This is a genomic window from Bacillus sp. FJAT-29937, from assembly GCF_001509555.1.
Taxonomy (GTDB): Bacteria; Bacillota; Bacilli; order Bacillales; family Cytobacillaceae; genus Cytobacillus.
In genome coordinates this window covers 391175-760113 of record NZ_LMAS01000003.1, presented here as the reverse complement: position 1 = coordinate 760113, position 368939 = coordinate 391175, and the positions used below count along the sequence as shown (strand labels likewise).

General features: G+C 38.3%; 383 protein-coding genes, 2 other RNA genes, 1 pseudogene, 3 riboswitches and 1 other annotated feature. Of the genes and pseudogenes, 70 read left to right on the top strand and 316 right to left on the bottom strand.

Annotated elements, in window-relative coordinates:
• Positions 1-136 precede the first annotated feature (136 nt).
• Both AR328_RS10060 and AR328_RS10055 read right to left on the bottom strand, forming a co-directional pair.
• On the bottom strand, positions 137-406 hold the full coding sequence (locus tag AR328_RS10060; protein WP_066294709.1) for a DUF6123 family protein: 270 nt from the start codon (positions 404-406) through the stop codon (positions 137-139).
• Positions 407-470: 64 nt separating this feature from the next.
• Entirely contained in the window at positions 471-938 is a 468-nt protein-coding gene (locus AR328_RS10055; protein ID WP_066294560.1) for a divergent PAP2 family protein, read from the bottom strand.
• Between the two features lie 99 nt (positions 939-1037).
• Between AR328_RS10055 and sspL the strand changes: the two genes are divergently transcribed.
• Positions 1038-1166 carry a small, acid-soluble spore protein L gene (gene sspL, locus AR328_RS10050; RefSeq protein ID WP_066294554.1) on the top strand — a complete coding sequence of 43 codons (129 nt, stop codon included), beginning with the start codon at positions 1038-1040 and terminating at the stop codon, positions 1164-1166.
• Between the two features lie 38 nt (positions 1167-1204).
• Here sspL and AR328_RS10045 read toward each other — a convergent pair whose 3' ends face one another.
• The 5 genes from AR328_RS10045 to AR328_RS10020 form a co-directional block, all read right to left on the bottom strand.
• On the bottom strand, positions 1205-2068 hold the full coding sequence (locus AR328_RS10045; protein WP_066294708.1) for a 5'-3' exonuclease: 864 nt from the start codon (positions 2066-2068) through the stop codon (positions 1205-1207).
• A gap of 48 nt (positions 2069-2116) precedes the next feature.
• Complete coding sequence (locus AR328_RS10040; protein ID WP_066294553.1) at positions 2117-2953, bottom strand: sulfurtransferase; 837 nt, start codon at positions 2951-2953, stop codon at positions 2117-2119.
• 187 nt (positions 2954-3140) lie between these two features.
• The gene (locus tag AR328_RS10030; protein ID WP_066294547.1) at positions 3141-6809 is read right to left on the bottom strand and encodes a dynamin family protein; all 3669 of its coding nucleotides are present in this window, start codon (positions 6807-6809) and stop codon (positions 3141-3143) included.
• Positions 6810-7149: 340 nt separating this feature from the next.
• The gene (locus AR328_RS10025) at positions 7150-7698 is read right to left on the bottom strand and encodes an isoprenylcysteine carboxyl methyltransferase family protein (RefSeq protein ID WP_066294546.1); all 549 of its coding nucleotides are present in this window, start codon (positions 7696-7698) and stop codon (positions 7150-7152) included.
• A 3-nt stretch (positions 7699-7701) separates the two neighbouring features.
• On the bottom strand, positions 7702-8790 hold the full coding sequence (locus AR328_RS10020; protein ID WP_066294540.1) for a type III polyketide synthase: 1089 nt from the start codon (positions 8788-8790) through the stop codon (positions 7702-7704).
• Positions 8791-9139: 349 nt separating this feature from the next.
• On the opposite strand from AR328_RS10020, the gene AR328_RS10015 reads away from it, so the two are divergent.
• From AR328_RS10015 to AR328_RS10000, 4 genes are all read left to right on the top strand, one after another.
• Positions 9140-9595, top strand: a complete 456-nt coding sequence (locus AR328_RS10015; RefSeq protein WP_066294536.1) for a chemotaxis protein CheX — start codon at positions 9140-9142, stop codon at positions 9593-9595.
• A 944-nt stretch (positions 9596-10539) separates the two neighbouring features.
• A complete protein-coding gene (locus tag AR328_RS10010) occupies positions 10540-10689 on the top strand; it encodes a cytochrome c oxidase subunit 2A (RefSeq protein WP_066294527.1) in 150 nt (49 codons plus the stop codon).
• A gap of 22 nt (positions 10690-10711) precedes the next feature.
• Positions 10712-11188 carry a cytochrome c oxidase subunit II gene (locus AR328_RS10005; RefSeq protein WP_066294525.1) on the top strand — a complete coding sequence of 159 codons (477 nt, stop codon included), beginning with the start codon at positions 10712-10714 and terminating at the stop codon, positions 11186-11188.
• A gap of 47 nt (positions 11189-11235) precedes the next feature.
• A complete protein-coding gene (locus AR328_RS10000) occupies positions 11236-12909 on the top strand; it encodes a b(o/a)3-type cytochrome-c oxidase subunit 1 (RefSeq protein ID WP_066294703.1) in 1674 nt (557 codons plus the stop codon).
• A 42-nt stretch (positions 12910-12951) separates the two neighbouring features.
• Here the strand turns inward: AR328_RS10000 and AR328_RS09995 are convergent, their stop codons facing one another.
• The 3 genes from AR328_RS09995 to AR328_RS09985 form a co-directional block, all read right to left on the bottom strand.
• A complete protein-coding gene (locus AR328_RS09995) occupies positions 12952-13863 on the bottom strand; it encodes a DMT family transporter (protein WP_066294520.1) in 912 nt (303 codons plus the stop codon).
• Between the two features lie 51 nt (positions 13864-13914).
• The gene (locus tag AR328_RS09990) at positions 13915-15426 is read right to left on the bottom strand and encodes a carboxypeptidase M32 (protein WP_066294516.1); all 1512 of its coding nucleotides are present in this window, start codon (positions 15424-15426) and stop codon (positions 13915-13917) included.
• Positions 15427-15570: 144 nt separating this feature from the next.
• Positions 15571-15804, bottom strand: coding sequence for a DUF2249 domain-containing protein (locus tag AR328_RS09985; RefSeq protein ID WP_066294513.1), 234 nt, complete (start codon positions 15802-15804; stop codon positions 15571-15573).
• A gap of 191 nt (positions 15805-15995) precedes the next feature.
• On the opposite strand from AR328_RS09985, the gene AR328_RS09980 reads away from it, so the two are divergent.
• The 6 genes from AR328_RS09980 to AR328_RS09960 all read left to right on the top strand — a co-directional run bounded on the left by AR328_RS09980 (position 15996) and on the right by AR328_RS09960 (position 19457).
• The gene (locus AR328_RS09980; protein ID WP_066294509.1) at positions 15996-17153 is read left to right on the top strand and encodes an MFS transporter; all 1158 of its coding nucleotides are present in this window, start codon (positions 15996-15998) and stop codon (positions 17151-17153) included.
• A gap of 7 nt (positions 17154-17160) precedes the next feature.
• Positions 17161-17301 (top strand): hypothetical protein, encoded by a 141-nt coding sequence (locus tag AR328_RS22815; protein WP_197414439.1) that lies wholly within the window; start codon positions 17161-17163, stop codon positions 17299-17301.
• Between the two features lie 103 nt (positions 17302-17404).
• A complete protein-coding gene (locus tag AR328_RS09975; protein WP_442854439.1) occupies positions 17405-17674 on the top strand; it encodes a DUF2249 domain-containing protein in 270 nt (89 codons plus the stop codon).
• Positions 17675-17679: 5 nt separating this feature from the next.
• Positions 17680-17886, top strand: a complete 207-nt coding sequence (locus AR328_RS09970; RefSeq protein ID WP_066294495.1) for a DUF2249 domain-containing protein — start codon at positions 17680-17682, stop codon at positions 17884-17886.
• 14 nt (positions 17887-17900) lie between these two features.
• The gene (locus tag AR328_RS09965) at positions 17901-19142 is read left to right on the top strand and encodes a hypothetical protein (protein ID WP_066294489.1); all 1242 of its coding nucleotides are present in this window, start codon (positions 17901-17903) and stop codon (positions 19140-19142) included.
• Between the two features lie 15 nt (positions 19143-19157).
• The gene (locus tag AR328_RS09960) at positions 19158-19457 is read left to right on the top strand and encodes a metal-sulfur cluster assembly factor (protein ID WP_066294480.1); all 300 of its coding nucleotides are present in this window, start codon (positions 19158-19160) and stop codon (positions 19455-19457) included.
• A 43-nt stretch (positions 19458-19500) separates the two neighbouring features.
• Here AR328_RS09960 and AR328_RS09955 read toward each other — a convergent pair whose 3' ends face one another.
• From AR328_RS09955 to AR328_RS09910, 10 genes are all read right to left on the bottom strand, one after another.
• Entirely contained in the window at positions 19501-21426 is a 1926-nt protein-coding gene (locus tag AR328_RS09955; RefSeq protein WP_066294475.1) for an ATP-dependent DNA helicase, read from the bottom strand.
• Positions 21427-21604: 178 nt separating this feature from the next.
• Complete coding sequence (locus AR328_RS09950; protein WP_066294471.1) at positions 21605-21787, bottom strand: hypothetical protein; 183 nt, start codon at positions 21785-21787, stop codon at positions 21605-21607.
• An 80-nt stretch (positions 21788-21867) separates the two neighbouring features.
• Complete coding sequence (locus tag AR328_RS09945) at positions 21868-23007, bottom strand: THUMP domain-containing class I SAM-dependent RNA methyltransferase (RefSeq protein ID WP_066294469.1); 1140 nt, start codon at positions 23005-23007, stop codon at positions 21868-21870.
• 9 nt (positions 23008-23016) lie between these two features.
• A complete protein-coding gene (locus AR328_RS09940) occupies positions 23017-24726 on the bottom strand; it encodes a putative bifunctional diguanylate cyclase/phosphodiesterase (RefSeq protein WP_066294466.1) in 1710 nt (569 codons plus the stop codon).
• 207 nt (positions 24727-24933) lie between these two features.
• Positions 24934-25335: RNase P RNA component class B (rnpB, locus tag AR328_RS09935), an RNA gene on the bottom strand.
• Positions 25336-25416: 81 nt separating this feature from the next.
• Positions 25417-25719, bottom strand: coding sequence for a cell division regulator GpsB (gpsB, locus tag AR328_RS09930; protein WP_066294702.1), 303 nt, complete (start codon positions 25717-25719; stop codon positions 25417-25419).
• 84 nt (positions 25720-25803) lie between these two features.
• Complete coding sequence (locus AR328_RS09925) at positions 25804-26367, bottom strand: DUF1273 domain-containing protein (RefSeq protein WP_066294463.1); 564 nt, start codon at positions 26365-26367, stop codon at positions 25804-25806.
• A 99-nt stretch (positions 26368-26466) separates the two neighbouring features.
• Complete coding sequence (locus AR328_RS09920; protein ID WP_066294460.1) at positions 26467-26838, bottom strand: CotD family spore coat protein; 372 nt, start codon at positions 26836-26838, stop codon at positions 26467-26469.
• Between the two features lie 364 nt (positions 26839-27202).
• Positions 27203-28465, bottom strand: a complete 1263-nt coding sequence (locus AR328_RS09915) for a ribonuclease H-like domain-containing protein (protein WP_066294458.1) — start codon at positions 28463-28465, stop codon at positions 27203-27205.
• A complete protein-coding gene (locus AR328_RS09910) occupies positions 28455-30755 on the bottom strand; it encodes a DEAD/DEAH box helicase (RefSeq protein WP_066294451.1) in 2301 nt (766 codons plus the stop codon). Before AR328_RS09910 ends, AR328_RS09915 begins: the two co-directional genes overlap by 11 nt.
• Positions 30756-30918: 163 nt before the next feature.
• On the opposite strand from AR328_RS09910, the gene AR328_RS09905 reads away from it, so the two are divergent.
• Both AR328_RS09905 and AR328_RS09900 read left to right on the top strand, forming a co-directional pair.
• Complete coding sequence (locus AR328_RS09905; protein WP_066294446.1) at positions 30919-31611, top strand: Crp/Fnr family transcriptional regulator; 693 nt, start codon at positions 30919-30921, stop codon at positions 31609-31611.
• Positions 31612-31807: 196 nt separating this feature from the next.
• Positions 31808-32218, top strand: a complete 411-nt coding sequence (locus AR328_RS09900; protein ID WP_197414448.1) for an Hsp20/alpha crystallin family protein — start codon at positions 31808-31810, stop codon at positions 32216-32218.
• A gap of 30 nt (positions 32219-32248) precedes the next feature.
• Here the strand turns inward: AR328_RS09900 and AR328_RS09895 are convergent, their stop codons facing one another.
• From AR328_RS09895 to AR328_RS09885, 3 genes are all read right to left on the bottom strand, one after another.
• Positions 32249-34651 (bottom strand): ABC transporter permease subunit, encoded by a 2403-nt coding sequence (locus tag AR328_RS09895; RefSeq protein WP_066294435.1) that lies wholly within the window; start codon positions 34649-34651, stop codon positions 32249-32251.
• Positions 34644-35507, bottom strand: a complete 864-nt coding sequence (locus AR328_RS09890; protein ID WP_066294432.1) for an ABC transporter permease subunit — start codon at positions 35505-35507, stop codon at positions 34644-34646. The genes AR328_RS09895 and AR328_RS09890 overlap by 8 nt, the downstream gene beginning before the upstream one ends.
• Before the next feature lie 139 nt (positions 35508-35646).
• Positions 35647-36225: a YppG family protein gene (locus tag AR328_RS09885; protein ID WP_066294429.1), complete on the bottom strand. Its 579-nt coding sequence runs from the start codon at positions 36223-36225 to the stop codon at positions 35647-35649.
• Positions 36226-36521: 296 nt separating this feature from the next.
• On the opposite strand from AR328_RS09885, the gene AR328_RS09880 reads away from it, so the two are divergent.
• Positions 36522-36704, top strand: a complete 183-nt coding sequence (locus tag AR328_RS09880) for a YppF family protein (RefSeq protein WP_066294426.1) — start codon at positions 36522-36524, stop codon at positions 36702-36704.
• Positions 36705-36808: 104 nt separating this feature from the next.
• Here AR328_RS09880 and AR328_RS09875 read toward each other — a convergent pair whose 3' ends face one another.
• The 3 genes from AR328_RS09875 to AR328_RS09865 all read right to left on the bottom strand — a co-directional run bounded on the left by AR328_RS09875 (position 36809) and on the right by AR328_RS09865 (position 38965).
• Positions 36809-37192: a YppE family protein gene (locus tag AR328_RS09875; RefSeq protein ID WP_066294423.1), complete on the bottom strand. Its 384-nt coding sequence runs from the start codon at positions 37190-37192 to the stop codon at positions 36809-36811.
• Between the two features lie 102 nt (positions 37193-37294).
• Positions 37295-37576 (bottom strand): hypothetical protein, encoded by a 282-nt coding sequence (locus tag AR328_RS09870; protein ID WP_066294421.1) that lies wholly within the window; start codon positions 37574-37576, stop codon positions 37295-37297.
• A 390-nt stretch (positions 37577-37966) separates the two neighbouring features.
• Positions 37967-38965 carry a DUF2515 domain-containing protein gene (locus AR328_RS09865; protein WP_066294419.1) on the bottom strand — a complete coding sequence of 333 codons (999 nt, stop codon included), beginning with the start codon at positions 38963-38965 and terminating at the stop codon, positions 37967-37969.
• Between the two features lie 113 nt (positions 38966-39078).
• On the opposite strand from AR328_RS09865, the gene recU reads away from it, so the two are divergent.
• Positions 39079-39690, top strand: a complete 612-nt coding sequence (gene recU / locus AR328_RS09860) for a Holliday junction resolvase RecU (RefSeq protein ID WP_066294700.1) — start codon at positions 39079-39081, stop codon at positions 39688-39690.
• Between the two features lie 43 nt (positions 39691-39733).
• Positions 39734-42283, top strand: coding sequence for a penicillin-binding protein 1A (locus AR328_RS09855; RefSeq protein WP_066294409.1), 2550 nt, complete (start codon positions 39734-39736; stop codon positions 42281-42283).
• A 21-nt stretch (positions 42284-42304) separates the two neighbouring features.
• On the opposite strand, the gene AR328_RS09850 is transcribed toward AR328_RS09855, so the two are convergent.
• The 18 genes from AR328_RS09850 to AR328_RS09770 all read right to left on the bottom strand — a co-directional run bounded on the left by AR328_RS09850 (position 42305) and on the right by AR328_RS09770 (position 58957).
• Entirely contained in the window at positions 42305-42826 is a 522-nt protein-coding gene (locus AR328_RS09850) for a YpoC family protein (protein ID WP_066294404.1), read from the bottom strand.
• Positions 42813-43478 (bottom strand): endonuclease III, encoded by a 666-nt coding sequence (gene nth, locus AR328_RS09845; protein WP_066294400.1) that lies wholly within the window; start codon positions 43476-43478, stop codon positions 42813-42815. The genes AR328_RS09850 and nth overlap by 14 nt, the downstream gene beginning before the upstream one ends.
• Positions 43479-43506: 28 nt before the next feature.
• Entirely contained in the window at positions 43507-44214 is a 708-nt protein-coding gene (locus AR328_RS09840; protein WP_066294397.1) for a DnaD domain-containing protein, read from the bottom strand.
• Positions 44215-44357: 143 nt separating this feature from the next.
• Positions 44358-45653, bottom strand: a complete 1296-nt coding sequence (gene asnS, locus AR328_RS09835; RefSeq protein WP_066294395.1) for an asparagine--tRNA ligase — start codon at positions 45651-45653, stop codon at positions 44358-44360.
• 117 nt (positions 45654-45770) lie between these two features.
• Positions 45771-46961, bottom strand: coding sequence for a pyridoxal phosphate-dependent aminotransferase (locus AR328_RS09830; protein WP_066294390.1), 1191 nt, complete (start codon positions 46959-46961; stop codon positions 45771-45773).
• 48 nt (positions 46962-47009) lie between these two features.
• On the bottom strand, positions 47010-47483 hold the full coding sequence (locus tag AR328_RS09825; RefSeq protein WP_066294383.1) for a cell wall elongation regulator TseB-like domain-containing protein: 474 nt from the start codon (positions 47481-47483) through the stop codon (positions 47010-47012).
• Positions 47484-47497: 14 nt separating this feature from the next.
• The gene (locus AR328_RS22205) at positions 47498-47668 is read right to left on the bottom strand and encodes a YpmA family protein (protein ID WP_082677181.1); all 171 of its coding nucleotides are present in this window, start codon (positions 47666-47668) and stop codon (positions 47498-47500) included.
• Between the two features lie 218 nt (positions 47669-47886).
• The gene (gene dinG, locus AR328_RS09820; RefSeq protein ID WP_066294377.1) at positions 47887-50688 is read right to left on the bottom strand and encodes an ATP-dependent DNA helicase DinG; all 2802 of its coding nucleotides are present in this window, start codon (positions 50686-50688) and stop codon (positions 47887-47889) included.
• Between the two features lie 182 nt (positions 50689-50870).
• Positions 50871-51257 carry an aspartate 1-decarboxylase gene (panD, locus tag AR328_RS09815; RefSeq protein WP_066294368.1) on the bottom strand — a complete coding sequence of 129 codons (387 nt, stop codon included), beginning with the start codon at positions 51255-51257 and terminating at the stop codon, positions 50871-50873.
• A 139-nt stretch (positions 51258-51396) separates the two neighbouring features.
• A complete protein-coding gene (panC, locus tag AR328_RS09810) occupies positions 51397-52242 on the bottom strand; it encodes a pantoate--beta-alanine ligase (protein ID WP_066294365.1) in 846 nt (281 codons plus the stop codon).
• Positions 52239-53075 (bottom strand): 3-methyl-2-oxobutanoate hydroxymethyltransferase, encoded by an 837-nt coding sequence (gene panB, locus AR328_RS09805; protein ID WP_066294362.1) that lies wholly within the window; start codon positions 53073-53075, stop codon positions 52239-52241. Before panB ends, panC begins: the two co-directional genes overlap by 4 nt.
• 291 nt (positions 53076-53366) lie before the next feature.
• Positions 53367-54347, bottom strand: a complete 981-nt coding sequence (locus AR328_RS09800; RefSeq protein WP_066294355.1) for a biotin--[acetyl-CoA-carboxylase] ligase — start codon at positions 54345-54347, stop codon at positions 53367-53369.
• Positions 54332-55531 carry a CCA tRNA nucleotidyltransferase gene (locus tag AR328_RS09795; RefSeq protein ID WP_066294353.1) on the bottom strand — a complete coding sequence of 400 codons (1200 nt, stop codon included), beginning with the start codon at positions 55529-55531 and terminating at the stop codon, positions 54332-54334. The genes AR328_RS09800 and AR328_RS09795 overlap by 16 nt, the downstream gene beginning before the upstream one ends.
• Entirely contained in the window at positions 55528-56673 is a 1146-nt protein-coding gene (gene bshA, locus AR328_RS09790) for an N-acetyl-alpha-D-glucosaminyl L-malate synthase BshA (protein ID WP_066294351.1), read from the bottom strand. Before bshA ends, AR328_RS09795 begins: the two co-directional genes overlap by 4 nt.
• Positions 56670-57407: a bacillithiol biosynthesis deacetylase BshB1 gene (bshB1, locus tag AR328_RS09785; RefSeq protein ID WP_442854438.1), complete on the bottom strand. Its 738-nt coding sequence runs from the start codon at positions 57405-57407 to the stop codon at positions 56670-56672. Before bshB1 ends, bshA begins: the two co-directional genes overlap by 4 nt.
• Positions 57379-57798 (bottom strand): methylglyoxal synthase, encoded by a 420-nt coding sequence (gene mgsA / locus AR328_RS09780; RefSeq protein ID WP_066294339.1) that lies wholly within the window; start codon positions 57796-57798, stop codon positions 57379-57381. Before mgsA ends, bshB1 begins: the two co-directional genes overlap by 29 nt.
• 15 nt (positions 57799-57813) lie before the next feature.
• Positions 57814-58614 (bottom strand): 4-hydroxy-tetrahydrodipicolinate reductase, encoded by an 801-nt coding sequence (dapB, locus tag AR328_RS09775; RefSeq protein WP_066294335.1) that lies wholly within the window; start codon positions 58612-58614, stop codon positions 57814-57816.
• Position 58615: 1 nt separating this feature from the next.
• Positions 58616-58957, bottom strand: coding sequence for a nucleotide pyrophosphohydrolase (locus AR328_RS09770; protein ID WP_066294332.1), 342 nt, complete (start codon positions 58955-58957; stop codon positions 58616-58618).
• A gap of 202 nt (positions 58958-59159) precedes the next feature.
• Here AR328_RS09770 and AR328_RS09765 point away from each other — a divergent pair, with 202 nt between their 5' ends.
• Positions 59160-60020, top strand: coding sequence for a YitT family protein (locus tag AR328_RS09765; protein ID WP_066294326.1), 861 nt, complete (start codon positions 59160-59162; stop codon positions 60018-60020).
• Between the two features lie 157 nt (positions 60021-60177).
• Here the strand turns inward: AR328_RS09765 and AR328_RS09760 are convergent, their stop codons facing one another.
• The 30 genes from AR328_RS09760 to AR328_RS09615 form a co-directional block, all read right to left on the bottom strand.
• Positions 60178-60858: a zinc metallopeptidase gene (locus AR328_RS09760; RefSeq protein ID WP_066294323.1), complete on the bottom strand. Its 681-nt coding sequence runs from the start codon at positions 60856-60858 to the stop codon at positions 60178-60180.
• 119 nt (positions 60859-60977) lie between these two features.
• Positions 60978-61778, bottom strand: a complete 801-nt coding sequence (gene ypjB, locus AR328_RS09755) for a sporulation protein YpjB (protein WP_066294320.1) — start codon at positions 61776-61778, stop codon at positions 60978-60980.
• 64 nt (positions 61779-61842) lie between these two features.
• On the bottom strand, positions 61843-62439 hold the full coding sequence (locus tag AR328_RS09750) for a DUF1405 domain-containing protein (protein WP_066294317.1): 597 nt from the start codon (positions 62437-62439) through the stop codon (positions 61843-61845).
• 124 nt (positions 62440-62563) lie between these two features.
• Entirely contained in the window at positions 62564-63331 is a 768-nt protein-coding gene (locus tag AR328_RS09745; protein ID WP_066294314.1) for a menaquinol-cytochrome c reductase cytochrome b/c subunit, read from the bottom strand.
• A gap of 45 nt (positions 63332-63376) precedes the next feature.
• A complete protein-coding gene (gene qcrB / locus AR328_RS09740; RefSeq protein WP_066294312.1) occupies positions 63377-64051 on the bottom strand; it encodes a menaquinol-cytochrome c reductase cytochrome b subunit in 675 nt (224 codons plus the stop codon).
• 3 nt (positions 64052-64054) lie between these two features.
• Complete coding sequence (locus tag AR328_RS09735; RefSeq protein ID WP_066294310.1) at positions 64055-64561, bottom strand: ubiquinol-cytochrome c reductase iron-sulfur subunit; 507 nt, start codon at positions 64559-64561, stop codon at positions 64055-64057.
• 180 nt (positions 64562-64741) lie between these two features.
• On the bottom strand, positions 64742-65212 hold the full coding sequence (locus AR328_RS09730) for a YpiF family protein (RefSeq protein WP_066294307.1): 471 nt from the start codon (positions 65210-65212) through the stop codon (positions 64742-64744).
• Positions 65213-65437: 225 nt separating this feature from the next.
• Positions 65438-65980, bottom strand: a complete 543-nt coding sequence (locus AR328_RS09725) for a ReoY family proteolytic degradation factor (protein WP_066294305.1) — start codon at positions 65978-65980, stop codon at positions 65438-65440.
• A 53-nt stretch (positions 65981-66033) separates the two neighbouring features.
• On the bottom strand, positions 66034-67293 hold the full coding sequence (locus tag AR328_RS09720) for a tetratricopeptide repeat protein (RefSeq protein WP_066294301.1): 1260 nt from the start codon (positions 67291-67293) through the stop codon (positions 66034-66036).
• Between the two features lie 18 nt (positions 67294-67311).
• A complete protein-coding gene (locus AR328_RS09715) occupies positions 67312-68205 on the bottom strand; it encodes a hypothetical protein (RefSeq protein WP_066294298.1) in 894 nt (297 codons plus the stop codon).
• A gap of 136 nt (positions 68206-68341) precedes the next feature.
• Entirely contained in the window at positions 68342-69634 is a 1293-nt protein-coding gene (aroA, locus tag AR328_RS09710; RefSeq protein WP_066294291.1) for a 3-phosphoshikimate 1-carboxyvinyltransferase, read from the bottom strand.
• A 50-nt stretch (positions 69635-69684) separates the two neighbouring features.
• A complete protein-coding gene (locus AR328_RS09705) occupies positions 69685-70791 on the bottom strand; it encodes a prephenate dehydrogenase (RefSeq protein ID WP_066294288.1) in 1107 nt (368 codons plus the stop codon).
• 88 nt (positions 70792-70879) lie between these two features.
• On the bottom strand, positions 70880-71980 hold the full coding sequence (hisC, locus tag AR328_RS09700; protein ID WP_066294285.1) for a histidinol-phosphate transaminase: 1101 nt from the start codon (positions 71978-71980) through the stop codon (positions 70880-70882).
• Between the two features lie 60 nt (positions 71981-72040).
• A complete protein-coding gene (aroH, locus tag AR328_RS09695) occupies positions 72041-72409 on the bottom strand; it encodes a chorismate mutase (protein WP_066294281.1) in 369 nt (122 codons plus the stop codon).
• Positions 72410-72423: 14 nt separating this feature from the next.
• Positions 72424-73500 carry a 3-dehydroquinate synthase gene (gene aroB / locus AR328_RS09690; protein ID WP_066294278.1) on the bottom strand — a complete coding sequence of 359 codons (1077 nt, stop codon included), beginning with the start codon at positions 73498-73500 and terminating at the stop codon, positions 72424-72426.
• A complete protein-coding gene (gene aroC, locus AR328_RS09685; RefSeq protein ID WP_066294275.1) occupies positions 73500-74672 on the bottom strand; it encodes a chorismate synthase in 1173 nt (390 codons plus the stop codon). The genes aroB and aroC overlap by 1 nt, the downstream gene beginning before the upstream one ends.
• Before the next feature lie 191 nt (positions 74673-74863).
• On the bottom strand, positions 74864-75637 hold the full coding sequence (locus tag AR328_RS09680) for a CheR family methyltransferase (protein ID WP_066294269.1): 774 nt from the start codon (positions 75635-75637) through the stop codon (positions 74864-74866).
• 143 nt (positions 75638-75780) lie between these two features.
• Positions 75781-76227, bottom strand: a complete 447-nt coding sequence (gene ndk / locus AR328_RS09675) for a nucleoside-diphosphate kinase (RefSeq protein WP_066294267.1) — start codon at positions 76225-76227, stop codon at positions 75781-75783.
• A 118-nt stretch (positions 76228-76345) separates the two neighbouring features.
• The gene (gene hepT / locus AR328_RS09670) at positions 76346-77308 is read right to left on the bottom strand and encodes a heptaprenyl diphosphate synthase component II (protein ID WP_066294264.1); all 963 of its coding nucleotides are present in this window, start codon (positions 77306-77308) and stop codon (positions 76346-76348) included.
• A gap of 123 nt (positions 77309-77431) precedes the next feature.
• Positions 77432-78139: a demethylmenaquinone methyltransferase gene (locus AR328_RS09665; protein WP_066294258.1), complete on the bottom strand. Its 708-nt coding sequence runs from the start codon at positions 78137-78139 to the stop codon at positions 77432-77434.
• Between the two features lie 5 nt (positions 78140-78144).
• Entirely contained in the window at positions 78145-78960 is an 816-nt protein-coding gene (locus AR328_RS09660) for a heptaprenyl diphosphate synthase component 1 (RefSeq protein WP_066294254.1), read from the bottom strand.
• A 188-nt stretch (positions 78961-79148) separates the two neighbouring features.
• The gene (mtrB, locus tag AR328_RS09655) at positions 79149-79385 is read right to left on the bottom strand and encodes a trp RNA-binding attenuation protein MtrB (protein ID WP_066294249.1); all 237 of its coding nucleotides are present in this window, start codon (positions 79383-79385) and stop codon (positions 79149-79151) included.
• A 64-nt stretch (positions 79386-79449) separates the two neighbouring features.
• Positions 79450-80016, bottom strand: a complete 567-nt coding sequence (gene folE / locus AR328_RS09650; protein ID WP_066294246.1) for a GTP cyclohydrolase I FolE — start codon at positions 80014-80016, stop codon at positions 79450-79452.
• A 172-nt stretch (positions 80017-80188) separates the two neighbouring features.
• Entirely contained in the window at positions 80189-80461 is a 273-nt protein-coding gene (locus tag AR328_RS09645; RefSeq protein WP_066294243.1) for an HU family DNA-binding protein, read from the bottom strand.
• A gap of 367 nt (positions 80462-80828) precedes the next feature.
• Entirely contained in the window at positions 80829-82307 is a 1479-nt protein-coding gene (gene spoIVA, locus AR328_RS09640) for a stage IV sporulation protein A (RefSeq protein WP_066294241.1), read from the bottom strand.
• 223 nt (positions 82308-82530) lie between these two features.
• Positions 82531-83244 carry a hypothetical protein gene (locus tag AR328_RS09635; RefSeq protein ID WP_066294239.1) on the bottom strand — a complete coding sequence of 238 codons (714 nt, stop codon included), beginning with the start codon at positions 83242-83244 and terminating at the stop codon, positions 82531-82533.
• A gap of 37 nt (positions 83245-83281) precedes the next feature.
• Positions 83282-83482 carry a DUF2768 domain-containing protein gene (locus AR328_RS09630; RefSeq protein WP_066294237.1) on the bottom strand — a complete coding sequence of 67 codons (201 nt, stop codon included), beginning with the start codon at positions 83480-83482 and terminating at the stop codon, positions 83282-83284.
• A 241-nt stretch (positions 83483-83723) separates the two neighbouring features.
• A complete protein-coding gene (locus AR328_RS09625) occupies positions 83724-84761 on the bottom strand; it encodes an NAD(P)H-dependent glycerol-3-phosphate dehydrogenase (protein WP_066294235.1) in 1038 nt (345 codons plus the stop codon).
• Positions 84762-84879: 118 nt separating this feature from the next.
• Positions 84880-86190 carry a ribosome biogenesis GTPase Der gene (gene der / locus AR328_RS09620; protein ID WP_066294698.1) on the bottom strand — a complete coding sequence of 437 codons (1311 nt, stop codon included), beginning with the start codon at positions 86188-86190 and terminating at the stop codon, positions 84880-84882.
• Positions 86191-86303: 113 nt separating this feature from the next.
• A complete protein-coding gene (locus AR328_RS09615) occupies positions 86304-86918 on the bottom strand; it encodes a YphA family membrane protein (protein ID WP_066294234.1) in 615 nt (204 codons plus the stop codon).
• 125 nt (positions 86919-87043) lie between these two features.
• Here AR328_RS09615 and AR328_RS22200 point away from each other — a divergent pair, with 125 nt between their 5' ends.
• A complete protein-coding gene (locus tag AR328_RS22200; protein WP_082677180.1) occupies positions 87044-87184 on the top strand; it encodes a YpzI family protein in 141 nt (46 codons plus the stop codon).
• Positions 87185-87226: 42 nt separating this feature from the next.
• On the opposite strand, the gene fni is transcribed toward AR328_RS22200, so the two are convergent.
• From fni to prsW, 9 genes are all read right to left on the bottom strand, one after another.
• A complete protein-coding gene (fni, locus tag AR328_RS09610; protein WP_066294696.1) occupies positions 87227-88288 on the bottom strand; it encodes a type 2 isopentenyl-diphosphate Delta-isomerase in 1062 nt (353 codons plus the stop codon).
• A 15-nt stretch (positions 88289-88303) separates the two neighbouring features.
• The gene (rpsA, locus tag AR328_RS09605) at positions 88304-89440 is read right to left on the bottom strand and encodes a 30S ribosomal protein S1 (protein ID WP_066294230.1); all 1137 of its coding nucleotides are present in this window, start codon (positions 89438-89440) and stop codon (positions 88304-88306) included.
• Between the two features lie 119 nt (positions 89441-89559).
• Positions 89560-90141 carry a lysophospholipid acyltransferase family protein gene (locus AR328_RS09600; protein WP_066294689.1) on the bottom strand — a complete coding sequence of 194 codons (582 nt, stop codon included), beginning with the start codon at positions 90139-90141 and terminating at the stop codon, positions 89560-89562.
• Positions 90142-90143: 2 nt separating this feature from the next.
• Positions 90144-90818 (bottom strand): (d)CMP kinase, encoded by a 675-nt coding sequence (cmk, locus tag AR328_RS09595; protein ID WP_066294693.1) that lies wholly within the window; start codon positions 90816-90818, stop codon positions 90144-90146.
• 349 nt (positions 90819-91167) lie between these two features.
• Positions 91168-91347, bottom strand: a complete 180-nt coding sequence (locus tag AR328_RS22810) for a YpfB family protein (RefSeq protein WP_066294227.1) — start codon at positions 91345-91347, stop codon at positions 91168-91170.
• Positions 91348-91414: 67 nt separating this feature from the next.
• On the bottom strand, positions 91415-92074 hold the full coding sequence (locus AR328_RS09585; RefSeq protein WP_066294685.1) for a flagellar brake protein: 660 nt from the start codon (positions 92072-92074) through the stop codon (positions 91415-91417).
• Between the two features lie 124 nt (positions 92075-92198).
• Positions 92199-93548 carry a germination protein YpeB gene (gene ypeB / locus AR328_RS09580; protein WP_066294225.1) on the bottom strand — a complete coding sequence of 450 codons (1350 nt, stop codon included), beginning with the start codon at positions 93546-93548 and terminating at the stop codon, positions 92199-92201.
• 14 nt (positions 93549-93562) lie between these two features.
• Positions 93563-94393: a spore cortex-lytic enzyme gene (gene sleB / locus AR328_RS09575; protein WP_066294223.1), complete on the bottom strand. Its 831-nt coding sequence runs from the start codon at positions 94391-94393 to the stop codon at positions 93563-93565.
• A gap of 131 nt (positions 94394-94524) precedes the next feature.
• Positions 94525-95196 (bottom strand): glutamic-type intramembrane protease PrsW, encoded by a 672-nt coding sequence (gene prsW, locus AR328_RS09570; RefSeq protein WP_066294216.1) that lies wholly within the window; start codon positions 95194-95196, stop codon positions 94525-94527.
• Positions 95197-95446: 250 nt separating this feature from the next.
• Here prsW and AR328_RS09565 point away from each other — a divergent pair, with 250 nt between their 5' ends.
• A complete protein-coding gene (locus tag AR328_RS09565) occupies positions 95447-96424 on the top strand; it encodes an asparaginase (protein WP_066294209.1) in 978 nt (325 codons plus the stop codon).
• A 50-nt stretch (positions 96425-96474) separates the two neighbouring features.
• Here the strand turns inward: AR328_RS09565 and AR328_RS09560 are convergent, their stop codons facing one another.
• The 6 genes from AR328_RS09560 to AR328_RS09535 all read right to left on the bottom strand — a co-directional run bounded on the left by AR328_RS09560 (position 96475) and on the right by AR328_RS09535 (position 101627).
• Positions 96475-97440 carry a YpdA family putative bacillithiol disulfide reductase gene (locus tag AR328_RS09560; protein ID WP_066294207.1) on the bottom strand — a complete coding sequence of 322 codons (966 nt, stop codon included), beginning with the start codon at positions 97438-97440 and terminating at the stop codon, positions 96475-96477.
• A gap of 76 nt (positions 97441-97516) precedes the next feature.
• Positions 97517-98791 carry a Glu/Leu/Phe/Val family dehydrogenase gene (locus tag AR328_RS09555; RefSeq protein ID WP_066294204.1) on the bottom strand — a complete coding sequence of 425 codons (1275 nt, stop codon included), beginning with the start codon at positions 98789-98791 and terminating at the stop codon, positions 97517-97519.
• A 219-nt stretch (positions 98792-99010) separates the two neighbouring features.
• Positions 99011-99589, bottom strand: coding sequence for a genetic competence negative regulator (locus AR328_RS09550; RefSeq protein ID WP_066294201.1), 579 nt, complete (start codon positions 99587-99589; stop codon positions 99011-99013).
• A gap of 127 nt (positions 99590-99716) precedes the next feature.
• Positions 99717-100502, bottom strand: coding sequence for a metallophosphoesterase (locus AR328_RS09545; RefSeq protein ID WP_066294198.1), 786 nt, complete (start codon positions 100500-100502; stop codon positions 99717-99719).
• Between the two features lie 26 nt (positions 100503-100528).
• Complete coding sequence (locus tag AR328_RS09540; RefSeq protein WP_066294196.1) at positions 100529-100918, bottom strand: hypothetical protein; 390 nt, start codon at positions 100916-100918, stop codon at positions 100529-100531.
• A 76-nt stretch (positions 100919-100994) separates the two neighbouring features.
• A complete protein-coding gene (locus tag AR328_RS09535) occupies positions 100995-101627 on the bottom strand; it encodes a CBS domain-containing protein (protein ID WP_066294192.1) in 633 nt (210 codons plus the stop codon).
• 132 nt (positions 101628-101759) lie between these two features.
• Here AR328_RS09535 and AR328_RS09530 point away from each other — a divergent pair, with 132 nt between their 5' ends.
• From AR328_RS09530 to AR328_RS09520, 3 genes are read left to right on the top strand one after another with little or no spacing between them, the layout of a single operon-like run.
• The gene (locus tag AR328_RS09530; protein ID WP_066294188.1) at positions 101760-101978 is read left to right on the top strand and encodes a spore coat associated protein CotJA; all 219 of its coding nucleotides are present in this window, start codon (positions 101760-101762) and stop codon (positions 101976-101978) included.
• A 7-nt stretch (positions 101979-101985) separates the two neighbouring features.
• Positions 101986-102246, top strand: coding sequence for a spore coat protein CotJB (locus tag AR328_RS09525; RefSeq protein ID WP_066294185.1), 261 nt, complete (start codon positions 101986-101988; stop codon positions 102244-102246).
• Positions 102247-102294: 48 nt separating this feature from the next.
• Positions 102295-102864 (top strand): manganese catalase family protein, encoded by a 570-nt coding sequence (locus tag AR328_RS09520; RefSeq protein WP_066294179.1) that lies wholly within the window; start codon positions 102295-102297, stop codon positions 102862-102864.
• Positions 102865-102962: 98 nt separating this feature from the next.
• Here AR328_RS09520 and AR328_RS09515 read toward each other — a convergent pair whose 3' ends face one another.
• The 10 genes from AR328_RS09515 to AR328_RS09470 all read right to left on the bottom strand — a co-directional run bounded on the left by AR328_RS09515 (position 102963) and on the right by AR328_RS09470 (position 113057).
• Positions 102963-104489, bottom strand: a complete 1527-nt coding sequence (locus tag AR328_RS09515; RefSeq protein ID WP_066294173.1) for a tripartite tricarboxylate transporter permease — start codon at positions 104487-104489, stop codon at positions 102963-102965.
• Positions 104490-104945 carry a tripartite tricarboxylate transporter TctB family protein gene (locus AR328_RS09510; RefSeq protein WP_066294171.1) on the bottom strand — a complete coding sequence of 152 codons (456 nt, stop codon included), beginning with the start codon at positions 104943-104945 and terminating at the stop codon, positions 104490-104492.
• 62 nt (positions 104946-105007) lie between these two features.
• The gene (locus AR328_RS09505; RefSeq protein ID WP_066294169.1) at positions 105008-106042 is read right to left on the bottom strand and encodes a tripartite tricarboxylate transporter substrate binding protein; all 1035 of its coding nucleotides are present in this window, start codon (positions 106040-106042) and stop codon (positions 105008-105010) included.
• Between the two features lie 136 nt (positions 106043-106178).
• Complete coding sequence (locus AR328_RS09500; protein WP_066294162.1) at positions 106179-106865, bottom strand: response regulator; 687 nt, start codon at positions 106863-106865, stop codon at positions 106179-106181.
• Positions 106862-108472 carry an ATP-binding protein gene (locus tag AR328_RS09495; protein ID WP_066294155.1) on the bottom strand — a complete coding sequence of 537 codons (1611 nt, stop codon included), beginning with the start codon at positions 108470-108472 and terminating at the stop codon, positions 106862-106864. Before AR328_RS09495 ends, AR328_RS09500 begins: the two co-directional genes overlap by 4 nt.
• Positions 108473-108663: 191 nt before the next feature.
• A complete protein-coding gene (locus tag AR328_RS09490) occupies positions 108664-109122 on the bottom strand; it encodes a YpbF family protein (protein WP_066294148.1) in 459 nt (152 codons plus the stop codon).
• Between the two features lie 105 nt (positions 109123-109227).
• Positions 109228-109905, bottom strand: coding sequence for a LysM peptidoglycan-binding domain-containing protein (locus AR328_RS09485; RefSeq protein WP_066294146.1), 678 nt, complete (start codon positions 109903-109905; stop codon positions 109228-109230).
• Positions 109902-110516 carry a CPBP family intramembrane glutamic endopeptidase gene (locus AR328_RS09480; RefSeq protein WP_066294142.1) on the bottom strand — a complete coding sequence of 205 codons (615 nt, stop codon included), beginning with the start codon at positions 110514-110516 and terminating at the stop codon, positions 109902-109904. Before AR328_RS09480 ends, AR328_RS09485 begins: the two co-directional genes overlap by 4 nt.
• Positions 110513-112018, bottom strand: a complete 1506-nt coding sequence (locus AR328_RS09475; protein WP_066294141.1) for a RecQ family ATP-dependent DNA helicase — start codon at positions 112016-112018, stop codon at positions 110513-110515. The genes AR328_RS09480 and AR328_RS09475 overlap by 4 nt, the downstream gene beginning before the upstream one ends.
• Positions 112008-113057, bottom strand: a complete 1050-nt coding sequence (locus AR328_RS09470) for a helix-turn-helix domain-containing protein (protein ID WP_197414438.1) — start codon at positions 113055-113057, stop codon at positions 112008-112010. Before AR328_RS09470 ends, AR328_RS09475 begins: the two co-directional genes overlap by 11 nt.
• 269 nt (positions 113058-113326) lie before the next feature.
• Between AR328_RS09470 and AR328_RS09465 the strand changes: the two genes are divergently transcribed.
• Positions 113327-113575, top strand: a complete 249-nt coding sequence (locus AR328_RS09465) for a ferredoxin (protein ID WP_066294134.1) — start codon at positions 113327-113329, stop codon at positions 113573-113575.
• Between the two features lie 118 nt (positions 113576-113693).
• Here AR328_RS09465 and AR328_RS09460 read toward each other — a convergent pair whose 3' ends face one another.
• The 16 genes from AR328_RS09460 to AR328_RS09385 form a co-directional block, all read right to left on the bottom strand.
• Complete coding sequence (locus tag AR328_RS09460) at positions 113694-114278, bottom strand: ECF transporter S component (RefSeq protein ID WP_066294129.1); 585 nt, start codon at positions 114276-114278, stop codon at positions 113694-113696.
• Positions 114279-114440: 162 nt separating this feature from the next.
• Positions 114441-114659: riboswitch (FMN riboswitch) on the bottom strand.
• Between the two features lie 356 nt (positions 114660-115015).
• A complete protein-coding gene (locus AR328_RS09455) occupies positions 115016-116260 on the bottom strand; it encodes a hypothetical protein (RefSeq protein WP_066294128.1) in 1245 nt (414 codons plus the stop codon).
• Positions 116238-116789, bottom strand: a complete 552-nt coding sequence (gene sigX / locus AR328_RS09450; protein WP_066294127.1) for an RNA polymerase sigma factor SigX — start codon at positions 116787-116789, stop codon at positions 116238-116240. Before sigX ends, AR328_RS09455 begins: the two co-directional genes overlap by 23 nt.
• A 208-nt stretch (positions 116790-116997) precedes the next feature.
• A complete protein-coding gene (locus tag AR328_RS09445) occupies positions 116998-118779 on the bottom strand; it encodes an ATP-binding protein (protein ID WP_066294122.1) in 1782 nt (593 codons plus the stop codon).
• Positions 118776-119492: a response regulator gene (locus AR328_RS09440; RefSeq protein WP_066294119.1), complete on the bottom strand. Its 717-nt coding sequence runs from the start codon at positions 119490-119492 to the stop codon at positions 118776-118778. The genes AR328_RS09445 and AR328_RS09440 overlap by 4 nt, the downstream gene beginning before the upstream one ends.
• 120 nt (positions 119493-119612) lie before the next feature.
• Positions 119613-120794, bottom strand: coding sequence for a c-type cytochrome biogenesis protein CcsB (ccsB, locus tag AR328_RS09435; protein WP_066294115.1), 1182 nt, complete (start codon positions 120792-120794; stop codon positions 119613-119615).
• 16 nt (positions 120795-120810) lie between these two features.
• Complete coding sequence (resB, locus tag AR328_RS09430; RefSeq protein ID WP_066294114.1) at positions 120811-122451, bottom strand: cytochrome c biogenesis protein ResB; 1641 nt, start codon at positions 122449-122451, stop codon at positions 120811-120813.
• A gap of 20 nt (positions 122452-122471) precedes the next feature.
• The gene (gene resA, locus AR328_RS09425; protein ID WP_066294112.1) at positions 122472-122996 is read right to left on the bottom strand and encodes a thiol-disulfide oxidoreductase ResA; all 525 of its coding nucleotides are present in this window, start codon (positions 122994-122996) and stop codon (positions 122472-122474) included.
• Positions 122997-123179: 183 nt separating this feature from the next.
• Entirely contained in the window at positions 123180-123902 is a 723-nt protein-coding gene (gene rluB, locus AR328_RS09420) for a 23S rRNA pseudouridine(2605) synthase RluB (RefSeq protein ID WP_066294109.1), read from the bottom strand.
• A gap of 150 nt (positions 123903-124052) precedes the next feature.
• On the bottom strand, positions 124053-124586 hold the full coding sequence (locus tag AR328_RS09415; protein WP_066294107.1) for a spore maturation protein: 534 nt from the start codon (positions 124584-124586) through the stop codon (positions 124053-124055).
• A 6-nt stretch (positions 124587-124592) separates the two neighbouring features.
• Complete coding sequence (locus tag AR328_RS09410; protein WP_066294103.1) at positions 124593-125180, bottom strand: nucleoside recognition domain-containing protein; 588 nt, start codon at positions 125178-125180, stop codon at positions 124593-124595.
• Positions 125173-126327: a D-alanyl-D-alanine carboxypeptidase family protein gene (locus AR328_RS09405; RefSeq protein WP_066294100.1), complete on the bottom strand. Its 1155-nt coding sequence runs from the start codon at positions 126325-126327 to the stop codon at positions 125173-125175. The genes AR328_RS09410 and AR328_RS09405 overlap by 8 nt, the downstream gene beginning before the upstream one ends.
• Positions 126328-126510: 183 nt before the next feature.
• A complete protein-coding gene (locus tag AR328_RS09400; protein ID WP_066294097.1) occupies positions 126511-127401 on the bottom strand; it encodes a superoxide dismutase in 891 nt (296 codons plus the stop codon).
• A gap of 107 nt (positions 127402-127508) precedes the next feature.
• Entirely contained in the window at positions 127509-127928 is a 420-nt protein-coding gene (locus AR328_RS09395; RefSeq protein ID WP_066294091.1) for a hypothetical protein, read from the bottom strand.
• A 96-nt stretch (positions 127929-128024) separates the two neighbouring features.
• Positions 128025-128612 (bottom strand): SMC-Scp complex subunit ScpB, encoded by a 588-nt coding sequence (gene scpB, locus AR328_RS09390; protein ID WP_066294085.1) that lies wholly within the window; start codon positions 128610-128612, stop codon positions 128025-128027.
• Positions 128613-128656: 44 nt separating this feature from the next.
• On the bottom strand, positions 128657-129397 hold the full coding sequence (locus AR328_RS09385) for a segregation/condensation protein A (protein WP_066294684.1): 741 nt from the start codon (positions 129395-129397) through the stop codon (positions 128657-128659).
• A gap of 219 nt (positions 129398-129616) precedes the next feature.
• On the opposite strand from AR328_RS09385, the gene AR328_RS09380 reads away from it, so the two are divergent.
• Both AR328_RS09380 and AR328_RS09375 read left to right on the top strand, forming a co-directional pair.
• Entirely contained in the window at positions 129617-129712 is a 96-nt protein-coding gene (locus AR328_RS09380) for a YjcZ family sporulation protein (protein ID WP_066294080.1), read from the top strand.
• A 197-nt stretch (positions 129713-129909) separates the two neighbouring features.
• Positions 129910-130428 carry a DUF309 domain-containing protein gene (locus AR328_RS09375; protein ID WP_066294076.1) on the top strand — a complete coding sequence of 173 codons (519 nt, stop codon included), beginning with the start codon at positions 129910-129912 and terminating at the stop codon, positions 130426-130428.
• 41 nt (positions 130429-130469) lie between these two features.
• Here the strand turns inward: AR328_RS09375 and AR328_RS09370 are convergent, their stop codons facing one another.
• The 17 genes from AR328_RS09370 to spoIIM form a co-directional block, all read right to left on the bottom strand.
• Positions 130470-130826, bottom strand: coding sequence for a GNAT family N-acetyltransferase (locus AR328_RS09370; RefSeq protein ID WP_066294074.1), 357 nt, complete (start codon positions 130824-130826; stop codon positions 130470-130472).
• Between the two features lie 402 nt (positions 130827-131228).
• On the bottom strand, positions 131229-132548 hold the full coding sequence (gene lysA / locus AR328_RS09365; protein WP_066294071.1) for a diaminopimelate decarboxylase: 1320 nt from the start codon (positions 132546-132548) through the stop codon (positions 131229-131231).
• A 241-nt stretch (positions 132549-132789) separates the two neighbouring features.
• Positions 132790-134250 carry a spore germination protein gene (locus AR328_RS09360; RefSeq protein WP_066294683.1) on the bottom strand — a complete coding sequence of 487 codons (1461 nt, stop codon included), beginning with the start codon at positions 134248-134250 and terminating at the stop codon, positions 132790-132792.
• Entirely contained in the window at positions 134240-134827 is a 588-nt protein-coding gene (locus AR328_RS09355; protein ID WP_066294065.1) for a stage V sporulation protein AE, read from the bottom strand. The genes AR328_RS09360 and AR328_RS09355 overlap by 11 nt, the downstream gene beginning before the upstream one ends.
• 32 nt (positions 134828-134859) lie before the next feature.
• On the bottom strand, positions 134860-135267 hold the full coding sequence (locus tag AR328_RS09350; protein WP_066294679.1) for a stage V sporulation protein AB: 408 nt from the start codon (positions 135265-135267) through the stop codon (positions 134860-134862).
• A gap of 4 nt (positions 135268-135271) precedes the next feature.
• Positions 135272-135892, bottom strand: coding sequence for a stage V sporulation protein AA (locus AR328_RS09345; protein WP_066294063.1), 621 nt, complete (start codon positions 135890-135892; stop codon positions 135272-135274).
• Between the two features lie 134 nt (positions 135893-136026).
• A complete protein-coding gene (sigF, locus tag AR328_RS09340; protein WP_066294061.1) occupies positions 136027-136785 on the bottom strand; it encodes an RNA polymerase sporulation sigma factor SigF in 759 nt (252 codons plus the stop codon).
• An 11-nt stretch (positions 136786-136796) separates the two neighbouring features.
• Positions 136797-137237 carry an anti-sigma F factor gene (gene spoIIAB / locus AR328_RS09335; RefSeq protein WP_066294053.1) on the bottom strand — a complete coding sequence of 147 codons (441 nt, stop codon included), beginning with the start codon at positions 137235-137237 and terminating at the stop codon, positions 136797-136799.
• A 1-nt stretch (position 137238) separates the two neighbouring features.
• Entirely contained in the window at positions 137239-137589 is a 351-nt protein-coding gene (spoIIAA, locus tag AR328_RS09330) for an anti-sigma F factor antagonist (RefSeq protein ID WP_066294045.1), read from the bottom strand.
• A gap of 129 nt (positions 137590-137718) precedes the next feature.
• Positions 137719-138885 (bottom strand): D-alanyl-D-alanine carboxypeptidase family protein, encoded by a 1167-nt coding sequence (locus AR328_RS09325; protein ID WP_066294677.1) that lies wholly within the window; start codon positions 138883-138885, stop codon positions 137719-137721.
• A 189-nt stretch (positions 138886-139074) separates the two neighbouring features.
• Positions 139075-140379 (bottom strand): pyrimidine-nucleoside phosphorylase, encoded by a 1305-nt coding sequence (locus AR328_RS09320; RefSeq protein WP_066294042.1) that lies wholly within the window; start codon positions 140377-140379, stop codon positions 139075-139077.
• A gap of 44 nt (positions 140380-140423) precedes the next feature.
• On the bottom strand, positions 140424-141251 hold the full coding sequence (locus AR328_RS09315) for a purine-nucleoside phosphorylase (protein WP_066294039.1): 828 nt from the start codon (positions 141249-141251) through the stop codon (positions 140424-140426).
• Positions 141252-141265: 14 nt separating this feature from the next.
• The gene (gene deoB / locus AR328_RS09310; RefSeq protein WP_066294037.1) at positions 141266-142450 is read right to left on the bottom strand and encodes a phosphopentomutase; all 1185 of its coding nucleotides are present in this window, start codon (positions 142448-142450) and stop codon (positions 141266-141268) included.
• 231 nt (positions 142451-142681) lie between these two features.
• Positions 142682-143575 carry a site-specific tyrosine recombinase XerD gene (xerD, locus tag AR328_RS09305; RefSeq protein WP_066294035.1) on the bottom strand — a complete coding sequence of 298 codons (894 nt, stop codon included), beginning with the start codon at positions 143573-143575 and terminating at the stop codon, positions 142682-142684.
• 7 nt (positions 143576-143582) lie between these two features.
• Positions 143583-143813, bottom strand: a complete 231-nt coding sequence (locus tag AR328_RS09300; protein ID WP_066294032.1) for a YqzK family protein — start codon at positions 143811-143813, stop codon at positions 143583-143585.
• A gap of 458 nt (positions 143814-144271) precedes the next feature.
• Positions 144272-144733 (bottom strand): ferric iron uptake transcriptional regulator, encoded by a 462-nt coding sequence (gene fur / locus AR328_RS09295; RefSeq protein ID WP_066294029.1) that lies wholly within the window; start codon positions 144731-144733, stop codon positions 144272-144274.
• 129 nt (positions 144734-144862) lie between these two features.
• The gene (gene spoIIM / locus AR328_RS09290) at positions 144863-145501 is read right to left on the bottom strand and encodes a stage II sporulation protein M (protein ID WP_066294026.1); all 639 of its coding nucleotides are present in this window, start codon (positions 145499-145501) and stop codon (positions 144863-144865) included.
• A gap of 153 nt (positions 145502-145654) precedes the next feature.
• Here spoIIM and AR328_RS09285 point away from each other — a divergent pair, with 153 nt between their 5' ends.
• Positions 145655-146224 (top strand): GNAT family N-acetyltransferase, encoded by a 570-nt coding sequence (locus tag AR328_RS09285; RefSeq protein WP_066294017.1) that lies wholly within the window; start codon positions 145655-145657, stop codon positions 146222-146224.
• Positions 146225-146568: 344 nt separating this feature from the next.
• Here AR328_RS09285 and AR328_RS09280 read toward each other — a convergent pair whose 3' ends face one another.
• Together AR328_RS09280 and AR328_RS09275 are read right to left on the bottom strand one after the other, a co-directional pair.
• Positions 146569-147732, bottom strand: a complete 1164-nt coding sequence (locus tag AR328_RS09280) for a TIGR00375 family protein (protein ID WP_066294008.1) — start codon at positions 147730-147732, stop codon at positions 146569-146571.
• On the bottom strand, positions 147729-148283 hold the full coding sequence (locus AR328_RS09275; RefSeq protein ID WP_066294675.1) for an NUDIX hydrolase: 555 nt from the start codon (positions 148281-148283) through the stop codon (positions 147729-147731). The genes AR328_RS09280 and AR328_RS09275 overlap by 4 nt, the downstream gene beginning before the upstream one ends.
• A 76-nt stretch (positions 148284-148359) precedes the next feature.
• Here AR328_RS09275 and mciZ point away from each other — a divergent pair, with 76 nt between their 5' ends.
• Both mciZ and AR328_RS09270 read left to right on the top strand, forming a co-directional pair.
• Entirely contained in the window at positions 148360-148494 is a 135-nt protein-coding gene (mciZ, locus tag AR328_RS22195) for a Z-ring formation inhibitor MciZ (RefSeq protein ID WP_082677178.1), read from the top strand.
• Positions 148495-148682: 188 nt separating this feature from the next.
• On the top strand, positions 148683-149594 hold the full coding sequence (locus AR328_RS09270) for an aldo/keto reductase (RefSeq protein ID WP_066294005.1): 912 nt from the start codon (positions 148683-148685) through the stop codon (positions 149592-149594).
• A 45-nt stretch (positions 149595-149639) separates the two neighbouring features.
• On the opposite strand, the gene AR328_RS09265 is transcribed toward AR328_RS09270, so the two are convergent.
• The 5 genes from AR328_RS09265 to AR328_RS09245 are packed head-to-tail and all read right to left on the bottom strand — an operon-like array spanning position 149640 to position 152977.
• Positions 149640-149885 carry a YqkE family protein gene (locus tag AR328_RS09265; protein WP_066294002.1) on the bottom strand — a complete coding sequence of 82 codons (246 nt, stop codon included), beginning with the start codon at positions 149883-149885 and terminating at the stop codon, positions 149640-149642.
• Positions 149886-149934: 49 nt separating this feature from the next.
• On the bottom strand, positions 149935-150306 hold the full coding sequence (locus AR328_RS09260) for a VOC family protein (RefSeq protein WP_066293999.1): 372 nt from the start codon (positions 150304-150306) through the stop codon (positions 149935-149937).
• A gap of 56 nt (positions 150307-150362) precedes the next feature.
• Positions 150363-151031, bottom strand: coding sequence for a CoA transferase subunit B (locus AR328_RS09255; protein ID WP_066293995.1), 669 nt, complete (start codon positions 151029-151031; stop codon positions 150363-150365).
• Positions 151032-151053: 22 nt separating this feature from the next.
• Positions 151054-151743: a CoA transferase subunit A gene (locus tag AR328_RS09250; protein WP_066293990.1), complete on the bottom strand. Its 690-nt coding sequence runs from the start codon at positions 151741-151743 to the stop codon at positions 151054-151056.
• A 46-nt stretch (positions 151744-151789) separates the two neighbouring features.
• Positions 151790-152977 (bottom strand): acetyl-CoA C-acetyltransferase, encoded by a 1188-nt coding sequence (locus tag AR328_RS09245; protein WP_066293981.1) that lies wholly within the window; start codon positions 152975-152977, stop codon positions 151790-151792.
• Between the two features lie 157 nt (positions 152978-153134).
• Between AR328_RS09245 and AR328_RS23300 the strand changes: the two genes are divergently transcribed.
• Positions 153135-153266, top strand: coding sequence for a hypothetical protein (locus AR328_RS23300; RefSeq protein ID WP_269433515.1), 132 nt, complete (start codon positions 153135-153137; stop codon positions 153264-153266).
• Positions 153267-153368: 102 nt separating this feature from the next.
• The gene (locus tag AR328_RS09240; RefSeq protein WP_231734786.1) at positions 153369-154295 is read left to right on the top strand and encodes an alpha/beta hydrolase; all 927 of its coding nucleotides are present in this window, start codon (positions 153369-153371) and stop codon (positions 154293-154295) included.
• Between the two features lie 27 nt (positions 154296-154322).
• Here AR328_RS09240 and AR328_RS09235 read toward each other — a convergent pair whose 3' ends face one another.
• The 3 genes from AR328_RS09235 to AR328_RS09225 all read right to left on the bottom strand — a co-directional run bounded on the left by AR328_RS09235 (position 154323) and on the right by AR328_RS09225 (position 156339).
• Positions 154323-154835 carry a hypothetical protein gene (locus AR328_RS09235; protein ID WP_231734785.1) on the bottom strand — a complete coding sequence of 171 codons (513 nt, stop codon included), beginning with the start codon at positions 154833-154835 and terminating at the stop codon, positions 154323-154325.
• Between the two features lie 139 nt (positions 154836-154974).
• The gene (locus tag AR328_RS09230) at positions 154975-155709 is read right to left on the bottom strand and encodes a polysaccharide deacetylase family protein (RefSeq protein WP_066293969.1); all 735 of its coding nucleotides are present in this window, start codon (positions 155707-155709) and stop codon (positions 154975-154977) included.
• 300 nt (positions 155710-156009) lie between these two features.
• The gene (locus AR328_RS09225) at positions 156010-156339 is read right to left on the bottom strand and encodes an iron-sulfur cluster biosynthesis family protein (protein ID WP_066294673.1); all 330 of its coding nucleotides are present in this window, start codon (positions 156337-156339) and stop codon (positions 156010-156012) included.
• A gap of 170 nt (positions 156340-156509) precedes the next feature.
• On the opposite strand from AR328_RS09225, the gene AR328_RS09220 reads away from it, so the two are divergent.
• Positions 156510-156722 carry a CDGSH iron-sulfur domain-containing protein gene (locus tag AR328_RS09220; protein ID WP_066293962.1) on the top strand — a complete coding sequence of 71 codons (213 nt, stop codon included), beginning with the start codon at positions 156510-156512 and terminating at the stop codon, positions 156720-156722.
• Positions 156723-156755: 33 nt separating this feature from the next.
• On the opposite strand, the gene AR328_RS22805 is transcribed toward AR328_RS09220, so the two are convergent.
• The 5 genes from AR328_RS22805 to AR328_RS09190 all read right to left on the bottom strand — a co-directional run bounded on the left by AR328_RS22805 (position 156756) and on the right by AR328_RS09190 (position 160600).
• A complete protein-coding gene (locus tag AR328_RS22805) occupies positions 156756-156917 on the bottom strand; it encodes a malate dehydrogenase (RefSeq protein ID WP_066293960.1) in 162 nt (53 codons plus the stop codon).
• Positions 156918-156982: 65 nt separating this feature from the next.
• Positions 156983-157315: a YolD-like family protein gene (locus AR328_RS09210; protein ID WP_066293955.1), complete on the bottom strand. Its 333-nt coding sequence runs from the start codon at positions 157313-157315 to the stop codon at positions 156983-156985.
• Positions 157316-157331: 16 nt separating this feature from the next.
• Positions 157332-158591, bottom strand: coding sequence for a Y-family DNA polymerase (locus tag AR328_RS09205; RefSeq protein WP_066293947.1), 1260 nt, complete (start codon positions 158589-158591; stop codon positions 157332-157334).
• A gap of 601 nt (positions 158592-159192) precedes the next feature.
• The gene (locus AR328_RS09195; protein ID WP_066293926.1) at positions 159193-159912 is read right to left on the bottom strand and encodes a hypothetical protein; all 720 of its coding nucleotides are present in this window, start codon (positions 159910-159912) and stop codon (positions 159193-159195) included.
• The gene (locus AR328_RS09190; RefSeq protein WP_066293923.1) at positions 159887-160600 is read right to left on the bottom strand and encodes a hypothetical protein; all 714 of its coding nucleotides are present in this window, start codon (positions 160598-160600) and stop codon (positions 159887-159889) included. The genes AR328_RS09195 and AR328_RS09190 overlap by 26 nt, the downstream gene beginning before the upstream one ends.
• A gap of 169 nt (positions 160601-160769) precedes the next feature.
• Here AR328_RS09190 and AR328_RS09185 point away from each other — a divergent pair, with 169 nt between their 5' ends.
• Positions 160770-161693, top strand: coding sequence for a DUF5050 domain-containing protein (locus AR328_RS09185; RefSeq protein ID WP_066293919.1), 924 nt, complete (start codon positions 160770-160772; stop codon positions 161691-161693).
• Between the two features lie 55 nt (positions 161694-161748).
• Positions 161749-161991 carry a LysR family transcriptional regulator substrate-binding protein gene (locus AR328_RS09180; protein WP_231734794.1) on the top strand — a complete coding sequence of 81 codons (243 nt, stop codon included), beginning with the start codon at positions 161749-161751 and terminating at the stop codon, positions 161989-161991.
• On the opposite strand, the gene AR328_RS09175 is transcribed toward AR328_RS09180, so the two are convergent.
• From AR328_RS09175 to AR328_RS09150, 5 genes and pseudogenes are all read right to left on the bottom strand, one after another.
• Positions 161966-162589: a hypothetical protein gene (locus AR328_RS09175; protein ID WP_231734784.1), complete on the bottom strand. Its 624-nt coding sequence runs from the start codon at positions 162587-162589 to the stop codon at positions 161966-161968. The two genes, AR328_RS09180 and AR328_RS09175, sit on opposite strands and share 26 nt — an antisense overlap.
• 311 nt (positions 162590-162900) lie before the next feature.
• Complete coding sequence (locus AR328_RS09170; RefSeq protein WP_066293908.1) at positions 162901-163140, bottom strand: hypothetical protein; 240 nt, start codon at positions 163138-163140, stop codon at positions 162901-162903.
• A pseudogene (locus AR328_RS23015) lies at positions 163141-164000 on the bottom strand (RHS repeat domain-containing protein); the annotation flags it as partial.
• Positions 164001-164228: 228 nt separating this feature from the next.
• Entirely contained in the window at positions 164229-164837 is a 609-nt protein-coding gene (locus AR328_RS09155; RefSeq protein WP_066293892.1) for a hypothetical protein, read from the bottom strand.
• 14 nt (positions 164838-164851) lie between these two features.
• Positions 164852-171385 (bottom strand): DNRLRE domain-containing protein, encoded by a 6534-nt coding sequence (locus AR328_RS09150; protein ID WP_066293886.1) that lies wholly within the window; start codon positions 171383-171385, stop codon positions 164852-164854.
• 341 nt (positions 171386-171726) lie between these two features.
• Between AR328_RS09150 and AR328_RS09145 the strand changes: the two genes are divergently transcribed.
• Positions 171727-172125: a hypothetical protein gene (locus AR328_RS09145; protein ID WP_066293884.1), complete on the top strand. Its 399-nt coding sequence runs from the start codon at positions 171727-171729 to the stop codon at positions 172123-172125.
• Between the two features lie 117 nt (positions 172126-172242).
• On the opposite strand, the gene AR328_RS09140 is transcribed toward AR328_RS09145, so the two are convergent.
• Positions 172243-173292, bottom strand: coding sequence for a DUF3231 family protein (locus AR328_RS09140; protein WP_231734783.1), 1050 nt, complete (start codon positions 173290-173292; stop codon positions 172243-172245).
• Between the two features lie 107 nt (positions 173293-173399).
• Between AR328_RS09140 and AR328_RS09135 the strand changes: the two genes are divergently transcribed.
• Positions 173400-173597, top strand: coding sequence for a YqzH family protein (locus AR328_RS09135; protein WP_066293881.1), 198 nt, complete (start codon positions 173400-173402; stop codon positions 173595-173597).
• A gap of 60 nt (positions 173598-173657) precedes the next feature.
• Here AR328_RS09135 and AR328_RS09130 read toward each other — a convergent pair whose 3' ends face one another.
• Together AR328_RS09130 and AR328_RS09125 are read right to left on the bottom strand one after the other, a co-directional pair.
• Complete coding sequence (locus AR328_RS09130) at positions 173658-174452, bottom strand: SDR family NAD(P)-dependent oxidoreductase (RefSeq protein WP_066293879.1); 795 nt, start codon at positions 174450-174452, stop codon at positions 173658-173660.
• A 12-nt stretch (positions 174453-174464) separates the two neighbouring features.
• Positions 174465-175424, bottom strand: a complete 960-nt coding sequence (locus AR328_RS09125; protein WP_066293876.1) for an MBL fold metallo-hydrolase — start codon at positions 175422-175424, stop codon at positions 174465-174467.
• A 453-nt stretch (positions 175425-175877) separates the two neighbouring features.
• Between AR328_RS09125 and AR328_RS09120 the strand changes: the two genes are divergently transcribed.
• Complete coding sequence (locus AR328_RS09120) at positions 175878-176798, top strand: LCP family glycopolymer transferase (protein WP_066293872.1); 921 nt, start codon at positions 175878-175880, stop codon at positions 176796-176798.
• Between the two features lie 8 nt (positions 176799-176806).
• On the opposite strand, the gene AR328_RS09115 is transcribed toward AR328_RS09120, so the two are convergent.
• The 3 genes from AR328_RS09115 to AR328_RS09105 all read right to left on the bottom strand — a co-directional run bounded on the left by AR328_RS09115 (position 176807) and on the right by AR328_RS09105 (position 182045).
• Positions 176807-177484: an SOS response-associated peptidase gene (locus tag AR328_RS09115; RefSeq protein ID WP_066293870.1), complete on the bottom strand. Its 678-nt coding sequence runs from the start codon at positions 177482-177484 to the stop codon at positions 176807-176809.
• Between the two features lie 121 nt (positions 177485-177605).
• Positions 177606-178403: an ABC transporter ATP-binding protein gene (locus AR328_RS09110; RefSeq protein WP_066293867.1), complete on the bottom strand. Its 798-nt coding sequence runs from the start codon at positions 178401-178403 to the stop codon at positions 177606-177608.
• Positions 178404-178556: 153 nt separating this feature from the next.
• Positions 178557-182045 (bottom strand): endonuclease, encoded by a 3489-nt coding sequence (locus tag AR328_RS09105; protein WP_082677175.1) that lies wholly within the window; start codon positions 182043-182045, stop codon positions 178557-178559.
• A 664-nt stretch (positions 182046-182709) separates the two neighbouring features.
• Between AR328_RS09105 and proC the strand changes: the two genes are divergently transcribed.
• Both proC and namA read left to right on the top strand, forming a co-directional pair.
• Complete coding sequence (gene proC / locus AR328_RS09100) at positions 182710-183540, top strand: pyrroline-5-carboxylate reductase (RefSeq protein WP_066293863.1); 831 nt, start codon at positions 182710-182712, stop codon at positions 183538-183540.
• A gap of 92 nt (positions 183541-183632) precedes the next feature.
• The gene (namA, locus tag AR328_RS09095; RefSeq protein WP_066293860.1) at positions 183633-184652 is read left to right on the top strand and encodes an NADPH dehydrogenase NamA; all 1020 of its coding nucleotides are present in this window, start codon (positions 183633-183635) and stop codon (positions 184650-184652) included.
• A 71-nt stretch (positions 184653-184723) separates the two neighbouring features.
• On the opposite strand, the gene AR328_RS09090 is transcribed toward namA, so the two are convergent.
• The 11 genes from AR328_RS09090 to mce all read right to left on the bottom strand — a co-directional run bounded on the left by AR328_RS09090 (position 184724) and on the right by mce (position 196711).
• On the bottom strand, positions 184724-185674 hold the full coding sequence (locus AR328_RS09090) for a hydroxyacid dehydrogenase (protein WP_066293857.1): 951 nt from the start codon (positions 185672-185674) through the stop codon (positions 184724-184726).
• A gap of 58 nt (positions 185675-185732) precedes the next feature.
• Complete coding sequence (locus AR328_RS09085; protein ID WP_066293855.1) at positions 185733-186752, bottom strand: ABC transporter substrate-binding protein; 1020 nt, start codon at positions 186750-186752, stop codon at positions 185733-185735.
• A 44-nt stretch (positions 186753-186796) separates the two neighbouring features.
• Complete coding sequence (locus tag AR328_RS09080; RefSeq protein WP_066293853.1) at positions 186797-187648, bottom strand: ABC transporter permease; 852 nt, start codon at positions 187646-187648, stop codon at positions 186797-186799.
• A gap of 20 nt (positions 187649-187668) precedes the next feature.
• Complete coding sequence (locus AR328_RS09075) at positions 187669-188421, bottom strand: ABC transporter ATP-binding protein (RefSeq protein ID WP_197414437.1); 753 nt, start codon at positions 188419-188421, stop codon at positions 187669-187671.
• Between the two features lie 747 nt (positions 188422-189168).
• On the bottom strand, positions 189169-190521 hold the full coding sequence (locus tag AR328_RS09070; protein ID WP_066293852.1) for a sodium-dependent transporter: 1353 nt from the start codon (positions 190519-190521) through the stop codon (positions 189169-189171).
• Positions 190522-190576: 55 nt separating this feature from the next.
• Positions 190577-191509, bottom strand: a complete 933-nt coding sequence (gene rnz / locus AR328_RS09065) for a ribonuclease Z (RefSeq protein ID WP_066293851.1) — start codon at positions 191507-191509, stop codon at positions 190577-190579.
• Between the two features lie 84 nt (positions 191510-191593).
• Positions 191594-192880 carry a DNA polymerase IV gene (locus AR328_RS09060; protein WP_066293849.1) on the bottom strand — a complete coding sequence of 429 codons (1287 nt, stop codon included), beginning with the start codon at positions 192878-192880 and terminating at the stop codon, positions 191594-191596.
• A gap of 113 nt (positions 192881-192993) precedes the next feature.
• Positions 192994-193467, bottom strand: a complete 474-nt coding sequence (locus AR328_RS09055; protein ID WP_066293846.1) for a chemotaxis protein CheW — start codon at positions 193465-193467, stop codon at positions 192994-192996.
• Positions 193468-193571: 104 nt separating this feature from the next.
• Complete coding sequence (locus tag AR328_RS09050) at positions 193572-194693, bottom strand: tripeptidase T (RefSeq protein ID WP_066293843.1); 1122 nt, start codon at positions 194691-194693, stop codon at positions 193572-193574.
• A 53-nt stretch (positions 194694-194746) separates the two neighbouring features.
• On the bottom strand, positions 194747-196297 hold the full coding sequence (locus AR328_RS09045; protein WP_066293840.1) for an acyl-CoA carboxylase subunit beta: 1551 nt from the start codon (positions 196295-196297) through the stop codon (positions 194747-194749).
• A 9-nt stretch (positions 196298-196306) separates the two neighbouring features.
• On the bottom strand, positions 196307-196711 hold the full coding sequence (gene mce / locus AR328_RS09040; protein WP_066293834.1) for a methylmalonyl-CoA epimerase: 405 nt from the start codon (positions 196709-196711) through the stop codon (positions 196307-196309).
• 230 nt (positions 196712-196941) lie between these two features.
• Between mce and prli42 the strand changes: the two genes are divergently transcribed.
• Positions 196942-197037, top strand: coding sequence for a stressosome-associated protein Prli42 (gene prli42 / locus AR328_RS23295; protein WP_156422666.1), 96 nt, complete (start codon positions 196942-196944; stop codon positions 197035-197037).
• A 39-nt stretch (positions 197038-197076) separates the two neighbouring features.
• On the opposite strand, the gene AR328_RS09035 is transcribed toward prli42, so the two are convergent.
• The 17 genes from AR328_RS09035 to AR328_RS08955 all read right to left on the bottom strand — a co-directional run bounded on the left by AR328_RS09035 (position 197077) and on the right by AR328_RS08955 (position 217652).
• Positions 197077-197589 carry a L,D-transpeptidase gene (locus AR328_RS09035; protein ID WP_066293823.1) on the bottom strand — a complete coding sequence of 171 codons (513 nt, stop codon included), beginning with the start codon at positions 197587-197589 and terminating at the stop codon, positions 197077-197079.
• Between the two features lie 35 nt (positions 197590-197624).
• A complete protein-coding gene (locus AR328_RS09030; RefSeq protein ID WP_066293819.1) occupies positions 197625-198608 on the bottom strand; it encodes an aromatic acid exporter family protein in 984 nt (327 codons plus the stop codon).
• A 135-nt stretch (positions 198609-198743) separates the two neighbouring features.
• Positions 198744-199466 carry an amino acid ABC transporter ATP-binding protein gene (locus AR328_RS09025; RefSeq protein ID WP_066293809.1) on the bottom strand — a complete coding sequence of 241 codons (723 nt, stop codon included), beginning with the start codon at positions 199464-199466 and terminating at the stop codon, positions 198744-198746.
• Positions 199459-200118, bottom strand: a complete 660-nt coding sequence (locus AR328_RS09020; protein ID WP_066293806.1) for an amino acid ABC transporter permease — start codon at positions 200116-200118, stop codon at positions 199459-199461. The genes AR328_RS09025 and AR328_RS09020 overlap by 8 nt, the downstream gene beginning before the upstream one ends.
• Before the next feature lie 81 nt (positions 200119-200199).
• Entirely contained in the window at positions 200200-200988 is a 789-nt protein-coding gene (locus AR328_RS09015; RefSeq protein WP_066293803.1) for a transporter substrate-binding domain-containing protein, read from the bottom strand.
• A 298-nt stretch (positions 200989-201286) separates the two neighbouring features.
• Positions 201287-201724, bottom strand: a complete 438-nt coding sequence (locus AR328_RS09010; RefSeq protein ID WP_066293799.1) for a BrxA/BrxB family bacilliredoxin — start codon at positions 201722-201724, stop codon at positions 201287-201289.
• 98 nt (positions 201725-201822) lie between these two features.
• Positions 201823-202944 carry a methylmalonyl Co-A mutase-associated GTPase MeaB gene (gene meaB, locus AR328_RS09005; RefSeq protein ID WP_066293793.1) on the bottom strand — a complete coding sequence of 374 codons (1122 nt, stop codon included), beginning with the start codon at positions 202942-202944 and terminating at the stop codon, positions 201823-201825.
• A complete protein-coding gene (gene scpA / locus AR328_RS09000; protein WP_066293791.1) occupies positions 202937-205132 on the bottom strand; it encodes a methylmalonyl-CoA mutase in 2196 nt (731 codons plus the stop codon). Before scpA ends, meaB begins: the two co-directional genes overlap by 8 nt.
• Positions 205125-206957, bottom strand: a complete 1833-nt coding sequence (locus AR328_RS08995; RefSeq protein ID WP_066293786.1) for a methylmalonyl-CoA mutase family protein — start codon at positions 206955-206957, stop codon at positions 205125-205127. Before AR328_RS08995 ends, scpA begins: the two co-directional genes overlap by 8 nt.
• A gap of 176 nt (positions 206958-207133) precedes the next feature.
• Positions 207134-208462, bottom strand: a complete 1329-nt coding sequence (locus AR328_RS08990) for a dihydrolipoamide acetyltransferase family protein (RefSeq protein WP_066293779.1) — start codon at positions 208460-208462, stop codon at positions 207134-207136.
• Positions 208463-208549: 87 nt separating this feature from the next.
• Positions 208550-209533 carry an alpha-ketoacid dehydrogenase subunit beta gene (locus AR328_RS08985; RefSeq protein ID WP_066293773.1) on the bottom strand — a complete coding sequence of 328 codons (984 nt, stop codon included), beginning with the start codon at positions 209531-209533 and terminating at the stop codon, positions 208550-208552.
• Positions 209534-209548: 15 nt separating this feature from the next.
• Positions 209549-210541, bottom strand: a complete 993-nt coding sequence (locus tag AR328_RS08980; RefSeq protein ID WP_066293767.1) for a thiamine pyrophosphate-dependent dehydrogenase E1 component subunit alpha — start codon at positions 210539-210541, stop codon at positions 209549-209551.
• Between the two features lie 76 nt (positions 210542-210617).
• A complete protein-coding gene (lpdA, locus tag AR328_RS08975) occupies positions 210618-212039 on the bottom strand; it encodes a dihydrolipoyl dehydrogenase (RefSeq protein WP_066293761.1) in 1422 nt (473 codons plus the stop codon).
• Positions 212040-212101: 62 nt separating this feature from the next.
• On the bottom strand, positions 212102-213214 hold the full coding sequence (gene buk / locus AR328_RS08970; protein ID WP_066293757.1) for a butyrate kinase: 1113 nt from the start codon (positions 213212-213214) through the stop codon (positions 212102-212104).
• Positions 213215-213321: 107 nt separating this feature from the next.
• Entirely contained in the window at positions 213322-214419 is a 1098-nt protein-coding gene (bcd, locus tag AR328_RS08965) for a branched-chain amino acid dehydrogenase (RefSeq protein WP_066293755.1), read from the bottom strand.
• A 63-nt stretch (positions 214420-214482) separates the two neighbouring features.
• On the bottom strand, positions 214483-215382 hold the full coding sequence (gene yqiS / locus AR328_RS08960) for a phosphate butyryltransferase (RefSeq protein ID WP_066293749.1): 900 nt from the start codon (positions 215380-215382) through the stop codon (positions 214483-214485).
• Positions 215383-215582: 200 nt separating this feature from the next.
• Positions 215583-217652 carry a sigma-54 interaction domain-containing protein gene (locus AR328_RS08955; RefSeq protein WP_066293747.1) on the bottom strand — a complete coding sequence of 690 codons (2070 nt, stop codon included), beginning with the start codon at positions 217650-217652 and terminating at the stop codon, positions 215583-215585.
• Between the two features lie 236 nt (positions 217653-217888).
• Between AR328_RS08955 and AR328_RS08950 the strand changes: the two genes are divergently transcribed.
• The gene (locus AR328_RS08950) at positions 217889-218125 is read left to right on the top strand and encodes a DUF2627 domain-containing protein (protein WP_066293745.1); all 237 of its coding nucleotides are present in this window, start codon (positions 217889-217891) and stop codon (positions 218123-218125) included.
• 48 nt (positions 218126-218173) lie between these two features.
• Here the strand turns inward: AR328_RS08950 and AR328_RS08945 are convergent, their stop codons facing one another.
• From AR328_RS08945 to spoIIIAA, 23 genes are all read right to left on the bottom strand, one after another.
• Entirely contained in the window at positions 218174-218917 is a 744-nt protein-coding gene (locus AR328_RS08945) for a glycerophosphodiester phosphodiesterase (protein ID WP_066293739.1), read from the bottom strand.
• Positions 218918-218993: 76 nt separating this feature from the next.
• A complete protein-coding gene (gene spo0A / locus AR328_RS08940) occupies positions 218994-219785 on the bottom strand; it encodes a sporulation transcription factor Spo0A (protein WP_066293736.1) in 792 nt (263 codons plus the stop codon).
• Between the two features lie 282 nt (positions 219786-220067).
• Positions 220068-221354 (bottom strand): SpoIVB peptidase, encoded by a 1287-nt coding sequence (gene spoIVB, locus AR328_RS08935; protein ID WP_066293733.1) that lies wholly within the window; start codon positions 221352-221354, stop codon positions 220068-220070.
• 140 nt (positions 221355-221494) lie between these two features.
• A complete protein-coding gene (gene recN, locus AR328_RS08930) occupies positions 221495-223180 on the bottom strand; it encodes a DNA repair protein RecN (RefSeq protein ID WP_066293727.1) in 1686 nt (561 codons plus the stop codon).
• Positions 223181-223195: 15 nt separating this feature from the next.
• Positions 223196-223645 (bottom strand): transcriptional regulator AhrC/ArgR, encoded by a 450-nt coding sequence (gene ahrC, locus AR328_RS08925; RefSeq protein WP_066293724.1) that lies wholly within the window; start codon positions 223643-223645, stop codon positions 223196-223198.
• A 195-nt stretch (positions 223646-223840) separates the two neighbouring features.
• Complete coding sequence (locus tag AR328_RS08920; RefSeq protein ID WP_066293721.1) at positions 223841-224683, bottom strand: TlyA family RNA methyltransferase; 843 nt, start codon at positions 224681-224683, stop codon at positions 223841-223843.
• Between the two features lie 3 nt (positions 224684-224686).
• Positions 224687-226579 (bottom strand): 1-deoxy-D-xylulose-5-phosphate synthase, encoded by a 1893-nt coding sequence (dxs, locus tag AR328_RS08915; RefSeq protein ID WP_066293719.1) that lies wholly within the window; start codon positions 226577-226579, stop codon positions 224687-224689.
• A 167-nt stretch (positions 226580-226746) separates the two neighbouring features.
• Positions 226747-227637 carry a polyprenyl synthetase family protein gene (locus tag AR328_RS08910; protein WP_066293717.1) on the bottom strand — a complete coding sequence of 297 codons (891 nt, stop codon included), beginning with the start codon at positions 227635-227637 and terminating at the stop codon, positions 226747-226749.
• Between the two features lie 2 nt (positions 227638-227639).
• Complete coding sequence (locus AR328_RS08905) at positions 227640-227873, bottom strand: exodeoxyribonuclease VII small subunit (RefSeq protein ID WP_066293716.1); 234 nt, start codon at positions 227871-227873, stop codon at positions 227640-227642.
• A 5-nt stretch (positions 227874-227878) separates the two neighbouring features.
• Positions 227879-229219 (bottom strand): exodeoxyribonuclease VII large subunit, encoded by a 1341-nt coding sequence (xseA, locus tag AR328_RS08900; RefSeq protein ID WP_066293714.1) that lies wholly within the window; start codon positions 229217-229219, stop codon positions 227879-227881.
• Between the two features lie 145 nt (positions 229220-229364).
• Positions 229365-230228, bottom strand: a complete 864-nt coding sequence (gene folD / locus AR328_RS08895) for a bifunctional methylenetetrahydrofolate dehydrogenase/methenyltetrahydrofolate cyclohydrolase FolD (protein ID WP_066293708.1) — start codon at positions 230226-230228, stop codon at positions 229365-229367.
• A 41-nt stretch (positions 230229-230269) separates the two neighbouring features.
• Positions 230270-230656 (bottom strand): transcription antitermination factor NusB, encoded by a 387-nt coding sequence (gene nusB, locus AR328_RS08890; RefSeq protein WP_066293706.1) that lies wholly within the window; start codon positions 230654-230656, stop codon positions 230270-230272.
• A gap of 283 nt (positions 230657-230939) precedes the next feature.
• Positions 230940-231344 carry an Asp23/Gls24 family envelope stress response protein gene (locus AR328_RS08885; RefSeq protein WP_066293703.1) on the bottom strand — a complete coding sequence of 135 codons (405 nt, stop codon included), beginning with the start codon at positions 231342-231344 and terminating at the stop codon, positions 230940-230942.
• A 15-nt stretch (positions 231345-231359) separates the two neighbouring features.
• Positions 231360-232718 carry an acetyl-CoA carboxylase biotin carboxylase subunit gene (gene accC, locus AR328_RS08880; RefSeq protein ID WP_066293697.1) on the bottom strand — a complete coding sequence of 453 codons (1359 nt, stop codon included), beginning with the start codon at positions 232716-232718 and terminating at the stop codon, positions 231360-231362.
• Positions 232719-232732: 14 nt separating this feature from the next.
• Entirely contained in the window at positions 232733-233233 is a 501-nt protein-coding gene (gene accB / locus AR328_RS08875) for an acetyl-CoA carboxylase biotin carboxyl carrier protein (RefSeq protein ID WP_066293694.1), read from the bottom strand.
• A 308-nt stretch (positions 233234-233541) separates the two neighbouring features.
• Positions 233542-234090, bottom strand: coding sequence for a SpoIIIAH-like family protein (locus tag AR328_RS08870; protein WP_066293692.1), 549 nt, complete (start codon positions 234088-234090; stop codon positions 233542-233544).
• Positions 234090-234761, bottom strand: coding sequence for a stage III sporulation protein AG (gene spoIIIAG, locus AR328_RS08865; RefSeq protein ID WP_066293689.1), 672 nt, complete (start codon positions 234759-234761; stop codon positions 234090-234092). The genes AR328_RS08870 and spoIIIAG overlap by 1 nt, the downstream gene beginning before the upstream one ends.
• Positions 234754-235383, bottom strand: a complete 630-nt coding sequence (gene spoIIIAF / locus AR328_RS08860; RefSeq protein ID WP_066293687.1) for a stage III sporulation protein AF — start codon at positions 235381-235383, stop codon at positions 234754-234756. Before spoIIIAF ends, spoIIIAG begins: the two co-directional genes overlap by 8 nt.
• 13 nt (positions 235384-235396) lie before the next feature.
• Positions 235397-236596 carry a stage III sporulation protein AE gene (gene spoIIIAE / locus AR328_RS08855; protein ID WP_066293684.1) on the bottom strand — a complete coding sequence of 400 codons (1200 nt, stop codon included), beginning with the start codon at positions 236594-236596 and terminating at the stop codon, positions 235397-235399.
• A 39-nt stretch (positions 236597-236635) separates the two neighbouring features.
• Positions 236636-237025 (bottom strand): stage III sporulation protein AD, encoded by a 390-nt coding sequence (spoIIIAD, locus tag AR328_RS08850; protein ID WP_191969118.1) that lies wholly within the window; start codon positions 237023-237025, stop codon positions 236636-236638.
• A gap of 14 nt (positions 237026-237039) precedes the next feature.
• The gene (spoIIIAC, locus tag AR328_RS08845; protein WP_009794945.1) at positions 237040-237246 is read right to left on the bottom strand and encodes a stage III sporulation protein AC; all 207 of its coding nucleotides are present in this window, start codon (positions 237244-237246) and stop codon (positions 237040-237042) included.
• A 61-nt stretch (positions 237247-237307) separates the two neighbouring features.
• The gene (spoIIIAB, locus tag AR328_RS08840; protein ID WP_066293678.1) at positions 237308-237823 is read right to left on the bottom strand and encodes a stage III sporulation protein SpoIIIAB; all 516 of its coding nucleotides are present in this window, start codon (positions 237821-237823) and stop codon (positions 237308-237310) included.
• Positions 237824-238750 (bottom strand): stage III sporulation protein AA, encoded by a 927-nt coding sequence (gene spoIIIAA / locus AR328_RS08835; RefSeq protein ID WP_066293672.1) that lies wholly within the window; start codon positions 238748-238750, stop codon positions 237824-237826. It abuts the gene before it with no gap.
• Between the two features lie 154 nt (positions 238751-238904).
• On the opposite strand from spoIIIAA, the gene AR328_RS08830 reads away from it, so the two are divergent.
• Both AR328_RS08830 and AR328_RS08825 read left to right on the top strand, forming a co-directional pair.
• Positions 238905-240308, top strand: a complete 1404-nt coding sequence (locus tag AR328_RS08830) for an alkaline phosphatase (RefSeq protein WP_066293669.1) — start codon at positions 238905-238907, stop codon at positions 240306-240308.
• A 78-nt stretch (positions 240309-240386) separates the two neighbouring features.
• The gene (locus AR328_RS08825; RefSeq protein ID WP_066293666.1) at positions 240387-241061 is read left to right on the top strand and encodes an SIMPL domain-containing protein; all 675 of its coding nucleotides are present in this window, start codon (positions 240387-240389) and stop codon (positions 241059-241061) included.
• 45 nt (positions 241062-241106) lie between these two features.
• On the opposite strand, the gene ssrS is transcribed toward AR328_RS08825, so the two are convergent.
• From ssrS to AR328_RS08805, 4 genes are all read right to left on the bottom strand, one after another.
• Positions 241107-241287: non-coding RNA, 6S RNA (gene ssrS / locus AR328_RS08820), on the bottom strand.
• Between the two features lie 86 nt (positions 241288-241373).
• Positions 241374-241931 carry an elongation factor P gene (gene efp / locus AR328_RS08815; protein WP_066293664.1) on the bottom strand — a complete coding sequence of 186 codons (558 nt, stop codon included), beginning with the start codon at positions 241929-241931 and terminating at the stop codon, positions 241374-241376.
• 59 nt (positions 241932-241990) lie between these two features.
• Entirely contained in the window at positions 241991-243052 is a 1062-nt protein-coding gene (locus tag AR328_RS08810; protein WP_066293661.1) for a M24 family metallopeptidase, read from the bottom strand.
• A 161-nt stretch (positions 243053-243213) separates the two neighbouring features.
• Positions 243214-243726, bottom strand: a complete 513-nt coding sequence (locus AR328_RS08805; RefSeq protein ID WP_066293657.1) for a YqhR family membrane protein — start codon at positions 243724-243726, stop codon at positions 243214-243216.
• A 318-nt stretch (positions 243727-244044) separates the two neighbouring features.
• Here AR328_RS08805 and AR328_RS08800 point away from each other — a divergent pair, with 318 nt between their 5' ends.
• Both AR328_RS08800 and AR328_RS08795 read left to right on the top strand, forming a co-directional pair.
• A complete protein-coding gene (locus tag AR328_RS08800; RefSeq protein ID WP_066293653.1) occupies positions 244045-244989 on the top strand; it encodes a DUF1385 domain-containing protein in 945 nt (314 codons plus the stop codon).
• Between the two features lie 58 nt (positions 244990-245047).
• A complete protein-coding gene (locus tag AR328_RS08795) occupies positions 245048-245434 on the top strand; it encodes an SA1362 family protein (protein ID WP_331457166.1) in 387 nt (128 codons plus the stop codon).
• Positions 245435-245456: 22 nt separating this feature from the next.
• On the opposite strand, the gene AR328_RS08790 is transcribed toward AR328_RS08795, so the two are convergent.
• The 4 genes from AR328_RS08790 to AR328_RS08780 all read right to left on the bottom strand — a co-directional run bounded on the left by AR328_RS08790 (position 245457) and on the right by AR328_RS08780 (position 250371).
• Positions 245457-246341 (bottom strand): patatin-like phospholipase family protein, encoded by an 885-nt coding sequence (locus AR328_RS08790; RefSeq protein WP_066293641.1) that lies wholly within the window; start codon positions 246339-246341, stop codon positions 245457-245459.
• 396 nt (positions 246342-246737) lie between these two features.
• Positions 246738-246860, bottom strand: coding sequence for a hypothetical protein (locus tag AR328_RS23290; protein ID WP_269433514.1), 123 nt, complete (start codon positions 246858-246860; stop codon positions 246738-246740).
• A gap of 65 nt (positions 246861-246925) precedes the next feature.
• On the bottom strand, positions 246926-249484 hold the full coding sequence (locus AR328_RS08785) for a vitamin B12-dependent ribonucleotide reductase (protein ID WP_066293638.1): 2559 nt from the start codon (positions 249482-249484) through the stop codon (positions 246926-246928).
• Between the two features lie 347 nt (positions 249485-249831).
• Positions 249832-250371, bottom strand: a complete 540-nt coding sequence (locus tag AR328_RS08780; protein ID WP_066293635.1) for a GbsR/MarR family transcriptional regulator — start codon at positions 250369-250371, stop codon at positions 249832-249834.
• A 299-nt stretch (positions 250372-250670) separates the two neighbouring features.
• Between AR328_RS08780 and AR328_RS08775 the strand changes: the two genes are divergently transcribed.
• From AR328_RS08775 to AR328_RS08765, 3 genes are read left to right on the top strand one after another with little or no spacing between them, the layout of a single operon-like run.
• Positions 250671-251945, top strand: a complete 1275-nt coding sequence (locus AR328_RS08775; protein WP_066293628.1) for a quaternary amine ABC transporter ATP-binding protein — start codon at positions 250671-250673, stop codon at positions 251943-251945.
• The gene (locus AR328_RS08770; RefSeq protein ID WP_066293626.1) at positions 251933-252781 is read left to right on the top strand and encodes an ABC transporter permease; all 849 of its coding nucleotides are present in this window, start codon (positions 251933-251935) and stop codon (positions 252779-252781) included. The genes AR328_RS08775 and AR328_RS08770 overlap by 13 nt, the downstream gene beginning before the upstream one ends.
• Positions 252781-253689: a glycine betaine ABC transporter substrate-binding protein gene (locus AR328_RS08765; RefSeq protein ID WP_066293622.1), complete on the top strand. Its 909-nt coding sequence runs from the start codon at positions 252781-252783 to the stop codon at positions 253687-253689. Before AR328_RS08770 ends, AR328_RS08765 begins: the two co-directional genes overlap by 1 nt.
• Positions 253690-253768: 79 nt before the next feature.
• Here the strand turns inward: AR328_RS08765 and pdxS are convergent, their stop codons facing one another.
• The gene (gene pdxS, locus AR328_RS08760; protein ID WP_066293617.1) at positions 253769-254656 is read right to left on the bottom strand and encodes a pyridoxal 5'-phosphate synthase lyase subunit PdxS; all 888 of its coding nucleotides are present in this window, start codon (positions 254654-254656) and stop codon (positions 253769-253771) included.
• A 259-nt stretch (positions 254657-254915) separates the two neighbouring features.
• Between pdxS and pdxR the strand changes: the two genes are divergently transcribed.
• A complete protein-coding gene (gene pdxR, locus AR328_RS08755; protein WP_066293614.1) occupies positions 254916-256316 on the top strand; it encodes a MocR-like pyridoxine biosynthesis transcription factor PdxR in 1401 nt (466 codons plus the stop codon).
• A gap of 64 nt (positions 256317-256380) precedes the next feature.
• Here pdxR and AR328_RS08750 read toward each other — a convergent pair whose 3' ends face one another.
• From AR328_RS08750 to AR328_RS08725, 6 genes are all read right to left on the bottom strand, one after another.
• On the bottom strand, positions 256381-256983 hold the full coding sequence (locus tag AR328_RS08750; protein WP_066293611.1) for a response regulator transcription factor: 603 nt from the start codon (positions 256981-256983) through the stop codon (positions 256381-256383).
• Positions 256980-258119, bottom strand: coding sequence for a sensor histidine kinase (locus AR328_RS08745; protein ID WP_066293610.1), 1140 nt, complete (start codon positions 258117-258119; stop codon positions 256980-256982). Before AR328_RS08745 ends, AR328_RS08750 begins: the two co-directional genes overlap by 4 nt.
• A 4-nt stretch (positions 258120-258123) precedes the next feature.
• A complete protein-coding gene (locus AR328_RS08740) occupies positions 258124-258864 on the bottom strand; it encodes an ABC transporter permease (RefSeq protein ID WP_066293603.1) in 741 nt (246 codons plus the stop codon).
• Between the two features lies 1 nt (position 258865).
• Positions 258866-259765: an ABC transporter ATP-binding protein gene (locus AR328_RS08735; protein WP_066293600.1), complete on the bottom strand. Its 900-nt coding sequence runs from the start codon at positions 259763-259765 to the stop codon at positions 258866-258868.
• 160 nt (positions 259766-259925) lie between these two features.
• Complete coding sequence (locus AR328_RS08730; protein WP_066293596.1) at positions 259926-260849, bottom strand: ketopantoate reductase family protein; 924 nt, start codon at positions 260847-260849, stop codon at positions 259926-259928.
• A gap of 107 nt (positions 260850-260956) precedes the next feature.
• Positions 260957-261793 carry a lipoate--protein ligase family protein gene (locus tag AR328_RS08725; protein WP_066293590.1) on the bottom strand — a complete coding sequence of 279 codons (837 nt, stop codon included), beginning with the start codon at positions 261791-261793 and terminating at the stop codon, positions 260957-260959.
• A gap of 174 nt (positions 261794-261967) precedes the next feature.
• Here AR328_RS08725 and AR328_RS08720 point away from each other — a divergent pair, with 174 nt between their 5' ends.
• A complete protein-coding gene (locus AR328_RS08720; protein ID WP_066293581.1) occupies positions 261968-262348 on the top strand; it encodes a rhodanese-like domain-containing protein in 381 nt (126 codons plus the stop codon).
• 69 nt (positions 262349-262417) lie between these two features.
• Here the strand turns inward: AR328_RS08720 and gcvPB are convergent, their stop codons facing one another.
• From gcvPB to gcvT, 3 genes are read right to left on the bottom strand one after another with little or no spacing between them, the layout of a single operon-like run.
• Positions 262418-263878: an aminomethyl-transferring glycine dehydrogenase subunit GcvPB gene (gcvPB, locus tag AR328_RS08715; RefSeq protein ID WP_066293573.1), complete on the bottom strand. Its 1461-nt coding sequence runs from the start codon at positions 263876-263878 to the stop codon at positions 262418-262420.
• Positions 263871-265217 carry an aminomethyl-transferring glycine dehydrogenase subunit GcvPA gene (gene gcvPA, locus AR328_RS08710; protein ID WP_066293569.1) on the bottom strand — a complete coding sequence of 449 codons (1347 nt, stop codon included), beginning with the start codon at positions 265215-265217 and terminating at the stop codon, positions 263871-263873. Before gcvPA ends, gcvPB begins: the two co-directional genes overlap by 8 nt.
• 16 nt (positions 265218-265233) lie before the next feature.
• A complete protein-coding gene (gcvT, locus tag AR328_RS08705; protein ID WP_066293566.1) occupies positions 265234-266340 on the bottom strand; it encodes a glycine cleavage system aminomethyltransferase GcvT in 1107 nt (368 codons plus the stop codon).
• Between the two features lie 122 nt (positions 266341-266462).
• A riboswitch (glycine riboswitch) is annotated at positions 266463-266542 on the bottom strand.
• Between the two features lie 3 nt (positions 266543-266545).
• A riboswitch (glycine riboswitch) is annotated at positions 266546-266637 on the bottom strand.
• Between the two features lie 274 nt (positions 266638-266911).
• On the opposite strand from gcvT, the gene AR328_RS08700 reads away from it, so the two are divergent.
• Both AR328_RS08700 and AR328_RS08695 read left to right on the top strand, forming a co-directional pair.
• Positions 266912-268600, top strand: a complete 1689-nt coding sequence (locus AR328_RS08700) for a DEAD/DEAH box helicase (RefSeq protein WP_066293563.1) — start codon at positions 266912-266914, stop codon at positions 268598-268600.
• The gene (locus AR328_RS08695; RefSeq protein ID WP_066293562.1) at positions 268578-269372 is read left to right on the top strand and encodes a YqhG family protein; all 795 of its coding nucleotides are present in this window, start codon (positions 268578-268580) and stop codon (positions 269370-269372) included. The genes AR328_RS08700 and AR328_RS08695 overlap by 23 nt, the downstream gene beginning before the upstream one ends.
• Before the next feature lie 207 nt (positions 269373-269579).
• Here the strand turns inward: AR328_RS08695 and AR328_RS08690 are convergent, their stop codons facing one another.
• From AR328_RS08690 to comGA, 8 genes are all read right to left on the bottom strand, one after another.
• Positions 269580-269792 carry a YqzE family protein gene (locus AR328_RS08690; RefSeq protein ID WP_066293561.1) on the bottom strand — a complete coding sequence of 71 codons (213 nt, stop codon included), beginning with the start codon at positions 269790-269792 and terminating at the stop codon, positions 269580-269582.
• 96 nt (positions 269793-269888) lie between these two features.
• Positions 269889-270272: a competence type IV pilus minor pilin ComGG gene (comGG, locus tag AR328_RS08685; RefSeq protein WP_066293556.1), complete on the bottom strand. Its 384-nt coding sequence runs from the start codon at positions 270270-270272 to the stop codon at positions 269889-269891.
• Complete coding sequence (gene comGF, locus AR328_RS08680) at positions 270259-270741, bottom strand: competence type IV pilus minor pilin ComGF (protein ID WP_231734782.1); 483 nt, start codon at positions 270739-270741, stop codon at positions 270259-270261. Before comGF ends, comGG begins: the two co-directional genes overlap by 14 nt.
• The gene (locus AR328_RS08675) at positions 270692-271027 is read right to left on the bottom strand and encodes a type II secretion system protein (protein WP_066293549.1); all 336 of its coding nucleotides are present in this window, start codon (positions 271025-271027) and stop codon (positions 270692-270694) included. The genes comGF and AR328_RS08675 overlap by 50 nt, the downstream gene beginning before the upstream one ends.
• The gene (comGD, locus tag AR328_RS08670; protein ID WP_066293547.1) at positions 271011-271451 is read right to left on the bottom strand and encodes a competence type IV pilus minor pilin ComGD; all 441 of its coding nucleotides are present in this window, start codon (positions 271449-271451) and stop codon (positions 271011-271013) included. The genes AR328_RS08675 and comGD overlap by 17 nt, the downstream gene beginning before the upstream one ends.
• Positions 271452-271456: 5 nt before the next feature.
• Positions 271457-271783, bottom strand: coding sequence for a competence type IV pilus major pilin ComGC (comGC, locus tag AR328_RS08665; RefSeq protein ID WP_066293544.1), 327 nt, complete (start codon positions 271781-271783; stop codon positions 271457-271459).
• Position 271784: 1 nt separating this feature from the next.
• Entirely contained in the window at positions 271785-272816 is a 1032-nt protein-coding gene (comGB, locus tag AR328_RS08660; protein ID WP_066293541.1) for a competence type IV pilus assembly protein ComGB, read from the bottom strand.
• Complete coding sequence (comGA, locus tag AR328_RS08655) at positions 272803-273873, bottom strand: competence type IV pilus ATPase ComGA (protein WP_082677169.1); 1071 nt, start codon at positions 273871-273873, stop codon at positions 272803-272805. The genes comGB and comGA overlap by 14 nt, the downstream gene beginning before the upstream one ends.
• A 290-nt stretch (positions 273874-274163) precedes the next feature.
• On the opposite strand from comGA, the gene AR328_RS08650 reads away from it, so the two are divergent.
• Complete coding sequence (locus AR328_RS08650; protein ID WP_066293539.1) at positions 274164-274865, top strand: helix-turn-helix transcriptional regulator; 702 nt, start codon at positions 274164-274166, stop codon at positions 274863-274865.
• Positions 274866-275020: 155 nt separating this feature from the next.
• Positions 275021-275266: a DUF2626 domain-containing protein gene (locus AR328_RS08645; protein ID WP_066293532.1), complete on the top strand. Its 246-nt coding sequence runs from the start codon at positions 275021-275023 to the stop codon at positions 275264-275266.
• A gap of 50 nt (positions 275267-275316) precedes the next feature.
• Here AR328_RS08645 and AR328_RS08640 read toward each other — a convergent pair whose 3' ends face one another.
• Together AR328_RS08640 and AR328_RS08635 are read right to left on the bottom strand one after the other, a co-directional pair.
• Positions 275317-276375, bottom strand: coding sequence for a class I SAM-dependent methyltransferase (locus tag AR328_RS08640; protein ID WP_066293531.1), 1059 nt, complete (start codon positions 276373-276375; stop codon positions 275317-275319).
• Positions 276376-276548: 173 nt separating this feature from the next.
• Positions 276549-277184, bottom strand: coding sequence for an MBL fold metallo-hydrolase (locus AR328_RS08635; RefSeq protein ID WP_066293524.1), 636 nt, complete (start codon positions 277182-277184; stop codon positions 276549-276551).
• A 115-nt stretch (positions 277185-277299) separates the two neighbouring features.
• On the opposite strand from AR328_RS08635, the gene AR328_RS08630 reads away from it, so the two are divergent.
• Both AR328_RS08630 and AR328_RS22185 read left to right on the top strand, forming a co-directional pair.
• Positions 277300-277791 (top strand): hypothetical protein, encoded by a 492-nt coding sequence (locus tag AR328_RS08630; RefSeq protein ID WP_066293521.1) that lies wholly within the window; start codon positions 277300-277302, stop codon positions 277789-277791.
• 99 nt (positions 277792-277890) lie between these two features.
• The gene (locus AR328_RS22185) at positions 277891-278064 is read left to right on the top strand and encodes a DUF2759 domain-containing protein (protein WP_082677168.1); all 174 of its coding nucleotides are present in this window, start codon (positions 277891-277893) and stop codon (positions 278062-278064) included.
• A 48-nt stretch (positions 278065-278112) separates the two neighbouring features.
• Here AR328_RS22185 and AR328_RS08625 read toward each other — a convergent pair whose 3' ends face one another.
• The 11 genes from AR328_RS08625 to AR328_RS08575 all read right to left on the bottom strand — a co-directional run bounded on the left by AR328_RS08625 (position 278113) and on the right by AR328_RS08575 (position 289152).
• A complete protein-coding gene (locus tag AR328_RS08625) occupies positions 278113-279255 on the bottom strand; it encodes a hypothetical protein (RefSeq protein WP_066293517.1) in 1143 nt (380 codons plus the stop codon).
• 111 nt (positions 279256-279366) lie between these two features.
• Complete coding sequence (locus AR328_RS08620; protein WP_066293514.1) at positions 279367-280554, bottom strand: M14 family metallopeptidase; 1188 nt, start codon at positions 280552-280554, stop codon at positions 279367-279369.
• Between the two features lie 102 nt (positions 280555-280656).
• Positions 280657-282558 (bottom strand): LTA synthase family protein, encoded by a 1902-nt coding sequence (locus AR328_RS08615; RefSeq protein WP_066293504.1) that lies wholly within the window; start codon positions 282556-282558, stop codon positions 280657-280659.
• A gap of 370 nt (positions 282559-282928) precedes the next feature.
• The gene (locus tag AR328_RS08610; protein WP_066293502.1) at positions 282929-283129 is read right to left on the bottom strand and encodes a YqgQ family protein; all 201 of its coding nucleotides are present in this window, start codon (positions 283127-283129) and stop codon (positions 282929-282931) included.
• A gap of 34 nt (positions 283130-283163) precedes the next feature.
• Positions 283164-284708 carry a rhomboid family protein gene (locus tag AR328_RS08605; RefSeq protein ID WP_066293500.1) on the bottom strand — a complete coding sequence of 515 codons (1545 nt, stop codon included), beginning with the start codon at positions 284706-284708 and terminating at the stop codon, positions 283164-283166.
• 136 nt (positions 284709-284844) lie between these two features.
• Positions 284845-285042 (bottom strand): sodium:proton antiporter, encoded by a 198-nt coding sequence (locus tag AR328_RS08600; RefSeq protein WP_066293497.1) that lies wholly within the window; start codon positions 285040-285042, stop codon positions 284845-284847.
• A 57-nt stretch (positions 285043-285099) separates the two neighbouring features.
• Positions 285100-285885: a DUF92 domain-containing protein gene (locus AR328_RS08595; protein ID WP_066293495.1), complete on the bottom strand. Its 786-nt coding sequence runs from the start codon at positions 285883-285885 to the stop codon at positions 285100-285102.
• Positions 285878-286450 carry a 5-formyltetrahydrofolate cyclo-ligase gene (locus AR328_RS08590; protein ID WP_066293493.1) on the bottom strand — a complete coding sequence of 191 codons (573 nt, stop codon included), beginning with the start codon at positions 286448-286450 and terminating at the stop codon, positions 285878-285880. Before AR328_RS08590 ends, AR328_RS08595 begins: the two co-directional genes overlap by 8 nt.
• A 63-nt stretch (positions 286451-286513) precedes the next feature.
• A complete protein-coding gene (rpmG, locus tag AR328_RS08585; RefSeq protein WP_057771568.1) occupies positions 286514-286663 on the bottom strand; it encodes a 50S ribosomal protein L33 in 150 nt (49 codons plus the stop codon).
• A 77-nt stretch (positions 286664-286740) separates the two neighbouring features.
• The gene (locus AR328_RS08580; protein ID WP_066293485.1) at positions 286741-287382 is read right to left on the bottom strand and encodes a hypothetical protein; all 642 of its coding nucleotides are present in this window, start codon (positions 287380-287382) and stop codon (positions 286741-286743) included.
• 33 nt (positions 287383-287415) lie between these two features.
• Complete coding sequence (locus AR328_RS08575; protein WP_231734781.1) at positions 287416-289152, bottom strand: glycosyltransferase; 1737 nt, start codon at positions 289150-289152, stop codon at positions 287416-287418.
• A gap of 339 nt (positions 289153-289491) precedes the next feature.
• Here AR328_RS08575 and AR328_RS08570 point away from each other — a divergent pair, with 339 nt between their 5' ends.
• A complete protein-coding gene (locus AR328_RS08570) occupies positions 289492-289872 on the top strand; it encodes a hypothetical protein (protein WP_066293479.1) in 381 nt (126 codons plus the stop codon).
• A gap of 3 nt (positions 289873-289875) precedes the next feature.
• The gene (locus AR328_RS08565) at positions 289876-290343 is read left to right on the top strand and encodes an endolytic transglycosylase MltG (RefSeq protein WP_066293477.1); all 468 of its coding nucleotides are present in this window, start codon (positions 289876-289878) and stop codon (positions 290341-290343) included.
• 41 nt (positions 290344-290384) lie between these two features.
• Here AR328_RS08565 and phoU read toward each other — a convergent pair whose 3' ends face one another.
• The 8 genes from phoU to sodA form a co-directional block, all read right to left on the bottom strand.
• On the bottom strand, positions 290385-291041 hold the full coding sequence (gene phoU / locus AR328_RS08560; protein WP_066293475.1) for a phosphate signaling complex protein PhoU: 657 nt from the start codon (positions 291039-291041) through the stop codon (positions 290385-290387).
• A 25-nt stretch (positions 291042-291066) separates the two neighbouring features.
• Positions 291067-291894: a phosphate ABC transporter ATP-binding protein PstB gene (pstB, locus tag AR328_RS08555; protein WP_197414435.1), complete on the bottom strand. Its 828-nt coding sequence runs from the start codon at positions 291892-291894 to the stop codon at positions 291067-291069.
• A gap of 28 nt (positions 291895-291922) precedes the next feature.
• Positions 291923-292801 (bottom strand): phosphate ABC transporter permease PstA, encoded by an 879-nt coding sequence (gene pstA, locus AR328_RS08550; protein ID WP_066293473.1) that lies wholly within the window; start codon positions 292799-292801, stop codon positions 291923-291925.
• Positions 292802-293770 (bottom strand): phosphate ABC transporter permease subunit PstC, encoded by a 969-nt coding sequence (pstC, locus tag AR328_RS08545; protein ID WP_066294653.1) that lies wholly within the window; start codon positions 293768-293770, stop codon positions 292802-292804.
• A 57-nt stretch (positions 293771-293827) separates the two neighbouring features.
• Complete coding sequence (locus tag AR328_RS08540; RefSeq protein ID WP_066293459.1) at positions 293828-294820, bottom strand: PstS family phosphate ABC transporter substrate-binding protein; 993 nt, start codon at positions 294818-294820, stop codon at positions 293828-293830.
• A gap of 309 nt (positions 294821-295129) precedes the next feature.
• Positions 295130-297283 carry a peptidoglycan D,D-transpeptidase FtsI family protein gene (locus AR328_RS08535; RefSeq protein ID WP_066293454.1) on the bottom strand — a complete coding sequence of 718 codons (2154 nt, stop codon included), beginning with the start codon at positions 297281-297283 and terminating at the stop codon, positions 295130-295132.
• 144 nt (positions 297284-297427) lie between these two features.
• Complete coding sequence (locus AR328_RS08530; protein WP_066293448.1) at positions 297428-298645, bottom strand: MFS transporter; 1218 nt, start codon at positions 298643-298645, stop codon at positions 297428-297430.
• 111 nt (positions 298646-298756) lie between these two features.
• Positions 298757-299365 (bottom strand): superoxide dismutase SodA, encoded by a 609-nt coding sequence (gene sodA, locus AR328_RS08525; RefSeq protein ID WP_066293442.1) that lies wholly within the window; start codon positions 299363-299365, stop codon positions 298757-298759.
• Between the two features lie 301 nt (positions 299366-299666).
• Between sodA and AR328_RS08520 the strand changes: the two genes are divergently transcribed.
• Positions 299667-300440, top strand: a complete 774-nt coding sequence (locus AR328_RS08520) for a DUF1189 domain-containing protein (RefSeq protein ID WP_066293426.1) — start codon at positions 299667-299669, stop codon at positions 300438-300440.
• A gap of 36 nt (positions 300441-300476) precedes the next feature.
• Here AR328_RS08520 and AR328_RS08515 read toward each other — a convergent pair whose 3' ends face one another.
• Positions 300477-302183 (bottom strand): methyl-accepting chemotaxis protein, encoded by a 1707-nt coding sequence (locus tag AR328_RS08515; protein WP_066294650.1) that lies wholly within the window; start codon positions 302181-302183, stop codon positions 300477-300479.
• A gap of 169 nt (positions 302184-302352) precedes the next feature.
• Here AR328_RS08515 and AR328_RS08510 point away from each other — a divergent pair, with 169 nt between their 5' ends.
• Complete coding sequence (locus tag AR328_RS08510) at positions 302353-302676, top strand: hypothetical protein (RefSeq protein WP_066293421.1); 324 nt, start codon at positions 302353-302355, stop codon at positions 302674-302676.
• A gap of 122 nt (positions 302677-302798) precedes the next feature.
• The gene (ispG, locus tag AR328_RS08505; RefSeq protein ID WP_066293418.1) at positions 302799-303914 is read left to right on the top strand and encodes a flavodoxin-dependent (E)-4-hydroxy-3-methylbut-2-enyl-diphosphate synthase; all 1116 of its coding nucleotides are present in this window, start codon (positions 302799-302801) and stop codon (positions 303912-303914) included.
• 42 nt (positions 303915-303956) lie between these two features.
• Here ispG and AR328_RS08500 read toward each other — a convergent pair whose 3' ends face one another.
• Positions 303957-304337 carry a DUF4190 domain-containing protein gene (locus tag AR328_RS08500; protein WP_197414434.1) on the bottom strand — a complete coding sequence of 127 codons (381 nt, stop codon included), beginning with the start codon at positions 304335-304337 and terminating at the stop codon, positions 303957-303959.
• 293 nt (positions 304338-304630) lie between these two features.
• On the opposite strand from AR328_RS08500, the gene AR328_RS08495 reads away from it, so the two are divergent.
• Positions 304631-305203 (top strand): hypothetical protein, encoded by a 573-nt coding sequence (locus tag AR328_RS08495; RefSeq protein ID WP_066293411.1) that lies wholly within the window; start codon positions 304631-304633, stop codon positions 305201-305203.
• Between the two features lie 31 nt (positions 305204-305234).
• Here the strand turns inward: AR328_RS08495 and AR328_RS08490 are convergent, their stop codons facing one another.
• The 3 genes from AR328_RS08490 to AR328_RS08480 are packed head-to-tail and all read right to left on the bottom strand — an operon-like array spanning position 305235 to position 307313.
• Positions 305235-305648, bottom strand: a complete 414-nt coding sequence (locus AR328_RS08490; RefSeq protein ID WP_066293407.1) for a Fur family transcriptional regulator — start codon at positions 305646-305648, stop codon at positions 305235-305237.
• 31 nt (positions 305649-305679) lie between these two features.
• Entirely contained in the window at positions 305680-306516 is an 837-nt protein-coding gene (locus AR328_RS08485; protein ID WP_066293404.1) for a metal ABC transporter permease, read from the bottom strand.
• Positions 306510-307313, bottom strand: coding sequence for a metal ABC transporter ATP-binding protein (locus tag AR328_RS08480; protein WP_066293399.1), 804 nt, complete (start codon positions 307311-307313; stop codon positions 306510-306512). Before AR328_RS08480 ends, AR328_RS08485 begins: the two co-directional genes overlap by 7 nt.
• Before the next feature lie 163 nt (positions 307314-307476).
• Here AR328_RS08480 and AR328_RS08475 point away from each other — a divergent pair, with 163 nt between their 5' ends.
• Positions 307477-307731, top strand: a complete 255-nt coding sequence (locus tag AR328_RS08475; protein WP_066293394.1) for a DUF2624 domain-containing protein — start codon at positions 307477-307479, stop codon at positions 307729-307731.
• Between the two features lie 68 nt (positions 307732-307799).
• On the opposite strand, the gene AR328_RS08470 is transcribed toward AR328_RS08475, so the two are convergent.
• Both AR328_RS08470 and AR328_RS08465 read right to left on the bottom strand, forming a co-directional pair.
• Positions 307800-308693 carry a deoxyribonuclease IV gene (locus AR328_RS08470; RefSeq protein ID WP_066293389.1) on the bottom strand — a complete coding sequence of 298 codons (894 nt, stop codon included), beginning with the start codon at positions 308691-308693 and terminating at the stop codon, positions 307800-307802.
• A 26-nt stretch (positions 308694-308719) separates the two neighbouring features.
• Positions 308720-310033, bottom strand: a complete 1314-nt coding sequence (locus tag AR328_RS08465) for a DEAD/DEAH box helicase (protein ID WP_066293386.1) — start codon at positions 310031-310033, stop codon at positions 308720-308722.
• A gap of 194 nt (positions 310034-310227) precedes the next feature.
• Between AR328_RS08465 and vrrA the strand changes: the two genes are divergently transcribed.
• Together vrrA and AR328_RS08455 are read left to right on the top strand one after the other, a co-directional pair.
• Positions 310228-310953: a VrrA/YqfQ family protein gene (gene vrrA / locus AR328_RS08460; protein WP_066293383.1), complete on the top strand. Its 726-nt coding sequence runs from the start codon at positions 310228-310230 to the stop codon at positions 310951-310953.
• Between the two features lie 191 nt (positions 310954-311144).
• A complete protein-coding gene (locus tag AR328_RS08455; protein WP_066293380.1) occupies positions 311145-312086 on the top strand; it encodes a 4-hydroxy-3-methylbut-2-enyl diphosphate reductase in 942 nt (313 codons plus the stop codon).
• Between the two features lie 49 nt (positions 312087-312135).
• Here the strand turns inward: AR328_RS08455 and AR328_RS08450 are convergent, their stop codons facing one another.
• From AR328_RS08450 to rpsU, 26 genes are all read right to left on the bottom strand, one after another.
• Positions 312136-313251 (bottom strand): Nif3-like dinuclear metal center hexameric protein, encoded by a 1116-nt coding sequence (locus AR328_RS08450; protein ID WP_066293378.1) that lies wholly within the window; start codon positions 313249-313251, stop codon positions 312136-312138.
• Positions 313248-313958 (bottom strand): tRNA (adenine(22)-N(1))-methyltransferase, encoded by a 711-nt coding sequence (locus AR328_RS08445; protein WP_066293376.1) that lies wholly within the window; start codon positions 313956-313958, stop codon positions 313248-313250. Before AR328_RS08445 ends, AR328_RS08450 begins: the two co-directional genes overlap by 4 nt.
• A gap of 223 nt (positions 313959-314181) precedes the next feature.
• Complete coding sequence (cccA, locus tag AR328_RS08440; protein WP_066293373.1) at positions 314182-314544, bottom strand: cytochrome c550; 363 nt, start codon at positions 314542-314544, stop codon at positions 314182-314184.
• Positions 314545-314771: 227 nt separating this feature from the next.
• Positions 314772-315305 (bottom strand): hypothetical protein, encoded by a 534-nt coding sequence (locus tag AR328_RS08435; protein ID WP_066293363.1) that lies wholly within the window; start codon positions 315303-315305, stop codon positions 314772-314774.
• Between the two features lie 81 nt (positions 315306-315386).
• Positions 315387-316514: an RNA polymerase sigma factor RpoD gene (gene rpoD, locus AR328_RS08430; protein ID WP_066293361.1), complete on the bottom strand. Its 1128-nt coding sequence runs from the start codon at positions 316512-316514 to the stop codon at positions 315387-315389.
• Positions 316515-316564: 50 nt separating this feature from the next.
• Complete coding sequence (dnaG, locus tag AR328_RS08425) at positions 316565-318376, bottom strand: DNA primase (RefSeq protein ID WP_066293359.1); 1812 nt, start codon at positions 318374-318376, stop codon at positions 316565-316567.
• A gap of 102 nt (positions 318377-318478) precedes the next feature.
• Positions 318479-318646 carry a DUF188 domain-containing protein gene (locus tag AR328_RS22180; RefSeq protein ID WP_156422665.1) on the bottom strand — a complete coding sequence of 56 codons (168 nt, stop codon included), beginning with the start codon at positions 318644-318646 and terminating at the stop codon, positions 318479-318481.
• Positions 318647-319130: 484 nt separating this feature from the next.
• Positions 319131-319949, bottom strand: a complete 819-nt coding sequence (locus AR328_RS08420) for a pyruvate, water dikinase regulatory protein (RefSeq protein ID WP_066293356.1) — start codon at positions 319947-319949, stop codon at positions 319131-319133.
• Positions 319950-319978: 29 nt separating this feature from the next.
• Positions 319979-320611, bottom strand: a complete 633-nt coding sequence (locus tag AR328_RS08415; RefSeq protein ID WP_197414433.1) for a helix-turn-helix transcriptional regulator — start codon at positions 320609-320611, stop codon at positions 319979-319981.
• A 182-nt stretch (positions 320612-320793) separates the two neighbouring features.
• Positions 320794-322866 carry a glycine--tRNA ligase subunit beta gene (gene glyS / locus AR328_RS08410; protein WP_066293351.1) on the bottom strand — a complete coding sequence of 691 codons (2073 nt, stop codon included), beginning with the start codon at positions 322864-322866 and terminating at the stop codon, positions 320794-320796.
• The gene (gene glyQ / locus AR328_RS08405; protein ID WP_066293349.1) at positions 322859-323749 is read right to left on the bottom strand and encodes a glycine--tRNA ligase subunit alpha; all 891 of its coding nucleotides are present in this window, start codon (positions 323747-323749) and stop codon (positions 322859-322861) included. Before glyQ ends, glyS begins: the two co-directional genes overlap by 8 nt.
• Positions 323750-323810: 61 nt before the next feature.
• Positions 323811-323985, bottom strand: a binding site (T-box leader).
• 57 nt (positions 323986-324042) lie between these two features.
• Positions 324043-324795 carry a DNA repair protein RecO gene (gene recO, locus AR328_RS08400; RefSeq protein WP_066294644.1) on the bottom strand — a complete coding sequence of 251 codons (753 nt, stop codon included), beginning with the start codon at positions 324793-324795 and terminating at the stop codon, positions 324043-324045.
• Between the two features lie 30 nt (positions 324796-324825).
• Complete coding sequence (locus AR328_RS22175; protein ID WP_082677167.1) at positions 324826-324969, bottom strand: YqzL family protein; 144 nt, start codon at positions 324967-324969, stop codon at positions 324826-324828.
• Positions 324970-325156: 187 nt separating this feature from the next.
• Entirely contained in the window at positions 325157-326071 is a 915-nt protein-coding gene (gene era / locus AR328_RS08395; RefSeq protein WP_066293347.1) for a GTPase Era, read from the bottom strand.
• Positions 326064-326462: a cytidine deaminase gene (locus AR328_RS08390; RefSeq protein ID WP_066293344.1), complete on the bottom strand. Its 399-nt coding sequence runs from the start codon at positions 326460-326462 to the stop codon at positions 326064-326066. The genes era and AR328_RS08390 overlap by 8 nt, the downstream gene beginning before the upstream one ends.
• Before the next feature lie 289 nt (positions 326463-326751).
• A complete protein-coding gene (locus tag AR328_RS08385; RefSeq protein ID WP_066293340.1) occupies positions 326752-327132 on the bottom strand; it encodes a diacylglycerol kinase family protein in 381 nt (126 codons plus the stop codon).
• Complete coding sequence (gene ybeY, locus AR328_RS08380) at positions 327110-327580, bottom strand: rRNA maturation RNase YbeY (protein WP_066293337.1); 471 nt, start codon at positions 327578-327580, stop codon at positions 327110-327112. The genes AR328_RS08385 and ybeY overlap by 23 nt, the downstream gene beginning before the upstream one ends.
• Positions 327577-329763 carry an HD family phosphohydrolase gene (locus tag AR328_RS08375; protein ID WP_066293335.1) on the bottom strand — a complete coding sequence of 729 codons (2187 nt, stop codon included), beginning with the start codon at positions 329761-329763 and terminating at the stop codon, positions 327577-327579. The genes ybeY and AR328_RS08375 overlap by 4 nt, the downstream gene beginning before the upstream one ends.
• Before the next feature lie 183 nt (positions 329764-329946).
• Positions 329947-330909 carry a PhoH family protein gene (locus tag AR328_RS08370; RefSeq protein ID WP_066293329.1) on the bottom strand — a complete coding sequence of 321 codons (963 nt, stop codon included), beginning with the start codon at positions 330907-330909 and terminating at the stop codon, positions 329947-329949.
• Entirely contained in the window at positions 330906-332102 is a 1197-nt protein-coding gene (gene yqfD, locus AR328_RS08365; protein ID WP_066293323.1) for a sporulation protein YqfD, read from the bottom strand. Before yqfD ends, AR328_RS08370 begins: the two co-directional genes overlap by 4 nt.
• 108 nt (positions 332103-332210) lie before the next feature.
• Positions 332211-332495, bottom strand: a complete 285-nt coding sequence (yqfC, locus tag AR328_RS08360) for a sporulation protein YqfC (protein ID WP_066293320.1) — start codon at positions 332493-332495, stop codon at positions 332211-332213.
• 73 nt (positions 332496-332568) lie between these two features.
• Positions 332569-333063 carry a hypothetical protein gene (locus AR328_RS08355; RefSeq protein ID WP_066293312.1) on the bottom strand — a complete coding sequence of 165 codons (495 nt, stop codon included), beginning with the start codon at positions 333061-333063 and terminating at the stop codon, positions 332569-332571.
• A 40-nt stretch (positions 333064-333103) separates the two neighbouring features.
• Positions 333104-334105: a flotillin-like protein FloA gene (gene floA / locus AR328_RS08350; RefSeq protein WP_197414432.1), complete on the bottom strand. Its 1002-nt coding sequence runs from the start codon at positions 334103-334105 to the stop codon at positions 333104-333106.
• Positions 334106-334107: 2 nt separating this feature from the next.
• On the bottom strand, positions 334108-335397 hold the full coding sequence (locus tag AR328_RS08345; protein ID WP_066294639.1) for an NfeD family protein: 1290 nt from the start codon (positions 335395-335397) through the stop codon (positions 334108-334110).
• Positions 335398-335614: 217 nt separating this feature from the next.
• On the bottom strand, positions 335615-336058 hold the full coding sequence (locus tag AR328_RS08340) for a GatB/YqeY domain-containing protein (RefSeq protein WP_066293309.1): 444 nt from the start codon (positions 336056-336058) through the stop codon (positions 335615-335617).
• 15 nt (positions 336059-336073) lie between these two features.
• Positions 336074-336247: a 30S ribosomal protein S21 gene (gene rpsU / locus AR328_RS08335; protein WP_066293305.1), complete on the bottom strand. Its 174-nt coding sequence runs from the start codon at positions 336245-336247 to the stop codon at positions 336074-336076.
• Between the two features lie 307 nt (positions 336248-336554).
• Here rpsU and AR328_RS08330 point away from each other — a divergent pair, with 307 nt between their 5' ends.
• Complete coding sequence (locus AR328_RS08330; protein ID WP_066293301.1) at positions 336555-337478, top strand: Na/Pi symporter; 924 nt, start codon at positions 336555-336557, stop codon at positions 337476-337478.
• A 33-nt stretch (positions 337479-337511) separates the two neighbouring features.
• On the opposite strand, the gene deoC is transcribed toward AR328_RS08330, so the two are convergent.
• The 13 genes from deoC to gpr form a co-directional block, all read right to left on the bottom strand.
• Entirely contained in the window at positions 337512-338183 is a 672-nt protein-coding gene (gene deoC, locus AR328_RS08325) for a deoxyribose-phosphate aldolase (protein WP_066293295.1), read from the bottom strand.
• Positions 338184-338364: 181 nt separating this feature from the next.
• Entirely contained in the window at positions 338365-339720 is a 1356-nt protein-coding gene (gene mtaB / locus AR328_RS08320; RefSeq protein ID WP_066293290.1) for a tRNA (N(6)-L-threonylcarbamoyladenosine(37)-C(2))-methylthiotransferase MtaB, read from the bottom strand.
• Between the two features lie 5 nt (positions 339721-339725).
• Positions 339726-340475 carry a 16S rRNA (uracil(1498)-N(3))-methyltransferase gene (locus AR328_RS08315; protein WP_066293284.1) on the bottom strand — a complete coding sequence of 250 codons (750 nt, stop codon included), beginning with the start codon at positions 340473-340475 and terminating at the stop codon, positions 339726-339728.
• Positions 340476-340586: 111 nt separating this feature from the next.
• Entirely contained in the window at positions 340587-341525 is a 939-nt protein-coding gene (gene prmA / locus AR328_RS08310) for a 50S ribosomal protein L11 methyltransferase (RefSeq protein WP_066293279.1), read from the bottom strand.
• Between the two features lie 210 nt (positions 341526-341735).
• Positions 341736-342857: a molecular chaperone DnaJ gene (dnaJ, locus tag AR328_RS08305; RefSeq protein WP_066293277.1), complete on the bottom strand. Its 1122-nt coding sequence runs from the start codon at positions 342855-342857 to the stop codon at positions 341736-341738.
• Between the two features lie 122 nt (positions 342858-342979).
• Positions 342980-344812: a molecular chaperone DnaK gene (dnaK, locus tag AR328_RS08300; protein ID WP_066293275.1), complete on the bottom strand. Its 1833-nt coding sequence runs from the start codon at positions 344810-344812 to the stop codon at positions 342980-342982.
• A 27-nt stretch (positions 344813-344839) separates the two neighbouring features.
• The gene (gene grpE / locus AR328_RS08295; RefSeq protein ID WP_066293272.1) at positions 344840-345454 is read right to left on the bottom strand and encodes a nucleotide exchange factor GrpE; all 615 of its coding nucleotides are present in this window, start codon (positions 345452-345454) and stop codon (positions 344840-344842) included.
• 98 nt (positions 345455-345552) lie between these two features.
• On the bottom strand, positions 345553-346584 hold the full coding sequence (hrcA, locus tag AR328_RS08290) for a heat-inducible transcriptional repressor HrcA (protein WP_066293269.1): 1032 nt from the start codon (positions 346582-346584) through the stop codon (positions 345553-345555).
• Positions 346585-346684: 100 nt separating this feature from the next.
• Positions 346685-347818 carry a radical SAM family heme chaperone HemW gene (gene hemW / locus AR328_RS08285; protein ID WP_066293267.1) on the bottom strand — a complete coding sequence of 378 codons (1134 nt, stop codon included), beginning with the start codon at positions 347816-347818 and terminating at the stop codon, positions 346685-346687.
• 348 nt (positions 347819-348166) lie between these two features.
• Entirely contained in the window at positions 348167-350002 is a 1836-nt protein-coding gene (gene lepA, locus AR328_RS08280; RefSeq protein WP_066293265.1) for a translation elongation factor 4, read from the bottom strand.
• A gap of 222 nt (positions 350003-350224) precedes the next feature.
• The gene (locus tag AR328_RS08275; protein WP_066293260.1) at positions 350225-350569 is read right to left on the bottom strand and encodes a YqxA family protein; all 345 of its coding nucleotides are present in this window, start codon (positions 350567-350569) and stop codon (positions 350225-350227) included.
• A 19-nt stretch (positions 350570-350588) separates the two neighbouring features.
• Complete coding sequence (gene spoIIP, locus AR328_RS08270; protein WP_066293257.1) at positions 350589-351803, bottom strand: stage II sporulation protein P; 1215 nt, start codon at positions 351801-351803, stop codon at positions 350589-350591.
• Between the two features lie 68 nt (positions 351804-351871).
• Positions 351872-352996: a GPR endopeptidase gene (gene gpr, locus AR328_RS08265; RefSeq protein ID WP_066293248.1), complete on the bottom strand. Its 1125-nt coding sequence runs from the start codon at positions 352994-352996 to the stop codon at positions 351872-351874.
• Between the two features lie 242 nt (positions 352997-353238).
• On the opposite strand from gpr, the gene rpsT reads away from it, so the two are divergent.
• A complete protein-coding gene (gene rpsT / locus AR328_RS08260) occupies positions 353239-353505 on the top strand; it encodes a 30S ribosomal protein S20 (RefSeq protein ID WP_066293242.1) in 267 nt (88 codons plus the stop codon).
• A 71-nt stretch (positions 353506-353576) separates the two neighbouring features.
• On the opposite strand, the gene holA is transcribed toward rpsT, so the two are convergent.
• Positions 353577-354596: a DNA polymerase III subunit delta gene (gene holA, locus AR328_RS08255; RefSeq protein WP_066293238.1), complete on the bottom strand. Its 1020-nt coding sequence runs from the start codon at positions 354594-354596 to the stop codon at positions 353577-353579.
• A gap of 366 nt (positions 354597-354962) precedes the next feature.
• On the opposite strand from holA, the gene AR328_RS22170 reads away from it, so the two are divergent.
• Positions 354963-355097, top strand: a complete 135-nt coding sequence (locus tag AR328_RS22170) for a YqzM family protein (protein ID WP_082677166.1) — start codon at positions 354963-354965, stop codon at positions 355095-355097.
• Between the two features lie 75 nt (positions 355098-355172).
• On the opposite strand, the gene AR328_RS08250 is transcribed toward AR328_RS22170, so the two are convergent.
• The 3 genes from AR328_RS08250 to AR328_RS08240 form a co-directional block, all read right to left on the bottom strand.
• Positions 355173-357497: a DNA internalization-related competence protein ComEC/Rec2 gene (locus AR328_RS08250; protein WP_066293222.1), complete on the bottom strand. Its 2325-nt coding sequence runs from the start codon at positions 357495-357497 to the stop codon at positions 355173-355175.
• A 70-nt stretch (positions 357498-357567) separates the two neighbouring features.
• Positions 357568-358005: a deoxycytidylate deaminase gene (locus tag AR328_RS08245; protein ID WP_066293221.1), complete on the bottom strand. Its 438-nt coding sequence runs from the start codon at positions 358003-358005 to the stop codon at positions 357568-357570.
• Positions 358006-358102: 97 nt separating this feature from the next.
• Entirely contained in the window at positions 358103-358735 is a 633-nt protein-coding gene (locus AR328_RS08240) for a helix-hairpin-helix domain-containing protein (protein ID WP_066293220.1), read from the bottom strand.
• An 87-nt stretch (positions 358736-358822) separates the two neighbouring features.
• On the opposite strand from AR328_RS08240, the gene comER reads away from it, so the two are divergent.
• Complete coding sequence (comER, locus tag AR328_RS08235; RefSeq protein WP_066293214.1) at positions 358823-359650, top strand: late competence protein ComER; 828 nt, start codon at positions 358823-358825, stop codon at positions 359648-359650.
• A gap of 89 nt (positions 359651-359739) precedes the next feature.
• On the opposite strand, the gene AR328_RS08230 is transcribed toward comER, so the two are convergent.
• The 8 genes from AR328_RS08230 to AR328_RS08195 are packed head-to-tail and all read right to left on the bottom strand — an operon-like array spanning position 359740 to position 364810.
• Positions 359740-360501, bottom strand: coding sequence for a class I SAM-dependent DNA methyltransferase (locus AR328_RS08230; RefSeq protein WP_066293211.1), 762 nt, complete (start codon positions 360499-360501; stop codon positions 359740-359742).
• Complete coding sequence (rsfS, locus tag AR328_RS08225) at positions 360498-360854, bottom strand: ribosome silencing factor (RefSeq protein WP_066293203.1); 357 nt, start codon at positions 360852-360854, stop codon at positions 360498-360500. Before rsfS ends, AR328_RS08230 begins: the two co-directional genes overlap by 4 nt.
• The gene (gene yqeK / locus AR328_RS08220; RefSeq protein WP_066293198.1) at positions 360855-361427 is read right to left on the bottom strand and encodes a bis(5'-nucleosyl)-tetraphosphatase (symmetrical) YqeK; all 573 of its coding nucleotides are present in this window, start codon (positions 361425-361427) and stop codon (positions 360855-360857) included. It abuts the gene before it with no gap.
• Positions 361417-361986 (bottom strand): nicotinate-nucleotide adenylyltransferase, encoded by a 570-nt coding sequence (locus AR328_RS08215; RefSeq protein WP_066293195.1) that lies wholly within the window; start codon positions 361984-361986, stop codon positions 361417-361419. Before AR328_RS08215 ends, yqeK begins: the two co-directional genes overlap by 11 nt.
• 41 nt (positions 361987-362027) lie before the next feature.
• Positions 362028-362318 carry a ribosome assembly RNA-binding protein YhbY gene (gene yhbY, locus AR328_RS08210; protein ID WP_066293192.1) on the bottom strand — a complete coding sequence of 97 codons (291 nt, stop codon included), beginning with the start codon at positions 362316-362318 and terminating at the stop codon, positions 362028-362030.
• Between the two features lie 4 nt (positions 362319-362322).
• Positions 362323-363153: a shikimate dehydrogenase gene (gene aroE, locus AR328_RS08205; protein WP_066293190.1), complete on the bottom strand. Its 831-nt coding sequence runs from the start codon at positions 363151-363153 to the stop codon at positions 362323-362325.
• A 34-nt stretch (positions 363154-363187) separates the two neighbouring features.
• Entirely contained in the window at positions 363188-364291 is a 1104-nt protein-coding gene (gene yqeH, locus AR328_RS08200) for a ribosome biogenesis GTPase YqeH (protein WP_066293188.1), read from the bottom strand.
• A gap of 3 nt (positions 364292-364294) precedes the next feature.
• Positions 364295-364810, bottom strand: coding sequence for a YqeG family HAD IIIA-type phosphatase (locus AR328_RS08195; protein ID WP_066293185.1), 516 nt, complete (start codon positions 364808-364810; stop codon positions 364295-364297).
• Positions 364811-365185: 375 nt separating this feature from the next.
• On the opposite strand from AR328_RS08195, the gene AR328_RS22165 reads away from it, so the two are divergent.
• Entirely contained in the window at positions 365186-365326 is a 141-nt protein-coding gene (locus AR328_RS22165) for a sporulation histidine kinase inhibitor Sda (protein WP_082677165.1), read from the top strand.
• Between the two features lie 92 nt (positions 365327-365418).
• Here the strand turns inward: AR328_RS22165 and AR328_RS08190 are convergent, their stop codons facing one another.
• Positions 365419-366225, bottom strand: a complete 807-nt coding sequence (locus tag AR328_RS08190) for a phosphatidylserine decarboxylase (protein ID WP_066293180.1) — start codon at positions 366223-366225, stop codon at positions 365419-365421.
• A 152-nt stretch (positions 366226-366377) separates the two neighbouring features.
• Between AR328_RS08190 and pssA the strand changes: the two genes are divergently transcribed.
• Positions 366378-366917, top strand: coding sequence for a CDP-diacylglycerol--serine O-phosphatidyltransferase (gene pssA, locus AR328_RS08185; RefSeq protein ID WP_066293174.1), 540 nt, complete (start codon positions 366378-366380; stop codon positions 366915-366917).
• A 49-nt stretch (positions 366918-366966) separates the two neighbouring features.
• Here the strand turns inward: pssA and AR328_RS08180 are convergent, their stop codons facing one another.
• On the bottom strand, positions 366967-368766 hold the full coding sequence (locus tag AR328_RS08180) for a M3 family oligoendopeptidase (RefSeq protein WP_066293171.1): 1800 nt from the start codon (positions 368764-368766) through the stop codon (positions 366967-366969).
• Between the last annotated feature and the right edge of the window lie 173 nt (positions 368767-368939).

Genomic DNA, 368939 nt, shown 5'->3' with positions numbered 1-368939 from the left:
TAAGAGAATGGGATATTTTTGACATAAAAAAACTCCCCCTAAGGTTCAACAGATTTTTATTTTTTAATCTGTCTACCTTATGGGGAGCATATCACTGTCTTCATTTCGTCCTTTTTTATTATTCAATTTTATTTGCTTAGATCGAGATTAATTCTTTATCCTTTACAAACTGGATTGCCTCGAGGCGGGTATTAATCTTATTGGATATGAGCATTTCCAGCAAAGATACATAAAAGCTGCCATCAAATGTTTTTTGTGCTTTTAAGGTTAGTTCGATTGCTGTATTCGTCAGTTCATCTGATGCATTTGTATAATGCTTCCCAAAGTAAATAAATCCAACCGCATCCTCTTGAAATTGAAAGCCTTTACTTTGTAAAAAACTAATATAATCTTCCACTGTCTTCAAGAACATGTCATCCCTTTCCCCTTTTTAACCCAAACACTCTAAATTTTACCTTATATTTCGACAATTATCTATCTTTTTTTGTGAGTAAATACCCAATCGTTCCTGTTGCAACCCCAAGTAAGGCTCCACCGATTACTTCTGCCGGCTGATGCCCGAGCATTTCTTTCAGTTTCTTTGGTGTCTTTTCTTGCTCAAATTCAACAGACTCTTCTTTGTGAATTTTGTCAATCAATTCACCCATGCTATTTACTTTTAATGTTAATTCTCCTGTTTGTCTTCTAATCCCTTGTGCATCATACATAACAATGAGCCCATAAACCAATGAGAGGGCAAAATCGATTGTTGGGATCCCTCTTCTTAAAGCAATAAAAGTGGTTAATGATGATACGCCAGCTGAGTGTGAACTTGGCATTCCGCCAGTGTGAAAAAATAATTCTGGCCTAAATTCTTTTTTCTTGAAAAAGTGAATCGGAATTTTCAAAGCTTGTGCGAGTCCTATGCTTAATAATGCGATGTAGACACCTTTATTCATTTACTTCTCACCTCTAGTATTAGTGTGAAGATAGAGGAGTGTATTTATTCTTTTCGGAAATACTAGTCATGAAAACAATATTAGGGAGGTGTGTAAAAGTTGGGCAAAAGAGAGAGAAATAGAGGAAAGCTTGCATCTGGAGTGAATCCGCAAGGCTATGGACAGGATATAACAGAAGATCCTAAAAGCAAACTGGAGAATGCTGCTAAGAAAAAAAATACGAAATAATAAAGAACGGCTGTCCCTATCTTGGGACAGCCTAAATGTTAAGCATATTGTTTCATATCAAGCAATCGGTCTAACCCGCGAAATTCAACTTCATCAAATTTATTTATCACTTTGTCACGATTCATACGGAACATTGCTTCGTCTAATGCACACTCAACTGGGACATCACATTTAATCTCAGCGAGCTGTCTGCTTAGGTGGAGCATCTCTAGATCCTGTTCAATTTTTGTCTTTTGTGCTTTAGTTAATTGATCCAAGTTTTCAAGAACGCCTTCAATATGTCCAAATTGCTGTAAAAGCTTTAAGGCTGTTTTCTCGCCAATTCCTTTCACCCCTGGATAATTATCACTTGTATCACCCATAAATGCTTTTAAGTCAATCATTTGCCTTGGGTGAATGCCCTTTTCTTCATAAAAACTGTCTTTCGTATGAACTAAATAATTGCCATACCCTTTTTGCAATAACACAACAGATATCCGTTCATCCAAAAGCTGCAGAATATCCTGATCACCTGTAAGAATATTTACAAAGGCTTCTTCTTTGACACGACTAGCAATCGTCCCAATGCAGTCGTCTGCTTCATAGCCCTGCAAGCCGATATTCGGTACATCAAAGGCTTCAACAATTTCCTTTACAAGATCGAACTGTGGAACCAGTTCAATAGGCGCCTCTGGCCGATTCGCCTTGTAACCGTCATACATTTCCGTTCTAAATGTTTTACTCCCCATATCCCAACAAACAGCGACATGTGACGGATTGAAATTTGAAACTGCCGCTAAAAAGTGTTTCACAAACCCATATACTGCATTCGTTGGGACACCTTTTGAATTCACCATAAATTGTCCGTGCACAGCAGTAGCAAAATAGGCTCTAAATAATAATGCCATCCCATCCACTAGCATAAATGAAGGCTTATTTTCGTTTAACAATTTTTTCTCTCCCGTTCTTATTTATTCTCCTGTTTCTATTTCATTTTCATCATAAGATATCCAATCACTAAAGCTTCCAGCATATAGTTTAACATGCTTATAGCCTGCAGCCTTTAGTGCCATGTAATTCGGAGTGGCAGTGACACCTGAACCGCAATAAACAATAATTTGTTTATCTTTATCAATTTCAGTGAATCTTTTTGCCTGATCCTCGCCGCTTTTGAAAAAGCCATTTTCATAGCCATCTAACCAAACCTTATTAATCGCTCCTGGAATATGGCCTGCTTTTTTATCAATTGGCTCAATTAGACCTAAATAGCGCTGACTTTCTCTAGAATCAATGATGATCGTTTCTTGATTCTTCTCTTCGACTATTTTTTTAACTTCTTCATAGGAAGCAAAAATGTCAGCATCCAAATTTATCTCAAAATCCGTTTTTGGATAGTCAGGAATTGAATGATCTACTGGGTACCCGGCCTCTGTCCAGGCTTTATAGCCCCCATTTAAAACATAGACATTTTTGTGCCCAACATAATGTAATAGCCACAAGAGCCGGGCAGCGAATGAACCCTCGCCGCCGTCATATGCTACGATCGTCGTTCCATTATGAATGCCGGCATTTTGAAGCGTCTGCTTAAACTTTTCGATTTCAGGCAATGGATGTCTGCCGCCATGAGAAGAAATGGGTCCTGATAAATCTTTCCCGAGGTGAAAATAAACAGCTCTCGGAATATGACCCTTACCATATTGTTCCAAGCCTTCTTCTGAAGAGCCCAAATTATATCGACAATCAGCGATCCTCAAATCTCCATTATTTAAACGCTCTTTCAGCCATTCCTTTTCAACGGTCAAATTCATTCCTTCAGCTCCCTCAATCTTTTTTCCATCAGCTTCTTCACATGTTCTTTCGGTGTCCAGCATTGAAATTGGTAGTTTGGTTTCGTTTCATAACTGAGACGCTTGCAATGATAAGTTATTCCTTTTTCGAATTTTTCCGCCTGAAAATGAATACACGTTGCACATGCATGAAAGGATTGAATCTTCATTATGATTCTTGAGAGAAATGAGTAATTTCTTTCTCCGTTTTCTCCAGCTCCTCAATTGGGAAGTCATCTCTTAGCACAGTCAAAAGTCCTTCATAATATTCATTCGCCTGTTCAGATAGGATTGAAAGCATATGTGAATATTCATCAATCAGAAGTGCGGCATAATGTTTTTTCAAGCGTGCGCCTTCCGTTTGTAAATAATGATCAGAAGACGGATTTATTAGCTGCTCCAATTCATCGCTTAAATTCTTTCTTTCGTTCTTTTCAAAGAATGACTTTGGATTTTTAAAATGGGCTAACGCCTTTGAAAACTGGGCTCTGTTCTCGCCAGCAAAAGCTGAATTAAACTCAATCCCTTCCATTTTTCTCGTTTCATACGGGCTAAAGCTTAATTTTTTATTAATCTCCGCAGCCTTTTGACCAAGCATATCTTGAGCCTGCATACATAATTTACCGATATATGCTTCTAATCTTAACGTTGTTGCTCTTAATTCCTGAGCAAAATCAAATCCAAAGCTTTGCAGGAAATCTTCAAGAGCTGCATGCAGGGCTTTCTTTAAATTACGGCCATCATCCTTAAGAGCAGCAGGGTTAAAGGCCTCCTTAATGAAATCACCATAACGCAGAAACACTCTTTGCTTAATATAGAAAACTAGCTCGTCTGACTCTTGTTCCAGTCTTTGCGTGAAAATCGCCGCATCCTGATTTTTGAACAATGCAAGAATTGTCTTTAATTCTTCTTCAAGCTGGGTTCGTCTTTGAGCCTTTAATTCCTTATTCGCTTGTGATGACTGAATAAAGGTGCGAAGCTGTTCCAATACACGATTCCAGCCCAATTCTGCAGAGGTGATTGAAATTTGCATAAGTTCATTTGTAATAAACGAATAAAAACTTTCCTCAAACTGATCAATTTTCGAATGTTTTTCCTGTCTGTTTTCAAGCTTTTCAGTTAAAGCTTCAAGGCTTGAAAGTCCAAAAAGATTTGGCCTGCGTATCCCATATTGAACAAGCTGTTCACCGACATATTGTAAAACAGATTCCTTTTCTTCTTCATTATTGGCAAGATCAATCGCATTGACGACAAAGAACATTTTATCCAGTTCAAAGGAATCCTTCACACGCCCTAATTGGATAAGGAATTCACGGTCAGCCTTTGAGAAAGCATGATTATAGTAAGTGACAAACAGGATTGCATCTGAATTTTTGATATAATCAAAGGCTACACCAGTGTGACGGGCATTAATAGAATCGGCTCCAGGCGTATCTACAAGCGTGATCCCCTTTCGAGTCAGCTCACAATCATAGTACACTTCGATCATATCAACAAAACACGATTTTTCTTCGATTGCCACATAGCCTTTAAACTCGTCTAAGTCAGTCTGGACAGTTGTTCCCAATCTTTCTTTAAACGAATCAAATCCTCGTGAAAAAGCATTCAAGAAGGCAAAGTGCGTCTTTTCATTGGCATCGAAATCTGAAATGCTGCTCATTACTTTTTTAATCTTCACAATCGCATCATCGAAATCTGCGGCTGATTGATTGAAGACTTTCAATGATCTGTTTACATCTTCAAATAATATGTCTGTTGCCTTTACCTTCACTAACACTGTTCCATGAGCGTATTGATCATTAATTGGCATGATTTTATTAATCGCGGCCGTTGTCGGGTTTGGCGACACTGGAAGAAGCTTATGACCAATTAATGCATTGGCAAAGGAAGATTTCCCAGCACTAAATGCTCCGAAAAGTGCGACTGTGAATTGCTTATCTTTTAGACGCTCTGCTTTTTGCAGCAATTCTGCCGTCATTTTTTTGAATCCGGGTACCTGTTGGATGGCATTCGCCGTAAAGTTTAATTTTCCAACTAATGCATTTACAGTCTTTTCCTCTACTTTGCTGCCGGCAGCTTGGAGAGTGCTGTCTCTTTCATCTAAAACGTTATCTGCTTCCTTTATATCAAGCACAATTTCATTTGTTTGATGAACAATTTCAACTTCTTCAGTAGGTAATGAAAGTAAGGCTTTTGTCATTTCCTCATATTTTTGGTGAGAAAATTTCCCTTTTAATAATTCATTCATGTCGACTTTGGACGTGCGAAGGCCTTCCTTTATTTCTGTAAGCATGTGAAAAGCTTCACTGTACCCCTTGTACAGATTCCATTCACTTTCTATTAAGCTTTGCTCCTTTTCTGTTTTTAAAGACAAAGTACGCAAGAGCAATTCCTTAAATTCTGCTAAACTTCTTTTAGTCAATTTCTTAATAGATTCTGCCAAATCATTCGTATATTGGAGAACATAGTCACCAGAAAGGAGTGCACCGTCTTTTACCGTGTTAACGAGCAGATCTTTATTAAAAAGAACAGTAAAGTTTTGTGCTTTTCCTAATAATTCAGTTTCATGCACTTCATGCTGCTTTAGTTCATTCACCATTAGTTCCTTCATATGCCAGTCAATTTGCGACTTTACTTTTTCAGAGAGGTCTTGGAAAAATGCTTCTAGACGGTTCGCTCTTTCTTGTTCTGTTTTTTGCCGCGAGAAAAATAGTCCTACCTTAAAGCCAGATTGGCATGACTCGATATAGTTTTCTGCAAGCTCCCTCGTTTGGAAGGGCATTAAATAGGCATTATCTAGAACATCGTCAACTTTGTGTATGAAGTTAATCTCTGCTGTATTTAGAAACGCTCTTCCTGCCTCTAGCTTAGCCTCTAGTTCTGCAAGCTTTTTAGCCAGTTCTTCTCTTTCATCGACAGGGAGCTCTTCTAATTTTTTCTCGTATTTTTCAATTTCAGTCCAGCTTTTTTCTTCTAAATAAATCAGATGCTCACTTGAAAGCTTATTCAATGAATGATAAACAGACTCAGGTAGCAACAATTCGCTGTTGGCAATTTTATCAGCAATAAACTTTTGTAAAGCTAGGAACTCATTTTCTTTATGGTCTTCTTTTTTCAATGAAGTGTAAAATATTCTTTCTGGTACTACCCCCCATGAGGCAAAAGAATCCTTCACACTTTGTTTAAACTGATCGAAGCTCAGTTCCTCATCCCGATGCTTATCAATTTGATTAATAATTAAATACACTTGCTTCCCGGCAGCAGCCAGCTCTTTTGTAAATAAGAAGTTCAATTCTGACTGGACATGGTTATAATCCATGACATAAAACACTAAATCTGCAAGGTGCAAGGCTGATTCAGTCGCAATTCGGTGAGCATCATCCGTTGAATCGATGCCGGGTGTATCCATTATCACTGCATTTTTCGGCAGGCTCGTATCGGAATAGCTTATTTCAATTGAATGGATTTGGTCGCCATCCTTACAATAGGTTTTCACTTGATTATAATCATAGGGAGCTGGATATAATCTCGGATTGCCTTCTTTGAAAACAACCTTTGCATAATCCTCTCCCGATTTAATTTTTACTAAATTTGCACTTGTCGGGATCGGGCTGGATGGCAGCAAGTTTTCACCAATAATTTTATTGATCATGCTCGATTTCCCGGCTGAGAAGTGCCCGCAAAATGCAATTGCATATTCTTTTTTATCAAGCTTTAAAGCTAGATCCTTTGCTCTTTCCGCAGTTTGCTGATCTTGATTTTTATTAAAAAATTCATATAAAGCTGTTACCCTGTTTATTAAATCAACCGTATCTAGTTGAAGTTCTGTTCGAACCATGAATAACCTATCCCCTTGTTCAATCATTTTCCTTCTATTCTAAATGATTTTTCTTCTAATGCCTATATTTAGAATATGGAACTTGACAATTTTATGAACATTACTGTCAGGCAAAAAAATAAAACCAGGTCTTCACCTGGTTATGTAGTAAAAGAATTTATGCTCTTGTATGTGGCTTTGCTACATGATTTAAAACATATTTCATAACTAACGCATAGGCTGTTACTGTTCCCGCAATAAAAATCGCTACCATCTGTAACAACACCTTCCTGTTAATGAGAATAATTTTCAAATTCAATTAGATTTTATCATTAACGAGAATCATTTTCAATAGAAGTTTTCAAACTTTCGTTAGGTTTGACCCATGTGAAAAAGCTTGTTCATATGCCGTTAACTTCTTTAGGGCATGTTCTTCAGCAGGAATTCTAATCGCCAATAGGATGATATTCAATATTGTAAAGACCATCGCTGTTGTATAGGCCTCAAACATAAGCGGTATAATTAGAAATTCAGCAGAAACTATCGTATAATTGGGATGTTTGATGAAACGGTACGGCCCCTTTCTAATGATCCTTGCATTAGGCAAAACAATAATTTTTGTATTCCAATATGGACCAAGAGATGTTAGCGCCCATATTCTCCCTGCTTGAGTAAGTATGAATAATGGGAAGAGGATTGGCCAATAGGAGGAAACTTCATTGTCGACTAAGCTCACCTCTAATATGTAGGATACAAAAAACAAACTATGTACAGCTACAATGAAAGGATAATGGGCTTGTCCAAACTCAAGCGCCCCCTTGCTTTTCATCATACGTTCGTTTTTCTTTGCAATATATAATTCAGCTATTCTCTGTACTATGATCACTGAAATAAAAATCGTAAAAAGCATTTGCTAATTCTCCCATCTCAGCAGCAGCATTTCCGAACAAAAACCCGGCCCTAAAGCGGTAGCAAGGCCATAATCTCCCTTTTTTCCTATTTTCATAAACCTTTTCAATACATATAATATGGTCGTTGACGACATATTTCCGTATTCTTTAAGAACTTCGAGCGAAATCCTTGTCATTTCCGGCTCGAACCCGATGGATTGGATATACGCATCAATCACTTTTTTTCCCCCGGGATGTGCAATGAAATGGTTAATTTCATCAATATCCATTCGTTCTTCCACCAAAAAGTCAATAACAACAGGCTTGAGCCAGCTTTCTATAATTGTGGGTATATCTTTCGAAAAAACAACATAAAGGCCCTTGCTCTTTACGTCCCAGCCCATCACATCTAATGAATCCTGCATGAACATTGATTGCGTACGAAGAATGGCAGGTACGGATTCAAGCTTCTGAAAGGTATTTCTATCCGCCTGATCGCCTGCAACGAGTGCACATGCAACACCATCGGCAAAAAGAGAAGTGCCTATTAGGTTGCTTTTTGAACGGTCATTCATTTGAAAGGTTAAGCTGCATAATTCAATGGCAAGCACAATTACTTTTGCCTTTGGGAAAGCAAGGCAATACTCATATGCCCTTGACAATCCCGAAGCCCCGCCAGCACAACCTAATCCCCAAATAGGAATTCTTTTTGTATGTGGATGGAAGGCAAGCCTGTTCATAATTCTTGCCTCAATACTTGGTGTAGAGATCCCCGTGCTCGAGATAAAAATAATCGCGTCAATTTCTTCATATGCTATATTCCTGCTGAGAAAATCCTTACTTTTTAAACAATTTTCAATTGCTTCGATACCCAGTTCCACAGAGCACTCTATATATGCTTGATTTCTTTCTTCAAATGTCTTCTCCTTTTTATACCAATTCAAGTCTTTCACAAAATGCCGTTTTTCAATTTGACCATTGTGAAAAGCTCTTAATAATCGTTCAATATTAGAAAAAGATTCGGAAAATAGATCTCTCGCAAAATCCATTACCTCATCCTGATTGAGAGAATGGGCAGGTATAGCTTCGGCAACTGAGACAATTGATGGCATAACGTTCTCTCCTTCTTCATGCTTATCGTTAATTTTTCCCATTGGTTACATAATATTCATCCAAAGTCACCCACAGGGTGGATAGGGAAAATCTAGCAATACGATTAAATAAAAAAAAGCTCCCTCGGGCTGAGGAAGCTAACGTTTTGAAGGAGTTGCTGTGCACTTATTATTATAAATTCTTTTTGAACAGGAAGCATCACCAAAACATTTCCAATTGTTTTAAAACCATAAATCAAATGTTAAACGAATTCTATGAAATAAGTAACAGAAAATTATTATTTTATTACATATTTTTATAAAAAATAATGATAAAATAGGTCTATTGAACTTCATGGGGGAATGCCTTATGACACTTACAAAAAGTGTAACTGATATTTTGAACGGTACAATTGAAGCGGTTAAATCAGTTGTGCCATTAGAAATGCAAGTAGAAAAGCCAGCTCTATTTAATCAGCCCTTCACTCAGCATTCCATAGGGGTCTTAATTGGGATGACAGGTGATGCTAGAGGAAGAATTATCATCGATGGCGATGAATCCGTTTTTGGCAAGATTGGTGAAGCTATGTTTGGAATGGTTCTTGAAGGTGAAATGCTAGAATCCTTTGCTGGTGAGCTTGGTAATATGATAGCAGGAAGTATATCAACCTATGTCTCTCAAAGAGGATTTGAGATGGATATTACTCCCCCAACTGTTTTGGTCGGCCAAACGAAGGTATATGGTTTCACTAAAGCCTTTCGCCTGCCGGTCACGATACGTAATGCGGGAAGCTTGATGATTGTATTAATGGTAGAGGTCGGATAACACATATAAATGAACTGATTATTTCGGTGGACGATCATTTTTATTGTTATTTTGCATTTGGACTTCGATAAAAATCTTTTTTTCTGCTAGCGCTCCACAAACTTTGCAATACTCTTCTTGTTGATAGATAAGTCTGCAATGATCGCAATAATATTTTTCCATTCTTGACGTTCACATCCTATAGAATTTCGGTTAAATCATTATATTTACATAAATATGGATGTGTGAAAGAAAAATACGTGGGAAATTTAGGAATCATTGCTGCTGATTCCCGCATCTAAGATTAAGAGGGTCCGCACTGATGGGTGGGAGATTAGATAAACCACCCAGGCTAATAAATAGACGGAAAAAATCCGCTTAATTAGTAAAAAACATTAAAAACTGCCCTAATAGACGGAGGAATTCCGCCTATTGACTCGAAATACACAAAAATGGGGGATTTTACTTTATGTAGTCGGAAAATCTCCCCTTATTTACCCCGAAATGAGCTCCATTCTGCATCTAACCGGAAAATCTCCGCTTATGTTTTACTTTCGATAGTTACTCGTTTAATGTGTGAAATTTACCTCTTCATTTTCATGACGCGATTCCAGAAGATTCAAGTGTTAATATCTTTGTAATTCCTTCGTTTCTAAAACGGCTGGCAAATCAATGTCCACACCAATATCCCGTGTGAAGCACACCTATTCAGGCTTACACCGCAAATCTAATCACTTCCTATTCTAAATCAGGAAAACTGATCTTCACATTTTCTTCACAATTCTCTATGTTTTTATGTGATATACATCACTGTTCTATCAACTTTTCACTATTGCCATAGTAACAAAGTAACGAATGAACAATTTGTGAACTCAGAAAAACCATCTAGATTCTCTTAAATTGTGGAGTATTATGAAATTGTAATCATTTACTTTTTCCAAATTTCCGAAAGGAGTGAAAGAAAAATGGCAAAACCAGAACTTAGCAGAAATCCAGAAACTGAAATTGAAGATAGTTCCTCATTAAAGGGGACGCTTACATCCGTAATGATTTTAGGAGTAATCTTAATCGTTACTTGGGTTGGTATTTATTCATTATTCTTAGATCGTTCTTAATAGTTGAAAGGGGAAAAAAGCCATGCATATGCATAAGTTTGAAAAAATCTGGCTTATTTTTGGAATAGGTTCGCTGCTCGTATTTTTGACTGTTATCGGTGTTAGCGCATTTTATTTAGGAAATCAGCCGCCAAGCTGTTTAGCTGTAATAGATCCTGAGAAAGTTGATACAACTGCCCCATTTAATGAACCTGGCCTTAAAAAGGTTGAGGGTAAGGAATGGGATTATGAACTAGTATTTGTTGCATCTGCCTTCAATTATGAGCCTGGGGAGGTTCAAATTCCTAAAGGGGCAAAAGTAAAAGTGATCGCTACAACAAAAGATGTTATTCACGGCTTTGAAGTAGCCGGCACTAACGTGAACATGATGCTAGAGCCTGGCTACATAAGTGAAAATGTTTATAATTTTAATAAAACTGGTGAATTTTTAGTCCTTTGTAATGAATATTGCGGGGTTGGTCACCATATGATGACTTCGAAAATTGAGGTGGTTGAATAATGGTTACACATGAAGCAACTCCAAAAGCTGACCGCCGTGACGGCAAAATGACAAAAGCGAACATTACGCTGAAACAACAAGCAAATCCAAAAGTAGACCGCCGCGATGCAAAATTAGCAATGGCCCATTTCCATGTGGCATTCATCGCTTTAGCCATTGGCGGGCTTGCAGGATTACTGCAAGTATTAGTACGTTCAGGTAAATTTGTTTTGCCTGCTGGCATCGGATATTATCAAATTCTAACTGTACATGGTGTTGTTTTAGGTCTTGTTCTTACTACCTTCTTTATTATCGGATTTATGGTTTCTTCAGTTAGCAAAACGTCTGGAACATTTACTGGCCGCCAGCGTACACTTGGCTGGATCGGATTTTGGTTAAAGACGATCGGTACTGTAATGGCTGCAACAATGATTTTATTAAATGAAGCAACAGTATTATTTACTTTTTACGCACCACTACAAGCACACTTTCTATTTTACCTTGGCTTAACTTTAGTAATAGTCGGAACTTGGTTTGACAGTGCAATTGTTTACATGAAATATGGCGAATGGAAGAAAGCAAATCCTGGAGTGCCAAGCCCGCTTCTTACTTTCATGGCTGTCATCACATTTATTATGTGGGATGTAGCAACACTTGGTGTTGCAACAACGGTATTATTCCAATTATTACCTTGGTCCCTTGGCCTTGTTGATACAATAAACATCGGTGTCAGCCGTGCATTATTCTGGTATTTTGGCCACCCGCTTGTGTACTTCTGGTTATTGCCTGCTTATATGGCATGGTATGTTATTATCCCGAAAGTTATTGGCGGGAAAATTTTCTCAGATTCTTTAGCACGTATGTCATTTGTACTTTTATTACTTTTCTCAATTCCAGTTGGTTTTCACCATCAATTATTGGAGCCAGGAATTGACCCTGCTTGGAAATTCTTACAGGTTGTACTAACTTTCCTTGTTGTTATTCCATCTATGATGACGGCTTTCTCACTATTTGCTACTTTCGAAAGCTATGGACGTTCAAAAGGTGCAAAAGGACTATTTGGCTGGTTCAAGAAGCTTCCATGGGGAGATGCGCGCTTTACAGTTCCATTTATCGGCATGCTTTCATTTATCCCTGGAGGAGCTGGAGGAATCGTCAACGCTTCCCACCAAATGAACCAGGTTGTTCATAATACGATTTGGATTACAGGTCACTTCCATTTAACAGCTGCGACTGCAGTTATGCTTACATTCTTCGGTATTGCTTTCTGGTTAATTCCGCACTTAACTGGCAGAGTATTCACGAAGAAATTAAATAAATTAGCGATGATTCAAGGGATTACTTGGACAATTGGGATGACATTTATGTCTGGAGCAATGCATGCTGCTGGTCTTCTTGGTGCACCACGCCGTTCTGCTTTCTCTGAATACGGTGGTGCTGCACAAGCTGCAGAATGGATCCCATATCAAATTGCACAAGCAGTTGGCGGATCTATCCTATTCATAGGTATTATCCTTATGCTTTACATTTTCATCAACCTTACCTTCTTCGCTCCTAAAGGTGACCAGGAATTCCCTGTTGGAGAAGTTGCAGACGAAGCTGAAAAGACGCCAATGGTGTTCGACAACTGGAAATTATGGGTTGGAATTACAGCTGCCTTAATTCTTTTCGCCTATACACTGCCACTCATCGATTTAATCCAAAATGCGCCTCCTGGTGCTAAAGGATTTAAATTGTGGTAATCAAATAACAGAAGCACTCCGGATATTTCGGAGTGCTTTTACTTATGAAATCTTCTCTTCTAATGGCTTTGCTCCCCTTTTGCGGAAGGTTACATTCACGATAATGACTGAGCAAAGGATTAATACAGCACCTGCCATTTGAATAAGACCTAGTCTCTCCCCATAAAGCATAACTCCTAATAACGTAGCAACGACCGGTTCGACCGTTGCAATGACCGCAGCCCTGCTCCCCTCTGTCTTCTCAAGACCCCATGTGTATAAGAAAAAAGCTAAAACGGTTGGAATTAAAGCTAATCCCATTCCATAAAACATGACTTGACCATTCAATATCAGGTCAAATTTTTGCCAAAGCTGAGTAATCGGCAGCAAAAAGAGTGCTGCTATCGTAAAAGTATATAATGTAATCGTATAGGGCTGATATTTTTTTAACGCAAACTTCCCGAATATTGTGTACAAAGCGTAGCCTAGTCCTGATCCAAGGCCTGTTATTACCCCAATCAAGGTAACATTACTATCACCCGAAGATACACCTGCAATCAAAATACAGCCAATGATTGTTCCTAATACTGCAAGAACCTTGTTCACAGTCAAGTTTTCCTTCAAAAAGATAAAGGATAAAATAGTTACAAAAGCCGGTGATGTATATAATAGAATGACTGCTATTGAAATATCCATTTGACTTATTGCTGTAAAATAACAAAAGTTGAAAAATACAATGCTTAAAATCCCTGTTCCAAGAAATAGTTTTACATCTTTTATAGTTTTTAATTTCATTTGATCCCGATATCTAAAAAGGCCAATTAATAGTAAGAAAAGTGCGGCATATATGACCCTAATAGCAACAATCTCCATAGGAGCAAAACCAAAGTCTGCCAACCCTTTTACAAAGAAGGCAATAATTCCCCATAGACTGGCTCCCGCTGCAATCATGAAATAAGGTAGAAGCCTCTTCATTATATCTCTCCTTAAGGGAAGGGAATGACGATCGCCATCCCCCACGTCAACCTAGTTTAATTGATAAACTTTGCTATACTTTTCATCTAAATATTTTATTAAGTGTTGTGCATTTAAACCTTCACCTGTCGCATCTTTAAGAATCTCAAGCGGTTTTTTGAGCTTTCCAAATTTGTGGACTTTCTCAGTGAACCATTCCTTAATCGGAAGCAAGTTTCCTTCCTCTAATAGCTCGTCAAAATGCGGCAAATCTTTCAGCATCGCATTCTTTAACTGTGCTGCGTACATATAGCCCAGCGCGTAAGATGGGAAGTATCCAAACATCCCCCCTGACCAATGTACATCCTGAAGAACTCCTTTGCCATCATGATCAGGTCTTATCCCTAAGTATTCTTCATACTTATCATTCCAGACTTTCGGCAGATCTTTAACTTCAATTTCATCATTAAATAACCCTTTTTCAATTTCATAGCGGATGATCACATGCAAAGGATAGGTCAATTCATCTGCTTCAATGCGAATAAGTGATGGCTTAGATTCATTGATAGCCAAGCAAAAGTCATCCACCGCAACGTCATCAAATTGCCCTGCAGAATATTCCTTTAATAAATTGAAATTCTTTTTCCAAAAGGAAGGATGGCGCCCGACAAAGTTTTCATAGAATAGTGACTGGGATTCGTGAATTCCCATTGAAGTGCCATCGCATAATGGTGTACCTATTAAATCTTGTGAAATATTTTGTTCATATAACGCGTGACCGCCCTCATGAATTGTACCAAAGACAGCTGTCTGGAGATCATTCTCATCGTATCGTGTCGTTACACGAACATCACTAGGATTTAATCCTATTGCAAAAGGATGGACGGTCTCATCGAGTCTTCCCGCATTAAAGTTATAGCCCATTTGCTCTAAAATTTTTAAGCTAAATTGGCGCTGGTTTTCCTTTGGGAAGTGCTTAAATAAAAATTCCGCATTTGGTTTATTTGGAGATTCAGAAATTTTTTGTACTAGTGGAACGATGTTTTCCCTCAATTCTCCAAACACTTGATCTAATGTCTCAACTGTAATTCCTGGTTCATACATATCGAGCAAAGTATTATATTTATTGCCTTCATAGCCCCAGTAATTGATAAAGCGCTTTGTCGTACTAACAAGCTTTTCTAGGAATGGCTCAAACATCGCAAAATCAGACTTTGCCTTTGCCTCTTCCCAAATACTTTCTGCCTTCGCTTGAAGAATTACATATTCCTTAAATTCAGCAGCAGGAATTTTTTTGTTACGGTCATATTCCTTTTTACATTGGGCTACAGTCTTCTTCGTAATGTCCGATAACTCATTTTCACCTGATAATTTTTCTATGTATGCTGCCATTTCTTCCGAAGTAGACATATTAAACACATCTGAAGATAGCATTCCAATCACTTCAGATCGCTGCTCAACCGTTTGTTTCGGTGCCCCGGTACGCAGATCCCAATAGATTAATGACAGTGCTTCATTATAAGCTTCTATTTTCTTTACATATTGTAAGAAATCCTTTTCTGCTTGCAGTATTTCCTCATTCATGAAAAAGTCCCCCTTATTGTTAAAATACTCTTTCTATTTTAACACATTCCTTCGAATCGGAAGATTGAATTTAATCTTTTATATGTAAAAAAAAGACAACAGTTCCCACTGTTATCTCTTTAATCGGTGATTATTTATATTTGCTTATTTTCTTCCAATTGCCACTTTCCAAAGATCCGGTCCTTCTTCTAAATACTCCCAAGTGAAGCCATTTTCTCTTTCTATCATAAATTGATATTGCAGCGGTTTTGGATCATGATCATTGACAAGAAGCATGAACTCTCCAGTCTGTAAAGAATCAAATGCTTTAAAAATAGTAGGATGCTTCTCTCTTGGCGGAAAATCTGGTGCGATAACGGTTTGGGCAAACTCGATCATTTTTTCTCCTCCTTAACTTTACTTACAAATGTATTGTATAAAATAAATTCTTGAAAAAAAGTGAGCATGGTCACTAAAAATAAAGACTTTTTTAAGGAACAGGTAAAAGGAATGATTCACTAAAATCGTTTTCTAGAGGGAAAACAGTTATAATATAGAGACACAGACTATGAACTATAGGAAGAGATACTATGAAACAATTTATTTTTATTATCGTTTTAATTTCTTTTATTGACATGTTTGCACAACTTCCCATTTTGAGTCCTTTTGCTAAAGAACTTGGAGCTACTCCGGCGTTAATTGGAATAGCTGTTGGGATGTATTCCTTTTCGAATATGTTCGGAAATATTCTCGCGGGGTATTGGATTGATAAACATGGCCCGAAGAAAGTGTTATTAGCTGGCTTTTTTCTTACAGGTTTGTTTCTTCTCCTTTACATATTTGTCACTACTCCATGGCAATTAATTGCGGTTAGATTCCTCCATGGTTTATTTAGCGGCTTTCTCGTGCCTGCAGCCTTCACAGTCGTTGCAAATAGCGGAAAAGAAGGAAAGCAAGGGAAGTCAATGGCCGTTACGGGAGTGGCAGTCGGCATTTCAGCTATCATCGGACCAGCCTTTGGCGGGATTATCGCTTCGAAATACGGAGTGAACTGGGTGTTCTTAATCATCGCCATAGTAATGCTTGTCATTTTTATTTTGTCAGCCTTTGTTATCCCAAACAAAACGGCGCAAATCACTAGAAAAATTGACCCTTCCGTTACAACACTTGTAGCCTTATTAAAAAGCCCTATGCTTTTGACTAGTTATAGCGGTGCCTTTTCCTTAATGTTTGCGCAAGGAGTACTAGCCTATATGCTTCCTTTGCAAGTGGAATCACTGCAATTTGGGACTCAGTATAGCGGAATTCTCCTTAGTACATTCGGGATCACCGCGATATTAATTTTTGCCTTGCCGACCAATCGGCTGTTTGACCGCTATCAATACCATAATACGATGATGGCTGGTATGAGTATTATTGGGATTGCACTCATTTTCCTTAGCTTGTCTACATCATTGTCACTCTTGTTTATTTCTATGGTTGTTTATGGAACTGGTTTTGCATTTCTTTTCCCATCCATCTCAGCAATGCTTGTAAAGCATACGGATCATGGCACAAGAGGAAAAGCATTCGGTTTATTTTATGCGTTTTTTTCGCTTGGTGTTGTCGTAGGCTCCTCCATAACAGGAGTCCTAGCCGTATCCTTCGCAACGGGTTTTGTTATTGCTGCATGTATATTATTTGCAAATACGGTGTGGATGCTCCTCTATTTTAGAAGCAAGGCTCAAGTTACCGAAAGGATGGAGTGAACGATTCATGAATGAATACGTTGGCAATTGTGTTGATTGTGGGAAGAAGCTGTATTGTTTAGATGGTTTTTTTAATGGTGTTCATACTGAGAATAATGAAGCATTATGCTTTGATTGTGCTAATAAAAAGAAGAAATCCGAAGAGTGAACGCGGATTTCTTTTTTTTTGCGTTTTCAATTGAGAATGATAATCATAAATTTCTTATTCTATGATTCATGTCACTTATGGGATGTATCTATGATGATATACTATGTTTAAAGATCAAAGATTAAGAGGTGACTTAATAATGGAGATTAAAACGATTGAATTAGACGTAAGGGAAGATATTAAAAATAAACTTGAGCCTTTTCAAAAAATTATGCAGGCCGTAAATGAATTAAGTTCAGGTGATATATTTATCCTTCATGCTCCCTTTAAGCCAGCTCCCCTATTCCCTATTTTGAAAGGAAAGGGTTTTGACTATGAAGCCGAAGAGCTTGAGAAAAAACATTGGAAGATCACATTTACAAAGAGGAGCTGATCATCATGTTATTAGATAATCGCGGACTTGAGCCGCCTAAGCCGATGATGAGAACGTTAGAGGCTCTTGAAGGCTTAAAGCCTGGAGAAAAACTGTCCATTATTAATGACCGCCGCCCGATGTTCTTATATGAGCAGCTTGAAGAAAGAGGCTTAAAGTATGAAACGACACCAAATGAAGATGGAAGCTTTTTAATTGAAATTACGAAATAGAGCAGGTGATGAAGATGTTATCTTCTTCAGGAAATGAAACAAATATAAAACTGCCATTTTCCTTTATCCTTGTCAGTATCATTGCGCTAATCGGTTCACAAATCTTACTTCTATTTCATGGAGATTACATGATTAGCGGCCAATTTCGTATACCAGGAATATGGTCAGCAGCCCATTTGCTGCTGTTAGGATGGGCGCTGATGATTGCGATGGGTGCTATGTATCAGTTAGTGCCCGTTGCTTTCCTAACTCCTATTTGGAATGAGAAATTCGGCTTAATTCAATTCGGGGTATATGTTATCGGGGTATTCTCTTTTGCACATTTTCTTTTTTATGAACCGCAAAAAGCGTTAGTGCCTGGAATCATCACATTATTAGGTATTCTCATGTTCCTTTTTCAAATGTTCATGACATTGAGAAAACAAGCGAAGCCCAATATATTAACCTTGTATGTCGGAACTGCATTAGTTTGTCTATTAATTACTATTATCCTAGGTATTACAATGTTAATTAGCATGAAAACTGGCTTTGGCGGCCAGTATTATCAAGCCATTTTTAAAAGTCATTTACTGCTTGGAATGACCGGGTGGTTTACTCTCCTTATTTTCGGTTTTTCTTATAAAATGGTGCCCATGTTTTCTTTATCACATGGGTTTACGATGAAGCTGGCTAATTTTGTTTACCCTATCTATACACTTGGATTAGTTGCAGCAGCCATTTCATTTTTTATAGATTCAACAGCACTATTAACTGCAGCACTCTTTTTTCTGTTCCTTGGATTTATCATTTTCACGTATCATATTTCAACCATATTAAAGAAAAGAGTGAAGAAAAAGCTTGATTATTCCTTTATTTTCGCCCTTATCGCGATCGTAAGCGGGGGAATAATTCACCTCAGCGCATTTATTACGGGGCTGTTAGGAGTTTTTCATAAAGCAGCGGGTCCATTGTTATTTCTATATTTGTTTTTATGGATTGCCTTCAGTATTATCGGCTATTTATTCAAAATTGTGCCGTTTCTATGGTGGACAGCTAAATACAGTAAGGAAATCGGGAAAAAGGATGTCCCTTCATTAAAGGATATGATCAATGACCGAGCGGCAACCCCGGTATTTATCTGTCTCATGCTTGGTGCAATCGGTGTTGCGATTTCCCTTTTCATTGGGAGTAAAGCATTATTTTTCCCAAGTCAAATCATTTTCATTTTTGCTTGTTTGATGTTTTCAATTGCCATTGTTAAAGTCGTAAAAAAATAATAGGAGGGGTTTTTTGTGAAATTAAAAGATAAAGTATTGAACAATTTGCGCAGAGTTTTGGACCCAGAACTGAATATCAATGTTGTAGATTTAGGATTAATATATAATATCGAGATTCCAGAAGATGAAATTGTAATGATAACCATGACATTAACAACCCCAGGCTGTCCGCTTCATGACAGCATTGTCAGCGGGGTTAAATACTGCATCGAAGAAATGGAAGAAGTAAAACATGTCGATGTTGAACTCGTCTGGGAGCCTGCTTGGACACCAGACCGAATGACTCCTGAAGGAAAAAGCCAGTTAGGCAGATAACAAATATCCCACTCTGCTTCACATTCGCTGAGTGGGATATTTGTTAGTTTAACCCTTCCGTTGTAGGAAGCACACTTTTAATTTGCTCAAGTACTTCCTTATCTTCGTTTTCCTTGATAAGAATATGAACTTTCCCTTTGTCTTCATGTGTTCTGATTAATCTTCCCATTCCCTGCCTTAATCGTAAAAGCATATACGGCAAATCAACCTCTTTGAACGGGTCAGAAGCCCCCTCACGTTTTGCTTTAAAAACAGGATCTTGTGGAGGAAATGGCAATGAGAATATAAAGACATTTTCAAGTGATCTCCCAGGAACGTCTAACCCTTCCCATAAATGAACAGAGCATAGTACTGATTGCTCTTCATTTTGAAAATTCGATACGAGTGTACTAATTTCAGCATCTCCTTCAAAATAAACAGGGAATTTCATCTTGCCTTCGATCCGCTTTTTGAAGCTGGCAAGCTCCTCTTTTACTGTAAAAAGGACTAACGCTCTTCCTTCAGACTTTTCTATTTGTTCTTGGACATATTGCATTTTTTCGTCCATCGAATCCCCATTGAATGCCGGCAGATGAATAACCATATTTTCATCATAATTAAATGGCGAAGAAACGGTGAAAGATAAGTAGCTGTCGATTCCTAAGCTTTTTGCCATATAATCAAATGATTTATTTTCCGAAAGTGTCGCTGAGGAGAAAACAAATGGCTTCTGCTGTGAAAAGACTTCTTCTCTCATAATATCCTCAACCATACGAGGCATGATGACGAGCGTTCTTTCCCCTTCATTTTCTTCAAACCAAGTGATTCCTTTCAAATCCTTTAGAAATAAGGAGAGCGAATAGGAGATTTGTTCTAAATATTCCTCAACAATTTTTAAATCATATTCATTAATGATATACATTTCACTTTCAAACACAAGCTCATCTTCAAGTGAACTAATATATTGAAGAAGTTTTTTTCCTTCTTTAATGACAATCTCAGATTTTTTTATTGTTTTTTTATTTGAACCTTCTGCTAAAGAAGAAGCCTTTTCAAGTGAAAAGAAAAAACGCTCATTTTGAATAATCGTTTCATCGATCATATGCAATGTCTTTTCTCTTACATCATTAGATGTTAAACGGGTTAATAATGACTCAAGAATTTGCTCAGTAAATCGATAGGTTAATGCCTTCTGTGAGGCATATTCCAGTAAATGACCTTCATCGAAAACGACACAGGAACTATCCGGCAAGAGTGGAAGCTGGCCTTCTCTCTTTCTAGATTCCTTCGTCCAAATATGCTCCATATAAAAATCGTGGGAACAGATGATTAAATCCTTCGCATTCCGGTAGAAATCCCGGTTTAACGTTTGTCCACATCTGTGGCGTTTTTCACATGTAAAGCAGTCTTGAAAGGGATCCCATGCGATATGATTCCATTTTTCATCTGTTAATTCCGGGTATTCCTTACGATCCCCGTATTTTTCAAAGGTTTGCATCGAGGAACCGGAATGGACAAATTCAGGAAGCTGATCATAAACCGAATTATATGTATCCATATCATCACTTGCAACTAGCTGGTCGAGCTTATTTAAACATAGATATTGGTCCCTTGACTTCGCTAGCCGTACATCAATATTTAAGTTTAGCGCCTTTTCAAGCTTAGCAATATCGCCTTCTTTTTTCACAAGCTGCTCAATTAATGTTTCATCTGCACAGGCAATGATCGCTGGCTTGTTCAAGTACCTTGCATAAGCTAGGCTATAGAGCAAATAAACAATCGTCTTTCCTGTCCCTACACCCGCTTCAGCGAATATAACCTTTTTTTCCTTAAATGCCTTTTCAAGCTGAAATGCCATGAAAATCTGTTCATCACGCATTTCAAAGCCGGATTCAGGCAGAATATCGTAAAAAACATCCCCGATCCATTCACTTAATTTATCAAAAAAAGATTCACTTTTGGACAATGCAAAAGGCATTCTGCTTTGCATATTACCCCTCCGACATAAAAAAATTTAAGCGTCTGTATATAGACGCTTCGTTTCATACCTGTATCATTATCTCATCATTGTTTCATTGTTAAACAAAAGACCATCAATCATTGTATCGCAAATAAGAAAAGTGTCAAGAAAAAAGAAAAGAACCTGACACTTCTCAGCCAGGTCCTAATCAATAGCCGATCTTTTTATGTACAGATGAAAATGATAAAGACATCGCTTGCTGAAGTTCATTTTGAGCAGTTTGCAGCTGTTCAAGTGCCCCAGATGATAAATCCTGTTCCCCCTTCACCGCTTCAATCGTATTCATTAACACCTGTGATATTTTATTAAAATCTAAATTGGAATGCATCATTTTAGCTAGTCCTCCTGATCCTTGAAATGATACATCTATTGTATTCAAGGTCAGGTGGTTCTATGCTCCCGGGATCATTTCTATTTTATTTTTTGGGGTCTTTTTCCCCAATATTGATAGTAGTCTGTTTTAATAAAGCCATTAAACAATTTACGCTTTTTCGTTGCTTGTTTTCCGAAAAACTTCTCAAAGTCTTCATTGGAAGTAAGAACATATATGGACCATGTATCAAGGGACGATAATGCCTTACCCATATCTTCATACATTTTCTGAACTGCATCTTTTTCCCCTAATCGTTCTCCGTACGGGGGATTGCAGGCGATGACTCCATATTCCTTAGTTGTTGTAAAATCCTTTACTTGCATTTGTTTAAAGCTGATTAAATCGCCAAAGCCTGCTTCAAAAGCATTCTCCTGGGCAATTTTCACCATGCGATGATCAATATCTGAACCTGTTATATCAAGCTGCTGATCATAGTTCGCTAAATCCTCTGTCTCCGTTCTCGCCTCATCCCAGACTTGTTCCGGCACCCATGACCAAGATTCAGAAATAAATTCACGATTAAACCCAGGGGCTATATTTTGTCCGATTAGCGCTGCCTCAATTGGGATCGTGCCAGAACCGCAGAAAGGATCAACAAAAGGCTTTTCTGGAGACCAGTTCGTCAGCATGACAAGGGCTGCAGCAAGTGTTTCCTTTAATGGGGCTTCTCCCTGGCCAGCGCGATATCCTCGCTTATGCAAGCCACTTCCGCTCGCATCAATGGTGAGCAGAGCCACATCCTTATGTAAAGCGACTTCTATTTTATAAAACGGGCCATTTTCTTCGAGCCAGCCAGTTTTTTTATAATGTGTTCTCAATCTCTCAACAACTGCTTTTTTGACGATTGCCTGACAGTCGGAAACACTGTAGAGCTTTGACTTAACTGATTTTCCTGTTACCGGAAACTCAGCGTCCTCTGATAAAAAATTTTCCCACGGAAGTGATTTTGTCTTCTCGAAAAGTTCATCGAAGGTAGTAGCTTTAAATTCCCCGATTTTTATTTTTATTCGATCGGCTGTACGAAGCCATAGATTCGATCTTGCAATCGCCAGAGCGTCCCCTTTATAGCTGATTCTTCCGTTTTCAACTTCACAATCATACCCTAAAGCGCGTACCTCTTTCGCAACGAGGGCCTCTAAACCCATAGCAGATGTTGCAATTAGATCATAATTTGTCATAATTTCACCCTAATTCATTATTTCCGTTTCCCAGCACGTCAAAAATGTCAGCAGCTTATGTAAAGGAATCGGTTTGGATATATAGTAACCTTGAATAAAGTCACATTGTTCTTTCTTAAGAAAATCATATTGTTTTTTATTTTCAACACCTTCTGCCACTACCTTTAAGTGCAGCCGATGCGCCATCGTAATAATTGCTTCCACAATGGAGGAATCTTCCTCATAAACAGATATTCTGTTTATAAAGCTTTGATCTATTTTCAGCGTGTCGAGCGGAAAACGGTTTAAATAGCTTAATGATGAATAGCCAGTCCCAAAATCATCTATAGATAATTTAACACCAAGCTGCCTTAACTTTACAAGCTTATCGACCGATTCACTTGCCTTTGGCATAATCATACTTTCTGTAAGCTCAAAATCAATATAATTCGGGTTTACATTCGTTTTTTGGAAAATTTCACCGATTGATTTTACAAAATTATCTTGGTTGAAATGGATTGCCGAAATATTTACACACATTCTCAATTTAGGGTTCCCTTGTAAATGGATGACTTTTAAATCTTCACATGCTTTTTGAATGATCCATTCACTTATTGGGATAATTAAGCCAGACTCTTCTGCTAGAGGAATAAATTCTGAAGGCGGCACTAGACCAAATTGTTCTTGCTTCCATCTGACCAATGCTTCGAGACTTACAACCTTATTGGTTTTCGCATCAATAATTGGATGATAGACAAGAAAAAATTCATTACGTTCGATTGCCTTTCGCAATTCATTTTCCATTTTCATCTGTCTTGTCTCATTGTGATGCATCTTTTTATGATAAATCTCGAATTGATTTCTTCCGCCGCTTTTTGCCTCATACATAGCCTTGTCAGCCGTTCGCAATAATGTTTCGATATCCATTCCGTCCAAAGGGTATAAACTTACCCCAATACTTGTAGAAACATAAACTTCATGCACATTTAGATGAAAAGGTTTTGTAAACTCTTCAATGATCATTTCAGCCATCTGGACGGCTTCTTTCGGATGCTTAAGATTGGGCAAAACGATGACAAACTCATCCCCGCCAAGTCTTGCAATCATATCTTTATTTTTTAGCAGACCTTTTAATCTTGTTGATACTTTCTTTAGAAGCATGTCTCCATAATTATGTCCGAGGGTATCATTTATTTGTTTAAACCGATCTAAATCAAGAAAAAGAATAGCTAAAAGCTGATTATACTTTTCAGCGGTATATATTAAGTCTTCAAGCCGCTTATTTAAACTATAGCGATTGGCCACTCCTGTCAGGGAGTCATTATGTGCTAAATATCTAAGCTGATCCTCTGCATGTTTCCGGTCCGTTATATCAGAAAATACAGCAACAAAATTTGTTATGTACCCCTCTTCATCTTTAATGGAGCTAATCGTTATCCATTCAAGAAATACATCTCCATTTTTTCGTTTATTCCAAATCTCACCTTTCCAAAATCCGTTTTCATACATTTGATTCCACATATTTTTATAGAACTGCTCATCATGAATTCCAGATTGAAGGATGTTTGGATTGTTTCCCACAACTTCTTCCTTCGTATAGCCAGTCACAATTTCAAAAGCTGGATTGACAGTGATAATTCTAGACTTCCCGTCTGTAATCATGACTCCTTCACTCGTATTTTGAAGAATCTTCTCAGCTAGCTTGATTTTTTGATTGTTCCTGATCTCAGATAATATCATATTTTTTCGTCCTTATTTACGATATATTTTCATCCTTAGTATTTATTATTATCATATAGTTAATCTCCTCAATATACAATATTGGCAGAAGTTTCATATTTACACTTTCACGCAAAAGTCAAAAAAAGGACAAAATTCTATGTACAATAGGAAAAGCCCCCCTAGAAAGGAGGGCGTTAGCTTCATTCATTCATGTCACTAATAACGTTCTGTAAGCCATGTTTTGTTCCTTTGTACTGCATACGACCCTAAGTCTCGTACTAAGGTGGTAATCATCTATCTACAAGGTTAATCCCTGTCCTTCTCTTCGTTCATTTCCTTAGAGAAAGTGCCCCTACCATAATTTGGGTTTCTCGCTCGTGGGGTTTACCTCGTTCCACCCTCATCATTTCTGAAGAGGCTCCGTCACTGTGGCACTTTCAAGGTATTCATGCCATATCCAAGGACTTAGGCATTTTCCCTGCCGTCAGCCAAGCAAATACACGTATTTGCCCAACTGCCCTAGCTTATGATTTCGCTAGGCACGAACACTACACGCATCTCAGCCTGTGCGAGCATGGACTTTCCTCTACAATAAGCTAAATGCTATTGCAGCGATTACCCGAACGTTATTAATGATAACAAAAGTTATTATATGTAACTTTCAAATGAATAGCAATGGTTTTCAACTTGAAATCGAGAAAATATTTGTCAATCGTACAATTTACTTCCAAAAACGTGCTTTTCTAAGTTGGACAGCCGCTTTAGTATATCAAAATTAGTTGTCCCAGCAGTTTGTGCGGCGACTGGACGTCTGGAAGCCTCTTCAAGCTGCTTCTTTAATCTCATATTTTCTTGTTGTAAATCTTCAATTTCCTGATGGAACGTTTCATAATCCTTAATGACCCAATCGAGAAATTTATCTACTTCTTCTGGTTTGTAGCCGCGCATAGCGGTTTTAAATTCTTTTTCCAAAATATCTTTTGCCGTTAATTTCACTTTATCGGAAAGCATGACAATCACCTCAAAGTTCACCATCATCATATCTATTTTTTCAGAGATATGCATTTTTGTCAATTTTTCTTTCGAACTAATTTTTCACTCATAGCTGGCCTTCATTTGCTCTTCTTCAGCTAGTACTTGCAAGTCATCAAAACTGATGAATCTAATTTCATAATGACTTTTTTCCTGCTTCCTTTTTGCTTCTTCATATAAATATTTTGGGCTTCCTTCTTTCTCTGAATCATAAAATAAAAGCAGAACATCACTTTTTTCCACAAAAAATTGGTTTTTTAAACGGAATTGCCAAGGCTTTTCATAAGGCTTTCTTGAAACAGAATCAATATAATCAGCTTGTGCCAATATCGATTCATACCATTCTTTATTTGCTTCCTTCCATGTATCTTCCTGATTCAAGAAAGGAGTTATAACGGCAAGCTGAAGATCATGGAAGCCTTCAAGCTGAAGGTCGAACACTACCTCTGCAGCCCATAATTCTGTACCAAGCTGACCGCTAATGATGACCCATTCCAGCCCTTCGTCTAATAGGGATAAGAGCTGGTTTTTTATAGCCATTTTAATAATAGGAACAGCTGGATCATCATTTTTAAATATACCGATTTCATAAGGTTTATAGCCAGATATGATTGCAACTTTAGTCATAGCACTAGCCCTTCTATGTATGATGAATTTCAAATGGGACATGATCACTTAACCGGATATATAAAAACAAGGGCATATCCGAGTATGCCCTTGCTTTGTTTATTTTCTAAAAAATGGTCCTGGAGCACCGAAGCCTGGAGCACCGAAGCCTGGAGCACCGAAGCCTGGAGCACCGAAGCCTGGGGCACCGAAGCCTGGAGCACCGAAGCCTGGAGCTACTGCTCCTGGAACTGGTCCACCAAATCCTACAGGTGCTGCTGGAGCAACAAACTGCTGATTTGTTACTTCATTTACTACTGATTCAGTGTGCGGGAATGAATGCACATGCTGGAAATTATGATGGTTCACAGTAGTTGTATGACTTGGATGAATATGTGGAACGATCGTATTTTGGAAAGTATGATTCACACAGCATTTAGTTGGTGATACTGTTGCTGGCAAAATATTCGTTGGTCTTGGTCCACAAAACATTTTAAAATCCCCTCTCTACATAATTTATTTACATTAACAGCCTATGTAGATAGGGGGAATCTTGTACTAATGAAAAAACCTATTTTCATTCCTTTTCACTAATATTGTACGTTTACCTAAAAAGAAATAAAAGCAACAGGATTTCAGAAATATGTATGACCCTTTTAGAACATACTATAAAAACTCCCCTTTAAATTAGAGAAAATAACCGCTACAAAAATAATGACGAAAAAAAACAGAAATAATATTGCTTTATACATGATATCTGCCTCACTCTATTCCTAAATAATACTGCACAATTACACATTTTACAGCTTTTGCAATAGGCTTACAACTAGGAATTAGTGGGTTTTTCAAACAATTATTAATAATTTGTGAAGATATTAGATGACTCCTTCTTTCTCCTCAGTCGTTGGAGTCTTTTACTGAGATCCTCATATTTAAATGCAGCGTTTTCCATATCATTTGCCAGATAAAAGGAATCAGCCATTTCCGTATAGACAAGGGCTTGTTCTAAATTTTTTTCACGATGCTCAAAAATTTTGGCCAATTCGATACATGCCGCAAGCTTTATTTCCATTTCGCTACCCTCAGCAACGTCTTTCCATAGCTGAATAGCTTCAAGCCATTTCTTTTGTTTCTTATATTCGAATGCAAGTGCATGCTTTGCTCGTAGTGCTTCTATGCCATCTCCTGCTGAAATATTCGAGAAAGCCTTCTTGGCTGATGAAGATTCTCCCAATTGTGAGAACCATCTTCCGACTTCGTATGTCTCCCGTGCTGTCTGCGACTTATCAATCCCAAGAATTTGATAAGAAAGATGAGTATATAAGCTAATAAGAGATAAAATGTCTATTTCATTATGCTTTAATACACCTAGCATTCCTTCTGGATTTTTCGTTTCCACATAATCAAAATAAATCATCGGTGCTAAAAAACCTGGAAGATCATCTTTTCTTTCGACACCTAATATTTCTTTTTCAACTACAGACAGCTTTAAACGTTCTAATTTATGCTTCCACATCCTTCTAGAAGCATGGTATAAATCGAAATGGCCAAATGGAGGCAATTTAGGAACTTGATCCCGAATAAGAGTATGCCTCGTTTTCACTTGCGGCCAATCAAATGATTTTCCATTATAGGTCGCCATCATTTTATAATCTACACTGTCTAGAAAGCTTTTGTATAAAGCAACCTCCGCTCCCGGATGGGGTAAAATATGCTGCTTAAGACGAACCTTGTTTCCTTGAAAACTTGCATGGCCAAGGATAAAGATTGTGTTTCCAACGCCTCCACCGAGTCCAGTTGTTTCTGTGTCAAAGAAAAAGAATTGATCTGGACGAAACCCAGCAGCTGACAGTGGATGGTTAATATTTGAAGAATTCCATGCTTCCACCGCCTGATAAAATTGGTCAAACGTATAAATGCCGTGTTTATCGTTAACTGAATATTCCTTTTCCCTAATTAAGCAAAAATCCTCGTCGAAATAATACGGTGCAACCCCTTCTTTTTCCCAAACCTCTCTATAAGGAATGCTGGTTAATTCTGGTTTTTGAACAAGCTTTTCAGTGTTGCTTTCATGGGATAAATGTGACTTTAATCGATTCAGCTTGTTTTTAATGGACATGGTTATCACCAGTGATTACATTTCTAGATGTGAAGCTTGTTAATATTTTAAGGACATCTGCTTTTGCCAAATTTGAAGCCGTTTCAGTCCCAATGCAGGAAGGACAGCCTTGTTCACAAAAACAATTACCCACCATTTGCCTTGCCTCATGCAACACATGCTCGAACCCTTCGTATATCTTTTCGCTTAATCCAACCCCGCCGGGATAGCGATCATAGAAAAATATCGTTGGCTTCTCATTATGAGCCGCTTTCACTTGCGGGACAACATGAATATCCTGAGGATCACACATGACAAAAAGCGGAGCAATATGCCTTAATGCATGAGCTGACCCAATAAGCCCTTGCTCTAGTCTCTCTCGCTTGTCTTGTAAGTCCTTATCATTAAATGAGAACCATGCAGAGTTTGTATGAAGCTCTGCCTCTGGAAGGCTTATAGGCCCGGAGCCAATATTTTCGTGTGTTTCAAATTTTATCTTTTTAAAAATAGTAGCCATGGCAACAACGCTCACATCCCCATAACCGATTTCCCCTGAAGGCAGGAAACGCTGTTTATCCTGTTCGAGAACCTTGAGTTCAACTGCGAGATTAGCATCTGTAAAGTAATCCGCGTCCACTTCTCTTACGAAGGCTTTTTTCTCCTCCCAATCCAGCAGCTCAACTTGGTACTGCGTTCCTTGATGAAGATAGATTGCCTCTTCATGCAAAAGTGTCATAGCAGAAAATTGATCCATTTCACCGATTACCCTCACATTCGCTATGTCAGATTGATCAATAATGACTACATTTTCCTGAGAAGCTGAACGTAAACTAATATTATGGGCTGGAAATGAATCATTCATCCAATAATATTTCCCCCCATTTTCATAAAGAACCCGTTCTTCAGCTAAATATTCGAGGACTTCTTCGGTTTCAAATGACCCAAAGGATTCTCCTGCATGAAAAGGAAGCTCGAAAGCTGCGCATTTGATATGATCAATTAAAATGATTAAATTATCGGGATGAATTCTCGCTGTCTCTGGACTTCTTTTGAAGAAGTAATCCGGATTTTGAATGACATATTGATCCATTGGGCTGCTGCTCGCAACCATAATTACTAGGGATTCTCCATGTCTCCTTCCGGCACGCCCTGCTTGCTGCCATGAGCTCGCAATCGTCCCAGGGAAGCCATTCATGATACACACTTGCAGCTGCCCAATATCTACTCCGAGTTCCAGAGCATTCGTGCTGACAACTCCGTATATTTCTCCAGAACGAAGCCCTTTTTCAATTTCCCGTCTCTCTGTTGGCAAATAGCCGCCTCGGTAGCCGCGAATAGCCTTTGGACCTAATTTATGCTTGACGAGTTCCTGTAAATAGGTTAATAAGATTTCAACCCTTACACGGCTTCTCGCAAAAATAATCGTTTGAATTTTATTTTTCAACAAGTTTGCAGCTAGTTTTCTAACTTCTAATGTAGCACTTCTTCGAATATTTAAAGGTTTATTAACAATTGGCGGATTATAGAAAACAAAATGCTTTCTCCCGCTTGGAGCTCCATTATTATCAATTAACTTTACCGGTTTTTCTGTTAGCTTCTCCGCAAGTTCCAATGGATTAGCGATCGTCGCTGACGTACAAATGAAAATCGGATCACTTCCATAAAATCGGCAAATTCTTTGTAATCTTCGAATGACATTTGCGACATGACTTCCAAAAACACCACGGTATATATGAAGTTCATCAATCACAACAAATTTCAGATTTTCAAAAAGGGAGACCCACTTTGTATGGTGGGGAAGGATAGCAGAATGCAGCATATCTGGATTGGTAATAACGACATGCCCTGCTTTTCGGACCTTCTGCCGAATATTAGCAGGTGTATCCCCATCATATGTATAGCTATTAATAGCTAATCCTGTTTCATTAATAATCTCATTCATTTCGCTTTTTTGATCTTGGGCAAGGGCCTTAGTTGGAAACATATATAGCGCTCTTGCATGAGGGTCATTAATAATGTTCTGTAAAACAGGGAGATTGTAGCATAGTGTCTTTCCTGACGCGGTTGGAGTGACTGCCACAAGACTTTGTCCCTTCATTGCCGTTTCATATGCCGATTTCTGATGGGTATAAAGACTTGTAATCCCTCTTCTTTGTAAAGCTTCTTTAAGATTAGGGCTTAAATCAGCGGGAAGGTCGTCAACCCTCGCTTCCTTTTCTTCAATTGTGTGCCAATGAACGATGTTTTGCTTAAACTCTTCCAGTTCTTTCATTTCCTTCATTAATTCATGCAAGCTTTTCCGAACTTTCATCTTACTCACCTCATATCTATTATTCTAGCGAATAAGCGTTCGTTTTTAAAGGAAAACTTCCGTGTCATAAAATGTTCAAATTCTTCCAAAGCCAAATTGCTTCTTTCTAGTGTCTTTTTTGTTACAATATTGGTAACAATGGGTTTAATTAAGAGGTGATAAAATGAATTATTCTGACATTAAAAAGGTACTTTCGCAGTTTACCCTTTTTAAAGAGCTCAGTGATTCAGAAATTGAAAAAATTGTTGAGATCTCCATCTCTAGGGAATGGAAAAAAGGCAGTCATGTATTCATGCAGGATGACCCGCTAGAGAATGTATATTTTATTCAAAGCGGACGCATTAAAATTTATAAAAGTGATGTAAATGGCAGGGAACAAATCGTGGCAATCGCTAAAGATGGGGATATGTTTCCACATGTCGGCTTTTTCCGAAAAGGAGGATACCCTGCATTTTCAGAAGTGCTCGAAAGATCCACATTAGTTGTTGTGCCAATTGACCAATTCGAAAAGGTCCTTATAGAAAACCCTGAGCTATGTATTAAAGTGTTTAAAGTGCTTGGGGAAAAAATTGTTGACCTGCAAGAACGGCTCGAATCGCAAATCCTAAATAATACGTATGAGCAAATTATTAAGCTGCTCGTTCGCTTAGCCAAAATTCATGGTCAGAAAATGGATAACGGTTTCTATCTCTTAAAGGCAGAGTTCACTAATAAGGATCTTGCCAATATGATCGGCACAACGAGAGAAACTGTCAGCAGGACATTAACAAAGCTTAAAAAGGACCAGCTGATTGAAACGGATTCATCCGGAAATATAATTATTGATCCTGATAGTCTATTAGAGGAAATCTTATAAGCTTAACAAAGAAGAACCACTTTCAACGGTGGTTCTTCTTTGCTATTATTTTAATATTTCATTTTTCAAGAACAAATACCCAGTTGCCTACATAAGATATTGTGGCTATGCCAACATCATTTATTGATAGGGGCTGAATAAATTGAGCAACGATAGCAAAAAGGGAAAAAATGAGTTGGGGGATTTTGTGAAATCGATGAATCATTTCTTTAATGAAAGGCCGGTTAAGGGATTCTTGCAATCAATAGATGAATTCTTCAAGAGCCCATTTCCTTTTCATGCTACTTTTCATGTTGATGTCCGAGAAACGACGGAAGAGCATATTATTACGGCAGAGTTGCCTGGTGTAAAACGTGAGCAGATTCAGCTCGATATCCTTGATAATTACGTCACTATTTCCGTTCAGTCGAATGAAATGTTTACTGAAGAGGATGAGCATCAGAAAATTATGAGAAGACGGCAAACGATGCAAAAATCGAGCAGAACGATTCCTCTTCCGCAGCCAATTATCGAAAATAAAGTAAAAGCATCATACCAAAATGGACTACTAAAAATTCGTATTCCAAAACAAAAGGGAAAACATATCAAAATTGATGAAATTGAATAAAAAAAACAAGCAGTCTCAAAAACTGCTTGTTTATTGCTTGGAAGTATCCAGCCATTTATTAAAATAACCAGTCGGTACACTGAAATAATCTTTTGTGAATCGAATAAATTCCTTCGTGTCTACTTCTTTGTATTTGAAATGCTCATAATAGCTAGAAAGAAATTGCATGCTTACTTCCTTTACATCGTCACCTTTAAGTCTATACTTATCCTCCACCATTTTTAATATTTCAATGGCAGGCTGACCATATATAAAGCCTGTATTTTTTACTTTGTCTAACGAAACATTTGAATATTGTCTGCCAAGATTAGCAGCCTTTATACGCTCCATCCGGTTATATGGAATGCTAAATGCCTGTCTCTTGCCTTGATTTTTGCCCGCAAAAAAGTACATAGAGGTCGCAAATTCAGTCATGCCTTCATCAACCCATGCCTGATGATATTGATCATTCGCCACCACACCATAGAAATACTGATGTGCGATTTCGTGAACGATGGCGTTTCTGTAAAAGTACGTATCCTGGATGTAAGGATTAATCGTTACTACCCCAGAATATTCCATAAATGGTCCATTATCCAAAATAATATCTAATTGCTTATGAGGGTATTTCCCAATATTCTCCTGATAGAAGCTTAAGGCATCTTTTGCTAACTCTAAAGTTTCCTTAATATTTTTTTGATGATCCGTCTTCGTGAATAATCGGATTTTGACTCCGTCATTAGCCTCCGTTTCATGGACATCCATATCCTTAACAATGGCAATGAAGAAATCCCTCACTTTTTTTACTTTGACCTTCCCTTCACTTTCCCCCATTCGAGGATCTTTATCGGAAGTAGAAATAAGTGAGTACCCTTCTGGAATTTTATAAGAGACTTCAAAATTAGAAAAGTCCGTATGGAACGTCTCCATTCCTACATCATAATCTTCCTTATTCCATTTTCCATTTTGATAGGTAGCCAGCATGGGGTACCAATGAGCCAAATAATAATTTTCCTTTTCATTTGAAAGACGTTCACCTTCATTTGGAATCGTGAACACATACTCGATTCTAACTTTATATTTTTTCTTTTTATGTATGGATGCCGGGATGTTAATTTTTAAATGATCTTTTTCCAGGCTATATTTTGCTTGCTCGCCATTAATCATGATTTTATTCATTTGCACAGTTGAATAGTCTTTAATCGATTGAAAGGAATGCCCTTTTATAAATGCATTTGGAATGAAATAAAAGGTCATATCCTCCCAATTATCATCTGATTTATTGTTGACCAGAATATTTGCTGTCGTATGAAAGACACCTTTTGAATCCATTTCTATATGCATATCATAGGACGCTTTACTATCATTTTTCACCCCTACATCTGCATCCTTTGTGGCTGTAACATAAACACCCGCCCCAATAAATAACATGATAAGCAAAATGAAGGCAAGCCTTTCTCCTCGAGGAAGTATACGCTTTCTATCTTCATTCAATTGTTTGCGAATGGGCCTGATCCGATGTACCTGTCCAGTCTTTATCCATGGGGTTCTTGAGTAGTTTGCCTGAAAGCGATTTTTCAGACCATTTGCCAGTAAACTGAATGATATGGTCGTAAATAATAGAACCATTAAAGGGATGATCAAGATATGAGTATTCCCGTAAATATTTCCTCTTGCTTGTCCAACTAAACCAGATAACTCCTTCGTCACCGATAAATAAATGAGCGGATCAAATCTGACAGCAGTTCCGCCAATGAAAATATTCATAAGTGACAGCTGGCCCATAATCGTAATGACATAAACAATTTCCAAAATAAACATCACTAAAATCGTTTCCTTCAATTGCGGAAAAATATGCTTCCAAATGAGCCTGTTTCTGCTGGCGCCAAGAACATGAGCAGCCTCAATATACACTGATTTATATAACTCAGCCGTTTTCTGTCTTACAGATGAAACAATACTCGGGATGCTGATCACAGAAGCAATAATAATAAAATAGCCTATAAGAGTGCTTGTACTTAATTGACTATTAAAGCTAATTGGCCTCATGAAAAAATATAAAATGAGAAACAAAGGGATATAGCTCCATGCATTTTCAAAAGCAGTCAACAGGCTAGGCGTTTTTTTCCACATTCCTGCATATAATCCTATTACTGTTCCTAGCACCATCTTAATACATGTAACAGCCAGTCCTACAAATACCGTATAACGAATTCCATATAAGACCATCGTCATCAAGTCATAGCCCCATTTATCTGTACCTAATGGGTAGCTTTCATGTTTAAATGGCTGCATCGGAGGGGCTAATACCTTTCCATTCGTATATTGCGTCTCCAGCATCTCTGTTAATGAGTGTGGAGCGAGAATTGGACCAAATACACAAAGAAAAAGGATGATAGCTACGAAGAAGCTCCCTATATATAAAGAATAATTGATGTTAAATAATTTATTCATAAATTAATCCTCGTTTGAAAAGGTAAAGTACTAGTCTAATAGATAAATATACGATACCCGATATTAAAAGCATCGAGAAAAGGCCAATCGCAATCGGCTGAATCTCATTACTTTGAAAAATGAACTTCGTAATACCAGATACATTCATAATGTACTCGACGATAAATAGATTTCCGATACTTAAGGAAATGACTTTAATTAATTCAGCTTTAATAAAGGGCTCTACATTTTTATAAACATGCTGAAAATTAATATAATTTAAACGCATCCCTTTTGCTACCGCTGTTTTAATATAATCTTCGCTGCTCGTTTGGAGATATTTCACTGAAACAAGCTTAAACATATATAATGTCGGAGCAATACTTACTAGAAAGGTCGGAAACCATAGATTGAGCGCTCCAGCGTCGGCACGTAAAGATATGACTCTAACCCCTGTAACTTTATAGACTTTTACAGCTAAAATCAAAGACAATATAATAATTATAAAATCAGGTATGGCTGAAAAGAGGTTCAAAATGAAATTAAAAAGCTTCGTTAATCGAAAACGGCTTACGAAAATGCCAAAAATCAAGCTAATGATAATTGAAACATTCACTCCAAAAAGCATGATTTTTAAGCTAGTAAAAAAGTTATTCTGTATATCCTCCGCAATTTCCCGCTGCTGAGTCCCTAACTGATATGTACCAAGGCTTCCATGACTAATTTCACTTATAAAATCACCATAAATTACGGGCAATTTCTCGAAATGCCATTCCAACCGATTCTCAGGTGCGTTTACTTCTACTATCATCGGTATTGCAGCTAGAGAAAGGATTAAGAGGAATATGATAACTACTTGCTGTAATGAACGTAACATTTGCATCCCCCAGTTTATTTTCATTTCTCTATTTTTTCACCATTTTCTATTTACTGTCAATCTTATTTAATAAATCTTTTGAAAAAAACAAGGTATTCACATGACATTCTTTCGCGAATACCTTGTTTATTAAAAGTCATTAAACCTTGATAATCCCGCCAAGTCCTTTTACAAGTGATGAAACCTGACTAACGGCATTTACCATCTGTCCTGCCGTATTCATCATTTTATTAACATCGATTGAACCATCCTGTGACTTGAATGAATTCATAAGGGATTGAACACCTGATGACTGTTTAGGAATAAAGGACTGCTTCGGGTAAGGGTTCATATAAGAATTAGAGAAATAGGGATTATAAGTGTTCGACATATTTTTGTTTGTTTCAGGATCTAATGGATTTTGGAAGATGCTCTGTGAAACATTACTTTGCCCCAGTTGCATCCCATTTTGCTGCATCGGGTATCCATTAGTTGGGTACTGGTTATACATCATATGTTGACTGCCCATAGCAGGATAGGCATTTTGATACATCATCTCATTTCCGTATGGAAACGGTTGATTGTTAGGACCATTGTAGAACCCCATATTCCCTCCAGGAGAAGGATAATAAGGGGGCTGCTGTCTCCAATGATATTGGTTTAATCCGTAATCTGGTTGATTCATATATGTTGGGTGATATTGATTTAAATAAGGGCTCGCTCCTCTTCGGCCAAACATAGGGGGACATCCTCCTCTTTCATAAACAATCTATCTCAGCTTGTTTGAGAAATCATTACTATAATTTATGAAAAGGGAGCCTATATTGTGATTATACTGGAAACGTTTTCATTTTTTGTCTATTGGTGAAGATTTATGTCGGAAGTCTTAATATTTGAAAAATAAAGAACCGCACCTTTTTTATGATAGGATATTGAAAAGAAATAAACGCTCTGCAGTAAATTTTCGCTATTCTGCTAGTGAATCAACTATATAGTTTAGCAGAATGCGAGAAAAATTAGAGGAGGGAAATTAGCATGAATGTTCACGAACTAGCAATGAAATTTACTACAATGAGGAATTACAGTCCTGAAAGTGTAAACGAATTACTTGATTTTACGAAAAAGTCATATGTTCAAAACGATATTTGTATTACTGTGTATCGTAACCTTGTTCGTGAACTCGAGGCTCAAGGAGCAGAAGTTCCTGAATCCCTTTAAGACTCATTAAGAGAGACAACCTCTAGTACTGACGTACAAGTATTCATTCTTATCATCACTGAAGGAATTCTTAGCTGCAAAACATAATTCAAGCGGCCCTCTTATTAAGTGACAGGAGGGCCCATTTCTTCTTTTACCGTTTGAATCAGTCTGTCTAGCACATATTGCGAAGATACAACTAAATTAGTAAACCTCGACTTGCTCGTTTCGGGATAAAAGGCTTGCACAGATATTGTCTCAATATTTTCGTATGTAGATTCTACTTGCTGGATAAAGAGATTTTTCGGCCGATTGATTGTAATCCAAAGGATTGCTTTATTTTTCCATTCATCATTTATTAATTTCACTTCATCCGCGAACGGTTTAACCTCATTATAAAAATCTCCGGGCACCTTCAGCTCCCTGGCCTTTTCATATCTTTCAGATATAAAGAACGTATAATTTAATAATTGGTTTGTCAGATCAATCAGTTCTATATCTTCATTCATAAACAATCAGCTCCAAATTCATAGACAGAAATTGCTGTCAGGAGAATTTTTGCAAAAATAAAAGTAGCTTATAAAAATCAGCTACTAAAGAATGACCTTATTTTAGTGTAATTTATAACCTAATTCAAGCTTTATGCTTGGCTGACGATGAAAAGCATCCTTCTCATCTGCTTTACCGCTCTTTGCCTGATAATAAGCGGCTTCCAAATCTAATGCTTCCATGCTATTCGTGCAGGTTGAGATCTGTTCTGAACAATTTATTTGTAATTGGTTTCTAATGCCGGCAAAGTTTGAATCAAGTACAGTTTCTAATTCCTCAAGCTGATTATAAATTTCAGAAAGCATATGAATTAATTCCTTTTTTGCGTTAACATTTTTCTTCATCTTCTAAGCCCTCCTTGGAATAAGAACACCGGTTATAGATGCTTGTACCTACTCTATTCGCTCTCCTTAATTCCAATCCTTCACGGCTGACAAAACTAGAAGCGTTTCGTCAAAGTAAGAAAAAATTTTTATTAAACTCCCCTTTTTTTCGACATTTTCCTCTCGCATGGAAACCCCATTAATGTGCACACTAATAAGCGGAGGTGCGATATTTTGAATAAAAAGGAAAAACAGACGGGAACTCAACCAAAAAAGCAGGAAGAAACAAAAACCGGTTATGGTAATAAAAAACTTGAGGGTCCCAATCGCCCATCAACATAACAGGCCGCTTTTGCATTTTACAGCTAAAAAAGTGGAAGACAGCATCCGTGTTGGACTCCACTTTTTTAGCTATCTTATCATTTCCACTATTTCTTTTAAGTAAATAGCCTTCTTTATTTGAGCTTGTTTATCTTTATACCATTCTGTCAATTCGATTGGGTGAATATGCTCCACATTCCCCATTAACCATTTTCTTTTTAATCGTTTATTTTTAGACCAGTCTCCTGCTTTATGTTTTTTATGCTTAATAATCGGGAATGTACATCTTAAAAATGGGGATGTTCTTCTAGGCTTTTTCTTAAAATAAATTTCATAATCATACCGGGAGCCTGTGTGAACAGTTCTCTTAGCAAATTCGTAAAAGGACGGATATAAATCGTTATGAAATAGAATAGCAGCAAGGCGCTTACCAAGATCAATCCTATTGGTTAACGATTTAAATCCATTTGCACTCGCACCAAATAGCTGCCCATTACATGTTGGAAAGATAACGGAGCTATAATGAAACCAATCCTGGAGCAGGAACAGCGGAGATTGGAACACTTTCCTTCTATAGGCAGGATGCTTGATAACAGGCTTTTGAATGATATTTTGTTCGTTAATGATTTGTGAAATCATCAGCCTTTTTATACATCTGCGCTCCCAAAAAATCCGCCATTCCTTTACCATAAATGAAGATACTTGGAAATATCTTAATAAATGAAACATTGGACGATTCATTTTCGTCGAATATTGATAGAGCAGCAATTGCGGAAATGCATCTTGAAAGATTAGCCAATTGGCTCTCTCATATGTTAAGAACAATTTTTTTCTTATTTTTTTATTTATTATTTTTGGAAACCATTTACCTTCGAGATCACACATATTCCATCCCGCATTTCGGGACACCATGCTTGCAAGGAAGGACCAAATGATTTCGGGATTTCGATTATAATAATGAAAATAGGCGTCTGTCCTGGAAATATTATCAGCATTATACTTTTCTGTACGATTTCTTATTCTTTGAATCAATTCTATTTCTTCTATATTTAGTTGATTTAAATCGCTTGCCCTTTCAAAAAACATCATGGATCTGCCTCCAAAATAAGCATATGGCTTAACATTTACAAATCTGTACTTTTTATTCAACCACAAATAACGATGATTTGTTATGATAAGGAGTAGCTTGTGAGGTGAATAAAATGAATTTCCATTATCCGAACGGCAAGAAGTTTCTACCGATAAAAAAAGAAACGATGCGCACAAATAAAGAAAAAAAATGGACATATAGTAATCGTGGTATGACTTTGGAGGAAGATATAAATGAAACAAATGAATATTATTTAGTGAATGGGATTGCCTCCATTCATAAAAAGCCTACACCTGTGCAAATTGTTCATGTCGACTACCCGAAAAGAAGTGCGGCGGTCATAAAAGAAGCGTATTTCAAACAGGCTTCAACAACAGATTACAACGGAGTCTACAAAGGCAGGTATATTGATTTTGAGGCAAAGGAAACTCAGAACCAAACTTCCTTTCCCTTGAAAAACTTCCATGATCATCAAATTTTGCATATGGAAACGATACTAGAGCAAAAAGGGATCTGCTTTGTTCTATTAAGGTTTTCGGCAACTGAGGACATTTATCTGCTTGAGGCTCATCATTTACTCATGTTTTGGAAAAGGATGAAGGATGGCGGCAGAAAATCGATTACTAAAGACGAAATTGAAACATTTGGCCATCAAATCCCGCTAGGATATAACCCTAGAATTGACTATATTAAAAAAATCGATTATCTTTATAGCCTCGGTTAAATATCTCAATCAACCTTCTACTCATCAGAAAGGATGAAAATAAATGGCAGAAAAATATCAATCGAGAGAGGAGCGCCGTAAACAGCAGGCTTCCAAGCAAAAAAGCAATGGAAAGAAACCGGCAAAGAGCTTATTTAAACGTATCTTTCTAACTCTAATTGCACTTGGGATTGTAGGAATGCTTGTTGGGGCGGGGACCTTTGCTTATATGGTAAAGGACGCACCTAAACTTGATGAAAAACAATTAAGGGATCCAATCCCTTCCAAATTATTAGATAAAGACCAAAATCTTATTACGGAAATTGGCTCTGAACGAAGGGAATATGTTGAATATGAGGATATTCCTAAATTAGTGGAGGAGGCCTTCCTTGCAACAGAGGATGTGCGGTTCTACAAGCACCATGGAATGGACTTAAAGCGTTTAGCTGGAGCAGTACTTGCAAACTTTACCCGCGGATTTGGTTCGGAAGGGGCCAGTACCATTACTCAGCAAGTCGTAAAAAATTCCTTTCTAAATAATAATAAAACGATAAGCAGAAAAGCTCAGGAAGCATGGCTTGCTTTTCAACTTGAGCGTAAATATACGAAACAAGAAATATTTGAGATGTATGTAAATAAAATTTGGATGGAAAATCGCAGTCATGGGGTTTTAACTGCTTCTCAAGTTTACTTTGGCAAGAATCTTGATGAGCTGACACTTCCAGAAGCTGCACTGCTTGCAGGCTTGCCGCAAAGTCCGGCAAACTATAATCCTTTTAAACATCCGGACCGCGCAGAAAAAAGACGAAATATCGTTCTTTCACTAATGCATCAGCATGGTTTTATTTCAAAAGAGAAAATGGAAGAAGCTCAGGCAGTTTCTGTAGAATCCTCGCTCGTTCCAGAGGAAGATAGAAAGCAGAACGATTCTCCCTACGATTCCTTTGTTGATATCGTCATTGATGAAGTTCAGAATAAGTATCCTGATCTTGATATTTCTTCAGACGGCTTGACGATTTATACAACATTAGACACGAATGCCCAGGATTATATGGAAAAAATGTTAAATACTAATGAAATTATTGATTTCCCGGACGAAGAATTCCAAGCCGGCATTACTTTGCTTGATACGAAAACAGGTGAAATTCGAGCAATTGGCGGCGGAAGAAACCTAAAAGTAAAGCGCGGGTTTAATTTTGCCCAAGATACGAAGAGACATGCCGGATCTACATTTAAGCCAATTATTGATTATGGTCCAGCCATTGAATATTTAAAATGGGGCACCTTCCATACTCTTGACGATAAACCTTACACTTATTCAACTGGGCAGAAAATTAATAACTGGGACCGAAAACATATGGGTCCTATGTCGATGAGAGAAGCATTAGCTCGTTCAAGAAATATTCCAGCCTTGCAAACATTGCAGGAGGTTGGGCCTGAGAAAGCAAAACAATTTGCTAATAACATTGGATTTAATATTAAGGAGGCTTTCGAATCAATTTCCATTGGTGCTTACGAAGTTTCACCGATGCAAATGGCTGGCGCATACAGCGCTTTTGGAAATAATGGGATTTATACGGAACCTCATTCCATCACGGCCATTGAAATGCGTGATGGTTCAAAGATAGATGTAGCCCCAGATTCAAAGCCAGTCATGAAGGACTACACAGCTTTTATGATTAACGATATGCTTAAAAGCGTTCTGAAAGATTCCTATGGAACTGGAAAGTTAGCTAATATCTCAAACCTTCATGTTGCAGGTAAAACGGGTACAACTAATTACACAGCACAAGAAATAAAAGATTGGGATATTCAAAATGGCGGCATTCCAGATGCATGGTTTGCCGGATATACGACTAACTATACAGCTGCTGTATGGACGGGTTATAAGGAAAAGAAAAACTCTATCGCACCAAAAGACCAAAAGCTTGCTATGCTTCTTTTCAAAAATCTAATGGCACATGTTTCTCAAGGGGTCGATACACCTGACTTCCCTGTTCCTAACAGTGTTGAAAAGATTGCGATAGAAAAAGGCTCAATCCCAGCAAAACTTGCTGGTGAATTTACACCTAAAGATCAAATCATATATGAGTATGCGGTTAAAGGAAATGCACCAACAGAAGTATCCGAGAAATTCGATAAGCTTGATTCTCCTTCAAACCTAAATGCATCATATGATGCAAATACGAATGAAATACTCTTAACATGGGATTATCCAGAAGAGGCAGCGAACATTCAATTCGAAGTTTCAGCAGCATTAGACGATGGTGCAGACCAGCTGCTGCAGGTCATAGCTGAAAAAGGAATTAAAGTCGCAAATCCGGTTCCAGGTGGCATTTATCAGTTCAAGGTTACAGCAATCCGTGATGATCAAAGGAGTGACCCAGCCGTTCAAACAGTTCAAGTCCCATTACCAGAAATGGACGATGGATATGATGATGATCAAGACTTGGATGAAGGTATCCCTGGTGATGATGGAAACGGAAATGACAACGGGAATGGGCAAGGAAATGGCAACGGACAGGGTGATGGCGATGTTGGAGACGGTGATCAAACTGACACCAATCCTGTGATCCCTCCCATTATAAATCCGCCCGGCAGTGGTGGACAATAAACGAAAAAAAGCGTCTTAAGCTTATAGCTTAGACGCTTTTTTCATTGCCTGTTGTTTGACAAATTGTTTATTCATTTCACTTATTAATTCTGCTAATTGAATATAGGAGTGGTATAAGGATGGTTTCTTCATAATAAATTCCAGCCGCTCTGATAAATTGACAGGCTTAATGGCTAATTGATCAAAGTCCAAATTTGAAAGAACAACTGGAAGCCCATTTGCCCAATAAACCAATTCCAGTAAGAGGCTAATCCCTTTTTTCATAGGAGGCAGTACATGAATCCTCTCCCGTTTAGCAAAAAAGGCTTCTAGTAATTCATTTACTTTTTGCCACTCTTCGATTAGAATCGGAATGCTTTTTTCTTGAACTTCCCATGGTTTTACTGCTTGTACTCCTGAAAAAAAAGCAGTCTCATAAAGAAATGGCCTAGAGGCATACAAATTTTCCAACACTTCCACATCAAGAATAATCTTCTCATTCTTTGCAAAGAAAAACGGGTGAACTAATTCTACAGGAACTAAAAGGGTCTCATGATTGCTCATTCCCCAATTTCCCCTTCATTCTTTTTTTCCCTTCTCTGCATACTTCCAGTAGCGGACAGCTCTCACATTGAGGGTTTTGTGCTTTACAGTGATATCTTCCGAAAAAAATCATCCGATGATGCGTAACAGACCATTCGTCCATTGGCACCTTTTTCATCAATGTTTTTTCTACCTCTAAAACGGAATCTTTCCACCGACAAAAAGCTAATCTTTTACTAACCCGTTCCACATGGGTGTCAACAGCGATCGCTGGAACACCATATGCTACGGAGACTACTACATTAGCTGTTTTCCTGCCGACTCCCGGAAGCTTTGTCAGTTCATCACGATCACGGGGTACAACTCCATTATATTCATCTAATAGCAGTCTGCACAGCTTTTGAATATTTTTTGCCTTGTTTCGATATAGCCCAATTGATCTAATATCCTCTTGCAGCTCCTCCAAAGTTACATTTAAATAATCTTCAGGAGTTTTATATTTTTGAAATAAATTCTTTGTTACTTTATTGACGAGCACATCCGTACATTGTGCAGATAAAGCAACTGCAATGACAAGTTCAAATGGGTTGGAATGGTTTAACTCACAGTGTGCATCCGGGAACATTTCCCCCATCTGATCAAGGCAAAATCTTATTTGACTATTATTCAACAACTATCTCACCACTTTATTTATTTACAATTTATTGCTCGAGCCAATTATAAAAAGGAATGGTTTTTCCAGTTTGTTCAGGAGCTTCGTTAGCCCTACCTCTTTGCTGCTGGTTTTGTCTGAACTTTTTTCCGTAGCTCTTCGCTTGTTCAATTGTTTTTATTCCATTCTTTTTCCATTCGAATAAAATTCTATCGATATAGCGGAAATTTAATTTCCCCGAAATAACCGCTTCTCGAAGAGCCGCTTTAATTATATGGGGATCATGTCGGTCATCATCCATCCACAGTGCAAGTGTTTCACATTCAAATGGAGATAAAGGCCTTCCAAATTCTTGTTCAAAAGTAGTATATAAATCAGTCTCACTTTGCTGATTTATCATTGCCGTTTCTTGCTTTTCCTTTAATAGAAAAAAATCTATCAGCTTTTCCCATAAAGGTTCAATATTATATTGTTCGTAGCGAATTCCATCAGAAGAGTAGCTATCTTTAATTTCGATATACCCTTTCTGGATTAATTTTCTAAGGATCGATGTACATTCTGAAACGGAGATTGTCATGCTCGAAGACAATTCAACTGGAGTGGGAAATGCATTCCCTTTTTCAATAAAGGAAGTAACATGCAATATAAGCACTAGTTCATGCTCATTTAAACTCATCTCTTTATAATGAGTTAATAAAACCCCAGGTATCGTAATATTTCCCTCCTGGAGCCACTTTAATATACTAGTTTTGGACATTCCTGACACCTCACTATCAGTATATCATGAACAAACTATTTGTAGTAAGGAGAAAAACAGGTAACTTTTCCTTTCTTACTACTCTGAAAAAATAAAGGAATCGCCAACAGGACGATTCCTCTATATTGCTCAATTTATGTTGCTTACGGATATAGACGATTTAATAAACGCGGGAATGGAATTGTTTCGCGTACATGCTCCACTCCGCTAATCCAAGCTACCGTTCTTTCTAATCCAAGTCCAAACCCAGAGTGAGGAACTGAACCGTATTCACGAAGTTCTAAATACCATTTGTAAGTATCCATGTCTAAATTATTTTCTTCTAAACGCTGTTTCATTAAGTCATAATCATGAATACGCTCTGAACCGCCAATAATCTCTCCATACCCTTCTGGCGCAATTAAGTCTGCACAAAGGACAACTTCTTCCCTGTTTGGATCTGGCTGCATGTAAAATGCTTTTAATGAAGTTGGGTAATGAGTAATGAAAACTGGTTTGTCATAGCTTTCTGCTATCGCTGTTTCGTGAGGGGCACCGAGGTCATCTCCCCACTGAACATCGTCAAAGCCCTTTTCATGCAAAAACTTAATCGCTTCATCATAAGTAATGCGCGGGAAAGGTGCCTTAATATTCTCTAGTTTAGACGTATCTCGGCCTAGAGTTTTTAATTCTAATTCGCAATTTTTTAGGACAGATTGAACAATATATGACACATAGTCCTCTTGCACCTTTAAACTATCCTCATGTTCATAGAAAGCCATCTCAGGCTCAATCATCCAGAACTCAATTAAATGGCGTCGTGTTTTGGACTTTTCCGCACGGAAAGTCGGACCGAAAGAGAATACCTTTCCAAGTGCCATTGCTGCTGCTTCTAAATGTAATTGTCCGCTCTGTGATAAATAGGCATCTTCATCGAAGTATTTCGTAGCAAATAATTCTGATCCGCCTTCAGCCGAGCTCCCCGTTAAAATTGGCGGATCGACTTTTACATACCCTTCGTTATTAAAAAATTCATACGTGGAACGGATAATCTCATTTCTAATTTTCATGACCGCATGCTGGCGGCGAGAGCGAAGCCATAAATGACGATGATCCATTAGAAATTCAGTTCCATGCTCTTTCGGCGTAATTGGATAATCTACTGCTGCATGGATCACTTCTAATCCCGTTACAAGCATTTCATATCCAAATGGTGAACGCTCGTCCTCTTGGATTTTTCCAGTTATGTAAATAGAAGATTCTTGAGTAACAGACTTTGCCGCTTGAAAAACTTCCTCAGAAACATCCGCTTTCGCGACAACACCTTGCATGAATCCTGTTCCATCGCGAAGCTGAAGGAAAGCAATCTTTCCGCTTGAGCGTTTATTTGCGACCCAAGCGCCTATTTTCACTTCTTGATCAACATATTTGTATACTTCAGATATCGTTGTTTTTAACAATTATATTCCCTCCAAAAACTAGCAAATCGCTTTTATATCCTATATATTATACTCTTTTGTATATAGGACAAGCAACTACCAAAAGCGGCAGCTAGGTTACTAGCTGCCGCTTCCATATTATTTCATTTTCTTCTCAACAAATTGATGGATTCTTTCAACCGCTTTTTCTAATAAGTCCAATGATGTTGCGTAGGATAATCGAATATTATTTGGAGCACCAAAGCCTGATCCAGGAATTACGGCAACCATTGCTTCCTCAAGAAGTGCTTGAGAGAATTCATCTACATTGGCAAAGCCTGTTAATTCAGCCGCCTGCTTTACATTAGGGAAAAGGTAAAAAGCACCTTGTGGTTTAATGCATGTAAAGCCAGGAATAGCAACAAGCTTATCATAAATAGTATTTAAGCGCTGCTCAAATGCCTTTTGCATTTCCGAAACCATCTCTTGTGAACCAGCATATGCAGCAATCGCCCCATATTGAGCTGTTGTTGTTGGATTCGATGTACTATGGCTCGCAAGATTTGTCATTGCCTTAATTATTTCTTTATTACCTGCTGCATATCCGATTCGCCAGCCTGTCATTGAATGGGACTTTGACACACCGTTTATTAGTAAAGTTTGTCCTTTAAGCTCAGGTGAAAGCTGAGCAATGGAAACATGCTTATTGTTTCCATAAACTAATTTTTCATAAATTTCATCTGAAACGATCAGAATATTATGCTTTAAACAAACCTCGCCCAATGCTTTTAACTCATCTTCAGAATATAGCATACCAGTCGGGTTGCTTGGTGAATTAATAATAACAGCTTTTGTCTTATCCGTAATGGCTTCTGCTAGTTGTTCAGGTGTAATTTTGTACTCGTTTTCCTCTTTACCTTCAACATAGATAGGCACACCGTCTGCTAATTTAACTTGTTCAGGATAGCTGACCCAATATGGAGTAGGAATGATGACTTCATCCCCTTCGTCCAGAATAGCTTGGAATAATGTATAAAGGACATGCTTTGCGCCGCTTCCGACGATGATTTGAGAGGCTTCATAGTCAATTCCCTGGTCTACTTTAAACTTGTTAACGATCTCTTTTTTCAATGCAGGAAGGCCTGCAGATGGAGTATATTTTGTATGTCCTTCATTCATCGATTTAACGGCGGCATCAATAATATGCTGCGGCGTATTAAAGTCAGGCTCACCAGCTCCTAAGCCGATTACATCAAAGCCTTGTTCCTTCAATTCTTTTGCTTTCGCTGTAATGGCAAGCGTTGTTGATGGGGTTAATGCTTTTACTCTTTGTGCTAATTGAACGTTCATTTCCTTTTCCTCCACTCACATAATGACTAAGAAGAATAAGAACGAAGATCATAAATTCTCGATCTTCTTTAGCCATTCACCTGTTTTGAAATCAACATAATAATAATTTATTAAATTCCCCTCAGTCCGGTAATAAATTTCCCATAACGGAATATTCTTTTCCATTCCGAGGCGAACGGAAATAATTTTTTTCGGATTCTTCTCTTCTTTTAGCTTATTAATTGCTTCCTGTTTGGAAACTCCATCTGTCACCTTTCTAACAATTATCTGTCCTTCTTTTTCAGGGACCCAGACGTAAATGCTTGTTCCGGCTTTATTTACCCCTTTAATGACATAATATGTTTCCAGACCATGATAAAGCTGAAAATCCTCAGCCTTCCAAAGCCTCGTTTCTGTCATGGCTCTTTCAATGGCTTCTTTCTCAGCTGCCTTTACAGGCTCTACTGCATTTACATAAACGATAACCCCAGATCCTAATATAATTGCCAATATTAATAAACTTATAATAATTACTTTTTTCACATTTGTCACTCTTCTTATGTACGATAAATCGAAAAAATGGCTTTATTTTGATCTTCTTTATCAAGTGCCAGTCCAAACATTAAATCTTTTTCCTTTAACGTTCTGTTTAAAGCATCAACAATTTTATAGAGGTCAGGGCTTAGCTGAATTTTCACCGTTGATAAAACCTCAATTTTGCTTTCCATACTGGAATTCCTCCTCAGGTAGTACAATATTTGTAACTAATACAGAAGTAAATATAGGACAAGCTATATGTACGAAAGTTTTTAACCTTTAATTATCAGTATAACAGCTACATCAAACAGCTTGAATAAAAAATTCTATTAATTCTTCTAATCCACCAACGTCATTGGCTGCACCTTAAAAGGCGCAGCCCTTTTTTCATCATACGTTCATCTTTCATTTATAAGGTTTTATTAATTAAGTCGATTATTCCACTAATATCGCTTTTCGTATGAGAGATTTTCGGGATGGAATCTAAAAAAGCTTTTCCATATTGGGTTGTCACCAATCTGCGATCAAAAATAAAAATAAACCCTTTATCGCTTTTCGTTCGGATTAGTCTTCCAAATCCCTGTTTAAAGCGAATGATCGCTTCTGGCAATGAATAGTCAGAAAATGGATTTCCGCCATTTTGCTTAATTTGTTCACATTTCGCTTCTGTAAAAGGTTCATCAGGTGGTGAAAAAGGAAGCCGAACGATGATTAAACACGATAAATCCTCTCCAGGGATGTCCACACCTTCCCAGAAACTATTCGTCCCTAATAAAATGGCCTTTTCGAATTTTTGAAAATTACGGGTTAACCTTGATCGGCTCCCGCTCGATACACCTTGGGCAATAAGGGCATATTCATTTAGAAAGCCAGATTCCTTTATAAGCTCATATGTTTTTTTGAGCATTTCATGTGAGGTAAATAATATAAGCATTCTACCCTTCGTTGCTTCTGCTATCGAGATAATATGTTCACTAATGGACATGACATATTCATCCAATGAAACAGAATTTACTTCAGGAAGATCATTAGGAATGATGAGCTTTACTTGTTCATGATAATCAAATGGGGATTGAATTTGCTCTGCACTGCATTCTGTTAATTGCAATCCCAGTTCATTTAACATATAGTTGAATGAGTTTTTCACCGATAAGGTAGCAGAAGTGATAACAGCTGATTCTTTTTTGCTGAAAAATTCATCCTTTAATAAATGGCCTGCATTGACAGGCTGTGAATAGACTGTCGTAGCATTCTGCATCGAACGAACGTCCATATCAATCCATGTAACATATTCCTCAGATGGCTGTAAAAAAATATGTTTAATGGCTTCAACTATTTCTTTTAATTCATCTACTATAGAAGCGAGTTCTTCCAATGAAGATTTTTCACTGGCAGAAAGGTTCTCCTTGATCATACTCAAGGCATATAATCTTTTCTCTAGCTCTCCAGTAAAATCCTTAGTGTGGAATAAAAATCTTTCTGCACTAGCTTGCACTGCTTGGCTTTCATGGCTGGAGTCATCACGTAAAAAACGGCTGCTAATCCGATTGTACCCTTTTCTGGATTTTGCTTTCTTTTTCGCAAATATGCTTATAATTTTGAACAGCTCATCCATTTCAAAACTAAGTTCTTGTATCATTTGATTCATTTCAAAGGAATGAACTAAGTGCTTTTTCTCAATCACAGCTTTCTCTAGAATTTGTTCAAGCATATACAATAATTGTTTCTGCTCCATATGCCCAATACGGCTGATCAAAAAACGAGTCTTTAAATAATCCAGAGAATAGCCGAAATACTGGCCAGACACTTTCACAAAATGATGGCCCTCATCAATGACAATATGACTATACTCCGGCAAAATTTTATTATTTGAGACTAAATCACTCAGAAGCAGAGAATGATTCGTAATGATTAGATCAGCGTTTAAAGCGGATTTTCGGGCCCGTAAATAAAAATCTCTTGAAAGCCAAGATTTATTCTGAAGAAATATCGCCTCATCATTTTTGATTTTATTCCAAAATATCATTCCACCGCTGGACAAATTTATTTCATCTATATCCCCAGTAGTCGTTTCTGTTAGCCAAACAAGGATTTGCATTTTTGTTAAGGTAGTGTCGTAATTATCATCGAATTCCTTTAAAGATTGCTCAAATTTAGCCAAACTTAAATAATGACTTCTTCCCTTCAGCAATACCGCCTTAATCGGAAATGGAAGCATCTGTTTTAATTTAGGAATATCATTGGAAAGAAGCTGCTCCTGTAGCTGCGTCGTAAATGTACTAATCATAACTGTTTGTCTATTTTCTTTTCCGTAAATAGCTGCAGGAATTAAATAAGCTAATGATTTTCCAACACCTGTGCCAGCCTCAATTAATGCATGTCGTTTATAATTAAAGGCTTGATAGACTGAATCCATCATTTTAAATTGTCCTAAACGAATTTCACAATTGGAAAAAGCCTTTTTGAAAAGCTCCTCTTTCGCTTCTTGCTGTATAGGATAATTGACTGTCCCATTGTCATCATCAGCATCTTGTTCATGAAGCATTTTCAGTGCGATTCCTTGGTGTATTTCGAGATCGTTTTGCAAAACCTCGACAGTTGCTTCTTTTTTCGTAAGACAAGAATCTATGAGTAAATCTAAATCGCTTTTTAAACCGCCGGAAAGCTTGTAAATTTGCTTGATTGTGGAGAGCGGCAACCGTTCCATCCGATCCAAAAGGAGAAGCAGAAGCTCAGCCGTTACATAGGCATCGCTGTCAGCCTGATGAGGACGCTCATGATTTAATCCTTCCCTAAAAGCCAATTCTGATAATTGAAAGCTATCTGCAGTTGGCATAAATACACGAGAAAGCTCTACTGTATCCAAAACCGGTCCATAAAATCCATTATAGCCAGCAAGAAGAAGCTCCTCCTGCAAGAACGATAAATCAAAAAGGACATTATGTGCAACAAAATAAGCATCCTCTAATAAAGTGAGGATTTTTGGTGCAATCTCGGAAAACACAGGGGCATCCATTACTGCTTCATCATCTAGACCTGTTAATTCTTCAATAAATGGAGGGATAGGCTGTCCCGGATTCACAAGTGAGGAGAATTCCTCCGTTATTTTTCCGTTTTCGATAACAACAGCGGCGAACTGGATGATTTTATCCCCTTTCTTTGGGGCGTTCCCTGTTGTTTCTAAATCAATTACAACATATTTATTACACATAAACTACACACCTCTAACATTCAGTCAATCAAAAGGTATCATAAAAACGGAAAAAGAAAAAGATTTAATGCCGTGCATTATGTATTTTAGGCCATTTTCAATGTTTTCAAAATAACCTTGGACAAAAAGGCCGACTCGGTCCATACATACCGGGTCAGCCTTTTTCACTTTTAAAAAATATTTTACATCATAATCGTTTTTTCAGGTTCTTTATTGATGATTTCCTTTATTCGATTATTTTCGTCCATAATAGCAACTTTAGGGTGATGCGTATAGATTTTGTCCTCTGCAACAAGTGCATAAGAAATGATAATTACAATATCTCCCTCTTGAACAAGTCTTGCAGCTGCACCGTTTACACAAATGACACCACTGCCTCTTTCACCGGGAATGATATATGTTTCGAACCTTGCCCCATTGTTATTATTCACAATCTGTACCTTTTCATTTGGAAGCATCCCAACAGCATCAAGAATATCTGTATCAATCGTAATGCTCCCGACATAGTTCAGATTAGCTTCTGTCACAACTGCTCTATGAATTTTACCATTCATCATGGTGCGGAACATGATGATTCCCCCTAATATGAAATGTGGAAGCGCCTTGGTCACCCCCGACAAGCACAAGACGAGCCTCCCGGAAAGGTGTCTTTTCCTTTATGGGAGGATTGGCTTGTGACCTCGAGGGGGTAGGCGCTGCAACTGGACACTAAATAGTTAATATCAAATTATCTATAAGTCGTGCTTTTGAAAATTTTACTGCTAAGGCAATAATAATATTGCCTTCTAGCTTCTCAATTTCTTTAAGATTAGGGTAAGAGTAGATTTCAATATAGTCGATTGTTCCGCTCGTCTTTTCAGAAATCAATTCTTTAATAGAGGAAATGATTATATGAGAGTTTCTTTCCCCTTCATCAATCATTGCTTTAGCCTCTAATAGACTTTTGTATAAAAAAGGTGCTTGCTCTCTTTCTTTAGGAAGCAAATAAACATTTCTTGAGCTTTTAGCTAGCCCGTCATGCTCTCTCACAATGTCCACTGGCACAATCTTAATTGGGAAATGGAAATCATTCACAAGCCCTTCCACAATTGCTAGCTGCTGAGCGTCTTTTTTGCCGAAATATGCCTTATTCGGCTGAACGATATTGAAAAGCTTCGTTAAAACCGTCACAACCCCATCAAAGTGGCCAGGACGGGATTGCCCGCATAATACATCAGTCCGATCATTCGCAGTTACGGTAACCGATAATGGTGCAGGATACATTTCCTCTGCAGACGGGTAGAAAATATAGTCAACTTGATGTTGTTCGGCTAAATTATGATCACGGTCAAAATCCCTAGGATATGAACCTAAATCCTCCGTTGGCCCAAATTGAAGCGGATTTACGAAAATACTTAGGACAACTATATCATTTTCTTTTCGAGCATAATCGATTAATGTCAGATGTCCTTCATGTAAAAAACCCATTGTCGGGACATAGCCAATTGATTTACCTGACATTTTCTCTCGAATCATTGTTTGCTGCATGTCGCTAATGGTTGTAATGACTTTCATGCTTTCCCTCCGTACAAGCTTAAAAGCTCCGTTTCTTTCATTGAGAAACTATGCTCATCACCAGGGAATACCCCTTGTTTTACTTCATTCACATAATCAGTCAGACCTTGCTCCATGTCGATATTTATATTTGAATATTTCTTAACAAATTTCGGTACTCTTTCAACACCGTAAGAAAGTACGTCATGATAGACAAGAACTTGCCCGTCCGTATGAATGCCAGCACCGATCCCGATTGTCGGGATTGACAAGCATTCTGAAACTTCCTTTGCTAATTGCTTCGGAACACATTCTAATACAATGGCAAACGCGCCTGCCTGCTCGCATTTTTTCGCGTCTTCGATTAGCTTACGGGCCGTTTCTGCATTTTTGCCTTGAACTTTATAGCCGCCAAGCACAGCGACGGATTGCGGTGTTAGCCCGAGATGTGCCATGACAGGTATGCCAGCCTTCGTTAAAGCTTCGATTCCGTCAATCACTTCATCTGCACCTTCGACTTTAACGGCATGTGCACCTGTTTCTTGGATAATACGCGCTCCATTTATTAGGGTGTCGCGAACGGACAGATGATAGCTCATGAAAGGCATATCTACTACAATAAACGTGTCTAAAGCTCCTCTTCTGACAGCCTTGCCATGGTGAATCATGTCTTCTAACGTAACAGGGATGGTTGACTCATATCCCAATACGACCATTCCAAGCGAATCACCTACTAAAATCATGTCAACCCCGGCCTTTTCCGCTTGCTTGGCAGCCGGAAAATCGTAAGCCGTCAGAACAGCAATCTTCTCCCCATTCTCCTTCATTTTCAAAAAATCAGTTGTTTGCTTCATCCTTATTCCTCCTTTGAATTAAGGAAGAGGGTGAAAAACAAAGATAAAAATCCTTCTGTAAGCAGAAGGATTCCGAATTTCTTTCGTTCTTTATTATGTCTCATCCCTCTGTCCCGGTCCATTATTGGATCTAGGCAGAATATCTTTAATTTTAGGTGTTTCAAAGAACTTTTCATCGACGACCTAAACATACACGGTGCAGTTCAACTTGAGGATACTGCCCAAACATTTAGCATTTAACTAAACACGTTAAGTATAACAAATCGATGATTCATTTGACTAGAAAAACTTTTATTTAAGTTCAATATCCGCTGAGTAAATATGGTGAACTTTACCCATTTCATCTTCTATCATAAGAACACCATCTTCAGTAATACCCAATGCCTTTCCCTGGATACTTCCCGTAATTGTTCTTGCTGTTATGACTTTGCCTATGCTGATGGCATAACTTTCCCAAAGCAGCTTGATTGGATAGAAGCCTTTGTCTAAGTATAGGGTATATAAATTCTCCAATTTGCTTAACAGAATTTTTACTAATTCTGCTCTTTGGAGTTTTTTACCGCTTTCGATCGATAGAGAGGTGGCAATCGTATGCAGCTCCTCAGGATAATCTTCCTTTTGTTGATTTACATTAATGCCAATTCCAATAATAATGGAAGTGATCCGGTCTGCATCGGCTTGTAGCTCTGTCAATATTCCGGTCACCTTTTTCCCATTGATTAAAATATCATTCGGCCATTTTATTTGCGGAGATAGGTCAGTTAACTCTTCTATTGCTTGAACAACGGCAACCGCAGTTATTAATGTTAGCTGTGGGGCTTTAGGAGGCGGGAGATTTGGACGTAAAATCACACTCATCCAAATCCCAGTATATTTCGGAGAATGCCATCTCCTGTCCATTCGTCCCCTGCCTAATAACTGCTCCTCGGCAATAATAACTGTACCCTCCGGAGCATCTTCATTTGCTAGACGATGGGCAATTTTTTGTGTGGAGTCAACACTTTCCTCATAATGTATATTTTTTCCGATAAACTTCGTTAAAAGCCCCAATCTTATTTCATCTGCTGTAATTCTTTCCGGAACTCTTGTTATTCTATATCCCTTCTTACGAACAGCTTCAAGCTCAAACCCGTCCCTACGCATCTCTTCTATATGCTTCCAGACTGCGGTTCTTGAGCATCCTAGCAGATCAGCTAAATATTGGCCTGACAAATACTCATCTTCATTTAATGTAAAAGCATCAAGCAGTTTCTTTCTTAACTCTGATTGCACCGTAACAGCCACTCCTTTAATGAATCTTTGCGATTACTGACATGCTTGTTTAAAACTGAAATCTCAGCCTCAGCTAATTTTTCCTTAATCCAAGGTCCAGGGGTTTTTTGAAACCATTCTTGCAGGTCGGTTCCTGTAACTTGTAATTCACTTCGCTGTTTTATTGGCAATAAATCATAACTTAACAGTAAACTTTCTATATGTACGTTAACATCCTGAGTATGTAATACATTATAAATTTTTTCTGTTCCCTCAACGATTTCAGCGCCGGCATCGAACATCGCTATATTTGTCCAATGGCTTCTTTCTCTAAAATTAAGCCAAAACAATAATTGATGGATTTTTTTTATTTTTTTCACTGGCAGCTTCCAACTTTTTAAAAAATCATTCACTTTATGTAATTCAATATTAAAAAGATAGAGTAGGATCCCCCACATTTCATTCACTGAAAGTTTGCTGCAATCATATTTTTCAATGCTATTTATCGTTTCGACAAATGGGCTCGTACAAGGTAAATAGCTTAAAAGGCCGGTATCAGCGAGTACAAGCAATGCTTGAATTCGGCTTTTTCCAGCTAGAAGCTTTTCGAACTCAGCTAGTTTTCTCTCTGTTGAGATATTTGCGAGTAATGAGGCGGAGGATTTCAAAGCCTGATAGGTCGTTTCTTCAATTTGAAAGCCTAGCTGACTATAGAAACGGACAGCACGCATCATTCTTAATGCATCCTCTGAAAAACGATCCTCTGCCGTCCCGACCGTTTTTATTATTCTATCCTTAATAGCCTGCATGCCATGAAACGGGTCAACAAATCGTCCTTCCTTGTCCATGGCAATCGCATTCATCGTAAAATCCCTGCGTTTTAAATCTTCATCCAATGACCGGATAAATTGAACCTCTGATGGCCGTCTGAAGTCAATATATTCTGCTTCCGTTCGGAAGGTTGTCACTTCATATGGAATCCCATTATATAGAACAACAATAGTTCCATGCTCGATTCCAACATCTATCGTTTTCGGAAAAATCGTTCTAATTTCCTCAGGTGTTGCAGAAGTGGCGATATCGACATCTGCAATCTCCTTCTGCAATAAATAGTCTCTAACGGATCCGCCGACAAAGTATGCTTCAAAGCCGGACTCTTGAATTTTTGATAAAAGGGGAATGGCTTTTAGAAAAGACTCTTTCAAATTACGTCATCCTCTTTAAGTAGGCTGTTATAAATATTCTCATATTGAGTGACAATAAGCTCTGAACGAAAGTTATGGTACGCTGTATTTATCGCTTCTCTTGAAAAGCGCTGATGCAGTTCTTCATTCGATAGCAAAACGATTCCTTTTTCAGCGATTGCCGGAATATCGCCAAGTTCGCATAAATAACCATTTTTCCCGTTGGAAATCACTTCTGGAATGCCGCCGATATTTGTCCCAATACAAGGCACGCCACAAGCCATCGCTTCCAACGCAACTAATCCAAAGCTTTCCTTTTCTGAAAGCAGCAGCATTAAATCACTCATTGAGTATAGCTCTTCCAGATTATCCTGCTTGCCTAATAATAGTACTTTATCATTAATGCCCAACTTGTTTACAAGACTGCATACGACAGTCATTTCGGGCCCATCTCCGACAAGAAGCAGCTTGGCAGGCAGCTTTTCTGCTATTCGAGCAAAAGCCTTTACTACGTCCTGAACTCTTTTCACTCCGCGGAAATTTGAAACATGGATAACAACCTTTTCTTCTTTTTTAATTCCGTATTCCTTCCTTAAATAGGAGGAATCCATTAAACGGTATACACGCTCATCAATAAAGTTGTAAACGACATCGATCTTTTTTTCAGGTTTGATTACATCGTATGTTTGCGTAGTTAAGGAGCTTGATACTGCCGTAACGGCATCGGATTTTTCTATTCCAAAACGGATTGCCCCCGTTAAAGACTGATCATAGCCCAGAACTGTTATATCAGTCCCGTGTAAGGTCGTAACAATTTTAATATCCCGTTCACACATTTGCTTGGCTAGTATGGCACAAACAGCATGCGGAATCGCATAATGAACATGGAGCAAATCAAGATTTTCCCGTTTTATAACTTCAGCCATCTTACTGGCAAGGGCAATATCGTATGGAGGATACTGAAAAACGGAATATTGATTAACTTCAACTTGATGATAATAAATATTTGAATGCATTCTATTTAAGCGGAACGGAAGGCTTGAAGAAATGAAATGAATTTCATGACCCCTTTCAGCAAGCTTTTTCCCTAATTCAGTAGCTATCGCTCCAGATCCGCCTACTGTCGGATAACAGGTTATCCCTATTTTTAATTTTGTTTTCATTCGTTTTCACCAAATAAATCTAGATTTATAATGACTGGCCTTTTTCGTTTAAATCCTTCAGCATAGGCTACCTCAACTTCTTTGCCAAAGAGTCTTTCTCTTGCTTCAATTGTTTCAATATACCCATTTACTAGCGGCGTGTTGAAGGTTCCGTCATTTTTTTCAAACTGGCTTTTATATGCTCGAAGGCTCTCGATTTTTTTATCCATATAATTTGAAACATCAATGACAAAGTCCGGTTCATGATACCCATTAATCATATAAAAGAAAAGATTTTTTACCCGATGCGGGCCAAATTCATCTTCAGTAGAGTATTTTCGGATTCCAGCAGAAAAGATTGCCTCCTCTACAAGACGGGCACATTGCCCATGATCAGGGTGGCGATCATAATAATAAGGTGCAAACACAAGAGAAGGGCGATATTTGCGAATTACTGCTGTTATTTTCTTTATAAATTCTGGATTAGGAAATAGTCCTCTATCAGGCAGATTAATGTTCTCCCTTATGCTAACGCCCAAAACCTCTGCTGCTTTTTGGGCTTCTATCTTTCGTGTTTCTACCGTACCGTTCGATGATAGCTCCGCATTCGTTAGATCACAAATACCGATAGTTTTTCCTATATATGCGAATTTTGCAATGGATGCACCCATGCCGATTTCAACATCATCAGCATGTGCACCAAATGCAAGAATATCAAGCTTTATTTCAGACATCCTGACCACCGCTTTTTCCATAGACAATATTTCTCCAAGATAGGTCCCCGCGCTCAAGCCCTTTAATTAGTATTTCTGCAGTCCCCATATTTGTTGCAAGCGGCACAGAGTATACATCGCATAAACGAATTAATGCCGTCACATCTGGCTCATGTGGCTGAGCTGTTAAAGGATCTCTAAAGAATATCACAATATCCATTTTATTATTGGCTACATATGCACCAATTTCTTGATCTCCACCGAAAGGTCCTGATTGAAATCGATGAACGTCTAAGCCTGTTGCATTGATGATTCTTAAACCAGTAGTTCCTGTGGCGAAAAGTGTATGCTCGGCTAGAATATCTTTATACGCCGTTGCAAAGCCAACAAGCGCATCCTTTTTCTTATCATGGGCAATTAAAGCAATATTCATCTTAACGCCTCCTTACTATTCTAATATGTTTTCCAGTCCGTAAACTAGAGTATCAATTCCTAACACGGTATCAACAGCATGTTTAACTCCCGACATAAAGGAGGCTCGATTATAGGAGTCATGCCGGATTGTTAAAGTTTGTCCTTCTGAGCCGAACATCACTTGCTGATGGGCGACTAAACCAGGTAATCTGACTGAATGAATATGCATCCCTTCAAAATCTGCTCCTCTTGCACCAGATATTGTTTCCTTTTCATCTGGATGACCTTGTTTCTTTGACTGCCTAACTCCTGCAATCATTTCTGCCGTTTTTACCGCTGTTCCTGACGGAGCATCCAGCTTTTGATCATGGTGGAGTTCAATAATTTCGACATCATTGAAATATTTTCCGGCCATTTGGGCGAATTTCATCATTAAAATTGCGCCAATGGCAAAATTAGGTGCAATGATACAGCCTAGTTCCTTTTCACAGCAAAGTGATTCAAGCTCATTTAGGTTCTCTTTCGTAAAGCCTGTCGTTCCAACAACAGGTCTAACCCCATGCACCAATGCCGTTTTCGCATGAAGCATACCAAATTCAGGTGTTGTTAAATCGATAAGGACATCTGCCTTAATTTCCTGGAAGCATTGAGACATATCCGTATATATAGGAATATCCAATCCAGTGAAGCCATCAAAATCACTGAGCAAGCCTCCGCCATTCTTATGATCAACTACCGCCACTAACTGATATTGATCGGTATTCTGAACAAGCTGAACGGCTTCCCTTCCCATTCTTCCTCTTGCACCTGCAATTACAATATTAATTTTATTCATCTTATTTATCCCCCTGCTCTTCAATTCTAGTCCAGCGGTCTTTATCGCGGGTATTAAATTTATTCATAATTTGGTTATGTGCAGTCTCCAAATCGATATTTAATGAATTGGCCAAGCAAATGAGGACAAACAGCATATCTCCCATTTCCTCTTCAATTGCTTTTTCCGCTTCAGTTGCTTTTTTTGGTTTCTCCCCGTATCGATGATTAATTTCTCTTGCAAGCTCGCCTAGTTCCTCTGTAAGTCTAGCAAGCATGGCTAAAGGACTAAAATACCCTTCTTTAAATTGGCCTATGTATGTATCTACTTCTTCTTGCAGATCTTTCATTGTTTTTTCTTGCACTCTTTATTTCATCCCTTCTTCTGTTAAAAGGTAAACCTACTAATTCCCTTCTTTCATGTTAGCTAAACGATAGTTCTTTTACAAATATTTTTTATTAAATAATAGGCAGATACGTTTGATTAGGTTCGAAACATGCTTGACTTTATCCTTTCCGAACGGGCACAATAATTTATGTAGGAAATTGGAAGCGGAGGATTTTTATATGAAAGTAAAAAATATTCTTTTTATCTTGTTCGGGTCTGCCATCTTTTCTTTCGGCATCGTACATTTTAATATGCAAAATAATTTATCTGAAGGCGGTTTTACTGGTATTACCCTTCTTTTATATTTCCTGTTTAAATGGGATCCTTCGTACACGAATTTATTATTAAATATTCCGCTATTTTTTCTAGGCTGGAAATTGCTCGGAAAAACCTCATTCCTATATACAATACTCGGTACTGTCAGCGTCTCAATCTTCCTATGGATATTTCAGCGCAACCAAATCCATATGCCGCTCAATGAAGATTTAACACTTGCCGCATTATTTGCTGGTGTTTCTATCGGTATTGGCCTTGGAACGATTTTCCGATTTGGGGGAACAACTGGCGGAGTTGACATTATCGCAAGATTAGTGAACAAATATGCAGGCGTTAGCATGGGAAGAACCATGTTCATATTTGATGCCGCCGTCATTACGCTATCTTTAATTTTTTATTTATCCTATCAAGAAGCGATGTATACACTTGTTGCTGTATTTGTCGGAGCAAGGGTGATTGATTTCATGCAGGAGGGTTCCTATTCTGCAAGAGGAGCTATGATTATTTCCGATTTAAATGATGAAATAGCCAATAAGATTATGATAGAAATGGAACGGGGAGTAACAGTTCTTAGGGGATATGGGTCATTTACTAAAAAGGATCGAGAAGTGTTATATTGTGTCGTCGGTAAGAACGAAATTGTCCGGTTAAAAAATGTCATTAACTCAGTGGATCCGCATGCCTTTGTTTCGGTCACAGTTGTCCACGATGTGCTCGGAGAAGGCTTCACTTTAGACGAAAACAAAAAGCCAATCGAACATTAATAGAAAAGCGGAAGCGCCTTGCTCACCCCCGACAAGCACAAGACGAGCCTCCCGGAAAGGTGTCTTTTCCTTTCTGGGAGGATTGGCTTGTGACCTCGAGGGGGTAGGCGCTGGAGCTAGACAATTCTCAAAGACAAAACCAGCCAAATGGCTGGTTTTATTCTTGTCTTTGCATTCCGGTATAAATAAGAATTAAGCGAAGTAATTCTAAAACAGCAACAGCAGCTGCTGCTACATAGGTGAGTGCTGCCGCATTAAGCACCTTTCTTGTTTCCCTTTCCTCATCGTTTCTGATGATGCCAAGCGATACAATTTGATCCATCGCACGGTTGGACGCATTAAATTCAACTGGAAGAGTAACAAGTTGGAAAACTACAGCTGACGCCATAAAAATAATGCCAAGCAACACGAATCCGTTTAATCCTGCAAGGAAACCGATCATAATTAGGATCCATGAAAAATTGGAACCGATATTTGCGACTGGCACAAGCGTGTGGCGGAATCGTAAAGGTGCATAATTTTGCTGATCCTGTATGGCATGACCGACTTCATGAGCTGCAATGGCCGCAGCAGCTACGGAGTGACCGTGAAAATTTGCAGATGATAGTCTTACTGTTTTGGATCGTGGATCGTAATGGTCTGTTAAATGACCTCTTACTTCTTCAACATTGACATGGAATAATCCATTCGTGTCAAGAATTCTTCTTGCGACTTCCGCACCTCTCATATGTGATGAGGCTGGGACTTTTGAATATTTAGTATAAGAGCCCTTTACTCTCATTTGCGCCCATAGCGGAATCAAAATAATGATAGCAAAGTATATGAGGTATCCACCCATTGCTATCCCTCCTTATTCAGCTTTCTCTAGTTGCAGCACGTATATAATCATTGAAAGAAAATTCTCCACAAAATGAGTGAAGCTTCTTTATATTATTGTATTTTTGCTGAATGATGGCGTCAATCTTTTTGCCTTCTGGAAAGTGACTTTTCCTTCTCCTTTTCCTGATCTCCCTTATATTTTCTCCATCCAACGTAGGATAATGTAAGAATAATAATACTTCCCGTTGAAATGATTACCCACCATAAAGAAGGATCAGCTTCGTCTTCAGTCATTTCATCAAATAAGAGCTGTAAATCCGCTTCCAATGCTTCAAGCTCCATTTGGCTGGCCGTTTCTGTTAATACTTGAGGCCGATATTTATCAATAAAATTTATTTTTGCATCTAATCTTTGTATGCGTTCTTTATCGACATTTATTTTTATACTAGGGTAAATCATGTCATATAAAGATAAAAAAGAATTCAAGTTCGTATGAAATTGTTTTTTATCACCAGCATACACAGCTTCCTTCACTTCTGCAAAAACAGTCATAATCGGTGATTCCATTTCAGTCCATAATGGTTGATACGGTGAAGTTATCGCATCCATTACAAGCCTAAACTTCGTAACGCGGTTAATTTTCTCTTCATGATTCATTGTGGCATTAGCGGCAGCCTGTACAGCCTCATCATGCGAAATCGTCAAAATTCTCAACTCATCCGCAGTGAATGACCTTTCTTTCCCTGTAACTGAAACAAATTGTTCAGAAAAATAATCTAGAAGCCGTTTGGCATCTTCGTATCGGTGAAGCTTAACCATCTGCAATGCTTCATCGGATAGTTGATCCAATCTATCTACAGGTGAGGTTTCGTTTGCGATAACTGATGCTGGCAATAATAGAATACATATAATGACTGTAACGATAAACCTAGCCTTCATTCTTGTCCCCCCTCAAATTACTATTAAATATCTATGAGAGATGGGACAAGGTTATACCTATTCATTAAGAATTCAATTTTAAGATAAATCGATTTCTTCTTAAGGTTAAAAAAGCGGTGATCCCTAATGAAAACATGCTGAGCCAAAATGTAAAATAACCGATTTGCGGCGTATACAAGTCCAAAATAGGGTACCGGGGGAGCATAAAAAACACATAATCAATTACATCATTATGTAATGTCCAAATCCCCGTAACAACTAAATGCCAAGTTTTAATACGATAAAATGGAGCATACAGTACACCTTGGACTGCCATTGCACCATGTGAAATGATTAGCATGAGTGCAACCAAATCCAATTCGCCCGTTACATTGAAAACTAATAAGTTCATGACTACGGCCCATACCCCATATTTAATGAGAGTGACAATGGCCAATGCTTCAAAAAGCGGCCAGTTCTTCCCCAGTAAAAAGGCAATTAATACGAAAACAAAAAACAGACTCGCTGTTGGGCTGTCTGGTACGAATGGCAGGAAAATGGGCGGTGTCTCAACTAGCTGCCATTTATACCAAATATAGCCGTATACAGTTCCTGCAACATTTACTATTAATAATAGCCACAGTACAGCTCGATTTGCTAGGATAGGATAAATCCACTTCATGAAGGTCCTCTTTTCTTTAATATGGTTTGTATTATATTAACTATTTTACCATATACATTAAATATAGTTAGATTCAAAACATTTAACATCAAAAAAAGCTGACGCATAACGTCAGCTTTTCCAGTTATTTACTTGTTAATCCTGAAATATATTCAGCAAGTACTTTTAATTCTTCATCCGTTCCTTTAAACATACCTGGAGGCATGCTTCCTCTACCATTTACCGCAATATCAGAAATTTCTTCAGGAGTTAAACCCGTGTCGATAAGAGCAGGTGAACCTGCACCACCTGCAAGTTCAGCTCCGTGACATGACAAGCAGTTGTTTGATTCAAGAAGTTTATAGCCTTCTGCTTCAGTATCAATATCTACTTCTGCTACGATTTTCCCTTGGTTTGCAGCAGCTTCCCAGTCATGAGTAGCTACAGACTGCCAAGTTAGGAATGTAATACCTGCGATAGCTAGAAGCATAAATCCAGTTGCTAATGGTCGTTTAGATGGTTTGCGTTCAGGACCTCGGTCAATAAATGGCGCTAGTAGCAGCGCCCCAAATGCTAGACCTGGAATAATAAACGCACCTACCGCATTGAATGGTCCAGATGCATAAGTATATTTAAGCAATTGGTATAAGAATAAGAAATACCAGTCTGGAAGCGGGATATAAGCTGTATCACTCGGATCAGCTATTTTTTCTAACGGTGGTTCATGTGCAATTGTTAAACATAGAAATCCGATTAAGAAAACAGCACCAACCATCCATTCCTTTAATAGGAAGTTCGGCCAGAACGCCTCTGTTTTTCCAGGGTATTCCGAGTAATCCTTCGGAATATTCGGTTTACGTTCAGCAGGAACACGAGAGTCACCTACGAATTTCATACCTTTACCACGATGCATTGGGCGATTCCCCCTCCTTTTTCAATATTATCGTAATCGTATTTTTTACAATGGACCTGAAATACCTTGTTTACGAATCATTACAAAGTGTGCCGCCATTAACCCGAATAAGGCTGCAGGCAAGAAGAATACGTGAATCGCGAAGAAGCGAGTAATCGTTTGAGCACCGACAATTTCCGGATCTCCTGCAATTAGCGTTTTTAATTGCATACCAATAAGTGGTGTTGATTCAATAATTTGCATTGTAACTTTTGTTGCAAATAATGCTTTCATATCCCAAGGCAATAAATAACCAGTTAATCCAAGTGCAAGCATAACGAAGAAAATAAGTACACCAACAACCCAGTTTAACTCACGAGGCTTCTTGTAAGCACCTTGGAAGAAAACACGTAGCGTATGTAAGAACATCATTACAATGACTAAGCTTGCTCCCCAGTGATGCATTCCTCGGACAATTTGTCCAAAAGCAACATGGTTTTGCAAGTAATAAACAGATTCCCATGCATTTTTGATATCTGGAACATAATACATCGTTAAGAACATTCCAGACAAGATTTGGATAACAGTAACGAAGAACGTTAATCCGCCAAAGCAGTAAACGAATGCAGAAAAATGGTGTGCCGGGTTTACGTGCTCAGGCACTTCATGGTCTGCAATGTCTCTCCATAAAGGCGTAATATCTAAACGTTCATCTACCCAATCATAAATTTTGTTTAACAATGATTACGCCCCCTTTCGTGGCTTGGCTTTTCCTAAGTGTAGGAAGCCGTCTTTTTCAGTGTAAGGAAATACGTCTAGTGATGCAATTGGCGGAGTTCCAGGAACGTTAGTACCATCCTTAGTATAAAGACCGCCATGACATGGACAGTAGAAATGGTCTTGATGTGTTTTATCAGTGTTCCAGTCTACTACACAGCCCAAATGCTTACATACTGGTGATAAAGCGACAATTTCACCCTTATCATCTTTGTAAACCCATGCAGTCCCCGTTACATCTGATGTATACCACGCATCCTGCTGTTCAAATGTATAGTCAACCCTAGTTGGAACATCGGTAATATCAGCAACTTTTTGTTTAGTTGGAATGAAATCACCTTCAGCTTTTGCTTGCAATACTGGATCAATCGCAAAACGAACCATAGGCATTAACATACCTGCAGCCATGAAACCGCCTACACCAGTTAGAGTATAGCTAAGGAATTGACGTCTTGATACACGATTTTTGCTCATACTTTTCCCCCCTCTATTATGAAGTCAAGTCCAACGGACAAAATTCAACACAATATAAAACTAGGACATAACCATGATATATCAATCTTCTTTGAAGGTCAATATAATCCTTTGGTAAAAACATGTAGACTCTGTGACAGATTTAAATTATTTAAAAATAATTACGTTTTTTAATCATTCTTAGCGACTTTCTCCATTTTCCCATTTTTGCATAAACAGAGTTAGTAGCTGTTTAACTTGATCCTCAAGTATAGAAATTCGATTCCGCTCTTCCAAATGCTCAAGTGGAATGGACGGAAGCCAAATTAAACTTCCATTTAGCCGATCTTCAATCCCCTTCCAGCTGCTGTCAGAGGTGACATGAAAAACATGCCTAAAACCATTTGCAAACAATTCATCTTCCCAAACCCTTATATCCTCGTTATGCTTGTCCAATGTTGCTGATTTAAGATAAGAAAATCCTGGCAGCATCATAACTCTTCCCCTAAACTGTCTCTCTAGCTGAACACTAAGCAGGGAAATAAACTCACTCATCGAAGCTGATTGTTTCATATCATTGCCGAGGGAAACAGGAAGCAACGGCAATACCGCTGTATCCACATACTCCTTTGATTGAAGAAACTTTTCAATATCCTGAGAAATCCACTTCATCCAACTCACTCCATGTATCTAATTTATCCTATTTATCTTACCACTATTACGAAAAAGCGACAAAAATAAAAGTGGAAGCGCCTTGCCCACCCCCGACAAGCACAAGACAAGCCTCCCGGAAAGGTTGAACTTTACCTTTCTGGGAGGCTTGGCTTGTGACCTCGAGGGGGTAGGCGCTGTAGCTAGATAAAAAAATAAAGCTTGCTAATAATAGCAAGCCTAGGATTAAGACTTTAATCTTTTTAGTTTTTCAGTTAATTGGATGAATGCGGATTCGTCTTGACTGTCCAGAGCTTCATCAATTTGCCTAAGAAGGGTCTCTCTTTGAAATTTCTTTATGCTGTCACTAAGAAACTTTTCAGCAACCATTTTATCTTTTTCACTAATTTCCATTTTATTTGGCAAAAACGGGTTTTCCTCCAAAACAGCTGCATATTGATGCGCTTTATTGGAAGCGTGGAAATTTAACTGAATAAAGATATCCTCCTCACGATTAAGCCGGATGTCGTGAAAAGATTTCTCTGCATCAGTCGTCATGACATTTTCCTTGTAGAAACGAAATGGGACTTCATCTACACAATGAGTTGACATGATTAATCCTTTAGGACAATACTGTGCGTGATCAACAAAATGAACTTTTTCCATTAACTGATCATGGCTCATTAAATAGTTAAGAATCCATACACATTCCCGTCTCTTTAATTGATAATGGTTCAGAAACCAGCGAATAAAATCTTTCTTCTCGTTGACAGATACAGGGGCTGACATATTCGATTCCCTCCTCTGCTATTTGCAAAATTAATAAGCCCATTTCACTTTTATCATTGATCCAAGAGTCTTTGCAGTATTTCCTGATATTCAATGACACCTGGCTCAAGTTTTACTAATTTACTAAAAACTTCGGCAGCTTCAGTGTTTTTTCCTTCTTCAATTAAAAAATTTCCGTAATCTATTAGAAATTCCGGCTCATCCTTTAAGAAAGTATATGCACGATTGTATTTGTTTAATGCCAATGAATATTCTTCAAGCTGATGATGGGCCAAGGCTGAATCCCAAACAAACTGCGGTTCCTCTTCCGCAAAATCACTTAACAATTCCGTAATTTCCAAAACATCTTGATATCTTTCCTGCCTAAGAAAAAGCTTTATTAAACTGGCCCCTGCTTCAATAAATTCTGGATCAAGTGCAAGTGCCTCTCTTAATAAATTTTCCGCTTCCTGTTCATTGCCTAACTTTAGCGCAAGCTTGCCGCCATATAAATAAAGCTCTTTATTATATTCGTCATATTGAATTCCCATCTTAATCACATGAAAGCTGTTTTCCAATTCCTCTTCACGCTCGTAAGCCTTTGAAAGATTGATATATAAGGAATGGTATTCTGGATCAAGCTCCTTTAATTCATTGAACTTTTCGATTGCTGTTCTATTATATCCTGCTTGCAATGCAGTAAATGCATAGCTAAACAGAGTATTAATTTCTAATTTGTCCTCCATTGCTTTTTCGAAGTAAGGCAATGCCTCTTCGAATGCTCCTCCTACGCTAAGAACCTCTGCTAACCTCTGATTAACATTCACACCTGCGATGATTTCATCTGTTTGAAGGACATGCCTATAAATTTTCGCAGCTTCGAGAAATCTGCCTTGTTCTCCGTAGAGTTCACCAAGGGCAAAATCAACGATTACCTCATTAGGCAAAATGGACTTGGCTTTTAACAGTTTTTGTTCACTCACCTCATATAAACCTTCCATTTGATAAAGATCTGCGAGCAGCAACAGCGATTGCGGGAAACTTGGATCTTCTTCTTGTACCTTCTCTAAAACAAGGATGGCTTCGTCCTCTTCTCCAAGATCAATATGAGTTTCTGCTAAAAGGACTAGCAATTCTCCTTCTTCCGGATAAGATTCAAGCAGTCTTTCGAATAATTTTTTTGCCTCCACCAGAAACCCGTAGTGAAGTAATTCTTCACCCAGAAGAAATCTTTCTTCATGAGATCCATTTAATAAAATTCTCCGATAATGGCTCAACGCTTCTTCATGTTGGCCGTTTTCAAGCATTTTAATGATTTCATTTATTTTCTCCATAATAATTTCCTTTCACGTCTATACGTCAATCTTAAAAAATGATGGTGTCTTTATTTTAACATGCTTGCCATATCCAGGCCTATAAACAACATCATTGCCAGAACGGATAACAACACCATTTTGAACTGTAATAACTAACTTATCTCTATGATAATGAAATAGTTCAGATTCTTCAATTTTTCGAATTTCTCTGCTTTGCAAATAAAAATTATAAGACAATTCGCACCCTTGGTAAATGCTTGCCTTGAATGGATAAATCCCCATCTTACATAAAACGTCATTTGGAATGGGCTGACCTTCTTGTAATTCCTCCTGTACAAACGGGATTTTCTCTTCTTTCATGAGCCTTGACCATTCATTTGCAGCCTGTTTATTGCTATTCGTAAATATTGGTATTAGAGGGCTATTATAAGGAAACATAGCCTCCCGCAGCCATCCCCAAGGCAAATCGTAAAGCTCGTCCACTTGATTGATGTCAACAAAGACAGCAGGCACCTTTTCTCGCTTACACTTTCTTAAAAAGGCTGGGGTTAAAAGCCGGATTGGAATCCGAACACCTATAATAAAATCAATTGGGCTGTTTAGCAGCTGTATTTTTAATCGTTTTATGGCAGCTGATAATTCATATTCATGCTTTACAGGTGCCACAGTTATGAATGTCGTGCATCCTTCAAGGATAAATTCTTCCCGATAAAATTCTTTCATTTCCTGAAAAGATTTTTCTAACGGAAAATCCTTTTTAAAGAAGATTGAAGTGGGGGTCATGATAAATGGTTCAGCATTCATTTTTATATACTTATACCTTTTAAAGTCTTGTTTAATTGATACGATCAATCCGTTTTCAATTAGAAGTGAGGCTTTCGTTAATGTCTGGTCCTTAAGAATATTGGCGTTTTCAATGATATATGTCATAAAACCACCCTTTTTACTGTCTTATGACAAGCTATGAAAAATATTGATTTTTATGATTAGTTATTTAGAAGTTATTCCTGATTTAATATTTGTAACAAAACAAAAAGAGGCTGATATGCAGCCCCTAAATAGTATTTTACTTACTAAGAATTTCTAAATGTGTAAAAAATGAAGGATAGGAAATATAAATGGATTCTTCATTTTCAAGGAATACCTCTTCCTTGCATAGAGCGGCGGCGATGGCAAGCATCATCCCTATTCTATGATCGCCATAACTTGAAACGGTTCCGCCACCGTTCAATTCAGAACTGCCTTTAATAATCATTCCATCCTCTGTTGCCTCAATATCTACTCCAAGCTTTGTAAGCTCATTTACTACTGTATCTATACGATTTGTCTCTTTCACCTTTAATTCCTCAGCATCTTTAATAACCGTTTCACCTTCAGCTTGCGATGCTAGAAGAGCGATAATAGGGATTTCATCAATCAGTCTCGGAATTAGGTCGCCTTCAATCGTAATTCCTTTTAGAGTCGATGTTTTAATCGTAATATCTCCACATGGTTCAAATGTATCGTCTTCATAAGGAACAATGGTCATATCAGCGCCCATTGCCTTCAAAACATCAATAATTCCCGTTCTTGTCGGATTTAGACCAACATTTTTTAATGTTATACTGCTATTAGGCACAATAGCCCCTGCAACGAGGAAGAAAGCCGCAGATGAAATGTCGCCTGGAACATGTATATCAGTTCCTGTAAGCTTCTGACCACCCTTAATGCGAACTGTACGTTCATCCACTTCAATCGAGCCGCCAAACTTATTTATCATTCTTTCCGTATGGTCCCTTGTTTTTACTGGCTCTATGAGAGTTGTAGTCCCATTAGCCTGTAATCCCGCAAACAACAGAGAAGACTTCACTTGGGCACTTGCAACAGGTAATGAATATTCCATCGGTTTTAACGAGCCGCCTGAAATAGAAATAGGTGTATATTCACCATTCTTTCTGCCCTGTATGACTGCTCCCATCGTTTGTAATGGCTTTGTCACCCTAGTCATCGGTCTTTTTCCAATCGATTCGTCTCCAACTAATACAGAATGAAAAGGGCGGCCAGCAAGAATTCCTAACAATAAACGAATCGTAGTTCCTGAATTTCCGACATCTAATATTTCAGAAGGTTCCTTAAGCCCAGCAATGCCGTTTCCTTCGATGACGACTTTATCCTCAAGTTGCTCAATGGATATCCCTAATTTCTTAAAGCAGGCGATTGTACTTAAACAATCCTCCCCGAGCAAAAAGTTTGTAACGGTTGTTTTCCCTTCAGCAATAGCCCCAAACATGATGGATCGGTGGGAGATTGATTTATCACCTGGAATATGGATAGTTCCCCTTAATGAAGGAATATTGGTCTTTAATTTAATTGGCTTCAAAAAAAACACCCCTTATACATGCTTTTTCCTTCCACTTCTTCACAACAAACTTAAATTCCTACAGAGGTTTCAAAATTAGTGTAATTATGAATACAAATCTCTGCACGCGCACGATCTTCTTCCGTTTGAAAACTAATCACTAGAATTCCATTAATATCCACTCGTGTTTCCAAGATACGAATATTGGTAATGCTGATATCCTCTTTTGCTAAATAACCTGTAATCTCAGAGATCACACCTGGATAGTCAGGGACATCAACAAACAGATCGTAAAAAGAGGGGATGGCTCCTTTTTCTTTTTGCGGCAATTCATCACGAAATTGCTTAGCACGATGAAAATAATTATAAATCTCATGTTCATTTTCTTCGGCTAGCATGTTAGATACCTTCTGCATTTCATTTTGCCAATCATCAAGCAGATGCAGCATAACCTCTTTATTATGTAATAAAATGTCTCTCCACATTTCAGGACTGCTAGATGCGATCCTTGTCACATCTCGAAAGCCTCCCGCTGCCAGACTTGGTACGAGCTTTTGCTTCGCACTTGTTTTCTCAGCTTGATGAACGAGCGAGGCTGCAATAATATGGGGAAAATGACTAATAACACCTGTTAAATAATCATGTTCCTGTGGGGATAATGAAATGAACCTTGCTTTTGTCCCAGAAAGCCAATTTTGCAGTTCCTGCAGTTTACTGTCTGAAATATGATCTTCTGGAGTTAAAATATAAAAGGCGTTTTCAAAAAGGATCGATTTTGCAGCGGTGACACCGCTCTTGTGTGACCCAGCCATTGGATGCCCGCCAATAAAAGTGATTCCCCTTTTCTTAAAACCGCCAGCCAATTGAACGATTTCCTTTTTCGTACTGCCTGCATCTGAAATAATCACTTGATTCTTTAATGGATTCTCTTCTAGAATTTTAAATATCTTCTCGGTTACTTTTACTGGAGTAGCAATTAAAATCAGGTCAGCATGTTCTGCAGCTTCTTCGATTGAAATGGCGATTTCATCAACCACCCCAAGCATCCTTCCAAGCTTAGTCTGCTCTTCATTTGTATCGAATCCAATGACAACTGCATCCTTGTGAGCCTTTTTTATGCATAATGCCAAGGATCCGCCAATTAATCCTAAACCTATAATAAGTACACGGCCTTTCAAGCGGCTCACCACCTTTACGTTCGAAATTAGTGCGAAAATAGGTTCAGAGGCTATAGCAGCCTCTGAATTTAAATAAAAAATTGTTTTCTTAAGAGACGATTGTCTTTTCTGCTAATAGTTCAGACATTATGTTAATAACACCTTCGTTTTGTTCCTTTGAACCAACCGTCACCCTCACACATGTAGGGAAGCCTAACGCCTGTCCTGAACGAACAATATATCCTCTTTCGAGTAAATATTGAAATACTTCATTTCCGTCCTTGTTAAAATCAATTAATATAAAGTTTGCTTGAGAAGGATAATAGTTTAAACCATTCTCCTCACAAAATGTATAAAATTGCTCCAGACCTTCACGGTTTTTTTGTTTACAGAAATTAACATACTCTTTGTCGTCAAGAGCTGCTATCGCTGCGGCCTGGGCAATAGTATTGACATTGAATGGTTCCCTGGCCGGTTCCAATGTTTTAATAATTTCTGAATGACTAATTCCATATCCAACACGGAGGCTCGCTAGGCCATAAACCTTCGAGAATGTACGTAAGACGATAATATTAGGAAAACGATCAAGTAAATGTATAGAGCTGCCATAGTCCTCAGCAACAGCATAGTCAAAATAAGCCTCATCAATCACTACAAGAATATCATTAGGAACTTTCTCTAAGAATGACACTAAACGATCTTCACTTATATAAGTGCCAGTCGGATTATTTGGATTACAAACCCACACGACTGAAGTTGACTCATCAATTGCCTCTAGCATTCCATCAAGATCATGCTCCCCGTTAATTTGCGGAACTTCCCTAACCTCTGCTCCATCAATGATGGCGTTATGCTTATACTGCGAAAAGGTTTGTGTAGCCATTACTGTATTTAAGCCTGGTTTTAATAGAGCCCTTGAGATAATTTGGATAATGTTATCGGCCCCATTGCCAAAAATAAATTGCGACGGGCTTAGTCCGAAATAACCAGCAATCTTTTCTCTTAAATTGGTTGCATTCCCATCTGGATATAAAGGAAATGAAGCAGTTGAACTTTTGATTGCTGTACTCACATTTTCCGAGCATCCAAACGGATTTTCATTAGATGCCAGTTTAACAATTTGCTCTAAACCATATTGTCTTTTTACATCATCAATTGGTTTCCCAGGCTGATAAGGGGATAATTGAAGCAACTGTTCTTTCCATTTCATAAAGATCACCTTTTCTATTGAATGTCATAATAAATCAATTCGAAATGATTAATTTTAATCTTAGTCTGCAGCATTTAAATCAGGTCTTAATTTAATGGCGTCACCTAAGTAAATATGAGTAACTTCTTTTTGAGAAATATTTGTATTCACATGCATCATGACACGAATACATTTTTCTAATGAGGACTCGACAGGAATTTCCCTCATACACATAACAGGGACATATTTCCAGCCCTCAATTAATCTCATTGCTTTGGCAGGGAATACTGCTGTGATATCTTCTGTCACCGAAATAAAGACAGATGCAACCATCTCTGCATCAATCGAATTTTCCTCAATCATCTTCCTTAGCAAAATCTCAGTAGCCTCAACTATTTCTATTTCATTGTTTTCATTTATTGTAGTAGCTCCTCTTACGCCACGTATCACATGCAACCCCTCCTTTATTCTAGAAAATATTCTAGCTGCTTGATTAATTCCGCTTCTGATACCTCAAATAATTCGGGGTTACCGATTTCCTTTAATAGAACAAAGTTTACTTTTTGACCGATTGACTTTTTATCTTGTTTCATTCGCTCAATTAAATTTTGAACTGTCAATTGTTTAGGTATTTCGGTCTCATACCCAAGACGAATGAGCCAATTTTTTAATGGCTCTATATTAAAGGATAGATCTGTTTTTGTTTTGCTCAATTGCAATGCAAATAGCATGCCAATCAATATGGATTCCCCATGTGTCCATTTGCCGTAGCCCATTTCAGCTTCAATGGCATGGCCAAGCGTATGGCCAAAATTTAAGTAAGCACGGATTCCAGACTCTTTCTCATCCTTTGAAACAAAATAGTTCTTAATTTCAATCCCCTTAACTAAAGCGTATTGCAAATCCTCTCCGCTGAGCTCTTCTAGTGAGTTCACATGATTGAACAGCCAATCATAAAAGGCCGGATCATGAATTAAGCTATGCTTTATGACTTCAGAAAAACCAGATCGTCTTTCTTGCGGCGAAAGAGATCTTAGAAAATGCAAGTCATAGAATACAGCTTCAGGCTGATAAAAAGCGCCAATCATATTTTTTCCCAATGGATGATTGATGGCCACTTTTCCGCCTACAGCGCTGTCATGAGCTAATATTGTCGTTGGCACTTGGAGAAAAGAGATTCCACGCATGAATGTAGAAGCTACAAATCCTCCAAGGTCTCCAATTGCTCCACCGCCAAAAGCTATCAGGATTGATTTTCTGTCCAGCCTTTTTTCCAATGCAAAACTTAATGACTGATAATATACATCAAATGTTTTCGCTTTTTCTCCGCTTGGAACGATGCAAAATTCCGCCTTATAATTTGATAAGGCAGCTTTCATGTCATCTAAATAAAGCTCAGCAACCGTTTCATCAGTCATGACCATAATCGTTGTTAAAGAAGGGAATTTATCTCGAATAAATGAGCTTAATTGCCTGGTAACTCCTGCGCCAACATATACAGGATATGTTTTCGAATTCGTTTCAATGGTAACGGCGTCCATTAGAAGTCCCTCGCAAACGCTCTCTGCTGATCAATAATTTCCTTTAATGTTTCGAACCGATCTGAATAGTATTGATTCACGATTGCCGCTGCTAATTCCCAGGCTACAACATTCTCTGCCACTACTGCTGCTGCGGGAACGGCACAGCTGTCAGATCTCTCAATGCTTGCTGCAAATGGCTCCTTCGTTTCAATATCCACACTTTGAAGTGGTTTATATAAAGTAGGAATAGGCTTCATAACTCCCCTTACTACAATCGGCATGCCTGTTGACATTCCGCCTTCTAAGCCGCCTAAACGATTCGTTTTGCGATAATAGCCTTGTTCCTCACTCCACGCAATTTCATCATGAACCTCACTGCCTGGTTTACTTGCCGCTTCGAAGCCGATGCCAATTTCTACACCTTTAAAGGCATTGATGCTCATAATCCCGCTTGCTAATTTAGAGTCAAGCTTCCGATCATAATGAACATAGCTGCCTACTCCCGGAGGCATGCCTTCAACAATCACCTCAACGATACCGCCAATAGAATCACCCTGCTCTTTTGCATCATCAATGGCTTTCATCATTTGCTCTGCTGCATTTGGATCAATACAGCGAACGGGTGAGTCTTCCGAAATCTCCTTGAGCTTTTCAAGCGTTTCGTATTCTCTGACTGCAGATTTAATTCCGCCAATTTCGATAACATGTGAAGCAATATTAATGCCAAGCTCAGCTAATAGCTTTTTGGCTACTGCACCCGCAGCCACCCTAACAGTCGTTTCTCTTGCTGAAGAGCGTTCAAGAACATTTCTCATATCTCTATGTCCATATTTTAGAGCACCATTTAAATCAGCGTGCCCGGGGCGTGGACGAGTAATTTTTCTTTTGATCTCGTCTTCTTCTTCTGGAGCGATAGGCTCTTGCCCCATGATTTTCGTCCAGTGCTTCCAATCATTATTTTCAACGACTAATGCTACTGGAGATCCTAAAGTGTAGCCGTGCCTAACTCCCCCAGTAATTTGTACTGTATCCTTTTCAATTTGCATTCTTCTGCCTCTGCCATGTCCTTTTTGGCGTCTAGCTAATTCTATATTTATATCGTCGCTAAGCAAAGGCAGCCCCGCAGGCAGCCCTTCAATAATAGCTGTCAGCTGAGGCCCGTGTGATTCACCTGAAGTCAAATATCTCAAAGCTCTTTCCCCCTTCAACTCATTAAAGAATTATGTATCAATATAACATATCGGCAAAAATATGAATAGTAAAAATAGAAAATTCATTTAATTTTTTGCAAAAAAACAATATTAATGTAGACTTGCGAGCCATTAATGAAGACTTATATTTCTAAAAGAAAGAAGCCTGCATCCAAACAGACTTCTGATCTTTATTTTTTTCTGTAGAAGAACGTATCCTCTGTTTCAAAACTATATTTATTAGGATTAAAAATCTGCTCAGTGCTGCCTACAAAAAAGATGCCATCTGTTTTTAAAGCACTGCTAAATTTATTATAGAGTACATCCTTCGCCTCTTCCGTAAAATAGATCAGGACATTTCGGCACACAATGAGGTCAAATGGTCCGCCAAATGGATCTGATAGCAAATTTTGCTTTCTAAAGGTTACAGTTTTTTTGATTTCATCTAACACATGATAAAAGCTTCCGTCCTTCACAAAGTATTTCTTCTTCATATCTTCTGGGACTTCATTTAATGATCTTTCAGGATATGTACCGACCTTTGCTCTTGCAATCACATTTTCATCAATATCTGTCGCCAATATTTGCACTTGGCATAATGGCATAAATTTTGACAGGACCATGGCTAACGTGTAAGGCTCTTCACCAGTGGAGCACGCGGCACTCCATATTTTTAACCGTCTATTATTGGCCAGCAATTTAGGAAGGATTTTTTTCTCTAACACTTCCCACCTTTTTGAATTTCGGTAAAATTCTGAAACGTTAATGGTCATTCGATCCAAAAATTCATCTAATAGCTGATTATCTTTTCTAATGGCTTCAAAAAACTCCTGAAAAGTGTTGTATCCCTTTTTTTCATAAAGAGATAAGAGTCTCCTTTTCATTTGTGCTTCCTTATATAAAGATAGGTCAATTCCTGTTTTCTTTTTTATATTTACAATAAAGCTTTGATAATCACTAGACATTTGCCCTTCTCCCCTAAACATATATTCATTCTATTCTTATATAAAGTAAGTATAGCTGAATTTTTGACAAAAAGGACCAAAATTTGTTTCAAAAAGGAATTATAAAAAAAAGCACCCGCAATGTTTGCGAGCACTTCTTCCAATTAGTTAATCCACTCATTCATTAACTTTGAATATTCTACAAGCTCTTCTTGTTTGAAGAATAAGCCAATTTCACGTTCTGCACTCTCTGGTGAATCAGAACCGTGAATAATATTTTTTCCTACAGTAGCTGCGAATTCACCACGGATCGTGCCAGGTGCTGAATCTTTCGGATTAGTTGCTCCCATCATTTGACGAGCTGTTGCAATAACATTTTCACCTTCCCAAACCATTGCGAAAACAGGGCCTGAAGTGATGAAATCTACTAACTCTCCGAAGAAAGGACGCTCTTTGTGCTCCCCGTAATGCTGCTCAGCAAGTTCAGTAGAGATGCTCATTAGCTTACCGCCAACAAGTTGAAAACCCTTCTTCTCGAAACGGGCAACAATCTCACCAATTAAATTACGCTGAACGCCGTCAGGCTTAACCATTAAAAATGTTTTTTCCATAATTGTCAACTCCTAAAGCTATGTATAGTGAACTATCCAAATACGATAATCCACGAAAATATTAACATTGTTTTGCAGATAATACAAGGTCAATGAGGAAACAACGATCTGCTCGTGATTAAAATCTTCTTTTGCCGATCACTTTCGCAATATCGATTAGTGTTTTCTTTGCTCGATTTTGCGGGAGTTCATTTAATATTTCCAAAGCCTTGTTTAAATATAAATCACTGACTTGAAGCGATCTTTCGATGGCGCCAGAGTTCTTTATGAGCGAAATAACCTTTTCAATATCACTACGTTCTGTTGATTCACGAACTTTAATAATTTCTTTTCGAATTTCTGGATTCTCCATGGCAAAAAAGACCGGTAAAGTAATATTACCTTGTTGAAGGTCATCTCCAGCTGGTTTCCCAAGTTCTTTTTCTGTGCCTGTAAAATCAAGGACATCATCAATAATCTGATAGGACATTCCAACATAATATCCAAAACGATAAAGCTTTTTGTGGATCTTTTCATCAACGTCTGCCGCAATCGCCCCAAGCTGGCAGCTTACAGCAATGAGTATCGCTGTCTTCCGCTTTATTCTTCGGAAGTAATCGCGAATATTTTGTTCAAAATTATATTTATCCTGAATCTGTTCAATCTCACCAATACAAAGTTCAACTAACGTGTCTGACAAAATCTGATGAGTAAATGGATTCTCAATATCTGTAATCAGTTCTAAAGCACGAGCAAAAATATAGTCCCCTGTATACATGGCGACTTTATTATCCCATTTGGCTTTAATAGTTGGCTTTCCCCGTCTTAATTCTGCATCATCTATGACATCATCATGAACGAGGGAAGCCATGTGTATTAACTCAAGAGCAACAGCCACATTTTTTATTTTGTTTATGTCATAGGCGCCAAACTTGCCAGCAAGCAAAACAAATACGGGGCGGATTCTCTTTCCCCCAGCTTTTAATAAATGCAAGGATGCTTGGTGTAATAAAGGAGACTCCGCTTGAACTGTCTCTTCGAGTGCTTGCTCTATATTTTTTAAATCGGAATTTAGAAATGAATACATCATTTTTAACTTCATTTCCTATACTCACCCAGCTTAAAATCCTGTCTGCAGCTTCCATACATTAGAGGACGTACAATTGTTTTCATTTAAATCCGTCCGGACATTAATTCCTATGAAAAAAGCATTCAGAAAAAAGTTTTATTTTTCTTTACTTCCAATGTGTACCGCAGCAACTCCACCGCTGTACGGTTTATATGTTACGTTTACAAAACCAGCTTTTTCGAACATGTTTGCAAGCTCCTTCATACCAGGGAAATCGCGGGCTGATTCTTGTAGCCATGAATACTCTTTATAGCTTTTTGCAAAAACTTTTCCGAACATAGGCATGATAAAGCGGAAATAAAGATAATATGCTTGTTTATATCCAAACATCGTTGGCTGGGATGTTTCAAGGCAAACAGCCATACCACCAGGCTTAAGCACGCGGCGCATTTCCTTTAATACTTGCAAATAATCCGGTACATTTCGAAGTCCAAAGCCTATTGTCACATAATCAAAGGAGTGATCAGGGAATGGCAGTTCCATTGCATTGCCATGAATAAGCTTAATTTGCTGCAAATTTAGCTCTTTTACCTTTTGTTCACCGATTTTCAGCATGTTTTTGCTGAAATCAAGGCCCACTACTTCTCCATCAGAGCCTACTGCTTCTGCCAAGCTAATCGTCCAATCAGCAGTTCCACAGCAAAGGTCTAAAGCTTTGGAACCTTTTTGGACATTCATGCGTTTCATGGTGTCCTTACGCCATCTTAAATGCTGCTGAAAGCTAATGACGGAATTCATCTTGTCATAATTGTCATAGATCTTCTCAAAAACATGATGGACGCGCTCTTCTTTTGATTGTTGCATGCCTTCTAACCTTCCTCCACAAATATATTTTCTGCGGGCTGATGCTGACTAATAATTGCATACGCTCTTTGCTTCATCGGTTCATTCAGATCCGGGAGTTTACTCATATATTTATCAATTAATTGCTTTGAGCTATTGAGATATCTGTCACAAGTGTGAATCAATAAATGCTGCTGTTCTGTGCGCAGCACGGTATATTGATTTTTAGGAAGTAATAATTTTTTCAGTGCTTCAAAAACGATCGATGTCTCACCTTGTAAAAATCTCATCTTTTCCATCAACAATCTTTTTCTAAATAAAAAGTTAGAGGCAAATTCGTTCCAATTCGGATCCTCCAGTAAATCAATTACCTTTTCAAATAATGAGGATTCAATTTTTTTGACGCTTTCCATTAATATATCAACTGCTTCAACGGCTGTTTGATAAACAGAAATCTTATTTTCATTCACTTCTTTAATACCTGTGGCAAGCGATTTGATCAAGGGGATATCCTCAATTTCAGAAAGGATTTTATAATATAATCCGCTGTAATACACACCGGCAAGAACTGTCAGCTGCCTGCCTTTTAGTTGATTTGAATCAAGCTCTTCATTCGTGACCAATTCATGTGTATCAAGCGCAACTTGAATCAGCATCGTTGTAATAGCAAAGTTTCTTAGCCTTTCCTCTGGAAGATTAACATGATCAAGAACCGTAATTAGGAGTAATAGCTTATCTTCATCTATATTTGGAGATTCTATGTATTTAAGTAAATAAGGGTGCCGTATCTTTTTCTCGATCTGCTCCTTAACAATTGCCATTTTCACATTCATGTCTAGCATGCGATCACCCTTGTTTTCCTTAAGTTTTCTTCATCAGTGTGTTATTATCATTTTTTACCTTTTTTCAATTATTACGCATACGTGTATCCATAAGGCAGGACAATTATATCACAACTTAGAATACCTTAATAGGAGATTTTCCGGAAAAACGAAAGTCTTACATACAAAAGCCCGCAAATGGATCAAAGTTATTTTTTCCCTTCGCTCTCTATCTCACCGTAGGATGTCAGGATTTTCGCGCTTCCTCTTATTTTGATAGCGGAAGTGTGCTCTGTGAACTGAGCAATCATCACTTCACCTTGGTCCAGTTTTTCCGAATGATGAAATCTAGTATCAGTTCCTCTTGTTAAACCTATGACATTGACACCGTCTTCCTTTGCCTTTATAACGATGTAATCATTTCCATTGGGATTTTTCTTTTCCATACTAACACCCTTTTAGCGATTATTTAAGCATCTAGATGAATACTCTTATTCTTAGCTTAATGGATTAAAACTTTATTAAAGATAAAACTTCAGCACGTGATTTATCATCTTCTGAAAAAGTGCCTCTAACAGCCGTTGTAACTGTTTTGGAGCCCGGCTTTTTCACTCCGCGCATTGTCATGCACATATGTTCAGCTTCCACTACGACCATAACACCACTTGGCTCAAGCTTCTCTAAAATCGCATCCGCAACTGTAGAAGTAATTCGTTCCTGAAGCTGTGGACGTTTCGCAACTGCCTCCACTGCCCGAGCCAATTTACTTAAACCTGCCACACGGCCATTTCTAGGAATATATGCAACATGAGCTTTTCCGTAAAAAGGTACAAGGTGGTGCTCACAAAGGGAATAGAAAGGGATGTCCTTTACTAATACCAACTCTTCATGCTCTTCGCTGAAAATGGTGTCGAAGTATTCTCTAGGGTCCTGATTTAGTCCAGCAAACACTTCTTCATACATTTTTGCTACTCGCTTTGGTGTATCTAATAATCCTTCACGGTTTGGGTCTTCCCCGACTGCTTCTAATATTAAACGTACGGCATCCTCTATCTGCGCACGATTTACGTTCGACATCAAACTTCCCCCTCAGAAAATCTTCACTTTCTTAAACTCCAATATTTCCATATTAGCATATTATTTTCATAACAAGCAAAAAGAAATGCGGAAGCGGGGTTGTGGGTATAAAAAAAACCGCGAATGATTCGCGGTTTTCTACTTGTGGCTTTGTTTAAGCACTTATATGTACTTATTTAACAGCATCTTTCAATGCTTTACCTGGTTTGAATGCAGGTACTTTGCTTGCAGCGATTTCGATTTCTTCGCCAGTTTGCGGGTTGCGTCCTTTACGAGCAGCACGCTCACGAACTTCAAAGTTTCCGAAACCAATTAATTGTACTTTATCACCAGCTTTTAAAGCATCTAGGATTGCATCAAATACTGCATCAACTGCTTTCGTAGCGTCCTTTTTAGAAAGTTCACTGCTCTCAGCAACTGCGTTAATTAGTTCTGTCTTGTTCATGGTTTCACCTCCTCCCAAAATTGAAAAGCGTCTTGCCTTAAAACATAGACCTATTAAGCATTCTTACTTACATTTGTAAACAAAATTATGGAATTCTAAACGTTGTAACGAATTTTTGTTTAACATGCTTCATAATAAATTAATTTGATGAAGTTTTCAAACCATTTCTTCAAAAAAACCTTTATTACTAAGGGTTTAGGCGGTTACAACGGTAATTCTGTTAAAAGATTATCACAATCATTTCGTGTTATCAAGAATAATTCACGTTTTATTGGGAAAGTTTTCATTTTAGCCCCATTTACCGCCTATTTTTTTGTTTATTTGTCATTTTATATGGGTAAAAACAAAAAAGACCCCAAATGGAGTCTTATAAAATAATGGCTATTAAACCGCCTGATCCTTCATTAATAATTCTTTCTAGTGTCTCTTTTAATTTATATCTTGCATTTTCAGGCATCATTGAAAGCTTTGCCTGAATCCCTTCCCTTACAATCGAGCTTAGGCTGCGGCCAAAAATATCGGAATTCCAGATTGATAAAGGATCATCCTCGAAATCCTGCATTAAATAGCGAACGAGTTCTTCACTTTGCTTTTCTGTTCCAATGATTGGAGAAAACTCTGATTCAACATCAACCTTAATCATATGAATGGATGGAGCTACCGCTTTAAGTCTTACCCCAAACCGTGAGCCATGGCGTGTGATTTCCGGTTCATCAAGGCTCATGTCGGCCAGTGATGGTGCGGCAATTCCGTAGCCTGTTTGTTTAACCATCTTCAGTGCATCTGATATTTGATCAAATTCCCTTTTCGCATGGGCAAAATCTTGCATTAATTCTAATAAATGATCTTTGCCGCGAATTTCTACCCCAACAATCTCTTTTAAAACTTCATCATAAAGGTCGTCTGGAGCATATAAGTCAATTTCCGCTACACCTTGACCCATTTCGATGCCTGCTAGTCCTGCCCGATCAATAAATTCAAAGTCACTGAATTGATGGACAACCCTATCCACATCCCTTAATCTCTTAATATCTTTAACTGTTTCTTTAACAGCTTCCTGATAGCTTTCTCTTAACCAATGGTCTTCGCGAAGCACCATCACCCAGCTTGGAAGATTTACATTGACTTCAAGAACTGGGAACTCATACAAGGCTTCACGCATAACATTTAATACGTCTGATTCTCTCATGCCCTCTACACTCATAGCGAGCACTGGAATATCATACTTTTCAGAAAGCTGATTTCTTAGAGAATCCGTATTTGGATGATGAGGCTGAACACTATTAATAATCATAATGAAGGGTTTTCCAACCTCTTTTAATTCATTTATTACTCTTTCCTCGGCCTCTAAATAATTGCTGCGAGGGATTTCTCCAATTGTCCCATCAGTCGTAATTACGACCCCAATGGTTGAATGCTCTTGAATGACTTTTCTAGTTCCAATTTCCGCCGCTTCATGGAACGGAATTGGCTCTTCATACCAAGGAGTATTAATCATTCTTGGGCCATTTTCATCCTCATACCCTTTAGCGCCAGGAACCGTATAACCCACACAATCAACTAATCGAATATTTACGTCCAGACCTTCATCCACATGGACTGAAGCTGCCTGATTGGGTACAAACTTAGGCTCTGTTGTCATTATTGTCTTTCCGGCTGCACTTTGAGGGAGTTCATCCTGGGTGCGAGCACGGTCAGCCTCATTACTCATGTTTGGCAAAACAACTAATTCCATAAATTTCTTTATGAAAGTTGATTTGCCTGTCCGTACAGCTCCTACTACTCCGAAATAGATATCGCCGCCAGTCCTCTCAGCAATATCTTTAAAAATATCTACCTTTTCCAAGTGATCCCCTCCCGAATATGTGGGATAATATTATCCTATCAATTACGTTTGGACATTATATGTTTATGATGTTGTCCTATCTCGTTATGACAGTTTTTATTAAAAATTACCCCTTGAGATAACATTTTTTTCGCTTATTATGCTTATGCATTTACATATAATGTTAAAATAGCAGTAAAAAAACCCTTCTCCTACAATATATTTTGCAGAAGAAGGGTTATGCCTATTTCGTTAAAAAGATTGGATTTTTTGTTTCCTTATCAATTGTATACGGTAAGGAATAAGCAGGAACAAATGCAGAATCATTCGTAAGGATTTCCCTTACATCGTCCCCTTGTTTATATGAAACCTCTTGATTCTTCATGGCCTCATGAAGATCACTTGTGTAATCAACGTATACTTCAGCATCACCTGTAATAACAAATGGCAGTTCTCTTCCACTATAAGGGCTTAATGCTGTCGGGCTTTCTTTATAGCCAAGCTTAGTAAAATCTAAAGTAAAAACATTTTTTGCGAGCTGTTCTTTATAAGGCGGGTATTTCTGTGATTTCATTCTTAGTTTAATATCCCGAATCGTTTCAGCCATTCGCAAATCGAAAATTTTTACCTTAGGGTCTGTTTCTGCATCTATTAGAACATATTGAAAAACCCCGCCAGATTCGTACGCATTCCCGGGCGGCTCAGCCATAAATTGGGGTGTGAGCTTTTTGAAATCGATTGGGTACTTTTGATATATTGGGGTTGATTCATCTTTTGTTTTAATAGGCAGGAGTCCGCTATTTGCTTCTTTATAAGAATTGACAGCTGTTTGTACAGCCTTTATCTGATCTTCATAAGGAATTTTATTTTGTGCTAATTGTCCTTTCGGATACATGCATCCAGATAATAGCGGAATAAATAACAGCAAACAACCGAGCAGCTGCAAACCTTTTTTCATTTATATCCATCCCTTTAGTCTATGTATAATAATGTTGTTAATCACTTGTTGGCCCACTGAAAACGACTAAGACTATAATAATTCCTGATATTATCATTAAAAAATAAGCAATAATGGCAGTTATAACTTTTAAGATTCCACCTAATTTAAAGCGGCTTAAATAAATCATTAATAATGAGATAAACATAAAGCCCATTGATGCAAGAGAAACCCACATTTTCATTAATGACGGTGACATGACTTCAACTCCTTTTTCCGAAATGATTATAACACACAGCATGTCTGTTTGAAAAAGAAAGTACATAAAAAAAGCTGAGTTAAAGAAAGGGGCATTTCTTTAACTCAAGCTTATGAGACTAAATAACCCATACACCCTGTTCATTTCACCAGTTTGCTTCGTTGCATTGTATGCAAAAAGTAGCCCGCTCGCATCCTCGAATGCCTATATTTCAAAAATATTAGGATGTATTATGTTAATTTTATTCAAGAAAATTTGTTAAATCATCCATTTCGTCCTTTTTGCCTCGCGCCATCAAAAGATCTACTGCCTTCTTTGCATTCACACCATTAAAAAGAACGTCATAAAGAACATTAGTAATTGGCATATTCACTTCGTATTTTTCCGCTAGCTGCTTGGCAGCTTTAGTTGTTCTTACACCTTCAACTACCATGCCCATATTATCGAGAACTTCCTGTAAATTATGTCCCTTGCCAAGCAAATTCCCAGCTCTCCAGTTTCGGGAGTGAACGCTTGTACAAGTTGCAATTAAGTCGCCAATTCCCGTCAAGCCAGAAAATGTAAGGGGACTGGCACCCATCTTCATCCCTAAACGGGCAATTTCAGCTAAACCTCTAGTCATTAGTGCTGCCTTTGCATTATCACCATACCCTAATCCATCTGTAATACCTGCTGCCAGTGCAATGATGTTTTTCAATGCTCCGCCAATTTCAACTCCGATAATATCGGGATTTGTATAAACACGGAAATTCTGATTAATAAATAAATCTTGAATTCTTTCAGCTGCATCCATGTTCTTTGATGAAACAGTGACTGTTGTCGGATGCCTCAAGACAACCTCTTCTGCATGACTTGGACCAGATAGAACGACGATACTGTCTAAGTTTTCAGGCGATATTTCCTGTTCAATCATTTCGGAAATACGAAGTAAAGTGTCTGGCTCAATTCCCTTGCTCACATGAACAATGGTTATAGGCTCTTTGCAAATGGAGTTAATCTTGCCGACTGTTTCACGAATGGCTTTTGACGGAACAGCTAGAATAATTGAATGGACTCCTGATATTGCTTCCTCTAAATCAAAATATCCGGTAATTTCTTCTGGAAGAATTACCTTTGGCAAATATTTTTTATTCGTATGGAATTGATTAATTTCATTTATTTGCTGGAGTTTATGACCCCAAAGACGAACTTCATGGCCATTATCTGCCAGAACCATAGCCAAAGCCGTTCCCCAGCTTCCCGCTCCAACAACAGCTACTCGTTCAACCCTTTGCTCCATTTAATCACTGCCTTATAATCATATTTGTCTAGCTCCAGTTCCCTAGGGGTCTGGAAAGTCAATCCCCTCAAAGTTTAACGGAACCACAGTCCCCTAAGCGAGGCGCTGGAGCTTTTTATTACTTTCTCTCTCTTGAAAATATCTTGATCGGTGTTCCTTCGAATCCAAAAGCATCCCGAATTCTATTTTCTAAGAAGCGCTCATATGAAAAATGCATTAATTCAGGCTCATTGACAAAAACAACAAAGGTTGGCGGCTTAATCGCAACTTGAGTTGTATAATAAATTCTCAAGCGTCTTCCTTTATCGGTCGGTGTTGGATTCATGGCAACCGCATCCATAATGACATCATTCAGAACACTCGTTTCAACACGTAATGCATGATTGTCACTTGCTGTATTGATCATAGGGATAAGAGTATGAATCCGTTTTTTTGTTTTTGCGGAAAGGAATACGATCGGTGCATAATCTAGAAACAGGAAATGCTCGCGAATCTTTTGTTCAAATTCCTTCATCGTTTTCTCATCTTTTTCTACAGCATCCCACTTATTAACGACAATGACTACAGCACGTCCAGCTTCATGTGCATACCCTGCAATCCGTTTATCCTGCTCGATAATTCCTTCTTCCCCGTCTAAAACAACAAGAACAACGTCAGAACGTTCAATCGCTCTTAAAGCACGCAAAACACTATATTTTTCAGTTGTTTCATACACCTTACCCTTTTTGCGCATTCCAGCTGTGTCAATGATGACATACTTGTCTCCATTATAAGTTAGCTGTGAATCGATTGCATCTCTCGTAGTTCCGGCAATATTACTGACAATGACTCGATCTTCACCTAAAATAGCATTTACAAGTGAGGATTTCCCAACATTAGGACGGCCAATTAATGAGAATTTGATTACATCATCATCATAGTCTGTTTGGCCAGATTTCGGAAAATGCTTCGCTGCCTCATCAAGTAAATCTCCTAATCCCAATCCATGTGAACCGGAGATAGGAAAAGGTTCCCCAAATCCAAGAGCATAGAAATCATAAATTTGCTCTCGCATTTCCGGATTATCAATTTTATTGACGCCTAATACGACCGGCTTTTTTGCCTTATAAAGGATTTTTGCCACTTCTTCATCCGCGGCGGTAACCCCTTCTCTGCCATTCGCTAAGAAAATGATGACGTCAGCCTCATCAATCGCAATTTCAGCCTGCTGGCGAATTTGCTCAAGAAAAGGCTCATCTCCAATATCAATACCGCCTGTGTCAATTATATTAAAATCGTGGTTTAACCATTCCGCTGAACTGTATATACGATCCCTAGTAACTCCGGGAATATCTTCGACAATAGATATACGCTCTCCAACAATTCTGTTAAATATCGTGGATTTTCCAACGTTTGGACGTCCGACAATCGCAATCACTGGCTTTGCCATGAACATCACCCTTTCTTCCTATTAAATAAACCCTTTCCTGTACAGAGAAGGGTCGAACTTTATAAGTTTATCAAAGCAGTGCCTGACTAGCAATTAAAAACTTGATCTCACCCTTACGATAATTTTTGCTTTCCTTTTTCCTTTTCTACTTGGTTAATATGTTTTTCATAGAAGGAAGTCAGATATTCAAAGCATGACCAAGCACCAAGAAGAGCAGCTGAGAGCATAATCCCATCCAAATAAGCATTTGAACCAATTACATGTGGAAATGAATATTTATTAAGGATGTATGCATAAAGAAATTCGCCCTGTATCGAACCAAATAGAATGGTAATTAACCGATACATTTTATTTGAATGTAAAACGATCGCTAATACTATCATAAACAAGGCCAGCATCCATTTTCGCGGGAAAATTAGCCATACAGGGTCAAATAATGCGAATAAATGGAAACAAACATAGGCAATCATGACAATGAATGAGCTTAATAATACATAGGCAGCTGTTAATCTTTTGAATCTGCTGATTATTACTAATAAGGTGCCTGCAAATAGAATACTTACGTATGTGATCTCATAATTAAATAGGAAAAAAGAATATGGAGAAATAATAATAAGTACAAGTAGCCATAAAGAGGAACAAATCCTAATAAAGCTATCCTTTTTCAAAAAAAAGGTTGCGATGACCCAAAAAAACCATGCCAGCCAATAAAAGGTTAATCCTTCCATTTCGACACCTCCCAACACTACCATTATGGCATTTTCAAATGCACTTTAATCATTTTTTATCATCTATATTTCGTTGAATAAAATACTTTTGCTAGTCCATGTTAAAGAGAGGGAGGTGTTTAATAATGGGAAGAGACCGACAAGAAAAGAAACTGAAGAAGAGCAGAAGAGTTGAATCGGACAGGGACCAAGCACTCCACTATGATGGGGCTACAAAATTGCAAAGCCCAGAGGAAGCTAGGGAATTAAATAATAATAAATTATAAATAAAAAGCTCTTGCTGATTTTTACATCGCAAGAGCTTTTTATTATTTAGAGATTATTCGCTGGCTATATTTTTTTGTATCAATGTTTCTTTCATTTAACCAATGATGGGTTTTTCCTGAAATGATTAATGGGGCTTGCTGCAGTTCTGTTACATTGCTTGCACCTAATGCAGTCATGATCACCTTAATCTCATCCTGTATAGTTTCAAGCTCTTCTATTAATGCTTCTATGCCATTATTCATCAAGATACTAAGAACAAAGCCAGCCATTCCTACAGCTTCAGCTCCAAGGGCTATTGCTTTTGCAATATCAAGACTTGTCTGTACTCCCCCAGAACCGATAATAGATATATCTTTTGAGTTTTCTTTCGCTTCAATAATGGAAACGGCAGTGGGTATACCCCATTCATTAAAAATGGATAACTCTCTATTTCGCCGTTCATTTTCGATTCTAGCGAAATTTGTGCCGCCAAATCCTCCAACATCGACTGCCGAAACTCCGATAGAACGCAGCATTTGAACCGTTTCTCTACTCATTCCAAAGCCAACTTCTTTAACGATGATGGGTATATTAGCGGCCTTTACAATTGCTTCTATACGGTGAAGGGCTGATCTGAAGTCCCGGTCCCCTTCAGGCATTGTTAGCTCCTGAACTACATTTAAATGAATTTGCAATGCATCAGCATTAATCATGTCAATGGCAGCTTTAGCTTGGTCGACTGTTGCTTCACTGCCAAGATTTCCAAAAATAATGCCTTCTGGATTTTCCTTTCGAACGACTTCATAAGATTTTCTTTCTGAAGGATCCTTAAGAGCAGACATTTGCGAACCGACGGCCATTGCCATTCCCAAAGATTTTGCAGCCATTGCCAGTTCACGATTAATTTGGAATGTCGGCTCACCCCCGCCGCCTGTCATCCCATTTATGAAAATTGGCGAACTTAAAGAAAGTTCGCCAATTTTTACATTTAAATTTGCCTGTTCTAATGAAGTATGAGGCATACTTTGGTGAATAAAGGTAATATCCTCAAAACCTGATAGCCTTTTCTGCCCTGTAGTCAAAGCTAATTGAATATGATCCCATTTCCGTTTTGCCCTAGACACCATTTATCACCATTATCATTTTAAATTCTTTAATTGATCTCCAATCATTTCACCTAGCTGAAATCCTTTTGATTCTTCTGGAAGTTCATAATCAGTTACATATTCTGGTTCTTTTTCTTGCAGCTCTTTAATGCTAAGAGATAAACGCTGATCTTGTTCATTTGCGTCTAAAACTTTCACTTTAATTTCTTGACCTTCCTTCAACACTTCATGCGGAGTGGCAATATGTTTATGTGAAATTTGGGAAATATGAACGAGTCCTTCTACACCAGGGAAAAGTTCCACAAACGCCCCGTATGAAACAAGTCTTTTCACTACTCCGTCAAGTACACTTCCCTTTGGAGCTTTTTCAGCGATATTCACCCAAGGTCCTGGCTGAGTTTCTTTAATGGATAAAGAAATGCGTCCGCTTGCACGATCAACACTTAAAATCTTAACTTGAACTTTTTGACCTTCTGCTACTACTTCTGAAGGATTGCTAACATGCTCGTGTGAAAGCTGGGATATATGAACAAGTCCGTCAATGCCGCCAATATCAACAAAAGCGCCAAAGTCGGTAATTCTTTGAACTGTTCCTTCTAATTCACGTCCTGGTTCAAGAGAATCAAGGATTTGATTTTTCTGCTTACCCTTTTCTTCCTCGACAACAGCACGGTGAGATAGAATTAATCGATTTTTATCTTTTTCAAGCTCTACAATTTTGAATGTCATTGTTTTTCCTTTGTAGTCTGAGAAATCCTCAACAAAGAAATCTTCAACTAATGAAGCAGGGATAAATCCTCTGACACCAAGATCAACGACTAAACCGCCTTTAACAACGTCTTTAATTTCAGCTTCGAAAATTTCACCGTTATTAAATTTTTCTTCAAGATTAGCCCATGACTTTTCAGCATCTACTTTACGTTTTGATAGAATTAATGCATCCTCTTCTACCTTTAAAACTTCAAGCTCCAGCTGATCTCCTTCTGAAACAGCATCGCTTGCTATCTCTACATGAAGACTTGATAATTCACTAATAGGGATAATTCCATCAAGCTTGCTGTCATTGATGTTTACAATTACTTGCTTCTCTTCAACCTTTGTAACTTGGCCGGAAACCTTATCGCCAATTTCGAAATTTCTCACTTCAACTTGATTCATCTCTTCTGACATATGTATTCCTCCTTATTTGAAAGGCGGAAGCGCCTTCGCAATATCTAATTATTACTATTAATAAAATTCGCCTTTTTACTAACTTCTTACAAACAACATCTTTTGTCAAGTAAGAAGGTTTATCTGTTCTCCATTATCAGCTTGCGAATTTCACCCATTATTAATTCAGTCGTCTCTTCAGCGGAAGCTTTCCTTTCACGTAAAGGAGCCATGTCTATCGGCTTTCCGTAAACGACTTTCAATCTTTTAAAAGACTTATATGGTCCTATAATCGCACACGGAACAATAGCAGCATCGGTACGAAGTGCAAAAAAACCTGCTCCTGCAAGCCCTTGACCCAACTCTCCTGTTTGACTTCTTGTTCCTTCAGGAAATAGGCCCAAAACTTTGCCTTCTTTCAAAATCGCAAGCCCTTTTCTAAGTGCTTCCCGATCACTCATCCCCCTCTTAACTGGAAAGGCATTTAAATCAGGAAGAAGCTTCCCTAAAATAGGCACTCGGAACAATTCTTCCTTTGCCATAAAGTGGACTGCCCTAGGTGCATTGATACCAACTACAGGCGGATCAAAATTATGAATATGATTGGAACAGAGCAGAACACCGCCTTCTTTAGGGAAATGCTCTGTTCCACTCACTTCAAAGCGGTATATTGGCTTTAATATTCCATAAACAACTGATTTAGCAAAAGAGTATAAATTCACAATCATCCGATCCTTTCATAGGCAAGCAACATGATTCTTTCAACAACTTGGTCAATTGATAAGGAAGTTGTGTCAATTTCGATTGCATCTGCTGCTTTTTTCAATGGCGCCACTGCCCGTTCTGAATCTAATTTATCTCTTGTAGCAATTTCTTCTTTTAATTTCTCTAAATCAGATGGAAAGCCCTTCTGGATATTTTCAGTATGTCTGCGAATCGCACGTTCATCAACAGATGCTAATAGGAAAATCTTTACTTCTGCATTCGGCAGGACATGTGTCCCAATGTCCCTGCCATCCATGACGACACCGCCGTTTTCACCAAAGCTTTTTTGTCTGGCGACCATTTCTTCCCTAACGAGTTTATGTTTTGCAACAACCGAAACGGAATTGGTTACCTCTGCAGATCTAATTTCATTTGAAACATTTTTTCCATCTAAATATATGTATTGACCATTTTCACCTGGTAATAATTCAATGGTTGTCTCATTTAAAATATTCAACAAACCGTGTTCATCTTCTAAATCCATTTTCATATTTATCGCTTTATATGTTAAAGCTCTATACATAGCCCCAGTGTCGATATAAATATATGAAAGTTTTTCAGCTGTAATTTTTGCAACAGTGCTTTTTCCTGCAGCAGCAGGTCCATCAATTGCAATAGAGATTTTTTTATTCATAGTGCCTCCCGAAATTTGAAATGCGGAAGCGCCTCGCTCACCCCCGACAAGCACAAGACAAGCCTCCCGGAAAGGCGTTCTTTCCTTTCTGGGAGGATTGGCTTGTGACCTCGAGGTCGACAAAAACGCGACGTCCTGTCGCATTGTCGACACTAGTACGTCCTGTACGTCGGGTCTAGGCGCTGAAGCTAGACAGTTATCTAACTCGAAAAAGGTAAAGTCAATTTAGTAATGTTTCTCATCCATTTTATTTTATCATATGATGGCGTAAATAACCGTATTAAACTATGATTACAATCATATTGATTCTCATTTATAAAAAAGAAAAATAGCAGGCAAGCACCTGCTATCATTGCCCCCTGAATGTTTCAAGGAATTCCGTAAAGTTATTGTCCGTAACACCTTCATATTGAGTAAGCTGTTTAAGTTCAGGAAAAATATTAAATTTATGAAAAAACAATTGGGTGATGAAAAGGAATAAGAACTGTATAATCACAACTTTTATGAGAATTCTTTCAATCGATTTCATAACGCTCTCCCCGCATAGCTAATATATTTAAAGTATGCGAGTATTTTTTACTTTTTATTCCTATCCTTTACACTTCTACCCCTTTTTTCTTATAAGCAAGCTGCCGGTCAAAACAAAAGCGAAGCAATACTTGCCTATCAGTCGGTGAAATATCAATAAATTGAAGAGAGATAAGCGATTTCCAGTCATTGACGGCAACGATCCTGACAATTTTACTTCTTAGTTTTAAATAATGGGTCTCCCCATTTTGCATCGGAAGAACAAACCAACTCTCGATTATCATATTTTGTGACAAAGGTCTTTTTTTGTCATTTATGATCGCTGCCCCTCCAGCACTTATATCATCTGTTACTGTTACAAAAGGAGCAAATTCCCCTTTGATCGGATGAACAGCAACATCTACTCCAGTCTCAATACGGACAAATTGCCGGCGTTGTATCTTGACTAGATGTTCAACTCCTGGATAGGATAATATAATCATTGGAATATTCCCTTTGACTTTTCTAAGTACCTCACATTCAAATAGAAAAACAGACCCATCCCCTGAGATAAACGTTCCTTTTAATTGTGTACCATCTATAAGAAAAACGGTTCTATTCGTATTCATATTTGTCGGATAATCAATATAAACCGAATTGTCCCCTTTTTCTAAAATCTTACATTTGTACTTTTCAGCACTCAGCGAATGCCTTGGTTCCAAAAAAAGTACATCACCAATTTTTATCATGCTGACCACACTTTCTCTATCCATTTTCCTTCAATAGGATAATCTTGTCATTTTATTATGACATGTATACTAGTGTTTGTACATCGACTTTTAATTCAAAAAAAGAAAGGCTTTAGGCCTTTCCTTAAAGAACATCTTCATAAATGGGTTCTGCATTTTTTAGTTTTTCAACAAGTTCTTCATGTCCATTTTCGGCATTAATAAAGATTCTGTACGTATCGTCGCCGAGTGTGCCAAGGAACTCATAACAGAGAACCTCTTTCCCTAAATCATTTTCGATAACGGCAAGCCTGTTTTCCATGACATTCACTTGAGGATTTATATCAGAACGGGCATCTTCTAGGGAAATAGCCGGTTTCTGCAGATTTCTAATGCGGTTGCTTTTCAAATAGTTCCCTGCTGAAAATCCAACAACATTCCCATTATCTAATGCAACCTTTATTTTAATGGAGTCTGGATAAATTCTAATATCATCCTGCTTGGAAACGAAGTTAAAAACTCCCGTATGGTTATACTGTGCACTTTCAAAAAGCTCCAAATCCTTATATCCATTATCATTTAGAAATTTAAGTGCTCGTTTGCTTGCCTCATTCAAGCTTAATGTTTGTTTTGTAATATCTCTTGAGAGAATAAACCAGATCGGATATCCGCCTTTTTTGGTGATATCCATGTTGGCTTCTTTTTTTGTTTTTTCATCCAAAATAGATACACTGAAAAATCCATAATCTGAACCTTTCCCATTTTCAGTCACTCTAATGGCAACATCATTATTAAAGCCGGAATATTTTCTTGCGATATTGATGGCATCCTGCTGTGAAATCTCCTTGCCTTTTAAGTTTTTAAAATTATTATCTTCCTTCTCTATACTGACGTTTGTTGGCCCAAGGTCGGTTTCGCCGTATCCCTCTACCGTTTTTTCTACCGTTTTAAATCCGTCAATAATCGTATTGTCTGCTGTTTCTTTACCGGTCGCAATGGCCATCTCTACATCCATCCAGCGAAGATTATTTTTGAGCACTAAATGCTGCACTTTACGCAACTCTTTCTGGATTTGGGCAGAATTGGAATATAATTTTTTAAGGCTCTCATATTCTTTATCAGTTAAAGGTTCCTTATCTAAATCCCTGACAGCCGTCCTGTAACTAAAATCACCAATATTAGCAAGAAACTCCTCTGTCTTATTAAATGGCAATAGCGTTAGCGGCAGCTGCCCTACATTTGAATGTGCTTCTGATGTAAGCCTCCAAACATCAGCCAAAGCCGGAGATAAAGATTTACGTGTATTCATAGCTAATGTTGTCCCAATCTTATCATGCAGCAAGTCTATATTATAGGTTAGGCTGTGAAAGGCATTCTGATAATTATTTTCCGCATTAATTAAGATCGCATTTTTTTCACGATGCTCTTGGTAGCCCCAAAATGCCGTTCCAGCTACACCTAATGTAAGTACGCCAATTAAAATTCCTCTAATCAATATTCCTCACCTCTTTATTTGCAAAAAATATGTTTTCCAATCCGCTTAATTTGCGGGCGTGTCCAAATCCATGCACTCGTTGCCGTATCAGGATTAAAATAATAAAGGGCATGTCCTGTCGGATCCCAGCCATTAATAGCATCAATAACCGCTTCTTTTGCCCTGTCATTGGGAGTAAGCCAAATCTGCCCATCTGCCACAGCAGTAAATGCTCCAGGTTCAAAAATAACGCCTGATACGGTATTCGGGAATGAAGCACTGTTAACACGGTTCAAAATAACAGCCGCTACCGCCACCTGTCCTGTATATGGCTCACCTCTTGCTTCACCATAAACAGCATTTGCCATTAATTGAATATCATTTTGCGAAAAACCGTTAGGCATATTCGCTGCTGTTGGCTTTTGCGCTGTTTGATTCTTTGCAGGAGCAGGCGTAGTTTTTGCTGGATTTTTTTGCGATTCGAGATTTACTCCCCCGTAATGAGTAAATTTATTCCCTTTGGAAATTTGCTCTTTTACAAATTGCTGATTATATTTAGATGCCTTGACGAGCTTGTTTTTCGTATCAGCTCCTGCCATCCCATCAATTTCAAGTCCAAATTCATATTGAAAATTTCTTAAAGCCCAATACGTTCCCCAGCCAAATACCCCATCGATCTTCCCGTTGTAAAATCCTAAGTATTGCAGTCTTGACTGTAATTCAATTACATCATCTCCAACAGCTCCTTGCTGAATGACCTGATTCGTAAAAGCTGTTGCCTTCTGCTCGTTCCCGCTCATAGGGACTACAATCATACAAAGTGAGACAATAAGAATTACTTTAGTAAACAAAAAGTTCTTTTTCATGAATCGTACCTCCAAAGTAAATCTTGATGACATTATCTCTATATTTTGTAGTAGCTGGATTTTTATGCGAATTCCTTGTTATTTTTTGACGAATAAAAAAAAACTCCCCATTTATAAATGAAGAGTTTTTTTTAGAAGTTTAGCTGGTTCTCTATATGTTTCGCGCTTAATTCGCGGGCTTTCTTAACTTTTCTTAATCCAAACCACCAGAGAAATATCATGAATGGGAACATAATGATCAGCCAATTTTCTTGGGTAATAAGGATGAAGTCGTAAGTACCGTGAAGAATAACAGGAAAAAGGAACGAAAGCATGATCCATTTCGCTTTAGAGGTTGCCGAAAATTTCCCTTTTCCTATATAATAGCCCATAATAACACCAAATAAGGCATGACTGGAAACAGGCAGAAGCGCCCGGCCAATCGCATGCTCTAAGCCATAGGAAATAAGATACAAAATGTTTTCCAACGAAGCAAATCCTAATGATACAGATGCACCATACACAATCCCATCATATGGTTCATCAAAATCAACATGCTGATAGACAGCATAAAACAGGATAAACCATTTGAAAAATTCTTCCAGCATCCCTGAAGAAAGAAATGCATTTATAAGACTTGATTGGATATTGTACTCTTTTTCCAGAACATATTGAATAAACGCAATAGGGAACACAAGTATTGCGCCAAATAAAAAAGTTCGAAAAACTGTAAAAACCGGCTCAGAGCCATATTGATCTTTCAAATAAAAATAGCTTAATAGTGCTAGCCCAGGGGCAATACCCGCAGATAATATACCAAGCATGTACTGTCCTCTTTTCTATAAATTAATGAGGTCCATTTCCCCAATAAGGTGCTGAATTTACCATTAGCAATGAAATTTTTGTACCCATATTCATTACTTTTATCGTAACATGATGATGGAAGAATGAAAATTGATTTTCAAATTTTGGAATAAGTAATATGTTAATTCTCTTAAATAGTAAACTTTCATTCAATTATACACTTTTTACACTAAATTAGTTTAAAATATTTGTAAACTTGGAGGTTTTCGTATGGAAAAGAAAAAAATTCTTGTTATTCATACTGGCGGAACGATTTCAATGAGTGAAGATGCATCTACTGGGGCTGTGAAGCCGTCTGAAAGCAATCCGATTACGGAAAAAACGAAAGAACTGCTTACACTTGCAGACATTATCATTGAGGAGCCATTTCATCTTCCTTCTCCGCATATTACTCCTGTTGAAATGCTTATGCTGAAGGATCTAATTAACCGCTATTTAGAGAAAAAAGAAATCTCTGGAGTCGTGATTACACATGGTACAGATACACTAGAGGAAACTGCTTATTTCCTGCAGCTAACAGTTCAAACTTCTCTGCCCATTGTCGTAACAGGTGCTATGAGATCAAGTAATGAAATTGGCTCTGACGGCCTATACAATTTAATTTCATCTATTAAAGTAGCTTCATGTGAAGAGGCACGAAATAAAGGAGTTCTTGTTGTATTAAATGATGAGATACATACGGCAGAAAATGTTACGAAGACCCATACAAGCAATGTTTCCACCTTCCAAAGCCCTCAATATGGACCGATTGGAATCGTGACTAAAAGAGGTGTTTTCTTCCACCATCTGCCAACGAACAATGAATTTTACGACATCGATATCGTATCGACACGTGTCGCCTTAATAAAGGCACATGCAGGGATGGATTCAACACTGCTATTTGCCATCCGTGACTTAAACTATCACGGTGTAGTGATTGAAGCATTAGGTCAAGGTAATTTACCGCCTGCTACAGTAGATGGGATTAAAGCCCTAATCGACAAGAACATTTCAGTTGTCATCGTATCGAGATGCTTTAATGGAATTGCGCAAGACGTTTACAGCTATGAAGGCGGGGGGAAAAACCTTAAAGATTTAGGCGTCATTTTTTCCAATGGCTTAAATGGTCAGAAGGCACGAATCAAACTGCTCGTTGGCTTAGCAACAACAAATAGCCGTACAGAAATCGAAAAAATGTTCATGGTTTAATGGTGAGCGCAAAAGGAAATCGGCGAAAAAGCCGATTTCTTTTTTACTTATTAATATTCTTTATTAATGATCGACTTGGCAATTAAATCCCCATGAAACCGGCCATTTTCGATAAAAATTTCATTCGTATTATTGCCGGCAGCAATGACGCCAGCAATATATATCCCTTCCACATTTGTTTCCATTGTCTCGCTGTCAAATACCGGTCTCCCTGTCTCGGAATCAATATGGACGCCCATCGCTTGGAGAAAGTGATGATCAGGATGATAGCCTGTCATAGCAAAGACAAAATCATTTTTTACTTCAAACCTTTCTTCATTTACTGTATAAATGACTTTATCGTTTAGAATTTCTTTCACATGCGCATTGAATTCCATTTTGATTACGCCATTGCGGATTAAGGAATCAAATTCAGGCAAGATCCATGGCTTGACACTTGGCGAATATTCGCTTCCCCGATAAATAACCGTAACTCTTGCACCTGCTTTCACTAATTCTAAAGCAGCATCAACACTTGAGTTTTTTCCGCCTACAACTACGATATCTTTATCAAAAAACGGATGGGCTTCTTTAAAATAATGAAATACTTTAGGCAAATCTTCTCCAGGTACATTCATGTAATTCGGATGATCATAATAGCCTGTTGCAATAATGACATTATTTGTCACGTATTGATTCTTATCTGTCATGACTAAAAAGCTTTTATTTTGTTTTGTAACTGACAAAACCTTTTCATAAGCATTTATTTGGATGTTTTTCCGCTTTACAACTTCCCGGTAATAGGTTAATGCCTCATTTCTTCTTGGTTTATAATCAACTGTAATAAATGGCACGTCGCCAATTTCCAGTTTCTCACTCGTACTAAAAAAGGTTTGATGTGTTGGGTAACGGTAAATCGCATTAACGATATTTCCTTTTTCAATCAATAGCGGCTTCATCCCGATTTCCTGAAGAGAGATCGCAGCCGCTAACCCACAGGGACCTCCCCCTACAATAATTGCTTCTTCACTTTTCATTTTTCGTTCTCCTCCAATAAATAAAAATCTCCCATCACATATGATAGGAGATTTTTCATTAAGATTCAAATAGGACTTACACCCAGCCGCGGAATCTTGATGCCTCGGCCATTTTGCGCACGCCAACCATATAAGCAGCAAGACGCATATCTACACGACGGGATTGTGAAGTTTCGTAAATATTATTAAAGGATTGAACTAAAATCTTTTCAAGCTTTTCTGCAATTTCTTCTTCTGACCAGTAATAGCCTTGGTTATTTTGTACCCACTCGAAGTAAGAAACCGTTACACCGCCTGCAGACGCTAATACGTCAGGAACGAGAAGAATTCCACGCTCAGTCAGAATTTGTGTAGCTTCTAATGTAGTTGGCCCGTTTGCTGCTTCCACTACAATTTTCGCTTTAATGTTATGGGCGTTCTCATCCGTAATTTGGTTTTCAATTGCAGCTGGAACTAAAATGTCACAGTCTAATTCTAAAAGCTCTTTATTTGTAATTGTATCATTAAATAAATTAGTTACAGTTCCGAAGCTATCGCGGCGGTCTAATAAATAATCAATATCAAGTCCATTAGGATCATGTAAAGCACCGTATGCATCAGAAATACCAATTACTTTTGCACCAGCGTCATGAAGGAACTTAGATAAGAAGCTTCCTGCATTACCAAAGCCTTGAACTACGACACGAGCACCTTCTAATTCAATGCCGCGCTTCTTAGCCGCTTCTCTAATACAAATTGTTACCCCTTTAGCTGTTGCAGTCTCACGGCCGTGAGATCCGCCTAATACTAATGGCTTTCCAGTAATAAAACCTGGTGAATTAAATTCATCCATTCTGCTGTACTCGTCCATCATCCATGCCATAATTTGCGAGTTTGTAAATACATCTGGTGCTGGAATGTCTTTTGTAGGTCCAACGATTTGGCTGATGGCACGTACATATCCACGGCTCAAAGCTTCTAATTCGCGGAAAGACATATTACGCGGGTCACAGATAATACCGCCCTTACCACCGCCATATGGCAAATCAACAATACCGCATTTTAAACTCATCCAAATTGATAGAGCTTTAACTTCCTTTTCAGTAACACCAGGATGGAAACGAATTCCACCTTTTGTAGGCCCAACCGCATCATTATGCTGTGCCCGGTAGCCGGTAAAGACTTTAACTGTTCCATCATCCATCCGGACTGGGATTTTAACTGTCATCATTCGAAGAGGTTCTTTTAATAATTCAAACACCTCATCAGAATAACCTAGCTTTTCCAAAGCCTTATGAATAACTGTCTGCGTTGACTTTAATACGTCAAGCTTGTCTTCTTTTTTAGTATCAGTACCATGATTGGCTACCATTAGTAAACCTCCTAGAAATCACTATCATTTGTTGTTCGCTTCCATGCAATAGTATACACCTTTGTTTAATATATGCAAGAAAAGTAGAAATATTTTTCCGCATTTTTTGATTATTTTATGTAACTGTTTTTCCGATTGGTACTTTCAGGAAAAATCAGCCATTAAATAACGGCAGATTCGTTATTAGGAAGGGAGAAAAGGGTCTCCCTTCCCTACTAATTACGAAAAGAAATGTATAAGTTTCTCAACAGCCTGATCTTTCATAATTTTCGTTCCATATTCTTCTACCACATGTATACTTATCATAGCTGGGTTTCCATATTCCGCTGCGATAGCGATAAGTTTATTATGATCGTCCGAATTTTGGTTTTTCAGATGAATATAATAACGATTCTTGTAAGCATACAAGCTTGTGTTTGTGATGTTTAATAGATGAAGGCGTCTAGCCAGCTGAATGACGTTTTCGAAGTCGTCCAGTTCAAAGAATAATTCCTCGCTGCCATCCATAATAACCTGCATTTCTATAAAGCCGTCCTGAAGCAGCTCCTCATCATTCTGATCTTCCATCGTTACGATCATAATCATCCCTTGCGCCTGCATGGAGAATATCTCTACTGCAACAGAGCCTTGTATTTCTACCCCAAATTCTTCACTTGCCTCTTCAAGCATATCATGGAAAAGCTGATGCCATTTCATCGAATCCTTCCAAATATCCTCTTTCGTCAGCCCTCTTTCCGATAAATCATCTTGAGTTAGAAATATTTTGATTTTGTTATAATTTAAACGTTCTAAGCGCATGTTACTGCCCCCTGCCGTGAACTAACTCTTTTATTTAGTGTATGACAGAAACAATGGTTGGTGAGTCGTCTAAGTTTTTTACCTTATGCGCTTAATTTTCCTTTACTTTTATACAAAGAAGACAAGCTTAGGCATCATATTTCCCATTTTTTAATGAAATTAAATGTGTTTCTGCTTTTGCTCCTAATCTCAATGGCAAAGCAGTCGTTCCATAACCATTACTTATTAATAATGTCGTTTCCTTTCGTTTTTTTATACCCCCTTTTTCATAAGGACTGTAACCCAAAATATGTATTTGCCCTCCATGCGTATGACCGCTTAACACTAATGATATTTGATGCTCCTTTTTTATTTTACTTATAATTTGGGGACTGTGGCTTACTAATACTTTAAAGCCTGTTTGTCCCGCATCAAGTAAAGCGAGATCAAGTCTATCGCGTTTCTTACTCATATCATCGACACCTAACAATATGAATTCATCACCTGCTTCAGATTCAAAGGAGACTGCTGTATTATCAAGAACCTTAACGCCGAAATCCAGAAATATCGTATCTAGCTCGCGAAAATTCACTTCGTAATCATTATTGCCCCAAACGAAATAAACTGGGCCTAATGTTTTTAGTTTCGTTAAATTTTCTTTCACTCTTTGAAGCGGAACTCCTTTTTCAACTAAGTCACCGCCAATAATAGTAATATTTGGTTTCAACAAACGGACTTCCTCAATAATTTGATCGGAGACAACTCTCTTATGTATGTCAGAAATGAAAAAAATCTTAACTTCACCAAAGCTTGCCGGAAATTCTTCAAAGGACAGATGGTTTAAAATGACTCGATCGGCATTAGCCTCCCTATACATAAAGGCAATAAACCCTATCCCTATTAATAATAAAATGATGACTATTGTAAAAATCATAATGCTCCTTCCCAGCAATCTGTTATCTATACTTTTGCTAGTTTAAGTTCCTCGAAATCTATAGAAATAATACCATAAAGTATAGAAAAACAGAAAAATACAACTGTTTGCCAAAACCCTAATAAGAATAAGATGGTGAAGCCTGCGAGGAAAAACAAAGAAAACAATAAATTAAATACCGTTGTCTTGCGGTTCATAAATAACTGAGCGGTTTGGATGATTTCTTCACAAATCAACTCAGCATTTGTCAAAAAGCCAAATATGAATACAACTGCGGAAGCAAAAAATGAAACTGGCTTCAAGATGCAAGCTGCCAAAATTTCCGCCAGCCCTGTCGGAACACTAATCGGAAACCACTCAATAAAAAGGTAACCACAAATGAAGCCGCCTATAAGCTGAACTGTTTTACGCAACAAGAAAATCCCTCCCATAAAATTGTATGAGAGGGATTATTCTTTCTTGCTTTGATTTATTATTCAATTTGGGCAGCTATTACTCTTCATCAACATTCAGAATCCTAAAACCAGATTCTTCAAGCTTCTTAATGAATTTCTGTATATTATCTTTCTTTTCTATTTTCATAACAATTCTGCGTATAAGTTTATCTGTTTCATCAAATGTAACGATGGAAATAATCTGTTCATGAAATTGACGGGCAATCTCAGATAATCTTGCCAATCTGCCTTCTGCTTCAGAAGCGGTAAACGCAATTCTTACACCTGGTTTGTTCATACCGAAAGCAGATTGAAACTGGGCAAGAACATCAAAACGCGTTACAACCCCCAAAAACTTTTGCTTCTCATCAAGAACAGCCAATAACGGAAAGTCCTTTAAACTAAGCAATGTTTTTTCGAAGATCTCATTCCCTTTAAGGTATTGATCTTGATGTGTAGCAATGTCTTTTGCTCTCGTATTCTGTAAATAATCTTCCTTTGTTTGTTTGCCTTTAAAGTAATTTTCATAGATCCCATATCTGGTAATCATTCCGACATAGTTGTCCCCATTTAATACCGGCAATCCATCGATTTGATGCTCCTCTAATTTGTCGAGGGTTTCCTTTATTGTTGATTCATGATCAATTGTATAACTAGAATATTTAGGAATCATCACGCTTTTTACAAACATTCGTATCACCCCAGAGAATTATTTTACCTACTAAAGGATTCGACAGGAAAGATTCATTACCCTTCCTTTATTTAACATGAAAGCAGTCTTTTACTCATAAGATGGAATGACACACAATGAAGGAGGGACAGCATGTTTACACTTCGAAAATCCTGGCACCCATATGTCAGCCCTTTTGACCCTTGTGAACCGATCCACGTAAAAACGTTTTCGACTCCCCCGAACCTTTATATGGGCTTCCAGCCGCCAAATCTCCCGCAATTTACTCCAATGGAGGCGTTAAGGGCAGGAACCTTATGGAAGGCTTTCTACGATCCTTATTATAGTCCATATGAAAAGGCAAGGGAGTGATGTCAACATGAAGCAGATGCCGGCTGAATACTATCAGTTATTAGAGCAGCTTCAGGCTGTAGACTTTGTCTTAGTTGAACTCAGTTTATACCTTAATACCCATAATGAAGATGAAGATGCCATTAATCAATTTAACCATTATGTAAGGGAAAGGAAAAAAATCAGCAAATTATTCGAAAGCCAATTTGGTCCCCTTATGCAATTTGGCCACAGCTATTCAGGAAAGCCTTGGAACTGGGATGATACACCTTGGCCATGGCAAGTTTAAAAAGCGGAGCGCCATGTCTCAGGATAAAACGGAAGGGAGCTGCATTTAATGTGGGTGTATGAAAAAAAACTACAATATCCCGTTCGAGTAAGTACATGTAATCCAAAACTTGCAAAATTTTTAATCGAACAATATGGCGGGGCAGATGGGGAACTTTCTGCAGCATTAAGATACTTAAATCAACGATATTCGATACCTGATAAAATTATCGGACTGCTTACCGATATAGGAACTGAAGAATTTGCCCATTTAGAGATGATTGCCACTATGGTGTTTAAGTTGACTAAGGATGCCACTCCTGAACAAATGAAAGCTGCAGGATTGGATGCTCATTATGCAAACCATGATAATGCTCTATATTATGAAAATGCCGGGGGAGTTCCTTGGACAGCAACTTATATTCAAGCTAAAGGGGATCCAATCGCAGATTTATATGAAGATATTGCTGCTGAAGAAAAGGCTCGGGCAACATACCAATGGATCATTAATATGAGTGATGATGTTGAATTAAATGACGGTCTTCGGTTCTTAAGAGAAAGGGAAATCATCCACTCGCAAAGATTTATGGAAGCAGTTGAAATTCTGAAAGATGAACAAGGGAAGAAGAGAATATTTTAAGTAGCTTAAATAGAGTTCTGTGATAAAAAAAAGACCCTTTGATTAGGGTCCTTTTTCATCAGCTTGAAAATTCAATAATTTACTACTAATGTCTCCTTTTATTCCTCTTCATTAATTATGACATTTCTGCCTCTCATTTTTAATACTAATGGAATGATCATCCATAATGCTGCAACGATCAAAAAGGCCAACGACAGCGGTTTCGTTACAAAGATTGAAAAATCACCATTTGATGTTGTTAAAGCTCGGCGCATATTATTTTCAATCATTGGTCCTAATACTAGTGCAAGCACGAGTGGAGCCACAGGAAAATCATTTTTCGTAAGAAAATAACCAGCCACACCGCAACCAACGAGAAGCAGTAAATCAAATTCAGTATACTGAACGGCATAAACACCAAAAAATGAAATAGCAATGATAATCGGAAGCAAGAATCTCTTTGGTGTTTCGATAATTTTCGCAAACACTTTAACGAGCGGCAAATTTAAGATTAATAGCATCATATTTCCGATTAACATACTGGCAATAAGTCCCCACGCCACTTCCGGATGATCCTCGAACAACAATGGACCTGGCTGGATATTATACATAATTAAAGCACCCATAAGGATTGCTGTCGTTCCGGAGCCTGGAATACCTAAAGTTAATAAAGGAATCATCGCTCCGCCAGAGGCAGCATTATTCGCAGATTCCGGAGCAGCAACCCCTTCAATCGCCCCTTTTCCGAACTTCTCGGGATTTTTGCTGATCCTTTTCTCCGTTAAATAGGAGAAAAACGAAGCAAGCGTAGCCCCAGCTCCCGGCAGCACCCCAATAAAGAAACCGAGAAATGATCCTCTTAATATAGGAGCGGCACTATCTTTAAGATCTTGTTTCGTCGGCAGCACTTTGCCAACCTTCGTAGGTCCATCATCGTCGCTATCTTTTTCCAAGATTGTCTTAAACACTTCGCCAAGTGCAAATAAACCAACAGCAATCGTTAAAAACTCGAGCCCTGAATAAAGGACTGGAATGTTATACGTAAACCGGGCAATTCCAGAAACATTATCCATCCCGATCGTGGCAAGCAGCAAGCCGAATACAGTCATGATCAAAGCCTTCGTCATGCTTTTCCCCGCTAAGCCGCTTACAGCACAAAGTCCAAGAAGCATAAGTGAGAAATATTCAGCTGGGCCAAATGATAATGCAACGTTAGAAAGTGGTTCTGCAAGTAGAATTAGACCGAGAAGTGCAATAAGCCCTGCGACAAACGATCCGATTGCTGCAATGGCAAGTGCCGGGCCGGCTCTTCCCTGTCTAGCCATCTGATAACCGTCGAGTGTTGTAACAACAGATGAAGATTCCCCAGGAGTATTGATTAATATGGAGGTCGTTGAGCCGCCATACATGGCTCCATAATAAACCCCTGCCAATAAAATGATTGAACTTGTTGCTGCTGCTTCAGGAGAAAGTCCTGATGTGATCGTAGCGGTTACTGGAATCAATAAGGCTACTCCACTCATCGGCCCTATTCCCGGCAAGACGCCTACAGCTGTACCAATGAGAACTCCTATAAAAGCGAAAACAAGATTTTGCCATTGAAAGGCAATTTCAAACCCATTTGCTAGAAAATGTAGAGTATCCACCTAAAACCCCCCTAACGGAAATCCCGGAAGCGAACCTTCTAATAATTCAGAATATAGGTAGTAAACTCCGTAGGAAAACAATGCTGAAATAATGATTGTTTTCAACCAGCTGCCTTTTTCCATCGCCTGAAATCCAATTAATAAAAATAAAAAAGTAGAAATGACATAACCGACAACTTCCAATAATAAACAGTAGGCAATGGCCGCGATTAAAATAATTAAAAACCTTTTGTAATCTAATTTTTCCTTTTCTTTTTTCACTTGTTTCTTTTTAACCGATTCATAAATAAGGCGGGCACTTAGTATGGATAATAAAATTCCAAGACCCATTGGAAAAATATTGGGTCCAACTTGGCTTCCATAAGCGCTTGTTGATATCTTAAAACTCTCAGTTATAAAGCCGACACCTAGCAGCAAAAATATGATACCGGCGTAGCGATCAAATGAATGTGTCATATTCTTGATACCTCCAAAACCGAATGAGGAGAAGAGAATTTCTCTTCTCCTCCATCAGGTGTTTATTTTTGCATGTCTAGGGCTGTGAGTAATTCAATAATCAATTTATCTTGTTCATCAAGGAAAGTTTTGAAATCATCCGCATTTTTAAATTCGCTTTCCCAGCCATTCTTCTCTAATTCTGATTTCCACTCTTCTGTTTCAGACATTGCTTTTAACTTTTCGTCCCAGTAGCCAAACGCATCTTCAGACATTTCTTTCGGACCAAATATTCCGCGCCAGATGGTAAATTCGGCATCAACCCCTGCCTCTTTATAAGTTGGCACTTCAGCTAAAACTCCTCCTAAACGTTCAGTAGAACTTACTGCCAGCACGCGAACTTTACCGGCTTTTACGTACTCACCAACAGAGGAAGCATCAGTGGCTATGATGTCAGCATTTCCTCCTAATAATGCAGCAATCGCTTCTCCCCCGCCATCATAAGAAACATATTTGACAGATTTAGGATCAATGCCATATTTGAATGCTGGCAAAATTCCCACTAGATGGTCCATTGATCCAGGGGCCGAGCCTCCTGCCAGAGTTACTTTTGTCGGATCAGCTTTAATTGCGTCTAAAGCAGATTTAAGATCTGTGAATGGCGAATCTTCTTTAACAACGAGCGCCCCGTAGTCGCGGGTCAATTGGGCAAGTGGTGTTGTATCATTATATCCGTATGGGCTATTTCCTTCTTTTTTGTCATTGTTAATTAATATTGGCGGTGAACTGATAAATAGCTTGTACTGATTGTCTTTATCTTTCGTAGCATATTCAGCTAAAAATACTGCTCCGCCTCCGCCAGGCTTATTTTCAACCGTAATTGATTTGTCTACAAGCTTTGTTTCGCCTAAGACCTTCGCAGTTGCACGAGCTGTTAAATCCCAGCCACCCCCAGCACCAGATGGCGCAACAATCACAATTGGTTTTTCAGGATAGGTAGAAGCGGTTTTTCCAGCGTCAGCGTCCTTCGTTCCGGCTTCCTTCGTACCTCCGCCACTGCACGCGGCAAGACTTAATGCCAATGCTCCTGTTAATAATAATGTTCCGAATTTCTTCATAGAAAACTTTCCCCCTTCTATTTACGCATGTAATGAAAGCGCTATCTACAAATTATCAGAATACATTTTATATTAAAAGTTTTTGGCCATTAGAAGGATAAACACCATAAAACTCATTTTGCTCATAAAATTCACACTATTCAATAAAGTATCTCCGCTCAGGTCTGCCTACGTTCCCATATCTCAATTCAGCGTATATTCTCCTCTTAGAAATTAAATGCTCTAAATACCGTCTCGCAGTTGAACGGCTGACCCCAGATACTTTACTCACTTCTTCAGCGGTCATTCCGTTTTGGTTCATTTCGGAAATAGATTTTAAGATTTTTTCTAATGTCAGTGGATCAATTCCCTTTGGAACGTCTTCAATCGTTAGCAAACTAGAATTCTCTCGATTCCACAGCCTTTCAATTTCCTCTCGAGATAACTGATCCTTCTCTGACCATTTCTCAAGCTTCGATTTATAATGGAGTAGACTTTCTTTAAAGCGGTCAAATGTAAGTGGTTTAACAATATAGTCAAATACCCCGCCGCGAAATGCTTTTCGTACGATTTGCACTTCAGAAGCTGCAGTGATCATGATAATATCAATATCTGGGTAGTCTTGACGGATAAATTCCACTAACTCAGTCCCTTTCATGTCTGGCAAATAAACATCTAACAAGACTAATTGGGGTTGAATAAGCTCCAGCCATTCCATTGCTTGCTCTCCATTTGCAGCCGTATACACTACTTGAAAACCTTCTATCTTCTCAGTAAATCGCCGATGAATTTCCGCAATTCTTGCATCATCTTCCACAATTAACACTTCAATAAGCTTAGTCATCCTATTTCTCCCCTTACTATCGGTATGGCAACAATAAATACTACTCCATTCAAATCGCCATTCTCAAAAGCTATGCTCCCGCCCATTTCCTCAACAAGATCTTTCACAAGGGCTAGGCCATTTCCCCTTTTCAATCCCTTTTTCGTAGAAAAACCTTTTACAAATATTTGACTAGCAAGCTGGTCATTAACTCCTGATCCTGAATCCTCTACTTCGATTATCAGTTCACTGCCCATATTCATTACAAAAAGTCTTACTTTTTTATTTTCTTCATCGTTCTTCTCAACTGCTTCAAAAGCATTCGTTATAAGATTGCCGAGAATGGAAACAAGGTGGCTATTTTCAATATGTTTAGGGAGTTGGTCCAATCTGCTTTCCTGATCAAGTGTAAAGTTGATCTTCAGCTCCTTGGCGCGATTAAAAAATCCGATCAAGATTCCTCCAAGCCATGGATCTTTTATTTTGTTCATTACGAATTGGATCATTTCTTGATGATCTGATGTTTCTTTATGAATCAGTTCTAACGCTTCCTCATACGATTCTAATTGAATCAAACCGGAAATCGTGTATAGGAGATTATTAAATTCATGTGTTTGTGAACGTAGAGCATCTGTATACCTTTTCACCTGTGAAAGTTCCTCTGTTAGCTGGTCAATCTCTGATTTCAGGCGGATGCTTGAAACTACCCCTATCACTTCATTGCCAATAATAACCGGCAGCCGATTGACGATTACCGTTTTCCCTTTTAAATCCATCTGCTTGTCCAATTGTTCTTGTCCAGTTTCAAGTACTTCGAGCATAGGGGAATTAGGTATTATTTCTAGAAGCGGCTTCCCAATAATGGAGACTTCATCAGGCAATGAAAGAATATTATTAGCTGCCTGATTGGCAAGAATGATTGTACCTGTCTTATTTACAACAATAATTCCTTCCCTGACAGATTGTATGACAGCATGATGCTCTTTATATAAAGAGGCAATCTCTTCCGGCTCCAATCCAAATATAAGCTTCTTTATACTATAGGCTAAATAAATGGAACCAAGCACACCAATAACTAGTCCAGACAATGCTATCCAAACAATAGGATTATCGTAATGACTGATAACATCTTCTATATCTTCCATAAGAAAACCAACAGATACAATTCCAATAATTTCGCCATTATTATCTAGGATCGGAGACTTTCCTCTCAGAGCAGGTCCTAATGTTCCTGTGGCTTTGGAAACATACGACTGACCATATATGAGAGCTCGGTCATTGTCCCCTCCGACCATTTTTTCCCCAATCCTTTCCATTCTAGGATGGGCGAGGCGGATGCCATGTTTATCCCCGATTACAACATATTCAGCACCCGTTTCGACTCTAACTCTTTCTGCAATAGGCTGTACCTTCCTCCATGGTTCCTCTGTTTGAAAAGCTTCTCGAATTTCCTTCATTGACGCGACCGTCTTGGACACATTCAATGCCCTCGTTGCAATTTGATTTTCAATTGTACTGGAAAGAGTATGATAAAAAAGGGCGCTCGTTTGAATAACAATGATAAAAATTAGAATAACGATAAATACAATGATTCTATGCTGCAGCTTTATCCGTTTAAGTTTACGCATGCTGCCACCTGTACAAAGCTAAAAATATAATCATCATAGACTTACATCCCTTCCGGACCAGTTGCTTAAATTTTCTTATAATTTAACACAAAATGTCATAAGACAAAATAGATTAAGAGAATTTAAACATAATTCAAAGTTTCAGAAACAAAAAACTACCACATGCTTTTAAGCTGTGGTAGTCATTATCTTTATTTATTTTCATGATACAAATTAATATCATAATTCGCCTTCATCATTTCATAAACGACATGTCTGTTTTTCCACTCGTCTTCCTTTTTCCAAAGATCTTTGCTCTTATCGATAATTTCGCATCTGAGTGCATGGTACTCCTTCTCAGCCTTCTCTCTTTTCTCCTTTAATAAATTCATTAAGCCGTATAGTCCAACTGTGAATATAAGTAAATACAAATTAGCCGACTGGTTAACAAAAACCGAAAACATGGCCGAAAATGAATAGGAGAAGGGCTTCATTACCGTATGATAAATATAAAAAAAATAAATGAAGGACGAAAACATTGTTGCCCACATTGTAATTAAATGCCTAAGCTTAAAAGTGTCAAATTTCTTTTTCCTTTCAACCACTTTTTGAAGCATCTGCCTTGTAGCTTGATCTGTTCGATCATCAAGCTGTTTTATAGATGTTTCCATAATCCCCCTCCGTTCACAATGGCTAACGATATACCCTGCCAACACTCTTTTCTACTTAATGTATGAGCTTGTACAGCATTATATGATAGGGAGATTTGGAATCTATTATTTAGGTATTTTCAACACTTGTCCAGCTTGAATCTCATTATCTTTTAAATTATTTGCTTTTTTAATAATATCAATGCCTGCCTGTGAATTATAATATTTCAATGCGATCCGGAACATGTTTTCATTAGGTTTGACTGTATGATAAATCATTTCCTTTTGATCCGTTTGCTGATTTTCCTTCACTTGTTCGTTTTCATCCGTTTCAGAAGGCTTTGCAGAACCTTTATCTTCAGAATTACTACTAATTACTGGAGTTTCAGAGGCAGGGATAGAGGGTTTCTTTTCCTCCATTTCAACTTTGCCTTCGGTGCTCCCCGTCTCTTCTTCTCTTTCCTCAATAATTGTTCCTTTTTCTTCTTTTTCTTCTTGCTCTTCAAATCCGATTGTTTCAAACCCGTTTTGGGTGCTTGCTTTTTCAGCTCCGCCATTTTCATTTTTCTGCAAATAGTTATACATACTAAAAATTGTAATCGGCAGCAAGATAAATAGTAATGCCAGAAGGCGAATAACAGGGTATTTAACCTTCCATTTATTTTTCTTTCTCTTTTCCCGGTGAAGCCTGCTTCTCGGCGGCAACTCTTCTTTTTCTAGGCTAGGTTCATCACTTTCCCAATTTCTATTAACCTTTTTCCGAAGCCGTTCAGCCTGATCCCTATAAGGGCCTTCTTTGTTCATGAAACATCCCTTCCTGTGTTCCCGCTGTTGGAACCTGTATTATGACGGTATTTTATTATTAGTCCCAGTAAAAAATCAATAATAAAATGTGTAAAAATAGTCACGAATAAATTGTTTGTTATCAAAAAAATATAGCCGATAAAAAAGCTTAGGACAACAACATTTAAGAACAAGAACCAATTAAATAAATAGCGGTAATGGACAACCGCAAAAATTAGACTGGAATAAACAAGTCCAACATGTGTCTGAATGATGCCTCTGAATAATAATTCCTCACAAAAAGCAACGGTTGCAGCAATTAAAGCAATATGTAAAACACTCCGATTACGAAAAACTCTTTCATTTAATCCCCCATCATCGTAAAAGGAGGGAGGCAGGAGCTTCATAAGAATTACATCCAAAAGTACGACTCCTAGTCCAGCTGTTCCCCCGATAAGTAAAATATTCATATCATTAATCTTAAAAAGATGAAGTACATCAGTAAGACGATTAAATAATATCAAACTTAAAATAAATGAAATGGCTAACAAGATAAATTGTGTTAAATATAAATGAAAAAGCAGTTCTCGATCGGATAACCCTTTAATGATTCCTGTATATTTATCTTTCATGTCATTCGCCTGCTTAAAAGTATTTCTCCCAACTGGTCTTTCCAATTAAAAGAAGATTCACTCTCAGTTTTCTCTTTTTTATCAATGGAGGAATAAAATTTTGAATAATTAACTCCGCACAGGTCGCAGCAATCCTCTACCTCTATTTTGTTATCTTCCCCGAAATACTTCAAGATATTTTTTCTGCGACATTCATTTAATTGCGTCCAAACAAACATTTCATCTATCTTTTTCCTTTTGACCTGAATTCGCTCCTGAATAAATGACTTTATTTCAGTGCTAGATTGACCTAATTGATCTTCCCTAACTTCTTCAAGCAGATCCCGAGTAATTCGCCATTGAATGTCTGTTAACCCAGAAATTCTTCTGATTTCTTCCTCATATGCTGGCAATTGCTTTAACGCATGCGGATTGACTCTAAGCCAGTTAAAAAGCCAATCAATTTGCTCTACTGCTGGCAGCTCCCCTTCAGCAAGCTGGTAGGGCAGCTGTTCATCTCCAGGAGAATACAGCAAAACGGCAAGGCTCTTCCTTCCGTCCCTTCCCGCTCTCCCGATTTCCTGCAAATAGGATTCAAGCTGAAGCGGCATATGAAAATGAATAATATAACGGATATTATCCTTATTAATTCCCATGCCAAATGCACTTGTCGCACAGATTACATCTAATTGCCCTTGAATAAATTGCTGCTGAATTAATATTCTTGCCTCCTGTTCCATTCCACCATGGTAGGCGGCAACATTGGAAACTCTGCTTTCCTTTAAGAATTCAGCCATTTGTTCACACATTTTCTTGCTTGAAAAATAGATAATCCCAGTACCATTTAGTGAATGGACGAGCTCAGCAACCCTTTCCTTTTTTTCTTGGAAGGAATTTATCGTTTCAACAGTTAGCGAAATATTAGGGCGGTCAACAGAATATATAAATTCCTTCCAATTTTCCCATGATAGCGACGCAATAATATCATCTTTAACCCCTCGTGTAGCTGTCGCAGTTAAAGCTAATGTCAGCGGGTTTCCTATTCTTTCTCTAACCTCGCCAAGCTTTAAATAGTCAGGTCGGAAATCATACCCCCATTGTGAAATGCAATGGGCCTCATCAATGACAAATAAAGCAATATTTAAATGACATAGCCTTTTTATGACATGGTCTTGACGCAGCATCTCAGGGGATAGGAAAATAAATTTAAATTTATTTAACTGTGATAATGCACGATTTTTTTCTTCAGCAGATAAAAAGGAATTAAAGGCAATGACACTTTTCTCCCCGTTCATCATTAATTGTTCGGCTTGATCCTGCATTAATGATAAGAGTGGTGAGATGATAATCACTTGTCCATTTAATGCATAGCCAGACAATTGATAACATAGTGATTTCCCTATTCCGGTAGGAAGCATGGCAATTGTATGATTCCCATCCAGTATAGAAGAAATAACTTCCTTTTGACCAGGTCTAAATGCAGTATAGTTAAAATGATGCTGTAATAATTTTTCAAGCTTCATTTTCTTCACCTACTCTAGCTAATGTTAAGCGTATTTCGAAATAATCTGCATTTGGAACTAATTCACGAATTTGCTTTAATTGTTTAGTGGAATTTGTCTTAACAGCTTCTAAAATCAATTGCTGTTTTTCCTTGCTAACGAAAGCAGTTATTTCAAATCCCTTATTATTCAAGGCGATCTCAACGATATGATCCTCTATTGTGCTTCGCTTAAGCCTTCGACTCTGAACAATATCATTTATTCCCATGCCGCTCTTTAATAATGAGTACGTCCTTCTGGCAGTCTGTGTCAATGAAACTAACAGCGATTCATCCGAAATAAATTTGCTTAAAAGCGTAAAACTTTCTGGTTTTAATTGGATAGATTCTAACATAAAATGAATCAAGCTTCTAAATTGAATATGGTATACGTCTAGTTCCATTTTTAACCTCTCAGCAGCCTGCAAAGGAGTTAGACCAATAATTTGGCTGCCAGTCAGTCTTAGGATGAGGACAGAGGGATCGATCTCCTTATTTCCTTCAAGGATTTTAACTAACTCGTTATAAAGGGTCTGGCATAATTCGTCTCTGTTTAAGGACGTTTGCTGCAGAAAATTCTTTACCCAGAAGTGAACCTCTTTTTTTCGTTGGATTGGAAGATATTTTGTTTCTCTGCTTTTTAAATAGGATATGACCTGTATCGTGAGGGATAATCTTTCCCAAAACAGTTCGGTAACTTGATGGAACTTTAAACCGTTTAAGAAGCTTGGAATGGGCTGCTTCGTCAAAGAATCTGTCAGAAACTGCGTACCAGCTGTTGTAAGACGAAAGCTTTGCTCGGAACTTTGTCTAATGAACCCCCTGTCCTTTATTTGACTAACAAGATGATCTAAATCTGTTCGCTCAAGTAAAGGAAAAGAATTGAAAAGGTTCGTTAACTGGAAGAAATGAGCATCTTGAATCGTTTGGGCTGATTTTTTCCCTTTCAGCAGATGTAAGATTGAATAAATGGATCGCTGTCCATCAATTTTGTGTAAACAATATAAAACTATCAAATTCAAATATGAATCCTTCATTATGATCACACCATTTATAATACTTTTTTGGACATACTAACAAATAATCATCTTCTATATCTTAACATGAATAGAAATTATGAGCCTCTATAATTCTAACTATTGTGAGAACCTTGTTATGATAAGCATTCTCAATACTTTTACTATTGAAATGTTTGCCATTCAGTTTTACAATAGGGATGAGGGATGTCTTTCCATCTTCACAAAGGAAAATGTTCATATTATTTTGTTATAATCTTGGGAGGTAATTTTTCATGGCAAAGTTTACGATTGTTGATAAGGAAACATGCATCGCATGTGGGGCTTGCGGAGCAGCTGCACCAGATATTTATGATTACGATGACGACGGCATTGCATTCGTTACTCTTGATGATAACCAAGGAATTGTTGAAATTCCGGATGTATTAATTGATGATATGATGGACGCTTTCGAAGGCTGCCCAACTGATTCCATTAAAGTTGCAGATGAATCATTTGATGGCGACGCACTTAAATTTGAATAGAACCAATCAAGTCTCGATTTGAATAACACTCCCTTTCATTATGAAGGGGAGTTTTTTCTTTGAATTGGAAAAAGATTGGAAAGAGACGAAAAGCAACGGTTGCCCGTTGCTTTTCGTCTTATGCCGCACTTTTATAAGAACCTTGTTTGCTAATCCATGTACTCATACGTGCAAAAATTAGCATAAACACAATGGTTATAATTAATCCTTTTACAATATTAAACGGTAAAATGCCCGTTACGATCATCGTACGCATTTCTGGAGCAGACATGGCTGGCATATTCAAGAAAAATGTATAGGCAGGCAGGATGATGAAGTAATTTAAAATACTCATCATTACAGCCATTATAGCCGTCCCAATTACTAAACCAAATGTCATGCCCTTTCTCGTTTTTAATTTGTTGTAAACATAATAGGTTGGCAATACGAACAGGATGCCCGCAATAAAGTTAGAAATATGACCAACTGGAACACCAGTTGCACTTCCTGTCATAAAGTAATCCAAAATATTTTTAAATAATTCAACTAAGATGCCTGCCAGCGGACCAAAGATTAACGCAGCGATTAATGCAGGAATATCGCTAAAATCAATCATTAGAAATTGTGGAAATGGCGGCAGCGGAAAGTTTAGCAGCATTAATACGTATGATATACTGCTTAACATCCCAATCGAAACTAAAGCTTTTACAGAATATTTTTTCATGTTCCTCTCTCCTTTTTAGGACTATCTCTCCTAAAGAAGAAAGGTTCAGCAGTTCATGAAGCCATCATAAATAAAACCCTCAAGTGATACACTTGAGGGAGATTTAAAAGGCTCACTAAATAAACGTTCATCAATCCTGCAATTTTTGAACGTCCGCAGAACCTCCATCTTCTCCCATCCAGACTGTACTGTCGGCTTTGGAATCGCACCAAATCCTGCCAAAGCTTAAGGCTGTTCACCTAGTATTAGAATGATTGATGCCAATTGACAATCTTTCATTGCTATTTCCAAATGATAAGCTTAAGCCATAAAGGCTCGCGGGCTTAGAGATAATACCTCATCACCGCCGGTCGGGAATTTCACCCTGCCCCGAAGATAGACCGTATTTATTTGTTACAGTTTTTATTATACTTGAAAACTAACAAATTGGGAAGGAATTAAACTTTTGTTGTATTTTCCTCCTTAAAGCTTGTACAATGTTCCCCCTAAAAATAATAAACTAATAAAGATCCCCATAATTCCCGCAATCATAAATCTTCTTAAATAATCCCGCATTTTATCCTCCTGTCAATGCTAATAAGTTTTGTCCAATATCCACAGTATGTAAACAGAAGTTAGATTAGAACCAAACAGCGCAAATCTGATTAATCTATCCATGAAAAACAGACAAACGTATTGAACTTTATTAGCCAACACTTTATGACCCCAAAAAGAAAGACGAGCCAAATGGCTCGTCTCTAGTCCTGATTGGAAATCATCAACTTGTTAGGTGCAACAGGGACCTTAATCTCTTGATTAAGATCAAATATTCCAATTCTGTCGATATTCGCATTTTCAAGTTTAACAAATTCATAATTAAACTCTTTCGCCGTTAATAAAATCGCTTCAATCGTATGAAGGGTTGACTGATCATTATTTAATTGTGATCCCTTTTCAAATTTAATAATCAGTTTTCCTTCTTTCGGATTTTCTTCCGTTTTAAATTGGATCGTTTCAGGAATGGATGCGATCAAATTTTCCCCGGCCTGATTATTTCTCATTAATGAGAAAGCCTCTTGGATTGTGCCCTGTTTTTCAGTGAATTTATAAGGAACTATAAATGGCTTTGTTTCAACATTGCTTGGAAAATAAAAATAATAGGCATCATCGCTTGGCTGGTCTTTCGATACAAACTCATCTATTTGCCCAAGATGGCTAAATCCAATTCCAGGGTTTCCTTCAGTCGTTAGATTCACTTTCGTCATATCAAGGGAGGCCATTATATAATTCATAACTTGGTTTAATAACCATTCCGTATTCGAAGACATGCCATATGAATGATCAGCTGGAACATCTAATGTCAAAGTTTTATTTTCCTCATCAAAATTCAAATCTGCTTGTAATGGGTAATATTCCGATAACCCCCATTTTTCTTCAGCCAAATTCGGCATATTCTCTATATATAAATCAAATTTTGACTTTTGGTCATCTTTAGGAACAATGAGGCTAATAGGAACAATAAATGATACATCCTGATTTGGAACACCATATGTTAGCACTTCCTTATCAATCATATCATCCTCATATACAGCCGTTGTCTCGTCATCCAATTCAATCGAAGTGATCCCCATGGGTTTCTCTTCTTCCTGTTTTGCCATTTCAATAGAGACTTTATTTTCCTTTGAAGCTGCAGGCTGATCTTGATTATCATCCAGGCTCTTTTTTTCCATCATTATTTCGGATCCAGATGAGGATTTATCCGCTGATTCCATTGATTTCTCTTCAGAGCCTTGCCCATTGAAAAGGTTGGGAACTAGGATGAAAAATAGAAGGAAAGCCCCTGCTGTTGCAATACTAGGCATTATCCACATTTTTTGTTTTCGCTTTTGCATTTTGATTGCGACATGATGATAGATTTCTCTTGAATCCCGATCATCCTTAATTTTTGGCATCTTGCCCAATAAATCTTCAAGCTGTTCTTCAGTCCATTCTAATTTTTTCATTTTCTGCGGTTCCCTCCTTCCTTTTTATTTCGTCCATATGAGTCTTTAATACCTTCAACGCCCGATGCTGAGTGGTTTTTACTTTACTTTCTGTCCATCCGAGAGCTTCAGCTGACTCTGTAATGGAAAGTTCATGAATATATCTCATAACAATGACCATTCTTTGATCTACTGTACAATGGTCAAGGCATTTGTAAATAGATTGAATTTCTTCATTCTGGACAATAATTTCCTCTGGAATGGGGTGTTCATCTTTTACTTGTTGTGTAGACCAATCGAATTTCTCTAGAAGCCGCTGCTTCCAACCCTTTTGTTTGCGGAAGGAATCAATTGCGACATTTCTTGCAATGGAAAATAACCACGTCTTTTCACTGCTTTTTCCTTCAAATTTTTCATATGATTTTAGAACTCTAATATAAACCTCTTGAACAAGGTCTTCAGCAAGTTCCCTGTTTTTCACCATATAAAAAAGAAATTGAAAAACGTCATGATGATATTTTCTATATAATTCATCAAAAACGGAGTCCATTCGTTTCACTCCCCGTTTAATTTATTTGTCGTAAAAACTCTAGAAAAGGTTACAAACCTCAAAACAAATCCTCACGCCCTATTATCTTTTAATTTGATAAAAAAAGGAAGGATTTTTATATAAATCCTTCCAACAGAAAAACATATATTTAATTAAATCGATTTGAATGTTTCCCGTGTATCAAGAACAATCGGCATTTTTTTCTATATTAATCTATATTTCGAGGGATAAATAGAGAAAATGTCGTACCTTGGCCAATTTTACTCTGGACAGATATTTGACCTTTATGTGCATGAATGATATTTTTTGCAATGGCAAGTCCGAGACCGGTTCCAGATCTTCCTCTCGTTCTAGCTTTATCTGCTTTATAGAAGCGTTCAAAGACGAAAGGCAAATCCTCTTCAGGAATTCCTGATCCGGAGTCTTCCACTTCTATATAAAGACCACGTTCATCATTCCGCTCTGACACGATTACCTTTCCCATATTTGGGGTATGGCGAATTCCATTATCGATTAAGTTCGTTAATACTTGCTCGATTCCATCCGGGTCAAATCTTAACCACCCAGACTGTTCACTAAGCTGTAAATCAAGGTGTATTTCCTCTTCCTTTGCTAATCCTTGGAACTTGCGGACAACTTTCTGCAGAAAGGGTTTAACCTCGATTTCCTCCATCGAAAGCTGGATATGACCAGCTTCCATTCTTGCAAGATCTAAAAGCTCATTCACTAAGCGGCCCATTCTTAATGACTCATCGTAAATAACACTTGCCATCTCTTTCTTTTCTTCATCCGTACTGGCAATATCATCAACTATCGCTTCACTATATCCCTGCATCATCGCAATCGGTGTTCTAAGCTCATGTGAAACATTTGCAATGAAATCCTGTCTTAGCTTATCAAGCTGTCTTTCTTCAGTCATATCCCTAATAACGGCAACTGCACCGCGAATATATTTTTCATTATACAATGGACTAACGATCATGACCCAGAAACGGCCCTGAATAGAAATTTCACCAACCTGCTCCTTCTCTGTACTTACTGCGAGCTGGAAGAGCTCCATTACTTTAGATGGCACTGCTTGTGTATCTTTATTCTCCGTATCCTGTTCGTAATACCAGTTATGCAAAAAACGGTCAGCAGGAGGATTAGTAATTAAAATCGTTCCATCTCGATCAAATGTGATCACTCCGTCAGCCATTCCACTTAGAATACTCGTAAGCTGTTCCTTTTCCTGTTTAAGAGCATCCATATTAAATTTCAGCTGCTTCCCCATTTGATTAAAAGCAATAGCCAATTCGCCAATTTCATCCTGAGACGGGAAAGGCACCTTCGTATCAAACTTCCCTCTGGCTACTTCAAATGCTGCTTCACGCATTTTTCGAAGAGGAGCAGTAATTCGTGTGGATAAGAAAAACGCAAAAATGGTCGTCAAAATAATGGCAACACCCGCGGCAAGGAAGATAAATTTCGTTGTTGTGCGTGTTGTTTCCTCCATCACCTCAAGCGATTGATAAATATAAACAGCCCCATTTTTACTAGTAGGTTCCTTAAGTGGAACGCCGACTATTAATATCCGGGAATCGTCGTTGTTTTTCTCCTCATCCACATCAAAGGCAGACATTTTCTTCACTGTTTTATGCTCCGTAATAACCTTTTCCAGCTCCGGATCCTCTGTAAGATATGTGATAGGAAGTTTAAATCCTTGATTTTCATTCGGTGAGTAATAATATTCGTTTGGATTTGTTACGATAACTACCTCAGTTACGTCATCCACTAATTCCCAAGATATCTCGAGGCCGACATCTCGATCATGTTCATCTAGTATACGGGAAATTTTTTGGGCAGTATTCGTAAGCCCTCTTTCCATTTCATTAATATGATAGTTTTCAAAAAATTCTAATAGCATAATGGTTAAAATAAATAGTACTAAAGAAACAAGAAATAGAATTGTAAACCAAAGCTTACCTACAACACTTCGCCAGAGCATCATTCATTAATAACCTCGAACTTATAGCCTACACCCCAAACAGTTACAATCATCTTTGCAGCCTGTTCAGAAACTTTATTTAGCTTTTCGCGCAAACGCTTCACATGTGTATCAACCGTTCGCAAGTCCCCAAAAAACTCATAATGCCATACTTCTTTAAGTAATTGTTCACGATCAAAGACTTTATCAGGTGATTTGGCAAGGAAATAGAGTAATTCATATTCTTTCGGTGTCAGACTTACCTCTTTCCCATCTGCAAGCACTCTATGTGCATCGTTATCAATCGTTAAGTGTGAAAAGACAATAATATCTTTCGCTGCTGCCTCCGTTTGTAAATAAGTTGTTTTGGACGCTCGGCGCAATAGCGCTTTAACACGTAAGACTACTTCTCTTGGGCTGAATGGCTTAACAATATAATCATCCGTTCCTGCTTCAAAGCCTTGTACTCTATTTACTTCCTCACCTTTTGCAGTCAGCATGATAATAGGTGTAGCTTTCTGTTCCCTTAATTCCTTACAAACTTCAATCCCATCTTTACCTGGCATCATCAAATCAAGCAGGATGATATCATAATCATTTTCTAGAGCTTTCGCTAATGCCTCGTTTCCATCTCCTGCTTCATCAATTATAAAGTCTTCTCTTTCCAAATACATTTTTAATAAACGGCGAATTCTCTCCTCATCATCAACGACTAAAATTCTTACGTCCTTTTCCATAATCGTATTTCCCCCTTTATATTTCCGTTAATGAATAGAACTTTTGTAAATAAGCCTCCACAAAGTGAAGGCTTTTAGCTTTAACTAAAGAACTTATCTGTAAAAAGAAGATGACCCGATTTAAGATCCCGCATATGAATGTAAACCAGCAATTACTAGGTTTACTGCCACTAAATTAAACATAATTATGACAAAACCGATAACGGCAAGCCATGCGGATTTTTCACCGTGCCAGCCTTTAGATAACCGTAGATGAAGAAAGGCTGCATAGAAAAGGAATGTAATAAGTGCCCATACTTCCTTCGGATCCCATCCCCAAAAGCGGGTCCACGCAATTTGCGCCCAGATCATTGCAAAAACTAAACCGCCTAGCGAGAAGATTGGAAATCCAATTAATACAGAGCGATACCCAATTTCATCGACTAAATCAAGATTGATTTTCCTTACAATCGGCTGAAGGGAAGCCGCAATACGTTTCCGAAGTACAAGCCTAAATAATAAATATAGAATAATACCCGCTCCGAATGACCAAATGACTGTGTTCAGTTTTTTGGCATTAATAATAGCCGGAACTTCTATAATTGGTTCAAACTTTCCAGCAGTAACCAATTCTCCTTCATGAGGACCTATTAAAGCAGGCATCGTATACTCAAATGTAGCGTTCTGTTCTTCTTTATTGATCCAATTAAATTCAGCTTTGTAATCCATTGCAGAGAAGCTGATTGAAATAATAATATAACCAAGCGTACAGATTAATCCAAACATGACTGCTTCAAGCCAAAAAGTACGTTTGCTAGATTTAGATTGATCGACAGATTTCACTAAATATAATATTCCTGCTACAAAACTGATCGACAATACTGCCTGACCGACTGCTGTCGTTGTAACGTGAATATAAAGCCAATCACTTTGCAAAGCAGGAATCAATGGGGAAATATCTCTCGGAAACATGCTTGCATATGCAATAAGCAGCAAAGCAACAGGCATCGTAAATAATCCCAATAAAGGGGTTTTGTAAATATAATAGATAATGATAAATGCACCAACTAGAGACATTCCAAAGAATGTAATAAATTCAAACATATTACTAACTGGGGCATGTCCAGCTGCAATCCAACGAGTAATAAAATAGCCTAAATGAGCAATAAAGCCGATTATACTTACGATCAGACCAAGTTGTGCCCATCTGTTCGGCCCTTTCTTCTGATTCCTCTTATCCTTTATTGAGCCGGCGAAAAGCACAGTCGCAAAAATATAAAGAATAAAGGCTATATATAATAAATTACCACTTAAATTTGCCACCTAAATGGTTCCCTCCTCATGCTGTTTTTTCGGTTTCTGTTTTTTCGGTTTGTGTTTGATCTTCCGGTTCTTTTATTCCAGTATCCTCTAAGACTGCCCCGATTTCTCTTTTCAGTCCATGCCAGTTTTTATTTGTATGACCTGCAACCCAGACCTCGTCATCAACACGGCGAATCCAAATGCGTCGATGAGTCCAATATGAGCCCTGTGCAACACCGATCATGAAAATCAAACCACCCAAAGCAATGATCCATAGCGTTAAATCTTTTCGCACCGTTAAGGCAGTAACATTTTTCGTTTCAACACCCTTAAATGCTACTTTATATTCATTATCGCCAAATGGCTCAATCGTCTGACGAATGGCAACAAAACTGACTTCCCCTTCCGGCTTATTTGGAGTAACCATGTTAAACACGAAAGCAGGATTGTTAGGAATTCTTGACTTTGTAATCGGTTCCCCGCTCTTATCAAATTCAAAATCCGGGAAATAACTCATAACTTCAACAGAATATCCATTTCCTAAATCATATTTATCTTGTGGATCAAATAAATCAACCGTAAGATTTCCGTACTCTACATTCGTTTGTTTATTTGCTAGCGCAAAAGTCATTTTGTTTAATTCATCAAGTTTATATTCAACCTGATACAAGGCAAAGTTTTCAAACTTTAAAGGTTCGTTCACACGAATCTCGTAATCCTTTACCTTTTCAAGCTCAGGCTTTTCCCCAGCAATGGCCTCCCCTTTCCTTTTGTATAGGGTAACATTAGACTGGAAATTCTTAGCGACCATTCCTGTCCTTTCGAGCGCATCGCTAAAGACCTCATTATCCTTATCTTTGTCATAAACTTCAAGAATAAAACGATCGTTCTTCAAGTGATATTCTCCGTTCGTTTCCGGAATTACTTTCGTTTCCCCTTCCCGAAGCCAGAGAATTTTGTCAACATACATCCCAGGGACAAAGCGAAGCATCCCGCCAATTAGGAAAATAATTAAGCCAATATGGTTAACATAAGGGCCCCATCTTGAAAAACGGCCTTTTTCAGCAAGTATGTTGCCATCTTCTTCACGAACATTGTACCGTTTCGCTTTTAATTTTTCTTTAACTGATTCATAGGATTCTTCAAGGTTTTTCACTTCAGATTTTCCAAACAGACGCTGACGCTTTAAGAATCCTTCATGTCTTGTTACGCGCTGGACCTTTAAGGCACGGTAAAGCGGAATGACTCGGTCTAAACTACAAATAATGAGTGATATTCCAATTGAAGCGATAAGCAATAAATACCACCAAGAGCTATAAAGGTTATGGAATCCTAGATCATAATATAATTTTCCAATCCATCCATATTGGTCTTGATAATATTCAGCAGCCGGCATGACAGGAGGTATGTACATTTCCTGAGGCAAAATCGTCCCTAATGCAGATGCTGTTAATGTGATAACAATTAGCCACACACCAACTTTAACAGATGAAAAGAAATTCCATATTTTATCTATAATCGTTTTGTTGTACGTTTGCGATCGGCGCGCACTTCCCTCATAGCGCATATCTACAAGCTTTTTGTCTTTCTCATGCTCTTCCAAAATTCTGCCGCAAGCTTCGCAAAGAATTGTTCCATGTGGATTTACATGTCCGCATTCACATTTTACGTCTTTCATTTTTAAAAACTCCCTATATCTTATGGTTTAACCTGCTCCATCATAGCTCTAATCATGTCTTCTGTAAGCTCGCCTGTATGATATTTAACGACTTTTCCATCCTTATCTATCATATAAGTTGCTGGAAGAGGACTAATTTTGTATGCGGTTTGCACTTGTCCATCCGTATCTTTTAATATAGGAAAAGTTAAGTTATGTTTATCAGCAAATTTTTGTACAGCGAGATCCGATTCACCTACATTGACAGCTAGAATCGTTACGCCATTGTCTTTAAATTCCTTATATTGATTTTCCATATATGGCATCTCACGTTCACATGGCTTACACCAAGTGCCCCAGAAATTCAAAAAGACTCCTTGACCTTCATAATCTGACAAACGATGTTTTTCACCGTTCATATCCTCAAGAACAAAATCAGGTGCTTTCTCACCAAATGCTACTTTCTTCACATCATCCTTCGTAAAGTTTGCATATAAAGTGTAAGCAACGGCGGCGCCTAATATAAGTAATATGATTGTCCTTATTACTAAACGCTTTTTTTTCATTTAAATATCCCCTTTTTAAAGCACTATTCATGAAACACTTATAAAGCTTGAGCATTTCATTTATCTTTCTTTAACGAACGAGAATAACAGAAAAGCTCATATTAATTATAGCATTTATCACCATTATGATAATGTTTACAATATGAAGGAAGTGTGACCATTCTATGAAATTTTACTTATAAGCTATTTAGCTTGGGCAAGTACACGGAGCTGTTTCACTTCATGCGCTGTTAATTCCCTGGCTTCTCCTGCTTTTAACCCTTGAAGTGTAAGAGATCCATATCTTTCTCGTTTTAATTTCATTACTGGGTGGCCAATCGCTTCAAGCATTCTTCTTACTTGGCGATTTCGTCCTTCATGGATTGTTAATTCGATAATGGCTGTTTGCTTTTTCTTATCCATAGATATCATTTTTACCCGTGCAGGTGCTGTCATCCCATCTTCTAGCTTAATGCCTTTTTCCAGACTTCGCGTTTTTTCACGTGATGGAATCCCTTTCACCTTCGCGATATAAACCTTCTCTACTTCGCTTTTCGGATGCATCAGCAGATTGGCAAATTCTCCATCGTTCGTTAATAAAAGAAGGCCAGATGTATCAAAATCTAACCGCCCAACTGGGTAAATTCTCTGTTCAATATTGGCTAGATAATCTGTAACGACTTTTCTGCCTTTATCATCTTGAACACTGGAAATAACTCCTCTTGGTTTATAAAGGAGAAAATAAACCGGCTCTTCCCGTTCGATCGGTATTCCGTTTACTTCCACACGATCAGAAGAAGTTACTTTGACACCGAGTTCCTTCACTATTTTCCCATTAACCTTAACATGTCCTTCTACAATTAGCTGCTCGGCCTTTCTTCTTGAAGCAAAACCGGCGTGCGCTATTACTTTTTGTAATCTTTCCAAATTATGTCACCCCAACTCAAATTACCTTCATATAAAGGATTTTACCTAATTCTGTCCTTTTGAATTATGACATATATCAAGCTTTTTTCAAAGTAAGGGTTTTTAGCAAAAAAAAGATACCTAATTAGAGGTATCTTCGTACAAAACTATTTAAATACCGAATACGAGGGTCACGACGATAATCGCTGCAATAATTCCGACTAAATCTGCCAATAGACCAACCTTTAAGGCATCTCCCATTTTTTTTATTCCTACTGCTCCAAAATAAACTGTTAATACATAAAAGGTCGTATCTGTACTTCCTTGAAGGACAGATGCCAAACGGCCAATAAAGGAATCAGGTCCGTAGGCAGCGATGAGGTCAGTTGTCATGCCAAGTGCAGCAGACCCTGAAATCGGGCGAATGATGGCAAGCGGAAAGATTTCAGGTGGGACCCCAATGGCTTCAAGTGTTGGCCTCATTAACTCTACGAAATATTCTAATGCACCTGACGCACGAAAGATGGAGATCGCAACGAGCATGCCAACAAGAAAAGGTATGATGGATACAGCAATTTTTATTCCTTCTTTTCCCCCTTCTACGAAGCTTTCATAAGTGGGAACACGTTTAATAGTCCCATATAATAATATGAAACCAATGAGGACAGGAATAAACCATAGAGAGACAACGGATACAATTTGCATGCAGCTTCATCCTTTTCTTGTTCTTCGATAATAGAAATACCGATCAATTAAGATAGCTCCGATAGCCGAGCTAATGGATGCAATTAATGTAGGACCAACGATTTCTGTAGGAGAAACGGATTCATATTTCATCCGAATAGCAATAACCATCGTTGGAATAAGGGTAATGCTTGAAGTATTAACAGCAAGGAAGGTGATCATTGAGCGGGTGGCCTCAGTTTTTCCGCCGTTTAAACGTTTTAATTCTTCCATCGCCTTAATCCCTAGCGGTGTGGCTGCATTCCCTAGCCCAAACATATTTGCCATCATATTCGATAATATATACCCCATCGCTGGATGATCTGTAGGTACTTCAGGAAAGAGCCGTTTAACAATCGGTTTAAAAGCTTGTGATAGTTTATTCAACAGCCCTGCATCTTCAGCAATTTTCATCATGCCTAACCAGAATACGAGAATACTAATTAAGCCAATACAAAGTGTAACAGCTTCTGCTGCTCCCTTAAAAACCGCCTCATTCACTTCATTCATCGTCCCATTGACCATAGCAAAAACAATTCCGATTACCGCCATCAGCGCCCAAATAATATTAATCATCCGTTTTCACACCAACGATTGAAATGAAAATATTTCTAAAAATATTCAAGAAGGACTCCTTCTCCTTCGTGCTTTCCTGTTTAAAATAGATAGGAAGTGTCTTTAATGGGCGGTTATCAAAATAAACAGTCGCCTTTCCAACGATTTTTGGAATGTTCTCTTCATCCTCCCACTTACTGTCGGGCTTCATCAATTTATATTTAATCTCGAAAAAGTCTTTCTCTTCACTTGTAATTGGATAATCAAAGCCTGTCTCCAAAAACACTTTCTTTTTATAAAACTTATCCTTAATATCTTTAATGACACCCTTTGGCAAAACTTCTGCTAAACGGTAAGTTTTAAAACCCATTTCATACATTTGGATATGATCATTCCAGTCAGATTGTCCCGTTGCATTTAACGTTACGGCTATTAAATCAAGCCCACCCTTGGAAGCGGTAGTGACTAATGTTCGTTTAGCCCGCTTTGTAAAGCCGGTTTTTCCGCCTGTACTATATTCATAATCTGATAGTAAACGATTTTTATTGTTCCATTCTCGATTCCAGCTTTCAGTTGGATGCGGGGTTTTATAAACCTTAGTTCCTGAAATTTTTCCATAATCTTTATTATTCATCGCATAACGGGTTAATAGCGCCATATCATACGCTGTTGAATAGTGATTTTCATGATCATCAAGTCCATGGGGATTCTCAAAATGGGTATTCTTCATTCCGATTTCTTCTGCCTTTTGATTCATTAAAAAAACAAAGCCGTCAAGGCTCCCTCCAATATGTTCAGCGATGGCAACTGCCGCATCATTCCCTGAACGGAGCATCAATCCATATACTAAATCCTCCAATTTAATTTTCTCTCCAGGTATTAAATAAATGGAAGATCCTTCTGCTCTCACTGCTTTTTCACTAACCTTCACCATCTCGTCCATTTTTCCTGATTCAATGGCTAATATGGCAGTCATTATTTTCGTGATGCTCGCTATTCTTCTAGGTGTGAACGCATCTTTATCGAATAATATTCTTCCAGATCCCTGCTCCATCACGATTGCACTGCGCGCACTTACAGAAACAGAAGCACTTGCCTTCTGTGGAATTAATCCGGTTAAAAGTACCGCAATCAACGGAAAGATCAAAAGCTTCTTAATTTTTTTCATTGCATAACCCCGTCTCCTAAAGTCTAGCCCCAGCGCTTCCGCTTTTCTTTGTACAATTTTATGCGGGACAAGCGGGGTTATGACAAAAAACACGAACTTGGCTGCAGTCCTTAAACTTTATATTGTCATTTCTAATAAAACAAAAAAGCGAAAAACGATTTGTTTTCCGCCGGCGCAAATTGATTAATACGGCTTCCATTTAAGCTCTGATGCGCTTCGGAAGCGATCTTCAACATTTTTCCAATTTACAAGATTCCACCAATTATTTACATAGTCGCCACGATTGTTTTGGTACTGCAAATAATAGGCATGCTCCCACACATCCAGAACTAGCAAGGGAATTGTATCCCACTGGGTTAAAAGCATATGCCTTTCAGATTGAAGGATTTCGAGATGACGTGAGCGTGGAGACCACACAAGGATAGCCCACCCTACACCTTCGACTTGCTTTGCTGCTTCACTGAAATGCTTCTTAAATGCTTCAAAGCTGCCAAAATATTTCTCTATTTCTTTCAACAAACTTCCGGATGGCTTTCCTCCGCCTTTAGGCTTCATATTATTCCAGAAAATTGTGTGCAAATAATGACCAGAGCCATGGAATGCCAACTCCCTTGACCAATGCTTCACAAGTGAATAATCTCCAGATTTCCTTGCCTCATGCAACGCGATCTCAGCTTTATTTAATCCATCCACATACGATTTATGGTGTTTGTCATGGTGTAATCTCATGATTTCTTCTGATATATAGGGCTCGAGCCCATTATAGGGATATGGCAGCGGCGGAAGCGCATGGTTTCCTGGTGCCACATTCGGTTCATGCATGTATATGCTGCCAACCTGCTGCCTTTCAATAAAATATTTCTCCATACTTGAGTGGAGCTCGTCAACATAATTTTGGACAACAGAGAGCTCCTCTATACTTTGCGGGCTCTTAATCCCCTCTATAATATTTGCCAGGCGATCCATCTTAGTCCAAAGTTCAGACTTTCCCTCTGTATCCTCCGATTCAAGAAATGCTCGCATTTCCTGATTCCACTTAAATACATCTTGAATATATTCTTCCAGACGGCTCATGCTGATCCCTCTTTCCTGCATTTTCTAGGTCCGTTCTATCGTATGACCAACTTTCTGGAAAATTGCATAAAAAAAAGCAGCTTGTAGGCTGCTTTGCAATTAATTTGCTATTTTGGCTGAACAATATATTCTAATGGCGAGCGGAGATGATAGCTTTTTTGACTCCCTAAAGCATCAAAAATGGCAGGAAGTTTAGAAAAATCAACATCCTGAAAATAAGAAGCAAATTCCATCTGTGTATTAATGTAGACACGTTTGCGGTGGCGGAAGCCTGGGTTCTTCAATAAGCATACAAGCGCAACGATATCTTTCAATTCCACTGCTCTTTCGCCTGCTGAAAAAATTGGATTTGATTCAAACGGTGTAAATTCACTTAACAAATCCTCAAAATAGCGGACATACAATACATGCAATGTTTTTTCTACACCATCTTCTTCAAAAGTTATTTCGCTTCGATTAAAGAAATCCTCTGAAGTATTCGATTTTTCTTTTTCGAGCTCATAGCCATTACACTGTTTAATGATCATGCCATACCCTCCCGGACATAAATCCTATATGTAATAAATGTTATCATTTAATATAGTTATATTTTAACATAAAAAGTTAAAGATTTATGACTAAACTCAAGAACCTAAAGTTTCCTGGAATTTCCCGAAAAATAAATCTGCATCCTCCTGAAGGAAATCGTCCTCATCCATTTTTTCGGGAAGGGGTGGCAGTTCTTCTATTCGCTTTAAGCCAAAATAATCAAGAAATTCCTTCGTCGTTCCATATAAATAGGCTCTCCCTGTTCCTTCAGCCCGTCCTACCTCTTTAATTAAGGCTTTTGCAGCTAAAGTATGCAGGGGGCGCTCTGTTTTTACCCCTCTAATTTCTTCAATTTCCGCTCTAGTTATCGGTTGTTTATAAGCAATAATAGCAAGCGTCTCCAATGCGGCTTGAGAGAGACCTGAAGTTGTTGGATTGACGACTAGTTTTTTAATGTAATCGGAGTTTTCTTTCTTCGTTGCCAGCTGGAAGGTTCCAGCAAGCTCAACGATTGTGATCCCACGTGAAGAATTGGTATAATCCTCCATTAATTCATTCATAACTGATTCAGCCTGTATTTCATCTATCTCTAACACAATGGCGATTTGTTTCAAAGATAGCCCCTCATCTCCAGCTGCGAAAAGAAGGCTTTCTGCAATGCTTTTCCAATTGATTAACTCCAAGTATCTATACCCCCTTTAGTGTATTCATATATTTTGCCGTAAACCTAAATAGCCATCAGGAATATTTCCGAGAAGTTTTTCTCTTGCTCGATATGTATCTCTTTTCGCTTTATCAGCTCTAAAACAGCAAGAAATGTGACAACAATATGTTCTCGGTCAGGGACGTTAAACAAGTCGTTAAAGCTTTTTCTGCCTCTACTATTCTTTAAATCATCTAAAATCTCAGTCATTCTTTTTTCAATTGGGATCTCTTGCCGAGAGATTTTTGTTGTAACCGGCTTCTGCAGTTTCTGCCTGCGCAAAAGCTTCTGAAACGCACCGAGCATGTCATATATTGACACATTCAAATCCGTTTTTTCAGTCTGAACGTCTTTTACATAGTCGGAAAGATCACTTGGAGGCTTTGTAAACATCAATCCTCTTTCCTGCTCCATCTCCTTCAGTTCAACAGCCGCTTCCTTATATTTACGGTATTCAATTAATTTCTCAACCAACTCGTCCATTGGGTTCTCTTCTTCTTGAATGATCGGCCCATCATCGAGTAAATCCTCTTCATGCTTTGGGAGGAGCATTTTACTTTTTATTGCCAGAAGTGTTGCGGCCATCACTAAATATTCACTTGCCACATCAAGCTGAAGCTCCTGCATTGTGTGGATATATAATAAATATTGCTCCGTAATCTCCGCCACCGGAATATCATATATATCGATTTCAAGCCGATGGATTAAATGAAGCAGCAAATCGAGCGGACCTTCAAACGCGTCAATCTTCACATTATAATGCATAACATCTTGCATAAAATTTCACCAAAATTTCTTTTTAAATTCCCAGTTTACACTATCATTAGTATAAATTATTAATAGTCGTTATCCAATAGAAATTTAAACCTTATTCATTCTCCAAAATTGGAAGAAAAAACATTTCATTCGCCCAAACCATTTGACAACTGCCTACATATGATGATTTTGAACAACTAAATGAGAGATATATAGGAGGTATAAGATATGTCAAATGCAGGCTTTGGATGTGGGGGCGCAGGATTTGCTCTGATCGTCGTGTTGTTTATCCTATTAATTATTGTAGGTGCTTCTTGGTTCTAATAATGAGGTAAGAATATAAAAATTCAGAAGAAGTCAGACGGCTTCGGAGATTAGAATATGAAAACTCTGCATGAATTAAAGTGAACCCGGTTCATAGCCGGGTTTTTATTATTGAAAGTAATCACGTTTGAACAGCCTTTTCGAATGCAAACCATTATGTTTCTTATGTTAAAATAGACATAATCGGGGGTGAAAGCGTGTATCCAAAAGAATATATTGATTATTTAATTCATTTCCATGGGGATCGGGATTATTTTGAGTGTCATGAAATCCTTGAGGATTATTGGAAAAGGGTTCATCCAAAGGATAAGCATTCCATTTGGGTCGGACTAATCCTATTTGCCGTTTCTAATTATCATCACCGGCGGGGAAACACTGGCGGTGCGAAAAGAACTTTATCAAAGTCAATCCAAATTTTCAAAAAAGACTTGGGCCAAATAGAAAAATTGGGTCTTAACAGAGAAACATTTTTACATGATTTAGCACAAAGGCAAGTTGACCTTACAAAAGGCTGCCATTACACGAGCTATATGTTCCCGATAATGGATGCATCTTTACTTGCCAGCTGTAAGGATAAATGTACTCAGTTAGGGCTAAACTGGTGTGAAGTGAGCGATTTAAACAATAAAGATTTAATTCAACGGCATTCACTAAGAGATCGTAGCCAAGTGATCAAGGAACGATTATTAGCTCTGCAAAAAAATAGCAATCGGTAAATACTCCGATTGCTAATATCCGCGTGTATGTTAAGGAAGCTTTATGCATCAACATTTAAATCACATTTATTTAGAAAAGAATCAGTCATCTCGTTTGAACGTAATTCTTTCTCTGCAAACATATCTTTCAAGGCTTTAACCATTGCCTTTCCAATGCCTTGATGCCTATGTGAAGGATTGACTGAAATATGCTCAATCATAGCTGAATCATCCAGAAATGAAACGCCAATTAAGCCAATAATGTCGTCCCCATCCTTCCATAGAAATAATTGCTTATTTTCTGCCGTTTCATATTGCTTCATCGTCTGCTGTAAAACCTTCAGATCTTTTTCATTTGGCATAAACGATAAAAGTCCCATAGCAATTTTTTCAAAAGCCTTTTTATATCGAATTAACATATTATCCCTCATTATTAGTAAAACATATAAGAAAATTTTGATCGCACTTCATATATACCTATTTTCCCCAAAAAATCTTCATTTCAAACTTAATAATAATATATGTACTAAGTCTTCCTTTGCTCCATCGCAACTGCTATTTATCTACTATTCATCTCGGTATTTTATTGTCGGAATGGATTTACTTTGATGGAACAATAACGAACCAATAAAAAAGCCCCCATGCTAGGCTGCCAAATAAGAATAAAACGAAAAGAAGCCAATTATTTTTCTTCATATAGCCTTAGTTGCCCTCCTAAAGAAATCTAAAAAACTACGGACAACTTCATTTTACACGATATAGAACATTATTTCCATGCTACATACCGAAAATAAAGGAAAGCTGCCTTTAAATGGGCAGCTTTAATTATTAATTTTTTGTTTAATTGAAAGATCCATTCTAATTAAATCTTCATATGTTTCCCGTTTGACAACAAGTTTCGCTTCCCCATTTTCAATAAATACAACTGCAGGCCTCGGGAGACGATTATAGTTATTAGCCATAGCATACCCATATGCCCCTGTACAAAATACAGCTAATAAATCATCGCTATCCGATTTTGGAAGAGGAAGATCCCAAATAAGCATATCACCTGATTCACAACACTTCCCTGCAATTGATACAGTTTCCTCTGCTTTTTCATGAACCCTATTAGCTAACACGGCCTCATATTTCGCCTGATATAGCGCAGGTCGAATATTATCGCTCATCCCGCCATCAACTGCTACATATTGACGAACATTTGGGACTTCTTTTCTTGACCCAATTTTGTAAAGAGTAGTTCCAGCATCCCCTACTAAAGATCTTCCCGGCTCAATCCATATTTCAGGCATCTTCATCGAATAATGTTCTGCTTGTTTTTTCACTTCTTCAATAATTTCGGCTACATATTGGGCCGCTGGCAGAGGCTTGTCCTCATCCGTATAGCGAATCCCGAAGCCGCCTCCTAAGTTTAAAACCTTAGACTCAAAGGAAATCGCTTCCTTCCAATCATGCAGTTTTTCAAAAAGCTTCTTCGCCGCTAAAATAAAGCCTGTAGTTTCAAATATTTGCGAGCCGATATGACAATGAAGGCCAAGCACTTCTATTCTCTCAAATTCAAGCGCCATTTTAAGAGCCTGCTCTGCTTGCCCATTTTGCAAATCAAAGCCAAATTTAGAATCAGCTTGGCCTGTTAAAATATAATCATGGGTATGCGCTTCTATCCCCGGAGTGACTCTTAGTAATATTTTTGTATCCATTTTCAATGACTCGCATAGGGAATTTAATAATTCCAGCTCATAAAAGTTATCAACAACAATACAGCCGATCTCGTGCTTCAGCGCCATTTCAAGTTCTTCTTTGCTTTTATTATTTCCGTGAAAATGGATGCGCTCTCTCGGAAACTCAGCTGCTAAGGCTGTATATAACTCACCGCCTGAAACAACATCTAATGATAGACCCTCTTCCTCTGCCAGCTGAACCATCGCAATCGTTGAAAAGGCCTTGCTTGCATAAGCAACCTGAGCAGGTACCTTTAAGTTTTCGAATGTTTGCTTAAAGCCCCTTGCCCGCTCTCTTATTAACGATACATCATAAATATATAATGGTGTTCCATATTTCTTAGCAAGTTCAACCGTGTCTACTCCGCCTATTTCAAGATGACCTTTCGTATTAACCTTTGATGTGCCATGTAAATACATAATTTCCCCTCTTCCTAAAAGCACAGTCGTATACATGCCTTAGATATTATCTTATTCACTAGCAATGAAGCTTGATATACAATCAGCCTTTTCTAATTTATTTAGCATCATTTTTTTGAAATAAATAGACAGAATCTGAAAGAGAAACTGTCTACTTAAATATTCTACCTGAAAATATTACAAATACTTTAACATAAATATACGCAAATCTCAATCTGAATTACTAGGCAGTTTAATTATTTTACGGCTGTCTGACTCGATCTCTAGGACGATTAATGCTTGGACGCAGCTTCGATCCAGGCACCGCCCTTCGAACGATAATCTGCAGTAATGCTTTTGGATAAAATGGAATGAAGGGCCATAAATAAGGTGTATTCAGAGGCTTTTTGCTTGCCAGCCAAATAATGAATAATGTAATTGAGACCACAAACCCTGGTCCATGGAATATGGCTACCGCGATTAAAAAACAAAGCCTAGTAATTTTGTTGGCTACACTTAATTCATAACTTGGAGTCGTATAGGTTCCTATGGCTGCCAATGACACATAGAGGATTACTTCTGGCACAAATAATCCAACATCTATCGCAATTTGCCCAATTAACACAGCGGCAATTAATCCCATGGCCGTGGCAAGCGGGGTCGGTGTATGAATAGCCGCCATCCTTAGAATTTCTATCCCAAAATCAGCTAGAAATATTTGTACGATAATCGGTACGTTCGTTTTTTCATTTGGCCCAATAAACGCAAGACTTTCCGGCAAAAGTGACGGCTCCAAAGCAAATAAAAACCATAGCGGCAACAAAAACAATGAGGATAATATTCCAATAAAACGCATCCAGCGTTCAAATGTTCCTACTGCAGGTGACTGTCTGTATTCTTCTGCATGCTGCATATGATAGAAATACGTTGTCGGAGTGATAATGACACTTGGTGAAGTATCCACATAGACGAGAACATGCCCTTCAAGTAAGTGCGTTGCGGCTACATCCGCACGCTCTGTATAACGAACATATGGAAACGGATCATACCCTTGTTTGAAAAGAAATTCTTCTACTGTTTTATCAGCCATTGGGATTCCATCAATTTTGATATTTGCAATTTCTTTTCTGATAATATCAATTAAATCAGCATCGGCAATATCTTTAATATATCCGATTGCCACATCTGTTTTAGATCTTTCCCCCACTGATGTGATTTCAAAGCGCAGTCTTTCATCTTTAATCCTTCTCCTTGTTAAGGCTGTATTCAAAATGATATTCTCGACGAAACCATCCCGAGATCCGCGGATGACCTTTTCTGTATCCGGCTCCTGCGGTGTTCTCCCTGGATAGCTGCGAACATCGACGACAAATGCGGTATTTTCACCCTCAATTACAACAACAATTAATCCAGATAGTACTTGATCGACAAGTTCATCCATTGTCTTTATTTGTTCTACAGAGTCATGGACTAAGCGGTTTTCAACAATTTCAAAAATTTTTGAAGATTGTTTTTCATTGTCATTAATCTCAACTAGTTCTTCAATTAATTGAACGATAATCAGTGAGTCAGTTAAGCCATTTACATAATACATATGCACATCTTTGCGAAGAATTTTAAGCTTCCTTATCCCTAAATCGAAGCTTACACCAAGCCCAATTCGTTCTTCCATATATTTTTCAATTTTATCTAATGATTCAGGAATAGGCATTTTATTCTGCATTTTGTTTTCTGACACGATAACCGCTCCTTTCTATAATAAGCTCAATTGCTTTCCGCGTTATCGGAGACCCTATATCAAGGTCATCCATTTTTGCCATTTTTCCAATATCGCCAATTCCAACAATGATTGGAACATCCAGTTCATCAAGGCAATAAACAGTGTCGCCATTTAGCCTGCCAATATCCATTTCAGGCAGGCCATATTTATCCACCCCATATGGAGTTAATTCCCCTTCTCGGTCAATGCATACATCTACTCGTGTCCATTCAGCCTGCCTCGTCTTTGCTGCAACAGCCACAATTCCCAGCACCTCAATATCTTCGTGAGAGGCTACATACTTTAAGGCCCTTTCCCCAGCCCCCTCTCCTTCAAAGCCACTATCATCAAACATAACAATTACTGGATCATGAGAAGCTTTTTTTATCAGATTAACGATTGCGGAACCGCTTAATACTGTCGGATTCCCGTGGGATAATGAAATGCATCTTCCACCTATTTCCTTTGCCACATATTCAATAGACCTTCTAGCATAGTCATCCCCATCTGTTACCAAAATCACGCTTCTCCTATCATCCATATGAATTGATCCTTTCATTGTGGTATGGTCTATTATTTATCAACAAAATACACCCATTGATATAAGGAGCCAAAGATTTTCCCGAAAACAATTGCCATTAGTAAAATAACAATTTGTCCGTCAACCCCAATTCTTTTCGCGAGAATTGGGAGTACATTTAATACTTCCGTTAACGCTGCGGCAACCATTCCTACAAATACACCTGAGGCTAACCCAATTGGTAATAAAAGGTAGGGGGTAAAAGTAAAGATGGGGTCCCATAAAGTAGCTGCAGCACCAGCAACAGCACCTAACACAATGGCCCACTCATAAAAACGAACCATTTTCATCGTTTTAGTTAGCTGTGTCAGTCTTGGGATAATGCCAAATACAGTTAAAAACGCTACGAAGCCTGAGCCTACTGCTAAACCACCGGCAAGACCAATAAAAACAACGATCATTACATTAATGGTCGTCAATATTTTTCATACTTTCTTTGTTTTGATGCATCGTTATATAGTTGTCCAAATCCATTTGATAATTAAACATCTCCACTTCCAGCGGGCTCGGCTCTTCATTTAGACGCTTCTTAAATAAATGGTTAAAAAATAGAATCATTCCAGCACCTAAACCAATCGAATATGGGATTTGGAAAATTAACGGCTTTGAATCGATTTCTCCAGTCATAATCGTATAGATCCGCTGTTGAACAATCCGCATGCTTACATCTTCATGGAAGTTCATGATTGTCAATGCAGCACCGAAAAATAATAATAGCCATACGATAAAAAATAGCGGAATGGAAATCCTTCGTTTTTTGGCAATCACTTCAATGATTACTTGTGATGGCCCTATTGTTTGAATTTCAACATCAGGCTGTTTTTTAATGATCTCCCGGATTACCTTCATTACATCTACTACGATCATATTTTGATCCTTTTCACTCACCTCATAAACTTTTAAATTTCCTAATTGGGTGTAGATCTGTTCATCGGCAATGATCTGCGCAATGTCCTTTACAAAAATGGAGGCTCGCGGTCGAACTTGCAATCGATGTCGCAATCGAATATAAACCGTTTGTTCCATTTTTCTCACTTCCTACATATGAATTTCCTTATATATGTAGTATGAGTTACATATATTAACTTCATGATTACCAATATTTAGATGCATAAAAAGGACAAGCGCGTATGAGCTAGACGTGAAAAAGACCGTATGGATTATACATCCATACGGTCTTTCATTTGCTGAAGTATTTTTTTCTCCAGCCTTGAAACTTGAACTTGTGAAATCCCGAGTCTTGCAGCAACTTCTGATTGGGTCTGGTCTTTGTAATAGCGTAAGTAAACGATTAACCTTTCCCTTTCATCTAAATCATTAATGGCTTCTTTTAAGGCAATTTTATCGAACCATTTCCCTTCATTGCCATCGTCAATTTGATCAAGCAATGTAATCGGGTCCCCATCATTTTCATATACGGTTTCATGGATGGACGAAGGGGTGCGTCCGGCTTCCTGCGCAAGAATAATATCCTCTGGCGGAATATCAAGAAACTCAGAAAGTTCATTGACAGTTGGGATGCGGCCAAGTGTTTTTGATAGCTCATCTTTCGCCTTCCGGATTTTATTCCCCATCTCTTTAAGAGACCGGCTCACTTTCACTGTTCCATCATCGCGAATAAACCGCTGAATTTCTCCAATAATCATTGGCACCGCATACGTTGAGAACTTAACATCATAGCTTAAATCGAATTTATCAACAGACTTTAGCAATCCAATACAACCGATTTGGAAGAGATCATCTGGTTCATATCCCCTGTTTAAAAAGCGCTGGACAACAGACCATACGAGACGCATATTCTTTTGAACAATCGTATCCCGGGCACTTTGGTCCCCATCCTGGCTCTTTTTAATAAGATCCTTCACTTCATAATCCTTCAAAAATGCTTGGCCTTTATCAGCTTTTACCTCCACATCCATAGCAAGACTCCTTAATTACACAGCATTTTACTATTTGATAAATGCTTTCTTAATCGGATCTCTGTGCCTTTCCCCGGTTGCGTTTGAATTTCGATTTCATCCATAAAGTTTTCCATAATCGTAAAGCCCATGCCTGATCTTTCCAGCTCAGGCTTCGTCGTAAATAATGGCTGGCGGGCCTCTTCTACATCCACAATCCCTGATCCTTCATCCCTAATTGACATATCGATAAAGCCGTCCTCCATTTTCACGGTTATATAGACCATTCCATTTGGATCCTGATCATAGCCATGAATGATCGCATTCGTAACTGCTTCAGAAACAACGGTCTTTATTTCAGTTAATTCATCCATTGTAGGGTCTAGCTGCGTAATAAATGCCGCAACAGTTACACGGGCAAATGATTCATTTTGGCTTAATGCACTAAATTGAATATGCATTTCATTTTTCATATTAGGCAACCCCCAGTCTTTGCAAAGCAAATTCTTCAGTCGGTTCTAAGCGAATAATCTTAAATAATCCCGACATTTCGAATAATCTTTGTACGGCTGGAGAAATTGCACATACGACCATTTCACCATGATGCTGTTTAATTTGTTTATACCTGCCTAGAATAACACCTAGCCCTGAGCTGTCCATAAATGAAAGCTGCTCAAGATTTAATAAAATATGGTGTATATCATAATCTTCAATTGCCTTCGTCGCTTGTTCACGAAGCCTATCAGCTGAATGATGATCTAACTCCCCGCTAAGACGAATACATAAGACATCTTTTTTTACTTCTAAATTAATCGAAAGACTCACTATTTTAGCCTCCTTATCTAGTCTCTAGTGAGTCAAATTCGATATTATAACTCGCATTTCCTTCCTTAAGACAAAACTAGTGCTTATTCGCTAAAAGTAGAAGGCATATAGTTATTTTCGACATTAAAGCTAATTTCCTGCTCTTGTAAACATTCCAATGGACCGTTTATACAATGTCCACCAGTTGGCTTCTTTACTTGCTTCTTTCGCTACAAGAGGACTTTCCACTAATATTTTTCCGTCTTGAATAAGTTTTAATGTACCGACCTTATCACCTTTTTTAATAGGTGCCTTTAAATTTTTATCTAAAACGATCGATTGTTTAATATTTTCAATGTTCTCGCCTTTTTTCGTTAACAAGGAGATCGGCTCGCTTGTTAGAGCCTCAATCTTTTTCTTTTCACCTTTGCTGACAGCCACATGACCGAGGGCTACGTTTCTTTTAAACATCGGATGGGTTTTGTATTGGCTAAAAGCATAGTCGAGCATCTTTGTCACTTGAGCATTCCGTTCTTTAGAAGTAGGCGCCCCAAATACAACAGCTATAACGCGCATTCCATCTTTTTGTGCTGTAGCTGTTAAACAATATTTAGCTTCATTTGTAAATCCGGTCTTTAGTCCATCAACACCTGGGTAGAAACGAACTAGCCTATTCGTATTAACGAGCCAGAACTTTTTATCTGAGCCTTCACGCAGATAGGATTCATAAGTACTTGTAAACTTCGTGATCCCTTCATATTTGAGAAGTTCTTTAGCCATAATAGCCATATCATGAGCAGTACTGTAATCCTTTTTTCCCGGAAGTCCAGTGGCTGATTTAAATTCAGTATCTTTTAATCCGAGTTCCTTCGCCTTTGCGTTCATTTGCTTAACAAATTCTTCTTCAGAACCAGCTAGCCTTTCTGCCATGGCAACAGATGCATCATTTCCGGATGCAATTGCAATCCCCTGTAACATTTGACTCGTTGTCATTTCCTCGCCAGGCTCAAGGAATATTTGTGAACCTCCCATTGAGGCTGCATATTCACTCGTCCGAATCTTTTCATCCATAGAAAGCTTGCCTTTATCGATTGCTTCCATGATTAGAAGCATCGTCATAACCTTTGTCATGCTTGCAGGCGGAAGTTTTTCAGCACTGTTTTTTTCATATAGTATTGTCCCTGTGTCGCGCTCAATTAAAATAGCAGACTTCACATTCTGTACAAGATCTACCTCACTATCTCTAGCAAAAGCAGATGGGACAAAGGCAGATGCTAATAAAAAAGACATCACCATTATAGAGATTATTCGTTTCATCACATAACCCTCCATTCTTTATAGCCTCCATCTTTTCCATTTGGAGGGAAATTATACAACTCGTTTCTCGCTAAAATGAATATTTTCTTCAGAGATCGGATATTTAATAAATTTAGTTCATTCGTTACTTATTAAACATAAAAAAACGCCAGGGAAATTCGTTCCACTGACGCTTTTATTATGCATTTCTTATTTAGTTATTTCTTCATGAATTAATACTGGCGGGGTTACTTTATTCTTAGAAATCCTTATATTCTCATATAGCTTTGTTGTAATCTCCGAAATATTTTCGAAGTTACTATAAATGGTAACGAGTGAATCGCCTTTTTTCACTTGATCGCCAATTTTTTTGCGAAGAATTAGACCAACTGCAAGATCGATGACAGATTCCTTCGTTGCTCTCCCTGCCCCAAGAAGCATAGCCGCAGTTCCAATTTCATCTGCGACCATTTCAGATACATAGCCATCTTCCTTCGCTTCCAGTTCAAAAGTAAATTTCGCCTGCGGAAGCCTATCTGGATTATCTACAATGGTTCCATCCCCGCCTTGCGCGCTTAAAAAGGTTTTAAAGACACTCAATGCAGTCCCATCCTTCATGACACCCTCAAGCATTGTACGTGCTTCCTCCAGTGTATTAGCCTTTTTAGCCAAATAAACCATATAGCTCCCTAAAGTCAGGCATAGTTCGGTTAAATCCTCTGGACCTTCCCCTTTAAGCGTATCAATAGCTTCCTTCACTTCCAGTGCATTTCCGATTGCATACCCGAGCGGCTGGCTCATATCAGATATGATTGCCATCGTATTTCTGCCAACATTGTTACCAATTTGAACCATCGCCTTTGCGAGCTCCCTAGAGTCATCAAGAGTTTTCATGAAAGCTCCGGCGCCGGTTTTGACATCAAGAACAATCGCATCCGCACCGGCAGCAATTTTTTTACTCATAATGGAGCCTGCGATTAGCGGAATGCTATTTACAGTAGCCGTTACATCACGGAGAGCATATAGCTTTTTATCAGCAGGTGTTAAATTCCCGCTTTGTCCAATGACAGCAATTTTATTGCTATTTACAAGATTTATGAACTCTTCGTTCTCTAGCTCCACATGGAAACCATTAACTGATTCCAGCTTATCAATTGTTCCGCCCGTATGTCCAAGACCTCTGCCAGACATTTTTGCAACGGGAACGCCTACCGCTGCGACGAGTGGTCCTAATACGAGTGTTGTTGTATCTCCAACTCCGCCTGTTGAATGCTTATCTACCTTTATTCCGTCAATTTTTGATAAATCGATTTGATCGCCTGACTGTACCATAGCCATCGTTAGGTCGGCTCTTTCCTTTTCAGTCATATCTTGAAAATAAATCGCCATCATGAGAGCACTCACTTGATAGTCAGGAATAGATCCATCTGTATATCCTTGAATAAAAAATTGAATTTCTTCAGTAGAAAGCTCTTTTCCGTCTCGTTTGTTTTCAATAATATCAATCATTCTCACTTTTAATCACCGATCCATTTTCATAATTTCATCAATGCGAAAAATTAATTGTTCGTTCCCATCGCTGCCACTATTTCTTTTACATACTGCAGAAAATGAGCCTTCACTTTCTCTGTAGTCTCAATTACCTCTTCATGATTAAGCGGCTGATCTAATATTCCGGCTGCCATATTCGAAATACATGAAATTCCGAGTACTTTCATTCCTGCATGTCTTGCCACAATGACCTCAGGAACGGTTGACATTCCAACAGCATCCCCGCCCATCGTGCGAAGCATGCGGACTTCAGCGGGGGTTTCATAAGTCGGTCCTGTATTACCAACATACACACCTTCTTGAATGGAGAGGTTTATTTTTTCGGCTATTTTTCTTGCAAGCAGCCGCAGCTCTTTAGAGTATGCTTCTGACATATCTGGGAAACGGACTCCCATCTGAGCATCATTTGGACCGATTAATGGATTATTCCCCATATTATTAATGTGATCAGAAATAAGCATTAAATCACCAGGCGAGAATGTTTCATTTACTCCGCCAGCAGCATTCGTCACGATTAATTGCTCAATTCCAAGCTCCTTCATGACTCTTACCGGAAATGTTACTTTATCGAAGCTGTATCCTTCATAATAGTGAAAACGGCCCTGCATAACAGCAACTGGTACGCCATTAAGTAAACCAAAGACTAGATTTCCCGCATGTCCTTCTACTGTTGAAACTGGGAAATTGGGGATTTCATTGTATGGAATTTTTAATGCGTCTTCTACTTCATCCCCTAATACACCTAATCCTGAACCAAGAATGAGGCCAATTAATGGCTTCTGCGTATATTTTCCTTTTAAAAATTGAGCAGCCTGTTGTATTTTTTGATAATCCATTTATGATTTTCCTCCTATTTTAATTCTGTTAAGAAACTTTTTCCGTATGCTGGCATTTTAACTTGGAAATTTTCTGCGACGGAAGCACCAATATCTGCAAAGGTTTTCCTAATGGGAAGCTCTCTACCTTCTCCCATATTTTTTGCATACACTAAAAGCGGCACAAATTCTCTCGTATGATCTGTTCCATGATGGACTGGATCGTTTCCATGATCTGCAGTAATAATTAATAAATCATGCTCTTGCATTTTGGCAAATACTTCGGGTAGTCGCTCGTCATATTCTTCAAGCGCTTTGCCATAGCCAATTGGATCACGACGATGTCCATAAAGTGCATCGAAATCAACAAGATTCAGAAAGCTTAAACCTGTAAAATCCATATCGAATGATTGCAATAACTTATCCATGCCGTCCATATTTGAAACGGTGCGCAGAGATTCAGTTACCCCTTCTCCGTCAAAAATATCGGAAATTTTTCCAATCGCAATTACATCCAAGCCAGCATCCTTCAGTTCAGACATAACTGTCCGTTCAAATGGCTTTAGCGCATAATCATGACGGTTTGAAGTTCTTTGGAAATTCCCTGGTTTGCCGATAAAAGGTCTGGCAATCACCCGGCCGACCATATACTTTTCATCTAAAGTTAATTCACGGGCAATTTTGCATATCCGATATTGCTCATCAATCGGAATAATTTCTTCATGGGCCGCAATTTGCAAGACTGAATCAGCTGAAGTATAGACGATGAGAGCCCCTGTTTTCATATGCTCTTCCCCAAGCTCTACAATAATTTCCGTTCCGCTTGCAGGTTTATTGCCAATTACTTTTCTTCCAGTACGTGATTCTAATTCGGAAATAAGCTCATCTGGAAAACCATCTGGGAAAACTTGAAATGGTGTTTGAATATTTAGCCCCATTATTTCCCAGTGGCCTGTCATTGTGTCCTTTCCATTTGACGCTTCCTGCATTTTTGTATAATAAGCAAGCGGTTTGTCAGCTTTTTCGATGCCTTTAATTTCACGAATATTACTAAGCCCGAGCTTAGCCATATTCGGCATTTTTAGCCCATTCATTTTATCAGCAATATGACCGAGTGTATCTGCTCCGATATCCCCAAATTTTTCTGCATCAGGTGCTTCACCAATTCCAACAGAATCCATGACGATGACGAATATTCTTTTATACGCGAATGATGACATATTCATTCCTCCTAGTTTCATGAATGCGGTTACAACAAAAGTCGATCTGTTTTTTTACTATATTTAAGGTTGCCCTTTCTATTTGTGATTAACACAATTTTTCTTTTCATTCGTCAGAAGTCTGACATCTATATTTTACATAAGGAAAGCAAAAAATAAAAGAAAAAGCTGCCAATTAATTTGACAGCTTTTATGGAGCTATTTAGATTACCGGGCCGTAAGCTCTTTATATCAAGCGCGCGGATGAAACTGACTATATACATCTTTTAATCTAGTTTTCGTCACATGTGTATAAATTTGCGTAGTTGAGATGTCCGCATGTCCAAGCATTTCCTGGACAGCACGTAAATCGGCGCCATTTTCAAGAAGATGAGTAGCAAAGGAATGTCTTAACGTATGTGGGGTTAAATCCTTTTCGATTCCTGCTTCTGCTGCCAAACGTTTAAGTATTTTCCAAAATCCTTGCCTTGTTAGTCTTTTACCATGATGATTGAGAAAAAATGCATCGTCCTGAGCTTTTTTGGAGACAAAATAGTTTCTTCCTTCTTGCAAATATTGATTGAGAGCTGTTGCTGCCGTTTTTCCAATTGGAATGATTCGCTCTTTATTTCCTTTTCCAATACAGCGGACAAATCCCATCGTAATATGCACATCGCCCATATTTAATCCAATTAATTCACTGACACGAATGCCGGTTGCATAAAGGAGCTCGAGCATAGCCTTGTCACGAATTCCGAAATGGTCGTTTGCTTTAGGTGAATCTAGTAAAATCTCAACCTCTCGCATGTTTAACACCTTTGGCAGAGATCGCTCATGCTGCGGAGATTCTATGTGGACAGAGGGATCATGATCAGCCGCTTTTTCACGGAGAAGAAATTGATGAAATGCCCTAATGGAGGCAACATGTCTTGCCATTGTTTTCGATGATTTCCCCTGCTCTTTTAATAGCCCTAGGAAATGAATGATTTGAGTGCGCTGAACTTCATTTAGAGATGTCAGCTTTTCTACATTCTTTAAGTACTTCGTATAGCTTTTCAAATCTCTTTCATAAGAAACAATTGTATTTCTTGCGAGACCTTTTTCAACGATTAAATAATGAATAAAATCTTTAAGCTCGTCCTCCATGATGACTCTACTCCCCATTTAAATAGAAAAGAATTAACCGGTTCAGCCAGTTTGAAGGCTCATTGCTGTTTGCACTTGCGGAAACCTTCACAGCCGCGCCCTTTGGCTCATCATACCGGTGATAATCCTGATATTCTTCATTTAACCACATAATACCATAATAAAAAAGGATTGTGCATCCTGTGAAAAGCACGAATACCTTTATCGTTTGAAATGCAATTTTTAGCCAAGATACCATTCTATTTTCCCCCACAAAACCTTAATAGTAAAGGTTATGCCATATTGGACAAGAAATATACCTATTTCAAGCTAATTAAACCTAGTTACTGATTATTGAATGTTAATTTTCAGTTAAATGCGATTTCGGAAAAATTAATGCGGACACTGAATCCTTTATTTTATTAAAAAGCCTTATTTTAAGGTCTAAGCGGACACTGGGTACGCTATTCACGAATTTTAGAAGGAAATCACTGCTTTTTTGCAAAATAGAGGAAGCTGTGTCCGCAAACATAAGGAATTAACCATTTTGTTGCGATTAACGGAACTCGTGTCCGCAAAGATGACCATAATAGTAATCTCGCTGTTAGTTCATATGATTCTTGTTGTAAAATAAATATAAAAGACCAAATCAGATACGATTTGGTCTGCTGATAAATATGCTATTTACAATCCTTACTGAACTGCCTTATCTAATTGTCATTCGCTTTCTTCATTATTATCTTTATCATGACAGCGGTGGCAAATTCCATGGAAAGTAAGGCGATGATCCTTAATCTTAAAGTTCCATCTACGTTCAACGACTTCTTCTACATCTTCAAGTAGGTCTTCCTGAATTTCATCCACTGCCCCGCATTCAATACAAACTAAATGATGATGGAAATGTGCTGCCCCTTCTTGGCGAAGGTCATAGCGGGATACCCCATCACCAAAATTGATTTTATCGACAATTTTAAGTTCCGTTAGCAATTCAAGTGTTCTATATACAGTTGCTAGGCCTATCTCAGGCGATTTTTCTTTAACTAGGAGGTAGACATCTTCCGCGCTCAAATGATCCTCTTCATGCTCTAATAATACGCGAACGGTTGCTTCACGCTGAGGCGTCAATTTATAGCTAGACGAATGCAACTGCTTCTTTATTCTATCAATTCTGCTTTCCATTCTGAAGTCCTCCTCGCCCACTTACACATTCTCATTATAGCAGAAACGCGAGTAGATTCAAAATAAAATTATTACAATTAAGCAAAGATAATCATTATTAAATTGGAATTATTTAAAATAACTCTGTCATTATAATGAATTTATCACCGATTTCATTAAGGCAGGAGATAAAAAGGCCTCAATCCCAGCAGCTAAGCATAAAAACACGAGGGCGAGAGCAAATGAGATCATATACTTTCCAAACAAAGGCATGACCGGCGGCCCAAGTTTTTTCATAAATTGTCTGCTTATCATTTTTAATGAAAAAGAAACGGCTATTGTTGCAGAGATGATAAATATCGGAATGATGATTAGATTTTGCGGCAAAACAGAAACAAACGACAATAAAAATCCTTTCCATTCCATTTGGTTAACTAAAAATCCAACGGTAAATCCAACAACCATCCCTTTCATAAATAGAAGAATGAGGATGATTGGAAGACCGATAATCGAAATTCCTAAAATACACATTAACCCAATAAATTTCATGTTATGAAAGAGACTTTGTTTGAAGAGATCTTTCGTGGTTGCAACTTCCTCATTAGAAACTTGGCTGAAAAATTGGGATAAATAAAAGAATAAATCTTCCTTTTGCGTTAAGCTTAAACTGTTGACAACGATGGCCCCGAAAATAACACCCATTAGAAATAAAACAATCACAAACAAATAAATTGAGGAATGCTCACGAAAATGGGTTGCGATGACGTTCTGGTACATTTTTTTTCTCATTGCTCTTCCTCCTGCAACAATTCTGTTATTAAATTGTATGCTTGTCCTGCAGCTGTATGACAAAATTAGAGGAGAAAAAATATGTTGAACTTTTTGAATTTTACATTATAATAATCAAAATTGGCTCTTCAAATACAGGGGGGGAATTTAGCGATGGATCCAGTATTAATTGAATTTCCGGATAGAATTGAAACTGAGAGAATTTATATGCGGATTTGTATGCCCGGGGATGGTAAAACCGTTCATGAATCCATTCAGGCTTCTATTGAGGATTTGAAGCAATGGCTTCCTTTTGCTAACAAAGAACAATCGTTAGATGATGTCGAAATAAATATTCGTAAATCTTATTCTCAATTTTTATCGAGGGAAGATATTCGAATTCATATTTTCAGAAAAGAAGATGACGTTTTCGTTGGTTCGACAGGCTTGCATCGAATAAATTGGGATGTCCGAAAATTTGAAATTGGCTACTGGTGTGATTCCCGCCATCAAAAAAATGGGTATATAACAGAAGCAGTTAGCGGGTTAGTTGATTTTACTTTTAGCGCTTTAGAAGCAAACCGAATTGAAATTCGCTGTGACTCGAAGAATATCAGCAGCAGAAAGATTCCAGAAAAATTAGGATTCCGGTTAGAAGGCATTTTAGTGAATAATGATCTGAGCGCTGATGGAAAAGAGCTAAGGGATACTTGTGTGTTTGCTAAGGTGAGGAAAAGTTATTGATTTATTCAATTGAAAAAAATCCTGTGTTTGGTGATTGTCGGTGACTTTTTAGGCAGGAGCGGACACATAAGGAGACTATTGATGACCGCTAACTGCTCTAAACCCACGAAGCGGGAACCAATGCTCGTGGTTGGTGACCGTCGCTGACTTTTTTAGACAAAAGCGGGCACCTAAAGGGACTATTGATGACCGCTAACCGCTTAAAACCCACGAGGCGGGAACCAATGCCCGTGATTGGTGACCGTCGCTGACTTTTTTAGACAAGAGCGGGCACCAAAGGAGACTATTGATGACCGCTAACTGCTCTAAACCCACGAAGCGGGAACCAATGCCTCGTTTTATTTTTAATCAGCAATTTTCCCGTATTTACCGCCGCCGCCTGCTGTAAGACTCAGTTTTCCTTCTCTGGCCTTTACGATGAGTTCGGCTGTTTTCGCAGGTATGATTTCACTTAATTTTTCTATTGGAACCTCATGCAAGATGGCCATTTCAGTGCCAAAGTGATCAAGTAATTTTTGAAGCATTTTTGGACCAAGCCCCGAAATGAACTCCAGTGGAACTTGGTGTACATATGGGGGCCGATTATTTGGAGATTCACTTGCTGTTTTTAATTCAGCAATTCTGTCGGCTACCCCTTTAATATACTTTGTACTTCCGCAATTTATACATTCATTATGATTCGGATCAAATGGGGCAAAGCACTGAGAACAAACGGTCTGATGGTACTTCCCAAGAAGCGGATCTAGGCCGTAGTTTGCTTTAATTCTGCGCCCTTCCTCTCCTTTTAACGCCTTTTCCAATTCAAGAAAAGAAGGTTCAGCCATTTGAAGGACATGATACTCCCTGGCAATTTTCTTTAAGGAATGTGCATCAGAATTTGTTATAAATGAATACTTATGAAGTTCCTGAATCTGATCAGCCATCGCCGTATCTGCACTTAAGCCAAGTTCAATGGCGTCAATTTGGTTTTTATCAAACACTTCCTCTAAAGATCTGTGAACCCCTTTTCCATAAAGGCTTTTAAAAGGTGTAAACACATGGGCCGGGATAAATAAACCACCCAATTCCTTCACTTTTGATTGAAGCTCACGTCCGGAAGCATAAATTCGCTGCGAGCTAAGAGTAATATTTTTTAGGTGGTTAGAAAGCCATTGTGAAAATTCTCTCATGATCATTAAGTTAGGAAAATAACAAAGTACATGAATAGGTCCCTGACAGTTCTCGTCGTAAATTTCCAATTCAGAGCCAGGGATTATGGTTAAATCCCCGTATTGTAAGCCGCCGTCTTGATGCTCGATCACGTCTCCTGTTTCCATGAGCTGAGCAATTTCAAGAATAACCTCCGGGGAATGACAATCAATAATCCCAATCATGTTTAACCCTTTTTCATTTCGCGCATGTTCAATAATATTTGTAAATGTAAGAGATTTTGCCCCTGTTATTTTTACCGGCTTCCCTGTCATCGTGCGGCCAATATGTATATGTAAATCTGAATAGTAATCCTTCATTTACTTTTCAACACCTTTTGAAGTTGCAAATATTGAATAGCATATGCAGTTTTGGCATCATATATTTTCTGTTCTTTCAAAAGCTGTTCAGCCTCTTCAAGTGTCACCTCAAGCAAATTCACGAACTCATCCTCATCTGGTGATGCTGCATTTTCCTTCTTTTCCAAGCCTTTTGCAATGTATAAATGAATGATTTCATCGGCAAATCCAGGAGAAGTATAGAAGGAAATGAGCCATTCCATTTCTTTGCAGTCATAACCAGTTTCTTCTTCAAGCTCTCTTTTTGCACAAACTTCTGGATCCTCTCCTGCTTCAAGTTTTCCAGCAGGAATTTCAACAATTATCTTTTCCAATGCTTTTCGATATTGCTCCACCATGACAATTTTTTCATCATCTGTTAATGCAAGCACCGCTACTGCCCCAGGATGCTTAATGACTTCTCGCTTGGACATATTTCCGTTTGGCAGCTCGACATCCTCTACTTGCAGACTAATCACTTTTCCAGTAAATATTTTTTCAATATTGGTTGTTTTTTCTTCTAGGCGACTCATCATTCCAGCCACTCCTGTTCTATTCCGATTAAGTGTACTCATACATATTATCATACTTTAATTGGGGGAATATGACATGAAAATATATGTTCACGAGAAGGGTGTCATCTTAGTCGGAAAAGCATGGGAAATTAGGGAGAAGCTAAAGGTTTACAGCAAGGACTATCGCTTGATAAAAGACTGGGTTGAACTGAAAAAGACCTCTTCATAAAGGTAGCTGAGATTTATTTGCGATAGTTGAAGATTTAATTGCGAAAGTGACAGTTTATTTGTGCAAGCAACAGATTTATTTACGAAGTCCGGATTTAACTTATTATTACAAAAAAAGTCCACTTTATTTGTGATCCACCCTTTTCTTTCGTTAAAATAAAAAGAAAAGGTGAAATCGAGGTTGTTTTTATGAAAAAAAGACAGTTGGGCAAGTCGGATTTATATGTAAGTGAGCTCGGACTCGGGTGTATGTCTCTCGGCACGGATGCAAAAAAAGCGGAAGAAATCATCGAAGCTGCATTAGAAGCAGGGATTAACTACTTTGATACAGCTGACTTATATGATTTCGGAACAAACGAACAAATTGTTGGGCAGGCTCTCCGCCATGTCAGGGATAAGGTCATTATTGCTACGAAGGCTGGAAACCGCTGGAATGATAACAAAGATAGCTGGAGCTGGGACCCTTCTAAAAAGTATATAAAGGAAGCTGTCAAAGCAAGCTTAAGCAGACTAGGTACGGATTATATTGACTTATACCAGCTTCATGGCGGGACGATCGAGGATCCAATCGATGAAACGATTGAAGCATTCGAAGAGTTAAAAAAAGAAGGTTTCATTCGCTTTTATGGAATATCCTCTATTCGGCCTAATGTCATTCGTGAATATGTAAATAAATCGAATCTTGTTTCAGTCATGATTCAATACAGTATTCTAGATCGCCGGCCAGAAGAGGAAGTGCTGCCGCTTCTTGAGAAAAATGGAATTGGAGCTGTTACGCGCGGACCTCTTGCAAAGGGGATCTTAAGCGATAAAATGTTAGAAAAAGCATCGGAAAAAGGCTATTTAGACTTTCAGCTGGAAGAATTACAGGAAACGATTCCGCTCTTGCGGGAAAAACTTTCTCATACCCGTTCCATGACAGAAATTGCCTTGCAATATAATTTAGCTGATTCTGCTGTTTCGTCCGTTATCGCGGGAGCAAGCAGTGTTCAACAAATTAAGGAGAACGTAAAAGCCATTATGGCAAATCCATTATCAGAAGATGAGCTCTCCATTATAAAATCAATCACAAAAATGAGTTTGTATGAACAGCATAGATAATAAGCATTAAAAAAATCGCTTGAATTTAAGCGATTTTTTTAGACCCTATTTATATTCCTTCCAATTAAGATTGCTTTCACCAAGCAATTCTTCAAAGCTTTTGTTTTTTTCCCGTAATCTTCTTTCTTCTTTCTTTCTTTGCTCTTCCTCTTCTTTTTGCTTATCTTCTGCTGCTTTTAATTCCTGCTTCGTGTCTTTTAATTTTGCCATTAATTCTTGGTTTAGCATATCTCCAAGTGTAATTGGTTTATCATCCTTTTTAGGCTGGGAGTGCTGCTTTTTCTTTTTCATCGAAATCCCCTCATAAAATTAATTTTGTCACCAATTATATCATACTTACTTATTTTACAAACTCTAGAAATTCAATTCTATTGCCGAATGGATCATCGACAAAAAAGCGATTTCTTCCTTCGATTGGCGGCTCCTCTTTAATTTTGCATCCTTTCATTTCTAATGTACTTCGCAGGTCCTCTAAGTTCTCTACAACTAAGCCAGGGTGCGCTTTTTTTGCTGGAAGAAAGTCTTCTTGCACCCCTATATGTATTTCCTGATTTCCACATAAAAACCAGCATCCTCCCCGCTTTTGGAGATTTTCTGGCTTCGGTATTTCTTCTAGACCGAGGATTTCTCCGAAAAATAATCTTGCCTGCTCCTCACAGCCTTTTGGTGCCGCTAATTGAATATGATCAATTCCTTTAAATCCGAATGTCATCGTATCTCTCCTTTAATTAGGAAAAGCACAGCCATTGATAACTGTGCCCCTAAAATTTAATAAGCGTCTGTTAGAACATGATCGTCTACCTGTAAAGAAGCCTCAGTTGATTGGACAACCTCCTCAACAGTGTAGCCCTTAGCCACTTCCACAAGCTTAAGTCCTGAGTCCGTTACATCAATGACCGCTCTCTCCGTAATAATCCGATTGACAACTGCCTTGCCTGTTAATGGGAGTGTGCATCGTTTTAGGATTTTCGACTCCCCGTTTTTATTCGTATGGTCCATGATGACGATAATTTTTCCCGCGCCGTGAACGAGATCCATCGCACCGCCCATTCCTTTAATCATCTTGCCTGGAATCATCCAGTTTGCGAGATCCCCGTTTGCAGAGACCTCCATTCCTCCGAGAATCGCAATATTGACATGCCCTCCACGGATCATGGCAAAGGATTCAGCACTGTCAAAATAAGCAGCACCTGGAATAGCTGTCACTGTTTCTTTGCCAGCATTTATTAAATCTGGGTCCACTTCCTCTTTAGAAGGGTAAGGGCCTATGCCAAGCAGACCATTCTCAGATTGAAGCACGACTTGCTTATTACTTGAAATATAGTTAGCAACGAGCGTTGGCATTCCAATACCTAGATTCACATAAAAGCCATTTTCAATTTCCTTTTCGGCTCTTCGGGCAATTTTTTCACGAACTCCTGCTTTATCGTTACTCATGGCAACTTCTCCTTCCCGTAAATTATTTCGCTAACGTCAGTCTTTCAATGCGTTTTTCCTGAATCCCTTCAATGAGCATTTGCACATAAATGCTAGGAGTATGAATATGATTCGGATCTAGCTCACCGATTTCATACAGATTTTCCACTTCAGCTATCGTTACTTTTCCTGCAGCGGCAATCATCGGGTTAAAGTTTCTCGCCGTTTTGTGATAAACAAGATTGCCCATTTTATCAGCTTTCCAAGCCCTTACTAAACTGAAGTCCGCGACTAGTGCTTCTTCAAGCAAATATTCTTTTCCGTTAAAAATCTTTGTTTCCTTCCCCTCAGCAATTGGGGTACCTACTCCTGCAGGCGTATAAAAAGCCGGGATCCCAGCACCGCCAGCACGAATTTTTTCTGCCAGCGTCCCTTGAGGCAGAAGTTCTACTTCAATTTCACCGGAAAGCACCTGTCTTTCAAACTCTTTATTTTCCCCCACATAGGAGCCTATCATTTTCTTAATCTGTTTATTTTTTAATAGAAGCCCAAGACCCCATTCATCCACCCCACAGTTATTCGAAATAACCGTTAAATCTTTAACACCCTTCTCAACTAGTGCTAGAATCAAATTTTCCGGGATTCCACAAAGTCCAAAGCCGCCAACCATTAAAACAGCGCCATCATGAATATCCTTCACTGCTTCGTTAAAGGAAGTACAAATTGTTTTCATGTCATTCTCTCCTCTCATTCGAGAACGTATAATTTAGGCTTTACCATTAAACTAGTTCTACTACGGTAGCAACACCCTGTCCCCCGCCGATACATAATGTGGCAAGTCCTTTTTTCGCCTGACGCTTTTTCATCTCATGAATTAATGTCACTAGAATTCTGGCACCGCTTGCACCTATTGGATGCCCTAATGCAATGGCTCCTCCATTTACATTCAGAATCTCTTTATTAAATTGAAGCTCTCTGCCTACAGCAAGTGATTGTGCTGCAAACGCCTCATTTGCTTCAATTAAATCTAATTCCTCCATTGAAACAGATGCTTTTTCAAGTGCCTTTTTTACCGCCTTTACTGGCCCTATGCCCATAATACTTGGGTCCACCCCTGCACTTGCATTCCCTTTAATTGCAACAAGTGGCTTGATCCCTAGCTCATCAGCCTTTTCCCTGCTCATAACGATTAGAACCGCAGCACCGTCATTAATGCCCGAAGCATTTCCTGCTGTGACACTGCCGTCTTTTTTAAATGCCGGTCTTAGTCCCGCTAATTTTTCAGCAGTTGTTCCTTTTTTCGGGTATTCATCCGTATCAAATACAATCGGATCTCCCTTTCTTTGCGGAATCTCAACAGGAACGATTTCGTCCTTAAACTTGCCTTCTTCAATAGCCGTTACCGCCTTTAGTTGGCTTGCTGCAGCAAACTCATCTTGCTCTTCCCTGCTAAGCTCATATTGATCACAAAGGTTTTCCGCAGTGATTCCCATATGATAATTATTAAAAGCACATGTCAGTCCGTCAGAAACCATCGTATCTAATAGCTGCTGATTGCCCATTTTAAACCCATTTCGTGCATTTTTTAATATGTAAGGCGCCTGGCTCATGTTCTCTATTCCACCAGCAATCACAATGTCAGCATCTCCTGCCAAAATCGCCTGTGTTGCCAGATGAACAGCCTTTAGTCCAGATCCGCATACTTTATTTATGGTCATCGCGGAAACGCTTTCAGGAAGCCCCGCTTTAAGTGCCGCTTGCCTTGCAGGGTTCTGTCCAAGACCTGCCTGCAATACGTTTCCAAGAATTACCTCATCCACCTGCTCAGGCTTAATTCCCGCCTTTTCAAGTGCTCCTTTAATCGCAATTGCACCTAATTCAGGAGCGGATACGTCCTTTAAACTGCCATTAAAGCTCCCTATTGCTGTGCGAACTGCGCTGACAATGACTACTTCTGTTTTTGACATCCTACTCATCCTTCCTGTTCATCTTATGAGTTATACTTCTATTAAATAGTGCCAAAATCCTCTAATTTTCTCCCCTAAATTATCTAATGAATAAACCAGCCCTTCTTTATCCATCTTATTAGGTGTACTTAACAATACATAGAAGGGGGATGAAGAAATGAGTCAAAAGCGTGACAAGGGCCATAGTCAAAAAGGAAAGCCAAACAGTGATACAGTTAACCCTACAATTGCAGCAGAGGAATTAGAAAAAGCGACCCATCCTACAAAACGCCAGAATTCTGAACAATAAGCCGCCGCTCCTTGGGCGGTTTTTTACATTTAAAATAACAATCAATGTTTTAAACTCCATTTAAATGGTAAAATAAAGAAAAAGACTGAGAGGAGGATGAAATTGAAAAGACTTCTTCGTTATATCCGTTACTTTCTATCCTTCATTCTCTTTTTATCATCTATTGGGATTTATTTTACCAATCGGCTTATGTACATGAAGAAAAAGGAAGATCAATTTATTATTGACCGGGAAAAAGAAGCCGGGCGTCTCAATCCAATCGAATATGAAAGCCTGCCAAAAACGGAAGTGCTCATCCCTTCTCCATTTGGCTATCCTCTTAAAACCGTGATCGCAGAACCTTTTCCAAACAATCGCTTCGTCATCATTGCACACGGAGTAACAGAAAATAAGATGAACTCCATTAAATATATGAATCTTTTTTTGGAGCGCGGATTTAATACGGTTATTTACGATCATCGCAGGCATGGAGAGTCTGGTGGAAAAACGACTAGCTTCGGGCATTATGAAAAATTTGATTTAAAAGCGATTGTTGATTGGCTCCGTGAAGAAAAAGGATCTGATATTTTACTCGGTATTCACGGGGAATCGATGGGTGCGGCAACGATGCTGTTATATGCAGGCAGTCTAGAGGATGGAGCGGATTTTTATATTGCTGACTGCCCATTTTCCGATTTTAAAGAACTTCTCGCACACCGATTAAAATCAGACATGAAACTGCCTGCCTCATCCATCCTGCCCATTGCCGATCTGTTTTTGCGATTGCGGCAAAAATATTCCATTAAACAGGTATCTCCCATTTCAGTGATTGACAACATTCAAAAGCCCGTATTATTCATTCACAGCGAAAAAGATGACTATATTCTGCCTTATATGACCAATGATTTATATGAACGGAAAAAGGGGCCCAAAAAGCTTTACATGGCTCCCAATGGCATTCATGCTCAGTCATTAAATGAAAATCGGGAGGACTACGAAAAAGCCATTGACGAGTTTTTAAATGACTTTGTTTATACAAAGAAGGCCTGATTTCCTTAGGCCTTTTTTATTCGGGCATTACCTTGTTTTCAGTATTCCTCTCGCCGTCTCATAATCTCCCAATTTTATATAGTATCTTTCTCCTTCTTTTTCAAAGATAGGAGCATTTTCAAGCTGTCCATTTTCCCCGAATACGAACACGGATTGAATATCCTCATGTTCAATCTTTCCATAAATAACAGGAAGGCGGTTTTCCATATTCCCCTTATGATCATATTCGTAAAAAACATCCTTATAGACAGTCATCCAGCCGTTTTCCTCATGTTCCCAATGGTTATGCCCCGCATTTTCCCATCCACCCCGATTATTTCCTTTTAAAAACGCTACTGTTGCGGCATCAACCGGTTCTCCGTTGCTCTTCTGTTTCGTTACATACAGCAAGATGGCTCCATCCTTTACTTTTTCCTTATGAACAACCCCTTTCACATTAAATGGGATATCCTTTTCTATGACCCGATCCATTGTTGCACCTGAACAAGCTGTTAATAGCAGGACCGCAAACAAAAGAGAAGCGATCCATTTAAGCTTCACTTTATCTTCCCCTCCGTTCCTCTGCGTCCTTATCATTTAATGTGAAAAGACTATAAAACATACTTACTTTTACCTTTTTAGGTAAAAATAACTAGAGGCTGTTCAGTAAGTCAGGTTTTTGACTTTCTGAACAGCCCCTTTAGTTTCCATCCACGATACTAGCGAACTCCTCAAGACTTGTTGAATACTTAATATAAATTCTCGGTAAAACATACAATTCATCTTTTATACCCTTTTCAGAGAATAATTCGGGAGTCGTTGTAATTCCGAATAAATAGTATTTCTTTGTTTCCTCTATCACCTTGTTATTGAAATCTCCATACGGATACGCTAAAGCAATGACTGGTTTTTCTGTTACTTTTTCAATTTTCTCCTTAGACGTTTGCAGTTCATATTCAAAATTTGTGATTTTCGTTAAATCAGGATGGGTGGAAGTATGAGATTGGATTGAAAACATTTGCGTATCAGCCATACTTTTCAAGTCTGATTGTGATAATCGATTGGCGCGGCCAATAAAGTCGGAAATAACAAAAATGGTTCCCGTTGGTTTAAACTGGTCATTTCTTAGCTTTTGAAAAATAGCCAGTGCATTTAAGTTGTTTTTGTATCCATCGTCAAAGGTAATGAAAATGGGTTTCTTCACTTTATGAATATCTTGCCACCGTTCAAACGTTAATAATGTGTAGCCATGATCCCGTAAATACATCATTTGCTTCTCAAAATTCTTTGGCGTTACATATAGCTCTTTAGAGCCATGGCCATGGTACTCGTCAATGGAATGGTAAATTAAAATCGGTATTTTTTGTGCTGCCAAAGCTTGTGTTGGTTGAAAAAAGATAATAAGACTTATGAAAAATAAGACAGTTTTCTTCATATGAAACTCCCCGCCCTTTTTCTTATTATTGTTAGTAGGCAGGGAGAAATTAATACGGACACTGAATCCGCTATTTTCATTAAATGACCCTATTCAAGGGCTGGGCGGACACCGAGTACGCTATTTACGAAAAAACTCATGGAAATCATCGCTTTTTACAAAATAACGGAAACCATGTCCGCATATATTGTGAATTAACCCAATTTCATATAATTAACGGCTCTGGTGTCCGCCAAATTACTACTATTGATAGTTTTCCTCTTGAACAGACCCTTTTTAGCAGGTCTGCTTTGTTTTTCATTATCCTACTGTCTTATCAAATAAACTCATCCTTGGATTTAAGTATTCATTAGGTGTTTTCAATTGAAAGCTGTTTGCTTTTTCGGAGAAATCTATTTTTAAATTTTCATCAAGAAAGACTTCTTTTGATTTTTCTATGTAAATACTGCCAATATCTGTTTTAATTTCCCGGTCATCATCGTCTAATTCATTTACTAGCCAAAGAGCTGTTACCCCGCTTACAACACATCCGCAGCCTTCTGTATCGTATTTAAGCTTTAAATAGCCTTTTTTTCCGGCTGTTCTTTCTTTAATTTTTCTTGCTGCCGCCTCGGTTATTTCAATGTGCATTTTCTTATTCCCCACCTTATTTTTCCTTATTGTAGCACAATCCGCTCCAGGCACCTTATTGATGGCACTTTTCCTATTAATAGTGTCAAAAAACATCTTATTTGCTTTTTATGGCTTTACCTCTTAACATGGTAGATAAATGTGGCATTTTTGTGAAGGGATGGATTTAGATGACAAAAGTTACAATTAAAGTGAATGACAACGGCTCATACCGCATTACGGGGGATGTTGACTTAGTTGATGCGGAAGGAAACAAGTTTGAAACAAAACAAACTTTCTCGCTTTGCCGCTGCGGCAGATCCGCTAAAGCACCATTTTGCGATGGATCTCATAAAGGAAATTTTGAGTCTGTTGTTCGTGCACCGAAATCTGAAGAAGTATAGTGTAACCGAAACTGTTCATTAAAAACGGGGAGATTATCCCCGTTTTTTCGTTTCCCTTCCAACTTTCGCTGGAGCTACCTCCTCTTCCTCCGTTATCCCCCGCAGAATTTCCCGATCCATCATGCTGCTGTCATCCCCTGCACCCGGAGCGACATTAGCCATCGGAAGCTGTTCGAGCTCTTTTCCTCTTGGCATGCGACAAACACCTCCTTCTTTGTTAAGGTGCTTCTTCTGAGGGGTCTTTAATCATTTCCATTTTTTTATTCCGCAACCCGCACATCAGCTATATCAGAAATATGAATCCGGTGCACTTCCTCGAAACGATCAACAATATGCAGCTTCTGATTTATTTCATCCCAAAAATGAATAGTCCCCATTACAAGCTCATAATTTTTATGGCGATAATGAGTAACAGCAACGCTTTTTCCAAATTCCATTGCCTCCGAAATGACGGTGTTCATGCTTTCAAAATTTTGTTCGTCTATGTCCCGTATTTGGTCGTACGTATCTTCCTTCGTCCAGTCTCTCAATAATTTCACATGTTCTGGGAGCATCATGGACGTCCACTTGATTCTGCCTCGATCCCGAATCATCTAGTCCCCTCCTCCACTACATTTTATGACCTCCAACTAAAGTCGCCCGGTGCCTGGCTGTTCCCGCATTTGTATAGGAGACTGCTCTTAAAAGGGCGCCTGCACCGAACTTCGATCTAATGTAATCAACTGTGTAGCCTAGCTCCCTCTTCTTCCAGCCATTACTGTCAAAAAGATTTAGCTGCATTTCATTATCATCAACAAGCTTTCCAATGGAGAGTGAAATTTGCCTCACTGTTTTTCCTTCATAAAATTGATGAAAAAGCTGTATGCATACACGATAAATATCCATTGTCACATTTGTTGGCTCAGCAATTGTTTTCGAACGGTAAAAGCCGCCTCCGAATTCATCCTGGCTGTAGCCGATCCCAAAGCTAATCGTCCTCCCCGCCTTCCGGTGACTTCTCACCCTTCTGGCTACCTCCTCACACATCTCAAGAATGACAGACTTAATTTCATGCTCTTCTTTATAATCCCTAAGCAAAATTTGGCTTTTTCCAAAACTAATTTGCCCTTCTATGATCGGTGCGCCGATTTCAGACAGATCAATCCCCCAAGCATGATGGTAGAGCTGATTTCCCATAATGCCAAATTTCTTCTCCAGCTTTTCTAAATCATAGTGAGCAAGCTGGCCAACGTTGAAGATTCCCATTCCATTCAGCGTTTTTTCGACACGGCGCCCGATCCCCCACATTTCCCTTAACGGAGAGACCGGCCACAATTTCGTTTGAACATCCTCATATGTCCACTCAGCAATCTCTAATTTTTTTGCTTCTAAATCAAGACAAAGCTTCGCCAGCAGCATATTAGGTCCAATTCCAATGGCACATGGCAGCTGAAACTCGCGCTCAATATCATCCTTTATCTTTTGGGCAATCGTAAAAGCATCACCCCAAAGATGCAAAGCCCCATCCACCTTTATAAAACTTTCATCCACGCTATACGTGTGAATCGCTTCTTTCGGAACGTAACGATTAAATACACGAGTAATTTCGGTCGATATCCTTAAATATGTCGCCATCTTCGGCTCCGCAACAATAATGCGCGGATCATCCGGAACTTCATAAAGCCGATTTCCCGTCTTAATGCCGAATTCCTTTTTCATCTTTGGCGATGCTGCCAGGACCACACTCCCCTTCCGCTCCTTTTTTCCGGCCACAACAAGATAGCATTCAAGAGGGTCATATCCCTCTATAACAGCAGAACAGCTTGCATAAAAGCTCTTCATATCGACACACAATATTTTATTTCTGGGCATCGTACTGTAATCAATCATGACTTTTGCCATCCTCCTAGAAAAACACAAGCTCCTTGCGAAAAAGAAAAAGGGAACGTATATTCTTATGTATATCCATTATAATAATCGAATATACGTTCTTGTTCAATGGAAATTTTACGACTAATTCCCTAAAAAAAGGGGGACTTAATGTACCTTTCCGCCTAAAAGGTCGTGTGATCGATAAAACGTCCCTGTTTAGGATATTTATTCCAAATCCGACAGAGACTCCTCTACCACCATCCCTTTGCATAGTTTGCTCTAAACCATGTTTAGTATATCCCGTTATTTTTCCAGCTACAGTTTTAGATCCAGCATTCAGCGATTTACCTGAAGTAGGCAAAACACCTCTAAACGCCCTTCCACCACTTTTAACTAATTTAAATTTCCCTCCACCAACTGTACCTAAAGCAGCAGCGCCGATTTATATGTCTTATACCCATCGTATACGGCAAAACCAGCATTTATTGCTTGTGCTACCTGCAAAAAAGGTCTGTCTCTTACCGCTTTTTAATACAGTAAGGGACAGACCCTAAAATTAGAATTTGTTTATCGAATAATATCTTTTATTTTCATCAGCGCTAAATCTGAATCCGAAATATTAGTTTATTACTGGATTATTAACAGTACCAGTCACAGTAAAAGTTCTTGTATTAAAAAGTTCATGCTGTCCCCATTCGTCTCGATATACTGGGGTCATTGTGTAACTATTATTTATACTCACCGAATTTGATGGTGTTTTCCCATGAGAATAAGATGCTTTGATTTGGAAAGAATAATTTGGATGCCAAATATCACTAATAACTGAATTGTCATCAATACTTAATATTTGGCCTGTACTTGTATTATAAGTATATTTAACTGTCAAAGTATCTAACCATGAAAATTCAATGGAACCTCTACTATAAACAAATTTTTCATTCAGTCTTTGAATATTTCTTACATATGTTGCTTGTCGGCTGGTGCTTGCTAAAAAGGACTCCGAATCATCATTATTTAAATATGTTAACTCCCCTACGTTAGCAGAAAAGTATTCATATAGACTTTGAAAATCTTCTAACTTATAAAAATTCGAAAAGTTTTCAATAAAATCATCTGTAATATCAATATTTTCTGGATTTATAACTCTTATTGTATCTAAGTTCTCTGACATTTTCTCGAAAACCTCGATATAGGCAGGATTAATGTTATTTTGTTCTGAATTTGCTGAAGCAGGATTGTTTAATGTAATAAGAAGAATAAAAGAAAATATAAAACTAGAACATAATTTTTTTATCATTTTAATTTCTCCTTTATTATTCAATAATAATATTTCTTCCATCTGCATAACTCAAATAACTATACGGCTTAGGTCCTTGCCATAAAACTTTAAATTCTTCTACTATTCCATTAACATTTCCATGAAACCTTACATAATTTGTATATGACGAGTATGCAGCAGAAGCTCCTAGTTGTTTGCATTGAATTACCGATGCATAAGGGATTCCAACACATGCCACACTTGTATCTGCATAATTGCTAGGCATGTTAACATATGTATTGTTAGCAGGATTATAGTTAAATCTACCAGTGTGCGATAGTTTTATAGAGGCAGAATCATCTTTTCCATCATTGTCATAATCATGTTGTAAAGAAAAAGGATAGTGCACCGTTGCATAGGAAGTTCTCAGTCTAGTTTCACTTAAAATTGTATGCTTTCCTTTTTGTATATCCATATCTTCTAGAACTACTATTTCATAAGCAAAGTGCCAATTATTTTGTAGTAAAATCTCTATGATTGAATGATAATCCTCTTCTTCTATGAACTCAGCAGCCAGACTATAAAAAGATTCATTGACATTATCACCATTTTCATTAAGAACAACAAAAGTATCTTCGTAACTTAATGCTATTTTTAGTTCTGTTACTAAATCTGTAGTATCATCGGATGTACTTGAAGCAGACGCATGATGTCCTGAAAAAACAGTTACCATCAATAATAATGCAAAAGAAAAAATCATTTTTTGCATACCAATACCTCCTTTTTATAATATACTGATAATGACATATATTTAAAATTATAACAATATTTACCATTCTTTAAATATATTTCCTAGTGATTAGGAGGTTTTAATGTAATTTATTTATTGTTGTTATGATGTTCAATTTATTAACATAAAAACTTAGGAGGGGATTTTTTTGCGGATTTTCATTCTCTTGATTATTTTGTTAAACTGCCTAATTTTAACTTCATGCTCGAATGAGGCCATTTTTTTTTCTAAAACAAATACTACTGGAAATACTATGTTTAACTATTTAGAGCGTAGTCATACAACTTCGCAAGACAAATGGATTTTTTATGTCGACTATGAAAAAGAAAGTGGAATTTATGCTCAAAAGAAAAACTCAAATTATAACAAACTACTTATATCAGAAGTGGATCCTGGAAGTCCGATTAGTGTTGTAGGAAATGGACTCTATTATGTTAGTAACAATAAGGTAATGCGGTATGATTTAAAAACCGAAGAAACCATAGTTGTTATTAATGAACCCGTGTTCTATTTCATCGTTGTAAAAGATATTATTTACTATATTCCAAATGAAGAAGATAGGCAGCTATATTCAATTAAAACAAATGGTACTGATAATCAAATTCTAGTGTCTAATCTTCACTATTCATCATATTTTGTTTATGATAAAGGTAAAATTTTTTATGTCGATATCAAAAGCCGTTTCGTCTCACTTTCATTAGAAAATTTCGAATCCAAAATTATTTCGGAAAATGTTTCGCCTATTTTCCACATCATGAATAACAAATTTATCTTTTCACTGACTGAAGGTATTCGTCTTTTGGATATAGAAAGTAACAATTGGACGACTATAATTCCTAGAGAAAATTTAAGGAAAATTGTTCGTTTTGATGAAGATACGATTATTTATTCCACTTTTGTTGATGAAAATCAAAGTCTACTCCTTGATACTACTCAAAAGTATAAAATTTCTACTAATACTCTTACTGATACTGACCTCGATATTTTAAATATATATCATGTTAATGTTATTGACGGTATTCATTATTACTATAGTGGCTCTCCAAGGAATATTAAACGGGAAATCTATTAGTAAATATATAGAGAGAATTATAGAGCTTGTTGATGAAGGTTCAAGAAAAGTGGGTATGGAAGAAACATACGAAGGCTCGTTAGTTATAGGTAGCCTACATTCATTATGGGATTATCTATTGTTTCCAATAATGAGTGAGTTTCAAGCAAAACATCCAAGAAGAGCACTTCGCTTCATTACTGGACATTCATGGGATATAGTTCAGCATATTCATGACGGAATTATTGATTTTGGAGTGGTCCTTATTCCACCTACACATTCGGAAATTGATGTTATTTACGAAGTAGTCTTGTTCTAGAGCTGCTGCCGTCTGTTATTCGCCTGCCATTTTCATCGTATTGATAGGTGACAAAAGGAGTGGCTTCCCCAGTTTTTGTGACTGAAACTAATTGATCAGCTGGATTCCATTCATACTTATACTTATCATCTGATATACGATTGCCATTATCATCATAGGCAATACTTTCATTCCCAAATTGCTTTAATTGATTGGCGATATTATAAACCGTTGATGTTGTTGTCGTTTGGCCATTTTTTGTAATCTTTACTGTATCTCTATTACCAAAGCCATCATATGAATAGTCAATCACCGTTCCGTTTCGTATTGTTTCCCTTATTAATTGATCTAGGCCATCGTATTCATAAAAGACGAAAGTACCATCTTCTGGATATTCTATTTCTTTACGGTTTCCATTCGCGTCATAGCTATACTTTTCTGTTAAAATGTCTGGCCTATCTAAAGTAGCGACGGAAAGATTTTTTCCTAACCCACGGTCATCGTAGTTATAGCTTGTTCCAGTCCCGTTACCCGTAGTGAATGTCTGAACATTCCCTTTTTCATCATAATCAAAACGATATGTGTTACCTCCAGCTGTCACGACAGTGTTCTGGTCCAATTGATTATACTCGAATTGTTTTGTTTGGTTAAAAGCACCATGTGAGAAAGTGAAATGTTTCATTTTATCAGAATCGATGAGATAATTCCACTGCTGAATACCTCCGCGATCCCTTCAATGATGTGACTCTATCAGAGGGAATCCTAATAGGGCATATATTTAAAATTTTTGTATGTCATGATATTTTAATATTTAAATTGCAATCTAATAAATTGTCATATTAGGCGCCCCTATACAACAAAAGCCTTAAGAGATTGTCTCCTAAGGCTTAATTTACAATGGTTAAGAAGATTTGCTTTTCAAGTGGTAATTTACATAAAACACCTACCAATTTGGTCTATTAATCTCTCCAGTTTTATTCCCATATCGTTTGGTTCATCATTTTTATTTAACCCTTTTTCCAAAAACTCTTCATTAACAATGTCTCGTAATTCATTACCTAAAGTATCATCTATATTAGTTTCATTATCTAAAACCCAAAGAAGGTCAGGACTACGAGACTCCAAGCATTCTCTTAATAAAAGTAACATATCTGCATTCAATTTTAACATTTATTTCCTCCTTATACCTTTTGAACCCTTTGCATAAGTAGTAATTACCTTTCCAGCTTTATTTAGAACTACTACCGCACTCTTACTCATATATTTCATTCTGCCTTCGGAATGTTGTACCATTTTCGTTGGATTTTTAACTGTATCAAGAATGGCTTTAGGAGAGACTCCTCTACTACCATCTCTTTGCATAGCTTGCTCTAAACCATGTTTAGTATATCCCGTTATTTTTCCAGCTACAGTTTTAGATCCAGCTTTCAGTGATATACCTGAAGTAGGCAAAACACCTCTAAACGCCTTTGCACCACTTTTAACTAATTTAAATTTTCCTCCACCAACAGCACCTAAAGCTGCTTTTTTAGCTACAAATTTCCATCCTTTTCCTGTCTTGTATGCTTGATACCCATCATAGGCAGCAAATCCAGCATTTATTGCCAACCACACAAAGTGACCATCCGGATCTAACATCATTACCGGATTGGATCTAATGATAAGAACACTCCTTGCTCTGGCTGATAATATCTTGCTATTAAATAATACATACCCGTTTCATGGTCATACTGATATCCTGCATAACGGTAAGGGTTATCCTTAACAATATCTGATTCACCTGCTGCTAGAACATTTCCCCAGCTATCGTATACATAGCTTGCAACCTTTTGACCATTTTGATCTGTTAAAGCGATGACATCACCGTGAGCGTTATAGTGGTAGAAAAATGTCTGTGCGCCCTTCTTCATGGAAAGCAGCTGTCCGCCTTCTGAATAAGTGTAAGAACGTACTACATTATTTTGTCCGTCTGTTTCATAAAGAACATTTCGACTGTCGCCATCATAATGGTAATTGGTAATCGTTACGTTTTCCTTGCGTGGTCTCGACAAGGTGCATGTCGAATTTGGAATTGTGGCATTAGCCCACAACATCCTAATAATAGCAGGCATCCGCAAGCTATTATCAGGGCTAAATCAAAAAAATAAAAAAACAGGTGGAGAAAAACGATACATTTTTCTCCACCTGTTTTATTTTAGGGACTTATCAGACAGCCCCATTATTTGATCCACAATCTCTATTTAACTTCTAGTTCTTAATTATTTTGTTCTGATAAACAACCCATGTGTCTCAGCAAGTTTAGATATATTTTCAAATCGCGCTTGTTCCTTGCAATAAAATGGTAAGTTCATTTCATAATTCCCAATCACTGCAATCTTTGATTTTACAAAAAAGAAGTTGATAAAAATATATTCTCTAAGAGTAATGGCTAATAAATTTGATAGTGTAGCAAAATCTTTTATCTTTATAAGTCCATCACTCTCCTCAATTTTATTAATTAGACCTTTAATTTCTTTAAAGTTTAATCCTGAATCCTTCTTAATCATTTTCATGGTAGATTTCATTATTTTACTAAAATCAACACAAAATGCATAGGTTTCTGATTGATTTTCCATAAATATGTCATAGAAAAATTTCTTGTATTTTCCCTCTTCATTAAGATATTTTATTAATTCAAAGGAATTAGAACGCCATTTAACATCAAATGAAATAAGATTTCCTTCAACTTCTTCCAAAGTCAGTGTTCTAGGAAATCTATCTAATATTCCTACATTGAAAAATTCAGAGGGTGATTCTATTTCCTCTAGATCTAATCTTTGAAATAATTTGATTATAGCGTTTTTTTCATCTTTAGTTGCTCTAATCATACACATAGAAACTCCTAACTTCTTCGTAATATTTTACCGTTTTTGTCCAATGTCCAATAACCTCTTTCTCCTTCTTTCTTTAACTTCCAGTGACTACCTCCATGTCCTCCAACACCTGAATTTACAGCTCTATCTTTTTCCAGTTTATATCTATCAAATTTACCATTATTAAACTTTTCTATTTTCACTCTATTTCCACTTAATATTTTGGTACTTATTCCTTTTGTTAATGGCACGCTTTTACCAAATAATTGCAAATTAGATTTTAGCAATTTAGCCCCTTTGAAAATATTCCCTGGACTCCAAGGTACTTCGGATTTTGATACTTTTATATTGTAATCTTGAAGATCTGGGGCTGGAAGATCTTTTAGATTAAATTTGTTTTTTTGCTTTTTCGCTTTCTTCCCATCTTCATCGACCATTAAAACCGGATTATTATTAGCATAAGTATATCCATTCTGAGTAAGAATATCATCTTCATCACCTGCATCAGGATCTAATGATAAGAACACTCCTTGCTCTGGCTGATAATACCTTGCAATTAAATAATACATACCCGTTTCATGGTCATATTGATATCCTGCATAACGGTATGGGTTGTCCTTAACTTGAGCTGTTTCCTCTGCTATTTGAACATTTCCCCAACTGTCATATTCGTAGCTTGCAACCTCTTGATCATTTTGATCTGTTAAGGCGATGACATCCCCGTGAGCGTTATAGTGGTAGAAAAATGTCTGTGTGCCCTTCTTCATTGAAAGCAGCTGTCCACCTGCTGAATAGGTGTACGAACGAACAACGTTATTTTGACCATCTGTTTCATAGAGAACGTTCAGGCTGTCGCCATCATAATGGTAGTTTGTGATTGCACCATTGACATTCTTTTGGATTCGCTTGCCATCTTCATCATATTGATACGTGACAAACGGAGTGGTCTCTCCTAACTTTGTAATCGAGATTAATTGATTAGCGGGGTTCCATCCATATTTGTACTTTCCATCTGATATACGATTGCCATTATCATCATAGGAAATAATTTCATTTCCGAATTGCTTTAATTGATTGGCGATATTATAAATCGTTGATGTTGTTGTCGTTTGGCCATTTTTTTTTATTTTTACCGTATCTCTATTCCCAAACCCGTCATATGAATATTCTATGACCGTTCCGTTTCGTAAGGTTTCCTTTAGTAATTGATTTAGGTCATCGTATTCATAAGAAACGAAGGTAAAGGTACCATCTTCTTCTAGATACTCTATTTTTTCACGGTTTCCATTCGCGTCATATCTATACTTTTCTGTTAAAATGTTTGTCCCATCTAAAGTACCGATGGAAAGATTTTTAACTAACCCACGGTCATCGTAGTTAAAGCTTGCACCAGTCCCGTTACCAGTAGTGAATGTTTGGACATTACCTTTTTCATCATAATCAAAACGATACGTGTTACCTCCAGCTGTCACGACTGTGTTCTGGTCCAATTGATTATACTCGAATTGATTTGTTTGGTTAAAGGTACCATGTGAGAAAGTGAAATGATTCAATTTATCAGAATCGATCGGATAATTCCACTGCTGAATACCTCCACGATCCTTTAATGTTGTAACTCTATTAGAAGAATCAAAGATTCTTTCCTTCTTTCTTCCTTCTTTTACATAAGTAACGAATGTTTCGTTACCATTTCCATCGTATTCAAAGGAGTGTAGCTCCGAGTTGTTATAGGAAATGCTTTGGACACGATCTGCACCGTCATATGTCCATTGAATTAGATTACCATTAGGTAAAATGGTTTTCTTCTTATTTTCGACATCATCATATTCGTTGATTGTGACATCATTTAATGGTCCAATTGTCTTGGTTAGCCTATTCAAAGCATCATTTTCATATTGAAATTTTTGCGATTTGCCAAAAGGATCGACAATCGATTTCGAAGACATATTCCCATTTTTATCATACTCGTAATGAATGTTCGTCCCATTCGGGAGAAGAAGATTCTCTAAAAGATCCGTTGGGAAGTAAGAGTAACTCTTCTTATATCCTTTTGCATCCGTTTCGTCTTCTTTGTTTCCAACCTCATCATACTGATTAAATGTCTTATATCCTAGTTCGTCTTCTGTTCCAGCTAGGTAACCATTATTATCATAATTGTTTTTTGTAATAATTGAGCCTTTCATCAAGCGAATTGCATCAAACCAAACCGTCCCTGAATATGAACCCTTGAAGGTAAGCGAAACCTCAATATTACTAATCGGCTTGGAGGCTGGAATACTGATAGCTGAGCGATTCCATTCCTGTGTCCCAGTAGGAAAATCTGCGGAGAATACTGCTGATGTTCCATCCGTGTAATACGCATTTGCAGAAATAGAATAATCATCTTTTTTCACTTCGCCATTTGCTATAACATTATCAGCCTTTGATAATCCAGTTAACGTGATAGAAATAGGGTCGTTAGAAGAGCTTTGACCTACGTTGATGGTTTGCTTATAAACAGCAGGCTCTTGTGAAATGCTGCTTCTTTCTAATTTTAACGATTGGGTTCCATCAAATGCAATAGTGTCAATCATTCCACCAGTTCCGGTCCAATTCGTTAGTCCCCCTTCAAAACTACTGTTCACGATAGGGTTGTAGCTTGAAGAAACTTCAGCTTTTTCTAATTGGACTGCATCAAACCATGCCTCTCCAGAACCATTAGCATCCTTATGTTCAACCTCTAAATAGATACGAATTTTCTTAGCATTTGCATCGGTTTTAAATGTCAGCTGTCGATCAGTCCATGACTTTTCACCAGCTAGTTTGCTATAGCGATTGTCCCTCCAAGAAATAGGTGCATTTTGACTGTCCAACATCTCAATATTAAACAGTGTATTAGCCTTTGATAAATTTGTTTTTACTTTTCCACTAAGAGTGTAAGTTGTATTTGGCTGAACTGCTATTTCTTGCGTTGCTGCAATAAATCCATGTTCACTTTGGGTAGTGCTGGAATTAACATTTAATTTTAATGTGTTTTTTCCATTCAAACCATTGGATGGGTTTGTGTCAACAGCCATGGAGCCAGTATCGTTTTTACGAACTATTGTCCAGGAAGACGTTCCTTCTTCAAAGCTGTTGTTAACGAGTAAATTGTTCGCAGCACCAAGAGAAGCACTAGACTCGAGAATGTTTCCGAATTTATCATATTTCGAAATAGAAGAAACTTTTCCGCTTTGGTCTGTTTCAGAAACCGGATTAAGACCATCATATGCAATTGTAGTTTGGCGCCCTTCCGTGTCTTCCATTGAGATGACATCATTATTACCGTTATACGTATAATTTTCTGTCCCATAGCTATCTGTTGCTGAGGTAACATTTCCATTTTTGTACAAATATGATTCCGTAAAAGGCTTCTTACCCTGATCTTTTGGATCTATCTTTTTTTCTAGATTGTTTCCTGAATATTCGTAGCTAGTAATTAGGTTTTTACCACCAACGTCATCAATATATTGAATCGGATTTCCGGCTTCGTTAAATGTGTATTGGGCCATTTTATTAGTTGGCTTTGTTAAGGTTAATTGTCTCTTTGATTCGTCATAATCTAAAGAATAGATGTTATTTTTAGCATCTGTCACCTTTTCTAGACGATTGTTTACATATTCATATTGCGTTTTTACCGGTTTAGTATCTGTATGATTTGGTTCTAATAACGTCTTTAAGTCTTTATTACTATCGTAAACATATTGCGTCATCTGTCCGCTGCTATCAGTTACTTTTTCAAGCAGGTCTTGATTATAATCAAAAGTTATCGATCGTTGCAGTGGATCTATAACTTTTTCCACTCGACCATCTGCGTTAAGCAATAATTGAATCGTACGGTTGTTAACGTCAGTAATAATTATTTTGTTAGTATTAAAATCATATTTTGTTGCTTGGTTATAACCATCCTTAATTTCCGATAGTTTTCCGGTGTTCTTCGAAAGGGAATAAATGGTTTGATCCTTTGCCTTTAGCTCATAATAATCTGATTTCACTTGTAATTCTAAATATACTCCAGTTGGTGGCTTATATGTTCCATCTGGCTGCTTTTTGAACAGATGAATCGTTCCATCTTCATCCGTGAATTTTAAGTCTTGTCCTAGTGGAACAATACTCATTTCCAAATCACTGTGCCAGCCCTTACCAAATAATCCTACAGTTGAAGAAATACTATTGTAAGTTCTAGCTACTTCAAGACCTGGTCCATTTCCAGAGATGGATATGTCACTTTCACTTATAAGAAGGTTTCCAGTAGCAGCATTAACTGTACCATTTGGAACACCAATCATCGTCCAATAATCTTCGGAACCTAAATACTCTAAACCTTGTGGAAGTTTTGTGATAAACGTTCCATTTGAAAAGACCGTTTCGCCATCACTGTTGTAAGCACTGACCCGGAACCAGAAATTTTTAGATGTTGCATACTTTGTCCCCATTTTTGCATAAAGAGGAGATGGATCAAGAGGCAACTCTACACCCGAACCATCCTGCAACAGATGCAGCGTATTAGAATTTCCGGCTTTAATCTGTTCTGGTTTCGGCCAAATCCCCTTATTTTGTGTAGTCCAGTTTGTTACATTCTTTACATCAAAAGCTTCATAGCTTAGGCCATTAAAGATCCATACTTTATAGCCCGTAGCTCCTGGAATTGGATCCCACTCTAAATTGACATAACCTGAATTCATTCCAATTTGGTTGCTGTACGCATCTCCAGTTGGTCCCGCAGGAATAGCTAAATTAGGTATTGTTGGAACTATGGGATTTGCTTTTGGGCTTTCCCCATCTCTGAAAACTGCACTGACTGTAATGGCATAGTTCGTCCTGTCATTGTAAGTGGTTCCTCCAGAAGCTCTGTATACCGATTGAGGATTGACAGGAAGATCGGGTCCTACTTGAGGCCAAACAGATTGTCCCTTAGTTGACCATTTCGTAGTGTTTCCTACATTAATAGGTTTATAGACATTTCCATCAAAAATCCATACATTGTAGCTAGTTGCTCCTGCTACGGCATTCCATTGTAAATCAATATACCCTTTTCCATCCCCTATGCTATACGTTTCAGCTGACAAATTGCTTGGGGATGGATAGGAATAAGCAATATTCATATGTGGACGATAATCTGCAACATTATGTTCTGTTGCATAGAACTTTTTCCAGAATGTTTGGCCATTCCCATTCGTATGAAGTTTAAAGCCATAGTTCGGAGCTGTCCCTTTCATCCAATCATTAACGGCATTTTTCACATTAAATGTAGCCCATTTCCCTTTATGGACACTTGTTGAAGTGAACAACGATGATGTAGGTTTATTTTTCCAATTAATTGTTGTTTCATTCCAATCTCCATTAACCCGGTCCAGCCAAACACCTGTTAGACTAGTATGATAATAGGAGTGAACATTATAAATATTAAAAATCGCTGTATCAATCGTTGCATAAGGTAAGGATGGAGTAGGTGTCTTAACATAAGAAAAGTTTTCTCCGGTTGTTCCATCATAATTGCCAACATTTAATGTATAGGCCCCGATTCCGCTGTCCCAAGAACCATTAAAAGTAGTATTTTGAGCGGCAGACGAAACATATGCATCCTGATTAGCCTGAACCTTAGTTGTTGGATCAATATAGACAGGATATACACGTGAAGAATCCTTAAGCCATTTTTCGTCAGCAACAACGGTAAATGCATATCCTTTTTTCTCTTTGTTCAATTCATAATGTACATCATCTGATTGTACCGCTTCTGCAGATTCTGGGTTAATATTAGAATCTGCCATGAAAGGCTTTGGTAAAGTATAGATTGTTTCGTTATTTTGATCTCTGAATACGATCGAGCCATTTTCTTCGACTTTGGCTGCTAAATCTGTTTCAATAAAGAAATGATATTTATTTGTGCCGTTATAATGACTTAGAATAATGTCTTCTTTTACCGAATCATCAAACATAATGTTCCGAATAGTTAAACCAGGTATAGGTTCTTTGTAGAAGATCTTATTTTCCTCATATGTAGCATCTGTATTTTTTACTTTTTGAACACCATTTTCACCCGATGCTTCTTTGAAGGTGTATGTCAAAGCATGTCCTTTGTAAGATAGGACTGCATATTTGTTTTTATTCATCTTTGGAGAAAAACGAATATCAAGCAGTGTATTATCGGTAGATAATTCATCAGTTGACTCTCCTGCAAACATTTTCCCCGCTTTTTGCTTTTTAATTTTCGGTTGAATTTCTTTCAGCTTGCCCTCATTTTTCCTAAAGATCGGTTCTTGGAACGATTCTAAAGTATAGGTTCCATCCCCATTATCTATAGTCCTTGTCGTCTCCGTACGCAGCTCCACTACTTCCTTTGGCTCTGTTTTCGTAAAAGGAGGAGCCTCACTAGATTCTACTAAAGTTTGTTCTTCTTGAATGCTTGTCGATTGTGGTTCCATTATCTGAGTTTCTGTGTTTTCTGTTGCCCCAACAGTTAAGCTGGTAAAAGGTATGGATGAAAAAATTTGCAATGCTGCTAGAATACTAGATAACCACTTTGAAAATACATTATATTGCAATTTGATGTTTCCCCATTAAAATATTTTAAGATAATTTCCTTATCTCAAAGTATTTTAAGTTTTTTGTAGTTAAAATGTTATGTAATCTTTATTCCAAATGTGCTTGGATTTCCCAGTTGGTCTTCGTAGATGATCATTATCCAGTAAGGTGGTTTTAATTTTTGTTATTTTCGTTCCTCCTTTAGTAGTTTTCCAAAAACTATCACAGACAATTAGATTATAGAAACAATAAAGACAACATATTTTGTAATACCACATAAAGAAAATTGCCTATATTCAAAAAAACAATACAATATTATTAAGAAAGGATTTGTTAATATTTATGAGGAGGGCGTGTTACTATGAAGAAATCGTTGTTTATAATATTATTAACTTTGTTACTTTTATTAGTAGGATGCTCTAAAAATGATTATATTGTTTTTTCTGACGAAACAGATAATTGGAAGGTAAGTTTTTCTTTAAATTCCTATGATTCGAAATATAAATTAAGCGTCAGTTACAAAGGACCTTCACAGGATTTAATAAATATACAACAATTAGGATACTCGTTCAAAGTGGGGACAGTAGAAGGAGAGCGTTCAGAATCAAGAGCAAAAGGTTTCCCCACTAACAATAAAGTTGTATTTGAAGAAGAAAGCACGATGAATTTTGGAACTAACGAGAAAAATCTTAAAACAATTCCTTTTAAAATTGAATGGAATAATAATGTGGAAGAATTGGAATTGACTCTAATTGATTAAAATAAAATTTTTAAAAAGCTTGCATCTCAATGTTGAGAGTGCAAGCTCTTATTTTTTAAAGCGGAACTTATGGCATCGGGACACGAAAGATTTACTATCACTCTTAAAGATTTTATCTTAAGTTCTGTCATATGCTTCTGGAGGTGACTCCAACCAACCTTTATCAATTAAGATATTCATGCCGTCGTCAACAAATAAGCCTATGTTTATTAGAGTTCTTGCGTACAATAAATTTAAATCTCTTCTTCCCGTTACCGCTAGTGAGTTTCCGAATGACCTTATCTTCATTGCAAACATATCCACTTTATGGAACAGCATTATTTTATCGGAAAAAGGCGAATATGTAGATGTTGTAACCAAATGGTCTAGGTAAGACGGTGATTGAATGTGTTCAGTGTGCAGTTTTTCCTGATACTGTTTTACTGATTTATTAGTCATGTCTAAACCTCGTTTAAACAAAAGCTTTATCTTTTCATCTTGAACAATCTGATGAAAACCCAATAATAATGCCAAACTTGTTACGTTATTCTCAATGTTATCCCAAAGATGTATGATTTCTAATGCCTGTAATGGTCGGACATCTCCAATAAAGCCACTTAAGTAACTTTGTTTATTAACTTTATCAATTCCATCTGGTGTTGGAATGATAGGAGGTGATGCAATGAATTTCTTTTCCATTAAAATACTATTAATTTGCCCTAAAAGGACGGTAGTACATTGATTACAATAAATAAAAAACTCTCTTATATCCTCCCTCATTACCAATGGAACGGCTACTGCATAAAGACTCAAACCTGCCTTAGCAGCATATTTTAAATAGTGAACGTAAAACTCATCTGCGTATAAACGGGGGGCACCAAGATTTACATCATCTTTCGTAAATCCAATAGGTATAGGGAAATTTTCTTTTTGATAAAAAACCTCAATTCTCTGCTTAAAATCATTTGATAAGGCTAAACCATTTTCCAATAGCGTCTTAATATTTTCATCTTCGCAATGTTGAAGAAAATACCTTAAAATCTGAATTGACATGCTGTTTCCCATATAGGTAGCCCACAGTTTACCAATTTCAAAGGTCGTTAAAGGTTGGGTCTCATCTAATGTTTTCGGATTTACATTTAATGGTTTCATCACATTCATTGGATTTAAATCTTTATCAGTGGTCATAACTATCCCCTATCTCATATTTTTCATTAGGTTTATAGTTACCTTCAAATTGTATTATTACTCCAATTAAAACAGTCGTATAATCGACCAAAGGAGGCCTGCGAAAGTTGGATCGAAAACTCATTTTTAAAATGATTCAAACATGTTTAAAGCAATATAATGAGTCAATTTCTATTGATAGTGTGGAATTTGAGGAAATGTACGAAAAAATAAATTTACGAAAACATGAAGAAAAAGAAATTGATTTGTACGACATTGTGAATGATGTTCTTTATGGATATATATCGGATTCGCCTTATTTTTAAGCAATAAAAAACAGACGTATTAAAAAATACTAAAACGTCTGCTTTCGTTCTGAATTAGATTTATTTTTGATTAAACATCCGTCTTCCAAGCCGTTCAAACAAGCGCGGAAAAAGAGTATACACGATACTGCCCGCATTCATCCAGCCCGGCAAATTAATTTCTCGTGTCGGGGTCAGCATTGTGTCTACAACCTTTTTTGCCACATATTCCGGCTTTAGCATAAATCGTTTTACATTTTTAACATAGGTTCCTTTTTCATCGGCAATGGTAAAAAAGTTCGTTTCGATCGGTCCAGGGTTAACGGCCGTTACAAAAACACGATGGCTAGAAAGCTCCATCCGAAGGCTGTTTGTATAGCCGAGCACAGCATGCTTCGTTGCTGAGTAGACACTTGATTTAGGTGTAGCAATTTTACCAGCCTGGGAGGCAATATTAATAATATGACCGCTTCCCTGCTGCCGCATGACAGGCAAAACCATACTTGTGCAAGCCATTAAGCCAACAACGTTGACAGCAAACATCCCTTTCATATCATCGATTTTTGCCTCATGAGCCTCGCGAAAAACCCCGTAGCCTGCATTGTTAACAAGAACATCCACACGGTCAAGCTGCTCCAAAACCTTTGAAAAAACAGCCTGAACCTCGTCAGTGCTGGAAACATCAAGCTTATGTATATCAACCTTAACATGAAAGCGGCTTTCTAAATCCGTTTTCAGCGAAAGAAGCTTCTCATAGCTCCGGGCAAGCAAAACAAGATTGGCCCCTCTTTCCGCACAAAGTGAAGCCATGGATGCACCAATTCCGGCCGAGGCACCCGTAATAATAATAGTTTTATTTTTCAAACGATCCGACATAATCCACCTCAGCTAAGCAGAAAAATAATATGCCTTCCCTGCCTTATTTATACTAATTTCTCCCAAAGCATCCAAATAGTCAAGCTGGGCAATCGTTTCTGAAATCGTTAAGCCAAACTCCTTTTCATATACGGCCGGAAAAAGGCGCTGACAAATTTCGAAAACAGTAAGAGGCTCCTGCTCAAGCCATTTTTTTATAAATATCGCACGCTCATGCTGGCGAGCCAGTCTTTTCTCAATTAATTCATTCGGATCATAAATATCCTCTCCATGCCCTGAATAAACAAGCTGGATTGGGAATTGCCTTAGCTTCTTTAATGATTCATTATATTGCAGCTGCGGTTTTGGCCGCTTTGTTTCTCCAGGAAGGGGCGGTTCCATTAGAGGATTCGGAGAAATATGTGCCAGTAAATGATCCCCTCCGATAAAAACCCCATCCTTCTCCCGGAACAAACCGATATGACTTTGAGCATGCCCGGGTATATCAATAACCGTCCAGTCATCAAGGCCAAGCGGAGAGTCTCCTTCCGCCAATACACCTGTCAGAGAACGGCTGCAGGAAAAACGCAAAGACCTTTTTAACGAACTAATAAACGGGAGAAATTGATCCGGAATTCCGCACTTAGGAAATAGCTCATAGTAAAATTCATCATGCGCCTTTAAAAACGCATCAGTCCGCATTAGCCATCTTTCATTATAACGATGTCCATATACTTCCACACTGGCAGGGAAAAAGTCCAAAAGGCCCGCATGATCAGGATGATGATGAGTAAGGACAACCTGTTCTATATCTTCAGGAGATAGATTTAAACCTTGCAATTGTACCTTCAAAGCCTCCCATGCCTCTTCCGTTTTAGGCCCAACATCAACAAGTGTCAGCCGCTCCCCCTTCACCACATATATATTCACATCCCCAACCGCAAATGGGGTAGGGATCACCAATTTAGCAATGCCATTTTTCCATTCTGCCATTTCTTCAACTCCTCATAATGCTATATCTAAATAAAATAATATCTTATCAACACAGTATATAAACATAAGTTTACTCTTTAATTTACCAATTGTCATTATTTTCACATAATTAGAGTAGGAGGACTACAGATCCGTTATTTGTCTGAAAAGATAGTTTTCACCAAGGTGAACGGCCACTGATTCCGCTATTACATGAAATGAATGCTGTTTTCTTATGTTTTTTCATCATTAGCGGATTCTGTGTCCGATTCATCCGGCTAAGAGGCAAGTTTTACGGAAATAAAGGATTCTCTGTCCGCCAAATATAAAAATCTGGTCGTTTTCGATTTTCACTATGAATGAAGGCGAAATCGGAACTTTTTATTAAAATTCGAATGCCTTGTTCCTTGCCTAACATTTTTCCTTTCAAAAATGAATAAATATAAAAGAAAGTCGAATTTATGGAGGAAGAAAATGAGGTTCGGCAAGAAGAAAACATGGCTGTATATAACGGGAATTACTGTTCTATTAATTTTAACGGGGACAGCCATATACGGGTACTTAATATATAAATCTATCACAGAGGCTATCGTAACTATGCATCAGCCAATCCAACGAGAAATATCAGAAAAGAGGAGCGAAGACATCACATTAACGCAACAAGAACCTTTCTCTGTCTTGCTGCTTGGCGTCGATGAAACTGATGGTGACCGCGGCCGTTCGGACTCAATGATCGTGCTGACAGTGAACCCAAGTTTAAATTCTGTTAAGATGCTCAGTATCCCGCGAGATACTAGAACCGAGATCATCGGTCGTGGTACAGATGACAAAATTAATCATGCCTTTGCATTTGGCGGAGCAGAAATGGCCATAGCGACAGTGGAGAACTTTTTGGATATGCCGATTGATTTTTATATTCAAATAAATATGGAAGGTTTTATAGAGATTATTGATTCATTAGGAGGGGTAACTGTCCTTAATGACTTCGACTTTACCTCCGAGGGGAAACACTTTCCAAAAGGCGAATTGACTTTAAATGGGGAAGATGCATTATCATTTTCCCGCATGAGGTATGAGGACCCGAGAGGAGATTTTGGCCGCCAAGCTAGACAACGACAAGTCATCCTCGCTATTCTTAAAGAAGGGGCAAGCATCTCCTCACTCTTCAATTACAAAGAGATTATTAGTACATTAGGCGAAAATATAAAAACAAATCTAGTATTGGATGAGATGATCGACATTCAAAAAAATTATCGATCAGCTGCCAAACAAGTTGACCAAATATCCATTGAAGGAAGCAATTCAATAATGAACCGTATTTACTACTTCATAGTTCCTGATGAGGAAAAGCAGCGTGTTCAAGATGAATTAAAAAAACATTTAGAATTACAATAAAAAACTTCCTAGCATATTCTCTGGATCAATTCCACTGAATTATTCTTTGGCGAATTGACAAGTGAAGATACTTCATATGTCTCCATCAGTTCCTTATCAAGCGGCTTAAGGAGTTGATCTAAATAGGCTGTATCAGTGATTGTTCGATTGAGCCAAATTTTTTCATCTTCCGGATTTAAAATAACTGGCATCCGATCATGAATGTCTTTAACGAGTTCATTAGGTGTTGTCGTGATCACAGAGCAGGTGAATACCGATTTTCCTTGTGGGGATTTCCATTGTTCCCATAAACCAGCCATCGCAAATAACTGATCCGACTTCAGTTTTATCCGCATCGGTGTTTTCGTTTTATCATCATGCCGCTTCCATTCATAGAAGCTGTCGGCAATGACTAAACAGCGTCTATTCTTGTATGCATGGCGAAAGCTTGGTTTCTCATTTAACGTTTCAGCCCGTGCATTAATCATTTTGTAGCCAATTTTCTCATCTTTTGCCCAAGAAGGGATTAACCCCCATCTTAGAAACCCTAATCTGTTTTTGCTGCCATCATTGATGACGGACAAAACAGATTGGGAAGGAGCCACATTGTAACTCGGAGAAAATAAATCTTCTTCCATAAATTGTTCAATATCGAACCGGTCAATAATTTGCTCAAAAGAAGCTGTTAATGTGAAACGGCCGCACATATAGATCACCTCACAAAAAGTCATATTAGATTCATTTTACCAATAAAAAAAGAATGCAATCAAAAAAAGAAGAATATCTCACCAGTACTGGGGTTCATTCTTCTTTTTCATTCCTTTTTATTTATTGCAAAACCTTTTCTTTTTTCACTGCAAGCCATGGCCTATCTTCTTCCCAGCGCACACCGACCGGGGTTTTAAAGGTTTCCGATAATAGTTCATCTGTCAAAACCTCTTTCTTTGGTCCAGCGGCTACGATCTTTCCATCACGCAGAAGCAGGACGTTAGTAATTTCTTCGACTAACTCTTCAATATGGTGGGTCACATAGATTAAATGGCAATTGGTTTTGACAATTTCCTTCATGAGAAAAAGAACTTCCTCCCGAGAAAGAACATCTAGACCTGTGCATGGCTCATCGAGTATGAGAAGCTTAGGATTGCTCATTAATGCTCTCGCGATTAATACACGTCTCTTTTCACCTTGCGATAAAAGACGGAAGTGCTTTCCTTTCAGATAATCAAGGCGAAGACTGTTTATTAATGACTCTGCCGTTACTACATCTTCCGTTGAAACCTCTTCATACAAACCGATGGATGCAAACTTTCCGCTTAAAACAATATCCTCGACCGTTTCATGATTTAAACTATTTGTAAACCGGTCCAATGAGCTGCTGACGAACCCAATTTCTCTGCGAAGCTCTGGTAAATTCGTTTTTCCAAATATATTTCCAAGGACAGCTACTTCGCCCGCAGTCGGAAATTGATAGCCTGTTACAATATTTAAAAGAGAGGTCTTTCCTGATCCATTTAAACCGAGAATGGCCCAATGCTCATTTTGATCTATGCTCCAATTTAAATTGCTTAAGATTTCCTCGCCGTTCCTGCGCCATGAAACATGTTTGAAAGATACAATATTCCCCATTTGTATGATCCTCTCTTTCCGTTTTTGAAATTTCCCAATAATCACTTTAATTCGACAATAGCACAAACCTATTTCGATTTAAAGAGAAAAGAAGCTAACGCCATATTATGCGATAGCTCCTTTTCTCTAATTTACCTAGGCAAGATTCACTGTTTAGCTTGCCTCTCCCCAAATGATTTCCGCCCATTCGGGGTGATCAATAAATGGATTTCGGTTATGCTGCCACTTTTCATAGATGATATTGTTGCGGTTTCGTTCGAAATCATCTACTGGATCTTGGAGATGCCACTTAAGTAGAACAGATAGCTTGCCATGATATGGCTGCGAGCCATTCCCGACTTTATCGTTTAATTCTAAGTCAATCTCGCCATTCGTTCCTTCATAGCGAACAGCCATATAGAAGAGCATTCTAGCAACGTCTCCCTTTACTCTATCTGGCGGCTCCCAAGAATTCGAAGTTCTGAAGCAGCCATCACAGCCGTTAACTGGGGTTCCGCCATTATTAAAGTCGAGATTGCCTCTTGAACTATTAATCTGTACATCAGTTGGACGAAGATGATGAATATCGGTACCCGGTCCTATTCCCGTTCCAAACCCGCCATGTGATTGCGCCCAAACATGCTCGCGGTTCCATTGACCAACATTCCCGCCGTTCGCAAGCTTTGAACGGGATTCCCCTTTATATAGCAATATAATATTGTTACTATTATTCGGATCCTCATCCGTCTCTCTCAATGCATCCCATACATTACTATAAGAAATTTTCGTTTGCTCCCGAATAATGTTGTGGAGAGCGAGCTTTAGATCTGCCCCAGTTTTGCCTGAGGCTGATTCATAATAGCCATCAAATTGTCCCTTCTCTACTACCGTAAACGAGAAGCGGGCTGTTAACTCACCGCCATTTCCGTCTTTAACAGTAACCGCCACTAAGAATGTGCCAATTTCTTCAGTTGAAAGAGTAAGACGGGAGCCGTTAGTGATAGTTCCAAGTGATGATGTGTAAGACAATTGATCTCCATCTGGATCTGAGAAATGCTCACCTAATTCGATCGAGACTTGCTCGCCTATTTTAGCAGTAATTTTTTCTAAAGGCTTTGCCATTACAGGTGCTTTGTTTTCTTTTGGAGCGAACGGAGAAGGAATTTCTTCTCCCTTTGAGTTAGTAAATTTAATATGAGAGGTATCAACCTTTTTACCAACTGACCAAGATTGAACGTTTTCAGCTCCTCTTATTTCCTGCACTTTATCCTTTTCAATCAGTACCTCTTTAACTTCTGTTCCAGTTAAATCAACAATAGTGCCTTTTTGAGCAGAGCTGACTACAACCGTCGTTTTCTTCAAGCCTTCCCCTTTTAGAGTAGCTGACTTTTTCAGCCAAATCCCCTCTGTAATGGAGGAAGTCTTATCCATAATGATTAAGGCATTATGTGGTCCAATAACAAGTTTCTTCGCTTTGTAGCCGACTAGATCATACACTTTGTCATACTTCTGCTCTTCTGGTTTTGTTGGCTCTTTCAATGTCGTTTGAATCAAAACAGGGTCATGATCGCTTGCACGCCCATGCTCTTCCATGAAACCAGAGTTAATATGAACAATATCCACTTCTGTTGAAGCAGCAAGATTATTTGATACTAAAATATGATCCAGCACTTGCGCATTTCCTTGATAGTTATACGTATAACGTTCTTCTGCAGGAACTTTTTCTATCATGTTTGTCAATTCCTGCCCTTTAAGAACTTGCAACGGATTTGAGAATTCGAAATCATTAAAATCACCAAGCAACACAATGTTTGCATTCGGATCTTTTGCTTGAACCTCCTTGACAAAATTGTTTACAATCGCAGCAATTTGCATGCGCTGGACTTCACTATTTAAGATAGGAGGCTGCACTTTTCCAAACAGAGGAAGGTCCCCGCCTTTAGAGTTAAAATGGTTAGCAACGACAATGATATTTTCGCCATTAAATTCGAACTGGGCTGCTAATGGTTTACGGCTGGATTCAAAAGCAAGTTTCGTTGGATCGATGCGTCCAGGATTTAACGTAAGCTTGCCATCTTCAAATCCAACTGCTTGAGTGGCCATTCCTTTCGTACCTGGAACTAGCGAAACACGTTCCTCATTATAAAGGAAGCCTACACGAATATTTCCGCCTGGCTGCCCGCCATCTGCTTTATCTTCCGGTGCAATATCTGTATATGTGTATTTTGGTCCGCCAAGTGAAACAATTCGATCAATCAATTTCGCCGCACTCAAATCTGCGTCAGTCGTTCCGCTATCTGTTGATCCATCATTATCCTGAACCTCTGTCAAGCCGATAATATCCGGCTGCTTCATATTCGTTACAATGGCTTCTGCCAGTCTAGTAACCTTTGAATCATCTGTTTTTGTTGAAAAGTTTTCAACATTGTAAGACGCAATCGTTAATTTATTTTCATCAAATAGAATCGGTGTTGTTTCCCTTACATTCGAACCTTCAATAAGAGATGGCAATGCTGCACGGTCACTTAATACTTTATAGTTGCTGAAGCCATAGCTGACAACGCCTTGAATCGAGCCTTGAAAATGATCGCCCATTTTGGCAACGAATCTAGTGTCGTTGATATCAATGGTTATTCTTTCTGGGTTATAATCAGTCTCCGTAATACGCAACCCGCCAGCTGTCGTATTTGTTAGAACATTTTCTGGAACAACAATGACTTCACCATAGTTTTGTGGAGCAACTACTTTAGGGTTATTTATTTGTACAAGCATCCCCTCTAAGCTTTCAAAAAAGTCAATTCCATCTTCGTCAGGATCAAAATTCTCGAAACGATCATTATCAATAACTTCTAAAGGAAGCATCCGGTCAACGCCGATTACAACCGGTGCCGGAAGCGTTTGGTTGCTTGCAATGATTTGGATATGGGAAGCATTTATTTCAGTAACAGGAAGGTCTGTTTGCAGTTTTTCCGCATAGCCTTCTAAAACCCATTCCTTCACCTGACCGCTAGCTTTGACAACATCCCCTACTTTAACTCCATGGGTTCTCTTATAAACTAAAATCCCTTCAGATGTATTAGGGTCATTATCCAGCTGCAAGTCTTGCATATAAAAATTACTTCCGTCAACAACCTTTGTAACGATCCCCTCAACACCAGCGACGTTTTGATCCGCATATGGGGAATAGTGGCCAGCACCTTGAATGTCATGAATGCGAACATTATTTGGCTCTGTCACTTCATCAAAGGAATAGGAAGATGGATTTTTTAATCCAGGTACGCTGAAATAAGCTTCTAAGCTTCCTGTAATTTGGATTTTCTTTCCGAGATTTTCTGGATGGGCAGCAAGATTTAGTTCATTTCTAATTGATCCAGATGTCAGCTGCACAGGCAAAATCATCTTAACATCCGTTTCATTTGCAGAATCAGCAATGGCAATATTGGTGTTAACCGTAAATGGCCCGGTATGCTGATACTTACCTACATTAATCGTAACCCCTACAATATACCCCTCCACTGTCCCCTCTCCGCTATTATTGGCGATGGCCTCTGCAACGGTTATAGTCCCAGCGGCTTTTGAAACATGAAAAGGAACAAACAAGCTGAAAATCATAGTGAGAGTTACTACAATGCTGACCGTTTTTTTCTGAAGCCTTCCTATCATTCAATCTCCTCCAGACTCTATTATTTTGGCAAAATCTATTTCACTTCAAGTTAAGCATGGCTCTATTAACTGTACAATTGCTTTTATGTAAATTTTATATACTTTTCCAAAAATGATATTATAAGACTAGCAACCTTATGGGATGTTCTACTCAGTTTTTCTATATGAAATACCTTTCTTCCTAATTTCACTTGCAAGTTAGGCTGCCAAAATAAATAATTGAAAAATCCCTCTTTTCAAAAAAATATAAAATTACCCTTGACAAACACTCCTGTCCTCCCCCATAATCACAATTAATATATTTGAAAGACGCCATTTGTGTCTGATCAATTAAAGACAAGAAAAAAGCGATGAATAAGGCCAGTAAATGGATAACGGCGAAAGAGAGTGAAGCTCAGCGGCTGAAAGGCTTCACCGTCCACTTGACCATTGAAACCTACCTTATGAGCAGTTAGGAAAACCTAAACGAGCTTCCGGCGTTAACGGAATTGAGATGCCTTTTTCAAGAATATGCCCTTCTTGAAAAGGGTAATTAAGGTGGTACCACGAAAAGCAAAAGTCCTTTCGTCCTTTACATGGATGAGAGGGCTTTTTTTATTTTCTCTGAACGTTCATAACTACTGTTTAATAAAACAATAACTATTAATTTAAGGAGGGTCACAACATGAAGAAGATAGCTTTTATCGGTGCAGGGTCAATGGCAGAAGCATTAATTTCTGGTTTAGTTGAAAATAAATTAGTTGATAGCAAAAGGATTTGGGTTACAAATAAGGCTGATCAAGAAAAATTAACTGAGCTTCAGAACCGCTACGGAGTCCAATCAACTTATCAATTAGATGAGATTTTTCAAGATACTGATATTGTTTTTCTCGCAATGAAGCCTAAAGATGCGGCAGAAGCCATTTCACGAATAAAGAATTACTTAACAGAAGAAATCCTTGTGATATCCGTTTTAGCTGGAGTAGGAATAAGCAGTATTGAAAAGCTGGCGGAAAAGCCACTCGCTGTTGTGAGAGCGATGCCGAATACATCTGCAGCTGTAGGAAAATCCGCAACTGCACTTGCCATAAATGATAAAGTATCGAACGAGCAAATGAGGCTAGTTTCGAAAATGTTTGAAACCGTTGGCCTAACGACGATTGTGCAGGAAGAGCAGCTTGACGCAGTCACTGGATTGTCAGGCAGCGGGCCAGCCTATATATACTATCTCGCGGAAGCAATGGAAAAAAGTGCAATGGACATCGGACTTGAAAAAACGGTTGCGAAGGAATTGATTGTGCAAACATTACTTGGTGCGGCTGAAATGCTCTCAAAGTCAGCGAAAGAGCCAAAGCAACTTCGTAAAGAGGTGACGAGCCCAGGCGGAACAACTGAAGCAGGAATTAAAATTTTGGACTCCTACAGTGTACAAAATGCGTTTATTGATTGCATTAAAGAAGCTGCTGCACAGTCAAAAAGACTTGGGAAAGCATTCGGTTCCGAAATTAGCGTGTAAAAGCGGAGCACTTAAAAAGGGATGGGGCAGAATTTTTTTATAAAAGGAACTTCCTTGATATACTATTTATGAAGGAAAAAAGGAGGCTCTTTATGGATACAAAGCTGTTTTCCCCGTTTACAATTAAAAACACAACCTTTAAAAATCGAATTGTCATGTCGCCAATGTGTATGTACTCTTGCCCGAATGAAGACGGGAAGGTGGAAAATTGGCATCGAACTCACTATACAAGCCGTGCTGTCGGTCAAGTCGGGCTCATTATTATTGAAGCAACAGCTGTTACGCCACAAGGACGAATTTCTCCGAATGATTTAGGAATTTGGAGCGATGAACATATTGAGGGACTAAAAGAGCTAACTAATTTAATGAAGGAATACGGCTCAGCAACTGGTATCCAGCTTGCCCATGCTGGGAGAAAAGCAGTTCTTGAAGGAGAAATTATTGCCCCTTCTGCACTCGCGTTTAATGAACAAATGAAAACACCGAAGGACATGTCGGTCGAAGACATTCAAGACACGATTGATGCATTTAAGCAAGGAGCTGTAAGAGCAAAAAAAGCAGGTTTTGATGTCATAGAAATTCATGGGGCACACGGCTACCTGATTAATGAATTTCTCTCCCCATTATCAAACAAAAGAACAGATCAATATGGGGGCTCTGCAGAAAATCGTTATCTATTCCAGCGTGAGATCATTAATGCCGTTAAATCTGTTTGGGACGGACCGCTTTTTGTTAGAATATCAGCAAATGATTATCATGAAGAAGGCTTAAAAGTGGACGATTATGTTCTCATGGCAGGCTGGATGAAGGAGCAAGGCGTTGACCTGATTGATTGCAGTTCGGGTGCGGTTGTTCCTGCTAGAATACATACGTATCCAGGCTACCAAGTACCGTTTGCCGAAAAAATTAAAAAAGCTGCTGATCTATCAACAGGCGCAGTCGGTTTAATCACATCCCCTCTTCACGCCGAAGAGATCCTGCAAAATAATCGCGCTGATTTAATCTTTATCGGACGCGAGCTTCTGCGGGATCCATATTGGCCGAGAACTGCTGCCAAAGAGCTCGGAGTAAAAATCGAACCGCCGAAGCAATATGAGCGGGGCTGGGTATAAAAAATAAAACAGGATGGGGAATTACTCCATCCTGTTTTATGATTTTTTTTCGCAATCTGATCTTGCCACCCTTATACAAGACATAGCGATGCTTTCCCATCAAGCACTTTTCCAACCTCTTGTGCAACTAATAAGGATATCCGAACTTGAGACTCGGTCGTCAGCCCGGCAATATGTGGTGAAAAAATGACGTTGTCTAATTGCAGCAGCGGGTTCATCTGATCGATCGGCTCCGACTCCAAAACATCTAAATATGCTCCCGCAATCGTTCCTTCTTTCAATGCGCAGTAAAGGGCTTCTTCATCTATAATACCACCCCTAGAAGTGTTTATTATATAAGCCGATTGTTTCATGGACGATAGCTGTGACTCAGATATTAAATTTTTTGTTGATGAGGTAAGTGGAACATGTATGGAAATAAAGTCAGCTGAGCTTAACACATCTTCCAACGTATGTTTCAATTGAACTGATGTTTCTGCAACGATATGATCATGTGAGGTTAAAAAAGGATCGTATCCGATTACATTCATGCCGAACGCTTTTGCCCGTTTCGCAACGCGGTGGGAAATTTCGCCGAGCCCAACGAGCCCAATCACTTTATGAAAAATTTCCCTGCCCGTATGTTGCTTCCGGTCCCAGTTTCCTTTTCTAACATCCTCATTTGCTAAAAAAAGCGGCCGGTTCGCCATCAATATTGCCGCCATTACATATTCTGCAACAGAGGTGGCATTCGCAAAACGAGGAACAACCGTTTGAATGCCGCGTTTTTTCGCATCGTCTACAGCAATGTTTTCCAAACCGACTCCTAACCTGCCAATTACCTTTAATTCAGGAGCCTTCTCAAGCAGTTCTTTATCAACCTTTGTTTGATTCCGTACGATGAGTGCATCAACATCATTGACCTGCGAAAGAAGGGCCCCGCGGTCATCCCATAAATGTGGGTCGTAATGAACATCAAAGCCCAGCCTTTTCAATTCCACAAGTCCTTCTTCCCACATTACTTCGGTGACCAATACTTTCATGGTATACCCTCCCTCAAAATAAATTTAATTTATCTTTTGAAAACTATTCGTACAACCATCAGCAATCACCAGGTTTGCCTAGATTCTCATGCAGGATATCCTCACAAGCAGGGATTTTGTCGATCATTTTCAATTCCTTCATGACCTCAGCAAAATTGATGAATCCATTAGGCTTGGAAGTATACTTAATATAGTCTTGCGTTATCCATTCTTTGTACTGTTCTGCCGAAGGTTTGCCATCGGAATCTTTTGAAAGAATTTCGGCTGCTTGAACCGGATCATCGTTTAGCAAATCAATCGCTCGTTGAACGTTTTTGTATAAAACATCCATTGTTTCGCGATTAGCGTTATAGTAATCTTCTGTAACCCAAATACTATTGAAGGTATGTTCCCCGAAAAGATCATAGCTTTTTAAAATGATGTGTGCACCCTCGGCTTCCTCTTGCATTTGGTATGGCGGGGCAGTAAGATGCGCAGCAATTTGATCACTTAAGAGTGCTTGCATAGCGGTTGGATGCTCTAATGCGACCATATTTTCATCTAAACCTCTTGCGTCACCCAGTTCTTCAAGCGCACCTTTTCGTAAAACAACAGATTGAATTGAATCCAGCCCGGGCATCGCAATTTGATCTTTTGGGCCGAAGTCTTTTAAACTTTGTTTGTTTGGATCTTTACCCATAAGCCATAACTCCATGTTGTCCATTGAGCTCAAAATTTTCCATTTTACTCCCTTATCCCAACCGAGAAGAAAGGGACCAATTCCGCCTGCACCAACTTGAATTTGACCGGCAAGGAGACCATCTCTAATCGCAGCACCCGAAGCCAAGGTTTTCCATTCAATATTCACATTAGGAAGTTCTTCATCAAGCCAAGCCATTTCGCGTAAAATAGTTAATGGAGCATATCCAAGACCCGGCTGAACAACAATGGTCATGTTTTGTTTGGCAACATTTTTATCGCCATCTTTTTGGCTAGCCGGTTCAGCCGAACCTCCGCCGCATCCAGCAAGAACTAGAATCATCGTGAATACTATAACCATAATAATGGAATTTTTCTTTGAACCCCGAACTTTCAACATCAATCAACACCCCTTTTCTAATTTCCGATATACTGAAGATTTGTTTATTTACCTTGAGCCTTCATACCCCACCTGATAACAGTTTTCTTCTCAATTTGGTTGAACAACACATCAAACAATATCCCAATCAAAGAAATCGTCACAAGACCGGCAAACATATCAGGAATTTTCAAGAAGAAACGCGCCTGACTGATAAAAAAGCCAAGACCGCCTCCGCTGCCCGCAACACCAAAAACCAACTCAGCAGCAATAATGGTCCGCCAGCCAAATGCCCATCCTGTCTTTAGACCAGAGATCATATGAGGTAACGCAGCTGGCATGTAAACGTCTTTTACCAATCTCCATCCGCGCAGTCCCAAATTTCTCCCTACCATTAGAATTGTTGGAGAAACCGTGCGAAAACCCATGCTAACATTGATTGCAATTGGCCATGTGATTGCATTAGCCAGTACAAAAACTAGAGAAGTAGGGGTTAGGCCAAACCAAATAATTGCTAGAGGCAACACACCTATTGCCGGAATTGGATTTAATACCGCCGTAAGTAATGTAAGTAAATCATTTCCTATTTGCGTCCAAGTAGCAAGAGTAGTTAATATTGCAGCAACAACAATCCCTATAAACATACCGAGAAGTAATATTTTCATTGTAGCTACAGTTACGCTCAAGAGAGTTCCATTTATCCAATTTTGCCAGAACACTTTACCTATTTCGGAAGGGCTTGATAAGAGTAAAGGGTTTATATCCATAACCTTAAAAGTAATTTGCCACAATAGCAGAATAACGACTAAAAGAGTTGTTTGTCTTGCCCATGCGGGTAGCTGGGACCATGAAAAATTATTTCCTTTTACTTTACTTTTCACTGGCGCTTCTTTAAGAACCTTACTTTCTATCGACATATTTGTCACCCCCTATTAATCTAGCTTCCTAATAGTTTACGCAAGTGTTGTTGTATCTCGATGGATTCGTCGCTTTCCAAGTTTTTGGCCTTATCTGAAACATTGACAATTTCAGCAATATACGATGGTGGATGAGTAAGTACGATGATTCGATCAGCGAGAAGCACTGCCTCTTCAATACTATGAGTGACAAAAAAGATAGTCACACGTGTTTTTTCAGCAATTAACCTTAGCTCTTCCTGTAAGCGAGTGCGTGTAAGCGCATCCAAAGCACCAAATGGTTCATCCATCAAGAGCATTGAAGGTTCAAGGGCGAGAGCACGTGCAATGGCTACACGTTGTTTCATACCACCAGACAACTGATGTGGAAATAGATCATGAGCCCTTGCAAGATTTGTCATTTCAAGGTAGTATTTTGCGCTTTCAATGGCTTCACTTTTTTTCCGACCGGTGACCCTTAGTGAATAAACTAAATTATCGAAAACTGTTCGCCAAGGAAAAAGTTGATCATGCTCCTGAAAGACAACAGCACGGTCAGGCCCAGGCTCTAGGTCAGTACGTCCCGCAAGTAAAATATCGCCAGCGATAGGCTTGTTAAATCCAGCAATCGTCTTTAACAAAGTCGATTTTCCACATCCCGAAGGTCCGATCATCATGATTGTTTCTCCAGACCGAATATCAAAGCTAATATCATTGATTACTAGGTTAAATTCATTTTCAACTTCGTACCCAATCTTTACATTTTTTACGGATAATATTTGTTGTGGCTGCACGTTTTCTCTTTGCTTACCTGTCTGGGAATCGCCATAAAGGTTTCTATCTAGCGTGGGTATTTGTTGTTGATTTCCCATCTCGTACTGACCTCCTTATAATTTGAAGCCGAACAAATTTATGTGAACCTGGAAAGCAATTTTACGAAATCCAGTCTTCGACATTATGTTCGGACAACAAGTATGTGGTATTACCGATAGTTTTAAAATCTTTCACAAAATTACAAAATAGGTGTTGGAATGATCCTATAAGAATGGCAATCATCTTTTTCAAATTCGCTGTTTTTTGCCTCCTTCATCATAATTAAATATGAAATTTAGGAGTAGGATCATCTCAGGCGCAGTGACCCTACCACTTGGGTATCATTAAACCATTTTCGTAAAAATTAGTCAATACTAACTTTTGTGAATTTTCGGAATAAATTATACAAACGATCTATATATACTATTTTGTAAACTATTTGAAGAACTGAATGTACAGTTTCGCGCAGCAATAGTTTAGTTAATAGAAAGCGTTGTATGTAGGGAAATTGTACAACCGCTTTGTAAAGACGGTTGTAATGACCACTAAGAAAATACTTTTAAAATATAACGAAGTTTTTAAATATTTTTTTTGGGTTAGGGGATTTCTTTAGGGGTAGACCTGCCTAACAATATGAGTGGGCTGGTCTAAATAATAATACAGGATGGGGGTAACTCCATCCTGTTTTGTTCTTTTTCGCAAATAAATTTCCGCTGCCTGCTTTTCATCTACATCTTTTTAAAAATTCCTAAAGAATCAATAAATACAATAAGAATGACAAGCGGAACGACATATCGCATCAGTAAAAACCACACAGTAAAAATTAGATGGAATCCTTTTGATCCTTGAATCAATTCACTTCTTAATAAATCTTTTTTCATTTTAAAAGAAACGAAAATAGAAATCAGAAATGCACCAGTAGGCATTAAAATATTGCTGACTAGAAAGTCTGCGCTGTCGAAAATGCTTTTTCCGAAAAATGATATGTCTGAAAGCGTACTAAAAGATAAAGCTGATGGGATCCCAACAATAAAAATAGCTGTACCAATCATCCAGGCTTTCGAGCCTCTTCCTTTTCCCTTTTTGCTGTTGACTGCTGCGACAACGATTTCTAACATAGAGAATGCAGACGTAAGCGTTGCAAATAAGAACAAAGCAAGGAATAGCAGCAAAAACCATTTCCCAAAAATAATTTGGTCGAAAACAGATGGCAAAACAATAAATAGAAGCCCCGGTCCTGCTGTTGGCTCAAATCCTAAAGAGAAAACAGCCGGAAAAATAGCCAGCCCAGCAAGAAGCGAAATAAAAAGATTCATGATGACGACAGATAATGCCGGCTGAAGCAGGTTTTCCTTTTTGGATAAATAAGAGCTATAGGTGACCATGACTGAAACACCAACACTCAATGAGAAAAATGATTGCCCCATTGCATAAAGAACGCTTTCTGACGTTAAGCTTGAAAAGTCAGGTTTTAAGAAGAAACTTACTCCTTCCATTGCGTTATTCAATGTAAGTGAGCGGATTATTAAGATAATAAATAATATAAACAAAGCAGGCATCATGATTTTACTAATTTTCTCAATTCCTGCTTGTACGCCTCTAGCAACTACCATGATCGTAATGATAAGGAAGATGGCCTGGGAAATAACAACTGAAACTTGGCTGGATACAGTTGTGCCAAACAGGGATTCATAATCGACACTTCCTTGTGCTCCGACAATATCCGAAATATTATAGTACAAATATTTTATAATCCAGCCGCCGATGACACTATAAAAGGATAATAACAGAAAGCATGTAAACACACCTAAATAGCCAATCCAATGCCATTTTGACTTTGGGGCAATCGCTTTATAAGCTGAAATCGCTTCTTTTCCAGTACTGCGACCAATGACAAATTCACCAAGAAGAAGCGGAAAACCTATTAGCAGGGAAAATATTAGAAATAATAAAATAAAGGCACCGCCTCCGCTCACCCCTGTTACATACGGAAGCTTCCAAATCGCGCCGAGTCCAATTGCCGAACCCGCTGAAGCTAAAATAAAACCTATTTTCGAAGACCACTGTTCATCATGCTGCATCTTGCTTCCTCCAGAAATCAAATATTATGCCAATATATTATGTCAATAAGAAAGTTTAATTACTTTTCTCAACTGCTACAGAGAGCTCTTTAAAGTCATTTGCCATTTCGGTATTTGGGAAAATAGCTTCCGATTCTTGAACTAATCTTAGCCAATCCTTTCGATCGTAGCGCGAACTGATATGTGTCAGGCAAAGCTTTTTTGCACCTGCTGATTTCGCAACCTCTGCTGCTTGTGTTGTTGTGGAATGATAATATTCATAGGCAAGATGTTCCTCACCCGCAGAAAAGGTTGCTTCATGAATAAGCAAATCTGCCCCATTAGCCAATTCAATAGCCGCCTCACATTTTCGAGTATCTCCAAGGATTGTCACGATTCTTCCCTTTTGCTCTGGTCCTAAGAATTCAGATGGATGAATAACACGGCCATCATCAAGAACGACCCTCTCCCCATTTTTAATCCTTTTATAAAGAGGTCCTGGCTTTATGCCTGCCTCTAGGAGCTTGTCCGCTAGGAGAGTTCCAGGTCGATCCTTTTCCACAATTCTATAACCATATGAAGGAATTCCATGCTCAAGAAGACGTGCTTCAACGATAAATTCCTCATCTTCAAAAATGATCCCTTCATCTATTTCAATAATTTCTAGAGGATATTTTAAATAAGTTTGGCTAATGGATAGAGATACTTCCACATAATCTTTTATGCCCTTTGGTCCATATAAGGATACCTCCGATTCTCCGCCTTGAAAGGAACGGCTTGAAAGCAAACCAGGCAAACCATAAATATGATCGCCGTGAAGATGTGTAATAAATATTTTTTCAATTCTTCGAGGCTTAATTGATGTATGTAAAATTTGGTGCTGAGTAGCTTCTCCACAATCGAATAGCCAGATGGATCCTCGTTCCTCCAGCAGCTTTAACACGATAGAAGTTACATTTCTCGCCTTAGCAGGCATACCGGCACCTGTTCCTAAGAAAAAAACATCCATAAATATTCTCCTTTTTCAGTTACAGCTCATTATTTTTTTACTATACCATACCCTTTCCATTGGATAACAACTAGCTAAATCTTTCTACTCTTTTTCTTGATCTGAATGTGTAGATAAATCATGAAGAAAATCCTTATTAAAGCTAGTCTCTGTTCCGATTCCTTGCTGTTGCTTTTTTATTTCCGGCATGCCGGCAGCCGTATCAATTATCTGCGCCCCATATTTTTCACGCAAATGAGAGAGGGCCTCAAACAACGGTTCCTTCTTCGCTTCCGTTTCATAGCTAAATAGATCAAGCTGTTTAACCGCTTCATTATGTTCCACTAATTCCATGCCTGTAACTCCCAGCAGCCTTACAGGGTCGCCATTCCAATGTTTTAAAAATAATTGCTTTGCGGCTGCAAAAATATCTTCGCTTTTTTGAATCGGGTTTGATAGCTTTTTGCTTCTTGTCACTGTTTTTCTATCCTTATAACGAATCATGATACTTAAAGAAGCAGCAAGAACCTTTTTTCTTTTGAGCCGAGTGGAAACGGTTCCTGCAAGATCCTCTATTACATGAAGCAGCTCTTGCTGATTAAAGTAGTCTCGCGGCAGAGTAGTAGAATTCCCTACACTTTTGAATTCAGAGGCGGCTTCTGGATCGACCATTCTTCGATCAATCCCATTTGCCCTTTCCTTTAAACGAAGGCCATTGATCCCGAGTGCCGATTTAAGCTGGATATCATTGGCGGCTGCTAGATCTCCAATCGTTTGAATATGTATGCTCCGCAATTTTTCTCCCGTTTTCCTTCCGACTCCATGCATGCTTTCAACTTCCAAAGGCCAAAGAATAGCAGGGACATCTCTTTTCCTTAAAACGGTAATACCCATTGGTTTTTTCATATCAGATGCGGTTTTTGCCAAAAATTTATTTGGGGAAATCCCAATACTGCAAGGCAAATCAAGCTGATTTAAAATTTGCTTTTGAATTTTCTCGGCAATTTCGGGCGGTGTTCCGTGCTCATAGCTATTTGTTATATCAATATAACCTTCATCAATCGAAACGGGTTCAACAAGTTCAGAATATTCATTAAGAATCTCAAACATTCCGATGGAAGCGGCACGATATCTATCAAAATTCGGCTTTTTAACAATAAGCTGCGGGCAAAGCTTTTTCGCCTCCCAAAGCGGCATAGTTGTTCGAACACCAAAGCTTCTTGCCTCATAGCTGCATGTTACAATGATCCCTCTCCTTTCGGCGGGATTCCCTGCGATTGCAAGCGGCTTCCCTTTTAATGTGGGATCATATGCCATTTCGACTGACGCATAGAAACTATTCATATCAACATGTAAAATGACTCGGCCATTTTTCGGATACATTTGTTTCATGCTGACACTTCCCTTTACTTATTCTGATACTATTTTACCAAATCATTAAGGCTCCTTCATCTTGCAAGGTTAAAAAAAACAGAGGATGGCCAATCATCCCCTGTTTGAAAATATTATGTAACTTTCTGTGATTTCATAAATTCTTGAATTTGCTTGATTCCTTCTAATGATTGGACCATTTGCGAAGGATCTATTAAAGTAATAATTCGAGAATCTAAATTAGCAATACCCGTAAAATAGGTTGTTTTTTTGTATGCGATCAGCCCAAGCTGCTTTAATTTATCAGGCGGAATGTCGATGATTTCCTTGGCATCCTTGACAATGACTCCGATTGACAGATCATTTGTCTGCAAGACAATAATCTTTGTTGTTTCATTTGACCTTGTAGGCTGATTATATAGAACTCTTTCAAAATCGATAACAGGGATCAAATCTCCTCTTACTTTAAAAATTCCATTCACATATTCAGGCAGATGAGGGATCGGCGTAATTCCTTCTATTTTTTCTATTGAAATGACAAATCGAATCGGAATCGCATATTCTTCATTTCCTACTTGAAACACAACCACTTTATTCGTCTCTCCCAAATGCAACCCCTCCTAATCTAGTGGGTAATTTCCCCTATCCTTATATTACTAAAGGGAGAGGTGTTTTGGAAGAAAATATTGCTTTTATACCCATATACATGTCATTACTGAGCCGCAACTTCCTCAATGATGGCAATCACCATTTCCGCCAATTTATTCAATTCCTCGATTGGCATACGCTCATTAGTCGTGTGAATTTCTTCATAGCCGACAGCAAGGTTGACTGTTGGGATGCCGAAACCGGCAATGACATTGGCATCGCTGCCTCCCCCGCTTTTCAATAACTCACAGCTGCGGCCGATTTTTGCTGCAGCTTTTCTGGCAACTTCGACAACATGATCGCCTTCTCCAAATTTAAAGCCCGGGTACATGACTTTAATTTCAACATCTGCTTTTCCACCCATTTCTTCAGCAGCACTCTCGAATGCTTCCTTCATTTTACGGACCTGAGCTTCCATTTTTTCATTCACTAAAGAGCGGGCCTCGGCTAAAATATCCACGCGGTCGCATACGATATTCGTTTGAGTTCCCCCTTCAAAACGGCCAATATTAGCTGTTGTTTCCTCGTCAATTCGGCCTAAAGGCATTCTTGAAATCGCTTTTGCAGCAATTGTGATGGCTGAAACCCCTTTTTCTGGAGCAACGCCAGCGTGAGCTGTTTTCCCATGAATGGTTGCTAACACCTTTGCTTGTGTTGGTGCAGCAACAATAATGTTTCCAACTTTGCCATCGCTGTCTAGCGCGTAGCCATACTTGGCTGTCATTAGTGATGGATCAAGTGCCTTTGCACCAACAAGGCCAGACTCTTCCCCAGCCGTAATGATAAATTGGATAGTGCCATGTGGAATGCTTTGTTCTTTAAGAACTTTTATAATTTCAAGCATAACAGCAAGTCCAGTTTTATCATCTGCTCCAAGTATGGTTGTCCCATCTGAAACAACATAGCCGTCCTTAATCGATGGTTTAACCCCTTTAGCCGGAACAACTGTATCCATATGGGAGGTGAAATAGATTGTGTCTACTCCCTCTTTTGTCCCATGAAGCGTGCAAATCAAATTGCCTGCACCGTGCCCTGTCTGTGCTGTCGTATCATCCTCAAATACCTCTACACCTAAGTCAGAAAACTTTTGTTTTAAAACTTTTGCAATTTCAGCTTCATATTTTGTTTCTGAATCTATTTGGACTAGCTCCAAAAATTCGTTAAGCAAACGTTCCTCATTAATCATTCTTTTTTCCTCCAATTATTCACATTAAGTATCTGTCTATTATAAATTCAATTTTAAAGCGGAATGTTTCCGTGTTTCTTCTTCGGTCTGGATTCCTGCTTATTCCGCAGCATCTCAAGGGCTTGAATGAGTTTGATTCTTGTTTCACGAGGGTCAATGACATCATCAACCATCCCTCTGCTTGCCGCAACATATGGATTAGCAAATTTTTCACGGTATTCTTCAATTTTCTGTGCTCTAGTTGCCTCCGGATCTTCACTGTTTTGAATTTCCCGAGCGAAAATAATATTAGCCGCCCCTTGAGGCCCCATAACTGCAACCTCTGCATTCGGCCAAGCAAAAACAAGGTCAGCACCAATCGCCTTACTATTCAAAGCCACATATGCCCCTCCAAAAGCCTTTCGCAAGATGACGGTTAGCTTTGGAACAGTTGCTTCCGAATAAGCGTATAAAATCTTGGCACCGTGGCGGATAATTCCCCCATGCTCTTGTTTAACACCAGGGAAAAAGCCTGTTACATCCTCAAAAGTGATAATCGGAATATTAAAGGAATCACAGAAACGAATAAATCTCGCAGCCTTATCAGATGAATCGATATCAAGGCCGCCAGCCATGAATTTCGGCTGATTGCAGACAAGACCAACGACTTCACCCTTTATTCTCGCTAAGCCAACAACAATGTTTTTTGCAAAGTCCTGATGAATCTCCGTAAAGGACTCATGATCTACTACCTGTTCTATAACCTTCCGTACATCATAAGGACGTACAGCATCGAACGGGATGACATCTGTTAAGTCCGGACGATAATCGTCCTCATTGTCTACAAGCAGCATTGGTGGCTTTTCCTCATTGTTTTGCGGCAAATAGCTTAGTAAATGGCGAACTTGTTCGATGACCTCCGCTTCTGTCTTGCCTTTAAAATGCGCATTGCCGCTAATCGTATTATGTACGTTTGCTCCGCCTAAATCCTCAGCAGATATTTGCTCCCCTGTAACCGTTTCAATTACTTTAGGTCCTGTAATAAACATTTGGCTCGTATTTTCAACCATGAAAACAAAGTCAGTGATCGCAGGCGAGTAGACTGCTCCACCCGCACATGGGCCCATGATGACGGAGATTTGTGGGATCACACCAGAATAAATTGAATTTCGGTAAAAGATATGGCCATATCCGTCTAATGATACAACACCTTCTTGAATTCTCGCACCGCCAGAATCATTCAAGCCAACAAATGGCGCCCCATTTTTGGCAGCTAAATCCATCACATTAGCAATTTTTTTCGCATGCATTTCACCAAGTGCTCCCCCGAAAACCGTGAAATCCTGAGAAAATAGAAAAATTGGTCTGCCATTTACTTTTCCGTACCCAGTTACAACTCCGTCCCCAGGCCCCTTTTGTCCTTCCAGTCCAAAATCCGTACAGCGATGCTCAATAAACGGATTTAGTTCAACAAAAGTCCCTGGATCAACAAGTAAATCAATTCGCTCTCTTGCCGTTAGCTTCCCCTTCTCATGCTGCTTTGCAATTCTTTCATCCCCCCCGCCAAGTTCAATTTCTCTTCTGCGGTCATATAATTCGTTAATCTTTTCATAGATGTCTGCCATGATCCTCATTCATCCTTTCCTTTCGCACAATTCATAAAGCACTTTTCCTGTAGATTTTGGATGCATAAAGGCGATCTGTGCTCCACCTGCCCCTATTTTTGGAACTTCATTCAGCATGGATATTCCTTTTTCCTTCATTTCATTAATCCGATCCTGGATGGATTCCACACCTAATGCTACATGATGAAGACCTTCTCCGCGATGCTCGATAAATTTTGCGACAGCGCTTTCAGGATTAGTCGGCTCCAATAGCTCGAGCTTCGTATCTCCGGCTCCCAGGAAAGCAACTTTAAGCTTTTCACTTTCCACCTCTTCAATGCCAAGCAGAGGAAGCTTTAGAATGTCTGTATAGAACGGCAGTGCCTCCTCAAGTGAGCGAACTGCAATTCCGATATGATCAATCTTTTTAATCATATGTTCCCCTCCAATTGCTATCCTTTTAAAATTATAATCGTTTCTATACTAAAGTGAAACATCCATCCTGAATTGGACTTTTTAACACAAGCCTGGAAGTTGCAAAAAAACCGTCATATTATGTATTCTCTAAATATGTCGAAAAATCCTTTCGAATTCGAGCGGTTGTTCATTTTGATTTTTCCTAGTAAAATGTAAGTAAGAGAATATAGATTCAAGGGGGAATTATTTTGTCTAATAAAAAAGCACGTAAAATCATCGTATATTTAATGATTTTTGCAATGCTGGCATCTTCATTGTTAGTTGGAGCCTCATTTCTTTTCTGATAGAATTTAAAAAGCAGTGGAAGAAATCCACTGCTTTTTTCATTGAATCGCCCCGTAGGAACGCCCAATATCTTCGAAATCATTCGGAGAGGTAACAATTAATATTTTCGTGCCGACTGGAACCAAATCATATAAAGATTCGACTGCTTCATTTTGCAGGCGGATACAGCCTTGGGAAACATATTTTCCAATGGATGCCGGATTATTTGTGCCATGGATTCCATACATTCTTCCATCGGTTTCCGCTGCATCAAAACCAATCCACCTTGTTCCTAAAGGATTCTCGGGATCCCCGCCTTTAATATCTTTTTTCCGATAATAAGGATCCTTCGCTTTTACCGTAATCGTAAAAAAACCTTCAGGTGTTAAATCTTCTTTCTTGCCTGTTGCCGCAGCGATCACTGTTTGAACTTTATTATCATGAATAAAAGCAACTTCATTTGTTTTTTTGTTGACTATGATAAAAGGATCGCCTGGCACCGGGTTTTGCCCAAGAGGCCAGATCGGCGAGATCGCAAGTACCATCATCAGCGAATAAATGAGCTTAAGCATGTGATCACCAACCTTTTTAGGAGTTAGTTTTCACCTTACTCATTGTGAACATGCACCTTTTTTCCAATCGGGAGTTCTTTTGTCGAGCTTTTAATTAATAAATATTCGCCAATTTCACGTGTAAATTGTACAAGAGCAGCCCGTGCTTCAAATTCAATCCTCGTTTTTGGCAACTCCATGCTTTTAAAAGATTCATTCATTTTATTAAGCTTTTCTAAAAATATATGGGCAGTATTTCCTGAATGAATATTTTTGGATAATTCCTCGATAAAGTCAGCAACCATTTCTCCTTGTTCAACTGTATAGGAAATGGAGGTAACAATTGGAAGAACCCGCTCAATGATTTCAATTTGTTTTTCTCTCATTTTAAAATAGTTGTAATAAACATTTTCATTGCGCAGTAAATGATTTTCTACATCGCGATAGGATAGGGCTTCAGCTTCCTCAATCAGCCTAACCGTTTCCGTAAGTTCCAGCCCGTCCCAGTTACTCTCATTTTCCCGAAGATAAATGACAATTTCCTCAAAAATCCGTTTGAAATTTTCTTCAATCTGTATTTGGTATTCTCGAAGCTTCTGATCGAGGCTCGGCATAAAAAGATTTGCAATAAGGGCAACACCAATTCCGATAGTAATGATGCCAATTTCATTTAAAACTAGATCTGAAGTTACTTGCCCTGCAGTGTAAAAATGTAAAATACTAACACTGCTTGTCACAATCCCATCACTTATCTTGAGCATGACAGTTAGGGGAATAAAAACTAACAGCAATAGCCCAATCATTAATGGGTGATAAGCAATTCCTTCAAAAATCAATGCTGATAAAAAAATGCCTAACAGACAGGCAAAAAATCTGTCAATTGATGCCCTCAGTGACATCTTCTTTGTAGGCTTTATACAAAGAATCGTAATAATCCCTGCTGAAGCAAAATTATCAAAACCTAGTATTTGGGCCAAAATAATAGCTGCCGTTGTACCTATGGCTGTTTTAATTGTTCGATAGCCGATGCGAAACTTCATTGTTTATTTACTCCTAGTCAGATCCATTATATGCGAATAATTATAAGCTTAATTATGTCCAAAAAAAAGAAGATGATCAATAGAACTCATCTTCTTTTTTCATTAATTTCTTAAAAGTTATATTTTTTCACATGATTACAGAACTTTTTGCAAGAAATCTTGAGCCCTTGCGGATTTAGGATTTGCAAAGAATTCATTTGGCGGCGCATCCTCTACCAGCACCCCTCCGTCAAGAAAGAGAACTCGATCTGCAACCTCTTTAGCAAAACCCATCTCATGGGTAACGATTGCCATGGTCATTCCCGTATGTGCCAACGACTTCATTACATCAAGCACTTCTTTGACCATTTCAGGGTCTAGTGCTGAGGTTGGTTCATCGAACAGCATCACTTCAGGTTTCATTGCAAGCGCCCGAGCGATTGCCACACGCTGTTTTTGTCCCCCGGATAAGCGGTTTGGATATTCCTGAGCCTTTTCGGATAAACCAACCTTCGCTAACAGCTCAAGCCCGATTTTCTCTGCTTCCTGCTTTGACATGCCTTTAACCGTCATAGGGGCATATGTTAAATTTTGCATAACTGTTTTATGAGGAAAAAGATGAAAATGCTGAAAAACCATTCCTACATTTTCACGGACCTTCATAATATTTGTTTTCTTATTTGTTATATCTTGATCGCCAATCCAAATTTGTCCAGCTGTTGGGCTTTCCAGTAAATTAATACAGCGGAGAAAAGTCGATTTTCCGGAGCCTGATGGGCCAATAATGGCAACAACTTCCCCGTCTTTTATCGTCGTTGATATCCCTTTAAGCACTTCCAGATTTCCGTATTGCTTATATAAATTTTCAATTTTAATCACCGCGTCTCATTCTCCTTTCAACTGCTTTGCCGAGGAGTGTAAGCGTAATAACCATTAAATAATAAATCAAGCCAGCTAATAATAATGGTTCAAAGAAACGATATGTGTTCGCCCCGACTTGATACGCTCTGCGCATAATATCCATTACCCCGATTGTTGTTACAATCGCGGATTCCTTTGTTAATGTAATAAATTCATTCATAAGGGCAGGTAAAATATTTTTTAAGGCTTGCGGTAAAATGATATGAAGCATCATCTTGTTGTACGGGACACCAAGAGCCATGGCTGCTTCTCTTTGACCTTTATCAACAGCAAGAATTCCCGCACGTATAATTTCGGAAATATATGCTGCAGAATTAAGACCAAAAGCTAGAACAGCAGCAAGGTATGGTTCAATTTGATAGCCAAATATTTGCGGAGAGCCAAAATATATAATCATCAGTTGAAGAACTAATGGCGTTCCACGGAAAATTGAAGTATACGCATCTGCAAACCATAATAACGGTTTAGCGGAACTTATTTTAAATAATGATAAAATAATTCCCAATACAAACCCTAATAGGCCAGCTGCTGCAACAATTTGAAGTGTAATGGTAATCCCCTTTATCATGTATGGAAGGGAAGGGAGTATGGAAGTAAAATCTAAATTCATCCGAATGCTCAGTCCTCTCTCTTACAATCAGGGCAAAAAGAGGCTGTCCTTTAGAACAGCCCCTCGCCGCCAATTCTTATATTACTGTTCCTCAAAATACTTTTTAATAATCGCATCTACTTCGCCATTATCGATCATTTCTTTCAATGCTTTATTGAAGTCAGCAGTAAGCTCACTATTCTTCGGCAAAGCAATCGCATATCCGCCATCAGCGTCTTCAACAGTAAACCCTTCGATGTCAGCGTTATTATCTAAGTACCCTTTAGCAACTGTATCTTCAACAATTACTGCATCAAAACGGCCAGCTTTAATTTCTTGAATTAATTCAGGAATACGGTTGCGGTTTTCCACTGTCATTTCCACTGTTTCAGCTAATTCATTCGCTTTTTCTTCTTGAATCGAACCTAATTGTGCACCAATCTTTTTGCCTTTAAGATCTTCTACCTTTGTAATTCCACTATCTTTTTTAGAAATAATCATATGTTTTGAAGTATAGTATACTTCACTGAAATCTACGCTTTGCTTTCTTTCTTCTGTTGCAGACATAGCTGCCATAACGAAGTCAACTTGACCAGATTGCAGAGCCTGAATTAAGCCGCCAAAATCCATATCACGAACTTCAAATTCATAGCCTAATTTCTCTGTTACTGCTTTAGCAATATCAATATCGATTCCGATAATGTCATCGCCTTTAGCTGTATCGATGTATTCAAACGGAGCATAATCTCCTGATGTCCCCATGATTAACGTCTTCTTTTCAGATCCCTTTTTCTCTGATCCATTTGATGAAGGCTCTTCGCTTGTTCCACATGCAGCAAGTAAACCCATTAATAGAATACTAACAAAAAAATAAGAAACTATTTTTTTCACGTTCATTTCCTCCTGTATGTTTCTGAAAATTATTATTATTATTGAAATATATTATCGTTGATTCTCTACTAATTTTCAAGTAGTCTATGAAAAATTAATATTTATTCAACTAAATGTATTTTAACACATACTGATAATTATGCAATATGTTTTTATATTTCCCGCTGTTTTACTATTCTGATAAATATTCTTTTAAAAATTAGTAGTAATCTTTTATTTATCCAGGTGAATTATTATACATTACTTTGAATATTTATTATGAATAGCAAACAAAAGAAAAAGCCCCTGAAAGGGACTTTTACAGATCATCACAATATTGTTCAAAAGCATTTTGCAGTTTTTGTACGACAGCCATTGGTTCGTGTCCTTCGATTTCATGACGTTCAATCATCGTAACTAGTTTTCCATCCTTCAGCAATGCAAAAGAAGGAGATGATGGCGGATATCCTGTGAAATAATCTCTTGCAGCCGCAGTTGCCTCTTTATCCTGTCCAGCAAATACTGAAACTAAATGGTCTGGGCGCTTATCATAGTGAACGGAGTGTGCTGCTGCAGGTCGAGCAATTCCACCGGCACAGCCACAAACAGAATTAACCATTACTAATGTAGTTCCAGATTTTTTCAGAGCTTCCTCCACCTCGTTTGGTGTTTTTAGCTCTTCATAGCCTGCAGCCACGATTTCTTTACGTGCTTGATTAACGACATCCGTCATAAATAAATTAAAATCCATATTCATTTAAAATGCTCCTCCTTGTTTCAAAAGTTTGCCATACTTACATCATACCAATAATTAATCATCCTTTTCAATGCAACTGCCTGATGGACTGCATCCATTTACAATTTTTTCACGTATGCCTCAAATAATTCTCCCACTGCTGAAGTCGCAGTGCGATTCCCCGCAATGACTTCATTTTCCATCTTCGGCAGCAGCTGCTTAACATCCTCATGATAGAAAAAGCTGAATTGCAGCTGATCCATGATCATAGAGTAAATCCATTCCTTTTGCTGCACTCTTCTGCGTTCAGCAAAAACACCTGATTCTTTCGTCTGCTGTTCAAAGATTTGAATCGTATCCCATATTTCCTTCATGCCTTCATTGTATCTGGCCGAACAAGTAAACGCTTTTGTTCCCCAGCCTTTTGTTGCGGGCTGCAGAAAATGAAGGATTCGGCTATATTCGGATTTTGTTTTTAATGCGAGTTTTTTATTTTGTCCATCCGCTTTATTAACGACTACTGCATCTGCCAGTTCCATAATTCCTTTTTTCATTCCTTGAAGCTCATCCCCTGCCCCAGTTAATGTCAATAGCATAAAAAAGTCGACCATATCTCTGACGATCACTTCGCTTTGTCCAACACCAACCGTTTCAATAAGAATGACATCAAAGCCTGCCGCCTCACAAATAAGCATCGTTTCTCTCGTTTTTCTGTGAACACCCCCGAGCTTTCCTGCAGATGGGGAAGGGCGAATATAGGCTCTAGGATTCCGGGAGAGGTGCTCCATTCTCGTTTTATCACCGAGAATGCTTCCTCCGCTGATTTTCGAACTTGGGTCAATGGCAAGAACCGCCACCTTCAAGCCTAAATCACATAAATAAGTTCCGAAAGCCTCAATAAAAGTACTCTTTCCTGCCCCTGGAACACCGGTTATCCCAATTCGAAGGGCCCTCCCTGAATACGGGAGGAGCTCTTGTAAAAGCTCCTGGGCTTTTCGGAAATGATGCTCTGCATTGCTTTCAATTAGAGTAATGGCACGGGCAAGTATGGAGCGGCTTCCTTCAAGAATGCCAGCAGCTAGTTCATCATTATTAAGTTCAAGCTTATTCTTCTTTTTGAATCTAGTATTCTTTGTAAACCCATAGCCATCCTGCGGCAATTCCACTCCCTTCTTTACTACACTTGTAAAGCCGTCGGGATTTGCGCCATCAAACCATTCAGGTTTTTTCTCCTTATCCATTTGCTATTTCCTCGTAACCTAGGCGATTATAAATCTCACGAATGACTTTTTGCGCTGCGACAGGAATAACTGTACCAGGTCCAAATATAGCTGCTGCACCTTGTTCATATAAGTATTCGTAGTCTTGAGCTGGAATAACTCCGCCAATAACGACTAGAATATCTTCCCTGCCAAGCTTTTTAAGCTCATCAATCAGCTGGGGAAGTAATGTTTTATGGCCAGCAGCCAATGAACTAATCCCTATAACATGAACATCATTTTCAACTGCCTGTTTGGCAGTTTCATCAGGAGTCTGGAATAATGGCCCAATATCCACATCAAAGCCTAAATCCGCAAATGCTGTTGCAATGACTTTTGCTCCGCGGTCATGTCCGTCCTGCCCCATTTTGGCTATGAGAATTCTTGGTCTTCTGCCTTCATTTTCTAAGAAATCGTCCGTCATCGTCTTCACTTCTGCAATTTCTTCTTCATTAGAAAATGCAGAACTGTAAACACCGCTTATTGATCGAATGATCGCTTTATGGCGATTGGCCACCTTTTCAATAGCATAGGAAATTTCGCCAAGTGTTGCCCGTGCTCTTGCTGCTTGAACAGCTAACTCCAGCAGATTGCCTTCTCCGGTTTCGGCAGCCTGCTTAATTGCTTCAAGCGCTTTATTGACGTTTTCTTCATCTCGTGAAGCCTTAAGCGTTTCTAGCTTCTCAATTTGTTTTAAGCGGACTGCCGTATTGTCAATATCCAAAATCTCAATCGGCTCTTCTTGTTCAAGCCTGTACTTATTTACTCCGATAATCGTTTCTTTCCCGGAATCAATCTGTGCTTGCCTTCGTGCAGCCGCCTCTTCAATTTTCATTTTTGGCAGTCCTGTTTCAATAGCCTTTGCCATTCCGCCGAGATTTTCTATTTCTTCAATATGCTCAAAGGCGCGTTTGATTAATTGATCTGTCAAAGCTTCAACATAATAGGAACCTGCCCATGGGTCGATAACGTTTGTTATACCCGTTTCCTCCTGCAGATAAAGCTGTGTATTTCTTGCAATCCGAGCGGAAAAATCAGTTGGCAACGCAATCGCTTCATCTAAAGCATTTGTATGAAGTGACTGTGTGTGTCCCATTGCCGCAGCATGTGCTTCAATTAATGTCCTCGTTACATTATTAAACGGATCCTGCTCGGTTAAACTCCAGCCGGAAGTCTGAGAATGAGTTCTAAGTGCCATTGACTTAGCGTTTTTCGGCTCAAAGGTTTTCATCATCTTTGCCCAAATAAACCGGGCTGCACGCATTTTGGCAACTTCCATAAAGTAATTCATGCCAATTGCCCAGAAAAACGATAGTCTTGGAGCAAAAGAATCGACATCTATTCCAGCCTTTAATCCCGTTCTAACATACTCCAGGCCGTCAGCAAGTGTATAAGCCAGTTCAATATCTGCCGGTGCCCCCGCCTCCTGCATATGATAGCCGGAAATACTGATGCTATTAAACTTTGGCATATACTTAGACGTGTATTCGAAAATATCAGCAATAATTTTCATCGACATATCTGGGGGATAAATATACGTATTTCTTACCATATATTCTTTTAAAATATCATTTTGAATCGTGCCTGATAATTTATCCTGGCTAACTCCCTGCTCTTCTGCCGTTACAATAAAGAAAGCCATGATCGGGAGAACTGCACCATTCATTGTCATGGATACAGACATTTGATCTAAAGGGATCCCTTCGAAAAGCGTTTTCATATCTAAGATAGAATCTATTGCTACTCCAGCTTTTCCTACATCCCCAACAACTCTCGGATGATCAGAATCATAGCCTCGATGTGTAGCAAGGTCAAACGCAACTGATAACCCCTTTTGCCCCATTGCAAGGTTTCTTCGGTAAAAAGCATTACTTTCCTCAGCTGTTGAAAAACCAGCATATTGACGGACAGTCCATGGGCGGTTTACATACATAGTCGGATATGGTCCGCGTGTATATGGTGGCAACCCAGGTGCACCATCCATATGCTCTAAGCCTTTAAGATCATCTTCTGTATACAGAGGTTTTATAGCAATCTGTTCATTCGTTTCAAATAGAAGATCATCAATCGAAGCGTTAATTTCGGCTTCTGCTTTCTTTATCCACTCTTCCTTAGATGGCTTCTGCCTGTCAAAAAGAGGAATGCTTTTAAAATCTGGCTTTTTAGTCATTGCTTGCCACCTCCATTTCGCTTAACAGAGAAGATAGGATTTCAAAACAATTACTGCGAAGGTGAATAAATTGATCCACACCAGCTAGCCTATATTGCTCCTGTTTATCTGAATCTGGAAGACCGGCAAGATACAGCTTTACATCAGGCTGCTTTTCTTTTATTAAGTTAATGATTTCAATCCCTATTTCCTCATACTGTTTGTCCGTTCCGCACATCACATAGTGTTGTAGATTTGACTCCATCACAAATTGCACAGCTGTTTCTGACTTAATGATATTCGAACTTTCGAACGCGTGAATGCCGCCAGGGGCAAAGAAACCGCTAATGAAATCTTTTCTTGCTTTATGGGACTTTAATTCTCCTAAACAAATTAATCCAGCTGCCGGCTTGTTCCCTGCTTTCCCCATTCTTTCCGCCAGTTTACGCAGTTGTTCAAATGGCTCTGATAATCGGACTTGAGGGATGCCCCCTTGATTTGCGTTAGCCCTTTCATGTAACTGCAGTGGAGAGTCACTTAGGTTTGCGTATACATTCGTTCCAATTACACTTTTCTTTCTTGTGAAAATATCTTCGCTTCTATTAGCCAAGACTTCAGCAATTTGAGCCTGTATCCAGCCAGACGCCAAACATTTCTCAATTCCATCTTGATCTTCTATTTCCTGAAACAATATCCAAGCTTTTTCAGCAAGCTCTTCTGTTAAACTTTCAATATACCAGGAGCCCCCAGCAGGATCGATCACTTTTTCTAAATGTGCTTCATGTTTTAAGATTAATTGAGTATTGCGCGCAATTCGTTCAGAAAAAGGTGTTGACCTTCCTTCTGGCTCATTAAACGGACTAACATGAAGATATTGAATTCCCCCAAGGACTGCAGCAAATGCCTCATTCACTGCTCTCAGAATATTTACATATGGGTCATAAACGGTTTTCGTAAAGGCAGCCGTTTCGGCAGTAATGACCATGCTGTGATCTTGAGAATTTAGCCCGTATGCCTCCGTTACCTTATTCCAAAGAAGTCTTGCAGCACGAAGCTTTGCAATTTCCATGAAAAAGTTTGCACCAATAGAAAATTTGAAAACCATTTTTCTAAAGATAGTATCTAGCTTTAGTCCTTGATTAAGGAACTGTTGAACATGGTGAACCCCTGTTGACAATACCAAAGCAAGTTCCTGAACAGCATTAGCGCCTGCATGATTGTAGACACTTGTGTTAACAAGGATGGTACGAAGATTTGGCATACTGCTGTCAGCTGATTGGATTAGATTAGCAAATTTATTGTACACATCTTGTTTAACTGATGTACCGTTTAAAGCCGCTAACGGATCCATCGCGATATAGCCAGAAATCTTTTCGCAATTGGACAATTTTGACAATTCTGCAAGCAATTCTATTTGTTTTTCATTTATTTCAATTGAAAAAGGAAATTGAGTATAAACTCCCTCTATTAAACTCATAAATTCTTCAATGGTCATTTTTTCGGCATTAATCGCAATAGCGGATTGGCCTTTTTCTAACGATGTATGAAGGGCTTCCTTAAGGCTTTCTCCCTCTTGCACTGCTACTTTTTGTGCAACCTTCCATTCCTGTGAAAGATAGCCAAGCGAATTGGCACCCCTTCTGTAGTCAGGCTGACCAGGAAGCTGTGAGGCTTTTTCGTTATCAAAATCCTCTTTTGAATACAGAGGCTTTAATTTAATATTTTCATACGTATTTGTGTTTAAGGAATTAACAGATTTCCCCTTTAAGGCCTCTTCGGCTTTTTTCTCCCAATCACTAAGGGAAAACGTATCAAATGATCCATTCATCATCTTTTTTATTGTCATTATCACTGTCTAAACGACAGCTTCCCCTCCCTCCGTATGCTTATATATATTTTATTACACATAAAATAAACAAGCAATTAGGGTCTGTGCCCCTATCAATAAGGTATTCCATTGCCACTAGTCTTAAAAAGGGGCCGCCAACTTACTTGGCAGCCCCTAAAAATCATTACCGCATATTAATAGACGGATGTATTTTCTTTTGATGTATTTTCAAGAATTTCCTTCACACGCTGCAGGAAGCGTCCACAAACAAGCCCATCTAACACGCGATGGTCTAGAGACATACAAAGGTTAACCATATCACGAACGGCGATCATTCCGTTGTTCATGACAACCGGGCGTTTAACAATGGATTCAACTTGAAGAATAGCTGCCTGAGGATAATTGATAATTCCATTAGACTGAATCGAACCAAATGAGCCTGTATTGTTAACGGTAAACGTGCCTCCAGACATTTCTGCTGAAGTCAGTTTACCGGCCCGTACCTTTGCTGCAAGCTCATTAATTTCACGTGCAATCCCTTTAATTGTTTTCTCATCTGCATGTTTAATAACTGGTACATATAATGCATCATCAGTTGCAACAGCAATAGAAAGGTTAATATCTTTCTTTTGGATGATTTTGTCGCCAGCCCACATCGAGTTAATTTGTGGATATTCTTTCAAAGCTTGCGCAACAGCCTTCACAAAGAAAGCAAAGTATGTCAGGTTAAAGCCTTCTTTATTCTTAAAGTCATTCTTAATTGAATTACGATAGTCGACTAAATTAGTTACATCGACTTCAATCATTGTCCATGCATGTGGAGCTTCGTGCTTGCTGCGAAGCATATTAGCTGCGATTGCCTTACGGACTCCAGATACAGGGATTTCTATATCCCCTGGCAGAACCGGGACATTTGGAGCTGGAGCTGCTTGTTTTACTGGCGTTGCCGCTGTTGCTTGAGCTTGTGGTGCTTTTGCTTCCGGAGCAGCAGCTTGTGCTGGTACTGCTTGACTAGCTTGCGGAATATTACCTGACTCAATTATCTTCATTAAGTCTTTTCTAGTGATTCGGCCGCCGGCACCTGTACCTGTTACTAGACTTAAATCAATGCCATGCTCTTGAGACAGCTTTAATACAGCAGGCGAGTATCGAGCTTTGTTTCCGTCTTTAGCTGCAGGTGCAGGTGCAGCCGCTGCAGCTGGAGGATTGCTTGTCTTTTCAACAGCAGGGGCTGGAGCTTCGGCTTGTGGAGCAGCTGGAGCCACAGCAACAGTGCCGCCTCCTTCAGTCTCAATCGTCAGAATCACTTCACCTACTGCATAGGCAACACCTTCTTCTGCAATTAATTCTTTAATTGTTCCGGTAAAAGAAGATGGAACCTCTGCATTTACTTTATCCGTCATTACTTCTGCAAGCGGGTCATATTTATTTACTTTATCTCCAACAGAAACTAACCATTTGCTGATTGTGCCTTCAGTAACACTTTCACCTAATTGAGGCATTTTAATTTGTTCAATTGCCAATGAATTTGCCCTCCTTCTAGCTTCAGAACTTTAGCTGTATTCAATGATTCAGCATCTGCGCCAAAACTTACCGCATCTGCTTTCCTATTAAAATTCAGCTAGTTCTCTCATTGCTTTTTCAACTTTATCTGGATTGACCATAAAGAACTTTTCCATTGTTGGAGCATATGGCATAGCAGGAACATCAGGGCCCGCAAGACGCTTAATTGGTGCGTCAAGCTCAAAGAGGCAATTTTCAGCGATAATAGCAGAAACTTCACTCATGATGCTTCCTTCTTTGTTATCTTCAGTTAATAATAATACTTTACCTGTTTTTGAAGCTGCTTCAATAATTGCTTCTTTATCGAGCGGATAGACAGTTCTTAAATCTAGAATGTGCGCAGAGATGCCGTCTTTCGCTAATCTTTCAGCAGCCTGAAGAGCGAAATGAACACATAACCCGTAAGTAATGACAGTAATATCTTCGCCTTCACGCTTTACGTCAGCTTTCCCAATTGGCAGCACATAATCATCATCCGGAACTTCTCCTTTAATTAAACGGTATGCACGTTTATGTTCAAAGAAAAGAACGGGATCTTCATCACGGATTGCTGCTTTTAATAATCCCTTCACATCATAAGGAGTAGAAGGCATGACTATTTTCAGACCTGGCTGGTTTGCAAAAATGGCTTCAACAGATTGTGAATGGTATAAAGCGCCATGAACGCCTCCGCCATAAGGTGCCCGAATAACGATAGGACAGCCCCAATCATTATTGGAGCGGTAGCGGATTCTTGCTGCTTCTGAAATAATCTGGTTGACAGCGGGCATAATAAAATCAGCGAATTGCATTTCTGCTATCGGACGCATTCCGTACATAGCCGCTCCAATTCCAACTCCGGCAATTGCAGATTCGGCAAGCGGTGTATCAATGACACGATCCTCTCCAAATTGGTCATATAAGCCTTGAGTTGCTTTAAATACGCCGCCTTTTTTGCCCACGTCTTCCCCTAAAACAAAAACCTTCGGATCTCTCTCCATTTCTTCACGGATTGCCATTGTAACAGCATCAATATAAGAAATTACAGCCATTATAGTTCCCCCCTGCTATTCAGCATAAACATATTTCAGCGCATGTTCCGGCTCAGCATACGGCGCATTTTCTGCATAATCAGTTGCCTCATTCACTAGACCCATCACACGATCATTTATTTCTTTCTCTTTATCGTCATTCATAATTCCTAATTCTTTCAAATAAGCTCCAAAGGTGATGATTGAATCCTTTTCCTTCGCTTTAGCCACTTCATCAGGTGAACGATAACTGCGGTCATCATCATCTGAAGAGTGTGGTGTTAAACGATAAGAAACTGTCTCGACAAGGGTTGGCCCTTCTCCTCTTCTTCCTCTGTCTGCTGCTTCCTTAACAGCTTTATAAACGGCAAGCGGATCATTGCCATCAACCGTAACTCCCGGCATTCCATAACCAATCGCACGATCAGATACATTTTCACACGCTAATTGCTTTTCAATTGGAACTGATATCGCATATTTATTATTTTCACACATGAAAATAACTGGAAGCTTATGAACTCCCGCAAAGTTAGCACCTTCATGGAAGTCACCCTGGTTTGAAGACCCTTCACCAAATGTAACGAATGTGACTAAATCTTTTCCTTCCATTCTTCCGGCCAATGCGACACCTACAGCATGAGGAACTTGTGTCGTAACAGGTGAAGAACCCGTAACAATTCGATTTTTCTTTTGGCCAAAGTGTCCAGGCATTTGTCGCCCGCCTGAGTTTGGATCCTCCGCTTTTGCAAAAGCAGAAAGCATTAAATCTGTCGGAGTCATCCCGAAAGTCAAGACAACACCCATATCCCGGTAATATGGAAGAACATAATCCTTTTCCTTATCAAGTGCAAAAGCTGCTCCAACCTGTGCTGCTTCTTGACCTTGACATGAAATGACGAAGGGAATTTTCCCTGCACGGTTTAAAAGCCACATCCGCTCATCAATACGACGGGCTAAAAGCATGGTTTCATACATATTTAATACCGTTTCATCACTTAAACCTAACTCTTTATGACGGTTTTCAACCATTTCAATACCTCCTAAATAAGTATGGATCAAGAGCTGAAATGCCCTTGTTTGCTTTATGAAAAATAATGACTTCAGCTTAACCGTGAATGGCCTTTCCATCGACTGCGAGAGCAGCCTCGCCGATTGCTTCTGATAATGTCGGATGAGGGTGGATCGTATGCGCTACTTCCCATGGGGTAGCATCTAGGACACGAGCAAGACCTGCTTCTGAAATCATATCCGTTACATGCGGCCCAATCATATGAACTCCTAAAATATCATTTGTATCCTCATCTGCGATAATTTTCACGAACCCATCAGCTTCACCAAATACTAATGCTTTCCCGATTGCCCGGAAGGAGAACTTTCCAGTTTTCACCTTAAAGCCCATTTCTTTTGCTTCATCTTCCGTATAACCAACACTTGCTGCTTCTGGTGAGCTGTAGATGCATTTAGAAACAAGGCTGTAATTAATCGGTTCGGGATTCTCGTTGGCTAAATGCTCAACGGCCACAATTCCTTCATGCGAAGCAACATGGGCAAGCTGAAGGCCGCCAATTACATCACCAATCGCATAAATATGGGATTCTTTCGTTTGGAAAAACTCATTCGTTGCAATAAAGCCCTTCTCTACTTGAATATCTGTATTTTCAAGCCCAATGCCTTCAATATTTGCTTGGCGGCCAACGGAAACGAGCAGCTTTTCAGCAGTAAATTCCCTTTGCTCACCTTTCACTTCAGCTGAAATGGCAACATTGCCTTCTGCTTGTTTAAGAGTTTCAGGAAGCACTTTTGCACCTGTAACGATTTTTACACCTTTTTTCTTCATTAAACGCTGCATTTCTCGTGAAACTTCTTTATCTTCAGTAGGAATGATTCGGTCCGCATATTCGACAACCGTAACGTCTGCTCCGAAATCAGAAAGCATGGATGCCCATTCTATTCCGATTACCCCGCCGCCAACAATAATGATCGAGCTAGGGATCTCTTCCATTACAAGCGCTTCATCAGACGTCATGACATTTCCGCCAATTTCAAGTCCTGGTAAAGTTCTTGGACGGGAGCCTGTTGCCACAATTACATTTTTAGGAATAAGCATGGCGTTATCATCCCCATTATTCATTTCGACTGAAATGGTTCCAGGCATAGGAGAAAAGATTGATGGACCTAAAATACGGCCAGTCCCTTCATAAATGTCAATTTTGCCTTGCTTCATTAAATGCTGAACACCTTTATGAAGCTGGTCGACTATTTTACTTTTTCTTTCTTGTACTTTGCTGAAATTGACTTCAACATTACTTGCTGAAATGCCAAATTCTTCACTTCTTTTCGTTGTTGCGTACACTTCCGCGCTTCTAAGGAGTGCTTTACTTGGAATACATCCTTTATGCAAGCATGTTCCGCCAAGCTTTCCTTTTTCTACCAAAGCTGTTCTTAATCCTAATTGGGAAGCACGGATCGCTGCAACATAACCGCCAGTGCCTCCGCCTAAAATGACTAAATCATATTCTTCTGCCACGTATATTCCTCCTATTTGAATAGGACTAGCACTTCAAGAAAATTTGTGCATTTGCTATTCTACTAATTCTGATGAACTGCTGCTTTTGTTTGGATTCTTGGATATTCCTTTTCCGCTTCCTCTCCACGAAGTACACGAAGCGCACCTTCTGCTAAAGCCTGCAGCTCATTTTCTCCTGGGTGGACGATCACATCTGCAATCCAATTTATGCGGTCACTAATTTCTCTCACAAAATCTTTTCCAAACGCAAGGCCGCCGGTTATAACAATGGCATCGACTTTTCCGCTTAACACCGTGCTGGCCGCACCGATTTCTTTCGCAACTTGGTAGGCCATTGCGGAATATATGAGCTTCGCGTTTTCATCGCCGTTTTTTATCATTTGTTCAACTTTAACCGCGTCATTAGTCCCTAAGTACCCTACAAGTCCACCATTACCGACGATTTTCTTCATCATTTCTTCACGATAATAGGAACCGGAATAACAAAGAGAAACTAAATCCCCAACTGGAATAGTTCCTGCACGTTCCGGACTAAATGGTCCTTCCCCATGTAAACCATTGTTCACATCAATTACTTTTCCTTTTTGATGGGCACCGACTGTAATTCCTCCGCCCATATGAGTAACAATTAAATTTAATTCTTCATATTTTTTCCCGATTTCTTTCGCTGCTCTTCTCGCGACAGCTTTCTGGTTCAATGCGTGAAAGATACTTTTTCTTTCAATTAACGAAAAACCGGAAATACGTGCAATTGGAGCTAATTCATCAACGACAACCGGGTCAACAATATAGGATGGAATATTTAATGCGGACGCAATTTCATAAGCGATTATGCCCCCAAGATTAGAAGCATGCTGACCCGCATAGCCTTCTCTCAAATCCTTTAGCATAACTTCATTAACGGAATAGGTCCCCCCCTCAATAGGTCTTAATAAACCTCCTCTTCCGCAAACCGCACTAAGCTTAGAAATATTAAATCCTTCTTTATCTAATGTCTCGAGGATTACATTTTTACGAAATTCGTACTGATCAATAATATTTTCGAAAGCATTAATTTCATCTGATTCATGGCGTATTGTTTTTTCCAAGATTGATAAGTCATTATCGAAAACTCCAATTTTCGTAGAGGTAGATCCAGGGTTGATAACGAGAATTCGATGTTCTTGTTCTTGCACTTTGAAACCTCCGTATGAAAAGCGATTATGCTCACCGAACTAAATGTTAATCCGGTGAGCAAAGGATAATCCGCTGTTCTTCAGTCTTTTATAATACTTTACCGCTCCTATTTACGGCGGCTTAATATGTGATGGCCATTTTGCAGGAATTGGCTCCTAGAATTGCGCATTCTTTCAATTCTTTCTTCTACCATGCGGTCAGCAGCTTTATAGGTTGGAATTTGATCTCGTTTTGAAATTTCAATAACCTTTTCAATGCTTTGGTAAAGTCCTTCAACCTTTTTCAATGCCCTCTCTGCATTGTAGCCATATAATTCATCTGCAACGTTAATGACTCCTCCAGCATTAATAACATAGTCTGGAGCGTAAACAATTCCCATTTCATGAAGAATATCTCCATGACGCTCTTCTTTTAATTGATTATTTGCAGAGCCTGCGATGACCTTTGCTTTAAATTGCGGGATCGTTTCATCATTTACTGTTGCACCAAGAGCACATGGCGCATAAATATCACATTCCACCCCATAAATTTCATTTGGATCAACCGCTTTTGCACCAAAGTCATTCACTGCACGCTGAACAGCCTCTTTATTAATATCTGTAACGATTAATTGGGCACCTTCTTCATGCAGATGCTTACATAAGGTGTAAGCAACGTTTCCGACGCCTTGCACTGCAATTACTTTTCCTTCCAAAGAATCTGTGCCGAACGCTTCTTTCGCTGCAGCCTTCATTCCAACGTAAACCCCATAAGCTGTTACAGGGGATGGGTTGCCTGATGAACCAAATGCAGGTGAAATTCCAGTTACATAATCAGTTTCTTCATGGATGAGGTCCATATCAGCAACTGTCGTACCGACATCTTCAGCCGTAATATAGCGGCCATTTAACCCTTGAATATAACGGCCAAAGGCACGGAACATTTCTTCGTTTTTATCCTTCTTAGGATCACCGATGATGACAGTCTTTCCTCCGCCAAGGTTTAGACCAGCTGCCGCATTTTTATAGGTCATTCCTTTTGCAAGGCGTAAAGCATCCTCAATTGCAGCTTCTTCTGATGCATATGTCCACATACGCGTTCCGCCTAAAGCGGGTCCTAATGTTGTATCATGGATGGCGATAATCGCCTTTAAGCCTGATGTTTTGTCCTGACAGAATACTACTTGCTCATAGTCATATTTCTCTAGATATTTAAAAATTTCCATGTGAAATTCCTCCTAAGTTCGTTTGCTTTTTGCATTTAAGCAGCTCTAGTTTGAGATTTATATTTAATTAGCTGAGCATAAAGCCAATGCTAGGGAATAAAGCTTACTCTCAGCTGAATCTGCCCTTGATGTTAAAACAATAGGCGCCTTTGCACCGGCAATAACAGCCCCAACCTTTGCTTTGGCGAAATAAATCAAGGATTTATATAGTACATTTCCAACTTCAATTGTTGGAACTAATAATATATCTGCTCTTCCTGCTACATCGCTTTGTATACCTTTATGTTCGGCAGCAGTCATAGAAATGGCGTTATCTAAAGCTAATGGTCCATCAACTATACAATCTGTCAGCTGCCCGCGCTTGTTCATTAACGTTAAGGCTGCCGCATCAAGAGTAGCCTGCATAGCTGGATTAATCACTTCCACTGCTGCAATTGGGGCAACAAGCGGCTTGTCAATCCCAATGCTCTGTGCGATTCCAATCGCATTTCTAAGAATCTGTGCCTTCTGATCTAAATCGGGAGCAATGTTCATAGCAGCATCTGTAATCATAATAAATTTGTCATAAGTCGGAACTTCAAATACAGCTATGTGAGATAAGACACTCCCAGTCCTTAAACCATACTCTTTATTCAAGACGGCTTTTAAAATAGTTGCAGTTGGCACATTTCCTTTCATTAAAACATCCGCTTCATTTAGCTTTACAGCCTTGACCGCATTTTCAGCTGCTAACCCTTTTGATAACGTATGAATGATTTGGATATTGCCACTTGAGGCAAGATTTTCATGCTTATTGACGATATTTATAATTTGTTCTTTATCACCGTACAATAAAAAATTGGCTAAATTTCGTTTAACTGCTTCAGAAACTGCTTCGATCACCTCATGATCTTCTGCTGCAGCAACGGCAACTGTTTTCATTTGGTATTGGGTTGCTCTCTTTATAAGCGAATCCAAATCCATCTAGTCTCAACCCCTTTACTCCAAAGCGAATACTGCTTGTTTATTTGACAAAGATTTCTCTAGTTCAAAAGAATTTATCAAAAGGACTATTACCATTACAACCAACTTATTATTCTGCAAGAATTGTGCCAAAGGAAGTTACAATGAAAACGCTTTATTTACTGGTTGATAAACGTGAAGAAAATTGCGCACCATGAAAATTATTGCATGCTATTATTTGCAATCCCGTACTTCTCGAGCTTATAGTATAGGTTTCTAACTGATAAACCGAGGGTTTTTGCAGTAATCGTTTTGTTTCCGGCAGACCTTTTTAATGTTTGCACTATTAGCTCTTTCTCATACTGTTCGAGCAGCTGATTTAATGTGAGGTTCGGGATTGTTTCATCATGTTCCATTTCGTTTTGAGTTTTTTCACTTATTTTTATTAATTCCGGAACATGGGCTTCGTCCAAAATGTTTTCATTATAATTCATGAAAATAATGGCTCTTCCAAGAATATTATCAAGCTCTCTGACATTCCCTGGCCAATCATATAACATTAATTTATGTAATGCCGATTGAGATATTTTTTCTACATTCCGTCCGTACTCCTGATTGATTTTCTGGATCAAACGATTGCAAAGCAGCGGAATATCTTCCTTTCTTTTTCTCAGCGGCGGTATGTGAATGGGCATTCGATTCAAACGATAGTATAAGTCTTCCCTAAAAGTTCCATTGGCAATTCCTTTTTCTAAATTCACATTTGTCGCAGCAATGACTCTGACATTAATTTGGATAGGCTTTGTTCCACCTACACGAGTAATCTCTCTTTCCTGTAAAACCCTTAGTAGTTTTGCCTGTGTATTCGCTGATAACTCGCCGATTTCGTCTAAGAAAATACTGCCATTATTGGCTTCTTCAAATAGACCTCTTTTTCCTCCTCTTTTCGCTCCAGAAAACGCGCCTTCTTCATAACCAAATAGCTCACTTTCTAATAAAGTTTCAGAAAGAGCTGCACAATTCACCCGAATAAATTTATTGTATTTGCGGTCACTTCCATTATGTATTGCGTGGGCAAACAATTCTTTACCTGTACCTGATTCACCTCTTAATAATACCGTTGCAGGCGTTTTTGCGCCTAGACGAGCTTGCTCAATCGCAATCGTCATCTCCTCAGAATTACCGATAATGTCATCAAAAGAATACTTCGCTTCCAGATTTCGAATGATTTGCCGCGCATGATTTAACTCTCTATTTAAAGTTTTGATTTCAGAGACGTCATGAATAACACCGACACTGCCTTTTAATTTCCCATCGACGATGACTGGAGCTACATTAACGATAACCTCTTTTTTATTAGGTCCGACCCGCATGGCAACCCCTCTAACGGCTCTTCTTGTTTGCAGCACCCTCATATGTACACTCTCACCCTCGGAAATATCTGCGGTTGCCGGCTTACCAATCACCTCATCCTCTCTGAGTCCAGTGATTCTCGAATAGGCAGGATTTATTAATATTCCACGGCCATTTTCGTCTACAACAGAAATGGCTTCATCACTTGATTGGATGATGGCCTGAAGCATCGTTTGAATTTCTTTTAAATTTGTAATTTCCTCTGCAAGGTTCATCACTTCGGTAATATCCTTGAATACCGCAAAGGCGCCTATAAGCTCATTATTCTCTCCAACCATCGGGATTCTTGTCGTAATTATTTTTACACCATTATTAAGGACTAACTCTTGATTAGCGTATGTACGTCTTGTTTCTAATACTCTTGGTAATTCACTGTTAGAAATGACTTCAAGAATATGCTTTCCGATAGCTTCCTTCCTATTTGTCTCCGTCATTCTTTCAGCACTTTTATTAAAAAAAATAATTTCGCTATGTTTATTAATGACAATCATGCCATCGCCTGTAGAGTTGAAAATAAGATCATGCTTAAACTTTTCGTTCTGAATACTCGTAATTAAATCTTCTTTCTCCTCCATTAGATTGGCAATTAAGGCAGCAACACTCCCTGGTATAAGCACAGAATCTTTTCTTTTTGCTTCCCTTATCTCAATAAACACATCTTTATTGCCAGTCACTTCGACGATTATATCAATATCCTGCATAATAAACTTCCGCCAATCAGTGCCAGTGGGGATTCCATCTTCTTTTGCTATTAAAAGACCAGGTGCATGAATATTGTGGTCTACAACAGCGATTACTTTTAACATCGCCGTTTCTTTCATAATTTTTAAGATTGCGGATCCGCCTTTTCCCGCTCCTACAATCATTACGGTTTGCATCGTAAGCGACCACCCTCTAGATTGAAGTTTTTTTCATTAAATTCAAGCTTCTTAATGCAAGTTATTTCATATAACTATATTTTATCTTAGAAAATTGGCAAAGCCAAATAAAAACAGTTGAACTTATTTGCATAAAGGTCGATTAAGGCTGAATAGCTTGACAAATTTCCTTATTGATTTATTATTTTTATGAACGGTATATTATGTAGTATTTATGAAACGAAGGGATTTTTCAGATGGTTAGATTAATCGCTTTAATAATTATGCTCATTCCGGGCATTTTCGCTGCTTATGGAATAAAATTAATGAGAGACATGGTTTTTGGAATTTTGCAAAATCCTTTTCCATATTTATGGGTGCAATTTCTGGCAGGGCTGCTTTTCTTCCTAGCCGGACTTGGCTTTATTGCTGGATTCATTCTTCACCGCGATCGAAAGAAAAATAAGGTACAGCCGCGTTTCCAAAGGAAATAGAAATGCGGAGGCGCTGGAGCTGAAAAAACGGAAGAGGATGACTCGAAGTCATCCTCTTTTTGGTTCATACATATTTCTAATCTTCTTTGCTAAAACAGGATCATCTGTAATAAAAGCGGAACAGCCAATAGAAAATAATCGGTGCATTTCTTTTTCCTTATTAACAGTATATGGCCTTACCGCAATGCCATACTCTTCTGATGCCTTTATAAGCTCTGATTTGGCGATTGTAATTTTCGGGTGAATGCTTTGGGAGCCAATGGATTCTGCATAAATCCAAGGCATATAGAGACCTTCAGAAAACAATGGTGCTGTTTCAATCTCTGGGGCTAGATGTCGGCAATACACAATGCTGTAGTGATTGAATGATGAAAGGATGACACGATCTGCTAAATCATATGCCCGTATAAGGCTAATGACCTTTTCCTCCATCCCTTCATATGGAAAAACGCCATTTTTCAATTCAACATTACAAATGATGCGATTCGACTTCATCCATTCAAAAACTTCAATTAAAGAAGGGATTGGCTCTATTTGCGAAAATAGCTTTTTTTTCTGGCTGCTTGCGTCAAGCTTTCTTAAATCCTTAAATGTATAATCCTTTACATAGCCTTTTCCATTTGTTGTCCGGTCTACTTTTTCATCATGGATAACAACAATTTCGCCGTCCTTTGTGAGCTGAACATCTAGTTCGATCCCGTCTGCACCAGCTTTATCTGCTTCCCTAAAAGCCTTCATCGTGTTTTCAGGATAAAGGGCAGAATATCCTCTATGAGCAAAAATTAATGTCATGATCATTACTCCCCATTAGAAAAGCGCTCTCCAGAAAGAGAACGCTTTTTTCAATTTACTAAGATTCCTAACTCTTTCAGGAAGCTTTATGCTCCAGCCTTAATTTATCTGCTACCATTGCAATGAACTCTGAATTGGTCGGCTTTGCTTTAGACATAGAAACAGTGTAACCAAATAGGGAGGAAATTGAATCGATATTTCCCCTGCTCCATGCTACTTCAATAGCATGGCGAATAGCCCGTTCGACTCGGCTTGCTGTCGTATTGTATTTTTTTGCAATATCTGGGTAAAGGACCTTTGTTATTGAACCAAGCAGCTCTATATCATTATAGACCATTGAAATGGCTTCACGAAGATACATATAGCCTTTAATATGTGCTGGCACACCTATTTCATGAATAATACTCGTAATGCTGGCATCGAGATTTTTCGGTTTTGCTTCAACTGTGGATCGGTAAGCTGTCGATGAAGGCTTTCTAATGACTGGGTTTGCCTTTCCGCTAACTTGACGTATATGGCTAGCAAGATTCTCCATATCAAATGGCTTGAGAATAAAATAGGATGCTCCTAAATCTACTGCTTTCTTAGTCACGTCCTCTTGTCCAAAAGCAGTTAGCATTATTACATTTGGCAAGTTAGCCTTCTTCATTTCACGCATTTTCCCAAGAACTGCCAGCCCATCTAAATGAGGCATAATAATATCTAAAATAAGAACATCAGGATCTTCATGCTCTAAAATGTCGAGGCATTCCTGTCCATTATGACCGACACCCACAACTTCCATATCTTCTTGAGTTGAAATATATTCTTCTAAAAGTCCGACAAGCTCTCTATTGTCATCGACAACACAAACTTTAATTTTCTTCACGTACTCTTTCCTCCTCGATCCGTAATGGTCTCTATATTATCTATTCTTATTCTAAATGAGAAATTCGACAATGCAACTGAAAATCCTTTAGTTTTTTTAAAAATTCTCAAAAATAGGTGAAAATCATTAGTTTTCTTTCATTTTCTTTATTATTCGACCGTTTTCGATATTTGAACAATATTTCACTGTAGTTTTGTCGAAAAATCTTTATTTTTATTATAACATATATAACTTTTGAATTTTAGACAAAAAAAGAGACGGGGGAGGGGCCCCGCCTAAAGATTAGGATGCTTTTTCTTTTTGCTTTTCATAAATATCAATTTCTGCTTCATTTAACATCCACTCAATATGAACACCATATCCGCTAGTCGGGTCATTTACAAAAACATGTGTGACTGCCCCAACCACTTTATCATTTTGGATGATAGGACTTCCGCTCATTCCTTGGACAATTCCGCCTGTTTTAGCTAATAGCTTTGGATCCGTTACTTTTATAACCATTCCTTTTGTCGCTGGAAATTTTTGCGGGATCGTGCTGACAATTTCAATATCAAATAAATTTACCTCATCATTATCGACAACTGTTAATATTTTTGCCGGACCTTCCTTTACTTGATGAGATAAGGCAATCGGCATCGGCTTATCTAAAATGCCATTCTTTATGTCCTGATTTAGTTCCCCAAAAATTCCAAAAGGACTATTTCTGACAATATTTCCGATTACTTCTTTATCTTCCGAAAAACGAGCTAGTTTTTCTCCAGGATTGCCATTGCTGCCTTTCTCAATAGAGGTGACTGTTGAGCGAACAATTTGGCCATCATCAACAACAATTGGCTTTTTCGTATCCATATCGGAAATAACATGGCCTAAAGCTCCATATTTCCTAGACTCTGGATGATAAAACGTCATTGTTCCGATTCCAGCAGCTGAGTCGCGAATATATAATCCAAGCTTGAAGGAACCTTCGCCTTTTTCTTTAAGTGGAGTTAATTCAGTTGTAAAATAATTATTTTCACGATTCACAACGATTGATAGGGGCTTGCCGGATTTCCCCGCATTCTGGACAAAAGGGGCTACATCAGACATTTTTTCAATTTTTTTGCCGTTTATTTTCGTGATGATGTCTCCCACTTTGATTCCTGCTATTTCACCAGGAGATGACTTTCCATTTACTGTATTTATTTGATGGTGCCCAACAACTAGGACACCAACAGTATTAAGCTTAACACCTATAGACTGCCCACCGGGAATCACTTTAAAATCCTTTAGTACATTTACGTCGACCTTTTTAATCGGAAAACCTGCTAATTCTAAAAACATTTCATTTTCCCCGCGCTTTTTTGCTTTTAGGGAAACTGAATGATTGTCCTGTTTAAGTGCAATACTTGAATCTGTAGACATAGTTGCCGTTACCATTTCTGCTTTAGCCAGATCAAGATGCTGGCCCTCAAAAAGAGTGATTGAAGTTGGAATTTCTATATATTTTTGAATGGGTTTGGAAAATCCAATTGCAATTAATGAAACAAGGAGAATTCCACCAATTATTTTTCTTAAAACTTCTGTTATCAAAACTTTCACTCTCCTCGCTTCTAATCCACAACGTCAAATGGCTACATCTATAATTTTGCCTGTAAGGCGCGCATTTATAACTGATTTGGCGATAAAAAAAGCTATCCTGCTTTGGATAGCTTTTCATGTATTTTTTCTTCCTACACCTTAATTTTGTTTGCGAGCTGAAGAAGCTCTTTCGCATGCTCTTTCGTTAAATCGGTAATTTCGACACCTGATATCATCCGGCCAATTTCCTTCACTTTTTCTGCTTCATTTAAAGCTTTAACCGTTGTTTTCGTCCGGCCATCTTTAATATTTTTTGCAATATACAAATGGGTGTCAGCCATTGCAGCTACTTGAGGCAAGTGAGAGATGCACAACACTTGAGATTTGATGGCCACTTGGTGAATCTTTTCTGCAATTGCTTGTGCTACCCGGCCACTCACACCCGTATCCACTTCATCGAAAATAATCGAAGTAACCCCTTGATGCTTTGAAAAAATACTTTTTAACGCAAGCATAATTCTTGATAATTCTCCGCCTGATGCAATCTTGGAGAGGGGTTTTAATGGTTCCCCTGGATTAGTCGATAGATAAAATTCAACTTTATCCAATCCATTTTTTGTAAAGTTATCCATATCTGATTCAAATTTTACCTCAAATACAGTCTTGTCCATATAAAGCTCTTTTAATTCTTTATGTATTAACTTTATTAATGTTTTGGCTGTGTTTTTCCTTAAATTTGTTAATTCTTCTGCCTCAACTGTAAGATCCTTTCGCAATGAGGAAATTTCTTTTTCTAACTTTCCGATATGTGTTTCTTTATTTTGCAATGTTTCTATTTCCTCTTCAATTTTCGAGGCATATTCAAGTATTTCAACAATTGTCTTCCCGTATTTTCGCTTTAATTGTTGAATCTCATTTAGCCGGTCTTCGATTTCAGCAAGTCTTCTAGGGTCGAATTCAAGAAAATCAAGCTCATTCCGGAGACTTCTCATGACATCCTCAAGCTGGTAAAAGCTATTCGAGATCGTCTCAGCAAGCTCCTTATAGGCAGGATCTACTTCCGCAGCATCTTCAACATGCCCCATAACAAGACCTATCCAATCCAGGCCTCTTTGTTCCCCTTGAAGACCAGCATAGCCCGACTGCAAGGAATCATAAATCCGTTCGAAGTTACTGAGCTTTTTGCGCTCTTCGAAAAGCTCCTCATCTTCATTTAGCTTTAAATTTGCTTTAAGAATTTCATCATATTGAAATTGGATTAAATCTAGCCGATGGGCCATCTGCTGATCATTTTCACTTAATGTTTTTAACGATTTTAATTTTTGCTCATACTTATGATAAACTTGCTGGTATTCTATAAGTGCAGAGCTTATCTTTCTGCCGCCATATTGGTCAAGCAGATTTATATGCTTTATTTCATCCATCAGTTCCTGATGCTCATGCTGCCCATGAATGTCAATCAATGTACTTCCAATTTCCCTTAAAATCGAAATTGTGACAAGCTTGCCATTAATTCTACATACACTTTTTCCTGATTTCGAAATATCTCTTCTAAGTACAATCATTCCATCATCAAGCTCAATGCCAAATTCACTGGCCTTTTTGTAAATAGGATGATTAGGATCTTCAAACTGAAAAAGACCTTCAATTTCAGCCTTTTCTTCTCCATGCCTGACAAACTCAGCCGATCCTCTTCCCCCAACTAGTAAGTGAATCGCATCAATAATAATCGACTTACCGGCACCTGTTTCTCCGCTTAATACAGTTAAGCCCTTATCAAATGAGATCGAAAGGGCTTCAATAATAGCAAAGTTTCTAATTGATAATTCAGTTAACAAATGAAATCATCCCCATTACAGCATTTCTAGAAAACGATTAGTGATATCTTCAGTTTGTTCAGGTGTTCTGCAAATAATTAAACAAGTATCATCGCCGCATATTGTCCCCATGATCTCTTCCCAATCCAAATTATCAATAAGCGCTCCTATCGCCATCGCATTTCCCGGCAGGGTTTTCATCACGAGCAAGTTTCCTGCAGAATCGATCCGGACAAATGCATCAATTAGGTTTCGTCTTAATTTTTGTAAAGGATTGAATCGCTGATCAGCAGGAAGACTATATTTATATCTGCCATCCTGCAGTGGAACTTTTACAAGGTGAAGTTCTTTAATATCCCTTGATACTGTTGCTTGTGTTACATTGAATCCAGCATTCTTTAACTCATCTACAAGATCATCCTGTGTTTCAATATCATTATTTGCAATAATTTCCCGAATTTTAATATGACGTTGACCCTTTGTCATATAATCACCCCAATTATAAAAAACGCTATGCGCCTAAATTTTATATTTAACTTTAGAAATAGTTGTAAAAAAAGAATAAAATCTACTTATATGTTAGCCGATTTTCCCTATAAAGTACAATTATTCTTTGTTTTTCATGCTATTAATTAGTCATTTAGGCTGACTTAAATAAAATGAAGAGGAGTAAGCAGTTGCCTAATCCTCTTCATTTTGCTTTGTCTTAAGTTCTGTATGAGCTTCATTCACCATTGCCTGAGCCTCAAAGTTCAAGTTGTTTTCACCGATTTCCTTCTCACCTGTCCAATAAAGGTGCAGCAGGAATTCAATATTCCCATCGCCCCCGGTTATAGGGGAAAACGATAGGTTTTTCACATCGAATCCTTGACTTATGGCAAAGGCAATCATTGTTTCAAGAACATGAGTATGGACTTTAGCATCACGAACAATCCCTTTTTTTCCAACTTGTTCGCGTCCTGCCTCAAACTGAGGCTTAACAAGTGCCACTACATCACTGCCCGGTACTAATAAGGTTTTTAGTACAGGAAGGATAAGCTTTAAAGAGATGAATGAAACATCAATTGAAGCGAAAGTGGGCATTCCTTCTTGAAGATCTGCTGGTGTTACATAACGGAAATTGGTTCGCTCCATCACAACAACCCGTTCATCTTTCCTTAGCTTCCAAGCAAGCTGATTATATCCGACATCAAGGGCATAAGACATTTTCGCCCCATTTTGTATAGCACAATCTGTAAATCCGCCTGTTGATGCACCAATATCGAGAAGGATTTTGTCCTTCACATTAAGATCAAATACTTTTAATGCTTTTTCAAGCTTTAGCCCGCCTCTGCTTACATACGGCATGACTTTTCCTTTTACTCTTAGCGGAATATCGCTGCTAACCTTTTCTCCCGGCTTGTCGAGACGAGTCTCATTACTAAATACAAGCCCAGCCATAACCGTTCGTTTTGCCTTCTCCCTCGTCTCAGCTAAGCCTCTTTCAACTAATAAAATATCTAACCGTTCCTTCTTTGCTTTCATTCCTTAAGCCCTTTTCTGTTTCTTTCTAGCAAGAATATTTATTCGATCGACTACATCACCCGTAGTCATGCCGATTTCTTCTAATAGCTTATCAACGCTGCCATGTTCAATGAAACGGTCTGGAATGCCCATCCGGTCAATTTCTATATGATGAAAGCCGCTTTCATGGGCAAATTCAAGTACCGTGCTGCCAAAACCGCCTTGAAGAACCGCCTCTTCAATCGTTAAAATCGGCATATGTTCTTTAAATAACTCGATGAGCATTTTTTCATCTAAAGGTTTAATAAATCTTGCATTGATTACTTTTATAGACTGGCCTTGTTTCTCTAGAATAGCTGCTGCTTTCAATGCCATTGGAATCGTTGTTCCAAATGTGAGAATGGCAGCATCTGTACCGTTCTTAAGTACTTCCCAAGTCCCAATAGGAATCTTGCGGAAGTTTGTATCCATTGGCACACCTAATCCATTTCCGCGTGGAAATCTCATGGCAATTGGCCCGTCATCATAGTTAACAGCCGTATAGACCATATGCTGGCCTTCATTTTCATCTTTAGGCATCATCAGAACAAGATTTGGGACATGTCTCAAAAAGGCAATGTCAAAAACACCTTGATGTGTTTCACCATCTGCACCAACTAAGCCAGCACGGTCGATGCCAATAAAGACATTTAAATTCTGCCGGCAAATATCGTGCACAACTTGATCATAGGCGCGTTGAAGAAATGTTGAATAAATGGCAAGAAACGGCTTCATTTTCTGTGTTGCTAAGCCAGCAGCAACAGTCGCAGCATGCTGTTCTGCAATTCCAACATCATACATGCGTTCAGGGAATTCACTTGCAAAGCCTTCTAATTTGGAACCTACCGGCATTGCTGGTGTAATGGCAACAATCCGGTCATCTTTTCGAGCTAATTTGCGAACCGTTTCACTTACAAGCGAACTCCATGCTGGCGGTGTATTAACCGGTTTTACAAAATCCCCTGTTTCAATTTTGTATGGCCCCGTTCCATGCCAGTTTCCAGTTGTATCGCGTTCAGCAGGGGAATAGCCCTTTCCTTTTTTTGTAATGACATGCAAAAGGACTGGCCCCTCAGTTTTCTTGGCATAGCTTAAATTTTCAAATAAGCTTTCAAAATTATGACCATCAACTGGTCCAAGATAAGTAAAGCCCATCTCCTCAAAAAACATTCCTGATACAAAAAGGTATTTAAGGCTATCCTTTAATCTTTCCGCTGTTGAAGCAAGCTTACCTCCAACTGCAGGGATTTTTTTCAGGAGAAGTTCAAGCTCATCCTTTGCCCACTGGTATTTTCCAGCAGTTCGAAGTCTTCCAAGAACATTATGCAGCGCCCCTACATTCGGAGCAATGGACATTTCATTATCATTTAAAATGACAATCATATTCTTTTTTTCATGACCGATATGGTTTAATGCTTCTAATGCCATACCGCCCGTTAATGCTCCATCACCAATGACTGGTATGACGAAGGATTGTTCTTTTTTCAAATCCCTGGCAATCGCCATCCCCATTGCGGCAGATAATGAGGTTGAACTATGTCCGGTCTCCCATACATCATGTTCACTCTCGACCATTTTTGGAAATCCGCATAAGCCCTTATATTGCCTTAATGTATCGAACTGATCTGCACGGCCAGTTAGGATTTTATGCACATATGATTGGTGGCCTACATCCCAAATAATTTTGTCCTTCGGGCTGTTAAAGCATTTATGCAAAGCAATCGTTAATTCGACAACACCTAAATTTGGCCCAATATGCCCCCCGGTGTATGACAGCTTTTCAATTAGAAATTGTCGTATATCTTGACTTAATGTCTCAAGTTCTTTATTTGATAGCCCTTTTAAAAAAGATGGGTCTTTAATTTTCATTAGATCCATTCAGAGGATCACTCACTTTCATTTCTTAATCATGCATATATCTCTTTAGATGTTCAACAAAACTTAACCTTATTTATGGTTTATTATAACAGTATGACTGAAATCCTCAAGGCAGTGTAGTAAATTGCCAATTAAGAGATATTGCCTAATGCTTTATCATATAGTGTTTAATGGTTTCTCGTTTCTATTAGTTCAGCAATATCCTCGAGAAGCTTCGTATTCAGACCTGTTCCTGAAAGCCTGGACTTTGCTTGCTGAATATGATGGTGCAAAGCATCTTTTGCTCCTTCTAATGTAAGCAATGATGGATAAGTACTCTTATGTTTAGATGCATCACTGCCAACAGGCTTTCCAATTACTTCTTCCGTTCCTTCTAGATCAAGGATATCATCACGTATTTGAAAGGCAATTCCAAGATGGTAAGCAAATTCAGCAAGGGTTTCCAACGTTCCCTTGTCTGCCCCTGCAAGAATAGCACCGGCCACAACACTGTATTGCAACAGTTTACCCGTTTTGTGAATATGAATATACTCTAATTCATTTAAGTTTAAGGCTTTATCCTCACCGCTTATATCAGCAACTTGTCCACCGACCATTCCTTCAGCTCCAGCTGCTATCGACATTTCTTTAATGAGAGTAAGCTTCGTTTCTGCATCCGCAAATTCTGAAGGAGTTTCAGTAATTAATTGGAAGCTGTATGTTAATAGGGCATCGCCTGCCAAAATCGCAAAAGCATCGCCAAAAACTTTATGATTTGTTGGCTTTCCACGCCTTAAATCATCGTTGTCCATGCTTGGAAGATCATCATGAATGAGCGAATACGTGTGGATCATTTCTATTGCTGCAGCAGTTTGAAGACCTTTTCGTGTATCTTCCCCAAATGCTTCAAGCGTAGCAAATAACAGGAGCGGTCTAATTCGCTTTCCTCCGGCTTCTAATGAATAAAGCATCGATTCTTTTATAACGGAAGGTGCATTCAGTTTGCTGACACTTTCCCTTAACATATTTTCTAATAAGGATTTTTGATTTTTTGCAAATAAAGAAAGGGATTGTTGCAAAATTACTCCTCCTCGGAGATGACGAAATTTTCTTTTCTTCCATCCTCTGTCAAAATTTGAGTGAGCTGTGATTCTACACTTTTTAACTTATCATGACAAAGCTTTGACAACTCCATACCTTGCTTATAAATATTGATGGCCTCTTCAAGAGGGACGTCCCCTTCTTCAAGCTTTTCTACAATCACTTCTAATTTCTCCATAGCCTCTTCAAATGTTAATTTTTGTTCTGAAGACAACGTATTCACTCCTCTATTTCCGTAACAAGGCAATTTATAATTCCATCTGGCACTTGTATTTTTACTTGGTCATTTTCCTTAATTTGTTTAACGGATTTAATTAGGTTTTCTTGCTTTGAATAAACAAGACTATAGCCTCTATCCATAATTTTTAATGGACTTAATGCTTCTAAAGTAGCAATTTTATGTGAAAAATCTTTTTCTTTAGCGGCTATAATATTGAGCATAACTTTATTTAGCTGCTTTTGCATTTTTTCCTGTTGTTCTTTAGAGGTTCGTATTAAATCATTCAATGGCTTTCGCTGTATTCGTTTCTGCATTTTCTGCCAACCGTCATTTTTTTGATCAAAAAGCTTTTTAGAACCTTTCTCCAGCTGCTCTGTTAATTTGTCTACCTGCTCTAGTTTTTGTTCATACAATTTTTGAGGATAACGAAAAGCATATGATTTTTGAATTCTAGATAATCTTTCACCTTTTAGCGTCATATGTTCTTTCAGTGCCCTTAGCAAGCGCGACTCTCGATTTAGAATTCTTTCTGTTAAATCCTCAATGTGGGGGACAGCCATTTCAGCAGCACCTGTTGGAGTGGGAGCTCGCAAATCAGCTGCAAAATCAGCAATGGTAAAATCAGTTTCATGTCCAACAGCCGAAATAATGGGAATTTGTGAATGGAAAATGGCCTTAGCCACCTCTTCCTCATTAAAAGCCCAAAGCTCTTCAATCGAACCCCCGCCACGCCCAATTATAAGTACATCTGTTTCATTTAATTGATTGGCTAATTGTATTTGCTTCACAATAGACGGCGCCGCCTGTGGCCCTTGTACAAGTGCAGGGAATATCATGATATTTACCGCCGGATAACGCCTCTTAATTGTTGTTAATATATCACGGATTGCTGCTCCAGTTGGGGATGTAATAATACCGACTGTCATTGGGAATTTAGGAATGGGCTTTTTATTTTGGGGTGAAAAAATTCCTTCCTTTTCAAGCCGTTCTTTTAACTGTTCAAAAGCTAAATATAAATCGCCAACTCCGTCTGGTTGCATTTCTTTAATATAAATTTGATATTGGCCGCTTGGCTCATAAACGGTAAGATCACCTCTAATAAGAACTTTCATCCCATTTTCAGGTGAAAATTTCATTCCCCGATTATTGCTTGAAAACATGACAGCAAGTACGCGCGCCTTCTCATCTTTTAATGTAAAGTACATATGACCGCTGGAATGCTGTTTAAAATTCGAAATTTCACCCTTTACCAAAACGTCCTGCAAATGCGGGTCAGCATCAAATTTTCTCTTAATATATTTAGTAAGAGCATTCACTGTTAAATAGCGTTGGTCTTTCATAATAATCTCCTTTAGAGTTATTACCACAACAAAACTGCCCTTTCATTATAGATTTAGTTTCTCAAACCGTCACGTAAAAAGCGTGCAGTATAAGAGGACTAAAGCATCATTTGAAAAGGGCAGAAGCTAGACAATTTATTAATTTTTACTTTGTATTTTTTTGCTGAATGGACTTAGCGGCCTTTAATGTATTAAACATAAGCATTGTTATTGTCATTGGACCAACTCCGCCAGGTACTGGTGTAATATAGCCTGCTACTTCTTTCACTTCATCGAAATCCACGTCTCCGCACAGCTTGCCTTCACTATTGCGGTTTATTCCGACATCAATAACGATTGCACCTTCCTTCACATGCTCCTTCGTTATGAAATTCACCTTACCAACAGCTGCCACAATAATATCTGCTTGTCTAGTAAATTTTTTCAAATCTGTTGTTTTGGAATGGCAATATGTAACCGTAGCATGTTTATTTAGGAACAGCTGGCCAGCTGGTTTCCCTACAATATTACTGCGTCCGACGACAACTACATGTTTGCCTGCAACATCCACATTAATATAATCAAGCATTTCCATCACCCCATATGGAGTACATGGCAGGAACGCATCCTGGCCTGTCATCATTCTTCCAATATTTACAGGATGAAAACCGTCTACATCTTTATCAGGAGAAATGGTTTCAATTACTTTCACTTCATCAATATGACGAGGTAAAGGCAGTTGTACTAGAATTCCGTGTATATTCGGGTCCTCATTAAGCTCAATCACTTTGCCCAGAAGATCTTCTTCACTAATTTCTTCAGGCAGCTCGATTAACTCTGAATGCATTCCAAGCTCTTTACAGGTTTTCTCTTTACTCGTAACATATGTTCTAGATGCTTGGTTATTTCCGACTAAAATCACGGCAAGACCCGGAGTAATGCCTTCACTTTTTAATTTTTCTACTTCTTCAGCAATAAAGGATTTTTTTTGTCTAGCTATTTCTTTTCCATCAATCAAATTAACAGTCATGTCATCTTCTCCCTAATAAGTAATAAAGGAACCTTCTGTCATCAAAGCTGCTGTTTAATCTTGGAAAGAACCCCATTTATAAACTTGCTCGATTGGTCATCCCCATATAATTTTGCAATTTCAATCCCCTCGTCAATAACGACATTTTGAGGTGTATCTGTGCAAAATAATAGTTCATAAACGGAAAGTCTTAAAAGATTTCGATCTACAGTTCCTAATCTTTCTATTGTCCAATTTTCTAAATTTTTCTTAATGGTTTCATCAATTGTTCCTTTGTTTTCTACAACACCATTGACGAGCTGATTAAGAAATTCATTGCTTGGCGCGTCTTCTAAAACATGTTCAATAGCTAAGGCTGGATCTACTTCACTTACATCAATTTGAAAAATGGCTTGTAATGCTTTTTCTCTTGCTGTTCTTCGCTTCATCTATTATTAACTCCTTTAACAGGGAAAGATTCATTTAATGATTTTTCTTATCCTTACATGATGGCTATTATCATTTATGCCATTTCCTTCTCTAAAAATACATTTTAAATCATAGCATAAGTATGTCCAATAAGCACTGAGTAAGAAAAAATTTTCCCCGTTAAGCCAATACCTATACCCACCATTACTCTAGCAGAAAACAGAATAAATTTAAACTATGTAACGAAGATTCAAGTAAAAAAGCCAAAGACAAATTGGGCGTCTTTGGCCTTTTCCTATTCAATTACATTTCCTGCTCATATTCCACTGCGTGTTTTTGATTTTCAAATACAATTCCAACGACATGGACATTTACTTCTTGTGCTTCCAGTGCAGTCATATTCAATAATGCCTGTCGAATATTATCTTGAATTTTCTGGGCAACGTTTGGAATAGAGACGCCGAATACCATTGAACAATATACATCTACTTTAATACCATCTTCAGAAAGTTCCACTTTCACACCTTTGCCATGATTTTTCTTTCCTAATCGTTCTACAACGCCTGTAGCGAAATTGCCGCGCATTTGCGCCACTCCTTCTACTTCTGACGCAGCGATACCAGCAATGACTTCAATTACTTCCGGAGCAATCTCAATTTTGCCTAATCCACTATTCTCATGGCTCATTTCCAGAATGTTCTCGCTCACGTTTAGCACCTCCAATTAGTCTTCTTTCTGCATAACATTATACATTTCTAAGAATTTAGTGTTAAATTGACCATCCACAAATTTCTCATGACTAAGAAGCTTTAAATGGAACGGAATAGTCGTGTGCACACCTTCAATAACAAATTCACTTAACGCTCTTTTCATTCGGGCGATCGCTTCGTCCCTTGTTGCCCCATAGGTGATTACCTTTGCAATCATAGAGTCGTAAAAAGGAGGAATCATATATCCCGGATATGCAGCGGAATCCACACGAACTCCTAAACCGCCTGGTGGAAGATACATATTAATTCTACCTGCTGATGGCATAAAGTTCTTCTCAGGATTTTCAGCATTAATTCGGCATTCAATGGACCAACCGTTAAAAGACACATCTTGCTGCGTGAAATTTAGTTTTTCACCTGACGCCACTTTAATCTGTTCCTTAATCAAGTCAACCCCAGTAACCATTTCAGTAACTGGATGCTCAACTTGAATCCGAGTATTCATTTCCATAAAGTAGAATTTACGATTTCGGTAATCATATATAAATTCTATCGTCCCAGCGCCTGTATAATCAACTGCTTTTGCTGCTTTTACTGCTGCATTTCCCATTTCTTCACGTGTTTCCCCATCCAATGCTGGGGAAGGTGTTTCTTCTAATAGCTTTTGCAGCCGTCTTTGGATCGAGCAATCTCTTTCTCCAAGATGCAGCGTATTTCCGAACGTATCAGCTAGAACTTGAATTTCAACATGGCGGAAATCCTCAATATACTTCTCTAAATACACACCTGGGTTGCCGAATGCTGTTAAAGCTTCCTGCTGGGTGATCGTAATTCCTTTAATAAGCTCTTGCTCATTACGGGCTACACGAATTCCTTTTCCGCCGCCGCCTGCTGTTGCCTTAATAATAACCGGATATTCGATCTTGTTAGCAAGCTCTATTGCTTCCTCAATATCCTTAATAATTCCATTCGAACCAGGAACAATTGGGACGCCTGCTTCCTTCATTGTTTCTCTTGCAATATCTTTCGTCCCCATTCTTGTAATGGCCTCAGGCGTTGGCCCGACGAAAATAATATTGCATTCACGGCATAGCTCAGCAAAATCTGCATTCTCCGCTAGGAAACCATACCCTGGGTGAATCGCATCACAATCTGTTAGCTTTGCGACACTAATGATATTCGTGAAATTTAAATAACTATCTTTAGACGCTGTTGGCCCAATGCAGTATGCTTCATCAGCAAGCTGGACATGAAGGGCTTCCTTGTCAGCCTCAGAAAAGACGGCGACAGTTTCAATCTCCATTTCGCGGCATGCACGAATGATTCGAACAGCGATTTCTCCTCTGTTTGCAATTAGCAGTTTTTTAATCATCCTGTTACCGCTCCTTATTCTGCTTTTACTAAAAATAATGGCTGGCCGTATTCTACCAGTTGGCCATCTTTCACTAGTACTTCAACAATTTCCCCATTGACTTCCGCTTCGATTTCATTGAATAGCTTCATTGCTTCTACGATACAAACAATGGAATCATTAGAAACCTTAGAACCAGCCTTTACATATGGATCTGCATCTGGAGATGAGGATTGATAGAATGTTCCAACCATTGGAGAAACAATTTTATGTAGATTCTTCGTATGATCCTCTGCTGCCTTAGAAGGTTCCTGAACAGCCGTTTCAACAGCTGGAACATGTTTAACAGCCTCTGGTTGTACTGCCTGTGGAACTTGAACTTCCTGAACTGCAATTTTCGCAGGCTGAACTACAACTGCTTCAGCGGCTTTCTTTTTCATTTTTATTTTTGATCCTTCATGCTCATATACAAATTCATCAATATTTGACTGATCAACAAGCTTAATAAGCTCACGAATTTCTTGTACTTTTAACATATTGGGCACCCCTTGTTTTCACTTAAGTTCATATATTCCTGGCTAATTCACCTAATGAATAATGAACCCGTAGAATAATTTATGACTAGCTACTAATATCATACGATAAAATCTTATTGAAATTCAATCATGTATTGCGACTATGAATAATAATTATGCCCAATTACCCTCTTCTCAACGAATTTTTTCCATATTTTCTAGCTATATGTTAAAGTTTTTAGCAGATATACCCAGGTGAGTTTCAATTAAAACAGCGAAAATAGCGGCCCCACATGGGTTCCGCTATTATTTGCATGTATTGAAGTTATTTATTTTGGCGCTTTAAATTCAACTGTAACTGCTTGAAGGCCGCCAATTTCGTTGTTTACTTCACGAATAATGTCGTTTGCAGCTGAGCGGGAAAGTTCTTTCGCTTTCACAGTCACACGAACATTTTTCCCCTCTGCACGTACTAGTACATCTTCATAATTCATCGAGCGAATTAACATTTCCAGCATTTCTTCTTTTTTAGCAAGGGCATCAAGCTGGTCAATCTGATCTTTTGCCGCACTGATTTCTTCAGCAGGAAGCTCGGTATTGGCCATCTTAGTTGATAACTCTTCAATCATTTTACTGCGCTCATCATTCAGCTTCAGGCGCAAAGCTTCAAACATTTCATCACCAGAAGCATTCGTAATGACTTCGCTATCGTCTAAATTCTCTGTTGCTGCTGTTTCATTTGATGACTGCTCAGCTTTTTCAGTTGAATCGGCTAAATTCTGACCCTTTTGCTCAGGTGAAGTAATATAATACACCGACAAGACAACCACTAAGCTCAACATCGTTAATAACCAGACTGTTTGTTTTTTTAATAACATCATGAATCCCCCTTAGTTTTTTTTGGCATAACTGCAACTCTGTGGCTAGGTACATCCAAGGCACGTGTTACTGCTTCTATGATCCATTTTTTCACTTGTATATTATCAGCCCCTTTTGCAACGACAAGAACCCCTCTGATTTTAGGTTTCTTTGTTTCTATTACAATCGGAACCTCAACTTCTCCATTTCTTGTAATGACTAGCTGCTCTTCATTTGAAATATCCTCGACATCTCTCTTGCCGCCTTCACGATCGGTTTCATTGGTAACTTGTGTTTTGCTCGTTCTGTTCTTCTCAAGGATCTTCGATTCAGTCGCATCAACGTTAACAACCACTGTCGCATCCTCTACTCCAACGATGGCATCGAGAGCTTCCTTCAACTGGGCTTCATATGCCCTTTCATAAGCAGCAATCATATCATTGCCCGCCTTCTGCTTCTGGCCAAAAGCTGGTACATTCTCTTCCTCATTCGCTTCCTGCTTATTATTCATGACAGGTATATTTGCATTGGAAGACTTATCATTAAAGAACATATTGCTTATCAGCATAATGGCTGCCCCAAAGAGGAGGACAAGAAGCAAATATTGATACTTTCCAGGCTTTTTATCCGGCTGATCGTCTTTAGAAAGCCATTTTTTTAATAGTGTGAAAGGCCCTTTATCTTTATCCATTCTTTTTTAACTTCCCTCCTTCTACTCGAACTTCAATTTTTTCTTCATTCACATTCCACTTTTCAGCTAATAAAGAGGCAATTTTTTCAGTTTCGTTGTTTGGACTGTTCGAAGGAAGAGATTCCCGCGTATTGATTTCAACTTTTTTAACCACTTCTACAGCTTCCTTTTTTTCGTCTTTAACCTTCAGCTGCACTGTTACCTTTTGGAGGTTTTCCGGGAAAGTGCTATCGGCTTTTCCATTAACTTCAACATCAATTCTAGAAATTTCTAACTGATACTGTGTCATCAGCTCCTCTTCCACTAGCTTTTCTAATTGGACAGCCATGTCTTCTAGAATATATGCGTCTTGCCAGGCTTGTATTTCTCTTTTCTTCATTTCAATTGAATTTTCTAAGTTTTTTTCTCCTGGCCCATCCATTGCAGGTACAGAAGCAAGCACTTTTTCGAAATCATTTGAAATCAGCTTTAATACAGGTGTTAATATAACGGCAATCAGTAAAAGCCCTGTCACCATTTTTGTATACTTTTGCAAATTTGAATTTGGTAGCAGCATATCGATCACTGTGGCTAATAGGACAAATAAAATAATATTTGTAATCCATTCTTTAATAAAATCCATTTCGCTTACCTCCCTACCTGACCATCATCGTCAAGTTTCCAGCTGCAATGATTACAGTGATACTTAGAAAGAACATGAGGGAAACAACAGCAAGTGCAGCAAAAACATAGATGACACTTTTACTAATAATGTCAAGGCATGAGATAATAGGCCCGCCGCCTAAAGGCTGTAAAATAGCAGCCGCAAATTTATATATAAACGCAATCATGAGAATTTTGATTGCGGGAAATGCCGCAATTAGAATAAGGATGGCTACTCCAGCAATTCCTACTGTATTTTTTAGTAAGACAGAGGCACTAATGACAGTATCTGTAGCGTCTGTAAACATTCTGCCGATCACCGGTATGAAATTGCCGGTAATAAATTTAGCCGTCCTGATCGCCACACCATCTGTTACTGCTGCAGATGCTCCTTGAACCGAAATCACTCCCAAGAATACGGTTAAGAACAAACCAAGCAGGCCAATACTTACATTTCTTAATAAATTTGCAAGCTGTGTTACCTTGTACTGTTCTGACATGACACTGACAATACTGAGCAATGCTGACAGGAATAATAAAGGCAATACGACATATTGAATTAATAATCCGCTCATATTCATTAAAAAAAGAATGACTGGATGGAAAAACGCAGCCGATACGAGCCCCCCTGATGAAGCGATTAAAGCGAGCAATAAAGGAATAAGCGCCAAAATAAAGGAAATCATCGTATCAATTGCTTCCTGAGCATAGCTAATGGCTACATGAAAACTATTTAATGCCAGGATGATTAGGACCATAAATACGATTGCATAAGCTGCCTTGCTGACCGTGCTCTTTTCAAAAGAGTTTTGCAGTGATTGCAGAAACATACTGAATATGGTTAGTAATATGAGTGATCCTAATAGTTTTCCATTAACAATAAATTCATGGAAGATAAATTTCATGAAGCCTGATGTCCAGTCTTTAAAGGAAAATTTCTTCTCTCCTTTTAGAAAGTCATAGAGACTTCCTTTTTGGCTTTCTGGCAAAAAACCTCCATACTCACTGCTGATTTTTTCCCAAAAGCTTTTTAATTCATCTATATTGAGAGAATCCAACTGAGCATTCACAAGTGCTTGCGGACTTATTGTTTTATTTACTTCTTCTGTTTGCAAAGAGGCTTGTACACTTGGTATTAGTAAAAAGAAGAATAGTAGATTGAGAAATAATATTTTCTGCAGCCGTTGCTTCATTCGTTACACCTCTTTTAAGAAAAATGCCGCATCTATTTATTAACCAGGGATCATTTGAATAATCGTTTCAATCATGACAGTTAATATCGGGATTGCCATTGCCAGAATAAGAATTTTTCCTCCAAGTTCAATTTTTGAAGCAATGGCTCCTTGGCCTGCATCCTTCGTAATTTGAGCCGCAAATTCTGCAATATAGGCGATTCCAATAATTTTTAATATCGTTTCAATATAGATCATGTTCACTTTTGCATTGATTGCAATTCTTTCAATCATGTGAATAATGGCATAAATTTGGTCGACTAAAAAAAGAAAAATCGCACAGCCGACAAATACAATGAGCAAAAAAGCAAAGTTTGGCTTTTGTTCCTTTACAATTAATGCAAGAAAGGTTGCTACAAGTGCGACTCCGACTATTTGCAAGATTTCAATGGCAAAGACCTCCCTTAGCCCTGAAATAAAAACACCGATTTAATTTTCTGAAATAGGTCATCTACGATGGAGGCAACCATGAACAAAATATATATAAATCCAAACAGTGTCACCCACTGGGCATATTCCTTTTTTCCAACTTGATCGAGAATTGTATGAAGAAAAGCGACAACAATTCCGACTCCCGCAATTTTGAAAATAATATCAACCTCAAGGCCCATCCTATTCCCTCCTATGAAAATCAAGCAGCATGCTTTGCTCCAAGTATGTGTTTTAAGTCTTTTACATTAATAAAATGATTAATAACAATCCTGAAAGAAATCCTAGACTTTTCGCCATCTTTTCATATTTGGCTTGTTTGTCGTAGGCATCATTCTCTTCTCGTTCTAAGTGTGATAATGTCAGCATGATTTGCTTTTGCTGCGACTTTCGATCATGGCGGCCTAATGTTTCTCCAAATTGTTTCATTATTTCAAACTCGCCTTGCTTCAAAGCAGTCATCTTCCAAATTTCCTTTAGACTTTGCTCCCATGCATCCCTCACTGTTGTTTCAGTATTTGTTAGTTTGATTGCGAAAGTTTCAAAGAACCTAGACAACGGCTTTGCCGATTGAGCCGAGAGCCTTCTTGCCGCTTCATGCAGTGGAGTATGCCCGTACATAATTTCAGCTTCTAATGACTGTAGTGCAGATTTCAGCTGCCTAAGCTGGCGTGGCCTTTCATGCAGATGCCTAGCTGCTTCAAATCCGGCCCATGTCGTGGCAACGATAATAAAGACGGCACCAATTAATTTAAACATTTAGGTCACTCTCACTTCATGTATAATCCCTTTTCCATTCCCATCCTTTAGGCCTGCTATAGTTCCGGGGCCATTTTTTCTTGTCAATTCAATAAACCGCTGAAATATTCCCATCTCAATGATGGGCTTCATTGTAGGCCTATTTCGTATTTCTTCTAATGAGTTTCCGTGTGTGGTCATGATGAGTTTGATTCCCGCATTTACAGCCTCCATGATCGCTTCTGCATCTTCTTTTCTCCCGATTTCATCAACAATGAGGACATCAGGACTCATTGAACGGATCATCATCATCATGCCCTCGACTTTTGGGCAAGCGTCCAAAACATCTATTCGCGGACCGAATGTCATTTGAGGAATGCCATTCACACTGCCTGCAATTTCAGATCGTTCATCAATAATTCCAACCTTGAAGGCCGGAAAGCGATTATTTTTGTCGCCGCTGGAAATGATTCTTGCCATATCACGAAGCAAGGTTGTTTTTCCCGTTTGCGGAGGTCCAATGATCATCGTATGAAGCCATGAGCCATTTTCCAGCAAGTTCGTAATCAATTTATCTGCTATCCCAATTTGTTCTCTGGCAATACGAATATTAAAGGAAGAAATATCTCTTATCGCCTTTACACTTCCATTCTCCAGGATGACTTTTCCTGCTAAACCGACACGATGTCCGCCCTCAATCGTGATATACCCTCTGCGTAATTCTTCCTCAAGGGTATAAATAGAGAAATGACTAATCTTGTTTAATAAATGCAGAGCATCCTCTTGCTTAACAACATAAGGGATAAATAGTGGTTGTCCTTTAATCGTTAATTCAAGCGGGCGGTTAATTCGTACACGTATCTCTTCCAATTCATTTAATTGCGGAGGCGAAATATGCATCATTTTTTCTGAAATATTTTTCGGCAAAAAAGCTAGAATCGTTTCCAAAGCATTGTTCCTCCCATTTTCTAATAGGACTAGCATCTTACTACTTAAAATGTATGCCTGCTTTGAAACAATATGACTTTGATTTGTTTATTTTGAGTATTAATAGCCTGTTTCACAAAAAATAAAGAAGTAATTTAAGAGGAGGGATTCCCGAATGAAAAAAAGTAACTTTTGGCTTTTCATTGCTATTCTCATTTTCGGAATTGGCTTTCATGCTTTTACGTTTGCAGAAGGAAATGAGGAAATTAATAACAGCTACCGTGATTCCGGCCCCAAAAATGTCATACTTTTAATTGGAGATGGAATGGGGATGGGGCAAATTGAAATTGCCAGACAAATGGAATATGGGAAAGAGGGTCGGCTTTTTCTTGAATCCCTTCCATTTGTTTCACTTGTCCATACGTCTTCAGCTAATTATGCCGTTACTGATTCGGCTGCGGGGGGAACAGCTTTAGCTATAGGGAAAAAGACAAATAATGGAATGATTGGAATAACAGCAGATGGGCATGAATCTGATAGTATTCTTGATCTATTTAAAAGTCACGATAAGAAAACAGGTGTGATCTCTACTAATACAGTTACAGATGCCACACCGGCTGCGTTTACTGCCAGTGTCAAAAACCGTTGGACTCGCCAAAATGAGATTGCTCGCCAGCAGCTCGAAAATAAAGTAGATGTTTTGTTAGGTGGAGGGGCTGATTTTTTTCGGGCAGACCGTCAAAATGGAAGAGATTTGATAAAAGAGGCTATTCATGATGGGTATACTTTTGTTTCTACTCGTGATGAATTGCTAGCAGCGAAAGGCAATAGAATGCTTGGTCTATTCCATCCTTCTTATATGAGTTTTAAATTAGATCGAAAATTATTAAGGAGTCAGGAACCTAGCTTAAAAGAAATGACTGAAATAGCGATTGAGTTTTTATCTAAAGGAGAAAAGGGCTTTTTTCTAATGTCTGAAGGAGCACGTATTGACCACGCCTCACATGCAGCAGATTTAACAAGTGTCTGGAAGGAAGTCATTGAATTTGACAATGCTGTGAAATATGCCGTGAATTGGGCAAGAAGAGAAGGAAACACCCTCGTACTCGTTGTTGCTGATCATGAAACAATGGGTATTTCTGCGACAGAGCCGTTAAACATTGAAGGTCTTAAAGAAGTGAAGGCCACGCCTGAATATATGGTTAGTAAGTTTATCAGAAAAACTAATTCATTGGAGTTTGAACCAAATAGTGTACAAAACACGGTAAAAAAATATGCAAATATCGAATTAACGGCTGATGAAATGACTCTATTGAATGAAAGGGTAAAGAATGCACAAGGAGCAGTCTACCCGCAGCATCAGGCAGCCTGGGTATTGGGAAGTATAATAGCTAAACATTATCACGCGGGAATCGCTGACCCATCCATACGGTCCATAAGTAGTTCCACAGGGGGGCATACAGCCAATCCAATCCCACTGTTTGCATATGGAAAAGGAGCAGAGTTTTTTAATGGAGTGCTGGATAATACGGATATCCCTAAGAAAATTGCTGAATTAATGGGCTATGAATGGGAGTAAAAAAAATTATTCGAATGTTCTATTTCCTATAGCCGTATATATTTACAAATCGTTATATACGGAAAGCGAGGGAAAGTAATGTATTACCAACAGCCATCCTTAAGAATACCTCCTTGTGGTGGAAAAAAACAAAATATCATCAGAGTTTCCGGTTTAGGAAAAGTAACAGCGGCACCAAATAGGGCTGAAATCACATTAGGAGTTTCGACAGAGGATGTTCAATTAGAGAAAGCTCAGAACGATAATGCTGCCGCAATAGCAAAAATAAAAAACGCCCTAAATTCAATAGGTATAAACGACGAGCAAATACGAACGGTGAATTATTCCATTTTTCCACAATATGATTTTATAGAAGGGAAACAAATCTTCAGAGGTTACAGAGTAGAACATCTGCTGCTTATTACGATTAGTGATATAGAGAAGGCGGGTTTAGCCGTTGATACGGCGGTAAAAAATGGGGCTAACATAGTCACTGGCATTAAATTTTCTGTGAGTAATCCAAGCCAATATGAACAACAAGCATTAGCTTTTGCTGTTATCCATTCGTTCCAAAAGGCTGAAGCGATTGCAAAAACGTTGGGAGTTCAACTGAATAATACCCCCATTTTAATATCTGAATTGGGGCTGCAGCGCGGAGAGCCTTTTCCGATTCATACAACCGCGTTTGTTAAAAGTGAAGCAGCCACGGCCATTCAGCCAGGTACATTAGAAGTGAGCAGTGAGGTTATAGCTGAGTATACTTATTTTCAATAATATATAAAAAGCAATAACCAAATGGTTATTGCTTAAGTATCCATATGTATAGCCGCCTTTGCCGCCGATTTATATGGAGTTTCATACCTGCTCCTCCAGGTGGGTGTCCGCAATTACTTCACAAACGTCCTCTCATTGAAGGCATGTTTTTCAAGTAATGGTGTTGAACTCCCTTAATAAATATAAAGGTTGAAACTTCATATACAAGCGAACAACGCAGCTTCTGTATACTTATAATACGTAATATGGCTGAAAACTTCAAGTGGAAACCATTTACAATGTAAGGCTTTAGTGACCTTTTCAGGTCATTAACTACGCCCTAGATACGTATGTGCCTTCATCTGTATTGATAATTAATTTATCTCCTTGGTTGATGAAGAAAGGCACTTGAACAATAAGGCCTGTTTCAAGCTTTGCGGGCTTAGAACCGCCAGAAGCTGTATCTCCTTTAATACCAGGCTCTGTCTCAATTACTTCCAACTCAACTGAATTTGGAAGCTCCACTCCTAAAGTTTCTGTATTATACATTAAAATATGAACTTCCATGTTTTCTTTAAGAAATTTCAATTCATATTCAATGGCAGATGCCGGTAATTCAATTTGATCATATGATTCATTGTCCATAAAGACATGCTGATCGCCATTAGCATATAGGTATTGCATTTTTCTATTATCAATTTGTGCTTTTGCCACTTTTTCACCTGCACGGAACGTTTTTTCCTGAACGTTTCCATTGCGAAGGTTGCGCAGTTTTGAACGTACGAAAGCTGCACCTTTTCCTGGTTTAACGTGTTGGAAATCCATAACACGCCAAATTCCGTTATCTACCTCGATCGTTAAGCCTGTACGAAAATCATTAACAGAAATCATTAAAAAATCCTCCTAATTGTGTAACATGTCTTTGCTTGCTCATTCGCCAATGGTGCGCATTATAAAATGATTAGTTCTTTTGTTGAATGAGTAAGCGATTCATTATGGTCTTTCGTAATTACCGTATCGTCTTCAATCCGAACTCCGCCAAGTCCAGGGATATAAATGCCCGGCTCAACGGTTACGACCATGCCAGGTTCTAGAATTATATCTGATTTAAAGGAAAGTGTTGGTCCTTCGTGAACTTCTAGTCCAATTCCATGACCAGTCGAGTGTCCGAAGTTTTCACCATAGCCCTTTTCAGTTATATAATCGCGTGTCAAGGCATCTGCTTCTTTCCCGCTCATTCCTGGCTTAATGCCGTTCATTCCTCGTAATTGTGCTTGTAGAACAATATCATAAATCTCTTTAAGCTTGGCGTCAGGCTCTCCAACCGCAAGAGTTCTCGTGATATCTGAAATATATCCATTATAATACGCACCAAAATCTAATGTAACGAAATCGCCTTTTTCAATTACTTTGTCGCTGGCTCGCCCATGCGGAAGTGCAGAGCGGTAGCCGGAAGCAACGATAATATCAAAAGAAGATGAAGCAGCACCAGCTTTTCTCATAAAGAACTCTAATTCATTCGACACATCAAGCTCCGTTATGCCGGCACGAATGAATTCAAGAATATGTTTATATGCAGCATCCGCTATATCAGCTGCTGCCTTTAATATCTTAATCTCCGCTTCACTCTTAATCAAGCGTAACTTTTCAATTTCGCCGGATACGGGTACTAATTCTCCTTCTACTGCTTTTTCATAAGATTTGTAAGCAGAAAAAGTTAAATGATCCTGTTCAAAACCAAGCTTTTTAATGCCTAGTTTCTTTGCTTGTTCAGCTACCTCATCAGGGATGGAGCCTGCATGTTTAACAATTTCATAGCCTTCACATTCCGCTGTTGCCTGTTCAATATAACGGAAATCAGTAATAAATTGTGCATTTTCTCCACTGATCAGAACAACACCTGCAGAACCAGTAAAGTTTGTCATATAGCGGCGATTAAACTCACTTGTAATCAGCATACCATCAATGCCTAACCGTTCTAGAACCGAACGGAGTTTCTGAAGCTTTTCCATTTTTTCTTCTCCCCCTAAGTAAGCTGACTATTGCTATTATCTAATAGTAAACGTACAGCCGAATAATTCACCAAGAACATTCTATCACAATTGAATTTATTTTAACTACCATGAAAAACCAAATTGCGCAATCATTCATCTTTCCTATAGGTCAATTACCTTTAGGATTTCGCTTCTTTTTCTCTGCTTTCTTTATATTTCACTTCGCCCTCTTCATAAGAAATCGAATATCCGACAAATACACCATATAATACATATAAACATATAGATGTAATAATCGTATTTCTCCCCAGTTCATTGAAAGGGCTTATCCCAGGAAAAATCGGATTTAGCACAAAAAAGACTAACAGAAAAAGAACAATCCCATAAAGAACACCCACCCAAATACTAGGAAGCTTTCTTAGCACGGCATAATAAATGAGTGCTGCTACAATTGAGATTGCACCGATAATCAGAAGGGAAATGACCGTTCCGAGCCAGCTGTCCTTCCAATCTCCAATTGTCCATGGATCTAATATGACCTTCGGGTGTATTTCTGTTAAGTTAATATAATGAAAAAAATAACCAATCCCGCTCCAAAATATCCCTCCAATCAATCCTGTTAATATAACCATTGTCAAGAAAGACATCGGCTTTTCACTTTCTTTAAGATCAGTTTGCTTATCTTCTGCCATCTTTTCCACCTCCATTTATATTATGTCCTTATGCGATTATTCACTTGCATATGAAAATGAATTAAGGCTTCCTGCTTGGTTATATATTTCTTCCTAAGAAAATTATATTATTTTAAAATTAAATATTTAGTCATTCCTAGAGGTTTTTTTGGATTTCTAGTAGAATAAAGATAGGTACATACAGCTTTAGATGTATTCACACTTTGAACAAGGTTTTCAAGCATACTTTATGTTTAAACTAATGAGGTGAATTTGAAATGCACCCTTGTTTATTTAGCTGTTACATTCCGAGTTCAAATTAGGTTGGTGCAATTACACATGTCAAAAAATCAAAAACCTGTATACGGAGGTCAAGCAGTTGTAGAAGGAGTTATGTTTGGCGGAAAGCATCATTATGTTACTGCTGTCCGTCGCAAAGACGACTCTATAGAATATTTCGAGCTTCCCCGTAAATCGAATACTTCCTTACAATTAATCAAAAAAATCCCATTTCTCAGAGGGATTATTGCCATAATTGAGGCAAGCGCAAATGGCTCCAAACACTTAAACTTTTCAACCGAAAGATATGATTTGGATCCGAGCGATGATGAAAAATTAAATGAACAAGAAGGCTCCAAATTAACAATGTGGCTAGGTGTCGCTGCGGTTGGTGTTCTTTCCTTTCTTTTCGGAAAGTTTATCTTTACTCTCGTTCCTGTTTTCTTAGCTGAGTTGACTAAGCCAATATTCCCCGGACATTTTGCCCAAATCCTTGTAGAAGGCTTTTTCAAACTGCTGTTGCTGCTTGCATATATATACTTTGTGTCATTAACCCCTATCATCAAAAGGGTGTTTCAATACCATGGTGCAGAGCACAAGGTAATTAACGCATTTGAAAATGGAAAAGAGCTTACAGTAGAAAATGTTCAAGCCCAATCAAGACTGCATTACCGCTGTGGAAGCAGTTTCATATTATTCACAGTGATCATAGGGGTTTTTGTCTATTTACTCGTACCAACTGAGCCATTATATGTACGGGTCCTTAACCGGCTTGCCCTTATTCCTGTAGTACTCGGCATTTCATTCGAAGTTTTGCAATTAACAAACAAAGTTAGAAATGTCCCTGTATTAAAATATTTAGGAATTCCTGGCCTATGGCTGCAGCTTCTTACAACAAAAGAACCTAAAGACGATCAAGTAGAAGTAGCTATTTTATCATTTGAAAAATTATTAGAAAAAGAAAAGGCTTCAGAAGCACAATTAAAAACAGAAGAAATCGTTTAATTTTTTAATCTTCATAAGTTTAAAAGAATGGAAAAATGCTCATCATGCTCATAGGGAGGTGGCTTTCTTGAAAAATCGGATTACACTATTCGTAATCTCTGGTCTCGTTCTCCTAGCTGTTTTAGGAATAACATCCAGCATGATTTCAAATCCTGCCGGTTTTTTGCGGAGAATAGCTGTCATTTTATTAGTTGGTGCTATCGTGTTTTACATCTTTAAACGTTTTAATAGATCTAGCCCTAAGAAACAAGAGCAGCGAGCATTTGTTCGAGCAGCAAAGAAATCAAAGAAACGATTTAACCAGCCCGATGCTGGAAAGGGCAGCAGCCGCAAGGCAAGCTCCGGTTCTTTAACTTCCATTAAACGGACTAGAAAAAAATCTTCAACACATTTAACTGTTATTGAAGGAAAAAAAGGTAAAAAGAAAGATCGAGCTTCGCTTTAACTGGCTCGATCTTTTTATTTTACTAATAACTCCATTGTGAGAAGAATTGCTTTGTACATTTTTTACCTAAATCAACAAGTTGTTGCTTTTTCTCAGAGGTTAAATGAAATTCAGTCGTTAATACTCCTTCTGTCGGGATAAAAATAATATCACTAGCATGTTTTCTAGAAATATATCGAGAGTCATGAGCCTCTTTCATTGTCTCAAACAATGCTTCAAACATTTGAATCGCATTTCGGATTTTATGCTGAGGATGTTCACTAACACTATGGCTTAATTGCACGCCTAACACTGGCCGAACTTTTTTGACATTATCTTTGTCAAATAGCCACATTGGAAAATTGCTTAATACACCGCCATCCACGATGACATTTGCGTTACGGTTAGAATATAGCTTTACTGGTTCGAAAAAATACGGAAGGCTGCAGCTCATGCGGATCGCTTTTGCTACTGAAAAGGAGCCCGGGTCAATTCCATACTTAATTAAATCATCAGGCAATACGATAAGCTGGCCATTCGTTAAATCTGATGCTATGACACGCAAGGCTTGTGGAGGGAGATCTGAAAACTTCCTAACCCCCTTGTCCGCAAGCTTTTCTGCTAACCATTTCTCAAGCTCCTCCCCTTTATATAAGCCGAGACGCCAAAAAAGCAAAATCCATTTTGTAACGGCAAGAGGTATATACGTCTTTCGTGGATCAAGAAATTTTTCCAGATTTAATTCATCAAGCATTTCGTAAACCTCTTTACTTGAATAATTAGCAGCAATTAAAGACGCTATGATAGATCCAGCGCTCGTACCTGCTAGTCTTTTAAAGCGGAAACCCCTCTTTTCGATTTCTTCATAGGCACCGATTAGCGCAAAACCTTTAATGCCTCCCCCTGAAAAAACACCATCTATATACATGGCAGCCACCCCTGTCGATGTATTAATACATTTTTAATCGAAGGCTTATGAAATTAGTACGGAGGACAAAATGTATTTTTCAAATACTAGTTATTATTGGGGGAAAAATTTGATTAGGCTTCAGACAGTTGAGGAAAACAAAATGGTTAGTCTATCGGAAATGAAGGACACCAGTAATTTATAAGCAAGAATTAAATTACGCTTCAGACAGATGAGGTAAACAAGCGGTTAGTCAATTGAAAATGAAAGGACACCAGTTCCGTTATTCAAGACAAATTGGTTCATTCCTTGTGTTTTCGGACATGGGGGCCGTTATTTTGTAAAAATCAGTGAATTTCTTGTATAAATCAGTAAATAAGGTACTCGGTGTCCGCTTAGCCCTTCATTTAAGGCTATTTACTGAAATAACGGATCTATTGTCCGATTATTTTCTTTAATTTCCACTGTTAGTTGATATAAGGACAACAAAAAAGGAGGTACTAAATCAGATGCGATTTGTACCCCCGAAGTTGATTCCATATAAGGCTTATCCCCTTTGGGATGGACCCCATTAAGATAAGTTATTATCCTCTTTTTGCATTACATTATAAACCGCACTTTAATTGGGCATTACAGTTCGTACAAGTATTACATCCACCGATTTCTTCTACATTCCCTTTACGGCATACTGGGCAAGTGTTTCCAACTTCTGAACCAATGACGTTTGTTGAACGGAGGTCATTGATAGTGTCTACAAGCACAACATGCTGCTTCGTTTTTTCTTTTTTCCCGAAGCTCGTTTCATCAAAGCTATTTTCCTCGGCTTTTAATGTTAGAACCTGTGAATCACGTGAACCGTCAACGTATACAGTTCCACCTTTTGCTCCACCGCGATACAGGCGCTCATACACTTTTTCAACCTGCTCTACGCTGTAGCCTTTAGGCGCATTTACTGTTTTACTAATAGAACTGTCAATCCAGCGTTGGATGATACATTGCACATCCGCATGTGCTTCAGGAGCTAAATCCATCGCCGCAATAAACCAATCTGGCAGATTATTTGGATCTGCTTCCGGGTTTTTATCTAAATACTCTTGAACGATATCTGCTTTTACTTCAATAAATTTACCAAGACGGCCGCTTCTGAAGTAAGAGAATGAGAAGTAAGGTTCAAGTCCAGTTGATACACCAACCATTGTTCCTGTGGATCCAGTCGGAGCAACGGTTAGCAAATGCGAATTACGAATACCATTTTCAAGGATAGCTTGTCGGATATCCTCTGGCATTTTCTGCATGAATCCAGTTTCAGTAAAGGCTTTTCGCAATCTATTTGTTTCTTCTTCAGTTTCAGCAGTTAAGAATGGGAAGCTTCCCTTTTCTTTTGCGAGTTCTACTGAAGCACGGTAAGCAGTTGTAGCAATTGTTTCAAAAACTTTATCTACTAGCTCATTGCCTTTTTCAGAACCATATTCCGTCTCACAGTAGATTAATAAGTCATGAAGACCCATTACACCAAGACCAACACGGCGCTCACCGAGAGCCTGCTTTTTATTGTCTTCTAAGAAGTATGGAGTGGCATTAATAACATTATCCTGCATTCTGACTCCTACTTCGACTGTTCTCTTTAATTTTTCAAAATTAACCGTCTTATTCTCTTTATCTGCCATTGCAGCTAAGTTTACAGCAGCTAAATTACAGACACTGTATGGTGCAAGAGGTTGCTCCCCGCATGGGTTTGTCGCTACTACCTTTTGTCCATACGCTTTCGCATTTGTCATGTCGTTAGCATTGTCGATAAAGAAAATGCCCGGCTCTGCTGAATAAGTTGCGCAAATGTTTATTAAGTTCCAAAGCTCTTTCGCCTTGATTTTGCGGTAAACTCGTACCTTGTGGCCAAGCTTTTCCCATTCGCGAACATCTCCAACCTTGTGCCACTCTTCATTGTAAATGCTCATTTCTTCTTTATCATAGCTTTCCACGTCTGGGAAGCGAAGGTCATAATCAGCATCATTCTCAACTGCATCCATGAATTCCTTTGTTAAGCATACTGAAATGTTGGCGCCTGTTAGGAATTCTGAATTATGAACAGAATAAGTACCTCCAACTTCCAGCTTATCTTCTGCATCATGAATAATTTTTTCACTGAATCCACCATAACCCGGAATGTTCTTATAATTAATTATTCCTTGATACATAGCAATCTCTTGCTCCGTGAAAGGAGTAAATTTCAGTTTTTCTTTCGCATGCTTCCTGATTGTTTCATCATTAGTTGTTTCAAGAAGGAATCGTAGAATTCTTGGATTTTGCATTTTAGAAATGATAAATTCGATAATATCAGGATGCCAGTCCGTTAGCATAATCATCTGAGCACCCCTGCGCGATCCTCCTTGCTCCACAAGATGTGTCAACTTCGCAATATCATCCAGCCAGGACACAGATCCAGATGATTTACCATTTACGCCCTTTGCAAGGGTATTACGCGGTCTTAAAGTTGAACCATTCGTTCCAACCCCGCCGCCGCGGCTCATGATTTCCATTACTTGTTTACGATGTTCGGAAATGCCTTCACGTGAGTCAGCAACAAATGGCATAACGTAACAATTAAAGTAAGTTACGTCCGTATCCGCTCCCGCTCCATAAAGAACACGGCCAGCTGGGATAAAGTTTAAGCTCGCGAGCTCTTGATAGAACTTTTCAAACCAAACTTGCCTTTTTTCTTCTGATTCTTCAACAGAAGCTAGACCAGTTGCATTCCGCTTCGCAATTTGCTCATAAAAAAGCTCTAGCGGTTTTTCAATCACATCTAGAGATCTCTTGATGATTCCTGTTTTTGCCTCTTCTGGGTCATCAAGCACCCCTCGATAATCTTCTTCCACTAGAACGGTTGCAGCTTTGTTTTCCCAATCAATATCTACAATGTAACCGAGCCCTCTGGCAGGGAATTTTGGATCTTCTTTGATGGTAAGTACGACAAAGTCCCCATTAGTTAACGTGATTTTCTCCGTATCCTTAAATGTATACCTATCAAGCATAACTAAACGGGAGACCCCTTTGTGGGTCATTTTCATATCAGAGGTGATAGGATGAACCTGAGGAAATAATCGGATGTCCTGGTTTAAACGATCAACATTTAAACTCATTTTTTGTCCTAGTGCTACAGACATTTTTACAACTCCTTCAAAATATAATATTCAATTTTTAAGACAAACTAGGATTTGGCAGATTCTAGTTGTTTTTATTAATATATTTAAGGTATCATATCAAATATCTAAAATCAATAAATAAATCTATATATAGTATTAAAAATATTTCTAACACCACTACATATTGTGTTTAATTCATGTTTATTTTTTTTTGTCAAAATCAAAAAAAACTAGAATCGGGAGAAAACAAACGATAATCCTAGTTAATAGACAGATTTAGACATAATTTAATATATTTCGCGACTTGCATTTATTCTGCATAAAACAAGGATGACTCAAAGTTAAAGAGTCACCCTCCGCATTCTCGTTTATTTCTCTTCCTCTTTAGGGATATAGTCAAAAATCTTCCCAGAATCAAAACTGTCGACTAGTCGATTTAGCCATGTATAATAGCGAAGTGCATCGTTCATTTTCTCCATATCAATTCTAGCAGCGCTGCGAATTTCCTCATCTGTTTCCTCAGAGTTAACTAAGATTTCCAGCTCTCTTAATGATTTTTTCATGGCTGACACATTCATTGATATACCTGCCCTCCACTTAATCGTAAAAAAATCAGTGAAGGTTTGATACCAATCTTCCTCCGCTTGATACAGATCCTTTCTGATTCCCTTCTTCCAAATCTTTTCTACCATCTTAAGCTCCAGCAACGTCCTGACAGAAGTACTCATACTTGTTTTGCTCATACCGAGTTCCTCTTTCATTTCATCGAGAGTCAATGGCTGATCGTGAAAATACAACATTCCATATAATCGCCCAACCGAATCGGTAACACCGTATAAGTTCATATTCATAGCAATCGTTTCAATGACACGCTCACGCGCATGCTCAAGCTGTTCTTTCCCATTCATATAAACATTCACATCCATAAATGTAAATTTATTTTTTCTGTATTAAAAAAACTTTATCTCCTGAAAATTGACTGATCATTTTATAGATTAACATGTTTTTTTTGAAAGTAAAGCTGCTATGGATTATGGAAACGGCAGTAAATGAAAGGGATTGTAAGGAAACGTTAATTACAGTACGTTCAGTTTTTACTGTACAAACTTTATGGATTAATATGAAAGAATATCGGCTTTGCCCTTTAGTTTCTAAAACCTATACAATTAAAAAGTCTTAATGCTCGGCGTGAAAATAAACGAGGTGAATGATTTTGAGTGATAAAAACGCGAAATTAAGCGTGAGAAATGTAACAAAAATATTCGGAAGGAATGGAAAAAAAGCATTACAGCTTCTTAATGAAGGAAACGGAAAAAGTGAAATTTTAAAAAAGGCAGGTGCGACAGTTGGAGTAAACAAGGCAAGTTTTCATGTGTACGCTGGAGAAATCTTTGTCATTATGGGGCTTTCAGGAAGCGGTAAATCCACATTAGTCCGTATGCTTAACCGGCTTATTGACCCATCTGTTGGTGAAGTATTGATTGACGGAAAAGATATTACGAAAATGAAAAAAGACGAGCTAAGAGAGGTTCGCCGAAAAAAAATCAGTATGGTTTTTCAAAAATTTGCGCTCCTTCCGCATCGGACTGTGCTCGAAAATACGGAGTACGGTTTAGAAATTCAAGGGGTAAATAGGGAAGAAAGAAAACAAAAAGCATTAAATGCCCTAAAACTTGTAAATCTTGAAGGATATGAAAACCAATTCCCTGATCAGTTGAGCGGGGGAATGCAGCAGCGGGTCGGGCTAGCAAGAGCACTCGCAAACGATCCGGATATTTTATTAATGGATGAAGCATTTAGCGCATTGGATCCCTTAATTCGGAAAGACATGCAAGATGAATTAACAGAGCTTCAATCAAAAATGGAAAAAACGATTGTATTTATTACCCATGATTTAGATGAGGCCCTTAGAATCGGCGACCGCATTGCGTTAATGAAGGACGGAGAGATTGTTCAAATCGGCACTCCTGAAGAAATATTAATGAATCCTTCAAACAAGTATGTTGAACGCTTTGTCGAAGATGTTGACTTGTCTAAAGTATTGACTGCAAACCATGTAATGAAAAGAGCGGAAACCGTACAAATCGACAAAGGTCCGCGAGTTGCCCTGCAAATGATGAGGGAGCTCGGCATTTCTAGTATATACGCAGTAGATAAGAAAAAATCTCTCCTTGGAGTAATTCATGCAGCAGATGCAAAATCAGCTGCGGAGCATGGTAAAACCTTGTCTAACATCCTCGATAAAAAGGTGCAGAAGGTTGCAGGAGACACTTTGTTAACAAACTTGTTTGATAAAGTATCTACGGCATCGATTCCAGTTGCTGTTGTAGATGAAAATGGCCGCCTCCAAGGCATACTTGTCCGTGGTGCAGTCATTGGCGCCCTAGCGGGAAATAATGACGTAATCAATGATTTTGAAAAAGCAAAAGAGGAAGCGGCTGTGAGTCAAACTGATAAAGGGGTGATCAAATGGAAAGCGTAATGCCAAAACTGCCGATTGCAAAATGGATGGATCAATTTGTTGATTGGCTGACCATTACCTTTGAAGTGGCTTTCGATAGTATTTCTACAGTCCTTGAAAGTGTCGTTAACGGCCTAGTTGCAGGCTTAAGTATCATTCCATTCTATCTATTTATGATTCTATTAGCATTACTAGCCTGGAAGCTATCATCAAAAGGAATGGCACTGTTTACTTTGATCGGCTTGTTCCTCATCTATAATTTAGGCTACTGGGAACCGATGCTTGAAACACTTGCTTTAGTATTAGCAGCCGTATTTCTATCCGTTCTCATCGGAGTTCCCGCTGGAATTTGGGCTTCTCAGAGTAAGCGGGTGAAAAAGATTGTTACTCCGATTTTAGATTTTATGCAAACGATGCCTGCATTCGTCTATTTAATTCCGGCTATCTTCTTCTTTAATATTGGTGTTGTTCCAGGCGTTGTAGCATCCGTGATATTCGCAATGCCGCCAACGATAAGATTAACGATACTAGGCATTCAACAAGTCCCTGCTGATATTATCGAAGCGACTGAAAGCTTCGGTTCCACAACAAGTCAGCGTCTCATGAAAGTTCAGCTCCCGCTAGCCATGCCTACGATTATGGCGGGAATTAACCAAAGCATCATGCTTGCGTTATCAATGGTTGTCATCGCATCAATGGTAGGTGCACCAGGTCTAGGTGCTGATGTTTATCGTGCAGTTACACAGATTCAGATAGGTAAAGGTTTTGAGGCTGGTCTTGCGATCGTGGTTATCGCCATTATTCTTGACCGGATGACCCAAAATATAGGATTGAAAAAACAAGGGGGAAATATGTAATGAAGAAAAAATGGATGTCTGCGCTAATGATTCCTGTCCTCGCTCTAGGACTTGCTGCTTGCAGCTCAGACGAGGCTAGCAGTAACGAAAATACAAAAAAAGGAGCTTCTGATCAATCTGTTGGGGAAAGTGTTGATTACAAGATCATCGGGATTGATCCTGGTGCCGGAATCATGAAAGCAACAGAAGCGGCTGTTAAGGAATATGAGCTAAATGATTGGAATGTCGTTGAAGGTTCAGGTGCCGCCATGACTGCAGCATTAAAAAAAGCCTATGCCAAGGAAGATCCCATCATTATTACTGGCTGGACTCCACATTGGAAATTCTCTAAATTTGATTTGAAATATTTAGAGGATCCTAAAGGTGTATACGGCGGCGAAGAGAATATTCATACAATTGCACGTTTAGGGCTTGCTGATGATCACCCATCAGCCTATAAGTTTCTTGATCGGTTCAACTGGACTTCAGATGAAATGGGAGATGTCATGGTTAAAGTGACAGATGGCGAAGATCCCGAAAAGGCTGCAAACGCTTGGGTTGAAGCAAATACTGACAAAGTGAGCGAATGGACTGCAGGCGTAGAAAAGGTAGATGGTGATAAAATTACCCTTGGCTATGTAGCATGGGACAGTGAAATTGCCAGTACAAACGTAATTGCAACTGTGTTAACAGACCTTGGATATGATGTCACACTGCGTCAGGTTGAAGCGGGGCCTCTATGGGCAGGTGTTGCTGACGGAAGCGTTGACGCAAGTGTCGCTGCATGGCTGCCTGCCACACATGCTGATTACTATGAAAAATTCGAAGGTAAATTTGAAGATTTAGGTCCCAATATGGAAGGAACAAAAATTGGTTTAGTCGTTCCTGCTTATATGGACATCGATTCAATTGAAGATTTGAAAAAATAATCGTATGAAAAGACAATGCCGCCTTGGCATTGTCTTTTTTAACCATCCTTAACACTTCACGTTCCCGCTCTTTGAACGGTTACCAGCCGCGCTCCTGCATTCTATCTTCAAGAGACAATTTAGAGATGTCAATTCCTTTCATTGCAGCTCCTAGCTCTTTAGAAAGCTTCCCGATTAAATCATAATCAGTGTAATAAGTTGTAGCTTGAACAATGGCACTAGCAAATTTTTCAGGATTTTCGGATTTAAAGATGCCTGAACCAACAAACACTCCATCCGCACCAAGCTCCATCATTAATGCAGCATCAGCAGGAGTAGCAACACCGCCAGCAGCAAAGTTAACAACTGGCAGCTTTCCTAGTTCTTTAATTTGCTTTAAAATTTCAAAAGGCGCACCAAGAACTTTTGCTTCTGTCATTAATTCATCATAGCTCATTACAGAAATTTTGCGAACCTGAGCATTTACTTTACGCAAATGTCGAACCGCTTCCACAATATTACCTGTACCAGGCTCACCCTTAGTACGGAGCATTGCTGCACCCTCGCCAATACGGCGCGCAGCTTCTCCAAGATCACGGCACCCACAAACAAACGGTACAGTGAAATCACTCTTCAATAAATGGAATTCTTCGTCTGCAGGCGTTAATACTTCACTTTCGTCAATATAGTCAACACCCATAGCTTCTAATACTCTTGCCTCCACAATATGACCAATACGTGCTTTAGCCATTACTGGGATGGATACTGCATTCATTACTTCTTCAACAATACGAGGGTCCGCCATTCTTGCAACCCCGCCGGCAGCGCGGATATCAGAAGGCACTCTTTCTAATGCCATTACAGCAACAGCACCTGCCGCTTCTGCTACTCTTGCTTGCTCTGCGTTGACAACGTCCATAATAACGCCGCCTTTTTGCATTTGAGCCATGCCTCTTTTTACAGTTTCAGTTCCCAATAATTTTTCCATAATTCACACTCCATCTCATTTATCTATTGTATTTTACGAATCTATTGATTAGTATAAAAATTTATTGACCCTTTGAAAAGTGTCAGATTATCATATTTCTATAGGGTCAGTTATAATTAGAAATACGTGCTGTCCCATTCCGTTTCATAAACTATTGAATTTTTTGAATCTATTGATTAGTATAATGAGCAATTGACTGTATTGAAAGGGTCAGTTTTATCAAATATAACCAGTCCAGTATTAGGGAGGTTTGATCATAATGGAAATGTTATCATGTCACTTAAATAGATCCAGCGAAATACCATTGTATGACCAATTATACCTATACATTAAGAAGGAAATAATTGAAGGTCGCATACAATACGGAGCGAAACTGCCATCAAAGCGAAAATTAGCTGATTTTTTAAAAATCAGTCAAAATACGGTGGAAACAGCCTATCAGCAATTGACCGCAGAGGGATATGTTGAGGCTTACCCTCGTAAAGGATATTTCGTCATGACGCATGAAGACTTAGAATATATGCAAACAAATCATTCCTTACAGGAAAATACAAAAACAAGTCAGAAGTTTATAAAATACAATTTCCATCCAAGTATGATTGATACTGAGAATTTCCCATTTTCCGTATGGAGGAAATACGCAAAAAATACGATCACCAAAGAAAATCATACTTTGCTGCTGCTCGGCGATTTACAAGGCGAGATGGAATTGCGGCAAGAAATCGCTTACTATTTGTATCAAGCTAGAGGGGTACAATGTTCACCGGAACAAATCATCGTTGGGGCAGGTATCGAAATTTTATTGCAGCAGCTCTTTCTTCTATTTGATAAAAAAATGGTTTATGGTGTGGAGGATCCAGGCTATCATTTGATTTTGCAGATTCTAAAGGGCTTTCCAAATGAAGTGCACCCTCTAGAAGTAGATGAAGAAGGGGCAAAAGTAGAAACAATTAATCATAAAAACCTCAACGTTGTCTATGTAGCTCCTTCCCATCACTTTCCGTATGGAACTGTATTATCGGTAAACCGCCGGACTAAACTGTTAAAGTGGGCTGCGATTGAGAAAGATCGTTATATAATCGAAGATGACTATGATAGTGAATTTCGGTATAGCGGAAAATCAATCCCCTCCTTGCAAAGTATGGACATTCATGAAAAAGTGATCTATTTAGGTGCATTTTCAAAATCATTAATGCCATCAATCAGAATTAGTTATATGGTGCTGCCTAAGCCTCTTTTACAGCAATATAAAGAGGAATTGCCGTTCTACCATTCCTGTTCCGTCTCAAGAATTGACCAGCATATTCTAGCTCAATTCTTGAAGGAGGGAGATTTTGAAAGGCATTTAAATAGAATGCGAAAGATTTACCGTCGTAAACTCGAAAAAGTAGTAGAATTATTAAAACCATATCAAGATAAGCTTTCAATCATTGGTGGACACTCTGGCCTTCATATCGTTCTTGTTGTTAATAATGGCATGAGTGAGGAGGAACTTGTTCAAAAAGCAGCTGAGAAATCCATGAAGGTTTATCCATTATCCCAATACACACTTGAAAAAAAACATGAGAATCCCCCGCAAATTGTTCTTGGTTTTGCTGGAATTCGTGAAAATGAATTAGAAGATGCTATTCAATTACTATTAAAATGTTGGAAGCTTTAATTAGAGACTAAAAAATAGCAGCAAAAACCGTGGCTTTGGTCTTTGCTGCTATTTTTAGTATGTTTTAAATCCAGCCCTTTTCCTCCGCAATACTTATCGCCTCAATCCTATTTTTCACCTGAAGCTTACTAATGATTTCCGACATATAATTTCGAACAGTGCCTGCTGATAGAAAAAGAGCTGCTGAAATTTCCTTCGCTGTTTTTCCATCCGCAACCATTCGCAGCACTTCCCGCTCCCGTTCTGTTAGCGGATTTTCTTGCTTCATGCTGCCGAAAATTAACTCTGGGGCAAATTCACGCTTCCCTTTCATCACATTTCTAATGGATTCTGCGAGATCATCACTGGACCCGTCTTTAAGCAGATAGCCATGAACATCAACCTTTACAGCCCGTTCAAAATAACCAGGACGCGCGAAAGTAGTAAGGATGATAATTTTGCAATCCGAACCGAGCCTTTTCAATTCCTCAGCAACATCTAGCCCGCTTCTGATCGGCATTTCAATATCCATCAGACATACATCCGGCTTTAAAGCTAAAATAGCATTTAAGGCTTCCTCCCCATTTGGAACCTGCCCTACTACTTCTATATCTTCCTCTAAATCGAGAAGAGAGCCAAGGGCACCACGAAGCATTCCTTGATCCTCGGCGATTACTATTCTAATCATGAAACGACACCCTCCTCTCTCTCCTTCACAATAATTGGAACCGTAATCGTAAGCTTTGTACCATTTTCAGTCACAATGTTCACTGTTCCATCTATCAGCTTAAGTCTTTCTGACATCCCATTTAAGCCATTTCCAGATTTATTATTTAAGGAAATACCCTTGCCATTATCATGGATACTAATCAAAATCTCCCCTGCCTTCTCAGCAATGTGAACAAGACATTTAGTTGCTCCGCTATGTTTCACGACATTCGTTACCCCTTCACGAAGACACATGCTAAGAATATTTTGTGTGAGAACAGGAATACCTGTAAGCTTCGTTTCACCATGGAAAAAGAAAGAAATTCCAGCAGCTTCAAGTATGGATTCAGATTCAATTAATTCCTCTGAAACTGTTATCGTGCGCATATCAGACACCAATTCTCTTACCTGAGCAAGCGCCGCTCGTGAAGTCCTTTCAATTTCTTTCGCTTCTGAGATCGCCCTATTAGAATCCTTTGTAATTAGCTTTCCTACAAGCTGGCTTTTCAGCGTAATTAAAGATAGTGTATGCCCAAGAGTGTCATGCAGATCACGTGCAATCCTCATTCTTTCATCCCGTTTTACCAGTTCTTTAATCCTCTCATTTGCCTCATCAAGCTGCTTCTCTAACTCCATTTTATTAACCATTGAGCGAATGCCAAATGGGGAAACGAGCATGATTACGATAAATGGAATAAAATATAACATATTATTTGGATATAATTCATTAAATCGGATGATGAGCGGCGAAATGATTGTTACCCCAAAAAGAATGAGTGCATATACAAATTTCCTTCGGTCCTTATAATACCCGATAAAATTTGCTGGGAAAAAGCCGAGAAATAAATGATTAATATTATAGAAGACCGCTAGTATTAAAATAATCGAAACTTGAAGGATTAACCAATATGTGTACGTTTTATTGTTGGATTCAATAAATTGATAAAGCTGCCGGTATGTGACTAGAAATATTGCCAGCAGCACATACCCGACACCCCTCTTCCAGCCCGGTTCAAAAAATATATAATAACCTGGCATGAAAAGATAAATTAAAAACATATAAGGAAAAAATCCATACTTCGCCGGAAAAATTTCAAATTTCTTCTTATCAGGCATTTTGTTACACCACCGCTTCCTGCTTTCTCCTAATATATCCTGATAATAGCATAAAAGCGATCAGGTATCCTGCCAAAATTAACATATTACTCCAATCAGGGCTGTTCCCGCGAACAATCTCCCATGCGCCATTACCAAAATTATAGGAAGGCAGCCACTTTGCAAGCTTTTGAACAAAGTCAGGCATAATTTCTATCGGCATCCACATCCCTCCAGAAATTGCGAGTACCATATAAAGGATATTGCTAATGCCAGATGCCGTGTCCACTCGCTTCATCGTACCTACTAGAGTGCCTAGAGCTAGAAATGGAAAGGATCCTGCTAATATCCATAGGCCACTCATCACCCATTCATTTATAGAAAGAGAAACACCATTAATGATCGCACCTGCGATAAAAATAATTGAAATTGAAAATATATGAATGATTGTTTGCCCAATCATTTTTGCAGCAAAATACGCATGGTCAGATAAAGGAGTAATTCGCATAAACATTGACCAGCCTTTTGTCCGCTCCTCTACAAGTCTAATCCCTAATGTCATAATAGCTGAACCCATCACACTGAAAGTCGTCATTGACATTAAATAATGGGCCTGCCATACTTGTTTATCCTCAATGCCGGTATTAAAAATCTTTGTAAAAATGACATAAAAGAGAATGGGCATTAACAGTGACCAAAATACAAAATATGGGTTCCGCAGAATTCTAATAATTTCAGCTTTACATTGCATGCCAAATGCTTTCATATTATATTGCCTCCTTATTTTCCGTTAACTGTGAAAAAGCATCATCAAGTCGACCTTGATTGATTTCAACCCTTGATATTTGAATTTTCTGTTCAAACAGCCTCGCCAAAACGAGATCTGTGTTTTCAGCCTCGATCACTATGCGGTTGCCTTCTTCATTTACATGAGAAACAGTTGGCAACTGCTTTAATTTTTCGATGGAAATGCTCTCAGAAGCTGTAAAGGATATGGACTGCTTTGTCAGTTTTGCCTTAATTTCCTTAGGCGTTCCATCTTCAATGATTGATCCATTGTGGAATAAAATAATTCTTTCAGAAGCATCATCGGCTTCCTGTAAATAATGAGTAGTAAAAATAATTGTTTTTCCCCGCTCCTTTAAGATGCCAATTGTTTCCCAGAAACGTTTTCTTGATGTAATATCCAAGCCAACGGTTGGTTCATCAAAAAATAACAAATCAGGGTTTCCTGCCATCGCAAGTGCAAAACCGAGACGCCGCTTTTGACCGCCAGATAGTTTATCAGCTCTCTTTTTCAATTCATCTGCCTTTAAACCAGTTAAAGCGACAAGCTCTTCAAAGCCAAGAGGATTTGGATAATAGCTTCTGAATAATTGAATAATCTCTTTGACAGTTAATGCATCGATGACACTTACTTCTTGAAGCATCGCGCCAATCTTTTCACGCACTTTTTTATCCTTCGGCTGCATGCCAAAAAGATTTATCCTTCCCTCTGAAGGTTCAAGCAGTCCAAGCATCATCATAATTGTAGTTGTTTTTCCGGCGCCATTAGGGCCAAGGATAGCAACAATTTCGCCCCTATTAATTGTCAATGAAATATTATTCACTGCTTTTTTATTTTTAAATGTTTTTGTAACATAATCCAGTACAATAATCGATTCCATTTTTTCCACCTCCGTCATTTCTACCTTCATTCTATAATTTTGGAAAAAATTTCATTAGTGGATAATGTCATTTCTTTCAAATGACATTTGTCATAATAAAGGCGAAGGTGAATAAAAAAAGACAGCCAATTAATAAAGGCTGTCCAATAAAATCGTAAGCTTAATATTCACTTTCAATTGCTTTGATTCGATTATAGAGTTTTTCGTTTACCGGGGTCAGGATCCCATGATTTCTCCCTAATGCTAAAACAGTTCCGGAGAAGAGTTCAACTTCACTGAAGCGTTTAGCCTCTAAATCCTGTGCCATCGATGGCTTACCCTCAGGGCTTAATTTACTTAAGACGTCTAGCCAATACTCAATATCCTCTTCAGTTAAATGAATCCCTTCCTTTTCTGAGAGAACCATTACCTCTCTCATCGCTGCAATCATCGTCTCTCTTGCTTGTCCAGGTCTTTGAATTTCGCCATAATTGCTTCCATAGACCGCGACCGTTTGATTAACCCCGACATTTAACATAAATTTACTCCACAAATGCTTGAACATCTCAGGAATAATCTGATAGGGAACTTCCTTTTTATCAAAGAACTCCGCAACTGCTTTGATCTTTTCAGTTAATTCTTCATCTGGGTCACGTTCACCAAAGCAAAACATCCCCATATGATCATAAGTCAAACGGTTTCCTGCCTTAACGGCATCCATCCCCTGTGCCACACAGTATAAAACCTTTTCCATTCCGTATGTATCACCAATAATGGCCTCGCTTGTAATTCCATTTAATGCAGATAGGATAATCGTGTGTTCCCCTACATGATTTTTGCAAGCTTGGATTGCATCAGTCAGTCCGTCATTTTTCACCGCAAAAATCAGTAAATCAGCAGGGTCTGCCTGCTCTTCTGGAGTTACATACTGAAAATCACAGCGTTCCTCATTGCAGTAAACATGCTCGCTTCGATATCTATCTATTCTTTCCTTGTCTGCAATAATTCTTAGATTCCCTTTAGGCATTCTCTTTGATAGATGGTGACCGAATAGGACCCCTAATGCCCCTAAACCTATGATGGATACGGTTTTAATTTCTTTCACACCTATACTCCCCCTTCTATACTGAATATTTTAACATAGGGTGATGAGGTAAATGGTGAAATAAACCTAATTGTCAGCAAACAAAAAGCGGTGCCAATAGGCCCGCCTTATCGTTTGAAATTCCATTCATCTTGTTCATAGCGCTCTTTTGAAATTTTATTGACATATGCTAATTCATCTTCTGATAGCTCATATGGCTCCAATTCAATATTGAGCCCTTCTGCAAATCCTATTCGAAATGCTTCTTTTGCCTGTTCAAGCGTTATTCTTTCTTTACTAATTTCATTAATCGCTACAGCTTTATTTTTAAAAGCCCTTTGCATTCTTTCCTTCACTCGGTCATTTGGGTATTTAAATAGGCTAAAGAGCTTATCTTCTTCGATATCAAGTAAAATGGAACCGTGCTGAAGGATAACACCCTTTTGCCTTGTTTGTGCACTTCCGGCAACTTTCCGGCCTTCTACAACAAGCTCATACCAGCTTGGAGCATCAAAACATACAGCAGAGCGGGGATTCTTCAATGATTCTCTCTCTTCATCGGTCTTTGGTACGGCGAAATATGCGTCCATACCTAAATGATGAAAGCCTTTTAAAATTCCTTCAGAAATGACCCTGTATGCTTCCGTAACGGTTTTCGGCATTTGAGGATGTTCCTCAGACACAATCACACTATATGTAAGCTCATGCTCATGAAGGACCCCTCTTCCGCCAGTTGGCCGTCTAACAAACCCTAATCCATGCTGCTTAACAGCGTCCATATTAATCTCTCTATCAACCTGTTGAAAATATCCTATCGAAAGAGTTGCAGGATTCCATCCATAGAAACGAATGGTCGGAGGAATTTTCCCTTCACTATTCCAATCAAGAAGCGCCTCATCCAGTGCCATATTAAAGGAAGGGGAGCCGGCACCTGTATCAATAAATCGCCATGTTTCTTTTGTCATCGTACAAACCTCATTTACAAATTGTATATGTATGCGTGTTTAGTCTATCAAAAAATTGCAAAAAAACAAAGCAGCATGATTTTTGCAGGGAATTTGTCTGATTTCCTTTACTCGTCTCATAGAACACTTATATAATAGAGAAGGCAAGTTTCATTGCGAAAGGAGAAAGACATTTTGGAAACACTTTATTTCCTTCTAATCATGTTAGGCGGATTCCTTACGTATTCGTTAATAACTTGGTTATACCAGAAGAGAATTGTCAAGACATTGACAGAAGAACAATTTCGCGAGGGCTACCGAAAAGCTCAGCTAATTGATGTTCGTGAACCTAATGAATTTGAGAATGGACATATCCTAGGTGCTCGAAATATTCCGCTATCACAGTTGAAAATGCGCTTGAAGGAGCTTAGACCTGACAAGCCTGTCTATTTATATTGCCAAAGCGGCATGAGAAGCGGCAGAGCAGCCCAGTTTCTTCATCGCAAAGGGTATAAGGACCTATCACATCTTCAAGGCGGATTTAAAAAATGGTCTGGCAAAATTAAAACAAAATAATATTGAAAAACTACACACGATCAAAAGACCTCTGCACATTTCTACGCAGAGGTCTTTTTTTGGTTCATATTATTGTTTTTGGTAACGAAGCACTGGCTTACGAGCAGCCATTGTTTCATCAAGACGGCCAATAACCGTACTATGTGGTGCTTCTTGAACGATTTCTGGATTCTCTTCTGCTTCTTTGGCAATTTGGATCATTGCATCACAGAATGCATCAAGCGTTTCCTTTGATTCTGTTTCAGTTGGTTCAATCATAATACATTCTTCCACATTAAGCGGGAAGTAAATAGTTGGCGGATGGTATCCAAAGTCTAGAAGGCGCTTCGCAATATCAAGTGTGCGAACACCAAGTTTCTTTTGACGCTTTCCGCTTAATACGAATTCATGCTTACAATGCTTATCAAATGGAAGATCATAAGAACCTTGAAGTCTTCTCATCATATAGTTTGCATTTAGTACTGCATATTCTGTTACAGCTTTTAATCCATCTGGACCCATTGAACGAATATACGTATAAGCACGAACATTAATTCCGAAGTTTCCGTAATAAGGCTTCACACGGCCAATGGACTGTGGACGGTCGTAATCTAATACGTATTGATCGCCTTGTTTCACTAAAACTGGCTTTGGCAGATAAGGAATCAAATCTGCTTTTACTCCAACAGGACCTGAACCAGGACCGCCGCCGCCGTGCGGGCCAGTGAATGTTTTGTGCAAGTTCAAGTGAACTAAGTCAAATCCCATATCTCCTGGACGTGCTTTAGACATAACGGCATTTAGGTTAGCTCCATCATAGTACAGCTTTCCGCCTGCGCCGTGAACAATTTCCGCCATTTCAAGAATATTTTCTTCAAACAGCCCTAATGTATTTGGATTCGTAAGCATTAGTGCAGCAGTATCGTCGCCTACTACTCGTCTTAAATCTTCTAAGTCTACTAGTCCATCCTCATTCGATTTAACAGTAATCGTTTCAAATCCAGCAACTGCAGCAGAAGCCGGGTTTGTACCGTGTGCAGAGTCAGGAACAATAACCTTTGTACGGTTAAAGTCGCCGTTTGCTTCATGGAACGCACGAACCATCATTAACGCAGTCCATTCTCCATGAGCACCTGCAGCAGGCTGAAGTGTAACTTGATCCATACCCGTAATTTCGATTAAATGCTCTTGAAGATCATACATTAACTCTAGAGCACCTTGGACAGAACTCTCATCCTGAAGCGGATGCACATGAGCAAATCCAGCGAAACGTGCCACATTTTCATTGATTTTCGGATTGTATTTCATTGTACAAGAGCCAAGCGGGTAGAAGCCAGAGTCAACCCCATGGTTACGAGTAGATAGAGCCGTATAATGGCGCATAATATCTAACTCTGATACTTCAGGAAGCTCTGCTAATTCTTCTCTTAGAAAACCAGCTGGAATCAGTTCATTAATATCAGTTTCCGGAACATCCATTTCCGGGAGACTATAACCGATGCGGCCAGGGTTGCTTAATTCAAAAATGAGTGCTTGATCATCCTTATGCATGGTACTCCCCCATTTCTTTAACAAAAGTATCAATTTCTTCTTTCGTTCTTAATTCAGTGACTGCCACTAACATATGATTTGCTAGGTCAGAATAATCTCGGCCTAAATCATAACCGCCAATGATCGATTTTTTAAGAAGCTGTTGATTCACTTCTTTAACAGGTGTATTTAACTTAATGACAAACTCATTAAAGGATGGCCCTTCAAAAACCACTTCAAAGCCATTTTCTTTAAATGTCTTTTTAGCATAGTTGGCTTTCTGAATATTAGCTAAAGCCATTTCTTGAACGCCTTTCTTTCCTAATGCTGTCATTGCTACAGAAGCAGCAAGTGCATTTAAAGCTTGGTTTGAACAAATATTTGAAGTAGCCTTTTCACGGCGGATATGCTGTTCGCGCGCTTGAAGGGTTAGAACAAATCCGCGGCGTCCTTCTTCATCAACAGTTTGTCCAACAAGACGTCCAGGCACTTTTCTCATTAATTTATTCGTAACTGCAAAGTAACCGCAGTGTGGGCCGCCAAATGCTGTCGGAATTCCAAATACTTGCGCATCCCCTGCAACAATATCAGCACCGAATTTTCCTGGAGGAGTAAGTGCTCCAAGTGCTAGTGGGTTGCTTGATACAACAAACAATGATTTTTGTGCATGAATAATTTCTTCAAGCTCTTTCATTGGTTCAATTCTTCCAAAGAAGTTTGGATATTGAACGATCACACCTGCAACATCATCATTGATCATTTCTTTCAATGCATCAATATCTGTTACACCATCTTTATGTGGAACTTCAACAACCTCAATGAATTGGCCTTTCGCATACATTTTTACAACTTCTTTTGATTCTGGATGCACTGCACTCGAGATTAATAGCTTATTACGACGAGTTTGAGCAGCGCTTAGCGTTCCAGCCTCAGCAAGAGCTGTTCCGCCATCATACATAGAAGAGTTCGCCACATCCATACCTGTTAATTCGCAAATCATTGTTTGGAATTCAAAGATTGCCTGCAGTTCCCCTTGAGAGATTTCTGGCTGGTATGGTGTATAGGCTGTATAGAATTCAGAACGAGAAATTACATGATCTACGATTACTGGCATGTAATGATCATAAACACCTGCTCCAATAAAAGAAGTATTGCTCTTTAGATCAGCATTTTTCCCTGCCATTAATGAAAGTTCTTTCATTAATGCTGTTTCAGTTGCTGCTGGTTTAATCTTATATTCACCTTTAAATCTAACTTTTTCTGGAATATCACTAAATAATTCGTCAATTGAGTTTACACCGATTGTAGCCAGCATTTCTTTCTTGTCTGTCTCATTCATCGGTAAATAGCGATGTTTCATCATTATGTCTCCTCTCCTATTTTTTCTCTTTTTTATAGAAAGGCGTCGCTGCCACAACTGCTTTTAGGCGCTTTCCGCGAATCTCTACTTCTACTTCTGTTCCAATAGCAGTATTTTCAGTTTTTAATAAAGCCAAGCCGATATTTTTCTTTAAAGTTGGAGATTGTGTACCTGTTGTTACTTCTCCAATTTGCTCTTCGCCTTTAAAAACTGGGTAGCCATGGCGTGGAATACCGCGATCGATCATTTCAATTCCAGCTAATTTTCTAGTTAAACCTTCTTCTTTTTGTTTTAAAAGAACTTCTTTTCCGATAAAATCAGCTTCTTTATTCACCTTTACAGCAAAACCAATTCCTGCTTCAAGAGGTGTGATTTCCGGAGAAATTTCTTGGCCGTAAAGAACAAGATTTGCTTCAAAGCGCAATGTATCACGGGCACCTAATCCACAAGGGACTATGCCTTCTTCTTTCCCAGCTTCTAAAATATCTTTCCAGATTGCTACAACATCATTGGCATCGCAATAAATTTCGAAGCCGTCTTCACCAGTATAGCCTGTTCTTGATACAAGAGCTTTTTTCCCATTAATATCGACTTCATTTTGGAATTTAAAGAAACCGATGTCTGATAAATTCGTTTCGCTAGCCAGCTTTTGAAGGACACCTTCAGCTAATGGACCTTGGATCGCAACTTGTGCTGTTTTGTCAGAAAGGTTTTCGATTGCTACATCGCCTTCAAGATGGTCTGCAAGCCATTTATAATCCTTTTCAATATTTGAAGCATTAACTACAAGTAAATAATGATCATCTGCAAATTTATAGACAAGTAAATCATCAACAGTCCCGCCATTTTCATAGCACATTGCTGTATATTGGGCACCAAACTCTTTTAGTTTAGAGATGTCATTTGTCATCATTTTTTGAAGATAGGAAAGACTGTCTGGACCCTTCACTTCAATTTCACCCATATGGGATACATCAAACAATCCAGCTTTTGTACGAACTGCTTCATGCTCCTCTTTAATGCTTGAGAACTGAACAGGCAGATCCCAGCCACCAAAGTCAATTGTCTTCGCACCATAGTCTTTGTAAACATCGAATAATGGTGTACGTTTTAACTGTGACATTCACTTGTCCCCCTTTTATCCTTTTTAAAAATTTAGAAATTTGCCAATGGAATGCAAAAAGCTTAGAAGCTAGAACATTCCAATCACTAAAAAAGGACAGAAATCCCCCTAAAAAAGAAGATCCCTGTCCTTGCACCTGAAAGTTTACCGGAAACCGGCTTTCCCCTTTGGTGGCTTCTATTTTAAGAAGCACTCTCCAGAGCTACGTCCAACAAGGGTTCTTTTGCCTGAGAGATTCACAACAGAAATTGCTTGCTCCTTCGGCGCTACAATAGTAGTCTCTCCCCTTATCATCATCCGTATTTATAAAATTATCAAAATTGGTCATACTATACGCAAATGCGCTCCATAAAATAGGCTTAGCATTCAAACCAAAATGATATCTAATCCTTTGATTACATCGTTCGATAAACAGAGTGGTTGTGGCAAATTTCAAAACTTTCAAAGCTATTATTATCCTACCATTAGAAACCTATTTGAGCAATGGGTAATATTTTTCTCGTTAAAAGAAATGCGGAAGCGTCCCTGAAAGTTGACGCTAAAGCTAGACAGCTTTAAAAGGAGAAGTTTTATGACAGTAAAAATTGAATTTGATTCCTCATGGCAGGAGGACTTTTTGTCTAGAATCGAGCAGGACGGTCCTTGGGGGAACTGGGAACTCTATAAACTAGCAATAGAAGTAGAGAATCATACAACGATTCCTGAATTCGAGGGTCTGCAGGCACCTAAGCACCTGTCGGGTCTGACACCATTGCCGCACCAACTGGAGGTTGCAAAGCAAGTGGTGGAAAATATGAACGGCAAAGCCATTCTTGCAGATGAAGTGGGTTTAGGGAAAACAATTGAAGCGGGATTAATATTAAAAGAATACATGATACGCGGCTTAGTGAAAAAGGTGTTAATCCTTGTGCCGGCCTCTCTTGTAACCCAATGGGCGATAGAGTTGAACACAAAGTTTTTTATTCCAGCAATTACACAGAGGAAAAGCTATGTTTGGGAGCAGTGTGATGTAGTTGTATCATCAATTGATACAGCTAAGCGAAATCCTCACAAAGATATTATTTATAAACAAGATTATGATTTAATCATTATCGATGAAGCTCATAAGCTCAAAAACAATAAAACGAAGAACTATGAGTTTGTACAAAATTTAAAAAAGAAGTTTTGTTTACTTTTAACAGCTACACCCATTCAAAATCGGATCAGTGAAATTTTTAACCTTGTATCTTTATTAAAGCCCGGTCATTTAGGAAATGAATCTGCCTTTTATCAAAAATATAGTAAGGATGCTCGGAACTTAGATGATGATGAGCATTTAAAGGAATTAGTTAATAAAGTAATGATTCGCAACAGGCGTGCAGATACAGGCATCGAGTGGACAAAACGAGTGGTCGAAACGATTCCTATTGAATTTTCAAAAGAAGAAAGGGAGCTTTATGAGGCAGTCACTAACATGCGGAGAGATAGTGATTGGGCAAGCTCCAGCCAATTTTCTGTGATGACTTTGCAGCGCGAGGCTTGCAGCAGCCGTGAAGCAGTTTACTATACTTTAAAAAACATGCTGGAAAGACAAGAGGAGCCAACTGCAGCTTATCAAAAGCAGATTCAATTTTTAGTTACGAAGGTTGAAGCCGTACAAAAAAACTCTAAGGCGGAAAAGGCACTTGAATTAATTCAGCAAATTAACGATAAAGTCATTATTTTCACCGAATATCGGGCAACACAAATGTATCTTCAATGGTTTCTTAAGCAGTATGGCATTACCTCAGTCCCTTTTCGAGGAGGGTTTAAAAGAGGCAAGAAAGATTGGATGCGTGAACTTTTTCAAAAAAACGCACAGGTGCTGATTGCAACGGAAGCCGGTGGGGAAGGGATTAACCTTCAGTTTTGTAATCACATCATTAATTTTGACTTGCCATGGAACCCAATGAAGCTTGAGCAAAGAATTGGGCGTATTCACCGTCTTGGACAGGAAAAGGATGTAATGATTTATAATTTTGCTACAAAGGATACTGTTGAGGAGCACGTCTTAAAGCTGTTGTACGAAAAAATAAATCTTTTCGAAAAGGTGATTGGGGATTTAGACGATATTCTAACTAAGCTTGATTTCGGGAATATCGAGGATCACATTATTGATATATTTGGCAAATCCGCTTCAGAGGGCGAAATGAGAATTAAAATGGAGAATTTATCATCGATGATTCAATTTGCTGAAGAAATGCGGGAGGGTGAAAAAAATGCAGCAGCAAGAAATTCATAAATTTCTTGAAAAATACTTCCATGCAAACGGCTGTGAGATTGCAGAAAATAGGCAAGGTTATATGACTGTTCAACTAACGATTGAGCTGGATAAAGAGCTTATGAATAGACCTTTCTACTGGCATTATCTGGAGAAAACCGGAGGAGTGCCTAATCCGATGAAGCTTACATTTATAACCAACCAGCAGCTTGCACCGGAGCAAACAAAAGGAGAAAGTATTCACTTTGGCTCGCCGCGTCTGCACCAAATTTTTCAGTCAACAAAAAGCTTAGCAGGTTATATTCGATTGTATGAAAAACATCATCAGCCACCGGGGCAGCAAATCCCCTTGAGACCTTGGCTTGGTATGAATGTCCGCATTTCGTATGAATGTGACCGCAAAAGAGATATATTTAAATCAATTGGACTTCAATTAATAAATGGACAAATGGTTGAAAATTTTCATGACAGGCTGCTTCAATTACAGCTTACACCAAAAATCCCAGACTATTCATTTACACTCTCTCCTCTAATCATGCCAAAAAGCGGGATCACCAGAGTGGAAAATTTCCTTAAAAATCAAATTGAACAAGAGGATCACTCTTGGGCTGATAAAGCTAGAGAACGCTGGGACAAGGACTTAAAGCTACTGGAGCACTTTTATGAAGAGGCAGAAGAAAAAGATGAAAGCTACGAAATTGAAAAAACGGCCTTAAAGGAACAATATGAGCCCAAAGTGAAGATCTCCATCATAAACGGAGGATTGTTTTATTTAACGGATCAGGCTGTATAATTAAAAGACTGTGTTAAATAATAATATTGATTTTGACCACATGTTGATTGCAGTGGAAGGCACGAAGACTCCTGCGGGAGAAGCGAGTCAGGCGAGACCCCGCAGACACGAAGTGGCGAGGAGGCTCGACGGCCGCCCGCGGAAAGCGAAGTGCCTGGAACGGAAATCAACAATCGACATTAACAGAGCCACCCAAAAAGAAACCGCTCAAATTTTGAACGGTTTCTTTTCATATTTATTCTCTTTCTTCCTCTTCAAATTATAGTAGAGGATATATGGAATCAATCCAAACCACCGATATAAAAACGGCTCTTTAATGTCCTTCTTTTCTAATTTGCTTTTCTTGCGCTCGTCTTTTGGCTGATCAATATACTTTACAACAGTTTCGGTAATGTACTTTACATAGTCATTTGATTTCATTGCAGCACCCTGCTCAAATTATTTAATAGCTTTCCTAATCGAGTATGTCCCTTCCATAACATATTTATTCAACATCCATCATCTGAGCAAAGCCATTCAATTTCTTTCTAGCCACTTAATCATCTTGCCTTCCTTCGTATCAAAATACCCGTAGGCTAGCATTTCAATATTTGTTCCCATGCGTAAATTAAATGTTGACATCATCAAAGTATCAGTTACTTTAGCTGTTTCATAACGGACATCTCCATCTGAATAGGAAAATACCCCAGAGTATTGATCTTCATCCTCTGCTATTAGAATGTCTTCCATCCGTTTCATCGAGCTTAATAAATAATACTCTTGTTTCAAAAGCGCCTCTGATTCTTGTAAAAAACGAAGCTCTGATAAATAAAATTCAATATGCATAGTAAGGAGCAAGGCAACGAGCAGGATAATTGAAAAAGTAAGCGGGTACGTAAATCCCTTTTCATTCCGAAGCATAATGTTCATCCAAACTTACGAAGGAATATAATAATACGGAGTAATTTTGGCCATAAAGGTCGGATAAAGTCAGCTTGGCTCCATCTTGAATCGGAGAAAATCGGAATGAATCTACTTGCTGAAGAATGATTTCATGCCCTTTGAAATCAACCCGTCTTCGCAAATTAGTTCCATGTTTCTCATACAGTATTGTTTGACCATGCTTTGTTAATACTAGTCTGTTATCAGAAACTTTTATTTCATCTGCTAATCGAAGCTCCTTCTTTATTTGATTGACAAATACATGCCATTCCATTCTGTTAAGCCTAGTTTCAAACTGTTCATCTCCCATAATATACTTAAAGAAAAGTGGAAAAAATGAAACGACAAGCAGAAAAATGGAAAAGGCATATAACATTTCCAACATTGTGAAGCCTTTATTATTCATATATTTCACATTTCGACTGCAGCTTTTTGAATACATTCTCATATTTAATGCAAACCTCCTGTCCTGCGTTTCCCCCCGAAGTCCCTTCATATATTTCATAAACAGTTTGATTAATCGTCATCATTTGTGTTTGAGGCAGCACTCCCTCCTTTTGAGCCTTTAGCAATGTCTCATATAAAGCGTTCGTGCTGTCAAATTCCTGCCGAAGCTGAACAGATTGATCGACTAAATTCATTATTAACGGAATAAATATCGTTGCAATCACAAGCCATGCTGAGAGAGTTAATAGCATCTCAGGCAAAAAGAACCCTTTATTCTTTTGCAACATAAAATCTTCCCTTTCCAATATAAAACGTAAACCGATATTTCTCCTTGCCTGCATAAATATTAAAAGAACCAAATCTATTAATATTCCCGTCTGACTGAAAATAAAAGTAGAGCTTCATATTTTCCTCTTCTACTGTAATGCTTTCTGGTATTTCTCTTTCAATCAAATAGTTAGAACTTAGCTTTTCATGTATGACGTACCTTTTTGCTTCTGGAAGAACATGGACATACACATCAATATGATGGGCAAGAGCATACTGTTGAGCATAGTAAAGATCTGCTTTCAATTGTGAAATGAACTTTTCTTTTTCAAAGGAGATAAAATGCGGCTTTAAAAGAAAGGCAGGTACGGAGGCGATAATGAGAAAGACACTTAAGACAAATAAAGACTCTATTAAAGTGAAGCCTCCTTGTTTTCTTAACATAAAACTTAAGACTCCTCTTTTTTAGCAGGTGACACTTTTCCATCTGCTGAAATCACTATAGCTGTTCCATTTGGACATGATGTTTCATTCTCATTAAGATATTCAGCAGCTACTAGTGCATCAATATCAGCAGGCGGCTTTTTATTTTCAATTTCATATGCCTGAGCCTGGGCTTGTACCATTTTGACAAATGCCTCACACCCTTTGCTGTTGATTTTAGAATTATGCTTCGTGATATTTGGTATCGTAATAATGAGCAGAACAGAAATTACAAGGAGAACGATCATCATTTCAATCAGTGTAAAAGCTTTTTCGTTTTTCAAAAATTTCATATTAAAATCCCTCCAGTAAATGAAACATTGGTAATAGCACTGCTAAGTACATAAACACAATCATGACACCAATAACAGAATATAAAATCGGCTGAATAGTTTTTAGCAATTTTTCCGAACGCTCTTCAATTAACGTTAAGCAATGCTTGCTAAAGAAAGCCAGCTCCTGATCGAGCTTCCCGTTTTTCTGGCCATGCCTAATGATATGAGGAAGCTCTATTTCTAAAAAAGAATAGCCCAGTAGTATATCCTCAAGCCTCTCCCCCCTTCGAAGATTATCGATAATATTAGCCCCCAGCTCTTGATAAAGGGGCTGTTTTTCATTTTTCTCAAACATCCTTAATGCCTCGTGAATCGACAAACCACCCGATAATAAATAACTAATTTGAATCGAAAAATAATGTGAATAAAATAATTTTAAAAAAGGACCCACCACAGGAATTGAAACGAGTATACTCTTTTGCTTAACTTGAGAGTGTTTCCGGAATTGTAAAAGGTAGTAGCCGAATAAAACAATTAAGAAAACAGTACAGAAACCGAAGAAGAAAGGCATGACATTACTAAACATGGTGACTGCCTTCATAAAAAAGTTTGGCTTTAGCTTCATTGAAGAAAATAAGGAGGAGAATCTAGGAAGAATCATATAGTCAACAAAGATGAACAACACTAACGTAATAAAAATTAATAATACGGGATAAACAAGCAGTTTTTTCAGTTTTTCGAAATCCTTGTCTCTTTTTAGCATCATTTCACTGCCTTCTTGGAATGCCTTGGCCAAACCGCCATGCTGCTCCGCGAAAAAGACATAGCCAATCAGATGTCTGTTAAACTGAAGCTTTGATAATATTTGGTAAAATGGATAACCCTCTCTTAAGTCGGATAAACACTCACCTACCTCCTTTTTCTTTCTATGCGGAAGCTGAAACAGAATAGATTCTATTGCTTCGGATAAGGGGTAGCCTCTTGAAAGAAGCTCCCCTGTTCTTTTAAGAAAATGGCTTTGTTCCTGAAGACTCCACTTATGCCTCCGCATGATCAAGCACCCACCGATCATATTCTGTTTCTTTAATATAGCCTAGAGCAATTCCCTTCTTGATGACCTCTTTCAATGTAAAATAATCTACATCCATGTATTCGCCTTTCGCTTCCATCATTGCTGCATGTAAAGCGCGCCCTGCAAGGAGTTCAAAAACACTTGCTCTCTTCCATCTTCCATAACTAAAGCAGTAGGGTGAACATTCCCTTTGGCAAAATGGACAAGTCAATTCGACTAGCCTCTGCGCGGTTACAGCAACAAGTGTTTGTTCTATTTCTACCCAATTGACCCCAAATTCATTTAACCTGTAAATGGCACCTTTTGCGTCTCTTGTATGCATCGTGGAAAGCACTAAATGTCCCGTCAGCGCTGCTCGTACAGCAATTTTTGCGGTTTCCGCATCTCTTATTTCTCCAACCATAATGATGTCGGGGTCATGCCTCAAGATGGCCTTTAATCCAGCGGCATAAGAAACACCGGCCTTTTCATTGACCTGTACTTGAAGAACCATATCATGTTCTTTTTCTATTGGGTCTTCTAATGTAATGACATTGCGGTTAAACATGTGGGAGGTCTCATTCAATAGGGAATATAACGTTGTGGTCTTACCTGATCCAGTCGGGCCTGTGAATATGATTAATCCGTGGGCATGTTTGAGTAGGGCGAGCATTTTACGGGTCATGGCTGGAAATAAGGAAATTTGAAAAAAAGGAATTTGTTCTTGCTGAGGAAGGATTCGTATAACAAGGCTTTCGTTGTGGCTTGATGGGAGAGTGGAGAAACGCAATCCAATTATTTGTCCATCAATTACGTAAGAATAGGCTCCGCTTTGCGGCCGTCTTTTTTCGCCAATATCCATAGATGCGGTGAATTTAAAATGGGAGATCAGTCTGTCGCATTCTTCTTTAGGGAGATAGAGTCTTGGTACAAGTTTATTTGCGAGGCGCCATTGAATAAGTGTATCTTGTCTGCGGGGGACAATATGAATGTCTGAGGCTTGATTTCGCACTGCATCCTTAATTATTTTTTCTGCTAATTTTTCGATCATGTTCAACTGAACATTACACCACCTTTGGAATTTATAAAATTTCGAATTGTCACTAAAGACATATTCGACCTTATTATATATTTCCCTTTTAATTTTGACAAATTTTTCGCATGAAAAAAAATAATATTTCCAACACTAATAATTAAACCTCTATCCTAAAGACTATGTTCAATCATAATTTGCGGCTAAAACACACGCTTGATATTTGTGAACATTTTATAAACTTATAGTGAATACAGTGTTAACTCTGGAAAACTGTATTATAATGGGATCAATATCGTTCTGAGGTGAGTTACGTGGAACAAACTTTAAAAATTACAAATGTTTTATCAGATCCAACACGTTATTATATTTATCAATACATTACGAAAAGACATAAGGAAGTCACGGTCCAGGAAATCGCAGATAACTTTAATATTCATCCAAACGTTGCCAGGCTTCATCTTTCAAAGCTAGAGGATGTGAATATGCTTGTATCTGAGACGCAAAAAACCGGAAAAGGCGGGCGTCCAAGCAGACTTTACCGTTTATCAGATGATGTGATACAGCTTCATTTTCCGTATCGCGACTACCAGCTCCTTTCAAAGATTGCCATGCAATCATTGCTCTCACTTGGTGATGCTGCTAAACAAGCTTTATACGATACGGGTAAAAAGTTCGGACAAGAATTAATAGAGCAAGAAACGAACCGCTCTGCTCAATTTAATGAGTCGCTTTCATTCGAACAAAAATTAAATATTATTAAAAATGCAGCGATCATGTCAGGCTTCCATCCAGAATTTGAAGCAAATGAAGACGATTCAAAAATTTATTTTCAAATCTTTAACTGTCCATTTAAAGAAGTGGCAGAAGATTATTCAGAGTCAGTTTGCAGTATGCATTCAGAATTTCTTAAAGGGATGTTTGAAGCATTATTTGGTTCTGTAGAATTAATTGAAAAGGCAAATATGCTTAATGGCTGTGAAACATGTTCTTATCATGCAATTGTTACAAAATAGTGAAATAATAGTTCAAGGGTTAGGCGGAAGCATGATCCGTCGCACTCCGCCTGTATCCTAGTGAAACAATATTCATAAAGAGTGGTTTACTTTTAAGTTGGGAATAACTTATAATATGTAATGATGTACTTGTGATGGTAAAAGGAGGGATACATATGGATCGTATGTACAGAGTATTAGGATTCTGGACAGGGATTTTTGCAGTCATGTTCTTCGTAGGCGACATGTATACAACATCTTTAATCTTCTTCGGCCAAACAGGATTTTTCCTGCTTTTAAGCTATTTAAAGCTTTCAGAGCGTATGTATATGTATGTTTTTGCCGCATATTTAACCGTGTTCTTTGTTGGCTTCACTTACTGGTCAACCTTTATGATGACACCAGGAGTAAGCGGCCATTAAGAATTATACCTACATAATAAAAAAGCGATGCTCACATCGCTTTTTTATTTTTATTCCATTCCTTTTTTCTGCAAAATTACATGAAATGATCCGCTAATTCCTGATGGCATAATAAGGCTCCGAATCGCTCGATTTTTTTTACTTACTTCTGAAAAAGGGTCGGGGTCATAATGATTCTGTAATTCCTCTAATAAACCTGTAGTTAATAAGAATTCATCCTGTCTCCATTTCTGCTGAAAATCCAAGCCTAATTGATTCCCAATCCGGATGAGAGAATCAAAATGAACATGACTTGTCATATCCATCTCTCCTGGATAAACAAGAACATCATTAAATTGCTGATGCTGATAATATCCTCGAAGACTTCCGCCTCTTCGCTCCAGCCACTCTTCGTTCGTATACCCGTAGTCAACAGTGAGAACCAATCCTTTTGAAAGCGTATGAGCGATGCTGCTGATGACCTCCTCCATTAATAAAGGAATTTCAATTCTTTGGTTATTTTTTAATTTTAATCCGCTGCTTTTCATAAAGGTCATTATTTTCTCATTTTCCAATGGTACTGGTATTTCAACTAACTGATCATCATTTAGGCCAATCATCAGCTCGACCAATTGTCCATTATGGTTTTCGATAACATGAACAGGAAGAGCATCAAACAATTCATTTGAAAAGATTAAACCCTCAAATGGATGAATTTCTTCTAAATCTTCAATTTGTTTTACATAATCGTTAAAGCTTAGTATTTCTTGCTGCACCTTTCGATGATACGGACTTGCTTCCAAAATATAATAATGAATCGGCACCGGTGAAAGGCGATTCCATTCCTCAATAAATGCTTTAGCAAATCGGCCTGTACCTGCTCCAATCTCACATATGGCCGGGGCAAGCTTCCATTCATTCATTTGCTTAAAATACCATTTTGCAATAGATTTACCGTAAAAGTCAGATATATTGCTTGATGTGATGAAATCCCCTTTTCGGCCAATCTTTTCCTTTTCTCTCATATAATAGCCGTGCTCGTTGTGATAAAGTGCCACTTCCATGTATTCCGCATATGTAATCATTTTTAATGGCTGGCTCAATATGAACTCTTTTAAAAAATTTATCATATATACTCCTTTTTTTAAGTTAACACTATTGACACGATGTTAACTTTATTATATTGTAAATTAAGTAGCTTAACTATATCCCCTCCCATTATATGAATAGAACATCCCCCAGAAAAGCCCTTCTCATTTGAGAAGGGCTTTTCTATTTAATCCGCCTTTTCCACAATCAAATGTTAAAAGCCATTTAAAAATGGATTTGAATCCATCTCTTGCCCGATTGTAGTTGCAGGTCCATGACCTGGAAGAACGATCGTTTCTTCTGGCAACACTAATAATTTATTATGTATGCTATTTAATAGCTGCTGATGATTTCCGCCAGGCAGGTCTGTCCGCCCAATGCTTCCATTAAACAATGAGTCGCCTGCAACGACTAAGCCTGAATCCTTCACATAAATAGAAATGCTCCCTGGTGAATGTCCTGGAGTTTCATAAATTTGGAGGGTAAAATCCCCCATCGTAATCTCTTGTTCATTTTTGATTATAACATCCGCAGGCTTTCCGCTAATATCTGGTATCATTTCATAACGCGAGGACCCATTTAAAGCCGGGTCAAGAAGCCAATCAGCCTCTTTTTCATGAATATATACCGGAATATTATATTCCTCTCTAATATCATCAACTGCTCCAATATGGTCAAAGTGGGCATGAGTCAGAATAATCGCGAGCGGCTTTAAATTCGCTTTCTGAATATAGCTGCTTAGCTTATCACTTTCCTCGCCAGGATCGAAAATTAAGCAAGTATTATTTTCCTTTGACAATATGTAGCAATTCGTTTGTAATGGACCTAGTGGAAGCTGATTCCATTCCAATATTAACACCTCCAAAAAAAGCTTAATTAAGCTCTATTCTACACCATATGGATTGAACTATTAAAGGAAACGTTCTGAAAATATATTTAAAGCAATCCTAACAAAGGAGAATAAAATGAACATATTTTATGCGGTTGAAGCAAATATTATTATGGAAGAAGTACCAGACTTTAAAGCTCTTATCCTTAATGACACAAATATTTTTGACTTTTTTGAAACAATATTTATTTATGAATCAGAAAAGGATGCTGCTGAAACAAAGAATTTATTACTCGAAGCCGGGCTATTTGAGAATCAGTTTGAGCTTATCCTATCACCCCCCGGTGTAATAGGAGACACCTTTACAGATTTCGGATTCATCACAAACACTCATACATTTCTGCTAAAAGAAATGGTTTGTGGATTTTCAATAAGCGGAGGTGCAAACGAAGCGATTCAAATGGCTCTATTTCAGCTTGAGGAGCATTTGATTTTTAAAACAGAGATTGAAAATGCCGCTATTTATTTCGTGGAACATCATCTAAAAGATTTAGTAAAGGGGATAGCCAATGCCTACGACATAGAAGTGTCATTTTTTGAACTCGACAAACAGAGGAAAAAAATATAAAATATAATACGAATGTAAAAATAAGTTACATACATGTTTTACGAACGAGTTTTTCTAGGCATTTGCCTGCTGTTGATCATTAAAAGGAGGCTATTGATTATGGGACTAGTCATTATTTTTGCATTGGTTGCCGTTCTTGCAGCTTTTGGAACATTAAGCGCACTTAAGAACAAAAATGTTCTTGGTATCGTTTTCGGTGCTGGCTCATTTGTTGTTTTCGGCGGATTTGCTCTATTAACACTAATTAACAGTGGATACCCTGCTGTGCACTAATTTTTCAAGAAAGACTGTCCATTTTGCATGGACAGTCTTTTTTTCCTTTTAAAAGTCATTTACAAGCGGAATGATTGTTTTTGTTTCCAAATTAATCAGCTTTTCGAAATAGAACCCATACAAGCAATACTCTCCACTTGGCGCACAGCTCAATGGCTCATTATTCATGTTATCGATAATAACTTTTTTATCCCCATTTACGATATCAAATGAAATAAGCTGAAATCCATTCGTATACGTATCCGCATCTGTACTGAAAAGAGGCTGTAATGAAATAAAGCGCTTTTGGTCAAAGTCAAAGTAAGGTACAAGCCAGTCGGAATAACGTGTTAAATGCGGTACAGAAATGGAGGCTACCCTCTCAAGCCCCTTAGAAAAAAAGTTGTATTTTGCTTCATGGCTATTTTCTGTGTTGACCGTAATAGTCATCAATAAATCCTTCATTGTCTTTATATAATATATTTCATTAAGCAAAAACTTTTCATTTGGCTCATTTATGTTTCTTTTGACGAGAGGAGCAAAGAGAGATAGATCATTTTGACTCCAGTTTAAGTAAATAATTTCATCTTTAGCAAACCAATTTACGAATGGTTCCTTATTTTCAATCTCATCCAATATGCTGTTCTTTATGGACAGCAAGTATATTGAATAGTCCCAGCCCTCTGTAAATGACGAAATAAGAATCTTGTCTTCATCATAAGGATTCCATTCGAAATGAAATTCAAATGCACTTATCCGTTTATTCACCATTTCATTCCCATTCGTATCGACAATCGTAATGATCCCTTCATATGAATTGGGAGCGGAATGAATCAGCACATAATCGCCGGAAGGACTTGCCATTACTGATGATATAGGTGCCTCGCTTTCCAATAGCAATTGATTTTCACCAGTAAAAATATTGTAGGTATATATATTTGTCCCAAGCTCTACATTTGTCATATAAATAATCGTTTCATGATTTAACCAGCCATTTATTGAATTAAATTGCCCTCTTTGAATTGGAATAGGGGCTTGGACTTCATTTAACAAAAAAGAAGGAGGAATCGCAGCCTTATGTAATGTTTGACTATGCTTCAGAATTGGCTGTATCCCGGTTTCATCCTTGGGCTGACACCCAACTAATAAATAGAGGAGGAGAAAACACAATAAATAAAACAATACGCCACTGCTATTAAATTTTCGTACCAAATCCTCCCCCCTTTTACCCTATACGTAGTAATACGGAATATAATCTAAAATGTTTCATATGGCTATTCCTTATTAAAAGAAAAAGCCGAAAAACGGCTTTTATCATTCATTTTACATGTATAAGGCTGCTAGGTAAATACCAAGCACTTCTTCAAATATTTCATCAAATTGGGATAAAGGCAAGGGGTTTATTCCCTTTCCGAGCTCAATGGTAAAACCAGGACGGCGAAATTCTTTAATGAACCAATCTTTATAGCCTGCATAGCTTTCGATATATTGAACTGACCTATATCCGCTCACTCTAGCAAACTCTCTTGCCAATACACTTGATTCTGGGGGTTCCATCCCTTCATATCCCCAATAAAACTCCTCGCCTTGTGTATGAAAGGCAAGCACACGGTTAAATTGTCTCGATCTTGTTAGTTCTGCCATCGCAATGGCCTCGGGCTCAGTTAATGGGGCAGTACCGGGATAATCTCTAGGGGCTGGGGACTTTTCAGGGGACCTTTCCTTTTCTGTCTCCCATTTTGCGGGAAATTGATCATTTAAATCAACACCTCTAATATTTGCTTTCCAGCCGCTAAAATTGGAGCTTCCCCGATTGATTCTAATAACTTGCTCTCTTACATTCTCTGTAGGGCCATTTATCACTAAATTTACCCCATCCGCATTTACCATAGGTACAATGGAAAGATCTACTGACTCGTATAAAGGCATCGTCTGGAGCCCTCGTATGGGTTTCACATTTGTTAATGATAATAGAAAATGATTCAATAATGACATTAAGATACCCGAGGTAATCCATTCATTAGCATGAAAAGAAGCATTAAAATGAACCTTTTTGGTTCCTTTTCCTAATCGAATCTCTTGAATCGGCTTCCCTAGTACAGTGTTGCCTATTATGTTTATCTTTATGAAAGGATAGATTGTTTGTAAGCTTCGAATATCTTCAGATAAAGCATCAAAATTATAATTCCTTTTCCCATTGACAACGGGTGTGATCACCCTTGATGGGATGAATATCGTTTCCCCTGCTTGAAGATGGTTTGGGTTTGTATTTGGATTCACTAGAAGTAAAGCATCAACGGACAGATGCCTGGCCTGACTTAGCTTCCAAAAGGTATCCCCATTCTTAAGTTTATATGGAACTGCTTTAAAGCCTGGAATCTGGATGTCCTGTCCTATGTTTAAGGAGTTTGGATTAATCGAAGGATTTGAATCTGCTAATAAATTCAGAGGAACCATGAAAAGGCGGCTATAATACCATAGTGTATCTCCAGCACGTACTTTAACTTTCATTTAAATTACCTCCCTTATCCATTCATTTTTATGAATGTCGGCTGAAAAAAATGCAAAGGGAACAAAAAAGCCTGCAATTATATAATTGCAGACTTTTTCAGTTTATTCAGCATTGATCAGTATTTCATTTTCATAAAAATTTGAGCCCATAAGCTCTTTATCCTCATAGAATCTTAACAAGTCACCATATATAATCTTGTCGGAGTATTCTAGCTCATTTTTTGCTTTTTCTATATATGGTTCACAGGCGCTATTATCTGTTGGCTCTCCTGTATTCTTATCATAGCAAGTTTCACGAGTGTAAATATAATCTTTTGTAATAAAACTCCCATCCCTTAAGACAGTAAATTCCAATTTATCTTCAGAGAATAAATCTGAACCAAAATCGATATTATTTTTCGTGTTAATTCCTAATAAATGAAGAATCGTTGGCTTAACATCAATTTGCCCAGAGACAATGGATAATGTTTTGCCTTTCTGACCAGGAATATGGATGATGAATGGAACTCTTTGGAGCTGTGTACTGACAAATGGAGTTACTTCCGTTCCCAAAAACTCACCCATTGTTTTATTATGGTTTTCCGAAATGCCATAATGGTCTCCATAAAGAATGATGATCGAATCATCATACAAGCCCTCTTCTTTCAGCCTTTCAATAAATAACTTTAAAGCCTCATCTGTGTATCTAACAGTTGGAAAGTAATTATTAACTGTTTTATTATTTGACGTATACGGTTCAATAAATTTATCCTCTTCACCTAAATCAAATGGGAAGTGATTCGTTAACGTAATAAATTTAGCGTAAAACGGCTTTGGCATTTCCTTTAAATGCTGGATTGATTGTTCAAAGAAATCAATATCCTTCATTCCCCAGCCTACAGAGTTCTCTTCCGTAACTTCATAATCAGGCAAGGAATAGAAACGGTCATATCCTAATGATTGGTACATAATATCCCTGTTCCAAAAACTTTTATTGTTCGCGTGCAACGATGCAGTGAAATAGCCATTATCGCTTAAAATATCAGGTGTCGCCGTATATTCATTCCCGGAATGTGTAAAGAATACTGCTCCTCGGCTTAATGGATAAAGAGAGTTCTCTACGATAAACTCCGAGTCTGAAGTTTTTCCTTGAGCAGTCTGGTGATAGAAGTTCTCAAAATAATAACTATCCTTAATAAATTCATTTAAAAACGGCGTAATTTCTTGTCCGTTCACCTTTTCATTAATAACAAAGCTTTGTGTTGACTCCATAGAAATTAAAATGACATTTTTATTTTTGGCAATCCCAAACATTTCATCGTCCGGTTTTTTGTAGTTCGCATGGATATAGTTATCAATATCAACTAACTCACTGCCGTCAGCTAATGCTCTTTGTGCAGATGACTTTGATTGAAGGAACATATCATAAATATGATAATTATATGTCCCAATATTTTTGACAAGCATTTCACGGTCAAATGTACGTGTAAGCAGCTGAGGACGCTCCGTCTCAGAAAGTCCAAGATTAAAAAAGGCAATGGCAGCTGCTACTAAGAAAAACGCTCTTCGGTCCACTTTAGAGAATTCTCTATATGAAATAAATGCTGGTTTGAGGATAACAATTAATGCCAGAATAATAAAATCCGCAAAATACAGTAGATCAGTAAAGCTAAGCAATTCATTTACACTGCTGCCAAGATCACTCATATTGCTTGTTTGAAAAAGGACAGGAATCGTTAAGAAGTCATTAAAGAATCGATAAAAGACTACATTAGCAAACAATACCGCTGAAATGGCAAAGCTTGTGAAAAGTATATATCGACTTCGGTTCTTTTCCTTCAGAAATAAGCTAATGCCCAAAATAAAGAGCAAGAAACTGAGTGGGTTGATAAACAAAATAAATTCTTGCTTCCAATTTTCTATTTTAATATCGAAGCTAGTTTTATAGGTAATATACGTTTTTAGCCAAAGCAGCACAATCGCCATTCCAACAAGCGATATCTTTGACCATTTGAAATTCTTCATAGTCAGTGTTACCCTCCCTGTTTTTTTGGAACAGATATGGAAATTTTTTGATTTTTTTTACAATTTTAGGATAGATGTTTTAAATCAAACCTTATCTTAACTCTTTTTTTACATAAAATCAAATAAGGCTTAAACATATTTTTATATAATTGTAGACTACTCTTTACCCAATATATTAGACGTTTTAAACCTCCAAAAGTTTCGTGTTTGTCCGTTTTTCCAAAAATGATCAATTCGTCATAGTCCATTGTTTTTATTTTTTATTATTAATAATACTGGTCCACACTAAGGAAGTCCCATCTTTCTTATTCTGAATAAAATAAAAAAAAGCATTCGCAAAGGAACGAACACTTTTTTCTTAACATAAGATTTATCCCTTGTCTTTAAGATGCTGGATCTCATGTCTTAATAATAAAATTGCCATTTGATAATCCTTCGTCTCGATTAGCTGCGCTTGATAAAGTTCCTTTATTTCCGCTTCCATCAGTTCCAAATCAGCTATCCTATCCCCTACATAAATAAATGTGCCAAATTTTTTCAGGAATTGCTGAATATCATAAATCGTTTTCATTCTTGTCCCTCATATCCTTAAAATTTCTTTCTATTTACTTTACATGCTCATTAATCTGCTGCAGTAATTTCTGATAATCCTGTTGATCAGGCATTAACTCGGCTGCTATACTTGCAAACTTATGCGCTTCGATTAAATCTCCCTCCTGCGCATATAGAAGGGCTAAATAAAAATAAGCCTCATGAAAGTCTTTACGTTTTTCTATTGCAAGGTGCAAATGCTCCTTTGCTTTCTGTATTTCGTTTGTCTTTATTTCTGCAAAAGAGAGTCGGAAATAAACCTCTGCAGAAGCTGAATTTTCATCAGCGTAATTCTGAAGTATGGTTACAACTTTATCATACTCCTCTGTTTTCATATATTCCTGTGACAAGACTAAGATAGAATGTTCATTTACTACTCTGCTTGGCTCATTAAAGCCATATTTCAACAATCCTACAATAGATACAGTTGCAATAATGATAGAAGCTCCTTGAATAAGCAGCCTTTTTTTCTTCGGAAAATGAACAATTCCAGTTGCCAAAAATCCACCGATTAATCCGCCAATATGACCCGCATTATCGATGCTTGGCATCGTAAAACCAAAAACAAGATTGATTCCTAGTATAACGATAATATTTAAACCCATCGTTCGAAAGAATAGCTTTGGATAAATAACGCCAAAGTACAGCAGGGCCCCAATGCAGCCAAAGATCGCACCACTTGCGCCTGCTGATAAATTAGGACTGAAAACAAAGCTTAATAAGGATCCGAAAAATCCAGCGAGCAAATAGATGAATAGAAAGCGGGCATTGCCATATATTCTTTCCACTGTCGTTCCTAAATAATAGAGCGCAAGTGTATTCATTAATAAATGCAGAAGCCCTATATGCAGAATAATTGGTGTGAAAAACCGCCACCATTCACCTTCAAGAATAAGGGGGTTAAACTTAGCACCATATTCAATAAGTGTAGATGTGTTCGTACTTCCGCCCTTCCATTCCAATAGGAGAAACATAGCTACTTGAATAATGATAAATATATATGTAAAAAAAGGCTTTCCATATTGAAATAGGGCCTGTTCCTTCTTATGCCGGTTAGATGCTTCAGATAACGCCGCAAGCTTCAGTTCTTCAATATTCCTCTCCGTATAGTCCTCACTGTTAATGGATATTGAATGTATCCCTTGAAATATACTGTTAAGCTTTATTAAGCTTCCTTCATAATGGGACCGGTCAAAAATGATCGAGGTAACCTTTGTTTTTTCTTTGTCTGCTAGAATAAATGACTTTTCAATTCTAAATTCGTAATCATCTACTGGCGGATAGGCGGAGATGTATAAATTAATGACATTCATGTCACTGCGCATAAGCTGCTTTCGAATTCTTTCTCCATTCATCGCAGTGTGCTCAATGTCCTTCTGCATCCAATTGCTCCAATCTAAATTATACTTGAGCAATCTTATTACTTGAGCCTCTTTATTCTCCATTCTTTCCAGCCATAATTCTTGATGCTGCTCAGCTAATTGAACAATGCGATAGTTTTGTTCCGAAATAAAGTAATGGGCAAGCTTCCAGAACCAATAATCTTCTTGTAAATTCACCGGGGTTCCCCCTACTCTCTTTTCTAAACTTTGTATATACATGTAATATGACATAGCATAAAAAACTGAACCTCATTTTTACTATAGGCAATAACTCCTTTAAACGCAAAAGAAAAAGACCTCAGGAAGGTCTTTTCTAATGTGTTTCAGCAGGTCCTGCCGGGAATACCGATTTCATTAACCGATCTTTCACTCCTGGAAGCCCCATGATGGAATTGACGAAAATTCGGCGCAATAAAGCATTTCTAAATAACATATTCATCGCCCGGTAGCGATTTTGAAAAATAAAATATCCGCTAACTCCAATCATAATGATTGATATGATACGACCCATATTCATCCCTCCTCATTTTAGTTTGAGATGAATATATAAATTTTATCCATTTATGGTTCAAACTAATAAGAGGAAAAGTAATCCTAATAAGGCAGCTAGAAAACCCGATGAAAAATTGACAATATCATTATTCATCATAATAAGCCCCCTTTTGTAAATAGTTCTTTTCCCGCAATGAGTACTTGCTTCTATTTCAGCCCCGCAAATTTTGCACTGAAAGACTACTTGGATATAAGCCCCAAACATCGTATCAATAATATTCCCAACAAAGCCAAATATGGAAATAATCAGGAGCCCACTAAATGAAATAGGAAATAAATAAAAACAAAGGGCCGCCACTGTCAAAGCCCCACACAGAGCAGCAAAGGTCCCAAGAGGGCTAACGGCGCCCGAAGTACCTGGTTCAACCTGTTTCATTGAACGAATAAAAATAGGTGCTTGTTTGCTTAAAGAACCTATTTCAGACGCCCATGTATCGGAATTAGCCGCAGCTATAGAAATGGCAAAGCCATAAAACCAGATTTCTTGAGGGTAAGCTAGATAAAGTATGCTGAAAAGGGCAGCTGTGCCTCCATTTGCTGCAACTTGTACCCAATCTCTGCGGGAGCCTTTTTCATGCTTTTGCTCAATTTTCATTTTGTTTCTTTTTTTAAATTTAGACCATAGGCTTGAGCTGGCAAAAAAGAAGCCGAGCACAAGCAAGCCTTTAACACTGAAGCCAAGTCCAATAATTAGACCAGCTATAAACGCAGCTATACTGCCTGATCTAGTTAACAATCTAAAATAGTATCCGCAAATCGCAGTAGCGGCTATAAATAGAAACAGAAAGCTTGCGTCATTCATTTACACACTTAACCTCTTCGTCCGTAATTATTTTGCTGACAGGGATATCATGTGCCTCAACTGGAAGGTTTGCCACAATTTGATCATGAAAGGCAAGTGAAAGTGTATGGCCATTATATTTTGTTAAGAACCGGTCATAATAGCCTCCGCCAAATCCGAGTCTATAGCCATTCTCTGTAAAGGCTAAGCCTGGAACAATAATTAAATCTATTTCATTCGGCGACACTTCATCTGTTTCTGCTTCAATAGGCTCTAGTAACCCATAGTAGACCGATTCTAATTGATCAAACCGATGCAAAGTGCGGAATACCAATTCCCTCGTCTTAGGCAGGCATTTCGGAACGACAAGCCGCTTTCCCTCTTCCCAAGCCTTTCTAATAATTTGATATGTATCTACCTCTGGCTGCTTTGAAATGGTGATCCCAACAGTTTCAGCTTCCTGCCAATATATATCCTGATAAAGCTGATTAGCAATTTGATAGGAAAACTGTTCATATTGAGGTTTGTTTATCATTGAAAGCTTTTCCATTATTTCTTTTCGCAGTTTCTTCTTATCTTCCATCATTTCAAAGCCCCCTAATTATGAATTTGTAAACAACAAAAAAAGCAGTAGGAATCACCCCACTGCTTATTTTGTCTCACGATGTGTAGTAGAACGCTTTTCTCTTGGGCAGTATTTTTTAAGCTCAAGACGATCTGGATTGTTTCTTTTATTTTTTTTAGAAATATAGTTACGATCTCCGCATTCTGTGCAAGCTAACGTAATATTCACACGCATGTAATTTCCCTCCAAACTATGTCTAAACTAGTTCGTTCATACGACTTTTTTATAATATCACTTTTCAAATGTAAATGCTAGTCTGTTTTTAAAAGAGATTCGTTTAATTTTACTAGGTCTGTCTCATTGATCCCGCTAATTACCCATGATTTCCCTTCAATGGTTTGCTTCCCCTTGAAATAACAATCATAAAGAAATAAACTGACTGCATCGCCATTCGCCATCGGATTATATTGAAGCTTGCCGGTTGTAGGACAAGCCCAAAATTGATCAGTAAAGACATTCCTAATGGATTGGATGGTGCTAGCCCTGAAAGTTTTACCTTGGCAATAACCATTGGCAAGATGCACTTGTTCGTTATCTAAGTGGAAAATAACCTTCTCAGAAGGTGAAATAAATGAAAAATGCTCATGATCTTCGAATAAATGTTTGAATCGATTACTGCTTTGAAAATGTCTATTTTGAATAAGCAGTTTAACATTCAGATGACGTTCACGAAAGTTCGTAACGCTAACATTATATAATTGTACCTTAGTTGAACCCTCCTCTTGTTGTAAATGAACTGACAAACCTTCTTCTGCAATCATTGATTCTACCCCTGGTGTCAGCCAATATGTCTTTCCATCAACCCAGATCCCGGGAATGACTTCAATCCCTTCTTTTTTCGAAAATACGTTGTCCTCTGTAGCTTTTGGTTGAATCCAAGTTTTTATTTTCATATTCATTTCACCTCCGCATAAATTGTGAACAGATTAATCATTATGAATAAGTAATTCTTCATATACTTTAACGGTTTCTTCAGCCATTCTATCCCAGCTAAAAATGACCTCGACCCGTTTTTTTCCGGATCGTCCGATTTGCTCTGCATCGGATGCATTTTCTAACAGATACTTAATTTGCTCGATTAAGCTTTCTGAACTTCCCGGTGTCATGAGCATTCCTGATTTTTTATGCTGAACGATTTCTTTTAATCCGCCTGTATTCGAAACAATTGTCGGCTTTCCCGCTTGCATCGCTTCTAGCGCAACGATTCCAAAGGGTTCATAACGGCTTGGAAAAACAGCGATGCTGCAAATGTTATACAATGCAGACTTTTGCTCATCAGATACATAGTCAACAAAGAAAAGCTGATTTTGCAGCTGTAATCTTTCGGCCATCCTCCGGTATTGATCAAGCAAGGGGCCTTTCCCGGCAATTATGAAATAGACATCTGGAAAATGACTTTTCATTTTTTGGGCCGCTTCTAAAATGGTGTCAAACCCTTTTTCCTTAACAATTCGTCCAATCGAAAAGATCAGACGTTTATTTTTTTGAATCGGCAACCCTTCTAATGCCTTCAAGTCGTTTTTCACAGGTTTTGCAGCTGTCCCATTTGGGATTATATGAAGTTTCTTTTCGCTTGGTACACAAAACACCTGGTTAAGCTCTCGTTTCATATATTCACTGCAAACTATAACTGAATCCGCCTGCGTTATTAATTGTTGTTCCTTCTCGTGAATAAATGTTTGAAGTTCAGTATAGATGCCGCTATTTCTTCCATATTCCGTTGCATGTATAGTTACAATTAAAGGAATGCGAATGGTATTTCTTAAGACAATAGCACCTGCCCCGACAAGCCAATCATGTGCGTGAATCAAGTGAAAGCGGTGAATTTTATCCATCGCCAATGCTTTATTCAGCATGGCTAAGTTTAATCCGCCTATCCAGCTAAGAAAACCTTCATCCTGCTCATTTAATGGGACTACACGATGTATCCAAACACCATCAATCATTTCCTCCTCTGCCGCTCCATTTGGGTTTGAAGTAATGACATGCACTTCTATGTCCATTTTTTGAAGACAGTCGGCAAGTCCTTGGACATGTCTCGATAAGCCGCCAACAAGGTGGGGAGGATATTCCCATGATAGAATTAGAATTCTTCGTTTTTCATTGTTTTTAACCATTATTCGTGAATGGTCTATTTCCCTTGAACTATTCTTAACATAAGAAAGCTCGAATTTATTATTTTCATAGGCAACGGTTTGTTTATCCTTCCAGGAAAAGTCCTCATTCCGATTATTTGGCCCATAGTACGTATAGGTGCTAACCAGTTTGGACCAAGGATAAAATAGATCGGGAGGTTCAGTGGAAGCCCTATGAAGTTCACAACCGCTTTTCTGCGTATCGCTGGCAATGATATTAGATCGTATGATGGGAAAGAAATGATGGCTTGTTAGCTTGATCCCGACTTCAGCATAATAACTTTGATGATTTGTAAGCCCTTCCACTATTCTTTGTGATTGATTCCCCCTAATGATCATTTCTTGTTCATATACCTCTCTTCCTCTAATGCCATTTGCGGCATTATAAAGACGAATAGTCTTAGTCAATTTAGAGAAGGATTTGTTGAAATAACATTCAACAAGATTTCGTATAGGAAAAGAAATATCCCATGATACATAATAAAGGCTGTTGGAAATCATTTTAAAATGAAAGGATCTTTCAGTCATGATGCACCTCATGCTCCACCTGCGAGAAAACAAATATATATGAGTAGTAGAGTAAATTTATTCCTTATTTCTATATGTTATCACTGAAAACTCACTCCCACAATGAACGGAAATTGTCGTAATTTGCGTTTTGTTTCTCTGCTTGCATTTGTTAACTAAGAAAAATTTTTCCTTCGTTTCTTTTACAAGCAAATAAGATTTTTTCGACAAAAACTCCTTCATACATCCGATTAGAATCCGACAAAAAAACATAATTCCTTGTTCCTATTAACAAATCAAATCGAAATTTGTCACTATAAATGATAAAATATTGGCAGAACAAAAATTGAGGTGACTTAATTGGAATATGTAATGATTGGCTTGCTTGCCTTTGCTATTATTCTGCTAATATGCTCATTCTTTATGAAGGATCCGTATAAGATTATTCGTGAAGAAATCGATCAGCTATCAATAAAGCAAATTCAAGATATGTATATCATTAAGAAAAAATTAAAGGTTCTTGAGGAAGAACTGCTTGTTAACGATATTGAATTTCAATCGGTTTCTACTATACGCCCTCATCCTCTTTCATATGAGAAGAAGGAAATTCATGATATTATCAAGAATCAGGTCTGGTCCTTAGTTCAGCAGGGACTGACAGTAGATCAAATTGCAAAGCAATCATCCTTAACACCGGATGAAGTTGAATCAATCCTAGCTGAAAAGATCGGAAGAGGATAAGACATGAACAAGAGAAATACTCGTGCCTTCGCTTTTGGAATCCTAGTTGCCGTTTGTATAATCGGCTTATTTTATTTTTCTGTAATGAAAGAAAATAATCGCATGGATATTAAAGATGCAAAACTTTTATTAGAAAGAAATGGATATATTATTTTAACAAAAGAAAAGTATAAAGATATGGAGAACGCAAACAAGGTCGAGCCTAAGACAGAAGAAACACCACAGAAACCGCCAGCCTTAACTCCAAAAACCGAAGAAATCATTACCGCCTATACACTAGAAATAATCAGCGGGATGGTTTCTCACGATATTGCCTCATTGCTCGAAAAAGAAAAAATTATCGACGATGCAGAACAGTTTGAAACATACCTTGAGGAAAATGGCTATAGTAAGAGACTCCAGCTTGGGTCGTATGAATTAAAAGCTGGAATGAGCTTTAAACAAATAGCAAAAATAATAACAAAAAGCTAAAGAGGCCTAGAACCAGCCTCTTTAGCTTTTTTGTCATTCTATTAATTTAAGTCATACTGTCTTCCTTTAACAAGGTACAAAATGCTTTCTGCAATATTAGTAATATGGTCCGCAGATCTTTCGAGAAATCTGCAAATAAAGGAAAGCTGTAAAATTTGCGGCAAAAATTCCGGCTTTTGCATATTTATATGCATTAAATCTCTAATTGTCTGCCCATATAAATCATCAACCATATCATCCATCTCTGCCAGCTTTTTTGCTTTTACTACGTCTTCATCATTGAACGCCTCTAAAGATAGTTTCAACATCTCGAGTGTAATTCTGTGCATTTCTTTAATATGGACTATAGGCTTTACTAACGGCTCCGAGCCAATTCTAATCGTGGATTTTGCAATGTTAACTGCGAAATCTGCAATTCTTTCAATATTTGTTGCAATTTTGATAGCGACAATAATGCGGCGGAGATCAATCGCTACGGGCTGCTGTTTCGCAATTAAAAGAATCGCAAAATCATTTATATCTTCATACATAAGATTCGCATTCGCATCATTATCAATGATTTCAAGTGCCATCTCAAGATCTTGGCTTTCTAGAGCGATAATGGATTTGGTCAGCGCGTCCTCAGCAAAGTTGCCAATTTCTATTAATTTTCCTTGCAATTCTTTAAGATCAATATCAAACTTTTCACGAACTGACATAACTAGTAATCTCCCCTTTATTCAATTAACCGAATCTTCCTGTAATATAGTCCTCTGTTCGTTTATCAGAAGGTGTTGAGAAAATTTTATTTGTTTCTGCGAACTCAATAACTTCGCCATTTAGGAAGAAAGCTGTTTTATCAGAAATACGTGCTGCCTGCTGCATATTATGAGTAACGATGATGATACTGAATTCTTTCTTTAATTCCTGTACTAATTCTTCTACCTTCAATGTAGAGATCGGATCAAGTGCTGACGTTGGTTCATCCATTAGAATAACATCTGGCTCAATGGCTAAACAGCGAGCAATGCAAAGACGCTGTTGCTGACCTCCTGAAAGCCCATAAGCATTTTGATGCAATCGGTCTTTTACTTCATCCCAAATGGCCGCACCTTTTAAACTTTTCTCAACAATTTGATCGAGGATTTTTTTGTCGCGAATGCCATGAATTTTTGGCCCATAGGCCACATTCTCATAAATCGACTTTGGAAATGGATTTGGTTTTTGAAATACCATTCCAACCTTCGTGCGTAATTCTTCTACTCCATATGATTTATCAAAAATATTTCTGCCTCTATAAGATATTGTACCTGATGTTTTGACAATTGGCACTAGTTCAATCATTCGGTTCAACGTTTTAATATACGTAGATTTTCCACATCCAGATGGACCAATAATGGCTGTCACTTCATTTTCGTAAATGTCTAAATTTATATTTTTCAGCGCATGGTTTTCCCCGTACCATAAATTAAGCTGATTGGTTTTATAGACTATATTTTTTGATGTTAATTCTGAAACAGAATCTTTGCCTTGAACAAGACTCATTCTTTGCTTTTCTAATGTTGCATTCATACCTGAGTTCCCCCTTCATCCACTTTCATTAATATCGTTTTGAGAATTTATTCCGAATTAATACAGCAATTGAATTCATGATTATTAACATAAAGAGCAGGACCATAATTCCTGCAGCAGCTAATGACTGGAATTCAGCCTGTGGTCTACCGGTCCAGTTATAAATTTGCATTGGCAAAACCGTGAACATATCGAAAACAGACTTTGGCAGAAATGCAAGGAACAATGGCAACCCAAGTACAACAAGTGGAGCCGTCTCCCCAATAGCTCTCGATAATGCAAGGATTCCGCCTGTTAATATTCCAGGAACAGCTGCTGGCAACACTACATTAACAATCGTTTGCCATTTTGTCGCACCCATTCCAAAAGAAGCTTCTCTTAATTCCTTGGAAACAGATCGAATCGCTTCTTGAGAAGCAACGATAATAATAGGAAGAACTAATAAACTCATCGTTAATCCTGCAGCTAATACACTTGTTCCTAATGCAAGTGCACGAACGAAAATAGTCAATCCTAATAGTCCGAATACAATGGAAGGTACCCCAGCTAGATTGGAGATATTAATTTGGATAAATCGTGTAAACCGGTTTTTCTTTGCATATTCTTCTAAATAAATCGCTGTACCAACACCTAATAATAATGAAACAGGTGCTACGACCCCCATAAGCCAAATTGTACCAATTAGTGCCGTTTTAACACCAGCCTGCTCAGGTTTTCGTGATGGCAAGCTTTGTAAAAACTGCAAATCAAGATAGGCAATTCCTTGAGTGAATATCCGATATAGTAAAATTCCTAGGACAAGCAAGCCAAACAGTGTTGCCATTAAAAATAAACATTTAAATAAGAAGTTTATGGCAAGCCTCGGTTTCAATCGTTTAACCATTGAAGCAGAGTTTACTAATTTCATTTAATATTCCTCCCTGAAACGTCGAGAGATAAATTGGGCAAATAAGTTCATTAATAACGTAAACAAGAACAGTGTAAATCCAACAGCATAAATGCTGTAATAGATTGTCGTTCCGTAGCCCGCATCACCTTGGCTTACTTGAACGATATAGGCTGTCATTGTTTGAATGGAACTTGTCACATCCCAATTCATACTAGGTGTTGAACCGCCTGCAACAGCAACAATCATCGTTTCGCCAATTGCCCTGGAAACAGCAAGGACAATAGAAGCGATAATCCCTGAAATAGCCGCTGGCAGCACGACCTTAAAGGATACTTCTAGCTTAGTTGAACCTAATGCAAGAGCTCCTTCTCTCATTGAATTTGGAACGGAGGACATCGCATCTTCGGACAAGGACGCAATCATCGGAGTAATCATGATGCCAATGACGATCCCTGGACTCAATGCATTAAAGATTTCCAAGGAAGGAATCCATTCTCTCAATATAGGAGTAACAAATGTTAAGGCAAAAAAGCCATAAACAATAGTAGGGATCCCTGCTAAAACTTCTAATATCGGTTTAATAATTCTCCGAGTTTTGTCTGAAGCATACTCACTCAAAAAAATGGCCGAAGCTAATCCGATTGGGACAGCTACAATGGCAGCAATAATCGTTACTTTTAACGTACCCATTACTAACGGCAGAACTCCGTATGACCCCTGAGTTGAAGAGAATGGATACCATTTTTGGGCTGTTAGAAATTCTATAACGGACACTTTCCCGAAGAAAGTAAATGTTTCAACGATCAAAGTAAGCACAATGCCAAGAGTAGTTAACACTGAAACAGCCGCTGTCAGTAATAATATGATTGGCATGAGCTTTTCTATTGATGCATTTGCGTTTTTCTTTTGTTTTTTTGCTTGAATCATTTCCTGTACAGAAAACGATACCGATGACTTTTGTGATGACAAAGTTAATTCCCCCCTCATCCGCAACACAAGATGAGAAGCACTCATATCGCGCTTCCCACCATTAAGTTTTGGATTTTACTTAAGACCTTCCAAAGTTTCTAGAGCCTTTTTGTAATCTTCATCCTTTAATTTTACGTAACCTACATCTTCAGAAAGTACTGCAGCATTTTCAAGTGTAAATTTCACAAACTCATATACTTCTTCTTTCTTCACTGATTCATTTTTAACATATGTGAAAAGCGGGCGTGATAAAGGCGCATATTCTCCACTTTCAACTGTTTCATTCGTTGGTTCTACTGGACCATTTCCACCATCAACAGGCACTACTTTTAACTTGTCTTTGTTTTCAGCATAGTAAGCATACCCGAAGTAGCCAATTGCATTTTTGTCACCTGCAACCCCTTGTACAAGAACGTTGTCATCTTCAGAAAGTGTTGCTTTTTCTACAAGTGGCTGATCTTCTAGAATCACTTCATCAAAATAATCGAAAGTTCCAGAATCTGTACCTGGTGAATAGAATTTAATTTCTTCTTCTGGCCATCCTTGACGAATATCAGACCATTTCTTAACTGTGCCGTCTTCTAACCACATTTTCTTTAACTCATCAACTGTTAAATGATCAACCCAAGTGTTGTCTTTGTTCACAACAACCGATAAACCATCATTTGCTAATTTAAATTCTGTATAGGCGATGCCTTTTTCTTCAAGCTGAGCTTTTTCTTCATCTTTAATTGGACGAGATGCATTACTGAAATCTGTAGTTCCAGCAATAAATGCTTTAAATCCGCCGCCAGTACCAGAGGAAGCAACAGAAACTTTTACTCCAGGCTGTTCCATTCCAAACTCTTCAACGACAGCTTCCATGATTGGAAATACTGTAGATGAACCGTCGATATTTATTTCACCTTGAAGTTGCTTATTTGCTTCACCGGCTTGTTCTGTCTTTGTTCCTTCAGTTCCAGCTTGAGAACCGTTAGTTGTTCCCTCATCTGCTGTACCACAAGCTGCTGTGAATGCCAGCACTGCCCCAATCATTGCTGATAGTGATAAGTACTTAAAGCTTTTCATTTCTTTATTCCCCCTAAGTGTTTTGTTTCATTATTTCCTACATGTATTAGAATAATGTATGACTGTAAATACGGTTTTAACGGATTGTAAAGGTTATGTAAATCGATATAAATGATGTGTAAATTTGTCGAATTATGAGGACCTACTTCCTACCTAGTATGTAAATGTCGTTGGCTTCATTTCTCTGCGCTGGTGATTACTTCGTACATCAAGGACAAGTTCTGCTGAATCCAACGACAATTTTGTTTTTCACACAGAAAAAAGCCTGCCACAACACTGTGACAGGCTTTATCTAATCTTTTATTCAGTTTATTCGCCTTCATTTACTTCACTATTTTCGATATCTTTTGTGTCATTCTCGACAGTATTCCCCATTTGCCGCTGTTTCTTTAATTCAAAATACGTGTCCATGACTCTTTGACCGATGATTAAATTGGCAGAATGACCTCTGCCTCCTTGGTATGCCCATGGAACGATCACAGCCATGGCAACTTCAGGATTATCTTCAGGTGCATATCCAACAAGACTTAAGTTTATTACTTCAGGTGGTTCTTTACCAAACTTTTTACGTTCAGGTCCGTCATAGAAGGCTTCTGCTGTACCAGTCTTCCCTGCTGGATTATAGGTTTTCTGGCCGAAATAGCCGTATGCAGTTCCGCCTTGCTCTTGATAAACCTTCTTGAATCCTAGTTGGACACGGTCAAACCATTCTGGTTCAGCATCTACATAATTAAGTACTTTAGGCTGAATTTCTTGGACAATTGGCCCTAACTCATTGTTTTCAAGTAGAGGTTCACGAATCTCCTTGACAATATGGGGTTCCATGCGATTTCCTCCATTTGCAATGGTAGAGACATATTGTGCTAATTGCATATTAGAGTACGTATCAAACTGACCAATCGAAAAATCGAGTAAAAGTCCAGATGTTTTTCCGTAAATACCTTTAAAACCTAGTGTCTCATTCGGTAGATCAATCCCTGTACGAACTCCTAATCCAAATTGTGCAAATGAATCCCTAAACGAAGCAAATCCTTTATCTAATTTTAACGGAAGTGGGCCATTAGGAATGTAGGTCCCTTCACCGATCCTGATTGCGGTATGAAACATATAAACGTTGGAAGAATATTTGAGTGCATTAATATCATTCATCGTTCCAAGGTTTTTCCATGATTTCTTTGGAGGGGTTCTGCTAATTAATATGGGAGTATCATAAAAAGACGTGTTTGGTCTAATAACACCTGTTTTATAACCTGTTAGGATTGTTGCCCCCTTAATGGTCGAACCAACGTTGTAACTTGTTGTTATATTTCCTAATGCATCATCTTGCATTTCGCTTTTTCCCGTTCTCTCATCCTTAACAATTCTCTTTCCGGCCATTGTCATAATTTCACCCGTATGAGGATCCATTAGGACAACATAAGCTCTATCAAGCAAAGCAGTTGCGGGCTTTGCTTTCGCGGTTTGCAATTCTTCTTCAAGAATCTTTTCGACCGCAACTTGAAGATCCATATCAATGCTTAGAACGAGGTCCATTCCTCTTTTGCCCTCTGTAATTGGAATAGTCTCAAGGACATTACCTGCTTTATCCGTGACATTTTTCACTTTAGCCTTTTGGCCGTGCAGCACATCTTCATATTGCATTTCAATATAACTCTTCCCTACACGGTCATTACGGCTATAATCTCTTGCTAAATAATAGTCAAGCTGCTCAGCAGGCAAACCTTCATCGGAATCGGTTATTTTTCCAAGAACTGATCTTAAGGTTGAACCAAAGGCATAAGCTCTTTCCCAGTCCGTTGTCGTATCTACGCCTGGGAGAAGCTGAAGATTTTCACTGACAACAGCAAACTCCTCTGGTGTTACATCTTTGTTCTTAACAATTTGTGGCGTTAATGCATACCCGCTTGTAAAATCTCTATAAATCGCAAGAATCTCTAAATCTTTATCTGTGAGTTCGTTTAACTCTTCATCCGTGACACGATCTACGGTCAAGCGATAAATCGCCTTATCAAGTTCTTTGCCTTCGAACTTTTCTTTTAATTTATCAATTTCCTTTTCAGATACTTTTTCATCAGCTCGGTCTTTATTATTGAGGATCCAATAGTCCTTTTTATCTCTCTCCTGCACTTTATCCGTATTTTTTTCGATAAGGTTAGCAAGTCTCTCGGCAACATCTAGCATCTCCGCCTGCTTTGCCCCGCGATTTGTGTACGTAATGGCATTTTGCGGGGTATTATCTACAATCACTTTGCCTGTCCGATCAAACATCTTCCCCCTAGGTACTGGGTTATTAACCGTAACATCCTCTGTCCGCTCAATTTCCCGCCTATAATCGTCACCATACACTATTTGCACAAAGCCTAGCCGAAGAACGAGAACAGAAAATAATAAAAACACAATAAAAAATAAAATGTTCAGCCTGACGGGAACATGAGATTTTTTCTTCTTTTTCTTTTTATTCAATTTATATAGACACTTCCTTTTGTAACAAACTTTCTATTTCACTAATCCCATTCTATAAGAAATCAGTAAATTATTCTAGGAAGAACATACGGAAAGCTAATGCAATATTTGTTAATAGGAAAAAGGGAAGAGGCTGCTCTTCCCTTACGGAGATTGTAGCTGTATCTTTCTGACGAAGAAAAATATAATAGAGTGGCCAGCGCCAAGGAATAGCAGTAGAATCGGAATGCTTTTTTCCTCATTGAAAAAGATGACTGCTCCCAGAAAGCACAGGATTGAGAAGATCCTGCCCAAATTCAAGAAGATTTCCCTGACAACGATATATTCGATTCTCATTTCAGCAGCCCTCCATCCCTTTCCAATCACATCATACGTCATCGAAATATAAGGAACGAGCAGAAGAGGATAGGCGATTGCAATAATGGCTGCATACATGAGAAGTTTGGAGTAACTGATATCAAAGATAATCAGGAATATCGCCAAATACAATATTGAACCGCCTACTAAGATAGCCCTTTTACGGGACTGTTTCTTCAGGAGCCTAGAAACAAAATAGTACGCAATAAATGAAACGCCTGAGTTGACCAATCCATATGTCCCTAAGGCAAGTTCACTGCCTGTTGAAATAAAGACAAAAACCGATATGACAAATGCAAATGTGCCTTCCCGCAGCCCTTGAAAGAAGTGAGCATTCGTGATTAGCTGCCAATCCTTATTATTTTTTCGCTCTGCTAATATTCTTCTAAAATAATACCTTCCTTTTGCCGGCCTCCTTTTAATAAAAAAGCTTAAAAATACGGCCAAAGAAAAAAGGGCTAATGATGTTCCGAAGATGATTGTATATCCTGTGAATTTTTCTAACTTAGAAATAATTAAGCCCGCTGCTATTGGACCAATCATTCCTCCAACAGAAGATAAAATCCCAAGAAAGCCGTTAAAAAAATCGCGATTTTCCGGTTCGGTAATTTCAAACGTTAAAACATTAAATGCAAGCCAATAAAAACCATATCCGATTCCAAGCAATGCACCGAGAAGCAGCAAAAACTTGGATGCTTGTGTCCCTATAATTAAAACCGTTAAATAAAAGGCGGCAAGGAAGATAACGCCAATCCGGAGAACAATTACGCGATCTACTTTCTTTGCCCACCTGCCTGCCAGAATAAACGTTAACGGCTGAATAACAACAACGGTAAGATTATACAAACCTAAATCCTTAAAATCACCTGACTGCTTCCATAGATAAATATTCACAAATGTATTAGACAGGGCGATACTTAAAGAATATAGACCCCCGATAATAAGCAGCAGCCCCAAATCCTTCGTTAAATCAACTTCACCGATCAACTTTTTAACCTTACTCATAAAAAAACTCCCCTTTGTCTCTAAAGGGTAGTTTCTAACAAAGCTTGTACACTTATACCACCTTAATAAAAAACACGGCAAGTATATCCCTGCCGTGCTGTTAAATGCATATTATTTCGCTGCTGTGTAGCGTTTTGAAACCTCATCCCAGTTTACAACATTCCAGAATGCACCGATGTAATCCGGACGGCGGTTTTGATAATTTAAATAGTAAGCATGCTCCCAAACATCTAAACCAAGAATAGGCGTTTTGCCTTCCATTAATGGAGAATCTTGATTTGGTGTGCTTGATACTTCAAGCTCGCCATTATTTACTGAAAGCCATGCCCAGCCAGAACCGAAACGTGTAGTAGCAGCTTTAGCAAATTCATCTTTAAAGCTTTCAAAACTTCCGAACTTACTGTTAATAGCATCAGCTAATGCTCCAGTTGGCTCACCGCCGCCATTCGGAGAAATGACTTGCCAGAATAAAGAGTGGTTTGCATGTCCGCCGCCGTTATTGCGAACTGCTGTACGTGCAGCTTCCGGAACAGCATCTAAGTCTGCAATCACTTCTTCAACTGATTTAGAAAGAAGCTCTTCATTTCCTTCTAAAGCGTTATTTAAGTTTGTTACGTATGTGTTATGGTGCTTAGTGTGGTGAATATTCATCGTTTCCTTGTCAATATTCGGTTCTAAAGCATCATAAGCATAAGGTAATTGTGGTAATTCAAATGCCATTTTTATTTCCTCCTATGTACATATAGTTTCCCACTCAAATAACTCTAAATTTCTTATAATTCTGAAATTAGAATCATTCTTTATGGTTACATTTTAAGATTACCAAAATTGGATAATCGTTTCAATTAAAATGCTTCTCCACTCATATACATTTCCCATTAAAAATAATAATATTCCTTAATTCTCTTTTTGTACAATGGTTACAAATGACTTTTCAGAAAACTAAATATATATTTAAAACTTGTACAGATGATTTAAGCAAGTTAAAATTATATGATGAACTTTTCTAAGGGTGGTCTAAATGAATATTTTCAAACAATTATTTAAAAGTCTTTATTCTCCAAGGGACATTGCTAGTTTTCGATTTCAGGGGATTGGAAAAACAATCCTATATGTCTTTTTTCTTACCTTCATTTCTATCCTTCCATCCGTTTACTTCTTAAGTTCCGGACTGGTAAATGGAGTCAATGAAGTAGAAAAAAGCCTTGATTCTGAACTTCCTCCATTTCAAATTGAAAATGGGGAGCTTCATTCTGATCATAAAGCCCCTGTTATTCTCAACAAGGAGAATTTTACGATTATTTTCGATTCAACCGGAACAGTAGACACAGGTGATTTAAACAATAGCAGAAATACGATTGCGATCTTGCAAAATAGTGCCTATTTTATCGCTGGAGGGCAGATTCAATCATTGCCGTATTCCATGTTTAGTGATATTTCGATTACAAATGATGATTTGCTAGAGATTCTTGCTACTGTAAACTCCTCGCTTGCGATCATTATTCCGTTATTAGGAGTCGTTATTCTTATTTTTGCTAGCGGAGCGAAATTTATCGAGGTTTCGTTCCTTGCCTTACTTGGCTTGCTTTTGAAAAAAATGCTTAATAGAAATATTCAATATCGGCATACTTGGCGGCTAGCAGCCTATAGCGTCACACTGCCGACTATCTTTTTCACCATTATGGACAGTCTTCAGACGGCGGTGCCAAATGGGGCTCTGCTAAATTGGCTTGTTGCGTATATCATTCTGTTCTTAACTATTAAAGAAATCCCTCAGCCAAAAGCTAAAAAATAAAACGTGCACCTAGCGCGTTTTATTTTTTTGCTTTTATTATCGGACGCTTTGCGAATATCGAAACTCTTCATTAAGCTCTGCAAGTGATTGCGAGAGTTCCTTCAGTTTTTCACCAGACTCATGGTTCTTCCTCATTTTTATCATTTGTTTTTGCGATGCTTCAACGACCTGTTCTGCGCTTGCAAAGGTTTCCTGTGAGACTGAGACGAAGTTTTCAGTTACAGATTCCATCTTAGGAAGGGTATCATTCAATCCAACTAATTTACCCTGCACATGACGAATCATTTCACTTACAGCGGCGATTTCGCGCATTAACACATCAAAGGATTTCCTGCTGATTGTTGCCGTTTCAAGATGTGATTGAAAATGAACAAGCATTTCCTCGAATTCATTCGAAGCCTTCAGAGAGATTAGCTCCATTTTTTCAATAGTATGCTTTATTTCCTCTGTTGCTTGTGAAGATTGCTCTGCTAAATTCCTAACTTCATTTGCCACTACTGCAAAGCCGCTGCCCGCTTCTCCTGCCCTTGCTGCTTCTATGGCGGCATTTAATGCCAAAAGCTTAGTTTGCCCTGCCATCTGTTGGATAAACGTAACAACTTCAGCAATGGATGCTGAATGTTCCTTCACCTCCTGGACGGTTGCAGAAACAGTTTTGAATTCATCGCTCAAGTGATTAAAAGCTTGAATAAGATTCTCAACACTCGATTCTCCATCATGGGCTGATTCATTCATGGATTGTGTTTTATTCATAATTTCCTTCATTTGTTCAAAAATATCATTGATGGCATCTCGCATACTTTGAAACATTTGGATACTATCATCTGAACTGCTGGCCGTTTGTTCAGCCCCCATTTTCACAATTTGAATCGCCCTCATCAACTGCTCGTTTTCCACCATTACCTCACCGGATATTTGCTGGAGATCCCCGCCTGTTTCTGATAAATCCCGAGTAGTGGCTGTTATTTTAGATAAAAGCGAGCTCATTTGTTTAATCATTGCATCGAAACTTTTGATAAGAGAGGTAATTTCGGGTGTTGTAGTATTCGCTTTTACTTGAATATCTAAATTTCCATTCCGTGCTTCCTTCATAACCTCTCTCAGCCTTGATAATGGACTTGTTAAATTTCTTACTAATAAAATAACAATAACTGAGGTAATAGAAAGACTGATAATGACTGCAATTATTATGTATTTAGCCATTTCATTCACTTCTTTTAAATATTGACTTTGCGGGATAGCAATGACATAAATTCCTTTTAGCTCCTGAATGGACTGAAATGAAATCGTGTAATCCTCTCCGCCAATATTTTGATGAATGAGCCCATTTTGTTTATTCATTATTTCATCAATGGTTGATTCGGAAAATTGGATTTTTGTATTTTTACTAATTTGGAATGGAGTGGCTCCTTTTTCATTAACTAAGAAAAAGCTCCCGCTTAGCCCATCCTGTGCAAACCCGGCATCCTGGCTTTTTATCACTTGATTCATTTTTTTATTAAAATATTCCTCATTGCCTACATAGATAAGCATGAGATTTTGAGATAGATCATAAATCGATTTTACTTCTTTAAGCAATCGCTGTTCTATTAAATTTACGGCCGTATCCTTTGATTTTACGTAAGAGATATAAGCTACTGATGATACGGTAAAAAGGAGCAAACCTAATATTAGAACAAGCAGCCTTGTTTGCAGAGTAATTTTTGCCAATAATGTTCTTGTTGCAGCTTGGATCTTCCCCATTAACAAATAATTTCCCCCTTCCAAAATTTATTTCATTATGGCAGAGGAATATTAAGGCTTTGTAAAGAGATGGTAATGTTTCCATTAATTTTCCCGACTAAAGTTCTATTTTTTTAGTACAAGCATACATATTAGGTAAACATCTCATTTATTCCGGAGGTTTTCCTATATGAAACGTCTTGCCCTTTTTCTGCTATCAGTCCTCGTAATTTATGTAATCTATTTTGACCTGACAAAGGGAACTCTTCCTCTTCCTGCTGTGGATGAACCAGTTATTGAAGCGATGGCGGTGAATGAAACTTCATTGCCCTATTTTGAAAAAAAAGTATCATCAGGTGATACAGTCTTATCGCTTGTAGAAAAAAACATAAATTCTCCACTTTCTGTTTCCATTTCCAAAGTCATTGCTGATTTTAAACTATTAAATAATGGCTTAAGTCCGGAAAAAATTAAATCCGGTTACACTTATAAGTTTCCTGATTATCGTAACTAACTATAAAATTTACCACAGCTGGATAACCGTCATTCTTGTCAATATCAATGAAACATTGATACAATAGCAATGGATAAAAAAAAGCATCATTAAGAACTGTTAATAGAAGGAGCGAATCTCCATTGAGTGAAATTATACATCGTACAAAAACGCGTCCAGTCAAGGTTGGACCATTAACGATTGGCGGCAGCAACGAGTTGTTTATCCAAAGCATGACGACAACTAAAACGCATGATGTTCAGGCTACTGTAGCTGAAATTAAACGTTTAGAGGAAGCTGGCTGTCAGATCGTACGTGTAGCTTGTCCGGATGAAAGGGCTGCAAACGCGATTGCAGAAATAAAAAAACAAATTAACATACCGCTCGTTGTCGATATTCATTTTGACTATAAGCTTGCTCTGAAAGCCATTGAAGGCGGAGCTGATAAAATTAGAATCAATCCTGGAAATATCGGAAAGCGCGAAAAGGTAGAGGCTGTTGTAAAGGCTGCAAAAGAAAAAGGGATACCTATCCGCATCGGAGTCAATGCAGGCTCACTAGAGAAGAAGATTCTAGAAAAATACGGTTATCCAACTGCGGATGGAATGGTTGAAAGTGCCCTTCACCACATTAAAATTCTTGAAGATCTAGATTTCCATGATATTATTGTTTCGATGAAGGCGTCTGATGTCAATTTAGCTATTGAAGCATATGAAAAGGCAGCAAAGGCATTTGATTACCCGCTCCATCTTGGAATTACAGAATCAGGCACGCTATTTGCAGGAACTGTGAAAAGTGCGGCAGGTCTCGGTGTCATTCTCAATAAAGGAATTGGAAACACTCTTCGTATTTCTTTAAGTGCGGACCCTGTTGAAGAAGTTAAGGTAGCACGTGAATTATTAAAGGTATTCGGACTATCTTCTAATGCTGCAACATTAATTTCCTGTCCAACATGCGGCAGAATTGAAATTGATTTAATAAGCATTGCGAATGAGGTAGAAGAATATATTCAGAAAATCAAAGCTCCAATCAAAGTGGCAGTCCTTGGATGTGCGGTAAACGGGCCGGGTGAAGCACGCGAGGCAGATATCGGTATTGCCGGAGCTAGAGGGGAAGGGCTCCTATTCCGTAAAGGGGAAATTGTCCGGAAAGTCCCTGAAGAAACAATGGTCGACGAATTAAAAATTGAAATCGACAAAATTGCCGCTGAATACTTTGCTAAACAAGACGAAGAAAAAAAGAATGCTGAAACAGTGTAATAAATTAAGAAGAGGGTGACAAAGTCACTCTCTTCTTTCATGTTAAAAAAATGGAAGGATAAACATCCCGACAATAATGGATATTACCCCTATTCCAATTGCCCAGCTTCCTAAGCTTAAAGCTCCCCGGCGCCGTGCAATGAACCCAAGTACAATACCTGTTGCTCCAAATAAGACTGGGAATACGAACAAAGAGATAATGGAAAGAACTAATGCAGCAATTCCCATTCCTCTACCCGCTGTTTCCGTTTCATTATCTCTCTCACTTATTGTATTTGTTCTACCCCTGTCAAATGAAATAGGTGCAGCAATCTCAGCAGAGGTTTCTTCATTATAATCCGCAGCTCCATATTGGTCTTTATCGCCAATGTTCTCGCTATGACGAAGATCATAATCCTCGTAATCACGTTCTTGATCTGCCATCTTAATCCCTCGCTTTCAAATATGGAAACATTCGTTTTCCATGTTGCAGCCTGACTTTCTAAGGAAACAAAGATTTATTTGCATCATTTCGGAGCGAAGCTTTTGAAATGGGCACAAAGCTCTTTCGATTCCCGTAAAAGCATTTTTTTTGGAGCATTAATATTGTTTACGAAAATCGCCATTTTAAAAATGTTAATGTTTTACTATGTCCCATGTTTTTTACTAAATGCCTTTAGTCCGTTACACTCTTCTGATAAGATATAGGAGAATTTGTTTAAAGGGGAGTATTATGTATGAAAAAGCGTTTTGGAATTGATATTGATGGGACAGTTTCATGTCCATCTTCATTGATCCCATTTTTAAATAAAGCCTTTCAATTAAATATTACTTTAAATGATGTCAAACAATACGATCTTACCCATTTAGTAGACATTACAAAGGAAGAATTTGCACATTGGTTTGCTGAAAGTGAGCCGGCTATATATGCTGCTTCACCGCTCGCTAAGGGGGCAAAAGAGGTATTAAATAAATGGGAAAACGAGCATGAGTTATTTTTCATTAGTGCCAGAGGCTCTCATTTAATGGAACTGACAGAAAAGTGGTTTTTGGAGCATGCTTTGTCCTTTCATCATATTGATTTAATTGGCACACATTATAAGGTGCAGGCAGCAAAGGATTATAAAGTCGATATCTTTTTCGAAGATAAACATGATAATGCTGTAATGATCCACGAGGAATGTCAAATTCCTGTAATATTATTTGATACGCCGTATAACCAGGATCCAATTCCTCCTGGCGTCATTCGTGTTAATAACTGGATGGAAGCAAACGAATGGGTAGATAAATGGTTAAAAGAGGCTAAATAAATAACGGCGTTAAGCCGTTTTTATTTAGCCTTTAACTGACACATTCCGGGCAGCGGCCATATATTTCAAATTTATGTCCGGAAATATCATAGCCCTTTAAATTGTCCTGCAGCTCCTGCATTGGACATGTGTCAATTTCTTTCGTTTTCCCGCAATCCATACATATAAAATGATGATGATGATGTTCATGTGCGCAAGTATAACGAAAATGCTTCTCCCCTGAAAGCTCCGTCATTTCAAAAATGCCAAGCTCGACAAATAAAGATAAATTTCTATAAATCGTATCAAAGCTTAATCCAGGATAATCATCCTTCATCCATGTCAAAACATCCCGTGCAGTTAAATATTTATTGCTATTTGCAAAAAACTGCAGCATTTCTTCTCTTTTTCCTGTATGTTTATAGCCCTTTTCCTTTAAAAGCTGCAAGGCTTCATTGATATCCACTTCATTCACCTCTTTAAAAATGAACTCTATGTTATATGTTAGTTGTGAATTTCTTGAACAAGATCGTTAGGATCAAAATAAAGACTGCGATCATAACGATTGTTCCGCCTGGGGCTAAATCTAAATAATAAGAGAGTGTGAGGCCGCCTAGTACGGAAGTTTCGCCAAATAATACTGAATAAAAGATCGTTTGTTTAAAGCCTTTTGCAATGCGAATACTCGCTGCGACCGGCAAGGTCATTAAAGAAGAAACTAGCAGAATCCCCACAATGCGCATCGAAGCAGCAATCACAAGTGCAACCATGACGATAAAAATAAAATGCACCCATTTTGCAGCGATCCCAGAAGCCTTTGCATGTTCTTCATCAAAAGAAAGTAAGAATAATTCTTTGTAAAGAAGAAAAATCATTGATATGACGAGAATGCTAATAATGATAATCGTCCATAAATCAACACGGCTTACCGCACTGACACTCCCAAATAAATAACTAAATAAATCTGTATTAAATCCATCTGCAAGAGAAATAAATATAACCCCGATCCCAATCCCTCCGGATAATATAATTGGGATAGCCAGCTCTTGATAATGCTTATATACAGATCTTAGCTTTTCAATAAACAAGGACCCTGTCACAGAAAAAGCCATCCCCATATAAATGGGATTCAATCCGCTTAATCCCGTTATTTTCCTTTCGAGATAGAGACTTGCTGCGATCCCAGCAAGGGTAACATGGCTTAAAGCATCGGCAATAAGTGATAGCCTTCGAACAACGATAAAAACACCTAATAATGGAGCAATGATTCCAATAATAATTCCCGTTAAAAAGGCATTTTGCAAAAATTCATATTGTAGTATCCCCGCTAGCATTGCCCTGCTCCTCCATGCTGGTGGTGATGGTGATCATGATTATGTGTCAGGATATGAATATCATGACCATAAAAATCAGACATCTCCTCCATTTTCAACTGTTCAAACTCATTCGTTTCCCCATGAAAATGTAAATGCTTATTTAAACAAGCAACATGAGTAACTTTATCAGATATAACGCCAATATCATGCGTGACTAAAAGAAGTGTAATTCCTAATTCTTTATTTAGATTATCGAGCATTTCGTAAAAGGATTGCACATTTTGTGCATCAACTCCCACAGTAGGCTCATCTAAAATCATTAGTTTCGGATTGCTTACTAAAGCTCTTGCTATGAATACACGCTGCTGCTGGCCTCCAGAAAGCTCCCCAATATTGCGTTTTAGAAAAGGAAGAAGTCCGACTGAGTCGATCGCTTTTATAACTTTTTGCTTGTGCTCCATTTTCATAATCTTAAAAAGACCAAGCTTTTTCGTCAATCCACTAGCAACCACTTCATATACGGTTGCTGGAAAACCGGTGTTAAATGAGTTTGCTTTTTGCGAAACAAAGCCAATTTTGTGCCAATCCTTAAATTTGCTTATATCTTGGCCAAACAACTGAATTTCACCTTTTTGCGTTTTAAGCAGCCCTAGAATGAGCTTTAATAAAGTGGATTTCCCTGAACCATTTGGACCAACAATTCCTAGAAATGCCCCTTTATTTATCGATAAATTAATATCTTCCAGCACATTTTCTTTTTCATACCGGTAAGATAATTGATTGATATTTATAATAGGCTTATCATGTGCCTCCATTTGCTATCACCTTTTTAAATTAAGAATCATTCCGATTTAACAAAAGTTAGTATACAGGAAGAAAAAATATTTGTAAAGAAACAAGCCATCTTCCTTTAATTAGTAATTCGCAGTCACATAATGCCTATTTCCTTCATAAAGTACTACGGAGGAGTGATGAGAGATGAAGATCTTTGAAAATATCATCAATCATAAAATAACCAATATTACTGCCGATGAATTATTAAAATATGGAGACCAATTCCAAATCTCAATTACAAAGCAGCAAGCGAGTAAAATCGCAGCTTATCTGCGTGGAAAAAGCATTAATATTTTTAATGATGCCGAGCGTTCTAAATTAATTAAAGAAATCGCGAAACTAGCTGGTCCGGAAACGGCTAGACAAGTTAACCAATTGTTTATTCAGCTTACGAAATAACTAAAGATTTTTTCCATTAGAAAAAAGCTGCGAATGATTTCACAGCTTTTTCTTTATTTTAAATTAATTTATCCCTGCATAATGAGGTCTTGAAGATTATCGTTAAATTCTTTAGCTTTCAGCATTTCAATTTCATGCTTATATGGAGCTTTTTTATTATTTTTATCCTCTCCCACGAAAGGCGTCTCAAGAATTTTTGGAATGTCTTTCAACTGTGGATGATGGACGATATAATTTAATGCTTTGAAGCCGATATGGCCAAAGCCAATATTCTCATGGCGATCCTTACGCATCCCGCGCTCATTTTTACTATCGTTAATATGCAATACCTTCAAACGGTCAAGCCCAATGATCCGATCAAATTGTTCTAATACCCCATCGAAGTCTTCAACAATGTTATAGCCGGCATCATGTGTATGACAAGTATCGAAACAGACGGAAAGATGGTCATTATAATTAACCCCGTCTATGATCATTGCTAGCTCCTCAAAAGATTTTCCACATTCGGAGCCTTTTCCAGCCATCGTTTCAAGAGCGATTTGGACCTTTTCGTCTCCTTTTAAAACTTCATTAAGCCCTTCCACAATTTTCTTAATTCCGGCCTCTGTCCCTGCTCCAACATGAGCACCTGGATGTAAAACGATTTGTTTTGCCCCGATTGCCTCTGTACGATCAATTTCTGTCCTTAAGAAATTAACCCCTAGCTCAAAAGTATTCGGATTTTCGGTATTTCCAATATTAATAATATAAGGTGCATGGACAACAATATCGGATATTCCGTTTGCCTCCATATGCGCAATACCGGCTTCAATATTCAAATCCTCGATTTTTTTTCTTCTCGTATTTTGAGGGGCGCCCGTATATATCATAAACGTATTTGACCCATAGGATATCGCTTCCTTGCTGGCAGCTAAGAGCATGTCCTTTCCACTCATTGATACGTGTGAACCAATTTTCAACATAATGATTTCCTCTCTCCCTTTGTAATCTATTTTTTACGCTGTAATCTCTTTTGGCGTTTTTTGAAGCTTTCTATTTCAGTTTGCATTTTCTTTTTATATCCAGGCTTTACCTTTTTAGGCTTTTGAATCATCGACTGTGCCTGTTTATCAATTTCGTCCGTTTGCTTCTGACGGCTTTTGCGTTTATTTCTCTTGCCTAAATCTGCCCATTCCCCTTTTTGCAGATCAACATGGCGGAATTCGATCCCCATTTTATCAAGACGATTTAGTGCATCCTCATCGGGTGTATCATAAATTGTAAGTGCAATACCAGAATTGCCTGCACGGGCTGTTCTCCCAACACGGTGAATATAAAAATCTAAATCAGAAGGCAATTCATAGTTAATAACGTGACTGATTCCTTGAATATCAATCCCTCTAGCAGCTAAATCAGTGGCAACAATATATTGGAATTCCAGATCTTTTATTTGCTTCATCATTTTTTTGCGCTCGCGAGGATTCAGATCCCCGTGAATACGGCCCACTTTCAATCCTTTTTTAATTAAGGAATCAGCTACTTCATCTGCCATTTTCTTCGTATTTGCAAAAACGATGGCTAAATAGGGATTAAATAAAGTTAATGCATCATGTACAAGGTTCACTTTATTGCGATGGCGGGATGGCATAATCCAATGCTCTATTTTCGCTGCTGTTACTTGTTCAGGCTCGATTTGAATGTATTTTGGATTTTCCATATACTTTTTAAGAAACGGCTTTAATTTTTCTGGAATGGTTGCGGAAAAAATCAGCATCTGCAGCTTTTCAGGCATTCTTGCTGCAATTTGATCCACATCCTCGATAAAGCCCATATCAAGCATAAGATCTGCTTCGTCTACTACAAGCATATTGGCTGTATGCACAAACAAGGCTTGTTCCTTAATCAAATCGTTAATTCTTCCAGGAGTCCCGACAACAACTTGGGGCTGAGTTTTTAACTTTTCAATAGATCTCTGCTTGTCTGTTCCCCCAACATAACAGCGTGCCGAAATTTCTTGTCCCTCTTGACAGTGCTTTGTTACCTTTAGTATTTCATGATAAATTTGGGTCGCAAGCTCTCTTGTTGGTGCCGTAATTACTGCTTGTACTTCCTGTTTTTCAAAATCAACCTTTTGCAATATTGGTAAAATATAAGCATGCGTTTTTCCTGTTCCCGTTTGTGATTGGCCAATGGCACTTTCACCTTTTAATACAGTTGGAAATAATCTTTCTTGGATTTCAGTTGGCTCATAAAATCCTAAATCCTTCACTGCTTCCAAAATAAATGTCTTAAAATCATATCGTTCAAACTTATTATCCTTCATTTATATAGCTCCTCATTTGTCGATTCATGTAATCATCCTGTTATTATAATAAAGTTTGCATGAAATAACCACTTATACCTGCTTCAAACATCATTTTAACTTTATTTTTACCTATTTATCAAAAAAAGTCCTAAAACCATTTTATTAATTCCGCATAGTTTATTACTAATAGAGATTAGAATGGAGGTCATGTTATGTTTCATGGACCAAGTGCGCCTTATCGAGGAGGATTTCCTCCGCAGCCTTATCAAAATCAAATGCCTTCCCGCCCGCCAATGGGGCCCCCTTCCTCTCCCTTCCCCCCTATGGCTGGAGGAGGATTTAGAGGACCAGGCGGACCACCGCAAATGGGGCGTGGAGGCGGAGGATTTAGAGGACCAGGCGGACCGCCGCAAATGGGACGTGGAGGCGGAGGATTTAGGGGACCAGGCGGGCCGCCGCAAGGGAGACAAGGCGGCGGGGGCTTGCTATCCAAGCTGCTGGGCCGCGGGAACCAACAGGCTCGCGGCATCGGGGCAGGAGCGATGCAATCAGCGAGCAGGGCTGCCGGAGCAGCTGGAGGTAATGGTGCAGGTGCAGGGGGAATCCTAAAAACTCTCAGTAATCCGGGAGCTATTACTGGCTTTTTAGAAAATACGCAGAAGGTATTAAACACAGCTCAGCAATTCGGACCAATGGTACAGCAATATGGGCCAATGGTAAAAAACATTCCAGCGATATGGAAGCTTTATCGAGGATTAAAAAACTCATCTGATGACACGGAAGAGAAAGTGAAGGACAATAAAGAGCCCGCCAAAACAAAAAAAACTGCTAAACAAACAAAGAAAAAAGAAGGAACATCTCAACCAACTGAACAAATTCCTATTCAAAGCGAAAAAAAGAGAGATATAGGAACTTCTAGACCGAGGCTTTACGTTTAAACAAGCTGCTTTACGGAATATTTTTTTATGTCCATGATGAGAAACACTCCCTTTGGAATTCTCTTTTAGTATGATTATTATCAAATGTCCGATATAATAGTATACGTGATTTGTTCATATATCTATTTGAACTAAAATAACAATAATTAATCACCATATATAGATTCAAACTTAAGGGGGTTTCTTTGATCATGGAGATTATTAAAATATCACCGCGCGGCTACTGCTACGGGGTTGTTGATGCCATGGTAATTGCGAGAAATGCTGCACTCGATAAAAATTTGCCTAGACCCATTTATATACTTGGAATGATTGTTCATAACAAACATGTAACTGATGCCTTTGAAGAAGAGGGAATCATTACATTGGATGGGAACAATCGATTAGAAATTCTTGAAAAGGTCGATAAAGGTACCGTTATTTTCACAGCACATGGAATTTCTCCACAAGTGAGGGAATTGGCGAAGCAAAAAGGACTCATTACCATTGATGCAACATGCCCTGACGTTACGAGAACCCATGATTTAATTAAGGATAAGACAAAAGAAGGCTTTAAGATTATCTACATTGGCAAAAAAGGACATCCGGAACCTGAGGGAGCTGTAGGAGTTGCCCCTCATGATGTATACCTTGTAGAAACGATAGATGATGTCAACGCATTAAATATTCAAAGCGAAAAAATCGTTGTCACGAATCAAACAACGATGAGCCAATGGGACGTTAAGCATGTGATGGAACAAATTGAAGAAAAATATCCTCATGCTGAATTCCATAAAGAAATATGCCTTGCAACCCAAGTTCGTCAAGAGGCTGTGGCAGAACAAGCTGGTGAAGCTGACGTACTTATAGTAGTCGGCGATCCAAAAAGCAATAACTCAAACAGGCTGGCACAGGTTTCAGAAGAAATTGCCGGTACTGAGGCCTATCGTATTGCTGACGTAACTGAGTTAAATATCGACTGGATTAAAAATGCGTCAACCGTTGCCGTGACATCAGGAGCATCTACACCAACGCCAATCACGAAAGAAGTCATTTCATTTATTGAACAATTTAATCCGAATGATGAAAGTACATGGGTAAAAGAGAAAAAAGTGCCATTAAATAAAATTTTACCAAAGGTTAAAAATAAATAATAAAGAGGGCTGCCTAAAATGGCAGCCCTCCTTTCTTTTAAAACTTTACTTAAACAAATTGAAAAGGATCTGTATGTATTTCAGAAGCAAAGATTGAAACGGCATAGCCCTTTTCTTGGCACATTTTTGTCAATTGCAAGGCTACTCCTTGTTTCATCACCTTTTCGACATTGTGTCCTGGGTCAACAATATTTAATCCCATCATCATGGCGTCATGTGCCACATGATAATACATATCACCCGTTACGTAGACATCGGCTCCTTTAAATTTGGCAGAGGCAAAGTATTTATTCCCATCCCCGCCGAGGACAGCTACTTTTTTAACCTTTGAATCAAGATCTCCTACGACGCGTACACCATTCACATCTAATGTTTGTTTAACGTGATTTGCGAATTCCCCTAATGTCATTTCCTGAACTTCGCCAATTCTGCCTAGACCTAATACTTCACCCTTATTGTCCAGCTTATAAATATCATAGGCTACTTCTTCGTAAGGATGAGCTAGAAACATGGCTTTTAAGATTCTTTTCTCTAAGTGAGCCGGAAAAATCGTTTCAATTCTCAGCTCTTTCACTGACTCTAGCTTTCCATGCTCGCCAATAAACGGATTTGTTCCTTCACCTGGTAAGAACTGCCCAATTCCGGATGATTCGAAACTGCAATGACTGTAATGGCCAATCGCTCCGGCGCCAGCATCTCCTAATGCCTTTTTAAGATCGTCAGCACTATCCTCTGGAACAAAGACAACTAGTTTTTTCAATTCGGTCTCATAGGTAGGAAATAAGACCTCCGTATTAACTAGCTGCAATGCTTCAGCAAGCATATCGTTAACACCGCCAGCAGCAACGTCCAAATTTGTGTGGGCCGCATAGACAGCGATATCATGCTTAATTAATTTCTCAATCAGTTTCCCTGCAGGTGTATCAGTGGCAATTGATTGAAGCGGGCGAAAAATAGGCGGGTGGTGAGCAATTATGAGTTGAACATTCTTAGCGATTGCTTCATCAACTACTTCTTCCAGCACGTCCAGTGCAATCATAACGTTTTCAACTGGCTTATTTAATCTTCCAATTTGCAGACCAATTTTATCACCCTCCAGGCAATAGCCCTTTGGAGAAAACTGTTCAAATAGCTGAATGATTTCATGTCCATTTACATTTTTCAATGACCTAATACCCCCTCAACCATCTTTATCTTCTCTAATAGTTCATTTTTTTTCTCTATCGTTTCCTTTGTAGCAGCTGCATTTTCTAGCTGAGCTAAAATTCTTTGCCAATTCTTTAATTCTCCGAGCCATTTCTTTTTAAAAACTGCAGATTTTTGCTTTAGCAGAAAAGGGCCAAATAATAATTCCGTTTGCAGGTCAAACTCACCTTTTTCCTTTGCATCTCCTTTTTCAGCTACTAAAATCTCATAAATTTTTTCATCTTCTTCAAGAATTTCTTCAGCAATTAAAACCCAGCCATTGTCATTAAGCCAGCTTCTTATTGTAATAGCACTTACATTTGGCTGTAATATCAATCTTTTTACCTGTCCTAGCTTTTCCTTGCCCTCTTCCAAAATATTCGTGATTAAAGCTCCGCCCATCCCAGCAATTGTAATACAATCTACTTCACTCTCTGAGATTACCTGTAACCCATTTCCTTTGCGGACGTTTATTTTGTCATTCAACCCTTCCGCTTCAACTTGGCCTTTTGCAGACTGATACGGTCCCTCTGCCACTTCTCCAGCAACCGCAAATGGGATCATGCCTCGTTTCACTGCATAGCATGGCAAATATGCGTGATCCGAGCCTATATCAGCAAGTCTGTACCCATTTGGAATATAATTTGCAACAGCCTCTAAACGCTGTGATAATTTCTCAGTATTCAATTAATCACCACTTTTCAAGAAAAAAATATGTGTCCACTATTCCTTGCACAGTTAATTTGTCTTTATAATAGTATTAAAAATAGTAAGGTTTTGCAAAGTCTTAACATGCACAGGCAAAAGATCAGCTTAAAAAAAGCCCTTTACAAATGCAAAGGGCTCTTTTTATATTTCGCTCAAATGAGGCCAATGTATAGGCCCTTAAGCTTGTGTTTAACAAATTATTTTATTTTAATTCTGCTAGCCAAGCAGCCATTTCGCCTGCTTTATCTGCTGGAACTAAGCCAGGAGGCATTGCCCCTTTACCATTAACAAGAATATCAGCTATCTCATCCTGTGATAGATGGTCACCTACACCTGTTAAAGCTGGTCCAACTGCACCTTGGTATTGATCACCGTGGCACCCAATACAGCTCTTTTGATAGATCTCCTCAGGGCTTGCTGCAGCCGTTTCTTCCGTCTTTTCACCGCCGCCTTCTCTTTCAATAGCAAGCTGCTCAGCATCACCAAGTCCTTTAAAGGAAATTAGGAACATTGCAACGATACCAAAAGCAAAAATTAAGATGTACGGCATTACTGGATTTTTCATGTTTATACCTCCCTTATGTAAGAACATCTCATATTAAGTAAATGATTATACAAACAATCTCTATTCTACTTCAAAATGTGTAGAAGGAAAAGCCCTTAGGCCAACTTTGTTACAGCAAATTCAAAAATTAGACAAAAATCCAGTGATTTAAGAGGAAATTCCCCATACTTCATTAAGTAAAAAGAGATGATTGTTTTCTCAACATTTAAAAACTTCTAAAAATCTTTTTAATATACAAATATAGAAATCACTATTAATATTATTCCCAAAACTCCAGATATGATAAAGGATGGGAGTTTCAGTTTCCAGCCAGTTAATAACCATAAAAAACAGTTCAAAAATATTATTATGTAAAGGACTATTAGTCTTTCTGGAAATAATCTTGAAATAAATTCAACGGTGGATAATAATAAAATTAAAGCTGAAGCAATTAAAGGAATTTGCAGCAAAATTCCTTTTCTAAAAAAGTAAAAAGTGAAAATAATTCCAGTTAAAACAAATAATATGGAAAAGGCCATTTGCAAAGTAATAGACAATTCAGTAAAATGGATTAAAAATAGAGCTAACGGAATTAGCATTAAAAATAAATAATGGTTTTTCCAATGTATTTTTTTAATAGCGGCTGGCTCTCTCATGTTTTCCGGTTCATTTCCTTCTGTATACAACGCTAAGAGGAAATCACAATAATGTTCAGGAAGCATGCGATTTTTTCGCCAATTCATTATTTCGTTAACAATAATTTTTTTTCTTGTTTCATTCATTAAGGGTACACGTCCATTCCAGCGAAAAAAAAATAGCTTACTTCCATTGTAAGAAGTAAACTATTTTCTGACAATCTTTTTCTATTCTAAAAAGTCTTTTAATCGCTTGCTTCTGCTCGGGTGTCTTAATTTACGCAAAGCCTTCGCTTCAATTTGGCGAATACGTTCTCGTGTAACACCAAATACTTTACCGACTTCCTCTAACGTCCTTGTACGCCCGTCATCAAGCCCAAAGCGAAGACGCAGGACATTTTCCTCACGATCGGTTAAAGTATCTAGAACATCCTCTAGCTGCTCCTTAAGAAGCTCGTAGGCAGCATGCTCAGAAGGTGAAGTGGCATCCTGATCTTCAATGAAGTCGCCTAAGTGGGAATCATCTTCTTCACCAATTGGCGTTTCTAAAGATACAGGCTCTTGCGCAATTTTTAGAATTTCTCTAACTTTATCTGGCGTTAAATCCATATCCTCGGCAATTTCTTCTGGAGTTGGTTCACGGCCAAGGTCCTGAAGTAATTGACGCTGAACACGAATTAATTTGTTAATTGTTTCAACCATATGAACGGGAATTCGGATCGTTCTTGCCTGATCGGCAATCGCTCTAGTAATTGCTTGACGAATCCACCAAGTTGCATACGTACTAAATTTAAAGCCTTTTCGATAATCAAATTTTTCAACGGCTTTTATTAAGCCCATATTTCCTTCTTGAATCAAATCAAGGAAAAGCATACCACGGCCAACATAACGCTTCGCAATACTTACAACTAATCGGAGGTTTGCTTCAGCAAGTCGCCTTTTTGCTTCCTCATCACCATCTTCAATCCGTTCTGCAAGTAATATTTCATCCTCAGCAGAAAGCAGGTCAACACGGCCAATTTCTTTTAAGTACATTCTAACAGGGTCATTGATTTTCACGCCTGGAGGAACACTTAAATCATTTAAGTCAAACTCTTCTTCACCTTTTGCTAATTGCTTAGCATTAGGGTCGGCATCATCGTCAGTGTCACCGACTAGCTCAACACCTTGATCTCCAAGGAACTCATAAAATTCATCCATTTGATGTGAATCCAATTCAAAATGGGCCATTTTTTCTGCAATATCGTCATAGGCAAGAACGCCCGTCTTTTTCCCAACTTCAGTTAATTGTTCCTTCACTTGATCTAGGGTCAATTCTGAATCAACTTCTTTTGAACGAGCTGATTTTTCAGCCATATGTCCCCCTCCTTCCAAAGTCACAGACAATCCTTAAGAAATATCTTAATCTATAGAGACTTGCGCAATTGAATAATTTCCATTGCGATCAAGGCTGCCTTTGCATAATCACTTTTCCGCTCTGCTTCTTTTTGCTCAAGCAGTTTTTCTTTTATCTTTAACATTTTTTGATAATTAAACACCTGTTTTATATAATCCGTTAATTCTTGTTCGCTTAATTCATCGTTAATTTCCATCATTTGAATATCAGCAACAATTCTTTTTAACTTTTCATCAGCGATGAAGTTGATGAATGCACTTGTATCTGATGGGTGCCCTTCTTCATAAAAGCCTAATAAATAAGTAATAATTGCTTGATGCTCATCTACATTAAACGTATTTCCCAGAAGCAAATTCTGAACCTTAAATGCAAGATCACTATCGGCAAGCATATGAGCAATTAATTTTCTCTCAGCTGTATAATATGCAGGCTTCAACTGCTTCGCTTGCTTTTGAAGAATCAGCTGTTTTTTGACTGTCTCGCTGCTCTGTCCCTTAGTCTTCCGTCTTTCTGAAAAATTAATTTGTTTTTCCTGTTCTTTCAGTGCTTCCAGTGAAAGGGAAAATTCATTTGCTAAATGGCGTAAATAATAATCCTTTTCTACTGCATTATCTAATTTGCTTATTTCCGTTAATACTTCTTCGATATAAAGCAGGCGATCTCCTTCATCCTGCAGCTTTTTCCCTCTGCGGTAGTAACGCAGTTTGAATGCCATAAGTGTGTGACTGCCATCTATTACCTCTTGACGAAACTTTTCCGGACCAAATTTTTTAACATAGTCGTCCGGGTCAAGTCCATCCGGCATTAAAGCAACCCTTACTTGACATCCAGCATTAGAAAGCATATTAGCCGCTCTGAAAGCCGCTTCAATTCCAGCATTGTCGGAATCATAGCAAACAGTGATTGACTGAGCATTTCTCTTTAAAGAGGAAACATGGTCCTCCGTTAAGGATGTTCCCATTGTGCCAATACCGTTTTCAACTCCTGCAAGATCAGCAGAAATGACATCCGCAAATCCTTCAAATAAAACAGCCTGCTGGAGTTTCTTGATTTGAGGTCTTGCTAAATGAAAATTATATAAAATTTTACTTTTATTAAAGATTGGCGTTTCAGGACTATTTAAATATTTGGGCTCATCGTCCCCTAAAGATCTTCCTGAAAAGGCAATCGTTTTTCCACTTCGGTCAAAAATCGGAAACATAATCCGGTTGCGAAAACGATCAAAATAACCGCCATCTTTTTCGCGTTTAATAATAAGTCCTGCTTTTTCCATTACCTCTATTGGAAACTTCCTCTTCCCGAGAAATTTATATACAAAATCCCAAGAAGGAAGGGAATAGCCAATTTGAAATTTCTCAATGGCTTCAATCGTAAATCCTCTGCCAAGCAAATAGTCTAGTGCATGTTGGCCATCTTTTGTGTTCAACAGCAGATGATGATAAAATTTACGCAATAGCTCATGCGCCTCCAGCATTTGTTGAATATCGGGAGGAACATTATTTTGAGCGGCTTCGGACTGAACAATTATGTCCAGCTTAATATTCCCTTTTTCGGCTAATTTGACAGCTGCTTCTTGAAAGGTATACCCTTCAAGATCCATTAAGAATGAAAAGGCATTTCCGCCGGCTCCACACCCGAAGCAATGATAAATTTGCTTATCAGGTGAAACGGAAAAAGATGGGGTGTTCTCTCCATGAAATGGGCATAGACCAAAGTAATTTCGCCCTTGCTTTTTTAGTTGAACATAATCGCTTATAATATCAACAATATCGACAGCTTGCCGAATCTCATTCACTTTTTCCTCGGCGATACGCTCTACCATGGGAACAACTCCAATTAATAAAAATCAAGTGTCTTTTGAAGTACACTCTGGGCATCAATTTTAGAAAGAGAATTGATCCATTAATTATTATTTCTATAAAAATTAGTGAACTCCTTCAAAATTCGACAAAATCTTTGTCAATTCTTTCACAAACCTAATACGATCTTCCCGACTGTAAGGCTTGGGCCCCTTCCCATGTATCCCCCTTCTACGCGCTCTGGCTACAGAATGATTATTAGTTAATCGACAATTTCTTCCTTTACAGGACAAGAACCGGCATCAACCAAGATCATTGGATTGCCTAATGTTCTAATTATTCTACATCACTCCACATAATCCTTCTTTCAAAAAACAACTTTTAACTAGACCTGCATTCATTCTAAATTCATGCAGCTGTTAAAAATACGAGTAGATTTTCGGGTCAAGCCGGGTATAATGGTCTAAATGATTTTAGTATCCTGATGCAAAAAACTTCTTGCAGCATTTCCATTACAATTGATCATGTCGAATTGTTTTTATTCCGGTCACTTGACTTCTCACAATAAATAGTTTATTCGTTCATACTCAACTCTAAACCTAAACTATAACATTTTTATCACAATTTTTTATTATAGTATAAAAAACCTTGAATTTCTATTATTTTATCTTATTTCTATTAATATTTTATTTCATCCGCATCAAGGTTTTTAATTTTCTAAAGGTTCTGTTACCTTTTTGTCCTAAAAGAAAAAGGCACATAATACAGAATTATGTGCTAGCTTTTTGGAAAGCTTCTGTGGTATTGATTTAATATTAAATTTGCTGTTTCCTCTACAGCTTTATTCGTTACGTCAATGACAGGACAATTTAATTTGCTGACGATTTTTTCAAAATAATTGATTTCGTCTTTAATCCTCTCAATGTTTGCATAACTGGCATTATCGCTTAACCCTAAAGAAATCAGCCGTTCTCTGCGAATATGATTAAGCTTTTCCGGGCTTATTTTTAGTCCAAAACACTTTTCAGGCTGAACTGAATACAATTCTTCAGGAGGGTCCACTTCTGGCACAAGCGGTACGTTTGCAACCTTTAGTCTCTTATGGGCTAAATACTGTGACAGCGGTGTTTTAGAAGTTCGGGAAACTCCTACAAGAATAATATCTGCCTTTAAAATCCCTCTCGGATCCCGGCCATCGTCATATTTAACAGCAAATTCGATCGCTTCTATTTTCTTAAAATAATCATCGTCTAGTTTTCTGACTAGACCTGGTTCGAATAGAGGCGTTTTTCCATATAAATGTTGAATTTTATCCATTAAGGGGCCAATTATATCACAAGCATAGATCCCTTCCCGCTCAGCCAGTTCATTAATATAATGACGTATATCTGGCTTAACAAGTGTATATACGATCATTCCATTATCCATTTTTGCTAATGAAATGACTTCTTCTATATGAACCTTGTCCTCCACATATGGAAATCGCTTGATTGTTACTCCGCTGCCATTAAATTGGCTGACGGCTGCTTTCGTAACTAATTCGGCAGTCTCTCCAACAGAGTCAGACACAACATAGATGATTGGCTTTTTTGTCATCCCTTAACACCAGCTCCTCTGTACATGATTTAATTATCTTCTGCAAGAGCAAGAAATGCTTTTGTTAAATTTGTTTTTGTAATTCTGCCTATTACCTCAAAGCCTTTTTCCGTTTCTTTAACAATCGGCAGCGCGTCTATTTGTTTCTCAATTAATTTCTTTGCAATATCAATTAATAAGTCTTCCTTCTCACACATTGTAATATTAGGCATTCTTGTCATGATAATGTTTACAGGGATATTCGTTAATTCCTGTTTCCCTATACTTGCACGCAGCAAGTCTTTCCTAGAAAGAACACCAACAAGTATGGACTCTTGATCAACCACAAATAATGTTCCTACATCTTCTAAGAACATTGTGCAAATGGCATCATAAACCGAAACGTTTTCATTCACAACAACAGGTATCGATTGATAATCCTTCACATACAGCTTATTTAAATTATCCGTTAGCAACTGAGTACCTGATTTTCCTGTATAGAAATAGCCGACCCGCGGCCGCGCATCCAAAAAGCCAGCCATTGTTAAAATCGCTAAATCTGGTCTTAATGTTGCTCGGGTTAAATTTAACTTTTCCGCAATATTTTCACCAGTGATTGGCCCATTTTCCTTCACAATCTCTAATATCTTTTCTTGCCGCTTATTTAATTCGATTGTCCTCACCACCTAAATAGAAAAGCGTAAACGCCTTGCCCGGCGTTGAAGCTAGACAAATATATAATGTTATACTTTTATTAAATTATTATATACTATTTAGCATAAATGAAAAGAAATGTGTATTAAGGCAGGAGTTTATTGTTTGGAGCCTGTCTTTTTGAAACAGGCTCCAGCTTTGAAAACCCAAGTTATTTAACAATAATTTCATTTACATTTGCAAACTTTTTAATCAATTCAGCTAGTATTGCCATTTGATTTAGTCTGTTTTGCCGAAGTTCCATTTGTTCTGCCATGACCATCGTATGATCAAAATATTGATCGATTTCAGGCTTCATAGAGATGAGCAATCCAAATTTATCGCTTTCCGAAGTGTGAGCAGTAAACTTTTCTTTGACTAGCATAAATTTATTGTACAGATTTTTTTCAAATTCATTTTCAAATAAATCAGGTTTGACTTCACTAGGATTTTCAGCTTTCGATGAAATATTTAAAACCCGGCTTAAAGCCTCCATGCTTTCCTTAAAGCCATTATCCTCTTTTCTAGTTTCTAATACTTCAGCTCTTCTTACGAGAGATGGGAGTGCACCAATTTCATTGCCTAGAACCGCTTCAATTAAATCATATCGAACATGCTTTTCCTGAAGGATATGCTTAATTCTTAGTTTAAAGAATGCGATTAATTCCCCGGCAAGTTCTGATTTAGACTTCTTAGCAATTCCATCCTCTTCTACTAAAACTAACGCAGAATCAATCAGCCATTCTAATGGCAAATCCCACTCTTTATTTATTAAAGTCTGGACAATGCCTGTAGCTTGGCGTCTAAGTGCATATGGATCCTGAGAACCGCTTGGGATAATGCCAATAGCAAAACAGGCGGCTATCGTATCCATTTTTTCCGCAATTGAAAGGGCAGCTCCTGCATGGCTTCCTGGGGTGCTGTCGTCAGCATTCCTTGGCATATAATGTTCATTTATAGCTTTAGCAACTGCAGGTTTTTCTCCCTTTTGCAAAGCATACTTTTCACCCATAAAACCTTGTAATTCCGGAAATTCGTAAACCATGTTAGTTACAAGGTCAAATTTGCAAATTTCACTTGCTCTGTCGGCAGCTGACTTATCTTCTGTGCTGAAATCTAGCTTATCAGCAATCTCATTTGTTAGTTTTCGAACGCGATTTACCTTTTCAGCAAGTGTACCGATTTCTTCATGATAGACGATAGATTTAAGCTTATTTAATGATTCTTCTATTTCAGTTTTTTGGTCTTCTTTATAGAAGAATGCTGCATCAGATAATCTTGCTCTAAGTACCTTTTCATTCCCCTTCGCTACTTTTTCTAAATGTTCATGCCCGCCATTTCGAACAGTAACAAAGAAGGGAAGAAGCTTGCCTTCTTCTGATTTCACTGGAAAGTAACGCTGGTGCTCTTTCATAGAAGTGATTAAAACCTCTTCAGGAATTTCCAGAAATTCTTCTTCAAAGCGTCCAAAAAGAGCTGTAGGGTACTCAACAAGATTCGTAACCTCTTCCAGCAGGTTTTCATCGATTGGAATGACCCAATTATTTTCCTCGGCGATTGTTTCTATTTGTGCAGTGATTGCGCTTTTTCTTTCAACAGGGTCGACAATCACATATTGACTAAGCATAGCCTTTTCATAATCCTTTGGCTCATGGATGTCTATTTTGTTTCCAAGGAAGCGATGACCCATTGTCCAATTGGATGTTTCTACTTCTAATATTGAAAATGGAATCACTTCATTTCCGAATAACGCAAGCAGCCATTTAATGGGACGGACATACCGAAGATCATTATTCGCCCATTTCATGTTTTTCGGGAATGTCATAGCTGTTATAATTTGCTCCAATTCCGGCAGCAAGGTTATCGTTTCTTGGCCTTGTATAAATTTTTTCACATGGACATATTCAACACCATTAATTTCTTTAAAGAAAATATTGTCGACACTTGCCCCTTGCCCACGGCAAAAACCAATTGCCGCCTTTGACCATTCACCATCTTCACCAATCGCAATTTTTCTTGCCGGGCCCTTTGCTTCCTCGTGAACATCCTCTTGAGATTCGTCCACTCCTGAAACGAGAACCGCTAACCGGCGTGGTGATGAAAAAGCATCAATCTGATCAAAGTTTATCTTTTTTTCCATCAGCCATGCTTGGATTTTATCTGAAAGCTGGTTCATTGAATTTGTAACAAATCTAGCTGGCATTTCTTCTAATCCTATTTCTAAAAGGAGATCTCGTTTAGCCACGATTCTCTTCCTCCTTTGCTTGCAAAATTGGGAAACCAAGCTTTTCACGTTCATCATAGAAGGTCCTTGCAATCTTTCTTGCAAGATTTCGGCAGCGTCCGATATAGCCTGTTCTTTCCGTAACTGATATCGCCCCTTTAGCATCTAACAGATTAAATGTATGTGAGCATTTTAATACATAATCATATGCCGGGTGAACGAGACCCGCTTCCATTTGACGATGCGCTTCTTTTTCATAAATATTAAACAGATTAAAAAGCATATCCACATCTGAAGTTTCAAATGTGTATTTGGAATGCTCATATTCAGGCTGCATGAAGATATCTCTTACTGTAAACCCGTTTGTCCACTCAAGGTCAAAAACATTTTCCTTTTCTTGAATATAGGAAGCGAGCCGCTCGATTCCGTATGTGATCTCAACAGAAACTGGTTTACATTCAATTCCGCCAACTTGCTGAAAATACGTAAATTGAGTGATCTCCATGCCATCCAGCCAAACTTCCCAGCCTAAGCCCGCGCAGCCCAGGGAAGGATTTTCCCAGTTATCCTCTACAAATCGAATATCATGCTCAAGTGGATTAATGCCAAGTGCACGTAAAGAGTCTAGGTACATCTCTTGAATATTGTCAGGTGATGGTTTCATAATGACCTGGAACTGATGATGCTGATATAACCGATTTGGATTTTCCCCGTATCGTCCATCGGCAGGACGGCGGGATGGCTCGACATAGGCCACATTCCATGGTTCCGGACCGATTGCACGCAGGAAAGTATAAGGACTCATCGTTCCTGCCCCTTTTTCAACATCATAAGCCTGCATGAGTATGCACCCATAATCAGACCAGTGCTTTTGCAAAGTTAAAATCATATTTTGAATGTTCATAATGCACCTCTCACTTCATGAGTTATAAAAAAACAAAAAACTCCCGTCTCTATGCTTAACGCATAGGGACGAGAGTTAACCCGCGGTTCCACCCTATTTGCCGCCAATGATAGGCAGCCTCTTTAAAGCTGGTGTTGCTCAAAAGCGCCTTCCTTAATCTTCAATACCCTAGCTCACACCATCCTAGGTTCGCTTTTATTAAACAATTAAGTACTCTTCTTTATCACGGCAACTATTAATTTAATAATTTGAATCATAAACGATACGAAATTGAATGTCAAGACCATACATCATTAAAGAATATCTTCAAATTTCGCCATTTGGTTTAAAAATTTTTTTGTTTTTAAATTGAGTCCGGAATATTCTTCATAATACGCATTAATCACTTTTTTAAGCTCCGCTTTTGTTTCGGGCTTTACAGAAATATTCCCAAGACGTGATAAATCAAAAAAATAAAAAAGCCGCAATAGCTTCACTGTAGCTGGAGAAATTTTATAATGATATGGATCCTTTTCCAGGCAGCGGTGACAAATAAGTCCGCCTTCTCTAATTGAAAAAGAAAAATGGCCATCTGTACTGCTGCATACAGCGCATTGGTTTAACACTGGATACAGCCCTAACGTGTTTAACATTTTCATTTCGAAGATATTCACAATAATTTCTGCGTCAAACCCCTCATTGACTAAGTTTAATGATTGATAAACTAATTCAAATAAATAAGGATTGGGCTTTCTATCATCTGTACCTTTATCTGTTAGATCAACAATATAGCTTGCGTAAGCAGTTAGAAAAATATCTTCGCGAATAGATCGCATGGAAGAAATCATTTCACCCTGCTGCAGACTTCCTAATCCGCTGCTTCTTTGAACTAAAAAATATCCATATGTAAAAGGTTGGGTGACAGCAGCGAGCCGGCTGCTCGGCTTTTTTGCTCCACGTGCCATCACACCAATCTTTCCCCATTCCCGGGTGTATAAAGTTACAATCTTGTTTGTTTCACCATAATTTGTTGTTCTAATAATGATGCCCTCACATTTTTCAAGCACCATATCCACCATCCCTATGTTTTAGACAATCTATGAGATGGGAAAGTCTACTTCAGTTAGTTCTGCGTCCTGATTTCCGGGTATATCTTGAGTTTCCTGTTCTAGCTCTTTAAAGAGAAGATATGTGTCTATATTACCTGTCTGTGAAAAGACTTTCCAGGTAAAATCCATCATCGAAAACCCCACCTTTCCGTTATTCAACGCAATTTTCTTTTATCCCAAATCCTTACCATATATCATAGCCTGTCTTTCGAATTTCATAAGAGAAAAATATTGTAAATCAAAACTATACATAATTTGCGTTAAGCCGTAATACCTTAGTTAAGGCTGGACAATTAACAGCTCCTAAAAAAAAACATTTCTAATACTCATCCTCACGGAAGCCAAAATCGCGCAGCTGTGACATTTTATTGCGCCAATCTTTCTGAACCTTAACCCACAATTCTAAAAACACTTTAGATCCAAGAAGGTTTTCAATATCAACTCGTGCTCTTTGACCAATTTCCTTCAGCATTTTCCCTTGCTTCCCGATGACAATCCCTTTTTGGGAATCTCTCTCGACTATGATCGTGGCCATTACATGAACAATGTCCTTTTCATCGCGGCGCTCCATCTTATCAATCAACACAGCAAGTGAGTGCGGAATTTCTTCTCTTGTTAAATGAAGAGCTTTCTCACGAATGAGCTCAGAGACGATAAACCGTTCAGGATGATCTGTTACTTGATCAGCAGGATAGTATTGTGGTCCTTCAGGAATATACTTTTTAATCTGCCCCAATAAATTTTCAACATTATTTCCTTCAAGTGCTGAAATGGGAATAATTTCGCTAAAGTTATATTTTTCTTTGTATGAATCAATCATCTGCATTAATTCATCCGGATGAACGAGATCAATTTTGTTAATGACAAGGAAAATTGGTGTGCGAATGGACTGAAACTTCTCAAGAATAAATTCTTCGCCGCGGCCATACCCCTCTGATGCATTAACCATAAATAAGATAACATCGACTTCTTTTAATGTGTTTTGTGCGACCTTCATCATGAAATCGCCTAGTTTATGCTTTGGCTTATGAATTCCTGGAGTATCAATAAAGATAAATTGAGCATCATTCGTTGTTAATACTCCCTGAACCTTATTCCTTGTTGTTTGTGGTTTATCGCTCATGATGGCAATTTTTTGGCCGATAACCCGATTTAAAAAAGTAGATTTTCCGACATTCGGTCTTCCAATAATGGAAATAAATCCCGATTTATGTCCTTGTTCAGTATTATTCATTCAAATCCTCCGGTGAAAAAGCTCCTGGCAGCAGTTGCTCTATTGTTATCTCAAGAATGTCTCCTTTAAGATTCGTTAAATACACTTTCATATCCTTTGGGCATAGTTCTGCAATAACTTGCCTGCAGGCACCGCAGGGAGAACAAGGACGGTCTGTGTCAGCGATTACAGCCATTGCTGTGAAGTTCCTGACTCCTTCAGAGTACGCCTTAAAAATAGCCGTTCTTTCCGCACAATTACACATGCTATATGCTGCATTTTCAATATTGCATCCATGGTATACTGTTCCATCTGACGTTAAGAGCGCTGCACCAACTTTAAACTTTGAATAAGGGACATATGCTCTTTCTCTTGCGACTTTCGCTTCTTCAATTAATTGTTCAACTTGCACTACTAAGTCTTCCTTTCGTTTTGAAAGATGTTACCTTCTTATATTTTACCTCAAATTGAAATCAAAATCACTGATTGTAGCAAAAACGTAATATAAAAATTTGAATTTTCTAAAAATGATTCGACGAATCTGAGGTATTGCTTTGTCATTTTATCAAAACGAATGGATCATTTACAAATTTCGATCCTGTAATTGTTGTACTTGCATATTTTTTACCCTAGAAAAACATAACTAAACCTCCATGATTTCATCAACTTAACGAAAAAAACTGCCCTAAAAAAGGACAGTTTTAAATAAGTAAAGCTATTTTCGGAAGAAAAATAATTAATCCAATAATGACTGAGATGACAGCAAAAATCAATACTGCTCCAGCTGCCATGTCCTTTGCTGCCTTTGCAAGCGGATGAAAGTCAATTGTCACAAGATCCACTGCTCTTTCAATCGCGGAATTGATCATTTCTAATGAAATCATGCCTCCAATAGCCAGGAGAATGATAAGCCACTCCATATTAGAAATGGAAAGCACTAATCCCATTAAGATGACAATAACAGAAACAAATAGATGGATTTTTAAATTATTTTCCTGTTTAAAAGCCGTTCTAATACCGGACATGGCGTATCCAAATGAATGCAACAACTGATTCCATTTATCTTTGGAGGCCGAATTCATCTAATATATCCTTTTGCCGCGAAAACATTTCTTTTTCATCTTCCGGTGTTTCATGGTCATACCCGAGTAAATGAAGGAACCCGTGAACAGCCAAAAAACCGATTTCACGCATAAAGGAATGCCCGTATTCCTCAGCCTGCTCATATGCCCTTGAAACGGAAATAATAATATCTCCCAACACTCTCGGCATATCAAGACCTACGAGCTCCATCTCCCCTTCCCCCATTTCCTCCATCGCAAAAGAAATAACGTCTGTTACGCTGTCTTTATTTCGATATTCTTTATTAATTTCCCTAATCTTTTCATTGCTTACAAAAGTAAGCGATACTTCACTTTCTTCTTCAATTTTTTCTAACTTTGCTGCAAAATTGAGCAGTTCTTCAATATAGGAGGTTTGTTCCTCAGTAAGCTCATTCGTTTCATCTAAAAAGTCGATATTTAAACTCATGCTTGTTTCACCTTCTGCTTTGTCATTTCTGGATACTCAATTCTAGAGTGAAAAATTCCGTTTAATGTTTCACAAATAGAGTTAGCTACTGTTTCCAGCTCTTTTAACGTTAAATCACATTCATTAAGCTGCCCATCCTGTAGACGGTCCGCAATAATATTTCTTACGAGTCCTTCTATTTGCTCAGGGGTAGGATTAGACATTGAACGGACCGCTGCTTCCACACTATCTGCAATCCCAATAATAGCAGCCTCTTTTGTTTGAGCTTTCGGTCCTGGATACCGATAATCTTCCTCCCTAACCTCTAGCCCATTTTGACCTGCTTTATGGTAGAAAAACTTCAAGAGTGTTGTCCCATGATGCTGTTCAGCAATATCTACAATTTCCTTAGGCATTTTATGTTTTCTAAGCATTTCCGCTCCATCAGTTGCATGCGCAATGATAATGTTTTTACTTGTTTGCGGAGGCAGCCGATCATGCGGATTTTCAATATTCATTTGGTTTTCAATAAAGAACTGCGGCCTTTTTGTTTTGCCTATATCATGATAATAACAGCCCACCCGTGCAAGAAGGCCATTTGCCCCAATGGCTTCACAGGCCGATTCAGACAGGTTTGCTACCATAACACTGTGATGATAGGTGCCAGGTGCCTCAGTTAAGATTTTTCTAAGAAGAGGGTGATTCGGGCTTGTCAGCTCAATTAATCTGATTGTGGAAAGAATGCCAAATCCAGCCTCAAAAAAAGGAAGCAAGCCAATGGCTAGCACGGAAGACAAAATTCCTGACAGCGCCCCGATGATCAAATAAAAGCCATATTCCAGCCCATCATACTGCCCATTTCTAAGAAAGATAAGGGAAAAAATCACAACCACATTTACACCAGCTACACACATACCGGCTTGTAAAATTCGCGTTCTATTTTTTTGTTTTGTTAAAAATATGATCCCTGCTAGCCCGCTGCAGATAATATATATTCCAGAGGTAACGTGAAAGGCCCCTGTTATTCCTTCATTAAAAATGATCGTTCCGCAAATGCCCATAAAAATTGTAAATAATACAGCCATTCGTTCATCAATTAAGTTTCGGATTAATATTGGGCCCATGGCAGCCGGAAAAATATAGCTGATTTCCGAATACTTAAAGTCAGGAAAAAAGCTGATTCCCTTCATCATTAGAATGGATAGGGCAAATATTAAGCTAAATAACAATAGATAGCTTTGCTTAAGCTCCGAGTGAAGCTTTAATTCATTAACATAATAATATAGAGTTGCAAGAATAATGATGGTAAATAGCCCAAGGCCAACAAAAGGCTTTATAGAATGGTTGCTGTCCAGCAAACCGATTAGCTCTAGCTGCCTATAAATATCTCTGCTGATTAAATGCTGCTCCTCAACAATAATTTGTCCTTGAAGAATTTTTACTGGTTCAACACTTTCCACTGCCTGTTGACGCATCTCGTCCGTTGCAGAAGGATCATAAAATTCATTCTGGTAAACTGCATATCTTCCTAATTCAACCGCTCCCGTTTTAAGGCTAGAGTTTAAGCTTGTAAACTTTAACTCCTCCTCTAAACGTTTTTTTGCATTTTCAACTCCGTCTGCAGGAATTCTTTTGCTCATTACATTATTAATCGCTGTTACTGTCACGTCTTTTGCAATCGTAAGCTCGCTTCTGGATGCCTGTAATAAAGCGAGGAGGGTCGGATCAGAAATTTCCTTCGTTACATCTTCTGTCAGCTTCTGTTTCATCAACAATAATTTATCTGAAGGGGCTGGTTCAGGAAAAACGATTGTTTCGCCTTCATCCGAGCTTTCGGCTGCTCTTTGTTTCTTTTCTAAATCATCTTGTATCTCATCATTAACCTCAGTAGCAGAATCAAATATCGATGTAATTAAGTCTACACGATTTTGGGCAATTTCCTTCTTTACGACATAAACGTCCTGCACATGATCTGCTGCTTCTTTTTTCCTTTTTTCCGTTAAAACTTTATCTTCAATCGTGATAGGAGATCTGATTGTTTGCTCAGCAACCGAAAACAGTCCTAGGTCTAATTTTTCTGGTTTAACATTGCTGTACATAGCAAGGAACATCACAATCCCAAGAAAAACAAATAGAAGAACTCTAAAAAATGTAAATTCTAATAAATTTCTAATTTTCATAAAGTATTGCTGCAGTTTTTCCACATTCAATCCCTCCTATCTTGGGTCATGAAACTGACCAGATAAGTGTTTCTGCTATTCGTTTATTATGTAAAATGATAACAGTTTTTTAAACAAGTTTCATCCTTCTTCAAAAACTTCTGAAAAAGTCATGATTCTTAACGAGCGAAAACAGCAAAAGAAAACCGTTCGGTATTTCCGACGGTTTTAATTCTCGTGCTGGCCATATGCATGAATGATTTTTGCTACTAGAGGATGACGAACTACATCGCTTTCTTCAAGATGTACAAACGCGATTCCCTTCACACCTTTTAGAATTTCTTCGCCAAGAATTAATCCTGATTTTGCGCCTTTTGGAAGATCCACCTGTGTTTTATCACCAGTGATCACCATCTTAGAGCCAAATCCAAGCCGGGTTAAAAACATTTTCATCTGAGCATGGGTTGTATTTTGTGCTTCATCGAGAATGACAAAAGCATCATCAAGCGTTCGGCCTCTCATATAAGCTAAAGGGGCTATTTCAATCGTTCCTCTTTCGATTAGCCTTTCAGTATGTTCAGCCCCTAATACATCATGCAAAGCATCATATAAAGGCCTTAGGTAAGGATCCACTTTCTCTTTTAAGTCACCAGGAAGAAAACCAAGGCTTTCTCCCGCCTCAACAGCAGGACGCGTCAAGATTATTTTCTTAACTTGACCACTTTTCAATGCGTTTACGGCCATAACGACCGCTAAATAGGTTTTTCCTGTTCCAGCTGGCCCTATTCCAAAAACAAGATCGCGTGTGCGAATGGATCGAATGTATTGACTCTGACCAATCGTCTTTACGCGAATAGACTTCCCCTTGGCATTCCTAATAATTTCTTCATCATATAAATCGCTAAAATAATCCAGGGTGCCTTTTTTCGCCATTTGGATTCCATACATGACATCCCGCTGGCTAATATTGATTCCTTTTCTAATAACCTTCAGTAATTCAGATAGTAATTTTCCAACCATTTCAACCTGTTCCATTTCACCGGAAACAAAAATATTTTCTCCGCGTGTAACAATGGATACAGACAATTCTTGCTCAATCATTTTTATGTTTGCATCTGAATTCCCAATCAAGCTCATTGCTTCATTCGGATTTTCAAGCTGTACATTCATTGTCTTCAAGTCTTCAGTCATTCCGTATCTCCTTGAATAATTGGTTGTGCTTCTGCTATATTCTCAATAATTTGGAAATGTATTGATATAGTTACTTTACCATTCTCTACTGACTTGTGTAAAACTTTTTCCCCTTTAATTTTAGCATTTTCAGAAAGAAGAGATTTTATATCATTTCGCGCACTAATTTTTGCAGCTTCAAATGCTTCTTCATTTGAATATATTTGGATGACCTGTTCGCTTTCCCTTATTGTTTTATATAAATAGGATATTGGGAGTGCCCATTTTAAAAAGTGGATTTTCTTTTCATTTTCCTCTATTTTGGATTCTTTGTACTCCACTTTTCCAAATCCCCATATTGGGATTTCATATTTTCCAAGTTTCAGAAAATGCTTTTGTTTTTCATTTCCGTTTAATACTTGCAACGTGTTTTTTAATGGAATGGTAGCTGTTGTTGTGTACCATGTTTCACCAAAGATTTCTCCTTTTGCCGGAACGGTCGCGGTTTTTTGCCCATCCTCTCCAATAATTCCTGAAACAAGGAGCTGACCAGGATTGACATGATCATTTACACTTACTTTTGGTTGACCTTCCTCAACAAACATGTCAACAATAATTGCCTTCTTTTTTGCAACTAAATGTCTTGGACTTAAATATTCAGGTTTCTTCGGTTCATTTTTTTCAACAACCTGAAGGTGGTAGGTTGTCCCTTTTAATTCCACACCAACCCAAGTAATTTCCGCAATATTATCGGTCAGTTTCCTTTGAATGGCTTCAACATTCGCTAAGAAAAACTGCACTTTCCCGCGCTTTACTCCAAGATCATCCAACTCTTTTCGAATTTTGTATTCAGTCGCAGGGTCTGCACCGTTTATCTCTATTCCCCAAACCATATTGGATAATAGGATAATGACTAATAAAAACACTGGGGCGCCAATCACAAATCCAATGTTTTTCAACATCCGCTTAAAGATAAATGGAAAGCCTGTCCGCTGTAAGAATTCGATTTTGCAATCACTGTTCCGAACGATATGTCTTAATTGCTTCACATCATTCAGTTTCATTTTAAAGGTAACTGCTTCAGTGCCATGCCTTTTTACATGCCATACAAGAATTCCGCTTCGTGTAAGGGTATTTATAAAACGTTCAATTCCTTTCCCCTTCGTCTTAACTGTTACAATCCCTCCAAAAAATTCGACCCACAGATTTTTCATTGCCTTCCCCCTGATTTCTCTTTATCATCCAATATTTTGCAATTCAAAATACCCCTTCATCATGAGTCCCTACAGAAGACTATCGTCCTTCTGTAAGGACACCCCTAATTAATCATTTATATATGTGACCTGATCAATTTTCCCTTCCAGCAAAATTTCCTCCGGCAGAATCGTTTTTATAACAAAGGCTTTCCCTCTTATTAACAGCTGACCCTGCTTAAGGAGTAGCCTTAATTCTTTATCTGAAAAAGCAAGCAATCCACGGTGGTTCTCAATATAAATATGGATTTGTCCGATCATCGTAATGCGGGGTAAATCCATCATGACATCTTGAGGAAGCTCCATGTTATTTGTCATCCATTTTCGGACGAATTGTCCCCACTTTCTTGCCATAAAAAAAGAACCCCCCTTCATCTCATATGTATGAAATGAAAGGGGGTTCTAGCACATATTTTTCACCTGTGAATTATTTAAGGTTTTTTACTGACTTATGAGCCTTTAATGCCCTTGGAGGTCCGATAATTTCAGACCAAATAATCCCATCAATTAGCTGTTTTTTGCTGGGAGATAAGGTCTGCCTCATTTCTTTCTGTGCTGCACCTTGTATAGGTACCGGAGCTTTGGATACAGTCTTTATAAGATCCGCTTGTTTCTTAGCCATTTCCTGCTGTTCCTTTAAGGCATTTATCTGTTCTTCGGCAAGTCTCTGCCTTTCTAAAGCTTCAATTTCAAGCTGTCGTACTTCTTCAGCCTGCTGCCTTTGCTGTTCTTCAATGGATCTTTGGTCCAACTGAGGAAAACGCTCCTGCATTTGTTTAAACACTTCGGCTGGCGATGGCTTTACTTGCTGCCCGCTGCCTTTTCGCTGCTGCTGCTGATTTCCTTTCTTTTTCATGAAAAAGGAAATAATATAGCCAATGATTACGATAATAAAAATTGGGTTTTCGAAAATAAATTCCAAGAGGGAACCCCCCCTTCTATTTATTAAAGTGAGCCATTATTTACTTTTGACCGCCGTCTTTGTGATCATCATTAATTCGTCCAATGGAATCCCTCATATCCGTATCAGCAGAGATATTCTTGATATTCATATAATCCATAACACCGATATTTCCTGAACGAAGCGCTTCTGCCATGGCAAGTGGGACCTGCGCTTCAGCTTCAACAACCTTCGCTTTCATTTCTTCAACCTTTGCCTTCATCTCCTGCTCTGAAGCGACAGCCATTGCACGGCGTTCTTCTGCTTTAGCTTGGGCTATCTTTTTATCTGCTTCCGCTTGCTCCGTTTGTAAATGGGCACCGATGTTTTTACCGATATCAACATCAGCAATATCAATCGACAGGATTTCAAAGGCTGTACCAGAATCCAAACCTTTCGCTAGAACTGTTCTAGAAATCATATCTGGGTTTTCAAGAACTTTCTTATGATTTTCAGATGAACCAATAGTTGATACAATCCCCTCACCAACACGGGCAACAATTGTTTCTTCACCTGCACCCCCGACAAGACGATCAATATTCGCTCTAACGGTAATTCTCGCTTTCGCCTTTACTTCAATTCCATCCATAGCAACACCTGCGATGAAAGGTGTTTCAATGACATTAGGGTTAACACTCATTTGTACAGCTTCAAGCACGTCACGTCCAGCTAGATCAATTGCTGCACTACGCGCAAACTGCAATTCAATATTTGCTCGATGTGCGGCAATTAGTGCATTCACAACACGATCGACATTTCCACCCGCTAAATAATGGCTTTCCAGCTGGTTTGTTGTTACATCTAACCCTGCTTTATGAGCTTTAATTAATGGATTGATGACCCTGCTCGGAATAACTCTGCGGAGCCTCATCCCAACTAATGTAAAGATACTGACTCTGACTCCAGCTGCCAAAGCTGAAATCCATAGCATGACTGGAACAAATGTAAAAAGAACTCCTAATAGAATAATCGCAAGAACAACGGCTACTATCAAAAAAGCTGTACCAGCTCCGATCAATTCCATAATTATTCCTCCTCTTTTTCTTTCTTATTTTGATCTATTATTTCTCTTACTACGATACGAGATCCCTCGGCTTTTACAACTCTGACTCTCGCATCTTTTAGAATAAACGCGCCTTCACTGACGACATCGATTCTTTCATCTTCAATCACGACAGTACCTGATGGCCGAAGTGCTGTCAGTGCGTAGCCCTCTAACCCAATTAGCTCTAATCGGCTTTTATTGGAAACATATCCCTCTTCTGTTTTTGTTGCATCAGTTAAGATGATTTTTTTGAAGAATTTCATTTTTTTACCAAGCACCTTTACCATTATAATAGACGCTAAAATAGATATACTGAAAGCAATTAATAAAGAAATCCCCATATGAACGACATTATCCGAAGCTAAAAATAGACTTCCAAGAATCGCTGCCAGGCCGAGAATACCTGCAACTCCGCCTGGGAGAAAGAACTCTGCGATGATCAGCCCAATGCCTACAACAAAGAGGATCAGTGTTTCATATCCGGCAAGCCCTGCAACTAAATGTCCATAGAAAAACAATAATAATGCGGACAATCCCATAAATCCAGGAAGCCCGAAGCCGGGGGAATACAATTCTACGATTAGTCCCAAGCTTCCGATTGATAATAATATCGGTATGACTACAGGATGGGTAATAAATCTCGCTATCTTTTCTGCAAAGCTTTCTTCTACTGTTTTGACCTCTGCATCAGAAAGACCAAGATGATCAAGAAGTTCATTTAAATTATGGAAAGTCCCCTCTGAATATTTAACTTCCAATGCCTTTTCAGCACCTAGAGTGAGTAACTGTCCTTTAGGAGCCCCAACTTCGGGAAGATTGATAGATTCATCTGCCATTGCTAATGCATAAATCGGGTTTCTATTACTCTGCTTTGCAGCCTCCTCCATTGCTGCAAACCAATAGGATTCAGCCTTCTTCCCGGCGGTATTTCCCTGTTGATCAATAATGGCAGCAGACCCCATTGTAGAACCTGGCACCATATAGATTTCATCTGTATTTAGCGCAATGTATGCACCTGCAGATAAAGCCTGTTTGTTCACAAATGAAATCGTCTTCACATCTGTTGATGTTAATAACTTCCCAATTTTCCCAGCAGCATCCACTGCTCCCCCAGGAGTATCCATATCAAAAATGATCGCAGATGCCTTGTCTTCCTCAGCTAAATGAACAGCTCTGTTTAAATAAGCGAACAGACCTTTTTCTACTGTATCTTGAATGGGAACGACATAGACAATTTCATTATCAGCATTACCTTTAAATGGGATAATCATTAGGATAAAAGCAAAAAGGAATGAAAAAATGATGAATATCCTTCTAAATCTCAAAGCTTTCCCCTCCCTCCAAACAATGCATCTAGTTCTTTTACGTATTCAACTAAAAAAGGTTTCATACTTAGCTGATTTTTTCATGAATATTTTTTCGCATTACAGACTATTAAAAAAGACCGAAAGCGAATGCTCACGGTCTTTTATACAAAGGTTTTGTTTTTTATGAAAGGTGTTGTTGTACAAGTTTATTTACAAGTGCTCCATCTGCTTTGCCTTTTACTTTCGGCATAATGGCAGCCATTACCTTACCCATCTCAGCTTTAGATTTTGCACCTATTTCAGCAACCGTTTCTTGTACGATCTTTGAAACCTCATCTTCAGAGAGCTGTTTAGGCATATATAGTTCGACATACTGAAGTTCAGTATGAATTTTTTCAACAAGATCTTCACGACCTGCTTTTTCAAATTCATGGAGGGAATCCTTGCGTTGCTTAACTTCGCGAGAAAGGACAGTAAGCTCTTGATCTTCGGATAAGTCTTGTCCATGCTTAATTGCTTCATTCTGCAAGGAGGCTTTAATCATCCGAATGACAGTAAGCTTATCTTTTTCTTTGTTCCTCATCGCTTGTTTCATATCCTCATTTAAACGTTCGAGAAGACTCATAATGGACACCCTCTCTTAATACTTACGTTTTCTTGCAGCCTCAGACTTTTTCTTACGTTTAATACTAGGCTTTTCGTAGAATTCGCGCTTTCTTGCTTCTTGTATAGTACCAGACTTAGATACAGTACGTTTAAAGCGACGAAGAGCATCTTCAAGCGATTCGTTTTTACGAACGACGGTTTTAGACATTCTCTTTCCCTCCCTCCGAGCACAACACACTTACACCAACATGGATTTTTCCATGTACTTTGCAATTATAATATAACCTTGAATCAAGGTCAACTGTTAAAAGCCCCCTGAGAAGTGTTTTTCTCAATGAAATCGGGTAGCAGCATTGTTCCAATGGACATGCTATAAATTTTCCTGCTATTTTCGACATAAACCTTCAAAGAACTAGTTGTGAAGCCCAATTTTCCGGAAACTGCCGTTGTAAAAAAGAAGAAAAAGGCATGTCCTAAGCCCAGTTGCCATACATATAGAGATGGGGGGTGGGAGCTTGAAGCAAGCTTTTTTATTTATTTTATTCATTGGGCTTTTTATTTACGGAATGACCTTGCTGCGATCAGGTCTATATAATTTATCTGGGAATTCTTTAAAAAATGTACTAACTAAATTAACAGCCACTCCTTGGAAAGGTTTATTAGCGGGCATAGGAATAACTTGTATATTGCAGAGCAGTTCAGCTGTTATGATTATTACGATCGGACTCATTTCTGCAAGGCTGCTTTCATTTCCTCAGTCGATTGGAATTATTCTAGGAACGAATATTGGAACAACGTTAACGACTGAATTAATTACATTTGATATCGAATCTTTCCTTATTCCTTTTGCCCTTTTCGGTGCTGTATTATTATTAATCGGGAAAAGAAATATTAGGAGTATTGGATTAATCTTACTAGGCATATCCGCCGTTTTTGCAGCAATGGGGGGATTCGAATATTTAGCAGGGCCATTAAGACAGATTGAATTTGTTAATCAATTATTAAATGAATTAAAAGGAAGTTACCTGCTAAGTATACTTGCGGGAACTATTATTACAGCCATCATTCAGTCCAGTACTGCCACTACAGGAATCATTATGGGTTTTCTATCTGGAGGAGCTTTCGGATTGGACACAGGAATAGCCATCATGCTTGGTTCCAATATTGGAACATGTGTCGATGCTTTTTTAGCATCATTATTGGGAGGGAAAGAGGCGAGGCTTTGCGCGTACGCTCATATTTGGCTAAATGTCATCGGAGTTATGATTTTTTATCCATTTATTAGCTTACTGACTTCCATCGGTCTGCAATTAGCTTCGGCACCAGATGTCCAGCTTGCACATATCGGTGTTATCTTTAACGTCATCACATCATTAATGGTACTTCCATTCGCTGCGCAATTCGGGAAATTAATCATTAGAATTCATGGGCGTCATTAAGAAGAAAAAAATGCCGGAGATCCGGCATTTTTTTTAGTAGTCTGAATCGCTCGTTAATCCGTTAACAATTGCTGCTCCAGAACTTGCTCCGATTCTTGTTGCTCCTGCTTGAATCATCTTCTGTGCATCCTCTGCACTTCTAACGCCGCCAGAAGCCTTAACACCGATGTTTGGACCGACTGTTTTTCTCATTAGAGCAATATCTTCAGCAGTTGCTCCGCCAGTAGAGAAGCCTGTTGACGTTTTAACATAGTCTGCTCCAGCTTTAACTGACAATTCACATGCTCTAACCTTTTCTTCATCTGAAAGCAGGCAAGTTTCAATAATCACCTTTGTTAAAGCTTTTCCTTTTGCTGCGTTCACAACAGCACGGATATCTCTTTCAACTAATTCATGATCTCCGCCTTTTAATGCTCCAATATTAATTACCATATCTACTTCAGTTGCACCGTTTTCAATCGCATTTTTCGTTTCAAATTCCTTTGTTTCAGGCGTTGAAGCACCTAAAGGGAAACCAATTACAGTGCAGACTTTTACATCTGTTCCGTTCAATAATTCACTTGATAGCTTCACCCAAGCAGGATTTACGCAAACCGAAGCGAAATTATATTCCTTTGCCTCAGTACAAAGCTTTATTATTTGCTCCTTTGCTGCGTCTGCTTTCAATAATGTATGGTCAATCATTTTTGCGACATTATTCCCCATTCGACAACTTCCTTTCCGTATTTTAGAGTTGTACGTACCTCTCACATAATAACATGCTTATTTGAAAATATCGAGTTTATAACAAGTGTTTTGTTAAACACTTTCATTTATTGCTCATATATGTTGTATTTTGTCCAAAAAAAAAGGAATCACCCAACTTGGCAATTCCTTTTTTTGTCTATTATACTGCCGCTTCTTCCTCGCAATTTTCCAGTTCATCTAACACTCGGACAAATTGTCCCTCATTGTATGGGTATCCGGCTTTAGTGATTTTTACTTTCACAATTTGTCCAATCATTTCTTCAGTTGCTTGGAATACAACTTTAAGATAATTATCTGTATAGCCGACATATAGTCGGCCTTCCTGCTGTTCCTTGAATACTTCTTCAGGAATGACTTCAAGAACCTCTCCCTCGAATTGGGATGCGTATTCTTTTGCAAGCTGATCAGATAAAGAAATTAAACGATGAACCCGTTCATTTTTTACTTCTTCGTCTATTTGATCTTCCATTCTGGCTGCAGGTGTTCCTGTTCGTTTCGAGTAAGGGAAAACATGCAGTTCTGAGAATTTATGTTCTTTAATAAAATTATACGTTTCCATGAATTCCTCTTCTGTTTCACCTGGGAAGCCAACAATGACATCAGAAGTAACGGCTAAGCCTGGAAGAGCTTCTTTTAAACGGTCTAGACGCTCACCGAAGAACTCCATTGTATATTTTCTGCGCATTCTCTTTAGAACGGTATTTGACCCTGACTGAAGCGGAATATGAAGATGTCTTACAATCATGTTAGATTGATTGATAACCTCAATCACTTCGTCTGTAATTTGGCTTGCTTCAATAGAGGAGATTCTGATTCGCTTTAATCCCTTTACTTGTGCTTCTAAATCACGAAGAAGCATGGCTAAGTTATAATCTTTCATGTCCTCGCCATAGCCGCCTGTATGAATGCCTGTCAGAACGATTTCTTTATAGCCTGCATTCACTAATTGCTGTGCTTGGCGAATAACTTCTTGCGGGTCCCTTGAACGCATTAATCCGCGTGCCCAAGGAATGATGCAGAATGTGCAGAAGTTATTGCAGCCTTCTTGTATTTTAAGTGATGCACGTGTACGATCGGTAAAAGCAGGCACATCAAGCTCCTCGTATACGCGGCTTTTCATAATATTGCCTACCCCGTTAATCGGCTGGCGTTCTTCTTTATATTGTGCGATGTAATCAAGCATTTTCACGCGGTCCTGGGTTCCAACTACGATATCAACGCCTGGGATTGCCATAATTTCTGCTGGAGAGGTTTGAGCATAACAGCCTGTCACACAAATAACCGCATCCGGGTTTTTGCGAATCGCTCTGCGGATCACCTGACGGCTTTTCTTATCTCCAGTATTCGTAACAGTACAAGTATTAATGACATAGACATCGGACATTGATTCGTAATCGACCCGTTCATACCCTGTTTCTTTAAATAATTGCCAAATGGCCTCTGTTTCATAATGATTCACTTTACAGCCAAGTGTATGAAATGCAACTGTAGGCATAATACTCACTCCATTAGTTCAAAATGATAGGAAACAGCTGATAATGCATAAAGCGGTGCCGTTTCTGTTCTTAATATCCGTGGACCTAACCCGCAAGCGTGAAAACCGTTTTCTTTTAATAAAGAGACTTCGTGCTCAGTTAATCCGCCCTCAGGTCCAAATACGATTATAAGTGATTGGCCATGTTGAATGTTAGCCAAGGTTTTATATAGTTGAGATTTCTCTCCTAGCTTCGCTTCTTCTTCAAAAGCAATCAGCTTATAGTCATACTCCCCGCTTGATTTAATTAAAGCTTTCATATTTTGAGGAGTTATGACCTCAGGCAAAATGGTTCGATGAGATTGTTCAGCCGCTTCTTTGGCAATTTTCTGCCACCGTTCGACTTTCTTCGCACCCTTTTTCTCATCCCATTTTACTACTGAGCGTGCTGAAATAAAAGGGATAAATCGATAGGCTCCAAGTTCGGTACCCTTTTGGATAATCCATTCCAGCTTATCCCCTTTAGGCAATCCGCTCACAATGGTTATATTAATCGGCAATTCAGGGGACCCTTCTTTCCATTCTACAACTTCTGCAATCACTTTTTCAGCGGTAATTTCTACAATTGAGCAAACAGCACTTATTTTCAAGGGATCTACACAAATAAGCTGATCGCCTTCCTTCATTCTCATTACGCGAACAATGTGGTGATAATCATCATCTGTAATAGTGTAACAATTATCGTTTGCAGATTGATTAACAAAATAACGCTGCAAAATGGTCACCCTCTTTTCTGCCTCTTCTATTATTAACGTATAAAAAGAGGGAACATATGGAAGGCTCCCCCTTTTCTAAATTAAATTCTTAATGATAATGAACCGTCCGTGTTAATTTCTTCTGCCGATTATCGCAACCCAATCTTCCATTTGAATCGTTTCTTCGATTTGGAATCCCGCTGTAAGCATGGCATCCTTCACTTCTTGTTTCTTCTGTTGGATAATGCCAGATGCAATAAAGAAGCCATCCTTTTTCACAATTGCAGCAACATCATCAGTAAATCTGAGGATCACCTCAGCTAAAATATTTGCAACTACAACGTCTACCTTTTCGGTAATTCCATCAAGGAGATTATTTTGTGCAACATTGACGATATCATGAACTCTATTTAGTTCAATATTTTCCCGGGCAGAGTTCACAGCAACCTCATCGAGATCAAGGGCTTTAACTTTTTCAGCACCAAGCATGGCTGCTGCTATGCTTAATACACCTGAACCAGTACCCACATCGATAATGTTGTCTCCCTTTTTAACAGTTCTTTCTAACGCTTGAATACACATAACTGTTGTTGGATGCGTACCCGTTCCAAATGCCATCCCTGGGTCAAGCTCAATGAGTAATTCATCACTGGAAACAGGGGTGTATTCTTCCCAGCTCGGAACGATTGTAAATCTTTCAGAAATCTTTACTGGATGGTAATATTTCTTCCAGGCTGTTGCCCATTCCTCTTCATTCACTTCACTGATGCTAATTTCATTTTTGCCAATATCGATATTATATAAAAGGAGATTATTAATTTCTTCTTTAATTCTATCTATCGTATCTGCAAGAAAACTATTTACAGGCAAATAAGCTTTGACGATTACCCCTTCCTCGGGATAGTCTAATGGATTGAGCTGGTAGATTTCACCGAATTGATCTTTTCTTTCCTTTTTAAGCTCTAATGGATCTTCAATGACAACTCCGCTTGCTCCTGCTTCATGCAGAATATTTGAAATTGGTTCTACCGCCTCATTTGTCGTATGAATACTGATCTCTGACCATTTCAATGTTTCCAACTCCATTTCCTAATCAAATCCGCGCAAGCGGATTTGCGCCCAGATTTTTATCGGGCAGAGCCCGATAATTTCCTTTAAAAAATCTGAGGCATCCGCCGGAGGCTTAACTTTATTCAGCAATAGTTTCGACCCTAAAAGAACTAGTATTCTTTTTTGCAATTTACCCATACTTTTAGAAGTGGAGATTTCTGCTGAATAAAGTTAATCGCCCTTAAACGCACGCTTTACTTTATCAAAAAAGCTTTCCTCTTGTTCTCCTTGAGGGACTTGACCACTTATCTCTGCAAATTCATGCAACAGTTGTTTCTGTTTTTCTGACAGCTTCGTTGGGGTTATGATGCGAACGATAATATGCTGATCGCCTTTGCCATATCCTCTTACATTTTGAATTCCTTTTTCCTTTAAACGGAACTTTGTACCCGTTTGCGTGCCTGCTGGGACTTTTAATTTTATCTTTCCATAAAGGGTCGGTACTTCAACCTCATCCCCCAGTGCAGCCTGAACAAAGGTGATTGGCATTTCACAATAGACATCATCACCATCACGCTCAAAGAATTCATGAGAGCGAACATGGAAAACAACGTATAAATCTCCAGAAGGGCCTCCGTTTACCCCAGGCTCTCCTTGTCCAGATACTCTGAGCTGTTGCCCGTCATCAATACCTGCTGGAATTTTAACTGCTATTTTTTTGCGTTTTTTTACTTTTCCATCCCCGCCGCAAGTGGAACATTTATGCTTAATCTGTTTGCCAGTACCATGACAATGGTGGCATGCTCTGCGATTGACAATTTTGCCAAACGGTGTATTTTGTTCCATATTAATTTGTCCAGAACCATGACAATGTCCACATGTTTCAGGCTTTGTTCCTGGCTTTGCACCTGATCCGTTACAAGTTTCACAAGTTTCTTCACGAGGAATTTCAATTTCCGTTTCCTTGCCAAAAACTGCGTCCTCAAACGATAAAGTCATTGTGTACTGTAAATCCGCACCTTGCCGTGGCGCGTTTGGATCCCTTCTGCGTGATCCGCCCCCGCCGAAGAATGTACTAAAAATATCTTCAAAGCCGCCGAATCCTTCGAAACCACCGCCGCCAAAGCCCTGATTAGGGTCAGTGTGGCCAAATTGGTCGTAATGAGCGCGTTTTTGGTCATCACTTAACACTTCATATGCTTCTGTTACTTCTTTAAATTTCTCATCTGCATCTGGTTCTTTATTAATATCTGGATGATATTTTTTGGATAGCTTTCGATAAGCTTTTTTTAATTCATCCTTGGAGGCCCCTTTAGCGACTCCAAGGACTTCATAGTAATCCCTTTTACTCATTGATTACCACTCCCCGAATCTTTTCACATAAAGATTATTTTAACATTGTATATTCAAAAATAAAAGTCAAAGTCAAGAATGAACCTGACTTTGACTTTTTCATCATTTAAGGATTTTGAGACTTATTTATCGTCCTTAACCTCTTCGAATTCTGCGTCAACTACATTGTCATCGCTGCTTTTACCATCTTGGCCTTCGGCACCTTGCGCTCCTTGAGCTTGTTTAGCAGCTTCTTCATAAAGCTTCATTGTCAATGCTTGAACGATTTCTTGTAAAGCATCTTTCTTCGCTTTAATTTCTTCTAAATCATTCGTTTCAATGGCAGCTTTTAAAGCATCTTTTGCTTCATTTGCTTTTGCAACTTCAGCTTCATCTACTTTACCTTCAAGATCCTTCATTGTTTTCTCTGTAGTGAAAACAAGCTGATCTGCTTCATTGCGAAGCTCTACTTCTTCCTTGCGCTTCTTGTCTGCTTCCGCATTCTCTTCAGCTTCTCTTACCATTTTATCGATTTCTTCATCAGATAAACCAGTTGAAGACTTAATCGTAATTGCTTGTTCTTTATTTGTGCCTAGATCTTTTGCACGAACATTTACAATACCGTTTTTATCGATATCAAAAGTCACTTCGATTTGAGGAATTCCTCTTGGTGCAGGAGGAATATCTCCTAGTTGGAAGCGGCCTAATGTTTTATTGTCTGCTGACATTGGGCGCTCACCTTGTAGAACATGAATATCAACAGCTGACTGATTATCAGCAGCAGTTGAGAACACTTGTGATTTAGATGTTGGGATTGTTGTATTACGTTCAATTAGCTTTGTAAATACGCCACCCATCGTTTCGATGCCCAGTGAAAGTGGTGTAACGTCTAAAAGAACTACATCCTTAACATCACCAGAAATAACTCCACCTTGAATCGCAGCACCCATTGCTACTACTTCATCTGGATTAACCCCTTTATGAGGCTCCTTGCCAGTTTCTTTCTTGATCGCTTCTTGTACGGCAGGAATACGAGTTGAACCACCTACAAGAATAATTTTATCAATTTCAGAAGGTGAAAGGCCTGCATCTTTTAATGCTTGACGAGTAGGACCCATAGTACGTTCAACTAAATCAGCTGTAAGCTCATCAAATTTAGCTCTTGTTAATGTTACTTCAAGGTGTAAAGGACCTGCTTCCCCTGCTGTAATGAACGGTAAAGAGATTTGAGTGGAAGTTACTCCAGATAAATCCTTTTTCGCTTTTTCAGCGGCATCCTTTAAGCGCTGAGTAGCCATTTTATCTTTTGAAAGGTCAATGCCATTTTCTTTTTTGAATTCCTGTACTAAATAATCGATAACTGCTTGGTCAAAATCATCTCCGCCAAGACGATTGTCACCAGCTGTTGCTTTTACATCAAATACACCGTCTCCAAGTTCAAGAATGGAAACGTCAAACGTACCTCCGCCAAGGTCAAACACAAGAATTGTTTGATCTTCATCTGTTTTGTCCATACCGTAAGCTAATGCAGCAGCAGTAGGCTCGTTAATAATCCGCTCTACTTCAAGACCAGCGATTGTTCCTGCATCCTTTGTAGCTTGGCGTTCAGCATCATTAAAATAGGCAGGAACTGTAACTACTGCTTTCGTTACTTTTTCACCAAGATACTCTTCAGCATAGGATTTTAAATGTTGAAGAATAATAGCTGAAATTTCTTGAGGAGTATATTGTTTTCCTTCAGCCTCTACCTTAAAATCTGTTCCCATATGACGCTTTACAGACATAATCGTATTTGGATTTGTAATCGCTTGACGTTTTGCTACTTCCCCAACTTGACGCTCCCCATTTTTGAAAGAAACGACAGAAGGAGTTGTGCGGTTACCTTCTGGATTTGGAATAACTTTTGCCTCTCCGCCTTCTAAAACGGAAACACATGAGTTTGTAGTACCTAAATCGATTCCAATGATTTTGCTCATGTTTCTTACCTCCCGAAAATATGTAACTTATGAGTTTACTTTTACCATAGCTGGACGAATGACTCTGTCCTTTAAAATATAGCCTTTTTGGAATTCCTCAACGACAATATTTGAGTCGAAGCCCTCCACCTCCACTTGCATAACTGCTTGATGGATTTGAGGATCAAATTCCTTCCCAACAGCTTCAATCTGTTCTGCTCCTTCATTTTTCAGAGCCTCCAGCATGCTGCGATAAACCATTTCCATTCCTTGAAGAACAGATTTGACTTGTTCATTATCAGATTCCATTTGCAGCGCTCTTTCAAAATTATCGATAGCAGGCAGCAAATCGGAAATTAATTTTTGAGCTCTATATTTTTCAGACGATTCAAGATCTAATCTTGCTCTTCGTCTGGAATTATCAAAATCGGCTTGAAGACGATAGTAACGGTTTTCTAAATCAGCTAGTTTGGCCTCTAGCTCTAACGTCGTTTCCTGCGCTTTCACAAGTTGTTCTTCTAAAGAAGCTTCTTCAGAAAGTTCGTTAACTGCTTCTGTTTCATCAGAATGGGCTGCAGTTTCCGTTTCAGGAATATCAGTCTCTTCAGCTTGATCAGAATTTTGGATTGTTTCTTCTTCTAAAATGTTTTTTTCATCTGCCAATTTATTCACCTCCCTTTAAGTACGGATAAATAAACACAAGGAAAGGGATGGGAGCTTTGAACCTTAAAGGTGCCCACCCTTAGTCAATATTTCCAACGTCATTCGCTTTGATACAGCTTCGTCAACACAGCCGAAAGGTCTGTGCTAATATAATCCAAAAGGCTAATGACACGGGAATATTCCATCCTTGTAGGACCTAATATAGCAATAGTCCCAAGCTGTTCAGCACCCATTGAATAGGTTGCTGAAATTAAACTGCAATTTTCCATAGCTGTATTATTATTTTCTTTGCCTATCTTGATATTAATTCCTGACTTGTTTTTTCGAATAAGCTCATAAATGCTATCTTCGTGTTCAATCATATCCATTAAACTTTTTATTTTTTCAATATCATGAAATTCAGGCTGACTAAGCATATTCGATTTCCCGCCAAAAAATAGCTTCTCGTGAGCTGGGATCTTTAGTGTTTCTGCAATAGAATGCAGAATATAATCATAATTACTAATATGCTGCCTTAGAAGAATAGCCACTTCTTTATAAATCTTTTCATTCAAGCTTTCAATTGGGGCGCCAGCTAAACGGTCGTTCAAAATATTGACCAGCTTTTCAAGATTACCAGAATCCATTGTTTCAGGAAGCTGGAACATGCGATTCTCGACATGACCAGAATCAGTGACGATGATCGCAATAGCTGTCTGGTTATTTAAAGGAATAATCTGGATTCTCTTTAATTTATTATCTTTAACAGCTGGGCCTAACACAATTGAAGTATAGTTAGTCAGTTCCGATAATATTTTGGCTGACCTCTGCACAATCTTTTCAAGTTCAAAAATTCTTTCGGCAAATACAGATTTTAACTTATGGATATCCTGCTGATTTAGCTTTTGTGGAGAAAGTAAATGATCCACATAATAACGATACCCTTTTTCGGAAGGAATTCTTCCGGATGAGGTATGTGTTTTTTCAATAAACCCCAGCTCTTCTAAATCAGACATTTCGTTGCGAATAGTCGCGGAACTAAATGAGATTTTGTCCTTTTTCGACAAACTTCTAGAACCGACTGGCTGCGCAGATTGAATAAAATCATCAACAATAACCTGAAAGATCAATAATTGGCGATCAGTCAACACAATTATCACCTCTGTTAGCACTCTTTAGATGCGAGTGCTAATTCTACTAATAAATTATCAAATCAATGGTTTGGTGTCAATAAAAACGAGATGTGATTTTTTACCTTAGAAAGAATTGAAAAACTTCATTTCCAAGGTACCTTCCTTTTTTCGATAATTGAATCTGATTTTCAGTAACGGTGATCCATTCACGATTTATTAATTCTTTCAATTCCTCTTTAAATAATTCGACAGGATTTTCACCAAACTTCTCGATAAAATGAGAAATAGCTACACCTTCTGTTTTTCTTAATCCTAAAAACATTTCTTCTTCAATCTGCTCAGTCCGTGTAACTTGATTTTCTTCCAGTATAGGCAATCTCCCCGAATTTAATGGGTCCATATACTTTTTTAATGGTCCATGATTGGAAATACGTTTTCCATTCACATATCCATGTGCGCCAGCACCAAAGCCGTAATACTCTTCATTATTCCAATAAGTTAAATTATGCTTGCTCTCGAATCCTGGTTTTGAGAAGTTACTGATTTCATATTGTTTGAAACCATGTTTATCCATCTCTTCCATTAATATTTTGAACATTTCTGTTTCTGCATCTTCCCCTGGAGATTGGAGCTTTCCTTTTCTCATTAAGTTATAGAATACAGTTTTCGGTTCGATGATTAGGGAGTAACCAGAATAGTGGACAATATCTAACGTGAAAGAAGTCTCTAGCGTATCTCTGAAATCTGCTACTGTTTGTCCAGGCAAGCTATAGATTAAATCAATGCTAATATTTTCGAAGCCGATTTTTTTTGCAGCTTCAACAGATTGAAATACATCCTTTGCTCGATGCACCCTGCCAATTTTCTTAAGCAGCTCGTCATTAAAGGATTGTACCCCGAAGCTGATTCTATTAATTCCTGCTTCGTAAATAATACGAAGTTTTTCTTCTGAGAGGTCTCCCGGGTTTGCCTCAAACGTAAACTCCGTTTGTTCGTTATATGGCAGACGGTCTTTAATGATGCGGCAAAGCTTGTCAAGCTGCTGTTCATTTAATGCAGTTGGCGTTCCTCCTCCGACAAAAATGGAATTTAATCGGTCAGCAGGGGATTCAATGAATGTTAATTCCATTTCTTTATTTAATGAATTAAGATACTCATCAACAGGCTGCCCTTGCAGAAACACTTTATTAAAATCACAATAGTGGCAAATATGCTCACAGAAAGGGATATGAATATAGGCTGCTTTTATCATTATTAACACTCCCTTATTATTTATTTCATTGACCTTGTTAAAATTGTTTGTTGATTTCCGTTCCAGGCACTTCGCTTTCCGCGGGCGACCGCCGAGCCTCCTCGACACTTCGTGTCTGCGGGGTCTCGCCTGATTCGCTTCTCCCGCAGGACATGGAATGCTTCGGCAGCGTAACATCGCACGAAGAAAATACGTTAGTATTTTCGAGGAGTCTTCGTGCCTTCCACTGCAATCAACAGTGGTCTAAAATCAACATCATTTTTAACAGAGCCATTTCAATAAAAAAGAGGCCGGAGCTGCTTTTATTTTGACAGCATTTCCAACCTCCTTTTATAGAATCCATCTATTTTACTTCTTCTTGTTGGTGTCGTCCATTTTCAAAACAGCCATGAAAGCTTCTTGAGGAACTTCTACTGATCCTACTTGCTTCATGCGTTTCTTTCCTTCTTTTTGCTTTTCCAATAGCTTTCGCTTACGGGAAATATCCCCACCGTAACACTTCGCTAATACATTTTTCCCCATTGATTTAATGGTTGAACGAGCAATAATCTTCTGGCCAATTGCCGCTTGGACTGGAACCTCGAATTGCTGTCTTGGAATAAGCTCCTTCAGTTTTTCTACAATGATTTTTCCACGGTCATAAGAGAAATCTTTATGGACAATGAAGCTTAATGCATCCACTTTTTCTCCGTTTAAAAGGATATCCATTTTAACAAGCTTTGATGGCTTGTACCCAATTAGCTCATAGTCAAAGGAAGCATATCCTTTTGTATTTGATTTAAGCTGATCGAAGAAATCATAAACAATTTCCGATAATGGAATTTCATACGTAATATTGACGCGAGTCTCATCCATATACTGCATATTAATAAAGATTCCGCGTTTTTCTTGGCAAAGCTCCATAATAGCCCCAACATAATCATTCGGAGCCATCATCGTTGCTTTTACATACGGCTCCTCAACACGCTCAATTTTTTGCGGATCAGGCATTTTTGATGGATTATCAATTTTAATATTGGAGCCATCTGTCATAATAACATCATATATTACACTTGGTGCTGTTGTAATTAAATCGATTTTGAATTCACGCTCGATACGCTCTTGGATAATCTCCATATGAAGAAGTCCTAAAAATCCGCAGCGGAAGCCGAACCCAAGTGCCTGAGACGTTTCGGGCTCGAATTGTAAAGCAGAGTCATTTAGCTCAAGTTTCTCAAGAGCTTCACGAAGATCATTAAATTTGGCACTATCAATTGGATATAATCCGCAAAAGACCATCGGATTCAATTTACGGTATCCAGGAAGAGGCTCGGTTGCGCCATTTTTTGCATTTGTAATGGTATCCCCCACACGAGTATCGCCTACATTTTTGATGGAGGCTGTTAAATATCCTACATCTCCAACTGTTAACTCATCTTGCGGATGTGCTTTAGGTGAAAAAACACCCACTTCAACGACATCGAATTCCTTGCCAGTTGCCATCATTTTTATTTTGTCTCCAGCTTTTACCGTTCCTTCGACTACTCGTATATAGGCAACCACTCCACGGTAGGCATCAAATAAGGAATCGAAAATAAGAGCTTTTAGCGGAGCGTCTGGATCACCTGTAGGTGCGGGAACCTTTTCAACGATTTGTTCCAAAATATCCTCTATGCCAATACCCGCTTTAGCAGATGCAAGAACAGCCTCAGAAGCATCTAGCCCAATTACTTCTTCAATTTCATTTCTCACACGCTCTGGATCTGCACTCGGAAGATCAATTTTGTTAATAACCGGGATAATTTCTAAATCATTATCAAGTGCTAAATATACGTTTGCAAGGGTTTGTGCCTCAATTCCCTGTGCAGCATCAACAACAAGAATAGCACCCTCACATGCCGCTAAACTGCGGGAAACTTCATAAGTGAAGTCGACATGTCCAGGTGTATCGATTAAGTGGAAGGTGTATGTTTCGCCATCCTTCGCATTATAGTTAATTTGAACTGAATTTAGTTTTATCGTAATTCCGCGTTCTCTTTCTAAATCCATAGAATCAAGCAGCTGATCCTTCATTTCTCTTGATGTTAAAGCTTTTGTCTTTTCTAGAATACGGTCAGCTAAAGTGGATTTTCCATGATCGATATGAGCGATAATAGAAAAATTCCTAATCTTTGATTGTCTATTAAGTCTATCTTCTCTGTTCATTATTTCACTCCTACATAGAAAAGCGCATGCGCACATTGCGCCAGTGTAAAACATCTAATAAAAAATATTTTCCTTTTAACGCACAAAATATGCACTATTTTTAGATTATAGCAGTCCGTTTATGAAGATTCAATGCCAGTGGCTGATTAATATACGATGAAACAAAAAATAAGTTTCACTTTCTAGTAAAAACACAAAAACGGCCGCATCTCTGCAGCCGCATTATTTTTCTCTTATGAAATCAGTTATGAAATGCACAACGGTTTCAGTCATAGTGGAAATGCCTTCAGATAGCCTCTTTCCCATTGTTGAAAAAAAGTTATAAGCTTTCATTTCCTCCAGCTTCACTTTTTTCTGCTCCAAATCATGACTGGAAACATCATTACCTAAAATCGATGCTTGAAAACCTCCACTGTCATTCTCATGTACAGTAAATGCCCCTTTGAAATTTGCATCATTATAGCCTTTCATCTTTGTAATTCCTTCACTAGCCTGCTGCATGCCAAATAATACAACAAGAAACATAAGTATTGTAAGGAAAAAGGTCTTCACCATAAACCATTTCATAACTGATCACCTATTTATACTATTTCTTTTCAGTTTGCTCTTGTACAGGATTACTAACACTTTCTGCTTGCCAATAAAATTCGCTAAATACTTCTGCTAGTGCCTCTGCCGACCGATTTAATTCTTCAAATGTGTTATCAACACCGCCAAATTCAATCAAAATGGCATTCTCTGAGAGATCCTGATTATAAATTCCATTATTACCCGGACCTTGCTGCGGCAGAACACCTCTGCTTAAACCTTTGTATTTTCCCTCTAGTTTTTTATGCAATTCACTGGCTAAGCGCGCATTCTTTTCATAATTCGGATGCTCTGTCCCTATAACAAAGGCTAGCTTTGCATACGATTTTCCATTAATCTCTTTTGTTGTATCATTTTTTCTGTGGGAATCACGATGGATATCTATTAAATACGTTAAATTTCGGTCGTTGCTTGTCGCAGCTTGGACTACATTTCTTGATTCCTGATAAGACCTGGAATAATGCCATCCTTTTTCATTCAGTTTTGCTTGTATATCCGTCTTTTCAACAGTTGTCCCAATCCCTTTACTCTCCAGCTCCTCCTTCAGCTTATCGCCAATTTTCGTAACATTTAACTGAGAGTGATGAGCTAAATTTGGATCAGTCACACCTTTTAAATACGGGAGGAACGATTCCGTATTATGAGAAAAGTATATATAAACAACTTTTCTATCCCCTGTAGTATTGATCGATGGCGCTACTGTTTTTTCACCGCTTGGCTTATCTAAGTCCTCAATATTTTGAAGTGTGGCTTGCTGTTCAGCCCTTAGAATCTCAATGGGTGGTGCTGATTCAAAAGGCATATTCGTATAATTCGTGCCTTCACCTGCGACTAAAATCTCCTTGTCATATATCGAGAAATACGGTAATTCCCTTCCCAATAAACTTCTTGGATCATCTAAATTTATATTTGTCGAAAGTTTAAATAACGTATTCGCTAGTGTTGAGGTCCCAAAGGAGCCCGTCTGCCCGTCCAAGCTTTGCATAAAATGATGGTTTTCCCAACCTAGGAAATGATAGAGCATTTCTCCCGTTATTTTATTAGTAGCTGTATTTACTGATGATGAACTGATTCTATATTCGGGTTTTAACACAGTCAAAACACCGCTCAGCGAAAAAATCATAAATGAGAACAACAAAAAACCGCCGAATATTTTCAGTAAGCTTGTCCCTTGAATGAACACAGCAATGCCGTTCGTTTTAATAGGTTTCATTCTTCCACCTCTCTTTGCTAGTCTAGTAATTCATATGACTTCGCTAGAAAGGATAGAACAGAAATTATTTACCTTGTATAAAAACCTGCATTTTCTTGGTTAACATTTTGATGTAAGGCCGCGTTTAGCCCGTTAGCAATAAGATTTGCCATATCCTCAATAAAAATATCTACTTCCTTCGGTGTTACCATGAGATTATGTCCAATCGGGGAGAGGACCTCATATATTAATTTTCTCTTCTCCTCATCAGGCAGTGTTCCGATCATACCAAGGAAAGTTTTTCTATGCTGTTCCTCTGGGAGATCTTCCTCAGTCAACTTTCTGCGTTCACCAAAGCTCATACCTGCAGGTGCCAACGATCTTGAAGGTCTGTCCCCTTCCCTCATTTCTTTTCCAAAATGTTTTAAAATAAAATCGATCGTATCACTTGTAATCGATACAGCGTCAACAACAGTTGGAACGCCAATAGCAACGACAGGAATCCCTAATGATTCCTGGCTAATTTCTTTACGCTTATTTCCAACGCCTGAACCAGGATGAATACCCGTATCTGAAATTTGAATAGTCGAATTTACTCTTTCTAATGAACGTGAAGCGAGTGCATCAATGACAATCACAAAGTCCGGTTTCGTTTTATCAACAATTCCAAAGATAATATCACTTGTTTCTATACCTGTCAGCCCCATAACGCCTGGAGCAATAGCACTGACAGGACGATAGCCCTCTTCTACACTTTCAGGCTGCAGCTGATAGAGATGGCGCGTAACAAGAAGGTTTTCACACACTTGCGGTCCAAGAGCATCAGGAGTGACATTCCAATTTCCCAGTCCGACAACTAAACAGGAGGCATCCTCTTTAATACCAAGCTGCTTCAAAAACTGAGCAAGCTCTGAGGCGAATATTTTTACAACCTTTTTTTGCATTGGTGTATCTTGCTGGCGGATACCTATTGCTTCTAGTGTTAAATATTTCCCTTCCTTTTTCCCTAGGGATTTCGCTCCTTCTTTTGTTACTTCAACATAGGATACTTTAATATCATCCTCTTCTTTTTCTTTAATAATAACCCCTTCAATTTGCGAAAGATTTTCTTCCTCTTGAATATGTTGATGGCGATCCGCTATGACCATTTCCCGTGCTTCAATAGCTAAATCTGTTCTAATCGAATATTTGCTCAAATCCATTGAATCTTCCACATTGAATCCCCCTCGCATCTTTTGCTATAAGTTACACTATTTATTATCATTTCCTTTTCTTAGCAAAACATTCAGTAAAACACTTAAGTTAAGTTGTTCGAAAATAGGAAAAACTAAGGGAGAGTATTGCAAAAGTCGAGCGTGTTTGATAAAATATCACTTGTTCTTAATATTAAATTGTTAATGAATGTTTATGTCGAGTTATTATATAATCTCGATGCTGCCCTCAGGAGGTGAATGGAATGCCAAATATTAAATCTGCTATTAAGCGTGTGAAAACGAACGAATCTAAAAACGCTCAAAACGCTACTGTTAAATCTGCAATGCGTACAGCTGTTAAGAAGGTTGATGCTGCTATCGTTCTAAATGATGCTGCTGCTGCGAAAGAATCTTTCGTTGATGCTGCTCGTAAATTAGACAAAGCTGCTTCTAAAGGCCTTATCCACAAAAACGCTGCTGCTCGTAAAAAGTCTCGTTTAATGAAAAAAATGAACACTTTAAACGCGTAAGCTTGCTTTGGCTATCTTCCTAAGATAGCCTTTTATTATGCAAAAAAACGACCAATGAGGTCGTTTTAATTTTATTTACTATTTAGGCGAAACAGAAACATCTCTATGAGCAATTCTTTATTCATACCGCCTGTCTTCATTTGAAAATCAGCATCTGCTAATAATTTCATTATTTGAGCAAGCTCCTCTTCATCAAAAGCTTGAGCCTGTCCTGCGGCTAGCTTAACGCGGAAAGGATGGACCTTTAAAGCCCCTGCAATCTGCTGTTGGCCATATCCTCTTCTAGCCAGCTCCTTTACTTGATAAATCAGCCTAAACTGTCCCGTAATGACAGATAATATTTTGATTGGCTCTTCATTTTGCTTTAAGAGATCATAAAAGATCCGTAAAGCCTCTTCAATTTTCCGATGCACAATCTTATCTACTAAAGCAAAGATATTTTGCTCTAAAGAACGAGAAACTAATCTTTCAACGATTTGGAGATCAATTCTATTGCCCGCCCCCGAGTATAATGCAAGCTTATCCATTTCACTCGTTAGTAAAAACAAATTTGTACCTGCAAGGGTTAACATGTATTCGACTGCCTGATCTTCTATTTCAACCCCATTATAAGCTGCACGTTTTTTGATCCATTCTTTTAGCTCCGCTTCATTCAGCTTTTTGGCCTCCAAAACCGCTGCACTTCGTTTTAATTCCTTCGTAAGCTTTTTCCGTTCGTCTAATTTTTCATATGGAGCAACAAAAACAACGATGGAAGATGGAGAAGGTGCTCTAATATAAGCCTCCAGCTTCGCTAAATTATGCTCAACTTTTTCTTTCGTTTTCTCGGATGTAAGAAATACAGGATTATGTAAAAAAATGAGTCTCTTCTCACCTATAAATGGCAGTGTCTCCGCATCTTCAAGTGCAGCATCAATCGGTGTTTCTTCTAAATCATAGGAGGAAAGGTTAAAATCCATGTCCTCCTCAGTCAGGATATTGGAAATTAATAACTGCTTCGTTTCATTAATAAGAAATGATTCCGCTCCGTATAATAGAAAAATCGGAGAAAATTTTTTTGCTTTAATTTGCTTCCATAATTCAAAAACCACTGTCTTACTCTCCGTTCACATTGGGATATCTTTATCCTAATGAACCTTGTCCAATTTGACAAGTAACAAAATGTGTACAAAATGTCCTTATTTGCTCAAATTCTTCCATATATTTGAATCATATGTAAAGGCAATAAGGAATTGACACAATCCGATCTTGTGCCAATTCCCTCATCTATAATGAACGTCGGAACATGAGGCCTAGGATACTCAAGCCACGACGGTGCATCACTGTATCATTATTGTGACCATTCAAGTTTAACTTATTTGTGACAACTCTTGTCACTAGAGGAAATGCCGCTTGAGGAAAGCTAGATTTTTTCTTCGCTTTAGCTTATACTATAATGGAAATAGGAGGGGTAGACTGTGAATGAATTTGAAAAAGACGTCCAGTATAAAAACAATGATGCGATTGACTCTGGAATAGGATTTATCGTTTCTTTCGGTTTCTTTGCAACGTTATTTATTATTGCAACAGTCGTTAAAATAGTAGGCTCTTAATGACTACATAAGAAAGAAATTTTGGAGGCTGCAATTAGCAGCCTCTTTTTCAATTCCTGATTTATTTACTACATCCTATGGCATCTGCGTAGAAAAGGTTCCTAGGTCTCCTTTAAAATAATAAGTGATGGCTCCATTTACATCAGTCCGTAATACTTTAATCCTTCTTTCATCTAAGCTATTTAGTATTTCTTTATTTGGATGGCCGTAACGATTATTTCTGCCAGCAGAAATAACGGCAAGCTTTGGTTCTATTCGATCTAAGAACGAACTCGAGGTAGATGATTTACTGCCGTGGTGTCCAACCTTTAATACATCAATTTTTAAATTATGATAACGGGTAATTAATTTTTCTTCCCCGCTTTCCTCCAAATCCCCTGTAAACAGCCATGTTAATCCCCCGATCTTTGTAAACAAAACGATGGAACCATTATTTCTTTCCGACTCCATTCCCGGTTGAGGAGATAATACTTGAAAATTAACTTTGCCGTTCGTCCAGCGATCACCCGCTTTTGTAAAATAGTAGGGAATCTTTTTGTTTTTTGCTTTTAAGAGGATCGCTTTTTCCAGCTCTGAAAGCTCCGCGCTTTTTGGTAAAATAATATTCTTCACTTTCATTTCCTCTATTATTGCAGGAGCACCTCCTATATGATCTGTATCCCCATGCGTTAAAATGAGCTTATCGATTGTTCTAATTCCCTTGCTTTTTAAATAAGGAACGACTACATCCTTGCCAACATCATATTGATTCTTTCTCAACTTCCACTCCTCTGTATGGAACCTTAATGTACCCCCCGTATCGATTAGATAATTCCCTTGATTGTGTGGAAGTCTTATGAAGATACTTTCTCCTTGGCCAACATCAATAAAGGTAATCTCTCCGTATGGAGATAGAAAATTTTCAGAACTATGCAGTATTAATAGGAGGGTCGGCAGTATGAGAATCATCAGAGACTTTTTGATCCCCCTCATTTTTTCCCATAAGGAAAAATAACAGGGGAATATGATCAAATAAAGCAATAAAATGATGAAATGGGGCCTTCCTAAAGCAATCGTTGCATATGGCAATTGAGCTAGCCTCCCAGCAATACCGTCCATCCAGTAAATAATGAAATTCATTAAATTCACGAGAAAATGAATATTCCCGCCAAATATAAGATGTAAGAGGAAGATGATAAATAAGGCAGGCAATATGAATAATGAAAACAGAGGCACAAACAGAATATTAGCTAGTACAGAGATAATTGAAACTTCAAAAAAATAGTAAAACATGATCGGGGTAGCCGCCAGCTGGCAAATGAACGAAGTGGCAAATAATAATGAAATCGGATTAGAAAAGCGTTTTAGGATAATGGGGGCAGATAATATAAGGGAAAAGCTTACACCAAAGGATAACTGAAACCCAACATTATAAATAACATAAGGAGAAGAAAAGGTATATAGGATGAAGACAATGCCTATTACATCAATCGTTAAAAGTGAAAAGTTCCTGCCCCATTTTTGAAGAGCTAAAAATATGATCATCATAAAAACAGCACGAATGACAGAAGGGGAAGCACCTGTAATAAGGGCGTAGCAGGGCAATAATATAAGCAAGGCTAATGTCATTTTCTCTTTTGACACTCCTGCCCGTATGCCAAGAAAGAAAATCATCCCAAAAAGCATTCCAACATGAAGACCCGATATGGCTAATAAATGAACGATCCCGAGCTTTTGATAGGCGGTTAAGACGTCAGCTTCAATATAATTCCGATCTCCAAACAGCAGAGCAATGGCTAAGGGCGCTGTGTCCTTTGGAAAATAATTATGTATATATTCAATCCCATTTTCTCTAAGTGTACGGAAAAAAGAAAGCAGTGTTTTCTTCTGAGGAATACATTTGGAGGGTGTTAAGGAATCTGCTTTTAATATCCAATACGTATGATTTCGGTTAAGATAATCCTGATAGTCAAAAGCATTTTGATTAGTTGAGGAAAATGGCTCTTCTAATGAGCCTTTTACTGAACATGCCATGCCTGTTTTTAATTTTGCCAGCAAATCAGCTTTTTCTTTTTCAGCTTTTATTTTATATGTAAGGATAAGCCTTTCATTATGCTTCAATTCTATGGCTGTTCCGGAAAAAGTATCTCCATCTACCTTTAGGTTTTCCTGCAAGTAAACAAGAAAATTGGTTTCGCCTTTAACTAAACGGCTGAAATTTGCTCTTTCGATCATTTCACTTCGCACAAAAAATATGAGAAAAAAGATACATACTGCAAGAAGCTGCCTCTTTGAAAAATTCTTTTTTTTATAAAGAAATATTAACAGAAATAATAGAGTCATACAGAAATAAACATTAAAAAAGCTTGCTAATATTCCCATCAGTGAGGCAACTGTGAAATAAATCCATTTGCCCTTCATTGTATCCTTTCTCCTTTATCCATTTGCTTCATATTCATTCCCCTAAATGGTAAAAGGCATAGGCAAAACCCTATACCTTACCATTCGATACTTCCTCTTTAGGAAGATGAACCACTTCAACGTTTTTCAAAAAATATTCATTATATTTATTAGGATAGGCGTGACGGTAAACAATTTTGCTAATACCTGATTGAGCGATTGTCTTAGCACAATTTTCACATGGCTCATGGGTCACATAAGCAGTAGCTCCTTTTAATAAACTTCGATCAGCATGCAAAACTGCATTAAGCTCAGAATGAAGAGTTCGTATACATCTCCCCTGATCATTTATTAAGCAGCCTACATCTTCACAATGGTCATGGCCATGGATAGACCCATTGTAGCCAGTTGATACAATATGCTTATCTTTAACAATTACACAGCCCACATGTAATCTTGGGCATGTGGAACGGGAACCCACCTCGGTTGCAATATCTAAAAAATATTCATCCCAGCTTTTTCTTTCCACTTTTCCTGCTCCTTACCTTAAATTTTACAAACCTTGCAAAAACTTTTTCTTATATGCCAAGTTTAAGCCCCATGTCAAAATGGGTCAATATTGTTTTCTATTTTACTTTAATACTGTCTCTCAATTTCTCAAAGGTTTTTTCCCCGATTCCACTAATGGATTTTAAGTCTTCAATCGCTTTAAATGGACCGTTTGTCTCGCGATATTCGAGTATAGCTGAAGCTTTGGCAGGCCCGATGCCAGTCAAGGTTTGTAATTCAGCTTCATTAGCTGTGTTTAGATTAACCTTGCCATCATTTTTCGCTTGACCTGCTCCTTGGGACCCTCCGACTAATAAAGCCCCAGCATCTTCCTCAGATTCCTCTCCAATTTTCGGAACATAAATCACCATCTCATCCTCAACCCGCATGGCAAAGTTTATTTTTGCTTCGTCCGCTGATTCCATTAATCCACCAGCCCTATTGATGATGTCGATGACACGGTCATTGCTTTTGGCTTCATATACTCCTGGCCTTTCCACTGCTCCCTTAACATCGACAAAAAGGGACTCATCGATGATCACCTCCTCCTGACTTTCAGCACTTATTTGCTCGCTTGATAGAATGAGTTCATGTTCTTCAAAGACAGCACTTTGATCTTCCACCGGCTGAAAAATAAAATAAAAGGCTGCAATACAGGCAGCTAAACCTGTAATAATGTAAATTTTGTGCTCTTTAATCAAGTGTAACAACTATATCATCCTTTCATATTTAGCATATTCTATTAAGGAATTTCATAATGTATAGGAGAAAGCTCGCATGTGAAGGAGGGAAGGACATTGAAAATTGGAATGATTGGTACTGGCAATATGGGGAGAATAATAACAGAAGCTTTAATTGATGGAAAAGCCGTTTCCCCTTCTTCCATAACAATAACCAATCGAACTTTATCAAAAGCTTTGGAAATAAAGGAGAATTATCAAGAAATAAATGTTGCACCGACTGGGAAGGATGTGGCGGAGAAATCCTCGCTCATCTTTATTTGTGTAAAACCACATGATGTTCACAACGTCATCAAAGATATTTCCCCGTTTCTAACGAAAGAAAAATGTATCGTTTCCATCACGAGTCCAATTAGTGTGGATCAGCTGGAAAATATTTCAACCTGTTCCGTTGCAAGAGTGATACCAAGTATTACAAATCGAGCACTTTCAGGTGTTTCTTTATTATCATTTGGAAAGAACTGCAAGGAAGAGTGGAAATCAATTATTAAAGAAATGTTTGGCGAAATTTCCAGGATTGTTGAAATCGAAGAAAACATTACGAGAGTGGCATCTGACATTGTAAGCTGTGGACCAGCCTTCTTCAGCTATTTAACACAAAGGTTTATTATGGCAGCAGTAAATGAGACAGAAATTGACCAGGAAACCGCTACAACACTAGCTGAAAATATGTTAATTGGTATGGGAGATCTAATGAAAAAAGGGTACTATACTTTGCCGACACTGCAAGAAAAGGTTTGTGTAAAGGGAGGCATCACAGGGGAAGGAATCAAGGTGCTCGAAAAAGAATTAGGTGATGTGTTCGAAAAAGTCTTCCAGGCGACACATGCAAAGTTTGACGAGGATATTAAACAGGTTAAAGAACACTATACTCTCAATATTTAGTTATTCTTTATTTAATTCAAAAATCCTTCTTATGCAAGAAATTTATTTTTTATAAATTAAGAGCCAGCTGCATAAGCTGGCTCTTATTATTAGTTTCTCAAGATTTTCCTGCAAATAAAAAAGATTCGTTCAGATTGATCTTGTGGAGGATCATTTTCAAAATCGGCGGAAACTTCAAGGAGTTCAAAGCCTGTTTCCTGAAGCCAATTTTCATATACTTCAATCGGATAAGTCCTCTGATAATGGAGTTCATCATAACGAGCATACATACCTGTCTCATTGTCTAAAACAAAAAAACTTAGATCATGCTCTACGCTGAAAGGATATTCACCTTCAAAGCAATGCCAAATATAGCTTATCTCATCATCATTCACAGCAAAGGTTTGATCCATAAATATTTCCCTGATTTTATGAAGTGAGTGTACATCAAAGATAAAGAGACCATTATTAGACAAATGCTCATAGACACGTTGAAATGTCGCAACAACCTCTTTTTCTTCCTGTAAATAATTTATCGAATCACAGAAAATGCCAATTATATCGAATTTGCCTAATCCATCGAGTTCAGCCATATTTTGCAGATAAAATTCGATTGCTAATCCATTTTCATTTACATTTGCCTTTGCCTTTGCGACGGTCAACATTTCCTCGGAGATATCCACACCAGTTACTTGAAATCCAATCTCAGAAAGCTTCACAGAAAGCTCAGCCGTACCACAGGCGAGATCAAGCAATTTTTTCCCGCTTACTTCATATTTCTTTGCCTTCTCTAATACTAATTCTGCCCATTTATCATACGGAACATCTTTCATGAGCTGATCATAAAGATAGGCAAACTTTCCATAACTCATTGATTCAGTTCACTTTGCACATTTTCAATAGGCGCATCGCCCCATAAGCGTTCCAAATTATAATAGCTTCTTTCATCACGATGGAAAATATGTGCAACAACATCCCCTAAATCTACGAGGATCCATCTTGCTTCATCAAAGCCCTCTATTCTTTTAACTGTATATTCCTTTTCCTCTGCCTTTTCCTTCATTTCCCGTGCAATGGCCTGCACCTGCTTATCAGAATTTCCATGGCAGATAAGGAAGTAATCAGCAATTAATGAAATACCCTTCATATTTAAAACAATAATATCCTCTGCTCTCTTATCATCAGCTGCCTTTACAGCAGTTAATAGCAATTCCTTTTCGTTCATTCAATCAGTCCTCCGAAGTCTCATAATTAAGTCATTATATGTGTTAAATGTAGCTGGAAAAACCGGCTGTTCTTTTTTCATCAAAAAAAAGATTGTATTTTGAATAGATTTTATTAATGCTCTATCCAGGCTTTCCTTTGCCATTTCACGAACTTCATCAACCCCGGGAAAATGTCTGCCAGGCTCAATATAATCAGCCAAATAAATTACTTTTTCAAGGATGGTCATATTCATTCGTCCTGATGTATGATATCTGATGGCGTCCAAAATTTCAACATCATCTATTCCAACTTCATTTTGTACTAGAAATGCCCCAACTGGCGCATGCCAAAGTTCACTATTGTATAGAAGAAGCTCTTTCGGCATTCCTTCATCGATTATAATTTGTTGCATTTCCTCTATTGGCCTGAATTTAGCATAATCATGGAAAATAGCAGCAAGCTCTGCCTTTTTCACATTAGCACCATACTTTTCAGCTAAGACCAAGGCTGTTTCCATTACTCCAATTGTATGATGGTAACGATGGTCCGTTAACTGGTTCTTAACTATTTGTAAAGCAGATTCACGATCCATATAATTGATTCTCCTTAATATAATTCCTGACTGAATCGGGAACGAGATATCGAATCGTCTTATTTTCCAGCAATCGATTCCGGATTTGACTTGATGAAATCTCTACCTCTGGAACCTCTGCATATAATATTGGATAATGGCTCTCAGTACTATAAGATGGTCTATTGACGCCAATAAATTGAACGATCTTAACTAACTCATCAATATTCCGCCATTTTGGCAAATACTCAACCATATCAGCACCAATAATAAAATAAAATTCCTTATCAGGATGTATTTTTGTAAGAATCTTCATGGATTCATATGTATAGGAGGGGCCTGATCTTTCAAGCTCCAACAGCTCTATTTTAAAATTAGGATGCCCACTAATTGCAAGCTGTACTAAATTTATCCTATCTGCTTCTTTTATGGCATTAGATTTTTTTTTATGGGGAGGCTCCTGATTCGGCATAAACCAAATTTCATCTAAGCTATGAGCATTTAACACTTCATTTGCAATAATTAAATGTCCCAGATGTGGCGGATCAAAGGTTCCTCCAAGTATGCCAATCCTAGTCATGCGAATTCCTCCCAACATTCTAACATGCTTAACGAAAAGAATTAAGGTAATTTGATTTGCTTATTTTCACGTGATTCTTTATAAAGCACGATTGTGCTTCCAATAATTTGGACAAGCTCTGCTCTCGTTCCTTTTACTAATTTTTCAGCAACGATGTCCTTATCCTCGTCACAATTTTGCAAAACGGATATTTTCATTAATTCCCGTGCTTCAAGTGCCTCATCTACTTGTTTAATCATATTTTCATTTACGCCACCCTTGCCAACTTGAAAAATCGGATTTAGGTGATGTGCTTTAGAACGCAAAAAACGTTTCTGTTTTCCTGTTAACATTTTGTTATCCTCCTAGTTGTGAAAGAACGATCTCTCTCATACGATTCGTATCTGGGAAAATCCCTGTCCATTTTTCAAATGCGAGTGCACCTTGGTATACAAACATATTTAAGCCATTTTGAATTCTCGCGCCTTTGCTTTTGGCTTCTTCGAGAAATCTTGTCTCTAATGGATTATAGATGATATCGCTTGCTAATGCCCCTGCTTTCAGATTATGTAAAGAAAGCGGCAAATCTTGAACTTTTGGCGCCATCCCTGCAGGTGTTGTCTGTATGATTAGATCATATAATCCAAGACTTTCTTCCGCGTTTTTAATATTATACACATCAGAATTGACTAAATATGGACAATCATTCTTAATAGTCTCTGCTTTAGATATAGTCCGATTACAAATATCTAATTGTTCAGCACCTGCATCCGCTATTGTAAAGTAAATAGCTCTTGCTGCACCGCCTGCACCAATAACTAATACTTTTTTATCCTTCAAACTCGACATTTCCTCATGCAATCCTCGAACATAGCCGCTGCCGTCAGTATTAAAGCCAATTAGTTTGCCGTCCAGATTCACCACTGTATTAACAGCCCCTATTGATTGTGCGAGAGGATCGAGTTCATCCAACAATGGAATAATCGTTTCCTTATGTGGAACAGTCACATTAAACCCCGAAATTCCAATGGCTTTTAATCCCTTTATTGCATCTGCTAAATCTTCTCTTTTGACATGTAGAGGCTGGTAATGAGCATCTATACGATTAGCATGAAATAAATCATTGTGCATAGCAGGTGACATAGAATGGGCAATCGGATCCCCTATAACCGCAAAAAACTTCTTCAAAATCTCTCTCCCCTTTAAATGCGATTGCCGAGATTTATATTAATGATTTTCTTAATAATGCATGAACACCCTTTGGGACATAGGCGGCCACCTTTGCACCTGGTTCATTGACTGTAATCCAGCCAAGCCCTGAAAAGACAATATCCGTTTTTCCTTCTTTAATTGTAAATTCATGTTTAACGAGCTCTGGGAATGTGTCCATTTGTTCCATCCTAGGCGGCGTTAACATTTCACCTGCATGGTTTTTGTATAATTCATCCGCATTTTCAAGCTTCGTCCGATGAAGGTTTAATTCATTGGAAAAATGGCAAACAAAGGATCTGCGGCCGCCGGTTTTATAGTCAAAACGGGCTAAGCCTCCAATGAAAAGGGTTTGTCCTTCATTCAGCTGAAAGACTGTCGGCTTTATTTCTTTTTTCGGCGTAATGATTTTTAAATCACGCTTATCAACATAATGGGCCATTTGGTGATGATTTATAATTCCTGGTGTATCAACAAGTGACTTCCCATCTGATAAGGGGATTTCAATGATATCAAGGGTCGTACCTGGAAAATGTGAAGTTGTGATCACATCTCCTTCTCCCGTTACCTCTTTTAAAATCCGATTTATAAATGTTGATTTCCCTACATTCGTACAGCCAACAACATAAACATCTTTACCTTTTCGATATACATCAATTGCTTCAGCCACCTCAGAAATATTCTTCCCTTTAGCAGCACTGACGAGAAAAACATCCTCTGGCTTAAGGCCAAGCTCTTTTGCTTCCTGCTTCATCCAATTAATTAACTTATTGTGTTTGACCGATTTAGGCAGCAAGTCAACTTTATTCCCTACAAGCAGGATTTTGTTTTTTCCGACAAACCTATGCAGTCCAGGCAGCCAGCTTCCGTTAAAATCAAATATATCAACGATTTTCACAATCAAGGAATCACTTTTACCTAATTCATTTAAGATTTTCAGAAAGTCATCGTCTGTTAAATCAACATCCTGCACTTCATTATAATGTTTCAAGCGGAAACAGCGCTGACAAATAATCGCTTCTTTTTCAAGCGCTGATAATGGTGCATAACCAATTGTGGCTGGATCTTCTGTTTGAATCTTAACACCGCAGCCTATACAAATATATTGTTCACTCACAAATTAATCCTCCCATTGAATCATCCCTTTTTTCCTAAACCAATTTAATATTAATCTTTCCACTTTGCGATTGAACCGCGTAATAAATCCGTCAGTCTGTGCAACTGGAACAACAAGGATGGTCCGAAATCCACTTCGGTTACCGCCTAGTACATCTGTCAATAATTGATCGCCAATTACTACTGTTTCCTCTTTTTTAAGTCCCATTTCTAGCAATGCTCTATTAAAAGCCCGTCCTAAAGGTTTTCTAGCCAATGGGATAAAAGGGATGTTAAGCGGTTCAGAAAAAGACCTGACCCGGCAATCATTGTTATTCGATACAATCGTAATCATGACATTGCTGTTTTTCATTTCTTCAAACCAATTGATCAGCTTTGGTGTAGCATTCGGTCGATCCCATTCGACAAGGGTGTTATCTAAATCAGTAATAATTCCTTTAACTCCATATTCCTTCAACTTTTCAGGGGTAATTTCAAATATACTTCTAACATGCTGATCTGGTAAAAATTGCTTCAACACGATATTTAACACCTCTATTTACTTCTTTTATTATAAAACGAAAAAGAAAAGGCAATAATTTGTACTCATCATAAACTTTTTTATTCTCTCTTTCAAACATTGGCTTAATCTGAGCAAATTAAGAAACTTTTCGACATTTTTCTCCTTAAACATTTCTGTGGATAACTTTATTCACATTAAGCACATTCATTTATCTGATTTTTCACCTTTTACTAACAACTTAACCACAGGTTATCCACTATTTACTGTGGATAACAGAACGGTTGTTCTAAGGAAAAAAGTTTGCTAGAGTATGATTACAACATAAATCTTACATTATATGTATGAAGTCAATTATATAGAACTCTAAAATTAATATTATGGAGGTGAATGGACATGCGAAAGCTGTCAGACGAACTATTAATCGAATCCTATTATAAAGCAATCGAGTTAAAGTTAAGCTCAGATTTTATTAACCTGATAAAGACGGAAATTCACCGACGTTCCTTGTCACATAAGATTAGAGTTTCATCCTAATGCAATCTTCCTTTTTAGTGGGGGCCGCGGCATAGTGAATGCACGAAACATATACCGGCCCCCGCAGAGCACTTTTTTCCTCTTCCAAAACGTTAGTTCTGCTGATTAATGTTCTTGTCATGATTAATATGGCCAACCCGCTCTCCCACTTTTATATCATATGGTGTTTGAATCGTTGTCAGAGGCGTGAAACTGTTTTTTTCGAATAAAAGGACAACTGTTGAGCCGAAGGAGAAATAAGCCATTTCATCACCTTTTGCTAACTGGTCACCATTATGTATCACTTCGATTGAATTCACAAACATGGCTCCCACCTTAACAATTGAAAGCTTGCCGGTTATGTGCTCTACTTCAGTTATCGTGCGATAATTTTTTGAAAGTGCAGCTTTTCCATATTTTAAACCATATTTATTAACTGGATAGGATTTTTGACCTAATGTCCATTGATCAAGTACACGGCCGGTAACCGGACTGTGTATCCGATGATAATGACTAGGGCTTAAATAGAATATCATGTAGCAGCCATCCGTATAACTATCTAGCTTTTCATCATTCCCTATCATCTCTCTTATCGAATAATCCTTTTCTTTTACTGTAATAATATGTCCCGGCTTAATAAGGCCAATATCTTCAATGACGGCATCAACCGGACTCACAATGGTATAGGGATCTTGATCAATATAACGTACTCCTTGTTTGAGGGACCTCGTAAAGAAATCGTGCAAAGTGGGATATTCCGCTAATGTTTTCTCCATTTCATCCTGGTTAATTTGATATGCTTTACAAAAAGATGGAACAAACAAGCGGCTTGCATTGGATCGAGCAAATCTCTTTAATAGCCCTGAAGTTATTTTGCCGTTCGTAAGCTCAATAAAAAGCCGATAAAACGATTGTTTCATTCTTTCACCTCCAATATACTCTTTACGGTCAGTACTAAAAAGATTAAAATTAAATATTATTAAATAAGAACAGTAACGTGCTTGATTTTGAACCCAGAGCACTTAAGATGACAACTAGACATATGATATCTTACCTAAAAGGAGTGTGGTAAATGTTTTTAAATGATATTTTTGATCAAACCATTAAAAAACTAAAAGCACAAACTGCAAATGTTATTACGTTAGCGAATTTATCATTAGGCGGGTTTGCCATTATTTTTGCCTTAAAAGGTAATTTAAATTTAAGTTTGCTGCTCATTTTTGTCGCAGCACTTGCTGACCGGTTCGATGGAATGATTGCGAGAAAGCTTCAAATTGAATCGGAGTTAGGGAAGCAATTGGATTCCATGAGTGATATTATATCATTTGGAGTTGCACCTGCACTATTAATATATCAAGGAATTTTATTTGAGTTCGGCGCCCCTGGTTCATTTTTTACTATTTTTTATATTGGCTGTGGAGCTTTCCGCTTAGCACGTTTTAATATTAGTGAGAACAATGGCTATTTTACCGGACTTCCAATCACAGCTGCCGGCTGTCTAATTACTTTAAGCTACCTTATGATTCCTTATATTCCTGCGCCATTCTTCTTATTTATTACGATTATTCTTTCCTTATTAATGGTTAGCCCGTTTAAATTGAAAAAAGTATAAATCGACAGACAAAGGGTCACACCGTTATAAAAGGTGTGACCCTGCTTTTTTACTTCTTTTCGGTTAATGTTAGGAATTCCTCGATATCATCGATACATAATTGGACAGCACTTTGCCAAAAGTCTGGTTTTGTGAGATCTACATTTAAATGCTTCTCAGCTAAATCCTCAACTTTCATTGATGCGGTGTCTTTCAATAACGCAATATATTTTTCTTCATATTCCTTCCCTTCCTCCAATGCGCGGGCATAAATGCCAAGTGAGAAAAGATAACCAAAGGTATAAGGGAAATTGTAAAATGGAACACCTGTAATATAGAAATGAAGCTTAGAAGCCCAAAATGTTGGATGATACTCCCCGAGTGAATGACCATAGGCTTCCTTTTGGGCTTCCTCCATTAGCTTATTTAATTTCTCTGTGCTGACTATTCCATTTTTGCGCTCCTCATAGAAACGGGTCTCAAATAGGAAGCGAGCATGGATATTCATTAATAATGCTACTGTTCGTTGAATTTTATCTTCGAGTAAGGCAATTTTCTCCTGTTCTGTTCGCGCCTTTTTAACAGCTGCGTCAGATACGATCATTTCTGCCAGGGTAGATGCAGTCTCCGCCACATTCATCGCATAGTTCCGGTTTAATAAATGTAAATCCCTCATCGCATAGGTATGGAAGCCGTGCCCCAGCTCATGGGCTAATGTGGACACATTTGAAGGTGTAGCCGAATAAGTCATAAATATTCTGGACTGGCTGCTCTCAGGAAAATACGTATGAAAACCTCCTGGAGATTTCCCGGGTCTGTCTTCAGCTTCAATCCATTTTTCTTCAAATGCCATTTTAGCAAATTCGGTCATTTCATCACCAAAATGCGAGAAATTTTCTAGAATAAATTCAGCACCTTCTTGATATGAGAGCTTTGATTCCGAATTGTTCAACGGGGCATCGAGGTCATACCAGTTTAACTTTTCAACGCCAAGGAGTTCTGCCTTTCTGTTTAGGAATTTCACAAGCGGCTCTTTATTTTTCGAAATAACATCCCACATCGTATCAAGTGTTTCTTTGTCCATTCGGTTAATGGCTAATGGCTCCTTTAACACGTCCTCCCATCCGCGCTGCTTGTAAACATTCAGTCTAAAGCCTGCTAAATGGTTTAAAGCCTTTGACAAATAATCTGTTTGTTCCTGCCAAGCCAGTTCCCAATTCTCAAATATATTTTTCCTGATGTCTCTATCCGGACTAGAAAATTTATTAGCTGCTTGCCCAACAGACAGGAGTTTTTCTTCTCCGTCCTCCTGAAAAGGAATTTTTATTTTCCCCACAATTAAGTCATAAAGCTGGCTCCAGCTATGATAGCCATCAACCCCAAGGGCATTAATCAGGCTTTCTTCCTCTTTCGATAATTTTTCTGATGCTGTCTCACGCCGTTCTGATAGGACAAAAGACAATTCGCTGAGTCCATCCTCCTGCAGCAATTCCTCCCAAACGGTTGAGTCGTAGCTTGTTAATTTTTCATCAAATACAGTTAAAGCATTTTGAAAGCTTGCACTTAGCTGAGTGATTTTTGCCCGATGTTCACTCGCTTTCTTATCACTTGTATTTTGAGCTTGCAGACAACTGACAAATGCTCCGGCTTCTCGCAGCTTCTTTGTGGCTATTTGAAAGCTTTCTATTAAGTTCATTAATGATGTTTTATCTGAAATTGAATTAGTTGTTTCCCAAGTATGTACTTGTAAGCCAAATTCCTTAATTTTCTCTTCTGTTGTATGTAAATGCTGAACAAAAGCCTTTGAAGAACTGCCGCCATTAAAGAAAACATCTAAATCCCAAATAGTTGAATAGGTTGCTGCTGTCATTGTTTTTCCCCCTTTTCATTCAATAATTTTATTATAAGTTAACTTTCCATAAGATTCTATTAATTAGAAACACGAATAAAAAAGAGGCTGGGACAAAACCCTCCTCTGAAATGAAAAAGCCTGTGAAATTTTACGACAAGTAAAATTTCACAGGCTTTGATTATTTTTAAATA

Bases quoted from the DNA above. Each gene is read 5' to 3' on its own strand.
- AR328_RS10055 (WP_066294560.1), bottom strand. From the start codon at position 938: ATGAATAAAGGTGTCTACATCGCATTATTAAGCATAGGACTCGCACAA.
- AR328_RS10045 (WP_066294708.1), bottom strand. From the start codon at position 2,068: ATGCTAGTGGATGGGATGGCATTATTATTTAGAGCCTATTTTGCTACT.
- AR328_RS10040 (WP_066294553.1), bottom strand. From the start codon at position 2,953: ATGAATTTGACCGTTGAAAAGGAATGGCTGAAAGAGCGTTTAAATAAT.
- AR328_RS10030 (WP_066294547.1), bottom strand. From the start codon at position 6,809: ATGGTTCGAACAGAACTTCAACTAGATACGGTTGATTTAATAAACAGG.
- AR328_RS10025 (WP_066294546.1), bottom strand. From the start codon at position 7,698: ATGCTTTTTACGATTTTTATTTCAGTGATCATAGTACAGAGAATAGCT.
- AR328_RS10020 (WP_066294540.1), bottom strand. From the start codon at position 8,790: ATGCCATCAATTGTCTCAGTTGCCGAAGCTATACCTGCCCATTCTCTC.
- AR328_RS10015 (WP_066294536.1), top strand. From the start codon at position 9,140: ATGACACTTACAAAAAGTGTAACTGATATTTTGAACGGTACAATTGAA.
- AR328_RS10010 (WP_066294527.1), top strand. From the start codon at position 10,540: ATGGCAAAACCAGAACTTAGCAGAAATCCAGAAACTGAAATTGAAGAT.
- AR328_RS10005 (WP_066294525.1), top strand. From the start codon at position 10,712: ATGCATATGCATAAGTTTGAAAAAATCTGGCTTATTTTTGGAATAGGT.
- AR328_RS10000 (WP_066294703.1), top strand. From the start codon at position 11,236: ATGACAAAAGCGAACATTACGCTGAAACAACAAGCAAATCCAAAAGTA.
- AR328_RS09995 (WP_066294520.1), bottom strand. From the start codon at position 13,863: ATGAAGAGGCTTCTACCTTATTTCATGATTGCAGCGGGAGCCAGTCTA.
- AR328_RS09990 (WP_066294516.1), bottom strand. From the start codon at position 15,426: ATGAATGAGGAAATACTGCAAGCAGAAAAGGATTTCTTACAATATGTA.
- AR328_RS09985 (WP_066294513.1), bottom strand. From the start codon at position 15,804: ATGATCGAGTTTGCCCAAACCGTTATCGCACCAGATTTTCCGCCAAGA.
- AR328_RS09980 (WP_066294509.1), top strand. From the start codon at position 15,996: ATGAAACAATTTATTTTTATTATCGTTTTAATTTCTTTTATTGACATG.
- AR328_RS22815 (WP_197414439.1), top strand. From the start codon at position 17,161: ATGAATGAATACGTTGGCAATTGTGTTGATTGTGGGAAGAAGCTGTAT.
- AR328_RS09975 (WP_442854439.1), top strand. From the start codon at position 17,405: ATGTTTAAAGATCAAAGATTAAGAGGTGACTTAATAATGGAGATTAAA.
- AR328_RS09970 (WP_066294495.1), top strand. From the start codon at position 17,680: ATGTTATTAGATAATCGCGGACTTGAGCCGCCTAAGCCGATGATGAGA.
- AR328_RS09965 (WP_066294489.1), top strand. From the start codon at position 17,901: ATGTTATCTTCTTCAGGAAATGAAACAAATATAAAACTGCCATTTTCC.
- AR328_RS09955 (WP_066294475.1), bottom strand. From the start codon at position 21,426: ATGCAAAGCAGAATGCCTTTTGCATTGTCCAAAAGTGAATCTTTTTTT.
- AR328_RS09950 (WP_066294471.1), bottom strand. From the start codon at position 21,787: ATGATGCATTCCAATTTAGATTTTAATAAAATATCACAGGTGTTAATG.
- AR328_RS09945 (WP_066294469.1), bottom strand. From the start codon at position 23,007: ATGACAAATTATGATCTAATTGCAACATCTGCTATGGGTTTAGAGGCC.
- AR328_RS09940 (WP_066294466.1), bottom strand. From the start codon at position 24,726: ATGATATTATCTGAGATCAGGAACAATCAAAAAATCAAGCTAGCTGAG.
- gpsB (WP_066294702.1), bottom strand. From the start codon at position 25,719: ATGCTTTCCGATAAAGTGAAATTAACGGCAAAAGATATTTTGGAAAAA.
- AR328_RS09925 (WP_066294463.1), bottom strand. From the start codon at position 26,367: ATGACTAAAGTTGCAATCATATCTGGCTATAAACCTTATGAAATCGGT.
- AR328_RS09920 (WP_066294460.1), bottom strand. From the start codon at position 26,838: ATGTTTTGTGGACCAAGACCAACGAATATTTTGCCAGCAACAGTATCA.
- AR328_RS09915 (WP_066294458.1), bottom strand. From the start codon at position 28,465: ATGTCCATTAAAAACAAGCTGAATCGATTAAAGTCACATTTATCCCAT.
- AR328_RS09910 (WP_066294451.1), bottom strand. From the start codon at position 30,755: ATGAAAGTTCGGAAAAGCTTGCATGAATTAATGAAGGAAATGAAAGAA.
- AR328_RS09905 (WP_066294446.1), top strand. From the start codon at position 30,919: ATGAATTATTCTGACATTAAAAAGGTACTTTCGCAGTTTACCCTTTTT.
- AR328_RS09900 (WP_197414448.1), top strand. From the start codon at position 31,808: ATGAATCATTTCTTTAATGAAAGGCCGGTTAAGGGATTCTTGCAATCA.
- AR328_RS09895 (WP_066294435.1), bottom strand. From the start codon at position 34,651: ATGAATAAATTATTTAACATCAATTATTCTTTATATATAGGGAGCTTC.
- AR328_RS09890 (WP_066294432.1), bottom strand. From the start codon at position 35,507: ATGTTACGTTCATTACAGCAAGTAGTTATCATATTCCTCTTAATCCTT.
- AR328_RS09885 (WP_066294429.1), bottom strand. From the start codon at position 36,225: ATGTTTGGCCGAAGAGGAGCGAGCCCTTATTTAAATCAATATCACCCA.
- AR328_RS09880 (WP_066294426.1), top strand. From the start codon at position 36,522: ATGAATGTTCACGAACTAGCAATGAAATTTACTACAATGAGGAATTAC.
- AR328_RS09875 (WP_066294423.1), bottom strand. From the start codon at position 37,192: ATGAATGAAGATATAGAACTGATTGATCTGACAAACCAATTATTAAAT.
- AR328_RS09870 (WP_066294421.1), bottom strand. From the start codon at position 37,576: ATGAAGAAAAATGTTAACGCAAAAAAGGAATTAATTCATATGCTTTCT.
- AR328_RS09865 (WP_066294419.1), bottom strand. From the start codon at position 38,965: ATGATGTTTTTTGAAAGGGCAAGCGATTTAAATCAACTAAATATAGAA.
- recU (WP_066294700.1), top strand. From the start codon at position 39,079: ATGAATTTCCATTATCCGAACGGCAAGAAGTTTCTACCGATAAAAAAA.
- AR328_RS09855 (WP_066294409.1), top strand. From the start codon at position 39,734: ATGGCAGAAAAATATCAATCGAGAGAGGAGCGCCGTAAACAGCAGGCT.
- AR328_RS09850 (WP_066294404.1), bottom strand. From the start codon at position 42,826: ATGAGCAATCATGAGACCCTTTTAGTTCCTGTAGAATTAGTTCACCCG.
- AR328_RS09840 (WP_066294397.1), bottom strand. From the start codon at position 44,214: ATGTCCAAAACTAGTATATTAAAGTGGCTCCAGGAGGGAAATATTACG.
- AR328_RS09830 (WP_066294390.1), bottom strand. From the start codon at position 46,961: ATGAACGTTCAATTAGCACAAAGAGTAAAAGCATTAACCCCATCAACA.
- AR328_RS22205 (WP_082677181.1), bottom strand. From the start codon at position 47,668: ATGGAAAGCAAAATTGAGGTTTTATCAACGGTGAAAATTCAGCTAAGC.
- dinG (WP_066294377.1), bottom strand. From the start codon at position 50,688: ATGTGTAATAAATATGTTGTAATTGATTTAGAAACAACAGGGAACGCC.
- panD (WP_066294368.1), bottom strand. From the start codon at position 51,257: ATGTTCCGCACCATGATGAATGGTAAAATTCATAGAGCAGTTGTGACA.
- panC (WP_066294365.1), bottom strand. From the start codon at position 52,242: ATGAAAGTCATTACAACCATTAGCGACATGCAGCAAACAATGATTCGA.
- panB (WP_066294362.1), bottom strand. From the start codon at position 53,075: ATGAAGCAAACAACTGATTTTTTGAAAATGAAGGAGAATGGGGAGAAG.
- bshA (WP_066294351.1), bottom strand. From the start codon at position 56,673: ATGAAAACAAAATTAAAAATAGGGATAACCTGTTATCCGACAGTAGGC.
- bshB1 (WP_442854438.1), bottom strand. From the start codon at position 57,407: ATGGAAAAAGCGGTGGTCAGGATGTCTGAAATAAAGCTTGATATTCTT.
- mgsA (WP_066294339.1), bottom strand. From the start codon at position 57,798: ATGAATATTGCTTTAATTGCCCATGATAAGAAAAAGGATGCGCTTGTT.
- dapB (WP_066294335.1), bottom strand. From the start codon at position 58,614: ATGAATAAAATTAATATTGTAATTGCAGGTGCAAGAGGAAGAATGGGA.
- AR328_RS09765 (WP_066294326.1), top strand. From the start codon at position 59,160: ATGAAAGTAAAAAATATTCTTTTTATCTTGTTCGGGTCTGCCATCTTT.
- AR328_RS09760 (WP_066294323.1), bottom strand. From the start codon at position 60,858: ATGGGTGGATACCTCATATACTTTGCTATCATTATTTTGATTCCGCTA.
- ypjB (WP_066294320.1), bottom strand. From the start codon at position 61,778: ATGAAGGCTAGGTTTATCGTTACAGTCATTATATGTATTCTATTATTG.
- AR328_RS09750 (WP_066294317.1), bottom strand. From the start codon at position 62,439: ATGAAGTGGATTTATCCTATCCTAGCAAATCGAGCTGTACTGTGGCTA.
- AR328_RS09745 (WP_066294314.1), bottom strand. From the start codon at position 63,331: ATGCATCGTGGTAAAGGTATGAAATTCGTAGGTGACTCTCGTGTTCCT.
- AR328_RS09735 (WP_066294310.1), bottom strand. From the start codon at position 64,561: ATGAGCAAAAATCGTGTATCAAGACGTCAATTCCTTAGCTATACTCTA.
- AR328_RS09730 (WP_066294307.1), bottom strand. From the start codon at position 65,212: ATGAAGTGGATTTCTCAGGATATTGAAAAGTTTCTTCAATCAAAGGAG.
- AR328_RS09725 (WP_066294305.1), bottom strand. From the start codon at position 65,980: ATGTCAGCCCCTGTATCTGTCAACGAGAAGAAAGATTTTATTCGCTGG.
- AR328_RS09720 (WP_066294301.1), bottom strand. From the start codon at position 67,293: ATGGAGAAAATAAATGAAATCATTAAAATGCTTGAAAACGGCCAACAT.
- AR328_RS09715 (WP_066294298.1), bottom strand. From the start codon at position 68,205: ATGACATATATCATTGAAAACGCCAATATTCTTAAGGACCAGACATTA.
- hisC (WP_066294285.1), bottom strand. From the start codon at position 71,980: ATGAAATGGAAAGAACAGTTGCTTCAATTATCCCCTTATCAGCCTGGG.
- aroB (WP_066294278.1), bottom strand. From the start codon at position 73,500: ATGGACGCCGTTACCATTGAAACGAATTCGAAAACATATCCTGTATAT.
- AR328_RS09680 (WP_066294269.1), bottom strand. From the start codon at position 75,637: ATGTCTAGTGATTATCAAAGCTTTATTGTAAATATAAAAAAGAAAACA.
- ndk (WP_066294267.1), bottom strand. From the start codon at position 76,227: ATGGAAAAAACATTTTTAATGGTTAAGCCTGACGGCGTTCAGCGTAAT.
- hepT (WP_066294264.1), bottom strand. From the start codon at position 77,308: ATGAAGTTAAAAATGATGTATTCATTTCTAAATTCCGATTTAAAAAAT.
- AR328_RS09665 (WP_066294258.1), bottom strand. From the start codon at position 78,139: ATGCAACAATCAAAAGAAGAGCGCGTCCATCATGTTTTTGAGAAGATC.
- AR328_RS09660 (WP_066294254.1), bottom strand. From the start codon at position 78,960: ATGCTAGACATGAATGTGAAAATGGCAATTGTTAAGGAGCAGATCGAG.
- mtrB (WP_066294249.1), bottom strand. From the start codon at position 79,385: ATGGAAAAGAAAAATCCCAATGGAAATGATTACATCGTTATAAAGGCA.
- folE (WP_066294246.1), bottom strand. From the start codon at position 80,016: ATGTCGAACGTAAATCGTGCGCAGATAGAGGATGCCGTACGTTTAATA.
- AR328_RS09645 (WP_066294243.1), bottom strand. From the start codon at position 80,461: ATGAACAAGACAGAACTAATTAACGCAGTTGCTGAGAGCAGTGAACTT.
- AR328_RS09635 (WP_066294239.1), bottom strand. From the start codon at position 83,244: ATGAAAAAAGGTTTGCAGCTGCTCGGTTGTTTGCTGTTATTTATTCCG.
- AR328_RS09630 (WP_066294237.1), bottom strand. From the start codon at position 83,482: ATGTCACCGTCATTAATGAAAATGTGGGTTTCTCTTGCATCAATGGGC.
- AR328_RS09625 (WP_066294235.1), bottom strand. From the start codon at position 84,761: ATGGAGCAAAGGGTTGAACGAGTAGCTGTTGTTGGAGCGGGAAGCTGG.
- der (WP_066294698.1), bottom strand. From the start codon at position 86,190: ATGGCAAAGCCAGTGATTGCGATTGTCGGACGTCCAAACGTTGGAAAA.
- AR328_RS09615 (WP_066294234.1), bottom strand. From the start codon at position 86,918: ATGGAAGGATTAACCTTTTATTGGCTGGCATGGTTTTTTTGGGTCATC.
- AR328_RS22200 (WP_082677180.1), top strand. From the start codon at position 87,044: ATGGGAAGAGACCGACAAGAAAAGAAACTGAAGAAGAGCAGAAGAGTT.
- rpsA (WP_066294230.1), bottom strand. From the start codon at position 89,440: ATGTCAGAAGAGATGAATCAAGTTGAAGTGAGAAATTTCGAAATTGGC.
- cmk (WP_066294693.1), bottom strand. From the start codon at position 90,818: ATGAATAAAAAAATCTCTATTGCAATTGATGGACCTGCTGCTGCAGGA.
- AR328_RS22810 (WP_066294227.1), bottom strand. From the start codon at position 91,347: ATGAAATCGATTGAAAGAATTCTCATAAAAGTTGTGATTATACAGTTC.
- AR328_RS09585 (WP_066294685.1), bottom strand. From the start codon at position 92,074: ATGATAAAAATTGGTGATGTACTTTTTTTGGAACCAAGGCATTCGCTG.
- sleB (WP_066294223.1), bottom strand. From the start codon at position 94,393: ATGAAAAAGAACTTTTTGTTTACTAAAGTAATTCTTATTGTCTCACTT.
- prsW (WP_066294216.1), bottom strand. From the start codon at position 95,196: ATGCTTGGTATATTATCTGCGGGTATTGCCCCTGGGCTAGCACTATTA.
- AR328_RS09565 (WP_066294209.1), top strand. From the start codon at position 95,447: ATGGAAAAGAAAAAAATTCTTGTTATTCATACTGGCGGAACGATTTCA.
- AR328_RS09560 (WP_066294207.1), bottom strand. From the start codon at position 97,440: ATGAAAAGTGAAGAAGCAATTATTGTAGGGGGAGGTCCCTGTGGGTTA.
- AR328_RS09555 (WP_066294204.1), bottom strand. From the start codon at position 98,791: ATGGTAGCCAATCATGGTACTGATACTAAAAAAGAAGACAAGCTTGAC.
- AR328_RS09550 (WP_066294201.1), bottom strand. From the start codon at position 99,589: ATGCGCTTAGAACGTTTAAATTATAACAAAATCAAAATATTTCTAACT.
- AR328_RS09545 (WP_066294198.1), bottom strand. From the start codon at position 100,502: ATGATTTTTACAATAGTCATCATTTTATTATTAATAGGGATAGGGTTT.
- AR328_RS09535 (WP_066294192.1), bottom strand. From the start codon at position 101,627: ATGTTTGTAAAAAGCGTGATGATTCCTAAATATTCTAGTTATACAATT.
- AR328_RS09530 (WP_066294188.1), top strand. From the start codon at position 101,760: ATGTTTACACTTCGAAAATCCTGGCACCCATATGTCAGCCCTTTTGAC.
- AR328_RS09525 (WP_066294185.1), top strand. From the start codon at position 101,986: ATGAAGCAGATGCCGGCTGAATACTATCAGTTATTAGAGCAGCTTCAG.
- AR328_RS09520 (WP_066294179.1), top strand. From the start codon at position 102,295: ATGTGGGTGTATGAAAAAAAACTACAATATCCCGTTCGAGTAAGTACA.
- AR328_RS09510 (WP_066294171.1), bottom strand. From the start codon at position 104,945: ATGACACATTCATTTGATCGCTACGCCGGTATCATATTTTTGCTGCTA.
- AR328_RS09505 (WP_066294169.1), bottom strand. From the start codon at position 106,042: ATGAAGAAATTCGGAACATTATTATTAACAGGAGCATTGGCATTAAGT.
- AR328_RS09500 (WP_066294162.1), bottom strand. From the start codon at position 106,865: ATGACTAAGCTTATTGAAGTGTTAATTGTGGAAGATGATGCAAGAATT.
- AR328_RS09495 (WP_066294155.1), bottom strand. From the start codon at position 108,472: ATGCGTAAACTTAAACGGATAAAGCTGCAGCATAGAATCATTGTATTT.
- AR328_RS09490 (WP_066294148.1), bottom strand. From the start codon at position 109,122: ATGGAAACATCTATAAAACAGCTTGATGATCGAACAGATCAAGCTACA.
- AR328_RS09485 (WP_066294146.1), bottom strand. From the start codon at position 109,905: ATGAACAAAGAAGGCCCTTATAGGGATCAGGCTGAACGGCTTCGGAAA.
- AR328_RS09480 (WP_066294142.1), bottom strand. From the start codon at position 110,516: ATGAAAGATAAATATACAGGAATCATTAAAGGGTTATCCGATCGAGAA.
- AR328_RS09475 (WP_066294141.1), bottom strand. From the start codon at position 112,018: ATGAAGCTTGAAAAATTATTACAGCATCATTTTAACTATACTGCATTT.
- AR328_RS09465 (WP_066294134.1), top strand. From the start codon at position 113,327: ATGGCAAAGTTTACGATTGTTGATAAGGAAACATGCATCGCATGTGGG.
- AR328_RS09460 (WP_066294129.1), bottom strand. From the start codon at position 114,278: ATGAAAAAATATTCTGTAAAAGCTTTAGTTTCGATTGGGATGTTAAGC.
- AR328_RS09455 (WP_066294128.1), bottom strand. From the start codon at position 116,260: ATGAAAAAATTAGAATGGACTGAAGAACAGCTTGAAGATTTATTGGGC.
- sigX (WP_066294127.1), bottom strand. From the start codon at position 116,789: ATGGACTCCGTTTTTGATGAATTATATAGAAAATATCATCATGACGTT.
- AR328_RS09445 (WP_066294122.1), bottom strand. From the start codon at position 118,779: ATGATGCTCTGGCGAAGTGTTGTAGGTAAGCTTTGGTTTACAATTCTA.
- AR328_RS09440 (WP_066294119.1), bottom strand. From the start codon at position 119,492: ATGGAAAAGGACGTAAGAATTTTAGTCGTTGATGATGAGGAGAGAATT.
- resB (WP_066294114.1), bottom strand. From the start codon at position 122,451: ATGAAAGACGTAAAATGTGAATGCGGACATGTAAATCCACATGGAACA.
- resA (WP_066294112.1), bottom strand. From the start codon at position 122,996: ATGAAAAAAAAGCGTTTAGTAATAAGGACAATCATATTACTTATATTA.
- AR328_RS09415 (WP_066294107.1), bottom strand. From the start codon at position 124,586: ATGCAAATTGTATCCGTTGTCTCTCTATGGTTTATTCCTGTCCTCATT.
- AR328_RS09410 (WP_066294103.1), bottom strand. From the start codon at position 125,180: ATGATTAATATTATTTGGGCGCTGATGGCGGTAATCGGAATTGTTTTT.
- AR328_RS09405 (WP_066294100.1), bottom strand. From the start codon at position 126,327: ATGAAAAAAATTAAGAAGCTTTTGATCTTTCCGTTGATTGCGGTACTT.
- AR328_RS09400 (WP_066294097.1), bottom strand. From the start codon at position 127,401: ATGAGCCGTCTGGAAGAATATATTCAAGATGTATTTAAGTGGAATCAG.
- AR328_RS09395 (WP_066294091.1), bottom strand. From the start codon at position 127,928: ATGATCATTAAACAGTGTAATGGCTATGAGCTCGAAAAAGAAAAATCG.
- AR328_RS09385 (WP_066294684.1), bottom strand. From the start codon at position 129,397: ATGCATTATAATGTGAAGATTGACGCGTTTGAAGGTCCGCTCGATTTG.
- AR328_RS09380 (WP_066294080.1), top strand. From the start codon at position 129,617: ATGTCAAATGCAGGCTTTGGATGTGGGGGCGCAGGATTTGCTCTGATC.
- AR328_RS09370 (WP_066294074.1), bottom strand. From the start codon at position 130,826: ATGTTAATTCGATATAAAAAGGCTTTTGAAAAAATTGCTATGGGACTT.
- lysA (WP_066294071.1), bottom strand. From the start codon at position 132,548: ATGTATTTACATGGCACATCAAAGGTTAATACGAAAGGTCATCTTGAA.
- AR328_RS09360 (WP_066294683.1), bottom strand. From the start codon at position 134,250: ATGCAGAATAAAATGCCTATTCCTGAATCATTAGATAAAATTGAAAAA.
- AR328_RS09355 (WP_066294065.1), bottom strand. From the start codon at position 134,827: ATGGATGATAGGAGAAGCGTGATTTTGGTAACAGATGGGGATGACTAT.
- AR328_RS09350 (WP_066294679.1), bottom strand. From the start codon at position 135,267: ATGATCGTTGTTTTTATTGGTCTTGCCGGTGGTTTAGCAGTAGGCTCA.
- AR328_RS09345 (WP_066294063.1), bottom strand. From the start codon at position 135,892: ATGGAACAAACGGTTTATATTCGATTGCGACATCGATTGCAAGTTCGA.
- sigF (WP_066294061.1), bottom strand. From the start codon at position 136,785: ATGGATGTGGAGGTAAAAGCTGATAAAGGCCAAGCATTTTTGAAGGAT.
- spoIIAB (WP_066294053.1), bottom strand. From the start codon at position 137,237: ATGAAAAATGAAATGCATATTCAATTTAGTGCATTAAGCCAAAATGAA.
- AR328_RS09325 (WP_066294677.1), bottom strand. From the start codon at position 138,885: ATGAAACGAATAATCTCTATAATGGTGATGTCTTTTTTATTAGCATCT.
- AR328_RS09315 (WP_066294039.1), bottom strand. From the start codon at position 141,251: ATGGATTATCAAAAAATACAACAGGCTGCTCAATTTTTAAAAGGAAAA.
- deoB (WP_066294037.1), bottom strand. From the start codon at position 142,450: ATGTCATCATTCGCGTATAAAAGAATATTCGTCATCGTCATGGATTCT.
- xerD (WP_066294035.1), bottom strand. From the start codon at position 143,575: ATGGAGGACGAGCTTAAAGATTTTATTCATTATTTAATCGTTGAAAAA.
- AR328_RS09300 (WP_066294032.1), bottom strand. From the start codon at position 143,813: ATGGTATCTTGGCTAAAAATTGCATTTCAAACGATAAAGGTATTCGTG.
- fur (WP_066294029.1), bottom strand. From the start codon at position 144,733: ATGGAAAGCAGAATTGATAGAATAAAGAAGCAGTTGCATTCGTCTAGC.
- spoIIM (WP_066294026.1), bottom strand. From the start codon at position 145,501: ATGAGAAAAAAAATGTACCAGAACGTCATCGCAACCCATTTTCGTGAG.
- AR328_RS09285 (WP_066294017.1), top strand. From the start codon at position 145,655: ATGGATCCAGTATTAATTGAATTTCCGGATAGAATTGAAACTGAGAGA.
- AR328_RS09280 (WP_066294008.1), bottom strand. From the start codon at position 147,732: ATGAAGGATTACTATTCAGATTTACATATACATATTGGCCGCACGATG.
- AR328_RS09275 (WP_066294675.1), bottom strand. From the start codon at position 148,283: ATGAGTCGCCTAGAAGAAAAAACAACCAATATTGAAAAAATATTTACT.
- mciZ (WP_082677178.1), top strand. From the start codon at position 148,360: ATGAAAATATATGTTCACGAGAAGGGTGTCATCTTAGTCGGAAAAGCA.
- AR328_RS09270 (WP_066294005.1), top strand. From the start codon at position 148,683: ATGAAAAAAAGACAGTTGGGCAAGTCGGATTTATATGTAAGTGAGCTC.
- AR328_RS09265 (WP_066294002.1), bottom strand. From the start codon at position 149,885: ATGAAAAAGAAAAAGCAGCACTCCCAGCCTAAAAAGGATGATAAACCA.
- AR328_RS09260 (WP_066293999.1), bottom strand. From the start codon at position 150,306: ATGACATTCGGATTTAAAGGAATTGATCATATTCAATTAGCGGCACCA.
- AR328_RS09255 (WP_066293995.1), bottom strand. From the start codon at position 151,031: ATGAGTAACGATAAAGCAGGAGTTCGTGAAAAAATTGCCCGAAGAGCC.
- AR328_RS09250 (WP_066293990.1), bottom strand. From the start codon at position 151,743: ATGAAAACAATTTGTACTTCCTTTAACGAAGCAGTGAAGGATATTCAT.
- AR328_RS09245 (WP_066293981.1), bottom strand. From the start codon at position 152,977: ATGTCAAAAACAGAAGTAGTCATTGTCAGCGCAGTTCGCACAGCAATA.
- AR328_RS23300 (WP_269433515.1), top strand. From the start codon at position 153,135: ATGAGTCAAAAGCGTGACAAGGGCCATAGTCAAAAAGGAAAGCCAAAC.
- AR328_RS09230 (WP_066293969.1), bottom strand. From the start codon at position 155,709: ATGAAGAAAACTGTCTTATTTTTCATAAGTCTTATTATCTTTTTTCAA.
- AR328_RS09225 (WP_066294673.1), bottom strand. From the start codon at position 156,339: ATGCACATTGAAATAACCGAGGCGGCAGCAAGAAAAATTAAAGAAAGA.
- AR328_RS09220 (WP_066293962.1), top strand. From the start codon at position 156,510: ATGACAAAAGTTACAATTAAAGTGAATGACAACGGCTCATACCGCATT.
- AR328_RS22805 (WP_066293960.1), bottom strand. From the start codon at position 156,917: ATGCCAAGAGGAAAAGAGCTCGAACAGCTTCCGATGGCTAATGTCGCT.
- AR328_RS09210 (WP_066293955.1), bottom strand. From the start codon at position 157,315: ATGATTCGGGATCGAGGCAGAATCAAGTGGACGTCCATGATGCTCCCA.
- AR328_RS09205 (WP_066293947.1), bottom strand. From the start codon at position 158,591: ATGATTGATTACAGTACGATGCCCAGAAATAAAATATTGTGTGTCGAT.
- AR328_RS09195 (WP_066293926.1), bottom strand. From the start codon at position 159,912: ATGGAAGAAATATTATTATTGAATAATAAAGGAGAAATTAAAATGATA.
- AR328_RS09190 (WP_066293923.1), bottom strand. From the start codon at position 160,600: ATGCAAAAAATGATTTTTTCTTTTGCATTATTATTGATGGTAACTGTT.
- AR328_RS09180 (WP_231734794.1), top strand. From the start codon at position 161,749: ATGGAAGAAACATACGAAGGCTCGTTAGTTATAGGTAGCCTACATTCA.
- AR328_RS09170 (WP_066293908.1), bottom strand. From the start codon at position 163,140: ATGTTAAAATTGAATGCAGATATGTTACTTTTATTAAGAGAATGCTTG.
- AR328_RS09155 (WP_066293892.1), bottom strand. From the start codon at position 164,837: ATGATTAGAGCAACTAAAGATGAAAAAAACGCTATAATCAAATTATTT.
- AR328_RS09145 (WP_066293884.1), top strand. From the start codon at position 171,727: ATGAAGAAATCGTTGTTTATAATATTATTAACTTTGTTACTTTTATTA.
- AR328_RS09140 (WP_231734783.1), bottom strand. From the start codon at position 173,292: ATGACCACTGATAAAGATTTAAATCCAATGAATGTGATGAAACCATTA.
- AR328_RS09130 (WP_066293879.1), bottom strand. From the start codon at position 174,452: ATGTCGGATCGTTTGAAAAATAAAACTATTATTATTACGGGTGCCTCG.
- AR328_RS09125 (WP_066293876.1), bottom strand. From the start codon at position 175,424: ATGGCAGAATGGAAAAATGGCATTGCTAAATTGGTGATCCCTACCCCA.
- AR328_RS09120 (WP_066293872.1), top strand. From the start codon at position 175,878: ATGAGGTTCGGCAAGAAGAAAACATGGCTGTATATAACGGGAATTACT.
- AR328_RS09115 (WP_066293870.1), bottom strand. From the start codon at position 177,484: ATGTGCGGCCGTTTCACATTAACAGCTTCTTTTGAGCAAATTATTGAC.
- AR328_RS09110 (WP_066293867.1), bottom strand. From the start codon at position 178,403: ATGGGGAATATTGTATCTTTCAAACATGTTTCATGGCGCAGGAACGGC.
- AR328_RS09105 (WP_082677175.1), bottom strand. From the start codon at position 182,045: ATGATAGGAAGGCTTCAGAAAAAAACGGTCAGCATTGTAGTAACTCTC.
- proC (WP_066293863.1), top strand. From the start codon at position 182,710: ATGAAGAAGATAGCTTTTATCGGTGCAGGGTCAATGGCAGAAGCATTA.
- namA (WP_066293860.1), top strand. From the start codon at position 183,633: ATGGATACAAAGCTGTTTTCCCCGTTTACAATTAAAAACACAACCTTT.
- AR328_RS09090 (WP_066293857.1), bottom strand. From the start codon at position 185,674: ATGAAAGTATTGGTCACCGAAGTAATGTGGGAAGAAGGACTTGTGGAA.
- AR328_RS09085 (WP_066293855.1), bottom strand. From the start codon at position 186,752: ATGTTGAAAGTTCGGGGTTCAAAGAAAAATTCCATTATTATGGTTATA.
- AR328_RS09080 (WP_066293853.1), bottom strand. From the start codon at position 187,648: ATGTCGATAGAAAGTAAGGTTCTTAAAGAAGCGCCAGTGAAAAGTAAA.
- AR328_RS09070 (WP_066293852.1), bottom strand. From the start codon at position 190,521: ATGCAGCATGATGAACAGTGGTCTTCGAAAATAGGTTTTATTTTAGCT.
- rnz (WP_066293851.1), bottom strand. From the start codon at position 191,509: ATGGATGTTTTTTTCTTAGGAACAGGTGCCGGTATGCCTGCTAAGGCG.
- AR328_RS09060 (WP_066293849.1), bottom strand. From the start codon at position 192,880: ATGAAACAAATGTATCCGAAAAATGGCCGAGTCATTTTACATGTTGAT.
- AR328_RS09050 (WP_066293843.1), bottom strand. From the start codon at position 194,693: ATGATTAATGAGGAACGTTTGCTTAACGAATTTTTGGAGCTAGTCCAA.
- AR328_RS09045 (WP_066293840.1), bottom strand. From the start codon at position 196,297: ATGGCAGACATCTATGAAAAGATTAACGAATTATATGACCGCAGAAGA.
- mce (WP_066293834.1), bottom strand. From the start codon at position 196,711: ATGATTAAAAAGATTGATCATATCGGAATTGCAGTTCGCTCACTTGAG.
- AR328_RS09035 (WP_066293823.1), bottom strand. From the start codon at position 197,589: ATGCTTAAGCTCATTTATTCGCTGATGATGGTACTTGCGATCTCGCCG.
- AR328_RS09030 (WP_066293819.1), bottom strand. From the start codon at position 198,608: ATGAAGTTTCGCATCGGCTATCGAACAATTAAAACAGCCATAGGTACA.
- AR328_RS09020 (WP_066293806.1), bottom strand. From the start codon at position 200,118: ATGAATTTAGATTTTACTTCCATACTCCCTTCCCTTCCATACATGATA.
- AR328_RS09010 (WP_066293799.1), bottom strand. From the start codon at position 201,724: ATGAATATGGATTTTAATTTATTTATGACGGATGTCGTTAATCAAGCA.
- meaB (WP_066293793.1), bottom strand. From the start codon at position 202,944: ATGGATAAGGAGAAAAAACCTGAATGGTTTGATGGCGCAAATCCCGAC.
- scpA (WP_066293791.1), bottom strand. From the start codon at position 205,132: ATGACTAAAAAGCCAGATTTTAAAAGCATTCCTCTTTTTGACAGGCAG.
- AR328_RS08995 (WP_066293786.1), bottom strand. From the start codon at position 206,957: ATGACAATAAAAAAGATGATGAATGGATCATTTGATACGTTTTCCCTT.
- AR328_RS08985 (WP_066293773.1), bottom strand. From the start codon at position 209,533: ATGGCTGTAATTTCTTATATTGATGCTGTTACAATGGCAATCCGTGAA.
- AR328_RS08980 (WP_066293767.1), bottom strand. From the start codon at position 210,541: ATGGTTGAAAACCGTCATAAAGAGTTAGGTTTAAGTGATGAAACGGTA.
- bcd (WP_066293755.1), bottom strand. From the start codon at position 214,419: ATGGAAATTTTTAAATATCTAGAGAAATATGACTATGAGCAAGTAGTA.
- yqiS (WP_066293749.1), bottom strand. From the start codon at position 215,382: ATGGATTTGGATTCGCTTATAAAGAGAGCAACCCAATACCAAATGAAA.
- AR328_RS08955 (WP_066293747.1), bottom strand. From the start codon at position 217,652: ATGCAAACCGTAATGATTGTAGGAGCGGGAAAAGGCGGATCCGCAATC.
- AR328_RS08950 (WP_066293745.1), top strand. From the start codon at position 217,889: ATGGTTAGATTAATCGCTTTAATAATTATGCTCATTCCGGGCATTTTC.
- AR328_RS08945 (WP_066293739.1), bottom strand. From the start codon at position 218,917: ATGACATTAATTTTTGCTCATAGAGGATATTCTGCCCTTTATCCTGAA.
- ahrC (WP_066293724.1), bottom strand. From the start codon at position 223,645: ATGACAAAGGGTCAACGTCATATTAAAATTCGGGAAATTATTGCAAAT.
- AR328_RS08920 (WP_066293721.1), bottom strand. From the start codon at position 224,683: ATGAAAGCAAAGAAGGAACGGTTAGATATTTTATTAGTTGAAAGAGGC.
- dxs (WP_066293719.1), bottom strand. From the start codon at position 226,579: ATGGATCTAATGAAAATTAAAGACCCATCTTTTTTAAAAGGGCTATCA.
- xseA (WP_066293714.1), bottom strand. From the start codon at position 229,219: ATGAAAGACCAACGCTATTTAACAGTGAATGCTCTTACTAAATATATT.
- folD (WP_066293708.1), bottom strand. From the start codon at position 230,228: ATGACTGTTAATTTGATTGATGGAAAAGAAATAGCTAGACAAAAAAAA.
- nusB (WP_066293706.1), bottom strand. From the start codon at position 230,656: ATGAAGCGAAGAACAGCAAGAGAAAAAGCATTACAAGCCATTTTTCAA.
- accC (WP_066293697.1), bottom strand. From the start codon at position 232,718: ATGATTAAAAAACTGCTAATTGCAAACAGAGGAGAAATCGCTGTTCGA.
- accB (WP_066293694.1), bottom strand. From the start codon at position 233,233: ATGTTAAAAGTACAAGAAATTCGTGAGCTTATTAAGCTTGTTGATCAG.
- AR328_RS08870 (WP_066293692.1), bottom strand. From the start codon at position 234,090: ATGTTATTAAAAAAACAAACAGTCTGGTTATTAACGATGTTGAGCTTA.
- spoIIIAG (WP_066293689.1), bottom strand. From the start codon at position 234,761: ATGGATAAAGATAAAGGGCCTTTCACACTATTAAAAAAATGGCTTTCT.
- spoIIIAF (WP_066293687.1), bottom strand. From the start codon at position 235,383: ATGGATTTTATTAAAGAATGGATTACAAATATTATTTTATTTGTCCTA.
- spoIIIAE (WP_066293684.1), bottom strand. From the start codon at position 236,596: ATGAAGCAACGGCTGCAGAAAATATTATTTCTCAATCTACTATTCTTC.
- spoIIIAC (WP_009794945.1), bottom strand. From the start codon at position 237,246: ATGGGCCTTGAGGTTGATATTATTTTCAAAATTGCGGGAGTCGGAATT.
- spoIIIAB (WP_066293678.1), bottom strand. From the start codon at position 237,823: ATGTTTAAATTAATTGGTGCCGTCTTTATTATCGTTGCCACGACATGG.
- AR328_RS08830 (WP_066293669.1), top strand. From the start codon at position 238,905: ATGAAAAAAAGTAACTTTTGGCTTTTCATTGCTATTCTCATTTTCGGA.
- AR328_RS08825 (WP_066293666.1), top strand. From the start codon at position 240,387: ATGTATTACCAACAGCCATCCTTAAGAATACCTCCTTGTGGTGGAAAA.
- efp (WP_066293664.1), bottom strand. From the start codon at position 241,931: ATGATTTCTGTTAATGATTTTCGTACAGGCTTAACGATCGAGGTAGAT.
- AR328_RS08810 (WP_066293661.1), bottom strand. From the start codon at position 243,052: ATGGAAAAGCTTCAGAAACTCCGTTCGGTTCTAGAACGGTTAGGCATT.
- AR328_RS08805 (WP_066293657.1), bottom strand. From the start codon at position 243,726: ATGGCAGAAGATAAGCAAACTGATCTTAAAGAAAGTGAAAAGCCGATG.
- AR328_RS08800 (WP_066293653.1), top strand. From the start codon at position 244,045: ATGTCAAAAAATCAAAAACCTGTATACGGAGGTCAAGCAGTTGTAGAA.
- AR328_RS08790 (WP_066293641.1), bottom strand. From the start codon at position 246,341: ATGTATATAGATGGTGTTTTTTCAGGGGGAGGCATTAAAGGTTTTGCG.
- AR328_RS23290 (WP_269433514.1), bottom strand. From the start codon at position 246,860: ATGGAATCAACTTCGGGGGTACAAATCGCATCTGATTTAGTACCTCCT.
- AR328_RS08785 (WP_066293638.1), bottom strand. From the start codon at position 249,484: ATGTCTGTAGCACTAGGACAAAAAATGAGTTTAAATGTTGATCGTTTA.
- AR328_RS08780 (WP_066293635.1), bottom strand. From the start codon at position 250,371: ATGAATGGGAAAGAACAGCTTGAGCATGCGCGTGAGCGTGTCATTGAA.
- AR328_RS08775 (WP_066293628.1), top strand. From the start codon at position 250,671: ATGATTTTGAGTGATAAAAACGCGAAATTAAGCGTGAGAAATGTAACA.
- AR328_RS08770 (WP_066293626.1), top strand. From the start codon at position 251,933: ATGGAAAGCGTAATGCCAAAACTGCCGATTGCAAAATGGATGGATCAA.
- AR328_RS08765 (WP_066293622.1), top strand. From the start codon at position 252,781: ATGAAGAAAAAATGGATGTCTGCGCTAATGATTCCTGTCCTCGCTCTA.
- pdxS (WP_066293617.1), bottom strand. From the start codon at position 254,656: ATGGAAAAATTATTGGGAACTGAAACTGTAAAAAGAGGCATGGCTCAA.
- pdxR (WP_066293614.1), top strand. From the start codon at position 254,916: ATGGAAATGTTATCATGTCACTTAAATAGATCCAGCGAAATACCATTG.
- AR328_RS08750 (WP_066293611.1), bottom strand. From the start codon at position 256,983: ATGATTAGAATAGTAATCGCCGAGGATCAAGGAATGCTTCGTGGTGCC.
- AR328_RS08745 (WP_066293610.1), bottom strand. From the start codon at position 258,119: ATGCCTGATAAGAAGAAATTTGAAATTTTTCCGGCGAAGTATGGATTT.
- AR328_RS08740 (WP_066293603.1), bottom strand. From the start codon at position 258,864: ATGAAAGCATTTGGCATGCAATGTAAAGCTGAAATTATTAGAATTCTG.
- AR328_RS08735 (WP_066293600.1), bottom strand. From the start codon at position 259,765: ATGGAATCGATTATTGTACTGGATTATGTTACAAAAACATTTAAAAAT.
- AR328_RS08725 (WP_066293590.1), bottom strand. From the start codon at position 261,793: ATGACAAAAGAAACATGGCGATTTATTGATACAGGTGCCGGCTCCCCT.
- gcvPB (WP_066293573.1), bottom strand. From the start codon at position 263,878: ATGCATAAGGATGATCAAGCACTCATTTTTGAATTAAGCAACCCTGGC.
- gcvPA (WP_066293569.1), bottom strand. From the start codon at position 265,217: ATGAAACATCGCTATTTACCGATGAATGAGACAGACAAGAAAGAAATG.
- gcvT (WP_066293566.1), bottom strand. From the start codon at position 266,340: ATGTCACAGTTAAAACGTACACCATTATTCGATGTTTACAAAGACTAT.
- AR328_RS08700 (WP_066293563.1), top strand. From the start codon at position 266,912: ATGACAGTAAAAATTGAATTTGATTCCTCATGGCAGGAGGACTTTTTG.
- AR328_RS08695 (WP_066293562.1), top strand. From the start codon at position 268,578: ATGCAGCAGCAAGAAATTCATAAATTTCTTGAAAAATACTTCCATGCA.
- AR328_RS08690 (WP_066293561.1), bottom strand. From the start codon at position 269,792: ATGAAATCAAATGACTATGTAAAGTACATTACCGAAACTGTTGTAAAG.
- comGG (WP_066293556.1), bottom strand. From the start codon at position 270,272: ATGCTTCGGAATGAAAAGGGATTTACGTACCCGCTTACTTTTTCAATT.
- comGF (WP_231734782.1), bottom strand. From the start codon at position 270,741: ATGAGAATGTATTCAAAAAGCTGCAGTCGAAATGTGAAATATATGAAT.
- AR328_RS08675 (WP_066293549.1), bottom strand. From the start codon at position 271,027: ATGTTGCAAAAGAATAAAGGGTTCTTTTTGCCTGAGATGCTATTAACT.
- comGD (WP_066293547.1), bottom strand. From the start codon at position 271,451: ATGTTAAGAAAACAAGGAGGCTTCACTTTAATAGAGTCTTTATTTGTC.
- comGC (WP_066293544.1), bottom strand. From the start codon at position 271,783: ATGAAATTTTTGAAAAACGAAAAAGCTTTTACACTGATTGAAATGATG.
- comGB (WP_066293541.1), bottom strand. From the start codon at position 272,816: ATGCGGAGGCATAAGTGGAGTCTTCAGGAACAAAGCCATTTTCTTAAA.
- AR328_RS08645 (WP_066293532.1), top strand. From the start codon at position 275,021: ATGGATCGTATGTACAGAGTATTAGGATTCTGGACAGGGATTTTTGCA.
- AR328_RS08640 (WP_066293531.1), bottom strand. From the start codon at position 276,375: ATGATAAATTTTTTAAAAGAGTTCATATTGAGCCAGCCATTAAAAATG.
- AR328_RS08630 (WP_066293521.1), top strand. From the start codon at position 277,300: ATGAACATATTTTATGCGGTTGAAGCAAATATTATTATGGAAGAAGTA.
- AR328_RS22185 (WP_082677168.1), top strand. From the start codon at position 277,891: ATGGGACTAGTCATTATTTTTGCATTGGTTGCCGTTCTTGCAGCTTTT.
- AR328_RS08620 (WP_066293514.1), bottom strand. From the start codon at position 280,554: ATGAAAGTTAAAGTACGTGCTGGAGATACACTATGGTATTATAGCCGC.
- AR328_RS08615 (WP_066293504.1), bottom strand. From the start codon at position 282,558: ATGAAGAATTTCAAATGGTCAAAGATATCGCTTGTTGGAATGGCGATT.
- AR328_RS08610 (WP_066293502.1), bottom strand. From the start codon at position 283,129: ATGAAAACGATTTATGATATTCAGCAATTCCTGAAAAAATTTGGCACA.
- AR328_RS08600 (WP_066293497.1), bottom strand. From the start codon at position 285,042: ATGGGTCGTATCATATCAATCATTATGATTGGAGTTAGCGGATATTTT.
- AR328_RS08595 (WP_066293495.1), bottom strand. From the start codon at position 285,885: ATGAATGACGCAAGCTTTCTGTTTCTATTTATAGCCGCTACTGCGATT.
- AR328_RS08590 (WP_066293493.1), bottom strand. From the start codon at position 286,450: ATGATGGAAGATAAGAAGAAACTGCGAAAAGAAATAATGGAAAAGCTT.
- rpmG (WP_057771568.1), bottom strand. From the start codon at position 286,663: ATGCGTGTGAATATTACGTTAGCTTGCACAGAATGCGGAGATCGTAAC.
- AR328_RS08580 (WP_066293485.1), bottom strand. From the start codon at position 287,382: ATGAAAATAAAAACTTGGATTCAACCAAAAGCTACAGAGGACAACGTA.
- AR328_RS08575 (WP_231734781.1), bottom strand. From the start codon at position 289,152: ATGACTGAAAGATCCTTTCATTTTAAAATGATTTCCAACAGCCTTTAT.
- AR328_RS08565 (WP_066293477.1), top strand. From the start codon at position 289,876: ATGAACAAGAGAAATACTCGTGCCTTCGCTTTTGGAATCCTAGTTGCC.
- phoU (WP_066293475.1), bottom strand. From the start codon at position 291,041: ATGTCAGTTCGTGAAAAGTTTGATATTGATCTTAAAGAATTGCAAGGA.
- pstB (WP_197414435.1), bottom strand. From the start codon at position 291,894: ATGAATGCAACATTAGAAAAGCAAAGAATGAGTCTTGTTCAAGGCAAA.
- pstA (WP_066293473.1), bottom strand. From the start codon at position 292,801: ATGAAATTAGTAAACTCTGCTTCAATGGTTAAACGATTGAAACCGAGG.
- pstC (WP_066294653.1), bottom strand. From the start codon at position 293,770: ATGAGGGGGGAATTAACTTTGTCATCACAAAAGTCATCGGTATCGTTT.
- AR328_RS08540 (WP_066293459.1), bottom strand. From the start codon at position 294,820: ATGAAAAGCTTTAAGTACTTATCACTATCAGCAATGATTGGGGCAGTG.
- AR328_RS08530 (WP_066293448.1), bottom strand. From the start codon at position 298,645: ATGAGTAAGGTTAAAAAGTTGATCGGTGAAGTTGATTTAACGAAGGAT.
- sodA (WP_066293442.1), bottom strand. From the start codon at position 299,365: ATGGCATTTGAATTACCACAATTACCTTATGCTTATGATGCTTTAGAA.
- AR328_RS08520 (WP_066293426.1), top strand. From the start codon at position 299,667: ATGAATATTTTCAAACAATTATTTAAAAGTCTTTATTCTCCAAGGGAC.
- AR328_RS08515 (WP_066294650.1), bottom strand. From the start codon at position 302,183: ATGGGGAAGATCCAAGCTGCAACAAGAACATTATTGGCAAAAATTACT.
- AR328_RS08510 (WP_066293421.1), top strand. From the start codon at position 302,353: ATGAAACGTCTTGCCCTTTTTCTGCTATCAGTCCTCGTAATTTATGTA.
- AR328_RS08500 (WP_197414434.1), bottom strand. From the start codon at position 304,337: ATGGCAGATCAAGAACGTGATTACGAGGATTATGATCTTCGTCATAGC.
- AR328_RS08495 (WP_066293411.1), top strand. From the start codon at position 304,631: ATGAAAAAGCGTTTTGGAATTGATATTGATGGGACAGTTTCATGTCCA.
- AR328_RS08485 (WP_066293404.1), bottom strand. From the start codon at position 306,516: ATGCTAGCGGGGATACTACAATATGAATTTTTGCAAAATGCCTTTTTA.
- AR328_RS08480 (WP_066293399.1), bottom strand. From the start codon at position 307,313: ATGGAGGCACATGATAAGCCTATTATAAATATCAATCAATTATCTTAC.
- AR328_RS08475 (WP_066293394.1), top strand. From the start codon at position 307,477: ATGAAGATCTTTGAAAATATCATCAATCATAAAATAACCAATATTACT.
- AR328_RS08470 (WP_066293389.1), bottom strand. From the start codon at position 308,693: ATGTTGAAAATTGGTTCACACGTATCAATGAGTGGAAAGGACATGCTC.
- AR328_RS08465 (WP_066293386.1), bottom strand. From the start codon at position 310,033: ATGAAGGATAATAAGTTTGAACGATATGATTTTAAGACATTTATTTTG.
- vrrA (WP_066293383.1), top strand. From the start codon at position 310,228: ATGTTTCATGGACCAAGTGCGCCTTATCGAGGAGGATTTCCTCCGCAG.
- AR328_RS08455 (WP_066293380.1), top strand. From the start codon at position 311,145: ATGGAGATTATTAAAATATCACCGCGCGGCTACTGCTACGGGGTTGTT.
- cccA (WP_066293373.1), bottom strand. From the start codon at position 314,544: ATGAAAAATCCAGTAATGCCGTACATCTTAATTTTTGCTTTTGGTATC.
- AR328_RS08435 (WP_066293363.1), bottom strand. From the start codon at position 315,305: ATGAATGAAACAAGAAAAAAAATTATTGTTAACGAAATAATGAATTGG.
- rpoD (WP_066293361.1), bottom strand. From the start codon at position 316,514: ATGGCTGAAAAATCAGCTCGTTCAAAAGAAGTTGATTCAGAATTGACC.
- dnaG (WP_066293359.1), bottom strand. From the start codon at position 318,376: ATGGTAGAGCGTATCGCCGAGGAAAAAGTGAATGAGATTCGGCAAGCT.
- AR328_RS08420 (WP_066293356.1), bottom strand. From the start codon at position 319,949: ATGACAAAAAAGCCAATCATCTATGTTGTGTCTGACTCTGTTGGAGAG.
- glyQ (WP_066293349.1), bottom strand. From the start codon at position 323,749: ATGAACATTCAAAATATGATTTTAACTTTGCAAAAGCACTGGTCTGAT.
- AR328_RS22175 (WP_082677167.1), bottom strand. From the start codon at position 324,969: ATGATGGATTTTACCTGGAAAGTCTTTTCACAGACAGGTAATATAGAC.
- era (WP_066293347.1), bottom strand. From the start codon at position 326,071: ATGAATAATACTGAACAAGGACATAAATCGGGATTTATTTCCATTATT.
- AR328_RS08385 (WP_066293340.1), bottom strand. From the start codon at position 327,132: ATGAATTCGGCCTCCAAAGATAAATGGAATCAGTTGTTGCATTCATTT.
- ybeY (WP_066293337.1), bottom strand. From the start codon at position 327,580: ATGAGTTTAAATATCGACTTTTTAGATGAAACGAATGAGCTTACTGAG.
- AR328_RS08370 (WP_066293329.1), bottom strand. From the start codon at position 330,909: ATGACTGAAGACTTGAAGACAATGAATGTACAGCTTGAAAATCCGAAT.
- yqfD (WP_066293323.1), bottom strand. From the start codon at position 332,102: ATGAAAAATCTGTGGGTCGAATTTTTTGGAGGGATTGTAACAGTTAAG.
- yqfC (WP_066293320.1), bottom strand. From the start codon at position 332,495: ATGGCAAGAAAGTGGGGACAATTCGTCCGAAAATGGATGACAAATAAC.
- floA (WP_197414432.1), bottom strand. From the start codon at position 334,105: ATGGAATTGATCGGAGCTGGTACAGCTTTTTTGATAGTAGCCGTTGTT.
- AR328_RS08345 (WP_066294639.1), bottom strand. From the start codon at position 335,397: ATGATTATCCCATTTAAAGGTAATGCTGATAATGAAATTGTCTATGTC.
- AR328_RS08340 (WP_066293309.1), bottom strand. From the start codon at position 336,058: ATGAGTCTTCTCGAACGTTTAAATGAGGATATGAAACAAGCGATGAGG.
- rpsU (WP_066293305.1), bottom strand. From the start codon at position 336,247: ATGTCTAAAACCGTCGTTCGTAAAAACGAATCGCTTGAAGATGCTCTT.
- deoC (WP_066293295.1), bottom strand. From the start codon at position 338,183: ATGGGGAATAATGTCGCAAAAATGATTGACCATACATTATTGAAAGCA.
- mtaB (WP_066293290.1), bottom strand. From the start codon at position 339,720: ATGCCTACAGTTGCATTTCATACACTTGGCTGTAAAGTGAATCATTAT.
- dnaJ (WP_066293277.1), bottom strand. From the start codon at position 342,857: ATGAGTAAAAGGGATTACTATGAAGTCCTTGGAGTCGCTAAAGGGGCC.
- dnaK (WP_066293275.1), bottom strand. From the start codon at position 344,812: ATGAGCAAAATCATTGGAATCGATTTAGGTACTACAAACTCATGTGTT.
- hemW (WP_066293267.1), bottom strand. From the start codon at position 347,818: ATGATAAAAGCAGCCTATATTCATATCCCTTTCTGTGAGCATATTTGC.
- lepA (WP_066293265.1), bottom strand. From the start codon at position 350,002: ATGAACAGAGAAGATAGACTTAATAGACAATCAAAGATTAGGAATTTT.
- AR328_RS08275 (WP_066293260.1), bottom strand. From the start codon at position 350,569: ATGAAATGGTTTATGGTGAAGACCTTTTTCCTTACAATACTTATGTTT.
- spoIIP (WP_066293257.1), bottom strand. From the start codon at position 351,803: ATGAAACCTATTAAAACGAACGGCATTGCTGTGTTCATTCAAGGGACA.
- rpsT (WP_066293242.1), top strand. From the start codon at position 353,239: ATGCCAAATATTAAATCTGCTATTAAGCGTGTGAAAACGAACGAATCT.
- AR328_RS08250 (WP_066293222.1), bottom strand. From the start codon at position 357,497: ATGAAGGGCAAATGGATTTATTTCACAGTTGCCTCACTGATGGGAATA.
- AR328_RS08230 (WP_066293211.1), bottom strand. From the start codon at position 360,501: ATGAGTTATGGAAAGTTTGCCTATCTTTATGATCAGCTCATGAAAGAT.
- rsfS (WP_066293203.1), bottom strand. From the start codon at position 360,854: ATGAACGAAAAGGAATTGCTATTAACTGCTGTAAAGGCAGCTGATGAT.
- yqeK (WP_066293198.1), bottom strand. From the start codon at position 361,427: ATGGATCGTGAATCTGCTTTACAAATAGTTAAGAACCAGTTAACGGAC.
- AR328_RS08215 (WP_066293195.1), bottom strand. From the start codon at position 361,986: ATGACTAGGATTGGCATACTTGGAGGAACCTTTGATCCGCCACATCTG.
- yhbY (WP_066293192.1), bottom strand. From the start codon at position 362,318: ATGTTAACAGGAAAACAGAAACGTTTTTTGCGTTCTAAAGCACATCAC.
- AR328_RS22165 (WP_082677165.1), top strand. From the start codon at position 365,186: ATGCGAAAGCTGTCAGACGAACTATTAATCGAATCCTATTATAAAGCA.
- AR328_RS08190 (WP_066293180.1), bottom strand. From the start codon at position 366,225: ATGAAACAATCGTTTTATCGGCTTTTTATTGAGCTTACGAACGGCAAA.
- pssA (WP_066293174.1), top strand. From the start codon at position 366,378: ATGTTTTTAAATGATATTTTTGATCAAACCATTAAAAAACTAAAAGCA.
- AR328_RS08180 (WP_066293171.1), bottom strand. From the start codon at position 368,766: ATGACAGCAGCAACCTATTCAACTATTTGGGATTTAGATGTTTTCTTT.